This is a genomic window from Mucilaginibacter yixingensis (genome assembly GCF_041080815.1).
Lineage (GTDB): Bacteria > Bacteroidota > Bacteroidia > Sphingobacteriales > Sphingobacteriaceae > Mucilaginibacter > Mucilaginibacter yixingensis.
In genome coordinates, this window is record NZ_CP160205.1 from 1,441,786 (window position 1) to 1,903,158 (window position 461,373).

The 461,373-nt window shown below is 45.5% G+C and carries 334 protein-coding genes and 2 tRNA genes (2 of these 336 cut by a window edge); 188 read left to right on the forward strand and 148 right to left on the reverse strand.

The annotated features are described in order from the left end of the window. On the reverse strand, nt 1-275 hold the 5' end (the start) of the coding sequence (locus ABZR88_RS05920) for a hypothetical protein (RefSeq protein WP_107828336.1). It extends 322 nt beyond the left edge of the window; 275 of the gene's 597 nt are visible here — the first part of the coding sequence; the start codon lies at nt 273-275; its stop codon lies beyond the left edge, outside the window. Nucleotides 276-570: 295 nt separating this feature from the next. On the opposite strand from ABZR88_RS05920, the gene thrS reads away from it, so the two are divergent. The 4 genes from thrS to rplT all read left to right on the forward strand — a co-directional run bounded on the left by thrS (nt 571) and on the right by rplT (nt 3,745). After that, a complete protein-coding gene (gene thrS / locus ABZR88_RS05925; RefSeq protein ID WP_107828335.1) occupies nt 571-2,496 on the forward strand; it encodes a threonine--tRNA ligase in 1,926 nt (641 codons plus the stop codon). 1 nt (nt 2,497) lies between these two features. Beyond that, on the forward strand, nt 2,498-3,067 hold the full coding sequence (infC, locus tag ABZR88_RS05930; protein WP_107828334.1) for a translation initiation factor IF-3: 570 nt from the start codon (nt 2,498-2,500) through the stop codon (nt 3,065-3,067). A 55-nt stretch (nt 3,068-3,122) separates the two neighbouring features. Beyond that, the gene (rpmI, locus tag ABZR88_RS05935; protein ID WP_107828333.1) at nt 3,123-3,323 is read left to right on the forward strand and encodes a 50S ribosomal protein L35; all 201 of its coding nucleotides are present in this window, start codon (nt 3,123-3,125) and stop codon (nt 3,321-3,323) included. 77 nt (nt 3,324-3,400) lie between these two features. Next, nucleotides 3,401-3,745: a 50S ribosomal protein L20 gene (gene rplT, locus ABZR88_RS05940; protein ID WP_107828332.1), complete on the forward strand. Its 345-nt coding sequence runs from the start codon at nt 3,401-3,403 to the stop codon at nt 3,743-3,745. A gap of 319 nt (nt 3,746-4,064) precedes the next feature. Here the strand turns inward: rplT and ABZR88_RS05945 are convergent, their stop codons facing one another. Next, a complete protein-coding gene (locus ABZR88_RS05945; protein ID WP_107828331.1) occupies nt 4,065-5,900 on the reverse strand; it encodes a rhamnogalacturonan lyase in 1,836 nt (611 codons plus the stop codon). A gap of 76 nt (nt 5,901-5,976) precedes the next feature. Continuing rightward, a complete protein-coding gene (locus ABZR88_RS05950) occupies nt 5,977-6,528 on the reverse strand; it encodes a hypothetical protein (protein ID WP_107828330.1) in 552 nt (183 codons plus the stop codon). Nucleotides 6,529-6,816: 288 nt separating this feature from the next. Between ABZR88_RS05950 and ABZR88_RS05955 the strand changes: the two genes are divergently transcribed. Beyond that, nucleotides 6,817-8,094 (forward strand): MFS transporter, encoded by a 1,278-nt coding sequence (locus ABZR88_RS05955; protein WP_107828329.1) that lies wholly within the window; start codon nt 6,817-6,819, stop codon nt 8,092-8,094. 123 nt (nt 8,095-8,217) lie between these two features. Here the strand turns inward: ABZR88_RS05955 and ABZR88_RS05960 are convergent, their stop codons facing one another. Both ABZR88_RS05960 and ABZR88_RS05965 read right to left on the reverse strand, forming a co-directional pair. Continuing rightward, on the reverse strand, nt 8,218-9,747 hold the full coding sequence (locus tag ABZR88_RS05960; protein ID WP_107828328.1) for a glycosyl hydrolase family 28 protein: 1,530 nt from the start codon (nt 9,745-9,747) through the stop codon (nt 8,218-8,220). A 120-nt stretch (nt 9,748-9,867) separates the two neighbouring features. Continuing rightward, nucleotides 9,868-10,260, reverse strand: coding sequence for a hypothetical protein (locus ABZR88_RS05965; RefSeq protein ID WP_107828327.1), 393 nt, complete (start codon nt 10,258-10,260; stop codon nt 9,868-9,870). A 298-nt stretch (nt 10,261-10,558) separates the two neighbouring features. Between ABZR88_RS05965 and ABZR88_RS05970 the strand changes: the two genes are divergently transcribed. From ABZR88_RS05970 to ABZR88_RS06045, 16 genes are all read left to right on the forward strand, one after another. Then, entirely contained in the window at nt 10,559-11,128 is a 570-nt protein-coding gene (locus ABZR88_RS05970; protein WP_170113588.1) for an RNA polymerase sigma factor, read from the forward strand. A 69-nt stretch (nt 11,129-11,197) separates the two neighbouring features. Continuing rightward, nucleotides 11,198-11,737: a helix-turn-helix domain-containing protein gene (locus ABZR88_RS05975; protein WP_107828325.1), complete on the forward strand. Its 540-nt coding sequence runs from the start codon at nt 11,198-11,200 to the stop codon at nt 11,735-11,737. Between the two features lie 102 nt (nt 11,738-11,839). Beyond that, a complete protein-coding gene (locus ABZR88_RS05980) occupies nt 11,840-13,039 on the forward strand; it encodes a retroviral-like aspartic protease family protein (protein ID WP_107828324.1) in 1,200 nt (399 codons plus the stop codon). A gap of 152 nt (nt 13,040-13,191) precedes the next feature. Continuing rightward, complete coding sequence (locus tag ABZR88_RS05985; RefSeq protein ID WP_107828323.1) at nt 13,192-14,262, forward strand: FecR family protein; 1,071 nt, start codon at nt 13,192-13,194, stop codon at nt 14,260-14,262. A 268-nt stretch (nt 14,263-14,530) separates the two neighbouring features. After that, on the forward strand, nt 14,531-17,824 hold the full coding sequence (locus tag ABZR88_RS05990) for a TonB-dependent receptor (protein WP_245917028.1): 3,294 nt from the start codon (nt 14,531-14,533) through the stop codon (nt 17,822-17,824). A 19-nt stretch (nt 17,825-17,843) separates the two neighbouring features. Then, nucleotides 17,844-19,265: a RagB/SusD family nutrient uptake outer membrane protein gene (locus ABZR88_RS05995; RefSeq protein WP_107828477.1), complete on the forward strand. Its 1,422-nt coding sequence runs from the start codon at nt 17,844-17,846 to the stop codon at nt 19,263-19,265. Nucleotides 19,266-19,352: 87 nt separating this feature from the next. Then, nucleotides 19,353-20,711, forward strand: a complete 1,359-nt coding sequence (locus tag ABZR88_RS06000; protein WP_107828322.1) for a trehalase family glycosidase — start codon at nt 19,353-19,355, stop codon at nt 20,709-20,711. Nucleotides 20,712-20,886: 175 nt separating this feature from the next. Beyond that, complete coding sequence (locus ABZR88_RS06005; RefSeq protein WP_107828321.1) at nt 20,887-22,200, forward strand: acetylxylan esterase; 1,314 nt, start codon at nt 20,887-20,889, stop codon at nt 22,198-22,200. 626 nt (nt 22,201-22,826) lie between these two features. Then, complete coding sequence (locus tag ABZR88_RS06010) at nt 22,827-25,094, forward strand: fasciclin domain-containing protein (protein ID WP_107828320.1); 2,268 nt, start codon at nt 22,827-22,829, stop codon at nt 25,092-25,094. 14 nt (nt 25,095-25,108) lie between these two features. Next, nucleotides 25,109-28,399 (forward strand): SusC/RagA family TonB-linked outer membrane protein, encoded by a 3,291-nt coding sequence (locus ABZR88_RS06015; RefSeq protein ID WP_107828319.1) that lies wholly within the window; start codon nt 25,109-25,111, stop codon nt 28,397-28,399. A gap of 10 nt (nt 28,400-28,409) precedes the next feature. Next, a complete protein-coding gene (locus ABZR88_RS06020; protein ID WP_107828318.1) occupies nt 28,410-29,912 on the forward strand; it encodes a RagB/SusD family nutrient uptake outer membrane protein in 1,503 nt (500 codons plus the stop codon). 20 nt (nt 29,913-29,932) lie between these two features. Then, a complete protein-coding gene (locus tag ABZR88_RS06025) occupies nt 29,933-31,666 on the forward strand; it encodes a fasciclin domain-containing protein (RefSeq protein WP_107828317.1) in 1,734 nt (577 codons plus the stop codon). Between the two features lie 42 nt (nt 31,667-31,708). Beyond that, a complete protein-coding gene (locus tag ABZR88_RS06030; protein ID WP_107828316.1) occupies nt 31,709-33,283 on the forward strand; it encodes a fasciclin domain-containing protein in 1,575 nt (524 codons plus the stop codon). 14 nt (nt 33,284-33,297) lie between these two features. Next, nucleotides 33,298-36,528 (forward strand): SusC/RagA family TonB-linked outer membrane protein, encoded by a 3,231-nt coding sequence (locus ABZR88_RS06035; protein ID WP_107828315.1) that lies wholly within the window; start codon nt 33,298-33,300, stop codon nt 36,526-36,528. A 23-nt stretch (nt 36,529-36,551) separates the two neighbouring features. Then, nucleotides 36,552-38,324 carry a RagB/SusD family nutrient uptake outer membrane protein gene (locus ABZR88_RS06040; RefSeq protein WP_107828314.1) on the forward strand — a complete coding sequence of 591 codons (1,773 nt, stop codon included), beginning with the start codon at nt 36,552-36,554 and terminating at the stop codon, nt 38,322-38,324. A gap of 163 nt (nt 38,325-38,487) precedes the next feature. Then, nucleotides 38,488-38,829 (forward strand): HopJ type III effector protein, encoded by a 342-nt coding sequence (locus ABZR88_RS06045; RefSeq protein ID WP_107828313.1) that lies wholly within the window; start codon nt 38,488-38,490, stop codon nt 38,827-38,829. 6 nt (nt 38,830-38,835) lie between these two features. Here the strand turns inward: ABZR88_RS06045 and ABZR88_RS06050 are convergent, their stop codons facing one another. After that, a complete protein-coding gene (locus ABZR88_RS06050; RefSeq protein ID WP_107828312.1) occupies nt 38,836-40,152 on the reverse strand; it encodes a sensor histidine kinase KdpD in 1,317 nt (438 codons plus the stop codon). 173 nt (nt 40,153-40,325) lie between these two features. On the opposite strand from ABZR88_RS06050, the gene ABZR88_RS06055 reads away from it, so the two are divergent. Together ABZR88_RS06055 and ABZR88_RS06060 are read left to right on the forward strand one after the other, a co-directional pair. Next, on the forward strand, nt 40,326-41,342 hold the full coding sequence (locus ABZR88_RS06055) for a class I fructose-bisphosphate aldolase (RefSeq protein WP_107828311.1): 1,017 nt from the start codon (nt 40,326-40,328) through the stop codon (nt 41,340-41,342). Nucleotides 41,343-41,412: 70 nt separating this feature from the next. Then, a complete protein-coding gene (locus ABZR88_RS06060; protein WP_107828310.1) occupies nt 41,413-42,201 on the forward strand; it encodes a class I SAM-dependent methyltransferase in 789 nt (262 codons plus the stop codon). Nucleotides 42,202-42,237: 36 nt separating this feature from the next. On the opposite strand, the gene ABZR88_RS06065 is transcribed toward ABZR88_RS06060, so the two are convergent. Beyond that, on the reverse strand, nt 42,238-43,128 hold the full coding sequence (locus ABZR88_RS06065) for a cation diffusion facilitator family transporter (RefSeq protein WP_107828309.1): 891 nt from the start codon (nt 43,126-43,128) through the stop codon (nt 42,238-42,240). A gap of 168 nt (nt 43,129-43,296) precedes the next feature. On the opposite strand from ABZR88_RS06065, the gene ABZR88_RS06070 reads away from it, so the two are divergent. The 3 genes from ABZR88_RS06070 (at nt 43,297) to ABZR88_RS06080 (ending at nt 46,993) form a co-directional block, all read left to right on the forward strand. Further along, a complete protein-coding gene (locus tag ABZR88_RS06070) occupies nt 43,297-43,878 on the forward strand; it encodes a Crp/Fnr family transcriptional regulator (RefSeq protein WP_107828476.1) in 582 nt (193 codons plus the stop codon). 71 nt (nt 43,879-43,949) lie between these two features. Beyond that, a complete protein-coding gene (locus tag ABZR88_RS06075) occupies nt 43,950-44,846 on the forward strand; it encodes an SDR family oxidoreductase (protein WP_107828308.1) in 897 nt (298 codons plus the stop codon). Between the two features lie 158 nt (nt 44,847-45,004). Continuing rightward, nucleotides 45,005-46,993, forward strand: coding sequence for an alpha-L-arabinofuranosidase C-terminal domain-containing protein (locus ABZR88_RS06080; RefSeq protein WP_107828307.1), 1,989 nt, complete (start codon nt 45,005-45,007; stop codon nt 46,991-46,993). A 123-nt stretch (nt 46,994-47,116) separates the two neighbouring features. On the opposite strand, the gene ABZR88_RS06085 is transcribed toward ABZR88_RS06080, so the two are convergent. Continuing rightward, the gene (locus ABZR88_RS06085) at nt 47,117-48,094 is read right to left on the reverse strand and encodes a tartrate-resistant acid phosphatase type 5 family protein (RefSeq protein ID WP_107828306.1); all 978 of its coding nucleotides are present in this window, start codon (nt 48,092-48,094) and stop codon (nt 47,117-47,119) included. Between the two features lie 131 nt (nt 48,095-48,225). Continuing rightward, nucleotides 48,226-49,107, reverse strand: a complete 882-nt coding sequence (locus ABZR88_RS06090; RefSeq protein WP_107828305.1) for an AraC family transcriptional regulator — start codon at nt 49,105-49,107, stop codon at nt 48,226-48,228. 1,390 nt (nt 49,108-50,497) lie between these two features. Here ABZR88_RS06090 and ABZR88_RS06095 point away from each other — a divergent pair. From ABZR88_RS06095 to ABZR88_RS06115, 5 genes are all read left to right on the forward strand, one after another. Next, nucleotides 50,498-53,665: a TonB-dependent receptor gene (locus ABZR88_RS06095; RefSeq protein WP_107828304.1), complete on the forward strand. Its 3,168-nt coding sequence runs from the start codon at nt 50,498-50,500 to the stop codon at nt 53,663-53,665. Between the two features lie 14 nt (nt 53,666-53,679). Beyond that, on the forward strand, nt 53,680-55,566 hold the full coding sequence (locus ABZR88_RS06100) for a RagB/SusD family nutrient uptake outer membrane protein (protein ID WP_107828303.1): 1,887 nt from the start codon (nt 53,680-53,682) through the stop codon (nt 55,564-55,566). Nucleotides 55,567-55,571: 5 nt separating this feature from the next. Next, nucleotides 55,572-56,579 carry a hypothetical protein gene (locus tag ABZR88_RS06105; RefSeq protein ID WP_107828302.1) on the forward strand — a complete coding sequence of 336 codons (1,008 nt, stop codon included), beginning with the start codon at nt 55,572-55,574 and terminating at the stop codon, nt 56,577-56,579. A 174-nt stretch (nt 56,580-56,753) separates the two neighbouring features. Further along, on the forward strand, nt 56,754-59,216 hold the full coding sequence (locus tag ABZR88_RS06110; protein ID WP_146166517.1) for an Ig-like domain-containing protein: 2,463 nt from the start codon (nt 56,754-56,756) through the stop codon (nt 59,214-59,216). A gap of 77 nt (nt 59,217-59,293) precedes the next feature. Next, nucleotides 59,294-61,036, forward strand: coding sequence for an alpha-L-fucosidase (locus tag ABZR88_RS06115; protein WP_170113585.1), 1,743 nt, complete (start codon nt 59,294-59,296; stop codon nt 61,034-61,036). A gap of 161 nt (nt 61,037-61,197) precedes the next feature. Here the strand turns inward: ABZR88_RS06115 and ABZR88_RS06120 are convergent, their stop codons facing one another. From ABZR88_RS06120 to ABZR88_RS06130, 3 genes are all read right to left on the reverse strand, one after another. Continuing rightward, on the reverse strand, nt 61,198-65,580 hold the full coding sequence (locus tag ABZR88_RS06120) for an ATP-binding protein (RefSeq protein ID WP_107828299.1): 4,383 nt from the start codon (nt 65,578-65,580) through the stop codon (nt 61,198-61,200). A 750-nt stretch (nt 65,581-66,330) separates the two neighbouring features. Further along, the gene (locus tag ABZR88_RS06125; RefSeq protein ID WP_107828298.1) at nt 66,331-67,266 is read right to left on the reverse strand and encodes an alpha/beta hydrolase; all 936 of its coding nucleotides are present in this window, start codon (nt 67,264-67,266) and stop codon (nt 66,331-66,333) included. Between the two features lie 2 nt (nt 67,267-67,268). Then, nucleotides 67,269-70,154: a glycoside hydrolase family 2 protein gene (locus ABZR88_RS06130; protein WP_211309787.1), complete on the reverse strand. Its 2,886-nt coding sequence runs from the start codon at nt 70,152-70,154 to the stop codon at nt 67,269-67,271. Between the two features lie 384 nt (nt 70,155-70,538). On the opposite strand from ABZR88_RS06130, the gene ABZR88_RS06135 reads away from it, so the two are divergent. After that, entirely contained in the window at nt 70,539-70,919 is a 381-nt protein-coding gene (locus ABZR88_RS06135) for an iron chaperone (protein ID WP_107828297.1), read from the forward strand. 215 nt (nt 70,920-71,134) lie between these two features. Here the strand turns inward: ABZR88_RS06135 and ABZR88_RS06140 are convergent, their stop codons facing one another. Both ABZR88_RS06140 and ABZR88_RS06145 read right to left on the reverse strand, forming a co-directional pair. After that, a complete protein-coding gene (locus tag ABZR88_RS06140) occupies nt 71,135-72,055 on the reverse strand; it encodes a glycoside hydrolase family 43 protein (RefSeq protein WP_107828296.1) in 921 nt (306 codons plus the stop codon). Nucleotides 72,056-72,225: 170 nt separating this feature from the next. Beyond that, nucleotides 72,226-74,931 carry a sugar-binding domain-containing protein gene (locus tag ABZR88_RS06145; RefSeq protein WP_107828295.1) on the reverse strand — a complete coding sequence of 902 codons (2,706 nt, stop codon included), beginning with the start codon at nt 74,929-74,931 and terminating at the stop codon, nt 72,226-72,228. Between the two features lie 396 nt (nt 74,932-75,327). Here ABZR88_RS06145 and ABZR88_RS06150 point away from each other — a divergent pair, with 396 nt between their 5' ends. Both ABZR88_RS06150 and ABZR88_RS06155 read left to right on the forward strand, forming a co-directional pair. Then, nucleotides 75,328-75,561, forward strand: a complete 234-nt coding sequence (locus tag ABZR88_RS06150) for a hypothetical protein (protein WP_107828294.1) — start codon at nt 75,328-75,330, stop codon at nt 75,559-75,561. 70 nt (nt 75,562-75,631) lie between these two features. Then, nucleotides 75,632-77,173, forward strand: coding sequence for an MFS transporter (locus ABZR88_RS06155; RefSeq protein WP_107828293.1), 1,542 nt, complete (start codon nt 75,632-75,634; stop codon nt 77,171-77,173). 9 nt (nt 77,174-77,182) lie between these two features. Here the strand turns inward: ABZR88_RS06155 and ABZR88_RS06160 are convergent, their stop codons facing one another. Then, nucleotides 77,183-78,244: a glycosyl hydrolase 53 family protein gene (locus ABZR88_RS06160; RefSeq protein ID WP_211309786.1), complete on the reverse strand. Its 1,062-nt coding sequence runs from the start codon at nt 78,242-78,244 to the stop codon at nt 77,183-77,185. A gap of 235 nt (nt 78,245-78,479) precedes the next feature. On the opposite strand from ABZR88_RS06160, the gene ABZR88_RS06165 reads away from it, so the two are divergent. Together ABZR88_RS06165 and ABZR88_RS06170 are read left to right on the forward strand one after the other, a co-directional pair. Further along, a complete protein-coding gene (locus ABZR88_RS06165) occupies nt 78,480-80,027 on the forward strand; it encodes an alpha-N-arabinofuranosidase (protein WP_107828292.1) in 1,548 nt (515 codons plus the stop codon). 99 nt (nt 80,028-80,126) lie between these two features. Further along, nucleotides 80,127-81,131 (forward strand): family 43 glycosylhydrolase, encoded by a 1,005-nt coding sequence (locus tag ABZR88_RS06170; protein WP_107828291.1) that lies wholly within the window; start codon nt 80,127-80,129, stop codon nt 81,129-81,131. A gap of 78 nt (nt 81,132-81,209) precedes the next feature. On the opposite strand, the gene ABZR88_RS06175 is transcribed toward ABZR88_RS06170, so the two are convergent. Then, nucleotides 81,210-82,241: a GntR family transcriptional regulator gene (locus tag ABZR88_RS06175; protein ID WP_107828290.1), complete on the reverse strand. Its 1,032-nt coding sequence runs from the start codon at nt 82,239-82,241 to the stop codon at nt 81,210-81,212. A gap of 189 nt (nt 82,242-82,430) precedes the next feature. Here ABZR88_RS06175 and rhaT point away from each other — a divergent pair, with 189 nt between their 5' ends. From rhaT to ABZR88_RS06285, 22 genes are all read left to right on the forward strand, one after another. Continuing rightward, nucleotides 82,431-83,549 (forward strand): L-rhamnose/proton symporter RhaT, encoded by a 1,119-nt coding sequence (gene rhaT / locus ABZR88_RS06180; RefSeq protein ID WP_107828289.1) that lies wholly within the window; start codon nt 82,431-82,433, stop codon nt 83,547-83,549. 37 nt (nt 83,550-83,586) lie between these two features. Beyond that, a complete protein-coding gene (locus ABZR88_RS06185) occupies nt 83,587-85,707 on the forward strand; it encodes a bifunctional aldolase/short-chain dehydrogenase (RefSeq protein WP_107828288.1) in 2,121 nt (706 codons plus the stop codon). A 175-nt stretch (nt 85,708-85,882) separates the two neighbouring features. Continuing rightward, entirely contained in the window at nt 85,883-86,197 is a 315-nt protein-coding gene (rhaM, locus tag ABZR88_RS06190; protein ID WP_107828287.1) for an L-rhamnose mutarotase, read from the forward strand. A 171-nt stretch (nt 86,198-86,368) separates the two neighbouring features. Continuing rightward, entirely contained in the window at nt 86,369-87,643 is a 1,275-nt protein-coding gene (locus ABZR88_RS06195) for a TIM barrel protein (protein ID WP_107828286.1), read from the forward strand. A 12-nt stretch (nt 87,644-87,655) separates the two neighbouring features. Beyond that, nucleotides 87,656-89,035, forward strand: a complete 1,380-nt coding sequence (locus ABZR88_RS06200; RefSeq protein WP_107828285.1) for an FGGY-family carbohydrate kinase — start codon at nt 87,656-87,658, stop codon at nt 89,033-89,035. Beyond that, nucleotides 89,013-92,759 carry a DUF4450 domain-containing protein gene (locus ABZR88_RS06205; protein WP_107828284.1) on the forward strand — a complete coding sequence of 1,249 codons (3,747 nt, stop codon included), beginning with the start codon at nt 89,013-89,015 and terminating at the stop codon, nt 92,757-92,759. Before ABZR88_RS06200 ends, ABZR88_RS06205 begins: the two co-directional genes overlap by 23 nt. A gap of 224 nt (nt 92,760-92,983) precedes the next feature. Next, a complete protein-coding gene (locus ABZR88_RS06210) occupies nt 92,984-94,591 on the forward strand; it encodes an arylsulfatase (RefSeq protein ID WP_107828283.1) in 1,608 nt (535 codons plus the stop codon). A gap of 320 nt (nt 94,592-94,911) precedes the next feature. Next, nucleotides 94,912-96,213 (forward strand): rhamnogalacturonan acetylesterase, encoded by a 1,302-nt coding sequence (locus ABZR88_RS06215; RefSeq protein ID WP_369434707.1) that lies wholly within the window; start codon nt 94,912-94,914, stop codon nt 96,211-96,213. 130 nt (nt 96,214-96,343) lie between these two features. Further along, the gene (locus tag ABZR88_RS06220; protein ID WP_107828281.1) at nt 96,344-97,129 is read left to right on the forward strand and encodes a polysaccharide deacetylase family protein; all 786 of its coding nucleotides are present in this window, start codon (nt 96,344-96,346) and stop codon (nt 97,127-97,129) included. 8 nt (nt 97,130-97,137) lie between these two features. Then, the gene (locus tag ABZR88_RS06225) at nt 97,138-98,367 is read left to right on the forward strand and encodes an oligogalacturonate lyase family protein (RefSeq protein ID WP_107828280.1); all 1,230 of its coding nucleotides are present in this window, start codon (nt 97,138-97,140) and stop codon (nt 98,365-98,367) included. A gap of 12 nt (nt 98,368-98,379) precedes the next feature. Beyond that, entirely contained in the window at nt 98,380-99,627 is a 1,248-nt protein-coding gene (locus tag ABZR88_RS06230; RefSeq protein ID WP_107828279.1) for an oligogalacturonate lyase family protein, read from the forward strand. A gap of 126 nt (nt 99,628-99,753) precedes the next feature. Continuing rightward, entirely contained in the window at nt 99,754-102,609 is a 2,856-nt protein-coding gene (locus ABZR88_RS06235) for a glycosyl hydrolase (protein WP_211309785.1), read from the forward strand. Nucleotides 102,610-102,902: 293 nt separating this feature from the next. Next, the gene (locus ABZR88_RS06240) at nt 102,903-106,070 is read left to right on the forward strand and encodes a TonB-dependent receptor (protein ID WP_245917026.1); all 3,168 of its coding nucleotides are present in this window, start codon (nt 102,903-102,905) and stop codon (nt 106,068-106,070) included. A gap of 19 nt (nt 106,071-106,089) precedes the next feature. Next, on the forward strand, nt 106,090-107,619 hold the full coding sequence (locus tag ABZR88_RS06245) for a RagB/SusD family nutrient uptake outer membrane protein (protein ID WP_107828276.1): 1,530 nt from the start codon (nt 106,090-106,092) through the stop codon (nt 107,617-107,619). Nucleotides 107,620-107,861: 242 nt separating this feature from the next. Next, nucleotides 107,862-109,436: a sialate O-acetylesterase gene (locus ABZR88_RS06250; RefSeq protein ID WP_107828275.1), complete on the forward strand. Its 1,575-nt coding sequence runs from the start codon at nt 107,862-107,864 to the stop codon at nt 109,434-109,436. A 192-nt stretch (nt 109,437-109,628) separates the two neighbouring features. Then, nucleotides 109,629-111,950, forward strand: a complete 2,322-nt coding sequence (locus ABZR88_RS06255) for a glycoside hydrolase family 2 TIM barrel-domain containing protein (RefSeq protein WP_245917025.1) — start codon at nt 109,629-109,631, stop codon at nt 111,948-111,950. Nucleotides 111,951-111,961: 11 nt separating this feature from the next. Next, the gene (locus ABZR88_RS06260) at nt 111,962-112,753 is read left to right on the forward strand and encodes a rhamnogalacturonan acetylesterase (RefSeq protein WP_107828273.1); all 792 of its coding nucleotides are present in this window, start codon (nt 111,962-111,964) and stop codon (nt 112,751-112,753) included. Between the two features lie 11 nt (nt 112,754-112,764). Further along, complete coding sequence (locus ABZR88_RS06265; RefSeq protein ID WP_107828473.1) at nt 112,765-113,535, forward strand: rhamnogalacturonan acetylesterase; 771 nt, start codon at nt 112,765-112,767, stop codon at nt 113,533-113,535. A gap of 4 nt (nt 113,536-113,539) precedes the next feature. Beyond that, entirely contained in the window at nt 113,540-114,370 is an 831-nt protein-coding gene (locus ABZR88_RS06270; protein ID WP_107828272.1) for a rhamnogalacturonan acetylesterase, read from the forward strand. Further along, on the forward strand, nt 114,371-116,851 hold the full coding sequence (locus ABZR88_RS06275) for a beta-galactosidase (RefSeq protein WP_107828271.1): 2,481 nt from the start codon (nt 114,371-114,373) through the stop codon (nt 116,849-116,851). It abuts the gene before it with no gap. A gap of 87 nt (nt 116,852-116,938) precedes the next feature. After that, nucleotides 116,939-119,089, forward strand: a complete 2,151-nt coding sequence (locus ABZR88_RS06280) for a hypothetical protein (protein WP_107828270.1) — start codon at nt 116,939-116,941, stop codon at nt 119,087-119,089. A 286-nt stretch (nt 119,090-119,375) separates the two neighbouring features. Continuing rightward, entirely contained in the window at nt 119,376-120,521 is a 1,146-nt protein-coding gene (locus tag ABZR88_RS06285; protein ID WP_107828269.1) for a glycoside hydrolase family 88 protein, read from the forward strand. Nucleotides 120,522-120,738: 217 nt separating this feature from the next. On the opposite strand, the gene ABZR88_RS06290 is transcribed toward ABZR88_RS06285, so the two are convergent. Then, nucleotides 120,739-121,725: a glycoside hydrolase family 43 protein gene (locus tag ABZR88_RS06290; RefSeq protein ID WP_107828268.1), complete on the reverse strand. Its 987-nt coding sequence runs from the start codon at nt 121,723-121,725 to the stop codon at nt 120,739-120,741. 20 nt (nt 121,726-121,745) lie between these two features. Beyond that, nucleotides 121,746-122,822, reverse strand: coding sequence for a family 43 glycosylhydrolase (locus ABZR88_RS06295; RefSeq protein ID WP_107828267.1), 1,077 nt, complete (start codon nt 122,820-122,822; stop codon nt 121,746-121,748). Between the two features lie 162 nt (nt 122,823-122,984). Between ABZR88_RS06295 and ABZR88_RS06300 the strand changes: the two genes are divergently transcribed. Beyond that, nucleotides 122,985-123,827 carry a polysaccharide deacetylase family protein gene (locus tag ABZR88_RS06300; protein WP_107828266.1) on the forward strand — a complete coding sequence of 281 codons (843 nt, stop codon included), beginning with the start codon at nt 122,985-122,987 and terminating at the stop codon, nt 123,825-123,827. An 11-nt stretch (nt 123,828-123,838) separates the two neighbouring features. Here ABZR88_RS06300 and ABZR88_RS06305 read toward each other — a convergent pair whose 3' ends face one another. Next, nucleotides 123,839-124,204 carry a hypothetical protein gene (locus ABZR88_RS06305; RefSeq protein WP_107828265.1) on the reverse strand — a complete coding sequence of 122 codons (366 nt, stop codon included), beginning with the start codon at nt 124,202-124,204 and terminating at the stop codon, nt 123,839-123,841. A 115-nt stretch (nt 124,205-124,319) separates the two neighbouring features. On the opposite strand from ABZR88_RS06305, the gene ABZR88_RS06310 reads away from it, so the two are divergent. The 4 genes from ABZR88_RS06310 to ABZR88_RS06325 all read left to right on the forward strand — a co-directional run bounded on the left by ABZR88_RS06310 (nt 124,320) and on the right by ABZR88_RS06325 (nt 128,520). Then, entirely contained in the window at nt 124,320-124,514 is a 195-nt protein-coding gene (locus ABZR88_RS06310) for a cold-shock protein (protein ID WP_107828264.1), read from the forward strand. A 345-nt stretch (nt 124,515-124,859) separates the two neighbouring features. Beyond that, entirely contained in the window at nt 124,860-125,258 is a 399-nt protein-coding gene (locus tag ABZR88_RS06315; protein WP_107828263.1) for a YtxH domain-containing protein, read from the forward strand. Between the two features lie 236 nt (nt 125,259-125,494). Continuing rightward, complete coding sequence (locus ABZR88_RS06320; protein ID WP_107828262.1) at nt 125,495-126,721, forward strand: GAF domain-containing sensor histidine kinase; 1,227 nt, start codon at nt 125,495-125,497, stop codon at nt 126,719-126,721. Nucleotides 126,722-126,909: 188 nt separating this feature from the next. Beyond that, on the forward strand, nt 126,910-128,520 hold the full coding sequence (locus ABZR88_RS06325; RefSeq protein WP_107828260.1) for a glycosyltransferase family 39 protein: 1,611 nt from the start codon (nt 126,910-126,912) through the stop codon (nt 128,518-128,520). Nucleotides 128,521-128,623: 103 nt separating this feature from the next. On the opposite strand, the gene ABZR88_RS06330 is transcribed toward ABZR88_RS06325, so the two are convergent. From ABZR88_RS06330 to ABZR88_RS06370, 9 genes are all read right to left on the reverse strand, one after another. Next, on the reverse strand, nt 128,624-129,247 hold the full coding sequence (locus ABZR88_RS06330; RefSeq protein ID WP_107828259.1) for a M48 family metallopeptidase: 624 nt from the start codon (nt 129,245-129,247) through the stop codon (nt 128,624-128,626). Beyond that, a complete protein-coding gene (locus tag ABZR88_RS06335; RefSeq protein ID WP_107828258.1) occupies nt 129,235-130,413 on the reverse strand; it encodes a hypothetical protein in 1,179 nt (392 codons plus the stop codon). The genes ABZR88_RS06330 and ABZR88_RS06335 overlap by 13 nt, the downstream gene beginning before the upstream one ends. After that, nucleotides 130,389-132,560 (reverse strand): urea transporter, encoded by a 2,172-nt coding sequence (locus ABZR88_RS06340; RefSeq protein ID WP_170113583.1) that lies wholly within the window; start codon nt 132,558-132,560, stop codon nt 130,389-130,391. Before ABZR88_RS06340 ends, ABZR88_RS06335 begins: the two co-directional genes overlap by 25 nt. A 100-nt stretch (nt 132,561-132,660) precedes the next feature. Further along, the gene (locus ABZR88_RS06345; RefSeq protein WP_107828256.1) at nt 132,661-134,046 is read right to left on the reverse strand and encodes a diaminopimelate decarboxylase; all 1,386 of its coding nucleotides are present in this window, start codon (nt 134,044-134,046) and stop codon (nt 132,661-132,663) included. A 42-nt stretch (nt 134,047-134,088) separates the two neighbouring features. Continuing rightward, nucleotides 134,089-135,138: an ATP-grasp domain-containing protein gene (locus tag ABZR88_RS06350; protein WP_107828255.1), complete on the reverse strand. Its 1,050-nt coding sequence runs from the start codon at nt 135,136-135,138 to the stop codon at nt 134,089-134,091. A 2-nt stretch (nt 135,139-135,140) separates the two neighbouring features. After that, a complete protein-coding gene (locus ABZR88_RS06355; protein ID WP_107828254.1) occupies nt 135,141-135,383 on the reverse strand; it encodes a PqqD family protein in 243 nt (80 codons plus the stop codon). A gap of 338 nt (nt 135,384-135,721) precedes the next feature. Next, nucleotides 135,722-136,093 carry a response regulator gene (locus ABZR88_RS06360; RefSeq protein ID WP_107828253.1) on the reverse strand — a complete coding sequence of 124 codons (372 nt, stop codon included), beginning with the start codon at nt 136,091-136,093 and terminating at the stop codon, nt 135,722-135,724. 218 nt (nt 136,094-136,311) lie between these two features. Next, a complete protein-coding gene (locus ABZR88_RS06365) occupies nt 136,312-137,013 on the reverse strand; it encodes a LytTR family DNA-binding domain-containing protein (protein ID WP_107828252.1) in 702 nt (233 codons plus the stop codon). Between the two features lie 10 nt (nt 137,014-137,023). Beyond that, nucleotides 137,024-138,202 (reverse strand): sensor histidine kinase, encoded by a 1,179-nt coding sequence (locus ABZR88_RS06370; RefSeq protein WP_107828251.1) that lies wholly within the window; start codon nt 138,200-138,202, stop codon nt 137,024-137,026. A 208-nt stretch (nt 138,203-138,410) separates the two neighbouring features. On the opposite strand from ABZR88_RS06370, the gene ABZR88_RS06375 reads away from it, so the two are divergent. Together ABZR88_RS06375 and ABZR88_RS06380 are read left to right on the forward strand one after the other, a co-directional pair. Further along, the gene (locus ABZR88_RS06375) at nt 138,411-138,890 is read left to right on the forward strand and encodes a DinB family protein (protein ID WP_107828250.1); all 480 of its coding nucleotides are present in this window, start codon (nt 138,411-138,413) and stop codon (nt 138,888-138,890) included. A gap of 48 nt (nt 138,891-138,938) precedes the next feature. Beyond that, nucleotides 138,939-139,151, forward strand: a complete 213-nt coding sequence (locus ABZR88_RS06380) for a hypothetical protein (protein WP_107828249.1) — start codon at nt 138,939-138,941, stop codon at nt 139,149-139,151. 95 nt (nt 139,152-139,246) lie between these two features. Here ABZR88_RS06380 and pelA read toward each other — a convergent pair whose 3' ends face one another. Together pelA and ABZR88_RS06390 are read right to left on the reverse strand one after the other, a co-directional pair. Further along, nucleotides 139,247-140,419 carry a pectate lyase gene (gene pelA, locus ABZR88_RS06385; protein WP_107828472.1) on the reverse strand — a complete coding sequence of 391 codons (1,173 nt, stop codon included), beginning with the start codon at nt 140,417-140,419 and terminating at the stop codon, nt 139,247-139,249. 219 nt (nt 140,420-140,638) lie between these two features. Beyond that, nucleotides 140,639-141,283: a DUF5655 domain-containing protein gene (locus ABZR88_RS06390; RefSeq protein ID WP_107828248.1), complete on the reverse strand. Its 645-nt coding sequence runs from the start codon at nt 141,281-141,283 to the stop codon at nt 140,639-140,641. A 140-nt stretch (nt 141,284-141,423) separates the two neighbouring features. On the opposite strand from ABZR88_RS06390, the gene ABZR88_RS06395 reads away from it, so the two are divergent. Next, nucleotides 141,424-142,341 carry a DUF6263 family protein gene (locus ABZR88_RS06395; RefSeq protein ID WP_107828247.1) on the forward strand — a complete coding sequence of 306 codons (918 nt, stop codon included), beginning with the start codon at nt 141,424-141,426 and terminating at the stop codon, nt 142,339-142,341. Between the two features lie 69 nt (nt 142,342-142,410). Here the strand turns inward: ABZR88_RS06395 and atpC are convergent, their stop codons facing one another. Both atpC and atpD read right to left on the reverse strand, forming a co-directional pair. Further along, on the reverse strand, nt 142,411-142,659 hold the full coding sequence (atpC, locus tag ABZR88_RS06400) for an ATP synthase F1 subunit epsilon (RefSeq protein WP_107828246.1): 249 nt from the start codon (nt 142,657-142,659) through the stop codon (nt 142,411-142,413). Between the two features lie 95 nt (nt 142,660-142,754). Further along, entirely contained in the window at nt 142,755-144,260 is a 1,506-nt protein-coding gene (gene atpD, locus ABZR88_RS06405) for a F0F1 ATP synthase subunit beta (protein WP_107828245.1), read from the reverse strand. 211 nt (nt 144,261-144,471) lie between these two features. Here atpD and ABZR88_RS06410 point away from each other — a divergent pair, with 211 nt between their 5' ends. Continuing rightward, nucleotides 144,472-145,509 carry a TPM domain-containing protein gene (locus tag ABZR88_RS06410; RefSeq protein WP_107828244.1) on the forward strand — a complete coding sequence of 346 codons (1,038 nt, stop codon included), beginning with the start codon at nt 144,472-144,474 and terminating at the stop codon, nt 145,507-145,509. Between the two features lie 745 nt (nt 145,510-146,254). Here the strand turns inward: ABZR88_RS06410 and ABZR88_RS06415 are convergent. Further along, the gene (locus ABZR88_RS06415; RefSeq protein WP_107828243.1) at nt 146,255-147,238 is read right to left on the reverse strand and encodes an NAD(P)H-quinone oxidoreductase; all 984 of its coding nucleotides are present in this window, start codon (nt 147,236-147,238) and stop codon (nt 146,255-146,257) included. Nucleotides 147,239-147,414: 176 nt separating this feature from the next. Here ABZR88_RS06415 and ABZR88_RS06420 point away from each other — a divergent pair, with 176 nt between their 5' ends. From ABZR88_RS06420 to obgE, 4 genes are all read left to right on the forward strand, one after another. Next, nucleotides 147,415-147,876 carry a redoxin domain-containing protein gene (locus ABZR88_RS06420; protein WP_107828242.1) on the forward strand — a complete coding sequence of 154 codons (462 nt, stop codon included), beginning with the start codon at nt 147,415-147,417 and terminating at the stop codon, nt 147,874-147,876. A gap of 103 nt (nt 147,877-147,979) precedes the next feature. Further along, nucleotides 147,980-148,053 (forward strand) — tRNA-Arg (locus ABZR88_RS06425). Nucleotides 148,054-148,117: 64 nt separating this feature from the next. Beyond that, complete coding sequence (locus ABZR88_RS06430; RefSeq protein WP_107828241.1) at nt 148,118-148,699, forward strand: adenylate kinase; 582 nt, start codon at nt 148,118-148,120, stop codon at nt 148,697-148,699. A 95-nt stretch (nt 148,700-148,794) separates the two neighbouring features. After that, the gene (obgE, locus tag ABZR88_RS06435) at nt 148,795-149,796 is read left to right on the forward strand and encodes a GTPase ObgE (RefSeq protein ID WP_107828240.1); all 1,002 of its coding nucleotides are present in this window, start codon (nt 148,795-148,797) and stop codon (nt 149,794-149,796) included. Nucleotides 149,797-149,882: 86 nt separating this feature from the next. Here obgE and ABZR88_RS06440 read toward each other — a convergent pair whose 3' ends face one another. Continuing rightward, a complete protein-coding gene (locus tag ABZR88_RS06440; protein WP_107828239.1) occupies nt 149,883-150,278 on the reverse strand; it encodes a hypothetical protein in 396 nt (131 codons plus the stop codon). 17 nt (nt 150,279-150,295) lie between these two features. Then, entirely contained in the window at nt 150,296-150,985 is a 690-nt protein-coding gene (locus ABZR88_RS06445) for an MgtC/SapB family protein (protein ID WP_211309784.1), read from the reverse strand. 68 nt (nt 150,986-151,053) lie between these two features. Between ABZR88_RS06445 and ABZR88_RS06450 the strand changes: the two genes are divergently transcribed. The 4 genes from ABZR88_RS06450 to ABZR88_RS06465 all read left to right on the forward strand — a co-directional run bounded on the left by ABZR88_RS06450 (nt 151,054) and on the right by ABZR88_RS06465 (nt 155,743). Continuing rightward, nucleotides 151,054-151,482 (forward strand): hypothetical protein, encoded by a 429-nt coding sequence (locus ABZR88_RS06450; protein WP_107828238.1) that lies wholly within the window; start codon nt 151,054-151,056, stop codon nt 151,480-151,482. Between the two features lie 364 nt (nt 151,483-151,846). Beyond that, entirely contained in the window at nt 151,847-153,376 is a 1,530-nt protein-coding gene (guaA, locus tag ABZR88_RS06455) for a glutamine-hydrolyzing GMP synthase (RefSeq protein ID WP_107828236.1), read from the forward strand. After that, on the forward strand, nt 153,333-154,580 hold the full coding sequence (locus ABZR88_RS06460; protein ID WP_107828235.1) for an ABC transporter substrate-binding protein: 1,248 nt from the start codon (nt 153,333-153,335) through the stop codon (nt 154,578-154,580). Before guaA ends, ABZR88_RS06460 begins: the two co-directional genes overlap by 44 nt. Continuing rightward, nucleotides 154,577-155,743 carry an RNA methyltransferase gene (locus tag ABZR88_RS06465; RefSeq protein ID WP_107828234.1) on the forward strand — a complete coding sequence of 389 codons (1,167 nt, stop codon included), beginning with the start codon at nt 154,577-154,579 and terminating at the stop codon, nt 155,741-155,743. Before ABZR88_RS06460 ends, ABZR88_RS06465 begins: the two co-directional genes overlap by 4 nt. A gap of 143 nt (nt 155,744-155,886) precedes the next feature. Here the strand turns inward: ABZR88_RS06465 and ABZR88_RS06470 are convergent, their stop codons facing one another. Beyond that, on the reverse strand, nt 155,887-156,309 hold the full coding sequence (locus ABZR88_RS06470; protein WP_107828233.1) for a thioesterase family protein: 423 nt from the start codon (nt 156,307-156,309) through the stop codon (nt 155,887-155,889). Between the two features lie 118 nt (nt 156,310-156,427). Here ABZR88_RS06470 and ABZR88_RS06475 point away from each other — a divergent pair, with 118 nt between their 5' ends. The 6 genes from ABZR88_RS06475 to rpe all read left to right on the forward strand — a co-directional run bounded on the left by ABZR88_RS06475 (nt 156,428) and on the right by rpe (nt 161,817). Next, nucleotides 156,428-156,658 carry a hypothetical protein gene (locus ABZR88_RS06475; protein WP_107828232.1) on the forward strand — a complete coding sequence of 77 codons (231 nt, stop codon included), beginning with the start codon at nt 156,428-156,430 and terminating at the stop codon, nt 156,656-156,658. A gap of 170 nt (nt 156,659-156,828) precedes the next feature. Further along, nucleotides 156,829-157,782, forward strand: coding sequence for an adenylyltransferase/cytidyltransferase family protein (locus tag ABZR88_RS06480; protein WP_107828231.1), 954 nt, complete (start codon nt 156,829-156,831; stop codon nt 157,780-157,782). Nucleotides 157,783-157,877: 95 nt separating this feature from the next. Next, a complete protein-coding gene (rpsO, locus tag ABZR88_RS06485) occupies nt 157,878-158,156 on the forward strand; it encodes a 30S ribosomal protein S15 (RefSeq protein ID WP_107828230.1) in 279 nt (92 codons plus the stop codon). A 129-nt stretch (nt 158,157-158,285) separates the two neighbouring features. Beyond that, a complete protein-coding gene (pnp, locus tag ABZR88_RS06490; protein WP_107828229.1) occupies nt 158,286-160,421 on the forward strand; it encodes a polyribonucleotide nucleotidyltransferase in 2,136 nt (711 codons plus the stop codon). Between the two features lie 164 nt (nt 160,422-160,585). Next, nucleotides 160,586-160,852: a hypothetical protein gene (locus ABZR88_RS06495; RefSeq protein WP_107828228.1), complete on the forward strand. Its 267-nt coding sequence runs from the start codon at nt 160,586-160,588 to the stop codon at nt 160,850-160,852. Between the two features lie 308 nt (nt 160,853-161,160). Continuing rightward, nucleotides 161,161-161,817 (forward strand): ribulose-phosphate 3-epimerase, encoded by a 657-nt coding sequence (rpe, locus tag ABZR88_RS06500; protein ID WP_107828227.1) that lies wholly within the window; start codon nt 161,161-161,163, stop codon nt 161,815-161,817. 75 nt (nt 161,818-161,892) lie between these two features. Here the strand turns inward: rpe and ABZR88_RS06505 are convergent, their stop codons facing one another. Beyond that, a complete protein-coding gene (locus ABZR88_RS06505; protein WP_107828226.1) occupies nt 161,893-162,264 on the reverse strand; it encodes a DMT family protein in 372 nt (123 codons plus the stop codon). 103 nt (nt 162,265-162,367) lie between these two features. After that, entirely contained in the window at nt 162,368-163,843 is a 1,476-nt protein-coding gene (locus tag ABZR88_RS06510; protein ID WP_245917024.1) for an ATP-binding cassette domain-containing protein, read from the reverse strand. 122 nt (nt 163,844-163,965) lie between these two features. Here ABZR88_RS06510 and ABZR88_RS06515 point away from each other — a divergent pair, with 122 nt between their 5' ends. From ABZR88_RS06515 to ABZR88_RS06525, 3 genes are all read left to right on the forward strand, one after another. After that, nucleotides 163,966-164,127, forward strand: a complete 162-nt coding sequence (locus ABZR88_RS06515; RefSeq protein ID WP_107828225.1) for a phosphatidate cytidylyltransferase — start codon at nt 163,966-163,968, stop codon at nt 164,125-164,127. A 74-nt stretch (nt 164,128-164,201) separates the two neighbouring features. Further along, on the forward strand, nt 164,202-164,666 hold the full coding sequence (locus tag ABZR88_RS06520) for a PA2169 family four-helix-bundle protein (RefSeq protein WP_107828224.1): 465 nt from the start codon (nt 164,202-164,204) through the stop codon (nt 164,664-164,666). 314 nt (nt 164,667-164,980) lie between these two features. Beyond that, complete coding sequence (locus tag ABZR88_RS06525; protein WP_107828222.1) at nt 164,981-166,324, forward strand: GH1 family beta-glucosidase; 1,344 nt, start codon at nt 164,981-164,983, stop codon at nt 166,322-166,324. Here the strand turns inward: ABZR88_RS06525 and ABZR88_RS06530 are convergent, their stop codons facing one another. Both ABZR88_RS06530 and ABZR88_RS06535 read right to left on the reverse strand, forming a co-directional pair. Then, entirely contained in the window at nt 166,325-168,295 is a 1,971-nt protein-coding gene (locus ABZR88_RS06530; RefSeq protein WP_170113582.1) for a tetratricopeptide repeat-containing sensor histidine kinase, read from the reverse strand. Between the two features lie 256 nt (nt 168,296-168,551). Then, nucleotides 168,552-169,733 (reverse strand): acyl-CoA dehydrogenase family protein, encoded by a 1,182-nt coding sequence (locus tag ABZR88_RS06535; RefSeq protein WP_107828220.1) that lies wholly within the window; start codon nt 169,731-169,733, stop codon nt 168,552-168,554. Nucleotides 169,734-169,848: 115 nt separating this feature from the next. Between ABZR88_RS06535 and folB the strand changes: the two genes are divergently transcribed. Together folB and ABZR88_RS06545 are read left to right on the forward strand one after the other, a co-directional pair. Further along, complete coding sequence (gene folB / locus ABZR88_RS06540; protein ID WP_107828219.1) at nt 169,849-170,211, forward strand: dihydroneopterin aldolase; 363 nt, start codon at nt 169,849-169,851, stop codon at nt 170,209-170,211. Continuing rightward, complete coding sequence (locus tag ABZR88_RS06545) at nt 170,211-171,608, forward strand: FAD-binding oxidoreductase (protein ID WP_107828218.1); 1,398 nt, start codon at nt 170,211-170,213, stop codon at nt 171,606-171,608. Before folB ends, ABZR88_RS06545 begins: the two co-directional genes overlap by 1 nt. A 75-nt stretch (nt 171,609-171,683) precedes the next feature. Here ABZR88_RS06545 and ABZR88_RS06550 read toward each other — a convergent pair whose 3' ends face one another. Beyond that, nucleotides 171,684-172,130: a thioesterase family protein gene (locus ABZR88_RS06550; protein ID WP_107828217.1), complete on the reverse strand. Its 447-nt coding sequence runs from the start codon at nt 172,128-172,130 to the stop codon at nt 171,684-171,686. 135 nt (nt 172,131-172,265) lie between these two features. Here ABZR88_RS06550 and ABZR88_RS06555 point away from each other — a divergent pair, with 135 nt between their 5' ends. Further along, complete coding sequence (locus ABZR88_RS06555) at nt 172,266-172,706, forward strand: Hsp20/alpha crystallin family protein (protein WP_107828216.1); 441 nt, start codon at nt 172,266-172,268, stop codon at nt 172,704-172,706. 249 nt (nt 172,707-172,955) lie between these two features. Here the strand turns inward: ABZR88_RS06555 and ABZR88_RS06560 are convergent, their stop codons facing one another. The 13 genes from ABZR88_RS06560 to ABZR88_RS06620 all read right to left on the reverse strand — a co-directional run bounded on the left by ABZR88_RS06560 (nt 172,956) and on the right by ABZR88_RS06620 (nt 187,367). Beyond that, nucleotides 172,956-173,741 (reverse strand): alpha/beta fold hydrolase, encoded by a 786-nt coding sequence (locus ABZR88_RS06560; RefSeq protein ID WP_107828215.1) that lies wholly within the window; start codon nt 173,739-173,741, stop codon nt 172,956-172,958. 240 nt (nt 173,742-173,981) lie between these two features. Next, nucleotides 173,982-174,794, reverse strand: coding sequence for an enoyl-ACP reductase (locus ABZR88_RS06565; protein WP_107828214.1), 813 nt, complete (start codon nt 174,792-174,794; stop codon nt 173,982-173,984). Nucleotides 174,795-174,829: 35 nt separating this feature from the next. Continuing rightward, nucleotides 174,830-175,639, reverse strand: coding sequence for a TonB family protein (locus ABZR88_RS06570; protein WP_107828213.1), 810 nt, complete (start codon nt 175,637-175,639; stop codon nt 174,830-174,832). A gap of 39 nt (nt 175,640-175,678) precedes the next feature. Beyond that, on the reverse strand, nt 175,679-176,113 hold the full coding sequence (locus tag ABZR88_RS06575) for a cupin domain-containing protein (protein WP_107828469.1): 435 nt from the start codon (nt 176,111-176,113) through the stop codon (nt 175,679-175,681). Between the two features lie 392 nt (nt 176,114-176,505). Beyond that, nucleotides 176,506-178,182: a DNA repair protein RecN gene (gene recN / locus ABZR88_RS06580; RefSeq protein ID WP_107828212.1), complete on the reverse strand. Its 1,677-nt coding sequence runs from the start codon at nt 178,180-178,182 to the stop codon at nt 176,506-176,508. A 271-nt stretch (nt 178,183-178,453) separates the two neighbouring features. After that, nucleotides 178,454-180,523: a M56 family metallopeptidase gene (locus ABZR88_RS06585; RefSeq protein ID WP_107828211.1), complete on the reverse strand. Its 2,070-nt coding sequence runs from the start codon at nt 180,521-180,523 to the stop codon at nt 178,454-178,456. A 6-nt stretch (nt 180,524-180,529) separates the two neighbouring features. Further along, nucleotides 180,530-180,907, reverse strand: coding sequence for a BlaI/MecI/CopY family transcriptional regulator (locus ABZR88_RS06590; protein WP_107828210.1), 378 nt, complete (start codon nt 180,905-180,907; stop codon nt 180,530-180,532). Between the two features lie 448 nt (nt 180,908-181,355). Next, on the reverse strand, nt 181,356-182,252 hold the full coding sequence (locus ABZR88_RS06595) for a DUF4835 family protein (RefSeq protein WP_107828209.1): 897 nt from the start codon (nt 182,250-182,252) through the stop codon (nt 181,356-181,358). Further along, nucleotides 182,249-183,448 (reverse strand): bifunctional phosphopantothenoylcysteine decarboxylase/phosphopantothenate--cysteine ligase CoaBC, encoded by a 1,200-nt coding sequence (coaBC, locus tag ABZR88_RS06600; protein ID WP_107828208.1) that lies wholly within the window; start codon nt 183,446-183,448, stop codon nt 182,249-182,251. The genes ABZR88_RS06595 and coaBC overlap by 4 nt, the downstream gene beginning before the upstream one ends. A 142-nt stretch (nt 183,449-183,590) precedes the next feature. Then, nucleotides 183,591-184,655, reverse strand: a complete 1,065-nt coding sequence (locus ABZR88_RS06605) for a hypothetical protein (protein ID WP_107828207.1) — start codon at nt 184,653-184,655, stop codon at nt 183,591-183,593. Nucleotides 184,656-184,827: 172 nt separating this feature from the next. After that, nucleotides 184,828-185,712 (reverse strand): class I SAM-dependent methyltransferase, encoded by an 885-nt coding sequence (locus ABZR88_RS06610; protein ID WP_107828206.1) that lies wholly within the window; start codon nt 185,710-185,712, stop codon nt 184,828-184,830. Between the two features lie 174 nt (nt 185,713-185,886). Beyond that, a complete protein-coding gene (locus tag ABZR88_RS06615; RefSeq protein ID WP_107828205.1) occupies nt 185,887-186,639 on the reverse strand; it encodes an ABC transporter ATP-binding protein in 753 nt (250 codons plus the stop codon). Next, nucleotides 186,636-187,367: an ABC transporter permease gene (locus ABZR88_RS06620; RefSeq protein WP_107828204.1), complete on the reverse strand. Its 732-nt coding sequence runs from the start codon at nt 187,365-187,367 to the stop codon at nt 186,636-186,638. Before ABZR88_RS06620 ends, ABZR88_RS06615 begins: the two co-directional genes overlap by 4 nt. 163 nt (nt 187,368-187,530) lie before the next feature. Here ABZR88_RS06620 and ABZR88_RS06625 point away from each other — a divergent pair, with 163 nt between their 5' ends. The 4 genes from ABZR88_RS06625 (at nt 187,531) to ABZR88_RS06640 (ending at nt 190,513) form a co-directional block, all read left to right on the forward strand. Further along, on the forward strand, nt 187,531-188,235 hold the full coding sequence (locus ABZR88_RS06625; RefSeq protein WP_107828203.1) for an SDR family oxidoreductase: 705 nt from the start codon (nt 187,531-187,533) through the stop codon (nt 188,233-188,235). Between the two features lie 25 nt (nt 188,236-188,260). After that, nucleotides 188,261-188,824, forward strand: a complete 564-nt coding sequence (locus tag ABZR88_RS06630) for a PspC domain-containing protein (RefSeq protein WP_107828202.1) — start codon at nt 188,261-188,263, stop codon at nt 188,822-188,824. A 5-nt stretch (nt 188,825-188,829) separates the two neighbouring features. Beyond that, complete coding sequence (locus ABZR88_RS06635) at nt 188,830-189,801, forward strand: DUF5668 domain-containing protein (protein ID WP_107828201.1); 972 nt, start codon at nt 188,830-188,832, stop codon at nt 189,799-189,801. Between the two features lie 94 nt (nt 189,802-189,895). Next, complete coding sequence (locus ABZR88_RS06640) at nt 189,896-190,513, forward strand: RDD family protein (protein WP_107828200.1); 618 nt, start codon at nt 189,896-189,898, stop codon at nt 190,511-190,513. A gap of 293 nt (nt 190,514-190,806) precedes the next feature. Here ABZR88_RS06640 and ABZR88_RS06645 read toward each other — a convergent pair whose 3' ends face one another. Next, nucleotides 190,807-191,508, reverse strand: coding sequence for a carboxypeptidase-like regulatory domain-containing protein (locus ABZR88_RS06645; protein ID WP_107828199.1), 702 nt, complete (start codon nt 191,506-191,508; stop codon nt 190,807-190,809). A 179-nt stretch (nt 191,509-191,687) separates the two neighbouring features. Beyond that, nucleotides 191,688-192,812 carry a cyclic dehypoxanthinyl futalosine synthase gene (gene mqnC, locus ABZR88_RS06650; RefSeq protein WP_107828198.1) on the reverse strand — a complete coding sequence of 375 codons (1,125 nt, stop codon included), beginning with the start codon at nt 192,810-192,812 and terminating at the stop codon, nt 191,688-191,690. 165 nt (nt 192,813-192,977) lie between these two features. On the opposite strand from mqnC, the gene ABZR88_RS06655 reads away from it, so the two are divergent. Further along, nucleotides 192,978-193,730, forward strand: a complete 753-nt coding sequence (locus ABZR88_RS06655; protein ID WP_107828197.1) for a hypothetical protein — start codon at nt 192,978-192,980, stop codon at nt 193,728-193,730. Nucleotides 193,731-193,791: 61 nt separating this feature from the next. Here the strand turns inward: ABZR88_RS06655 and ABZR88_RS06660 are convergent, their stop codons facing one another. Continuing rightward, nucleotides 193,792-193,989, reverse strand: coding sequence for a hypothetical protein (locus ABZR88_RS06660; protein WP_107828196.1), 198 nt, complete (start codon nt 193,987-193,989; stop codon nt 193,792-193,794). A gap of 77 nt (nt 193,990-194,066) precedes the next feature. Beyond that, nucleotides 194,067-195,515 (reverse strand): arginine deiminase family protein, encoded by a 1,449-nt coding sequence (locus ABZR88_RS06665; RefSeq protein ID WP_107828195.1) that lies wholly within the window; start codon nt 195,513-195,515, stop codon nt 194,067-194,069. A 150-nt stretch (nt 195,516-195,665) separates the two neighbouring features. Between ABZR88_RS06665 and argS the strand changes: the two genes are divergently transcribed. Then, the gene (gene argS, locus ABZR88_RS06670; protein WP_107828194.1) at nt 195,666-197,429 is read left to right on the forward strand and encodes an arginine--tRNA ligase; all 1,764 of its coding nucleotides are present in this window, start codon (nt 195,666-195,668) and stop codon (nt 197,427-197,429) included. Between the two features lie 264 nt (nt 197,430-197,693). Here argS and ABZR88_RS06675 read toward each other — a convergent pair whose 3' ends face one another. The 4 genes from ABZR88_RS06675 to proS all read right to left on the reverse strand — a co-directional run bounded on the left by ABZR88_RS06675 (nt 197,694) and on the right by proS (nt 201,937). Beyond that, complete coding sequence (locus tag ABZR88_RS06675) at nt 197,694-198,512, reverse strand: TIGR02757 family protein (RefSeq protein WP_107828193.1); 819 nt, start codon at nt 198,510-198,512, stop codon at nt 197,694-197,696. A 115-nt stretch (nt 198,513-198,627) separates the two neighbouring features. Then, nucleotides 198,628-199,038, reverse strand: coding sequence for an SMI1/KNR4 family protein (locus tag ABZR88_RS06680; protein ID WP_170113581.1), 411 nt, complete (start codon nt 199,036-199,038; stop codon nt 198,628-198,630). A 109-nt stretch (nt 199,039-199,147) separates the two neighbouring features. Beyond that, nucleotides 199,148-200,302: a cystathionine gamma-synthase gene (locus ABZR88_RS06685; RefSeq protein ID WP_342748743.1), complete on the reverse strand. Its 1,155-nt coding sequence runs from the start codon at nt 200,300-200,302 to the stop codon at nt 199,148-199,150. Nucleotides 200,303-200,464: 162 nt separating this feature from the next. After that, nucleotides 200,465-201,937, reverse strand: coding sequence for a proline--tRNA ligase (gene proS, locus ABZR88_RS06690; RefSeq protein WP_107828191.1), 1,473 nt, complete (start codon nt 201,935-201,937; stop codon nt 200,465-200,467). 191 nt (nt 201,938-202,128) lie between these two features. On the opposite strand from proS, the gene ABZR88_RS06695 reads away from it, so the two are divergent. Then, the gene (locus tag ABZR88_RS06695) at nt 202,129-203,004 is read left to right on the forward strand and encodes a hypothetical protein (RefSeq protein ID WP_146166516.1); all 876 of its coding nucleotides are present in this window, start codon (nt 202,129-202,131) and stop codon (nt 203,002-203,004) included. Nucleotides 203,005-203,027: 23 nt separating this feature from the next. Beyond that, on the forward strand, nt 203,028-204,533 hold the full coding sequence (locus ABZR88_RS06700; RefSeq protein ID WP_107828189.1) for an OmpP1/FadL family transporter: 1,506 nt from the start codon (nt 203,028-203,030) through the stop codon (nt 204,531-204,533). A 196-nt stretch (nt 204,534-204,729) separates the two neighbouring features. Here the strand turns inward: ABZR88_RS06700 and ABZR88_RS06705 are convergent, their stop codons facing one another. Then, nucleotides 204,730-205,209: a Dps family protein gene (locus tag ABZR88_RS06705; protein WP_107828188.1), complete on the reverse strand. Its 480-nt coding sequence runs from the start codon at nt 205,207-205,209 to the stop codon at nt 204,730-204,732. A gap of 113 nt (nt 205,210-205,322) precedes the next feature. Here ABZR88_RS06705 and ABZR88_RS06710 point away from each other — a divergent pair, with 113 nt between their 5' ends. From ABZR88_RS06710 to ABZR88_RS06730, 5 genes are all read left to right on the forward strand, one after another. Then, the gene (locus ABZR88_RS06710; protein WP_107828187.1) at nt 205,323-206,075 is read left to right on the forward strand and encodes a DUF4905 domain-containing protein; all 753 of its coding nucleotides are present in this window, start codon (nt 205,323-205,325) and stop codon (nt 206,073-206,075) included. Between the two features lie 17 nt (nt 206,076-206,092). Then, a complete protein-coding gene (locus ABZR88_RS06715) occupies nt 206,093-207,262 on the forward strand; it encodes a LysM peptidoglycan-binding domain-containing protein (RefSeq protein ID WP_107828186.1) in 1,170 nt (389 codons plus the stop codon). Further along, nucleotides 207,246-207,890, forward strand: coding sequence for a uridine kinase (locus ABZR88_RS06720; RefSeq protein ID WP_107828185.1), 645 nt, complete (start codon nt 207,246-207,248; stop codon nt 207,888-207,890). Before ABZR88_RS06715 ends, ABZR88_RS06720 begins: the two co-directional genes overlap by 17 nt. Before the next feature lie 24 nt (nt 207,891-207,914). After that, nucleotides 207,915-209,960 (forward strand): polysaccharide lyase family 8 super-sandwich domain-containing protein, encoded by a 2,046-nt coding sequence (locus ABZR88_RS06725; RefSeq protein WP_107828184.1) that lies wholly within the window; start codon nt 207,915-207,917, stop codon nt 209,958-209,960. A 144-nt stretch (nt 209,961-210,104) separates the two neighbouring features. Beyond that, nucleotides 210,105-210,311 (forward strand): hypothetical protein, encoded by a 207-nt coding sequence (locus ABZR88_RS06730; protein ID WP_107828183.1) that lies wholly within the window; start codon nt 210,105-210,107, stop codon nt 210,309-210,311. Nucleotides 210,312-210,369: 58 nt separating this feature from the next. On the opposite strand, the gene ABZR88_RS06735 is transcribed toward ABZR88_RS06730, so the two are convergent. Continuing rightward, entirely contained in the window at nt 210,370-210,831 is a 462-nt protein-coding gene (locus tag ABZR88_RS06735) for a DUF4268 domain-containing protein (RefSeq protein ID WP_107828467.1), read from the reverse strand. A gap of 94 nt (nt 210,832-210,925) precedes the next feature. Between ABZR88_RS06735 and ABZR88_RS06740 the strand changes: the two genes are divergently transcribed. From ABZR88_RS06740 to ABZR88_RS06755, 4 genes are all read left to right on the forward strand, one after another. Then, nucleotides 210,926-211,816 carry an SMP-30/gluconolactonase/LRE family protein gene (locus ABZR88_RS06740; RefSeq protein ID WP_107828182.1) on the forward strand — a complete coding sequence of 297 codons (891 nt, stop codon included), beginning with the start codon at nt 210,926-210,928 and terminating at the stop codon, nt 211,814-211,816. A 280-nt stretch (nt 211,817-212,096) separates the two neighbouring features. Next, nucleotides 212,097-212,891 (forward strand): DUF1800 family protein, encoded by a 795-nt coding sequence (locus ABZR88_RS06745; protein ID WP_107828181.1) that lies wholly within the window; start codon nt 212,097-212,099, stop codon nt 212,889-212,891. Beyond that, nucleotides 212,846-214,063, forward strand: coding sequence for a DUF1800 domain-containing protein (locus tag ABZR88_RS06750; protein WP_245917023.1), 1,218 nt, complete (start codon nt 212,846-212,848; stop codon nt 214,061-214,063). Before ABZR88_RS06745 ends, ABZR88_RS06750 begins: the two co-directional genes overlap by 46 nt. A 33-nt stretch (nt 214,064-214,096) precedes the next feature. Further along, nucleotides 214,097-215,368: a DUF1501 domain-containing protein gene (locus tag ABZR88_RS06755; RefSeq protein ID WP_107828179.1), complete on the forward strand. Its 1,272-nt coding sequence runs from the start codon at nt 214,097-214,099 to the stop codon at nt 215,366-215,368. 144 nt (nt 215,369-215,512) lie between these two features. On the opposite strand, the gene ABZR88_RS06760 is transcribed toward ABZR88_RS06755, so the two are convergent. The 4 genes from ABZR88_RS06760 to ABZR88_RS06775 all read right to left on the reverse strand — a co-directional run bounded on the left by ABZR88_RS06760 (nt 215,513) and on the right by ABZR88_RS06775 (nt 221,447). Continuing rightward, on the reverse strand, nt 215,513-217,369 hold the full coding sequence (locus tag ABZR88_RS06760) for a chloride channel protein (protein WP_107828178.1): 1,857 nt from the start codon (nt 217,367-217,369) through the stop codon (nt 215,513-215,515). Nucleotides 217,370-217,537: 168 nt separating this feature from the next. After that, nucleotides 217,538-219,931 (reverse strand): glycoside hydrolase family 15 protein, encoded by a 2,394-nt coding sequence (locus ABZR88_RS06765; protein ID WP_107828177.1) that lies wholly within the window; start codon nt 219,929-219,931, stop codon nt 217,538-217,540. A gap of 32 nt (nt 219,932-219,963) precedes the next feature. Beyond that, nucleotides 219,964-220,728 (reverse strand): phosphatase PAP2 family protein, encoded by a 765-nt coding sequence (locus tag ABZR88_RS06770; RefSeq protein WP_146166515.1) that lies wholly within the window; start codon nt 220,726-220,728, stop codon nt 219,964-219,966. Nucleotides 220,729-220,751: 23 nt separating this feature from the next. After that, nucleotides 220,752-221,447, reverse strand: coding sequence for a hypothetical protein (locus ABZR88_RS06775; RefSeq protein ID WP_107828175.1), 696 nt, complete (start codon nt 221,445-221,447; stop codon nt 220,752-220,754). Nucleotides 221,448-221,565: 118 nt separating this feature from the next. Between ABZR88_RS06775 and ABZR88_RS06780 the strand changes: the two genes are divergently transcribed. Next, nucleotides 221,566-222,138, forward strand: a complete 573-nt coding sequence (locus ABZR88_RS06780; protein WP_107828174.1) for an acyl-CoA thioesterase — start codon at nt 221,566-221,568, stop codon at nt 222,136-222,138. A 57-nt stretch (nt 222,139-222,195) separates the two neighbouring features. Further along, nucleotides 222,196-224,088 carry a sensor histidine kinase KdpD gene (locus tag ABZR88_RS06785; protein WP_107828173.1) on the forward strand — a complete coding sequence of 631 codons (1,893 nt, stop codon included), beginning with the start codon at nt 222,196-222,198 and terminating at the stop codon, nt 224,086-224,088. A gap of 230 nt (nt 224,089-224,318) precedes the next feature. Here the strand turns inward: ABZR88_RS06785 and ABZR88_RS06790 are convergent, their stop codons facing one another. The 5 genes from ABZR88_RS06790 to ABZR88_RS06810 form a co-directional block, all read right to left on the reverse strand. Then, nucleotides 224,319-224,837: a DUF892 family protein gene (locus ABZR88_RS06790; RefSeq protein WP_107828172.1), complete on the reverse strand. Its 519-nt coding sequence runs from the start codon at nt 224,835-224,837 to the stop codon at nt 224,319-224,321. 105 nt (nt 224,838-224,942) lie between these two features. Beyond that, nucleotides 224,943-225,593 carry a phosphatase PAP2-related protein gene (locus ABZR88_RS06795; protein WP_146166514.1) on the reverse strand — a complete coding sequence of 217 codons (651 nt, stop codon included), beginning with the start codon at nt 225,591-225,593 and terminating at the stop codon, nt 224,943-224,945. Between the two features lie 225 nt (nt 225,594-225,818). Continuing rightward, nucleotides 225,819-226,394: a YceI family protein gene (locus ABZR88_RS06800; protein WP_107828170.1), complete on the reverse strand. Its 576-nt coding sequence runs from the start codon at nt 226,392-226,394 to the stop codon at nt 225,819-225,821. Nucleotides 226,395-226,647: 253 nt separating this feature from the next. Continuing rightward, nucleotides 226,648-227,409: a C40 family peptidase gene (locus ABZR88_RS06805; protein ID WP_107828169.1), complete on the reverse strand. Its 762-nt coding sequence runs from the start codon at nt 227,407-227,409 to the stop codon at nt 226,648-226,650. Between the two features lie 96 nt (nt 227,410-227,505). Next, a complete protein-coding gene (locus ABZR88_RS06810; protein ID WP_107828168.1) occupies nt 227,506-227,859 on the reverse strand; it encodes a 4Fe-4S dicluster domain-containing protein in 354 nt (117 codons plus the stop codon). A gap of 102 nt (nt 227,860-227,961) precedes the next feature. On the opposite strand from ABZR88_RS06810, the gene ABZR88_RS06815 reads away from it, so the two are divergent. The 5 genes from ABZR88_RS06815 (at nt 227,962) to dnaJ (ending at nt 232,378) form a co-directional block, all read left to right on the forward strand. Further along, a complete protein-coding gene (locus ABZR88_RS06815) occupies nt 227,962-228,987 on the forward strand; it encodes an acyl-CoA reductase (protein WP_107828466.1) in 1,026 nt (341 codons plus the stop codon). Between the two features lie 192 nt (nt 228,988-229,179). After that, nucleotides 229,180-229,383, forward strand: coding sequence for a fructose-6-phosphate aldolase (locus ABZR88_RS06820; RefSeq protein ID WP_107828167.1), 204 nt, complete (start codon nt 229,180-229,182; stop codon nt 229,381-229,383). 6 nt (nt 229,384-229,389) lie between these two features. Further along, a complete protein-coding gene (locus ABZR88_RS06825; RefSeq protein ID WP_107828166.1) occupies nt 229,390-230,070 on the forward strand; it encodes a cell division ATP-binding protein FtsE in 681 nt (226 codons plus the stop codon). A gap of 392 nt (nt 230,071-230,462) precedes the next feature. Next, nucleotides 230,463-231,056, forward strand: coding sequence for a nucleotide exchange factor GrpE (locus ABZR88_RS06830; protein WP_211309783.1), 594 nt, complete (start codon nt 230,463-230,465; stop codon nt 231,054-231,056). Nucleotides 231,057-231,214: 158 nt separating this feature from the next. Next, nucleotides 231,215-232,378, forward strand: coding sequence for a molecular chaperone DnaJ (gene dnaJ, locus ABZR88_RS06835; RefSeq protein ID WP_107828165.1), 1,164 nt, complete (start codon nt 231,215-231,217; stop codon nt 232,376-232,378). Nucleotides 232,379-232,570: 192 nt separating this feature from the next. On the opposite strand, the gene ABZR88_RS06840 is transcribed toward dnaJ, so the two are convergent. The 13 genes from ABZR88_RS06840 to ABZR88_RS06900 form a co-directional block, all read right to left on the reverse strand. Next, nucleotides 232,571-233,473 (reverse strand): WD40 repeat domain-containing protein, encoded by a 903-nt coding sequence (locus ABZR88_RS06840; RefSeq protein WP_107828164.1) that lies wholly within the window; start codon nt 233,471-233,473, stop codon nt 232,571-232,573. 125 nt (nt 233,474-233,598) lie between these two features. Next, nucleotides 233,599-234,186 carry a bifunctional phosphoribosyl-AMP cyclohydrolase/phosphoribosyl-ATP diphosphatase HisIE gene (gene hisIE / locus ABZR88_RS06845; protein WP_107828163.1) on the reverse strand — a complete coding sequence of 196 codons (588 nt, stop codon included), beginning with the start codon at nt 234,184-234,186 and terminating at the stop codon, nt 233,599-233,601. A gap of 25 nt (nt 234,187-234,211) precedes the next feature. Then, nucleotides 234,212-235,687, reverse strand: coding sequence for a hypothetical protein (locus ABZR88_RS06850; protein ID WP_107828162.1), 1,476 nt, complete (start codon nt 235,685-235,687; stop codon nt 234,212-234,214). Nucleotides 235,688-235,693: 6 nt separating this feature from the next. Then, nucleotides 235,694-236,488, reverse strand: coding sequence for an imidazole glycerol phosphate synthase subunit HisF (hisF, locus tag ABZR88_RS06855; protein ID WP_107828161.1), 795 nt, complete (start codon nt 236,486-236,488; stop codon nt 235,694-235,696). A gap of 179 nt (nt 236,489-236,667) precedes the next feature. Next, the gene (locus tag ABZR88_RS06860; RefSeq protein ID WP_107828160.1) at nt 236,668-237,417 is read right to left on the reverse strand and encodes a HisA/HisF-related TIM barrel protein; all 750 of its coding nucleotides are present in this window, start codon (nt 237,415-237,417) and stop codon (nt 236,668-236,670) included. A gap of 7 nt (nt 237,418-237,424) precedes the next feature. Continuing rightward, nucleotides 237,425-238,015 carry an imidazole glycerol phosphate synthase subunit HisH gene (hisH, locus tag ABZR88_RS06865; protein WP_107828159.1) on the reverse strand — a complete coding sequence of 197 codons (591 nt, stop codon included), beginning with the start codon at nt 238,013-238,015 and terminating at the stop codon, nt 237,425-237,427. A 101-nt stretch (nt 238,016-238,116) separates the two neighbouring features. Then, the gene (gene hisB / locus ABZR88_RS06870; RefSeq protein ID WP_107828158.1) at nt 238,117-239,268 is read right to left on the reverse strand and encodes a bifunctional histidinol-phosphatase/imidazoleglycerol-phosphate dehydratase HisB; all 1,152 of its coding nucleotides are present in this window, start codon (nt 239,266-239,268) and stop codon (nt 238,117-238,119) included. Next, the gene (hisC, locus tag ABZR88_RS06875; protein ID WP_107828157.1) at nt 239,265-240,311 is read right to left on the reverse strand and encodes a histidinol-phosphate transaminase; all 1,047 of its coding nucleotides are present in this window, start codon (nt 240,309-240,311) and stop codon (nt 239,265-239,267) included. The genes hisB and hisC overlap by 4 nt, the downstream gene beginning before the upstream one ends. 136 nt (nt 240,312-240,447) lie before the next feature. Continuing rightward, complete coding sequence (hisD, locus tag ABZR88_RS06880; protein WP_107828156.1) at nt 240,448-241,731, reverse strand: histidinol dehydrogenase; 1,284 nt, start codon at nt 241,729-241,731, stop codon at nt 240,448-240,450. A 115-nt stretch (nt 241,732-241,846) separates the two neighbouring features. Further along, on the reverse strand, nt 241,847-242,698 hold the full coding sequence (hisG, locus tag ABZR88_RS06885) for an ATP phosphoribosyltransferase (RefSeq protein ID WP_107828155.1): 852 nt from the start codon (nt 242,696-242,698) through the stop codon (nt 241,847-241,849). A 287-nt stretch (nt 242,699-242,985) separates the two neighbouring features. Next, the gene (locus ABZR88_RS06890) at nt 242,986-244,485 is read right to left on the reverse strand and encodes a hypothetical protein (protein ID WP_107828154.1); all 1,500 of its coding nucleotides are present in this window, start codon (nt 244,483-244,485) and stop codon (nt 242,986-242,988) included. A gap of 6 nt (nt 244,486-244,491) precedes the next feature. Continuing rightward, a complete protein-coding gene (locus tag ABZR88_RS06895; RefSeq protein ID WP_170113580.1) occupies nt 244,492-244,866 on the reverse strand; it encodes a DUF4844 domain-containing protein in 375 nt (124 codons plus the stop codon). 75 nt (nt 244,867-244,941) lie between these two features. After that, a complete protein-coding gene (locus ABZR88_RS06900) occupies nt 244,942-245,433 on the reverse strand; it encodes an HAD-IIIA family hydrolase (protein ID WP_107828152.1) in 492 nt (163 codons plus the stop codon). Nucleotides 245,434-245,793: 360 nt separating this feature from the next. Here ABZR88_RS06900 and gltB point away from each other — a divergent pair, with 360 nt between their 5' ends. Together gltB and ABZR88_RS06910 are read left to right on the forward strand one after the other, a co-directional pair. Then, nucleotides 245,794-250,317 (forward strand): glutamate synthase large subunit, encoded by a 4,524-nt coding sequence (gene gltB / locus ABZR88_RS06905; RefSeq protein ID WP_107828151.1) that lies wholly within the window; start codon nt 245,794-245,796, stop codon nt 250,315-250,317. Nucleotide 250,318: 1 nt separating this feature from the next. Continuing rightward, nucleotides 250,319-251,791, forward strand: coding sequence for a glutamate synthase subunit beta (locus tag ABZR88_RS06910; RefSeq protein WP_107828150.1), 1,473 nt, complete (start codon nt 250,319-250,321; stop codon nt 251,789-251,791). Nucleotides 251,792-252,323: 532 nt separating this feature from the next. Here ABZR88_RS06910 and ABZR88_RS06915 read toward each other — a convergent pair. The 3 genes from ABZR88_RS06915 to ABZR88_RS06925 are packed head-to-tail and all read right to left on the reverse strand — an operon-like array spanning nt 252,324 to nt 254,706. After that, nucleotides 252,324-252,983, reverse strand: a complete 660-nt coding sequence (locus ABZR88_RS06915; RefSeq protein WP_107828149.1) for a YdeI/OmpD-associated family protein — start codon at nt 252,981-252,983, stop codon at nt 252,324-252,326. Between the two features lie 4 nt (nt 252,984-252,987). Beyond that, nucleotides 252,988-253,527 (reverse strand): RNA methyltransferase, encoded by a 540-nt coding sequence (locus ABZR88_RS06920; protein WP_107828148.1) that lies wholly within the window; start codon nt 253,525-253,527, stop codon nt 252,988-252,990. Between the two features lie 9 nt (nt 253,528-253,536). Then, nucleotides 253,537-254,706: a galactokinase gene (locus tag ABZR88_RS06925; RefSeq protein ID WP_107828147.1), complete on the reverse strand. Its 1,170-nt coding sequence runs from the start codon at nt 254,704-254,706 to the stop codon at nt 253,537-253,539. Between the two features lie 118 nt (nt 254,707-254,824). On the opposite strand from ABZR88_RS06925, the gene ABZR88_RS06930 reads away from it, so the two are divergent. Further along, nucleotides 254,825-255,115: a YciI family protein gene (locus ABZR88_RS06930; RefSeq protein ID WP_107828146.1), complete on the forward strand. Its 291-nt coding sequence runs from the start codon at nt 254,825-254,827 to the stop codon at nt 255,113-255,115. Nucleotides 255,116-255,219: 104 nt separating this feature from the next. Here the strand turns inward: ABZR88_RS06930 and ABZR88_RS06935 are convergent, their stop codons facing one another. The 3 genes from ABZR88_RS06935 to ABZR88_RS06945 form a co-directional block, all read right to left on the reverse strand. Further along, on the reverse strand, nt 255,220-255,960 hold the full coding sequence (locus ABZR88_RS06935; RefSeq protein ID WP_107828145.1) for a hypothetical protein: 741 nt from the start codon (nt 255,958-255,960) through the stop codon (nt 255,220-255,222). A 156-nt stretch (nt 255,961-256,116) separates the two neighbouring features. Then, nucleotides 256,117-256,821 carry a hypothetical protein gene (locus tag ABZR88_RS06940; RefSeq protein WP_107828144.1) on the reverse strand — a complete coding sequence of 235 codons (705 nt, stop codon included), beginning with the start codon at nt 256,819-256,821 and terminating at the stop codon, nt 256,117-256,119. A 229-nt stretch (nt 256,822-257,050) separates the two neighbouring features. Next, nucleotides 257,051-257,917: an aldo/keto reductase gene (locus ABZR88_RS06945; RefSeq protein ID WP_107828143.1), complete on the reverse strand. Its 867-nt coding sequence runs from the start codon at nt 257,915-257,917 to the stop codon at nt 257,051-257,053. 173 nt (nt 257,918-258,090) lie between these two features. Here ABZR88_RS06945 and ABZR88_RS06950 point away from each other — a divergent pair, with 173 nt between their 5' ends. The 7 genes from ABZR88_RS06950 to ABZR88_RS06980 all read left to right on the forward strand — a co-directional run bounded on the left by ABZR88_RS06950 (nt 258,091) and on the right by ABZR88_RS06980 (nt 266,496). Further along, on the forward strand, nt 258,091-259,065 hold the full coding sequence (locus ABZR88_RS06950; RefSeq protein WP_107828142.1) for a c-type cytochrome: 975 nt from the start codon (nt 258,091-258,093) through the stop codon (nt 259,063-259,065). Between the two features lie 243 nt (nt 259,066-259,308). Next, nucleotides 259,309-260,661, forward strand: coding sequence for a trigger factor (gene tig, locus ABZR88_RS06955; RefSeq protein ID WP_107828141.1), 1,353 nt, complete (start codon nt 259,309-259,311; stop codon nt 260,659-260,661). Between the two features lie 453 nt (nt 260,662-261,114). After that, entirely contained in the window at nt 261,115-261,840 is a 726-nt protein-coding gene (gene clpP, locus ABZR88_RS06960; RefSeq protein WP_107828140.1) for an ATP-dependent Clp endopeptidase proteolytic subunit ClpP, read from the forward strand. A gap of 105 nt (nt 261,841-261,945) precedes the next feature. Then, the gene (clpX, locus tag ABZR88_RS06965) at nt 261,946-263,184 is read left to right on the forward strand and encodes an ATP-dependent Clp protease ATP-binding subunit ClpX (RefSeq protein WP_107828139.1); all 1,239 of its coding nucleotides are present in this window, start codon (nt 261,946-261,948) and stop codon (nt 263,182-263,184) included. 529 nt (nt 263,185-263,713) lie between these two features. Beyond that, entirely contained in the window at nt 263,714-264,577 is an 864-nt protein-coding gene (locus tag ABZR88_RS06970) for an AMP nucleosidase (protein WP_107828138.1), read from the forward strand. 91 nt (nt 264,578-264,668) lie between these two features. Next, on the forward strand, nt 264,669-266,030 hold the full coding sequence (locus ABZR88_RS06975; protein ID WP_107828137.1) for a cystathionine beta-synthase: 1,362 nt from the start codon (nt 264,669-264,671) through the stop codon (nt 266,028-266,030). 73 nt (nt 266,031-266,103) lie between these two features. Then, on the forward strand, nt 266,104-266,496 hold the full coding sequence (locus ABZR88_RS06980) for an NTF2 fold immunity protein (RefSeq protein WP_107828136.1): 393 nt from the start codon (nt 266,104-266,106) through the stop codon (nt 266,494-266,496). A 2-nt stretch (nt 266,497-266,498) separates the two neighbouring features. Here the strand turns inward: ABZR88_RS06980 and ABZR88_RS06985 are convergent, their stop codons facing one another. From ABZR88_RS06985 to ABZR88_RS07035, 11 genes are all read right to left on the reverse strand, one after another. Further along, nucleotides 266,499-267,713, reverse strand: coding sequence for a DUF6438 domain-containing protein (locus ABZR88_RS06985; protein ID WP_146166513.1), 1,215 nt, complete (start codon nt 267,711-267,713; stop codon nt 266,499-266,501). Between the two features lie 403 nt (nt 267,714-268,116). Next, nucleotides 268,117-268,572: a hypothetical protein gene (locus ABZR88_RS06990; RefSeq protein WP_107828134.1), complete on the reverse strand. Its 456-nt coding sequence runs from the start codon at nt 268,570-268,572 to the stop codon at nt 268,117-268,119. Further along, nucleotides 268,573-269,670, reverse strand: coding sequence for a chorismate synthase (gene aroC, locus ABZR88_RS06995; protein WP_107828133.1), 1,098 nt, complete (start codon nt 269,668-269,670; stop codon nt 268,573-268,575). A gap of 190 nt (nt 269,671-269,860) precedes the next feature. After that, nucleotides 269,861-271,168, reverse strand: a complete 1,308-nt coding sequence (aroA, locus tag ABZR88_RS07000) for a 3-phosphoshikimate 1-carboxyvinyltransferase (protein ID WP_107828132.1) — start codon at nt 271,166-271,168, stop codon at nt 269,861-269,863. Nucleotides 271,169-271,174: 6 nt separating this feature from the next. Next, a complete protein-coding gene (locus tag ABZR88_RS07005) occupies nt 271,175-272,305 on the reverse strand; it encodes a bifunctional 3-deoxy-7-phosphoheptulonate synthase/chorismate mutase type II (protein ID WP_107828131.1) in 1,131 nt (376 codons plus the stop codon). Nucleotides 272,306-272,314: 9 nt separating this feature from the next. Further along, nucleotides 272,315-273,232, reverse strand: coding sequence for a prephenate dehydratase (locus tag ABZR88_RS07010; RefSeq protein WP_107828130.1), 918 nt, complete (start codon nt 273,230-273,232; stop codon nt 272,315-272,317). Nucleotides 273,233-273,530: 298 nt separating this feature from the next. Continuing rightward, a complete protein-coding gene (locus ABZR88_RS07015) occupies nt 273,531-274,424 on the reverse strand; it encodes a hypothetical protein (RefSeq protein WP_107828129.1) in 894 nt (297 codons plus the stop codon). Nucleotides 274,425-274,484: 60 nt separating this feature from the next. Next, entirely contained in the window at nt 274,485-277,235 is a 2,751-nt protein-coding gene (locus ABZR88_RS07020) for a M14 metallopeptidase family protein (protein ID WP_107828128.1), read from the reverse strand. Between the two features lie 58 nt (nt 277,236-277,293). Further along, nucleotides 277,294-278,172 carry a hypothetical protein gene (locus ABZR88_RS07025; protein WP_107828127.1) on the reverse strand — a complete coding sequence of 293 codons (879 nt, stop codon included), beginning with the start codon at nt 278,170-278,172 and terminating at the stop codon, nt 277,294-277,296. 147 nt (nt 278,173-278,319) lie between these two features. Beyond that, complete coding sequence (locus tag ABZR88_RS07030; protein WP_107828126.1) at nt 278,320-279,150, reverse strand: universal stress protein; 831 nt, start codon at nt 279,148-279,150, stop codon at nt 278,320-278,322. 72 nt (nt 279,151-279,222) lie between these two features. Further along, nucleotides 279,223-280,629 (reverse strand): ATP-dependent RecD-like DNA helicase, encoded by a 1,407-nt coding sequence (locus tag ABZR88_RS07035; RefSeq protein WP_107828464.1) that lies wholly within the window; start codon nt 280,627-280,629, stop codon nt 279,223-279,225. A 70-nt stretch (nt 280,630-280,699) separates the two neighbouring features. Between ABZR88_RS07035 and ABZR88_RS07040 the strand changes: the two genes are divergently transcribed. Continuing rightward, nucleotides 280,700-281,488, forward strand: coding sequence for a DUF3822 family protein (locus ABZR88_RS07040; RefSeq protein ID WP_107828125.1), 789 nt, complete (start codon nt 280,700-280,702; stop codon nt 281,486-281,488). 3 nt (nt 281,489-281,491) lie between these two features. Then, nucleotides 281,492-282,058 carry a 16S rRNA (guanine(966)-N(2))-methyltransferase RsmD gene (gene rsmD / locus ABZR88_RS07045; protein ID WP_107828124.1) on the forward strand — a complete coding sequence of 189 codons (567 nt, stop codon included), beginning with the start codon at nt 281,492-281,494 and terminating at the stop codon, nt 282,056-282,058. A 45-nt stretch (nt 282,059-282,103) separates the two neighbouring features. On the opposite strand, the gene ABZR88_RS07050 is transcribed toward rsmD, so the two are convergent. Then, on the reverse strand, nt 282,104-283,357 hold the full coding sequence (locus ABZR88_RS07050; RefSeq protein ID WP_107828123.1) for a hypothetical protein: 1,254 nt from the start codon (nt 283,355-283,357) through the stop codon (nt 282,104-282,106). Between the two features lie 113 nt (nt 283,358-283,470). Between ABZR88_RS07050 and coaD the strand changes: the two genes are divergently transcribed. Next, complete coding sequence (coaD, locus tag ABZR88_RS07055) at nt 283,471-283,932, forward strand: pantetheine-phosphate adenylyltransferase (protein ID WP_107828122.1); 462 nt, start codon at nt 283,471-283,473, stop codon at nt 283,930-283,932. Here the strand turns inward: coaD and ABZR88_RS07060 are convergent. Next, nucleotides 283,907-284,542, reverse strand: a complete 636-nt coding sequence (locus ABZR88_RS07060) for an NUDIX hydrolase (RefSeq protein WP_107828121.1) — start codon at nt 284,540-284,542, stop codon at nt 283,907-283,909. The genes coaD and ABZR88_RS07060 overlap by 26 nt on opposite strands. On the opposite strand from ABZR88_RS07060, the gene pyrE reads away from it, so the two are divergent. Together pyrE and ABZR88_RS07070 are read left to right on the forward strand one after the other, a co-directional pair. After that, nucleotides 284,541-285,182: an orotate phosphoribosyltransferase gene (pyrE, locus tag ABZR88_RS07065; RefSeq protein ID WP_107828120.1), complete on the forward strand. Its 642-nt coding sequence runs from the start codon at nt 284,541-284,543 to the stop codon at nt 285,180-285,182. The two genes, ABZR88_RS07060 and pyrE, sit on opposite strands and share 2 nt — an antisense overlap. Nucleotides 285,183-285,828: 646 nt before the next feature. Beyond that, a complete protein-coding gene (locus ABZR88_RS07070; protein WP_107828119.1) occupies nt 285,829-287,457 on the forward strand; it encodes an ABC-F family ATP-binding cassette domain-containing protein in 1,629 nt (542 codons plus the stop codon). 80 nt (nt 287,458-287,537) lie between these two features. On the opposite strand, the gene ABZR88_RS07075 is transcribed toward ABZR88_RS07070, so the two are convergent. From ABZR88_RS07075 to ABZR88_RS07105, 7 genes are all read right to left on the reverse strand, one after another. Continuing rightward, nucleotides 287,538-289,526: an HRDC domain-containing protein gene (locus ABZR88_RS07075; RefSeq protein ID WP_107828118.1), complete on the reverse strand. Its 1,989-nt coding sequence runs from the start codon at nt 289,524-289,526 to the stop codon at nt 287,538-287,540. Nucleotides 289,527-289,731: 205 nt separating this feature from the next. After that, nucleotides 289,732-291,342 (reverse strand): pectate lyase, encoded by a 1,611-nt coding sequence (locus tag ABZR88_RS07080; RefSeq protein ID WP_107828117.1) that lies wholly within the window; start codon nt 291,340-291,342, stop codon nt 289,732-289,734. 202 nt (nt 291,343-291,544) lie between these two features. Further along, entirely contained in the window at nt 291,545-292,237 is a 693-nt protein-coding gene (locus ABZR88_RS07085; protein ID WP_107828116.1) for a LamG domain-containing protein, read from the reverse strand. A gap of 161 nt (nt 292,238-292,398) precedes the next feature. Further along, nucleotides 292,399-294,111: a hypothetical protein gene (locus ABZR88_RS07090; RefSeq protein ID WP_107828115.1), complete on the reverse strand. Its 1,713-nt coding sequence runs from the start codon at nt 294,109-294,111 to the stop codon at nt 292,399-292,401. Further along, nucleotides 294,086-297,823, reverse strand: coding sequence for a glycosyltransferase (locus tag ABZR88_RS07095; RefSeq protein ID WP_211309782.1), 3,738 nt, complete (start codon nt 297,821-297,823; stop codon nt 294,086-294,088). The genes ABZR88_RS07090 and ABZR88_RS07095 overlap by 26 nt, the downstream gene beginning before the upstream one ends. A 1-nt stretch (nt 297,824) precedes the next feature. After that, nucleotides 297,825-299,165, reverse strand: a complete 1,341-nt coding sequence (locus ABZR88_RS07100) for a hypothetical protein (protein ID WP_107828113.1) — start codon at nt 299,163-299,165, stop codon at nt 297,825-297,827. Between the two features lie 176 nt (nt 299,166-299,341). Then, nucleotides 299,342-303,367 carry a glycosyl hydrolase gene (locus ABZR88_RS07105; protein ID WP_107828112.1) on the reverse strand — a complete coding sequence of 1,342 codons (4,026 nt, stop codon included), beginning with the start codon at nt 303,365-303,367 and terminating at the stop codon, nt 299,342-299,344. Nucleotides 303,368-303,601: 234 nt separating this feature from the next. On the opposite strand from ABZR88_RS07105, the gene ABZR88_RS07110 reads away from it, so the two are divergent. Next, nucleotides 303,602-303,880, forward strand: a complete 279-nt coding sequence (locus tag ABZR88_RS07110; RefSeq protein ID WP_107828111.1) for a pyrimidine/purine nucleoside phosphorylase — start codon at nt 303,602-303,604, stop codon at nt 303,878-303,880. Nucleotides 303,881-304,330: 450 nt separating this feature from the next. Here ABZR88_RS07110 and ABZR88_RS07115 read toward each other — a convergent pair whose 3' ends face one another. Then, nucleotides 304,331-305,446 carry a sensor histidine kinase gene (locus ABZR88_RS07115; RefSeq protein ID WP_107828110.1) on the reverse strand — a complete coding sequence of 372 codons (1,116 nt, stop codon included), beginning with the start codon at nt 305,444-305,446 and terminating at the stop codon, nt 304,331-304,333. Nucleotides 305,447-305,654: 208 nt separating this feature from the next. On the opposite strand from ABZR88_RS07115, the gene ABZR88_RS07120 reads away from it, so the two are divergent. The 19 genes from ABZR88_RS07120 (at nt 305,655) to ABZR88_RS07210 (ending at nt 338,778) form a co-directional block, all read left to right on the forward strand. After that, nucleotides 305,655-306,416, forward strand: a complete 762-nt coding sequence (locus tag ABZR88_RS07120; protein WP_107828109.1) for a LytTR family DNA-binding domain-containing protein — start codon at nt 305,655-305,657, stop codon at nt 306,414-306,416. Between the two features lie 86 nt (nt 306,417-306,502). Continuing rightward, entirely contained in the window at nt 306,503-307,096 is a 594-nt protein-coding gene (locus tag ABZR88_RS07125) for a hypothetical protein (RefSeq protein ID WP_107828108.1), read from the forward strand. A 117-nt stretch (nt 307,097-307,213) separates the two neighbouring features. Beyond that, nucleotides 307,214-308,641: a family 43 glycosylhydrolase gene (locus tag ABZR88_RS07130; RefSeq protein ID WP_107828107.1), complete on the forward strand. Its 1,428-nt coding sequence runs from the start codon at nt 307,214-307,216 to the stop codon at nt 308,639-308,641. A 270-nt stretch (nt 308,642-308,911) separates the two neighbouring features. Next, nucleotides 308,912-309,496 carry an RNA polymerase sigma factor gene (locus tag ABZR88_RS07135; protein ID WP_107828106.1) on the forward strand — a complete coding sequence of 195 codons (585 nt, stop codon included), beginning with the start codon at nt 308,912-308,914 and terminating at the stop codon, nt 309,494-309,496. 95 nt (nt 309,497-309,591) lie between these two features. Then, nucleotides 309,592-310,740, forward strand: coding sequence for a FecR family protein (locus tag ABZR88_RS07140; protein ID WP_107828105.1), 1,149 nt, complete (start codon nt 309,592-309,594; stop codon nt 310,738-310,740). Between the two features lie 202 nt (nt 310,741-310,942). Then, nucleotides 310,943-314,152, forward strand: a complete 3,210-nt coding sequence (locus ABZR88_RS07145) for a SusC/RagA family TonB-linked outer membrane protein (RefSeq protein WP_170113578.1) — start codon at nt 310,943-310,945, stop codon at nt 314,150-314,152. Between the two features lie 27 nt (nt 314,153-314,179). Further along, the gene (locus tag ABZR88_RS07150; protein WP_107828462.1) at nt 314,180-315,808 is read left to right on the forward strand and encodes a RagB/SusD family nutrient uptake outer membrane protein; all 1,629 of its coding nucleotides are present in this window, start codon (nt 314,180-314,182) and stop codon (nt 315,806-315,808) included. Nucleotides 315,809-315,922: 114 nt separating this feature from the next. After that, complete coding sequence (locus ABZR88_RS07155; protein WP_107828104.1) at nt 315,923-317,767, forward strand: GDSL-type esterase/lipase family protein; 1,845 nt, start codon at nt 315,923-315,925, stop codon at nt 317,765-317,767. Beyond that, nucleotides 317,767-318,156 (forward strand): SxtJ family membrane protein, encoded by a 390-nt coding sequence (locus tag ABZR88_RS07160; protein WP_107828103.1) that lies wholly within the window; start codon nt 317,767-317,769, stop codon nt 318,154-318,156. The genes ABZR88_RS07155 and ABZR88_RS07160 overlap by 1 nt, the downstream gene beginning before the upstream one ends. Before the next feature lie 6 nt (nt 318,157-318,162). Then, entirely contained in the window at nt 318,163-318,312 is a 150-nt protein-coding gene (locus ABZR88_RS07165) for a DUF5989 family protein (RefSeq protein ID WP_170113577.1), read from the forward strand. A gap of 3 nt (nt 318,313-318,315) precedes the next feature. Continuing rightward, nucleotides 318,316-320,154 (forward strand): carbamoyltransferase, encoded by a 1,839-nt coding sequence (locus tag ABZR88_RS07170; RefSeq protein WP_107828102.1) that lies wholly within the window; start codon nt 318,316-318,318, stop codon nt 320,152-320,154. Further along, on the forward strand, nt 320,144-322,492 hold the full coding sequence (locus ABZR88_RS07175) for a glycoside hydrolase family 127 protein (protein WP_107828101.1): 2,349 nt from the start codon (nt 320,144-320,146) through the stop codon (nt 322,490-322,492). The genes ABZR88_RS07170 and ABZR88_RS07175 overlap by 11 nt, the downstream gene beginning before the upstream one ends. Before the next feature lie 195 nt (nt 322,493-322,687). Then, on the forward strand, nt 322,688-323,536 hold the full coding sequence (locus tag ABZR88_RS07180) for a hypothetical protein (protein ID WP_146166512.1): 849 nt from the start codon (nt 322,688-322,690) through the stop codon (nt 323,534-323,536). 104 nt (nt 323,537-323,640) lie between these two features. Next, a complete protein-coding gene (locus ABZR88_RS07185; protein ID WP_107828099.1) occupies nt 323,641-327,783 on the forward strand; it encodes a two-component regulator propeller domain-containing protein in 4,143 nt (1,380 codons plus the stop codon). 115 nt (nt 327,784-327,898) lie between these two features. Next, complete coding sequence (locus tag ABZR88_RS07190; protein ID WP_107828098.1) at nt 327,899-330,208, forward strand: glycoside hydrolase family 3 C-terminal domain-containing protein; 2,310 nt, start codon at nt 327,899-327,901, stop codon at nt 330,206-330,208. An 82-nt stretch (nt 330,209-330,290) separates the two neighbouring features. Next, the gene (locus ABZR88_RS07195; RefSeq protein ID WP_211309781.1) at nt 330,291-332,018 is read left to right on the forward strand and encodes a glycoside hydrolase family 2 protein; all 1,728 of its coding nucleotides are present in this window, start codon (nt 330,291-330,293) and stop codon (nt 332,016-332,018) included. Nucleotides 332,019-332,032: 14 nt separating this feature from the next. After that, nucleotides 332,033-334,252 carry a glycoside hydrolase family 3 N-terminal domain-containing protein gene (locus ABZR88_RS07200; protein ID WP_107828097.1) on the forward strand — a complete coding sequence of 740 codons (2,220 nt, stop codon included), beginning with the start codon at nt 332,033-332,035 and terminating at the stop codon, nt 334,250-334,252. An 8-nt stretch (nt 334,253-334,260) separates the two neighbouring features. Next, the gene (locus ABZR88_RS07205) at nt 334,261-336,591 is read left to right on the forward strand and encodes a glycoside hydrolase family 2 TIM barrel-domain containing protein (protein ID WP_107828096.1); all 2,331 of its coding nucleotides are present in this window, start codon (nt 334,261-334,263) and stop codon (nt 336,589-336,591) included. A 24-nt stretch (nt 336,592-336,615) separates the two neighbouring features. Beyond that, entirely contained in the window at nt 336,616-338,778 is a 2,163-nt protein-coding gene (locus ABZR88_RS07210; protein WP_107828095.1) for an alpha-galactosidase, read from the forward strand. Between the two features lie 6 nt (nt 338,779-338,784). On the opposite strand, the gene ABZR88_RS07215 is transcribed toward ABZR88_RS07210, so the two are convergent. Then, entirely contained in the window at nt 338,785-339,810 is a 1,026-nt protein-coding gene (locus tag ABZR88_RS07215; RefSeq protein ID WP_107828094.1) for a LacI family DNA-binding transcriptional regulator, read from the reverse strand. Nucleotides 339,811-339,978: 168 nt separating this feature from the next. On the opposite strand from ABZR88_RS07215, the gene ABZR88_RS07220 reads away from it, so the two are divergent. The 19 genes from ABZR88_RS07220 to ABZR88_RS07310 all read left to right on the forward strand — a co-directional run bounded on the left by ABZR88_RS07220 (nt 339,979) and on the right by ABZR88_RS07310 (nt 375,257). Next, complete coding sequence (locus tag ABZR88_RS07220) at nt 339,979-342,273, forward strand: FAD-dependent oxidoreductase (protein WP_107828093.1); 2,295 nt, start codon at nt 339,979-339,981, stop codon at nt 342,271-342,273. Between the two features lie 3 nt (nt 342,274-342,276). Next, a complete protein-coding gene (locus ABZR88_RS07225) occupies nt 342,277-343,974 on the forward strand; it encodes a sodium:solute symporter family protein (protein WP_245917022.1) in 1,698 nt (565 codons plus the stop codon). A gap of 1 nt (nt 343,975) precedes the next feature. Further along, complete coding sequence (locus ABZR88_RS07230; RefSeq protein WP_107828091.1) at nt 343,976-344,905, forward strand: alpha/beta hydrolase; 930 nt, start codon at nt 343,976-343,978, stop codon at nt 344,903-344,905. A gap of 5 nt (nt 344,906-344,910) precedes the next feature. Continuing rightward, the gene (locus tag ABZR88_RS07235) at nt 344,911-346,308 is read left to right on the forward strand and encodes a sialate O-acetylesterase (protein ID WP_107828090.1); all 1,398 of its coding nucleotides are present in this window, start codon (nt 344,911-344,913) and stop codon (nt 346,306-346,308) included. A 373-nt stretch (nt 346,309-346,681) separates the two neighbouring features. Beyond that, nucleotides 346,682-349,504, forward strand: coding sequence for a SusC/RagA family TonB-linked outer membrane protein (locus ABZR88_RS07240; protein ID WP_107828089.1), 2,823 nt, complete (start codon nt 346,682-346,684; stop codon nt 349,502-349,504). 7 nt (nt 349,505-349,511) lie between these two features. After that, the gene (locus ABZR88_RS07245) at nt 349,512-351,206 is read left to right on the forward strand and encodes a RagB/SusD family nutrient uptake outer membrane protein (protein ID WP_107828088.1); all 1,695 of its coding nucleotides are present in this window, start codon (nt 349,512-349,514) and stop codon (nt 351,204-351,206) included. A 29-nt stretch (nt 351,207-351,235) separates the two neighbouring features. Next, the gene (locus ABZR88_RS07250; RefSeq protein WP_107828087.1) at nt 351,236-354,337 is read left to right on the forward strand and encodes a TonB-dependent receptor; all 3,102 of its coding nucleotides are present in this window, start codon (nt 351,236-351,238) and stop codon (nt 354,335-354,337) included. A 10-nt stretch (nt 354,338-354,347) separates the two neighbouring features. Further along, entirely contained in the window at nt 354,348-356,108 is a 1,761-nt protein-coding gene (locus tag ABZR88_RS07255) for a RagB/SusD family nutrient uptake outer membrane protein (RefSeq protein WP_107828086.1), read from the forward strand. Nucleotides 356,109-356,186: 78 nt separating this feature from the next. Then, complete coding sequence (locus tag ABZR88_RS07260; protein WP_170113576.1) at nt 356,187-357,251, forward strand: alginate lyase family protein; 1,065 nt, start codon at nt 356,187-356,189, stop codon at nt 357,249-357,251. After that, on the forward strand, nt 357,248-358,120 hold the full coding sequence (locus tag ABZR88_RS07265) for a family 16 glycosylhydrolase (RefSeq protein WP_107828084.1): 873 nt from the start codon (nt 357,248-357,250) through the stop codon (nt 358,118-358,120). Before ABZR88_RS07260 ends, ABZR88_RS07265 begins: the two co-directional genes overlap by 4 nt. A 14-nt stretch (nt 358,121-358,134) precedes the next feature. Further along, the gene (locus tag ABZR88_RS07270; RefSeq protein ID WP_107828083.1) at nt 358,135-359,271 is read left to right on the forward strand and encodes a glycoside hydrolase family 105 protein; all 1,137 of its coding nucleotides are present in this window, start codon (nt 358,135-358,137) and stop codon (nt 359,269-359,271) included. Nucleotide 359,272: 1 nt separating this feature from the next. Further along, nucleotides 359,273-359,944 carry a GDSL-type esterase/lipase family protein gene (locus ABZR88_RS07275; protein WP_245917021.1) on the forward strand — a complete coding sequence of 224 codons (672 nt, stop codon included), beginning with the start codon at nt 359,273-359,275 and terminating at the stop codon, nt 359,942-359,944. A gap of 30 nt (nt 359,945-359,974) precedes the next feature. Continuing rightward, nucleotides 359,975-361,006 (forward strand): polysaccharide deacetylase family protein, encoded by a 1,032-nt coding sequence (locus ABZR88_RS07280; protein ID WP_107828082.1) that lies wholly within the window; start codon nt 359,975-359,977, stop codon nt 361,004-361,006. A gap of 89 nt (nt 361,007-361,095) precedes the next feature. After that, nucleotides 361,096-361,650 carry a dihydrofolate reductase family protein gene (locus tag ABZR88_RS07285; RefSeq protein WP_107828081.1) on the forward strand — a complete coding sequence of 185 codons (555 nt, stop codon included), beginning with the start codon at nt 361,096-361,098 and terminating at the stop codon, nt 361,648-361,650. Between the two features lie 241 nt (nt 361,651-361,891). Next, the gene (locus ABZR88_RS07290; protein WP_107828080.1) at nt 361,892-365,164 is read left to right on the forward strand and encodes a TonB-dependent receptor; all 3,273 of its coding nucleotides are present in this window, start codon (nt 361,892-361,894) and stop codon (nt 365,162-365,164) included. A gap of 18 nt (nt 365,165-365,182) precedes the next feature. Next, nucleotides 365,183-367,066 carry a RagB/SusD family nutrient uptake outer membrane protein gene (locus ABZR88_RS07295; protein WP_107828079.1) on the forward strand — a complete coding sequence of 628 codons (1,884 nt, stop codon included), beginning with the start codon at nt 365,183-365,185 and terminating at the stop codon, nt 367,064-367,066. Nucleotides 367,067-367,102: 36 nt separating this feature from the next. After that, nucleotides 367,103-368,794 (forward strand): DUF4957 domain-containing protein, encoded by a 1,692-nt coding sequence (locus tag ABZR88_RS07300; RefSeq protein ID WP_107828078.1) that lies wholly within the window; start codon nt 367,103-367,105, stop codon nt 368,792-368,794. A 153-nt stretch (nt 368,795-368,947) separates the two neighbouring features. Then, on the forward strand, nt 368,948-373,333 hold the full coding sequence (locus ABZR88_RS07305) for a hybrid sensor histidine kinase/response regulator transcription factor (RefSeq protein ID WP_107828077.1): 4,386 nt from the start codon (nt 368,948-368,950) through the stop codon (nt 373,331-373,333). Between the two features lie 265 nt (nt 373,334-373,598). After that, the gene (locus ABZR88_RS07310) at nt 373,599-375,257 is read left to right on the forward strand and encodes a glycoside hydrolase family 28 protein (protein WP_107828076.1); all 1,659 of its coding nucleotides are present in this window, start codon (nt 373,599-373,601) and stop codon (nt 375,255-375,257) included. A gap of 88 nt (nt 375,258-375,345) precedes the next feature. Here the strand turns inward: ABZR88_RS07310 and ABZR88_RS07315 are convergent, their stop codons facing one another. From ABZR88_RS07315 to ABZR88_RS07365, 11 genes are all read right to left on the reverse strand, one after another. Further along, nucleotides 375,346-377,073, reverse strand: coding sequence for a RagB/SusD family nutrient uptake outer membrane protein (locus tag ABZR88_RS07315; protein ID WP_107828075.1), 1,728 nt, complete (start codon nt 377,071-377,073; stop codon nt 375,346-375,348). A 19-nt stretch (nt 377,074-377,092) separates the two neighbouring features. Continuing rightward, complete coding sequence (locus ABZR88_RS07320; protein WP_170113575.1) at nt 377,093-380,158, reverse strand: TonB-dependent receptor; 3,066 nt, start codon at nt 380,156-380,158, stop codon at nt 377,093-377,095. Nucleotides 380,159-380,190: 32 nt separating this feature from the next. After that, nucleotides 380,191-381,897 carry a RagB/SusD family nutrient uptake outer membrane protein gene (locus ABZR88_RS07325; protein ID WP_107828073.1) on the reverse strand — a complete coding sequence of 569 codons (1,707 nt, stop codon included), beginning with the start codon at nt 381,895-381,897 and terminating at the stop codon, nt 380,191-380,193. Nucleotides 381,898-381,905: 8 nt separating this feature from the next. Next, complete coding sequence (locus tag ABZR88_RS07330) at nt 381,906-385,061, reverse strand: TonB-dependent receptor (protein ID WP_146166511.1); 3,156 nt, start codon at nt 385,059-385,061, stop codon at nt 381,906-381,908. 892 nt (nt 385,062-385,953) lie between these two features. Continuing rightward, the gene (locus ABZR88_RS07335) at nt 385,954-387,003 is read right to left on the reverse strand and encodes a glycosyl hydrolase 53 family protein (protein WP_107828071.1); all 1,050 of its coding nucleotides are present in this window, start codon (nt 387,001-387,003) and stop codon (nt 385,954-385,956) included. Between the two features lie 126 nt (nt 387,004-387,129). Continuing rightward, a complete protein-coding gene (locus ABZR88_RS07340; protein WP_107828070.1) occupies nt 387,130-388,380 on the reverse strand; it encodes a DUF4998 domain-containing protein in 1,251 nt (416 codons plus the stop codon). 83 nt (nt 388,381-388,463) lie between these two features. Further along, nucleotides 388,464-389,672 (reverse strand): DUF5000 domain-containing lipoprotein, encoded by a 1,209-nt coding sequence (locus tag ABZR88_RS07345; protein ID WP_107828069.1) that lies wholly within the window; start codon nt 389,670-389,672, stop codon nt 388,464-388,466. Between the two features lie 41 nt (nt 389,673-389,713). Continuing rightward, the gene (locus ABZR88_RS07350; RefSeq protein WP_245917020.1) at nt 389,714-391,708 is read right to left on the reverse strand and encodes a RagB/SusD family nutrient uptake outer membrane protein; all 1,995 of its coding nucleotides are present in this window, start codon (nt 391,706-391,708) and stop codon (nt 389,714-389,716) included. 23 nt (nt 391,709-391,731) lie between these two features. Beyond that, the gene (locus ABZR88_RS07355) at nt 391,732-395,112 is read right to left on the reverse strand and encodes a TonB-dependent receptor (protein WP_245917019.1); all 3,381 of its coding nucleotides are present in this window, start codon (nt 395,110-395,112) and stop codon (nt 391,732-391,734) included. A 218-nt stretch (nt 395,113-395,330) separates the two neighbouring features. Continuing rightward, nucleotides 395,331-396,548, reverse strand: coding sequence for a FecR family protein (locus ABZR88_RS07360; RefSeq protein WP_107828066.1), 1,218 nt, complete (start codon nt 396,546-396,548; stop codon nt 395,331-395,333). Between the two features lie 131 nt (nt 396,549-396,679). Next, entirely contained in the window at nt 396,680-397,270 is a 591-nt protein-coding gene (locus tag ABZR88_RS07365) for an RNA polymerase sigma factor (RefSeq protein WP_107828065.1), read from the reverse strand. Between the two features lie 469 nt (nt 397,271-397,739). Here ABZR88_RS07365 and ABZR88_RS07370 point away from each other — a divergent pair, with 469 nt between their 5' ends. The 3 genes from ABZR88_RS07370 to ABZR88_RS07380 all read left to right on the forward strand — a co-directional run bounded on the left by ABZR88_RS07370 (nt 397,740) and on the right by ABZR88_RS07380 (nt 403,009). After that, nucleotides 397,740-399,314, forward strand: a complete 1,575-nt coding sequence (locus ABZR88_RS07370) for a glycoside hydrolase (RefSeq protein ID WP_107828064.1) — start codon at nt 397,740-397,742, stop codon at nt 399,312-399,314. A 144-nt stretch (nt 399,315-399,458) separates the two neighbouring features. After that, nucleotides 399,459-401,933, forward strand: coding sequence for a TonB-dependent receptor (locus tag ABZR88_RS07375; protein ID WP_369434708.1), 2,475 nt, complete (start codon nt 399,459-399,461; stop codon nt 401,931-401,933). A 215-nt stretch (nt 401,934-402,148) separates the two neighbouring features. Continuing rightward, a complete protein-coding gene (locus tag ABZR88_RS07380; protein ID WP_107828062.1) occupies nt 402,149-403,009 on the forward strand; it encodes a hypothetical protein in 861 nt (286 codons plus the stop codon). A gap of 290 nt (nt 403,010-403,299) precedes the next feature. On the opposite strand, the gene ABZR88_RS07385 is transcribed toward ABZR88_RS07380, so the two are convergent. Further along, on the reverse strand, nt 403,300-404,724 hold the full coding sequence (locus ABZR88_RS07385; RefSeq protein WP_107828061.1) for a hypothetical protein: 1,425 nt from the start codon (nt 404,722-404,724) through the stop codon (nt 403,300-403,302). A gap of 13 nt (nt 404,725-404,737) precedes the next feature. Continuing rightward, the gene (locus tag ABZR88_RS07390; protein ID WP_107828060.1) at nt 404,738-407,599 is read right to left on the reverse strand and encodes a TonB-dependent receptor; all 2,862 of its coding nucleotides are present in this window, start codon (nt 407,597-407,599) and stop codon (nt 404,738-404,740) included. A 252-nt stretch (nt 407,600-407,851) separates the two neighbouring features. Here ABZR88_RS07390 and ABZR88_RS07395 point away from each other — a divergent pair, with 252 nt between their 5' ends. Beyond that, nucleotides 407,852-408,448, forward strand: a complete 597-nt coding sequence (locus ABZR88_RS07395) for a TetR/AcrR family transcriptional regulator (RefSeq protein WP_107828059.1) — start codon at nt 407,852-407,854, stop codon at nt 408,446-408,448. 70 nt (nt 408,449-408,518) lie between these two features. On the opposite strand, the gene ABZR88_RS07400 is transcribed toward ABZR88_RS07395, so the two are convergent. The 7 genes from ABZR88_RS07400 to ABZR88_RS07430 all read right to left on the reverse strand — a co-directional run bounded on the left by ABZR88_RS07400 (nt 408,519) and on the right by ABZR88_RS07430 (nt 417,144). Continuing rightward, entirely contained in the window at nt 408,519-409,532 is a 1,014-nt protein-coding gene (locus ABZR88_RS07400) for a YncE family protein (RefSeq protein ID WP_107828058.1), read from the reverse strand. A gap of 30 nt (nt 409,533-409,562) precedes the next feature. Next, complete coding sequence (locus tag ABZR88_RS07405; protein WP_170113573.1) at nt 409,563-410,771, reverse strand: right-handed parallel beta-helix repeat-containing protein; 1,209 nt, start codon at nt 410,769-410,771, stop codon at nt 409,563-409,565. 13 nt (nt 410,772-410,784) lie between these two features. Beyond that, complete coding sequence (locus ABZR88_RS07410) at nt 410,785-413,505, reverse strand: TonB-dependent receptor (RefSeq protein WP_107828056.1); 2,721 nt, start codon at nt 413,503-413,505, stop codon at nt 410,785-410,787. Nucleotides 413,506-413,735: 230 nt separating this feature from the next. Next, nucleotides 413,736-414,221: a GNAT family N-acetyltransferase gene (locus ABZR88_RS07415; RefSeq protein WP_107828055.1), complete on the reverse strand. Its 486-nt coding sequence runs from the start codon at nt 414,219-414,221 to the stop codon at nt 413,736-413,738. 4 nt (nt 414,222-414,225) lie between these two features. Further along, nucleotides 414,226-414,789 carry a thioredoxin family protein gene (locus ABZR88_RS07420; protein WP_107828459.1) on the reverse strand — a complete coding sequence of 188 codons (564 nt, stop codon included), beginning with the start codon at nt 414,787-414,789 and terminating at the stop codon, nt 414,226-414,228. Nucleotides 414,790-414,872: 83 nt separating this feature from the next. After that, nucleotides 414,873-415,469, reverse strand: a complete 597-nt coding sequence (locus ABZR88_RS07425) for a TlpA disulfide reductase family protein (RefSeq protein WP_107828054.1) — start codon at nt 415,467-415,469, stop codon at nt 414,873-414,875. Between the two features lie 379 nt (nt 415,470-415,848). Then, a complete protein-coding gene (locus tag ABZR88_RS07430; protein ID WP_107828053.1) occupies nt 415,849-417,144 on the reverse strand; it encodes a chloride channel protein in 1,296 nt (431 codons plus the stop codon). Nucleotides 417,145-417,531: 387 nt separating this feature from the next. Between ABZR88_RS07430 and ABZR88_RS07435 the strand changes: the two genes are divergently transcribed. Continuing rightward, nucleotides 417,532-418,041, forward strand: coding sequence for a hypothetical protein (locus tag ABZR88_RS07435; protein ID WP_107828052.1), 510 nt, complete (start codon nt 417,532-417,534; stop codon nt 418,039-418,041). A 41-nt stretch (nt 418,042-418,082) separates the two neighbouring features. On the opposite strand, the gene ABZR88_RS07440 is transcribed toward ABZR88_RS07435, so the two are convergent. After that, nucleotides 418,083-418,155: transfer RNA gene (locus ABZR88_RS07440), tRNA-Lys, on the reverse strand. Nucleotides 418,156-418,309: 154 nt separating this feature from the next. Between ABZR88_RS07440 and ABZR88_RS07445 the strand changes: the two genes are divergently transcribed. Continuing rightward, nucleotides 418,310-419,470, forward strand: coding sequence for a tyrosine-type recombinase/integrase (locus ABZR88_RS07445; protein ID WP_170113572.1), 1,161 nt, complete (start codon nt 418,310-418,312; stop codon nt 419,468-419,470). Nucleotides 419,471-419,690: 220 nt separating this feature from the next. On the opposite strand, the gene ABZR88_RS07450 is transcribed toward ABZR88_RS07445, so the two are convergent. Both ABZR88_RS07450 and ABZR88_RS07455 read right to left on the reverse strand, forming a co-directional pair. Next, a complete protein-coding gene (locus ABZR88_RS07450; protein ID WP_107828050.1) occupies nt 419,691-422,075 on the reverse strand; it encodes a hypothetical protein in 2,385 nt (794 codons plus the stop codon). Nucleotides 422,076-422,360: 285 nt separating this feature from the next. Next, entirely contained in the window at nt 422,361-422,600 is a 240-nt protein-coding gene (locus ABZR88_RS07455; RefSeq protein WP_107828049.1) for a helix-turn-helix domain-containing protein, read from the reverse strand. Between the two features lie 99 nt (nt 422,601-422,699). On the opposite strand from ABZR88_RS07455, the gene ABZR88_RS07460 reads away from it, so the two are divergent. Beyond that, nucleotides 422,700-422,912, forward strand: a complete 213-nt coding sequence (locus ABZR88_RS07460) for a hypothetical protein (RefSeq protein WP_107828048.1) — start codon at nt 422,700-422,702, stop codon at nt 422,910-422,912. 18 nt (nt 422,913-422,930) lie between these two features. Next, nucleotides 422,931-423,287, forward strand: a complete 357-nt coding sequence (locus ABZR88_RS07465; protein WP_107828047.1) for a hypothetical protein — start codon at nt 422,931-422,933, stop codon at nt 423,285-423,287. Between the two features lie 195 nt (nt 423,288-423,482). Here the strand turns inward: ABZR88_RS07465 and istB are convergent, their stop codons facing one another. Further along, entirely contained in the window at nt 423,483-424,244 is a 762-nt protein-coding gene (istB, locus tag ABZR88_RS07470) for an IS21-like element helper ATPase IstB (protein WP_107831783.1), read from the reverse strand. 20 nt (nt 424,245-424,264) lie between these two features. Further along, nucleotides 424,265-425,794, reverse strand: coding sequence for an IS21 family transposase (istA, locus tag ABZR88_RS07475; protein WP_369434709.1), 1,530 nt, complete (start codon nt 425,792-425,794; stop codon nt 424,265-424,267). A 106-nt stretch (nt 425,795-425,900) separates the two neighbouring features. Here istA and ABZR88_RS07480 point away from each other — a divergent pair, with 106 nt between their 5' ends. Together ABZR88_RS07480 and ABZR88_RS07485 are read left to right on the forward strand one after the other, a co-directional pair. Continuing rightward, entirely contained in the window at nt 425,901-426,539 is a 639-nt protein-coding gene (locus ABZR88_RS07480; RefSeq protein WP_369434710.1) for a DarT ssDNA thymidine ADP-ribosyltransferase family protein, read from the forward strand. 3 nt (nt 426,540-426,542) lie between these two features. Then, nucleotides 426,543-428,075, forward strand: a complete 1,533-nt coding sequence (locus tag ABZR88_RS07485; RefSeq protein WP_107830664.1) for an ADP-ribosylglycohydrolase family protein — start codon at nt 426,543-426,545, stop codon at nt 428,073-428,075. A 551-nt stretch (nt 428,076-428,626) separates the two neighbouring features. On the opposite strand, the gene ABZR88_RS07490 is transcribed toward ABZR88_RS07485, so the two are convergent. Then, nucleotides 428,627-428,911: a helix-turn-helix domain-containing protein gene (locus ABZR88_RS07490; RefSeq protein WP_170113671.1), complete on the reverse strand. Its 285-nt coding sequence runs from the start codon at nt 428,909-428,911 to the stop codon at nt 428,627-428,629. 307 nt (nt 428,912-429,218) lie between these two features. Between ABZR88_RS07490 and ABZR88_RS07495 the strand changes: the two genes are divergently transcribed. The 3 genes from ABZR88_RS07495 (at nt 429,219) to ABZR88_RS07505 (ending at nt 436,036) form a co-directional block, all read left to right on the forward strand. Continuing rightward, the gene (locus ABZR88_RS07495) at nt 429,219-431,780 is read left to right on the forward strand and encodes a TIM-barrel domain-containing protein (protein WP_107830668.1); all 2,562 of its coding nucleotides are present in this window, start codon (nt 429,219-429,221) and stop codon (nt 431,778-431,780) included. A gap of 254 nt (nt 431,781-432,034) precedes the next feature. After that, nucleotides 432,035-434,506 (forward strand): glycoside hydrolase N-terminal domain-containing protein, encoded by a 2,472-nt coding sequence (locus ABZR88_RS07500; protein WP_107830670.1) that lies wholly within the window; start codon nt 432,035-432,037, stop codon nt 434,504-434,506. A 180-nt stretch (nt 434,507-434,686) separates the two neighbouring features. After that, nucleotides 434,687-436,036 carry a pectinesterase family protein gene (locus ABZR88_RS07505; protein WP_107830672.1) on the forward strand — a complete coding sequence of 450 codons (1,350 nt, stop codon included), beginning with the start codon at nt 434,687-434,689 and terminating at the stop codon, nt 436,034-436,036. Nucleotides 436,037-436,102: 66 nt separating this feature from the next. Here ABZR88_RS07505 and ABZR88_RS07510 read toward each other — a convergent pair whose 3' ends face one another. Next, entirely contained in the window at nt 436,103-438,409 is a 2,307-nt protein-coding gene (locus tag ABZR88_RS07510) for a DUF5703 domain-containing protein (RefSeq protein ID WP_146166597.1), read from the reverse strand. A gap of 204 nt (nt 438,410-438,613) precedes the next feature. Here ABZR88_RS07510 and ABZR88_RS07515 point away from each other — a divergent pair, with 204 nt between their 5' ends. The 8 genes from ABZR88_RS07515 to ABZR88_RS07550 all read left to right on the forward strand — a co-directional run bounded on the left by ABZR88_RS07515 (nt 438,614) and on the right by ABZR88_RS07550 (nt 449,181). Next, entirely contained in the window at nt 438,614-439,801 is a 1,188-nt protein-coding gene (locus ABZR88_RS07515; protein ID WP_170113672.1) for an SMI1/KNR4 family protein, read from the forward strand. Between the two features lie 74 nt (nt 439,802-439,875). Next, nucleotides 439,876-440,406, forward strand: coding sequence for an OmpA family protein (locus tag ABZR88_RS07520; protein WP_107830678.1), 531 nt, complete (start codon nt 439,876-439,878; stop codon nt 440,404-440,406). Between the two features lie 156 nt (nt 440,407-440,562). Further along, entirely contained in the window at nt 440,563-441,063 is a 501-nt protein-coding gene (locus tag ABZR88_RS07525; protein WP_245917101.1) for a DNA-formamidopyrimidine glycosylase family protein, read from the forward strand. 4 nt (nt 441,064-441,067) lie between these two features. Continuing rightward, nucleotides 441,068-441,340, forward strand: coding sequence for a hypothetical protein (locus tag ABZR88_RS07530; protein ID WP_245917102.1), 273 nt, complete (start codon nt 441,068-441,070; stop codon nt 441,338-441,340). A 75-nt stretch (nt 441,341-441,415) separates the two neighbouring features. After that, nucleotides 441,416-442,117 carry a 3'-5' exonuclease gene (locus ABZR88_RS07535; protein ID WP_170113673.1) on the forward strand — a complete coding sequence of 234 codons (702 nt, stop codon included), beginning with the start codon at nt 441,416-441,418 and terminating at the stop codon, nt 442,115-442,117. Further along, complete coding sequence (locus ABZR88_RS07540) at nt 442,114-444,021, forward strand: DUF294 nucleotidyltransferase-like domain-containing protein (protein WP_107830681.1); 1,908 nt, start codon at nt 442,114-442,116, stop codon at nt 444,019-444,021. The genes ABZR88_RS07535 and ABZR88_RS07540 overlap by 4 nt, the downstream gene beginning before the upstream one ends. Before the next feature lie 574 nt (nt 444,022-444,595). Beyond that, complete coding sequence (locus ABZR88_RS07545) at nt 444,596-447,157, forward strand: glycosyl hydrolase (protein ID WP_107830683.1); 2,562 nt, start codon at nt 444,596-444,598, stop codon at nt 447,155-447,157. Between the two features lie 62 nt (nt 447,158-447,219). Then, nucleotides 447,220-449,181: a tetratricopeptide repeat-containing sensor histidine kinase gene (locus ABZR88_RS07550; RefSeq protein WP_146166598.1), complete on the forward strand. Its 1,962-nt coding sequence runs from the start codon at nt 447,220-447,222 to the stop codon at nt 449,179-449,181. Here ABZR88_RS07550 and ABZR88_RS07555 read toward each other — a convergent pair. Genes ABZR88_RS07555 through ABZR88_RS07570 form a run of 4 tightly spaced genes read right to left on the reverse strand, consistent with a single transcriptional unit; the run spans nt 449,153 to nt 455,741 of the window. Further along, nucleotides 449,153-451,483, reverse strand: coding sequence for a GAF domain-containing protein (locus ABZR88_RS07555; RefSeq protein ID WP_107830687.1), 2,331 nt, complete (start codon nt 451,481-451,483; stop codon nt 449,153-449,155). The genes ABZR88_RS07550 and ABZR88_RS07555 overlap by 29 nt on opposite strands. A 40-nt stretch (nt 451,484-451,523) precedes the next feature. Further along, nucleotides 451,524-452,408: an SdiA-regulated domain-containing protein gene (locus tag ABZR88_RS07560; RefSeq protein WP_107830689.1), complete on the reverse strand. Its 885-nt coding sequence runs from the start codon at nt 452,406-452,408 to the stop codon at nt 451,524-451,526. Between the two features lies 1 nt (nt 452,409). Continuing rightward, the gene (ppk1, locus tag ABZR88_RS07565) at nt 452,410-454,458 is read right to left on the reverse strand and encodes a polyphosphate kinase 1 (RefSeq protein WP_211309867.1); all 2,049 of its coding nucleotides are present in this window, start codon (nt 454,456-454,458) and stop codon (nt 452,410-452,412) included. Beyond that, entirely contained in the window at nt 454,458-455,741 is a 1,284-nt protein-coding gene (locus ABZR88_RS07570) for a Pycsar system effector family protein (protein WP_107830691.1), read from the reverse strand. The genes ppk1 and ABZR88_RS07570 overlap by 1 nt, the downstream gene beginning before the upstream one ends. A 121-nt stretch (nt 455,742-455,862) precedes the next feature. Between ABZR88_RS07570 and ABZR88_RS07575 the strand changes: the two genes are divergently transcribed. Then, the gene (locus tag ABZR88_RS07575) at nt 455,863-456,432 is read left to right on the forward strand and encodes a phosphatase PAP2 family protein (protein WP_107830694.1); all 570 of its coding nucleotides are present in this window, start codon (nt 455,863-455,865) and stop codon (nt 456,430-456,432) included. A 2-nt stretch (nt 456,433-456,434) separates the two neighbouring features. Here ABZR88_RS07575 and ABZR88_RS07580 read toward each other — a convergent pair whose 3' ends face one another. After that, on the reverse strand, nt 456,435-458,999 hold the full coding sequence (locus ABZR88_RS07580) for an outer membrane protein assembly factor (protein ID WP_245917103.1): 2,565 nt from the start codon (nt 458,997-458,999) through the stop codon (nt 456,435-456,437). Nucleotides 459,000-459,153: 154 nt separating this feature from the next. Next, on the reverse strand, nt 459,154-459,297 hold the full coding sequence (locus ABZR88_RS07585; protein ID WP_170113674.1) for a hypothetical protein: 144 nt from the start codon (nt 459,295-459,297) through the stop codon (nt 459,154-459,156). A gap of 146 nt (nt 459,298-459,443) precedes the next feature. Here ABZR88_RS07585 and ABZR88_RS07590 point away from each other — a divergent pair, with 146 nt between their 5' ends. After that, complete coding sequence (locus ABZR88_RS07590; protein ID WP_107830696.1) at nt 459,444-460,817, forward strand: PD40 domain-containing protein; 1,374 nt, start codon at nt 459,444-459,446, stop codon at nt 460,815-460,817. A gap of 103 nt (nt 460,818-460,920) precedes the next feature. Here ABZR88_RS07590 and ABZR88_RS07595 read toward each other — a convergent pair whose 3' ends face one another. Beyond that, nucleotides 460,921-461,373: the 3' end of a PAS domain S-box protein gene (locus ABZR88_RS07595; RefSeq protein ID WP_107830698.1), read on the reverse strand. 1,539 nt of this gene lie beyond the right edge of the window; the window shows 453 of its 1,992 coding nt (coding positions 1,540-1,992); its start codon lies beyond the right edge, outside the window — the gene reads right to left on this strand; its stop codon occupies nt 460,921-460,923.

Consider the following 461,373-nt stretch of genomic DNA (forward strand, 5'->3'; position numbering starts at 1 on the left):
AATCTTCCGTCACCGGTAAACTCGGTATAGGATGTCACTCTCAGGTTCAATTTTGGCATGGTATCAATCTTAATCAGCAGGTCATTCTTATAGCTCTTGTCTATCACAAAATCTTCCTTCCAGGTGCCGATAATGTTAAATGTTGCAGTTTCGGGAGGAGTTGATGTTTCAATAGCGGATGACCCGGTAATGGCCAATGTTTGGGTTGAACTACCGTCTTTCTTGCAACCCCATAAAACAAGGACAGTTAGCAGCAACAACAGGAGGTTCTTCATAAAAGATGTGATAGTGGTATGATGACGAAGATAGGAGTTGATGATTAAATTAAAGTTAAGACTGGCAAGGTTGGGGGTGTTTAGGTCACAGACTTTGGGCTTCATTTAAGACTAAAGTTTGTCAATTCATGAGGTTTATAACCTCAATCCAAATCCCTATCTTTGCACCCGAATTGTAAGATCACTCCCGTAGGTGATCGACTAACAAAAAAACAAAATTTTGAACCCGGGACTTTTATCAAGTCCTTCTCCTTTGGAGATGGATTTAGGATGAGGCTCCAAATCATGTTTGTAAATGATTAACATTACACTCCCAGACGGTTCCGTTCGTCAGTACGACAAGGGAATCACTTCAATGCAAATCGCATTGTCAATTTCAGAAGGTTTAGCGCGCAATGTTTTGGCTGCCGAGGTAGACGGCCAGGTATGGGATGCAACACGCCCAATTGAGCAGGATTCGCACGTAAAACTGTTGACCTGGAACGATGCCGATGGTAAATCAACTTTTTGGCATTCATCAGCCCACTTACTGGCAGAGGCTTTGGAAGCCTTGTATCCGGGCACCAAGTTTGGTATCGGTCCGGCCATTGAAACAGGCTTCTACTACGATGTTGACTTTGGCGATGTAACTTTCTCGCAAGACGATTTCAAGAAAATTGAAGACAAAATGCTGGAGTTGGCCAAAACCAAGGCCGAGTACATCCGCAAACCGGTTAGCAAAGCCGATGCGCTTGATTATTTCACTGAAAAAGGCGATGAGTACAAGCTGGATCTGATTAAAGATCTGCCTGATGGCGCTATCACTTTCTATACCCAGGGTAACTTTACCGACTTGTGCCGCGGTCCGCACATTCCAAACACCGGCTTTATTAAAGCCGTGAAGTTGATGAACGTGGCTGGCGCTTACTGGCGCGGTGATGAAACCCGCAAACAGTTAACACGTATCTACGCGGTAACCTTCCCTAAAGCCAGCGAGTTGAGCGATTACCTGCACATGATCGAAGAAGCCAAAAAACGCGATCACCGTAAATTGGGTAAAGAGCTGGAACTGTTTACTTTTAGCGAAAAAGTGGGCATGGGCTTGCCATTGTGGTTGCCAAAAGGTGCCGCCCTGCGCGAGCGTCTGGTAAACTTTCTGCAGAAAGCACAGGTGAAGGCCGGCTACGAGCAGGTGATTACCCCGCATATTGGCCATAAAAACCTGTATGTAACATCTGGTCACTATGAGAAATATGGCAAAGACAGCTTCCAGCCGATAAAAACACCACAGGAGGGCGAAGAGTTCTTTCTGAAACCGATGAACTGTCCGCACCATTGCGAAATCTATAAATCAAAACCACGTTCATATAAAGACCTGCCAGTGCGTTTTGCCGAGTTTGGTACCGTATACCGTTATGAGCAAAGCGGCGAGCTGCATGGCTTAACCCGTGTGCGTGGCTTTACTCAGGATGATGCCCACTTATTCTGTCGCCCAGATCAGGTAAAAGACGAGTTTAAAAAGGTAATTGACCTGGTACTTTACGTGTTCGGTGCTTTAGGTTTTGACAACTTTACCGCACAGATATCACTGCGCGATCCTGAAAATAAAGCCAAATACATTGGTACTGACGAGAACTGGGATCTGGCCGAGAACGCTATTAAAGAAGCAGCTGCCGAAAAAGGTCTGCCAACCGTGGTAGAACTGGGCGAGGCCGCATTCTACGGCCCTAAGTTGGACTTTATGGTGAAGGATGCCCTGGGCCGCAAATGGCAATTGGGTACCATCCAGGTAGATTATAACCTGCCTGAACGCTTTGAGCTGGAGTATACCGGCAGCGACAATGCAAAGCACCGCCCGGTAATGATTCACCGTGCGCCGTTCGGCTCGCTGGAACGCTTTGTGGCGGTGTTGATTGAGCATTGTGCAGGCAATTTCCCGCTGTGGTTATCGCCAGAACAATTCATCATTTTGCCGATATCTGAAAAATATGAAGATTATGCAAAAAAAGTTTCAGATTCATTAAAAGATTCCGATATTTGCGGGCTAATTGACTTTAGGGATGAAAAAGTTGGGCGGAAAATCCGCGACGCCGAAGTCAAAAAGATACCATACATGCTGGTAGTAGGCGAGAAGGAAGAGGCTGAAGGCCAGGTTTCTATCCGCAAACACGGTCAGGGCGACTTGGGCAGCATGTCGGTAGATGAATTTAAACAACTGATAATAAAAGAAATAACAGTATAACTTGGCATTAAACAAACCTAATTTTACCCGTGGTCCACGGCCGCCTTTCAAAAAGAAAGAAGCCGAGCATAACATTAATCAGTTCATCCGTGCGCAGGAAGTGCGTTTGGTGGGCGAAAATATTGAGCAGGGTATTTACTCGCTCAGAGAAGCGTTGGCCATGGCTCAGGAGCAAGAGTTGGACCTGGTAGAGATCTCTCCAAACGCGGTTCCTCCTGTATGTCGTATCATAGACTATAACAAGTTTATCTACGAACAGAAGAAAAAGCTCAAAGAGATTAAAAGCAATGCCAAGCAAACGGTTATCAAAGAGATCCGCTTCGGACCGAATACTGATGATCATGACTTTGAATTTAAACTGAAGCATGCCATCAAATTTTTGGAAGCAGGCGAAAAGGTAAGGGCTTACGTACACTTTAAAGGCCGTGCCATTGTTTACAAAGAGCATGGCGAGATTTTGCTGTTGCGCTTTGCACAGGCTTTAGAAGAAGTTGGTAAAGTAGAGCAGTTGCCTAAACTGGAAGGTAAACGTATGTTCCTGACGGTTGCGCCTAAAGCAGCTAAGAAGTAATTGATTTAAAATAAAACGTAGCGATACGTCTTACACAAATAAATAGATAACTGATATGCCAAAAATGAAAACCAATTCCAGTGCAAAAAAGCGTTTTAAGCTTACTGGAACAGGTAAAATTGCAAGAAAGAACGCTTTCAAAAGCCACATCTTAACCAAGATGTCTACTAAACGTAAGCGTAACTTAACGCACACCAGCTTGGTGAGCGATGCCGACATGGGCAACGTTAAACGTATGCTTTGCATCGGTAAGTAATTAATTGTTTTATTAACCAGGCCTTCGGGTATTACAAGCTCCCTTAACAGGGCACCCACCGCCAAAAAAGAAAGAAAATGCCACGTTCAGTCAATGCAGTAGCTTCAAGACGCCGCCGCAAAAAAATCATGAACCTTGCCAAAGGTTACTATGGTTCACGCAGCAAGGTTTACACCATTGCTAAAAACACAGTAGAAAAAGGTTTACAATACGCTTACCGCGACCGTAAAACCAAGAAAAGAGAATTCCGCGCTCTGTGGATTCAGCGTATCAATGCCGGCGCACGCCAGCATGGTATCTCTTACTCACAATTGATGGGTAAACTGAATGCCAAAGAAATCGGCTTAAACCGTAAAGTTCTGGCTGATTTAGCTATGAACAACCCAGATGCTTTCAAAGCAGTTGTTGATGCGGTAAAATAAGCAGCTATTCTCTGCATAAAATAGAAACGGCCTCCTGAGTTTTCGGGAGGCCGTTTTGTTTTATAAACCAGGATTAAACGGATTTTTAGGATTCACAGGATTCAATTAACCACAAAGAGCATAGAGAAAAAGCACAGAGAAAACAGGGCATTGTTTGTGCTCCAATGTCATCCTGAACTTGTTTCGGGACCCCATATGATAAGCTTGTCCGGGTGTGATGTTGTCGGTTTCCCTGTCCCATGGGGTGCCGAAACAAGTTCGGCATGACGTGGTGGCGTTTAAAAACAGGTATCCTGTAAATCCCTCAAATTCCTTTAAATTATGGTGCCAAGCGAATATTCGGCTTCGGCACTTCCTTCATATCTTCACCAATATAAAAGCCCACGTGCGGCGGTTGGTTGTAGCCCACATTTTGCCAGGCAATAGAGTTACGGTACTGCGGATCATGCATCAGCGTGTAAATGCGGTGCTTGGTTGGAATGGTTGTGGTGTAAATACGCAGGTTCTGGTTATCCGCAGTGCGTTCTATCAGTTCCTCGCGCCAGTCGCCAAACAGATCGGCTACCAGGGCAGGGGTTGATTTTGATCCGTTGTTAGACAGGCAGCCCTCTGCCGTAAACACCCGGCCACGTTTGTATCGATCAATATGATTACCATCCAGCAAATCGCGCGTCAAATCGCCTTCCCACCAGATCAGGAAGTTGGTAGACGGTGGCATTGGTCCAATTTTATCGCCCTTAATGCTACGTAGCCCGCCCGAGCCACTCCACCAACACTCAGCACCCGGACTGGAGGCATCGATATTCTCTGCAACGCCCCTGCCAATATCTACCCCCATTGATCCTTCCCATAAAATTTTACCGTCTTTGGCGCTGTAAAGGGCCGCACCGGCGCCGGTCTCGTTAGTTTCATTCTCATGGATGCCGAATACTTCCAATCCGGGGATACTTGGATCCAGATCGCCCACGTGTAATGCATCGCCGTGGCGCAGGCCGGTAGTGTAAAGCCCTTTGCCGTTATCGTCCACACACATTGAACCGTAGATGATTTCGTCTTTACCGTCGCCATCAACGTCGGCTACGCTTAAGTTATGATTCCCTTGTGATGAAAAGTAGTTATTGCCATCCTTACTGTCAAACACCCAGCGCGAGGTGAGTTTACCGTTGCGGTAATCCCAGGCCGCCAATACCGTACGGCCATAATATCCACGGCACATTACCACACTTGGCAGTTTACCATCCAGGTATGCTACGCAGGCTAAAAAGCGGTCTACACGGTTCAGGTTGTCATCATTGCCGGCGTTTCCACCCCAACCGCCCCAGCCACCGGTAGGGTAGCGGCTTGGAATGTAATCTGTAGTGGCTAGGACCTGTCCGGTCTTGCCGTTAAAAACTGAGAAATACTCAGGACCCTCGCCAATTTTACCGCGATCGTTCACCCAATTTTTGCTGCCGTCGCCAATTACCTTGCCTTTGGCATCTTTCGTGCCGTCGGCAGTTTTGCAGGCAAACTCGGCAATGCCATCGCCGTCAAGGTCGGCCACCATAAACTGGGTATAATGTGCACCCTCGCGAATGTTTACGCCCAGGTTAATCTCCCACAAAAAAGTACCATCCAGTTTATAAGCCTGGAAAATCGGTGCGTCGGTCACCCCGTTAGACGGAGTGTCTCTGCTGCGGCCCACCATGTGCACAATCAGTTCGTACTCACCATCGCCATCCAGATCGCCTACCGATACATCGTTGGGTGTATAGCCCTGCGGCGTATGCAGGTGAATATTCATGTATTGTTGCACTGCTGCATTGGCGGGGAGGGTATAACCCTTACCGGCCGGTACTTCTTTGCCGTTTAATACCGCTTTAACTAGATAGGTGTTGGGCTTGGTCAGATCTGCTTTGGCATCAACAAAGTTGGTGCTTTCGGTTATCGGCTTGGCATTTAATTTTGCCGGCGCACTGTTTCCTGTGATACGATAAAGGTTAAAAGCGATAGCACTCGGCTCGGTGCCCAGCATGCGCCAGCCCACATAAACAGAATCGGCACCGGTGCGCATGGCCACTACGCCGCGATTTAGTTTCTCCATCATCCGCTGTGCTAACAGCGTTTGTGCGGTGAAGAAACTCAGGATAAAAAGAAAAGTATATTTCAATTTCATGATTGTTAGTTCTGGTTATTAAACGGCTAATTCTTATTCACTCATTCAAAAGTCCCTCACACACTCATTAAAAGAATTAAGGTTCCAGTATTTTAATGCTTGGGTCGCGCGGTTTTTCTTTATAATAAGTGGTCCAGGTTATTTTGAACACCACTACGCCGTCTTTAGGCAATACATGCGGCTTTTCTAATAAGAGCTCACGTTCTTCCTGTTCCCATGACATACGCTCGGTGGAGCCTAGTAGCTTGACAGTGCCAATGATGCGGCCATTAATGGCGGTGTGCAACGCTTTAATACGCATATCACCCTGCGGTACATCCATCAGGAAAACGTACAGAGCCGTGTCCGACTCTGCGAAACGTACATCGTGCCAGGTGTAGCCGTTCGCAGTGGTAGTGGCCGGGGCGGGTGCTGCATTATCCGCATTCCGAAACCTGCCGGTCATCTCCACCAAAACTTCGGGTTTAAATGTAGATGGATGTACATTGCGGACAGACTCGCTGTTGACCTTCAGCCAATCGGTCATTTGTTGCTCCTGCTCTGCGGTAAGTTTCACGCTGCCCTGCTGGCTAACGGTATTGACCAACTGCTGTACCGCGGTTTTAGCGGCGTCCTGAGCGTGTGCCATGGTAGTAAATAGCGCACAACATGGCAGGAGCCATAAAAAAGGTTTAAAATTCATCTTAAAAGGTTTTTGCGGTTGGATTACCGCACATTGGTTTGATTCAGCATGAATTTAGCGAATAACGGGTTTGCTGGGTGGAGCTAATCAAAAAGTTACATTCTTTTTGGTGAGTAGTGAGTTGTGAGTAGTGAATAGTGAGTGGTTGATTGATGTGGGTGGTGATGACGAGTGGTGTCTTAATTAACAAAGAAAACTTATTTTTAACGGGTAAACTGTTTACATCATCTGCCTATGTCTGTACAGCCAACTCCTGCACATCGTATCTGGTCTATTATCGGCGGCTCGCTGGGTAATCTGGTGGAGTGGTATGATTGGTATGCTTACACCGCCTTTTCGCTTTATTTTGCCGATGCTTTTTTCCCTAAGGGCGATGCCACGGCCAAGCTGATCAACACTGCACTGGTATTTGCGTTAGGTTTTTTAATGCGACCGATAGGCGGTTGGTTAATGGGGACTTATGCCGATAGAAAAGGCCGCAAAGCCGCGCTCACTTTATCTGTACTGTTGATGAGTTTAGGATCATTAATGATTGCCGTTGTGCCAGGATACAGCAGTATTGGCGTCGCTGCGCCCATCGTTTTACTATTCGCCCGTGTGATACAAGGACTAAGCGTAGGCGGCGAATACGGCACCAGCGCTACTTACCTGAGCGAGATGGCCGTAAAGAAACATCGTGGATTTTACTCCAGTTTTCAATACGTTACGCTGATTATGGGGCAACTGGTGGCCCTGGGCGTATTGGTGCTGTTGCAACGCGTTTTTCTGACCGAAGCTCAACTGCATGCCTGGGGCTGGCGCATTCCGTTTGCGGTAGGCGCGGTGCTGGCCGTAACGGTGATGTATTTACGCCGAAGTTTGCAGGAGTCGGTTGATTTGAAAAAGCAGGGAAGCGAACAACGCGGTACGTTAAAAGCGCTGGCACAGCACCCTAAAGCTACGTTGCTGGTTGTGGGTTTAACGCTGGGCGGCACTGTTGCATTCTACACGTTTACCACTTACATGCAAAAATTCCTGGTCAATACGTCGGGTTTTAGTAAGGGTGACGCTACGCTGATATCAACCTTAACTTCGGTGCTGTTTATGCTGCTGCAGCCTGCGTTTGGCTGGTTATCCGATAGGATCGGTCGCAAGCCACTGCTCATCGGTTTTGGTTTGCTGGGCACCTTGGGCACAGTGCCCATTATGACGGGCATAGCATCGACACACAGCTTTTGGCCTGCTTTCTGTTTGCTGATGCTGGCATTGGTTATTGTTAGTGGCTATACTTCTATCAACGCGGTGGTTAAGGCCGAGTTGTTTCCGGCTCATGTGCGTGCGCTGGGCGTAGGCTTTCCGTATGCTATTGCGGTGTCTATATTTGGTGGTACGGCAGAGTATATTGGCTTATCATTTAAGCAAAACCACCACGAAAGTTGGTTTTACTGGTACGTAACCGGATGTATTGCGGTATCACTGCTGGTGTATGTGTTTATGAGCGATACGAAGAAGTATTCGAAGATTGGGGATTGAAGGGGAGCGTCATCACGTCATTGCGAGGAACGAAGCAATCTCTGTAAATGCAAAGCGGCATGCATGTCCGAATGTCCAGTGCAGAGATTGCTTCGTTCCTTACAGCAATGACATGGTAGATATTTAATTAAGTACCTTCTCGCTATCTTTTACATCATAAACCGGTTTTCCGCCATTCACCGTTTTCACATCAGAAAAAGAAACATTCTCTGCATCTTTTACAGAAACCTTGGCGTTATCTGCCAGTTTGATGCCTCCGAAGACTGCGTCCTTGAGTTTATGCTGCGGATCTTTAAATCCGTTGATATCAATGGCCGGTTCTTTGCCTGATGCGCCGGTTAGATCAATGTTCTTAAAAGTGAAATTCTCGAATGTCGGCAACACCGGTGCAGCGGCGCCATCGTTATTGTAATTTACTGCCGAGAAGATGGTGATTTGCTGCAGGGCGCAATCCATTACGGTTACATCTTTTACATAACCTCCGCGGTCTTTAGTGCCCTTAATCTGCATACCATGCAGCAGCGGACCGGCTTTGCAGTCTCTCACCAGCACACCGCTCACCCCGCCAGACATTTCGCTGCCGATAGAGATGCCGTGGCCCTTCACAAAATCGCAATCGGTAATGCGCACGTTTCTGGTTGGTTTGCCAATAGTGTAGCCTTCGGGGTTTTTGCCCGATTTGATAGCGATGCAATCATCACCGGTAGAAAAAGTACAATTGAAAATATAGCTATCGTCAGATGAGTCAGGATCGAGACCGTCGCCGTTATGGGCGGTGCTTACAATGTTCAGATCATGACAGGTAACGCCTTTACTGTAGATGTAATGGATGGTCCAGCAAGGAGAGTTTTCAATGTTGAGGCCTTGTAGTTCCACATCCTTACAGTTCATCAAACAAAATAGTCTGCCGCGACCGCGTAAGCCGGCTTTGTCAATCATCTCCTTAGCCAGTGGGGTGCCGCCGCCACGAATGGTGCCCTCGCCGCGGATAGAGAGTTGCTCCACAGCGTAACCGCCGTTGTGGTTCATTACCCCGGCATTGATCAAACTGGCATAGGTTTTCATCTCCCAGCCTTCAAAACGGTTGTTGTAAAAAGGCAGGTAGTCGGCCTCATGAGTGCTGCCTTTCAGTACACCGCCTTTGGCCACCTCTAAGGTCATGTGGCTTTTCAAGTATAAGGCGCCGCTCAAAAAAGTGCCAGCGGGGATAAGCACAGTACCGCCTGCTGGGCATTCATCTATCGCTTTCTGGATGGCTTTGGTATTCAGGGTAGCGTCATCGCCCTTGGCGCCGAAATTTACTACGTTTAATGTTTTGCCCTGTTGCAGAGTGCTAAATTTAGCAGTTGTACCTGCGGCGGATAATTTGCCTCCTTTGCTTTCGGCCTTAACAGCGCAAGTATAGCTTGCCGATGGTTTAAGGCCGGTAAAACGGTAATTGCACCTTGAGGTTACAGCAATGTCTTTACCGTTTAACAGCACATGGTAGCGGGTGATGTTGCTGTAGTTATCTGGCTTATCCCACACTATGGCTGCGCCACCGGCAGAAACGGTGCCAGGGGCAACAACCGGAGCAGAAGGTTTATCAGCATCAGCAAACGCAAAAAGGCTGGCCTGGCATAAGCCGGCAAAAAGTAGTATCAGTTTTTTCATCTCGGTTTAAGGCCCTAACCTTCCGGAGCATTTTACTGTTACGGCAGGTTGGGATTATTTGGTTCAGGACGAAGATAATGATACCAATTTATCCCACCATCCTGTTGCATGGGGCTGTTTTTAGGCAGGTTTCCACACTTTGAAGGCCGTGTCATCCTGGTTAGGTTCGCGCAAAACAATAGATATATTTTCTGTACGGTCGGGAAAATGTTGCTCAACCAGCGCTTTAATTTCAGATTTAAGTGCATCAATATCGCGGGTGGTCATGTTGTCATCCAGCTCAAGCAGCACTTGTCCCATCAGGCATCTTACACGCTGAGCGCAACTGGCATGTTCGCGCAGCATATCACTTACCCGGGCATTAAAGGTTTCGGGCTTTTCAGGCAGCGGCGAGTGCTGCTCATGTTCTTTATACCACTGGCGGGTGCGGGCTTCGGCGTCGTTCATTTCCTGCCGTTCGCCGTGTAAAAGGTCTGTACGGGGCTGGTCGTTCCAATCATCTAGCGGTTTCATAACAATTCTCATTTAAGTTTAAATAGCAGAACTGCGGGCTGGTTTCAGGATGAATGTTGTTATTAGAACAAAACGTTTTAAATACCGGTTTTATGTTTTTTATTATTTAGAAATTTTTTGACGTAAGAGTAAGGGGTGGAAATAGTAAAGGTTTAGAAAGTTTTTATCTTTTGATTTGAGACTTTATCAAAGCAGAAAGAAAGTAAAGGAAAGTAAAGAAAAAAAATAAAAAGTAATGTTTGTGTTGGAAAATTATAAATGTTGCTTAACTTGGGTCTACAATTATAAACCCAGGGCTATGGAAAAGCCTCATCTTGACCTAAATTCTATTGTTTACAGGATTGCCATGCACAGCGATGAGCAGGCATACCGGCTTTTGTTTGACCAGTTGTACAACCGGCTCAAATGCTTTGCTGCGTCTATCCTGAAATCAAAAGAGTTGGGTGAGGAAATAGCCTGCGATACTCTTTTTTCCCTCTGGAGCAATCGTACTAAGCTCACCGCTATTAGTAATGTAAAGGTTTACGCCTATGTTATCGCCAAAAACAAAGCGCTAAACGAGCTGAAGAAAATTTCGGGTAGCCGCGTATCACTTTCGGATGATATCGATGTAGACATCAGTTTCCATAACCTTACCCCCGAGCAGGTTTTAATAAACGAAGAACTCAAAAAAACCATAGAGCAGGTAGTTAACAACCTGCCGCCACGCTGCAAGCTGGTTTTTCAGTTGGTGAAAGAAGATAACCTGAGCTACAAAGAAGTAGCCGAAATCCTCGATATCTCCGTAAAAACAGTAGATGCGCAGCTGGTTACCGCTGTTAAGCGCATCGCCGCGGTGGTAAAAAAGGAGTACAATCTTATCCGCTAAACTACCTTAATCAAAGCATTATTGTTGTTTACTTTATTTTATACTTTTATCAAATAAAGCAAACCTTGTATGTCACGATTATTGGCCATCAGGCAGCAACAAAACCTAACCCAGGAAGAATTATGTGAAAGATCGGGCATTTCCGTGCGTACTATCCAACGTATTGAGGCGGGCACCCAGCCTCAGGGATTTACGTTAAAGGCATTGGCTAAAGCATTAGGGATTTCCGAAAGTGAGTTGGTTGGCAAACAAGAAACCCCCACTATTGCAGATACAAAATGGATGAAGCTGATCAATTTTTCGGCCTTGCCGTTCATGTTTCTCCCGCCTTTAAATATTGCTGCTCCGTTGCTCATTATGTTTTTGAAAAAGGAATTTAATCCGGTGACGAAAAGGCTGGTAACTATACAGATCTTATGGACACTGTTGGCCGCTGTATTATGTTTGATGGTGGTGATACTGAATGACTGGTTTGCCATCAGAAGTAAATATATGGTACTGATTCCTGTGGTATGGTTGGCGGTCAATATCTTTATTATCCTTCGCAATGCTGTTTCAATAGCCCAAAATCAAACGCTGCGGGTGGATCTGAGTTTTAGCCTGATATAGGCCTGGCGCGCTATTGGCGGGCCGTTGTCACGTTTTTGGCGGCTTGGAAATCATCCTTGTTTTTAAAGATTTATTTTTCTTTGGATCATTAAAATCAACCAAATGATCAAGATCAACACCATTAGAATTGCCCTGTTATTAACGCTGAGTTTAAGCTTGACTTTGCATGCATCTGCACAAAAGAAAGTCCCTGTTATAGCAGCCACCAGCAGCCAATCTATGATCTATGACGGAATGATAAAAATGCCATGGGCGTTAGACCCCAAGGTAAAACGCGATGTTTATTATGTAAACGTTCCGCACCGTAAAAACAAGATCTCACTCGTTACAGATCAAGGCAAGGTCAGCTTTAATACTACCTACGGTAATGATTACGATCTGGTGGTGGTGCTTAACAGTAAAGATAGCTGCCATGTACGCATCAGCGCCAAAGATGATCCCGCAACCAAAGCCTTGTTGCCCGGCGGGTCATTTCCAGATACTATCCCGTTTACATTAAGAGGATCGAGGATTTATTTACAAGGGCTGCTTAATGGGAGAGATACGGTGAGTATACAGTTTGATACAGGCGCTGGTATGGCCTGCGTAAGTAAAGCATCGTCTGAAAGGTTAAACCTTGCTTTCGGTGGCAAAACCGTTTTGAGTAATTCACAAGGAGTTAATGAGGTGCGTAAAAGCGCCAATAATAATCTAACTATTGGTCATCTTAATTTTAAAGGAATCTCATTGATTGAAACAGGCAATATGCAGCCCGGAGAAGATCTGATTATCGGTTATAATTTTTTACGCCATAAGATTATTGAAATTGATTATGACAAGCAATTGTTTATTGTGCACGATAAGTTACCCGCTCATGCAAAAACCTACAGCAAACAACCACTGATTAACAGGCTGAGTCTGAAAACGCGTATAGTGCAAAATGGGAAAAAGTATGCATTTTGGGTTGGTATGGATACCGGGCGCGACGGTACCATGCTGATAGGGCAGGAGTTTACAGAACAACCCGGCGTGTGGAATAACCTTAAAGAACTGACCATGCTGAACGGACGCAAGATTATCAGGCTCGATGCCACCGTTGGGGGCGTAACGTTTAAAGACATTGTAACCAACGCTGCAGACCCAACAAAGCCCGCAGCCCGCAAAACCGGAACCTACTTTGGCAATGTGATCCTTAATCATTTCAACTGGATTATAGATAATATTAACGGCTACATTTATCTGAAACCCAACGGCCGCATTAATGAGCCTTACTCTAATTTTAGTAGCTATGAAACTGAAATGAAGAAAATAAAACAGCAATGATGGGTGGTCTAACTGGCCACTAAAACGCCCGATGCCTGGGCTGATTTGTCTTTTCTAAATTTTTTTCATTTTCTTATAGGGAATTCCCTTCCCGCGCTTGTCCTACTTTCAGAAACCCAATTAAACCGGCTCCCGACGCCTTTTTATTTACTATGTCTGAAAACAGGATATTGGAATTGCTGGCCCGTAAAATGGCCAATGAGGCAACCGAAGACGAGTTGAGCGAATTGCAATATTTGCTCAACATGTATCCTGATGGGCTTTATTACGAGGAGATCTTTAATCAGCTTTGGGTAAAACATCACGATGCTGATGCCGACGCACAACTGGATGCCGCTTACCTGCTGCACCGTATCAAACACCCGGAAGCTTTCCAATCTGATGAAGAAGAGGAAGAAATAACGGCAGATGCATCGCCGCGTGGCTACAAACGGATGCTGATGCTGGCATCTGTATTTCTGTGTGTGTTGCTGCTGGGTGGTTTAACCTGGTACGGCTTTTATGGCCGGGAGCAAACGGTTGGCTCTACAGAAATTTTTGCCGGCAAGGGCATCCGCAAGAGAGTTACTTTGCCCGATGGTACCAAGGTTTGGCTAAACTGCAATAGTCGTTTAAGTTTTAATGACGATCTGAAGACTGGCGCCAGCCGCATTGTGCATCTGGAAGGGGAGGCCTTTTTTGATGTTACCAAGAACAAGCATCGCCCATTCATTATCTACACTAAAAAATTCTCTATCAAAGTACTGGGTACGGCCTTCAATGTAAAAGCTTACCCTGGTGAGAAACATACGGAAGCCACGCTGATCCGTGGCCTGATAGAATTGACCGTGGCCGATGCCCAAAAGCAAAAAATCCTACTGAGACCGAACGAGAAATTTACGCTGACCGATACGCACACAGGCTCTATTTTTCCTGATACTGCGCATACCCGCAACCTGTCTATCGAGGGGGTAAAGCCGGTTGAAATTCACAGTCAGAAATACATCGAAGAAACATCATGGGTAGATAACAAGCTCATCTTCAAAAATGAGTCGTTTGAAGAGTTGCTGCCCAAACTGGAACGCTGGTATAACGTTAGCATCAGCGTGCAAAATACAAAACTGGACAGCTGCCACTTTACCGGCGTTTTCCAGGATGAAAGCCTAGACCAGGCGCTACAGGCACTCCAATTAATTAAACCATTTAAATACGAGAAAAACTATGACGAAGTGACGATTAAATAACGTGCAAAAAAAGTAAGCGGAAAGTGGGTCCAAGCACCTTCCGCCGAAAATCTGCAATTTTTTTGGCCGGGGATGAGAGTCCCCTTTAACAGATTGTTTAACTAAATAAACCCTTAAAGCTATGAAAAAAAATATACTTCATAGTAATGGCACCGGCATTTTTCGATTCAAAAAAATTATCCTGATGATTAAGTGTGTATTCATTCTCACTTTCCTTTTCTGTCTTCGTGTCTCGGCTAGTTCTTATTCGCAAAACATAAGAGTTACCATGGATGTGAAAAATATGGGGCTGAAAAAGACACTGTCGATGCTGGAGAAAAAGAGCAATGTACGCGTGCTTTACAGCGAGGAAAACCTGCCAGACGCGGTTCAGGTAACCATGGACGTAAAAGACATGGCCCTGCCTGATGTTTTGAAAGAGATACTGAAAAACACCGAATTAAAAAGCCAGATACTGGATAACGGCCTGGTAGTTATTGTACCCAAAGGCACCGAGGTGAAAGATCTTCGTGTACGCGGACGGGTAATTGACGACAAAGGCTCACCACTGCCTGGCGTATCCGTTAGGGTAGAAGGAACCCAGTTTGGCACCACTACAGACGCCAATGGTAACTATCAGCTTACCGTGCAAAACGGCGCAAAACTGACATTCTCATTCCTTGGTTATGCTAACCAAACCATTACCGTTGGCAATCAGGATCAAACCATTAACGTAACACTGAAAGAAACTCAGGGTGGCAAACAGCTGAACGAGATTGTGGTAGTTGGTTACGGTACCCAAAGCAAACGCGCGGTAACCGGTTCAATCGCCTCAGTTAAGTATGATAACTTTAAAGACCGCTCTAACAGCAACGTTACCCAATCGCTGGCCGGTCAGTTGCCGGGTGTAAGCATTACCCAGGCACAAGGTGCGCCGGGCTCGTTGCCTATCATCAAAATTCGTGGTACCAGTTCAATTACCGCAGGCACCAACCCGCTGTATGTGGTAGATGGTTTACCGCTGGAAAACTTTAACCTTAACTACATCAACCCGCAAGATATCGAGTCGGTTGACGTGTTGAAAGATGCTTCATCAACCGCCATCTACGGTTCGCGCGGTGCTAACGGTGTTGTTATCGTAACCACTAAGCTGGGTAAAGTGGGCCAAACCAACGTAAACGCTACGGTTGAGTACGGCGTGCAGGATGTTACCCGTCGCGTTAAAATGATGGATGCGCAGCAGTATATTCAATACTATGTTGATGCACACAATAATGCATGGGTGGCTTCTGGTCCTGGTCGTTTGGCTACAGACCCTAACAGCGTGCGTACCTCGGCCTATAAAATCCCTGATGATTTTACCACCAATCCGGGCCAGTTTGGCGCCGGTACTGATTGGCAAAGCGTAATGTTCCGCTCGGCGCCATTGCAAAACGCACAGCTTTCGGTGTCTGGCGGCACAGAGAAAACTCAGTTTATGTTTTCTGGTGGTTTCCTGAACCAAACTGCGGTGCTGGATGCCAACTACTACAAACGCCTGTCGCTGCGCAGCAACATCAAGCATAAAATTTCAGATCATTTTACCATTGGTAGCAACCTGGCCTTTACCGGTATTTTTGACCGTACAGATGGTACTGCAGGTAAGAGCGACGTAGTGAGCTTGGGCTTACAGAGCGATCCGTTCCTGCCGGTTTATACCGAAACAGGTAGTCTGGGTTTCCGCGATCCGGCGTCAGTTTGGTATCGTTTCCTGCCTTACTCAGATATTATTGAGTGGCACCCATACTCGCTTACCCGCCAGATTGACGAGAAAAATAAATCATTCAACACGCTGGCTACCGGTTACCTGGAATATAAAATTATTGACGGCCTGAAAGCCAGAACCAGCATCAACGCCAACCTGTATAACAATACTTTTAACTCTTATGCCAACGCTGGTCAGGCTTATGGTTATTCGGCTGTATTACCGGCACAGGGTGTAGTTAGAAATGCTTACTCGCTAAACTGGTTGAGTGAGAACACGCTGACTTACGATAAAACCTTCGGCAAGCACACACTGAACGTATTGCTGGGTTATACCGCCCAACATCAGCGCGATGAGGCCAGTAACCTTACCTCAAACAACTTCCCTAATGATTTGGTGCACACGCTAAACGCGGGTACTGTTAGCTCGGGCAGTTCTACCGCTTCAGAATGGTCAATGGTATCATTCCTGGGCAGGGTGAATTATAACTACATGAACAGGTATTTCCTGTCGGCCGCCGTTCGTCGTGATGGTAGCTCGCGCTTCGGCCCGAACAGTAAATGGGGTTACTTCCCGTCAGCATCAGCCGGCTGGTTGATCTCTGATGAGGACTTTATGAAAGATCAGCAATTTGTATCAAACCTTAAACTACGTGCCAGCTATGGTTTGGCCGGTAACAACCAGATCCCTAACTATGGTCCGGTGAGTTTGCTGGGTGCATCTAACTATGTATCAGGCGGCACATTGGCCAGCGGTTTGAATGTGGTTAACCTGCCTAACGATGGCCTGCGCTGGGAAAAAACAGCACAGTTTAACCTAGGTGTTGATATAGGCTTACTGCAAAATCGCATCAACTTAACGGCAGAGTTCTACAACTCGGTAACTAAAGACTTGCTGCTGAACGTACCTGTGCCAGATATTACCGGTTTCTCAACCTTACTAACCAATATTGGTAAAGTACGCAACCGTGGTTTTGAGTTCAGCTTATCCAGCCGCAACCTGGTGGGCGATTTTAAATGGACAACAGATTTTAACCTGTCGCTTAACCGCAACAAAGTGTTGCAGCTAGGTCCGGGCAATGCGCCGCTGTTGTTTACAGATTTTGTGGTACAGGTTAAAACAGAAGTTGGCCAGCCGGTATCAAACTTCTATGGCTATGTATTTGATGGCGTGTATAAAAATCAGGCACAAATTGACGCTACGCCACACGTAGCCGGTACTACTCCTGGCGAGCCAATTGTACGTGATGTTAACGGCGATGGTAAAATTGACGCTAAAGATCAAACTACCATTGGCAATGCACAAGCCAAATTCGGTTCGGCTATCACCAATACTTTTAGCTTTAAAGGCTTTGATCTGGGCATTATGGTGCAAGGCTCATTCGGCGGACAGATCACTAACCAGTTAACCCGTTATTTGGGCATCTGGAACGGTGGTCGTAATGCTTATGCCGATGTTGCCAATTACTGGCGCTCAGAGTCCAACCCAGGCGATGGTATTCACTTTAAACCATCTATCAACCCAACCGCTATGGAGCAGGCTTTCTCTACCTATTGGGTAGAAAGCGCTACCTGGGTTCGCTTAAAAAATATCAGGCTGGGCTATACCTTGCCGCAAACCTGGGTTAAACATACCCCGGCTAAAGGCATCAGGGTATATGTAAACGCAGAGAACGTGCATCTGTGGAGCAAATACAAAAACTTCGACCCGGAAAACACCACATACCCTGCAACCACGCCATCTACCAGCGGTAACCCGTCTGGCGCGTTCTACGGGGTTGACTATGGTTCATATCCGGTGCCGCGCATCATCACATTTGGAGCTAAAGTTGATTTTTAATTGCTAACGGAAGATGAAAATGAAAAATTTTAAAAACATATTGGCTCTTACCCTGGTGTGTGTAATGGCCTGCAGCTGCAAAAAGTTTTTAGACCTTTCGCCTGTATCAAACGCTAACGCCAACAACTTTTATAAAACCAAGGCCGATTTTGAGGTGGCCATCAACTCTGCATACGCTACCTTATATACCATCTATGCACCAGAAGAAGCAGCTTCATACGGCGAACTTCGTTCTGATGATGCCACCATTGGTTCGGTAGCAGGTGCGCAGGCAGATAAATGGGCCATCAGAGATTATACCGTCAGCGCGTCTAACACGCTGATCTATCAGTACTGGCAGGAGTATTACAAGTCCATGTTTACTATTAATAACATCCTTGATCAGATCCAAACTGCCGGTCTTGACCCTGCTTACACCGCACGTGTACAAGGCGAAATGATGTTTCTTCGCGGTCTGTACTATTACAACATGGTACAGCTTTGGGGCGGTATCCCGCTGGTAACAAAGGTGGTTTCTGCGGATGAAGCTTACAAAATTATGCGTTCATCAGAAGCTGATACTTACAAACAGATTGTAGCAGACCTGAAGTTTGCCGTTGCTAACCTGCCGCTGGCTAATGCAGTGCCTGCTGTCGGTCGTGCTTCAAAAGGCGCTGCTGAGACGGTGTTGGGCAAAGTTTACCTGAGCCTGGGCGATAAAACATCAGCCACTACCGTGCTGATGGATGTTTACAACAGTAACCAATATGGCCTGTTGACAAGCTATGCATCATTGTGGGGCGCAACTGTAAAAAACACTAAAGAATCGGTTTTTGAAATTCAGTACCTGGGTGGCTCTGCCAGTAACCCATACAGCCCGTACTGGACAGCCTTTGCACCGGTTACCAACGGTGTAATTACCAAATATGGCGGCGGTATTAACCAGGTAACTGATGATCTGTATAACGAGTATGAAAGTGGCGACCCACGTCGCGATGCATCTATCGAACTGGGTTATAACGATGCCAAAGGAAACTTTGTGGCCATCAAATTCCCTAAAAAATGGGAAGATCGCACAGCGCCATCCAGCGGCACACAAGAGCTGAGCAATAACAACTTTATGGTACTACGCTACGCTGATGTACTGCTGCTGTTAACCGAAGCCACCGGCGATCCGCAATATATGAACCAGGTGCGTGGCCGTGCGGGTGTACCTGCTTATGGTACTGCTGGTTACCCTTCGGCAAAATATGGTACATTAGCTTTGGCGCTGGAGCATGAGCGTAGGGTAGAGCTGGCACTGGAGTTTCACCGTTGGTTTGACTTGAAGCGTACTGGTCGTTTAGTAACGGTACTTTCTGCCAAAGGAAAAGCCATCAATCAGAATAATCAGTTTTTCCCTATCCCGCAATATGTAATTACACAGAACAGCGCTATTACGCAAAACAACGGATATAATTAACCAGGCAATTATGATCAATTGCGTATTCTATTCATTTCTTAATCTTGGTTTAAAGGGCCTGGTACCACTAAAAATTGTTCTATTAAAATGATGAAATGGTTATTAGCGGCTGCACTGGCGGCGAGCGCTGGTGCAGCATCAGGCCAAATTCCAGATAGTTTGGGTGGCTACGCAAAACAGATCAGACAACATATTTATGCCGACTACAAAGGCATGTTCAGGCCCGCTGGCGGGGCGCTGCATTACCCGTACATTACACCGGGAAGCAGCGCCTATGCCAACGACCTGTGGGACTGGGACTCATGGCTAAGCAACATAGCCCTGCGCCAGATCCTGGCCGATACCGGCACCGAAAAAGACAGCAAAGAAGCCGAGCAATATGAGCAAGGCTGTGTTCTCAATTTCTTAGACTATACCCATTTTGATGGTTATATGCCTATCCTGGTGGCCAAAAAATCAGACCCGGCCAAAATGCGTCCGGCTGATATTTACCACACCAATATGCACAAGCCGGTTATTGCGCAGCATGCGGCCTTTTTAACCCGTGTTAATGGCGGCAATGCCGAGTGGCTGCGCGAAAAGTTTGCCCTGATGCAGGCCTTTATCAATAACTACGAGAGCCATCATCGCAACAAGGCAACAGGGTTGTACTACTGGCAGGATGATTTGGCGATAGGGGTAGACAATGATCCGGCGACGTTCTTCCGTCCAAATGGTAGTTCAGCTTCTATCTTCCTGAATTGCCTGATGTATAAAGAGCTGCAGGCCATGGTTTACCTGGCGCAAAGATTGAACCTGACAGACATTGCCATCGAGTACCAGCATAATGCCGATGACCTTAAAGAGGCTATCCAAAAGAATTGCTGGGATGAAAAAGATGGTTGTTTCTACTCTGTCGATCTGAATTTGAGGCCGATTACCAATCAGCCTACCATCATCTTCGGCCAAAGCATGATACTGCACAGCGGAATGCCCCGCACTTATGACGGCCTGATTCAGCGTATTGGTAGCTGGCCGGGCTTTCTGGCCTTGTGGGCCGGTGTGGCTACGCCAGAGCAGGCTAAACGCATTGTAAATGAAAACCTGCTGGATAAACGCACTTTTAATGCCGCTTACGGAGTACGCACCCTCTCTAAGCTGGAAAAAATGTACAGCGTTCGTGCCAGCAATAACCCATCTAACTGGCAGGGGCCAATTTGGGGCATCTCCAATTATCTGGTCTTCCGCGGACTGGTTAAATATGGTTTCAATACCGAAGCCCGCGATCTGGCTGGCAAAACCATCGCCCTGTTTGGTAAAGATTACCAGCAAAACGGCGCCCTGCATGAGTATTATGAGCCTGATACTGGTCAGCCTATCCTTAATAAAGGGTTCCAAAACTGGAATTACCTGGTATTAAATATGATTGACTGGATGGAGAAGGGCAAACAGGTAGAAGAATTTTAAAGATAATGATTTATAGAAATCGTTAGTTGCAGGGCCCGCAGTGATGCGGGCCTTTGCTTTTGATGGGTAGGTGGTAGTAACAAAACGGCGACAACAAGCTGAAAATGGAAAAATTGCCCGACCCATTTATTTCAAAATATGCATCTTAGTCGAAGTTTAAATTTACCCCCAATCAATGAGAAGTACCGCTTGTTCAATATTATTGCTCTGTGCTGTTACCCAGGGCGTATTCGCTCAAACCACTGATAAAGCCAAAGCCGATAGCCTTAAGAAGCTAGGTAATAATGACAGAGAAGCGTCGATGCGACAGTTGAATATTAAATCAATCCGCCGTGCACCTGATTCCATCTTAAAAAAGAATGTAGATAAAGATGGCCTGTACGGTCCCATCCCTGACGCGCTAACCTTAACTAACGGCAAAAAGGTAACCACCGCAGCCATGTGGTGGAAACAACGCCGGCCTGAACTGGTAGAGTATTTTGATAGGGAGATTTACGGCCGTGTGCCTGCCAATACCCCAAAAGTAACCTGGAAGGTAGCCAATACCGAGCAAACCACGCATGGTGGTGTGCCGGTGATTGTTAAAACGATGGTTGGTCATGTAGATAACTCCAGCTACCCAAGTATCAACGTAGATATTCAGATGATTTTGACCATACCGGCCAATGCCAAAAAGCCTGTACCGGTAATGATGGAGTTAACTTTCCCTGAAGATTATAAGCAATTAGATCAAACACCCGGTGCCGAGCCAAGCTGGCAATTGCAAGTGCTAAATAAAGGTTGGGCCTACTGTATGTTTCTTCCGCCAAGTCTGCAGGCTGATAATGCCGCGGGACTTACCCAAGGCATCATTGGTTTGATGAACAAAGGGCAATACCGCAAACCTGATGATTGGGGCGGCTGCCGTGCCTGGGCCTGGGGTGCCAGTCGCGCATTAGATTATTTTGAGACCGATAAAATGCTGGACGCCAAACGTGTGGGATTGGAAGGGCATTCACGTTATGGTAAAACTGCATTGGTGGCTGCGGCTTATGATCCGCGTTTTGCTGTGGTTTACAGCAGTTCGTCTGGAGAGGGTGGGGCCAAGCTGCATCGTCATAATTTAGGCGAGCAGGTAGAAAATCTGGCCAGCGGCCCGTATTACTGGTTTGCCGGTAATTTTTTGAAATATGCCGGTCCGCTGCACACTACAGATCTGCCGGTTGACTCGCACGAACTGATTGATCTTATTGCCCCTCGGCCTGTATTTATAGGCGGCGGCGCCAATGGCGATGACTGGGCCGACCCAAAAGGGATGTTTATGGCAGAGGTTGCTGCCGGCCCGGTTTATAAGTTACTGGGTAAAAAAGATCTGGGTACTACTCAATACCCGGCGATAGACGAAGCGGTTGTTGGCGGCGATCTGGGTTTTCGCCTGCACCACGGCGGCCACACGCCAGCACTCAACTGGGCTACATTTATTGAGTTTGCCTCGAAGTACTGGAAATAGTACTGGACAGGATACCATATAATAGTATAGAAGGACACAGAGGCAAGCACGCCCTGTGTCCTTTTTGTTTATGGCAGAATTATAATTCTCTGTTCGTGGTGATTAAAAAACTTTCCGACTCTTCACCAGTACAGTTAACGGTTCACCTTAAAAACAGTTGTTAAATTATAGGCAAAGTGTATTTAATTGCCGGTTTATAATTTTTATCAAATTTTGATATAAAGGCGTAACGAGGGCCATCTTATTTTATTATAAGGCGGCCTTTTTTGCGATTAAGTACAAAATGATGCGGATTTGTTTAACAATGAGGCAAATAATAACTGTCCTGATTACATAAACATGACAGAACAGGATAGTGATTTTCAGGCTTAGTGTTAATTTTACTAAACCAAGATTAAGGAAAAGTTGTATCTTACTGTTGATACAAGCTTGATCATAACCAATTATATAACCAATTAAATAAACCTGATGATTAGATTTTTACATCCAATTAAAAGCATCACGCGTACTTCGTAGATTTTTAAAGCCAGCGCTTTAAACTATTTGTGGTTTCTCCCGCCGCACTTAAGGGCATTTCTATGCTCAGGGGAATTGTTTTGCTTAAAGTTTCTTAAATAACTCAATCTATGTATAAATTTTTAAAAAATTTATCCTGTTTGCTATGTCTTTTGGCCGTATTTGGGTCGTGCCGGAAGAAAGCATTTGATGAATATTATGGCAGGCCTGCCAACCTCGCTCCACCTATTTACCAGGTGCTGGATTCAAGAGGGAATTTTACAACCTTATTAAAACTTGTAGACCTTGCCGGTTACAAAGACATTCTGGGATCTGCAGGCTACTGGACGTTTTTTGCACCGAACGATGCGGCCTTCCAAAAGTATTTTGCTGCAAACAATACCAGTTTAGCAGCTATTAACCAGGCAACGGCGCGTAAAATTGTAACCTACTGTTTGGTTATCAATGCGTTCGGTACAGATCATATTGCTGATTACCAGTCGCCGGCAGGTTGGGTGCCTAGTCTGGCATTTAAACGCCGCACTTCGTATTATGATGGTTTTTCAACAGGTAGTGGCCCTGAAGGCGATTCTACCTTGCTGGTTACAGAGAACCGTAACGGGGGAGGGTATCTTTTTGGCGATAACAATAATAAATACATCCCGTATTTCTTTTCAACCTTTATGGCTCAGGAACACCTGACCGCGACCGACTATAATTACTTTTTCCCTACCGGTACTTACACTGGTTTTAACGTTGCTAACGCATCGGTAGTAAATAAAGATATAGTTGCAGAGAATGGTGTGATCCATGAAATAGACCAGGTGATTATGCCTTTGCCAAACATTGAGCAAAAGCTGGCATCTGGCAGTCAATACAGCCTTTTCAAAAGCATTTTAGAAAAATACCTTGTTACTTATACTAAAGATGCAAACTATACCCGCCAGTATAGCACCATTAATAATGGTAAGGTAAAAAATGCCTATGTTAAAATTTACGATCCGTTATTAACTTTTGCTCCAGGAAATGAAAACTTCCAAAAGCTGGAAGATAATGACGGTCAGAAAGATGGCTATACGCTGTTTGCGCCAACTAATGATGTGTTGCAGCCGTACTTAACTAACGTTATTCTGAAATATTATGGCACGCTTGATAAGCTTCCAATAAACATTATTGAAGATTTGGTGAACGTACACATGTTCCCAACCATGGTATGGCCATCCAAATTTGCAAGCACTACCAACAACGCCGGCGAGCCTGCGCGCTTTGACGCCACTACTAACGTGGTAGATAAGCAGTTTTGCAGCAACGGTTTGTTTTATGGTGTAAACAAGGTGCAGCAAGGTAACGTGTTCTCAACTGTTTATGCGCGTGCTTATCTTGATCCTAATTATTCTATAATGACAAAGCTGATCACTGCAGCATCAGCTAAAATATTATTAAGCAGCCCGGGCCTGCGTTTCACCGTGTTTATGATGCCCGATGCTACTTTGCGCGCTATGGGTTATGATTATGACCAGGCGAACAGCTACTTTACACAAACTACCAATGGTGTGCTTACTACCGGTTTAACGCCGCTGGCCAACCTTACCCGTTTGCTTAATATGTGTATTGTATCTACTCCAAACAATGAGTTGAACAACCTTTCTGGCGATGGCATTACCGAAACCAATGGTGGCGAGTATCTTAGATGGCATAACAACACCGTTTTCAACGCTGGTTTAACTGAGCAAAAAACTGCGCTTACTGTAACCGGCTTTGACGATTACTCAAACGGCAGGGTATATTACCTTGGTGGTAACTCGTTGTTCCCTTTCCCTACGCTTACTATATTTAATGATATTGCTGCCAACGGAACTAACCCTACAGATCCTTATTATGATTTTTATCAATATCTGTTAAACTCTTCTGTGGTAAGCGGTACAACGCCAAAAGAGATCATCGGTATCTCGCTTGGTGCGCCGTATACTGTTCTTGTTCCAACGCAAGCGGCTATGAAACAGGCTGTTATTGATGGTTACTTGCCGGGTACCACAACTGGTACCGGTGCTGCAACTCAGTTTGTATCATTCAATTACAAACCAACCAGTACAGCAGATATTAGTAAGGTTGCAACCTTTATACTTTATCACATTCTTACTTCTACGATAGTGCCCGATGGTAAAAAAGGACCAAACGGTAACCCATTCCCAACCATGGTTAAGAATGATAGGGGTGATGCCTATACAGTTTCTGTATTTAACCAGCCAGGTAATCTGAAATTTAGCGATGCCTTTGGACGTATGGCTAATGTAACAGCGCCAAATAATAGCAGCTTTTTCCCTGCTACAAGTAATTACCTGGGTACTTACTGTGTATTGCATCAGATAGATAATTATTTAAGATATAACCTTCAATAACCAATTTCTTACTCATGAGAAGAATTTTTACCAGTTTTCTATACGCATTCGTCTGCTTGTGTATAAGTACGCTCGCCCATGCGCAAACTGCCGAGAAGATATTGATTAAAGGTAGGGTTGTAGATGCCAAAGATAAGTTGCCCGTAATAGGAGCAACCGTGTCTGAACAGGACGCAGACAAGCGTACTATTAATGCGATAGCGACAGACATCGATGGTAACTTTGCGCTGAAAATCAATAATCCGGCAAATAAAATTGTTATTTCTATTATCAGTTATAAAACGCTTTCGTTGCCTATCGGTACCCGCCGTCAGTTTAACGTTAGCCTGGAAAGCAGCTCTAACGACCTGAACGAGGTAGTTATTAAAGCCCGCACGCAGAGTGGTAACGGTACCGGTATGAATATCGATAAACGAGATCTTACCGTATCAAACTTTACCCTGAATGCTGCCGACGTAGAAACCCTGCAGGCTACTACTATAGACCAGGCTGTACAGGGCCGTTTACCTGGTGTGGATATCGTATCAAACTCGGGTGATCCGGGTGCGGGTATGTCTATCAAAATCAGGGGTACGGCATCGCTTAACGCTGGTTCTAATCCACTGATTGTGGTGGATGGCGTGCCTTATAATACAAGTGTACCTCAGGATTTCAACTTTGCTACAGCCAACAATACAGAGTATGCAGACCTGTTGGCTATTGCACCTTCAGATATTAAAGATATCTCGGTGTTGAAAGACGCGGCGGCTACCGCAGTTTGGGGTGCCAAAGCGGCTAACGGTGTATTGATCATTAACACTAAACGTGGTCAGGTTGGTCCGCCAACGGTTACTTATACCTTTAAAGGTTCTTCTACGCAGCAGCCTGGTTATATTCCGCTGCTTAACGGCGCCCAGTACACTACCTTCATCCCCGAGATGGTGATGAATGTAAATGGTGCACCGCTCAATACCTTTAACTTTAAAGAGTTTGAGAACGATCCGTATGATGTATATTACTACAAAAATTACAGCCAGAATACAGACTGGGTAAAAGCTATTTCACGCACAGGTAGTAACTACGATAATAACTTATCGGTTTCTGGTGGTGGCGAGAAAGCCCGTTATTTTGCCTCTGTAGGTTACAATAACCAAACGGGTACTACCATTGGTACTGGTTTAAACAGATTAAATACCCGTTTAAATCTGGACTATATTGTATCTGATAAAATCAAATTCTCTGCTTCTGTGGCTTATACCCACAGCAATACACTGTTTGACTATTCAAGCAAAAACGATGGTACCGGCGACGACAACGTTAGAACCATTGCCGCTATCAAAATGCCTAATGCCAGCATTTATGAGTATAACGAGTTTGGTTATTTAACACCAACGTATTTTTCTCCAGCTTCAGGCGCACAAGGTCAGTATCCGGCAATTTTTAACCCGGTAGCCATGGCTAATGCAGCGCAAAACAGCAAACTGGGTGACAGGATTACACCACACTTTAACGTTATTTATACTATTTCTCCGGCATTTACTGCTACTACAGATATTCAGTTTGATATCAATAACCAGAAACAAACCCGTTTCCTGCCGCAAATTGCAACCGGACGTCCGTTTACAGAAACAACAGTAAACAGCGGTTCTATTTCAGATTATGATACTTACTCTGTAACCACTAAAACCAACTTGCTTTTCAACCCAGATCTGGGCGAGAAACACAGCTTGCAAACATTGCTTTCTCTCCAAACAGAGGATGATAAAAGCTTAACAGTTGGCCAGGCTGTAACTAACACTGCATCAAGCACATTAACAGACCCTTCTGCGCCGGGCCGTACGCTGAGTGCTTACCCGGCATCAGTTAATCCGTTTACATCATCTATTGCGCAAACCAGAGATGTTGCCGCGGTAATGAGCGTGCAGTACAAATACCTTGACCGCTATATTATTGCTGTAGCTGCACGTGGTGAGGGTAACTCTATTTTCGGGCCAACTTACAGGTACGGTCTTTTCCCGTCAGTATCTACCCGATACAGGATGTCGGCCGAGCCGTTTATGAGGAAGTTTAGCGGCTGGCTGGATGATTTCAGTTTACGCGCCAGCTACGGTGTAACCGGTTCTGCGCCAGAAACTCCATATCTTTATTATGCAATTTATAACAGTACCCCAAGCAGTTATTTGGGTGTTAACGGCCTGCAGGCATCAAGCATCCAGCTTAACAACCTGCGCTGGGAGAAACTGCAAGGTTTAACATTGGGCTTTAGCACGGTGATGTTTAAAGGTCGTTTAAATATCGATCTGGACTTTTACCGCAACCAAACTCATGATCTGTTAAACAAAGACCTGGCAATTGCCAGCTATAACGGTTTCCCAACGCTGCCATATAACAACGTGGGTGTTATGCAAAACAGTGGTTTTGAGTTAAACATTATTACCACTCCATATAAGTCTAAAAATCTTAATATCGATTTCAACTTTAACATTGCCAATAACATTAACAAGCTGTTGCAGATCTCTCCTTATTATGCAACATCAAGCGGCAATATTACCACCAATGGCCAATACCTGAAAGTTCTGCAATTAGGCAACCCATTGGGTTCAATTTACGGTTATAAATTTAAAGGTGTTTATAAGGATGCCGATGCCACCATTGCCCGCGATGCCAGCGGTAATAAAATCGTAGCTCCGGATGGTACACCAGTGCAAATGCGCTTTAACTATCCACAGTCATCATACCTGTTCCAACCGGGTGATGCTATGTATGAAGACATTAACCACGACGGTAACATCAACGCTCAGGACGTAGTTTACCTGGGTAACGGTAACCCTAAATTTACCGGTGGTTTTGGTCCAACGTTTACTATTAAGAGCAAGTTTGTTATTTCGGCTTTCTTTAACTACAGAATTGGAGGCGACGCAATTAACATGACCAAAATGAACACAAGTAACGAGTATAGCTTTAATAACCAAAGTACCGCGGTATTGCGCCGCTGGCGTCATCCCGGCGATATCACCGATATCCCACGTGCGTTGTACAACACTGGTTACAACTGGTTAGGTTCAGATCGTTATGTAGAGAGCACTACTTATCTGCGTTTACGCTCTGTAACTGCGCGCTACAACTTTGCCAAAACCCTGGCAGCTAAAATTCACGCCAAAAGCATGAACGCTTATGTAACCGTAGAGAACCTGTTAACCTTTACGCATTACACTGGTCAGGATCCAGAGGTTGGCGGCACGTCAGATATTTACGGGCAAGTAGTAGATAACTCAGTTACACCACCTTTGAAGCAATTTACTTTAGGCTTATCAATAACATTTTAATTAACCGGCTATGTTAAAAAATTCCTTTCAAAAAATCACTTTATTGGTTTTGATAGCCGTATCGGCCTGTTCATGTAATAAATATCTGGAGCTGCGACCGCAAAACGGTGTAACCGCCGATCAGTTTTGGCAAACCAAAGAGCAATTGCAGTCTGCCGTTATTGGTTGCTACTATGCTATGGAGGCTAACCCAACCGCCAAACAGGTTACTCCTGCCGAATTATTTTTCGATTGGGGCGAACTGCGTGCCGATTTTATATCACCAGGTTTAGGTATCGCGACAGCAGAAAACGATATTATTAATACCAACATATTGCCTACCAACGCTGTTGTTAAATGGCAGCCTATTTACCGTGTTATTAACTTTTGTAACTACGTGCTTGATTTTGGCCCGGATGTAATTAAAAGAGATAACACACTTACGCAAGACCAGTTGAATAACTATTTGGGTGAAGCATTGGCACTGAGATCGCTCATGTATTTTTACCTGGTGCGTTCTTTTGGCGATGTGCCGCTAAAACTGCATTCAACCTCTACAGATGATGGTCTGCAACAATTGGCCAAAACCAAACAGGCTGATATCTTAAAACAGATTGTTGCCGACCTGAAAACTGCCGAAGGTTATTGCCCGGCGGCGTATTCAACAAACGCGTCTGATAAAGGTCGTGTCAACAAGTTTACTGTTGATGCTATTTTAGCCGATGTTTACCTGTGGATGGACGATTACGCTGATGCGATAACCGCTTGTGATAAGGTAATCAATTCTGGTAAATACGCCCTGGTACCAGGTGGCCCTAACTGGTTTAACATCCTTTATGGCGTAGGTAACTCTAATGAGGGCATATTTGAGCTGCAGTTTGATGCCGGTACGCTTAATCCATATTTTGCCATGTTCAGCTCTACCACAAGATATCGCTTTAAGGCCCAGCAAAGCATCATTGATAACTTCTATTCGCAAGATCTCAATAACCCGCTTAATTTCGATATCAGGGGTAATGACGTGGCTATCCATATTGCCGATGGTACTATTTATAAATACACCAACTTAACGGCAACAACCTTTAGAACTGCCGACGTATCTTATGCACACTGGATATTTTATCGTTTCGCGGATGTTTTGTTGATGAAGGCTGAAGCATGTGCAAACAGTAGCCGCGGACAGGAGACATTAGATATTATTAACCAGATACGGACGCGTGCAAATGCCTTACCGGCTACAGTACAAAGCCCGGATGTTGCAGATGTTAACGGTTTAACAAACTATATACTTGCAGAGCGTGCGCGCGAGTTTCCGTATGAGGGCAAACGTTGGTATGATTTACTGAGGATTGCTAAAAGGAACAATTTTGCCCGTAGAGACGTACTGCTGGCAGCTGCATCTGTAAGCGTACCGCCGCTGTACCAACAATCGGCCTTTTCAAAGATCCAGGATGGTAATTTCCTTTATTTCCCTGTTCCGCAGGACGATATACAGAATGATCCAAATCTGGTTCAAAATCCATTCTATAAATAAACAGATTAACGTTAGAAGATATGAAAACAGTTATTAACGGAATGCGATATTACTTGCTGCTTTGTATGGCAGCTGTAACGCTCTTAATGTCTGCTAATGGTTGCAAGCAAGATCACCTTACTTTAACAACAACCAATACAGTAAACCTGTATACCTATATGCAGCAAAACCCAACGCAGTTTTCAATGTTCACGCAGATCATTGATAAGGCGGGTTACGCAAGCTTTTTTAACACATATGGTGCCTATACCTTTTTTATACCTAATAATGATGGTGTAACGGCTTACCTTAAGGCAACAGGCAAAGCCAGTGTAGACGCAATTGACGCCGCAACGGCAAAAAGCTTAATAGGTATTGCTGTAGTTGCCGATACTATTAGCACCAATAACTTTAGCGATGGTAAAATGCGTACGGCCACAAACAGCGGTCAGTACCTTATTACTGCTACCAGAACGGTAAACAATGTATCAACAACTGTAATCAATAAACAAGCCAATCTGGTTAAATCAAACATTCGATTGGGCAACGGTATATTGCATGTAATTGATAATGTATTGCAGCCGGCCACATTAACGTTGGCTCAAACCATTGAGAAAGATTCCCGGTACACCATTTTCCTTCAGGCGCTAAAAGAAACCGGCTTTTACGATACGCTTAATGTAGCATCTTCGGTAGCTACAGACCCTACGCGCAAATACCTCACCGTAATTGCCGAAACTGACAGCGTGTTTAAAGCAGCAGGTTTCAATACATACGCGCAACTTAAAGCAAGATACTCTACCCAGGGCGACCCTAAAAACCACGCCGATAGTCTTTGGTTATTTATGGGTTATCACGTTTGGCCAGAGCTGTCATACGTGTCAGATATCAGCGTTATTCTTTCGCACCCAACCCTGGCACCACAGGAGATCACCACCAGCCAGCTGGTGTTGCCAAACGTATTATTGAACAATGATACTTTCAACGGCAAGTTAGAACCGGGGCAGGCGCTTAATCGCTCAACCAGCGACGTATCTACCACCAGCGGTGTTTTACATAACGTGAACACCCATTATACCATTAAAATCCGTGTACCATCTGCCGTGTATTTTGATTGCGCGGCACAACCGGAAATTATTAAAACCCCGGGCCTCTACAGAAGTGGCGTAGCGGTTAATAATAAATTCGTATTGGGTACGCTTTCTCAGGTTGCTATGGTGGGCAAAGGCACCAACGGTAACGGTGTGGTTTATCAATCGCAAACACCTGCCGCCGCTGCTACCGGAAATAGTTACTATTATGGTTTAGACTGGCTTGAACCTAACGTACGTTTCAGGTTGGGTAATGACGGTTTACAAACTATAGAGTTTACCACTCCGGTAATTGTAAAAGGTACTTATAAAATATGGTTTGATTATAAACGTAACGGTAGTGGTAAGGTAGTACTTACTTATTTTGATAACGTACCGCTGCCAAACCTGTTGAACAATAAAGATCAGCTAAACTTTGCCGAGAGCCCTGCCCAGGCAGAAGCACGTGGCTATAAGAGCTACTCTGAAGCGCCGGCCAATAATGCTACAACTCCATATTTTGATTTTGTAGGCAGATTGCTTGGTGTGGTAGTTATCAAAACAACTGGCCCGCATAAAATCAGATTTGAAACAACTACAGACTCTAGTACCAACTCTGGTATGGTTTGGGATGCTATTGAGTTCAGGCCGATTGATATGGATCAGCTGAATCCGAAACTGGGTAGAGACGGAACGCTGAAATAGGCAGATACGAACTATTTTTTAAACTAAAACGATCAGATAAAAATGATTAATAATAAAGTAAAATATCTTTTAATGCTGATATGCTCCGTGGCATTGTTGAGCGCTTGCAAAAAACAATGGGATCAGCGTACTGCCATTGCCAACCAGCAATTGAATGTTACGCTGATAGAGCAGATCAAGGCCAATCCAAACCTGAGTACTTTTGCAAAGTACTTAACGCAAACAGGTTTGGATCAGGTGCTGGCGTCGTCAAAAACGTTTACCGTTTTTGCGCCAACTAACACCGCCATGCAATCGCTTGATCCGGCCGTTGCGAGTGATCCTGTTCAATTGAAGTTGTTCATCTCAAACCATATTGCCAATCAAACTTACCTGGCATCTGGTATTCAAGGGTCTATCCGTATCCATACGCTGACCGGCAAAAACGTAACCTTTACCCGCACAACGGTCGAAGATGCTAATATTACTACTGCAGATCAGTATGTTAGCAACGGTACGCTTAACATTATAGACAAAACGTTGCCGGTTAAATTAAACATATCTGACTTTGTGAGGAGCCTTACTACGGTGGGCGCCTTACAAAGCGCTTATGTAAAGAGTCAGGATACCAGCTATACAGATACAACTCAAGCCACGGTACAGAGCCTTGATCCTAAAACCGGTAAGCCTATTCTGGTACCAGGTACAGGTGTGGTGAAGTATAACAAATACTTCAAAAAAACAGCAGCGCTGGACAATGAGGACAGTACCTATACTTACATCGTATTGACTGATGCAGCCCTGAATACAGAACGCGGTAAAGTGAGTAAGTACTTTACCACTGTAACCAACTCTGTAGATACCACCACCAGGCTGGCTTCATTCAACGTATTGAAAGATGTAGCTATCCGTGGGATGGTTAAACCGGCAGATCTGCCAGCCAGCCTTAAATCTGTAAATGGAGTTAACGTGCCTATTGATCAAAGCGCTATTGTGCAAACCTATAATGCCAGCAACGGTATTGTGTACGTAATGAGCGCGGTTAACTTCGCCGTTTCAGAAAAAATCACATCCATCACTATCCAGGGCGAGTTTCCGTCATTCTTTACGCGTGCAGACAGGGCGTCACTGGCGCAGTATCGCATCAGACCAGACATCAATGGCAAAACTTATAACGATATGTTTTTGCAGTTCTCAAGTAGTACTACACTGGCCTCATTTTTTGCAGCATATAGGGTAAGCGGTCTTAACACCTGCCAATACAGAGTTTATCTGAGGGCGGTTAACGATACTTTATTTAACCATATTGCTAAGCCAGGTAATATTTCGCAAAGGATAACCTTTGGTCAGGTAAGTTCAATAGCCGTAACAGATGCCGCCACCGGAACGTTAACCGCCACCACGGCCGTAAACTATCCGTACCAGAACAGCACTCCATACAATTATGTGCCGATGGAGTACACAGGCGCTACTGCGGGCACTATTACTGCCAACTCAACCATCAATGTTGTGGGTGGAATGCTTAACGTGACTAAACTTTCAACTATTAATATGTATTTGCAGGCGGCCAACAGTACAACGGTGAACGCGAACAACTTATTGATAGATTACATTAGACTGGACCCTGTTATACAATAAACCCATTTTACCTTATGCAAAATTTTACGAAATCAATTGGTTTGCTCCTTTCTATATGCTTATTGAGCAGCATAAAGGTGATGGCACAACAGTCGGGTGGTAAGTCTGTGAATATGGCAGATAGTGTTGCACGTTATCGTCAAGACTCTATTGCACGTGCTAATGCACCAAAAGCCACCGGTAATATTAAAGACGGAGCCACCGGCAAGCCGGTATCCGGTGTAAGTGTAAGCGTAGATGGTTATTCTGCTGCACTTACTGATGACCATGGTCACTTCAGCGTATCGGTGCCAAGTTACGATGCCGTGCTGATGGTATCGTTCCAAGGTTATCAAAAGAAGTATGTACCGTTGAAAGGTCAGCATACTATTCCAGACGTGATCTTGTTTGAAGATACCTATAGTTCTATTTATGACGAAGCAAAGCTGCCTTTCAGCAACGTACCTGCCTCAAAGCTGTCAAACGCTGTATCCAGCGTTAATACCTTTGGTGCATGGGAGCCTTCAAAGCTTGAAACAGCAGACTCATATCTGCAAGGCAAGGTAGCAGGCTTAAATGTAGTGCGCCGTTCAGGTACGCCAAATGTTGGCGCTAACTTGTTTCTGCGTGGTTTCAGTTCGTTGTATGGCACCAATGCTCCATTAATTGTATTGGATGGTATGATCTTCGATACCCAGCGATATGGTAACTCCATAATTGCAGGGCACGTAACTAACCCGTTTGAAACACTCGATCTGCATGATGTGGATAACATCACCGTGCTAAAAGATGCGCAAGCCGGTATTTATGGTACCAAAGGTGCTAACGGTGTAATCCTCATCACCACCAATTCTAACCCAGATCTGGCTACCAAAATTGACCTTGGCTTATACTCAAGCTATAACTACATGCCGCAGAGTGATCTGTTGCCGTTAATGCAGTCTAAAGATTACCGCGTGTATCTGTCAGACCTGCTGCATACCACGCCATTAAGCCAGGATCAGATTGCGTCGTTACCGTTTATGAATGATAATGCGGCGTCAAATCCAGACTATTACGTTTATCATAACAACACCAACTGGCAAAAGCAGTCTTTTGCTAATGGCTATAACAAAAACGTTGATTTACGTGTATCTGGTGGTGATAACATTGCCCGTTACGTATTGTCTATGCAGTATGGTAACAATAAAGGCATCACACCTTATACAGATTTAACTAAATATAGCACCCGCTTTAACGGTAACCTTAACATTAGTAAAAACTTTACTATCAATACCACGCTGGCTTTTGCTTACAACTCGCAGAACCTGAAAGATCAGGGTGTGGCGCCCAGAACCAGCCCTAGTTTCCTGAGCTTAATTAAATCGCCATTATTGCGTACTCAACAGGTAAACTCGTCTGGTATTGAATCGCCAAACCAGGCTGACGTTGACATTTTTAATTACAGTAACCCTGCTGTTTTGTTAAGCAAAACACAAGAGTCAAACCAATACTACCGGTTCTTTGGTAACTTTGATTTCAAATATCAAATCAGCAAATTTTTTGCTGCACAAAGTTTGATTGGCGTTACTGCTGATAAAGTACGCGAGAATACCTTTATTCCACGTACTGGTGTAACAGGCGATACCCTGGCAAACGGACAAATTATCTTTAACCGTTTGGGTAGCCAGGTACAGCGCTTGTTTAACCTGTATAGCGATACCTACTTATCTTACAATCGTACCTTCAACCGCATCCACCAGCTGAATGCTTATTTAGGTATGCGTTATACCCAGTCAAACAACTACAGTAATATTGACCTGGGCTATAACTCGGCTATTGACCAATTGGTGAGTGTTACCTATTCTGTGCCTGCACTGCGCATAGCTGGCGGCGATTTAGGTGCTTACCGCTGGTTTAGCAATTACTTTAATGTAAACTACGAGCTTTCTAACAAATACATCTTCGGATTCAACGTTACCGCCGATGCTTCTTCAAGATTTGGCACAAATGTACCGGGCGCGTTGCACGTGGGGGGTACCAGCTACGCGGTGTTGCCATCGGGTTCTGCAGCATGGATTATGTCATCAGAGCGCTTTATGTCTGGTCTGAAGTTCATAGAGCTACTGAAATTGCGCGCCAGCTACGGGTTAACCGGTAATGATGATATTGGTAATTATGCTGCCCGTCAGTACTATGTATCACAAAATCTGCTGGGTCAGCAAGGTTTGGTACGTGGTAGCTTTGGCAACCCTGGTTTGCAATGGGAGTTGAACAGAAAGCTGGATCTGGGTCTGGACGCGTCCTTTTTGCAAGACCGCTTGAATGTTACTGCCGATTACTATCGTAACGTAACCGATAAGATGATTACACAAACACCGGCCCCGGTTGTATCTGGTGTTTCTTATGCCATTACTAATGATGGCGGTATGCAAACTAACGGCGTTGAGTTAAGTGTAAATGGCCGTATTATTAGCAAACCTAATTTTAAATGGGATCTGGGTTTCAACATTGCTACTTACCGCAACAAAATCACTAAACTGCCGGCTAACAACTTGATTAATCAATATGCTGGCGCAAATATCATCACCAGTATTGGCAGCCCGGTTGCCGAGTTTTATGGCTATAAAACCAATGGCGTTTATGCCAGCAACGCAGAGGCCGCTTCTGCAGGCATCAGCGTAAGAAATGCTGCCGGAACGCTTATTCCTCAACAAGGTGGCGATATGCGCTTTGTTGATGTAAACGGCGATAAAGTGATTGATAGCAAAGACATGCAGGTTATTGGCAACCCTAACCCTGATTTTGTTGGTGGTATTACAACTGGTTTTACTTACAAAAGAATTAGCCTGAATGCGTTGATTTCATTTGTAAAAGGCAATCAGGTATATAACTACACCCGCAGGATGCTGGAGTCTGAAAGCAACTTCTACAACCAAACCCTTGCTATTAACAACAGATGGCGTGGTGATGGCCAGGTAACCTCTATCCCGAGAGCATCATACGGTGATCCAAGTGGTAACTCAGCGTTTTCTGACCGTTGGATTGAAGACGGTTCTTATATCCGCCTGCGCAGCGTAACTGCCAGCTATGACGTACCATTTAAAGCCAAATACTTTAAATACGTAAAGGTTTATGTAACAGGTTATAACCTGCTAACCTTTACCAAATACCTGGGTTACGATCCGGAGTTTGCGGCTAATGAGAACGTGCTGTTGCAAGGTATTGATACCGGGCTCGAGCCACAGATTAAGAACATACAATTGGGCATACGCGTAGGCATATAATCACTAACAGAACTGTGACGATCATGAAAAGAAATTATATTAAATCCGTTTATAAAATCGCACTGGCGTGTTGCGTGATTGCAACCTGCTCTTGCAAAAAAGCACTGGATCTGAAACCTAAAGATCAGGTAGATGTTACCAATGCCTACCAGAACGTTTACGATGCCAACGCAGCTGTTATTGGTATTTACGGGCAGTTGTTGGGTATTGCAGACCGCTACATTGTACTGAATGAGCTGCGTGCCGATTTGATGAGCCCTACAGCTAATGCAGACCAATACCTGCGTCAGTTAAATGAGCACTCAGAAACTGCCGACAATCCGTGGGTCGACCCTAAGCCGTGGTACAAAATCATCCTGAACATCAATGATGCCATGTATCACTTTGATGATATGTACAAAACCGGCAAGCTGAAAACAACAGACTACCAGGAGCGTTACTCTGACCTTGGTTCGCTGCGTTGTTGGTTATACTTGCAGTTAGGTATGCACTACGGATCAATTCCGTATGTTACAGATCCGCTGGCCAGTATTGACGATTTGAAAGATCAGAGCAAATATCCAAAAATGGCTTTCAGCGATATTTTGAAAAAGCTGGCTGCTTTTATGAATGATCCAATCAGGTCATTAGAAACATATTCAGCTGCTGATCCTATTACCGGAGCCACCAACTCGGCGCTTAATACTACTATAGATGGTAATAGCACCAGTTTGTTCTTTGCGCTTAAATATGCTATTAAGGGTGATGTTAACCTTTGGGCCGGTAATTACAAAGATGCATCTACAGCTTATAAATACCTGATGGAGTATGGCGCCCAGCGTGGTCCGTACGGCGATGGTGCTGCTCAGAAATACTGGTATTATAAAGTATGTAGCGACGTATTTAATATCAGCTACACCAATAACACAGACGCCCTTTTTGTTGACGGAACTACTGCCGGTTACCGCGAAATTTTTGCCAATGCCACCGGTACTAACGTTGGTAATGAGCACTTATGGCGTATGCCTTTCAGTACCACATTTGGTCCGCAAAATCCGTTTATTAACCTGTTTTCAAACCAGGGGGGCAGCTATTTGCTTACCGTGTCTAAGGCGCTGGTTAACAACTGGAACTCGCAGATGCAAAATAATGGGTTTCCTTATGATGCGCGTAGCCGCGTGGCTGTAAGAACCATTAACGGACAGCCGGTGATTATGAAGCAGCTGTATTTTTACCTTAACGGTACTACGTTCTTGCCAAATAGCTTATTGTCTAAACAAGGTTACTGGTTAATTTACCGTACCTCAATGTTACAGCAACACTTTGCAGAATCAGCATTGCAGGACGGGCAGAACAAAATAGCATATTCTTTACTGAATGTGGGCATCAGAAGCATGTACAACCCTTACGCACCAAGCGTGCCGCCAAGCAGCTATGACGTAACCAATACCGAGCAAACTTTTTTACCGGCACCTTATGATTTTGATGCACGTAGCGGTGGCCCGCAGGGTTACCATAAAGACTGGTATCGTGAGGTTGGTACCCGCAGCCGCGCTAACCTGGTGCGTCTGGATACCACCATTATTAGCAGACCGCTGGATCTGGAAAATGAGATTGTTAACGATAGCGGACGCGAGCTTTGCTTTGAAGGCGTACGCTGGGGCGATTTAGTGCGCGTAGCACTGCGTCGTAATGATCCTTCATTTTTGGCCAATAAAATTGGCGACAAGCTGGTTGCAGAAGGCAATCCTAACGCCGAGGCAGTACGCAAAAAGCTAATGACCGTTAGCAACTGGTATCTGCCATTCAAGCTGTAATTTCTCCTGGAGAGCATTAAATAAGAAACGGCTGCATTGTTAATCAATGCAGCCGTTTGTGTTACATACGTGTTTGGGGGTAGATTTTAGTGTCGCTTTGTCCTTCAAAAACTTTTAATAAAAACGGCTTACAATTGTAGCTTTGCGGCCAAATATATTTTGCATGAAAGACCAATTAAATACCTTACTAAGCAGTTTAAAACAAGGAAGCGTTGCGTTTAAAGACGTTATTGCATTTATTGAGACCTACTATCAGCATCAGCCTACGGCGTTTAAAAATGGCGAGACTTATAATGAGGCTACGCAAAATCAGGGTAGCGCCAAGGTTTTTTCTTTCGCACAACTGAATAATTTGAGCAAAGAAGATACGCTTTATCTGTTTGCCGAGCATTACCAGGCTGTATTAGATACGCCAGAAGCTATAGATCATCAAAACATCAGGCAATTTATGGCTCATGGCTGGCCGGGAGTAGTTTTTGAGGGGCAGGCTTTAACGGCTAAATAATAGTATTTAGAGCATTATTTCTGGCACCGCTACGGCGGTTGCCGGAAGCTCGACAAAGAAGGTTGTACCGCTTTGCGCATCGCAATTAAACCAGATGCGGCCACCAAGAAAGGCCGTGTATTCGCGGCATAGCGCCAGGCCTAAACCGACACCGGTTTCATTGGCTGTACCGGCTGTAGATACGGTACTGAAGTCAAATATATCGTCGTTAAGGTTGGTTGGTGTGCCGTTGCCGCTGTCTTTCACAATAATCAGGCAGCTGCTGTTAGTCTGTCCGGCACTAACGCGTACTTTACCGCCCGGCGAGGTGAATTTGATGGCATTGTTGAGCAAGTTGCGCACAATTAGCAGCACCATATCTGCGTTACCCCAAATGGTGGCATCGGCTACCAAAATGTCCTCCAGTACTATTTGTTTCCGGTTGGCAATATTGCTGAACAGCTGAACAACAGGCTCCAGCAAAACGGCAACATTTAGCGATTCTACCAAGGGTTTAGAACCACCCAGTTGACTTTTAGACCACTGCAAAACATTGTCTACCATATCTAAAGTGCATTTGGTAGATCGCAGTAACTGCACTTTGATTTCACGCTTTTCCTCTTCGGTCAGGTCATACTCTACCAATAGTTCCAGGTAGTTTTGTATATGCGCCAGCGGGCTCCGTAAATCGTGCGAGATGATAGAGAATAACTTGTTTTTTTCGGCATCAAGCACCTTTAGTCGTGCTGCGTTTTGCTGGGCCTCCCGGCGTTCTGTTTCATAGCGGCTGCGAATAATATAAAAACATGCCAGCACCATCACAGTAACGGTAAGATAGGCTGATGAAACATCAACGTATCTGTCGGCTATGGCTGGATAGGTAAACGGCACAGTTGAGGGATCAAAGTATTGAATAATGTGCAAGCCCAGAAATAACAGCACATTACAACCCACCCAATACCAGTATTCACTCACCGGCACAATGGCTACCATTACCACCAGCATCAACAAAAAGAAATAGCCTGTAGGGCCGTCAATACCCGAGTTTAAAAAGTAGTTGGCTACAAAAAGCAGATTACCGATGATGCAGAAAACAATGCGCGATACGGCTGTATGGCCGCGAAAGCGTGAGAGATAATATAAAACAGCCACCGCAGCGCCGGTTATACCACTGGCCAGCGCAATAGCAGGCAAACCAACCACCCAGTTAAGCGGAACATTATACGCCAGTGCTGCTACGCAAATAGCCAGTACAGAATGAAAAATACGTACCGTTAAAGGGAAATCTTGCGATGAGCCGCCAATTTTATCCTTAACGCGCCTGATGGAAGCAGGGATGTTCAATAGCTTAATTTTTGCGCTTTAAATATAGCTAAAATGTGTAGGTTATAGGTTGACTGGAGGAGAAGGTCTGAAAATTTACACACACAAAACCAATTAAGAAAAACTTAAACCAAAACAGAGTGAAACAACGCCGGTTTTGAGGTGTTTGTTTATCACACAAAATACATAAGGTTATGGATATCAACTTGCTGAAGGGAACAGTTAGCAGAATGCTGGCCGACGATAAAGGCCTGCTGGCTATGGACGAAAGTATACCTACCGCCAACAAACGGTTTAAGGCGCTGGGCATTCCGGAGACGGAGGAATACCGCCGTAAATACAGGCAGTTGATTGTAACCACGCAGGGGTTGGAGGAGTACATCAGCGGTGCAATTCTGTTTGATGAAACCATTCATCAGCAAACAGACGACGGCCGGTCAATGCTAGCCATTCTGAAGGAAAAAGGTATTGTTCCCGGCATCAAGGTTGATCAGGGTACGGTAGATCTGCCCGGCTTTCCGGGCGAGAAGATTACCGAGGGGTTAGACGGACTGGCCACCCGCCTGGCCAACTATGCCAAACAAGGCTTGCTGTTTGCCAAGTGGCGCGCTGTTATTACCATAGGTAATGATATCCCAACGCCCATGGGTATTAAAGCCAACGCATTTGTGCTGGCCCGATATGCCGCGCTGTGTCAGCAAGTCGGATTAGTGCCGATTGTTGAACCTGAAGTGCTCATGGATGGCAGCCATACGCTGCAAAGATGTGCCGAGGTAACGGAGCAGGTTTTGCATGCGGTTTTTGCTGCCCTTCATCACATGAAGGTGGTTTTGGATGGAATAATACTGAAACCCAATATGGTGTTGCCGGGTAAAGATTGCCCCGTGCAGGACGATCTGGAAGCCGTGGCCGATGCTACCATACAATGCTTTATGCGATCTGTGCCGGCAGCGGTACCGGGTATTGCATTTCTATCAGGCGGGCAATCGGCGCAACTGGCTACCGAGCGGTTAAATACAATGCACATCGGGTATCCCGATATGCCTTGGGCGCTCACCTTCTCGTTCTCCCGCGCCATACAACAACCAGCATTGGATAAATGGGCCGGCAAAGATGAAAACGTAGCAGCAGCGCAGCAATTGTTGTATGAACGAGCAGGGCTCAATGCCGAAGCCCGGCAGGGAAGTTATATGCCGGTGATAGAAAAATGATGTTTTCGGCGCTTGTAGAGCTATCTAAGATGGATTAGTTTACAAAGACATATTAAAAATCTTACAAGCCATGGGATCACAAGCTAAACAGGCAGCGCTTTGGGGCCAACGCCCCGGCGACTGGGCGTCTATACAGGAGCGAACCTGCGACGCTGGGTACTATTATGCACTAAACTTGCTGAAACCAACGGGGGCGGATACCCTGTTGGATATAGGCTGCGGCACCGGCCTCTTTTGCCAAATGGCCGTACAGGCAGGGGCCCAGGTAACCGGTTTTGACGCTACTCAGCAGTTTATTGAACAAGCCCGGAGGCGCGTGCCGGGAATAGATTTTGTGGTGGGCGAAATGGAGGAACTGCCTTTTCAGGATAGTAGTTTTGATATAGTAACCGGCTTCAATTCGTTCCAGTATGCGGCTAATGTTTCCAATGCCTTGGCTGAGGCTAAGCGTGTACTAAAACCGGGTGGCAAATTGGTGACCATGATATGGGGTAACCGGGAAGATTGCGAGGCTGCCAGTTTTTTGAAAGCAATAGGTGCGTTGATGCCACCACCTCCGCCAGGCGCTCCCGGGCCGTTTGCGTTGACGGAGAATCATTTATTGGAGGATCTGCTAACCCAAACGGGTTTCCGGATTATTGATAATTACGATGTGCCCACACCCTGGGAATATGATGATAGAGAAACGGCTTTAAAAGGTTTGCTCTCGGCAGGGCCGGTTGCTAATGCAATAGCTTTTAGTGGTTTGGATAAAACGATGGAGGTTGTAGCCGGGGCTATTGCTGAATATGTAAAGCCTGATGGCCGGGTGATCTATCAAAATAAATTCAGGGTGATTACATCATTGAAGCCTCAATAGGGCAGGGCGTTATATTTGATATTTTATCAGCAAACACTAACGGCCGTCATACGGCTCAATGTGGATGAGTACGTCTTTGATGTTCATATCGCTGTGCAGCAACAGGTCTTTTACCTGATGGGCAATCTCGTGGCCGCGTTGCACCGTCATGTCAGGATCTACCTGAACGTGGAGGTCGACAAAGTAATCGAATCCCATTTTGCGTACAAAGGTTTTTTCAATCATCCTTACATCCTGAACGCTGGCGGCCAGTTCGCGCACCTGTTCAACAATTTCTTCGGATGGGGCGGCGTCCATAATTTCGCCCAGGGCTGGTCGTAATATACCGATGGCGTTAAAAATAATGACGCCAGAGGCTAGCAATGCAGCCCAATCGTCGGCAGATTCATGGCCTTTGCCCATGATTAGCGCTACGGAGATGCCAATAAAAGCTGCAACAGATGTAATGGCATCACTACGGTGATGGTAAGCATCGGCAATAACGGCGTTGCTCTTTAGTTGACGGCCTACCGCCCGTACATACCTGAACATGATCTCTTTAATCACCATCACAATCATCAAAACAGCCAACGTAAAGCGTTTAGGCAACTCATGCGGCGTCTGGATCATTTCAATGGCATGGAAACCAATCCAAAAGGCTGCACCAATCAAAAAGATAGAGATCATTACCGCGGCAATTGGCTCAGCCTTTCCGTGACCGTAGGGGTGTTGTTTATCCGCCGGTTTTACGGCAAGGCGCAGTGCCAGCAATAGCAGGCCCGAACTGAATACATCGGCACCGGTTTCTGTAGCATCGGCAATCAATGCATAAGAATGACCGAGGTGCCCTGAAATGGCCTTCAGAAATACTAATATGATACTGATAACAATGCCCACCTGCGTGGTGCGCAAAGCTTTTGAAGTAGTGTGGTTACCGGCAGCTTCCATATAACGGCGGCAAAGTTAGGGTATTTACCGGGCTATGCCGATAATGTTGAAGAAATGTGGGAAAACTATTTTACCTCCAACAACTACAGTGATGCGTTGTTTGACGCCTGTTTGGCGTTTTTATTTGTTTGTTCAACCCATCGGCCTTTGTTATTTTTGAGTTTGACTATGAAAACTGAGTTTGAAAGTTACCTGCGCTCTGAGACCGCATTATCAGCAGCAGAGATTCGTTTGATAAGTGATTGCGCCGATACACGGAAACTACACCGTAATGAAGCCTTGTTAACTCCTGGTGAAGTTTGTCGGCATAAAGTTTTTATAGCGAAGGGCATGCTGCGCACATATTCGGTGAAAGAGGATGGGAGCGAGCATATACTGCAATTCTCGCCAGAGCATACATGGACGTTAGACGCCGAGAGCTATGATACGCAAACACCGAGCCGCTACTACATCAGCGCTATAGAAAATAGCGAAGTATTGCTTTGGACGAGGAACGATTTTTTGCGCTTGCTATCAGAATTGCCCTTATTGAAGAAATATGCCGACCATATTGTTTCCAGAACAATGCATAGCACCCGCCAGCGCCTGCACACCACGTTGAGCGGAACGCCCGAAGAAAAGTATGATGACTTTGTGCAGCATTACCCTAATTTGCTGACGCGACTGCCATTGCGTATGATTGCTGCTTACCTGGGCATCTCCCTAAAAACACTTACCCGTTTGCGCAGCGCACAGCTGCAACGCTCGTAAAATATGGTCAAATGACCTCGTTTTGCCACCCTTTTTGATTGATTTTTGTTGTCAATAAAAATTAATCTCCTATGCGTGTATATGTTACAGGAGCCTCTGGTTTTGTAGGCTCTGCCATTGTAAAAGAATTATTGTCGGCCGGTCATGAGGTGGTTGGCCTTGTCCGTTCTGATGAAGCTGCCGCTAAGCTGGCCGCTACCGGTGCCACCGTTTATCGGGGTAACCTGGACGATGTAGAAAGTGTTAAACAAGGTGTCATCGGTTGTGACGCCGTGATCCATACCGCCTTCAATCATAATTTTGCCAATTTTAAAGAGAATTGCGAAAGCGACCGACGGATTATCGAGGCGCTGGGTTCGGCATTAGCAGGTTCAGACCGGCCGTTGGTAATTACCTCCGGTATTGGTTTGCTGAACGGTAAAAGCGGGGTAGTTACTGAAAATGATCTGCCTGCGGTTAGTTCTAACGTAATGCCGCGTGTGGCATCTGAAGAGGCAACCCGGGCCGTGGCAGCCAAAGGTGTTAAGGCTTATATTGTGCGTTTGCCACCTACTGTTCATGGTGCAGGAGATCATGGTTTTGTGCCGATGATTATTGGTATGGCCAAAGAGAAAGGCGAGTCGGCCTATATTGATGAAGGCAAAAACCTCTGGCCTGCGGTACACCGTTTTGATGCAGCGGTGTTGTATCGCCTCATTATTGAGCAGCAACCCAAACAGCAGGTGTTTCACGCAGTGGCCGAACAAGGTATCTCATTTAAACAAATTGCCGAAAAGATAGGCGAGGGCCTGCATTTGCCGGTGGTAAGTAAAACGGGGGACGACGTTGCAGCGCATTTCACCTGGTTCAGTCATTTTGCAGCTATGGATTGCAAGGCCTCGGCAGTGTTAACTAGTAAGGCGCTGGGTTGGGAGCCAAACCAGGCTGATTTGTTGGTTGATATGGTTGAGGGTGGTTATTTTGATTAAGTTATTAATGAACATAATATCTTTACGTATAAAGGGCTGCTAATTGGCAGCCTTTTGTACGTAAAATAGTCATCATTATTATCTATCGTTTCTTTTTGTAAATGTAAAATTTACACTTATTATTGTAGTATAACCTATAGTAATCAGAAATAAAAACGATGAACCAAATTAACCGCCTTTTAAAGCGCGCGGCATTGCTGGCTGTGGCTTTTGGCAGCTTGCAGGTGCATGGGCAATCGCCGGTAAAAATTACGGTGGCCGCTAACCAACCTGGAGCGCGCATTTCTCCTCACATGTGGGGCATTTTCTTCGAAGATATCAACTTTGCCGCCGACGGCGGTCTGTATGCCGAACTGGTCAAAAATCGCTCGTTTGAGTTTCCGATGCCGATGATGGGCTGGAAACAAACCCGTTTAGACGGTGCCGACGCCAGCTTGCTGGTGGTAAACCGAAGCAATGCCGATGGTAATAACCCGCGTTATGCTACCGTGACTTTGAATAATGATAAAGGGCGGTTTGTATTGACCAATGAAGGTTTCAGAGGCGTAGGGGTAGAGAAAGATCATGCCTATAACTTTTCTATAATGGCCCATGCTGTTTCTGGCGATGTGAACATCAGTGCAGAAGTGGTTGACGAAAAGGGCTCACCGGTAGGACATACTGAACCCGTTAAGGTGGCTGGCGACTGGAAAACTTACCAGGTTAAATTTGCCTGTTCACAAACGGTAGATAAAGGGAAACTGAACGTTGTATTTACCGGCAAGGGCAGCATCGATATTGATATGGTATCGTTATTTCCTGAAGATACCTGGAAACATCGCCCGGGCGGCTTACGCGCAGACCTGGCCCAGAAACTGGCTGACCTGCATCCCGGTTTTATGCGTTTCCCCGGTGGCTGTATTGTGGAAGGGCGTGAACTGCTGAATCGTTATCAGTGGAAAAAAACCATTGGTAATGTAGCCGAACGTCAACTGATTATGAACCGCTGGAACGTAGAATTTAGCTATCGCAACGCGCCTGATTATTTTCAATCATTCGGCCTTGGCTTTTTTGAGTATTTCCAGTTGTGCGAAGATATTGGTGCGTCGCCGCTGCCTATACTTAATTGCGGTATGGCCTGCCAGTTTAATAGTGCCGAGGTTGCATCGGTTAATCAAATTGATCCGTACATACAGGATGCGTTGGATTTGATTGAGTTTGCCAATGGTGCAACTACCACAAAATGGGGCGCGTTGCGCGCAAAACTCGGTCACCCGCAACCGTTTAATCTGAAAATGATTGGCGTAGGTAATGAGCAATGGGGCGAGCAATATGTAGAGCGTTACAAACTGTTTGCAGCTGCGCTAAAGAAAGCGCATCCGGAAGTAAAGCTGGTGACCAGCTCTGGTCCTGATCCGGATGGCGATCGTTTTAACTACCTTACTCAAACCATGCGTACCGAAAAAGCAGGATTTATTGACGAACACTACTACCGTCCGCCGGAGTGGTTCCTAAAAAATGCCAGCAGATACGATAACTACGAGCGCGGCGATACCAAAATATTTGCCGGTGAATATGCTTGTCATATCCCTGATGCGTCGCAGAAAGATACCCGTCCCGAAAGTCATAATACCATCTGGGCCGCCGTTTGCGAAGCTGCGCTGATGACTGGCCTGGAACGTAACGCAGATGTGGTACAAATGGCATCTTACGCGCCGCTATTTGCCCGTACAGACGCCTGGCAATGGCGCCCAGACCTGATTTGGTTTGATAACCTGCACTCGGTGGCTACGCCTAACTATTACGTGCAGCAATTATTTGCAACCAACAGAGGCACGGCAGTATTGCCAACACACACTGATGGTAAGTCATTGGCTGGCCAGGATAGCATATACAGCAGCGCTACGCTTGACGCTGATAATCATCGCCTGATTATTAAGCTGGTCAATGCCTCGGCGTCGGTTAAAACCGTATCGGTAAATGTGCTAGGCAATACAACCGGCAAAAAAGCAGAATGGATTCAGCTTTCAGGAACCGATAAGCTGGCTTTTAATAGCATCGATCATCCGGATGTGATTAAGCCGTCAAGCCGCACTATTGCGTGGACAAGGGATAATAACTTGAAGCTGGATGGCGTATCTGTTAATGTGATTGTGGTGCCGTTGTAATACCAACAACCATATATAGCAAAATAGGAGAGGGATACTTTCTGAGCGATTATGCGTTCTGCATTATCGCCCAGGAAATATCCCTCTCTTTTATTTAGGATGTCACTTAATTAAAGTTTGATATCAAGCCTTCTTGAGGCTTGTTTCATACAACATTTCTCCTTTATAGCTAATTGCTTTTACGGCAATCTCATTACTGTTGACGGAGAAATACATATATCCATTTTCAGACTTTTCAAAACGGCTGTCAGGCACGCCTGTGCTTACCTGTGTTAACTCAGAGCCTGCACCCGAGATAAACTGATGTACAAAATCATTAGGTTTTAGATGCTGTAACGAGTGATCGTGACCAGACAAGTACAGATCTACTTTGTTTTTTACAAGAATTGGCGCCAATGCCTTGCGAATGGATAAGGTATCGTAGTTATTAATACGTGGCCCGGCAGTGTAAGCAGGGTGGTGGCCAACAACAATCTTCCATTTAACATCGGCAGAAGCCTCTTGCAAGGTTTTATCAATCCATTCTAGTTGTTGTGTCGGATGCTGGCTGTCAATGTTGTAGATAATAGGTTGCGTATCAATCATCAGAAATAATACCTTACCGTTGTTATTGCCCAGCGATACCTCTTTTTTATAATAACGAGCGGGCATATTCCAGCGGCGGCTCACTTTGCTATAGCGTACCTGCGCATCCGGGTCGCAGTAATAATCATGATTGCCCAGTATGGCAAACCAGTCAACCTGCAGCGAGTGAGCCTTAAAAACATCCTCGAAAGAGTAATGCCAGGCCGGGTCCATTTCGCTTACCACGCCTTTTGGATATATGTTATCGCCTGCAGAGATGATAAAATCAGTAGGATGATTTTTAGCCCAGTCTCCCATTTGTACGGCCAGTTCTGCCTGGTTATACTCGCCATTGCGGCCCCAGTCGCCAATAGCTAAAAAATTTAATGGATATCCGTTTGGCTGGCCGGTTATGGCCGATAGATCGGCGCTTTCCAGGTGAGTTACGGCTGGTTCGGCCAGCGCTTCAATAGGAGCAATCATAGAGCCGGCCAGCGCGGTGATGGCCGTATTCTTAACAAATTCTCTGCGGTTCATAATTGGTATTTAGTAATGGCTTTGCTGATTTTTTTTGCCGCCTAAATATACCCGCCATATATTAATAAACAAAAAAGCCGGTGCAAACTTGCGCTGCAACCGGCTTTAAGGGTTTGGTTATTTGTATGTACTTACGATGCCACTTTGCGGAGGTAACCTGTGAGGTATTTCTGCTTATACTCGGAAGGCGTCATACCCGTTACCTTTTTAAAGTGACGATAGAAATTGGAGATATTGTTAAAGCCGCAATCGTAACAAATTACGTTGATGGTGTGCCGATTATCAATCAGCATACGGCAAGCCTGGCTAATGCGTACCTGTATCAGGAATGATGAATAATTCTTTTTAGTAACCAGCTTAAAGTACCTGCAGAACGAAGTTTGGTTCAGGTTGCTGGATGCCGCCACCTCTTTCAGGCTAATATTGCGTCTGAAATTGCTGAGCGTGTACTGGCAAATCTGATCCAGGCGATTCAAATCCGCGTCCTCTGATGAAAAAATGCGGTTTTCTGCCAGCGTAATGGCCTCTTGCTCCCTGTCGTCTGTTAATGTTCTTAGTACAGACAGAAGCAGGATAATGCGCTCCAGACCATCAGCAATTAGCATGCGTTGCATCAGGCCTGCTAACACCGCTTTGGCTTTACCATTAATAACGATGCCCCTTTTTGCTTTTTCAAACAACACAGGCAGCTGATAAGCCTCAGGTAGACCGTTCAATGCCGGCCCCATGCAGTTTTGCCCAAACTGCAGAATGATGGATTGCGCGGGCGGGCCTTCCATATCAGTGTTAAAACGCCAGCTGTGGGGGAGGTGAGCGCCGAGCAATACCATTTCGCCATCGCTAAAATTGCTGATGTTATCGCCAATAAAACGTAGGCCTTCGCCCCGTATCACATAGTGCAATTCAAGTTCGGGGTGATGATGCCATTGTTCCTGGTAATCTTCAGCAAAAAGCTGCTTAACGCAGTACGACTCATCAGAGCGGGTTACTACTTGTGACAGGAAAGGTTTCATGGTTTAGGTATTGATAAGATTGTGATAAGGTTAAGGTGAATATTGTTAGCTGGGCTAAAAGATGCATTGCATGCAGCGTAGCCCGCGTGGGGATAGGTTAGGCCCCCAGTGGTTTTTGTAAAAGAAAGTAAAGATTCATACATAAGTATCAGGTTTTGTTGGTTAGCACTTTCTTTAAAATGGTCGCAAAGAGCATATAATATCCCTGTAACACTGCAATCGATTGTAGTGTTGGGGTATTAATCAATGTCCGGCAGACATCGATTGGCAATACTTCTTTTGACTATTTGATTATTATTGGTTCCGGTTAACCTGCTGTAAGGATATGCAAGACAACACTACAAATATCTCCCACAGGCTCTATTGCTAACTTGCTATAATTATCCATTCTTTGTACAAAATTATCATAACTTGTTATAAATTGTTCATTATTAGATATTTATGATTTGTTGACTAGTCTGATGCTTCTTTGATGAAAATCTATATGATTAAGAGATATGTTAGGCGAAAGCGAAGGGAGACAAAATGGTTTTTTTATGCCAACTTTTTTATTATAAATAATTGATTTTTAGATTTTTAATTAAAAATATATGGTCTAAAAATTATCAATTAAAAGCTGGATTTTTGGCGGTTTTTATACTTTTTGAGGTCTTTTGGCAATCATTTCATCCCCCTAAATAGAACAAAATGCCCTACCTATGACTTGTGGCAGCATTGCTTTACTAATCTTATGTTGTTGGTTCCGCTTTGGTTTTTTGAATAATGGCCCGAGGAAAGGATTCCAGCGGTTCTGACTTACGGTAAACTTGTTGTGCCTTCTTTGTTCAAGTACGCCTGCTTAATAACAGATGATACTAGTCTTTTTGTACGATTTATGAAATTGCTGGAGCTTTTGTAAATCAATTAATGTGTTGATATATAGGTGTTTGATTTGTTGTGTAAGTAGTGTGTTACTTGTATCATGATAAAATCCTACATCAAACTGCAAACAAAATATAACACCACCCCTCGTGTCGGCATAATTTTGAAATGAGTTTGATCTCTTACAATTACTAACCAAAACTTAATTAAAACGATGAACCTGAATTACAACTTCGGCAGCGCCGGCTGGCTTGGCCTGTGTGTCCGGCAATTCCCCCCAACTACATTAAGCATTGCACCAGCGGTAGCTCCTTTGACGAAGGTATCCTAACGTTTGGTGTTGTTTCTAGGGCCGCACGCCGGCCGCTTAGGGTAAGTCTGAAATTTATTGATCAGTTTTTACTGCCGGTAACAACGTAGCAAAACATTGGCAAAAATCAGGCTGATTCGGTGTTTTATTACAATCGATTTCATTAATCCCGCATAGCTATTTAAGTAACCTTAAACAATAACCATCTAAACACAAAAAATGAGAATTAAATTTTTACTCAAAATCTCGGGGCTTTGCCTGCTGATTCTCGCCTGTGTGTCAATCGCTCACGCGCAGGTAAAGAAGATCACTGGTAAAGTGCTCGAAAAAAGTACCGGATTGGCAATGCCGGGTGTAACTATAACCGTTAAGGGCAAGTCTACAGTAACTGCAGCTAACCCTGATGGTACTTACAGCATCTCTGCCGATCCAACCAAAGACGTGCTTGTTTTCTCCTTCATAGGTTTTAAGAAACAAGAAGTGCCTATTCAGGGCAAAATGAATATCTCGGTTTCTATGGAAGACGATAAGTCTGACCTTGACGAGGTGGTTGTAGTGGGTTATGGCGCTAAAAGAAAATCAGAGGTGATTGGCGCCGTGTCAACTATTAAAGCAGAAGAAATTGCCGATGTGCCTGCACCAGATATTGCTGCTGCGTTACGTAACCGTATTGCAGGTGTAGGAGTAAGTGTACAATCAGGCGCTCCGGGTGCCACCATTACGCTAAATATTCGTGGTGCAAGTATATCGCCTAACGCCGGCTCCGGTGCTACTGCAGAGCCATTGTATGTAATTGACGGTATTACTTCAACATCAGATCAGTTTGAAATGCTTGATCCTACGATGGTTGAAGATATTACCATTTTGAAAGATGCTTCGGCTGCTATTTATGGTGCCAGCGGCTCTAAAGGTGTGGTATTGGTTACTACTAAAAAAGGTAAAATTGGTAAACCCAAGTTAAGCTACTCTGGATACTATGGTGTAAACGATGCTACCAGAAAACCTGAAATGATGGATGGTTATCAACTAGGTTTAGCTTATAACCAAAGTTTAGATCAGCAGGGTTTTGCTAACGGTAACAAGTACTTTACTAATAGTGATTTGCAGTACCTGAAAGATCACCCTGTTAAAAGCTGGTTTGATGAAGTTTGGAGAGCGTCTATCCAACAAAAACACAGTGTAACGTTGAGCGGCGGTAGCGATAAGATGACTTTCTTTATTGGCGGCGGTGTTCAAAATGATGGTGGTAACTATATAGGCACTTACTATAACAGGAAATTTAGTTTCCGTAGTGGTTTGACCATGACTTTCTCTGACGCGTTGAAAGCAGACGTTAACTTTAACGTAAGCTACAACAAGAAATACTCAGACATTGATGTTACTCCCGGCGATCAGAACTTCATGACAGCGCTGATTACCGTACCGCAATGGGTACCTATCCAAATTAACGGCAACCCGGTATATTACTTAGGCGGTACTAATGGTACAACAACCATAAAAAACCCCCTGGCACAAATAAATTCTGGTTTTTACAACCTGAACCAGGCTTATAGCTATACACTTAATACTGCCCTTACCTACACCCCTAAAGCAGTACCGGGTTTAGCTCTGCGTTTCCAAATTGGCCAAACCGGTAACTGGGGCGGTTCTGAGAAATATACAGCCCCATATAATTCGGCTGTATTTAAAATGACTGGTAGTAACGCGTTGTTTTATACCGATACTATTACCAGCTATAAGGCCGGTATTGCACAAACAGATGCAAGATTGGCTAACTCTTACAGTAAAGGTACAAGCTATCAGGCTAACATTACACTTAACTATGCCAGATCATTTGGCAAGCACAGTGTAAGCGCATTAGTAGGTGGCGAGCAATCTGCCAGCAATAGCGATGGCCAGAGCGTTATGTGGCAAAATCAATTGGTTGCCAACCAAACAGATTACTGGGCGTTTGATCAAACACAGTTTACTAATCAGGGCAGAACCAAGGCTGAGGCTATTAAACAATCATTCTTCGGTCGTGTAAGCTATGATTATCAGAAGAAATATCTGATTGACGCTGTGGGCCGTTTTGATGCTTCGTCTAACTTTGCTACCGGTCATGCCTGGGGCTTTTTCCCTAACGTGGGTGTAGCGTGGAATATCTCTGAAGAGCCATTCTTTAAAAATTCAAAAGTTTTAAGCTTTGTTAGCTACCTGAAACTGAAATCAAACGTAGGTTTAACAGGTGACGACCGTACACTGGCTCGTTTGTGGCAGGCTAAATACAACGTGGATTTAGTGAACACCGGCTATCTTTTCGGTTCAGGAAATGCATCACAAGGTACGCTTAACCCTTCTCAGATACCTAACCCTGACATTACCTGGCAAAAGAAACGCACTGTTGACGTTGGTTTAGAGTCGTCATTCTTTAACAACAGATTAACTTTTGGGTTTGACTATTTTCATGATTACATCTATGATGAGTTTGATAAAAACATAGATCAATCTTTCCCAATGTATGCTGGTTTTGTGGCGCCTACTATTAACCACGAGGAGCACCATACCTACGGTACAGAGTTTAGTATTGGTTATAATGACAGAATTACTAAAGACCTGCGTTTTAACACCAGCGTAAACTTTGGTTTCAGTTCCACTTATATTAGTCAGGTATATCTGGCTGCTGCCAAATTATGGTCAAACACCAATGGCGACTGGCAGTATGCCCTGGGTACAAATCAAAAAGTTTGGAACAGCGGCAATATCGGTCTTATCTCTCAAGGCATGCTGAAAACACAAGCCGATGTAGACAGACTATTAAAACAATACCCTAACTACACCATTTATGGTGCTACTCCGGAGGCCGGTTTCTTGTACTATAAAGACGAGAACGGCGACGGCAAGATTGATGATAGCGATATGATTCCGATGTTCTCAAAAGGAACAGATCCAATCATAAACCTGGGCCTTAATTTTGGCTTTGATTATAAAGGTTTCCAGCTCAGAACCAATATGGTTGCAAATATTGGTGGTAAAGTATTCTATGATTCAAAAGCGCTTGCCAAACCAACTCAATACCAAAACGTGCCTAAATTCTGGGATAATCGTTGGAGCCCTACAAATCCTGATGGCCTGTTCCCAAGGATTGATGACCCAGGGGCAGGAAAAACCTCTACTTTCTGGGCGCGTGATGCTACAATGATCCGTATTAACAACATGTCTTTATCTTACGGATTACCAGCTACACTTTTACAGCGCACTGGTTTCTCAAGTCTGAGAATAGTGCTTTCAGGATATAACCTGTGGACCCTGGTTAATCCGCTGGGCTACAAAGATCCATATAGCTCATATATATATGATTACCCAACTATCAGAACCGTTTCTGTTGGTTTAAACTTTGGATTATAAAAACTTTTTTTAAAATGAAAGTAATTAAGAATACTCAAAAAACTGCCGTAAAAAGCCTTGTTGCACTTTGCGCGCTTGCGTTAACCATGACAGGCTGCAGGAAGAACTTTATTACGCCTGACCACGCATCGATTGATGACCAGGCAATGTGGTCTGACCCGGGTGCAGTAAACCTTTTTATTAACGGTACCTATTTCAATATTATGCCAGATTATCCGTGGGAGGCAGCTGCTTACACGGTTGAATACGCAAGTGATGAAAACACCGGTTCTGCGCTTGATGCAACGGTGAAAAAAGTGTTAGGCGTAGGGGGGTATCTTACCTCAAACGACATCAAGATCATCGGTACAAAATATCAGAACACAACAAAAGGCGATAACAAATATTTCGAAATCGCGCGTTGTAACCTGGGTATCTATAACGTACCTAATAGTCCGTTTGATGCAACTACTAAAAAGCAATACCTGGGCCAATTCTATATGCTCCGCGCGATGGATTATTTTGACCTGGTTAGAATGTATGGCGGTGTACCATTGATATTAAAACCACAAACACCAACAGACATAGATTTATCGGGCCGTAAAAGTGCAAAAACATGTTTCAACGCTATTTTTGCAGATCTAGACTCTGCTGCTACCAATCTTAACGGAGTAGTATGGAACGCCGCTACCGACTATGGAAGGCTAACCCAACTTGCGGCCGTATGTTATAAAGGCAGAGCAGCGTTAACTTGGGCCAGTCCGCAATTTAACCCAACAGATGATGCTACGCACCCGTTTGACGCAACCCGTTGGGATTTTGCATTAAAAGCAAACGAAGCTGCTTACAATCTTTGTTTAGCTCAGGGCCGTGCGTTGATGAACTATTCTACACTGTTTCTAACAGAAGGTACTGCTAACACAGAAGCCATTATTGTTAAAGAGTATTCAAATACATTGCCAAAACGTTATCAGGGTGTAGAGCAAAGAACCCGTCCAGCGGGTACGCTTACTGGTGGTAGCCCTTCTGATTTTTATGTAGCATCGCAAAAGCTGATGGATGCATATACAATGGCTGATGGTACTCCTATTACCCAGGCAGGTTCTGGCTATGATGCCGATATGTATTTCGTTGGCCGCGATCCACGATTCGCTCAAACTATTGCTTATAATGGTTGCCCTTGGAAACTGAGCGGTATTACCGGTAGGATACAATGGAGCTATCCGGGTGAGATTGAGGGCGCTGCAACCAAATTATACTACTGTAAACGTTTTTCAGACCCTAACCTGGCGGCATCTTCTGTACCAGCTGGTACCAATGACGTAGGTGGTAACGGTTTAGATTGGATTGAGATGCGTTTTGCCGAAGTGATTTTGAACTATGCCGAGTGTTTAAATGAAACCGGTAACCTTAGTAAAGCCAAAGATATGGTAAGACAGCTGAGATCTTTCCGCGGTATATCACAAGGTACTCATGACTACGGACTGGACTTTGCCGCCAGCAAAGACCAAATGCGCGAGTTGATTTATAATGAGCGTATGGTAGAGTTTGCATTTGAAGGAAAACGTGGCTGGGATTTAAGAAGAACCAGAAGATTGCATTTATTAACCGGTAGTTTCCTTACTACTACAGGCGAGCAACTTTCTGCAACCAATACAGCAGCTAAGAAAACGCAATTGGAAGCTTATATAACCGGTTCTACCAGCGTTCGTAACCGCGATACACTGCAGGTAAACAAAAGAAGCAGCTACCGCTATTTCTTTACACACAATCTTGTTGCCGGTGATCCTAAAAACCCTGTAAGTATCCCTGCTAACCAGTGTTATTTCTATGCTTTACCAAGTACTTTCTTATTGTCGTCACCAACGTTAGACCAGACTCTTGGTTGGGATAACGGTACTTTTGACCCTCTAAAAGACTAAAACAAATGAAAAAAAATATATCATTATCACTCATCATAGGTGCCGCAATGATTTTTGGCTCCTGTAAAAAAGAAGGGCCAAACATCTTCAACATGTTCGGCGGCCTTCAGATAGAGTTTCATACTACTGATCCAAAAGACGTTAAAGAAGGAGAACAGACAGTTCACGTAGGCGATCAGTTGCAGATCGATTATACCGTTACATCTGCAGATGCTGACATGTACGGTCTGGTTTTAATTGAAACAGGCGTAAATACCGGTACCAAAATTGCAGTTGGCCCAACAGAGCGTCGTGTAAAATCAGGCATCCAGGTGTTACCGGCCATTAGCAGAACAGGTCCTATCAGTTATCGTTTGTACGCTACCGATAAAACAGGTACTTACATTGGCGATGGCTATAAGGAAATTACGTTGAATGTAGTAAACGACTTTAACTACACTACAGAAAGGTACCTTTATGTGCCAAATGCGACATTTAAGATAGATACCAATAAAACTAATCTTTTGTCATCGGTGGTAAGTTATCCAAATGTGAGTACAAGCTTAGAGAGTTTCTATTCTATAAGCAATGCAGCAACTTACAGTTTTGCGCAAGGCGCGGCAAATTCTGCTAAAATTGACTGTGGTGTTTATATGAAAGTAATATTGGGTTTAACAGGCACGGCTCCTAACCAAACCTTGGTGGCTACCCCGCATTATTACTTGTATACACCAGGCGTTTCACCTTCACCGGTACCATTCCCAGATTTTAGCTTTACGGGTTGGACCGCAAAAGGAACGTTGTTTAGTGCCAACCAGGTAAATACGGTGTTTACGGCCATCAAAACTGGGCAACAAATTGCCGATGGTGCTTCAAAGGTTGCTGTAAACCTTACAAATCCTGAGTTGATACCGGGCGGTTCCAATTATTTCAAAACCACTGATGGTAAATACGGTATGATTTATGCCCAGGCTGTTGGTATAGACAGGTTGCATCCGCTTTACATTAACATATTAATGAAGGTACAGCTATAGGTAACCAATAAATGCAATAAAATGTCTTAACGGCAAATACCCCTAATCTCCGGGCCGGCTTGTGAAAACTAATTCACTCGCCGGCCCGGAGTGTTAAAGGGCCAAACCATAGTAACGAAAATGATACCCCATGGCTTCTAATCGATCCTATTTTTGCACAACCAATTGATGAATATGAAACATTACACCAATCTATGCAGCATTGCCCTGGGCATTTTGTGCCCCGCGCTCTTGTATGCACAAACTCCTGTACTAAAAGTTGACCTAAACACGGCCGAACGTCGCACTGCCGAGGTGAACGAACAAGGCTACACCGCCTGGGCCGTTAAAGCTGGCGATGCCGATGCCATGACATTGAAGGGAGTAACCATTACCTTCACTAAAAAGGCTGGCGATGGCCACATTGCTTCGGGTTATTACAAAACCGCAATCCAGGCTCCTTACTATGCTCGTTTGGCAGGCGATGGCCTGATGCTTGACGGTGGTAACACTGCCGCAGCAATTGAGATGCGCATCAGCGGCTTGCCTGCTGGTCAGCACACGTTACTAACTTACCACAACAGCCTAAACGGTAAAGTTGCTGCGGGCGACGCTATCAGTATTTCTGTAGACGGCCAGCAGCAGGTAGCCAAACTGGTACCAACTGTTCGCGTGCATGAAAATGCGGCTTGCGAAACCGCATTTTTGAAAATCAATGCTCAAAAAGGTAAAGATGTAGTGGTATTATTCCAGAATACATTAGATGCCGTTGGCCACAACATTATTATTAACGGTTTTGAGCTGAATACATCAGACCTGAAAGCCCGCGCAAAAGCACCTTCACCGGCCAATGGCGAGGAGCACGCCGATGCAGACAGCCACTCGCTTACTTTAGATTGGGCTGATGGCGCACAAGCCGTATCACATGATGTGTATATTGGTTCAGACTCAGCTACCGTTGCGGTGGCTACACACGCATCACATGAGTTTAAAGGCAATCAAAAAACATCTTCATTTAAACTGAATGATGTTTATAGCATGAACTCTTACTACTGGCGTGTTGACGAACTGACAGCCGATGGTAAAGTAAGCAAAGGCGAGGTATGGTTCTTCCGTCCGCGTCAGCTGGCGTTTGTTGGTGCCGAAGGCTACGGCCGTTTTGCCCGTGGTGGTCGCGGCGGCAAAGTAGTTGAGGTAACCAACCTGAACGATGATGGTCCTGGTAGTTTCCGCGAAGCGGTGACTAAAGATATCGGTCCGCGGACTATCGTTTTCAATGTTTCTGGCTTGATCCGGTTAAAATCACGTCTTACCCTGCAACAACGCTACATTACCATCGCTGGTCAAACAGCTCCGGGTAAAGGCATCTGTATAGCAGGCGCTCCGCTGGGCGTGGTTAATAATGACGATATGGTGCGTTTCTTGCGTGTACGCATTGGTGCTGGTGTTACTTATGATGGTATGGGCCTTACCGGCGCAGATAACAGCATCGTAGACCACTGCTCAATCAGCTGGTCTATTGACGAAGGTTTCAGCTCACGTGGCGCACACAACATCACTCTGCAACGCACTATGATTGCCGAGGCATTGAACGTAGCCGGTCACGATCATTACGAAGCTGGCAAAGCACACGGTTTTGCAGGTAGCATTGGCGGCGAGGTTGGTAGCTTTCACCACAATTTGCTGGCTCATGATGCAGGTCGTAACTGGAGTTTAGCTGGTGGTGCCGATGGTGATGGCAACTATCTGGGCAAAATGGATATCCGTAACAACGTAGTTTACAACTGGGATCATCGCGCTACCGACGGCGGTGCCCGCGAGGTAAACTTTGTAGGTAACTACTATAAACCAGGTGCGGCAACTACTTTTTTCTGGGCGCTTAATGCCCAGCATGAGGGCTATGGCGGTGGCATGCAGCGTTATTATTTTGCAGGTAACGTAATGCCAGGTCACTTTGACCTGAGCAATCAGGAAGCCGGCCGTACAGAAACTGGTAAAAAAGTAGATTATCAGACTTTCCTTGATAAGCCGTTCTTCGAATCATACGTAACTACACAGAGCGCTGAGGATGCTTATAAAGATGTGTTGTCTGACGTTGGTTGTAACCAGCCACAGTTTGACGATCATGATATTCGTATCGTAAACGAAACCCTGAAAGGTACCTACAGCATCAGAGGCAGCAAAAGTGGTAAACCTGGTTTGCCCGACAATCAAAATGATGTAGGTGGCTGGGAAAACTATCCGGAAGTGCACCGCGATGCAAACTTTGATACCGACCACGACGGTTTGCCTGACTGGTGGGAGAAATTGCACGGCACAAATGTTAACTCACCTAAAGGTGATTTCTCTGACGCTAACGCAGATAGCAAGAAAGACGGTTTCACCGAGTTAGACGAGTACCTGGGCTGGTTAGCCGACACTCACCTGGAAGCACAGGCTGGAAAATCGGTAACCATCGATCTGAAAACGTTGACACGCGGTTATACCAAAAAACCGGTGTATCAAACAGATAAAGTAGTAAACGGTCAGGCTGCGGTAAGCAAAGATGGCGTTGTAACTTTCACTGCGGGAAAAGCCGGACTGGCATCTTTCCAATACACAGTTACTGATGCTGCAAAAAGCACCTTTACCCGCCAGGTGAACGTACTTGTTCAGTAATTTTTTGCTACCTTAATAGCATTAAACCAAACCCTGCAATAACCTTCGTTATTGCAGGGTTTATATTTATGAAGAAGATGAACTTTATCAAAAAAAGCTGTTATGCGGCAACGTTGCTGCTGTTATTGGCCGGTGGGCAGGCTGGTGCGCAGCAAAACACACCGGCCGATAAGATGACCTGGTGGAAAGAAGCCAAGTTTGGCATGTTTATCCATTGGGGCGTTTATGCCGAGTTGGCCGGACGCTACCAGGGCCAGGAAGTACCCAAATTTGGCGAGTGGATTATGAATTACGCCAAAATTCCGGTAGCTACTTATCAAGCCTATGCCAAACAGTTTAACCCGGTAAAGTATAATGCCGATGCCTGGGTAAAGGCGGCAAAAGACGCCGGGATGAAGTACATCATCATCACCGCCAAACATCACGATGGTTTTGCCCTGTTTGATTCTAAGGTGACCGACTGGGACGTGGTTGATGCCACGCCTTATGGTAAAGATTTGCTGGCGCAGCTAGTGGCCGCCTGTCATCGTCATGGAATGAAAATCGGCTTTTATTACTCGCAATCGCAAGACTGGCATCACCCCGGAGGGGCTGCCGGTAGCATAGGCACCTGGGATAAAGCGCCAAAACCAGATACAGCCGCCAAAGATGGCCACTGGGATGTTGCCCAAAACGGCGATTATGATGCTTATCTGAACAAGATCGCTGTTCCGCAGGTTAAAGAGCTGCTATCGCGCTATGGTAATATTGACGTGCTTTGGTGGGATACCCCGGTAAGGATGACTCCAGAGCGAGCGGTTCATTTTACTGAATTGCTGAAGCCATACCCAAAGCTCATCACCAATAACCGCTTGGGCGGAGGTGTAAAGGGTGATACAGAAACCCCCGAGCAATTTGTACCCGCAACAGGCTTCCCGGGCCGCACATGGGAAACTTGTATGACCATGAATGATACCTGGGGTTTTAAGGCTGATGACCATAACTGGAAATCATCATCTTTTTTGATCAGAAACCTGATTGATATAGTAAGCAAAGGCGGAAACTTTCTGCTCAACGTAGGCCCAACAGCCCAGGGCGAAATGCCAGAGCCCAGTCTGCAGCGTTTGGCCGAAGTTGGCAAATGGGTAAAAGCAAATGCCGAGTCTATTTATGGTACCACGGCTAGTCCGTTTCCATATCTATCATGGGGTAGGGCAACCCGCAAGGGGCAGAAGCTGTATTTGCATGTTTTTGATTATCCGGCAGATGGCATGCTGCATGTGCCAATGACAAACCAAATTACCGGTGCGCATTTATTGGCGGGCAATGGCCTAAAGCTTCAGGTGCTGTCTCGCAAAGGTTATTCGGCCATCAAGCTACCGGTTAATTGTCCCGACACGGTAAGCACCGTAGTTGAGGTTGATTTTAAAGGCGAGCCGCAAGTTTTACCACTGCCGATGCTAGGTAAGCTGGTTACGGTATCATCACAAAAATCAGCTGAAGATAAACCAACCAACATCAGCGATCTGGACCCTACAACCCGATGGACGGCCGCTGCCGGCAAGCACGAAGCAACAGTAGCGGTTGATTTGGGTGCGCCCGTAGCTATCGGTTCTTTTTCTATTGATGAACCCTGGCACCCCTGGGATCATCGTAGTCAGCAAGTTCAGCTGGAATATTTCAAGAACGGGCAATGGGTAAAAGCAACCGAAGTTAATACCAACGGTGCTTCTCAAACAGTAAAGATGGCGCCGGTAACGGCCAGCAAATTCCGTCTGCAAATTAAAAATGATTTTGCCGAGCCATCATTGATGGATTGGCAGCTTTACCGGGCAGAGTAATTTTGTGAGATGAGTGAAGTGAGTTGTGAATAGTGAGTAATCAATGGTGAGTTATGCGTAACCATTAAAAAGCACGCTCGAAGTATTACTTCGGGCGTGCTTTTTGATTTAAATGATGCGTTGCTTGTAATTCACTACTCACAACTGACCACTTAGTAAAATCATTTAAACCTCGCCTTATATTCGCTTGGCATTTCACCCATTACTTCTTTAAATCTTTGGGCAAAGTATTTGGTATCGGTTATGCCCACCATGTGCGATATTTCTTTAATAGCATAATTCTCAGTCTCCATCAATTTTGCCGCATGGTGAATTTTTACATAGCGCATAAACTCTACGGGGCTCTGGCCGGTTAAGCTTTTTAACTTTTTGACCAGCACTGTGCGGCTCATAGGCATGGTGGCAATCAGGTCTTCTACCGTATAGTCAGCCTCGGCAATATGATTGTCAATCTCGATACGTATCTTTTTTAGAAACTGCTCATCCAGCTTGGTGAGTTTCGGCGCTTTTTCTACCGGTGGAGCGGGGATACTGATAGTGTTAGGTTCAACCGGCTCGGCAACTTCTGTTGTACGTTCTGAGAACGATCGGTATAAGCGCTGCCGCTGATCTAAAATGGTTTTAATGCGAGAGCGCAAAACTTTGGCGCTGAAAGGTTTGGTCATAAATGCCTCGGCACCATAATCATAAGCCGTTAGCTCAGTGGCCTCATCAGTTCGTGCGGTGAGGAAAACCAGTGGGATATGGCTGGTTGTTGCCGTAGTACGCAGCTTTTTAAGTAAGCCTAACCCGCCCATGCCCGGCATCATCATATCACTCAAAATAAAATCTGGTGTTTGGTTAACTGCTATCTCAAAGCCGGTTTCTGCATTAGGGGCCGATAGTACGTTATAGAGCGATTGCAGCGTATCTACCAGGTAATTGCGCAGATCTTCATCGTCTTCAATCACCAATATGGTATTACTTGCAGCCAATTGTTGTGTTTCTGTTTCCTCCTGCGAAAACTCTTCTAAAGTATTATTGCCTGATGAAGATTGGTCGTTTTTAAGAATCACAACGTTTTTATCATCGCTAAAATGTGTATTGCCAGGTTCAAAGAATAACGTAAATGTGCTCCCTACCAGTTCTGTACTCTCTACTACTATGCGCGCATGATGGCGGTCGGCAATCTCTTTTACAATAGATAGGCCGATGCCTGTACTTGGTTGACTCTTATTAGGGTTATGCGACAGGAAACGACTGAATAGTTTTTGCACCAGCTCCTTATTCATACCCCGGCCGCTGTCACAAATACGTACAACCGGATGATCGTCCTCCATAAAAATTTCGGCTTTAACCTTGTCTCCGCGTGAGGTATGTTTTAGCGCGTTTGAAACCAGATTATAGATCATTTTTTCAAATCCATCCTGATCAACCCAAATGCTCAGGCCTGGCGTTCTCTCTTCTACCTGCAGATCCACACCAGATAACGCGGCTATCGGTTTAAAAGAGTTAATAATATCGGCCACTGCATCAAACAGTTTTACTTCGCGAATAATGAGGAGTTGGCTTTCCATCTTACGCAAATCCAATACCTGGTTTACCAATCTAAGCATGCGGGTAGCATTTTTGTGGATGAGTTGCAGGTGTTCTGTTGCTTTAGGTGTAAAAGACTCTTCATCCAGCAAGCGTTCCAACGGAGACACGATCATGGTGAGCGGCGTCCTGATTTCATGAGAAACATCGGTGAAGAAATTGTTTTTCATTTCGGCCTGTTCCTGTTCCAGCAGCAGGCGGTCTTTCAGGCGATAGTAATAGTAAATCCATCTTAATCCCAAAAAGATGAGCAAACCGCTGGCTAAAATATAAAACGCCCATGCCCAGCCAGTTTGCCAAAAAGCCGGCACAATTACCATGCTGATACGATGCTCATTGTTAATCCATTTGCCGTGGCCGTTGGTAGACCGCACGCGGAAAACATATTTGCCCGGCGCCAGGTTGCTATAGCTGGCCTCGCGTTGTTTGGTGTAAACCCAATCGTTATCAACCCCATCCAAACGGTAGGCATAATTAATACGATCGGTATTCTTAAAGTCTAGTGCGGCAAATTCAAAGCTTACAAAGTTTTGCCGGTGGTCTAGTTTAAAGTTTGATAGCTCATCTATTTGTTGCGGAAGCGCCGAAGTGTCGCCAACAGTTACATCTTTATTGGCAATACGCAAATTGGTAAGTGCCATATAAGGATTGAAAGTCTCTGGCGATAGCTTGTCCGGATCAATGGTAATTAAGCCTCGCGAATAGCCTAATAGCATTACCCCTTTATCTGTTTGGGTATCGCCACCTTCAGAAAAAACCTCGCCGCGTATAAGGCGCGAAAGGTCATAGTAAGTCTCAAACGATTTTTCCTTCGGATCAAAACGTGATACTGAATTCTCTGTCACCAGCCATAACTTACCGCTGTTGTCTTCCTGTATCTGCTGCAGCAGGTCAGAACTTAGGCCGTTATTGGTGTTATAAGTAACAAAGCTTAAGGGCAAACCTTGTTTATCTCGTTTCTGTACTTTATTTAAACCGCCGCCAAAACTGGCAATGTAGGTGTCGCCGCTTTTGGAGGTATGTACATCATAAATATCATTAGCCCCGATGCTGCCCTTTGCCGGTGAACGTTCAAAATGCCTGAATTGCATTTGCTCGGGATGCTCATAGTTAGGGTGGGTTACCAGCAAGCCAAGCGGGGTGCCTATATAAATGTTGCCATAATTATCACCAGAAACAATGCGTGTACGCTTGCCTACGTTCATGGGGAAGCCTTTGAGCACGTTATATGGATTGTAAAACCGGCCATCAATATGGTTATCCATCAAATTAAGGCCGCCGCCATAAGTGGTTACCCAAATGTGCTGACTCGGGTCGACGAAGATGCTGTATACCCGGTCATCACTCAAACTGTAAGTATTGGCAGCATCGTGCCCAAAATGAGTGACTTTGTAAGTGTTAAAATTGCCACCGGCAGGGGTGAGGCGATAAAGCCCTTTACCTTTAGTACCTATCCATACCTGGTTTGCGACATCCTCTGTAAACGCATAGGTAAAACCGGTTATAGGCTGGCTGGTGCTAATATTTCCCGGATGATTTAACTCGCCCAGGTTTTTTCCGGCAGATGAGTAAATGAATATCTTTCCTGCTTTGGTAGCTATCCATACCCGATGCAGGTGATCTTCAAGAATGGATCTTACATCGTTATTAGGCACCGAGTTGGTATCCGGATCAACCGAATGGGATTTAAATTCGCTATCGTTAAAAAGTATTTTATGTAAGCCTCCGGCCCGTGTGCTCACCCATAAATCGCCCTGCCGGTCTGAATAGCCGGCATGCAGTATCATTGACAGTTTATGATCATAATAGGGGATGTCAAAATGTTTAAGATCATCAGTTATCGGGTCATACACCCCTAAGCCACCGCCTACAGGTTGCATCCACACCCGGTTTTTCCGGTCTTCCCAGATAAAAAAGCGCGGACCGGCCGGACCGGCCTCAATATCGGGTAGTTTGAAATCGAAATGCTTGAACTTGCGTGTTGCGAATGAGAATTTAGATACCCCGGTTTCATCTGTTTCCAGCCAGATGTTTTTAGAACGATCTATATAGCAGGAGTTGATTTTGGTAAAAGTTGTTGGCCGCAAGGCAGACAACTGGTAAGCCGCAAACTGGTTAGTTTTGCGGTTAAACACAAAGAAATCATTATGAGCCGAGGTGATGAGCAAATTATCGGCATCAATGTTTTTGATATCCTTAATATGCGCGGTTGTACCAGTTTTACGGATCTCGAATTTTTTTAACAGATCATCATAGATATAAATACAACCAGAATCTGCACCTATCCATAATTGATTGCCCACTGGTAAAGCACAATAGAATGATTTATGCACATTACTATTGCTGCTGGTAAAATAACGATGGCTGGGGGCAAGATTGGCAGATAAAGTAACTATACCGTTGCTGGTGAGTAGCCAGCTATTGTTATGCTGATCTTCGGCTACTGCGTTTACCCGGTTTTGGGGCAGGCCTTTGTTACTTTTGGTAAGTACCACAGGCGTAAATGCGGTATCTTTAAAGCATATCGCCCCAAAGTCTTTATTCAGCAGCCACTTTTTACCTGACGGCATCATTTTAATGCCATGTGCAACAAAACTTTTTAAGGCCGGGATTGATTTGATGCTTTGAAAATTTTCTGTACGTGGGTTAAAGCGGTACATCTCACCCTCGTATGAGTTTGCCCAGATGTAGCCGTATTTATCAAGCCACATGCCGTCAAACCGATCGCTGCGCATACCGGGGTTATCGTCTTTCTTTACTTTGTAGGAGTAGAAATCGGCGCCGTCAAATTTAGCAAGGCCATCCCAGGTGGTAAACCACATGAAACCTTTCTTGTCTTGCATAATGTTCATGACATTTTTTTGCGGCAAGCCCTCCTCTGTCCCGTAGTGAATGACAAATGGGGCGGTTTGTGCAATCGATAAACGGCAAAGCGCAAGCAATGCCACAGTAATAAGTCCGGCTCTCATAATTTCAGGTAAAGCAAATATAAAATTTTATGTGAGCGGACGAGCAATAAAACATGTTTAATTGACATTTTAAGGGGGACAATTCGGTTTTTTAAGGGGGAGGAAATAATTTGGCTGGAAAACATTTTGTCATCGGATTTAAGATCCGATGAATGTTTTTATTAGAGTTTTTATTTTATGTATGTTATTGAAATATAGGTAATTAAGTTAATGTTGCTAGTTTGCGCCCTAACTAAAATGTCCCCGTTGGAGGTTAAAAAAAGCATGGTTTTTAGATCTGGGTGCTGCCTTTTTTATAGGCAGAATGAAGGTGTGAATTTTTGTATAAATATTTGATAATCAAATATTTAATTTATTGTGTGGTAAGATTGTACACAAACAGGAAAAGATATGCAAATTGGCCCTTCCTGCTGCGTGGCATATTTGTTCAACGAAACTAAAGTAATCAGGCCAATTATAAATACAATCGATTGCAATTCGATGATCATTCATCAATGCTTGAATGATTGAAAGATGTCCGGCGATCGGATCTTCACACAAAGGTTTAAAAGACTTTTAGCAGTAATGTATTACAGGATTATTGGTTTTGTCCTGTATTAGATTCATACTTGGAAGCAGGCCCGCGGTGGGACCGCGGGCTATGCGTTTTTTTAGCTCATAATTGTTTCAACCATACCTCATCACTTTTCTTAAAATGAGAAACGCCCCGCAAACCTGCAGGGCGTTTATTTTTTATTGCGTTTTGGGCGGTTATTTGCTCACCAGTTTTTCTGGGATGATGTTCATCTCTATCAGCCATTCTTCGCACAGACGGGGCCATAAATCGGTAGAGCCGGGGTTATTACGCAGCGCTATGGCATGCGCGCCCTGTGGAAAAGCATGGAAACTTACCGGTACCTGGTTTTGCAGCAATGCCTGGTAATACATCAGGCTATTCATGGGGTTTACCGTTTTGTCGTTAATTGCATCAACAATAAATGTTGGTGGCGTGTTGGCAGTAACCTGTAGTTGTGCTGAAAAATGCTTTTTTAGCTCATCAGATGGATTAGGACCCAGCAGATTCTTCACGCTGCCTGCGTGCGCATAAGGACCGCTCAGATCAATTACCGGTGATACCAGTATGGTGAAGTTAGGTTTGAAGGAAAACTTGTCCAGGCTGTCTTTAACGGCCGATACATCGTCTGTAATGGTTGATGTGGTAGATGCCACGTGTCCGCCGGATGACGAGCCCATAATGCCAATCTTATCCGGATTGATACCCCACTTGGCCGCATTAGCACGGATGTAGCGTATGGCGCGTTGCGCATCCATCAGCGGACCGATCTCACGGTGAACGAGGTCTGGGCAATTGGGCAGGCGATAGTTCAATACAAAGGCTGTAATGCCGATGGTGTTAAACCATTTGGCTAACTGTGTGCCGCTGATGATGTAAGCCAGGCGCTCATAACCACCGCCGGGACAAATAACCACGGCTGCGCCCTTATTCTCCTGCGTGCCGGGGAAAAAGGCATACATGCCCGGTACCATCACCCTGAACACGCGCTCGCGGGCAATGCTATCCTGTAGTTTGAGGTGCTTGGAGTTGGGGATATGGTTTTTAGGCCAAAGCTCCATAAAATCCTGCGCGCGTGAAGCCGAAGCCACCGCGCATAGGAGTAATAGGGTTATTGCTAATCGTAATTTCATTATTAAAATTTAAGCATGTTTAACAGCAGTTGCTGGCCAACCACATTGGCCGGGTTTGATGCTGTGGTGTTAAACGTATTCATAGAAGCGTTTTCGCCATCGCCTTCGGCGCGTTTGGTGGCTTTTTCGCTTTTGATGCATGAGGTTAGATCTAATGCGTTCAAAATGATGCGGCCGCGGCCATGCGGGATAATACTCAGGGCCGAGTAAACTTCCTGCTTGTGGTCAGACACGCAACCAACAATGGTCTCGCCGCTCCACATGCGCATGCCTATGCGGTTTTTGTTGTAAGCTGCCAAACACTGGTACTCCCAGTTAAACACGCAGGCCTGCGGCAAACCGGCAAACAACGGATGGCTTTTTACAAAGTAGTTGCCGCCATACCAGCTGGTACCCAGCACTTGGATGCCTTTAAACTCAGCAGCTTCTTTTCGTGCCAAGTGGTCGGCCCATTTTTCGGTGTTGCCTAGTACTACCAATGTGTTGCCGTTGTTTACCCATTCTAAAATGTCGGTCACCAACGGGTTGCCGGTTTGCTGTGGATCAGCACTGCCGATGATCAGTACATTCCCTTCAGGTGTGCCTGAGTGGTAATCGGTATAGGCAATACCTTCAGATTTAAGATAACGCTGAATCAGGCCACTATCTGCCACCATAATGTGCTGACTAACACCTTGTTTGTTTAACTGTACGGCATAGATCTGGTCGTCGCCGTTACAGATGGTGGTTTGGCCCTGTTTCAATACCGCGCTAACAGTGGTATAACCGGCGTGCGGTACGTTTACTTTGATGCCCTTTACCAATAACTCTCCATAGGTTGATCCTCCTGTAACTTTTACTTTCTCTTTCTGACTGGCATACACCTTGCCTGTGGCATCTTTTACCTGGATATCCAGTTCGGCATCGCCCTTAATATCTTTTTCGTTTACGATGAAGAAGTCAGCGGTTACATCCTGACCAGCAGGCACCACCTTGTGATTCAGTTTAACAGCCACATAAAGCGGACGATTGTAGCGCGCAATCAAATCCGGATCGCCCTTCAGGTTACGATAGTCGTCTACCATACCAGAGTGGTTTTCTTGTTTCATCGATTCCCAACCGTTAATGGCGTAGCCATCAATAATGTTGTTAATGTGCACGTTTTCAATTACACGGCCTTGGTAGTAGTAAGCCACATTGCCCATTTTTCGGGTCAGGCTATCTACGTTAGGGAAGGCCTTGCTGAAACCGTTGTTTTTCAGGAAGCTATCGTAAGCGTCATACCATTTCAGGTAAGTATCAGTTTCCCAGCCGATGTTTTTGCCGCGTTTCATAATCTCGTCATGAATCAGCTGCAGACGCGGAGGTGTGCCAATGGCGCCTTCTTCTCCGTAGTAAATAATCTCGTTTTTGTGATCGGTGTATTTGGCGTAGCTGGTCGGTGAATTGTACAGTGCATCATGATACACGCCCGGGCCGCCCGCGTGGTGCTGGTCAAACCAACCGTAATCATAAAAATTATCATCATAAGGGAACAGGTGCAGCTTGAAGCGCGCATCAGGCTCGTCTTGCTTAATCGGTCCGTTTGATGAGTTGTAGGTGATGATGCGCGAGTTATCCAGTTTGTGGCCGGCCATCATCTCGTCGCGGTCCTCGGTACGTGGTTGTGCGCCGCGCTCGTTATGCATGTTGTAGATCACTAGCGACGGGTGGTTCCTATCACGTTTAACCATACGGAGGAATTTTTCGGTGCGGGTAGGCAAGTAAAAATCGCGCTGCTTTTTGCCGATGTCATTCTTCGCCTCAAACAGGTTATCTGGGAACTGATTACCGCCTGGTTCTTCAAAATAAAGCAAGCCCAGCTCGTCGGCTGCATCCAGCACATTTGGCTGACCGATAGTGCGGTGGAAGTTTAGCATATTCAGGCCGATGCGTTTGGCATCCAATACCTGTTTGCGGGCCAGCTCGTCAGTAGGGGCAATACCGTTAACCGGCCAGAAACCCCATGAAATGGATGTCCGCACCACAATGCGTTTGCCATTGAGATAAAACTGCTGATCGCCGTTTACATCCTTCACCGCAAACCAGCGGAAACCGAAGCGGCGCTGAAAAGCATCGTGTGTGCCGTTTTTGCCTGTCCAGTTAACAGTCAGGTTGTACAGATTCGGGTGATCTACGTCCCACAATTGCGCTGTCGGTACATCAACTTTAAAATGCTCAACCGCGTTATTAGCGGGATAGCTATTGGTGAAAACCACCTTGCCGGTTTTATTTTCTTTAATAACCAGCTGATAGTTACCGGCAGCCTGTTTGCCTGTCAGCGATACCTCTACATCAACCTGTTTAGGCTCGGGCGTGTTTTTTACAAATACATCGCTAATATAGGTTTGATCTGTAGCGCACAGGTGCACTTTGCCGGTAATGCCGCCAAAACCATGCGTGGGCTGTATGCGGTAATCGCCCCACATAAAGGTTTGGCTGTCGCGCCAGTCAAAGTTGCCGTTAGGGTCGGTAATACGTACAGCAATTTCATTTACTTGTCCGGGAATGAGCGCGTTGCTTACATCGGCGCCGAAAGGTGTGCCGCTGGCAATATCATAAGCCACCAGCTTGCGGTTCACAAAAACCTCGGCACGCAGGCGGGCGCTTTCAAATTGCAGTTCAATATGTTTGCCTTTAAAACCGGCAGGTACCATTACTTTAGTGCTAAACCATGATACGCCCAGGTAATTGCCGTTTACGCCAAACTTGCTGCCGTTAGCTCCCCAGAAATATTCTTCAACGGTGGCTGGCAATTGGGTTTTGATGTTAGTGGGTGCAAATAACTTGTCCCAGCCGTTGGTAGGTTTGTTTACAGGTAACTCGCTGATGTTAACTGGGGGGGGGCGTACAAACGGTCGTTCTGCCATTTGGCGGCCGTGTCCAGCCAGATAGACCAGTTGTTATTCGTCAGATCGAGGACTGATCTGGGCGACTGGGCTTTTGCAATCGATTGCAAGCCGAGAGCCAGAATCAAAGCCGGGATTAAAGGTTTTTTTAAAATGTTCATTATTTTAGGTTAAGAGTGCTTGGTTTTACCGTTAAACTGTAGCCAGAATGCGGTTTAAGGATAAAGATAGATGAAAATATCTTAAAGTTCATAGCGCGGTTTGGTCGTGTCGTAAGAATTTTACGAAAGCCTTGGCGATGATTTCTTCAACGCTGTTTTTTCAATCGATTGAGGATTTGAATAATCCAATGGTATTTTACATGGTCAGATATAATTAATATCTTGCTTCATAAGTCTTTATAACATGGAATCATCCACCAAACACCTGTCGGCAGACGCCTATATACTTACCTTTCCTGAACATATCCAGCAGAAACTGCAAGCTATAAGAAAGATCATTCATCAAGCCGCACCACAAGCCGAAGAAGTGATTAGCTACAACATGCCTGCTTTTAAACAAAACGGCATATTGGTGTATTTTGCGGGATATAAGGGGCATATCGGTTTTTACCCTACAGGTAGCGGTATCCGTGATTTTCAGCATGAGTTTGGTGATTACAAATGGTCAAAAGGAGCCGTACAGTTTCCGCTGGATGAACCATTGCCGGTTGATCTGATTACCCGAATGGTGAAATATCGGGTGGTGCAGGATGCGGAGAAGGCTAAAGCTAAGAAGGCGAAGTAGGAAGCTTGTTACTAACTCTAAGCGAAGCTAAAAATACACGTTATTGCGAGGAACGAAGCAATCTCTGTAAAGGACAGTCGGACATACAAATCCGATATGTAGATGCAGAGATTATTAATGTTATTAATTGTTTTTTAATGGCATTAATGAGCTCCCTTCGGTCGGTTGTCTTCGTGTCTCGCAATGACGTATCTGGTAATGATGGGGGTGAACCCCTATTTCATCTTCTCAAGCTCAGCTTGGGTGATCTTCATGATAGTACCGTGGCGGATTCCTTTTGGCATATTGATCTGGTCGGTAACGTCGGTCCAGGTTTTCAGGTCGGTTGAGGTGATGGCACCGTAGTGATGATCGCGGTAGCGGTCAAAATAAACCAGCCATTTGTTGCCGATGCGTAGCGTAGTTGGGCCTTCTGCCCAGTAGTTGCCGGTGATGGGCTCACTCACATTGGTGTATGGACCTGTCAGTTTGCTGGCGTAGGCTATTTTGAGGTTCTTCTGCACCGGATTCAGGCGCTCATCTTTAAAAAACATTACAAAGCGTTTGCCATCAGGAATGATGGTTGCATCAATACAGTTAAAACCGGGGTCAAACAGCAACTTGGTTGGGGTGTAAGTTTTAAAATCTTTAGTGGTGATGTAATAGATACGGTGATTCAAACCTTTCTCGGCCACGCTATCCGGATTGGGGAAACGACCGGTGATAGTGGTGGCCCAGTAGATCATATAGGTTTTAGTACCTGCATCGTAGGTAATCTCTGGTGCCCAACTGTTGCGCGCACCCTCTTCATGAGACATTACATTCAGTTGCTGCTGCTCGCTCCAGTGCACCATATCGGGCGAACTGGCATAGCCGATACTTTTGTCTTTCCAGCTGTCGGTCCACACCATGTGGAACAGGCCATCGGCACCGCGGATAACGCATGGATCGCGCATCAACTTATCGCTGGCTACCGTTGGATGCAGAAAAGAGCTATCGTTTCTTAATGCCGACCAGTGCAGACCATCCGTGCTGCTAGCCAGGTGCAAGCCATCCTCGCCGTTATTTTTGAAGTAAGCAAACAGGTAAACATCTTTTTGCTGGGCATAAACAGCCATATTGAACAGCAAAAACAGGGCGAGGAAAATTCTTTTCATATTGGGTTTAATTGGCCGGCAAGTTAAAAAAAGGAAAGAGAATGTGTTGAACAAAAAAACCTGTCATTTCGACGAAGGAGAAATCTTTTCGAAGCGTCCTGACGGGATGCAAAGTCGAAAAGATTTCTCCCCCCTGGTCGAAATGACAGGCGGGAAGCACTTGGCTTTTATTACTTAGTAATCGCCGCGTTCAACGTCAGCGTTTGCGGCATTTCTGTTGAAAGACCGTCTTTAATATCTACAGCCTTGGCATCAACTTTAATTGTTGCACTGGTTAAACCAGGGCGCGATGCGGTTACTGTAATAGTACCAGGCTTGGTAGTAGAGCGGATAGCTACACGGTTAATGCCGCACTCGGTATCCAGGTACAGGTTATTGGTAGTGTTCAGCTTAGCTGCGTTGAAACCGCCGCGCCATACCACCGGACCATCAACTTTAAAATCTACACGGGCTTCGTCTGTCGGGCAACGACGGCCTTTCGCGTCTACCACCTCAAAATCAATCAGGGCCACATCGCTACCATCGGCACGTAAGCCTTGCGGGCCGGCATGCAGGGTTAATTTAATAGCTTTTGGTTCGCCTGCGGTTTGCAGTTCTTCCTGACCTACTACTTTGCCTTTCTGGCTAATTACAGCTTTCAGGGTACCCGGTGCAAAAGCCACATTTGGAAACTGATAGATGAAGCCGGTGCTTACCCCTTCGCCTGCCGGGCGCTGCATGTTTGGTTGTGCACGGTTAAAGGTATCAATAAAGGCAACAGGTTTGGTTTGCACACCCAGCGATTTTCCGTTCAAAAACAGTTCTACCTTATCGCAATGCGTTGCAGCTACATAAACATGTTTCTTGGTTTTGGCAGGATAGGTCCAGTGACCGATAATGTGCAGATCTGGTTTTTCATTCTGCATTACGCGCGATACGTAGTACATCTCTTTAGGCAAACGCACGCCGTCAACCTTGCCACTTACACGCAGCACATAGCTACCCTGCTGGCGACCATCGGCATTAGAGTCTGAGAAATAAATTGACGCATAAGCAGCCCATTTTGAATGTGCCGGATCGGGATTGTCAATTCGGTTAGTTACATAGCTATTGTAGCGCGAAGCACCTGACAAGCAGAAGTTTTCTGAATTCCAGTGCCAGGTATCCATAGCCCGACCGTCAGGACCGGTGCCTTCTTTTGGTGTAAAACCAAAGTGCGGCGGCGAGTAGCTGTCCCATACGTTACGGCCAGCCTCATCACGGAAATCTTCAGTTTCAATCAGCGGCGCTTTATCCCTGCGGGAGATGCTATATCCGCGGAAAATATCGTCACCGGAAACTTTATCTGTTTGCGGCGCCTGGCCAATCATCACACCATAAAATTCTGACATGGGGGTTAAAGCCTTGTTAGCCTCGGCTAAATCATTATCACGGCTACCCATTACGCGGCCACCATGCGGGTCTAATTCTTTACGGAGGGCCACCATTTGGGTCATCTGTTCTGGGGCTACAATGGTATTACCTGCCTCCCAGAAAAAGATGCTTGGATTGTTGCGATAATAGATCATAGTTGCGCGCATCACCTCAACACGCTGATCCCACTGGCGGCCGGTCACCATGCGTTCTTTATCGCCTGCAGGGCAAACCTCTACCATACCAAAGCGGTCGCATGCGTCAACATCGGCACGCTCTGGTGCAACGTGCATCCAGCGGATGTAGTTGGCATTACTTTCGCGCATCATAGATACGGTATAATCGTGCATCCAGGCGGGGTAAGCACCACCCAAACCGGCCCAATCATCTGCCGAGCGCTGTGAGTAGCCGGTAAGCCAAACAAACTTCCCGTTTAGCCATACACCACCCGTACCTGCACCACCTTTAAACTCCACCTGGCGGAAACCGGTACGGGTATCAACCACGTCAACCACCTTACCGTTTACGCTTAGCATACTGTACACATGGTACAGATATGGGTCTTTAGTGTCCCAAAAGTGCGCATCGGTCAGCGTGCCTTCGGCTGTCATAATCTCTTTTTGATTGGCTACCAAGTCTGTAGTATTACCTTCCAGCTTGGCTTTAACGTTACCCTGCGCATCAACAACAACGGCACTAAGGGTGATAGAAGCGTAATCGCCTTCCTCTTCGTTACTTACCTGGGCTTCTACCTTAATGGTAGCCGTTTTTTTATCCAGGTCGATATTTTCTGGATATACATAAACTCCGGTTGTTTTCAGGTTGTTGAACAACGGCAGGGTTTGATAAATTTTATTGGTGATAATGAGCGATGCATCACGATTCAGGCCACCAAAGTTGGGATTGAAATCCTTAGCATTCCACTGAAAAGCGGTGCCTGTTTCTTCTTCTTTATAAGTAGTACTGTTATCAACCTTTACGGCCAGCACGTTATCGGCCCCGCCAAATTTTACATACGGCGTAATATCTAAACCGGCGGCGGTAACACCGTCTTCGTGTTTACCTATCAATTGGCCATTCAGATAAAACTTACCGGCCTGGCGCATGCCGTCAAACTGTATAAATACTTTTTGGCCGGTGGCACTTGCAGGTACTTTAAAATGCTTGCGGTACCAGCCAATGCCCAGCATTTTCTCGCTCTGATCGCCACCACCATGACTGATGTAGGCACGATAGGTATCTGTCTCGTTCCAGGTATGCGGCAGGCTAACGGCCGTCCAAGCAGCGTCGTCAAACCCTGGCTGCTCGGCTCCGGCCGCATCGCCGAAGGTAAATTTCCAGCCGCTGTTAAAGTTATAAGTAGCCCGCGGTGTGACGGGCGCGGTGTAGGCCGATGATGAGGCCGTTTGTGCATAAGTTACGCCTTGTAAAGCGGCCGCAACAGCAAATGCCATGCTCAATAATCGCACTCGATACTTGTTCATAAATTGGTTTTAGCAATGGTTATAGCCTCTAAATTATTTGCCCATCTGCAGAAGAGTATCCTGAACTATCCTGTCAAACGCTCTTTAAACACAATTATGGGTAATTCAGCTGAATAAAATGTAAACTAAAATCTAACCGTAACATACTTATTACTCAAAATATATCTGTCAGATACCTGGATCAGATGCTACAAATCCAGCCGCCAGGCAAAATCAAGTCAGTTAAATCTTCTACCTTTACGTTTATCTCAACAACCCAGGATTAACCACTTTGATTGTTTTATTTCCCTAGGGTTAAAAGCCTGATTTTTTCTTACAACTTATTGAAAAACAAATGCTTTTATGGTATTTCCTTCCTATATTTATCAGACCCCCATTTAAGGTAATTGAATTGATATGAAGAAGTATTTACTCCTGCTGCCCCTGCTGTGCGGTTGCGCAGAGTCAAGACAAGTTTTCAATAACAGCAGCGCCTTGCAAAGCCATCAGCAGCCACTAAAAGTATTTAGCATAGGTTACTGGAACCACAGTTCGCGAGTGCTGACACTTACTGATGCCGCAGGCGTTTACTTCACCATACGAGATGCAAAAAACGACAGCCTGAAAATAGGCGATGTATATCATTATTAAAGAGGGGGCTGCTAAAACATTTCTATTAATGGCCCTGTATTTATAACAGCATCCCCAAAAATGCTGCAATATGGCCACAGTTGCGTTAAATAGTACTGAAGGTAAATGGGTAATGGTTTCGGCCATACTTGCGTCGTCTATGGCTTTTATAGATGGCACCGCACTCAATGTGGTACTGCCCGCTTTACAAAAAAGCCTTAATGCTACCGGCGCCGACTTATTTTGGATCCTCAATGCCTATCTGCTCATTTTAGCTTCACTTATTCTGATTGGCGGCTCATTAGGCGATAAGCTTGGCCGCCGGAAGATCTACATGCTGGGCATTTTCATCTTTGTTTGCGGTTCTACTGCATGCGGCCTGGCGCCAGGCGTTTTTCTGCTCACACTATTCAGGGTATTTCAGGGTATTGGCGGCGCGTTGATGATTCCCGGCAGTTTGGCACTCATTTCTTCTTCCATTCATGAAAAAGAACGCGGTAAAGCTATTGGCACCTGGTCTGCCTTTACCACGCTAGTTACCATGGGCGGCCCGGTTTTGGGCGGTGCACTGGCCGACGCAGGTTTATGGCGATACATCTTCTTTATTAATGTACCTATAGGTATAGCGGCCCTGCTAATGCTATGGCGTAAAGTAAAAGAAGTGCAAAATCAGGATAGCGACAAACATATTGACATTACCGGCGCAGTGACGATTGCCCTGGGCCTGGCGCTTATAACCTTTGGCTTTCTGCGGATACCGGCCGTGGGCTTTAAACACTGGCAGGCCTATGGCTCGCTTGCATTAGGCATTATTTTGCTGATTACTTTTATACAACTGGAGCGAAAAGGCAAACACCCAATGATGCCGCTGTGGCTCTTTAGTAATATGACCTTCAGTGGTGCTAACCTGCTTACCTTTTTCCTGTATGCTGGTCTGGGCGCAGGGATGCTGTTCCTCTCGCTTAATATGGTGCAAACGCAGGGCTATAGCCAGCTACAATCCGGACTAACCTTTTTGCCTTTTACTATTATGATGATAGGCATAGCCCGTTTTGCCGGTGCTCTGGCAGATAAACTGGGGCCACGATTATTGCTTATTGGCGGCCCTGCCATTGCAGGCACAGGTTTGCTGTTGCTCTCATTTGTACACCAATCTGGCGGCCCATCACATTATTGGACTACTTTTTTTCCGGGTGTCCTGGTTTTTGGCTTGGGGATGGCTTTTACGGTAGCGCCGCTTACGTCAACAGTAATGGGCGCTGTTAGTGATCAATTTTCGGGCACGGCATCTGGCATTAATAATGCGCTCACGCGTATTGCCGTTGTATTTGCCAATGCCATTTTTGGTGCCCTGGCCGTTTTGTTTTTTGCCGCTGCATTACAAAAGCCGCTTGACGAGCTAAAAATCTCCCCGCATCAAAAACAGGAAATACTAAAACAGACGATTGATCTGGGTAATGCTCAACCACCCAAATCAATAATTCAGGTTGATGCCGAGCATTTACGAAACATTTATAAAGAGGGATTTACCGTGGCCTATTCGCGCATTATGCAGATCTCTGCCGGATTGGGTTATATGGGTGCTCTGATGGCCGTATTTTTCATTAGAAACGAGAAGAAAGTTAAAAAGTAAGGATTAAAACTATTGCCCGTCTGTACGGTGCTGCGGACTGGTATATTTCCTGAACGCATCAATAACCGGCAGCACATTGCCCCCATCATCAAAAAAACCACGAGCACGTAAACCACCGTTAGCGGCAGGCTCCCACCACATTACACCCTTACCGCGATTGTCGGGCACGGATAGCACCACCGCGGCAACTTCTTCCAGCCATTGCTTCTGCCCTTCCGGTGTTTCTGGAAACGGACCAGGAACGGTACTAAAGTAGCGGCTCTTTTTCCAGTAGTAGCCGGTTTCTACTAAGTAAACATCTTTATTATAAGTTTTGGCGGCAAAGGTTAAATTTTCTTTCAGGTCGATGAGTGTGCCATGGCTCCATGGATAAAATGAGAAACCGATCACATCAAACGGAATTTGGTAGCTCAGCAGTTTATCAAAGAAGGCTTTGGTTTTGGCTATATCTCCGCCATGATCTACGTGGATCATAATCTTAGGGCGCTTGAAATTGCCGCGACCGGCGTCAACCCCGTTTATGCCGGCGTAAATGTAATCGGCAAAGTTATCCCAGTTCTCCGGCAACTTGCCCGATGGCCATAGCGTACCGTTGCTTACTTCGTTACCAATCTGGATCATATCAGGCAATACGGATGAATCGCGCATAGCGGTAATGGTTTTACGGGTATACTCGTACAACGCGTCTACAATCTGTTTATGACTCAGGTTTTGCCAGGCCTGCGGAGTTGGCTCTTTCGTTGGATCGGCCCAGGCATTAGAGTAATGAAAATCGAGCAATAGTTTAAAACCCATCTGTTTGGCCTGTTTGGCCATAGCAATGGTATAAGCCAGTCCATTGGGCAGCGTAGCCGGTTCTACACAGGTGCGCAAACGAACCCAATTGTAACCATGATCTTTAAAAATCTGCATCCCCGGCTTTAGCTGACCGTTCTCTTTAAATACCGGTCCTTTCTCTTCAACCTGCTTGAGATAAGAAAGATCAGCCCCGAAGGCAAAATCAGAGTTTTGCGCAACGCACAGCCTCGTCATTAAAATGATTACAATTACCGGCAGGTAAAGCTTTTTCATGATGATAATGGATTGCTGGTTAGCAATTGGTTGTGGGTAAAGATATCTGCGATGGGGCAAATTAGCCATCATGCTCTGTGCTGATGGAGAGGCGGGACTTTAATAATTTTACGTCAGTGACGTTATGAATAGGCATTCTTGAGGGTTACACCACCAAAATAAATTAATAACCGTATACTTTACATTTATTAATTTATTTCTACATTTACGGGTATATAAACCAAAATACCTGTACATGAAGAAAATTTACTACGGCATGGCCGTGCTGGCCTTGTGCTGCACTCCGGGCAGAGCCGCATTAGCGCAAACCGCAAAAGTTACCGTCAGCAACGATTCTAAGCTGACCATCAGTCGCAACATTTATGGGCAATTTGCCGAGCACTTGGGCCGCGGTATTTATGATGGCTTTTGGGTTGATCCTAAAATGCCGGTAAAAAAGCAGGATCGCATCCGCATGGATATTGTAGAAGCCCTGCGTAAAATCAAAATTCCTAACCTGCGCTGGCCCGGTGGTTGTTTTGCCGACGAATATCACTGGCGCGATGGTATCGGTCCGCGCGTTAACCGCCCTAAAATGGTGAACACCAATTGGGGCGGAGTGACCGAGGATAATAGCTTTGGTACCCACGAGTTTCTGGAACTGTGTAAATTGCTGGGTTGCGAGCCTTACATCAGCGGTAACGTTGGTAGCGGTACCGTTCAGGAAATGTCAAACTGGGTAGAATACCTGAACTTTGACGGCCAGAGCCCATTAACAGCAATGCGAAAACTGAACGGCCATCCTGAGCCTTTCAATGTATCATTCTGGGGCGTGGGTAACGAGAGCTGGGGCTGCGGTGGCAACATGACGCCGGAGTATTATGCCAATGAGTTTAAGCGTTACGCCACATTTGCCAAAGATTATAAGAACGCTAAGCTGAAAAAGATAGCTACCGGCCCGAGCGATGGCGATTACAACTGGACGGAGGTAATGATGAAGAATGTAGGTACCCGTATGTGGGGAATGTCGTTACATTGTTATACCCTGCCAACCGGCAACTGGAACGATAAAGGCTCTGCCACTAAATTTACAGAGGCTCAGTACTTCAACACCATGAAAAACTGCCTGCGTATGGAAGAGTTTGTTACCAAACACTCGGCCATTATGGATAAGTACGATCCAGAGAAAAAAGTAGCCCTGGTGGTTGACGAGTGGGGTGTGTGGACTAACGTTGAGCCCGGCACAAATCCAGGTTTCTTATATCAGCAAAACAGTCTTCGCGATGCGTTGGTTGCCGGCACCACTCTTAACATCTTTAATAATCATTGCGATAGGGTAAAAATGGCGGCGCTTGCACAAACCATTAACGTGTTGCAGGCATTGGTGCTTACCCAGAAAGAGAAAATGCTGCTCACGCCAACTTATCACGTGTTTGATCTGTATAAAGTGCACCAGGATGCTAAATATTTGCCAATAAAACTAGATGCGCCAGATTATGAGGTAAACGGCAACAAGATCCCGGCGGTAAATCTGTCAGCGTCGCAAGATAAAGAAGGTAGGGTACACCTATCATTGGTAAACATTGACGATCATAAAGATATTGTGGTAACCGCCAACATGGGCGATATCAAATGGAACACCGTGAGCGGGCAGATCCTTACATCGGCCAATGTAACCGATATTAATACGTTTGATAAACCAAATAATATTAAGATCGAGTCATTTAATAACGCGCAAAAAGATGGTGATAAAGTAGTGGTGAAGATACCTGCGCACTCTATCATTGTTCTGGAATTGAAGTAATAAAGGATGTTACGTTGAGCCTGTCGAAACGCGCGCGTGGCCTTACACGCTGTTTTTCGACAGGCTTAAGATTATAAAATGGCTAGTTAACTCATTGTTATGCATCGAATTAAAGCTTTTCTGATACTGATTTGCTGCGCGTCGCTAGGCGGTGCATGGGCGCAAAATAAGGGTGTTCCGGCACCCAAGCCGCTGTTTCGGGACCCGATTTATGATGGCGCTGCAGACCCGACGGTGATCTGGAACCGTGCCGAAAAGAAGTGGTTTATGTTTTATACCAATCGCCGGGCAAAGGATACTACTATTGGTGGTGTAGCCTGGGTGCATGGCACGCGCATAGGCATTGCCGAGTCAAAAGATGGCGCCAACTGGAAGTATAGGGATACGGCAGATATTGGCTACCGCCCCGATGCAGGTTATACCTTTTGGGCGCCGGAGGTAATTGACTATAAGGGCTTGTATCATATGTACTTGACCTATGTTCCAGGAATTTTTAATGACTGGAATCATCCGCGGATCATCATACACCTCACCAGCAAAAATCTGCTGAATTGGAAGTATGAATCGACTCTGAAACTGGTGAACGAGAAGGTGATAGATCCCTGCGTAACGCGACTGCCTGATGGTACCTGGCGCATGTGGTATAATAACGAGAAGGATAGTAAATCTATTTACTATGCCAATAGCCCCGATCTGTACCATTGGACTGATGGACAAAAGGCCGTGCATGACCAGCCAGGCGAGGGCCCCAAAGTATTTAAATGGAAAGGCAAATACTGGATGATTACCGATGTGTGGCGTGGCCTTGCCGTATACAGTTCAGACGATATGATGAACTGGACCCGACAACAAGGTGGTAATCTGTTAGCAACACCCGGCAAAGGAATAGATGATGGTAGTATTGGTGACCATTGTGATGTGCGCGTTACGCTTAAGGGTCGCGCTTATCTTTTTTACTTTGTACATCCGGGTAGGGGACCATCCGCATCAAGTGTGGGTAAATATGATAAGCAACGTAGCAGCTTACAGATAACAGAGCTGAAAATGATTGATGGCAAGCTGACTTGCGATAGAGATGAAACTACTTATGTAGATTTAAAATAGTTGCTGATAATAATATCTATAATTTAGTGGAGCAGGCGACCTTGTTAGATAATAATGAGGTCGCTTTTTTTGCAGAATTTACAGTGATGATCTCAACGTCAGATAAAACGGTACCTCATAAATAGCCGGCTTATTAGTGCGGATCACTTCAGCAACCATTTCGCCCATTTTCTGGAAATCAGTAGAGATAGTAGTTAAACCGTTTAGAATAATTTTTTTCAGCGGGGTCTCATTATAAGAGATAACGCCAATGTTCTCGCCAATTTTCAGGTTGGTGGAGAGGATGCGCTCAATGAGGATCACCAGGTCATTTTCCATCAGGTTAATGAAAACTTCACCTTCATTAATAGGTTCCACCTGGATATCGTGCACCACCTTATAATTAAAGGCGTACTGAATGCAGAAATTAAAGAAACCTTTCAGAATCTCGCTGGGGAAGTAAGTATTCTCGGGGAAGATGATCTTTAGCGTGGTGTATTTGCTCAGTTGGGGCAACGCTTGTTCCAATGCGTGGAAAATGTCGCGTTCAAAGTTTTCATACACCGCGGCAAAGTTACCGTTAACGCCCGGTACCAATTTATCTAACAGAATCAGTTTTTCTTTAGGCAGGGTGTTGATGATCTCGTGCGCTGTATCTCCGCCATCTATAAAATGTGGAACGATGACGTAGTGCGTATAATCGTTAGCCTTGTTTTGCAGGAGTTTTTTAAAGAAGGCCAGATCATTATTGTAAATATAAAAGTCGATAGCCGCCTCATCACCCAACCCATCTATAATAGCATCATAAAGGATTTTTTTGTGGGGGCTCAGCTTATTAAAGATCAGGAAAACTTTATACTTCTGTTCGGCCTCAGCATTTTTAATGTAATAACCTTTGCCCGGAACAGAGCCTAGCAGGCCGATTGATTTGAGGTATTTATAGGCCTTCTCTGCTGTATCCCTTGAAATTTCAAAGTTATAGTTCAGCTCATTGATAGAAGGCAGGGTATCGTTTTTACTCAGCTTCCCCTCGCGCACACTCTGAATAATAGAGTTGGCTAACTGCAGATATTTAGGGGTAGATGAGTAATAATCGATATAAATGTATTCTAAAAATAGCGAAGACTTCATTCCTTGATCACAATATGGGTTACCACCAGAAACTCGGGCTTAAATGTAGCATTAATTATGGCAAAAAAGTACAAAAAACGCGCTAAATATTATAAGAATCATAAAATTTCACCATGACAGTGCATGATAGCTTTGAGTGGGAGCTTTTCTAATTTTAGCCCATTAACCAATTATATTATATTATTTGAGATGGAAGTTATTTTAGGTGTTATTTTTCACTTTATCGGCGGTTTCGCATCCGGAAGCTTTTACATTCCCTATAAAAAAGTAAAAGGCTGGGCTTGGGAAAGCTTTTGGATTGTAGGCGGCTTGTTTTCATGGTTGATTGTACCACCGCTGGCAGCATGGTTAACAGTGCCAGGTTTTATGGATATAATAGCACAAACCAATGGCAGCGTGCTTTTCTGGACTTATTTGTTCGGTGTTCTTTGGGGTATTGGCGGCTTAACTTATGGCCTGGGTGTGCGTTACCTGGGTGTAGCCCTGGGTAGCTCGGTAATTTTGGGTTTATGTTCTGTTTTCGGCTCATTAATTCCATCAATTTACTACCAGTTTAACCCACAACCTGGTAAAGATACTATTCATGATCTGGTAAGCAGCAGCTGGGGACAGATGGTGTTGGTAGGTATCGTTGTCTGTGTTATCGGCATCGTTATCTGCGGTAGGGCAGGTACTTTAAAAGAGCGCGAGCTTTCTAAAGATAAAGAAGCAGCAACAAACAATTCAGACTACAAATTTGGTTTGGGTATTACGGTAGCCATCATTTCAGGTGTGCTGAGCGCTTGTTTTGCATTTGGTATTGATGCCGGTAAAGTAATGGCTACTACGGCTGACACCATATGGAAATCAACGCACCCTAATCAAGGTAATTTCCTGTATCAGAATAACGTAACTTATATTATTATTCTTTGGGGCGGTTTAACTACCAACTTTATTTGGTGTATGATGCTGAATGCCCGCAACAAAACGTTTGGTAACTATACTGATAAAAGTACACCACTGTTGAAGAACTACCTGTTCAGTGCTTTGGCCGGTACAACCTGGTTCCTGCAGTTCTTCTTCTACGGTATGGGCGAGAGCCGTTTGGGTAACGGTGCAAGTTCATGGATACTGCACATGGCCTTCATTATTTTGGTAGCCAACATGTGGGGCTTACTTTTAAAAGAGTGGAAAGGCGTAAGCAAGAAAACACTGGCAACCGTAATTATAGGTATTGCCACCATTATACTTTCTGTACTGATTGTAGGGCAGGGTAACAATATGAAAGCTAAGCTGGCCGAAAGCAGTAAGAAGGTAGCAGTAAGATAATATATCAATCTTTAAAAATTAATTAGTAAAAATAGATATGTCAGTTAACACAATTGATTTCAAGCACGTTAGCTATTTGTGGGATGATGCCAAAGCGGCAGAAATGGCGGGTGACGAAGTAGCATTATTAATTTACCGTTCTAACCTGTTGGGTGCAGATTTGCGTTTAACCAACTATGGTGGCGGTAACACTTCATGCAAAGCCATGGCTAAAGATCCCCTTACGGGCGAAGAAGTAGAGGTAATGTGGGTAAAAGGATCTGGCGGCGACTTGGGTTCGATCAAAAGAAACGGACTGGCTGCTCTGTATGTAGACAGACTGCGTGCCCTGAAAAATATTTATCGTGGTATTGAGCATGAGGATGAGATGGTTGAGCTTTTCAATCACTGCATCTATGACCTGGCTTCTAAAGCTCCGTCTATCGATACCCCGCTGCACGGTTTCCTGCCGTTTGCACACATTGACCACCTGCACCCTGATGCAGCTATCGCTATCGCGGCAGCAAAAGATGGTAAAAAAATCACACAGGAACTGTTTGGTGGTACCATTGGTTGGGTTGAGTGGCAAAAACCAGGTTTTGACCTGGGCTTGCAACTGAAAGCTTGTTTAGACGAAAACCCAGGCATCCGCGGCATTATGCTGGGCTCGCACGGTTTGTTCACTTGGGGCGATACTGCTTACGAAAGCTATATCAACACCCTGGAAGTGATTGAAAAATGTGCTGAGTACCTGGAGCAAAACTATGGCAAAAAAGGCCCGATCTTCGGTGGTCAGAAAATTGAAAGCTTAGCAGCTGAAGACCGTAAAAAACAAGCTGTTGCCCTGGCACCGGTTCTGCGTGGCTTCTGCTCATCTAAAACCCGTATGATCGGTCACTTCACTGATGATGCACGTGTATTAGAATATACTAACTCTAATGATCTGGAGCGTTTGGCACCACTTGGTACCAGCTGTCCAGACCACTTCCTGCGCACCAAAATTTCTCCGTTAGTACTGGAGTTGGCGCCAAACGAAGATCTGAGCGATGTTGATGCTTTGAAAGCAAAATTACTTCCTGCATTTGAGGCTTACCGCGCTATGTATGAAGATTACTACAACACCTGCAAACACCCTAACAGTCCGGCTATCCGCGATGCAAATCCGGTAGTTATCCTGTACCCAGGTGTAGGTATGTTCACCTTTGCAAAAGACAAACAAACTGCACGCGTTGCAGCTGAGTTTTATATCAACGCTATCAACGTAATGAAAGGTGCAGAGGCTATCTCTGAGTACACTTCATTACCACGTCAGGAAGCTTTTAACATTGAGTACTGGCTGTTAGAAGAAGCAAAACTGCAGCGTATGCCAAAACCAAAAGCACTGAGCGGTCGTATTGCCCTGGTAACAGGCAGCGCCGGTGGTATTGGTAAAGCTATTGCTAAGAAATTTGCTGAAGAAGGTGCCGTTGTTGTATTGAACGACATGAACGCTGAGCGTTTAGAAGGTGCTGGCGAAGAGTTCAAAGCCAAATTTGGTAAAGACGCTTACGCTACTGCAGTGTTAGACGTAACCAATGGTGCACAGATCAACGAAGCCGTTGCCGAGGCTATCCTGGCCTTCGGTGGTGTTGACTTGATTGTTAACAACGCTGGTTTGTCAATCTCTAAAACCATTGCAGATCATACCGAGAAAGATTGGGATCTGTTATATGATGTACTGGTAAAAGGTCAGTTCCTGGTAACCCAGGCTGCTGTTGCCGTAATGAAAAAACAAGATATCGGTGGTGACATCATCAACATCGTGAGCAAAAACGCTCTGGTAAGCGGTCCAAACAACGCAGGTTACGGTAGTGCAAAAGCTGCGCAGCTGCACCTGAGCCGTTTGAACGCTGCTGAACTGGGTGGCGACAAAATCCGTGTTAACGTGGTTAACCCAGATGCGGTAATCAGCGACAGCAATATTTGGGCTGGCGGCTGGGCCGAAGGTCGTGCTAAAGCTTACGGCATCACTGTAGCAGAACTGCCTGCTTACTACGCAAAACGTACTTTGTTGAACGAGATCATTTTACCAGATGATATCGCTAACGCTTGTTTCGCTATCACCGGCGGCCTGCTGAACAAATCAACAGGTAACGTAGTGAACGTAGACGGCGGTGTAGCTGCTGGTTTTGTACGCTAGTTTATTTTGAGTTGATTAAGTTGATTGGGTTGAGTAAGTTAAGTAGTTCTCAACCCAATCATCAACTCATTTATCATAAATTGATGTGTTGAAGAATAAGAACTAAGTGATTTTAACCACTCACTTAATCAACTTAATCCAACTCAATCAACCCCAACCAATTAACCTATAGAAAATGGAAAGAGTCGCATTCAAGATGAAGCTGTTTCCCGGCTTCGAGGCAGAATACAAAAAACGTCATGATGAGATATGGCCTGATTTGGTAGCTTTGTTAAAAGAGACCGGCATCAGCGAGTATTCCATTTTTCTGGATGACGAAACCAATGCGCTGATTGGCTTTTTAAAAGTGCCTGATGCTAAAAATCTGGACACGCTGCCCGCGCAGGCCGTTATGCAGAAATGGTGGGCCTACATGGGCGATATCATGGCCAGCAACGCAGACAATTCTCCGGTAAGCGTTCCGCTAAAAGAGGTGTTTTATTTGCCCTAAGCCTGAAATTAAGAGCCCCGAAAATTTGTCATCCCAACCAAAGGGAGAGATATTTTCGGAGCGGCAAGTTGGGATGCATTATCGAAAAGATCCTTCCCGTTGGTCGGGATGACAGTTCTTTTCGTTTTTAATATCTATGAACCAAACCAAGAACTAATAAAAAACTGAGTTATGCAGTTAGAAAAGTATAAAATAGACGAGATTAACCAGCAGCAGCTGGCAGATCACAAACGTAAATTTGATTACGTTGCAGAAGGCATCAGCAATCTGGATGATGTTTTAACCAAACTGGAAGCATTCAACGTTGCTATCCCAAGCTGGGCTTTAGGTACTGGCGGTACCCGTTTCGGCCGTTTCTCTGGCGGTGGCGAGCCTGGGTCATTAGAAGAAAAAATTGAAGATGTTGGCGTTATCCAGGCGTTGAACAAATCAAGCAACTCTATTTCGTTGCATATTCCATGGGATATTCCTTCAAATCCATCAGCTATCAAAGCACTGGCTGCGCAGGTAGGTCTGCGTTTTGATGCGGTAAACTCAAACACTTTCCAGAATCAGAAAGATCAGAAATACAGCTACAAATTCGGTTCGCTGCACCACGTAGATAAAGCCGTACGTAAACAAGCTGTTGAGCACAACATCGAAGTTATTAAATACGGTGCCGAACTGGGTTCAAACGCATTGTCAGTTTGGCTGGCAGATGGTTCTAACTTCCCTGGTCAGCTGAATTTCCGTGGCGCTTTCCAAAACACATTAGAAAGCTTACAAGAAATTTACGAGGCATTGCCAGATGATTGGAAAGTATGGGTAGAGTACAAACCGTACGAACCAAACTTCTACTCAACCACTATTGGTGATTGGGGCCAGTCATACCTGTTAGCTTCTAAACTGGGCCAAAAAGCACAAACACTGGTTGATTTAGGTCACCACTTGCCAAATACCAACATCGAGCAGATTGTTTCATTGCTGTTGATGGAAGGTAAACTGGCTGGTTTCCACTTCAACGATTCTAAATACGGTGATGACGATTTGACCGTAGGTTCAATCAACCCTTATCAGCTGTTCCTGATCTTTAACGAACTTGTTGAAGGTATGGATGCCCGCGGCATGAAACACGCAACCGATATTGGTTGGATGATTGATGCATCGCACAACCTGAAAGATCCTATCGAAGATTTGATCCAATCGGTAGAAGCTATCAAAATTGCTTATGCACAGGCATTAATTGTTGACACTGCTAAACTGAAAGCTGCCCAGGCATCAAACGATACCGTGCAGGCTCAGGAAATTTTGCAACAGGCTTACCGTACAGATGTACGTGCACTGGTTGCAGAGAGCCGTCTGCGTGCAGGTGGTGCATTAAATCCGCTGGCTACGTTCAGAGCGTTGGATGTGAGAGGTAATTTGATTAAAGAACGCGGCGCAACTACCGTTGCTACCGGATTATAAGACAATAAGAATATGACCACAGTTCCTGTAATAGCGATTTTTGATATCGGTAAAACCAACAAAAAGTTTTTCCTTATCAATGAGTATTACAAAATTGTGCTGGAGCGCACCACATCCTTTGAGGAAACCGTCGATGATGATGGCGATCCCTGCGAGGATGTGGCCTTGCTGCAGCGCTGGGTAAAAGAGCAGTTGCACGAGATACTTTCGCAAAAGAAATTTGATATCCGTGCCATCAACTTTTCAACCTATGGCGCCAGCTTTGTACACATCGATCATGATGGCAAGGTAACCGCGCCTTTATGTAACTACCTGAAAAGCTTCCCTGAAGATCTGAAACAGGAGTTTTACGCCAAACATGGCGGCGAAGAAAAGATAGCGGCCGAAACCGCATCACCGGTTTTGGGTAACCTAAATTCGGGTATGCAGCTTTTCCGCATCAAACAACGTAAACCAGAGCTGTTTGAGCGCATTAAATACTCGCTGCACTTACCGCAGTTTTTAAATTACCTGGTTACCGGCAATTTCTGTTCTGATATTACCAGTATTGGCTGCCACACCCAGTTGTGGAACTTTAACAAGCAGGATTACCACCAGTGGGTTTATGAGGAAGGTATCGACAGGATACTGGCCCCAATCTTTCCGTCTGACAAGGTAACGGAAACTGAGATTGACGGTCACAACTACCAGGTAGGCACAGGCTTGCATGATAGTTCTGCCGCGCTTATTCCATACTTGGCTAACTTTGCCGAGCCGTTTGTACTCATCTCAACCGGTACCTGGTGTATCAGCCTTAATCCGTTTAACAATAATGTGTTAACGCCAGAGGAGTTGGCTAAAGATTGTTTGTGCTACATGGAGTATCACGGTCGCCCGGTTAAGGCATCGCGCCTGTTTGCCGGTAACGAGCATGAGCAACAAACCCGCCGTATGGCCGAACATTTTAACAAGCCGAACGACTACTTCAAAAAGGTAAAATACAATCCTGATTTTGTAGCACCAGCCGCACCGGCGGTAGCGGTTGATGAAAATCAATTGCTGAAACAATCGGCCTTTGGCAGCCGCGATCTGAGTACGTTTAAAACTTACGAAGACGCTTACCACTGCCTGATTGCCGATATTATGGTACAGCAAAAAACATCAACCCAGATGGCTATTCAGGATACCAAGGTGAAACGGATTTTTGTAGACGGTGGCTTTAGCAAGAACCCGGTTTACATGAACCTGTTGGCCAAGGCCTTTCCACTGTTTGAGGTTTACGCCGCCTCGGTAGCCCAGGCAACAGCCATAGGCGCCGCGCTGGCTATCCACAAATTCTGGAACAACAAGGCGCTCCCCGCCGATATGATAGAACTAAAATATTACGCCGTTGCGCAGAATATCGAAATTTAACCAAAAGGGCTTTGCAAAACAGATTTGCAAAGCCCTTTTACTTTCTACCCCGTTTATTGTCAATTCTACAGTTTTAGCTCAAAAAACTGCGACATCTCAAAGACCGACATCTTCAAACCCGCAGCTATGGCATGGTATTGAGCGCGAGCTACGCTATCATCCCGATGGTGATGATTTTGTAATTAGCAACGGCAAGCGTCGTTTTAACCGCGCGTTGTATGGCACCAACACGGCCTTCAGGGTGGAGGCCGGCGATTTACCAGAGTTTGCATTGTACCTGCCTGGCATGGGGGGCAACCTGAAACTGGGATTAATAGCAGGCACTCAAAGCAAATGGCTCATTGAAGCGTCGTCTATCGAGGCACGTTACCGCCCGGGCAGTATGCTTTACAGCATTAAAGATCCGCTACTGGGTAATGCAACGCTATCAATACAGGTATTGCCGGGGGCTGATGATGAGAACATCATTGTTAAAGCCCATATTACCGGTACAACAAATGCCAAACTGTTCTGGACTTTTGGTGGTGCTACTGGCAAGAAATTTAGTCGTGATGGTGATATCGGGGCCGATCCCGAGTCATCTTTCTACCTGAAACCGCAGTATTGCGAGGGGAACGATATTCAGTTTAAAGACAATAGCTTCACGCTCAATTTCAGTGGTAAAAGCTTGAGCGAGTCTGGCCGTTATGAGAATGATCAGATCAGTGCAGGCAGAGATAAGTCAGAAACCGTTACCAAAAACGTATTGTACGGGCAGTTCCCGGCGTCAACGCAAGTACGTAAGGCTGATGCAAATCAGCAGGCATCGCCGGCGGCATTACTGCAATCAGATGCAGGTACACAACCTGTATTGTGCGGCATTGCTACAGATGCATCAAAAGATATTTACTGGGTAGTGCAAAATGCAAAACCCATCAAAACAGATGCCGCCGCATTGCTAGCAGCGGCAGAGGCCAAACGCGCTAAACTAGCGGGCAGGGTAAAAGTACACACGCCAGATCCATTCATTAACACCTTCGGTGGTGCGCTGAGCGTTGCTGCCGATGGCATTTGGGAGTCGCCATCATACATGCACGGGGCTGTGGCCTGGCGTATGCGTTTACCGGCCTGGCGTGGCCCATACGTGGCCGATCCACTGGGTTGGCACGACAGGGCATGGTCGCACTTTAGCAGTTACGCGCTCTCACAGGTGACGCTGCCGCCTAAGGGACCTGTTGTGGCTGATACCGCGCTGCACATTGCCCGCCAGAAAGAACAGATGGGTACGGCCATGTTTAGCAGTGGTTATATTGCCCGTAATCCGGGTGGTGGTAAATTGGGCCCGCACCATTATGATATGAACCTGGTTTACATTGACGAGTTGCTGAACCATTTTAAGTGGACCGGTAACCTGGATGAGGTAAAGCAGTTGTGGCCCACCATCAAACGCTCTTTAGCCTGGGAAAAAAGAAATTATGATGCCGATGGCGACGGTTTATACGATGCCTATTGCGCCATCTGGGCCAGCGATGCCATGGAGTATAGCGGCGGCGGCGTAGCGCATTCATCAGCCTACAACTATCGCTCTAACAAATCGGCAGCCTATCTGGCCCGTCTGGTTGGCGATGACCCGAAACCTTACGAGCAGGAAGCACAGCACATCCTGGATGCGATGAATAAAAAGCTGTGGCTACCGTCAACGGGCAGCTACGCTGAATATAAAGACCTGTTGGGTTTGCAGCAAACGCACCCATCAGCCGGTTTGTGGACTATCTATCATTCTATAGACTCTGAGGTGCCGGATGCTTTTCAAACTTATGAGTCGCTGCGATATGTTGATACGCAGATCCCGCATATTCCGGTTATTGCCAAAGGTTTATCGGGTAAAGATTTCCTGCTGAGTACTACTAATTGGGAACCGTATGATTGGTCGCTCAATAACGTGGTAATGGCCGAAAACCTGCATACTGCGTTAGCTTACTGGCAGGGCAACAGGGCGGAAGACGCCTATAAACTCTGGAAAAGCGCCATTTTAGATAGCATGTATCTGGGCGCATGTCCCGGCAATTTTCAGCAGATCTCATTCTATGATACCAATCGCGGAGAGCTTTACCGTGATTTTGCCGACCCGATTGGCATGGGCGCCCGCTCGCTTGTAGAAGGCTTGTTTGGCGTAAGGCCAGACTTGCTGAAAGACAGCGTGATAATTGCCCCGGGCTTACCGGAGGAATGGAACTACGCGTCGCTCAATGTGCCCGATGTAAAGTTCGACTTTAAACGTACCGGTGAGACGGACAGTTATCATATTACGCCGGGTTTCCAGAAAGCGGCATATCTGAAATTGATTTTACCGGCAAGAAGACTTGGTATTAGATCATTAACCGTAAATGGTAAGCCTGTTGTATGGTATGGGGTGAATGGAGTTGTGGGACAACCCCAGATAAGAATAGAGGCAGGGAAGCAGAAAGATTATCAGGTCAACATTGTTTGGGACGATAAGGCTGCTGTGGCTGTTGGCGAATTTTATGGAGAAGCATTGTGTGTTTATGGAGGAGATGTTCGTACTCCTTTAAATAAGCCAGTGATCGAAGTCGCTGATCCTGAGCAAGTATTAAATAAATATACTATTGCTGAGAATGGAATAAAATACGAAGTTAAACCACTGTTTGGTCATCGGACATTTTTTGTAAAAGTTGGTACTAAGCAATTGAATTGGTGGGTACCTATCAAATTAAATATAGTAAGTAATTTATCGCTATCTGTTGATAAAAAACAGTCTCAAGATCAACTTGATTTTAAGTTAAGCGAGATGTTCGGTAGCGAAATATGGAAAATTAATGTGAACCCGCGGACTGCACGTGACTGGCATAAGGAGATCGCAAAAGGTGACAGTCAGTCGGTAGCCATAAAAGTCGGTGGTGAGAACTTGTTCCCAGGCAGCAACCGCGTGGTTATTAATGCAGGCAATACCAGCATCGATACAGCGCTGATCAACTGGCACATAAATCCGGCATCGGCATTGAAAACAGAGACCATCGATCTGAAACCTTACTTTAATGATGAGGTGACCAGCATCTTCCAGAACAAGTATATGTCGCCAAGACCGCAATCGCCTACCTTGCAGCTGCCATGGCAGGGGATAGGCAACTGGTCATACCCGCTGGTAACGGCCAATGTTGATGACAGCGGTTTGCGCAAAGCAGCGGGCGATAAAGGCATATTTACCATTCCGCAGGGCATTCCTTTTAAGGTTTCGCCGGTGGCTGAGAAGAATATTATTTATACATCGCGTTGGGATAATTACCCACATGAGGCCAGCGTGCCGTTGAGCGGAAAAGCCAGTCATGCTTATTTCCTGATGGCAGGTTCTACCAACCCCATGCAATCGCGCATGGTGAACGGTACGGTTACGGTTACTTATGCTGATGGTTCTACATCGGTACTGCAACTGAAAAACCCTGAAAACTGGTGGCCGATAGAGCAAGATCCAGACAACGATGGTTTTGCCTTCGATACCGGTGCGCCAAGTCCGCTACGTGTACACCTGAAAACCGGCGAGGTGACTGATAATAACCACAAGTTTGTGGGCATTAAAGGTTTCTCTAACCGCGGTATAGATGGCGGTGCTGGCGTGATACTTGACCTTCCGTTGGATGGTACCAAACCCCTGAAAGCAGTAGAAGTAAAAACGCTTTGTAACGATGTAGTGATAGGATTGATGGCGGTGACGCTGGTTAAGGAGTAGGTTTTTAATGAGTGAAGGTGGATGGGGGAGAATGTGTGCCATCGCTGGCAAATGACACACCCCTGTCAAAGTAGGTGCAAAATGTAGTACCTTTCAGTCCCCCTCTTGAGGGGGGGGGAACTACTGCCGGTGCGAGACGTAGTAACGTAAATAGGGGGGGGCCTTGTGATATGCTTATCTGGGCGGTAACAGATATCTGACCAAGTAGAACTAACATAAACCAAATGAAAAAAGTATTTACCCTGCTGCTGGCCTCGTTGTGTGTTGCCGGTGTTTCGGCGCAGCAAAAGGCCGGAAAAAAGCCCAATATAATTATCATCCTGGCAGACGATATGGGCTATTCTGATATCAATTGTTTCGGCTCTGATATCGAGACGCCTAACATTAATGCGATGGCTAAAGGCGGCCTGGTAATGACTAATTTCTACAATGCCTCGCGTTGTTGCCCGTCGCGTGCCTCGCTGCTAACTGGTTTGTACCAGCATCAGGCTGGCGTTGGCGATATGGTGAATACTCGTCCGCAAGCGGCTTATCAGGGCTATTTGAATACCAATTGCGTAACCATTGCCGAGGCTTTGAAGGCGGGTGGTTATAACACCTACATGGCCGGTAAATGGCACGTGGGTACCGCGCCAGAGCATTGGCCGGTAAAACGGGGTTTTGATCATTACTTCGGTTTGATTGATGGTGCAGGCAGCTACTTTCAGCCAACGATGCCTTATCGCCCTAACCAACACCTAACCATCGCTTTAGATGATAAGCCTTATGACGGTATTGGCAAAGATTGGTACAGCACCGATAAATATGCCGACTACGCCGTTAAATACATTAAAGAAAATAAAGGTACCGGTAAGCCATTCTTCTTATACATGGCCTTTACCAGTCCGCACTGGCCGTTGATGGCGTTGCCTGAAGATATTTCGCGCTACAAAGGCCGCTACATTAATAAAGGCTGGGATAAGCTGCGCGAAGAGCGCCTGGCCAGAATGAAGGAGCTGGGCATCGTTTCAAAAGATACCAAACTATCTCCGCGCGACTCGAACGTGCCGGAGTGGAACTCACTTACCGACAAGCAAAAATGGGATTGGGACGATAAAATGGCCGTATATGCTGCCATGGTAGATCGGATGGACCAAAACATCGGCCGCATCCGCGCAGCGCTGCGCGAGACAGGTGAGGACGAGAATACGCTGATCATGTTTATGTCAGACAATGGCGCCAGCCACGAAAGTACCAATGGCCCCGGCTTTACGCCAGAGGTTAACGCCGCAAATGCTAAACCAGCCAGTGAGCCGGGATCATTTACCTCTTACGGTTTCTGGGGGGCCAATGTGAGTAACACACCTATGCGTATGTTTAAGCACTGGGAGTACGAGGGGGGCACCGCTACGCCGTTTATTGCTTACTATCCGGGTATGATCAAGCCACATCAGTCAGCGCAGCCGGGGCATATTATTGATCTGATGGCTACCTGTCTGGATGCAGCGGGCGTAACTTATCCAAAAACCTATAATGGTCATAACATTTTGCCAACCGAGGGCATCAGCTTGTTGCCATTGATGGAAGGCAAAGCCTGGAAGGGGCACGACGATCTGTTCTTTGAACACGAAGGTGGTCGGGCCGTGCGCGAGGGCGACTGGAAACTGGTATCGCAATACCCGCAAAATAAGTGGCAACTCTATAACATCAAAGAAGATCGTAACGAGCTGAATGACCTGGCCGATAAATACCCTGACCGCGTAAAAGCCATGGAAGATAAATACAAAGCCTGGGCCGCCCATGCCGGCGTAATTCCGTTTGAATCGCTGCCAAAAGGGCATGGAGACTTGTAGGAATTGTATCAACACAGTATTGTCATGCTGAGGAACGAAGCATCTCTAAGGACAAGTTTGCCATTTAGTAATATGGCCTAGCATACCCACAGAGATGCTTCGTTCCTCAGCATGACATTACACATTTACTTAATCTCATCACTCCCTCTCCGTGATGAACTTGTTACACAAAGCCCCCGTTTTTTCAGGACAGGACAGGATGCCTGTAGACGGTGGGGGGGCTAATTTAGCTTCAAACCCTCCCTCTGGTGGAGATCTTATAAACCTATAGCTATTTTATGTCCAAAGTTCTATCAATCAAAATGATATCGTTTTGCTGTTTGGCTTCAGCGTGTTTCTCGCTGAATGTGCAGGCACAAACTCCGGCCACTAGTTTTAAGTTCGATTTTGGCGACGGCCAGCCCGCAAAAGGATACACTGCCGTTGGCGCCAATACCGCTTTTACCGATGCAACAGGCTACGGTTTTGATTTTGGCGCAAAAGTAAACTCGGTAACCCGCGACGCAAAAAAAGGTGTTGTCGGCAGCTACATTACCAGTGATAAACCATTCAATTTTTCAGTAGACGTGCCCGAGGGCAATTACAAAGTAACCCTGACCCTTGGCGATATTAAAGGCACCAGCTTAACCACCGTAAGGGCCGAGTCACGCCGGTTAATGTTGGAAAAGGTGGCCACCCAAAGCGGCGAAACCAAAAAAGTAAGCTTTATTGTAAATATCCGTAAACCGCAGATCAGCACTGGTGGCGAGGTAAGGCGTAACCCGCGCGAGATGGGCAAATATGATTGGGACGATAAGCTGACGTTGGAGTTTAACGACAGCCAACCGTGCATTGATGCCGTGGAAATTGAAAAAGTGGATGATCAGATTACCGTTTACCTGGCCGGAAACTCTACGGTTGTAGATCAGGATGATGAGCCATGGTGTGCCTGGGGACAAATGATCCCGCGTTTCTTTAAGCCGGGCGTTGCTATTGCAGATCATGCTGAATCGGGCCTTACGCTGGGTAGCTTTATTGGCAGTCACCGTTTGGATAAAGTAATGAGTCTAATCAAACCTGGTGACTACCTGTTCATTGAGTTTGGCCATAACGATCAGAAAGAAAAAGGCCCGAATGATGGTGCCTGGAAATCATACACTGAGCGGTTTAAAACTTTTATTAATGCCGCACGCGATAAGAAGGCGATTCCGGTTATTGTGACATCTACCAGCCGCCGTATGTTTAATGATAGCGGCAAGGTGGTTAACACGCTGGGCGATTACCCTGCTGCAGCCCGCAAGGTAGGGCAGGAGATGAATGTACCGGTGATTGATATCAACGCCATGACCGCCAAATTTTATGAAGCCCTGGGCGACGAGCCATCAAAAAAAGCTTTTGTATGGTATCCGGCCGGAACGTTCCCCGGACAGAAAGACGAACTGCATGACAATACCCACTTTAACTCTTACGGCGCTTACGAGATTGCCAAATGTATTATAGAAGGCATCCGCCAGAATCATCTCGGATTGGAGAAATTCCTGGTAGATACGCCGCCGTTTGATCCGTCGCATCCAGATCCGGTAGATCAGTTCAGTCTGCCATCAAGTGCTAAATGGAGTGTGGTGAAACCGTTGGGGAATTAATTTGAGTAGAGTATCGCAAAAAATATGTCATCTCGACCAACGGGAGAGATCTTTTAGGATCGATATGGCGGAAAGCATAATCGAAAAGATCCCTCCCGTTGGTCGGGATGACAATTAGATTTAATAAGGTATGGCAAAGTATAAGATATCTAACTTTTTAAAGGTGCTCTTGCTACCGCTGCTGCCGCTTCTGGCAAGTGCTCAAGTTATAAAAAAGCCTATCCCCGATAAATTGGTGGTACTGACTTTTGACGACGCTGTAGTTAGTCATGCTACCTACGTTGCTCCGTTATTGAAGAAATACGGTTTCGGTGCCACGTTTTATGTATGTGAGTTTGGCGGCACCCCCAACTTTAGCGATAAAACTAAATACATGACCTGGGAGCAGATTGCCGGCCTGAACAAAATGGGTTTTGAGGTGGGCAACCATACCTGGCATCATACCCACGTTAACAAGCTTAGTAAAGAGAAATTAACCGCAGAGTTAGAGTACATAGAGCAAAAATGTGCCGAATACCACATCCCTAAACCGGTTACATTTGCTTATCCAGGCTATGATACAGGCAGGGTTGCGTTGCAGGTGCTGCGCGAAAAAGGCTACCGTTTTGCCCGCGCGGGATGGGACAGGTTATATCAGCCTGAAAAAGATCATCCTTTCCTGGTGCCCGGCTATACTACGCATACCGAGAAGAAGGACGATATTTACACCCTCATCAACGGCGCCAAAAATGGTAACGTTGCCGTGTTAACCATCCACGGGGTGCCGGATGATGCGCATCCCTGGGTAACTACCTCGCCTGCAGTTTTTGAAGAGCTGCTCAACTACCTGAAAACCAATCATTATAAGGTAATAGCCATGCGCGATCTTGAAAAGTACATCAACGTCGATGCTTTGCTTACGCCGAAAACCCAATAATCCTAAGTATGATGAACAGGAAAGTATGGCTATTGAATGCGTTGCTGCTTTGCAGTACCGTCTTTGCCCTGGCGCAGGATGTGCCGGTGATGGAAACAGGTAAAAACATGCCTGATGCATGGATAGATAAAGATACGGGCCATAAGATTATCAGATTGGTGCGCAGGCCGGGCACAAGCAATACCAGCTTCTATTTCAATAACTACTGTTTTGTACCCCAGAAGGGTAAAGGCGATTTGATGGTTTTTCGCGGAAGTGTTGAGGATAAAGCCATGGGCGATCAGCTTTTTAGCGTGAACCTGAAAACACTAGAAACCAAGCAGCTTACTAATCACAAGCAAATAGCTGGCGAGATGGTTTGCCCTAAAACCAGCGAAGCCTTTTATCAAAGTGCCGATAGTGTTTTTGCGGTAAACATCATCACCGGTAAAAATCGTTTTGTGTATGCTTTTCCCGCTGATTTTAAGGGGAGCCGGGCTGGTACTATCAATGCCGATGGTACTTACCTGGCCGTGGTAAAAGCCGGCCCGCAGGAAAAAGAGATCTATGCCCAGTATCCTGAAAAGAAAGACTATTTCGATCGTATTTATGATGCGCATATTGAGCACGTGCTATACAGTCTCAACGTAAAAACGGGTGTTATAAAAGAGATTCATCGCGAGAACGAATGGACCAATCACCTGTTGTTCTCGCCAGTAGATCCGCAGATCCTTTCTTATTGTCATGAAGGCCCTTGGCACAAGGTTGACCGTATTTGGAACATCAATATCCAAACCGGTGAGAATAAGCTGATGCACGTGCGTACCATTCCGCGTGAGATTGCCGGTCACGAATTTTTCGGCATTGGTGGCCAGCATGAGTGGTTTGATTTGCAGAAACCTGTAAGCACCACCTTTTACCTGGCTGGGGTAGATATGAAAACCGGGAAGGAAGACAGAGTTTACCAGATGGATCGTGATGAGTGGTCTATCCACTTTAATGTCACCAAAGACGAAAAGTTTTTCTGCGGCGATGGCGGTGATCCTGGACAAGTAGCCCACGCCAAGAACGGTGAGTGGATCTATTTCTTTAAGCCGGAAGGCGACAAATTCAAGTCGGAGAAGCTGGTGAATATGAAGAACCATAATTATCACCTCGAACCAAACGTACACTTTTCGCCTGATGAAAAATGGGTAATCTTCCGTGCCAATTTTGAAGGTGCCACCCAGATCTACGCAGCCGAAATTGCCAAACACTAAAGTATGATGAAGATGAATAAATTAAACCAATTAACATTAATTACGCTGGCATTTGCATCATTGCATACAGCCTCTGTAAAAGCTCAGAGCGTGCCTGTAATGGAAACCGGCGGTAAAAATATGCCCGATGTATGGATTGATAAAGATACCGGTCATAAGGTAATGCGCCTGGTGCGTAGGGATGGTACAGCCACAAGCAATGCCAGCTTTTATTTTAACAACCAATGTTTTATTAAGCAGGAGGGTAACAAAGGCGATCTGATGGTTTTTTATGGCAGTACAGTCGATAAATCAAAAGGGAACCAATTGTTTGCCCTTAATCTGAAAACGCTGGAGACTAAGCAATTGACAAATGCGGTACGCCCGGCGGGCGAGATGGTGTGTGCGCAAACCAAAGAAGCTTTTTATCAAACCAACGATAGTGTATTTGCGGTAAATGCCATTACGGGCAAAAATCGTTTTGTCTACGCTTTCCCGGCTGACTTTAAAGGTCGTGCCGGTACGGTGAATGCTGACGGTACTTTTCTGGCTTGCGTAAAGGCCGATCCGAAGGAACGTGAGATCTATGCGCAGTATCCTGAAAAGCATGATTACTTTAACCGCATTTATGATGCACACCTGGAGCATACGCTTTATACCCTTAACACAAAAACTGGTGCGATGAAAGAGATCCATCGCGAGAACGAGTGGACCAATCACCTGTTATTCTCGCCGGTTGATCCGGATATCCTGTCTTACTGCCACGAAGGTCCGTGGGAGAAAAATGACCGCATCTGGAACATCAACATCAAAACTGGTAAAAATACCCTGATGCACAAACGTACCATGGTAAATGAGATTGCCGGTCACGAGTTTTTTGGTATTGGAGGTCAGCATGAGTGGTTTGATTTGCAGAAACCCAAAGGCAAAACCTTCTTCCTGGCAGCCTTTGATATGAAGACCGGCAAAGAAGACAAGATCTACGAGATGGACCGTAACGAGTGGTCAATCCACTTCAACGTAAGTAAAGACGAGAAAACTTTCTGCGGTGATGGTGGCGATCCGGGTCAGGTGGCAAAAGCGCCAAATGGTGAATGGATCTACCTGTTTAAACCAGAGGGAGATCGTTTTAAATCAGAGAAACTGGTGAATATGAAAAATCACAATTATCACCTGGAGCCAAACGTGCATTTCTCGCCAGATGAAAAGTGGATCATCTTCCGCGCCAACTTTGAGGGTGGGGTAGAGCAGGTATACGCGGTGGAAATTGCTAAACACTAAGTGAATGGTGAGTAGTGAATTGTGAGAAATGAATGGTAAACTTGAATAACAGTAATCAACAATTATAAATCAAGATTCATCGGCGTTATCATTATGGAACTAATGACCGGTGAACTAATAACCAACATGAATAAAAAATTAAAACTTGCTGCCTTTATGGCCTGTGCATTGAGCACCTACAACGGTGTGGCGCAGGTAAAATGGCCGGCTATTACGCATCAAACCAAGCCGTGGGCGCGTTGGTGGTGGGAGGGCAGTGCCGTTAATAAAAAGGACCTGACCTGGAACATGGAGAACTACAAAACCGCCGGTTTGGGCGGTATGGAAATTACGCCGATTTATGGTGTTAAAGGCCATGAGAGTGAGTTTATCCAGTACCTGTCGCCACAATGGATGGATATGCTGCAGCATACCCTTAACGAGGCCAAACGCCTCGACATGGGTATTGACCTGGCCAATGCTACCGGCTGGCCTTTTGGTGGCCCATGGGTAACTAATGAGGACGCCAGTAAAGAAATGTTTACCAAAACGTTTGATGTTAAGGCAGGCAGCAAGCTAACAGATGCGGTGGTGTATGTGCAACAACCATTGATCCGTTCTGACGGTGTTGCCCCTAAAATTGCCGACCTGAAAGAGCCCATTGCCAGCAATAAAAACCTGCAGTTGATGGCGCTTGACCAGGTGCGTTTTGAAAAGAAAGTCCCGCTGGCGGTGTTGATGGCCTATAATGATAAAGGTCAGTCGCTAAACCTGACCAGTAAAGTTGATGCCAACGGTAGCCTGGATTGGACGGCTCCAACTGGTAGCGACTGGAAGCTGTATGCCATTTTCCAGGGCTTCCATGGTAAAATGGTGGAGCGTGCGGCGCCAGGCGGCGAGGGTTTTGTGATTGATCACTTCTCAAAGCCAGCATTAGCACATTATTTAGATCGTTTTGATCAGGCATTTAAAGGGCATGATATCAGCGGTATCCGCGCTTTCTTTAATGACTCCTACGAGGTTGACGATGCCCGAGGCCAATCAAACTTTACACCTTTACTATTTGACGAGTTTGCCAAACGCCGTGGTTATGATCTGCGCGATCATCTGCCGGCGCTGTTTGGCAATGGCGACAAGGAAACGGCTAACCGAGTGTTGTGCGATTATCGCGAGACGATATCGGATATGTTGCTCGATAACTTTACCAAGCCGTGGGAGAGTTGGGCGAAATCCAAAAACGCCATTATCAGAAACCAGTCGCACGGCTCGCCTGCAAATATTCTGGATCTGTATGCAGCTATAGATATTCCGGAAACCGAGGGGAATGATATCTTGGCATTTAAACCAGCTGTTTCAGCAGCACACGTTACGGGTAAACCACTGGCGTCGTCAGAGTCGGCTACCTGGCTGGCAGATCACTTCTTATCATCATTGGGCGATGTGAAGCAGTCGATAGATAAATACATTCTGGGTGGCGTTAATCATATTTTCTACCATGGTATTGCTTATTCGCCACAAAATGCGCCATGGCCGGGATGGCTGTTCTATGCATCGGTGCACTTCACCCCGGCAAATCCGGAGTGGGGCGATTTCTCGACACTGAACAATTACATTGCCCGCATCCAATCATTTATGCAATCAGGCAAGCCAGACGATGATGTGCTGATCTATTATCCAATTTTTGATAGCTTTTCTGAAGCCGGCAATCTTAACGCTGGTTTGTTGAAGCATTACGCGGCCCTTCGTCCAGACTTTAGCGGTACTGGCTTTGCCAAAGCTTCGGAAGAGATGCTGGCCAAAGGTTATACTTTCGATATGATCTCAGATCGTCAGATTGCTAACGTACAACCATCAGCAGGCAAACTGCTAACCGGTGGTATTGCCTACAAAACCATCATGCTGGCCGATTGCAAATACATCCCGCTTAGTACTATGACCCAGGTGGTAAATATGGCTAAAGCTGGTGCAACAGTTGTGATTCATGGTAAGTTACCAGAGGATGTGCCAGGGTTTGGTCAGTTAGATCAGCGTAGAGCGGCTTTCAAAGCATTGCTAGGCACGTTGAATTTCACCCAGGGTAACGACGGGGTAAAAGTGGCAACCGTAGGCAAAGGTAAATTCCTGATGTCTGACGATTTGAACGCGTTGCTGACCATTGCTGGTCTTAAACGCGAGCAAATGACCGATAGCGGCCTGCAGTTTAACCGCCGTACTTTTGAGAATGGCGATAGCTACTTTGTGGTGAACAAAAGTGATAAAGCCATAAACGGATGGGTGCCTCTGAGCGTAAAAGCAGCATCAGTAGCCTTGTTTGACCCAATGGCGAAAAAAATGGGACTTGCCCAGGTGAAACAGGCTAACGGGCAGGCTAACGTATATCTGCAACTGCAGCCCGGCGAGAGCTGTTTGCTGCAAACATCGCCTACTGCGCTAACAGGTAGCCCATATAGCTATTATCAGTCAGCTGGTGATGCCATTGCTGTTGAGGGGAACTGGAAGATTGACTTTGTAAAAGGAGGTCCTTCATTGCCCGCGGCTATCACGACAGACAAGCTGAAATCATGGACGGAGCTTGGTGGCGACGATGCTAAAGCTTTCTCGGGCACGGCAGACTATACCATCAGCTTCAATAAGCCACAGAATAATGCCGCTATGATGCAGCTTGATTTGGGCACGGTTTACGGTAGCGCAGAGGTGTATCTGAACGGTGTTAAGCTGGCTACATTGCTTGGTCCGCAGTATAAGGTTGACATTCCTGCGGCGGCGTTAAAACCGGTTAATACATTGAAGGTAAGTGTGGCCAACCTGATGGCTAACCGTGCCATTTATATGGATAAGCACAATATGCCTTATCGCATATTCTATAACACTAACTTCCCGGCGCACGGACGCGATTCTCGTGGCGCAGACGGCCTGTTTACCGCTGCTAACTGGGATCCGAAGCCATCCGGAATTGTGGGTCCGGTACACTTAGTCCCGCTAAAAAAAGTGTCAAATCCTTAATATTATTACAACCAAAGGTGGTAGATAGTGTTAAAAGAGTAAAAATGCTTAAAGCGGCCCAAAAAAGGGCCGCTTTTTTTGTGTTCAAACATTTATTGGGGTATTTTTACTACAGGATACTACAGGATACTGCAGGATACTTCATGACAGCTATTTTAAAACATACTGCCATGTTTGCTGTAACAATTATGATGGCTGCCGCCAGGTAGCTTTAAACGGACCTTTAACTCATTTTTATGAAAAAACAATTATGCTCCAATTGGTGTAGGTTGTTGTGTTTATTCCTTCTATGTGTGACTGGAATAAGCGCGACTTATGCACAGCAAGTAACGGTATCGGGCGTGGTGACCGATTCCAAAAAATTGCCTATCCCTGCGGCATCGGTGTTGCTGAAAGGCACCCAGCAGGGTACTACCACAGATTTGAATGGTAAGTTTACCATTAAGGCCAGTGTTGGCCAGGTGCTTACTTTTAAATCTGTAGGCTTTACCGATAAGGATGTTGCCGTAGGCGCTTCTCACATTATTAACGTAACACTTGAAGAAACCAACTCTCAATTGAATGAAGTAGTGGTGATTGGTTACGGTACACAGAAAAAAGCCAATGTATCTGGCGCGCTTGCAACGTATCACCCTGAAAATCTGGATGAGCGCCCTATAGCACGTGTAGACCAGGCTTTGGTTGGCCAGTTATCAGGCGTTAACGTTAAGCAGAACACTGGTTTGCCAGGAAAAGCGTTTAGCGTTCAGGTGCGTGGTACCGGTTCATTAAGCGGCGGTAACGAGCCATTGTACGTTATTGACGGCTTTCCTCTTTCTGTATCTTCTCAAAACAGTGGTGGTGGCTTTTCAACAGGTAACCCTTTAGATAACATCAACCCTAATGATATTGAAGATATCCAGGTATTGAAGGATGCTGCTGCTGCCGCAATTTACGGTTCAAGAGCATCAAACGGTGTTGTATTGATTACTACCAAGAGAGGTAAAACCGGTAAAGCTAAAATTAGCTACAACGGTTATACCGGCTATAATGCGGCCAGTAAATACTTACCAATGCTTAACGGCGACGAGTGGATTGATCGCGCTACAGAAATGATCAATGCTGCGTACGTTAAACAATATGGGTCTGTAGGCGCTACAGCTAATGATGATGCGGCAACACGTCGCGCTAAAATTGGTATCGGTCCAACCGCAATCAATACAGCGTACATGCTTGATCCGCGTTGGGCAATTCCTGGACACCCCGGCTTGCAATACGTAGATTGGGAGCACGCCATTGAGCAAAACGGAGGGGTTCAAAATCATGAATTATCAGCAAGTGGCGGCACAGACAATGTTAATTACTTCTTATCTGGCAACTACGCAAATCAAAACGGATTTATCAAAGGTGTAGGCTATCAGGCATATTCTGCCAGGGCTAACGTAGAGGTTAAAGCATCAAAAGATATAAAAATAGGTGTTAACCTTGCGCCAAGCTATTCAATTAGCCAGGACCCAGGCGTAGAAGGTAAGGATAACATCTTCCATCAGGCCATTAGCTACTCTCCGATTCAGGAAGATACCACAGGACTTTATGCCAACTCATTTAAAAACAGGCAGTATACCTGGAGTAACTCAGCTAATAGCCCTGTTGCTAAACTAGAAAACAAAATAGGCGAGACCAAAAAGTACCGCACTCTGGCCACCATTTATGCCGAATGGCAAATTATGGACGGGTTGACTTTAAGAAGTTCAGTTAACTCTGATAATATTGATAATACCAGCCGCGGTTACACGCCTTACACTGTTTCCGGTACTTTAGATAACAGAACCTTTAACGCGTCAACCAATCCAAATCTTGGTATAGGTGCGTCAGGTTCTTACAGCACTTTCCGCAGACAAACGTTTGTGAACGAAAACACGTTGACCTTTAATAAAACCTTTAACAAGGTACATAGCTTAAACGTGTTATTAGGTCAGTCATACAACACAGATCGTACAGATAACTCATCAGTATCATCAGTTGGGGGTTATAACAGCGTTGTTGTACAAACATTAAACGCGGCTATAAATACTACTGGTAGCACCAACAGCACTAAAAATGTATTAGTGTCTTATTTTGGCCGTGTACAATATGCGTTTAAAGACAAATACCTGCTGTCTGCAAGTTTACGTGAAGACGGATCATCTCGTTTTGGTGCTAATACCAAATACGGTGTATTCCCTTCAGCATCATTGGGCTGGCGTGTAATAGACGAGAACTTTATGAAAAAAGCTCCTGTCTTCAGCGATCTGAAATTACGTGTAAGCTACGGTGTAAACGGTAATAACAATATTGGCGACTACGGTAGTATCGCTCAAATTGGTAGCAGTGGTTATGTGTTAGGCAGTACTCCTGCTTTAGCCACTGGCCAGGCTCCAAGTAACGTGGTTAACCCTGATTTGCAGTGGGAACAATCACAAACTGTTGATGCCGGTGTTGATTTTGGTTTCTTCGGTAACCGCTTAACAGGTTCTTTTGATTACTATAATAAGCTGAATACTAAACTCCTGTTGCAGGTTCCGCTGCCAGGAACATCAGGTTTTACAAGTTATTTAAGTAATGCTGGTTCGGTACGTAACGTAGGTGAGGAGTTGGAGCTGACCAGCCGCAACATGATTGGTAAATTTCAGTGGAGCACAACTTTTAACATCAGCCACACCGCAAACAAAGTTGTTTCGTTGTCTGGTGGTCAGCAACAGATCATCATTCCTAACTCTTTTGATGTAAGCGATGCTATTTTAAAAGTGGGTTACCCAATTAACAGTATTTATGTAGTAAAACAAATTGGTTTCTTAACTGCAGCTGATATTGCTAATGGTGCTGCTACTTATGGTTCAGGCGAAACAGTGGGCGATCCTAAATACGAGGATATCAACCATGACGGTGTAATTACCGAGGCTGATAAACAGATTGTAGGCCACCCTAACCCTAACTTTACCTGGGGTATGACCAACACCTTCCGTTACAAAAACTTTGACCTGAGCGTATTAATTCAGGGACAAAACGGTGGTAGCATTTATTCATTATTAGGTCGTGCAATTACCCGTACCGGTCAGGGCTTTACAGATAATGCTCCAGAGTTTTATGTAAACCGCTGGCGTTCACCAACAGATCAGGGTGCCGGTCGTGTAAGTAAAGCATACTCTACTTTTGGTTTCGTAGCTAATACAGACTGGTTGTATTCTTCAGATTACTATCGTATTCGTGATATTACTGTAGGTTATAATCTTAAGGGTTTAATTAAATCCAAAGCAATTTCTGCAGCACGCTTGTATTGTTCAATGGAAAACTTCTTCGGTCATGATAAATATTATGGCGGTTTCAACGTAGATGCACAAAATACAGCTATCAGTTCTAACAGTGCATATCCAGAAGCAGGCGATTACGGAGGTTTACCATTGGCTAAATCTCTAATCTTTGGTGTGAACGTAACCTTCTAACCAATTAATCTGAAAAAACATGAAAAAAATAATTTTATCCACTATAGCAGCTGCGGTACTATTATCGGCTTGTAATAAAGAGCTGAACCAGGTACCCATCTCCACATCAACAACGGCGACTTTTTATAAGCAGCCAAGTGATTTTTTGCAGGGTGTAAGCGCGGCTTACAGCGCCTTGCACAACTACCCGGTAAGACTGGCCAACTTGTCTGAAATTCGCTCAGATAATATTTATGGTGTATCTGTAACCGTGCGTGACTGGGACCCTATCAACGATTTTTCTCCAAGCTTACCGGCAAATGCCTATGTAGAGGAAGCTTGGCAGGCAGATTTTAACGGTATTTTTAAATGTAATGCAGTTTTAGATCAGCTTAAAACCAACGGAAGCATTGTGGGTTCAACAGCGCTGGCTAATCGCTTACAGGCTGAAGCTCAGTTTTTACGCGCTTTTTACTACTTTGATTTAGTGCGTTACTTTGGTAAACTGCCGGTGGTAGATCATGTGCTTACTGCAGCTGAGTCTAATTCGGTAGGCCAAAGTTCTGTAGCTGACGTATATAAACTGATTATTGCTGATTTACAGTACGCTATCTCAATCCTTCCAACCGCTTACACCGGTACAGATGTAGGCAGAGCTACCAAATACTCTGCTGAAGGCTTGCTGGCTGAAGTTTATATGGCACGTTCCGGCCCTACCTATGGTATTGAAGGTCCTGGTTTAAATTCAAACGAGTGGAATACTGCGCTTCCATTGTTAAATGATATCATTAATAGTGGTCAGTTTACGTTTAATACCAACTACGCAAATATCTTCTCTTACTCAAATCAAAGCCCTCAGGCCAGCGGTAACCGCGAAGCTGTATTTGATGTAATGTACACCAGCGGTATCAGCGGTAGTTCTGATCTGTACGGCGCATCATATCCGTGGACACTTGCTCCAAATGGTTACTTTAGCGGTCCGTTAAAAGACAACAAATCAAACGGAAGCCTGGAAATTATCCCTGTATCTAATAACCTTGTAAGTAGCTATGCAGCGGCAGATGTACGTAAAGCTGTAACTGTATTTACTGCAGGTTATACAGGTTCTAATGGTAGCGTTGAAAATCGCCCGTTCTTTAAAAAATGGCTGGATGTTACGAAAATTCCAACTGCAAGCCGTTTTGATTGGGGAATTAACTTTATAGCTATCCGCTATACAGATATCCTGATGCTCAAAGCAGAATGTATTTTGCATGGCGCAACTGGTACTCAGGCTGATGTTGACGGTATTGTCAACCAGGTACGTAACAGGGCTGGTTTAACTCCAACTGCCAACGTTACCTTGGATCAGCTTTTTGACGAGCGTCGTCGCGAGTTTGCGGATGAAGGCTCTCGTTGGTTTGATTTACAGCGTAGCGGTAACCTGCTTACCATCATGAACGCGTGGAGGGCAATTGACGATCCAAACGGTGCTATTAAGCCGGTTGTAGCCAATTACATCATTTATCCAGTGCCACAATCGCAGTTAAATGCGGCTCCGGGCCTGTATACACAAAATCCTGGTTATTAATCAGTGTAAAAATTAGATTACTAAACGCAAAAAGCGGCCTATATGGCCGCTTTTTGCGTTTTTGTCAGGATACTACAGGATGCTGTTTGGGCATTTATCTTCTAAGTTCGTAGTGCCAGTTATTATAATTTGCAACAGCATTTTGCTGCAAACTAATGTAAACACCATGATGGGAGGGAAGGTTTGCGTATACCCCGCGCATAGCTGCATCCACTCGTCAGCTAATCTTACTGAAAACCGGGATGTCTTTTAATCAGCATAAATTATCTACCCTAAAAACGGCTTTTGCCTTTTTGATTGCCTTAGCATGCGGTACAACTACTGCGCTGGCCAAGGTAAAACTACCCGCTATTATTACCGATGGCATGGTGTTGCAGCAAAAATCAAACGTTACACTTTGGGGCTGGGCATCGCCCGGTGAGAAATTGAGCATATCAGCCTCATGGATGAAAGGCGGAGTAAATGCCATTGCGGATGCCAAAGGCGAGTGGAAGGTTAAACTGAAAACAATAGCCGCCGGTGGTCCTTATACCATTACATTCAAAGGGAATAACAGCATCGTTATTAATAATGTATTGCTGGGCGAAGTTTGGTTCTGCTCGGGTCAGTCTAACATGAAGTTTACCATGGGCAAGGGCACGGCTAACTGGCAAAATGGAGTGAACAATATGGAAGAGGAAATTGCCAAGGCCGATTATCCAAAGATCAGACAGTTCACTGCAAAGGAAGTAATCTCAGACACGCTGAGCAAAGATACCGAAGGCCACTGGATGGATTGCACGCCACAGAATGCAGCGCAATTTTCAGCAGTTGCTTATTACTATGCTCGCGAGATTTATAAAAAGACAGGTTTTCCTGTTGGGTTGATCTGCTCTTATTGGGGCGGCACTCCGGCGGAATCATGGACTAGCCGCAATGCGCTCTTGGCTAATGATGACCTGAAACAAATAGTTACCCGTTACGAAGACGGTCTGCAACACTTTGACGAACTAACGCAAAAATATAAAGCTGCCTATAACCAATGGCAACAAGATACAGCCGTTGCCAAAAAGCAGCATGTAAAATTGCCCGCTAAGCCAGCTGCACCTATTGGCATGCACAGCAACGTGGCACCGTACAAATTATACAATGGCATGATTGCCCCTATAGAGGCTTACACTGTTAAAGGAGTGATCTGGTATCAGGGCGAGAGTAACGCCACCCGGGCTTATCAATACAGAAAACTGTTCCCGGCAATGATTAAAAGCTGGCGAGAGGAACGTCACGATACCAATCTGCCGTTTTATTTTGTGCAGGTATCTCCGCATTATACCGAGAACGGCGTGATTCGCGAGTCGCAGCTAATTGCCTGGCAAAGTTTGCCGCATACCGGCATGGTGGTGACTACGGATAACGGCGACTCGACTAACATCCATCCGCGTAATAAGGAACTGGTGGGTTCGCGCTTGGCTTTGTGGGCGTTTAAAAACGAATACGGTTTTAAAGATGTAGTGCCATCGGGCCCGCTTTATAAATCAATGAAAGCTGAGGGTAATAGCATCCGTCTAAACTTTGATTATACAGATGGCGGCCTGAAAGCAAAAGACGGCGATTTGAAGGAGTTTACCATAGCTGGTGATGATCATGTATTCCACACAGCACAGGCCCGTATTGAGGGGAATAGTGTTGTGGTGAGTAGTCCGCTGGTTGCCAAGCCTGTGGCTGTGCGCTTTGCCTACCGGGCTATCCCACTGCCTAACTTTTATAATGGGGCCGGTTTACCCGCTACCCCATTCCGTACCGACAATTGGCCGGTGGAAACTCAGAACGTAAACTAATTTAAAACCTACCTATAAAAACCTATAAAATGAGAGAAAGTATCAAATACCGAGGATTATACAAGCTTACTGTTGCTGCCCTAGCCATAGTAGGTATTATTGCTGTGTTGTGGTGATATAGTTACCTCAGATCAAACCAAATAAATAAAACCAATAGACCAAATTATAATGAATAGAAAATTTACTTTTTTAATGATGTTATCCCTCGCGGGGCAGCTCTCATATGGGCAAACCGCAACGCCGGGCAGAAAGATAGCATCGTTTGACAATGACTGGCTGTTTTACAAAGGCGATGCCAGCGGAGCCGAGAAATCCAGCTTCAAAGATGCCGCCTGGCGCAAGCTGGACGTGCCGCATGATTGGATGATTGAGGGGCCTTACAGTCAGGATAATAAAACCGGTCGCGGTGGTGGTTATCTGCCATCAGGCATTGGCTGGTACCGCAAATATTTTACGTTGGATGCGGCGGATGCAGTCAAGAACGTGGCCATAGAGTTTGATGGTGTGATGGCTAACAGCGACGTGTGGATTAATGGTTATCACTTGGGTAAACGTCCGTACGGCTACATCAGCTTTAACTATGAGCTGAACGGTCATCTAAACTTTGGTAAAGGCAAAACTAACGTAATTGCCGTGCGTGCCGATAACACTATTCAGCCTGCATCTCGCTATTATACTGGCGCTGGCATTTACCGCCATGTGCGTTTGGTAACCTCTAACCAGGTACACATCAGCACTTGGGGCGTGTTTGTAACCACGCCAGAAGTAAGCGCAGAGAAAGCCACTGTGCATGTAAAAACCATGGTGAACAATATAGCGGCAGCAAGCAAAAGCGTCATGCTGCAAACTACACTATATGATGCCGCTGGTAAAGCTGTCGGTACCGCTTCTAAAACTGCTGCCAAACAGGTGGCTAAAGGTGATACGGTAGTTTTTGAGCAGGATATTGCTGTTGCAAATCCAAAATTGTGGAGCACCGCAGCGCCAACCTTATACAAAGCGGTAACGCAGGTGCTGGCAGATGGTAAGGTGATTGATGATGCCGCCAATAGCTTCGGTATCCGTAGTATTAAATTCACGGCCGATCAGGGCTTTTTGCTCAATGGTAAAAAGCTGATGATTAAAGGCGTGTGCCTGCATCATGATGTAGGTGCATTTGGCTCAGCCGTACCGCTGAGTGCCTGGGAGCGCAGGCTGCAGGCGCTTAAAAATATTGGTGTAAATGGTATCCGTACCTCGCACAACCCGGTTGCGCCGGAGTTTCTGGACCTGTGCGATCGGATGGGCTTTGTAGTGATGGACGAAAGCTTTGACACCTGGGAGGCCAACAAAGTATCCCGCGGTAATGACGGTGGCGGCTATAACCTCTATTTTAAACAATGGGGAATGATAGATCAGCGCGATCAGGTACTACGAGATCGTAATCACCCTTCTATTGTAATCTATAGCGTTGGTAACGAGATCCATGATGCGCTGAATGATTCTACCGGTTTTAAAAAATATCGCGATCTGCAGAATACTTGCCATAAATATGATCCAAGCCGCCCTGTAACCATGGCGCTGTTCCGTCCGAATGTTTCTAAAGTCTATGATAACGGTTTTGCCAAAATGATGGACGTGGTGGGCCAGAACTATCGCGAAAATGAACTGGTTGATGCCCACACGGCACACCCGGATTGGATTGTGATTGGTACCGAGAACGGGCATACGCTAACCGCATGGCAAGCGCTGCGAGATCATAACTATATGTCGGGCCAGTTCCTTTGGGTTGGTGTTGATTATCTGGGTGAATCTGATTGGCCAAACGTAACCGATGGTCAGGGTGTGTTTGACCGTACCATGGGCACCCGTCCGCTTACTTTACAGCGCGAAAGCTGGTGGTCTGACAAGCCTGTTGTGCACATTGTAAGAAATAGCCAGGCTACAGGTCGCGGCGCCGGTCTAGTTGCCGATTGGACCCCTACAGATCCTGCTGCTTATCAAAATGCCAAAATATCGGTATACAGCAATTGCGACGATGTGGAGCTGTTCCTGAATGGCAAATCATTAGGCAGCAAAGCCAAACCAGCAGACGATGATTCACGCAATTGGGAGGTGCCATACGAGAAAGGTTCGCTTAAAGCGGTAGCCAAAAATGGTGGCAAAGTAGTAGTTACAGAGGAACTGAAAACTGCCGGTGTACCAGCCAAAATCATTCTGACAACAGAGCGCGGTTCTATCAAAAATAACTGGGACGATGTGGCCTACGTTACTGCCCAGGTGGTGGATGCCAATGGCGTACCTTGCCCACAGGCAGATAACGAAGTGACGTTTAGTGTAAGTGGGCCGGGTGCAATTGCCGCAACAGATAATGGTGATCTGGCTAATCATGTAGCATTTTCAGAGCCCGTTAGGCATGCTTATCGCGGTAAATGTATTGTTATTATAAGGGGTAAGGGAGAGGGTAAAGCCACTGTTCAGGCATCTGGCGCGGGTTTAACCTCGTCTTCAGTTTCTATAAATATTGGTAAGTAAATCAGTTTACTATGGCAAAAATATTTAAGTTTTGCTTTATGTTGATATTGGCCGGCCTGGTAGGGCTGGCCTTTACGCGTCAGCAGAAGCCTACCATTTATATCATCGGCGATTCTACCACCCACAACACCCTGCCCATGATGGGCTGGGGAACAGCCTTCGCCGATTTTGTTGATACCACCCGCATCAACGTGGCTAACCATGCCATGGCTGGGCGAAGCACCCGTTCTTTTGTACGCGAAGGCCGCTGGCGGGTAGTAGATTCCCTATTAAAACCAGGCGATTATGTGATGATGGTTTTCGGTCATAACGAAGGCGAGAAGCCCGGCGTGGTTGGCCCCAATCCGGACGCACATCAGCGCGCTATTGCCCGCGGTGTGTTAAAAGGCATTGGCGAAGACACGGTGCATTTAACCTGGCCCGATGGTAAGCAAGAGATTGTACACACATTTGGCTGGTACATTCGTCAGTTTATTCGTGATACTAAAGCCAAAGGCGCAACACCGGTGGTGTTGTCTATGATTCCGCATAACATTTTTAAAGACGGCAAAGTGCCGCGTGCCGATAAAGATTATGGCCTGTGGTCAAAACAAGTGGCAGATCAGGAAGGTGTGGCGTTTATCGACATGAATAATCTAACTGCAGATAAGTACGAAAAATGGGGCGCCGACTCTGTTGCCAAACTTTTTATGCCTGATAAAACGCATACCACGCCTGCGGGCGCGCGGGTAAATGCGCAATCGGTAGTAGATGGCATCAAAGCAAATCCGGCAATTACCTTAAACCAATACCTCAAAAAATGATCTTTAATAAGATGAGAAAGAAGATAATATATCCGCTCTTCCTGTTATCAGCAGTTGTTGCCGTGCTGGCTTTTACCAGACAACCAAAACCAACGCTGTACATGATTGGCGACTCAACCATGCATAATAACGATAAGGACCTTTGGGGTTGGGGAACTACCATTGTTGATCAGCTCGATACTACAAAAATCAGCGTGGTTAATAGCGCAACGGCAGGTCGCAGCACACGTACGTTTGTGAAAGAGGGCCGCTGGGCCAAAGTGCAAGAAGCCTTAAAACCCGGCGATTTTGTAATTATGGGCTTCGGTCATAACGAGGGTTCTAAGCCCGATACTACAAAAGGCGGCTATCGTGGCGTACTGAAAGGCACAGGACAGGATTCGGTAGTATTACAGTGGACTGCTGGTCCGGAAGTAGTGCATACCTACGGCTGGTATCTGCGTAAATTTATTCGCGAAGCTAAAGCTAAAGGGGCTTACCCAATTGTAGTCTCTATGATTCCGCGCCGCGAGTGGGATAAAGACGGTAAGATTGTTTTAGCTAACAAAGACTATGGCCTGTGGGCGCAGCAAGTGGCCCAGGAAGAAGGGGCAGCCTTTGTTGATCTGAACGGCATCACTGCAGCTAAATACAACCAGTTAACACGCGATCAGGTATTTGCCCTGTTTGGTACAGACCATACTCATACCAATAAGGCAGGCGCCGTTATCAACGCGCAATCATTTGTTGATGGCTTGAAACAACAGCCTAACGTTCCATTGAATAACTATCTGAAGAAATAACGAAATGAAAAACTTTATACGCAAAAATGCAGGTAAACTGATGTTGCTGGCGGCCGTGGTATCACTATCGTCATTCGCATTAATCAGACCACAGGATAAACCAACTTTTTATATGATTGGCGACTCGACCGTAAAGAACGGCCGGGACGACGGTCAGCACCTCGGTCCGGACGGGCTTTGGGGCTGGGGCCATTACATTCACGAGTATTTTGATTCAACCAAAATCAACATAGAAAATGATGCGCTGGGAGGCACCAGCAGCCGTTCGTTCATGAACATGGGTTTATGGGATAAAGTGTTGGCTAAACTGAAGCCCGGCGATTTTGTGATCATGCAATTCGGTCATAATGACGGCGGAGCGTTGTTTGATACCGCGCGCGCCCGTGCCACCATTAATGGTGTTGGCGATGAGCAAAAAGACGGTTTCAACCCGATGCCATATATGAAAAAACAGGAAACTGTGCACACTTATGGCTGGTACATGCGTAAGTATATCAATGATGCGAAGGCCAAAGGCGCTACTGCTATTATCTGTTCACCAATCCCGCGTAATAGCTGGAAAGATGGTAAGGCTGCCGGTCGCAATGCTGGTAATAACTACGGTGGCTGGGCTCAGCAAGTTGCACAGCAAACCGGTGCTTATTTTATAGATCTGAATAAAATGATTTCTGACGATTATGACCAGGAAGGTGAAGAGAAAGTAAAATCGACTTATTTCCATACCGATCATACCCATACCATTGAGGCCGGTGCGCGCCTCAACTCAAAATTTGTGATTGATGGCATCAAGGCAAATCCTGATCTTGCGCTGAATAAATACTTGCTGCAAAAATAAATGATAAAGAAAAATCTCGCCTTTACCGCCTTAATGTCGTTGTCGGTAGCTGTTACACAGGCTCAGTCTGTTGAAGAGCATGTGGTTAATATCGGTAATGACCCTGTCCCGGTAGAAAACAACCACTTTAAACAGGGAACCAATATAGACCCTAAAGGCGTTAAGCTCGATCTGAATAATTTTTACCTGCGCAGTGCCGGCAAACCCATATTGCCGGTAATGGGCGAGTTCCATTACTCACGCTATCCCCGTGCGGAGTGGGAGCAGGCTTTGCTGCAGATGAAGGCTGCCGGTGTGCAGATCATTGCCTTGTATACTTTCTGGAACCACCATGAGCAGGAGGAGGGCAAGTTCAGGTTTGATGATAACCGCGATGTGCACTACTTCCTGGAGCTGTGTAAAAAACATGGCTTAGAGGCCGTAGTAAGGATTGGCCCATGGGCGCATGGGGAAGACCGCAACGGCGGCTACCCTGATTGGTTTGTGAAGCGTCACCTGAAAAATGGTTTCGATCGTGCCAGTCAGAATGGTGAGATCCAGCCTGAAGTAGTAACCTGGTACGCCAAGTTGGCCGAGCAGTTTAAAGGACTGTATTATAAAGATGGTGGCCCGATTATTGGCCTGCAGGTAGATAACGAGGTGCACAGCAATGGCCCGAACAGTTGGGGTTATCAGTACCTGACCAATCTGAAAAAATTGGCGGTAGAAAAAGGAATGGACGTGCCTCTTTATGTGGTGACCGGCTGGCCTGGTCCGGTTGTGCCAGAGGACGAAGTATTGCCGCTTTGGGGCGGTTATGCCGATGCGCCCTGGGCTCAAAATACTAAAGAGCAGCCGGCCAATAATCTTTATCAGTTTATAACAGATCGTCGCGATAAAAACATTGGCAACGATGTACTGAAGTATGATAAAAGCGACGCGACGGTACCCGTTTATCGCCACCCGTTCCTAACGGTAGAAATGGGATCTGGCCTGCAGGATACTTACCTGCGTCGCCCGGTAGTTGATAATAAAGATATTTTGGGGATGCTGTACACTCGTTTGGGTACAGGTGCTAACATGTTGGGTTACTATGTTTTCCATGGCACGCAGCACCCGCTGAGCTGGGATGGCGAACACTCTATGCAGGAGTCTAAAGCTACCATTTACCCTTACCCCAATGATTATCCGCTGATCTCTTACGATTTTGAAGCACCACTAGGCGAGTGGGGCTATACGCAGGATTACTATCATGACCTGAAATTGCTGCACCAGTTCACTGCCGATTATGGCGCAAAACTGGCGCCGATGTTCAGCATCGTTCCGGCTGATAACCCGGTTAAGGCCGATGATATGGATAAGTTACGCTATGCCGTGCGCAGCAAAGATGGCGCAGGCTTTGTGTTTTTTAACAACTACGTGCGCCACTACAAAATGGCCGATCATCAGCAGGTTGCCTTCACCATCAAAACGCCGAAGGAAACTGTGCGCATACCAGAGCAGGGAAGTATCAGCATTAAAAGCGGTGCAGAAGGGTTGATTCCGTTTAACCTAAATGCCGGTAATGTATTGATTAAATATGCAACTGTGCATCCGTCTGCCATTATTGGTGATACCTACTTTTATTACACTATGGATGGCGTTGAGCCGCAGTTTAAGTTGGATAACAGCAACATAGCCGGTATCAACTTTCCAAATGGTAAAGTGAGCAAACAAGGGAAATCTACTTTCCTGAACAACATCAGGCCGGGGACAGATTGTATCGCCACCATCACCACTAAAAATAAGAAGACTATTAAGCTGGTGGTGTTCACCGCTGCCGATGCCAAATATAGCTACGTATTCAACATCAAAGGAACTAAAACGCTGGTGCTGACCAGTAAGCAAGCTTTTTATGATGAGGTGAATAACGAACTGACCGTTCGTTCGATTGACGAGCCGGAGTTTTCGGTTTACTCATATCCGGCATTGCAAACAAAAAACGCAGCTTCGGCAGCCAAGGGTACCGATGGTTTGTTCAATGTTTATTCTATCAGCTTGAAAGCTGCGCCGCAGTTAAAAGTGAAGTTCCCACCGGTTGCAGGGCAGCAGGAGTTGGCTAAATATGTACAGGGTCACACCGAGACGCCGGTAAGGCCGGGTTATGGTGTGCATTACTCGGATACCGTACAATCGGTAACCTATAAACTGTCGCTGCCTGCGCAACTGCCTGACGGCGTTTATGATGAGTTGTTACAGTTAACCTACACCGGTAACACTGCTGCTATTTACGCCAACAAAACCATTATCGCCGATGACTATTTTAACGGTAAGCCCATGTATTTCAGCCTGCGAAGAAATGCGGATAAACTAGGTAAAAATGAGTTTTTAATGCAGATTACGCCAGTGCTGAACAAGCCTAATATTTATTTTGAGCCTGATGTAGCCGCCGGACTAAAAGCATCGAACGAAACTAAACTGACTAACGTAACGGCCAAACCTGTTTACCAGGTGGTTTTATAAACCCGATTGTAACGATGGGGATAGGCTGATGGCTTCCTCGCTGCTTTTAATTAAACTTGAATACTGATCAATCCTGATACAAACCGAATGAGAAAAACCTTTTTGATCTGTCTTGCTGCACTATCCGCCGTTGGCGCCAATGCACAGCAAAAGACGGCTACTGCCAAAATTGACCGCTATGCGCTGGTAACGCGCCATAACGTAGTAAACAAAACGATGGATACGCTGGCCTCGCTCACCGTAGGTAATGGCCGCTTTGCCTTTACTGTTGATGCCACCGGACTGCAAACTTTCCCTGTTTATTACCAGAAAGGTGTACCGCTGGGTACGCAATCACAATGGGGCTGGGATAGTTTCAAGAACACGGATAACTACAAGTTTGAAGAATCGCTGAAAACGTACCACATTAACGGCAGAGATATCACCTATGCCGTGCAGAACAATAGTACAGAGAGATCTAAAGGTGCTACCAATTGGTTCCGCGAAAACGTGCATCGCCTGCAGTTGGGCAACGTAGGTTTTGTCATTCTAAAGAAGAACGGTCAGGAAGCATCAGCATCAGATATCAAAGACATTCGCCAGGAGCTTGACCTGTGGACCGGCGGTATCAAAAGCCATTTTACGATAGAAGGTGAGCCGGTTGATGTGTTAACCTATGGTAACGGCACAGCCGACGCCATTGGTGCGCAGGTAACATCGCCTCTGGTTAAAGAGGGTAGACTGAAAGTGCGTGTAAAGTTCCCGTATCCAACTAATCAGTTTGCAGATTTCGGTACTAACTACAAAAGTGCCGATATGCATACCTCAAGCATTGTTACCAATACTGCCGGTAAAGGTTCTATTGAGCACCAACTGCAAGGGGCGCATTACTGGGTAAACCTGGGTTGGACAGGCACCGCCAAATTAGCCAAAGCAGGCGAGCATGAGTTTACGTTGACGCCCGGCAAAACTGCCGATGCGTTCAGCTTTTCATGCGTGTTTGAGCAGACGGCTAAAAAGATGTTAGCCGTACCAACCTTTACCGAAGATAAAACCAGCAGCGTAGCCACCTGGAAAAACTTCTGGATGAGTGGTGGAGCGGTTGATTTGTCGGGCAGTACAGATCCGCGCGCTAACGAGTTGGAGCGCCGTATTGTGCTTTCACAATATCTAACCCGCGTACAATCTGCCGGTGATTATCCGCCGCAGGAGACAGGTTTGGTTTATAACAGCTGGTATGGCAAGCCGCATTTGGAAATGCATTGGTGGCACAGCATGCATTTTGCCTTGTGGGGCCGCCCTGAATTGCTTACGCCAAGCTTAAACTGGTACGAGAAAATTAAAGGCCAGGGCTATGGCATTGCCAAGCGTCAGGGCTTTGAAGGTATCCGCTGGCCTAAGATGACTGATCCGGATGGTAACGAGAGCCCGTCATCAGTAGGAGCTTTCCTCATTTGGCAGGAGCCGCATTTTATTTATATGGCCGAGCTGGAATATCGCGCTCATCCAACTCAGGAAACGTTGAACAAATACAAGGAACTGGTTTTTGGGACGGCTAATTTCATGGCATCATACGCTTATTATGATAAAGAGAAAGGCAGATACATCCTTGGTCCGGGTTTGATCCCTTCGCAAGAGGTGCATAAAGCTGAGAGCACCATTAACCCGCCATACGAGTTAACTTACTGGCACTGGGCGTTGGGTATTGCCCAGCAATGGAAAGAGCGTTTGAAACAACCACGTATTAAACATTGGGATGAAGTGGTTGATAAGCTATCGCCACTGCCGCAAAAAGATGGCGTTTACCTGGAGGCCGAAAGTGCGCCAGACTCATATACTAATCCAAAAGATATTACCGACCACCCGTCAACTGTGGCTGCTTATGGTATGATGCCGTACACTAAAATGATGGATACGGCCACCATGCATCGCACTTATGACCTGATCCAGCGGGTATGGAACTGGCCTGAAACCTGGGGTTGGGATTTCCCGATGCTGGCGATGACGGCAGCACGTCTTAATCAGCCTGAAAAAGCTATCGACGCACTGTTTATGAAGGTGCATACGAACACTTATCTGCCAAACGGACATAACTACCAGGACGGTCGCCTGACTATTTACTTGCCGGGTAACGGTGGTCTGCTGGGGGCAGTAGCCATGATGTGCGCCGGTTGGGATGGTAACAAAATTGAAAACCCGGGCTTCCCAAAAAATGGTAAATGGAAGGTGAGATGGGAAGGCTTGGAGATGATGCCGTAACTTTTTAATGAGTGAATGAGTGAGTTGTGAAGGAGTGAATAGATAATGAGTGAATTAACGAGTTTTGCGCATGAACAAGCAAGTTCAAGAACAAAATATAGACTTTATTAATTCGCTCCTTCACAACTCACTCCTTCACTCATTATATCCATGACACAACAGGATACCTGTTTAGACATTTAAACGTTAATATAGCATCGCAATATCCCTGTCAAAACCCAATTATGAAACCAGCCGGATCTGTGCCACGAGCATAGGTTTGGTATATAGTAACAAACCATTGATTATGAGTAAATTATTTTCAACCGCAAAAGGTGTTGCAGTTGTGGCGCTGGTGTTGGCTGGCGTAGGGAGCCGTGCGCAACAATTGCCGGCAAAAAGCAAGGTGATGGCCGATATGGCCCTTGCTAATGATTATTTTATGAAAAAATGGCCCGATGCCGGTGCCAAAGTAACTGTTAAAGGTGTAACCCGCGAAAGCACCCTGTGGACACGCGGCGTTTATTACGAGGGACTGATGGCTATGTATGCCCTTGATCCGCAGAAGAAATATTATGATTATGCCGTAAGCTGGGGCGATACCCACAACTGGGGGCCGCGCGATGGCAGGATAACCCGCAATGCAGATAACCAGTGTGCTGCGCAAACTTATATCGATCTGTATATGATTGATAAAAAACCAGAGCGCATTGCCAAGATGAAAGAGTGCATTGATACGATGGTGCACAGCCAGAAAATTGACGACTGGAACTGGATTGATGCCCTGCAAATGGCAATGCCGGTTTTTGCCCGCTTTGGTAACATCTATCATGATAATCAGTATTACGAGAAGATGTATGAGATTTACAACTACAGCAAAACCGTGCACGGTGGCAAAGGTCTATATAGTCCTGAGCAACGTTTGTGGTGGAGAGATAAAGACTTTGTGCCGCCATACAAAGAACCAAACGGACAGGATTGCTTCTGGTCGCGTGGTAACGGCTGGGTAGTGGCTGCTATGGTACGCGTATTGGATATTGCGCCAAAAAATGCGCCTCACCGTGCTGAGTACCAGAAAATGCTGAAAGACATGTGCGAAGCATTAGTGCCACTGCAACGTGCAGACGGTTACTGGAATGTAAGCTTAAAAGATTCAACCCACTTTGGTGGTAAAGAGCTTTCTGGTACTGCCTTGTTTACTTATGGCATGGCCTGGGGCATTAACCACGGTCTGCTGAAAAAGAAAGATTACCTGCCTATAGTTATCAAAGCCTGGAATGCCATGCAGAAAGACTGCTTGCATCCTGATGGTATGCTTGGTTACGTACAAGGCACCGGTAAGGAACCAAAAGACGGCCAGCCGGTAGGTTATAATAACGTACCTGACTTTGAAGATTACGGCCTGGGCTGCTACCTGTTAGCCGGCAGCGAGGTGTATAAACTGGCCAAATAGTTTGATTGAGTAGTGAATTGTGAGTGTTTAAACTCAATATTTGAATTTATAAACGAAGAAAGCCAACGCATTGCGTTGGCTTTCTTCGTTTATTCCCTGTGGTCATGCTGAACTTGTTTCAGCAACCCACATGACATTAAATGCGGCCTGTCTACTTAGCAAGTGGGGTGCCGAAACAAGTTCGGCATGACTTGGTGTTATCTCCGCATCTGAAAACCTACTTTGCCGCAGGCACACCCTCGCTCGTCATCACCACGCGTTTCATGGTGTTGTCTTTGTTGTAATAAATGTAATCAATACAAACCGAGCGGTGGAAACTACCCGCATCAGGCGTTAATGCGCCATTGTGGTAAATGAAATAAGTTTTGCCTTTAAAATCAATAATGGCCTGGTGGTTGGTATTGGAGTTACCGGCAATTTCGTTCAGGATACCTTTGTATTCCCAAGGGCCTTGAATGCTGCGGCTCATGGCGTAGGCCGTTTTCTCCGGAAACTCATAGGCATAAGATAGATAGTACCAGCCGTTGTGCTTGTGAATCCACGGCGCTTCGGTATAATGTGGTAAGCCGGCGAAGGTTTTGATAGGGCCGTCAAGCTCAATCATGTTTTTCTTGAGCTTGGCGTAGTAGCAGCCCGTGTTGCCCCAAATAAGCCAGGCCTGTCCATCGTCGTCAATAAAAACGGTAGGGTCAATATCATCCCAGCTAATCTTGGTTACATTGGTGGTCATGTCATTAGTTACCAGTGCTTTTCCCAAGGCATCTTTGTAGGGTCCTTCCGGCCGATCAGCTACAGCTACACCAATAGATTTACCGTGAATGGCTCCATGCTCTACCGCCACGTACCAGTAAAATTTGCCGTCGCGCTCAATTACTTGTCCGGCCCAGGCGTCGCCTTTGGCCCACTCAAAATCTTTGGCGCTCAACGGGGTAGGGTGCTCGGTCCAGTTTACCATGTCGCTGCTGCTAAAGCAGGTCCAGTTGTACATGCGATAACCGGCTACTTTGGTGGGCGCTTCGTCATGTCCTGCGTAAAGGTAAACCTTGTCTTTATATACCAGTGCGGCAGGGTCGGCAGTGTATTTATAACGGATAATAGGATTGCCTTCGGCTTTAAAAGTAGTGTCTTTGGTAACCAGCTGCTGGGCAGATGCGTGGAAGCTCAGGCCGGTGGCTAATAAAAATAATGCAGTAAGTTTATTCATTTGGTTTGTTGGTTTGCAGATTAATTTAGGTTCTTATCAAGTGCAGGTGGCATGGCTATTTTGGGCCAGCCATTCACCCAGTCAATTGGTTCTACAATCAGTTTAGAGCGGCCATTGTCGGCGGCATCGTAACCATGGAAAACAATGTAATCCTTGCCGTCAAAATTGCAGATGCCGTTGTGGCCAACGCCATACCAGTTTTCGTTTCCGGCCAGCAGGATATCACCACCACCGCGGTTCATCGGTATGTTCTTGCTATCCAGGTAAGGTCCCTTAATATTTTTAGACCTGCCGATAATCATCTTATATGTGCTTTTCGGTCCCTTGCAGCAATAGTCAATCGAGGCAAACAGGTAAAAGTATTTACCTTTTCGGTAGATAAACGGTCCTTCAATGGCGTTACCACCGGCGTCCTTTGGGTTATCATCCACAGCTGGAGGATTTGCTGCCGATGATCTGTTTTTACGACTGGCTATGGTTGGAATTCCGGACGGGTCTTCGGCTACGCTCATGCGATCTTTCTCTAATTTAATCAGCTTCAACCCATCCCAAAAAGAGCCGAAGGCCAGGTAGGGGGTGCCGTCTTTGTCAACTACCAGGTTTGGGTCGATAGCGTTCCAGTTGGTTTTATTGGGGAAAGATTGAATGATTTTGCCGTGGTCAGTCCATTTATAGTCGGTTGCATCAGTGTGCAGGGTAGGGCTGGTTAGCAGGCCGATGCATGAGGTGTTTTTGCCAAAGGCTGATGCCGCGTAGAACAGGTAGTACTGGCCGTTATAGTAGGAAATATCCGGCGCCCAGTAACTGTTGCCTTTAAAGTTGGGCAGTGCTTCGGTAAGCCAGGTTGGTGCAGCGGGAACGACTTTGGGTTCAGCTTTCCAGTGAACAAGATCTTTGGAACTCCACATGGCAATGCCGTTGCCGGTGCAAAAAAGATAAAACAGACTATCCTGACGGATCATTACCGGGTCATGTGCGCCAATATTGCTATAAACTTGTCCGGTTACGGGCGCGTTTGGCCGTTGCCCAAAAGCAGAGCAGACAAAAGCTGTGCAAGCGCAAAGCCACAGCAAAAAGCGGCGGTTAAACTCTTTCATTAGCAGGCTATAATTTGGTTGTAGAAACTTTTATAAATGTATAAAATACAATTAATAAGTCAACCCAAAATGCGGAAAAATAAATAGCTGTTAAGAATAACAGGTGCGAACTTTGCACGGAGTATTATCTATAGCGTATATTTATATAAACAAAACAAAGTAATGAAGGGCAGATACTGGTTAATGATTGTTTTTCTGATGGTGAGTGCGATAGATGCAAATGCACAATCGGCCGTGTGGAAGAATAAGAAATGTGCCGTGGTACTTACCTATGATGATGCGCTGGACGTAGACATTGACAACGCCCTGCCCGTGCTTGACTCGCTTAAACTAAAAGCTACTTTCTATCTTATCGGTTGTTCTGAGGCTACCGAGCGCCGGATGAAAGACTGGCGCAAAGCTGCCAGGCATGGACATGAGTTGGGTAACCATACGCTGTTTCATCCTTGCGATGGTGCCGGGGCCGACCGCAGCTTTGTTGACCCTGATTTTGACCTGAGCAAATACACCGTTAACCGTGCTGTAAGAGAGATTAAAGTAAATAATGTGCTGCTGAAAGCAATAGACGGTAAAAACCAGCGCACTTTCTGTTATCCCTGTGGCGATCGTACCATCAACGGGGCTTTTTACTACGATCAATTAAAAAATGATTTTGTAGCTGCCCGTGGGGTAGAAGACGGCATGCCCCTGCCCGGCGAAGTGGATTTGGACAATATTAATGCCTACGCCATCAACGGTGAGACAGGTGAGGAGCTGATAGCTATGGTAAACGAGGCGCTGCAAAAACACTCGTTACTGGTATTTATGTTTCATGGCGTGGGTGGCGGTCATGAGCTTAATGTAAGCCTGCAGGCACACAGCCAGTTGCTGCATTACCTGCGGGCTCATCGTAAAGAGATTTGGGTGGCGCCTATGATTGAGGTGGCGCAACGCATAGCAGCGTATCAAAAAGGAAGTGATCCGCTAAAAAATCGTAACCTAAATACCGCTTTATATAACAGATAGCGGCGGGCCGCTTACATTGCTTCTTTCAGCTGCTCTGCGTCGGTAATTTCAATTTCAGGTTTGCCTTTATAATCTATAATAGTGCCTATTACGCATACGGCTTTGCCTTTAAACATTTCCTCCGGGGCTGTTTTGAACTTCTTGCGGTCATCAGCTTTAATTACCAGCGTAAGCGCTTCGTTTGGGTGGTTGCCGCCTACATCCAGTAGTGTAAGGCCGCTGTTGCTAAAGTATTTGCCGCCATAAACTTTATCGCAAATGCGCACTTTTTCGTTAAGGTGTTTGGCTGCATCTTTGGCGGCGATGGTTGGCGGAGTTTGGCCAAATGCTTTGAAACCGGCAGTAATAATAAGAAGGGAAACAAGCAGTTTTTTCATCTTTTTTGTTTGTTAGTTACTCAAAAGTAATGATTTAGATTGTTTCTCCAGTTTGATTAAATAATAGGCGATAATCTGTTTTATTTGTTTACCTTGCCAACTTTTAAATATTATCATGCAAAAAGAAGGAACAGTTAAATTTTTCAACGTAACAAAAGGTTTTGGCTTTATCGTACCATCTGAAGGTGGTCAGGACATTTTTGTACACTCATCAGGCCTTATCGATGAGATCCGTGAGAACGACAAAGTGCTATACGATACCGAAAACGGTCGTAAAGGCGTAAACGCGGTAAATGTAAAAGTTATATAATATATAGTTTAACATCAATCGTACTCGAAGCCTTCGGTTTTTACCGGGGGCTTTTTCGTTTTATATATTTCCGTATGATTTCATTGCTGTTGACTATTAATCAATAGGAGCAGGAGGATAGGTTTTGGCCAAATGCGAGGATACACGTTTTGGCTGAAGCCATTTTTTGAACTCAAGTTTCGTCTCATTTTATGGGACTGTAATGAAAATTGATAGAATTTATTAATAAAGGTTTACTAATATCAATCTTTATTAATAACTTATTAATTATTCATCTCCGCTAAACATTTGGTGCGGGGCTTGGTTATTTCTGTATAAAAAACATCTGCTAATAAGTACAACGTTATGAAAGATCAAACTAAAATTATTGCAGCGCTTTTAGTGGGTGCTGCCGCGGGTGCAGCCATTGGTTTATTGCTGGCCCCATCAAGCGGTTCTGAGCTGAGAGAAGATATAGCCGATTACGTAAATGATCTGGCCGAAAAATCAAGAGAACAAGCCAAACGCACGGCAGAAAGCGTGCGCGAGTATGGCAATAACGTAGTTGACCAGGCAAAATCGCGGGCAAATAGCATCGCCGATACGGTTTCCACCTATAAAAATCATGTAATTGGCAACGTAAAATCTGCGGTTAGCGATTATGCCGATCAGGCTGTTGAATACGGTGGCAACATTGTAAACAGTGCTAAATCTGGTATAAAAAATGGCGCTAATAGTCTGAATAACGATATTCAGAATTCATAGCCCTGTAAAAAGACCTTTAGTAAACAAGATTGGAGTCAAGGTGCTGTTAAAGCATCTCTAAGCCCCGCGGTACCATCGCGGGGTTTTTGTTTTCAGGCTGGCGAATGGATTGTTGGTAGTTGTTACAACAATAGCATGTTTAATTGCAAAAAAGGCCTTAACTAACTAAATAAAACTATTTGAAGAAAAGTCAATTCTTATATCTTAGGGATAATTATAAAAACCGATAGAAAAGCATGAATACCGATCCGCATAAACCGCCTGTCCCGGCCAACGAATTGGAACGCTTAGAGGCCCTGAGCGACCTTGATCTTGACTATACTAACCTGAACGGTAATTTTAGCGACCTGACCAAACTGGCTGCCAAAGTTGCCGGTACGGAGATATCGCTAATTAACCTGCTTGATCTGCACACGCAGTGGACCATTGCCAATTATGGGATGGATATAGACCAATATCCGCGAGACGAAACAATTTGTCAGTACACCATTATGCAGGATACGCCTTTTGAAATACGCGATTTAGAGCAAGATAACCGGTTCAAGAATAAAACTTATGTAACTGATGATCCCAGCCTGCGCTATTATTATGGTGTACCATTGCAATTAGAGGGCGGCCAAAGTATTGGCTCTTTGTGCATGATGGATACCCGTGTAAAGGATATTACTCCCGAGAAAATAGAGCTGCTTAAAATTATTGCCGATGAGATTGTAAACCGGTTGAAGACCATGAAGGCCATCGAGTCGCTAAAAAGCAGCCTGCATGAAGCGCAGGAATCGCAACGGAGGGTGGCGCATGATATTCGCGGACCAATTGGCGGCATTATCGGGCTGGCACGTATTATCAGCGAACAAGGCGATGAGAATACGCTGGATGAGGTATTGGAATTTATTACGCTGATACAAAAAAGCGGTCATTCTATACTGGAACTGGCCAACGAGATATTGAGTGCCGATACACCAAAGAGATCTGTAAAGCTGGGTAATAACGAGTATAACCAGCTGGTGTTGAAAGAAAAACTTGAAAAACTGTATACCCCGCAGGCTGTAAATAAGAAGATCAACTTTAGTATAGAGGTAAACCATGAAACCTCGCTGATGCCTTTCTCTAAAAATAAGTTGCTGCAGATAGTAGGTAACCTCATCTCCAACTCTATGAAATTTACGCCAGTAGGGGGGCGCATCACCGTAAAGTTATCTATACGTAAGGGTGAGGCTGAAAACCACCTGCACATGGTAGTAGAAGACACCGGCGTTGGTATGGATAATGCTAAGATTGACGAGATTTTAGATGGCAAATGTAAAACTACCAACGGTACCAGCGGCGAGCAAGGATACGGTTTCGGCCTGGCATTGGTAAAGCATTTGGTAGATGGCTTGAATGGCCACATGTATATTGCTTCTAGAGTTGGCTCGGGCACAACTTTCGAGATTGTTTTGCCGCAGGCGAAGGGGACGGAATGATAGTTGTTTGAACCTGAATTTCTGGAGTCAAAGAATTATCTGAATCTTAATGTTAGAGATAAATTCTTTAAGTTTCTAAATTCTGTAAATTCAGGGTCAGACAAAATCCTTAAAATCCAATTAATCTTTAGTTGTAAGTTAAGGTATTTCGGTATTTTTTTGTTCAATTTGCAGCTTAAACTTTGCCGATGAAGAAAATAACCGAGAGCAATGCGGCCGCTTGCACCCTCTTATTAATTGCAGTTACCTTTGTTTTGCATTTGCTGCTTGCAGCCTATACCGGTTTAGGCATCGGCGAGTCATACTACTTTCGTGGCGTATTAAAATTAGAGCTGAGTTATTTTGATCAGCCGCCGCTTTTTTTCTGGATCACGTATGTGTCGGTTAAAATATTCGGACTAACCAATCTTGGCCTGCGCTTTCCAGCTGTGTTGCTGTTTGCAGGTACCAACTGGCTGCTTTTCCTCATCACCAGCAAATTCTTTAATGCCAAAGCCGGTTTTTGGGCGGTGTTAATGATGAATATCAGTGCAGTATTTACTGTGTCTGTGGCTTGTTGGTTTCAACCAGATGCACCTTTAATGTTTTTCTGGCTGGCCGCCACCTATGTAATGGTATTGCTGATGTTTGATAAAAAGCAGAACAAAAACTACCATACAACACGTGTTTATCTGCTATGGTTGCTGGTGGGGTTGTTAATGGGCCTGGCCACATTGAGTAAATATCATACCCTTTTTCTGTTTGCCGGTGTATTTCTATTTATTGCTACCAACAGGAGCCAGCGCCACTGGTTGAAACATCCGGGTCCGTACCTGGCCATTGTGCTTGCTTTTGCAATAGCATTACCCATACTGCTTTGGAATGCGCAGAACAACTGGGCTTCATTTGTTTTTCAGGGATCGCGTGCAGGTGCTGATGAACATTTTACACTGCATTTCGATTGGTTTCTGCGTAGTATTGGCGGGCAGGCGCTTGTAGTATTACCCTGGGTTTGGATACCGCTGGTGCGCGAACTCATTAAATCGTATAAAAACCGGAAGCGTAGGCTGGCTTACAGCTTTAACTTCTGGGTGGCTATTTTGCCTATTGTTTTCTTTACGGTTGTTACCTTGTGGTCAAACCTGCAATACCATTTTCATTGGCAGGCGCCAGGGTATATGATGTTATTTATGCCGTTGGGATACGCTATCGATCAGAAATTGAACAGCACAAACGGCCGCAGTACGCGCCGGTGGTTAAGGTTTTCGGTGTTGTTCACGTTCATTACCCTGTCTGTATTCGGGCTGCACATGGTTACCGGTTTCTGGCAATGGTATGGCCCGAAGTGGATTGTAAAAACTGCGCACGGCGATAATGTAGACCCAACCATTCAGGGTGTGGATTATGATGATATCAAAACCCGTTTTGAACAAGAAGGCTGGTTGAATAACCCTAACATTTTTGCTGGTAGTCCGCGCTGGTGGCTGGCCGGTAAGGTTGACTGGGCGCTAAAAGGTGCCCGCCCGATTGTTTGCTTTAGCGACGACCCGCGTAACCTGGCGTTTCTGGTTGATCCAAACACGTTGATAGGTAAAGATTGTGTGATTATCGGTCAGGATCAGAACGAAAGCGTTGATATTGATGCTCGCCCGTTCTTTGATGAGGTAAAACGCGTGAAAGATATAGCCGTTATGCGTAGCGGTCGCGATGAGCTACATCTGGAGGTTTACTACTGTAAAAACTTCCATGTACCGGCCAAGCCACGTAATGACTTGCCGCTGTATCATCAACTCACCGGCAGACCACCGTTCGGGAAATAAGAAAGATATAAAAACGTAGAGCCACCTAATTGTGGCTCTTTTTGTTTGGTATGACCATCCGAGTGGGAGCCACAAATATGTGGCTCTACTGAGAATAAAAAAACTATTTATTCGCTCTTGAAAGTCCGTCGGTACATGATGAATCATCAGGTTTGATCAATAGTCCGCGTTCAAAATAACCCCTGGCCTCGGCCTTTTTTCCGCTCATCAGGTAACTCCAGCCCAGCATCTGGTTGCCATCATAATCAAACGGGTATAACGCCACCACTTTGGTAAAATAGCGGATGGCATCGGCATATTGTTTACGATTGTAGCTGATTACGCCGGTCCAATAATTGGCCTGCGTGTTTTGCGGGTCAATCTTCAAAATAGCGGTGTACTGTTCTAATACTTTATCTACGCTTTCTAATAATGAGAGTGGCTTTACTAAGCCCAAACGAGGCTCTATGGCATTGGGACGCAGATTAACGGCCTTCTGGTAATAGCTTTGTGATGTGGGGTAGTTTTTGTTCAGAAAATAAAGCCAGCCCATGCGCAGATTAATCTCATAATTGCCATCGGCATAGTAAGGCGTCATATCGTTAATGGCGGCCTGGTAGCTTTTTTTGGCTTCATCAGCATAGCTGTTTTTAAAAGCCCGCTGTATGGCCGTGTTGTTTTGCGCCATAGCCGCTGCTGCCAGCAGCACCATTCCCGTTGTTAAAAATGAACGTTTTAAAATCTCCATGTCAGGCCTCCGGTAATTGAGTTTTGTTGATAGGTTGCGTTTGTGTTATAATGGTTTTCTTTGTCTTCAAAAGCGTAATTAGCGTAGGCCAGTAAATGCCGCCCTAGCTGATAATACAGCGTACCGCCTGCTTTAAATGTAGTAACGTCTACAGCGTTGTAAACATACAGGGCATCGGCCTCCAGATAATTATCCATGCGGCCAACGTTAATGCTGCCTTCCAGCCAGCAGCGTTTAAAAGCTTTAAAGCCGATGCGCTGATTAAATATGGTACTGCTAAGGTATCCGCTTTGTACACTGACCCTGGATATGGTATAAAGGTTTAAACTACCGGTAGGGTAAACGGTCAGCTCGCCATTATATTGCTGCAAACCGCTGTTACTCATCTTGCTAAAATTAGCATCGGCCTGCAGGGTAAAGTATGGTGCGGCATATTTTAAACCCGCTAGCTCTACATGGTTCTGATAGCTGTCTGTCCCGAATTTAGTATGAAGGTAATGGTAGGCTCCTAGTAAGGTTAGATTACTTGTCAGGGTATAGCCCAGCCTGGCATAGTACTCAAATTGATCATTATTAAAGCTGAAATCGCGCAAATCGTTATTGCCGGCAACTGTAATAGCCTGATGATACACCGCCACCGATTGGTCCAACTGCAAACGCCATCCCAAACGATTGCCTAATGATGCACGCGAGTAAAAGCCCGTACCGCGCAACGCAATGTTAGGGATTTTAGCACTCGCCTCAATACCTGCTTCAATCAGACCGAAAGGAGTGATGTTGTTTTTATTGAGCACCGTAGTGTCAACAAATTTTGCCTGATAGGATGCGTTGCCGTCGCGATTTAGGTATTGCTGGCAAAGCATACTCATATAGCGTGCAGTAGGGTTGTATGAATCGTGTTTCAATACCTGCTGATACTTGGCCAGTGCCGCACTGTAATTGCCGGTCATAAAACGGGCATAGGCCGCGCGTTGGTGCAGGGCCGGGAAATCCAGTCCCTGTGCGTCAGTTTGGTTGGTGTAATCAATCAACGCCTGCCATTTGCCGGCTGAGTAAAGCGCCTGGGTGGTGCTGTCGGCTTGCTGATAATCTGGAACCTGCTGGGCGTGTGCAAAGCCAAATAACAGGAGCAGAGCGATGATTAGTAAATATTGCTTGTATGCCATTGTGCATTAGTGTTTTGCCCTTTAATATTGATGCTGAAATCTTTTAATACGCTACCGCTGATGCTGATGCTGGCTTGCATGTTTTCGCGTTTGTTACCCATTACCTCGGTAATGCCGGTTGTGGTAAGTACAATTTCATGCTGTCGATAAGCGGCGGTGCTTTTGTAAGTACGTTTAATAAACTGGAAGAACGGCGCTACCACATCATGTAACCAAATGCCGGTCTGGAGCGTTCTTAATTGCAACGGATAAGTATCGGCAACGATGATGCTTTCATCTGCCGTAAATACCACCCGGTAAGCCGCCAGGTAGAAATAATACAGCAGTGAATTATGATCGCCATAAAAGCTGGTAAAGTAAAACGATGTGCCGTTATTAATAAAGTAAGCCGTTGCGCCGGTTTCTTTACTGCAGATGTAGGCATGGTTGTAAGCATCAGTAAACACCTCCACGGTTTCAGACTTGCTGCCCGCCACAATTTTTGCCATATAACCCGGTTGCCAGGTAAATGCCTGTTTCATGGGCGTGCTTACTTCTACCGCACGTAACTCATCGCCCTGTACCGGTGTTTCAAAGCTGTGGAGCCCTTGTTTACCTACAAAATAGGCAAACGGATAGGCTAAGGTTTTTGAGCCGATAAACGGCGTTATCTGTGCCTGAAAATGTAAATGCGGCTCGGGCGACCGACCGGAGTTACCGCACTGGCCAACTACGTCACCTTGTTTTACATAATCGCCAATCTTCAGCTTAACAGAGTTTTGTTTCAGATGCGATACTTTGGTGTAAAAGCCAGCCACGTGTTTAATTACAACCGTGTTACCCCAGTTTTGCCCGGTATTTACATGGCCTATAGGGTTGTCTTCAATATGGTTTACTACGTCTTCAATCACCCCATCGGCACAAGCCAGCACGGGTTTGTTGTAGCAATAAAAATCTTCGGGACGGGTGCCGTTGTTCTTAAAAGTTTGATTGTCTTCATCAGTCACTACAAAATCGAGCGCTTTGCCCCAATCGTCTTTATGGGTAATACCGCCATCATAGCCCTGGGATACCGTCCAGGTGCCAATAAAAGGCAGACTGAGTTTGATATACTGCAGCTCTTGTAGCCGCGCCTGGTTATTGAGGTATTGATACAGGTTGATCTCGGGCGAGTAATGCTGAATAGGCGTCAGCTGTAATCTGCCCGGATTGGTTCTCAGCATAAAAAAGTAAAGCAGCGTAATAGTCAGCACGCAAAATGGCAGCGAGAAAATAGGTAGATTGTGTACGCCTAGTATCCGCGTAAACGCATTAACCAGCAGAAAGGCCACCGGAACGGATACAATGGCCCAAAGGTAAGATCGCCATGAAGGGATGAGGAAGAAGCCGCCAATGGCTACAGCCACCATCATAAAGTTGGCGCCAAGGTGATAATGGCTAATGCCCTCGGGATACATGCCGGTCAGCTGGTTAAACACACAGGCGGTGATAAAACCAATGATTAGTAAGCTGAAACCGATGCGCGAGTGGATGAATAACCCGATACTCATAATGACACCGGCGATGATGCTGTTCTGAAAGAACACCGAGCTGAGCGAGCGGAAAAACAGGTCAGGGTAATGCCCGAAGGATAATTTATCCAGCTGAGCTAGAAACCCCGAAATATAGGTATCGCCACCGGTGTACAGCTCATTGAGCAGCGAGCTTTCTTTCTGCATCAAGCCCATACCCTCATAGCCGTTGGCCGCCACCAGTAATAACCAAAACGATATGATAAACGGCAGCGATAATACCGGCAAGCCGTATTTACCCAACCAGGCTGTCAAAACAACCGTCAGCGTAACTGTAAACAAGCAGGCAGCCGCCAGCCACAGCCAAAAGGCAATGTTATAATGATAAAACGTGCCGAAACCGATGCCCAGCAGCAGCGAGTTAAAACTGTAAAGCCCCGTCTGGATACTTTCTTTGTAATGCCCCAGCGCATTTACCAGCAATACGGATGCACAAACGCATACCAGTCCGCTCAGACCAGCCGCCGGGTTAAGAAAAGAAGCAATCAGCAGCAGCACAGCCAGCACCCTGTTCTGCGAAAAGAACAAGATGGCATAGCTGTTAAGCGTTGCCGCCACAAAGCGCCCTAATCCCTTAAATGAGGAGTTGTTACTCATATTCATTATTTATCTTTCACACTATTATTCAAACTCCGTTTATTGCTAATCAAGCCTTACCAAGTTTTTAAAACTTGGCAAGTCTTAAAGACTATGCTTTCTAAAAATTTCTCTCCTTCGAAGGCGCATCTAAGGAGTGGCTATTCAAGTGCGCCGGTACCTGTTCCATCTGCTCAATATATTCCAGGTTTTCGGCCTGTCTAACCAGGTGGACCTGTTGCTGCTCGTCAATCATTACTACAGCCGGACGGGTGGTGATAAACTGCATCCACTGCGTCATGTTGTAAGCGCCAACTTTGTGTACCACCACATGATCGCCGGGATTAAGCAGCGGCAGACTGATGTTCTCGCGCACTACATCGATATTCATGCACAAGGGTCCGTAAAGTACCATGTCTTCGGTATGTTCGGTAAAATCCTGCGCCGGAGTAATTTTATGCTCATACCAAAAAGCAGTGAATAACGTGTTTACCCCAAAGTTGACGATGGTGGCACGTCTGCCGTCGCTTAAACGTTTGTTGGCCACTACACTGCCCAACAGGTAACCTGCGTCATCAATCAACGCGCGACCGGTTTCCAGTATCAGTAGCGGCAATTCTTCCTGTTTAAAACCATATTCTAAAATAGTGGTGGTAATGGCCTCGGCAAAATCATCTATTGATGGCACGGTATCTACCCCCGGCAAGTAAGCGCCGCGCAGGGTATTGGTTGACGGGAAGCCGCCGCCCAGATCCAGATACTCCACCGGGTTATGCAGCAGGTTTTTGCAGCGGGTAGCCAGTTCGCACATTTTGGTTGCAGCGGCCATATAGGCCGATGTGGTGAGCATAAATGTACCGATGTGACAATGCAGGCCAACCAATTGCATTTTGCCAGAAGCCACTATTTTAGAGATGGCGTTCCAGGCCTGGCCGTTCTCATAGTTGAAACCAAAACGATCCCACAGCGGGTACACGCCGGTATCCATGTTTACGCGGATGGCCACGCGCGGTTTTTTGTTGATCTGATTGCAAAGCTCAATCAGGCTATATAGTTCGTCAAAATTGTCAATGTGAATGAGCGAGTCGTTTTCTATGGCTAAAAGCAGATCATTGCGATGTTTATCCGGCCCGTTAAAAATGATCTGGTTACCGGCTACACCATTGCCCAAAGCCTTGCGATATTCAAAGCCTGACACTACCTCGGCCCAGCTGCCTTCCTGATGAAAGATTTGACAAACAGCGTTCAGATAGTTGGTTTTATAACTCCAGGCAAACTGTACTTTAGGGTACCGCGTTTTAAATGATCGTGCGGCCGACTGGTAATTGCGCCTGATCTGTCGCTCAGAGAGCACAAACAGGGGGGAGCCATAACCCTCAATCAGCGAAAGCACAGGCACACCATCAATGGCCCGCACCGGCTGAAATTCGGTACGCGTACCGAACTTGTTCATCAGTCCGGCGTTCATCTTTTTGATGACGGGGCGCTCATATTTTAGTTTTGCCATTTTTGGAAGCGTTGTATAGGTTTAGTCGATAATCATTAAATTTTATAATTCGCCAAAGGCCGATAGCTGCTGAAACTCGCTTACGTCTGTTACATGATCCCAGGCATAGCGGATAAACATTTTGCCTACCTGGTACTCGTTAAACTCGTCAACCTTCTCGCCCAAAGCCATCTTTACTAATGCCACAGGCTGGTTTTGCCCGGCAGCGGCCGTCAGATAAATCCAGGCCGGGAAACGCGGGTTAACTTCCATTATGTAAGGTTTGCCGTCAGGATCGCGCATGATTTCCAGCTCGAAAGCGCCGCGCCATTTGGTAGCCTTTACAAAGTTGCGGGCCAGCTGCAGCAGGTCATCGTCCTCAATAGTAATACCGGCCCAGGCTTTGCCTTTATCGGTAATATATAATTTACGCATGGGCACAATACTGATCGCCTTTTCGCCGTCACTCAATACCGCTATATTAATTTCGGTGCCTTTGATGAATTTCTGACAGATAACAGGCAGTCCCCATTTGGCACTCAGTTGATAAAAGTATTTGCGCGCCTGCTCTTCCGATTGAGCTATAAAGGCCTCATAATATTTGCCCTTGACTACCAGGGGATAATCCAGATCCTCGGCAGCCTTTTTCAGGTCATCAACACGGGTTATAATCTTATCTTCTGGCACAAACAGGTGATGTTTTTTGCCAAGTTTGCTCAGGTTAATTTTATCGCGGGCATCCAGTTGCTCACCCGATGGGAGGAACGTATGCATCCCCATAATGCGTAGCTGCGCGCTCACTTTAATGAAGTTATACAGCTCGGCATCAAAGTTGGGAATCACCACGTCAATATGTTCCTGCCCGTGGATGTATTGCAGCCGCTCCACCAATGCCTCCGCGCCGGCAGACGGGTAGGGTATCTGGTAGGTTTTATCAACAAGGTCATGCAGGTAAACGCCCGGCTCCAGCGATTCATACGACAGGCCAATGATCCTGATGTTTTTGCCCAGTCCCTCACGCAGCGCGCGAATCACCGCTACGCCCGGGCCGGGATTATCCACCGCGTTCAAGGCCGTTACGGCAATAACCAATTTTTTGTTGTGAGTAGTCAAGGTTATAGGTCTATTAAGTTAGCATCGCGCAGCTGCATTACCCAATCTTCCCAATCGCGCTCTAATTGGGCGCGGTCAACATCGTAGCGGCCCAGTATCTCAGTTTTAATATCCTCGGCAGATTGGCCGGCCTTCATCAGCGCCAGTATCTCGGCAGCTATCGGGTTGCTGCTAAACGAGTCGCCGGTAGAAGGATTAAAAATAAAGCCGTTCTCGCTGGTGGCAATGTTCTTTTTAAGTTTCATTATCAGGTTTAATCGGGTTGAGCGCGTTTTGTTTGCAAATATGCGGCTTGTTTAAATCAATACATGAAAATACCGCTTAAGCGTAGCAAAAGCGGTTGGTGTATCGACGAGGAGCGCAAATGTGTCGACAAAAAATGTGCGTCAATATACAATAAAACCATTAGTTAATAAGTTGTCGGGCTAGTGATGTGCGGAGGTTTACAAAGCCTTCGGTCCGCCAAATGCTTCAGATAATATATACCATACAAAACAGCACATCAAAGCAACGAGTGCCAGGCAGGAGAAGAAGATTTTTTTCATGGGGTAAAGCTGAAATGTAAATACAGAACTAATAACAATTACGAAGCAATCAGGTAATTAATCTGTTCTGCCAGCTTATTCGTATCGGTTGGCGACATTAGTAATACATCGCAATAGCCGTTAATGTTTGATTGAATGTGTTGGTGACCGGCAATTACCACCAACGGAACATTTTTTAGCTGATCATCTGCTTTAAGAACCCTGCACAACTCAGCACCGTCGGCCTCGGCCGAGAGAAAATCCAGAATAATCAGATCAGGTTGGCAGGCATGGGCAGCTAGTTGCAGATGCAGGCTATTGCTTACAATGTGCATATCGGTGTAGCCGTAAAACATAATATCGTGCACCATGCCCATCATCGCGTTGTCTTTATCTAAAACAAGGATGTGTTTGTTGTTGATCGCTGTCATAAATTGCGCTGAGATTTAGCTGAGGGAATTTGCGCAAAACCCCATCGTCAGGCAATAGGGTAACGGTGAATGAGGGGATTGTGTCGATTAACTTCGGATTTCGAATGTTCGATTTCGGATTTATTTATCAAACGGTCGATTGTAGGATTGTCAAAGTAATTCAAGCGTATGTTCTAGGATGTAAATTTGAAATTGAACATCCGAAACCCCAAATCAAATTATTTTTTCCACTCCTTGACAAAGCTGCTATAGCTGTCGCTGATAGGTAGTTCGGCGCCGCCGATCTGCACCTTTCGGTTCTGGATGGATTTGATTTTGTTTACAGCCACCACATAGCTGCGGTGGATGCGCTGAAAGCGATTTGCCGGGAGTTTTTCTAATGCCTTTTTCAAAGGCATTAGTGTAAGTATAGGTTTGGGACTGGTGTTGGTATGAATCTTAACGTAATCTTCCATACTTTCCAGGTATTCAATCTCATTCAGGTTTATTTTTACCATGCGGTACTCTGAATACACATACAGGCTATCTTGTTGAGGCTGATTTGCCGATGCGTTTTTATACTGATGAAACTCCACCGCTTTTTCTACCGCTTTGCCAAAACGGGCCGCGTCGATAGGTTTTAGCAAATAATCCAATGCCTCTAGTTCAAAACCTTCAAAAGCAAAATTTTTATAGGCCGTGGTGAAGATGATGATGGGCTTCTGGTCCAGTGATCGTACCAGGTCTATTCCAGAAATGTCGGGCATGTTGATATCCACAAACAAAATATCCACCATGTTAAGTTTCAAAAACTCAGCGCCAGATACGGCATCCTCAAACGTGCGCACCAGTTGCAGTTGTGGGTACATGCCGATGTATTTCTTCATCAGTTCGAGCGCAAGTGGCTCGTCGTCAATGGCAATGCAGCGTAGTGGCGTCATGGGTGTGATATTAGCTATGCAGTGTTAGTTTAACGCGAAATGTTTGACCGTCGTTATCAATGTTAAGCAAATGTTTGCTGGGATAGATAAATTCCAGTCGCTGGCGGGTGTTGGCAATGCCAACGCCGGTGCGCTCGGTAGATGCTGTTTTAAAAATTCGGTTCTCGCAAAAAAAGGTGATGGTATCGGCCTCGGCAATCAGTTCCATGTTTAAAACGCTTTCTTCCTGTTTGCTGATGCCGTATTTAAACATGTTCTCTACAAAGGGAATGAGTATGAGTGGAGCAATTTTGTGTTTCAATACGTTACCTTTTACCGCAAAATTTACCTGTGTTTTTTTGCCCAGACGCAGGCGCTGCAGGTCAATATAATCGTTCAGGCAGTTCAGTTCGTTTTGCAGCCATACAAAATCCTCGCTCACCTCGTCGGTTACGTATCGCATAATGTTGGAGAGTTTCATGATACTCTCTGAAGTATGCGCTGACCCGGTAACCGATAGGGTGTAGATGTTATTGAGCGTATTAAACAAAAAATGCGGATTGATCTGCGCTTTGAGGAACGATAGCTCGGCATTGGCTTTTTCAGCCTCGGCCTTAACCACTTTTTGCTCGGTAGTTTGCCACTGCTGGGTGGTGCCAATGGCAATACTCAACGCTGTGAGCAGGGCAAATATCACCAGGCTGATGGTGTCAATATTGCGCGAATGCTCCAGCAGCGGACTAATTCCCGAGCCTGTTTTAACGTAGGGGTCCTGCATGCGTAAATCCTGGTGAGGAAGTGGGCCGAACAACCTACCGTTATTCAGCATGCTATCTGTAGCCGGCCCCACAGGTTTTAATGCCGATTGTTGCGCCGCCGCTATAGCCTGCAGCTCTGATTGCACGCGCGGATTATGTGCCAGCAGTTTATCAAACGGTTGCAGAAAGTAAACCAGTCCCAGCAAGAAAAGAATAATGACTGAGTAATGGATGTACTTCTTTTTTAGCAGAAACTCTGGAATAAGATATCCCAGGTTAAAGTAAAATAATACCATATAGGTAAGGCAGAACAGCCAATAGAACGACGAGCCCAGCAAAACCCAGGTTCCGCCGGTTTTAAATCCGTTGTTGAGGAAAAGCACCGGAAAAATCAGGAACAGCAGCCAGCCGGCGGCATGTATCACATAAGAAGTAGCCCTGAAACGATGCATAAAACAAAACAACGGTTTATAGATACATATATAGCAAAATGTATCGGCAATTGGGCAAAATGTGCGGATGAGTGGTTGTGACGATGGTTAATTTGTGATTAAAGATTGGGCTGGATGGTGTAGTTTAATCATCTCAATCTCAAAATTGTGTCACCGCGTATCATATTAATATCAGCCTTCTATCTTAGCTCTCAATCAATTCAATCTTATGGAACAGCAACAATTGTTTATTACCATGGTGCTCAACACCTGGAACCTGCACATCAGTCGCACCGAAAAGTTTTTCTTTGATCAGCCTGATGAGATCCTTTTAAAACCTATTGCTCCGGGCAAAAACCGGCCTGTTTATTTGTTGGGTCATTTAGTGGCCGTTCATGATATGATGGCCGAAATTATGGGCATAGGCGGGCGGAAATATCAGCACCTGGATAATGATTTTATTAAAAATCCTGATGGCAGCGCGGTAGATCAATATTCGTTAGATATATTAAAACAAAACTGGAAAGAAGTGCACCAAAAGCTGGCAGAGCTTTTCGGTACCCTTCAGCCTGAAGACTGGTTTAAACGCCACAACTCGGTAAGCGAAGAAGATTTTGCTAAAGATCCAACCCGTAATCGCCTTAACCTGGTAATAAACCGCACCACGCACGTGGCTTATCACCTGGGGCAGCTAAAACTGGTTGGCTAAACGCAAACAAGCTGCATTTGAAGATGTTGTACATTAAAACTTAAAACCATGATAACACCCGATGATGATTTATTGCCAGATGACAACCTGCCATCAGAAGCAGACGATCAGCAGAGCCAGAAGGATGTACACTCTGATGGGTTTGATGATTTCCCTCCCGGAACAGGTAATGATACCGAAGCCGACCGGGATCGTTTAAGACAAGCGTACAACTCGGCCGAATCGGCTTTTACGCTAAGGGATGAGGACGATGATGAATAAAGAAAGCCGCTCCAATTGGAGCGGCTTTCTTTGTTTTGTTTTGTCATTGCGAGGAACGAGGGCAATGGACAAATAGTATAAATATCAAATTTAGTTTAATTCAATACATTTTTCTCAGGTGCCCATTGCTTTTGCCATTGTGGGTAGGTATCTAACACTTTCTGCGGATTGTAGGTGTACCAGCCGTAGCCATCGCGGCGCTCGCGGGCAACTTCTGCAAGCGAGTAAACCACTTTGCTATCGCGATTACAGAACAGCGGTTTATGGGTGCCCAATTCGTAGTAGCGGGTCCAGATAGGCGGAGCGGTGGGATCTTCAACCACCACACGGTCTGATTTTGAAACACGGAAAGGCGTTTGCATTACCGGAGCTGGAATTACTTTAACCCTAGTATTCAGTATTTTAGACTGGTTAAACCAAACCACAGCGCTTTGGATAGCGTTGATAGTACGTGCATCCGGGTGATCGATACGCATCAGGAACAGTACCAGATCTGCGCTCTCGCCATTACAAATGCTGGGTGGTTCAAACGCGCGGGCCCAGGCCGGTGCCAGGGTTACTTCGTCATGCTGCTGGCACCAAACGGTTAGCTGGCCATTATCTCTGATTTGCGTTTTAAAGATACAGTCCATGCCTTTGTTATAAGTGGCGGTCAGTTTTTTGCGGAGCTTCTCGTCAACAAAATCATATTTAGGCTTTTTGTCAACGATGTCTTTCAGTAACGTCATGATACCTTCATAGTTACCGTCGTTATAGGTGATATGACGGCTATAGTTATCCTCCAGCGGATAATATTGCGGGAAGCCACCATTGGCATATTGCGAGGCAATGATAAACTCCAGGCCTTTTACCGCTGCATCTTTGTATTTGGCTTGCTTGGTTACATCATAAATGCCTGCCAGGGCAGTAATCTGCGTGTAGGTGCTACCATTATCATACGTGGTGTTCAGTACATGTTTGCCGGCAGCTACGCTGTCTTTCTGATCTGGGGTAAGAATGGCAAAGATGTCATAGTTTTTTGGCCAACCGCCGTTATCTTTTTGAAAAAGCAGGATGTTGTCGCCAATGTCAGTCAGGGCGGTAGCGGGGTACTTTGGTCTGCCAGGACGGGCGTTAATCATGTTGCCTTTATCGGCAATGCCATACCAGTGGCCGGCGTTATCGGCAAAAGGTCTGGGGTCTACGCTGGGGTGCTGGGCATCCTGTGCGTACAGGCACGCGGGCAGCAATAATGCCACCGTAAGCGTTTTAAATAGCTGAAATTTCATTTTGGGTTTGCGTTGGTACGCCAAGGTAATAGAAATTTCTGCAATCGGTTGCAAAAATAAAGTAACGTTTTAATTACGGGCAGTGTTTGGGTAAAGATGTACTGATAGGAGCAATATTGTGGGCGTAAACAACACAAAACAGCACAGTGGATCTAAACACTATCCGTTATCAACTATTGACCCGGGAAATAGACTTTAAATTTGCCTGTAAAACGTCAATTATTGCTCAGAACGGCCGCGTGGATGAGATGACCTATTGGCACTGTATTCAGAACGATTACCATATTCAGAGCGGTTGTTGTTATACTCAGAGCGGTTGTTGTTATACTCAGAACGGTTACCATACTCAGAGCGGTTACTGTTGCCGCCACCGTAGTTCGAGCGATTGTTATTGCCGTAGTTGTTACGGTTGTTACCGTAATTGTTTTGACGCATTGGTGGTTTCACATACTCGCGCAGGCCAACCTTGTAGGCAAGGCCCATCAGGTGCATCAGGGCATCGTTAATATCATCCGGATGATAAATACGAAAGTGGTGCACAAACGTGCGGTTAGGCATGTTCTCTATTTTGTAAACAACAGACTCGTTAGGATTTGGCGTATCCAGTACCAGGTGCCCGTCTAAAAAATCATCACCTAATTTATTAATGGCGGCAAAACGTGTTTTTACCGTAAGTGTTACCCGGCTTTTTTGTGGTTGTAACTCATAAGGGCCAATTTCAAAAAGGCGCTCCAGGAAAGCATAGAAAAGTTGAACAGCTTGCGGTGACTTGCCCTGTACAAAATCCTCGATACCAAAATCGGCACATTGGTGCGGTTGGTTTCGATTATAAAACTTCTGATCACAGTTGGGGCAAATCCACATTTTCGGAGGTTGTTTTAAAAGGCGTTGCAAGATAGTGATTGTGACGCAATTATTTATTCCTTGCGTGTTTAAAATTATCGTTTGGGTCAATAACGTTGCATTTGGCGTATTTATTACGTCAAAAACACAGATATTGTAATATGAAAAAACTAATTGCCTTATCACTGCTTTTTGCAGCCTTGAACAGCTATGCACAAAAAGTAAACTTGGCGCTTAATCTTAAAAGAGATAGCGTTTATAATCTTACAATTGATGCCAAAGTAAGCACCCAACAGGTTATACAAGGCAAACCAACGATAGTTAATATAGCCATATCGGGGACCACAGCGCATAAAGTTATTGGTGTTAAGGATTCTGTTTACGACCTGGAAACATCCTATAAATCTTTGGCCATGAACATGGACATGGCAGGTCAGCAGATGACGATGAATTCAGCCGACACCACCACTATACTCGGCAAGATTATGCATCTGGTTATGGGTAAACCCTTTCATATATGGATGAGTAAAAGTGGCTTGATTATTAGTGTTAAAGGGTTTGATGATATTTTTACAAATGCCGCCAATAGTGTTACGGCGCTTAATGAGCAACAACGTAACTTAATTGTATCACAGCTGAAGCAATCGTTTGGAGAAGGTTCGTTAAAATCTAGCTTGCAGCAATCATTTATAATCTATCCAAAACAGGCCTTAGCATCGAAAGGCACCTGGAAAAATGCAATTAACCGGGAGCAATCTGGCATGGCCGCTAGTTACAATACTACGTATACCTTAGTTGATATTGGTGATGATGCCTATGAAATTGAAGGAAAAACCTTAATTGCGCCACAGCCGTCAGTAGGATTTAAACAGGCTGGTGGTTTCTTGATCCATATGGCTAACGTTAAGGGAGATGGTGTAACCAAACTGAGAGTGGATAGAAACACCGGCTGGGTGCTGGCATCGGTAGTTGAACAGCATGTATCAGCAACTGTAGAAATGAAAAAAACAACCACAGGGCCGGTTGAAATGTCATTACCGATGACGATAGCGGTAAACTACACAGCTACAGATAAATAAAATGGCAAAGCAAAATAAAAAAAGCCCCGTTGGATTGTCCAACGGGGCTTTTTGCTGTGAAATGTTTTCTTATCTGTGGGTAATGCCCTCAGCCAATACAACCACTTTATTGTTAGATGCTTCAACAACGCCGCCGTGTATCAGAAAAACTTCTTCTTTACCGGTGCCACGCACAACCAGTTTACCATCTTGCAGGGTAGAAATGATAGGAGCGTGGTGGTTAAGTATTTCAAATGAACCCACAGTACCAGGCAGGGTAATTGAGTTTACTTCGCCTTCAAATACTTTTTTATCGGGTGTTAAAATTTCTAATGTCATAAACCCCTCTCTAATCTCCCCAGAGGGGAGAGGTTTTTAGTTAAATTCAAATCATCCTTCCGCACCTCCCCTTTGGGGAGGCCGGGAGGGGTGTATTAGGCGTTAGCTTCAGCTAACAGTTTTTTACCTTTTTCAATGGCGTCTTCAATGGTACCAACCAAGTTGAAGGCTGCTTCAGGATACTCGTCAACGGCACCGTCCATAATCATGTTGAAGCCTTTGATGGTTTCTTTAATGTCAACCAATACACCTTTCAGACCGGTAAACTGCTCTGCTACGTGGAATGGCTGAGAAAGGAAACGCTGAACACGACGAGCGCGGGATACAGTCAGTTTATCTTCTTCAGAAAGCTCATCCATACCCAGGATGGCGATGATATCCTGCAGCTCTTTGTAGCGTTGCAGAATTTCTTTTACGCGCTGAGCAGTGTTGTAGTGCTCGGCACCCAGGATGGCAGGGCTAAGGATACGTGAGGTTGAATCCAGAGGGTCAACCGCAGGGTAGATACCTAACTCGGCAATTTTACGTGAAAGTACGGTGGTAGCGTCCAAGTGAGCGAAGGTTGTAGCCGGCGCAGGGTCGGTCAAGTCATCCGCAGGTACGTATACCGCCTGTACTGAAGTAATTGAACCACGTTTGGTTGAGGTGATACGCTCTTGCATCATACCCATCTCAGTGGCCAGGGTTGGCTGGTAACCTACCGCAGAAGGCATACGACCTAACAGTGCCGATACTTCTGAACCTGCCTGGGTGAAACGGAAGATGTTATCGATGAAGAACAGGATATCACGGCCTTTACCTTCTTCGTCACCATCACGGAAGTACTCAGCGATAGTAAGACCTGAAAGCGCTACACGTGCACGTGCACCCGGCGGCTCGTTCATCTGGCCGAAAACGAAGGTTGCTTTAGAATCTTTCATTTCTTCAGTGTTTACTTTAGAAAGATCCCAACCACCTTGCTCCATAGAGTGCATAAACTCTTCGCCATATTTAATAATGCCTGATTCCAGCATCTCGCGCAGTAAGTCATTACCTTCACGGGTACGCTCACCTACACCAGCAAATACTGAAAGGCCTGAATATGCTTTTGCAATGTTGTTGATCAACTCCTGGATCAATACGGTTTTACCTACACCGGCACCACCGAACAGACCGATTTTACCACCTTTTGCATAAGGCTCCAGCAAGTCAATAACTTTAATACCGGTAAACAGTACTTCGGTTTCGGTTGACAGATCCTCAAAGCGTGGGGGCTGGTTGTGGATAGGACGACCGTTTGATTTGTCTAAGTTTGCGATACCGTCAATTGCGTCGCCTACTACGTTAAATACGCGGCCTTTGATGGCGTCACCAATCGGCATTTTGATAGCAGACTCAAGGTCAACTACCGGCATACCGCGTAATAGACCATCTGTAGAGTCCATCGCAACGGCACGTACGCGATCTTCGCCTAAATGCTTCTGTACTTCAAGAATAATTTTCTGACCGTTCTCTTTGGTGATCTCCAAAGCGTCAAAAATTTTGGGAAGATGTGCGTCATCTCCGAAGCTCACGTCAACTACCGGACCGATGATCTGTGATATTTTTCCAATATTGGGCATAAAAATAACCAGGTATTTAAGTATTTATTAATGCTTCAGCACTTTGTGTAAAGGGTGCTATTTTCGTGGTGCAAAGCTACAGTTTTATAAATGATATTAAAACACTATTTATAAGAATTTTTAGCAACATCATTCTGCGTTGGTGCGTATGTTGCAAAGTTTGCTATATTTATAGACCAAAATAATTATTATCAATGCCTTATCTTATTTTATGAAAAAGTTTTTCCTCCTCTTTTATTTGCTTTTTAGCAGTGTTGCATTTGCTCAAATTCCTCAGCCTCAAAAAAACACTTACGTTAATGATTTTGCCGGGGTGCTTACCAAGTCTCAGGTAACAGAATTGAATAAAAAAATATTTGAACTTGAGAAGACAAGGAATGTGCAATTAGCAATTGTGTTGGTTAATAAAATTCCTGTGGTTTACGATATTCAGGATTTTGCCGTATTGATAGGCAAAAAATGGCATGTTGGCAAAAACAAGCGGGGCATAGTCTATGTAGCTGCCATTAAACAGCGTAAGCAACGCATTGAAGTGGCCAGCAACCTGGAAAATGTACTTAGCGGCGATAAATGTTTATCCATACTTGCCGATCTGAAACCGTCGTTTAAAACGGCAGACTATAATGCTGGTTTGCAAACACTGGTGACTGATCTTGGAAATGAGTTACCTGCTGTAGTTAATACCCCTGCTCAACAGGCCACACAAGCAACAACTGTTGGTCCAAATAATTTAAAGAAGGATGACGACGAGACGCTCAAGCAAATTATTGGCGCTGTAGTTGTTTTTGCGCCTATACTGCTCATTATTCTTTACATCAGAAACCAGAGAAGAAAGCGCTTGGCATACCGTAATGCTATGGGTGTGAATGATCCTAATTATTTTATTCCGGGACAGGGAACGCCAGGTTATAACAACGACCCGTATAATGGCCCGACTAATGGCGGATATTACGGACAGCCGCAAAGTCGAAGAAATTGGGGCGGTATTCTCGGCGGGGCTGCGGCTGGTGCGGCTGCAGGTTATGCTGGCAGGGCACTGCAAGACAGGCTTTCAGGTCATCATCATTCAACGCCCTCTGATACTTATCAACAACCGAATAACAGTTACGTTGATAACAGTGCTTCTAACGAACCATCTAACTGGGGTAGCTGGGGCGATAACGGCGGCAGTTCGGATGATAACTCATCTTATGATAGTGGTTTCTCAGATGATTCATCGAGCGATAGCGGTGCTAGTTCTGATTGGTAGGGTCATATATAAATCTCCTGGCTATCTTAAAGATCTCAAAAATTCCGGTTCAAACAAAAGGAGCGCCCGTTCACTGGCGCTCCTTTTTATCATTTCTTTTCTAACTAAATTTCTAAAACACAGAGAAGGTTTAGGCTTTCTTTGTTTTAGGCGCGATCAATGGCACTAAGATAGCTGCAATTACTACGGCAAATTCTAATACAGTGTTCATGGTACTAAGTGTGTTTTATGATAAATAACTAAACTTTTAAATTACAGGACGTTTCAAATCCTTGATAGCAGGGCAGCACATAATATGCCATTAATTTTCAGGGTGATTTTAGGTCGAAAATCATCAATTTTTAAAATGGTGATTTTTTTAAGCGGATGACTAAAAAGTAGGAAAAGTGGTTGCTTTTCTCCCGATTTTTCGAAACAAACTGTAAAATCGGGGTAAAATCTCTCTCGAAAAACTGAAAAGGGGTAAAAAAGCAGAGACTTTTTTGAAGAAAGTGATCATTACGCCCGAAAATCGTTCGGGCAAAAATTTTGATCGACAGAATAATATTCTGAAGAATAAACTAACGACCAGAAGAGTCTTTTTTGATTTGGACAGCCAAGTGTAAAATTCTGGAAACGCAATGTTGGTTTGGGCTTAGCTGTTTTGAAGATATTTTAGTGACAGATTGTCATTTGACTGACATTTTCTTTTTACGATGGTTGAATTAACCACTGGTTACTGACAAGGGCTGCCAAATACTGACATTTAATGAAATGTCAGTATAATCTTGCCAATGTGTTCACTGCTTTCCATTAATGTATGTGCCATGCCAGCTTTTTCGGCAGGGAAGGTTTTATATATAATAGGTTTAATTTGTCTGCTTGCTATAAGCGGCCAGATATGGGTTTCCAGTTTGCGGGCTACGGCACTTTTAAAGGCGGTGTCGCGAGGCCGCAGGGTAGAGCCGGTTATGGTGAGGCGTTTCTGCATAACCGGCGATAAGTCTACGTTTACTTTACTGCCTTTCATGGTGTTAATCATCACCAGCCGGCCTTCCGGCGCCAGCGAAGCAAGGTTGTCTGGCGTGTAATCGCCGCCAACCATATCCAATATCACGTCAACGCCTTGGCCGTTGGTAAGGCGGGCAATTTCCTGTTTAAAATTTTGAGTTTTGTAGTTAATAGCAGCACCGGCGCCGAGTTGTACACAGAAGCGGCATTTGTCATCGCTGCCTGCCGTTGCGTAAACCTTGCTGCCTAATGCGGTTGCCATTTGTATGGCTGCCACGCCTATACCGCTGCTGCCGCCATGTATTAAGAGTGTTTCGCTAGGTTGCAGGTGGGCGCGGTCAAATACGTTGCTCCAAACGGTAAAGAATGTTTCAGGTAGCGAAGCGGCCTCGATCATATTTAAGCCATCGGGGAGGGGAAGGCATTGACCTTCAGGAGCGGTGCAGTACTCGGCATAGCCTCCGCCGGTTACCAGGGCACAAACTTTATCGCCAATATGCCAGCGGGAGACATGATCGCCCAAGGCTACAACCTCTCCCGCAACTTCCAGTCCGGGTATATCCTGAACGGTCCACACTGGCGGCGGGTAGTGGCCTTTACGTTGAGATATATCAGGCCGGTTAACGCCTGCAGCGTGCACTTTTATTAGTACCTCGCCTGCGGCTGGCGTGGGTTGCGGGCGTTCTGTCGGTTGCAAAACTTCAGGGCCGCCCGGTTGGGTGATGATGATGGCTTTCATTGTTGTGTAATTTATATAAAGCAACCCTGTATTAATCATTCATATTAACAAATGCTGCATTGCTGCTGTTTGATGCCTGTTGCTCCTAATTGGTTTGTGTGGATTTTGTATTGAACAGAAAACAATCAGAATAAAAATGCTTTCTTTGTTTACCCTAAATAATATTTCAAAAACCTATGTCTATACAAGTTGGCCAGTCTGCACCGCAGTTTACGCTGGTATCGTCTGATCTGAAAGAAGTTTCATTGTCTGATTTTAAAGGAAAAAAAGTAATACTGCATTTCTTTCCGCTGGCATTTACCGGTGTTTGTACCACGCAATTGTGCACCATGCGCGATAACTTTGGTTATTATGATGAGCATAATGCCGAGCTTATTGCTATCTCTGTAGATTCTCCTTTTACTTTGGCGCGCTTTAAAGAGGCTAATAACTATCAGTTTACCCTGTTATCAGATTTTAACAAAGAAGTGTCTGCCGCTTATGGTGCCTTGTACGATCAATTTGTGTTTAATATGAAGGGTGTTTCTAAGCGCGCGGCCTTTGTTATTGACGAAAATCAGCAGGTAATTTATGCCGAGGTATTAGAGTCTGCAGGTAATCTGCCTGATTTTGATGCAATTGCAGAAAAAGTAAAATAATTTTAAAAATTTATTTGAAATCACTGAACTATTCTTCTACCTTTGCAGTCCGCTAAACGAGGTAAGACACACACCAAATATAGCGGGAGTTATTTAAATAACGGCACTTGTAGCTCAACTGGATAGAGCATCTCACTACGGATGAGAAGGTTTGGGGTTCGAATCCCTACAAGTGCACTTAATTGCGAGCCTTTCTGTATATCTATTATGCTGAAAGGCTTTTTAACTTTTAAAACACAGGATGCTAAACTTAGTACTGTTTGGCCCTCCCGGCGCCGGGAAAGGCACACAATCCCAAAAACTTATTGAAAAATACGGTCTGATTCACCTCTCAACCGGCGATCTGTTACGTGGCGAGATTGCTCAAGGCACTGTACTTGGTCTTGAAGCTAAGAAGTTGATGGACGACGGCAAATTAGTACCGGATGAGGTAGTGATTGGCATGATCAGCAACAAACTGGATGCTAACAAACAAGCCCACGGTTTTATTTTTGACGGTTTCCCACGTACCGTAGCTCAGGCTGCAGCGCTGGATAACCTGATGGAAACTAAAGACGGTGGCATCTCTGGCATGGTTGCCCTTGAGGTAAACGATGACGAGCTGCTGAAACGCTTGCTGTTGCGCGGTAAAGATTCAGGTCGTGCAGACGATCAAAACCCTGAGGTTATTGGCAAACGTATTAAAGAGTATAACGATAAAACTGCTCCGGTTGCCGATTTCTATAAAGGACAAAATAAGTTCCAAAGCATTAACGGCATTGGTTCTGTAGATGAGATATTTGATGCCATTTGCTCGATTGTAGACAAGTGGGATAAGAAATAACTTTTTTTAACGAAACATAACGGTAAAGTCCGGAGTTGTAAGCAGCAAATGCCCAGGCTTCGGACTTTACTGACTTTAAGACCAGCTATTTAATTATGCCTCAGGGTTCAAACTTCGTAGATTATGTAAAGATCTGTTGTCGCTCCGGTCACGGTGGGGCTGGTTCTGCACATTTGCACCGCGATAAGCACACCGCCAAAGGTGGTCCTGATGGTGGTGATGGTGGTCGTGGCGGTCACGTGATTGTTAAAGGCAACGCCCAGTTGTGGACGCTGCTGCACCTTAAATACCGCAAACACGTTATAGCCGGTAATGGCGAACCGGGCGGCAGTTCGCTTAAAAGTGGTAAAACCGGTCAGGATGAGATTTTGGAAGTTCCACTAGGAACTATCGCCAAAGATGCCGAGACCGGTGAGATTCTTTTTGAAATCAACGAGGATGGCGAGACTCGTATTCTGACCGATGGCGGTCGCGGCGGATTGGGTAACTGGCACTTTAAATCGGCCACGTTGCAAACTCCGCGCTTTGCGCAACCAGGCGAACCCGGCCAGGAGGTATGGAATGTTCTTGAGCTGAAATTACTGGCCGATGTTGGCTTGGTAGGTTTCCCAAATGCGGGTAAATCAACCTTACTGTCGGTGGTATCTGCTGCCAAACCGGAGATTGCTGATTATGCTTTTACTACAATAGTACCCAACTTGGGTATTGTGGCTTATCGCGATAGCAAATCTTTTGTAATGGCCGATATTCCGGGGATCATCGAAGGGGCATCGCAAGGCAAAGGTTTGGGTTTCCGTTTCCTTCGCCATATCGAGCGTAACTCTGTGTTGTTGTTTATGGTGCCTGCCGATACCAATCGTACCATTCAAGAGGAATACGAAATATTACTGAGCGAGCTGGAAGCATACAATCCAGAACTTATCCATAAACCCCGCGTGCTGGCCGTAACCAAAACCGACCTGCTCGACGATGAACTGCAACAAGAAATGCAGGCCCAACTGCCAAAGGGCATCCCGGCGATATTTATCTCTTCAGTAGCCCAAAAAGGCATTGACAAGCTGAAGGATCTGTTGTGGACAGAGATTAATAAGGGGTAATACTTAATTAAAAGCCCTGTCATTGCGAGGAACGAAGCAATGACAGGGCTTTTTTGAATATTATTAAAGAGTGGCGGTTGGTGTTCCTACGGTTCTATCAACTTCAATAATTCCTCCGGCGTTTTATAAATTGCTCCTTTATATCTGGTCTCGCTAACACCTACACAGGCGGTATCCGTTTTATTATCGGCATGTGTGAGGATGATGCGAGCGCGTACATCTAAGCCAGTATCATCTGTGCCGGTGAGTTTATCCAAAATATGGGTTACACTATCAATTCCCTTTTGGCTAACTATAGTCAAGCTCGGTGCATCTTTAAAATACTGATCAAAGTTGTCGCACGTTATTTTGAACAGTGTTTGCCTGCCCAGTTCGGTATGCTTAATAACAATGCTTCTTACAGGGTTTTCAGGTTGATGACTGCAAGCCGTAAATAATAAGCCCAGGGAACCAAGAAGAAATAGGGGAGTTAATCTTTTCATTTTATAAGTAGAATAGGTTACATCATTAATAAGGTTACTTCGCGCACGCCTTTTAGTTTTCGCAATGTCTCAATCATGGCCATCGGGTCAACGTTACTAAAAGCATTTTTCTCCAGCGAGATCCGCATCTCATCCAAATCTTCTTCAAAAGCCGGAGTTACACTAATCTGACGATATTTTACGTGGTTTTCTCTCAACGCGTCTTCAATATGTTGCAGGCTCACCTCTTTACGTTCCAGCCTGATGGTAAATCCCTTGAATTTTTCCTTATTGATAAAGCGGGTTTCCAGTGGTTTAATCAGTGCCAGTATGATCCACACCGCTATGGTGGTAAAACCGGCAGCTAGGTAAAGCCCTCCACCGCAGGCCAGGCCAATGGCCGCTACGGTCCATAAGCCGGCGGCAGTGGTTAGTCCGCGCACCACTTCCTGTCGTAAAAAAAGAATGGTGCCCGCGCCAAGGAAGCCAATGCCGCTCACTACCTGCGCTGCCACGCGCGATGGATCAAGATTATAGCCCGGCTTGCCCACCACGCCTGCAAATCCATAAGCAGAAACAATCATAATCAGTGCTGCACCCAGGCATACCAGCATGTGCGTGCGCAAACCGGCGGCCCACTCATGCTTCTGCCGTTCAAAGCCAACGATGGCGCCTAATAGAATGGCAGCAGATAAACGGATGAGTAGCTCGGTGGTGGGAAGTATCATAATTGGCTAACGCGATATCAAAGGTGACGTTTTTCAAATTTAATTTTTTTGTGCACATTTAACATCTTATGCAACCTAAGCTCATCAAAAAACTAACACTGTTGGTTAGTATAACCGTCTTTGTCGTATCGTTAGCGCTGCCTTGTTTTCAAACAGAGAGTAGCGGGTGGACAAATGGCATAACAGTATTTTTGTTCGGGGCTTTTGGTTTTATCATGATATGCAAGGCTTATATTAGTTGGTTTGCTAACCCCGTTCTTTTGTGGTCGTGGTACATGTTGCGAAAAGATCAAGGAAAAGCACTTACTTTAAGTTTGATTGCCCCGGTGCTGGCTATCACATTTCTGTTTTGCGATGAAATTTTTGCCAACGAAGGTGGTAGCACTACACCGATCACCGCGGTAGGTATAGGTTATTGGTTATGGTTGGGCAGTATGATGGTTATGTTAGTAGGTAATATTTTATTGGTTAGGAAACATCAGCAAGAAACAGTATAATTATGAAGAGGATCCCTAAACCAATACTCTTTACGCTTATATATTATATAGTAGCCGCGCTGTTAGGTTTTTATTTTGGTACATCCAAAAGTTTTAAAAGCGGTCCATGCACTCCTGATCTAGATATTATGTGGCCTCTTTTCGTTTTTCTGGGGTCGATAGTGCTTACCTTAATTTACTTTTTGAAGTTCTCCTTGAAAAAAAGGCGTATTAATTTATATATAGCCCTTATTCATCTGGCCGTATTGCTTGGTTTTGTGCTTTTACTTGTTGTCGATAGTAGAGGTACCCATTAAGAAATTGAGATTCCTCAAAATCTCAAATCTCTCTCCCCAAATATCATATCTAAAAACTATCTTTGCCCATGCAAGAAAAAATCCTCATTCTTGACTTCGGCTCACAATTCACTCAACTTATCGCCCGCCGTGTCAGAGAACTCAGTATCTATTGCGAGATTCATCCATACAACAATCCGCCAGTAATTGACGAAACCGTAAAAGGTATCATTCTTTCAGGTAGCCCGTTTTCGGTGCGCCAGGAAGATGCGCCTCATTATGATTTTAAAGCATCGCACGGCACACTGCCAATTTTGGGCGTTTGCTACGGTGCGCAGTACATGGCGCATTTTAACGGTGGCGAGGTGTTACCATCAAGCACCCGCGAGTATGGTCGTGCTAATTTGCAATACATTAAAAAAGATAATCCGCTTTTTAAAGATGTTCCTGAAGGCTCGCAGGTTTGGATGTCGCATGGCGATACCATTGCCAGCATTGCGGCCGATTATGAAGTGATTGCCAGCACCGATAGCGTGAAGGTTGCTGCCTACCAGATCAGCGGAACGCAGACTTATGGTATTCAGTTCCACCCGGAAGTAACTCACAGTATTGACGGTAAACAACTGATCCAGAACTTCCTGGTTGACATTTGCGGTTGCTCGCAAGATTGGACGCCAGACTCGTTCATCGAAACAACCATCGCCGGTTTGAAAGAAAAACTGGGTGATGATAAAGTGGTATTAGGCCTGTCAGGCGGTGTTGATTCATCGGTAGCGGCCGTGTTGCTGCACCATGCCATCGGCAAAAACCTGTACTGTATTTTTGTTGATAACGGCCTGCTGCGTAAAGACGAGTTTGAGAGCGTGCTGGAATCATACAAGCACATGGGCTTGAACGTAAAAGGTGTGGATGCTAAACAGCGTTTCTATGATGCGCTGGTTGGATTGATAGACCCAGAGCATAAACGCAAGGCTATTGGCCGTGTGTTTATCGATGTATTTGATGACGAAGCGCACCAGGTGCAGGATGTAAAATGGCTGGGCCAGGGTACTATTTATCCAGACGTGATTGAGTCGGTATCGGTTAAAGGTCCGTCGGCTACCATTAAATCGCACCATAACGTGGGCGGTTTGCCAGATTTTATGAAACTGAAAGTGGTTGAGCCGCTAAACACCCTGTTTAAAGACGAGGTGCGTAAAGTAGGTAAGGCCCTGGGTATAGATAATAATATTTTAGGTAGGCACCCGTTCCCGGGTCCGGGCCTGGGCATCAGGATCTTAGGCGAAGTAACGCAGGAGAAAGTGCGCATTTTGCAAGAGGCTGATGCAATTTATATCAACAATTTGCGCAGTGCCGGTGTTTATGATAAGGTTTGGCAGGCAGGCACCATCTTCTTACCAGTACAATCGGTAGGGGTAATGGGCGATGAGCGTACCTATGAGCACGTTGTTGCCCTGCGCGCGGTAGAATCACTGGACGGTATGACAGCCGATTGGTGCCATTTACCTTATGATCTGCTGGCCAAAATTTCAAACGAGATCATTAACAACGTAAAAGGCATAAACAGGGTAGTGTATGATATCAGTTCAAAACCGCCTGCCACCATTGAGTGGGAATAAATGGCCGCTGTTTTGGCTGAGCGCATTGCTGCTGGCCGGTTGCGGACCGAAGCTTAACCCGGTTAACACGCCCGTAAAAAAGGCTGATACCGTGGCTACGGCCTCAAAAACTACGCAAGCTAAGCCTGTGGCAGAGCCTGCTTACCGCCCGACCATTGCATTGATATTGCCTTTTAACCTGGATAGAATAAACCTCTCGCCGGCTGCCGGCAAAGAGGGCATTGCCAAGGCCGACCTGGCCGGCGATTATTACGAAGGTTTTCGCCTGGCGCTGGATTCGCTCACAGCGTCAGGCTATAATTTTAAGCTGCAGGTTTTTGATTCTAAGGATGAGAACGCACAGGCCTATAACCTGGCGCTCAATACCCGCGTACGCACAGCTAATATTATTGTGGGTCCGGTGTATCCCGAAGGATTGAGAAGCTTTTCATCCGCCTCTGGAGCGTTAAGGAGGCTTACTATTTCGCCGCTTTCGCCGGCATCGCCTGCAGACTATAAAAATCCGTACCTGGTTACCATGATGCCGCCACTGCAATACCATAGCCGCAGGGCTGCTGCTTATGTGGTGGATAATTTGAAAGCGCAGAAGGTATTTATCCTAAAATCGGGCTATACCGAGGATAATAAATATACCCTTCCTTTTACCCGCGCTATTGATAGCCTGAGTAAGAAAAAGGTTAAAGTGGTAACCGTAACCGTTGTGCGCGGTAATTTGAAAGCGCTGGTGCCGCAGCTTTCTAATAAAGAAGAGAACGTTTTTGTGGTGCCATCAACCAATCAGCAGTTTTTGCAGGTAACACTGCACTCGCTGGATACGCTGAACAGGCATTTTCCGGTAACACTGATTGGTCACCCGAGTTGGGAGAAGGTGAAGTTTTTAAATGCAGGATTGTTGCAACGCTTGCGCACGGTGATTACCTCTACCGATAGGGTGAACTATCATCATGCAGATGTGGTCAACTTTATAAAAGCTTATCGTAAGAAATATCACTCAGAACCAGGCGAGTATGCCTTTAAGGGTTTTGATGAAGGCATGTACACGGGGCAACTGGTTGCTGCAAAGCAAACAACACCCGCCGCCATGCAGGATTATAAAGGCTTGCACAATTCTTTCCATTTTGAAAATATTGGGGCAGAAGGATGGGTGAACACGCACGTTAATTTGTACAAATACATTAATTTTGAGCTAAAACAGGTAGAATGAAGGCTCTGAATCAGCTCAAAACCTTTCAGCGATTGCTAAGCGAGTATCCGGAAGATACACCGTTAAATAAATTTCTACCTGGCTTTTATCGCCAGAACAAGCAAATGGGCTCTACCGATAGAAAGGTGGCCAGCCGTTTGATCTATAATTACTTTCGCCTGGGCAATGCCCTGGCCAATCACCCTCCAGAAGAACGCCTGGTTGTTGCCGAGTTTTTGTGTAATACGCAGGTTAACTCTTTTATACAGCATTTTAAGCCGGAGTGGGCGTTGTGTATTGATTTTTCGGCAGATCAAAAGCTGCAGATGATCAAGACCGCCTATCCTGATTTTAAACTGGAAGATGTTTTTCCGTGGACTGATCAACTTTCTGCGGATATTGATCAGCAGGCTTTTCTTAAATCATTCTTTACCCAGCCAGATCTGTTTATCCGCGTGCGTCGTGGATTTGAGTCGCAGGTAAAACAGGCGCTTACCAAAGCCAACGTTGCTTTTAAAGACGAAGGCAACAACTGTTATGCCCTGCCCAACGGCACCAAGCTGGATGGTATTTTTGCTGACGAGCATTGGGTTGAGGTGCAGGATTATTCATCACAACAAACAGCCCGATACTTTCGCCCTGAGCAATGGGATAACTGGTGGGATGCCTGCGCGGCATCTGGCGGTAAATCACTGTTGTTACATGAGTTGCAGCCCAATCTAAAATTGGTGGTGTCAGACGTGCGCGAGTCTGTTTTAACCAACCTCGACGAACGTTTCCAGCGCGTTGGCTTGCGTCGTTATCAAAAGAAACTGCTCGATCTTACGCAAAATCCCGACCCGGAAATGCATGATTATGCGTTCGACGGTATCATTCTTGACGCGCCTTGCAGTGGCTCAGGCACCTGGGGGCGTACGCCAGAAATGATGAGCCAGTTTGCCGGGGGCAAGATCAATTTCTTTCAGCGCTTGCAGCAGGATATTGTGCGCAACGTAGCAAAATACCTGAAGCCAGGTAAGCCGCTAATCTATATCACCTGCTCTGTTTTTAAAGCTGAGAACGAGGCTGCGGTTGAATTTATTACCCGCGAACTGGGTTTGCAGGTAGAAGAGCAGCAGGTGTTGGCGGGTTATGGAAATAGAGCCGACACCATGTTTGTGGCAAGACTGGTGAAGCCAGAATAGTTTAGTGCTTTTAAGAACTTTGTCATTGCGAGGAACGAAGCAATCTCCTCGTAAGATATTCTAAAAATGCATATCCGCCTTACATGCGACGAGATTGCTTCGTTCCTCGCAATGACAAATTGGTACATTATGATATGGTTTCATTAAACACTATAATGTGCAATCACATCATCCGGCACCTTGGCGCCACGGCCCGTTTGCATGTCTATCATGGTATAATCAAACCAGCCATCGCAGCAAACTTTGCCGGTATCTTTTTTGGTGATGCTGAATTTTACGCGGCAACCTTTATCATTAATGCTCTCAATGCCGGTGGTAACGGTGAAATGATCGCCCATGGTTAGCGCACGCTTGTAATCTACATGCGCGGTTTTTACTACCCAGCCGTAGCCACGCTCCATAAACTTTTCCATGGCCATGCCATAACAGCGCTCCATCTGATCGTAGCGGGCAGCCAGCACATAATCAAAATACTTGCTGTTGTGCACGTGCTGGAACATGTCTATATCATCGGGCCTCACCCTAAACTCGCTTTCAAAGGTGCTGTATGGTTTTGCTTCGGTCATGGGGTAAAGATAGGGGATTATTTCAGGCATTGGGAAACGTTGATTGATTGAGGCGACAGTGGTATTTTAAAGTAGTTTAGCTGGATTTCTATATCTTGACAGAAAAAATCCTTAAACCATGAAGACTGATCTGTATACCAAAGTTATCTTAACCATTATTGCTGCTGCACTTACCGCCAATCTGTTAAAAGGTTTTATTACGCCCGCCCAGGCTGCTACCACAGCTAAGACCGTTACACTGCCTGTTAATGTCGATGGTACTATTGATGTAAATATTAAATCTATTAATACAACCAGTTGGGCTTTCTCCTCTTCGGCAGCCATCCCGGTGGAGATAAAAAATAAATAGGCACTCGCGTTAGGAATTGCAGCGGATATCGGCCTTGTTCAGGGGACTCTTTTGGAGTGGCTAAGGCCCGTGCAGTATGAGCGGAAAGCCCTGGCCGCAGGCAACGCCCCGGTATTTCGCGCTTTGCATCAACAAAAAATCGCCTAACTTGCAATAAATATTGCCGATACATGCATCCTGCAGAGATTAAGCTTCGCCTGGCAGTGCTCGGCGTTCCGGATAGTGTTTACGATCATTACCGCGAGCCGCACCGTCATTATCATACTTTGGCTCATCTGGACGACCTGTTTAAACAGATTAAACAACGTGGATTGGTGGGTGATGATGCCATTTTGCTGGCGGCCGTTTATCATGATGTGATTTATAACCCGCAGTCGGCCACCAATGAAGAGGATTCTGCCAAATACTTTAATGATACTTTTAAAGGCGACAAGGCACTGAAGAAAGAGGTTATAGGCATCATCCTCGATACCAAAACCCATAAACCGGCAACAGACCGCTCGCGGATCTTCTGCGATATGGATCTGGATATTTTGCGCCGACCACTGGGGGAGTTGATTGACTATGAGCATCAGATCTTTAAAGAGTTTCAGTTTGTTGATTACCGGGTATATCAAACCAAGCGTATGGAAGTACTACGTACGCTGCAAGAGCAGGTAGACAACCCGCACCTGGAGGCGCTGATTACTTACGTGGCCAAGCGTCAGCCCAAAATAGGTGTTTACCCGGGTAGCTTTAATCCGTTTCATAAGGGGCATTACAATATTCTGAAAAAGGCAGAGAAGGTTTTTGATAAAGTGATTATTGCCCGCGGTGTCAATCCATCTAAAAATGCTGCCGAGTATGAGTTGCCGGCTATTTTAAAACACCGGCAGTTAGCCAATTACGAAGGCCTGATGACTGATTTTGTAAAGCAGTTGGGGTACCCGGTAACCGTGATCCGTGGATTGCGAAATGGCACCGATCTGCAGGCTGAGCTAAATCAGTACCGCTATCTGCAGGATCTGAGCGCGAACGATATCAGTATCATTTCCATCTTTTGCGACCGGGAGTTTGAACATATTTCAAGCACCGGAATCAGGCAGTTGGCCGTATATGGCAAAGCAGGGGAGTATTTGCTATAAAATGGGGTGATAAACATTGTTGTTGCGTAATTAAAATTTACCTACCTTTGCGCCACAATTAACAATATTTATTAAGCTTTAATATTATTCAAGTAATGTATTTAAGTAAAGAAGTAAAGGCAGAGATCTTTGCAAAACATGGTAGCGCTGCAACCGACACAGGTTCAGCAGAAGGTCAGATCGCGTTGTTCACTCACCGCATTGCTCACTTAACCGGTCACCTTAAGAAAAATAAAAAAGATTTTTCTACCCAGTTATCACTTCAGAAACTGGTAGGTAAACGTCGTGCGCTGCTGGCATACCTGTACAAAAAAGACATCGGAAGATATCGTGCTATCATCAAAGCTCTTGCGCTGAGAGATATCATTAAATAATTCTTTCCTCGTTTCAAAAAAAAGCCGTTCGGAATGTCGAATGGCTTTTTTAATTTGGTCGCAAAAAATAATACATATAATAAACCGGTGCATCCCTAAAGATGAAAGGTGCATCACAACAAAAAACAAATGAGTTATAACGCAATTAAAAAGGTAATTGATTTAGGTGATGGCCGCACCATTGAGATCGAAACCGGTAAACTGGCCAAACAAGCCGATGGCTCGGTAGTAGTAAAAATGGGTGATACCATGCTGCTGGCTACTGTAGTATCTTCGCCGGAAGCAAAAGAAGGTGTTGACTTTCTGCCGCTTTCTGTAGACTACCAGGAGAAATATGCCGCTACAGGCCGTATTCCGGGTGGTTTTTTGCGCAGAGAGGCCCGCTTGTCAGACTATGAGGTTCTGATCTCTCGTCTGGTTGACCGCGCACTGCGCCCGCTGTTCCCTGAAGATTATCATGCTGATACCCAGGTGATGATCTCTTTGATCTCTGCCGATAAAGACATTATGCCAGATGCATTGGCTGGTCTGGCTGCATCTGCTGCCCTGGCTGTTTCTGATATTCCTTTCAACGGTCCAATCTCTGAAGTACGTGTTGCTAAAATTGACGGTCAGCTGGTAATTAACCCTAAGCTGAGCGATTTAGAGCGTGCTACCCTGGAGTTCATCGTTGCCGGTTCTGAGTTTGACATCAACATGGTGGAAGGCGAAGCCGACGAGATCCAAGAAGAAGAAATGGTTGAAGCGTTGAAATTTGCCCACGCTGCCATTAAACACCACTGTTTAGTTCAGCGCGAGTTGACCGAAGCTGTTGGTAAAACTGAAAAACGTACTTATTGCCACGAAAACAGCAATGAAGATCTGAAAAAAGCTATCTACGCTGCTACATATGATCAGGTTTATGCCATCGCTTCTTCTGCTTCTGCAAAAGACGAGCGCGCCGCCAAATTCAAAGAAGTTCGCGATACCTATATCGCTACTCTTGGCGAAATTGACGACGTAACCAAATTCCTGGCTAAAAAATATTACCACGATGTAGAGTATGATGCCATCCGTAACCTTGTATTAGACGAAGGTAAACGTTTGGACGGTCGTACTACTACTCAAATCCGCCCAATCTGGAGCGAAGTTGGTTATCTGCCATCGGCACACGGTTCTGCCATCTTTACCCGTGGCGAAACTCAGTCTTTAACCACAGTAACCCTGGGTGCTAAAGACGACGAGCAGATGATTGACGGTGCCTTCATCAACGGTTATCAGAAATTCTTACTGCACTATAACTTCCCTGGTTTCTCTACCGGTGAGGTTCGCCCTAATCGTGGTGCAGGCCGCCGCGAGATCGGTCACGGTAACCTGGCTATGCGCTCACTGAAAAAAGTATTGCCTGCTGAAGGTGAGAACCCATACACTATCCGTGTGGTATCTGATATCCTGGAGTCAAACGGTTCGTCATCTATGGCAACAGTATGTGCCGGTACGCTGGCGCTGATGGATGCTGGTGTGAAAATTAAATCACCTGTATCTGGTATTGCCATGGGTTTGATCACCAACGAAATGGGTACTAAATACGCTGTATTGTCAGACATTCTTGGCGACGAGGATCACCTGGGTGATATGGACTTTAAAGTAACCGGTACTGAAAATGGTATCGTGGCTTGTCAGATGGACTTAAAGATCAACGGTCTTTCTTACGAAGTTTTAGCTCAGGCATTAAATCAGGCTAAAGCTGGTCGTCTGCACATCCTTGGCGAAATGAAGAAAACGCTGGAGCAGGCGCGTGAAGATTACAAACCACACGCACCACGCATCGTTCAGCTGAAAATTGATAAAGAATTTATCGGTGCTGTTATCGGCCCAGGTGGTAAAATCATCCAGGAGATGCAGCGTGAAACCGGCGCTACCATCAACATCGAAGAGAAAGACAATCAAGGTATTGTACAGATCTTCGCTGCTAACAAAACTGCTATCGATGATGCTGTAGGCCGTATCAGAGCCATCGCTATGAAACCAGAGGTAGGCGAGGTTTACGAAGGTAAAGTACGCTCAATTATGCCTTTCGGTGCGTTTATTGAGATTATGCCTGGTAAAGATGGTCTGCTGCACATTTCAGAGATTGACCACCGCCGTATCGAAACCATGGACGGTGTATTTGAAATTGGCGAGCTGGTAAAAGTAAAACTGCTTGATATTGACAAGCAAGGTAAACTAAAACTATCGCGCAAAGTATTATTACCAAAACCGGAAAAACCCGCTGCACAAGCGTAATAAATACAAAAATTTAAAAAAAGTAGAACCCCTTAACCAAGGGGTTTTGCTTTTTTAAGAAAAAATCAAAATATTTAAAACAAAAACCATAAGTTAAACTTTACCTAATGGTAAGGTAAGAGATAAAAAACGCTAGCCTAGGCCCCAAAGCTGTATTGCCGGAGATGACTGTTGATAATAAGGACCCATTAGATTTTCTGAACAACGCGGTTGGGCGGCCCGGAGCGCAAACCGATCTGATTCAATCACTACTGTACGAGATCATCAGGGTTAAAGAACTGATCAAGTACTACAATGGTATACCTAATGGCGCCGGCCAGTTAGGCGCGTCTATATTACATGAGCTGGTAGCTGAAGCCTACAAATCCCTGGTAAATTACGATACCGAACTGATGCGTAAATATTACGATCTGCTGCAGAACTGTGACTGATTCGATAGTCATCGGTCGGTGATCATTGTTTTTCCTTTTTATTTTCGCGTTATATTTAGATAATCAAGACGTCATTGCGAGGTACGAAGCAATCTCTGCGCAGGACGATCAGATATGCACTTCTACCTTGCATTTACAGAGATTGCTTCGTTCCTCGCAATGACGTGGAGGGTTTGGCGTTGCAAACCTCTATACAAGTAAATATGTATTTAATCTGATAGGGGATAGTCATGTTTAATGGTATGCAGAAATATACCTGTAGCATCAACGCTATTGCTATATTTGCGCCATTAAACTACTAATGCCCAATGACCACTGACCACTTAATTGCCCCATCTATTTTAGCAGCTGATTTTGCCAACCTGCAACGCGATATTGAAATGATTAATAACAGCGTGGCCGATTGGATACATGTTGATGTGATGGACGGCGTTTTTGTGCCCAATATATCATTTGGTTTCCCGGTGGTAAAGGCTGTACAGCAACATGCTAAAAAGCCGCTCAACGTGCATTTGATGATCACCGACCCTGATCGCTATCTGCAAGCTTTTAAAGATGTAGGTGCCGATCACATCGTTGTACATCTTGAGGCCTGCACGCACCTACACCGTACCATACATGCTATTAAAGATCTGGGCTGCCTGGCCGGTGTGGCACTCAACCCGCATACGCCGATTGCTTTGCTGGAAGATATTATTGAGGACGTAGATATTGTGCTCCTGATGTCTGTAAATCCTGGTTTCGGCGGACAGGCGTTTATTCCTAACACCTACAAAAAGATCAAGCAGCTAAGAGCAATGGCCCAGGAGCGTAACCCCGATCTGTTTATAGAGATTGATGGCGGCGTATCTCAAAGCAACGCTAAAGAATTATTAGAAGCTGGTGCCAACGTGCTGATTGCCGGTAATTTTGTTTTTAGCGCGAAAGATCAGCTGGCTACAATTGCTGAATTGAAGAATATTTAGAAAAAAATAGTTTAAAAGCAGCAGCCAGGAAGAACACATCTTGAATCTTGCTTCTAAATTCTTGTTTCTAATCAATCACCATTTCTTAAATATCACAAACACCGCCAGCACTATCAGCGCAAAGCCCAGTAGGTGATTCCAGGCCAGTTTTTCTGTTTTAAAGAAAACCAGGGTGAACACCATAAATATGGTAAGCGTAATGGCCTCCTGTATGGTTTTAAGCTGTACTAAGCTAAACGGACCGCCGTCGCCCTTAAACCCTGCACGGTTGGCCGGTACCTGAAACATATACTCAAAAAACGCCATTCCCCAGCTGATCAGGATGATGCTCAGCAGCCCGAGGTTTTTACCCCACGAAAACTCTTTGAACTTTAAATGCCCGTACCAGGCAAAAGTCATAAACGTATTAGAAATGATGAGGAATGTTATGGTTTTAAGTGCGCGCATGGTAGTAGATGTGCAAATGTGCAGATGATATTACATGAAATTTAATTCATTGTTTTAGAATTATTCATCCTTTTTACATCCGCACACCTACGCATTCATTATATTAAACAACCCGTCCGCCTTCAAGCTTTAGCGCCTTGTCCACACATTGTGGTATTTGGTGGGTGTAGTGTGTTACATAAATTAATGAAATATTGGTTTTTGCGCAAATGGCATCAACTAGCTCCTTAAAATATTGCTGCTGATGCTCGTCCAGCCCCTGGCAAGGTTCATCTAAAATGAGTAATGCAGGGTTTTTAATCATGGCACGGGCCAGCAAACATAAGCGTTGCGCACTAGCCGGAATGTATTTGAGTAGCTTATGTGCGTATTTGTCAATCTCCAGCAGTTTCATCCATTCCATGGCGCGGGCAGCCTTTTCCTTGTCCGACGGGCGGAACAGGCCCACTGTATCAAAATAACCAGACTCTATGGCCTGTAAACAATTGCTTTCTGCGGGGAAATATTGGAAGAGCTCTGGCGAGATAAAGCCTGTTTTCTTTTTAATATCCCAAATGCTCTCGCCGCTGCCGCGTTTTTTATCAAACAGCATAATATCGTTGGCGTAGGCTTGCGGGTTATCTCCATTAATTAAACTCAGTAGGGTAGACTTACCCGCACCGTTATGACCTAACAGCGCCCAGCGCTCGCCCTGTTTTATTTCCCAATTAACGTTATCAAGTATTACTTTCTCGCCATAGCGGATGGTTACGTTGCGCATGCGCACCATATAATCAAATGGTTGGGCAGGATAATGATCCAGCAGGGGAGTAATATCAGCCTTAAAAATGCCCTGCTCATGCTCGGCGAAGGCATCGGCATTGAATGTGTTTTTATCGGTCTCGGTAACGCTGCCATTTTTAATCATGGCAATGTGGGTAATGGCGTCGGGTATTTCGGTGGCGCTGGTTACCATTACAATGCCAATTCCTGTTGATGCGATGAGGTTAATAATGCTGCTAAACTTTCCCCGCGTTTCTATATCCAGTCCTGCAAGCGGGTTATCCAATAACAGTAGCAACGGATTTTTCATCAACGCGGCGGCAATCATCAGGCGTTTGGTTTCACCGTTAGAGAGCTTGATGAGCTGCTTATCGGCCAGTGGTTTTAGTTGCATCAGGTCAATCGCCCTGTCGGCCGTCCAGCCGTGGGTAACCGGTGTTTGGTGATTCACGCTTTCCAGGTATTCCTGTACGGTTAGCGCATCTTCAGAGTCCGACGAATTGTAGCGTTGCTGATAATAAAATTCAGTAGTGTTAGAGAGGTTACGGAAATGGTGACGCGATGATACAAAAGCAATCAGCTGATGATAGTCGGTTGTCTCGGGCTGATAGTCTGTCAGGTTGCGTTCAACTGTGCCGCTGCGCAATTGCAGGTTGCCGGCAATGGCTTGCAGCAAGGTGGTTTTACCAGATCCGCTGGCGCCAACTATGGCCCAGTGCTGCCCTGGCTCAATTTGCAGATTAACGTTATTGAGCAGATTGTTGCCCATGTAGCCGATGCCGGCATTGCTGATGTTGATATAAGGAGTAACAGGCATATGTGTGGGCAAAATAAAAGTTTTTAAATCAGCAAACCATGTTTTATTTATCTGAAAGGGCCAAAACTTATCATTATCGCCGCTGTTAACATCAAATATCTACCCAGAAACATTTATCAACTATGAGAAAGTTAAACATATCCTTGTTACTGGTGGCCATTGCCACCATGAGCGGCTGCCAGGTTATTGGCGGTATTTTTAAAGCCGGTATGGCAGTAGGTATTATTGCGGTACTAATTGTGGTTTTCCTGATTATCTGGCTGGTTTCGGCATTCAGGAAGTAGGGCATTTTTAGAGAACGATTTAATAAACACTTTTGATTTTGAGGTGTTTAAGAAATATAAATCAACAAAGGGCCATGGAAACAACAACAGTAACAATTGAAGACCTGAACGATTTGATTCAGATTCATAATGATCGGATAGTTGGCTATGAACGTGCTTTAAAAGATTTAAAAAACGAACACGCAGAACTGCACCGCGAGTTTATCAATATGATAAAAGAAAGCCATCAGTCTAAGATGGAGCTGGCCACAGAAGTAGCTGCCCTGGGCGGCGAGATTGAGACCGGTACCACCATGAGTGGCAAGATACATCGCGCCTGGATAAGGATGATGGATATGTTTAGTCATAAAACCGCAAAATCTGTATTGGAGCATTGTGAGTTTGGCGAAGATGCCATGCTGAAAGCTTATGATACAGCGCTGGACGATGAGGCATTGCCATCATACATACGCGAGATTGTTAGCCGGCAGCAAACTGCAATGCGTGCCGCATACAATAGAATTAAAGCGCTGCGCGATGCTGAAAGAGAGCAATCATAACATGAAGAAAAATGGGAAAACTATACTTTGGCGTCCGGCCGGTCCGGGCGCTTGCTTTTCCATTGGGCTGTAGTGTGTTAACAATAACATTACATGGATGTCATTATAGTTTAAAGCTTGCAGACTATCTTTAGGTATTAACACCACAGTCATGAAAATAATTGCAAAAATTTTAAGCTTGATCACTATTGTTCGTGAGCGGATTGTGTTGAAAAGCATGGGTTCTTCTTTCATGCACTAAAAGAAAACGCTAAAGATATTTTATATCTTCCGGCAATAATGATATCATTGAGCTGCCAATGGCTCAATTTTAGATGAGAGAAAAACTTAGCAAACAGCTTTTCGGGGAGGATTTTGCCTGGGGCGTGTCTACAGCTGCTTTCCAGACAGAGGGTGCATTTCAGGATGAGGGAAAAAGCCTGTCTATCTGGGATGTTTTTACCAATAAAAAAGGGCGGATCAAAAATGGCGAAAACGCCTGTACCGCCTGCGATTTTTACTACCGCTATCGCGATGATATTGACATCATCAAATCATTAAATATTCCAAACTTTCGTTTTTCTATCGCCTGGACGCGCATTTTGCCCGACGGCACCGGCAGGGTAAATCAGGCCGGGATAGATCATTATAACCGCGTAATAGATTATTGCCTGGAACAAGGCATTGAGCCCTGGCCAACCATCTATCACTGGGATTTGCCGCAGGTACTGGAAGATAAAGGTGGGTGGACAAACCGCGAGGTTGTTCAATGGTTTACAGAGTTTGTAGCCGTTTGCGCGCAAAGCTTTGGCGATAGGGTAAAGCATTGGATGGTAATGAACGAGCCAGCGGTATTTACCGGAGCCGGTTATTTTTTAGGTTTGCATGCGCCCGGTCGCACCGGATTGAAAAACTTTTTGCCTGCCATCCATCACGTAGTATTAAGCATGGTAGCAGGGGGGCGTAAATTGCGCGAATTGCTGCCAGATGCAAACATCGGTACTACATTTTCGTGCTCAGCTATCGAGCCTTACTCGCAGAAGCCGCGCGATATAGCTGCCGCCCAACGTGCCGATGCCTTAGTGAACCGTTTATTTATTGAGCCGATATTGGGCCTGGGGTATCCAGATAAGGAGGTCACTGCGCTAAAAGGCATCAGCAAATACAAGCTGCCGGGTGATGAGGAAAACATGAGCTTTGATTTTGATTTCATCGGTATACAAAACTACACCCGTGAGCTGGTTAAATTTTCCATATTCACGCCCTATGTTTATGCCAGGCTGGTAAAAGCTACCGAGCGCAATGTATCCACTACGCTGATGGGGTGGGAAGTACACCCTGAGGCTATTTATCAGGTGCTGAAAAAATTTGACGCTTACGAGAAGATCAAGTCTATCTACGTTACTGAAAATGGTGCTGCTTTTCATGATGAGATGGTGGATGAAGCCATTAATGATCAAGAACGTCAGGATTACCTGCAGAGCCACATTAGCCAGGTATTACGCGCTAAAAACGACGGTATTAAGGTAAAGGGCTATTTTATTTGGACGTTAACCGACAATTTTGAGTGGGCCGAAGGTTATCATCCGCGTTTTGGGTTGATCCATATTGATTTTAAAAATCAAAAACGGACGGTAAAAGCTTCAGGCAGGTGGTATGCCGATTTTTTGAAAGGTTAGTTACTGCTTGCTGTAAATTAGGTTAGCAGGTGCATCCACTTTATCTAACTGGATAAAGAAAGTAGTGCCGTCGGCAGTATTGCTTTCAAACCAGATTTTTCCATTGTGACGCTCAATGATCTGCCGGCAGATGGAAAGACCCAGCCCGAATGATTTTTCGCCCAGGGTGCCGGGGCGTTTGGCATCGGTAAACATGTTGAATATTTTGCTCTTGCTTTCTTCGGGTATACCAATACCACGGTCGTTCACCGAGATGCAGACGCCGCCATTGGTACGTGCAATCTCTACCTTAATCACCGCACCAATCGGGCTGAATTTAATAGCGTTACTAATGAGATTACTGATTACCCGCCAGATCTTCTCACGGCTGATCATTAACTCTTCGGGCGTATCCAGCGTTTGCAGCATTATTTTTTGATTCTTCTCGGCTGCCTTAAAACGCATCAGTTCAACGCTGTTATTAAGTAGGGAATTGATGTCTACCGGTTGTTTAGTGAGCTCATTATTAGAACTGTTGGTAGCTTCCAGAATTTCGTTAATCAGTTCAAGCGAATCATGTGCAGTCTCCTTTACTATCTTCAATAGCTCAACCTGCTCAGCCGTGTAATCGGTGTCTTCAATCATGGCACTGGTAAGGGAGGCAATTCCGCCCAGCGGATTACGCAGATCATGTGCAACCGTGCGCAAAATCCGGTCTTTCTCCTGGCTGCTCAGTTCCAGTTCGTCCAGTGTTTTTTCCAGATCAGTTTTTTGGGCGGTAATCTTTTCGTTCAATGCAGAAATCATGATGTTTTCTGTATTAGAACGACGCCAGTTGCGATAAATAAGCAGAATAATGATGGTAGACATGCAAATGAAGATCACCGAGGCATACACATAAATACGCTGCCTGTTCTGCAATGATACTATCTGATATTGTTTTTCCAGATCGGCCATGCGTTCGTTCACATTGTTGGCCTTTAAAACGCGGTTATCTTCTGTTAAAGAGTCTTTAATTTGATGGTAACGCTCCACAAAAGGGAGTGCTGCTGCCTGGTTGTTTATGGCTTTATAGTAGTTGCCCGTTAATAAATTATAACCGGCATCAACATCGGCACTTGGGGCGCTTTCCAGTTGGGCGCGTAGCTTTTCAAGTAATGACTTTAGCTGTCCAAAATCCTTCTGCGACAAGTAAAGTTGCCCCAGCCTGATCTCTGAGAGTTCGGCATCGTGGTTGTCATTCCCCTTACGGATGTTAACATCGATGCTTTTTGTAAGCATGTCAATAGCTTCTGCAATATGGCCTTGTTTGCTTAATACATCGGCCATATTGCCGTAAATAACGGCCTTGGCTACATTTAGCACTTCTTTGCGCGCTTCCAGGTACGGAGCCCCTCCTTCGTCAATAAACTGAAGCGCTTTGTGGAAATAAACTTCGGCACTGTCTAGCTGCTTGTTATTACGATAGCTGAGCGCAATATTATCTAATACCTCTTGCTGGCGGTAAAACATAATAAACTCGCCCTTGCATTGCTGGTTTTGATCAAAGCTTTGCTTAAAATATTTAATGGCATATTTATAATTGCCCTGTTTGTAGGTGATCATTCCCATACGATAGGTATAATCAGACAGGGTGCAATTATTAAAATCATTTTTACCTATAAGGTAGCCTTTATAATAACTGTTATAAGATTCGGTGTAGCGTTCCAGGTCAAAAAGTGCATCGCCGCGGGCAAAATTGGCTTCGGCATAGAAAGTGCTATACCTGCTTTTTTCTGGCGTATTTTCTATCAGCAACAGCATGCTATCGGCATAAGCCAGTGCTTTTTCTGGTTTTTGCTGGGTCTTGCTGTAGTAATAATGCCTGATGCTATATATCCTGAAGCGGTCTGCTACGGTAAGATTAGACAGGTTCTGTACCGATGAATCTAAATAATGCATGCCCTCTTTTAGCCGGTTTTGCTCATACAGGTGGCTAACAGAATCAAACACAGGCTTAAAACCTTTAGAAAACTCGTAATTATAATCGCGTTTTGAATTGCACGACGAGATGATTGCTACTGTTAGTAAACACAGCCCTGTAATAAGGGAAAATGGCTGTAAAAGCCGGGCAGGTTTCTGAACAGGATTAGGGAGCATTAGCTAAATAACGTAAACAAATATAACATGCAGTTAATGCTTATCCAACAGGAAATAGCAATAATATTCGTATGGGTTGTTTTTGATTTTTCCTGTAGATTTATAAAATTTACTTAAAGGCATCAAGGCCGGTGATGTCATAACCGGTGATTAACAGGTGAATATCATGCGTTCCTTCATAGGTAATTACCGACTCGAGGTTCATCATGTGGCGCATAATTGAATACTCGCCAGTAATACCCATGCCGCCCAAAATCTGCCGGGCCTCACGCGCTACATTGATGGCTGTTTCTACACTGTTACGCTTGGCCATAGATATTTGTGCCGGCGTTGCACGGTTCTCACTTTTCAGCGTTCCCAGTCGCCAGACAAGTAGCTGACCTTTGGTGATCTCCGTAATCATTTCTGCCAGCTTTTTTTGCTGTAACTGGAAACCAGCTATGGGTCTGTCAAATTGAACACGTTCTTTGGCGTAACGCAGGGCGGTGTCATAACAATCCATGGCTGCACCCAAAGCGCCCCAAGCAATGCCGTAACGTGCCTGGTTTAGGCATCCCAGCGGCCCTTTGATGCCTGATACGTTAGGCAGCAGATTCTCTTTTGGCACTTTCACATGGTCAAATACCAACTCGCCGGTGGCCGATGCGCGTAGCGACCATTTGTTGTGAGTTTCGGGCGTGCTGAAGCCTTCCATGCCGCGCTCTACAATCAATCCTCTGATTTTTCCTTCCTCATCTTTCGCCCAAACAACGGCTATATCTGCAAATGGCGCGTTAGAGATCCACATTTTGGCGCCGTTAAGCAGGTAGTGATCGCCCGCATCCTTGAAGTTGGTGACCATGCCGCCGGGATTAGAACCATGATCGGGCTCTGTTAGTCCGAAGCAGCCGATTAATTCTCCGGCGGCCAGTTTGGGTAAGTATTTCTTTTTCTGCTCCTCAGAGCCGTATGCGTAGACGGGGTACATCACCAATGATCCCTGTACCGATGCGGTAGAGCGGATGCCTGAGTCGCCACGCTCTATTTCCTGCATCATGATGCCGTAGGCGGTATAATCCAAACCGGCGCCGCCGTATGCTGTTGGGATGGTGGGACCGAAGGCGCCTAGTTCAGCCAGTCCTTTCAGTAGTTGCTTCGGGAACTCGGCGCGCTGCGCGTAATCTTCAATAATAGGCGACACCTCTTTCTTTACCCAGTCGCGCACGCTACTGCGGATCAGCTTGTGCTCGTCGCTCAGCAATTCATCCATTAAATAATAATCGGGCGATTCAAAAAGATCAGTACGAGGCATACAATTGGTGTTTGAGTGTAAACAAAGCTAACGAAAAACCCCTTATCCCCCTAAAGGGCGAATTATTATTAAAGGTTGATAAAAAACTATTTCTTTGCGGTTCAATTAATTGGTTATGATGAAGATCAGCTTGCATGAGGCTAAGTTTTTTGCCAATCATGGTTTTTATCCCGAAGAACAACTGTTGGGAACACATTTTGTGGTGAATATTGATGTAGAGTTTGAACCAGAAAGAGGTGTGCTGACAGATGAGCTTACCGATACGGTGAATTACATGCAGCTTTATGCTATTGCCGCCGATGAGATGAAGCAGACCAAAAAACTGCTGGAGGCTGTTGCCGGTGAAATAATAGACCGCATTCGCGCCAGCTTTCCTTATCTGCACAGCATCAGGGTAGAACTGAAAAAGTTGAACCCGCCGTTGGCCGGTCCGGTCGGTTACACCGCTGTAACGCTTACAGATATTAAAAAAGACTAATGGACTACAACCGCATAACCCCTGAAATACTGTTTGAAATTACCGCTGTTGTGGGTAACGAGAACGTGCTGACCCAACGGTCTGAAATGGAAAACTATAGCCATGACGAAACCGAGGATCTGCATTTTTATCCCGAGGTAGTAGTGAAGCCCGCTACACCCGAGCAGGTATCGGTCTTATTAAAACTTTGTAACCAGCATCTTATTCCCGTTACGCCGCGCGGTGCGGGTACGGGCCTGAGTGGAGGCGCTTTGCCTGTAAAAGGTGGTGTGTTGCTGGCCATGGAGCGTTTTAACAGAATTATAGAGATTGATGAGCAGAGCCTGCAAGCCACGGTTGAGCCCGGCGTAATTACCGAGGTGTTTATGAACGCGGTTGCACAAAAAGGTTTGCTTTACCCTGTTGATCCGGCTAGTAAGGGCAGTTGTTTTATTGGAGGCAACGTGTCGCACGGTTCGGGCGGGCCGAGGGTGGTGAAATATGGAACTATCCGTGAGTATATTCTGAATTTGCAGGTGGTGTTGACCAATGGCGATATTATCTGGACTGGTGCCAATACGCTTAAATATGCTTCTGGTTATAATTTAACTCAGTTGATGATTGGCAGCGAAGGGACGCTGGGAGTTGTTACCAAAATTGTGACTAAACTGATACCTGCACCTACACAGGATGTGCTGATGCTGGCGTCGTTTCCGGATAATAACGCGGCTTGTGCGGCAGTGTCGGCTATATTTAGGGCAGGGGTAGTGCCATCGGCATTGGAGTTTATGGAACGCAGGGGAGTGGAGTGGGTGATAGCACACGACGGAATTGTTTTTGATTTAAAAGATGATGCCGGTGCCTTTCTGCTGATTGAGGTAGACGGTACCAACCAGGAGCAGATTTTTGCTGAATGCGAAAAAATTAACGTTGTGCTGGAAGAATTTGGTTGCAAGGATGTGCTCTTTGCTGATTCATCGGCTCAGAAAGAAGAACTTTGGCGAATGCGCCGGGTGATGGGGATCTCGGTAAAATCAAACTCGGTTTATAAAGAAGAAGACACTGTTGTCCCTCGCGCTGAACTGCCGCGATTGATAAAAGGCATAAAAGAAACTGGAGCCAGGTACGGCTTTGAATCGGTTTGTTATGGCCACGCGGGTGATGGTAACCTGCACGTTAACATCATTAAAGGCGGGATGAGTGACGAAGATTGGAATACCAAACTGAAGGACGGCATCCGCGAAATATTTGAACTCACCGTTTCGCTGGGTGGCACACTGAGCGGCGAGCACGGTATTGGCCTGGTACAAAAAGAGTTTATGCCGATAAAATATTCAGAAACGCACTTTAGCCTGATGCGTAGTATTAAGGCGGTGTTTGACCCGAAAGGGATCCTAAATCCAGGGAAGATATTTTAATTTCAGAATTCGGATGTTCGATTTCGGATTTTTTAAATGACGATAAATCCGAAATCGAACATCCGAAATACGATATCAATTGGTATTAGTCACCAGTCCCGGATCGTCATAATCTATCATCCTTTGGCGCTCAACCTTAGGGATAGGTACAGATTTTTTAGTCGAATAATCATACGCAATACATACGGTTTTGCCGGTAGTGCAAATTTCTTCGCCCTTCTCGGTAATCTTCACCAGTACGTGCATCACGTCAAAGCTGCTGTTGCCAATGCGTGTTGTGCGCACATATACGGCAATTTGATCTTCCAGCTTTAACGGTTTCAGATAAGTAATTTCTGAACGACCCAGAATAACGCCCACTTTACTCATATCCCACTGGATAATTTCTTTCCAATAGTTAGAACGGGCAATTTCAAAATAAGTAAGATAGATAGTATTGCTTACGTTGCCGAAGGCATCGATATCAGAAAAACGGATGGGGATGGAGGTGCGAAACGTATAATCGGCTAAATCTTCAGGCATTTAATGTCAATTTGTCGGTAGAAAATATTTAAAACCGACAAATTGTCGGCAAGATTGGGCTAAAATCGCGTTGGTACAGCAGTTGATCTTAACCAATCACGAAAATAATAAAAAAGAAATAAGGAGAACATAAAAATGACTTTAGTAAAATTTAACAACGGCCACAAATACAACGCAGTTAGTCCACGTTTTAGCGACGTTTTAGACTCCATTTTTAACGACTCATTTGCGGGTGAGCGTTTGGCAACCAAAGTGCCTGCTGTAAACATTGCTGAAACCGAAAACGAGTTCCATGTAGAGTTAGCAGCTCCTGGTTTGAAAAAAGAAGATTTTAAGATCAGCTTAGATAAAAACGTGTTAAGCGTTAGCGCCGAGAAAAAAGCTGAACAAGCCGCAGAAGGCAAGAAATACAGCAAACGTGAATATAGCTACAGTTCATTTGTACGTTCATTCACCCTGCCAGAAAGTGCCGACCAATCTAAGATTGGTGCCGAATACACTGACGGTATCCTGAAACTGACTGTCGGCAAAAAAGAAGAAGCCAAAGCACAGTCGCGCGAAATTGAAGTAAAGTAAAGCCTCTCTAACTTTCTACCCAAAGAGAAAGTAAAGCCCTCTCCCTTGGAGAGGGTAGGGCGAGGCCTCAAGACCGTTTTCATAAGAGAGAGGTGTTGGTTTAGTTGAGGAAAGGCCGGTATGCGCAAGCATCCGGCCTTTCATATTTTTGACGAAAGTGTCATGCTGAGGAACGAAGCATCTTTGAGGACAGTCCTTATGTATGTCCTCAGAGATGCTTCACTGTCGTTCAGCATGACATTCACGGAATTAATTGCTTAAAAATTGCTTAACCAAATCCACCGTAACCCGAGGCAGCACGCCGTTAGATGGATCATTGCCCATCTCGCCAATAAAGCCGCCATGATGGCCGGGTAATACAATAAGGCTGGCGTTGGGGATCAGCCGGGAAAGTTCAGCAGTATGCTCTATTGTAATCACGTCTTTGTCTGACACCATAAGCAGGGTAGGTGCGGTGATGGATTGGAGTTGTTCATCGGGCCAGTCCTGGAAAGTAATCATGCGGTTACGGTCTTTCTCAAACATGGTTTGCAGGCCTTCGGTATTTGGGTTTACTTTAAGATAGGCATCTTTCAGTCCTTGCGGCATTACGTCTATCGTAACGTTTGCCATCCCCTCAAAAAATCCATTAATAAATCCTGATCGCTTGGTAGCGCCGGCAATAGCAATCACTCTGTTAGTCAATTGCGGATGCCGGATAGCCATCTGCAATACCGTACTACCACCATTGCTGAAACCCATCACATCGGCTTTCCCGATTTTTAAATGATGAAGCAAAGCCGCAACGTCATCAGCATCCTGTGCAAAACTTTCTGGCGCATCACGATCGCTGGTGCGGCCATGTGCCTGTAGCTCGACAGCGATGAGTTGGGTGAAACCTGCAAGTAGCGGGATGAGCGTCCCGAAGGTAGTCTCAATAGTAGACCCGCCGCCGTGAATCAGCACTAACGGCATGGTGCCCTTACCATAGATCTCATAATACATTGAAATGCCGTTTACCGGCGCATAGCCGGTTTTTACTGCTGCGTTTTCCATGCGGTTATTGTTTTTAGAAAACCCTATGTTGTTGTCAGTCCAATATCGGCTTTAATATTGTGAAAGTGATTGCTTGCCTAAATGTTTTGTAACTGTCATCCGCTCACACTGTCTTTCGCTATTCCTGGCAATGACAGGCTAAGAGAACTGCAACAAAAAAGGGGATGCTTTTGCATCCCCTTTAAATATCTAACCAGAGAAACTAATCTCCAATCAACTAATCACTGATAAACTATCAGATTACTTACCCATGCTCTCCATTACTTCCTGGCTTACACCGGTGAAAGAGAAGCCGCCGTCATGGAACAGGTTTTGCATGGTTACCATGCGGGTAAAATCGCTGAATAGCGACACACAATAATCTGCACACTGGTCTGCATCAGCATTACCCAGCGGACTCATTTTGTCGGCATAATCAATAAAGCCACCAAAACCTTTAACGCCGCTGCCGGCTGTAGTAAGGGTTGGCGATTGTGATATGGTGTTTACACGTACTTTGTTTTTCTTGCCATAGAAATAACCGAAGTTGCGGGCAATGCTTTCCAGCGCAGCTTTGTTATCGGCCATATCGTTATAATCAGGGAATACGCGCTGACCGGCAATATAAGTTAGGGCTACAACAGATCCCCACTCGTTAATGGCGTCCATTTTCATGGCGGTAGCCAGTACACGGTGCAGGCTCAATGCAGAAATATCGAAACCTTTGTGCGTAAACTCGTAATTGTTCTCATAATAAGGGATGCCTTTACGCACGTTAATACTCATACCAATTGAGTGCAGTACAAAATCAACACCACCGTTAAAATGCTCCATAGACTTGGTAAACAGGTTCTGTACGTCATCGTTGCTGGTTACATCGGCTGGAATAACGGGTGCGTTGCACTCTTCGGCCAGTGCGTTTAGCTCGCCCATGCGCAGGGCCAGCGGAGAGTTGGTAAGTACAATTTCTGCACCTTCCTGTACGGCACGCTGGGCCACTTTCCATGCAATTGATTGCGAGTTTAATGCACCGAAGATGATGCCTTTTTTACCTTTTAATAAATTATAAGCCATAGCTGTTAGTTTGTTATGCGATGGCAAAGTTATAATTATTTATCAGTTAGTATAAATTGAACAACAATCGATTCTGGGCAAACTATACCGCCTTGTCCGTGAGCGGGTTGCCATTTAGTTTGAGCAATTAAGCATATTACTTCTTCTTCGCAACCATAGCCAATTCCCTGCACCACACGCGGGTTCACTACCGAACCATCTTTTTCAATCTCAAAATTAACTTTAACCAACCCTTCAATATGGTTTTTTACGGCTTGCTCCGGATAGACAAGCTGTTGCTTAATACGCTTTTTTAACCGCTCATTTCCACCAATGGGTTCGGCTTGACTCTCTATCATTGGGCCAGGCCCACAGTCAAAACATGTTATTTCCTCAAACTTGATTTTCTGTTTTTTACGTTGATTTATTGCGTTGGTTTGCACAACAATAGGGTCGGCTTCACTACTAACAGCTGCGGGCTTTATTTCAGGCAAAGTAATTTCTACATATCGGCTGCCACGATTTTGAAACCACGTTGCATAACGGCCCGTACCAAAAATTATCAGTGTGTCATTGTGTTTAGCGCCATCTAGTGTAAACCTTCCATTAGCGTCCGTTTTTGCAAGTAAATTTCTGCTGGTTGCCGAATAATAAGTTAACGATGCTACCGATACATCAGGGACAGGCTTTCCGGTATGATCTAAAACAATACCTCTTAGATTGACGGTATCGATATAAATCGTTTTATAGGTGGGGTTTGCCGACCTTTCTACATAACTGGCTTGAGCCTCTCCTTTTAAAGAAAAACACAACAGCGCAATTATAAATTGCATGGGGTAGGAGAAGCAGAAAGATAAACTTTTCATGATGACAATACCTGTCACCAAAAATAACTAAATATTTAGTTATTTTAAATCGTAAGTAATCAGCACCGCCAAATCTTCATTTCCGGCAGGTTTCAATCCATGGCTGCTGCCTGGTTTAGTGAGGATGGCATCGCCGGTTGTTACGGGGATATCTTTGCCGTTCATTTGCAAAATGCCGTTGCCGCTGAGGATATAATAAATTTCGTCTTCTTTTTGGAGGTGGTAGCCGATGGACGATCCCGGATGAAGAATGCGTTTACGGAAAGCTATTTTTAGCGATTGATCTTTACTGAAGAAGGGGACGGCTGTGGTATTACCGCCGCCATTATGGCTGCCGGGCTCTGCTTTTTTGATGTCTTGCTCATGTTCTATAATAAACCCCTCGCTTTGTGTAGTGGCTGCTGCAGAAAATATGCAGGCGATGATACACCATAGCACCAGCAGTAAGTGCTGCACTTTTAGTTTGTTTTTCATGAAGATGTTATAGCAATAGTAGGTTTCAACTACTAAGATAGACAGCAGCTCATTGATAATCAATGTTATTTGTGTGATAAGGTTGTAACAATCGCTTTACATTGATGGCGCGGGGAAAGCTACTGACTTGTCATTTGGCTGAAATAGCCTTTTTATCGCTTTAAATAGCATCATGAATTTAAGGGACTTGTCATGCTGAGGAACGAAGCATCTCTGAGGACTATTTTGGGAGAAGCGTGGTGGGTGGGCCTCTCCGCGCGAGTCTTCGACAAGCTCAGACTGACAGCCCTCTCGTTTGTCATTTCACCTTCATGGTCCCGCTGCCGGGATTCTGCTGCTCAGCCTGACAATTGGGCTTCTTAATTTCATAACATTACCGGAGAGTGTGAGGTCTAAACCCCTAGCAATTCTCTTGCGTTCTGCAATGCGCTTTCGCCAGGCTTGTCGCCGCTTAGCATTTTGGCTATTTCGGTAATGCGTTCGCCATCATCAAGACGGCGCAGTCGGGTGTAGGTAACATCGGCCTGGTGGTCTTTATAAACAAAGTAATGGCTATTACCCTTGCTGGCAATTTGCGGCAGGTGCGTAATACTGATCACTTGCATATTTTGCGATAGTTGCTCCATGATCTGGCCAACTTTGTGTGCTACCTCGCCAGATACACCGGTGTCAATCTCATCAAAAATAATGGTAGGCAGGGCGGTGTAACGTGCAATGAGCGATTTGATGCTCAGCATCAAACGCGATAATTCACCGCCCGACGCTACTTTGCTCATCTCTGCCAGCGCATGGCCCTTGTTGGCGGTGAAGAGGAAGCGCACCTGATCGAGGCCGTTTTCCCCCAATCCCCCTGAAGGAGAGTTATGTGCCGATGCTGTGGCGAGCTCTATTTTCATGGCTGAGTTGCCCATGCCCATTTCTGCCAGTGCTTCCAGTACTTGTTTTTCTATGGCAGGGATGGCTTGCTGGCGACGGTTAGATAACCCGGTGGCCATTTGCAGCAGCTCGGCTTGCTCGGCGGCTATTTGTTTTTGCAGTTTTTCTATCGCTTCATCGCTAAACAGCGCGTTCTGAATCTTATCACTCAGATCTTGCTGTATCTGTAACAGTTCGGTGTTGGTGCTAACGCGATGTTTCTTTTGCAGGTTATAGATCAGGCTTAAACGGGTGTTTACCTCTTCGGCGCGGGCCGGATCGGTGTGGGTCTGCTGCTCCAGGTGGTCTATCTCTGCCGAAATATCTTTCAATTCGATCACCGTACTGTTTAATCGCTGATGCAGATCAGCTATCTGCGGATTGAATTTCTCTAATGCCGATAGTTGCTGACCGGCCTCACGCAGTTGCAGCAGGGCAGCGGCTTCGCCTTCCTGTAACAGGTAATTAGCGCTAAGCAGGCTGCGTTTAATCTCGTCGGCGTTGTTGAGCGTGTATAGTTCTTGTTCCAGCTGTTCCTGCTCATCGGCGGCCAGGGCGGCGGCATCCAGCTCATCAAACTGAAACTGGAAGTAATCCAAATCTGCCTTAGCTTTGTCGCTTTCTTCAATCAACTGTTTTAGCTCTGCATTTAGCTTACGCCAAGCTTTATATTTGGTCTGATAGGCCGATAATTCTATTGCGTGGCCAGCAACGGCATCAACCACCAGTAACTGAAACTGCGGACTATTAATTTCCAGCGTAGCGTGTTGCGAATGGATCTCTATCAGCTTTTCGCCCAGTGCTTTCAGCGTGGTGAGGTTCACTGGTGTATCATTCACAAAGGCGCGCGATTTACCATCGGCGCTAATCTCGCGGCGCAATACGGTTTCGGCTTCGTAGTCCAGGTCGTTATCCTCAAAAAAGCTTTTCAAATGGAAACCATCTATCTTAAACTGACCCTCAATCACACATTTTTTCTGCTGATTAAAAAAATAGCGGCTCTCGGCCCGCTGACCGAGTATGAGCGACAACGCGCCCAAAATGATAGATTTACCCGCGCCGGTCTCGCCAGTCAATATATTCAAGCCTGCATCAAAACCAATCTGCAGGTTGTCAATCAAAGCGTAGTTGTTAATAGTTAGCTGTTGAAGCATAAAAATTGCCCCCTTTTTGAGAGGACACTAAAGTACAAATATTATGGTGAGTAGCAGAACAGCCATTGCATCATAATAACCATTACGTCATTGCGAGGTACGAAGCAATCTCTGTACTTGGCATATACGATTTGCATTTGCAGAGATTGCTTCGTGCCTCGCAATGACGTGCCGGATAACCAAAATATTCTTTTCCTGGCTTCAGTTATAAACCAAAACATCCGAAGTTTTTAAAACTTCGGATGTTTGTATAGAGCATTATATCTAATAATTATTGAGCTGGTGTCTTAGGTACTGCAGGTGGTGGAGGGGGTATCATTGGCGACTCGCTTTTTTTCGGCGCTGCCGGTGGTGGCGGCGGCGGCAAGTTCTTTTTAGGTTTTGCAACATCTGCTTTTTTAGGTGCCTTAGGTGGTTTAGGCGGGCGAGGTGCTTTCACCGTATCATTGTCATCAAAACTAACGTGCATATCGTTCTTAAAGTCAAACTTCAGATCGGTTTTATCATAGCCCTTTTGTTGCATGTAGTCCTTCAGCTCTTTTGTTGATTTCTCGAGATCTTTCATCTCGTTCTTCATGTCAGCATTCCAAAACTTGTCTTTAAATTTTTCGGCAATATCTTTTGTTTTTGCCTTGAACTCGGCGTTATCAGTGTAGGCCGCAATGCTATCGCTAAAAGCTTTAATGGCTTGGTTATGTGCTTTGAAAGCCGGACTGCCGTAAAACTTGCTTAACTCGTCAGATAGGGCGGTGCGTTGTTTTTCTAATTCATATTCGGGTTTGGCCATCACTCTGGCGTAGTAGGTGCTTAATTCTGCAACTTTTTTTGCCTGTTTAGCAAACTCGGGCGAATTGGGATTGAGCTTTTCCAGTTTGGCGCTGGCTTTATCCAACTCTTTCTGATGCTCGTCCATTTTTCCATCAGCATAAAGCTTGTCCATTTTTTTGGCCACTTCATCCATTTTGACTTGCCATTGTTTCATCTCAGCACTGTTGCCCAATTTGTCCAGCTCGTGGCCATGTTTTTCCAGTTCTTTTTCCCATTGCTTCATTTTCGGATTTTCAAAAAATGCACGGAAATCAGAGTCCTGTTTCATCAAGTCCTGTTGTGCTTTTTTCGCGGCTTCGCTGTTAAAATAGTTGTCAATGTTATGGCCGTGCATTTCTACTTTGCTGCGCAGCTCTTGCAGATGGGTGTCATTAATGGTGTCTATGCCGCTAACAATATTGCCACTATTTAAATCTTTACGTGGTGTAGCAAGGTATGGTTTTGTTTTAGACGATTTTCTTGTGGTATCCTGTAACAGATGCACAATAGGCGATGGAACGGTTGCTTTTACTGTCACCTTGCCATGCTCAATTTTAGGATTTAACCAAGCCAGGCAGCTTAGGCTGCAGCCCAGTAGCACCACGGCAAGTAGCGCCGGGCGTATATTTACAGAGGTTTTTTTAGTTTTCATGATGCGTTCGATTCTGTTTAAGAGGTCAAAACTTTTGTTTTTTGCGGCCAGCGACAGGTGCCACTGCTGCTGTTTGTTCTCTTCCAGTTTTAGCAAGGCCCTGGCGTAGATGAGCGGACTACCGGTAACGTGTATCACGGCATCATCGCAACAGTTCTCGCGTTCCTGGTTGATGAGTTTGCCGGTAAGCCGGGCAAACGGATTAAAGAATAGAAGGATGCCCACCGCCTGCTGAATGATGTTAAGCAGGTAATCATTACGGCGCACGTGGGCCAGTTCATGCAGTAAAATAACGGCAATTTCATCGGCATTGAGGTAGTTGCCGATGGTAAATGGCAGCAGAATAATCGGTTTCAAACAACCGGTAATGCAGGGTACGTCTACCCATTGGCTAAAGCCTACTTGCACATGCTTTTTCAGTCCGAGTTTTACTGAAAGGCGGTTAACCTGATCTTCAAACCCGGCCGGCAGTACATTTTGGCGGATGCGGTAACTGTTGTTCCAGGCCAGCATCAGCTTTAAGGTGTTGAATACTAAACCGGCAAAATAAAGCATGGTGACGTAGGGCATGTAGCCTGCAAAAATGAAAGAGTAGCGGCTGTCGGGCGCTGTCAACTCACGTAATGCCTCAGGCAGGGTGGCAATAGCGTTTGCAGGTGGGTGCCAGTTGTAACGGCTCACCTCGGTATACAGCGTAAGTGCAAACCAGCCCAGCATGGCCATTAAGGAGATGTAAGCTATTTTATATTTCAACACAGACGACGTGGAAGGAAAGCTTTGCAAATACATGCGCAGCAGCATATAAATAATAAGCCCCTGCCACAAAGAGTGGATAATAGTAATCCCTAAAACCTGGCTGATGTTATAAAACAGATTTTCCATAACGGTTTATTTTTTAGGCTGGTCAAATTGGTCGAGATACTTTTTAATGGCGTCAATTTCCTCGTCCGACGCCCGATGGCTGCCCAGTGCCTGGATAACCAGGCTGGCGGTAGAGCCATCAAAAACGGTGCTGATCATTTTATCAAGCGCGGTTTGCTGTGCCTGCTCACGGCTTACCAGTGCTTTATAAATATGAGTTTTGGCCGAAGCATCGCGACTGGCCAGTCCTTTTTCAAACATGATCTGCATTAGCTTCAGCGTGGTAGTATAGCCCGCATCTTTGCTCTTAGCCAGTTCCTCATGTACGTCGCGCACGCTGCATGCGCCTTTTTTCCAGAGTACCTGTAAAATCTCTAATTCGCTTTCTGTGGGTTTTACTGCCATGACGTTTTTCTCTATCTACGATAATCTTCGTACAAAGATGTACGATGGTTTTCGTAAATGCAAATAATTTTTTCAATTTTTTCTATAAGATGCTTGAAAATGAGGGACGTTACGGCGGAAAAGAGAAGATTGGAAATGAAGGTTAGAGGACTGATTAAGGTGAGGTGGGTATAAAAGTTAGATCAGGAATAATAACAGGTCGCCCCTTCAGGGCTTTTAGCTGCGTTTCAACTCCGGAGGAGTGACCTGTTTGTAGCCAAACGGTCGCTAGATAGGCTGAGCTCCATAGGTGCGGCCTGTTGGAGAGTTGTGGCTATCCTTATATCGAATTCAAGTTAGCTAAGTTAACCAAGTATATCATTGCCGCTCGGAACGAGGCGATGGCATAAGTGGATTTAAAAAAATGAGGTATAACTAATCTCTGATTAACTGATCCTTGATCTCTCTATTACTGCCCCTGCAATTTCTGATACTTGGTGCCATTTGCGGGATCTGCCTGACTGAGCACATTAAGTGCCTGCACGCGCTCCTGCGGATCGGCCTGGCCATAAATGTTTACCAGTTCATCGCCTTTGGCGCTGAAAAACAGTGTGGGTAGCATAGAACCGATACGGGTACGATCCAGTTGGGTAAGCAGCGGTAAAATGCCGTCAATTACCTTGCGGCCCTGAGTAACGTTATCGGCCATAGCGTCAAGACCGGTGCGATGGTAGGTATAAACAAACTCGCGCAGTGGGGCGTAAGTTTTGTTGTTGAGGTTCTCTGCCAGCCAATAGCGGTTAAGGTTGCTGTCAAAAGCTTTCCAACCTTTAAAATTGGATGATTGCGCGTTGGTTACCACATTTTGAGCCGCGGCGAAATAAGGCGAGCCGCCAAATTTGGAGAAACTATCGTAATCCATACCCACAATAATATAGGCGTAGTAAGCCATTACGGCGCTCAGGTTATTTTGAAAGGTTTGATCGCTGTAGTCGATGGTTTGGCCTTCGGTATACACAAAGTCAAAGTCCTTATCGTTAACATTGAGCAGGGTAGAGGTATAGCTGGAATTATACACCGGGCGCGATGATTGCACTTGTAGCTCAGCACTGAAATTGCTGCTGCCATCCCACGACGTGATATTGAGTACGAATGAACAGTCGATGCGCTCTGCAGGCAAAATCTCGTCGGCTGCCCATTTACGGCCGTTCAGAAAATCTTTCATCGCCGTCTCCAGCGATTGGAAGATGCGCTTATTGCTGGTTTGTATTTTGGGCGCCAGCACTTGTACGCGAGCGTTAAGGTCCTGCGCGTGGGCAACCAGGGCCAGGCAAAATGTTAGTGCAAGTACCAGCAGTTTCTTCATGCGTTTATCAGTTGCATCAGTTTATCGCAAATATCGCGGGCCACGTCTTCTTTGGTTTTCAGGTCGAACACGGTTTTCTGCAGATCGCTATCAATGATGGTAATCTTATTGGTATCGGTTTGAAAACCAGCCCCGCTGTCGTTTAACGAATTTAATACAATAAAGTCCAGATTTTTGCTTTGCAGTTTTTTTATGGCGTTATCTTCTTCGTCATTGGTTTCCAGTGCAAAACCCACCAGTACCTGGCCGTCGCGTTTGCGGGCTCCCAGGGTTTTTAGAATATCGGTAGTTTTCTTGAGTTCGATGTTGAGGCCAGCGTCTTGCTTTTTGATTTTCTGTGTGGCCACTTGCGCTGGGGTATAATCGGCCACGGCAGCACTCATAATGCAAGCATCGGCATCTTCAAAATGTTGCAGGCAGGCGGCCAGCATATCTGCAGCAGAGGTTACATCAACACGAGTTACCTGTTGTTTGCTTTTCTGGGCTGTTGGTCCGGCAACGAGGGTTACGTCGGCACCCAATTCTGCCAAACGGTCTGCAATGGCAAACCCCATTTTGCCGGACGAATGATTACCAATAAAACGTACCGGATCAATAGCTTCATAAGTGGGGCCGGCGGTTACCAGCATTTTTTGCCCAACGAGAGGCAATTTGCTGCGAATGTCGCTTGTCAGAAAATCAATGATTTCTTCTGGCTCGGCCATTCGGCCTTCACCGTGCAAACCACTGGCCAGTTCGCCGTTACCGGGAGGGATCATGATGTTGCCGAAGCTTTTAAGGCGGGCCACGTTCTGGAGCGTAGACTCATGCTTCCACATATCCAGATCCATTGCAGGCGCAAAATATACCGGGCATTTAGCCGATAAATAAACGGCTGTGAACAGATTATCTACCTGTCCGTTTGCCATTTTACTTAAAGTGTTGGCGCTGGCCGGAGCAATAACCATCAGATCGGCCCAGAGACCCAGCTCTACGTGGTTATTCCACTCGCCAGTTTCGGTTTTAAAGTACTCGGTATAAACCGGATTTTTTGAAAGGGTAGATAGCGTGAGTGGTGTGATAAAATTAACAGCACCGGGCGTCATTACCACCTGTACATCAGCTCCCGCTTTAACCAGGAGGCGTACCAACATGGCCGATTTATAAGCCGCAATGCTTCCGCAAACTCCCAGCAATACTTTTTTACCTTTCAGCATAGAGCAAAAATAGTTTTTTTATCTGCAATTGGTATTTGTGCAACGGTTTCTGAGCACGAAGTTGGCTTAAAGGCCCTAAAACAAAACAGGATTATCAGTCATCCTGATAATCCTGTTTTAAATCTTGAAATCCTGGTTCAGACTACTGATACTGGATATAAATAGGCTGTGGTTTATATTTCAGCACTTCCTCAGGCGTTAACATGTGGTGTGGCGCTTTCTTCAAGTCGTTTTTGTAGAACAATTTGAAACCGGTGAACTGTACAGGCTCAGGGTAAATAAAGTTGCGGTAAGTGCCCAGTTTCAGATCTGGTTCGCCCCATCCATCCATGTTCATTACAATCTGTACCTCTTTGTGCAGTTTAATGTTTTTGGTGTTGGTTACCATCTTTTTAGTAAAGCGGTGCACTACCAGAATTTTTGGAGGCAGGTTATATTTTCTAACCAGTTTAGCCAGGTAATCTGATACGTAGTTTACATCCTCAGCATCATAAGTGCCAATTTTTCTGCCTGGTTTAGAACCGTCTTTCATAGAAAACTCAGGGTCCATTCCAAAGTGTACTTGTGGCATAGCCAGGTATTTCTCCAGCAAAGGCAGCTCAGCGTGGATGTTGCTTAACGCAACCTGTACGTCAAGGAAAACTATAGCATGTGCTTTTTTAGCCAATACCAGTACGCTGTCAATTTGTTTAAATGGCATGCGGTAACGGTATTTGCCATCTTTACCGCCATCGCCCTGGGCAACTACAGCAATGTAATGCAGTGCCGGTTGTACCGGGGTTTTAGGGTCGGCTTTTTGCCAGTTTTTAACCTCGCCTTTTAGTTTGGCCAGCATTTCATTTGGCGGCAATTCGCCAAGGATACCCATTCTTTTAGAGTACAGGTTGCCATAGAACGCAACCACACGTTTAAATGGCAGGATGGCACCATCCAACGGATATGGTTGTTTTTTAACAGGCCATTTGCCGGTGGTATCGCCATGGGCCAGGCGTTTATCAAGCGAATCATATAACGCTTTGTTTAGCGGTGGATAAACCACTTTTCCGGTATCGGCTACATTGTCTTCGCCGGTAGCGTTGGTTTTAGCAGTCGCTGTTTTTTTAGCCGAATCTGAGGAGGTAGATGTGTTGCTGCTTTTGCAACTGGTGAAAACCACTAACGAGAGGGTTAAACAAGCTGTAGATAGCAGTATTGGTTTTAATTTCATAAGCGTATTAATGCCCCATTTTGGCGGTAGGCGATGCAAAGTAACATCAATTTGCCGAAATTGTTGCGAAAGTTATCAACAAGATGGGGAGTAGTGAGATGTGAATTGTGAGTGGTGAATAGTGAGTAGTTGAGGAAGGAGATCAAACTCACCACTCACAATTCACATCTCACTATAAAGTTTTCCGAAACTTACCGAAAACCCCCAGCGGAAGCTTTATCCCCGATGTCGCCTGCAAATAAAGCTCGCCAATCTCCAGATTCTCTACCTGCGGGAAAGAACCACGGATCAGGTTTTCTACAATAACGGATGAAAAGCCCAGTGAGTAGGTATTCAGAATCAGGAAATGCTCTTTAGGGTCAAGTAGTTGCACAACGTCCTGCATCATTTCCTGGATGTGGTCCTCAAGCTTCCATTTCTCGCCGTTGGGGCCGTGGCCGTAGGCGGGAGGATCGAGGATGATGCCGTTGTATTTTTTGCCGCGTTTAATCTCGCGTTTTACAAATTTCAGTGCGTCTTCAACCACCCAGCGGATATCCTGCAAGCCAGAAAGCTCCTGGTTCTCATTGCTCCAGGTAACTACCTGACGGATAGAATCTACGTGCGTAGTGTCAGCGCCGGCCGCACGGGCTATCAGCGAAGCGCCGCCTGTGTAGGCAAACAGGTTAAGCACCTTCGGACTAGGCGTTTTAAATTTTTTGATAGTTGACGAGATATAATCCCAGTTAACAGCCTGCTCGGGGAAGATACCCACGTGCTTGAACGATGTTAGTGCCAGGCGAAACTTAATAGCCGCTTCCGGGTTTTTATACTCAATGTGCCAACGGTCGGGCGTTGCAGGGTTTTTCTTTACCCAATCGCCAGATGTGGCGCTGCGGCCTTTAAAACGGATGTGATGCAGTTTTTGCCACTCGCTTTGCGGCATGGCTTTGGCCCAAACGGCCTGAGGCTCCGGACGAATCAGAATAACATTGCCAAAGCGTTCCAGCTTCTCAAAATCGCCGCAATCAATCAGTTCATAATCTTTCCAGTGTGCGGGGGTGAGGAGTTGGATCATAGTTTTGCTTTTAGTCCGGGAGCCGGGGAAGTCCGAAAGTCCGGGAGAATTTATCTGCAAAAATAATATTTTAGTCCGGAAGTCGGGAAAGTCAGAAAGTCCGAAAGATAATTAGATGGTTTTCGATAATAAATCTTCCCGACTTTCGGACTTTTCGGTCTTCCGGACTAAAACCTACAACTTCTCCTTTGCCGCCTGCATAAACTTACTGGCAAATACAAAGTCGTTCAGCTCATTATTGTCGGTGTGGGCAATTTCTTTGTTGCTGCCTTCCCACCATTTCTGGCCGTTGTGCAGAAAGATGATATGATCGCCAATACCCATTACCGAGTTCATATCGTGCGTTACTACTACGGTAGTTGTCTGGTATTCTTCGGTCAGTTCGGCAATCAGTTCGTCAATCAAGATGGAAGTTTTAGGGTCGAGACCAGAGTTGGGCTCGTCCACAAATAAATATTTAGGCTGCATGCTGATGGCGCGGGCAATACCCACACGCTTTTTCATACCGCCCGATAGTTCTGAAGGGAACAGTTTGTTTTTACCTTTCAGGTTAACCCGTTCCAGGCAAAAATTGGCGCGATCGAGCTTTTCGGCGCGGGTCTGATCGGTAAACAGGTTGAGGGGGAACATGATGTTTTCTTCAACAGTCATCGAGTCAAACAGGGCCGAGTTCTGGAACAGCATGCCAATTTCTTTACGAATGGGTACACGCTCTTCAAAGCCCATGGTGGTAAAGTTCTCGCCATTGTAGAAAATCTCACCTTGGGTTGGCTCATGCAGGCCCACTACGCATTTGAGCAGGGTAGTTTTACCAGAACCGGAGCCACCAATAATCAGGTTGTTTTTACCCGGTTTGAACTGTGCGCTGATACCACGCAATACATGGTTTTCGCCGAAGGCTTTATGTATGTCTTTAACTTCGATCATAGCAGCATACGGGTAATAACAAGATCAGCAAACAGAACTGCAATACAGCTGTAAACCACACCTTTGGTGGCTGATTGACCCACTTCCAACGCACCACCAGATGTGTAAAAACCCTGATAAGCACAAACAGAAGTAATGATAAAACCAAACACTATAGACTTAACAACAGAGGTTTGCAGCGTTAGCGAGTTAAAAGCATCGCGCAAACCGTAAATATATTGGCTGGTAGAGATATCGTTAGAGGCGGCACAGGCGCCATATCCACCCGTTAGACCCAATAAAATAGAGACAACGTTCAACATCGGGAACATCAGCAATCCTGCAATCACTTTTGGTGAGATGAGGTAGCCCGGTGCATTAACGCCCATAATTTCCAGTGCATCAATTTGCTCGGTTACACGCATGGTGCCAATTTGCGAGGCAATGCTAGAGCCTACACGACCGGCCAACACCAGCGCGGATATAGTTGGGCTAAACTCCAAAATGGTTGAGTCTCTGGCAATACTACCGGCAATGCTTTTTGGCACCAGCGGGCTGCTCAGCTGGAAGGCCACCTGGATAACGGCCACCGCACCAATAAATACCGAGATGATACAGATAATGCCCAGCGACCCGATGCCAACAGACACCATTTCGCGCATCACTTCAGCCCAGTATACACTGAACTTTTCGGGCTTTTTAAAGCTGAGTTTTAACAGGAGAAGGTATCGGCCGAAGCTATGGAACATGTTCTAAAAAAAGGTAAACCGCGTTAAAAATAGTGTTTTTTGGTAATATGCTTTAGCCTTGGCACTATTTACGCTAATTTTAAAGCATTAAACTATTAACAATGCTTTAATAAGGCGCATTCAGGCTCAATTGTTTGTGCCCTCATTAAAAACACTTAGCCCTATGAACAACGCCATCATCACCGGCGCTACCCGCGGTATGGGTCGTGCTATCAGTATAGCTTTTGCCAAAGAAGGTTTTAACCTGGCCGTTTGCGCCCGCAATGCAGGTGAACTGGAAGCCTTTAAACAAGAGCTGCTGCAAATTAATCCGCAGATAAAAGTTGCTGCCGTTACGGCCGATATCAGTCTGAAAGAGCAGATCCATGCCTTTGCCAGCCAGGCAGAACAGGAGTTGGGAGACATCAATATCATTGTCAATAACGCCGGCATTTATCAGCCCACCAGTATTTTGGATGACGAGGATAGTGTGTTTAACCGGTTGATGAATACCAATCTTCTACCGGCTTATGAGCTGTACCGGTACTTCGGTAAAAAGCTGATTGCAGCGCGCAGGGGCCATATTTTTACCATTTGTTCATCAGCCTCAAAAAATGTGGTGAAAGAAGCTGGTACCTACAGTGTAACAAAGTTTGCCTTGCTGGGTCTTAATAATGTTATGCGACAGGAAATGCAGCAATATGGCGTAAAAGTTACTGCGGTGATACCGGGATCAACCCTCACCTCATCGTGGGACGGCACTACCATTCCGGCCGAACGTTTTATACTGCCTGAGGATATTGCCTCGGCCATTGTAAATGCTTATAAAATGAGCCCGGGAGCCAATGTAGATGAAATAGTCATGATGCCCGTTTTCGGTCAGCTATAATACTCACTTAAAACAAGACAACATCATGGACAAGAAATTATACCGCGACGAATCCCAGAAAAAAGTAGGGGGAGTATGCGCGGGTTTAGCAGACCATTTTGGCACCGAAGTATCAACCATGCGGTTAATATTTGTGCTGGGCCTGTTTCTACACGGCCTTAGCGGGCTGGTATATGTTATTTTATGGATTGTATTGCCGGCCAAAAATTTTGCCCCCAAACAACCATTTGTTGATTATACCATGCCGCCACAACAACCTTATACCGATTACAACGTACCGCCACAGTCACCCTACACAGACTATACTGTGCCGCCCGTACCCCCAATGGATCCGCAGCCGCCAAGACCGATAAGAAACGGCCCATCTACAGGGGCTATAATTGGTGGCAGCATTATGGTGATGATAGGGGTACTGATATTGCTTAAGCAGTTCCACATACTTTCTATCTGGCATTTTATGCACTTCTGGCCGGTTAGCCTTATTATAGTGGGCGTAATCTTTGTGATCAGCAGCTTTATGGGCAACTCTGCGCCGGCAGAAGAGAAAGATCAGGATAATTCAATTAACGACAACCCTCCAACAGTTTAAAAATCATGAAACGCGATAAATTAATTCCGGGCATCATTTTGATAGGCCTGGGTGTGATATTCTTGCTGCACAGTTTTGGTATTGTGCATTTCCATTGGTTTAACTTTATACGCATGTGGCCGGTGTTCCTGGTTATTGCAGGTTTTAACCTTATGCTCTCTAACGTACGCGCCGGATGGGCAAGTGCTTTAAGAATCATAGTGGTACTGGGCGGCATTTGTGTACTGCTGTTTGCCAGTATTGACGACCGCCGTTCGGGCTGGCCTGGCTTTACGTTCCGTTATAATATTGATGACGATAATGATTCAGACAATAGTTCGGACGACCGGAAGATTGTTAAAATGGAAGGTACTAATGAGTACACGGAATCCTTCCACCCCGACGCAAAGGAAGCTAAATTGAAAATTCAAGGCGGTGCCACCCGCTATGAACTGCGTGATAGTACTGCCGATCTATTCCACGCCGTGGCCACAGGTTATGGTAGCAACTACAATTTTAACAGCGAAGGTAAAGACTCGTTATACACCATTAACTTCAACATGGCTAAAAACAGTCACCGGTTTAATTGGAATGATAATGACCACGGTAATGAAGCGAAAATAAAATTGAATACGCTGCCGGTTTGGGATATTGATATCAACACCGGTGCTACCGAGGTGAACTTTGACCTGAGTAAATTCAAAATCCGTAACCTGGATCTGAACGGCGGCGCCGCATCATTCAAAGTGAAAATGGGCCAGCCGCTGGCTGATACCCGTTTGGATATCAATACAGGTGTATCTGAGGTGAAGATCAGTATCCCGAAGGATGCCGCTTGCCAGATTACCACAGGTTCTGGCCTGTCATCAAACCAGTTTGACGGGTTCAATAAAACCGGCGATAAGCGCTATGAAACTCCGGGCTTTGCTAACGCGGCTAACAAAATGTACATCAACATTAGTGGCGGAATCTCAGACTTTAAGGTGGAGCGATATTGAGATTGTTCATAGTTTATGGATCTTAGCTATAGGGGGCTAAATTAAATTCTCGAACTTATATCTATTAACTATGAACCATGATCTATGAACTAACATGACCCATAAACTCGAAAAATACCTGCTTGTAATAAACGGAAGGCCTGAAGGGCCTTTCGCTGTTGATGAGCTACGGCAAAGAGGCCTTAAGCCTGGCGATTTTGTGCGTACCGACGGCATGGCCGATTATAAGGAGGCACACGAAGTGCCTGAGTTGCGGGCGCTGTTCGGTTTTAAGAAGCAGACAGTCGCCCCGCAATACTTCGGTAGTTTTGACCAGCGGTTACTGGCCTCGGTAATTGATTGGTTGTTGGTTTCGGCGGGGTTTGCTATTGTGGCGTTATGCATTGTGCTAGCTATACAAAATCAGATGATGCGTTCTGTTATTGCTGTTAGCTTGGCGGTGATTATCCCGGTTGCCAATTTTATCTATCATGTAGCGATGGAAAGCTCGGCCCAACAAGCTACTTACGGCAAGCAGATCCTCAAAATCAAAGTGACCGATATGGAAGGGCGGCGCATTACGACCAACAGGGCAGTGGGGCGCAATCTGGCACGTGTGTTTTCGGTTTGTACTTTTTACCTGGGATATCTTTATAGCTTCTTCAACAAAAAACAGCAGTGTTTGCACGATGTGGTGGCAGGCACTCTGGTGGTGAAGGATAGGTTGATTTAATACCTCTCCCAACCCTCTCCGAAAGAGTAATAGCCCATAAAAAGGCAGGAGTATAATAAATCCCTCCTTGGGGAGGGGCGCGGTAGCATTGTGAAGAGGTAGGGAGGGGTGTAAACGATATCTGATCCCATAAACCCCTCCCTACACCCTCCCAAGGGAGGGAATCGCACAGGCCTTCACATCTTTAGATGCTCACTGCCTTTTTATGAGCTATTACTCTCTGAAGGAGAGGGCTTTTAATATTTAGATAACACAAAGAGCCTCTGTGTTTAAAAATAACAAACCTTTCGGAATCACTTCAGCTTGGCTAACTTACGTTTGTCGGCCGGCAAAGTCTCGAAGTTTTTGTAGCACGAATCGATATAACGCAGCAGATTAAAATCGGACGAAGTATACTGCGGAACGGTCGGCATATATCTCACTCTAAACGCCATTAACTCATCGCCATTAAGTGGCAGATATTTACTTAGGTTGCGCAGCGCAAAAACGGTATCAATAATCAGGCGATAGCGTTCGGTATATACCCATTGTGCTCCTTTGGCCTGCTGTCTTTCTTCTTTTTTATTTGACCAGATGCGAAGGGATATACCGCCCTTCAGGTTGCCGTTATTGTCGCGCTGGTAAATCATGGTTTGGTTATGAAAATCACGGTCATAAGTTTTGAAGCTTTGTACTTGTTGTACGTTTACGTTCACTTCATTCAACATATGTTTTTTAGGTTCCAGAAACACTTCTTTGGGCTTGAAGTTGATCAACACCAATGTATCTACTTCATACCCGAAGTTGTTGAATACGACCACATCGTTCAGCGCCGCGTCGATATTGAAATGGCCTTTATCATCGGTCTCCGTAAATTTCTTTGTCCGCAGGTTTTGGATTCGCACACCGGCCAGGTAAATGCGGGTTTTGTTTTCAAATACCCTTCCGCTCAGTTTTTGCTGGGCGTTGGCGGTAAATACGAAAAGCGATAAGATGAGCAGGCATAGGTAACGCATGCCCTAATTTACATGATGACTTTGATTGTAAGTGTTAAGAGATAGTTAAAAGTGGGGGCGCTCGATTTCGAATTTCGGATGTTCAATTTTGGATTTACTATTTGCGCTTGCTTATGACGCGTATAAATAGTCATTTTTGATTTCTTTTAAATCCGAAATCGAACCTCCGAAATTCCCAATTAATAATTAATCACCTGTTCCTCCAATTGTGAAGGTAACTCGCGCCAGTCATATTTCTGAGTGCGTAGCTGTGGCTCAAAACCGGCCTCGCGGATGGCGGTCTGGATGCCTTGCGCGGTGAAGCGGTGTGGCGCACCGGCGGCAGATACTACGTTCTCCTCAATCATAATCGACCCGAAATCATTAGCACCTGCGTGGAGACAGGTTTGGGCCACTTGTTTACCAACGGTTAGCCATGAGGCCTGGATATTTTTGATATTAGGCAGCATAATACGGCTCAAGGCAATCATGCGGATATATTCATCGCCAGATACGTTGTTGGTAATGCCGCGCACTTTACGCAATAGGGTACCATCGTCCTGGAACGGCCACGGAATAAAGGCGATAAAGCCGTGGTGCCCTTCCGGCTTTTCAGACTGTACCTGACGGATCCATACCAGATGTTCAAAGCGCTCTTCAATGGTTTCCACGTGGCCAAACATCATGGTTGCTGATGTTGGCAGGTTAAGTTTGTGTGCTGCACGCATCACGTCCAGCCATTCTTTACCGCCGCATTTACCTTTTGAGATAAGACGACGCACGCGGTCGTTCAATATCTCGGCACCGGCGCCTGGCAATGAGTCCAGGCCAGCCTCTTGCAGGGCTTTCAGCACATCGTAATGGCTCATGCCTTCCAGTTTGGACACGTGTGCAATCTCCGGCGGACCGAGCGAGTGCAGTTTCAGCGTTGGATAGAGCTCTTTTAGTTGTTTAAACAGATCTGCGTAGAAAGCCAGCCCCAGATCCGGGTGGTGGCCGCCCTGCAACAACAGTTGATCGCCGCCATAGCGGAAAGTCTCTTCTATCTTGCGTTTGTAGGTTTCAATATCGGTTATATAGCTATCCTCGTGCCCAGGGCGACGAAAGAAGTTACAGAACTTGCAGTTGGCAATACAAACGTTGGTGGTGTTTACATTACGGTCTATCTGCCAGGTTACTTTACCATGGGGTACCTGTATTTTACGCAACTGGTTGGCCACATAAGCCAACTCTGCGGTAGGTGCGTTGTGGTAAAGATGTACGCCTTCTTCAATAGAAAGAAACTCAAAGTTTAGCGCGCGCTGTAACAGTTCGGCAGTATTCATAGCTGCAAAAGTACGCACATTTAAAATGCCATATTCCACAAAAACACACCAAAGTGTCAGTTTTTAAAAAGACGGTTTTACTTTTCATTTCTAATTCACTCAATAGCTTGTAATTAGATGTAAAGATCAACCAGTAGCAACTACTGTTTAACTAAAGCCTTTACCATGAAAAAACTATTCTTTATCCCGTTTGCGGCAACCCTGCTGCTATCGGCTTGCCAAACCTATCAGCTTAATACTATGAGCAGTGTCAATGCAGCAATTGACGACAAAACCGGAAAGTTTAATGTAGAGAACGACTCGGTAAAAATAACGTACTCATTCAGCGGTAAAAATGCCCCTATCAATGTTGCGGTTTATAATAAATTAAATGAACCAATTTATGTAGACTGGAAACGATCTGCCTATATTATTGATAAAAAGGCGGTTAGCTTTTCAGATCGTGCCGTTAAAGTGAATGGTACATTTGACGCAGCTACTTCGCGTTCAACCGGTGCCTCATATACCAGCGGCAGTTTGCAGGCAACAGCCAATCTGCCCGAGAATATCATGTTCATCCCGCCGCATGCACAGGTTGATAAAACCTTATTGGAGATGGCGCCAGAGCAAAACCGCTTTATTGAAGATTCACTGGTAACCAAGGTGCAAATTAATGATCAGCTTACTGCCGAGCCGTTTAACGCAAGGATGGCTAAGTTTAATAAAAACAACTCGCCGTTGTTTTTTAAAAGCTACATTACCATGTATACCATCAATAACAATATACAGAAATTTATGACTTATACTAATGAGTTTTATGTTTCAGAAACAGTAGAGTCTGCTCATGGTCCGGAAAGCTTCTCGTGGTTCAAACCACAACGCGGCGATACTTTCTACAGCAACATCAAATCGCAATGGGGAAGTGCGGGCGCTAATTAAATCTTTAGATACATAATTCCTAAACCTTATAAAAAGGTAAAGGGGGGCTAGCCCCCCTTTATTATGGTTTTGTTACAGTTTTTGATTTTTCTACTTTCTTTTTGACTTTGTAGCCGTTATAGTGTTTATGCTTGCTAAACACATTGTGCACTTTCTGGCCAAGGGTAGAGGTTCGCTTAACTTTAACCTTCTCTGGTGTTTGCGCAAATGCGATGCTGAAACCCAGCACCATCATTAGCATTAACGTTAGCTTTTTCATAGGGTTATATTTTCTAATATAACTGCTTTTTTTGGGAAAAAGTTTTAACCAATAGGTGTTTTTGATTTTCTTTTGGTTTATTTATTTAATCCGTACCGTAATATGGGCATACTCATACAATGGAAACCACCTCGCGCGCGTGAAAGTTCTGCTGATGGCATCAGGATCAATGTATCCTGCATGGTATCTGGATCAGCCTCATTGTCTTCAATGCGGCGCAGCAAGTCTGCTACTTTAATCACCTTAAAGCCGTTTTGGCGAAAGGCTTCAACAGTTTTGGTGTTTCTGTCGTAACCCAAAACCACGCCCTCGCGCAGGGCCAGCAGGTTGCAGGAGTCTGTCCATTGCTCGCGCGAGTCATACGGGAAAATACCGTTGCCAGAGTAGATAAAGCGGGTAGGAGTTGAGCTACCCAGATCATTCCGGCTCACATCGTCCAGCAGTTCTTCAATAGAGGCAAAACGGCGCGGTGCCAGTTCTCCTGCTTCAAACTGAAAGATCTCCACTTTATCACGGCCTTTGCGCTCGCCCAGCCAGTCGGTAGGCTCAGCAGTTTCCGGGTCGATATCTTTTTTACTTAATGATCCCAACATTACCCAGGTGTCGCGTTTTACCTGTGTAAAAATGGTATCAATATGCATGTAATCGCGCTTGTGCGGAATTTTTACCACCGTTACCTTGTTTACTACTTTATTTTCAAACAATAGCTTAATGGCCTCATTAGCGCCACTGACAGAGGTACGCTCGCTGCAACCAATGATGACGTGGTTAGGAGCTACCACCATTACATCACCGCCCTCTAAAGTAGTTTTGCCTTCGGTGTCCTCGCCCGGGCGCAGAAAGTGCTGCACGGTTTCAGGAATCTCGATGATGTTATCACGATAGGCGACAAACAACGGGTGATTAAAAAAGATGTAACGTACCAGCAGTGTTTCGCGCGAGCGCGCTTTTTTTGCCGGTTTGTTAATCAGAATATGGCTATTGATAACGATGCCGATATCGCGCGAGAAGATCAGATTAGGGATAGGCGCGAAGATCATATTATCATCACCCATAGCGCCTGAAATAAAGATCTTAGCCAGCTCGATAGGTGGCGTTTCTATCAGTTGTTGTTGCAGGCGATAGTTGCAGCCCTCTATAGCGCAAACAGATGCTACCAGCTTTTCGCAAATGCTCTCGTCGGCCAGTATATCGGCCAGCAGCATTTCTAGCTCAATTACTTTGGTTGATGCATGGAAGGCTGCATTATCTGGCTTAAAGAAAGCACGATTATGTGCGCGGGAGTTCACTTCCTCTAGCCGGCCTTTTATCTTTTCTGGATCGAGGAAATAGAGCAACAGTTTAACGTAGTGGTCGTACTCGTTTTTGCGCATGGTATCCAGGTGCACAATATCTTCAAACAGCCAATCCTGCGCTTTTGATGGCACTACTTTACCCAATCCGCTATCCGGACTGTGTATCAACAAGGCCTTCAGCGTACCAACTTCTGAGCCAACCCCTAGTTTAAAATTGTTATCAGATAACATAGGTAGCTAAGTTAGCGCTTTTAGTCTGAAAGTCGGAAAGGCAGCAAGTCTGAAAGACCTTTAAAATTTAAGAATGATAATCGTCCTCACTTTATGTCTTTCGGAGGCTCCGTCTTCCGGACTTCCCGACTAATTATTACTTTTGCGCCAATGGACTTTATAATAGACGCTACCTTAAAAGCTGTTAAGCATCTTTACAATACAGATATTACGCCTGCCGATGTCAGTCTGCAACAAACCCGTAAGGAGTTTGAAGGGCAGTTAACCATAGTTACCTTTCCGTTTACCAAGCTATCGCGCAAATCGCCCGAGCAAACAGGGGCCGATATTGGCGAATACCTGAAAGAGAACGTAAAAGAAGTAGCGGGCTATAATGTGATCAAAGGTTTCCTGAATATTTCTATTGCTGATAGCTACTGGCTGGAGCAATTCTATACCAACGTACTGGGGGCCAACTATAACGAGGTTAAGCCGAACGGTACAAAGGTGATGGTAGAATATTCATCGCCCAACACTAATAAACCACTGCACTTAGGGCATATCCGTAACAACCTGCTGGGGTATTCGGTAGCGCAAATTTTGACTGCTGGCGGTTACGAAGTGATCAAAGCCAATTTGGTGAATGATCGTGGTATCCACATTTGCAAAAGTATGCTGGCCTGGCAAAAATTCGGTAACGGAGAAACGCCGGAAAGTAGCGGCCTGAAAGGCGACCATCTGGTGGGTAAGTACTATGTGATTTTTGATAAAGAATACAAAAAACAGATAAACGAGCTAAAAGCTGCCGGTCAGACCGAAGAAGAGGCCAAAAAGAACGCTCCGTTGATTGTTGAAGCCCAGCAAATGCTGCAAAAATGGGAAGCAGGCGATAAAGAAGTAATCAGCTTGTGGGAAACCATGAATAGCTGGGTGTACGCTGGGTTTGAAAAGACCTACAACTCGCTGGGTGTAGATTTTGATAAATATTACTACGAGAGCAACACCTACCTGTTAGGTAAAGATATAGTTGAAGAAGGTTTAGCCAGCGGCGTTTTCTTCCAGAAAGAAGACGGCTCGGTTTGGATCGATCTGACTGCCGATGGCCTTGATCAGAAACTGGTCCGCCGTGGCGATGGTACCTCGGTTTACATTACCCAGGATATGGGTACCGCCCAATTGAAGTATGACGATTACCAGGTAGATCAGTCTATCTACGTAGTGGGTAACGAGCAGGATTATCACTTTAAAGTGTTGTTCCTTATCCTTGAAAAACTCGGTAAAAGCTGGGCTAAAGGTCTGTACCATTTGTCATACGGTATGGTTGACTTGCCATCTGGCAAAATGAAAAGCCGCGAAGGCACTGTTGTGGATGCCGACGACTTGATTGCCGAGATGGAAGCCACCGCAAAAGAGCAGACCGAAGCGCTGGGTAAGGTAGACGGTTTTAGCGAGGAAGAAAAGAGCGAGCTGTACCACACTATCGGTATGGGCGCCCTGAAATATTTCCTGCTAAAAGTTGAGCCGAAGAAACGCCTGCTGTTTGACCCGAATGAGTCGATAGATTTTCAGGGGCATACCGGTCCGTTTATTCAGTATACACATGCCCGTATTTGCTCGGTAGTGGGCAGGGCAGAGGTGAATATTGATGACGAGATTGATGCAGAACTATTTGGCGTAGAGCGCGATCTGATCATCTTGTTGACCCAATATCGCGATATGATCCAGCAAGCTGCTAAAGATTATAACCCTGCGGCTGTGGCTAACTATGTTTATGAGCTGGCTAAAGCATTCAATAAGTTCTATCACGAGAAATCAATCCTGCAGGCTGATACCAAAGAGCAAATGCAGTTCCGTTTGCAACTAGCCAAAGCCTCGGCCGCGGTGATTAAAGCCGGCATGAAACTGCTGGGCATTGAAGTGCCGGAGCGGATGTGATTTCGAGGTAAAAGGATAAAAGTAAAAGGCGAAAGGTTTTGTAAAATCTTTCGCCTTTTTATATACCGGTCATCCCGAATTTATTTCGGGACCCCATATGCTTAGCTGGGTAGTTAGATTTGCCTTTGGGATGCCGAAACAAGTTCGGCACGACGTGTGAAGCTGGATGTCATGCTGGGCTTGTCGAAGCATGGTGGGAGGGCCTCTCCGCGCGAGTCTTCGACAAGCTCAGACTGACAGGCTCTTTATCAGCATTGGTTTTAATCAAAACTTCTCCTCAATCCCCAACCCAAACAAAGCAAAATCATACTTCACCGGATCGAGCGGGTCAAATTGCTTGAGGCGTTCGGTTAGTTCAACGGCGGTTTGCCAGTCGGTCTGTTTGCGGTTAATGAGCAGGAGTTTACGGGCCACACGGTCAACGTGCAAATCGCAGGGTATAATCAAGTCAGCAGGAGAGAGTTTGTTCCAGATCCCGAAATCTACACCGAAATCATCTTTACGCACCATCCAGCGCAGAAACATGTTCAACCGCTTGCAGGTTGATTTTTGCGAAGGCGATGAAACGTGTTTCTTAGTGCGGTGAGGATAATCAGGCAGCGAGAAGAAATAAGAGCGAAAATGATTCAGCGCAGCTTCGGCCCCCCAGCCCCCTAAAGGGGGAGTTATTATGCGCCCTCCTTCTTGCTCCCCCTTTAGGGGGCTGGGGGGCTTGGGTACGAACGCGTCCTCCAAACTATTGAAGTTTTCATAATGATAGCGGAAGAATGCAATAAAATACAGCGTATCCACATCATTAAAAGTACGATGCTTGAATTTGAGTAGTTTTTTCAGATCGGGTTCCTCATGGTTCATGATAAAATCATAAGGCGCACCATCCATTAGTTCAATCAGCTCTTTACATTTTTTGATGATGGTAACCCGTTGTCCCCAGGCTAGGGTTGCTGCCCAGAAGCCCATAATCTCGATGTCCTGTTTTTTGCTGAACAGATGCGGAATGCTGATCGGGTCGTTCTCGATAAAACCGGGCTGGTTGTATTGGGCTACTTTGGCATCGAGAAAGGCTTTGAGGTTTTCGATCATGTTGGGAAGAGATTCAAGAAGTAAGAGTCAAGAAACAGGAGGAATGCCCCTGGCTTTTGGCCATCTTCAGACTTACGAAGTTTAAAAAACTTCGTAAGTCTGCATGGGGAGCATTTTAATAAATAGAATTATCGCTTATATTGATCTTGCGCACAGCTTCAGCGAACGAGTCCGCTATTGGATACTCATCAATATGGTCATAATATTTGTATATCCCTGGTCTATTTTTATGAAACCCTATAAAGCTGCTACAAATTAAAAAATCGCAAAACCCAATAAAGTCTTGATCCTTAAATTGAGCTGATTCTTCTATTATTCTTTCAAGAGACCAGAATGAAAACATATGTTGTTGCCATTCATAGTCTTCAAACCCATTGGCAGTTAAGTAAAGGGCTTTGAAATCGCTTGGAAAAGTATAGTCTAAAAAAGCTTCAGCACTTGATAACGCATTTTGCGATGCTGGAGGGTTCAGCTTGGTCTCACTTTCAGACCATGTAGATAGTGCTTTTTCAATCCAAGCTTCCATGTTCATTCGTTGGGTTTTATTTAGGAAAGCAATCTCTTCGATATACTTTCGGTTAAGTATGGCGACGAGATTGCTTCGTTCCTCGCAATGACAAATATGCTAAAAAGCTTTATGCCAGTGCTTGTTTCAAATCATCCAGCAGATCATCCACATCTTCTACACCTACGCTCAGGCGCAGCAGGTTGTCTACCACACCGGCCGCCTCGCGCACTTCTTTCGGGATAGACGCGTGCGTCATGGTAGCAGGGTGGTTGATCAATGATTCTACACCGCCCAGTGATTCGGCCAGGGTGAACACTTTGAAAGAACCGGCTATGCGGAATGTTTCCTGTAAGTCGGCTCCTTTTAACACGATAGAGATCATGCCGCCAAAATCGCGCATTTGCTGTTTGGCTATTTCGTGATTCGGATGATCGGTAAAGCCCGGCCAGTAAATTTTTTCAACCTTAGGGTGTGTTTTCAAAAACTCAGCCACTTTGCGGCCGTTCTCGCAATGGGCCTTCATACGCAGGTGCAGGGTTTTGATACCACGCAGCACCAGGAAGCTATCCATCGGGCCGGGAGTGGCACCGCAAGCGTTGTAGATGAACCACAGGCGTTTGTACAGGTCGTCATCGTTCATCATCAGGGCACCCATTACCACGTCGCTGTGGCCGCCGATGTACTTGGTTACCGAGTGCATTACCATATCGGCACCCAGATCCATCGGGTTTTGCAGGTAGGGCGACGCAAAGGTGTTATCTACCACCAGCGTCAGGTTTTTCTCTTTGGTGATCTTAGAGATAGCCGCAATATCAACCACCTGCATGGTAGGGTTGGTTGGGGTTTCAATCCAAACCAGTTTGGTTTTATCGTTGGTGTACTGACGGATAATCTCCGGGTCAGACAAGTCAAGGAAATGGAACTTGATGCCGTAGTTGGCAAATATCTTGGTAAAAATGCGGTAAGAACCGCCGTACAGATCGTTACCGGCAATTACCTCGTCGCCCGCTTGCAGTAGTTTCATTACCGCATCGGTAGCGCCCATGCCACTGCTAAAGGCTAAGCCATGTTTAGCATTTTCCAATGCAGCCAAACATTCCTCCAGCGCCTTGCGGGTTGGGTTGGTACCACGTGAGTACTCATAACCCTGATTATCGCCCGGCGATTTTTGCCAGTAAGTTGATGTCTGGTAAATCGGCGTCATAACCGCGCCGGTAGTTGGGTCAGGATGCTGACCTGCGTGTATGGCTTTTGTTGCGAATTTCATTTTTGAGTTGTTCATAGTTAATGATCATAATAAAAGATGTCATCCCGAACGATAGTGAGGGATCTTTTCGATTTTGCATCCCGATTGATCGCTCCGAAAAGATCTCTCCCTACGGTCGAGATGACATACTTATTAACTTTAGGTCAACGGAAAGGGAAATATTCCACTCACCAAACCTTAATACGCCCGTGCAAACAGCACCCGCTTGTTAGACGGCTTGCCGGTATAAATACACTTGCCTTCTTCTTCCTTAGCGTCCAAAGGTATGCAACGGATTGTTGCCTTAGTTTCATCTTTTATCTTTTGCTCGGTCTCAGGCGTGCCATCCCAATGTGCGGCGATGAATCCCGGCTGCTCGTCAAGCAGGCGTTTAAACTCTTCGTAATCGTTAGCTTCAACGGTGTTGGCTTCGCGGAAATCGAATGCTTTTTTAAACATATTTTGCTGAATATCTGCCAGCAGTTGCTCCACTTTATCGGCCAGGCCTTCCTGCGTTGTGCTTTCTTTGGTTTTGGTATCGCGGCGGGCAAGCTCAACGGTGCCATTCTGCAAATCTCGGCTACCGATGGCAATACGCAATGGCACGCCTTTCAACTCCCACTCGGCAAATTTAAAGCCCGGGCGTTGGGTATCGCGGTTGTCAAACTTAACGGAGATGTTTTTAGCTTTCAGTTCTTTGGTCAGGCCTTTTACGTACTCGCTAATGGTATCCAGTTCCTCGTCACTCTTGAAAATCGGAACTACCACTACCTGGATTGGCGCCAGCATAGGCGGGATCACCAAGCCTGCATCATCAGAGTGCGACATAATGAGCGCGCCCAGCAAACGGGTTGATACCCCCCATGAGGTAGCCCAAACAAAATCCTGCTTGCCTTCGCGGTTAGTAAATTTTACATCAAATGCCTTGGCAAAGTTCTGACCCAGGAAGTGCGATGTGCCGGCCTGTAAAGCTTTACCATCCTGCATCAGTGCTTCAATACAATAAGTATCCAACGCGCCAGCAAAACGCTCATTAGGTGTTTTACGACCGCGAACTACCGGCAACGCCAGCCAGTTCTCGGCAAAATCTGCATAAACTTCCAGCATTTGTTCAGCTTCGGCAATTGCTTCTTCTGAAGTAGCGTGAGCGGTGTGGCCTTCCTGCCACAAAAACTCTGATGTACGCAGGAACAGGCGGGTACGCATTTCCCAGCGCATTACGTTAGCCCACTGGTTAACCAGGATAGGCAAATCCCGGTATGATTGGATCCAGCCTTTGTAGGTGTTCCAGATAATGGTTTCTGATGTAGGACGGATGATCAGTTCTTCTTCCAATTTGGCATCGCTGTCTACAATGATCTGGCCATTACCGTCATTTTTAAGACGATAATGCGTAACCACGGCGCACTCTTTGGCAAAGCCCTCTACGTGGCTGGCTTCTTTAGAGAAGAATGATTTGGGGATTAGCAGCGGGAAGTAAGCGTTGCTGTGACCAGTGTCTTTAAACATTTTGTCTAAAACCGCCTGCATTTTTTCCCAGATAGAATAACCGTACGGTTTAATAACCATACAGCCGCGAACAGGTGAGTATTCGGCCAGATCGGCCTTGATCACCAGGTCGTTATACCATTGCGAGTAGTCTTCTTCTTTGCTAATAATTCCTTTGCTCATTTCAGCGGATTTTTTTGAAAATTTTTATTGGGGGGAATTAAACCTTTTGGGCGTAACGGTGGTCTTAGTTAATGATACCCCCCTCGTTTTTATTCCTGATTAATTTTACCGTACTTTTACGATCTTATTGTCGCCAAATTTATAAATTTAAAGATTATTTGGGCCCACTTTTCACAAACAGACACTATAACATGAAACGGAACATCCTTAACGGAATTATCCTGATCAGCGCATTGGCGCTGGGTTCCTGTTCTACTCAAAAACTCGCATCAAACCAGGGGGATGACGATGTTTACAACACTAATGCCAGAGCCGGCGATAGTCCGGAGTATATAGCGCGCAGCAACGCGCCCGTGCAAGACCGTTATTATAACGATGGCGGTTATGACGATGACTACTATTACTATGATAGCTATGCATCGCGCATCAATCGTTTTAGCTATTACTCGCCGTTTAATTACTATGATAACCTGTATTATGGCTACTCGCCTTATTATTATGGCGGCGTGGGCTGGAGCCCTTACCTGGGTTATGGTTTAGGCATTGGTATAGGTTACGGCGGTTACTATGGTTACAGTCCGTACTGGGGTTTAGGCAGTTTCTATGATCCGCTGTATTATGGTTACGGTTATGGCTACAGCCCATATTCATACTGGGGGATAGGCTACGGCTATGGTGGCGGTTATTGGGGTATTTACTCTGCCAATAACAGGTCAAATATCACACGTCCATCACGTTTAGGTTCAACTGTTGGCGGCGGGATGATTGGTACGGTTCGCGGAGGTGGCGTAGTGCCCGGCCGTGGCGATAGTCGTATTTACCCTGATTTTGTGCCCAACCGTCCATCTCGTATTTACGGTACTACCGGTACCAATGGTGGCCGTACCATGACCACAACATCATCGCGCCAGCCAAGTGATCAGCAAACGCAAAGACCTACTTATACACCAACCGAGCGTCCGTCATACACGCCTTCGTCATCAAGCAGCAATAGTAGCGGCGGTGGTGGTGGCGGTGGCCGAAGCAGCGGTGGTGGCGGCGGTGGTAGTCGGCCGGGCAGACCTTAATCTAGAACACGATATCACGATCTATGAAAATTAAACATACAGTGCTTACAGTGGCCGCACTGGCTGCTGCAACAGGAGCATTTGCACAAACCTCGCAGATATTTGCGCAGGATGCTATTAAGTTTTCAACCTTTCAGCCGGGCTCAACCGCGCGGGTGAAGGCGGTAGGTAATGCCTCCTACGCCGTCGGGGGCGACCTGAGCTCAATCAGCGGCAACCCGGCGGGTATCGGTCTGTTTACCCGTTCTGAAATGAGCATCACGCCCGAGTTTAATGGTCAGAAAACCGGTTCCAATTTCCTGGGTTCGGCAAACTCAGCCAGTAAGTCGACGGGTAACTTTAACAATGCTTCTGTTGTGTTTTATAACAGAGTAAACACCCCCAAAGGTGCCGATAAAACCAAAGGGCTGTTGAGCCTTAACTTTGGTTTATCTTATAATCGCACTAATGACTTCTATCAAAACGCATATTACGCGGGGCACAACAGTACGTCGTCTATATCAGATTATTACGCTCAGTTGGCTAATAATTCAAACTATATAGATAAAAGCGGTCATGCCATTTTGCCTGATGGCGCGCTGGAGACCATGGCCTACAATCAATACCTGATTGATAGCGTAGGGGCCAATAAAACCAACCCTAATGATCCGTATGCACTTTATGACTCTAACGTGGCTACGGGTGTTAACCAGGCTAAAACAATAGTGTCATCAGGCGGGCAGTCTAACTTTGATGTAAGTATGGGCGGTAACGTGAGTAACAAGTTGTATTTCGGTTTAGGGTTAGGCTTTACTAACATCCGTTATAATGCCACCAAAACGTTCTCAGAATCTGGCACAGAGCTGTATAACTTCAATACCACTTTTCAGTCAGATTACCTGGTAGATCAAATTACCAAGGGTAACGGTTTTAACGCACGCCTGGGTTTAATTTATCGCCCGGAAAACTTTATCCGTTTGGGTGTAAACATCAGCACGCCAACCTGGTATAATATTACTGATGATACCCGCGAAGGTATTGCCACTAAGTATAAGACAGCACAGGGCATGAACGATTATTCAGATTATCACTCTGAATATAACCTGCGCACACCGTGGCGTATTGGCGGCGGTATTGCCTTTGTGAGCAAGTACGGCTTAATTACCGGCGATATTGATTATGTTGACTATACCACCACCCACCTGAGTGGCTATGATGGCGATGCCGACGATAACTATTACATCCAGAAGCTTTACCGCTCAACCGTCAATGTGCGCGGTGGTATTGAGGCCCGTGTAACACAAAACTTTTATCTGCGTGGTGGCTACGGCATACAGGGCAGTCCGCGTAAGGATGTGCTGGGTGATACCAAAACCATTAGCGGTGGTATAGGCTACCGTTTCGGCGATTATTATATCGACGCTACTTATACCAACGTGAAAAACAGCGAAGCAAATGCTACCTACGCTGTAAACGGGCTGCCAACTCCAATTGGCAACCTGAGCAATCAATACAATAATGTGTATATGACTTTTGGCATGAGGTTTTAAGCGCGGTTGATTGAGTGAGTGGTGGATTGGTGAGCGGTTAAGAGAATTAACAAAAATAGCGATGGTAAACCATCGCTATTTTTGTATTACTTGTCATCTCGACCAGCGGGAGAGATCTTTTCTAAGCGATATGCTGACTCAGCATGATCGAAAAAATCCCTCACGTTCGTTCGGGACGACATAGGTTTCACCCCCCTCAATCCTCGTCATTAAATGAGCGTAGCATCCAGGTGTTTTTCTCTTTAAACTGCATAAAGCGATTGATCATATCATTGGTGCCGTCGTCGCCGGCATTGGCAGTAATTTCCAATATTTCACGTTCCATGGCAATCAGGGTGGCCATGTCTTCAATCAGGGCTTTTACCATGGCGGTATCTTTCATGCCGATGGTGTTCACCTCTTTCAGTTGAGATTTGCTGATGTAATCGGCAAAAGAGCTGTACGGCGGCTTGCCCAGGGTAAGAATACGCTCGGCCAGTTCGTCTATAGTGGTTAATGCTGCGGTATATAGTTCTTCAAATTTAAGGTGCAGGGTAAAAAAGCTTTTGCCTTTTACGTTCCAGTGGCATCCTCTTAATTTTTGATAATGAATGTGGTAATTGGCCAACAGATCATTAAGGTGGTCTACTACAGGTTTTACCTGTTTTTCTTCAAGGCTGATTTCTTTAGCGTTCATAGTGTTTGATGATATATGGGGTAAATGTAAAAAATGCCCTATTTGTTTTGAGGTCGAAATTTAAGCTTTACAATAGGTTTACATAATGCTATCAATTGCCCATATTTGCGGTTATGACGCATTTGCAACCCGTGTTTAGTCGCCAGTTTAACGGTGTGGTTTGGCGCATGGAAATAGATCCCATCAGCCATACATTATTCATCGAATTACGGAATGAAACCGATAAGCAGGTGAGCTTTGCATCGATAGACGTAGCCGCCGGTCGCCTTAATTTTGAAGGACTAACCACCGACGAACGCTGGCTAACCGGAATGGAGGGCGCCTACAACGGCGTGCTGCTGTTGCACCATTACGAAAGTAATGCCAGCCCAACGCACAAAGCCCTTATTGCCATTGATGGAAAAACAGGAGAGCAGCTCTGGGCAAACTACAACTGGATGTTTGACCATTTTACGGTAAACGGTGCAGTGGTGTCAGACGCGCGCCTGCAACCCCGCAAATTGATGCTGGCCAACCTGCAAACCGGCGAGCTATTGCGCCCCTATGACCCTCAGTTAGATACAGAACCCGATACCCAAATTGGCCTGCCAGACATCGTTTTACCGGAGGGGGAGTTGCCCATACAACCTTATGGAAATATGATGCACCGTCTGTTATATAACAGTTATAGAATTGTATCTTTGCACGCGCTAAACACTGCTGGATCGCTGACGCAGCATTTGTATGTGATGATGGGAAGTGATGTTTTATATCACGATTTGTTGAATGCCGATATACAAAAATTGCAGCCGGAGGCGTTTGTACAGTACAACAACCATTTGATATACCTTAAACACAGATCAGCACTTAGTATTGTTAACTTGTAAAAACCGGAGTAAAACAAATGAGGTTTAAGATTTTTTTATTTGTACCCCTATTAATCACTGTTAATCACGTATTCGCCAAGCCGGTGTTTGATTCGGTAGGCGTTGAAAATCAGAACGGAAAGAAGATCATCCTGCATAAAATTGAGCCGAAAGAAACTTACTTTGCGGTCGGTCGCAGGTATGATGTAAAACCCAATATTATTATCCAATTTAATAACAACGCGGTATTGAAGCCGGGCATGACTATCAAAGTGCCAACAGAACGCCCTTTTGAAGAAAGTGCGCCTAAGAAGGCCGCAGTTGCTGCTGCACCTGCCAAAACCGAGCAATATAAAGTATCACCTCATGAAACCCTGTACTCTATAGCCAAACGTTTTGGCACCACGGTAGATGAAGTGAAACGTCAGAATAACCTTACGTCGGATGTGTTGACACCCGGCGAAATTTTAACTTTTACTACTGGTGGTTCAGCTCCGGTTAAGCCTGTTGCTCAACAAGAAAGCAAGCCGGTAGAAAGCAAACCGGCACAGGTAGTGCAACAAGCGCCTCAGCCGGTAAAACAAGAACCAGCAAAACAACAACCGGTACAACAAGCACCGCAGCCTGCTCAGCAAGCACAACAGCCTGTTGATCTGCACAATACCCAGCAATACAAAGTGTCTGCCGGTGAAACATTGTACACTATTGCCAAACGCTTTGGCACTTCTGTAGAAGATATCACCAATCTGAATAAACTGACCACCACCTCGTTGAGCCCGGGTCAGATTCTAACTGTACGCAGTGGTATGCCGCCGGCGTCTGCGCAGCCTATTGTTGCCAAAGCAGATACCACTTCGGTGGCTGGTGATAGCGTGAATGTTGACCATGATATGCGCGCCAATCGCTACGGTTTGTTCATGAAGAACGAGAAAGGTTCTGCGGTATCAATGGACGATCCAGGCTTTGACCCGAACAAGAAGTTGGTACTGCATCGTACTGCGCCTATCGGCACGGTAATAAAAATTACCAACCCAATGACCAACCGTACCACTTTTGCAAAAGTAGTGGGTACTTTTACTGATAACGAGAACACTAAAGACGCTATTTTGGTAGTAACCAAAAACGTTGCCGATGCGTTGGGCGTGTTAGACAAAAAATTCCGTGTAAACATCAGCTACGGCGTTCCTACTAATGATCAGCAACAATAAGCCGTTTGTAATTGGTGTGGCCGGTGGAAGCGGCTCTGGTAAAACGTTTTTTCTGAAATGTTTCTTCTCGCATTTTACAGAGGAGGAAGTAAGCCTGGTATCACAAGATGACTATTATATCCCCGTGGCGCATAACATGACGCCCGAGGAAAATAAGCTGTATAACTTTGACCTGCCTGCTACCATTGATCGTAATGCGTTTACGGCCGATATGGAAAGCCTGATTGCTGGTAAATCTATCATCAAGGCCGAGTATACTTTTAATAACCCCAACGCGGTGCCCAAAATGCTGGAGATTAAGCCGGCTCCGATTGTGATTATTGAGGGCTTATTCATTATGCACTTTCGCGAGATTGCCGAGCAGTTGGACATGAAGATTTTTATCGACACCGATGAAGATATTGCCCTGCAGCGCCGCCTGAAACGCGATCTGCAGGAGCGCGGCTACTCGCACGATGATGTGATGTATAAATGGCTGAACCACGTGGTGCCAGCCTACAAAGAGTTTTTACTGCCCTATAAAGATGAATGCGATAAGGTGATTACCAATAACACCCACGTTGCAGAAGATATCATCCATATAACCGAAGAAATATCAAGAGAGCTGAGGGAAAAAGTGCTGCGATAGTATACTTTTAAAACCAAACCGCCTGTGAAGAGCAAATTACTGGTACTACTATGCTGTCTGTTGTGTTTAAAAGCAGCGGCGCAAAATAATGATCTGTCGGCCATTCGTAATCAATGCCGTAACCTGTTATTGTCTGATACCGCTTATGCTAATGAGCGCAGCTTTCAGTTTCCGGAGGATGTTATTTATACTACCAATGCCGAAGGCTACTATCGCTCTTTAACCCCAGAAGGCACCTGGAAAGATCTGGAGTATAATCGACCGGATATTCCCGCGCGCTGGCCGCCAATCTGGCACCTGTACCGTGTGATATTGCTGTGCAAGGCTTACCATAAAAATGCCGATAGCCGTTATCTAACGGCTATTCATCAAGCATTGAACTATTACATCAGAAACGATTTTAAGTGCAACAACTGGTGGCAGAACGAGATTAACGTTCCCTTTGCCTTCTGCAGTATTATGCTGATGCTGGATAGAAATGCTACGCAAGAGGAGTTAGCATTTGCCGAAAGACTTATTCCGCGCGCTCAGCAAAAAAATCCGGTGGGGCAAAACAAGATCTGGCAGCACGATATTGAGGCACGTTTTGCCTTGCTGCATAATGATCAGGCTGCTTTTCAAAAGGCCTTGCAAAACCTGCAATCGGTAATCACCGTTTCGACAGGAGAGGGCGTACAGCCTGATTATTCTTATCAACAGCACGGCCCCATGTTGCAGTTTGGTAACTATGGTTTGCACTTTGTAAACAGTACGCTGTTCTGGATCAAATTAACGGCGGGATCGGCGTTTGCTTTTAGTCCGGAGAAACAGCAGATTGTGTTGGACTATTGCAAGAATGGCTTGCGTTGGACGGTGTTTAGAGGAAATATGGATATCACTGCCGTCGGCCGTCAGATCAGGCCAGACTTTACCCGCAAACGCGGTGAAGTGATGCGTGATGCTTTCAGCCTGATTCCTGGCATATTACCCGCTTACAATCCTTGCGATTTTTTGATCGATGGTATCGGCACCACACCGGCTTGTACTTTTGGCGGTAATAAAGGTTTTTGGCGCAGCGATTACATGATACAACTGCAGCACGATCAGTATATGATGAGCGTGAAAACTAACGGCCAGTTTGTAAAACCTGTAGAATCTATTAATGGCGAAAATCTAAAAGGTACGCTGTTAAATGACGGTGTGGCTCTAATACAACGTGACGGTTACGAATACACCAATCTGGAGGCCGCATGGCGCTGGGAAATGCTGCCCGGCACTACTACAGATACCACCTGGAACGTGCTCGATCCAAAGTTTCATGCCACATCAAATCAATCAGGTTTTGTGGGGCAGGCTTCAAATGGTACCAGTGGTGTGAGCGCCATGTATTACAACAGGGCAGGGCTTACCGCTTATAAAAGCTACTTTTTTATTGATGATATGATGGTGGCAATGGGTGCAGGCATTAATAGCGCTGATAGGAAGCATATTATTACTACCATAAATCAGCGTACCTATAACAGCAGTACCGGCAAGCAGCTAAAAGGACAAGGCTGGTTTTGGCACGACAACATTGGCTACTTTTTCCCGGTACAAGAAGCCGAGCTAAAATTCAGAGTAGATTACCGCCAGGGCGATTGGGGGGGGATAGATGTGGCATCTGCCGGCAAAAAACTAATTGACTCGGTTGGTACCTGGTATATCAGCCAGGCGCATAGTGATAAATATGTGTATATGGTAAAACCCAATATAGGCGTGGTTGCCACACATAAAATGGCCACCCATAATCCTATAAAAGTATTAGCCAACAGCAACCAGGTACAGGCAGTACAAGGAGGCAACACCATTATGGCTGTTTTCTACAGACCGGGTACACTTTATATTACAGAGTCGCAAAGGTTGCAAACCAGTCAGCCTTGTGTGTTTATTTATAGCCGAAATGGTAAAAGCACCAGTCTGTCGGTATCAGATCCAACGCGTAAGCTTACTTCGGTAGTTATCAGTATCAATGGTAATCCAATACCTGTTTCATTACCTCAGGGGGAGTTGGCAGGATCTACCGTGCCGGTTGACGTTACTGCGAGGAATTAATTTCTTCATCTCCTGTTATCCACGTCATTGCGAGATTCTTGCAATGACGTGAGGGCGAGTATCCCACCATTTTTCAAAATATCTTAAACAAATATTTAGCGCCCGCTGTTCACCTAACTGACATTGAAACTAATAGATTACTTTATGAAGAAGCAATTTTTAACGCTTGCTGTAGTAGCGGGCATTATCGGTTCAGTTGCAGTGGGTTGCAGCTCAGAAAAATCGGCGAGCAGCAGCTCAGACACTACCAAGATGGATTCAGCCAGCACAACCACACCTCCGGCTGCTACTGATACCATGAAAACAGACACCACTAAAAAGGATACCACTAAAACGCCGCCAAAAATGTAACACGTATAAAAAGCAGAGGCCCCAGTACTGGGGCCTCTGCTTTTTATGATTTGTCTGATTATTTCAGTGCGTCGAACGCATATTTGGCATCGCTCCAAAACTCATCTAAAGCGGTAATTCGCGGTTTAAAAAAGCTAATTAATTCGGGCCAGCTGTTTCGGTTAAATATGCTTACGTCTTTAATTTCTTTATAAATGCGGCTGTAGGTTTTGCCTTCCAGATTGGTATAAAATGGCTGCCATTCCCATTCTTCGCCCAGGTAGCCGTTCAGTATGTTTTTTAGTTCCAGAAATTGCTCGTAAAAGAGCTCCTGTATGCCCAGATCGGCATGGGTGATCTCTATAGCAATGTGCGCCGACCGGTTTTCGGCGCGCATCCTGAAGAAAACGCTCTTTACCCCGGTTTTATAGTTCATCCAATTGATCTTTAACCCCTCGGCTGATAGCTGCGGCGAGATATACTGCCCAAAGGTTGTCCAAAACTCCTGCCTGATCTGTGTTGACTCTGCTCTTGAGAACATCCTGCAAGTATAACCATCCGCAGCCAACAAACCGGCATCTGCCTGCAATAAAATGGTGCTTTAAGTTTATCTTCGCTTAACCATCTATAAACTAATGAAACAAATTTTATTCGTATTAGCACTATCTCTGCTTTGTCCTTTATTTGGCCAGGCTCAACAGAAACCATTGTTTGATACCTTGCAAAAGCCACAATTGATATCGCGCCAGTTCAGTTTTACCGAAGGACCGTCTGTAGATAAGAAGGGAAATATCTATTTTACAGATCAACCCAATAATAAGATCTGGAAGTACGATACCGACGGCAAGCTGTCTGTTTTTATGGATAGCGCCGGCCGGGCCAATGGAACTTATTTCGATAAAAAAGGAAATTTGATTGCTTGTGCCGATGAGCATGATCAACTATGGGCCATCTCCCCTAAAGGTAAAGTAACCATTCTGCTGAAAAGCATCGGCGGGCACCGAATGAATGGTCCGAATGATTGTTGGGTGGATAATAAAGGCGGGATCTACTTCACCGATCCCTATTATCAGCGCGAATATTGGGACAGGAAGAAAACTGATCTGGACGGAGAGAAAGTCTACTACCTGCCCAAAGGTGCTACTGATCCAATAATAGTAGAAGACCAGCTGCGCAAACCCAATGGCATTGCCGGCACGCCAGATGGCAAATACCTGTACGTGACCGATATTGGCGCCAGCAAAACCTATAAATATGAAATCGGTGCTGATGGCAAGCTCAGCAACAGGCAACTGTTCTGCAACATGGGATCGGATGGAATGACGCTGGATGCCGAGGGGAACGTTTACCTAACCGGCCGCGGCGTTACGGTGTTTGATCCATCGGGGCAGAAAATCGCTCACATAGACATCTCTGAGCCGTGGACAGCCAATATCTGTTTTGGCGGTAAAGACCGGAAGCTACTCTTTATTACCGCATCTACCGCTATTTATACCTTACAGATGAATGTTAGGGGAGTGGAGTAAGGATTATATAGAACAAGAAAAGCGGCTATGCCGCTTTTCTTGTCTTATAGCACTGTCATCCCGACGAAGGAGGGATCTTTTCTGAACGATATGTCGGATAGGCATGCACTTGCGAAAAGATCCCTCCTTCGTCGGGATGTCAATCTATTTTAAATGATCAATTCATCACAATAATGAAAAAAAGATGAAATTTTTTTCATCGGGTTAAACCTATTAATTTTATGATAGTCATAGGAATGTAAAACGACCTTAAACGTTAACCAGTTAAGCCCCTATTATCATGAAAACCTTGTTCAGATGTTTCTTTCTATTGATGCTCACCGTTTTTGGTGTGTCGGTATTGTCATCCTTTTTAATTATCGAAAAAGCAGGTAAGCCGAAGCTGCTATTGCCATACAAGCAAGCCGGTTTAACTGAGCGACAAGCCGCCGCGCATTTGCTGAGCAGATTCACCTTCGGCGCACGCCCTGGTGATGTGGACAAGGTGGTAAAGATGGGGCTGGAAAATTGGCTCGAACAGCAACTGGACGGCAACCTGCCAGATGATTCAGTTGATGCTATGCTCGATAAGTTTGACGCGCTGAAAATGAGTAATGCGCAAATTGCCAATACTTTTCCTAAAGGCGGACAAGTGCAGCGCATGGCCATCCGAGATGGCGTGATTGAGCGGGATTCGGTTAATAACGTCCGCAAAGAATATCGTGATAAGCTGCAAGCCTATATGCAACAAAAAGGCCTGCGCCCTGAGCAGGAGCTACTGCGCCAGTTTTATAATCAGAAAATTTTACGTGCGGCCTATAGCAATAATCAGCTACATGAGGTACTGACCGATTTTTGGTTCAATCACTTCAATGTATCTGTTACTAAGAATGATTGCTCGCAGTTTATTCCTAACTATGAGCGCGATGTGATTCGTCCGAATGTAACTGCAAAGTTTGGCGATCTGTTGCTGGCTACTGCCAAATCGCCGGCTATGCTTTATTACCTGGATAACTTTACCAGCACGGGCGTTAACACCAATCAGCAGCATTGGCTCGTTTTGCGCAGCAAAACGCACAGAACGATCCGCAGATGATGAATGCCTTGCAAAAAGCGCAGCAAGCTAAAAAAACACAAGGCCTTAATGAGAATTACGCCCGCGAGGTAATGGAACTACACACCCTGGGTGTCGATGGTGGCTATACTCAACAAGATGTTACCCAAGCCGCCCGTGTGCTAACCGGCTGGACCGTCTTCCCGATGGGCCAATACGGCGGTGGCGCTGCTGGTGGTATGCAAAGGCAGATTGAGCGCTTTGGCGAAGACAAACTGCGTGCCCAGGGCATGGTACACGATGGTGATTTCCTGTTCGCGCCTAATCGTCATGACAGTGGTCAGAAGGTGGTGCTAGGCAAAAAATTTGGTCCTAATGACGGTTACCAGGAAGGGGTAGATCTGTTGGAGATGCTGGCTCATCATCCATCAACTGCAAAGTTTATTACCCGCAAGCTGGCCGTGCGCTTTGTGAGCGATAATCCGCCGCAAACGCTGCTGGATAAGATGGCCAAAACCTTTAAAGATAAAGACGGCGATATCCGCGAAGTGCTCATTACCATGGTTTCGTCGCCAGAGTTTTGGAACGCACAGGCGTTGCGCGAGAAAACAAAATCACCTTTTGAGCTGGTCATCAGTTCGGTACGTAGCTTGAATGCAGAGATCAATCAGCCTTATCAATTATATACCTGGGCCAATAAAATGGGTCAGCATTTGTACGGTTATCAGGCACCAACCGGTTTCCCAGATCGCGGTCAGTACTGGATCAATACCGGCGCACTGCTTAGTCGCATGAACTTTGGCTTAGCCCTGGCGACCGAACGCATCCCCGGCGTTCGGGTTGATTTGGCCGCTTTGAATAATCACCACGAACCGGAAAGTCCACAGGCTGCATTAACAATTTATAGTAAACTGATTATGCCCGAGCGTAACCTTGATCAGGCTATTAAACAATTGACGCCAATGCTGTCTGACCCAAATCTTGCCAAAAAAGTAAGTGCTGCGGCTGATAAAGCTGCCCCTGCAAAAACGGCAGACGTGCAGGATATGAACGCCGGCGGACAAGATATGATGATGGCCAGCGCTGATGCGCCACGCAAAAACCGTCAGGGAGGCGGTTTTAGAAATGGTGGCCAAATGGCGCAGGGCAACAACTCCATGCTCTCGCAGGTGGTGGGCGTTATTATTGGTTCACCAGAGTTTCAAAGAAGATAGTTTTACCCCTTAAATAATCAAATCACACAGATCATGGTATCACGCAGAGGCTTTTTAAAATCAGGCGGTTTGGCGCTGTTGGGCGTTGGATTGATGGGTGGCATTCCCGGCTTTATTGCCGAGGCTGTTGCCGGCGAGAAGATGTTGGCGCCTTACAAAAAGAAAAAAATTATGGTGTGCATCTTCCAACGCGGCGCGATGGACGGGTTGATGGCTGTAACTCCGTTTACGGATCAGGCGCTGCAAGCCGCAAGGCCCACGTTGTTCATGTCGGCAGCGCAAGGCGGCGGTCGCACCAAGCCGCTGATTGATCTTGATGGCCGCTTCGGCATGCACCCTTCGCTGGCTGCGTTTGAGCCGCTGTTTAAAGATAAGCGTTTGGCCATTGTGCATGGCATCGGTTCGCCAAATAACACGCGCTCGCACTTTGATGCGCAAGATTATATGGAATCGGGTACGCCATTTAATAAGGGTACCTCAAGCGGCTGGCTGAACAGGGCTGTAGGCTTGTTGGGGCACGATGCCGCTACGCCTTTCCAGGCGGTGAGTTTAACCTCATCACTGCCAAGATCATTTTATGGCGATAATCCTTCGGTAGCTATCAGCAATCTACAGGATTTTGCCATCCAAATGCGTGGTAACCCAAGCGGTGCCAACATGGCTGCCAAAAGCTTTGAGGATTTGTATGATCAGACTTCGTCAAGCTTACTCAAATCAACCGGGAAAGAAAGCTTTGATGCGGTAAAGATGTTGCAGAAAACCGATGTGCGGAACTATCGCCCGGCTAATAACGCAAATTATCCAAACTCGGCCTTGGGTAACGCCCTGAAACAAATTGCACAATTGATAAAAATGGACGTAGGGTTGGAGATAGCCTTTACCGAATCGAACGGATGGGATACCCACTTTAACCAGGGGACTGACACCGGTATCTTTGCCCGCAACGTGGCCGATCTGAGTAATTGCATCACCGCGTTCTGGACTGATATTGATGCGTATCAGGACGATGTAACCGTAATGACCATGACCGAATTTGGCCGTACCGTGCACCAAAACGGTACCGGTGGCACAGATCATGGGCGTGCCTCATGTAACTTTATTTTAGGTAACGATGTTGCAGGTGGACAAGTTCACGGTAACATGAAACCGCTTACTCCTGATAACCTGGAAGATGGCCGCGACCTTGCCGTTACCACAGATTTCCGCGCGGTGTTTAGTGAGGTGGCAGATAAGCACCTGAAGTTTAGTAACGATAAAGTGTTGTTCCCGGATTGGAAGGGGGAGAAGATAGGCGTGATGTCTTAAACCAGGATTTAACGGATTTTTAGAATTTACAAGATACTTATAAATAGCAAAAGAGGCGCAATATTGCGCCTCTTTTGCTATTATAGGATTTCTTATATGTCAACAAAAAATCCTAAAAATCTTAAAAATTCGTTAAATCCTGGTTCAGGCTGAGTACTCCTTCAAAATCATCCTATACTTATTTAGGATGCTTGATTTAGATACAAAGCCTTCAAAATGCCCTTCGTTGTCAACAACCGGCAGGTTCCAGGTTGCGGTTTCATCAAATTTCTTTACAATATCGCGTACCGGCTCATCGTGTGTAATGAGGGCAGGCGGCATGGTCATAACCTCTTGCACGTTCATGGTATGATACAGGTGCGTATCAAACATAATCGGGCGGATATCATCTATCATCACTACACCCTCCAGCGATTTGTTTTCATCAACCACTGCAATCACGTTGCGTTTGCCGGAGCGTACCAATTCAATCAGATCTGTAAATGGCGCTTGTGGCTGGATGGTTTGAATATCGCGATCAATCAGCTCAGGTGTGCGTAATAACGACAACAGGTTCTGGTCATGCTCGCGGGTAAATACCTTACCCTGATCTGCCAGATGCTTTACCTCTGGCGACATTGGCGAGAAACGTTTAGAGATGAGGTAAGAAACTACCGAGGAAATCATCAGCGGCAAAAACATATCATACCCAAAGCTCGATTCGGCAATAAGGAAGATGGCCGTAAGCGGGGCATACATTACACCGCTCATTACGCCCGCCATGCCTACCAGTACCATATTAGCCACAGGCACATCATGGAAGCCTAATTGGGTACAAACCATCGCCATAAAATAACCCAGTGCACCGCCCGCAAATAACGATGGCGCAAAGTTACCGCCGGTACCCCCGCTATAAATAGTAATGCCGCTGGCAAATACTTTAAAAAGGCAAATCAGCCCTAAAAATAGCAGCACAAACCAGGCATGGTAGTCAAAATATTTTAAGAAACTAGCTGCAATGATATGCTGAATCTCGCCGTTGACCAAGCCCTTAACAGTGCTGTAACCCTCGCCAAACAGCGGCGGAAACAGTACACACAGTATAGATAGCATTGCGCCACCAATAAGCGCTTTTTGCAAACGGGTACGTTTGGAGTGCTTAAATTTATGCTCTATCCATTCTGCAACTACAATGTAATAGCGGGCATAAAAACCACAAGCCACGCCCAGCGCCAGGTGAAAAGGAATGTTTTTGTAGTTGAAAATATGGCGCCCCGGGAACAGGAACAAAGTTTCTTCGTTCAGCAAAATGCGAGTTACCAAGCTTCCGCAAACAGCGGCAATCACCAACGGAATAAAGTCGGTAAACACTACGCCTGTCAACAGAATCTCAAACGCAAACATCATCCCGGCAATAGGGGCGTTAAATGCAGCCGCAATACCAGCTGTAGCGCCAGCGGCCAGTAGTAAGGTACGGTCGCGGTAATCCAGTTTGTAGGTTTGCGCAAAGTTTGAACCTATGGCTGAGCCTGTTACCGCAATAGGGGCTTCCAGACCGGCAGAACCACCCAAACCTACCGTAATGGCACTTTGCACAATTTGCGAGTACATTTTTACATGCGATACCATACTGGAATGCTGCGCAATCTCATATAAAATTGCCGGCACGCCCTTCAGCTCGTTATCTCTTTTGGAAAAGAACACCTTTACGGCTAATGCTGTAAAGAAGATACCACACAGCGGGAAGATGAGATAGAAATAGATTTGCTGCTCAAACTGGAATTTATGCGTTATCAGGTAATGAATATAATGTACTACCGATTTTAAGAACACACCGGCCAGACCGGCTGATGTACCCACAAGGATGCCAGACAGGATCAAAAACTGCGTTCGGTTTAAACGGCCGCGGATCCATAAAATTATAATTTCATAACTGCGCACGTTGCGCAGGCTTTTTTCGCGGAAGTCTCGTTGGAATTTGAAGAAACTGTGAAACTTCTTTAACCGGGAATAGTCACTCACTTTTGGACGGGTTTTTATAAAAATAGGGTATTTATCACTTTTTAGTCTGGAAAAATGTGAATTTAGGGCATAAACACGACGATAATGTCATTGAGGCTTTTTTAACGATTCTAACCGGAAATGTTTTTTGCTTATTGGTTAGGTTGAAATAGCCTGATAAATTTCCATTTACAGAATCCTCACACTGTAGTTTTTCTGCTCCCAACGTTGCTCATTATTCCAATACCATGTAAAATCAACACCTGTGCCATTGAGTTTGTTTGCAGGCAAATCAGTATAGTGAATGCCCAACCCGCTGTAGTTGCTTGGGCTTTCATTAACGGTTTTCCACTCATCGGTTGTCCACCTAACGGTTACCGGTGTCCTGGTTTCAATCCGCAGCGCATTTCCTCTGTTTAAGTGATGGCAGGGGAGGTCTACACGCCAGAAATCAAACTTAGAGCCAATTTGGTGCTCAACGTAACGCTCGCGGGTATGGTCGGGCAAATCAAACTGGCTGCCTTTGTTAATAGATGCGCAAAGCTTCACATATTCGGCATGAGCCCAAACCAACGGCACGGCAGAGCCGGTGTGCTGACCAAGGAAGAGGTCTTTTTCCGGAATGGCATCTGTATCCCAAACCTGCTCGGGCAATAGATCGTGCGCGGCAAAGTTTTGCATGGTTTGCAGCATTTCAATGGCGGCATGCATGTTACCGGCAGACAGTTCATAATGCCCGCGCTCGCCGGTAAGCAGTGGCCATGCGCGACCGATCCCTGTGCCATCGTACGGACTGCCATCGGCCTTTTCGCCATAGCCATCATTGTTATAGCGATGCCAGCAAGGGCCATGGGGTGTATCCACCTTCAATAGTTTGTCTATCACCTTAATGGTATTGCGCATGCGCGGATTATTGGCGTCACGCAAGCCGAAACGTACCAATGCCAGCGCATCGGCGCTGATCAGTTCTGCTATTTTGACGTTCTTAGCATCTTCGGGACGATTTTTTACGCCAATGATGCGGTCGCCCAGGTCGCGTGCAGGAGAGCCGTCTGGATTGATACGGATGTAGTAGCCATCAATATTTAAATCGCGTGATAGCGTTGTGTTTTCTGCATAGAGCCAGTTTTCCAGTTGGCTGTTCCAATAATCGGCAGTTTCACGGCAATACTGGGCCATATCAGGTTGGTTACGGTCTTCGGCAAAATTGGCGGCTGAGAGCAGCGCGGCAATGCATACAGAGATGGTTGATATTGATATGCCGCTTTCTTCCTCCCAACGTTCCTGCGGAGAGATAGGTCCATTGCTGATCAAAAAGCTGATGCCTCTTTTAACGCTATCCCAACAGGCATCTTCCAAGTGTGCGCTTAACGTATTTTCCCTGCGGCAGCGGCCAACCAGCAGGATAGGGAAGGCAATTTGATCCAGTTGTAAGCCGTTCCAGTAAGGTTTGCCCTCCAGCCACATGTTTTGTGGCCAGCGGCCATCATGTTCCTGGGTGCTGATGAGGTAGGTGAGCACGCGCATAGCATCCTCTTTAGCCCCAAAGGCTAGAAAACCGCCGGTACATTGCACCAGATCGCGCGGCCAGACTAGGTGATAACCGCCAATGTTTTCATCACCTTTGTCAAAGCCCCAGGGGATAGACATGCTGGCTATTACACCGCCCGGAAAACGGTCGGCCTCGTGCATACGCATAATGGCCACACTGTTTCTAAACAGTTTGCTCTCTTTTATGCTGTCGGGCAGGCGGCACTCATTAATGTTTTCGTGCCATTGTTGCCACTGTTTAATATAGGTGAAACGGGCAGAGTCATAGCCCTCAATCAAACTTCCGCGGGCATTCTGCGCGGCCTCAAACTCGTCGCGACCGAAACCCAGGGCCAGTGTAAATTCATCGCCTACCGCATTTAGGTCAATCTCGGCTATCAGGGCCACATTGCCATCTTCGGCACGGGTATATTGCCATTGCATTTCTTTATGTGCCAGCACATCCTGATAACCGTCTGACGTGCCCACATAGCCTACAGAGCGTTTCAAAAATGGATGACAAGAGCTAAGGGCTATGCTGATGCCATCGCGTTTGGCAAATAACATATCTACACCTTTGTAATCAGCCAGCCAGGCGGTGTTGCCTGCCGCTATGTTGCCAATGTGCGGTGCCAGGAGCACAAATATTTTAAAGTCAGACCGATTGCCGGTGATGGGTTTAAACCTTACCTTTTGCAGCAGGGTGCTGCGTAGTGGATCTGTAATGATCTCTTTTTCTATTACATACCGGTTTTGCTTGCAGATATTCTGGATTTGATATGCGGGGATGCCAGGTTCTACAGTGTGCGTTTTGTGTACGGTATTGCGTTTTTCTTCCGAGAAAAAATCGTGGCCATCCGTTACCAGCAGTTCCATGTCGCGGATGCAGGCATTGTCCTCGCGCGGATAATAAACCTCGTTAACGGTGCCATGGCTCAGCGTAAAACTAATCTGGCTGAAAGCGCTTAGCGATTTACCGATGCCTGATTTAGCGCTCGATGTCCACTTTCCAGGGATGCCCGGAGCGCCGGGGGCGTTAGAATTGTCAATCATTTCAGACGATGTTTAACATGCAAATTAACGCTTCAAAACGTACCTGCAATATATACACCGTTAATATTTGATAGCCGGGCAGGCATAATTACAATATTGTTACGGTTTTTGGGTAGCAAGGCCTGCTTCAATACCGGGTAAACCAGATATGCCAGTTTAGCGGAAGCTATGCCAATACCAGCGCCGGTTATCACATCGCTCATATAATGAAAGTTGTTGCGAACCCTCAAAACGGCAATCAGTGCGGCTGCCGAATATCCGCCAACGGTAAACCAAACAGAGCGGTCGCCATACTCTTGCGAAAGGAATTCGGCAGCAAGAAAGGCGGTCGCCGAGTGTCCGGACGGAAACCCGTGCAGTGTGTTGCCGTTTATGTCTGGCCGGCTCATACCGCGTTTCATTAGCTTAGTGGTTGATATCATCAGGCCTTCGGCGATGACGTAGGTAAAGGTACGGTCGGCAAAGTTATGTTTACCCTGTATGCCAAATGTGTTCAATGCATAAACAGCTGCGGCAGGCGAGTATTGTAGAATATCATCAACATGATATAGCAGGCGGTTTTTTGAATTAGAGAAATTACGCTGTACGTAAAAATCGGCATTACGCAAAGATTGACTATGAAATGAAAGCACACCGTAGCTGATGAGTGCTGTGGGCAGGATATAAGAAGCCACGGTTTGATGTTGGGCACTATCTGCGGGTGGGGTGGCCACAGTGTCTGCAGGGGCAATGTTGGCCGCAAAAGAGCTCGCCGCAAAAAATAGCCGCAGCAATAATAGAGTAAAGCCTTTTTTCAATAGGTTAATTGGGTGGTGATAACTTAGATAGGAGAAATCAACTCAAGCGTGTGCTTGTCTTTTACAACGCATTTAATAAAAATCCGGGTAGGGACGGCCTCTCCGTTAATGGTGCCGGGGATGAAGGTTTTGTCTTCATCGTTCATCACATTAATATTAACATTGAGGTCTCTGGCATAGCTACCTATCATCACATGATAGGTAAAATCAGCCAGGCGTCCGTACGGGCTAATTAGCAATTCTATGTTAACCCGTATGTTGCTGTTTGGAGCGTCAAACAAATCAGCTGGCTTTTCAAACAGATTTAAATAAGGCAAATAGCCATAGTAGCGTCCACCAATGCGTACAGGTTTAGTAACCAGATCTGCGCGTGTTATTTTCTTGTCAAATACATAATTAAACGTGGTGCTTTCGCCTTCGGGCGCTTCGTATTTCAGCGTGTCTGTATTGTAATCAAAAACCTGCATCAGTTTGCTTTGATCATCAAAAAAACGCCATATACCAGCACGTTTATTGTTGTTATATACGCCAAAGGCAATAGCGTTATTTTTTTTGCCCGCCAGCTGATAAAGGCCAGCCTTAACATCGGGCTTATTTTTTAATACTCTATAGCGCGCTGTGATGTTTTTACCGGCTTTTTGGACAACAGAAACAGTATCCTGCCCAACAGATATGGTGGATAGTGAAACAAAAAAAGCGAACAAAAAAATGGCCCTCACGTATAATTATTTGTGCCAATATAACACTAAATAAATTGTGATAAATATTTTTTAAAAGTTGCTTTTTAACCACGATTGTTGTTTAAACTTGTATATACTTAACTATTAATCGCCTCTAATGACCGCCGCCTTGTCTTATCCTCCCGCGGGTTACAAACCTGTTAGCTTTTCTGTTACCACCATTACCGAGCTGATGATACCTTCATACGCCAATTTTGGTGGTAAAATACACGGCGGTATATTGTTGTCACTAATGGACAAGGTTGCCTATGTATGCGCAGCCAAACATGCCGGTAACTACTGCGTAACAGCGTCTATTGATGCGGTTAATTTTTTGGCGCCGGTTGAGGTTGGCGATCTGGTGTCGCTCATTGCGTCAGTTAACTACGTTGGTAAAACATCTATGGTGGTGGGCATCAAGGTGATTTCTGAGAACGTAAAAGCCAGCGTTGTTCAACATACCAATACCAGCTATTTTACAATGGTAGCTAAGGATGATCAAAACAAGCCGGCAGAAGTGCCTGGCCTGATATTGGAGACTCAGGAGCAAGTAAGACGATTTGAGGAAGCACGCAAACGCAAGGAGCTAAAGCAGTCTTACGGCCAGGAAATGCAAAAAATAAAAGCCGAACTTGATTACGATACCTGCCGCGAAACATTGGCAGGCGAGCGATGCTGGATTAATTTATAAACTAGTTATAACGATTGACCTTTTAATTTGCTGAAAAAGCCGATAATATTTTGGTTAATGACGGCCTGCATCTTTGTATTTGGGTGCCTGTCCGTTTTTGCCGCTGCCAGTACCGAGCGGTTGGATACTGTTGCGGGCAAAAACGAGGTGGACCGTATTGTTAATCTGTCAATAAAAGAAACACTTACCAGGCCTGATTCTTCAAGAGCACTGGCCGGTCGGTCGCTAATTCTGGCCAAAAAATTGAATTACGATCTGGGCATAGGCCGTAGTTTTTTTCAGATAGGGATGACCTACTGGGCGCAGTCTGTAGTGCCAGTAAGCCAGTTTTATATGATGCTGGCCGCACCTTACTTAAAAAATGATAAAGCCTGGCTGGCCACCTGCTATCGCTGCATGGGGCGCAACTATGTAGATCTTCGGCAATATCCTCAGGCCATGCAGTACTTTAAAAAAGGACTAAAGTTGGTGGGCAATAGCCCCGAAGGAAAAGCGGAAATGTATACGGAGATTACGGTCTTGTACAGCACTTCCCGCCAGTACGATGTTTGCCTGCGTTATGTAGATACAGCTTTGACCTACAGCCGGCGCGTACACAATGATGATTTTATCAGTATTCTATATAGTCGCTTGGGGCAGGTTTACCTGGAGAAGAACAAGCTTGAAATAGCCGATAAATGGCTGGATAGTTGCCTGACTATGTCTGTTAGGTTAAAAAACACCCGGTTACATGCCATTACACTGATGGATAAGTCGCGCTTGTTTCTGATGAGAAAACAATATCAGAAAGCGGTCGACTACGCCAACAAAGGTTATCAGGTTGCTGATGAGTTAGGGTCCACACGTTTAAAGATAAGAGCTGTGGGGTTATTGGCCAGCGTTAGCGAACAGCAGGGCAATACAGCCAAAGCCTATGCATTGCAAAAGCAAGTGCTCAGCATGCGGAAGGAGATGGATAGGGAAGGCGGACAAAAAGCCATCCAGCTGGTTATTGATTACTCCATACTTAACCGTAAGCTTAACGATATTGAATCATTAAGCCGGACCAATGAGGCTAACCAAGCGAGAATTAAGTCGCAACACCGCATTATCGCATTGTTGGTAGTGTTATTGGTTACCGCCTTAATTACCTTGCTGATCACCTATTTATATTATCGGCAGAAACAAAACCTCAATAATAAGTTGAAAACTCAGCATCAGCGATTGTCTGATCAAAAGCAACTGATAGAGGCCCAGCGCGCTGATCTGGAAGAAGTAAACAGGGTTAAAAACAAGCTGCTGGCCATTATAGGGCATGATCTGCGCACACCCATTGCCAATTTAAACAGCATTACCAGTCTTTTTGCTGATGGGCATATTACTACAGACGAACTGAACAGATTAATGGTTGATATCATCCCGATTGTTCGGGGTGCGGAGCTTACGCTGGCTAATCTGACGGATTTTGCACAAAGTCAGATTAAAGGAAAAAAAGTACACGCTTCAAGAGTTGATGTTTGCCAAATTAGTAATGAGACCGAAGAAATATTCAGGCATCAACTGAAAAGGAAGGGTATCATATTTATCAATGAATGCGTGTCGGGGTGTTTTGCTACAGCAGATGCCAATCACGTTAAAGTTGTGATGCGTAACCTGATAGGTAACGCAATTAAGTTTACCGAATATAAGGGCAGGGTTAAGGTGACTTGCCAGGAAAATAAAGAGATGCTGGAGATTTGCGTAGAAGATAACGGTATTGGCATGTCGGCAGAGCACGCCTCTAAAGTGTTTAACAATAGCGAGCATATTTCTAAAGTAGGCACTATGGGTGAGAGTGGCACCGGGCTTGGCCTGATGCTGTGCAGAGAACTAATTGCTTTGAACGGCGGTGAACTGTGGGTAGAAACTCATGAAAAAGAAGGGTGTCGTTTTAGTTTCTCGTTACCGCTGGCAACCCAGCCAATCGCCTGATGTCGTTTTTTCCATTATACAAGCTTACAACCTTTATGAGTATATAGAGGCAAATGCCTCTATACGGTAAAGAAAGCGTAAATTATTTTTTATGGAATGATGGGCAATAGAAAAATTCTGTTATTTTTGAAACGGTTATTTTAATAGGGGTATTGAATAACTATCACCAAGACCGGGTCCATAGGGCCCGGTTTTATTGTTTAATTACTTTGCGGCTGTTGATACTCAAATTAAGCATTTTGCTGAGCCAGATACTCGTTAGTAATCATGAGGAATAACCGGTCATCATCTACCGATTCATCAAAGCTTTCAATCAGCAACTGATCAATTTCTCCATAATTTAATGATCCGGCCAGTATACGCAGCATACGGTAGGCGGTAATATTGATATGCTCAATCAGCTGCATGTAAAGCATCAAATCCATATCGCTTAGCAGCTCCATACCAATGCCACGACGCTCCAGCGTAAATACTTCTTTGAAAATAGACTGTACAGGTATGCAATCAGCATCAGAGGGTATGATGCCGGCTTTCTCATAAATCTCGTCCAGGCGATCCAGTTGTTTCTTTACATCATCCCAAAGCTCTTCTAAGGCTAATTGCAGATTGCGGAAAGAGGCTATATTAACCAGGCGTTCCAGCGTATCATTTAGATAGTGCTTGCCAAAATAAAGACGATTAAGGTGATGGGCAAAAAGCTGTTTCAGAGCATCAGGATCTGTTACTTGGGGGTTTGAGGCGTTTTTCATTATGAATCAGGGTAAGTTAATAGCTAAAGTTATGGTTTTTAGCATTATTATATTAAAGCCTGAAACGGAAAACGGGATGAATAGTTTTTAAAAGAATGGACGATATTATGACGCCAATTGGTCATCGCCCAGCATTAGTTTTACCAGGCGATAAATAGGATACACAAAAAACGGTGCCATTAGAATGTCCATTGTGTAATGTACATGTTGAACCAACAGCAGGCACGCTACCGTAAATACAGCTATTAAGCCCAGTATTCTATCGCCTTTTTTCTCGAGTGTAAGATATATTAGCAGCAGGGTAGTTGTATGGCCAGAAAAGAAAAGGTCTTTAGTGATGGTGGCGTGACCGTAAAAAATACCGGTAAGCGGGTCAGTCAATTGAATTAAACCGGCAGGCGGATCCAACTTTACAATACTGATGGTGAACATGCGTACTATCAGTGTAAGTGCATAGGCCCATACGTAAGTAACATACATTGATGGCCTGCGTGCCGCGCGGTAGAATGCCAGCCCGCCCATGCCCCAAATAATGGCAAAAATAACCACAGACATATTATGAGCCGGTATTTGAGCCAATACCCAGTCATTTACCTGCACGCCTTTGCGCAACTCAATATTGGCAAAAAATGATGGCAGTATGCATAACACCACAGCCAGCAATACCGAGCCGGTAATCATCTGGAAACGGCCCATGGATGAGTTCCAAACCAGCTTCCAGGTTTCTTTTAACGATATACTATTAGATCTGCTCAACGCTCAAAATCAGATTAAGGCCCGCAAAAATACGGTTTCGGCCTTAAATGTTAAATATATTTTAAATAAAGATCAATATAAAGGATGAAATTGAGATGAATGGTTTACAAAAAAATAACGCGAACTGTCAGGCCCGCGTTATTTTTTAGCTATTAGTTTAATGGTAATTGGTGAATTGCAGTAGTGGATACCTACTCACAACTCAACATTCTCAACTCACTAAAATTAGTCTTTAGTTACTTCAGCGTTAGCGTCAAGAGTTACTTCATCGCTTAACATAGCGTTGCCAAATTTAGCACCTACACCAAAGTCGCTGCGTTTAATGGTACCGGTAATTTTAAAACCGGCAGTATTTTTTTTGCTCATCTGGTTAACGTAAGTACCGCGCAGTTTAACATCCAGGGTAACTGGTTTAGTTACACCGTGCAGGGTAAGGTTACCGGTTACTTTATAAGTTTTATCGGCTACTTTTTTGAAAGATGTGCTTTTGAAGCTCATTTTTGGATATTTAGCAGCGTCAAAAAAGTCAGCGCTTTTCAGGTGGGTATCGCGTTGATCGTTATCGGTGTTAACAGAAGCTACATCAGCGTTCAGGTCAACAACAGCATCGCTAAAGTCATCTTTAGATGAGGTTACTTTTGCGCTGAATGATTTGAATGAACCTTCAACGTCTGATACCATCATGTGGGTAACAGTAAAGCCTAATTTAGAGTGAGCATTGTCTACAGTCCAGCTATTGTCGGCAGCAGGTTTAAAAGCAAACAGGGCAACAGTAGCGGCGAGAGTGATAAATTTTTTCATTGTTTTTAAATTAAATGTTTAAACATACAAATGTTGGCATAATACTTTACTCCTGCAATTGATCTATATCAAGAAATTGTCATGATTGTAAATAGGTGGAGAAATGAAGCAATCTCGTCTTACTGGTGTGCGATGACGAGAGATCTCTGAGGACAAGCTAATAGGACTTTTCGTAGAGATGCTGCGTTCCTCGGCTTGAGATATAGAATTTGGTGCCACGCCGTTTTGGCCTCCAACCGGAGTTAGTTACCCATTAAAACAAGCGTTTAATGATGCGCAGTTTGTGCGTGTACTTCTTTTGATCAGCAGCGTAAATGCCCTGATTATCTATAGTATCTATACGCACCTTGCCAGAGGCATGGATAATTTGCTCGTTATTGAGCATAATGCCTACGTGTACAATGCGGCCTTCATCATTATCAAAAAATGCCAGATCACCTAATTTGGCCTCCTGCAGAAAGTCTACTGTGTTGCCTTGCTCGGCCTGCATGTAGGCGTCGCGTTTCAGTAATATATTTTGCGTGCGCATTACTGCCTGGGTAAAGCCAGAGCAGTCAATACCAAAGTGTGTGCGGCCGCCCCACAGGTAGGGGGTGTTTAAAAATGATTTGGCGATAGCCTCAAAATCCGGTTGCTCACCAATCTCAGTCATTATTTCAAAAGCATCATCTGCAATATCAACGATGGTGCCTTTCAGAAAAGATAATGAGCTGCCGAAAGGCAGGTATACCATAGAATCATCAGTTCGTTTCCTGGCCTGAGTAACCGGGTGGATAGTAAAAGTAGCCGGGTTTTCTATGAGTGATTGATAGGAGGCCTGCTCCAGCGTTTTAAAAAGCAATTTATTTAGCCAACCCTCATAACCATCAAACGCGGTGATGACGCGGGCCCATTGCCCGTTCCATTCCATAATCTCAAATGCCTCGCCAAATAAAATTTGCGATACCTGTTCGGCGCGTTCAGAAGGCTGGGCGCGCAGGGGAGCCATTGCCAGGTTACAAATGCCGTATTCCATAGGAGATGATTTTAAGGCTTAATAAACCACTAAAATAATAAGAAACAAAAAAAGGAATGCGTTAACATTCCTTTAGTATCTAAAATGATATGCTCATTATTCGTTCATGTGCAGCCAGTCTTTTTTGGCCAGCAGCTCTTCTTCAGATTCGCGTACGTCTTCGTCGTCCACACAGCAATCTACCGGACAAACGGCAGCACACTGAGGCTCGTCGTGGAAACCCACACACTCAGTACACTTGTCTGGAACAATATAATAGATATCATCGCTCAGGGCGGCTTGTGTTTCTTCGGCATTCAGGGTGTTACCGTCGCCAAAGTCAATAACGCCGCGCAGGCCTGTTCCATCGCTAAAACGCCAAGCAGCGCCGGCATCGTAGATAGCGTTATTTGGGCACTCCGGTTCACAAGCTCCGCAGTTTATGCATTCGTCGGTGATTTTAATCGCCATTTTATAAAATATCTTAACTAGTAAATTTAACTTTGCCTTGCTAAAACAAGGATGCAAATATAACAAAAAATGCTTTTATGGGGTTATAAACCCACCATCAATATGTCAAAATTTATACCACAACAATATATTAATGCTTTTTCGGCCCTGGGCCAGCAATTGAATCACCCGGAAGGAGAGCTGCGCAGCCTCATTCAAAGCGAACATTTATACAATCCGTGGTTCACCCAACAGAGCGTTCTTGACGCGGTAATGGCCATAGGAGCCATGCTGAGCGAAGAAAATTTAGCCCAATGGCTGAGCCGTTACCCCGAAGCCGGCGCTAATCCCTCAAAAAAAGTTGGATTGATTTTGGCCGGAAATATTCCGCTGGTTGGTTTTCACGATGTGCTATGCGTACTAATTTCTGGCCATGAGGCGCTGATCAAAACCTCTGCACAAGACACTCGTTTAATTAAATATGTACTGCAGTTATTAACAGAAATTGAACCGGATTTTGCCGGCAAATATCAGTTTGTTGAGCGATTGGCCGGTTTTGAGGCCGTGATTGCTACCGGTAGCAACAATACATCGCGCTATTTTGAGTTCTATTTTGGCAAGGTGCCTCACATCATTCGGAAAAACCGTAACAGTGTTGCGTTGCTTACCGGCAATGAAACTACAGCGCAGTTGCACCAGTTAGGGAATGATATTTTTGAGTACTTCGGTTTGGGCTGCCGTAATGTATCTAAAATGATGGTGCCTGAGGGGTATGATTTTGTGCCATTTTTTGAGTCTATTGAAAGTTATAACGAAATATCAAATCACCATAAGTACCATAATAATTACGATTATAATAAATCTATCTATCTGGTAAACAAGGATAAGCATCTGGATAATGGTTTTTTACTGGTGAAAGAGGATACCGGACTAACATCGCCGTTGGCCGTTTTGCACTATGAAACTTATACAGATTTGGCAGATGCCGAACAAAAGCTGCAAGCACAAACAGACAACATACAATGCGTGGTAACCATAGCCAACGTTAACCTGAATAACCAGGTAGTGGGCTTTGGCCAGAGCCAGCACCCTGCCGTTTGGGATTATGCCGATGGTGTAGATACCATGCGGTTTTTAGCAGCGTTGTAAGCGGTTCATGGTTCATAGGTGATGGTTCATGGGCCGGTTAATTGCGGGGGATAAGACAGAAAACTATGAACTACGATCTATCAACCATGAACTATATTAATATAAATTATACCTTTGGAAATGCGGTAAATGGAGTAGTGATGGCAGATATAGAATTGCTATGAACTATGATCCATTAACCACGAACTAACAATGTACATCATTAAAGTAAAAGGCGTTGCCAAGATACCCGATTACGTGCAGCTGCGCGACGAGCAGTTTACGCTGCTGGCTTATTTTAGGGTAGACAGGCCCGAGAAATCGCTGGATAAAATTGGTTTGAGCGATAAAGCCGATTATATTATGAACCTGATCAAAGAGCTGCCATTCGGGCAGATCATGAAACTTGAATTGTAACGGAAAATGATAGGAAATACCATTATAAAGCTGGAAGGTGTAGACGTTTTTCAACAGAAGCACCTGGTACTCTCAAACGTTAACCTGCATATTGATAAAGGCGATTTTGTATGGCTCATCGGTCAAACCGGTTCGGGTAAAAGTAGCTTGCTGAAAGTGATTTACGGCGATGTTGCCATTACTGGTGGTGAAGGCCATGCCGGCGGTTACGATTTGAAAAAGCTGGCTGTTAAAGATGTACCTTTTCTGCGCCGTAAGCTGGGTATTGTTTTCCAGGATTTCCAATTATTGACCGACCGTTCTATTGAAGATAACCTGCGCTTTGTAATGCGCGCAACCGGCTGGACCGACAAAAACCTGATCACCGAGCGTACGCTTGATGTGCTGGAGAAAGTTGGTTTGCGCTCTAAAGTGAAAAAAATGCCGCATGAGCTATCAGGTGGCGAGCAACAGCGCGTGGTAATTGCCCGCGCACTGATTAACGACCCGGAAATCATCCTGGCCGATGAACCTACCGGTAACCTTGACCCCGATACGTCTGAAGAGATTGTAATGCTGTTGAAACAGATCAGTCAGTCAGGCACCGCTGTGTTGATTGCTACGCATGATTATCATATCATCCGCGCTTTCCCATCACGTATCATCAAATGCGAGGCAGGTAAGGTGATTGAGGATGCGGAGCTGTAAGTTTTAGTGAGTGGTGAATAATGCGTGGTTGGCTACGGTCAATTCTTGCCTTTTTGTTCCTGAGTTTTTCTTGTAGCAATCGTTCATCATAAACCCGGGTGCAGCGGAAACCCCGCAACGTGGGTTGATGGTGCGGCGGGCAGGTGAGGAGTTGGAGCGGAAGACGGGGCTGTGGTGGCCGAAATATGATAAACGCTCGTTTTCAAGATACTCTATTTTATCTCAAAATAAATTACCGGCTAAAGCCTATAACTGAGAAAGAACTGTCAGTTCAAAAACTGACACCTGCCAACTATTACTGTCACTGCTACTTAAAACTGCCACCCTGACGTACCAAACTTAAATGGCAAGCTTATTGATTTGCACTATGCGATCATCATTTGATAAAAATTATGTTCAAGAAAAAGAAAAATCACGATAACAATACACCAGAAAATAAAGACAACGTGGCAGAGGAAACAAAGTTAGCAGGTGAAGAAACACCACAAACCGAAGAAAATGCGCAGGAACAGGCTGCTGCCGAGCAACCAGAACTTTCTGCAGAAGATAAATTGAAGGAAGAACTGGCACAGGCAAATGATAAATATCTGCGTCTGTATGCCGAGTTTGATAACTTCCGTCGCCGTACTACTAAGGAGCGCGTAGAGTTGTTGCAGACTGCAGGTAAAGAGGTGATTGTGTCTTTATTGCCGGTGCTGGACGATTTTGAGCGTGCCATCAAATCTATGGAAACAGCTACAGATCTTACCGCCATTAAAGAAGGTGTGATGCTGGTACAAAACAAGGTAAAAAGCATTTTAGGCAGCAAAGGCTTGAAAGAGATGGACGCCCGCGGCGCCGCTTTTGATGCCGACCTGCACGAGGCTATTACCAACATCCCGGCTCCGCTGGATGAGCTGAAAGGCAAAGTGGTTGACGAGCTGGAAAAAGGCTACTATCTGAATGATAAGGTGGTGCGTTTTGCCAAAGTAGTGGTAGGTGCGTAATTTAAGGAGTGAATGAGTGAGTTTTGAATGAGTGAATATGATACTCATTACTGCTCACTCGTTTGGTTTGAAATATTTAGAAATATTCGGTGATGGTGCTTTTTGAAAATGGTATTCGCTCATTCAAAACTCACTCATTCACTCATTCACAATAAGAAATGTCAAAAAGAGATTATTATGACGTGCTGGGTGTAGCCCGAGGCTCCAGCGCTGAAGATATTAAGAAAGCCTATCGTAAACTGGCGATCAAATATCACCCCGATAAAAACCCGGGCGACAAACAGGCCGAAGAGAACTTTAAAGAGGCTGCCGAAGCTTACGAGGTGCTGAGCAATCAGGATAAGCGTCAGCGTTATGATCAGTTTGGTCATGCAGCCAATGCTGGTTCTGCCGCAGGTGCCGGTGGTTATGGCGGTGGCATGAATATGGAAGACATCTTCAGCCAGTTTGGTGATATTTTTGGCGGCAGCAATCCGTTTGAAGGTTTCTTCGGTGGCGGCGGTAGGCAACAGGGCGGCGGCAGACGTGTGGTGCGTGGCAATGACCTGCGCATTAAAGTACGCCTGACGCTGGAAGAAATTGCCAACGGCGTTGAAAAGAAAATAAAGGTAAACAAGCAGGTCATCTGTAAAACCTGTGATGGCTCGGGCGCCAAAGATCAATCGGCTTTCCAAACCTGTAAAACCTGTGGCGGCAGCGGTGCAGTGCGCAGAGTAACCAACACCATACTGGGCCAGATGCAAACTACCAGCACTTGTCCTACTTGTAATGGAGAGGGTACAGTAATCACTTCAAAATGTAACGTTTGTCATGGTGATGGCGTGGTGCGTGGCGAAGAAACTATCAGCATCAACATCCCTGCCGGCGTAAGCGAAGGCATGCAGCTGAGCATGAGTGGCAAAGGTAACGCAGCCCCTCGCGGCGGTATCCCTGGCAATCTGATTATTCTGGTTGAAGAGATTCCGCATGAAACGTTGAAACGCGATGGTAACAACGTAATCTATGATATGCACATCAGTTTTATAGATGCGGCCTTAGGTACCAGCATTGAAGTGCCAACCATTGACGGCAAGGCCAAAATTAAAATTGAGCCGGGCACGCAAGGTGGTCGCATCCTGCGCCTGAAAGGCAAAGGTGTGCCAGAAGTAAACAGCTACCACCGTGGCGATCAACTGGTGCACATCAATATCTGGACACCAAAAGCACTGAACCGCGAAGAGCGCGAATTGCTGGAGAAACTGGCTAACTCGCCAAATTTCAAGCCTAACCCAGGTAAGAATGAAAAGAGTTTCTTTGAACGGATGAAAGAGTATTTTGAGTAATACCCCTCCCGACCTCCCCGAAAGGGAGGAGAGTTGAAATATAAAAACATCAAAGGCCGCGTTAGCGGCCTTTGATGTTTTATATGTTATGTCGTGCCGAACTTGTTTCGGCATCCCACGTGCTAAGTGGTCGTGTGCAACTTAGCCTATGGGGTCCCGAAACAAGTTCGGGATGACTTAGGAAGAGATTTGTTAAATCCCGGTCCCCCACACCATAATGTTCTTATCATCACCCGTACTAATCAACTGATCATCATTCCAAACCAGTTTATTAACCGATAGTACATGGGCCGGATAACCTTTCTCGCGACTGATGATCTTCCGCAGACTGAAATCTTCGGTATCCCAGATCTTGATGCTTTTGTCCATACTGGCGGTAGCAAACAAAGGTTGGGTAGGATGAACGGCGATATGATTGATGGCAAATAAATGTGCCGGGATATTTTTCACTAATTCAAAGCTATTGGCATCCCAGATTTTCAATTGTGCATCGCGGGCCCCGGAGTAGATGTGTCGGCCGTCGGCAGAGTAGGCAGTTGCAAAGACCGACATGGTGTGCCCGGTCAGTGTAGCTTGCGGACTATAGTCGTCTAAATTAAAAACGGCCACGCTGTTATCGCGACAACCAAATGCTGCGCTTTTTTGATCGGGCGAAATGGCAATACTGCGGATGGTATCATGCGATACTTTAACCACATGCACACGTTCCAGGGTATCCAGATTCCAAACGCTTGTGGTACCATCTTCTGAGGCCACCAGCAGTTCTTTTTTGTTGGGGACGGATTGGATATCAAAAACAGGTTTAGTGTGGAAGTTTAAGCCTTTAATCAGTTTCTGCTGAATGAAATCGAATACCAGTACTTGTCCACTGCGCAGACCGGCAAACATCAGCGGATAACCTGCCGGGCAATGGATAGCATAAATTGACGCATTGACCGGAAACATCACCTTGATGAACGAGTTAGTTTTCAGGCTCCATTCTACCAGTCCCTTATCGTTACCGCCAGAAAACAGGATGCCTGGCTTTTGTGAGAGCGTTAAAGCGTATACGGGATTGCCGTGGCCAGTTAATTCGGTGAGTTTTTCTATGGTCATTTGTCGGTGGGCATTATCCTAAAACGTCATTGCGAGGAACGAAGCAATCTCTGCAAAGGACATTCCGACTTGTATGACGGCCTGGCAATTACAGAGATTGCTTCGTTCCTCGCAATGACGTGATGTTATTTATGACGAGACTCTAAGTTTTTTGCAATCGTTTCAAGGCTTAAGCCTTTTTCACGCAGCAATACAATTAGGTGAAACACCAGGTCTGAAGCCTCGTTAATCAGGTCGGTCTCTGTTTCGGCAAGGGCGGCAATTACCGTTTCTACACCTTCTTCGCCAACTTTCTGGGCAATTTTGTTGAGGCCTTTACTGCGCAGTTTGTTAACGTATGATCCTTCTACCGGGTTCTCAAAACGGTCGTTCACAATCTGTTCCAGCTCCATAATGAAGTTCTGGTTATACTCGGTATTAAAGCAGCTGCGTGAGCCGGTGTGGCAAGTTGGGCCATCAGGTTTTACCTTGATAAGGATGGTATCGTTATCGCAATCAATAGCCATGCTTTTTACATGCAGAAAATTGTTGCTGGTTTCGCCTTTTGTCCACAAGCGTTGTTTTGAGCGCGAGAAGAAGGTGACGATTTTTTCCTTTTCGGTTTTCTCGTAAGCTTCCTGGTTCATGTAACCCAGCATCAGCACCTCAAGGGTTTTCTCGTCTTGTATAACTACCGGCACAAGGCCGTCGGTTTTGCTAAAATCTATTTCCATTAACATCTATTCTAAACCTGTCAAACTATTTTCTTTCGATTTTTACCAGTCCCTGGCGTGTTGCCAAATATAGGACTCCGTTACTGTTTAAAGCCATATCAGAGATATATGGCGTAGGTATATTGGAGTTCTTATTATGATAATTCTCCCAATTACCCTTTAAATCATATCTAACCAACCCCGCCCGGTCCGTCGCAATCCAAAGCACCTTTTCATTTTTATCATAGAGTACTTTTGTTACATGATTAAAAGGCATCCCTGAATTATCTGTGGTAAATTGTTTTATATCTCCGTTAGATGAACAAATGGCTACGCCTTCGTCGGCATTTAAGCTCTTTTTATCTTTTCTGTCATACTCAAAAAGCCCTAAGTATACATTGCCGTTTTCATCCTCGTCCATAGAGGTAATGCATTTGTTTTTAAGCACAGTAGCCGTGTTATTATAGCTGATTGCCTTGCCGTTTTCATCAAGCAAAACAGAGCCGCTAAACGTTCCCACCCATATTCTGTTCTTTGAATCACGTTTAGCAAAATATACCCGGTCTGACGGAAGTTCTTTAACCTTCGCCTTATTAATTGTATTCCAGGTCCCATTTTTATAAATGGTTAAACCTTTATCAGAGCAAAAGAATACCTCTGCGGATTTAGTGTTATTGATGATGCTATAAGTGCCGCTACTTCCCGTTGTTGTCGAATCGTATTTGGTCCATTTGTCACCATTGAAGCTATATATATCGTCTTTAATGCACGTCCACTTTATGTTTTTATTGTCAGCTATTATAGTGTGATAAACAAAAGGCACTTTATTATTATCAGACACATATTGCCCGGCCGGGATGAAACTGCTGCCCGTAAATTTTACAAGATTTTGCTCAGTGGTTAGCCAAACGGTGTTGTTGGCATCAATAGCAATATGATCATTAAAATTGTCGGGCAAATTTGAGTTTTTTGAATTCCAGAACTTTATATTATAGTTCTTTAAGTTTTCGTTGGTGTACGCGTAGCTCTTGTTGTAAATCTCGGGATCTCTGGCTTCGAATGATCTTCTGAATGCATTCATGTCCACCCTAGCTACGCTTGCCGTTAAAACTCCATTTTTTATTTCTGCAGATATATTAATGGATGTTCGTCCTACAGTTTTACCATTTTCTTTAGCTGGTATCCAGCCCGTGAATAGATTTAAAGCCCGTACAATACTGGCAGAGGTGGGGCTATCTGAAGCGTCAGTATGACTTAAAACACAACCATTGCCTGTAGAGTCCACTAAAACCTGGAACAATATTTTACCATTCACTTTCCTGTAATCGCTGCCGTTTGTTTTATTCAACTTGTTAACCAAATTGTTAAACTCATTGGTGTTTACACCTGCTTTTTCGTCACCACAGTCCAGACAAAAAGTGTTGGTGATGCAGTTATCCAGTTTAACCGGAAAAATGTTCTGCGCCTTTATATTCAGTTTGACGGTTACTAGAACGAGAAGAATAAGGAGGCTTTTTTTCATAATGGCTTATCTAACTTCTATATGATGATTTCTTAATACCTGTTTCAAATCAGGGATCAAAATTTCGCCATAATGAAAAACAGAAGCAGCCAAGGCAGCATCAACGTTGGTTTGCTCAAATACATCCACAAAGTGCTGCTTGCTACCCGCACCGCCCGAGGCAATTACCGGGATATGCACCGCATCGTTCACCTGTTTTAAGAATGTATTATCGAAGCCTCCTTTGGTACCATCGTGATCCATTGAGGTCAGCAGGATTTCGCCCGCGCCGCGTTGCTCGGCTTCCAGTATCCAGTTAAAGGTTTCTTTTTCGGTAGCAATGCGACCGCCATTTAGGTGCACTAAGTTTTTACCGTTCACGTTGCGTGTATCAACGGCTACAATCACAAACTGCACGCCGAAGGCTTTAGCCAGTTCATCAATCAAGGCCGGATTACGTACCGCTGCTGAATTGATGGAGATTTTATCGGCACCGGCATTTAACAAAACGTCGGCGTCGGCAATTTCATTGATCCCACCACCAATGGTGAACGGGATATTGATCTGACGGGCCACAGCCTTAACCAGTTCTACCATCGTTTTACGGCGCTCGTGCGTAGCCGTAATATCCAGAAACACCAGCTCATCAGCACCTTGCTGAGAGTAATTCCACGCCAGTTCTACCGGGTCGCCGGCATCGCGCAGGTCTACAAAGTTTACGCCTTTTACCGTGCGGCCGTCTTTAACGTCCAGGCAGGGAACGATGCGCTTGGCTAAGCCAGAGCCCGAAGGGCGACGATTATATAAGTTATTGTCTTTCAAACCTCAGAATAATTAAACCCCATGTCATTTCGACCAACGGGAGAACTGCTCTCTTGAGCGTTAGCGAAAAAATCTTTTCGATCATGCATCCCGGTAAATCCCATCGAAAAGATTTCTCTCTTCGCTGCGCTACGTTCGAAATGACATGGTTTTTTATTGGCCCTTCGGGCCGGGGGGCTTTAGATCGAAATCAGCGACTGCAAATTCCAGTTCTTAATCTCCTCAATAGTAATGCGCTCTTCATAGATAGCTTTGCCCACTACTACCGATTCTACCTTGATCTTGTTCAGCGCCTCCACGTCTTCAATTGAAGATACACCGCCCGATGCAATCAGTTTGATGAATGGTGAATGATCCAGCAGTTTTGAGTACAACTCAATGCCAGCACCGCCCAGTTTGCCATCTTTACCAATATCGGTACACAGGAAACGGAAGAAGCCTAAAGACAAACATCTGTCCACATAATCCATCAGTTTGATGGGTGAGCTTTCCATCCAGCCAGAGTATTTAATTACCTCATCAAGCACGTCAATGGCAACAACAATATGGTCGCTGCAGTTGTCGCGGCCGCAAAGATCTTTGCTTAAGTCGGGCAGGAAAGTAGGGTTGGTGATGGCCTGTGTACCCACTATAACACGCTGGATACCGGCATCAATCAGTTCTTTTACTTTATCAATGCTGCGGATACCGCCGCCATATTGCACTTTCATATCTGTTTTACGTATTACGTCAAACAGGTACTGCTGGTTGCTGAAATCGCCTTTGGCACCATTCAGGTCTATAATGTGGATGAGGTTGGTACCATTGCTCTGGTAACGCTCAATCATCTCTTCGAGGGTAACGTTGTATTCGGTTTTCTGGCTGTAATCGCCTTCGCGCAGGCGTACTACTTTTTTGTCCAGAATATCGATGGCCGGGATAATGTACATGTCTTTCTTAGATTTTTGAAAAGTTTGCTAACAGTTGTTCTCCATACACGCCAGATTTCTCCGGGTGGAATTGCACACCATAAAAATTGTTAAGCCAAATTGATGCCGAAAATTTCAAACTGTAATCGGTTGAGGCTAAAGTATATTGGGGATTGTACTCAATATAGTACGAATGTACAAAGTAAAAGTGTGATGCTTCAGGAATATCTTTAAAAAGCGGGTTCTCCTTCTCTGCCATCACGCGGTTCCAACCGGTGTGCGGTACCTTGTAATCAGCACTATCTGCAAAGCGTTTGGTTTGTACGGGGATGATACCCAGTAGGTTAGCGTCGCCTTCCTCAGAGTGCTCCGTCATCAGCTGCATACCCACGCAAATGCCCAGTGTAGGTTTATCCAGCTTTTGGATGTGCGGCACCAGTCCGGTTTGCTGCAGCTTGTTCATAGCTGCCCCGGCATGGCCCACGCCCGGTATAATAATGCGGTCATACAGGTCAAAATCGCTCTCCTTCTCAATCATACCGTGACTGATACCCAGTCTGTCCAGTGCCGATGTTAAAGAGAAGATGTTGCCTGCGCCGTATTGTACAATTCCTATCATTCTTTTATAGATTCAAGAGTAGAGAGTCAAGAATCAGGAGCGCGAGAACATCAAAAAGAAAATATCTTAATTCTTGAATCTCTACTCTTGATTCCAATAATCTACAAGACCCCCTTAGTACTTGGTAAAACCATGTTATTTACATCACGTTTAACGGCCATCTTTATTGCCTTTGCAAAAGCTTTAAAGATAGCTTCTATTTTGTGATGCTCGTTGATGCCTTCAGCTTTGATATTGAGATTACATTTGGCTGCATCGCTAAATGATTTGAAGAAATGATAGAACATCTCTGTCGGCATTTCGCCAATCTTTTCGCGTTTAAAGTCAGCCTCCCACATCAGCCAGTTGCGGCCGCCAAAATCAATGGCCACCTGCGCCAGGCAGTCGTCCATTGGCAGGCAGAAACCGTACCGTTCAATACCGCGTTTGTCGCCTAAAGTAGTAGCAAACAGTTCGCCCAGGGCAATGCCGGTATCTTCAATGGTGTGATGCTCGTCTATATGCAGATCGCCTTTGGCGGTCAGTTCCATATCGATACTACCGTGACGGGCAATCTGATCCAGCATGTGGTCAAAAAAGTGCAGACCGGTGCTGATCTTGGCATCGCCTTTACCGTCCAGGTTGATCTTGATATGGATGTCGGTTTCTTTAGTGGTACGACGATGTTCGCCTACGCGCTCGCCTACTTTTAAAAACTCGTAGATCTGTTGCCAGTCGGTAGTTTCCAGGGCCACTACGTCTTTTAACTCATCGTGTGCGCTTTGGTTAACTTCCTCATGGCCACCCAGGTTATTGTTGGCATTTAACCAGATGGATTTAGCTCCCAGGTTGCGGGCCAGCAGCACATCGTTCTTGCGATCGCCAATGGTGAACGAGTTTTTCAGATCGTATTTAGTTTCGTCAAAATACTCCGTAAGCAGGGCCGTGCCCGGTTTGCGGGTAGGGGCATTGTCGCGCGCAAAAGTACGGTCGACCACAATGTTGCTGAATTTTACGCCTTCGTTCTCAAAAGTTTTCAGTACGAAGTTTTGCACCGGCCAGAAGGTATCTTCCGGATAAGAGTCGGTACCCAAACCGTCCTGGTTAGTTACCATTACCAGTTCATAATCCAGTTCAGCAGCAATTTTAGGCAGGTATTGCAGCGCTTTAGGGTAGAAGATCAGCTTGGCAAACGAGTCAATCTGCTCATCTTCCGGCTCCAGAATCAGCGTGCCGTCGCGGTCTACAAAGAGTATTTTTTTTAACGTATTCATTTAAAAGTCTTCAGGGTCTCAATCAATGTTTCATTTTCCTGCGGCGTACCAATGGTAATGCGTAGCGCACCCTCGCAAAGCGTTACTTTAGAGCGATCGCGCACGATGATGCCATGGCTCACCAAGTAATTGTAGATCCCCTTGGCGTCGGTTGTTTTTACGAGGATAAAGTTAGCGTCACTTGGGTAGATATCCAGCACAAAATCAAAGTTTCTTAAAGCCAGCACCAGCTTATCGCGCTGGGCCAGCGTTTCTTTGATCCATGCATTCACCTGATCAACGTTTTGCAGGGCTTCTAATGCCAGTTGCTGCGAGGCCTCATTGATGTTGTAGGGCGGTTTTACCTTGTTCATCACCTCGATAATCTCTTCGCTGGCGAAGGCCATACCTACGCGCAGACCGGCCAATCCCCAGGCTTTAGATAGCGTTTGCAATACTACCAGGTTAGCATACTCGGTCAGTTCCTGGATGAAAGTTTTTTGACGGCTAAAGTTGATATAAGCCTCATCTACAACTACTAGTCCTTTGAAGTTAGCCAGCAGTGTCTCCACATCGGCTCGGTTAATAGAGTTACCGGTTGGATTGTTTGGCGAGCAGATGAAGATCATCTTGGTGTGCTTATCAATGGCTTCGGCAATGCCGTCCAGATCAAGTTGATATTCTGCGGTAAGCGGTACACGTTTCAACGCCACATCATTTATGTTGGCCGAAACCTCGTACATGCCGTAAGTAGGCGGTACGATGATGACGTTATCTACACCCGGGTTACAAAAGCTGCGGAACAGGATATCAATAGCCTCATCGCTGCCATTGCCCAGGAAGATGTTGCGTGCCGGTACGCCTTTAATCTCGCTCAAACGCAGTTTTACGGCATATTGCAGCGGATCAGGGTAACGGTTATAGTTGGTATCTAACGGAGAACCAAAAGCGTTCTCGTTAGCGTCCAGATAAACACTGGCTTCACCCTGAAACTCGTCACGCGCTGACGAGTAGGGTACCAGCTTTTTAATGTTTTCTCTTAATATATTATTGATGTCGAACATTTGCTATTTCCTTTTTGTCATTGCGAGGAACGTGAGTGACGAAGCAATCTCGTCGGCGTACGTGCGACGAGATTGCTTCGTCGTCCCCTGTACTTATTTCCCCGCCACTCCTCGCAATGACAAAGGGAATTAATGTTTATTTTCTTCTGATAGAAACCGCATTTCTGTGCGCATGCAAGCCTTCCATTTCGGCCAGAATTTCTACCGACGGACCGATATTTTCCAGTCCTTCCGGTGTGATATACTGAAACGTGATCTTCTTAACAAAAGAATCAACTGAAACGCCTGAATAAGCTCTTGCATAAGCACTTGTAGGCAGTGTGTGATTGGTGCCTGAGGCATAATCGCCAGCGCTTTCCGGTGTCAGGTTACCCAGAAACACCGAGCCTGCGTTAATGATTTGGCCGGTAATCTGTTGCCAGCTTTCGGTAGCCAAAATCAAGTGCTCAGGGGCGTACAGGTTGCTGAAGCTCATCGCCTCGTTCAGATCTTTGACGATCATGATATACGAGTGATTGATGGCTTGCTGGGCAATCTCAGCACGTGGCAATACGCTGAGCTGATGTTCTACTTGCGCAATTACTTCCTGGGCCAGTTGAGTTGAAGTTACGGCCAGTATACTTTGCGAGTCGATACCGTGTTCTGCCTGTGCCAGTAAATCTGCGGCGATGTACGAGGCGTTGGCGGTTTCGTCGGCAATCACCAGCACTTCAGACGGACCGGCGGGCATATCAATAGCCGTGGTGGTGGTAGACTGAATGATGGTTTTGGCCTTGGTTACAAACTGATTGCCCGGCCCAAAAATTTTATCAACCTTAGGGATGCTTTGTGTGCCATAAGCCATAGCAGCCACCGCTTGCGAACCACCAGCCAGGTAAATCCTGTCGATGTTCAATAAACCGGCCACGTAGGCAATAAAGGCATTTACCTTGCCGCTTTTTTGCGGAGGCGAGCATACCACAATTTCATGACAACCTGCAATACGCGCCGGGATACCTAACATTAAAAAAGTGCTGGGTAACACGGCAGAACCACCGGGTATATAAAGTCCTACTTTTTCAATAGGGCGGGTTTCGCGCCAGCAGGTAACGCCGGGCATGGTTTCCACGCTGTCTTCCTTACGCAGCTGTGTTTTGTGAAACTTGCGAATATTGTTGTATGCAGTTTGCAGCGCTTCTTTTTGCTCAGGCAGCAGTTGCTCGGCAATCTGGGCCAGTTCGGCTTTGTCCAGGTAAAGCTTGTCCAGCTCTACCTTGTCAAAACGACGGGCATAGTCTAAAAGCGCCATGTCGCCATTTTGCTGTACGCTGGCAATCACTTCTTCTACTACCGCGCGGATCTCGTTGGCCGGGTCAACATTGCGTTGTACCAGTTTAGCCAGTTCGGCAGCAGATAAATCGGAATAGTTGTAAATTTTCATAAAAAACCTCGATCCCCCAAACCCCCTGAAGGGGAGTTACGTCATCAATTAGTTTAATAATAATTACGCTGAAGATCCCATAGCTCCATTTCTCCCCCTTTAGGGGGCAGGGGGACTACAGTATAATCTTCTCAATTGGCATTACCACAATGCCTTGCGCGCCGGCTTCTTTCAGCTTGCTGATGCGCTCCCAGAAATCGCGCTCTGGAATTACGGTGTGGATAGCAACCCAACCTTCCTCAGCCAGTGGCACTACCGATGGGCTTTTAACGCCTGGCAGTAGATCTATAATGGTCTGCAGGTTATCTTTAGGTGCATTTAAAACCACATATTTGGTTTCTTTAGCACGCAGTACAGATTGAATGCGCTGGATGAGCTCTTTAACCAGATCTTCGTTCTCTGAACCTTTGCGGCCAATTAGCACCGCTTCTGACGACATTACATCGGCAAATGGTTTCAAGCCGTTGCTTTTCAAGGTGCCACCGGTTGACACGATATCGAAAATGGCATTAGCCAAACCCAGACCCGGAGAGATCTCTACCGAACCAGAAATGGTACGGATATCGGCCTTGATATTATTTTCTCCCAGAAATTTCTCTAAAATGTTAGGATAGCTGGTGGCGATAGATTCGCCATTCAAATCGCTCAACGACTGGTAATTGGCTGTATTAGGTACTGCAATTTTAAGCGAGCATTTGCCAAAGCCCAAACGTTGCAGATAGCTTACGTCTACACCAGTTTCCTGGATTACGTTTTCGCCTACAATACCCAGATCGGCAATGCCGTCCTGCACATACTCAGGAATATCGTCATCACGCAAAAAAAGTATTTCTAATGGGAAATTTGATACAGGCGAGATGAGCGAACTTTTATAATTTTCAAAGTTTAAGCCACAATTTTTCAGTAATTCAACTGATTTTTCGTTGAGTCGACCCGATTTCTGGATCGCTATTTTAAGTGTTTTCAAGAGATTGGATTTAGTAAACTATAGATAAATAAATAAACGGAGGTTGTTATTTCACGTAGAAACATACATTTAGCTAATCACCACAACGTGGTGATGCAGATGTAAATGATGTAACTGAAAGCCGTTCATTTCTTTTATAGTACTTGTTTGAAGTGCGGCAAATATAATGAGGGATTTTATAAATACCAAAAAGATTTCAAGGAAGATTAACCACAATGTTAAACCCGGTTGAAAAATTTACATGATATTAATAAAGTCATTTGGTGTCCGCTGTCAATCTCTAACCTTTACTCGGTAATATAAACTGATCCCTCCGGATAGTCATGCAGTAACTTCAGTTTACGGTGGGTCTGAATATCTTTCAGGCTGAGCAATTCGGTGCTTTCCTGTTTCTTAAAGTCGATGATGTAAAAGTGGGGGTGATTCAAAAACTCATCCACATCCTTCTTGAAGAATTTATGCGGAATGAGCGTAGAGTGCATGCCGGTAAACATGTACACCGCCTCGTCGGCATCGCTATAGATCGGAATTTTTGGGTCGAAGATGTGTTTATGCGTTTTCAGGAACTGGATAAATTGTGATTTATTCCAATCGTCATCCGTATAACCGGGGATACCATACTCGTAAAAATCATCGTAGCGCTGGTAATCTATCTTATAAATAGTGTACTCAAAAGCCAGCATGGCAATAACAAACGGCGTAGCTAATAGCCATTTTTTTGAGAAACGGATATGATTAATCATGTAAGGCACCCAAAGGGTAAAACTCAATAAGAGTGGTACAAACAGGGGCGAGATTAACCGGCTATTCATTCGCTCAAAACGCGAAACTGTGGCAATGATCAGGATAAATAATGAATAGACTACGGCAAAGGCAATCACCACGTTCTCGTAGCTGTCCAATTTGTGTTTAAAGGCTTTCCAGAGCAAAAGACCAAGGAGGCCGAACAGTACAATTACTGTAAAAGCTGTGGCAATTACATCAAGTTTTGCCGGTAAGCCTGCCCAATCTAATATTACAATACCAAAGTAATGCATATTCTCGCTCAGCGGAGTGATGGATGGCTCGCGGGTGCCGGTGCTTAAACCGGTGTTAACACGGTTCATAATCAGGTTAGCCACCAGTAAAGATATCCCGAGGGCGCCGAAGGTGAACAGGTGAGCAATCTTTTTTCTTATCGGCAGCTCCGGATCAATCAATATTAACAAACAGCCGGTGGCTACAACAGTAATGCCAGCATAGCGGGTAATACAACTAATAGCCGCTGCAAGCGCCGCCACAAGTAGTGCTTTATGGGTATGCTCATGCAGATACTGGCGATAGGCTATGATAAATACGATGATGGTGAGTATAAACAGCGTTTCAGACCATAAATAGGTGTAGATTTCCTGTAGGGCGGGGGCCAGCAGTACTGCGCCCATAATGAGCCATTTATATACTACAGAAGGATTTCTAAAGCGGGTAGTTATCCATCCCGTCAAAAAAATTACCGCACCAAACAGGACGCCATTTATATAAGGCCCCATGCTTACCGGATCTGTACCCCCTGAGATAAAAATACAGATGCTCAAAAAGAAAGGGTAGAAGACCGGGAAAAAGGTGAGGGGCTTACCGTTGAAAGTGATAATAGAAAAATGATCATGCAGGTTTTGCGCTGTGCTGGCATACATAATAGAATCTGGCGAGATGCCGATACCACTATATTGCGCAAACTTGTAGATAACAAAGAAACCTAACAAGGCGAAAATAAGACAGTCTAAGTTTTTTATACCACGTATTGCTTGCATGTTCAATTATTTGCTTCCTGGGTTGAATCCATAAACCCAATCGTTAATTATTCCCTCAGAGCTTTTTAGGCCAACACAATCCATTAATTCTTCATAATATTTTCCTACTCGTTCTTCATCCTCGGAGTCAAGTTGAAGGCCTGATTCCGTTATCCGGGCGAGACCGATTTTAATGTTTTCCCGAAAATTATTCTCGGTTGGATTGGTTTTTACTGTATGAGAAAAATCGTCAGCCGATTTGTTTATTAAGTCTGTCAATTGCTCCTTTATGCTCGGGTCGGAAATTCCAGGATAGAATATTTTATCGGTTTCTTCAATAAACTTAGTCTGTTCCTTGAATTGCTTTAACTTATTCAGGGAACTGTTTTTATCAATACTCATCAGTTTGTTATTTGATTTGCAGGTAGATAAAACATAAGGTATTAGCAAAATGAGGCAAATGACAGGTCTCATAATTTACTTGATCAAATCAATCACGTCGCTGATGGGCTGATCGCTGTTTATTAATATACCGGTTACACCTGCGGCGGTTCCGGCAATAACGTCGCGCTCACGATCGCCGATGAAGTAGGATTGAGCAGGATCGATATCATATTTATCTATAGCACGTAGCAGCATACCTGGTTTTGGTTTGCGGCAATCACAATCGCCGGTAAAGTTAGGGTGATGCGGGCAGTAGAATATATCGGTAAAGGTTACACCGTGCCGGGCGTAGGTTTCTTTTAAATGCTGATGCATGGCATCCAGGGTTTCTTCGCTATACCAGCCTTTGGCCAGGCCGCCCTGGTTGGTGGCTACAATGAGCATGAAGCCACGGTCTTGCAACTGTTTCAGGGTTGCAAAATTGTCCAGCACCTCGAAGTCTTCCAGCCGACACACGTAGTCTCCCAGTTCTTTATTTAATACGCCGTCTCGATCTAAGAAAACGGCCTTGTTTTTACCTGACATAGTTGATTGTTTATGGCCGCAAATCTACAAAAACAGGGCGCTGCGCGCGGCCTTTCTGACAATATATTAAGCTGTTTTTAACAGAAAAAATTTGCAATTGTTTGGTTTTGGTGGTTTTTGTGTGTTAATAAGCCGTTAAAACATCTTTAATTTAGTATGTGTGCATACCAAGAAGCTATTTTATTTTTATCAATTTCATAATAAATTTAACAATTTTATGAGCAAAGTCATATAATTAATATAATTCAAGCAATTGGTTTTAATAAAATTCCAAAAGTTGATAATACTTTTAGGATTTTTTTACATTTTTTATATCTTCGTGATTACACACTATTTATAAACCGTGTAATTTATAAAAAGATGGATCAAACAGATAGCCAGCAGTTGGGCTTGTACAGGCCCGAATTTGAACACGACTCGTGCGGAACGGGCTTCATCACTAATATTAATGGGCACAAATCCAATCAAATTATAAGCGATGCCTTAACCATTCTGGAGCACATGGAGCACCGCGGTGCTTGTGGCGCAGACCCAGATTCTGGTGACGGTGCCGGTATCTTAATTCAGTTGCCCCATGAATTCTTAATGGAAGAATGCTCTAACCTGGAGATCAGTTTACCTGAGCCGGGCGAGTATGGTGTAGGTATGCTTTTCCTTCCAAAAGACTCAGCTACTAAAAAAGCTTGCCGCAAAATTATTGATGCAGCAGCAGAAAAGCTGGGCCTTACCATTTTAGGTTACCGTAAACTACAAGTAAACTCATCTGTAGTAGGTCCTACCGCTCGTGCGGCCGAACCAGATGTGGAGCAGCTATATATATTAAGGCCGCACCATATTACTAATGTTGATGATTTTGAGCGCAAGCTGTATGTGTTGCGTCGTTACATCACTAAAACTGTGAACGAGAATGTACCTGCTGCTGCGCAGGATTTCTATTTCACTTCACTTTCTTGTAAAACCATTATTTATAAAGGCCAGCTGACTACTTATCAGGTGCGCCAATATTTTGCTGATCTGACAGATCCGCGTATGGCATCGGGCATGGCCGTGATCCACTCGCGTTTCTCTACCAATACTTTCCCTTCATGGAAACTGGCTCAGCCGTTCCGTATGATTGCGCACAATGGCGAGATCAATACGCTGACCGGTAACCTGAACTGGTTCTATGCTGGTGTTAAATCTCTTTCTTCAACTTATTTCACAGCTGAAGAGATGGAGATGTTGTTGCCGGTTATTGACAGCGCACAGTCTGACTCTGCCTGTTTGGATAACATCATCGAGATCCTGCTGCACTGCGGTCGTTCGTTACCACACGTAATGATGATGCTGGTACCAGAGGCCTGGGATGGTAACGAGCAGATGGACCCAATTAAACGTGCCTTCTATGAGTACCACGCTACTTTGATGGAGCCATGGGATGGCCCTGCAGCTATTTCATTTACCGATGGTAAAATGGTAGGTGCAGTGTTAGACCGTAATGGTCTGCGTCCGTTGCGTTATGCAGTAACCAGCGATGGTCGTGTAATTGCCGCTTCTGAAGCTGGTGTACTGGCTATTGATGAGTCGACCGTTGTAACCAAAGGCCGTTTGCAGCCAGGTAAAATGTTCCTGATCGATACCGAAAAAGGAGAGATCATTACAGACGACGAAATCAAACACAAAATAGCTTCGCAACAACCATACGGTGAATGGCTGGAAAACTACCGCATTACGCTTGATTCATTGAACGAGCCACGTTTAGCGTTCGCAAGCTTATCACCTGATTCTGTTTTCCGTTACCAACAGGTATTCGGTTACAGCCGTGAAGATATCGATACCATCATTAAGCCAATGGCACTTGATGGTAAAGAGCCAATTGGTTCTATGGGTACAGACGTGCCACTGGCCATCTTGTCTGACAAACCACAACACCTGAGCAGCTATTTCAAACAATTCTTTGCCCAGGTAACCAATCCGCCGATCGATCCGATTCGTGAGCGTTTGGTAATGAGCTTGTCTACCTTCATTGGTAACAACGGCAACCTGCTGGATGAAGATAAAATGCATTGCCATTGTGTAACGCTGAAACATCCGGTTCTGAAAAATAAACAGCTGGAAAAATTGCGTTCTATTGACACCGGTTTATTCCACGCAAAAACATTACAAACTTACTTTAAAGCCGATGGCCAGCCAGGCAGCATGGAAAAAGCGTTGAACCGCCTTTGCCGTTATGCCGAAGATGCTGTTGAAGATGGTTTTGAAGTATTGATCCTGTCTGACCGTGCTATTGATTCTGAGCACGCGCCAATCCCGTCACTGCTGGCTGTTTCTGCAGTACATCACCACCTGATTCGTATCGGTCGCCGCGGCGCCGTAGGTCTGGTTGTTGAAGCAGGCGACGTTTGGGAAGTACACCACTTTGCATGTTTGCTGGCCTTTGGCGCAAGTGCAGTTAATCCATATCTGGCGCTTTCTACCATTGAAACAGTTAAGAACGATGGTAGCCTGAAAACAGATCTTGATCTGAAATATCTGGAGAAAAATTACGTAAAAGCTGTTAACGACGGCTTGTTAAAGATCTTCTCTAAAATGGGTATTTCAACCCTGCAATCGTACCATGGTTCACAAGTGTTTGAGATCCTGGGTCTGAACAAAGCTGTGGTTGATAAATACTTTGCCGGTGCGGTAACCCGTATAGAAGGTTTAGGCCTTGACGAGATTGCCCGCGAGGTAATGAGCAAACACGTTGCGGGTTATACCAGCCACAAAGAAGAAACCCCGCTGTTGCCAGAAGGTGGTATCTATCAGTGGAAACGCCGCGGTGAGGCTCACTTGTTTAACCCGGAAACTGTACACTTGCTGCAGCACGCTACCCGTTTGGACGACTACGAGGTTTACAAGCGATATGCTAAAGCCATCAACGATCAGACCGAGAAAAATTATACTATCCGCGGTTTGCTGGACTTTGCCCACCACCGTGAGTCTGTACCATTGAGTGAGGTTGAGCCAATTGAAAGCATCATGAAACGCTTTGCAACAGGCGCCATGTCTTTCGGTTCTATCTCTCACGAAGCACACAGTACCCTGGCCATTGCTATGAACCGTATTGGCGGTAAGAGCAACACCGGCGAGGGTGGTGAGGACGAGATCCGTTACCAGGTATTGCCAAACGGCGATTCAATGCGTTCGGCTATTAAACAGGTTGCTTCTGCACGTTTTGGTGTAACATCAAACTATCTGACTAACGCTGACGAGCTGCAGATTAAAATGGCTCAGGGTGCAAAACCAGGCGAAGGCGGTCAGCTGCCGGGCCACAAGGTTGACGACTGGATTGCAAAAACCCGTCACTCTACTCCGGGTGTAGGTTTGATCTCTCCGCCGCCGCACCACGATATTTACTCAATCGAGGATTTGGCTCAGCTGATCTTCGACTTGAAAAATGCTAACCGCGATGCACGTATCAACGTGAAACTGGTTTCTAAAGCTGGTGTTGGTACTATTGCTGCCGGTGTAGCTAAAGCACACGCTGATGTAATTCTGGTAGCCGGTTATGACGGTGGTACCGGTGCATCGCCAATCAGCTCTATTAAACACGCTGGTTTACCATGGGAGCTTGGCTTGGCCGAGGCTCATCAAACCCTGGTACGCAGCCAGTTGCGTAGCCGCGTAGTACTGCAAACAGACGGTCAGCTGAAAACCGGTCGCGATATTGCCATTGCTACCCTGATGGGAGCTGAAGAATGGGGTGTTGCAACTGCAGCCCTGGTTGCCGGCGGTTGTATCATGATGCGCAAATGCCACCTGAACACTTGTCCGGTTGGTGTTGCAACTCAAGATCCTGAACTGCGTAAACTGTTCAGCGGTAAACCAGAGCATGTGGTTAACCTGTTCCGCTTCCTGGCTGAAGAGCTGCGCGAGATTATGGCCGACTTAGGCTTCCGCACAATTAACGATATGGTGGGCCGCGTACAGTTCCTGAAAGTTCGTGATAACATCAAAAACTGGAAAGCTAAGAAAGTAGACCTGTCTGGTATCCTGCACCCGGTTACTAACCAACGCGGTGTTACCCTGTACAACAGCGAAAAACAAGATCATGGTATTGACGCCATCCTTGACTGGAAATTGCTGGAAGCAGCACAACCGGCGCTGGAAGATAAAACACCGGTATTCGCATCATTTAATGTGAAGAATACTGATCGTACCCTGGGTACTATGCTTTCTAACGAGATCTCTAAGAAATATGGTTCTGCAGGCTTACCTGAAAATACCATCAACTTTAAATTCAAAGGTTCTGCCGGTCAGAGCTTCGGCGCCTTCAATACTAAAGGTGTATCGTTTGAGCTGGAAGGTGAGGCTAATGACTATGTAGGTAAAGGTTTATCAGGTGCACAACTGGCCATCTATCCGGCTGCTAATGCAACCTTTGCGCCGCAGGATAACATCATCATTGGTAACGTTGCCCTTTACGGTGCAACCTCTGGTGAGCTGTTTGCACGCGGTATGGCAGGCGAGCGTTTTGCGGTACGTAACTCTGGTGCTACTGCAGTAGTAGAGGGTACCGGCGATCACGGTTGTGAGTACATGACCGGTGGCCGTGCGCTGATCTTAGGTAAAACAGGCCGTAACTTTGCCGCTGGTATGAGCGGTGGTTTAGCCTGGGTTTACGATGCCGATGGCACTTTTGCTGAGAACTGTAACCCTGAAATGGTTGATCTGGATCCACTGTCGCCACAAGACGAAGAGCAGATCATTACCCTGCTGCGTAAGCACGTACAGCTTACCGGTAGCCAGGTAGCACAGGATTTATTGAACACATGGACAATTGCTATGAGTAAGTTTGTTAAAGTGTTCCCGAAAGAATACAAAAAGGTTTTACTCCAAAAAAAATACGAGGTAACTAACTAAGATGGGAAAAGTAACAGGATTTCAGGAATTTGACCGCGAGTTGCCGTCAAAAGTATCCGTTGCCGAGCGAGTAACTAACTATAATGAGTTTGTTGGGTTGTACAGCGAGGAAAAGCTGAACGAGCAATCTGCACGTTGTATGGACTGCGGTATTCCGTTCTGCCACAACGGCTGTCCGCTGGGTAACGTTATCCCTGAGTTTAACGATGCGGTTTACCGCAAAAGCTGGGAAGAAGCTTACCAGATATTGTCATCAACTAATAACTTCCCTGAGTTTACCGGCCGCATCTGTCCGGCACCGTGCGAGTCATCGTGCGTGTTGGGTATCAACAAGCCACCGGTAGCTATCGAGGAGATTGAGAAGCACATCATTGAGATCGCATGGTCTAAAGATATGGTTAAGCCAACCGCTCCGCTGGTAAAAAGCGGTAAAAAGGTAGCCGTTGTAGGTTCGGGTCCTGCCGGGTTGGCAGCTGCTGCCCAGCTGAATAAAGCCGGGCACAGCGTAACCGTTTACGAACGCGATGATAATCCAGGCGGCTTGTTGCGTTACGGTATCCCTGATTTTAAATTAGAGAAATGGGTGATCGATCGTCGTGTTAACCTGATGAAAGAAGACGGTATCGAGTTTGTTTGCGGTACCGAAGTTGGTAAAGACATCAGCGCCGAAGAACTGGTTCGTGGTAACGATGCCGTTGTATTGGCTGGTGGTTCTACCATCCCACGTAACCTGAACATTCCGGGTCGTGATCTGAAAGGTATCTACTTCGCAATGGATTTCCTGAAACAACAAAACAAACGCGTTGCAGGTATTGAATTTGATGCTGAAGCAATTTCAGCCACCGGTAAAGACGTTATCGTAATTGGTGGTGGTGATACCGGTTCTGACTGTGTGGGTACTTCAAACCGTCAGAAAGCTAACTCTGTTAAACAATTTGAACTGTTGGTGCAGCCGCCAATGGCGCGTACCACTCATATGCCTTGGCCAACATACCCAATGCTGCTTAAAGTAACCAGCTCTCACGAAGAAGGTTGCGAGCGCTTCTGGGCTATCAACACCGAAGAGTTCTTAGGTGATGAGAATGGTAACCTGCGTGCCCTGCGTGTGCATGATGTAACCTGGGATGTTGACTTTATGGGTCGCCCTATCAAACCTACAAAGGTTGAAGGTTCTGAGCGCGAAATTCCTTGCCAGGCAGTGTTCTTAGCAATGGGTTTCGTACATCCACAGTTTGAAGGCGCCCTGGAAAACCTGGGTGTTGAAGTGGATGAGCGCAAAAACGTAAAAGCTAAAGAAGGTGTTTACCGCACCAACGTAAGCAAAGTGTTTGCAGCCGGCGATATGCGCCGCGGTCAGTCGCTGGTAGTTTGGGCCATCTCTGAAGGCCGCGAATGTGCCCGCAAGGTTGACGAGTTCCTGATGGGCCACACCCACCTGGAAAGCAAAGACAACGTGAGCGCTTACGCTTATTGAATTTGATCATGGTTGATAGATCATAGTTCATGGAGGAATAAATAGTATTTTGCTATGAACTATGATCTATTAACCATAAGCTAAAGTGGACTAACCAACCCTTATATAGTTTCTTAAATTTTAAATCCGAAATCCTCTACCGCGATGGTGGGGGATTTTTTTGTTTATATATCTTGTCATTTCGACCAACGGGAGAACTATTCTCTTGAACGGGGTGAAAAAATCTTAGACGATTGATGGGCCTATTTGCATGGCATGGGGGCTAAGATTCCTCCTCACGCAGCGCGCAAACCCCAGCTTGTTCGTTCGGAATGACAAATCGGAGATTATGGGCTGGGTTACGTAATGAAATGAGCGCTGGATGTCATCCTGAGCTTGTCGAAGGGCGCGCGAAGGCCTAATAGCTCCGATTAAATGTCCAGGATAGGCTACCGCGCGTGTTTCGACGGAGCTCAACATGACACCTTCTTCTTATTTAGGCGTTTATTTGGAGACTTTAATATTTGGAATGCTATTGGGCAGAACTGTGAGATTACTTCTCCGACGGATTCTTCTTCCCCGCTTTCAACTTTTCTACCATTTTCTCCAATCTATCTAATCGTGTTTTCTCTTGCTTGGCTGTTAAAATCCAAAGCACATACTCTTTACGGTTTGAGTAGGAGAGCGATGCGTACCAGTTCATCGCTTCAGGCTCATGCTGTAGGGCAGCTTCTACGTCAGGTGGGAGTTTTACCTGTTTGTTGGCTATGTCTATGTATTCGCCATACTCGTTGCTGGGGATGGCGTCGTTACAGGTATCAGAAAAGGTGCCGGTGTCATTAGGGCGGAAGCGGAGGGCGGTCCAGGTCTCGCTCACGGCAGCAGCGGCTACACCGCGCAGGTTGTACTGGTCCATTTCGGCCCAGTTGCGCATCATTTCCAGGTCGCTGGCAATGCCAGCGGTTTTCTTGGGGTAGATCACCCACAAGATAGTATCGGCTTTCAGTACTTTACTGATCAACTGCATATCCCGCACCAGGTCACTGCTGTTCACTACAAATAATTGCACGCCATCAAAACTACCGTCGGCATTGAAGGTGATGTTTAGTCCTTCGGGCAGCGGCTCCAGCAATTCCAGGTAATTAGCCGGAGCGTTATAAAGCAGCCAGTTCTTGCCGGGCTTCATTTGCAGTTTTTTGGCGAGCGCGTTCATAGCATCAGGAGTTTTGCAAATCTAATTTAACGCAAAAATCCCACAGTACAATTCCTGCAGATACCACGATGTTGAACGAATGCTTGGTGCCAAACTGAGGGATCTCAATACAAGTATCGGCCAGTTGCATCACCTCATCGGCCACGCCATTTACCTCGTTGCCAAATACCAGTGCATATTTCTGATTTGGGTCGGGCTGATAGGTGTGGAGCATGGTGCTGTGCTCGGCCTGTTCAATGGCAATAATCTGGTAACCATCGGCACGCAGGGCTTCCACGGCCTCAACGGTGGTGGGGTAGTAGTGCCAGTCGATCGACTGGGTAGCACCCAGGGCGGTTTTCTCAATCTCCCGGTGGGGCGGCTGACCGGTTATGCCGCACAGACAAAGCTGCTGCACGGCAAAACCATCAGATGTTCTAAATATGGAGCCCACGTTGTGCATGCTGCGTACATTGTCCAGCACTACGGCAACGGGGAGTTTATCGGCTTGTTTAAATTCGTCTACAGAAACGCGGTTAAGCTCGTCTAACTTCAGTTTGCGCATGGCGCAAAGTTAATGAGTTACGGGCAGTTTTAGCTCACCCACACCATCACCAATTAAAGAGCTGTAAATAGATGGGGCGTAACCAATTTTATCTGTATAATATTTAGTCAATTCATCGGTGAACTGTGCGAACGCATCTTTCTTAACCAAAGCAATAGCGCAACCGCCAAAGCCAGCGCCGGTCATACGTGCACCGGTAACATCAGCATTGGTGCGGCAGTAATCAACCACGGTATCCAGCTCAACACCGCTTACTTCATACAAATCGCGCAGTGAATCATGCGAGGCGTACATCAGCTTGCCAAATTCTTCCAGGTTGTTCTCTGAAAGTACTTTAGCGGCCTGCATTACGCGGTCGTTCTCCTCAATAACGTGCCATGCGCGTTTAGCTACAACCTCGTTGGTAATCAGGTGTTGGTATTGATTAAAAGTTATCGGACTCACCTCGCACAGGTTATTGATATCCAATTCTTGTTGCAAGGCTTCCAGCGCCAGGGCACATTCCTGTACACGCTCGTTATATTTTGACTCAGCCAGTTTACGGGGCTTGTTAGTGTTGATGATAGCCAGTAGATGGTCGCCTAGGTTGGCGTCAACTGCTTTGTAGTCCAGCGTTTCGCAATTCAGCATCAGGGCTTTATCTTGCTCGCCGAAGGCAACTGCAAACATATCCATAATACCGCAAGCCAAACCAATAAAGTTGTTTTCTACAGATTTGGTGAGTTTAACCAGATCAAGCTTGCTGTAACCGGCATCGAATAGCTGGTTTAGGGCATAAGCGGTTACAATTTCGATAGATGCTGATGAAGACAGGCCCGAGCCGATTGGAATATCGCCAAAGTAAAGCAGATCCAGGCCTTGTAACTGGTGGCCGTCTTTTGCAAAGTGATTGATTACACCCAGCGGGTAATTGTACCAGCTTTTGCCCAGTTTATCATAACTATCCTGAACAGGGATGCTCAGTTCTTCATCAAAATTTACGCTTTTGAAACGGAACACGCCCTCGTTATTAAAGGCGGTAAGCATATAAGTACCGAAAGTGATGGCGCAGGGAAATACCAATCCGCCATTGTAATCAATGTGTTCGCCAATAAGGTTTACGCGACCGGGCGAGAAAAAAAAGTGATCTGCAGGCTTGTTGTAGGCTTTGACAAAAGCTTTTTCTAAGTCTTCTTTCATCTAATCTGGTTAAATAATTGTAATGCTGACAAATATTGTAAAAAATACACTAAGTACCTATATTTTCATAAAATAAAAACGATTAATATTTTCGCAGCTTAAATAATAAATAGCAAACATGAATCAATACCTGATAACCGCTTACGATTTTACCGATGTTGACGCCCTGAAACGCCGTATGGATGTAAGGCCACATCACCTGGATGGCGCCCGCGCGCTGAAAGAATCTGGCAATTTTTTACTGGCCGGTGCGCTGTTAAATGACGAGGGAACCATGATAGGATCTACCATGGTACTGCAGTTTGAAAGTGAAGAACAACTGGAAGCCTGGAAACAGAACGAGCCCTATGTTACTATGGGCGTTTGGGAAACCGTTGATGTAAAACCTATTAAAGTGGCTAACATTTAGACAGTTAGCTTATTAATACAAACGTCATTGTAATGACGTTGCGGTAGAAAACAAAAGAGGCCTGATGATTATCATCAGGCCCCTTTTGTTTATAAAATATCAGTTTAAGCCTTGGTTACTTCGCCGGTAAGCAAGTCAATAATATAGTTAACGCTGTTAATGGTTAAGGTGGCTTTATTGCTGCCGCTAAACACCAGGCTGCCGGTAGTGTTAATGGCGACGTTGCTGGCGGTAGCACCTGTAACGGTAAATGTAGCCGTGCCAGCGGTAATAATTTTGGTAGTTTTATTAAGCGTTACGCCGGTTACAACGAGGTCTACTGTGCTGCTGCCCGATGTTTTATTATCTACTTTTGACGTATATGTGCCCGCGCGTTTATATTCGCCGCTTAAAACAAACACCTGCGAAGCTGTGGTTAAACCGCCAATTTTTGCAGAAAGACTGCCGCTGTTGTTAGAAGTTAGGCGGGGGCCGTCAAATGAGCCTTTGTCTGTAGCCGTAATAGTAACGTTATCAGGCTGATTGCTGGCGTTGCAATTAAGTGTATAAGAGTAGTTAAATGTGTAATTGTAAGTAGTTGTTGATCCCTGCGGATTTTGACGGGTAAAGGAGTACGTTTTGGTAGCTCCGCAGCCGGGATTAAGATCTACCGTTGCCTGTGCATTGGCTACGGCATCTACTGAAATATTACTTAAGCCATTAGAGTTAGCGGCCAGCGAGCCTGAAACCATGGTGGCAACCTCCAAATTAGTTGCAGTACTGTTGGTTTCGTTCGGTTTTTTGCACGAGCCGATCATTAATAGCACGGCAGTCGCTGACGAGATGAGCATAATAGTTCTTTTCATAATAAATAGTTTTTAATTAGTTGATTAAAGATATTGTTTTTGATAATATCTTCATCCAACATGATAGATGTAATTTGCAATAAGACAACAAATTATATGGTTACTTGTTGGGTGAAGATGCACAAAAACTGATCAGTAAACTTAATATTTGAAAAGTTAGCTGGTTGGTGTAACCTCAGCAGTGGTAAGGTTGACATTGTATTTTTGGGTTCCTAAAACCAATAATGCAATGCCGCCGCTTTTGAAAGTAAGCGTGCCGCTATAACTAAAAGCGCTCTTGTTTTTTACGTCGCCCGATACGGTAATGTCTGCCGTGCCGCCGGTGGTATTTCCGTTTGATTTGAGGATGGTATAATTATTCAGGGTAATACTGGTGTTGTAGTTGCCGGCCAGGTTGCTACCATCTGTTGTAGTGTACGTTCCTGAGTTTTGATAAGTGCCGTTAAGGAAATAATTAGTAGGATCGGCCAGGCCGGTAAGTGTTATGGTATAAGTACCCGAGTTCATGGCTGTAAGCCCGGTTGCTTCAAAACTGCCGTTATAATTAACGTTGGTGCTCAGGCTGTCTTTGGTAGCACCAGTGCAATTAAGAATGTACTGATAGCCCATGGCATAGTTATAATCAATGGCGGCGTTGGCGGGCTCTTGCCGGGCGGCGGCAGAAATATCAGGAACACCGCAGCCTGCACTGTTAGTGGCCAGATTTTTAGTGTAATTGTAAATATCGTTTTTAATGCTGATTAAACCATTTGCGTTTGATGCCAAAGCGGTGGATACCATAAAAGCAGCCTGCTGATTGGTAACGCTGTCTGACGATGATGCTTTTTCTTTTTTACATGACACAAAGTAGAATAGCAACATGACGCAAATAAGGGGTAAGGTATTTCGCATGTGAGGTAACGGTTTATAGAGGTTGGTTTTAGCATCAGACACATTGCGCGCCTGATGGTTTAATATTGAGATGAATTATTATCCCATACTAATACGTATAAAATAGATTAATGTTTCGCCTCGAATAACAAATAGCGGCGTTCATAAAAAAAGCCCCTCACGTAATGTGTAGGGGCTTTTTTTATTATCTGAGGTAAATTTAGTCTGTGGCTGCTTCGGCCACAGTATTTAATAGTTCAAGATCGTCTGTTGTAAGGGTAATATTCTCCGCTTTCATATTTTCTTCCAGGTGGGCTACTTTTGATGTGCCTGGGATGAGTAAAATGTTATCTGCGCGGTGCAGTAACCAGCTTAATGCTATCTGTTGCACTGTGGTACCTTCATGTTTGTTGGCTACTTCTTGTAGTTTCTCTTGTACGGCCACGTTGCCGGCATTGAGCGGAAACCAGGGGATGAAGGCTATCTTTTGCTCTTGGGTATAATCTAACACGGTTTCCCATTTACGGTTATCTACGCTGTACATGTTCTGTACAGATACCACATCAAAAAACTCCTGTGCGTGCTTTATTTCGGCAACGGTAACTTCAGATAAACCTATGTGCTTGATTTTGCCTTCTTCCTGCACCTTTCTTAAAAACTCAAAGCTTTCCTCAGCCGGTACTTTGGGGTCTATGCGGTGCAGTTGATAAAGATCAATCTGTTCAGTTTTCAAACGCTTCAGGCTGCCTTCCAATACTTTCTGCAAATGCTGCGGACTACCGTCGGGCTGCCAATTGTCTGGCCCCGGGCGCACTAAGCCACCTTTGGTGGCAATTACCAGGTCGGCCGGGTAGGGGTGCAGGGCCTCGGCAATCAGTTCTTCAGATACGTTGGGGCCATAGCTGTCGGCCGTATCTATAAAGTTTACACCCAACTCAACCGCACGTTTTAGTACGCGGATGGCTTCGTTTTTATCTTCCGGCGGCCCCCAGATGCCCTTGCCGGTAATGCGCATGGCGCCGTAACCCAAGCGGTTTACGGTTAAATCTTTACCAATGGTAAAAGTTTTATTAAATGGAATTGCCATAATATTTGTAATTTTAATATGTGTGTTAACAACCACGGCCGGTTAATGTTCGGTGGGCTTTGTTATTGCCTTTAATAAGAAGGGGCGATATTTTTTGCCGTGGGTTTTGTAACGAAATGTGGTGGCGGGCGTCTTTGAGCTTTAAACTAATTAATTAACTATAAAACCTTCACATGAAAAAGTTTACCAAATGGCTGCTGATGCTTGTATTGGTAGTTGCAGTAGTTGCCGGTGGCGCTGTTGCCTATGTTACAACCGCACTGCCCAATGTCGGTCCGCCGGAAAACATTAAAATTACCTACACCCCAGAGCGCATTGCGCGCGGCAAGTATCTGGCCAACCATGTAACCGTTTGTGCCGATTGCCACTCAAGCCACGACACCACGCGTTTCGGCCTGCCGATTGATACCAACAGAATTGGGGTGGGCGGTATGGTTTTTAATGGCGCGGTGGGAGTTCCAGGTGAGATACATGTGCCTAACATTACCCCTTATAATTTAAAAAATTGGACTGACGGCGAATTGTTTCGTGCCATTACATGCGGTGTAAAGAAAGACGGTTCGGCTATATTTCCTATTATGCCATGGCCATATTATGGCAAAATGGATAGAGAGGATATTTATTCCATCATCGCCTACATCCGGTCGCTCAAACCGCAGGAGGCTAACTATCCTGAAAGGAAACTGGACTTTCCGCTCAATGTTATCGTGCACACCATACCGCAAAAAGCAGAGTTAGGTAAACTGCCTGCAGAAAGCGACACGTTGAAATACGGCGCCTACCTGGTTAATGCTTCCGGTTGCATGGAATGTCACAGTCAGGATAATAAAGGCAAATTATTACCCGGACTGGAATTTGCCGGCGGTCGCAAATTTGGTCTGAACGGCGGCTTTGTGCGCTCTGCCAATATTACGCCCGATAAAGAGACCGGTATAGGCGCCTGGACGAAAGAAAACTTCCTGGCGCAATTCTCTAAATACAGCGACCCAAGCTACCAGCCATCTACAGTAGATCCGGGTCAGTTCCAAACCGTTATGCCGTGGCAGTTCTATGCTAAAATGAAGAAAAGCGATCTGGAAGCCGTGTATGCCTACCTGCGTACGATAAAGCCGGTGCACAATGAGGTGATTAAGTTTGATAGCAAATGAACCAGAATTAAACGGATTTGTATGATTTTCAGGATTTAGTAAACATCCTGGTCTTTTGACGTACTTTTAACAGCCTGAAATTAATCTTATAATTGGGGTCCAAACACAAATCCTGAAAATCATACAAATCCGTTTAATTCTGGTTCAACTTTTTTTCCTATCTTTGCGCCCTGAATTTAAGCGTACCGAGCTCAGATTTTTGACAGATGGTGCGCATTCGTTTAAATTATACCGTTACACAAGATGAACATCTCACAGGAAAAAAAGGATAACCTGAATGCAGTTATAACCATCAACCTCGCTCCGGAAGATTACGCAACACGCGTAGATAAAGCAATTAAAGACCATGCAAAAAAAGCAAACATCCCTGGCTTTCGTAAGGGTATGGTGCCTGCTGCGCACATTAAACGCATGTATGGTAAAAGCATCCTGGTAGACGAGATTAACAACCTACTGCAGGATACCCTGAACAATTACCTGAACGAGCAGCAACTGGACGTACTGGGCCAGCCACTGCCAAAGATGGACGATAGCAAAGAATACAACTGGGATTTTGCCGATAGCTTTGAGTTTAACTACGAAGTTGGTCTGGCCCCTGAGTTTGCTTTAGACTTCACTTCAAATGATAAAGTAACCCAATACGATATTGCCGTTGATGACGAAACGTTAGCTGCACGCGTTAAAAACCTGCGTCGTAGCTATGGCAAGATGACAAATCCTGACGTATCGGCAGATGATGACGTGCTTTATGCTGAATTAGTGCAACTTTCGCCAGATGGTTCTGTTTTTGAAGGTGGTATTGTGAACACCGGTTCTATCCGTTTAGATCAGGTACAAAACGAAGAAGTGAAAAAATCACTGATCGGCCTGAAAAAAGGTGATGTTTTGGTGTTTGATGTACAGAAGGCTTATAACAACGATGCTGCACGTGTTGCTGCTATCCTTGGTGTTGACGAAGCTGATGCTGCCGAAGTTAAATCAAACTTCCAGGTAACTGTTAAAAACGTTAACCGTTTAGACGAAGCCGATCTGACACAAGAGTTCTTTGATAAATTATTTGGTGAAGGTGAAGTAAAAACCGAAGAGGAATTTACTGCTAAAGTTAAAGGTGAAGTAGAAATGATGATGCAGCAAGATTCTGATCGTAAGCTGCAGAACGATATCTACAAATACGCTGTAGACAAAGTAAGCTTTGAACTGCCTGACGAGTTTTTGAAACGCTGGTTAAAAGCTACTAACGAAAACCTGAGCGAAGAAGAGCTGCAAGGTGGTTATGCTGATTTTGCCAAAGGCCTGAAATGGACCCTGATTGGTAACAAGATCATCAAAGACAACAGCATCGAAATTAAATACGAAGATGTATTTGCAACTGCAAAACAACGTTTGGATGCTCAGTTCCGCATGTACAGCCCGCAGCCTTTGGCTGAGGACCAACTGGCACAGTACACTGTTCAGTTCCTGCAGAACAAAGAAAACGCAAACCGCATATTTGATGAAGTAAAAGGCCAGAAAGTGATTGACTACATCCGTGGCGTGATCACAGTTGACCACAAAGCAACTACGTCAGAAGAGTTTGCAAAAGTTGCGAACGACTAAGCACAGCTTAACACATACTTTTACCAAAGGCAATTCTTTATAGAGTTGCCTTTGGTGTTTTAAACCTCTCCTAAATCCTCTCCAAGGGAGAGGACTTTCAATTGCAAGTTGTTATTGAGTTGATAATTAGCTCCCTCTCCTTTGGAGAGTAATAGCCCATCAAATGGCAGGAGTATAATAAATCCCTCCTTGGGGAGGGGCGCGGTGGCTTTGCGAAGTGGCGGGGAGGGGTTTATATCGTATGCAATCGCCTAAACCCCTCCCTACACCCTCCCAAGGGAGGGAATCGCACTGGACTTCGCGTCTTTAGATGCTTACTGCCTCTTTATAGGCTATTACTCTTTGGAGAGGGTTGGGGTGAGGTTTTTTTTCTTTTCCAAGCCATAACATTATAAAATATTCAACTAAAGACTATATTTACCGGGCTGCATAAGCCCAAAAAATCAAATCAAAATGGATAATATCAACAGAGACGAATTCAGAAAATACGCGGTAAAACATCACCGCATCAACAGTTTAGCCGTTGATCAATTTATATCAAGTGTTGACAGAAAACTGATGCCTTCTGCTATCAGCACTAACCATCCGCAGGCTATGACGCCGTATATCATCGAAGAACGCCAATTAAATGTGGCGCAGATGGACGTGTTTTCGCGCCTGATGATGGATCGTATCATCTTCCTGGGCGATGCAATTTATGATCAGAATGCTAACATCATCCAGGCACAGCTGCTGTTCTTGCAGAGTGCCGATGCAAAACGCGATATTCAGATCTACATCAACTCGCCAGGTGGTTCGGTATATGCCGGTCTGGGCATTTATGATACGATGCAATTTATATCAAACGATGTAGCTACAATCTGTACAGGTATGGCGGCTTCTATGGCTGCTGTATTGCTTTGTGCCGGTGCCGATGGCAAACGTGCTGCATTGCCACACTCGCGCGTAATGATTCACCAGCCGATGGGTGGTGCGCAAGGTCAGGCTTCTGATATTGAGATTACAGCCCGTGAGATTGCCAAGTTGAAAAAAGAGCTGTACGAGATCATTTCTAAACACAGCGGTACATCGTATGAGAAAGTTTGGGATGCATCTGATCGTGACCACTGGATGATTGCGGAAGAGGCCAAAGAATTTGGTATGGTTGACGAAATTTTGCGCTCAAACAGCGAAAAGTAATCGTTAAGTTATTTTTAAATAATAAGGGCAGATGGGGTAAACCATTTGCCCTTATTGTTTGTATATTCATGTAGATTTTCTAATTTTGAATAAAACCCTCCCGAAATGACTAAGAACAGCAAGGAAATCAGGTGCTCGTTTTGCGGGGCCGGTAAACAGGATTCCCTGATGCTGATTGCTGGTCTTGATGCGCATATTTGTGATAAATGCGTTAATCAGGCCAACGAGATTTTAGCCGAAGAACTTAAAGTACGTAAAGTAAAATCGTCGCCATCAGCACCTGCCATTTTAAAGCCCTCAGAAATAAAAGCGCATCTTGATCAGTATGTGATCGGTCAGGATGATGCTAAGAAAATATTGTCTGTTGCCGTTTACAATCACTACAAACGTTTAAACCAGCGTGTGGATAAAGACGAGGTAGAGATTGAAAAATCAAACATCGTAATGGTGGGCGAAACCGGTACAGGTAAAACTTTACTAGCAAAAACCATTGCCAAAATATTGAATGTGCCCTTCTGCATTTGCGATGCCACGGTATTAACCGAAGCCGGCTATGTAGGCGAGGACGTAGAAAGCATACTAACACGTTTGCTGCAATCTGCAGATTATGATGTAACCGCTGCCGAAAAGGGCATTGTTTATATTGATGAGGTTGATAAAATTGCCCGCAAGAGCGATAATGCCTCTATCACCCGCGATGTATCTGGTGAAGGCGTACAGCAGGCATTACTGAAAATATTAGAAGGTACCATGGTAAACGTGCCGCCGCAAGGTGGCCGTAAACACCCTGATCAGAAAATGATTACGGTGAATACCAGTAATATCCTTTTCATCTGTGGTGGCGCGTTTGATGGCATTGAACGTAAAATTGCCAACAGGTTGCGCACACAGACCGTAGGTTATAAGCTGCACCGTGATGAAGGTGAGGTTGATTTGAAAAATCTGTACAAATACATCACCCCGGCCGACTTGAAATCGTTTGGTTTGATTCCGGAGCTGATTGGCCGTTTGCCGGTGCTGACCTATCTTAATCCGCTGGATAGAGAGGCGTTGCATAACATCCTTACCGAGCCTAAAAACTCACTGTTGAAACAGTATAAAAAACTGTTTGAATACGAAGGTGTAAAGCTGGAGTTTGAAGACGAGGTGCTTGACTTTATTGTTGACAAAGCAATGGAGTTTAAACTAGGTGCCCGCGGTCTGCGCTCTATCTGCGAAGCAATTATGATTGACGCGATGTTTGAGTTTCCATCTAAAAAAGATGTAAAGCGCTTGAACGTAACGCTCGATTACGCACTCGAGAAATTTGATAAATCTGACCTTAAAAAATTAAAGGTAGCTTAACTATAGATAAGTAATAAAATATTATATTTGCTATGCAAGCATAATAAACCCTGGTGCAACGCCGGGGTTTGTTGTATCCGGTAGTTGGGGTTGTAGTGGATTAGTTAATCAGTGATTGAAGATCGGGTTTTTGTAGTCGACATGCAAAACATCAACGTCATTGCGAGGAACGAAGCAATCTCTGCTCAGGACAATTTGACACGAGAGTTGGATCTGCAAGTACAGAGATTGCTTCGTGCCTCGCAATGACGTTACGATGTACACTCAGGGAAGGTCGACCAACCTAAACCCGATTGCAGCGGATACCGGCCACGTGGCTAAGGCCTGTAGGCGTATGAGCGGAAAGCGGGGCCGCTGGAACCGAAGAGCACCAAACAGTGCTTTTCAAAACAAACCCGGTGATGATCTTCCTCTCCGTTGTCCGAATGGACACAGTTGGAGGAGAGGGCAGGGGTGAGGCAAAATGTAAACAAGTAAAACAATATATAATTAAAGGTCCCCGAGGCGGGGACAAAGGAGAGCATTAATTATGAACGAAGAAAAAGAAGTAAAAAAAGACGCAGACATTGTTGCTAACGCAGAACAGGTAAAAGAAGTGCAAAGCCCCATCAAGGCAGGCTTGAAAACCAAAGAGAGCATTGTAGCCAACTGGCTGCCGCGCTATACCGGCCGCACGCTGGATGATTTTGGTAAATACATTATCCTCACCAACTTTTCTAAATACCTGCACCTGTTCTCTGAGTGGCATGAAAATGCGCCTATTATGGGCCTGGATAAGCCGATGCAGAGTGTGTCTGCCGGTGGTATCACCATTATCAACTTTGGCATGGGGAGTTCGGTTGCGGCTACGGTGATGGATCTGCTGACCGCTGTTCACCCAAAGGCGGTCATATTTTTGGGAAAATGTGGAGGTTTGAAAAAGAAGAACAACGTGGGCGATTTGATTTTGCCGATTGCGGCCATTCGTGGTGAAGGTACATCAAACGATTACATGCCTGCCGAGGTGCCTGCGCTGCCCTCATTTGCTTTACAGAAAGCGATCTCGACCACTATTCGCGATTATGGTCGCGATTACTGGACCGGCACCTGTTACACCACCAACCGCCGCGTGTGGGAGCACGATAAGGTGTTTAAAAAATACCTAAAAACCCTGCGTGCCATGGCTATTGATATGGAAACGGCCACCATTTTTACCACCGGTTTTGCCAACAAGATTCCAACCGGGGCATTGTTGTTAGTATCAGACCAACCGATGATCCCTGAGGGGGTAAAGACCGCCGAGAGTGACTCTAAAGTAACTGAGCAATATGTAGAGACTCATCTGCATGTGGGTATTGAATCGCTTAAGCAATTGATCAATAATGGCTTAACCGTTAAACACCTGAGGTTTTAAACACCCTCAGGTCATTATCTCAAAAAATCTATCAAAAACATAGATAAAATATACATCTTAGCTGTGGAAACATTAGCTCAAACTGTATTTTATGTGGTATAACAATATCCTGGAAACCATTGGTCAAACGCCGATGGTTAAACTGAATAAGATCACCAAAGACATTCCGGCCACGGTGCTTGCCAAAGTAGAGACCTTTAACCCGGGCAACTCTATTAAAGACCGCATGGCCCTGAAAATGATTGAGGATGCCGAGAAAGACGGCAGACTGAAACCGGGCGGTACCATCATCGAGGGTACATCGGGTAATACCGGTATGGGCCTGGCCATTGCAGCCGTGATCAAAGGATATAAATGTATTTTTACCAGTACCGATAAACAGTCAAAAGAAAAGTTTGATGCCCTGCGCGCCTTCGGTGCGGAGGTAATTGTTTGCCCAACCAACGTTGAGCCGGAAGATCCGCGTTCTTATTACTCGGTATCGTCTCGCTTGGAAAAAGAGGTACCAAACTCATGGAAGCCCAACCAGTACGATAACTTGTCAAACTCGCAGGCGCACTATGAAAGCACCGGTCCGGAAATTTGGGAGCAAACCGAAGGCAAAATTACGCACCTGGTAGCAGGCGTGGGCACCGGTGGTACCATATCTGGTATTGCGCGTTACCTGAAGGAGAAAAACCCGAACATCCAGGTACTGGGTATTGATACCTATGGCTCGGTGTTTAAGAAATACAAAGAGACGGGCATTTTTGATAAAAATGAGATCTATCCATACATTACCGAAGGTATAGGCGAGGATTTCTTGCCGCAGAACGTTGACTTCAGCTTGATTGATCACTTTGAGAAGGTGAGCGATAAAGACGCCGCGCTGATGACCCGCGAGGTGGCCCGTAAAGAAGCCATTTTTGCCGGTAACTCGACAGGCTCCGCCATTGCAGGAGTATTGCAAATGAAAGATCGTTTTAAAGAAGGTGACGTAGTGGTAGTGATCTTCCCAGATCATGGTACCCGCTACCTGGCCAAAATGTTTAACGACGATTGGCTGCGCGATCGTGGTTTCCTGAAAGATGAAAAGTTGACTGCCCAGGATATTATCAGCAAAAAAGAAAGCCAGCAGATTGTGACTATAGATACAGAGAAATCAGTCCTGGAAGCAATCAATATCATCAAATCGCTCAATATCTCGCAGATACCGGTTACACAAAAAGGCATGGTGGTAGGTAAAATTACCGAAAGCGCTATTCTGGATGCGCTGCTGGAAAACCCATCACTCAAATCGCAGCCGGTGGCAACAATCTCATCCGCACCGTTCCCATTTGTTGATCTGAATACGTCGATAGATCAGATTTCGGCCATGATTAATAAAGAGAATGCCGCGGTGTTGGTAGAAGACGAGCATGGCAAGATTGAGATTATTACGCAGTACGATATTATTAACGCAATGGCGGGATAATGGAAGATTAGAGACTAAGGATAAGAAAGGTGTCGGGCTAGTTGTCTGACACCTTTTTTGTTAATTTAGTTTTATGAAACTGTACCTTATCACCATATTGCTGGGGCTTTCTATGCTTTACTCCTGTGATGGGCTGTTCTCAAATTACAGATCAATAACCGTACCTGCAACGGATTCAAGTAATCTTTCAAAAACCTTAAAAGACGCTTTGATGCATTCGCCAAGGAATAACTTAGGGAAACAACCATTGCCAGATGTTAAAACCGCTGTAACTGTGGCAGAGGCTTATTTGTTTAAGATATACGGGAAAGAACGAATAGAAGGCGAACGGCCTTATCTTGTTTTTAAGTACAAAGGTTACTGGTTTGTTACAGGGTCGCTTACAAGCGGAGCGAAAGGGGGCGTATTTGATATGATCTTAAATCCCAAAGATGGCAAGGTGATAACATGTACGCATGGAAAATAGTATTAATCATATTCAGTTAGCTCCCGCCATTCCCGATGAATATTGGTTGTGATGAAATTGAAGCCGATATCGATAGTTACATAACGTTTGGATGATGGATCTTGTAACCGATAGAAACGTCCGTCTGTTGGTATCTTAGGTTCGCCCTTTCCAAAACTTAATTGATAGCTATATTTAAAACTCCTGCTTGTTGTTTTTCCCGTGCCTAGATACTGCATCAAGAGAAAGTGCTCTGATCGCAAAAGGTCAAATGCGTGTTGGTCTTTTACAAATGAGGAGTATTGGTAGTTTGTATAGCGCTTTAAATAATTGGGATAATTGGCCGGTGTAAGGGAAAGTTTATCTGGTAATAGCGTTAATAGTAAGTAAGCCCATCTAAATGGAGGAGGGGATTCATATCCGTTATCACTAACAGACTTGCAGATCCTGCCGTTTTTGACAAAGCTAACGGTTATGGTTTCCAGATCGGCTCCAAACGAATAACTATCTTTTAATTTGTTAAGGTTGACTAATAAAAACTGATGCTGTATTTGCGCAAAGATCTTTGGATCAACAGACGATGAATAGTAGCCCGTTTTTACTGTGTGGTCTACTCCATTAAATTTCACATCTCCTTTGCGCGAAACTAAAAGGCTTAAAATAGGGCACGCGCCATAACACCCCGACCTGGATAGTATAACAGTGTCAAATAGCAGCAGAGGCTTTTCAGGTGCCTTGAATTTTTTATAGTAGATGGATCTATCACCGTAGTCTAATATTAATAGATCAGGAGTGAGCTTTTTGATGGGGTAACTTTGCCAGCTTTTACTTTTGAGATCTAAAAAGCTAATATCCGTTGATGTGATCTTATAATTAGAAGAGAACCAGATAAAAGAATTACTCTTTCGTGATAGAAAAGAACCATCTTTACTTTCAAAGGTGCCATTTCTATTAAACCCCATGCCCGACATACTGGCATCAAAAGGTGGAAGTATGATAATACCCTTGCTGGTAGATTTAGCCTTTACACCAACGCGCTCCCAGGTTCCTACAATATTCTTCTGATTTTCGGCTGTTCTGGAGTTACAGGCTGATAGAACGGAAAGTAAAAACAAAAGCAAAGGCCAGGATTTCATATTAACTAATATACTGATCCTAACAAAAGGACAGTTGATATTACTGACTATTATTGTGTATTCTGCGGAAAAAGAATTTTGAGTAGCTTGTTCCGAAAACAAGGCTATCAGTTGTTAGATGATCTATACCATAAGTTTCCCAGGTATTGCAATCGGGTCTGAATAGGCGAAGTGTTTTTCCATTTAAGCTAAACGTAGATAGCTTGTTAATGTATTTAGTGCTTAGTGCGCCAAAATTGCAATTATCAGCAAAACCAGTTTCGTCGACCAATGAGCTATCTGCGCGGAATGTTAAAACAGAAAGCTTATGATAGGGAGTTTTCGCAGTAATTTCACTATCTACTAAATGAGTATCTGCTAGCTTCCAACTGCCTAATAGCGCCGACTGATAGTCATGAGTAAAACTGCTTCTTCTGCTGCAAGAAAACATTAACAGAAGTAATATCAGCCAGCAATATTTCATCTCTCAATCAATGGTCAGGCATACAAGTTTAATAATACTTATTTACTGTTTCCTGGCTTTGCTAAAATAGTAATGTATATCTAAATGGCTATAACCTTTACGGCTGCCTATTTCCATTTTGTTTTTGGAGCTTATTTTGAGATATAAGGCATACCAGTGTTTGACCATTGGCTCGTATAGAAATAAAGTATCACCGTTTAGTCTGTAGTTGGATGTGTAGCCTGGTGCCTTTTCCCGGTGATTTTTTATGGTGTAATAGGCATCGTGCTTTTTATACTGGCCGTTATTATAAAAGCTGATATTGGTTTCCAGCTTTATATCCGGTACGTCTGGGATGTTGAGTGTATCGATGCCTGCATACATACCATCCAGTGTCCAGTCGCCAACAATTGCTGTTTGGGAAACAGCTTGGTTATTTAGCGTATGTTTATTGGTTTTAGGTTGCTCATTGCAGGAGCATAAAGCTATTCCAAAAACCAATAAACACCACTTTTTCATTTATGCTAATTTGGCGTTCCTGTTCCTTAACCAATGATCTGCCAGTACCAGTGCAGCCATAGACTCTACAATAGGGACCGCACGCGGTACCACACAAGGATCATGGCGACCTTTGCCCGAGATTTCTGCGGCTTCGCCAGCTGCGTTGATGGTTTGCTGGTTGTGCATAATGGTAGCTACCGGTTTAAAGGCCACCCTGAACTCAATAGGCATACCGTTGCTGATACCACCCTGAATACCACCTGAGAAGTTAGTCAGTGTTTTTACGGATTCATCGCCCTGTGCTGCAATGAAAATATCATTGTGCTCTGAGCCCAGCATGGTGCTGCCTTCAAAGCCCGAGCCGAACTCAAAGCCGTGTACGGCATTAATGCTTAGCATAGCTTTGCCCAGATCGGCATGGAGTTTGTCAAATACTGGTTCGCCTAAGCCTACGGGACAGTTTTTTACATAACAGCTTACTACGCCGCCAACGGTATCGCCGGCTTTGCGCACACTGTCAATGTATTCAATCATTTCCTCGGCTGTGGCAGGGTCTGCGCAACGAACGATATTTTGCTCGCGAGTATCAATAAACTCCTGTGCGTTCTCAATAAACACGTTTGGTGCTTTTATTTTGCCAACTGCACTTACATGGGCCACAATCTCAATCCCCTGTGTTTTTAGCAGTAGTTTGGCCAGTGCGCCTGCGGCTACACGGGCTGCAGTTTCGCGGGCTGACGAACGGCCACCACCACGATGATCGCGAATGCCATATTTGCTATGGTAAGTATAATCGGCATGTGATGGGCGGAAAACGTCGGTATTGTGGCTGTAATCCTTTGATCGCTGATCTTCATTAGGGATGAGCATGGCAATAGGCGTGCCGGTAGTTTTACCTTCAAATACGCCCGACAGGATCTTTACCGTATCGCTTTCTTTGCGTTGGGTAGTGATCTTGCTTTGGCCGGGTTTGCGTTTATCCAGCTCGCTTTGAATAAAATCCAGATCAACCTCCAGTTGCGCCGGGCAGCCGTCTATGATAACCCCGATAGCTTCGCCGTGCGACTCGCCAAATGTGGTGATCCTGAATAGTTGTCCGAATGAATTGCCTGCCATGGTTTAATGAGTGAATGAGTGAGTTTCGATTGAGTGAATTTCTTGTCATTGCGAGGAGGAATGACGAAGCAATCTCGTTGCACGCAGTTTAGTCCTGCGACGAGATTGCTTCGTCATCCGTTACACCGCCCGTGCTGTTCCTCGCAATGACAACAGGGGAGTGTTTGCTTTTAGCTTTCGCCTTTCAGCTTTAACCTTTAACCTCTAAAACAAATCCTGCTTTTTCAAGATCGTTCCAGAAGTCAGGGTATGATTTTTCTACCACTTTGTGGTCTTCAAACTCTATTTTGGGCAGCAGTATAGCCAGCGGCGCAAAGGCCATTGCCATACGGTGATCCTCGTAGGTTTCAAATACTACATGTTCGGGGGTAAATTTGCTGCTGCAATCAAGCGTGTAAACTTCGTTGTCCTCGTTTAGTTTTACACCAATTTTGGCCAACTCGTTCTGCAAGGCTGCAATGCGGTCTGTTTCTTTGATCTTCAAGGTTTCCAGTCCGGTGAAAGATACGTTGTGACCCAGGGCCGCGCATACTACCACTACGGTTTGTGCCAGATCTGGGCACTCTTTCAGATCAAACAGTTTGTTAACGAAAGGTTTGGCTGATTTGCTGAGGTGCACACCGCCGTCTTTAAACTGCGAGGTGATACCAAAGTTGGCCATAATTTCTGTAATGGCGCTATCGCCCTGCTTGCTGTAAGCCGTCAGGCCTGGCAAGAACAGTTCAGCCTCGTCGCTCAGTGCGGCGATAGAGTACCAGTAGCTGGCGGCGCTCCAATCGGGCTCCACCCAGATGTTGGTTTCTTTAAATTGCTGTGGTGCAATGCTGATGACGTTATCTGTCCACGTGTGGTTGATGCCGCATTGTTCCAGCATAGCCAGCGTCATCTCTACATAAGGTTTTGATGTCAGCTCGCCAACAATTTCCAGCTCCAAACCTTGCGGCAAGCTTGAGGCGATAAGCAACAACGCAGTAATATACTGACTGCTGATATTGCCCTTAATAGCAATGCGACCAGTTTTTTGCTCAATTGGCCCAGCTATGCGCAGGGGAGGGAAGCCCTCGTTTTCCTCGTAATTGATCTGGGCACCAAGTTCGCGCAGCGCATCTACCAGCACGCCAATAGGGCGCTGTTTCATACGTTCAGAACCGGTAAGGATCACTTCCCCTTCTTGCAGCGTAAAATACGCGGTAAGAAAACGCATAGCAGTGCCGGCTGGACCAATGTCTACCGTTTGTAGTTGGCGATTTGCAACCAGTTCAGGTTCTTCATCAGCAAGAATCGCCGCTATCTTCTGATCGGTAACTTCTTCCTTCAGAACACTGAGCAACTTAACCGCATCAGCCGCCTCAGAGATATTGTCAACCTTTACGAGACCGAGGCTCAGCGCCTTGATAATGAGCGCACGGTTACACTCACTTTTTGAGCCGGTGAGCTGTATGGTGGTATTAACCGTGCGCGTTGGTTTTGTAACTATAATGTTTTCAGACTTTGTCATCGCTGCTTACGCGTGAGTCATTTTTTCTTGTGCCTGGCCTTCAGCCTGCTCTTTGCTCATGATCTCAGTTTGTTTGCGGATAGACTCGCTGTGGATCATTTCCAGCATTTTCTCAGTGAACTCTGGGTTCAGTTTCAGCGCTTTAGCGTAGCCGGTACGTTTCTGCAGGATCTCGTCCCAACGGCCAACTTGCAGAATGGTGATACCGTTATCTTTTTTGTACTGACCAATTTTCTCAACAATCTGCATACGCTCAGCTAATTTCTGGATCAGCAGGTCGTCAATTTTGTCAATTTGTTTACGCAGTTCGTCTAGTTTGCTGCTTACTTCAGTGTTAGCAGTTTCTGGTTTGCGCAGGGTTAACGCGTCAATAATATCAGCCAGGTGAGATGGCGTAACTTGTTGCTTAGCGTCGGTCCATGCTACAGAAGGATCAATGTGCGATTCGATCATCAAACCTTGCATATCCAGGTCAAGCGCTTTCTGAGCTACGTATTGGATCAGATCGCGGTTACCACTGATGTGGCTTGGGTCGTTAATGATTGGCAAATGTGGCGCATGGGTTTTCAGGTTGATGGCCATATCCCACATTGGCTCATTACGGAAAGCAGATTTTTCGTAAGATGAGAAACCGCGGTGAATAGCCGCCAGTTTAGTGATACCAGCGTTGTTAATACGCTCCAAGGCACCAATCCACAATGACAGATCTGGGTTTACCGGGTTTTTAACCATTACGGGTATGTCAACACCTTTCAGTGCGTCGGCAATTTCCTGTACGGTGAAAGGGTTTACGGTTGAGCGGGCACCTACCCACAGGATGTCAACACCTGCAGCCAAGGCTTCTTCAACGTGTTTGCCTGTAGCAACTTCAATGGCCACTGGTAAACCGGTTTCTTCTTTAGCGCGTTGCAGCCATTTCAGGCCAATGCTGCCAATACCCTCAAACTCGCCCGGACGGGTGCGTGGTTTCCAGATACCTGCACGCAATGCGGTAACTTTACCGGTTTTGGCTAATAAGTGTGCCGTTGCAACCAGCTGATCTTCAGTTTCAGCGCTACATGGGCCGGCAATTAATAAAGGTTGTTTGCCGGTGTTTATCCATGAACTCAACGGCTGAACGTTTAAATCTATTTTCATATCGGGGGGTTATTTAAGGGTGCTTAATTTTTTAACTTCTATATATTTTTTTTTGTTACTGTCTGTTTTTGGCCTTTCGCGCAGGCTGATGCCTTCTTCCTCGTGGCGTCGATACTCGCCCATAATGTTAAAGTTGTGGGTGTATTTGAGTATCTGTTTGATGGATTGATCGTACTTTTTATTGTCTTCCCACTCCACATCCACGTAAAAGTTATATTCAGATGGTTTGCCCAGTACCGGCATGCTCTGGATCTTGCTCATGTTAATGCCTTGCTCGGCAAAAATATTAAGCACTTTGGCCAGTGCGCCCACCTCGTTGCTTACCTGGAAGCACAGAGAGGCTTTGTCCGGGTTGTTCACCTTCGCATTTTCATGCGTGGTAAGGATCAGAAAACGCGTAAAGTTCTTTTTGTTTGACTCGATACGACGCTCCAGAATTTCCAGATCATACAGTTTAGCAGCCAGTGTGTTGGCAATGGCCACGGTATCGGTCAGTTTCTCGTCGCGGATGCGTTTGGCACAGGCGGCGGTATCGCTGCTTTCAACAACCCTCAGATCAGGATATTCATCCAGAAAATCGCCACACTGACGGATGGCAATAGGGTGAGAGGTAACCGTTTTAATTTGTTCAAACTTTACGCCCGGCAGCGCCATCAGGTGCAACTGGATGGGCAGGTAAACCTCGCCCACCACCGGGAAGCTGTAGCTAAGCATCAGCGAGTAGTTTGGCAAAATGCTGCCTGCTATGCTGTTCTCAATCGCCATCACCACGTAATCGGCTTTGCCGGCTTTCAGTACATCGAAAGTTTGTTTAAAAGAATTGCACTCCACAGTGATAATATCTTCACCGAAGAAGCGGAAAGCGGCTTCCTCGTGGAAGGAGGCGCGGATTCCCTGGATGGCAACTCTTGGTTTTTCTGATTTCATATAGTTGTTAAAGCAAAAAATCCCGGCTTTCGGGCCGGGACTTTTCTGTTATGTCTTATCTTTTATGTAGCATATCAGTCCCGGCTCTTACCGCTAAAGTAAAAGTAGAAACCAAAGTAATATGCGTTGTTGATGTTCATTGTTTTTTTTAATGCTGTAAATGTACGGTTTTAAAATTATCTGTCAATAGAAAATTTTTATTTTATTCGGAAAAGTGAGGCAAACCAAATTTTATTTTGATTTGATGGCGTGTTTTAGAATGGAATGTGTTAATGAGTAACCATTTTTTAATATGGTATTAAAGTTGGCGTATGCTTTTTCTAAACATGGTTTTTTGTTCAAGGTAGTTGATGTTTACCTGCTTACCTATTTTGGTGATAAATAGTACCGGATCTAATACCATTCCCGGAAATTTTATAGTGTTGCTATCGGTAAAGATGACCTCCATTATGGTGGTAAGAACTGTGCCACGGCTTACGACTGGTGGCCCGTACATGTTTACTTTGCAGATATCGGATTTAAGATAACTCTGTGATCCTACACCATTATCAAAGATTATCACATCAGAACCTTGCACTAGCCATAAACTCATGTTTTTTGACCACCTGTATACTTTAAAAATTGAAAATGCGGAATACAAAAAAAGAGGTAGCAGAAGAAACGTTAGTAATGAAAAGAAGAGCAGGCTCCAGACTGGCCAATTTATAGAAAAGACCATCAGCATAGAAACCCAAATTAAAAGGAACGGGATTAGGGACAACATCCGACTTATCTCACGGAATTTATTGACCTTATACCAAAATGTTTTGTTTACGAAATGCGAACGATATCCAGCGTTAAAAAAATGCTTTTCAAAATCGCTAAGGGACAGTTGATCGTGGAAAAAGTCGGCAACCTTTTGATCGGCAATATCCAGATCAGAGGTGTGAAACTCATAAAGATGCCCACTTCGATCAAGGTAATATACCGTATACTTCTCATTAAAATAGACAGATACTTTCAAATAATCATCTGCCGGGCCATTGATGACAATGCCCGGGCCACTGGCCTGCACGTCTACACCCCGCTGGGCATCCCATGGGAAGGATTTAATGAGTTCGAGTGTTTCTTCAAGGCTACGGTCCTGCTCGTCGCTAAATTCGCCTTTCTCGTAATTTTTATATTGAATTTTGGAGGTTAGGTTGTTTGCCATAGATAAAAAAGGTGCACTAATTTAATAGCACATTTTATTAATGAGGATATTTTAAGAATATTATTTTCTGCCCGATGTATACAACTCATTAAACAGCAACTTAAACGTACCATGCGCCTGCCCACGGAAAGTGATCTCTGGGCCGAATACATATAACATGCCTTTGCCAACCTGTGCCTGAAAGGCGGCAACGTCATCCTTTAAATACTGTTGCCCCCAAGCCCAGCCGCTGCGTAGCGGATGATTGGTGGCAAACCACATTAACGGTTTTACACCTTTTTGCATAGCATCGGCAGCCAATTTAAAGGCCGGACTGCTGTCAAATAGCACGTTAGCCTCCGCATTCATACCGTAGGTAGCGGGCAGGGAAGTATCAACCGACGTACGCAATATAGCGCCGGGGATATAAAATCTATCGGCAGGGAGGGGGAATCCATTGTCAATTAAAGCGTTCTTAATCGGCAGATCCAGTTGATAGGCCAGGTTGGCGCTGCTGCCAATGGTAACAATGGCGCCGCCGGCTTCCAAAAATGCTTTGAGCTGGGGGACGGTTTTCTCAGCGGTAACGCGACCTGTCATTTGGCGGTACTCAGTTGGTATGGTTTCATCCAGCGTGTTGAAGAAACTGCTGCTCCCTCGTCTGCCTATATTAGATGGTGGCGGTATGGCGCCGCCAACAAACACAATAACATCATATTTGCTTTTTAAATTGCCGGCATCAAACTCCTGCGGATATACCACCTTGAATGGATAATGGTATTGCTCCATCAGCCAGCGCACCCAGCCCGACGGCATGGAACCTCCATATTGATCCCATAAGGCAATGCGTGCCGGGGTTATTTTGGTTGCGTTTTTTGGCTTTGCGGAGGCAGTTGTAGCAACACCCAGGCTTGTGGCATTTTTTTTTAATATGCTTGTGGCTTTGACTGAATAAGGGATATAAAAGTTGCCGTCGCCGGAGCGATAAACATCTGCACCTGCCGCTAACAGATCATTTACAACGATGAACGAATTATTGGCCTTGTCGCTAATGGTATAGCCAGATTTAGTTTCTACAACTTTTGCCGTCGGGAAAGCCTGCAATTCTCCGTAAGGTACACGCGCAAAAGGACCGTTAAAATCATCCAATATCCGGTCAAATTGAATGCCCATCTGGTAAGCAAGTGTCCAGCCCGTCATATCATACGGGCGGATAGGCGGGCCGCCAGGGTACAGAAAATCATTTGGATGGTCCTGTGGTTCAAACATATCCAGCACCCAGGGGCGAAAAGCCTGATTGGTTTTAATAATATAGGAGCCCGCCGGATAGGTTTTGCCAGCTACGGTGAACGCTGCAGCGGCTTTTTGAATCAATAAACCTGCGCGGATACCCGTATTAACAAAGCGCACGGCCGTGCCAAAGTCAGGCTGATCTGCCGGAATGATATATCCGCGTGGATCGCGCAGGGCTGGGTTCTTTAATACTGTATCATAATACTTCAAAGGCATCCCACCAAACCTGCCACCGCCGCCCATGGTGACTGCACCGCCGCCACGATTGCCACGGCTAGTGGAGGTATCACGCCCCGTTGCGCTGCGATAGGCCGCGTTGATCAAATCAACCTTGTGGGGCGAGAGCGTCCAATAATCCATACTTCCCCGCTTGATGGAGTTTTTGCACATCACATAAAAGTTATAAAGCAAGTCAATGCGATTATTGGCCGCGTAGTTTAGCACGGCATAGTTTAGCGACACCGAATAATCTATAGACTGCTTAAAATGCCATGGCTGGGGTGTTACCGGATAAGGCGTAGCACTGTTTGGTATCAACCTTTCGGGCACCAATGGGATACTTGATGGGGTAGGGCTGCCAATAATTTCTGTAAGCAAGCCTACCATATTATGAAAATAAGTTGCCGTGCGCAGGCCGCCGTTCCACCAGGTAGAAAACTCGGTTCCCGAGCGTTGGGTGTACCCTGGTTTGCCCTCTCGGTTGAGGCGACTGTTCATGGCGGAGCCCACTGCATCCAGGCTGGTTACCAATAGTGGGTCGTATACATAATTAAATGGATCTCGAAAAGGCGGGCCTGCCACTACCGAGCCCGCCGGACCCGATTGGTGGTGATTGTAGACAATTTGCGGCAACCAGTCCAGAAACTCTACGCGGGTCATGTTCTGCGTTTCTTTCATGTTCATCATAAAAAAATCGCGGTTGTCATCGTGTCCAACATATTTGGCCCATAGGCGCGGCACATTTATGTTGCGGCGGATGGTATCTTTCTCCTGCATGTACCAGTTTGATACCAGTTCTTGTCCATCGGGGTTGGCATGCACCATCAGGATGATGTCTTTATCCAGTATGTTTTTGGTTTCCTCGTCTTTGCGACTCAATAGCGTATAGGCGGTTTGGATGAGTTGGTGTGCGCCCACAGTTTCGCTGGCGTGCAAGCCGCCATCAATCCAAACTACCGAGCGGCCTTGCTCAGCCAGTTGGCGGGCAGTTTCGTCAGTCAAACCTTCGACCCGGCCCAGTTTTTGGGATATAGCTTTGTATTTATCTAAATTCTTGATGTTTTCTGCCGATGAAATGATCAGCATAAACTGGTGACGCCCTTCTTCGGTCAGGCCGATATCAACATAACGCGTACGCGCCGGATCTGCAGCGGCCAGCTTTTTCATGTAGGCTTCGGTTTGGGTATAGTTGGCCAGTTGGTAATCATCACCAATATCAAACCCGAAATGAGATTTTGGCGTAGGGATATTTTGCGCCTGCAGGGCAGATATACCCAACAGCAAAGCCACACCCCATGTGCAGAGGTACTTATACTTCATGTTGATAAGATAAGCTTGTTTGTTTAGTTAAGCAAAAGTTAATTAGGGATTGAGAGGATTAAAGTTGCCTTATGCTTTTTCTAAAAGTGGAAAATTGTTCAAGGTATTTGATGTTAACCTGGTCACGCAGGCTTGCGATAAACACCGTTGGGTCTATTAGCATAGCCGAGAATTTAATAGAGCGGCCATCTGCAAAATAAAGTTCCATGATAGTGGTGGTTACCCGCCCCCGACCAGCAGGACGCCCGTAAATGTTTACAGAACTAATTTCTGATTTAAAGTAGGTTTGTGAACCACTGCCGTCATCAAAAGCAATTACATCGCTGCCACGGGTAATCCATAATTTCATATTTTTTGACCATCGATATACCTTGATCTGCTGGTAGATGCCATAGAAAAAAAATGAAATGAGGAGTAGCAAGCCGAAACAAAAGCCCCATGCATCTTTGCATACCGTTACTACTGCAAGTCCACCGAAATAAAGCGTGATGACCAAAATAGCTGCTATCAAGCGCCGTTTTTCGCGCGGTCTATCAACTGCGTACCAAAATGATTTGGTTTCGAAGTGCGATTTGTTGCCAATATTAAAGAAATGCTTTTCAAAGTCAGGAAGTGATAGCGCGTTGTCGAAAAAATCAATCACCTTTTGATCAGCAACGTCCAGGTCGGCGGTATGAAACTCATAAAGACGATTTTGAGGATCGAGATAATAAACTGTGAATTTGCTATTGTAGTAAATAGCAACCTTTAAATAATCATTTGCCGGGCCATGAATAACAATGCCCGGACCGCTGGCCTGCACGTCAACACCGCGTTGGGTATCCCATGGGAACGATTTAATTAATTCGAGTGTTTCTTCAAGACTGCGACTTTGCTCGTCGCTAAATTCGCCTTTCTCATAAGTTTTGTATTGTATTTTGGAGCTTAGGTTGGCCATGGCATAAAGATAATCAGTGTTCACGTTATTTTAGGCCGGGCATAAAGCTTAAAAAAAAACGACGATCGAACCCAGAAAAAGACAAAGGGCGTAACGTAAAACGCTGCGCCCTTTGTGCTAAACTCTGTTATCTCTGCGATTATCTTATCAAGATGGAAATACCAGTAGCGGTATATGCAAATAATCAGGCAGTCGGCCTGAAAGTTTGTGGCCCACAATCTCTTCAAAATGGAATTTGTGGTTTACCAGCACCAGCAAATCGGCGCCCATCACATCAACCATTACGTCAATAGCTTTCGGGATGTTGCGCTCTTTAATATGGTTAAAATACAGATTAGGGTATTTTACGTTGCTGCTAATTTCGGTGCTAAATACTTCGTTGGCATACTGCTCGGTTACATCCGGCAGACCTTTGGCGGCAATGTGGGCCACCATAATGTCAGACTGATGTGGTTGGGCCAGTTTTACCAGCATGCGCAGCACTTCCAGTCGGCAATAGCGCAGATCTGCGGTGTACACCATCTTGTCAAATCTCCTTTTATCGGACCTTTCGGGGATAAGCAGGATAGGGCAATTGGCGGAGTTGAGGATAGATTGGGTATGATCGTTCTCAAAAACAGATTGTTCCACGTCAGACTCTGTAGTGCCTTTCACAATCATCCACACATCTTTTTTTATAGCAAACTCGGCAATATGGCTGGCCGTAAAGTTAGAAGTATAATAGTTTTCCACCGGTACGTTGGCGGTGTTATGCCGTTGCAACCATACGTCGTTTGATACACTCAGACCGTTTGCATGTTGGTGACCACCGACTCGGAATGGCGCAGTGGCATAGGCTCGTTGACGCTTAGCTACTGGTTGCTCAAAGGTGTTCCATAGCAAAAGACCAGAATCTGTGTTGCTTGCCAGCTCTAAAGCGAAGGCAATTGCATTATCTGCCTCGGCAGATCGATCGTTGATTACCAGGATATTCTTCATAACATTAAGCGGGGGAGGTGTGTATGATGAAGAACAGTGCTGACTCCAGATAGTTTTAAGAACTTTTAATTTTTAATAGAACTTTTCGTTGAAATTAACCAGGTAAAGTTGGTGTGTGGCGCGGGTGCAGGCGGTATACAGCCATCGCAAAAAATCGGTGTTTACCATCTCTTCGGTAAGGAAGCCCTGATCCACAAAAACCGCTTCCCACTGGCCGCCCTGGGCTTTATGGCAGGTAATAGCGTAGGCAAACTTGATTTGCAAGGCGTTGTAATACGGGTTTTGTTTCAGTTCTTCATGCTGCAATTTGCGGCTGCCCAGGTGTGCATAATCTTTCATCACCTCCTGGTAAAATTTTTTCTGATCTTCCTGCGAGAGCGCCGGCGATTCTGAATACAGCGTATCCATCAATACTTTGCAGGTGATGATGCTGTCTTCGGCGTGGTCGGTTAGTTCCAGTTGCACCTCGGCAAAGCGCATACCGTACATTTCCTCAAAACGACGCACCTTGCGGATGCGGCCGATATCGCCATTGGCAATAAAGCCGGTGCTGCGCTCCTCACTATCCTGCAACCAGAAGTAATTATTCTTAACAATCATCACCTGGTCGCCCCCGGTCAACTCTTCCTCGCGGAACAGGATGCGGCCCCTGATCTGCTGGTTAAACAGGTTAGCGTTTTTGTTAGAGCGGCAAATGACCAGCGTGCTTTCATCGCTATATTTATTATAGGCGTAGTTGAGGCCCTCTTCCAGCCGGTCGCTGGTCATGCGGTAGGTATCGGTAAATCCTTTGGTTATCAGTTTGGGCATTACCTGCTGCCCGGTACGGATCATATCGCGAATGTTAGTCGCGTTGAATAAAATTCCCGAGTCTTTCTGCTGACGTAACACGTCGGTTAGCTCGTAACTAAAAACAGTCAGGCCGAAATCGCTTCTCATCAAATTGGCGTCCAGCGCGGGGCTATCTTCCGAGCCTACGGGTGGTAACTGAGCGGTATCGCCTACCAGCATCAGCTTGCAGTTTTGGGTGTTGTACACATAGTTTACCAGATCTTGCAGCAAAGTGTGCCGGTTAAAGCCGCCGCCTTCGTTTGAGATCATGGAGGCCTCATCTACAATAAAGATGGTTTGGGTAGCCATGTTTTCGGCCAGGCTAAAACCCTCGTCAACGTTCAATGCCGATTTTTTGCGGTAGATGCGTTTATGAATGGTAAATGCCTTGCGGCCGGAGTAATGGCTCATTACCTTAGCCGCGCGACCGGTAGGGGCCAGCAGTACATATTTATAGCCGTACGCCCGCAGCGCTTTTACCAGGGCGCCAATAATGGTGGTTTTACCCGTACCGGCATATCCGCGCAGGATAAAGCACTCGTCGCCGTCATCGGCCAACAAGAATTTGTTCAACTGCACGAACAATTCTGCCTGTTGTGCTGTTGGCTGAAACGGAAATGCCTTATGTAGATGTTCTGTTGATGCCACAAACAAAAATGGTGATAACTAACTGAACAAAGTAATACAGAAAAAATATTACTTTTGCGTATAACCGTATATGAGCGATTATTCTTTTACCTATCAGCAGCATAATTTTAGCCCGGAGCAGGCTGCAAATGCCACTCTTTACATTAGAGCCGGAAAATCTGGAATTTCTTATTTAATTGCCGCTGATAACCAGGTGCAAGCCTGGAAGGATTATTGCAGTTGGGCCGATGTGGCCAGCGGTAACGTTAGGCAGTTGCTTTCACTACCTTATCAGCAGGTAGTGGCGGGGTTACTGCCCGATGCATTGACGCTTTTACCCGAAGCGTTATGTTCTTCAGAAGATGTTCCTGTTTATGCCCGTTACCTGGACGTGAAAGGAGATGACAAAGTTTTCATCACCTCTTTTATTGAAGATAATCGACTGTTGTACAAAGTAAATGCCGAGGTAATCAAAGCGATAGGCGATCTGTTTGAGGTGCAAACTGCTGTGCCTGCCGATAGGGGTTGGGTGACTGCGGTAGCCAACAGATATCCTTCGTCTGATTATCTGTATATCAATATCGCTGGTTCACAGCTTTCTGTGCTGAGTTTTAAAGACCAGAAGCTACAATTATATAACAGCTTTGAGGTAAGCAATATTGACGATATTTTATATTACACCCTATTTGTAGCAGACCAGTTGCAGATGCGCCATGCCGATACCTCATTGGTTGTAGCCGGTGATATGGTTGAAGGTGGTGGCGACTATCAGAAGCTATCAGGTTTCTTTAAACAGGTGCAGATGAGTGATTTGCGCGTGTTGCAATTGCCTTATGATTTGCCGGGCCATCTGGTACTGGCGCTTACAGCACTTTCTTAGCCTATGCGTATTATTGGCGGCAAACTGAGAGGGCTGCGTCTTAATCCGCCCCAAAATCTTCCCGTAAGGCCAACTACAGATCTGGCTAAAGAGGCCCTGTTTAATATTTTGCAAAACCAGATGGATCTGGAAGATATTAAAGTGCTCGATCTTTTTTGCGGAACCGGTAATCTTTCGTTAGAGTTTGCATCAAGAGGCGCTGAGCAAGTGATTTCAGTAGACCGACACATGGGATGCGTACAATATGTAAAAGCTGCCGCTGCACAACACGGCCTCCCACAAATAAAAACTTACAAGGCCGACGTTTTCAAATACCTCGAGTTGGAAACAGAGCAATATGATCTGATCTTTGCCGATCCGCCTTACGATCTGCCTAAGATTCCCGAACTACCGAAGATCATCTTTAATAAAAATCTGTTAAAACCTGACGGTTTGCTGATTGTAGAACATCAGAGTAATCAAAACCTAAGCAGTCATCCTGCCTTTGTAGAGCAGCGGAAGTATGGGCATTCGTCGTTTTCGTTTTTTAGGACCCCTCTAAATCTCCCCGAAGGGGAGACTTTCCAATAAGAAGTTTTTTGTTCCCTCTCCTTTGGAGAGGGTTAGGGAGAGGTATTAAAACACTTCACCTACATCAATAAATAACCCGTTCATGCCTTGCTTGCCGAAACCGTAATCTACAGCCAGGTTGGTTCTGGATGTTTTATTGAGTTTGATGCGTAAACCCGGTCCGAAGGCGGGCTGGAATCTTTGTAGCGGAGTGCCTGGTGCGGCCGAGAAAGATTCTGCATTAACAAATACTACGCCGCCAAGTAAGCCGTCACGCGTGATCTGATAGCGGTACTCTGCCTCTAAATAAATCATCTGTGCACCTCGGAAACGCCCTTGAATATAGCCGCGACCAGTTGAGGTGTTGGTATCCCATGAAGTACTGGGCAGTTCCAAATAGTCTGGCTTGCCGTTTAGAATCAGCCAGTTGTATGACCAAATGCCCAGCACGTTATTAGAATTGCCCGGGAAGCGGAAAAACTTACGCAAATCTACAATCAGCGAGCTCCATTTGCGGCTGCTGCCCATCCAGGTAAGGTTATCACGGTATTGCAGGCCGGCATAAAAACCTTTGAGTGGGTAGATAGAATTATCGCGGGTGTCAAAAACGCTGTTAACGGTAAATCCTGTAGATACGGCTTTGTCCGATTTGCCATATAGTGAATAATCTGACACTTTGCCGTTCAAATTGCCTTCTTCAGAAATATTCCAGCGATTATCATAAATATAGCCGCCACCCAGATAAAAATTATCGGTGATGCGGTGCATAACAATCTGGTAAAAACGGAAGAAGGTATAATCCATCGGGTTCTCCTCGCTCAAGCCAGAACTGCTGCCTAGACCGTAGGTGCTTTGCGGGTATTTAAAAAACTTGTACTCGCCCACAAAGTTGAAGGCGTTGTTGCGCGTCCAGATGTTGGTTTGTACCGGGATGGTAAATTGCTTTTTAGCAGTATAGTCGCCACTGGCCAGAATGGTAGAGATGCGCGAATGCGGACCTGTGCGGAAAGCCATATTGCCTGACAATGCTACCGCAAAACCAGAGGTGAGCGTATAGCCCACGGCAGGCATAATTGATAACTCGGGTTTGGTAGTCACCGAGTCGTCAGTTATCACAGGGGTTTTATGAAAGATCTGTCGGTACAAATCTCCCATATCATGTTGAGGGATGCCTTTTTCGGTTATATCAGTATCGCGCTTGGTGGTTGACACGGTATCGGGGTGCGACATCAGCAGCACCCGGGGCTTTTTCTCCTGGGCGTGCAATTGTGCTGCTAGTAATAGCAGGCAAGGTATCAGTTTTAGGAAATTTCTATTCATCAACGGGATTGCTTATTGGTTATAAAACAATCATCATGCCCAAAGCAATAAATTAATACCTGTTAATCCAAAATATAATTTAAATTTGAACGTACGGAAACTATTCAACCAGTATGAAAATCGCCCTTTTTCCCGGTTCGTTCGATCCGGTTACTAAAGCCCACGTTGATATTGTAAAACGTTCGGTTGATCTTTTTGACAAGCTTTATATTGGCATAGGGGTAAACAGTACCAAGCAGGGTTTACTAACCATTGAAAAGCGAGAGCAAATGATCAGATCAGTTTTTGAGGGCGATGATAGGATACATGTTATTGCTTATGAGGGACTTACGGTTAATTTCTGCAAAAGTATAGGCGCCCAGTACATGATCAGGGGTATCCGTACCGTATCTGACTTTGAGTACGAAAAAGCCATTGCCCAAATGAATCACTCGCTTGAGCCGGGCATTGAGAGCATCTTTATTGTAAGCAAGCCCGGCTACTCGTCTATCAGTTCAACCATTGTACGCGAAGTATTACGTTATAATGGTGATGTTAGTCAGTTCATTCCTAAAGAGGCATTACCGTATCTTTAATCAGCTCCATTTTTTCCAGCACATCCATAATAGAAGGGAAAGTGTTGGTTTTAATGGCATCCATGTGTTGCTTGTTAAACCAGCGCACTTCGGTAATTCCTTCCTCAATCTGGGGTTTTAGTCGGCCAACGCCTTTATACTTCATTTTATACCAGTAGGTCTTCTTTAGTACCACTTCGCCTTTTATAGTATAGGCATGATAGGTGTTAACGATGCGTTTACCACATTTACTGATGCTGATGCCACATTCTTCCTCTACCTCGCGCACGGCGCCTTCGCGTGCACCTTCGCCTTTTTCGAGCTTGCCTTTGGGTAGATCCCATTTGTCATTACGATAAATGAACAGAAAATCGCCTTGTTCATTTTTTACCAATCCGCCCGCTGCTTTGATCAGCGTTATGCTGGCAATTACTTTTTTCAGGTACTTTTTAGCGTCATCGCACAAAATGTAAAAGTGTTTGTGCTTGGAGCGTTTGCTGATTTTTGCATAAAAAGTTTTAAGATCAAATCCCTCACTGTCAAGCTTCTGAAAAATTTCAGCGCGGTCCGGGATGGTCTCTGTGATCAAAACAACCTTTTCGTTGATATAAATTCTGTATTTTTGGGCCATGTTTAACAAAACTGAAACCGAGCAGAAGGTAGCAGAGTTTCTGCTGCAAATTAAAGCAATAAAACTACAACCTGCTAATCCTTTTACATGGGCATCAGGTTGGAAATCTCCAATTTATTGCGATAATCGTGTAACCCTTTCGCACCCGGGTATCCGTACCTACATCCGCCAGCGTTTGGTAGAAATGATTCAGGAAGAATTTGCAGGCGTGGGCTGTGTAGCCGGTGTTGCAACCGCAGGTATACCACAAGGTGTACTGGTAGCGCAAGAGCTGGGCTTACCGTTTGCCTATGTACGCTCAAAACCTAAAGAACACGGCACCGGCAGCATGATTGAAGGCGAGATTAAAGAAGGACAACGTGTTTTAGTGATTGAAGATCTGATCTCTACAGGTAAAAGCAGCTTACAAGCTGTAGAAGCCCTGCGCGAAGCCGGACACGAAGTTGTAGGTCTGGCCGCCATTTTTAGCTATGGCTTTGACGTAGCTGCCGAGAACTTTAAACAAGCTAAATGTCGTTTTGCAACCCTGTCAAATTACAGCGCGTTACTTAAAACAGCCGAAGAAGGTCAATATATTTTACCTGACGACGTGGCACTGCTGCAGAAATGGCGCGAGAACCCTGCCGAGTGGGGAAAGTAGTTTGATTTCGGATATCCCTATTTCGGATATCGGATGTTCAATTTCGGATTTTAGAGTATCTATATAAATAAGATTTTAAAGCGATGGATAACCATCGCTTTTTTTGTGATATAAAATAGTAGCAAATCCGAAATGGAACATCCGATATTCGAAATCAGAGCATTCGAAATAAAAAATCCGCCCCGGCGGATGCCGGGTGCGGATTGCATTTATGTTCAATTAGTCCAACTTATATAAGATTAGGACACCGCGCAGCGTCATAACTATTATGACCTGATCAAGCTTAATTAATAAGCTCTGCGATTGTCAGCTTTGCGCAAAACCAGCGCGGCGTTGATGACGATTAATCCCACAATTAAAGCTACCATACGATTAAGTTTTTATACGTTTAGTATGTATTATTCAAAAGCTGTTCCAAACGGTTTATAAAAGGCAATAACTGGTCTGTTATATTGATTTAACGCCCTTTTGAGTTCAAAAGTTTCATAATAATTAATGAATAACCGTTGTTTCGCACAACTTTTGGTTGAATGGTATCGCCGGGCTGTGGAAATAATGGTGTGGCATTTCCCCAATTTTCCCACCTGTAAATAAACCGGCATAAAGTGGGGAAATAAAGCTATTTTTGCGCAAAATTAGAAGTGAGATGATAACGGTATCGAATTTATCCCTGCGTTACGGCAAACGTACGCTGTTTGAAGAGGTTAACCTGAAATTTACCCAGGGTAACTGTTACGGCATTATTGGCGCGAACGGCGCGGGTAAATCAACCTTTTTAAAAATACTTTCGGGCGAGATTGATCCTTCAACCGGTTCGGTAGCCTTTACCCCGGGCGAGCGCATGGCGGTTTTGAAACAGAACCACTATGAGTTTGACGAGTTTCCGGTGATTGAAACTGTGATGATGGGCCACACCGAGTTATACAAGGTGATGAAAGAGAAAGACGCCATCTACCTGAAAGAAGATTTTACCGATGCAGACGGCGAGCGCGCCGGCGAACTGGAAAACCTTTTTGCCGAGATGGACGGCTGGAATGCCGAGAGCAACGCTGCAACCTTATTGAGCAATCTGGGTATTAAAGAGGCCCTGCACTATAAACAGCTGAACGAGCTTGATGGTAACGAGAAAGTACGTGTGTTATTGGCGCAGGCTTTGTTTGGTAAACCAGATATCCTGCTGCTGGATGAGCCTACCAACGATTTGGACATTCATACCATTAGCTGGCTGGAAGATTTTCTGGCAGGTTATGAGGCTATTGTTCTGGTGGTATCGCACGACCGTCACTTCCTTGACGCCGTTTGTACCCACGTGGTAGATATTGACTTTGCTAAGATGACCATCTACTCTGGTAACTATACTTTCTGGTACCAGTCGAGCCAGCTGGCTTTAAAACAGCGAGCTGACCAGAACAAGAAACTGGAAGATAAGGTGAAAGAGTTGCAGGAGTTCATCAGCCGCTTTAGTGCCAACGCTTCTAAATCTAAACAGGCTACCAGCCGTAAGAAAGCGCTGGATAAAATTAATCTGGAAGAGATCAAGCCATCAAACCGTAAGTATCCGGCTATTATGTTCAACCAGCAATCGCGTGAGGCAGGCGACCAGATCCTGCAGATTGAGGGCCTGGGCAAAACGCTTAACGGCGAGGTGCTGTTTGAAGATATTAACCTGCATGTAAATAAAGGCGATAACATTGCCGTGCTGTCTAACAACAGCTTGGCTACTGCTGCCTTCTATGATATCCTGACCGGCAGAGATACCGACTATCGTGGTAGCTTTAAATGGGGTGTAACCGTTAACCTGGCCGATATCCCTAATGATAACTCTGAGTATTTTAAAGGCAAAGACCTGAACCTGATTGACTGGCTGCGCGAGTACTCGCAAGGTGAGAAGGATGATCAGTTTATCCGTGGTTTCCTGGGCCGGATGTTGTTCAGTGGTGAGGAAGTGTTGAAGAAATCTACCGTGCTGTCAGGTGGCGAGAAAATGCGTTGTATGTTTAGCCGTATGATGCTGCAACAAGCCAATGTGCTGCTGTTTGATGAGCCAACCAACCACCTGGACCTGGAATCAATCACCGCGCTGAACAATGGTATGAAAGACTTTAAAGGAACCATGCTGTTCACCTCACGAGATCATGAGCTGACATCAACCGTGGCTACCCGCATTATTGAACTTACCCCAGGCGGCATCGTTGATAAACTGATGACATATGACGAGTACATTGATAGCGATGTAGTGCAAAAACAACGTGAGTCTTTGTATGCTAACGCATAATAGAGTTTAGCAATAGATAAAACAATGAAGCCGGGTTAGCCCGGCTTTCTTGTTGTTAGTCTATTCTATAAAGTGAGAAGCTAAAATAGGCTGGCTTGATCTACTGCCCCGCTAATTTCCTGCTCATAAGCCCGTACAAGGGTAAGCATGGCCGCGCCGTAACGATTAGCTTTTTCCGGACCGATGCCTTTTACCCCACTGATGGCTTTGAGCGTTGTCGGGAGCTTGGCTGCTACGGCTGCCAGTGTTTGGTCTGAAAAAAGCATACTGCTTAATACTTGCTCGCTTTGTGCAGTTTGGTCTCGCCATTGCAGCAGGCGCTCGTAAAGTTCCTCGTTCGGTTTGGCGTTGAGGGTTTTTAAGTAGGAGTGACTCAGTATCGCTTTTTGTCCGCGGATAAGATCGAGATAACTTTCAGTTGTAAATGATTGGGAGCTGAATCCTTCTAATAGTTTTAAGCGGGTCATTATCCAACGCAACAGTTCATCAGCTTTGCCAGCCAGTTCTTTTGATGAGCCCACCACGGCGGTCAGTTGCTGGTGTAGGCTGGTTGCTGCGGTTTCTAACTTCTCTCTAAAATAGATGGCTGCTTTTTGGACGCGGTCATCCGGATAGGTAGCCAATTGCCGGCTTAGTTTTTCGGCTACAGTAAAAACTTCTCCTTCTAGCCCAGGCAATAGTTGGTTAAATCTTTTTATCCGTTCGCGCAGTCCGGTAAAATTAAATAGTTCTGAAAGCAGAAACAGCCGATAAGCTTCCTGATGCTGCCGCAGGGTTTCCTGATCTGGTTTTTTCAATTCGGCTTCCCTGTTAAAGCGGGTTACGGCAGGGTCGGAAATTACATTGTGGGCGCTTACCGGGTTGCGTAGTACCAAACCTTCCAGTGATCGGCAACGGCTCAGGGCCACATAGGCCTGCCCGTGGGTAAAAGCTTCGCTTACGTCGATGATAGCCCGGTCAAAGGTTAGTCCCTGGCTTTTGTGGATGGTAATGGCCCAGGCCAGTTTCAGGGGGATCTGCGCAAAGCTACCGGCGTTTTGTTCGCCAATGGTGTCGCCATCCAGCTTGTATTTAACATTGGTCCACTCTAGGGCCTCTACGGCAATATCCCGGCCATCAGGTGTAGCCACATGCACGCGGTCGGCCTCCAGACGGGTTACGGTGCCTATCTTGCCATTATAGTAACGCTTCTCGGGCGAGCTATCGTTCTTTACAAACATCACCTGCGCGCCAACTTTTAGTTTTAAACTGATTTCGGTAGGATAGGCGTCCGCCGGAAATTCACCGCGAATAGTGGCCCGGTATTCAGTGTCGGTGCCCTGCAACGCTTCCAATCTTTCAGCATTCAATTGTTGGGCAATGCGGTTGTGGGTGGTAAGGGTAATGTATGGATCGGCCTGATCGGGCACAAAATCTTTTATATAACGTTCATTAAGCAAGCGCAGACCATCGGCTGATAATTGTTGCTCGCGCATCTCATTCAAAATCTGCACAAAAGCCTGATCTGTCTGACGATAAACTTTATCCAGTTCGATACGCACGTAAGGCGTGCGCTGCAAAACCAGGCTGCTGAAGAAGTAAGGGGTAGCATAATAGGGACGAAGCAATCCCCATTCTTCCTCGCGCACGATGGGACTCAACTGGGCCAGATCGCCAATTAACAATAACTGAATACCGCCAAATGCGTGTGTATTGCCACGGATGTTACGCAGAATGAGATCGATCTGATCCAGCACATCCGGTCGCACCATGCTGATCTCGTCAATGATTAACAGCTCGAGACTTTGCAATAGCTCGCGCTTTTCTGCATTATAGCTAACTTCGGGTCGGTCAGGTGTTTCCGGCAATAAGGGGCCGAAGGGCAATTGGAAAAGCGAGTGGATAGTCATCCCCCCGGCGTTGATGGCAGCTACGCCCGTTGGCGCCACAATAGCCAGTTTCTTTTTTGAGTTTTGGCGCACGGCCCGCAAAAAAGTAGTCTTGCCGGTGCCGGCCTTGCCGGTTAGGAAAATCAGTGTGTTGGTTGTATCTGCGTAGGCCTGTGCCAGCTCCAATAAAGGGTTGTCCATTTCTAGGGCTAATATACCGCTAAAAATATTAGTAGGTGAATTGGGGGTGAGTATTATTCAACACTTTATTATACCACGTCATTGCGAGGAACGAAGCAATCTCTGTACATGCAAAGCGGATATGCGTGTCAGACTGTCCTTCGCAGAGATTGCTTCGTTCCTCGCAATGACGTGGTGGTTGATCAAGTTAATTAGTGCTACCTGCTTATTTCTTCTTACTATCGCGCACGTACCTGATCAGCGCATTCATGTTGCGGATGTATTGAATGGTAGAGATATACTCCTGATCGGTAGAATCACGATAGGGCGAAGTATCGGTTTTATCGCCTACGTGGTCGGTAGCATACTTGGTTGTTTCTTCCTGATTGGTACCGTCGCCAATGTATGGGTTGCTGGTAGGTACGTGTTTAACCAACCAGCGGCCCTTGCTGTCTAAACCACTGATGATCTGTTTCGCTTCGGCTTCGCCTACCGGATTTTTGGCTGCATCGCGGTTCAGGTCATAGTAGTGCTGCGGTGTAGCATCATGCTCAAATTTTGCGGGCTTAATGGGCGAGTCTTTGGTAACTTCAGCAACACTCATGGCGCTGAGGCGTGCATACTCGTCTTTTAATTTCTTGATATCTACAATGGTCTTGCCGCGGTAATGCCCCAGGGTGTTCTGGTCGTTGGTATCAACATAGTACTTACCATAAATCACGTTTGATCCTTTGCGGTGTACGTAGATAGGCTGATTGGTTTTTACGTCAACAAACGTAGAGTGGGTAAAAAAGCCGTTCTGGGTTTTGTCTGCCGGTAGTTTGGTTTTTTCCAGCCAGGCAATTGCATTGGGCACCTGGTTTAAGAACCGACGATCGCCGGTGTACTGATAGAATTTTAACAGCAGCATGGCATTGCCATAGGTGTATTTAGGCAGGTAAGCGTCGGGCTCGTAGGTGCGGGCACCCATCACCTCCAGCTTATCATTGTATTGCTGGCCCCATGCACCATCGCCACTTTGAGAGAGCAGATAGAAATTCATACCACGGGTAATCGGGTCAAGCAATCGTTCTTCGCCCAGGGTTTGGTAGCACTGGATCAGGAAGTTGGTGTTCTCCCAGATCACGTCGTCGTTAAAGGTATAGAACGAAGTATAATCAGGGTGACCAGATTTATTGAAATCATACCTGAGCGGGTAGCGTTGTGGCCAGGCGCCAATAGGGTATTGGCTCTTCAACATAAAGTTAATGGCTTTATCCAGCGCCGGGCGGTATTTCGGGTCGAGTTTTTCCAGGTACATCCGGAGCAGGAAACGCGCCGCGTCTGATGATACATCATCATCATAAGTATCGTTACCATAATAGTGCTGAAATTCCTCCAACCGCCAGCCGTTCTTGCCGATGGTGTTGTACCAGGTTTTTAGTGATTGATCGCCTGCAAAGTCAATCATGTAGTTCCAGCCGCCTTCGTTACTCTGGCCCCATATTAGTGCCGTGGCTGCTTTTTCTGCCGCCTGGTAATAATACTCGTTGCCGGTGGCTCTATAAGCGTCCAGCAGCATGTGGCCTACGCTCACGGTACCGCCGTCCTGTATCCAGACCATGGTTTTGTAAGCCTCCATTTCGCCCCAGCGGCGAGAGAGATCGGGCAGGTAATACCACACATAGCCACCGTTGGTGCTCACATTTTCAACCATAAATTTGGTGGCGTTAAGCATCGTTTGCTCGGCCTGTTGCTCCGTTTTGGTTTGCGCAAAAGTTTGTGTGGAAAGGAATGTCAGGGTCAGGCCAACAAATGCCGGCTTAACCATACGGGTGATGGATAAATACTTAGACATAGGGGTACAATTGGTATAAGTTTGGACAAGTTTATTCCTGGTTTTCCGGCCAAACCATTCGTAAGAAAAACAGGATGTTATAATTGGTAATCGATTGTATAACCAAATTTAATCTATTCAATGAGAAATGAAAGGGCAGGGATGAATAGCAATATAAATGTTACCAAAAGGAAGTGATTAAGATATAACCCAGCGCCGGCAGCTACTCCTTTACCTTCTGCAAAGCTTCAGCACTTAATACCTCATGATGAAAGCGGATCTCGCTAATCTGTCCTTTAAACCAGTTAACCTTGTTCAGACGCACGCCGAGGGCAACTTGTGCGCTGGCATCCATAGTAGGGAAATTGGAAATACCTGTTTTTTCTTTTACGCCGTTTACGTAGCTGGTCATGTTTTGGCCATCAAAAACCATCGCTACCCAGTACCAGCGGTCGGCGGGGTGTTGCAGGGTAGAGTCAATCAGGGTTAAGCCTTTATCAGTAGTTTTGCCGTTTCTTAAAAACGTATCCATGTACCACATTTTTTGAGGAGTAAGCCTGATTTCAAACGTGCCGCGGTTGTTGTCTTTATCCTGAAAATGGACGAAACGTGGTTGTACAGGGCCATCGCCGTCGGGCCTAAACAATACTTCAATAGTAAACTTGCTCCAGCCTTCAATAGGGAAGTGGGGCAGTACCAAACCGTCGTTCGCCCCGTTGAACGCAATGGCGGTATGACCATCTTTATGGGTTACTTCCGGTTTGCCGAGTACCTCAGTCTGGGCGTTGCCAATCTGATTGATGTTATTAAGTTTCCAAACAACGTCTTGGGCGCTAGCCTTGTTTATTTTAAAAAACAACATCGCGGCCATACCGGCAAGACCCAAAGCTATAGGCTTACAATTAAAACGGAACATAAAGCAGATAATTGGTTTATTAGTTTTTATGAGGTAAAATGTTGGACCCCTCACATCCTAAAACTACTATTTATTTGATTAATAATAAACTACGCGAAAAATAAAAAGGGACAAACCGATGATCTTCGATTTGTCCCTTTTTCAATATCATATTGTTGGATCTATTTGTTAACGCTCTGGCAGAAAAACTGCATGTTCTGCGGCGAGATACTCCAGTCGGGTGCCTTAATATGTCCCCAGGCTTTAGGGTTATCATATAAGTTGAAGTAGCAAATACCGAACACGTGTTTGTTTTGACGCAGTGTTTCGGCGGCACCGGCCAGCCAGTTATGCTGAAAATCTTCCGGCCCTTTTACACCAAACTCGGTGATAAATAGCGGACGGTTTAAGAACCGCATCCGGTAATACTTACGCTCAAATATGTTACTGAAAGGCTCCTGCTTTTTAGGGTCGATAATGTTTTTATCGGGCAAGCCATAGATGGCAATGCTGATGTAATCAACCACGTCACTACCCGGATACCAATCGGCAGAACCGCGGTCGCCGGCGGGGCCCCAAACGCGTTTAATGTTTTTGGCGTGCATCTTATCGGCTTGCATAAAATAACGGTAGGCACGGATGTAAGTCACCGGATTGCGGCTTTGCCATGCATAGCGATGGATAGGGATCTCCATCTCGTGCGCAAAACGCAGGTAAATGGTTTGACCGCAGTTACTGATAACCTGATAGATCTGTTGAATTTGATGGTCATACCGGCCATCCAATGTGCTTTGCAGGGCGTTGGTATCAATGCGTTTGCTGGTATCGCGCCAAGGCTCGACGGTTATTACCGCATCATGATGACGGCTGAGGATCGAATCGACCTTCAGTTTGAATTCACCGCGCTCAACTTCACCCCAATCGGTAAAAATGTGCTCTACGCTGATGTTGGGATTATTAATCAGCCGACGGTTAGGATCAAAAACGCCCACCTTCAATTTTTGTCTTTCCGGTTTATCAGCATCCCTTGAAACAAAGTTTTTAGGTGAGTAAACAGTAGTATCGTATGATTTCTGTAGCGTCAGGACTTGTGAAAGCCAGTCTTTGTTGAAATGTGCCTTGTCTACAGCTAAACCGCCTAGTACCAGCACCGGCTTATTAATGAAGCGCATACGGTGCAGTTTGGCTATCAGCATCTCAGGCAGTTTAGGCTGATAGGGGTAGGCGGTTGACGCTTTTTCTGATGAGCTGCCCAAAGTCAGGCTTACCAGATCTACATGGTCATTTCCTGGCCAAAACTCGGTATCGCCCGGAAAACCCGATGGCGCCCAAACGATCTTTACCGCAGGAGCCGCTTGTTTTAACCGCGCTGCCCAATAGTTGAATGCGCGGATATACAGTTGCGGCGATTGATATTGCCAGGGATACTGAACTGCCGGCACTTCCATATCCGCATCAAAGCGCACATAAACGGTATGTTGCGTTTGCTTGATCAGCGCAGCAAGGTTATCTATATTCCGGTCAAATTTACCTTTTAGAATGGCGTCCAGCACGTTGCCGCTATCTTGTTTGCCAGCATAGTTCTGTAACCAGGTTTCAATAGTTACCAGCGCATCGCTTTGCTGTAATAGCTTTAGCAATTGATCCTGATCTGCTAAGCTAAACGAGGTGTTTTTCCAATATACGGCATAATGCGGCAATTGGATGGGTTTGGTAGCAAGGGTGTCGCCATGCTTAAATATGGCCAATACGGGTTCGCCTTTTCTTTCGTCGTAACGGTCTGTAAGCACGTTACGTTTGTAGGCTGGTTCTTTTGCAATGGCAATAATTCCCAGTACAATCACCACCGCGCCAATCACCAGCAGCCGATTATTTTTCTTCCGGTTCTTCCTCATTTTTAAACGGTATGTTCAGGATAGAGTATGCCGTGCTAACCTGGTTGCCATAAGTGGCGATAAGGTACAGGCGATACTGATCTGGATTTTCCGGAATCCTGTAATTGATATAAGGGCTCTTGCTTAGAATGGTTATCTCCAGCGGGGTACCAATACGGTCTGTATGTACCTGGTACCACTCAAACTTTAAACCGGCAGGCAACAGATGCCATTTACCGCCTGTTTTAGCCATAGCATAGTATGGCAGCTCATCGCCCGGCACGGTAGCCAGTGATGGACGCAGAATTTTTACCAAAGGCAGGGTATGACTGCTGGTATCGGATGTCCAGTGCTTGGTTACCTCATAAAAATCAGGTTTGTTGCGGCCCCAGATATCTTTTAAACCATCAAAGGTTACGCCTGACGCCGTTTGCTGGTCTTGCCAGTTACTCATCACCGCACCTGTATTTAATCCTTTAAATTGGAAGTAAAACTCCGGCTTAACGCTGCTGAAATAGTAAGGAACAGCCAGCTGTTTGATCAGGGTAGTATCTTTCAGCTTTTCCTTCCATACCAGGCCAAATGCATCAATCTGTGGCACCTGGTCATGCAGCTGGGCTACAACGGATGTAAGATCGCCGGTAACATTTACGTCTACGGTGACTGAGCGGCTCGGATCGATTTTTTTGATCTGTTCTACTATGTTTTTCAACCATAGCACATACGCCTGTCTGCGATAGAACAACTCTGGTTGTAAATAATCATTACCCAGTTGCTGTAGGGTAGGGCTGCCAATATTCCAGTATTTTATGGTTGCATTAGATTTAAGGCTGTTTACCGTTTTGAGTATCTCACGGCCCAGTTTAGGCAAATAGTTGTTATTTGCTGTGAACACCACAGGCTCCGGAATATAGAAGCTGAAGCAAACGTTCATGCCGGTTTCGCGGGCAGCCTGCAGGGTAATGTGGTCATAAATACCCGGTCCGTAAACTTTTACGGTGTTCAAACCCGCGGCACGCATATCTTTAAAATCGGTGCTGATGGTTTGACGGGTAATCGCATAGGCATTACCATACCAGTTTTGTCCTTTGGCGTACAGCACACCACGTGCATCAGGCGCAAAGCCCGTTGCTGGTAATGGTTGAACAGCGGTTTGAGCCACCGCTACCGGTCCGCTCAGTTGTTCTTGCCGCTTGATATTTTGCGGCACAGGCAAGCTGTCCAGATGCCAGTTAATAGCCGGAGCGCTGTAGTTAGGCACGGTCTTGTCAAACGCTGAGTTGAAGAATACCATGGCCTTAACCTCCGGAAAATCTTTTTTCACGCTTTGAATGCCTGCTTTTACCCACTCGTTTGCTGCCGGATCAGCACTGCCTGTTTCGGCAATCATTACCGGTAGATTAAAGTGATTAAGTTTTAACTCGTGGAAAGGCATGTATAGTTCTTTCAACGAATGCGAGCGTCGGTCGGTACGGAAATGCCCGTAGTTTAAGCCGGTAATACCAATCCAGTCTACATAAGCTCTGCCCGGGAAATAATCTTCTGCGGCTTCTGCTCTCCATGGGTTCCATACCCAGATCACGTTCCATGCACCATGTGCTACAAACAGATCATGCACGTATTTCCAGGCTGCCTTAAATTGCTCAGGTGTGTTATTGCCTGTTGCCGACCATGGGTAGAACGGATTATCAGCCTCGTGTGCAAAGCGTAAGAATACCGGGCGGTTCAGCGCTCTTAACTGTTTGGCAAAATTGGTGATATAAGCATCATACTGGCCGCTGGTTATCTTGGTAAATACGTGCTCATCGCGTTGTTTTTCAGAACCTTTAAACAGATTTTGCCAAGGCTCCCAGGTAATCATCGGTGTAGAATGATTGCTGTAGATGTTTTCCAGCAGCGGGGTAGGGAGCGCGCTCTGCGGCTGATCGCCCCAAGGCAAATAGATCGATATGATATCGAAATTGGTTTTGCTGGCACGCTGTACGGCAGCAACCCTGTTCATATCTGTAAGTCCGTCATCAGCCTTGGCCGGCTCAAAAATACCGGTTAGCAATATGTCTTTATGATTAGGGCGAGCTGTAATGGTACCAATCTCATCAGCTTTGCGGCTTACATAAACAGCCACACATACCGATAAGATAATGAGCAATAAGCTAACACTGCGGATGCCTGAATATATTCTGCGTCTGAATAACCAGAATTTACGCTTAAACGCACCAATATTGCTGCTCACAGCAGAAAGCTTTTGGTGTTTCTTTTGATAAGACCGAACTTTTAACTGTTGACTGGCCATCAGCATAAACACCATGAAGAAACAGTTGATACCGCAAATAGCGGCCATGGTGATGGTAAACGGATTCCAATCATGATATAAACCGTAACCAATGGCAGCTAACGACAAGCACAGCACAATGATGTTAGGCAGGTTGATGCCCAGACTTTGTTCTTCTGTGTCATCCTTTGGGGTAGGGATGTAAGGGACCTTTTTGCGGATGATGGTATATAGAAAACCAACAATAAACACCCACCAGGTACCAATAAGTAAGAGACCACCTATAATGTGAAAACCTCTTTCCTGCTCTTCCATTACCCATCGCTGTACGTAATGCCTGATGAGGATCACCGCCATAATAAATGGTAAGGTTACCACGGCAAATACCGAGAAATCCATCCGCAGGGGATAAACATCGCCAAACAGGGAGATAATCGGGATCAGGAAGTTAAGCAGATAGATAAAGCCCGACAGGTAAAACATCGGCACCAGGCCATAGTGCAGTTTTTGGCGCCAGGTAAACTTGCGGAACAGTGTTATATAAGAGGTAACCAGGAGCTCAAATACCCCGCGCGACCATTTTAGTTGTTGTTTGTAATAAGCCGAAAGCGTAGCGGGCACTAATCCGAGCGATAGCACCGCGGGTACATAAATAGATTTCCAGCCGTGGGCATGCATTTGCATAGAGGTATGCATGTCCTCCGCCAAACCTGCCGCGTGACCGCCGATAGACTCCAACGCCTCGCGTCTGAAAGTACAGTTAGCACCGATGGCTTGTGCCGTACCGTAGGCGTTCATGGTCATCATCATTGGGCCGTAGTACTGGTACGTTTGCTGGGCTGCTCCCTTGGCTATCCAACCCTGATCCTGATTAGAATAGGCTTGCACAACCTGCACGTAACCCACCTCCGGGTCATTAAAATGACTAACTATAGGGTCCAGGAAATTAGGGAAAGGCACGTGGTCAGGGTCAAGCACAACGCACAGATCACCTTTTGAGTGTTTCAGTGCATTGTTAATGTTGCCGGCTTTAGCGTTTATTTTATTGGTACGGGTAACGTGGTGCACACCCAGTTTTTGGCAAACGCCTTTCAGGTAGGCATCATCGGCCTCGTCGCACAAATAAGTTTCGTGCGGGTAGGTAATGGCTTGCAGGGCTTCCAGCGTTTCAACAATCATCTCATAAGGCTCACCAGCGCAAAAGGTGGTGAACATATCAACGGTAAAAGCTTTACCCGGAGGAGGTGTTTTGTTTATTTTGATGGTCCAGTAATGATACCACTCATACAATACTTTGCCAGCGGTGAAAACGAAGGTAACCACCAGCAGGTAATACAGCGGTCTGTAACCGTGTGCAGAAGAGCGGAAAAGCTCAAAAGCAAAAAATGCCATACAACCCAGGCCAATGATGATCATCAGGCGCAGGTTAATCAGTTGCTTCTTACTAGGAGGAGCTATCATACTACTTTTCAGCTATTACATAAAATGGCGTGTTGCAGGTAGCAAAGTAGCCGTTGTCATCACTAATGTTAACATAAACCCGGTACGGGCCTTCACGTTTAGGGGCGTGGAATGAAAAATGATCGCCGCTTTGACTGATGGTCAGCTCATCCAGCGTAGCACGTTTTTTCTGGTTATAGAAATGGAGCACGCGGAACCAATCCTCCGGCTGTACGTACCATTCATAATGTAAATGATTTTTGTCTGCACCGTTTTGCAGGTAAGCCTGTGCGTTAACAACAACGCCAGGATTATACAGGATGTTGTCTCTGGCTCCTTTGCCGTCTACCAGCATGTAACGAACCTGGGGGGCTTCATGCTCGGGTTTATGGCCTGTCCACATGTATTGCATGGCATTTACCGCTTCTGATTTACGGCCATCTTTATCAAAAAGACTAAACCAGGTAGGTGTTGTTTCCTGCTTATAGCCCCAGTAAAACACCATCGATCCTAAAAAGCCGTCATTCTGTTTAGGCATGTATTGTTCATACAGCTGGCGGTATTGCTCGGCTTTTTTATCGCTGCTGGGCTCAATGTAGGCATTCCAGGCAGTGTGCTCATGAACCGGCCACGGGCCGTCAATACCCCATTCGGTAATCAAAAACGGACCTCTCCACCAGCGCTTAAAGTTATCAAGGTCTTTGGTCAGCTTCCGCAGATCGCTAAAAACGTTGAAGCATATAAAGTCAAAATGCGTCCAAAGTTTAATATTTACGAGATACTGTCGCTGGAAATTGATCAAGGTGGTAGTCACCGGGTGATCAGGATCTTCGCGGTGAATCATGTCTATAAAGCGGTTAAGCACTTTATAGAATTTGAAGAACTGCGGCCTTACGGGGTAGGCCATCTCGTTACCCAGACACCAGCACAATATAGCTTTGTTGCCCTGATATTTTTTGATAATGCTTTGATACCGGTTGTACAATGCTTCTACTTTAGCATCATTGTTATAAAAGGCATCCATGTTATCATTGTAAGGCATAAATAAGCCTACAACAACAGCTACATGGTTGCGTTCGGCCTCAGCAAGTAACGAATCAAGATTGGCGGTATCCCACGTGCGGATGGTATTGCCACCTGCAGCATGCAATTCTGGTAAAAAGGTGCTGCCTGCAGCTCCTTTAACCAGGAAAGGCTTGCCAAAGCGGTAAAAGGAATAATGCCCGTTTTCAAAACGGATATACACCGCTTTATTGCTCGGGTTTTTAAATCTTGATGGATACGGATTCCATAAAATGAAAGCTACCGCTCCGCAAACAATGAGCAGGACAGTGGCTATTATGATGAGGTATTTAGAGCGCAAGTGCAAATAGTATGGTTGCTGTAAAGTTAATTAATAATATGCCCCCGGCAAGGGGCATATTATAATATTATTGCATGTTATTACAGCTGGTTTTGGTAACACGCTGTTGTTGAAGTATGGCTCGCACTGACTTTTATGTGCACTATAATTAAAAGTTATTGGATTGATGCCCGGCATCAATCTAATAACTTTTCAACTGCAGTGTGGATTACTACCGGGCCAACCAGGCCTGATGCCAATAACGGTGCATCTTTACCATAATGTTTCCAGGTGGTGAAGGTTATGCGGCCGTCGTTTGGTTTGGGCTCGCCTTTAACATACCAGTCTGGGATGGTTTTGATGCCGCCGCGCTGATTGTTGCCCACTACCGTATATTCATAAGGATTAGGCAGTTGCTCGTCGCCTATTAACCTGTTAGGCCAAAGATTAGTTACTTTAATTTCCAGTTGATTGGTTCCTTGTTTAATAAACCTGGCAATATCAGTTATAAAAGGTTGTTTCCACAATGTGGCTACCTGCTTGCCGTTAATAATTACCTCGGCAATTACTTCTACCTCGCCCAAATCAATAAAAACGCGTTGGTCTTTTTTAGGCAGGTCATTAATATGGAATTGATTGTGATAGCTTGCCGTTCCCGAAAAATATTTCACCCCGTTTTCTGGATGTAAATGAAGCGACTGGAGTTTAGGCATCACGATAGACGCAGGTGCACCTAAATTGGGCGGGAAACTAACCTTCCACGGCTGGTTTGCAACTGGTGATGACGCAGTATTATTAATACTGATGCGTTCAGTTTTACCGTTATGCAGTTTAACGTCATAAGCGCCGTTTTTCCAGAACAAGAGGCCATTGGTGTGTGCGCTGTTAAAGCTGATGGCAGGTTGCGTTGGCATTGGTCTGCTCTCTGCTAATTTGGCTATTTCATCGGGAGTTAAGGCTTTATTGTAAAGGTTTTTGCCAGATAGATCGCCCTCAAAAAAAGTCATTTCTTCGTCCAGGAACTCGTTGTAAATTCCCGGATGGACTTTCAATCCCGAAGATGCAGTGCCGGCATTTACCAGTTTACCGTTGATATAAACCGATGGGATGCCGTTTTGATATACCAACGCAATGTGCGTCCATCCAGAGAGGTAAACAGGTTTGGATAGCACCTCATCCATGTTTCGGCCGCCGCTGCGTTCATACACCACAAAGCCGTTACGGCCAGCGGTCATACCGCATACAGCGTGGCCTTCGCCGTAAAGTTTTGAGCCATCCTGCGAAGCAGAGAATACGGCGCTTGTGCCTTTAAATTTCTGGAGCGTGTTATTAGGGTCATTAGGTACCACCACATCGCACTCCGGCTTGATCCAGGCTACCATCGAGAAGGTGTCGAACAGCTCAGCATGGTTTGCAGGTGTAAGCTGTTTGGGACTTGCGAAGCTTACCAACGATGCAGTTTGATTGCTAACCGACAGTAGCGTGTTATTTGCAGCCGCTTTTTTGCTGAAAACAATAAATACCGAGCCCGACGGATCAAATTGTAAAGGGATTTTAATAAAACCGTTTCCGGTTTCATAGGCAGTTATTTTGTGCATGGTGCCGGTATCTGCATCCCAAAGCTCAGGTACCAGTCCGCTTACCCTGAAGGTACAAACAGCGTTTTCCTCACGACGGCGGCCATTTGCTACAAAATATACTTCGGTATTATTAATACTGCGGTGGATATAATTAATACAAGGATCGGTAGTTGGCGTGCTGCAGCTAAAATCAGGCGCGATGGATAAATCAGTTAATACCGATTTAAGCAGATGTCCCCAGAAAATTTTGCCTTTTCCAAAACTGCGCGAGGTGGTTGTTTTACCATCAAAATCACCCCAAAGTGCTGCTGTAATTTGTGCGAATTTCTCTTTATTGTCGCCTAACCCGGTAGGGCGTAATGGTTTGCGGCCATAAATTACCAGCCCCTGTTGCACCAGTTCATGCAGGCGTTCGGCAACGTTTAGCGGCATGCTGTTACGGTCTGGTAAAATTAACATGCGATAACTCATGCCATCGGGCAGCATAATGCGGCCATTTTTTACGCTCACTTGTTTCAGCAACGATTCTGTGTTGATGTAGTCAAAATCATACCCGGCCGGTGGTTCAGGCGATGGGGAAGGACGGTTGGACAGATCTTGCCCCGGCGCATCGGCATTGGTATAATACAACAAATCGGCATTAAATAAGCCTTGCTGCAGGACGTGCTGACAGCGGGCCACATAATTTAGCCAAGCTTTGCCCGGTTTCCACCAGGTGATGGTACGGTCAAAGTGGATGCCCCAGGGGCCCATGGTCATGCCAGGTACTACGTCTGGGTGTGGTTGGTGCGCAAAGCGGTGGAAGATAAAGCGATTCAGCCCTTTGGTGTACATTAAATCGCCATAGGCTTTTAATGCAAACGGATACTCCTGCCATTTAGAGAACATGGCATAACCGGTAAATGATTCGGCGCCCACAATCTTTCGTCCGTTAACATGCTGTACCGAAGCAGCTAGTTTAACCGAATGACGGTACTGGAAGGTGCGCACCCAAAACTCGCCCATGTTTACGTCCATCCTTGAGCCTGCTTGTAACTCATCAAACGGCCCGCCATTGTAAGGCTCAGTATAAGATAGGAAGCCGTTTTCATGGCAGCGCTCGGTGCATCGGCCGTAATAGTTGTCGGCCATCAGATCGGCCTGTACGCGGCGGAAATCCCAGAGGAAACGCTCCGTATCTTCAGCAGAACCAACGGCGCGGCCGGTTAAGGCCGGCAAATATTTGGTAATATCGTAACCGCGGTTGGCTTTAAATTCTTTTTCGAAACCTTTGGTCCAGTTCTGGAAACCAACTTCATAGCTGTCTATCAGTACGCCAATGGTGCTTTTATCTGCTATCTGCTGAAAGGCTGGCAGCAGGTGCTCAAACATTTTATCAAAGTGATAGTCAAATGCGGCTTTGCTGTACTTGTCGCATTCCAAACCCTCGCCCGTTGTTGGTGCCGATTTATTGAAGCGGCCGGTAGGAGTGTGGCCCATGCGTAAAACGGTCCAGGTACCTTCGGGCGCGTCCCAGTTCAGCTGGCCGTTTTTATCCATAAAGGCCGAAATATCAATTACCTTCTCGGGATCAATAATGTCATTTTCAGGTATATGTGATATATTATCGTCAGGCACATCAAACTCACGTGCAGACCGCATGGGGCCATAATTGGCTTTGTCTTCCCATTCTTCAATCCGTTTGGTAGTAAAAAGCTGCAGTTGACTAACATGAGCCTCGCCATTAAAAGTCAGCTTAACATACCTCACGTTAACCGGTGCGAAAATACCCGAGCCCGGGGTTTCTGCCCCAACGCTGTGCATGGTGTCTACCTCTTTGTACTGCTGCCCATCATTTGAAACCTCTACAATTACAGGGTCAGGCGGGAACTGCTTGCCAACGGCTGTAGGCTTTTGTACATCGGCATAAACAAAAACAGAAGAAACATCCAACGGTTCAGAAAACTCCAGCAGCATATAGCCTGGTTTGCCGGACGCCCATGGCAGCACAACCGGTTTCTGGGCGTTGCCATGAACAATAGACAGTATATCGACATCGCCTGCAGATGAACTTATTTTAGTTAGATGTTTATACCATTCCTGGCGTTCGTTAGCTAACGAGGGGTAGGCAATTACAAAAGTGTCCTGGTAATAATTAAGTCGTTTCAATGGTTCAGGCAAAGTAACCGATACCTTTTTGCCGCCAGTTACAATAGTTTCTGTAAGCGTTACCTTTTGCATAGACAGCTCAGGCGTAATCCATGGGCCACCACTTGATGACCAGCCCGGACAGTTATGCATTTGGTATTGTAACCCCAGTCGGTTGGCTTCGCTGATGGCGTGTTTGGTTAGTTCCAGCCACTTAGGGCTCAGGTACTCAATTGGTCCTTTGGGGATGCCTGTACCTGCGTTGAAGTTTTGGAAGCCGCCCAGGCCAATCTCTTTCATTGCTTCCAAATCAAGGGTGATGCCTTTTTTGGTGATATGCCCATTCATCCAGTGCCACCAGGTAAAGGCGTGGGCGTTTTGCGGAGGATTAGCAAAGCTGAGCGCCAGATCATCCGGCGCGGTATTATTTGTTAAAGCATGCACAATGCCGGTTGGGGTAATTAACGTTACCATACCAGCGGCAGCACTTGTTTTCAGGAATTTACGGCGGTCCATAATTGAGGGTTTAGAACAGTTGAATGTATATATTTTCTGGCACCAGTACAATTATCTGCTAAAAGTAATGGCTATTTTACAGAAAGGGGTGCCTGCCAAAAGGCATCAGTGCGGCAGCATTGCCTTATGATAGATAGTGTTATGAAATATCGCATGTGATTACGAAATTGCGCCTCCGTAATCAGACCGCTATGGGCTGACTAATTAAATTGCTAAAAAATAGATACTACTAATATGGTTAAGCACAATGTGTATTTTGATGGCCAGGTACAAAGCCTGGGCCTTGACACCGAGAAAGGCGCTGCAACAGTTGGCGTAATGAAAAAAGGCACTTATACGTTTTCTACCTCAACACCTGAAACTATGGTTGTTGTGTCTGGTGTTATGAATGTTAAAGTTGCCGGTGGCGAGTCTACCCAATACACTCAAAATGAGAAATTTGAAGTAGCTGCCGGTTCGCAGTTCGAGGCTGTTTGCGATACCGATGTAGCTTATATTTGCTACTATCAATAACAATTCAGCGTTATTTTAATAAGCGAGGGCGCCTGTTCAACAGGCGCCCTCGCTGTTTTTGCTATATCATGATAGCTTGATGATAATAACTTTGGTTACCCTGAAAAAAACACCAAATGAATTATCAGCAAACTATAGGTGGCTTTTGGGGGCTGTGGATTGGACTTTCTGGGGATTTACATTATTGGGGCGCGGCAATAAAGTGATAAGGTTTAGGAGTTTTTTTATTTATCCGGCCCCATAAAATGCGGATAATTGAATGGCTCTAAATTACTGTATGCCGAGTTTGGATGGTGTAAAACAGAATGAGTATCTACCACGAAAAGTCACCCTTTTGTACCGAAAATAGGAGGGGGGGCTTCTTGTGGTGATATTTTTGACTGTTTTTAAGCTTGTATTCGGGCTTTTTATAAGCCCATCAATAGTTAATATTAACGTATCAGTTAAAACCTAAATAGTTATTGAGCTATATGAAAACTCATTGGCCTTTTCAAGTGCAGCCAGCTCAATACTAAGATGTACCCGGAATGTATTTGCTTCGGTCGGCCCATAAGTAAATGAAAATCTTTGCGAATAGGCCACCTCCAGGCGTTTACGGATATTGCTAAGACCGGTTAACGAACTGTTTCTGGCAGCAGTATGATTAATAGTGTTGACCGTTTGAATATGCAGGTGCTCGTTTTCAATATAGATTTCTATTCTTGCCGTTTCAACGTTATCGCGCAGATTGCCGTGCTTAAATGCATTCTCTGTAAGTGTTAATAATACCAGGGGAATAATAGGCAGTTCGGTCGCTTGTTCGTCAACTCGTAGTTCTACCTGTAGTTTTTGCCTTACCTGGTGCAGATAAATCAGATTTTCTACCTGTTCAACTTCATCCCCCAGGCGGATGGTGTTGCCCATTTTGTCGGCATCTATAGCAAATCGCATCATGCCTGATAATGAGATAACGGCATCAGCCAGTTTAGAGTCAAGCGATAACAGGTTATGATAAAGATAGTCGAGTGTATTAAACAAGAAGTGCGGATTAATCTGTGCCACCAAAAAGGCATTTTGCGACCGGATGGCTTCATCTTCTGCAATGCGCCGGTTGATGATTTCCTGTAATCGCTGTGTTTCCAATTCGGCCGACCGCTTTTTCTCTTCTATATAAGTTATGATATAATAATACCCTGTACCGCCGAAAATAAAATAGAATCCCCGGTACAGATTTCTTACCAGATACGGGACGCTTAACAGCACAGTTGGTGTACTTCGTGCATCCATCATGGTTAACAGAACGTCAACGCCGTAACAAACAACCATATACACCAGCATTTCTATGGGTATAACCAATAGCATTCGCCATACAATATACCGTGGTTGTCTGTTAATTTTGGGCATAACCCGCTCTCCATGCACATAAAAGAAGGAGATTAACACCAAATAATGCGCTGCATACGTAGGTGGATTGCCCCATGCACCCACCGATAAACCAATCATTGTAATCTCAAAGGCTATAAATATGGCCCATACAAGGATGTGAGTGCGTTTGGCTACGAGCCATTTTTTTATAAGTTCAATCATGTATTAAATATTTTAACGCCATAAATAAGGCGTTAACTTCTCCCTGTATTTCTTACGCAAGTTTGCGATAACAGTTCTTCAAAAATTAATAAATATCCGCTATAAATGGTAAAAAGTTGAAATTACTGTACTACAGGCTGCTATTTATGCAGAAGATTATCGTCATATTAATTCATATACTTAATTTCGGTGACTTGCCTGAAAGCGTATGTTGAAGTGTTTAATTATTGACGACGAGCAGTTTTCTGTGGATGCCATATTAAAATATATGGGTATGCTGCCAAGATTGGAGCTGGCGGGCATATTTCTGGACCCGGTGGAGGCCATGAACAAGATAGTTGTTATGGATGAGCCTGTCGATATTATTTTTATGGATATTGATATGCCCAACCTTTCTGGTATTGAGCTGGCGGCAATAGTCAGATCCAAAACGCAAAAGCTGATTTTTACAACCTCTTACTCGCAATATGCTTATGAAGCTTATGAGGTTAACGGTGATGCCTTCTTACTTAAGCCGTTCTCGTTTTCAAAGTTTTCGGCTACAATTAATCGGCTTTTTCCGCCGGTAACTTCTGCGCCGCCGGTAAAACGTTTTGATGAAGACTATTTTCTGGTTAAAAATAAAGATGAAAACCTGCGGATGGTTAACATTGCCTTTAGCGATGTAGTTGCCTTTGAAAGTTTTAACAATTATGTAAAGATCTACCTGGCAGACGAGAAGATCATTACCGCCTACCTTACCCTTAAAGACATTAATGACCTGGTTGCCACGCGGACGGAGTTTCAGCAGTTTCACCGGGCTTTTGTGATATCTACCAGGCACATTAGCTACATTGAAGGTAGCCAGGTTAAAATGACCAATATGTTGCAGTTTAACGTGGGCGATCGCTATAAAGAGACATTTAATAGTTACATCTCAGATCAATTGCTAAAAACAGGACGCAAGGCCAAAGGCGACCAGGACGCTTGATCTGATTTTTGAACAATTATTAATTTAATATATTGAGGGACAAGCTTAATGGTTATCTTAGCAGTAACCTGTTATTCCTTTCAATCATGAAAAAAACCTTATTGCTGCTGCTAGCCTTTAGTTTGCTTTGTGCTTTTCGCGCAGATAATCTTCCCGCCAATTTTATAACACTGCTTAATCGTACTGATATGAATTTTACGCTGCCTGCCGGTTACGCAGCTGTGGCTGTTGTAAAGAATAACCAGATGGTTTATCACTACGCCATTAAATCTGCAGACAGAAATTTTGAAGTGCGTTATGCTGTTCGTCCGCTGGATAGTATCATGAATGTTTATAACGATTGGCTGCAAAATAAAGATGGTAAAGTAATGACCAACCCCAATAACCTTTACAAACTAGCTTTTACAATAATTATGGCCAACCTGTCTCGTGGCAGTGGCCGGATGCCACAGATCAAAGCTTTTGATTCTCTTGCTGTAAAACGCGATTTTAATGCCGATTGGGGCGCCGTAGGGCTCTGTATACCTACGGGCAATTTTTCTGCCGGTTATAAATATCTAAATGTTACCGCTTTGCACAAAAATAACCAGGGCGACGCCTATATTTTTTATCTGACAGATAATGTGCAGGATCTGCAAACAGCCATGCCGCCCATTTATACAGCACTTAAGTTTAGGTAAAATCAATCTGTTTAATATTTTTGCGGCCGAGCCTTCAGGCGTGAGCTTTAAATAAATCAAGCCACGCTTAGTTGGGGCGATAATATAAACTGACCAATTAAAACCTAAGAAATTTCAATGAAACCAATGTGCAGGCGGTTTGCAGCCAATGCGTTATTATGTCTTTTACTCATATTGAGGATTACCCAGGCATCAGCTCAGCGCACCGGAACCTATCATCAAATTGTTTCCGGAGTGCCTTTATTAGATGATAGGGGGCACATTGTTAGTGCGCATGGTGCCAATATTATAAAAGACGGAGGCAGATATTACCTCTTTGGCGAGGCGCATTCAGATACCTCAAATGCGTTTGTTGGTTTCAATTGCTATTCTTCTGCCGATTTATATAATTGGAAATTTGAACGTGTTGCTTTGCCCTTGCAAGATTCAGGTCGTTTAGGTCCAGATCGTGTGGGCGAACGCGCCAAAGTATTGAAGTGCAAAAAAACTGGAGAGTATGTTATGCTGATGCACTCGGATGATCATAAATACATGGATCCCTGCGTAGGTTATGCAACCGCTTCTTCTGTTGCCGGCCCGTATGTTTTTAAGGGACCGTTACTTTTTAATGGTCAACCCATCCATAAATGGGATATAGGTTCTTTTGTTGATGATGACGGCGCTGGCTATTTATTGATACACGGCGGGTTGATGTACAGGTTGAGCGATGATTTTCATAGCATTTCAAAACTGGTTGTCGACAATCACTGGCGCGGAGCTGAAGCACCAACGGTGTTTAAAAAGAATGGCGTCTATTATTGGATTGCATCAGACCTGACCAGTTGGGAGCGTAACGATAACTTTTACTATACCGCAACCGCCCTGGAAGGGCCCTGGACAAGTCGCGGCAACTTTGCACCCGCGGGAACGTTAACGTGGAACTCGCAGGCATCATTTGTTTTGCCCGTTGCCGGCAAAGCGGATACTACTTTTATGTTTATGGGCGATAGATGGTCTTACCCTCATCAGGCATCTGCGGCTACTTATGTTTGGCTGCCGTTAAAAGTATCAGGCACATCCATCTCTATCTCAAAATATTACGACGTTTGGCAGGTAGATTCCGGTTCGGGCAAGAACGCCTCTGGTCAATTAACGGGCGAGCAGGTAACATCTAACGCTAAAACCTTGAACTATCAGGGCAATTGGTCTTCATATTCGTTTGGGAAATATGCCGCCCGGCGTTCTGATACCAAAGGAGATCGTCTTTCACTTAACTTTCATGGCAAGCAACTAGGTATTTACAGCATTTTGGGTCCGGAGGGAGGCTACGCAACAGTTACTGTATTCAATAGCAAGAAGGAGCGGGTTTGTTCTTTCGTGGTTGATACCTACAGCAAGTATGAGTGCAGATCATTAGTAATGCTAACGCCGGTAATGGCCGCGGGCGATTACGCTGTAACCATATCCATCAACGGCGATCATGGCAGTTGGTCTGACAAAAGAAAGAGCATTTATGGCAGCAAAGGTAATTATTTTGCATTTCAATCGGCAGTTGTAGTTAAGTAATAATCAGGCCGGAAGATGCCTGATGCGGTGGCAAAATGAGGTAGTAATAAATGCCGGTAGCCGAATTGTTAGCTGCATCTGAACACGTTCTGTGCCATAAATTTGCCTGGCAGGTGCAAATTCATTTGCACTTTTATCTTTTATAATTATATTGCAATACCAATTGTGAACCTGGAGATTTTCGGCTGCTTACTTTTTTAACTGTTAATTTAACAATTAACTGAATTCTCCCCGGGTTGATTTAAACGCATTATTGAACAACCTATAACGATGATAGCGCATACTGACGAAGAATTAATGGCCCTGGTTGCTACCGGCAATCGTGGTGCTTATTCTTTATTGTATACCCGTTATCTAAATCAGCTTTACCGTTATGTTTACCTGTTCTGCAAATCAAAAGAGCAGAGTGAAGAGATTGTGCAGGATGTTTTCCTGAAGATCTGGGAACGTCGCGAAAAGCTGTCGGGGGTAGAATCATTCAAAGCCTATATCTTCCGCACAAGTAAGAACTTGTTGCTTGATCATATCCGCAAGCAGAAAGTACAGGTTAGGGCGTATGATCAATTGGTGCCGGTTACAGAAGAAAGCCCGATGATGGCCGATACCCAGTTAATCTATAGCCAATACCGCTATCTGATCCAGCAAGCCATAAACCAGTTGCCGCAAAAGCGTAAAATGATAGTAGAAATGCGCACGCAGGAAGATCTCTCGCTCGATGAAATTGCAGACCGGTTGTCTATCTCTAAATCAGTAGTAAAAAAACAACTCTACCAGGGGATGGATTTTGTACGTAATTACATGCATAGCCAGGCAAATATATTGTTGATAGTCATTTGGTTATTGTTGCATCAGTAGGCGAGGAGTCGTCGAAGTAATTCCTTCTGAATTTTTTTTCAAATATTTTTCTGTCGGAGGGGTGCGCGGGCTTCAGTTGTTCGTCTACTCTTTAAATGGACCGAAAAACTGTAGACCAATTTCTTGTAAAATATGCTGCTGGCGTTTATACCGAAGCTGAACATGCCGAGTTTTTGAACTGGCTGCGTTCGGTTCCTGACGCTGAGGTAGAAGATGTGCTGCAAAAACTGGCCCATCAGTTTGCAGAGCAACCTGCAGACGAGCAAACACCTAATACTTTACTGGCCGCCGGTATAGAGAGCCGGCTTGACGCGCTTGACCAGGCGCCGCAACGCCGCAGATTTCGCTGGCTTAAAATTGCGGTGGCAGCGGTTCTGTGCCTGGGTTTTGGCTCGCTTTTTATAAAACGTGTTTTAAAAGTGCCGGCTCAAACTAACGTGCAGGTGGCAAAAATTGTACCCGGCACCAACAAAGCCTATCTGGCTCTGGCCAATGGCAAACGCATTATTCTTAATAAAGCTGCTAACGGTTTACTGGCTACCGAGGGTAGCATCAGTATTTATAAAACCGGCGATGGCCAATTACTATACAAGCAGGAAGGGCATGCCCGCCAACCCGGGACAGATTTGCTGGTTACCCCACGCGGTGGGCAATATAAAGTAACATTGGCCGACGGCACCCAGGTATGGTTAAATGCGGCATCATCCATCAAAATACCACTAGGCTTTACTGAAAGTGAGCGCCGGGTAGACCTGAGTGGTGAGGGCTATTTTGAGGTGGCTAAAAATAAAGCAAAACCTTTTAGCGTGTGGGTTAATGGCATGCAGGTGCAGGTATTAGGCACGCACTTTAACATCAGTGCTTATGCTGATGACCCCAGCATGAACACTACGTTGCTGGAGGGATCTGTAAAAGTGACCAGAAATGGCCAAAGCCGCATGATTGTGCCTGGGCAGCAGGCGCAGGTAACTACCGATATACGGGTTTGCAAAGTAAACGTGCAGGATATTGTAGAATGGAAGAATGGCAACTTCAGTTTCTCACACGAAGATATAAAAAGCATTATGCGCAAAATATCGCGCTGGTATGATGTAGATGTGGAGTACAAAGGCGCCCAAACTCATGAAGGGTTTGTGGGTACACTGCCTCGCTCTGCCAATATTAACGAAGTTTTAGATATGCTCGAACTAACACGCCTAACACACTTTAAAATTGAGGGAAGGAGGGTGATGGTGATGAAATGATTTTTTACCCGATAAGTAAATGATCATAAAAAGATAAGGCCCGTAGTGCAGCGAACACCCCGGGCCGTGTCTGGATCAGATACTGTATGCTATACGAACTAACAACCAATTTCTATAAACCCAAACTTTTTTCAAATATATGAAAATATATGCTCTAACAGGGCATAAGTGGCCTTCTTATGCTCATAAAATCCTGTTAATAATGAAGTTGACTTTTGTTTTGCTGGTTACCGCCTTTCTGCAAATATCGCTGGCAGGGCGGGCTCAAAATGTAACATACACTGCCAAATCGGCCCCGCTATCGCAGGTGATGGCAGAAATCCAGAATCAAACAGGCTATCACTTTTTATATACAGACCAAATGCTGGCCGATGCGCACGCCGTTGATCTGAATATAAAGAACCAGCCCCTGCATGAAGCTTTACGTTTATGCTTTGAGGGGCAACCGCTTACTTACAGTGTAAAAAACAAAACTATTATACTACAGCATAAAGAGGTTGCGGCCCCTGTGTTACCGGCACTCAAAGAGGTAAAAATAACCGGCGTGGTAACGGATGAAACCAACCAGCCGCTACCGGCTGTAACTGTTAAGCTGGTGGGCGGCGGCGCAGTTACCCAAACTGATGTGCAGGGCAGATTCAGCATCATGGTTCCGGATGTTAACTCGGTTATAGAGTTTTCGTCTATAGGTTTTGCTACGCAACAACTTAAGGCTGGCGGCGCCACGCTAAATGTACAAATGCGTGCAACGCTTAACTCATTGAGCGAGGTGGTGGTTATTGGTTACGGCGCGCAACGCAAAGGTGATGTAACCAGTGCGGTGGCTACCGTAAAATCTGAAAACTTTGTGAGCGGTCCGGTAACTGATGCCGGCGAACTGCTGAAAGGTAAAGTGGCCGGTCTATCTATCTCCAATCCATCCGGCGACCCGAACGCGCAATCGCAGATCTTACTGCGCGGTACCAATACCATCAATGGCGCCAACACCGGTGTGCTGGTAATTATTGACGGTGTACCGGGCGACCTGCTTACCGTTGCACCTGAAGATATTGCAGAGGTATCTGTACTAAAAGACGGTTCATCTGCTGCTATTTATGGTGTGCGTGGCTCAAACGGCGTTATCATTATCACTACCAAACATGCTACCGGCAATAATAATAACCGGGTTGATTATAGCGGTAACGTAAGCACCAGCGAACTGACCCGTGTGCCTAAACTGCTTACGGCGCAAGATTATCGTGATCAGATTGCCGCCGGTACCCGTTCCTCATCTTATGACCTCGGCAGCAACACCAACTGGATAGATGCCATCAGTAAAAATCACCCGGTATCAACCACCCAAAACTTAACCTTTAATGGCGGTAATGCGCAAACTAATTACCTGGCATCATTTAACTACCGTTTTTTGAATGGTGTTTTCCAGCAATCAAACCATAAGCAGGTAACGGGGAGGGTAGATATTAATCATACCATGTTGGATGGAAAACTGAAATTCAACTTTGGATTAACCCAAACCAACTTCAGCGATATCCCTTTCAGTACGTATGATTATCGTCAGGCACTCATCATGAATCCTACCGCCCCGGTTATAGAGCCTAACGGCAGCTATTACCAAGAGCCAACCAACTTCCAGTATCAAAATCCGGTATCAGACCTTTATAATAGCAGCCAGCCGCAAAACTCGTTCAGAAACAAGTACAACACAACCGTTACTGTGTTGCCGGTTGAGGGTCTGCGTATCTCGGCTACGGGTTCATACACCAAAAGCGGTTATCAGAACCTGTATTATGCTAACACACAGAATATATCAACCCTGCGCGATAACCAAAACGGCGTAGCCAATATTGCAACTGGTCAAACGGTAGAACGTTTTCTGAATGCCTCTGCAGAGTACACCCGTGGGTTTGGCGAACACCATGTATCGTTATTAGCTGGCTATGAGTACCAGGACTATGATAATTTTAACTCATACATCGCCAACCACAACTTCCCTACGGATGTTTTTGGCTATAACCAGATCCAACTGGGTGCCGCTCAAAAAGACGGACAAGATGTGATTAGCAGCGGTCGTACGCAAACTAATCTGATCAGTTATTTTGCCCGTGCTACCTATAACTACATGGATAAATACCTGTTACTGGCCAGCTTGCGTATTGATGGTGCCAGCCAGTTGTACGGTGCCAGCGAGCCTTACGGTAAATTTCCGTCCATACAGGCCGGATGGCGCATCAGCAAAGAGAATTTTATGAAAGATCAGCACCTGTTTGATGATCTGAAACTGCGCGCAGGTTACGGTGTAACCGGTAATCAGCCGTCGGCAGGTTTCTTAGCTGTAGGTTTGCTAAAGTATGATACTTATATTCTGTACAATGGCCAGTGGATTCAAACACTTGTGCCCGCGCAAAATGCCAACCCAAGTCTGCGTTGGGAAGAGAAACATGAGACTAACCTGGGCCTTGATTTCAGCTTGCTGAAAGGCCTGGTTACCGGTAGCGTTGATGTGTACGACCGTAAAATATCTGGTTTGTTATACAGCTACAATGTGCCTAGTCCGCCAAATCTGTACCCTACCACTATGGCCAACGTTGGTACCATGGAGAATAAAGGTTTAGAGGCAGCGGTGAACATCCGGCCAATTAAAACCAGAAATTTTAGCTGGACAAGTACCTTCACTTTCTCTACCAACTCCAACAAATTGATCAGCCTGTCTAATGACCTTTACCAGGCAACGGTACCTTATTTTACCACCGGCGGTACCCAAGATCCTATCCAAACCTTTACCAATATTGTACAGGTTGGTCATAACATAGGCGATTTTTATGGCTTTAAAGTAACCGGCGTATCGCCTGATGGTTACTGGATTTATCAGGAGCCCGATGGTACCAGCGTGCCATATAACAAGTTTAACCACTCGTTTAATGATAAGCAGGTTATCGGCAACGGTTTACCTAAGTACTACGGCGGCTGGAACAACAGCATCAGCTACAAAAACTGGGATTTTAGTGTAACCATGCGTGGTGCGTTTGATTACCAGGTGCTCAACTTTCAGCGTATGTATTATGAAAATCCGGGCATCATTAACTACAACAGGCTAAAATCGGCTTATGACAAAGTGTTTGGTACCGCCGTGCTGAACAAGAATGTACCGCTGGAGTTTAACAGCTATTATGTAGAGAACGGCGATTTCTGGAAAGTTGATAACATCAACCTGGGTTATACTTTCCGCAACGTAAAATCTAAGTATATCCATAACCCTCGGGTAGCTTTCTCTACGCTCAATACCTTTATCATTACCGGTTACAAGGGCATCGACCCGGAGGTTGACCGTGGTGGTTTAGCGCCAGGTAATGATCCGCGCGATACTTATCCGTCACAACGCACCTTTACTCTTAGTTTTTCGGCCAGTTTTTAATAGATGAACCATCAAAAGATATTTAAAATGAAAAAGAGATATTTATTTTTTGCCGCAGTAACTGCAGGCCTGATGGCCATCTACTCGTGCACAAAATTGAACGATAAAGATTATGCCACCATTGTATCAAGCCAGTTTAGTCCTACGTCTAAAGACGTAGCCGCCCTGGTGGGTGTTCCTTACACCAACTGGCGTACGCTTGAGCTGGGCCGTAGTGCCAATGCTATCTGGCGTACCAATGAGATCTCGGCAGATGAAACCGTGATCCCGGCGCGCCCTAATGGCTGGGTAGACGGGGGCATTTACCGCCGTATGCACGAGCACAAATGGACGGCTGATGAGGATAACAGCTTCCAGATCTGGACCAACGCTTTTTCTGGTATAACCAACTGTAACCGTTTGCTTTATCAGTTGGATAATAACCTGATCCCGGTAACCACCGGTAAAGACCAACTGGAGGCCGAACTAAAGGTGCTGCGCGCATCATTTTACTATGCGCTGTGCGACTTTTTTGGCAACGTGCCCATTATCACCAAGTTTGATGTGCCTGCCGGTTACTTGCCAACTCAAAGCACCCGTGCACAGGTATATGCTTTTATTATCTCTGAGTTAACTACCAATATTCCACTGCTTAGCAAGTTAAATGATGGCACTACTTATGGTCGCTTTAACCAGTGGGCTGCCAATGCTTTACTGGCTAAAATGTACCTGAACGCAGGCGTCTATACCGGCACGCCAGACTGGGCCAACTGTATCAAAGCGTGCGATCAGGTAATCAACTCTGGTCTTTACAGCCTGGAATCTGTGCAGTCAAATGTTTTTGCTACCAATAATTCAGGCTCAAAGGAGATTGTTTTCGCTATTCCGTTCGATAATATTTATACCGCCGATGGCGCCACGGCCTGGACACTGCACATGGAAACCCTGGAGCCCGAAAATCAAGCGACCTATAACTTTCAGAACTCGCCATGGGGCGGTATCTGCGCCATTCCGCAGTTTATCAATACGTTTGATCCGGATGATAATCGTTTGAAGGCAAACTGGATCCAGGGCCAGCAATACACCGCATCCGGATCTGTGCTGATGGGTACAATGGATAAGTTTAACGGCAAACCACTTAGCTATGTTAACGAAGTGCCGGGGGTGGACTCTACGCAGGAGGTACATGGTTTCCGTCTGGGTAAATACCAGATCCAGAATGCAGAGCTGGTGGGTATGAGTAATGATTTCCCGCTGTTCCGCTATGCTGATATTTTGATGATGAAGGCCGAAGCGTCATTGCGTTCTGGCGACGCGGCAACCGCGGCCAGTTTGGTAACCCAGGTGCGCCAGCGTGATTTTACTACTAATCCATCTAAAGCCACAGTTACTGCCGCACAATTACAGGCCAATACTTCTTATGATTATGGTTTGCGCAATCACCTGTCAACCACTCATGAGAGCGTAAGCGATATACAATACGGCCGCATGTTGGATGAGTTAGGTTGGGAGTTTGCGCAAGAAGGCCGCCGCCGTCAGGATCTGATTCGTTTTGGTGTATTTACATCAAAATCATGGTTGTCGCACTCGCCCAATGGAGCTTACCGCACGTTGCTGCCTATCCCAACAAGTGCCATGCACACCAACTCTAATCTGAAACAAAACACAGGCTACTAATGCATCTTTCATCTTCACGGTTAATATAATTGGTTGCACAGGGCGATGCTTTATCGTCCTGTGCATTTTTTCGATTTTTTATTAGTCTGAAGTAGAAAATTAAACAATTAAGGTATGGCGGCGGGCAATACAAATCCTTCTATAAGCAAAGTAAAAAAGAGGTGGTTCAGGCTGATGGCTTGTCTGTTGCCGTTCGTTTTTCTGGCTTTGGCCGAAGGGATGTTGAGGTTGACAGGATATGGGCACGATACCTCGCTATTTGTACCTTACCCTAACGATGCTGGTAAGCTGGTGATGAACCGCTATGCATCTGAGCGTTATTTTTCTGACACAGTAAATGCCACTAAAGGTTATTATGAGCCATTTGAGAAAAAGAAAGCGCCCGGCACCCTGCGCCTGTTTGTTTTAGGTGAATCAACCGCGGCGGGCTATCCTTACTTTCATAATGGTTCGTTCCACCGCTGGCTGCAATACCGGTTAATGCATGCGTTGCCTGCACAACGGGTAGAGGTAATTAACCTGTCGCTCACTGCCGTTAACTCTTACACAGTGCTTGATTTTGCCCGCCAACTATCGGCACTGCAGCCTGACGCTGTGTTGGTTTACGTAGGGCATAATGAGTACTATGGCGCATTGGGCGTGGCCTCAACCAGTAGGATTGGCAGTAATCCGGCTATGATTGATCTGTTGCTAAACCTGCGCCGTTTGCGATTAGTGCAGCTGATAGACAATGCCATCTATGGCTTCAAAAACAGCGGCAGGAAGTCAACCGATGCCCGCGAGAACCTGATGAAACGAATGGCAGCCAAACAAGCCATCCCCTTAAACAGTGATGATTATAAAGCAGGCATTACCCAGTTTGAAAACAACATGTCGGCCTTGTGCCGACTGTTTGCCAAGAACAAGGTGCCGTTGTTTCTAAGTACACTGGTAAGTAACGAAAAAGACCTGTATCCTTTAACCAGCGCTGACAATGGTCCACTTTCTGCAGACAAAGCTTTTGAAGCCGGTAACAAAGCCTACAGTAACGGGCAATTTGATAAAGCCAAAGCAGATTACCAACAAGCTAAAGAAGATGACGAATTGCGTTTCCGTGCGCCCGAGGCAATGAACGGCATTATTCGTAAACTGGCAAACAGCTATCCCAACGTACATTTGGTGGATGTGCGCTCGACCTTTGAGCAGGCATCGCCACATGGAATATTGGGTAATGAAACCCTGCTGGAGCATGTGCATCCCAACCTGTATGGGTACGCGCTAATGGCCGATGCTTATTATCAATCACTCAAGCAAAATCACATTATCCAACCCGATGCCGGGCACGAAATGACCTTCGCGCAGCTAGGGCAACAAATGCCCGTAACTCGCGTAGACTCGCTGTTTGGCGCCTACCAGGTAATGATGCTGAAGGCCGGCTGGCCATTCAATCAGCCTATCCCGGCTAATTTTAAGCGGGGAAATTCTGTAGAAGAACAGCTGGCAGGAGCGCTATCTGTGGGGAACGTAACCTGGGGCCAGGCCAATGACGCACTTTTCAGAAACAGCATGGCTAAAGGCGATAAGAGAACAGCGCTCAGAGCTACCGAAGCCGCGTTGCTGGAAACTCCAGATAATAGTCAGTATTATATCTATGCCGCACGCCTCAACTTTGATCTGGGCAACTATGCCGAGTCTGAATTTTACTTTACCAGGCTTTACCAATTAGATGCCTCATTTCAGAATGCGCAGAACCTTTTTCTGTTTGATATTAAATCAGATCAACCTGAAAAAGCTTTAGGGCTACTGGATACTTTGATCAGTAAAAATACCTCGCAACGCAACTTTGAACCCTACAGGGCAATGTTGGCCGGTATAGTGACTAACAAAAACAAAGCTACCAATGCTGGCAACCGCCTGGCCATTGCCTCTGCTTATGAGCAATTAGGCGAGCCAGAATTAGCCAGTAAATACCGCAAATAATGAACACAGCAACAAAAGAAAACAGAAAATTCGGACTGATAGTTGGCGGTGCTTTCATGGCGCTGGCCGCTTACCGGTTTTATAAAATGGGGCATATTAATCCGTTATTGGCCGGCATCGGTATAACATTAATTACTGCCGGTTTAATAGTGCCTCAATGGCTTACCAGGCCTCGCCGTGGCTGGGAGAAATTGGGGGAGGTGCTGGGGTATATCAATACTTTAGTGTTGCTCACCTTGGTGTATGTATTTGTAGTGACACCTTTGGCATTGATTAACCGGTTGCTGGGGAATGATCCGCTAAAATTGAAATCAAGTCCTCAGACAGATACGTACTGGGAGCCTAATAATAACGACGGCGATAAAACGCAAATGAACCGACAATTTTAAACCACCATGAGCATACTAACCGAGTTTTTGATGTTTTTGCGGGAGCGTAAACGCTACTGGCTTTGGCCGTTTGTTTTGGTAGTGTTGATGCTCAGTCTATTTTTGTTTTTGGCGCAGGGTACGGCGCTCTCTACCTTCATCTATTCGTTGTTTTAGACCATGTACATTCTGGGTATCTCAGGTTTTTATCATGATAGTGCGGCCTGCATTATTAAAGATGGCGAGCTGATGGCCGCTGCCCAGGAAGAACGTTTTACCCGGATAAAGAACGATGCCGCTTTCCCTGTTAATGCTATCAGGTTTTGCTTCGATTTCTGTGGAATTACCCTATCGCAGGTGCAGCACATCGTCTTTTATGAAAAGCCGTTTCTGAAGTTTGAACGACTGGTGGAAACCTTTTTTGCCTTTGCCCCGCGCGGTATTGTGGCTTACCTTAAGGCGGTACCTGTTTGGGTTAAAGAAAAGCTCTTTCTGAAACGGATGGTGATCAAAGCATTGAAGAATCTGGAGCCTGGCTGGAAATCCGCTGCAGATACCATGCTTTTTACCAGTCATCATCAATCACACGCGGCATCAGCATTTTTTCCATCACCATTTCAGGAAGCCTTGGTTCTAACCATGGATGGTGTGGGCGAGTGGACTACCACATCGGTAGCCATTGGTAGCGGCAATGAATTGAAAATGCAGCGCGAAATCAGGTTTCCGCATTCCATCGGTTTGTTGTATTCTGCTTTTACATATTATCTTGGTTTTAAGGTAAACTGCGATGAATATAAGGTGATGGGGCTGGCGCCTTACGGTAAACCCGTTTATAAAAAGCTGGTCTATGATAAGTTGGTAGATGTTAAGGCAGATGGTTCTTTCAGGTTGAATATGGATTATTTTACCTTCGCCACGGGGCTAACCATGACGGGTCGCCGTTTTGATCAACTACTGGGGCAGCAGCGTCGGCAGCCAAATGAAGAGCTAACGCAGTTCCACATGGATGTGGCCGCTTCAATACAACAGGTAACTGAGGAGATGGTGCTGCAATTGGCCATTAATCTGCATAAAGATTATCCGTTTGAAAACCTTTGTCTGGCCGGTGGAGTGGCCCTCAATTGCGTGGCTAACGGCCGTTTGTTAAGGGAAGGCCCGTTTAAAAATATATGGGTACAACCCGCAGCCGGCGACGCTGGTGGCGCCATAGGTGCAGCATATTGCGCCTGGTATGAGTATCTGGGGCAACCCAGACTTGTCAATAATCAGACCGACCAGATGAAAGGCACCCTGTTGGGGCCTGAGTTTGCTATGGATGAGATTAAGGCTGCGTTGCTTGAAGCCAAGCTGAATTATGATGAACTTAGCGATGACGACTTTTACCCTCGTGTAGCCAGTTTGATAGCAGGCGGACAGGTGATAGGATGGTTTAACGGGCGAATGGAGTTTGGTCCGCGTGCTTTGGGAAGCAGAAGTATATTGGCTGATCCGCGCAGGAGCGATATGCAATCGGTATTGAATCGCAAGATAAAATTCAGAGAATCATTCAGGCCATTTGCACCGGCTGTTCTGAGCGATTTTCAGCAGCAATATTTTGATCTGGATACATCGAGTCCGTATATGTTATTTACCACGCTGGTTGCCGAAGCACAACGTGTTGAAATTGATGAAGGCTTACACCCAACGGGTATCGACCTGTTAAAGCAAGTGCGCAGCACTATTCCTGCCGTTACGCATGTTGATTACTCTGCAAGGGTGCAAACGGTTAGTCGTGAAATTGCTGATTTTTACCGGGTGATTGATGCTTTTTATCGTTTAACTGCTTGTCCATTAGTGATCAATACTTCATTTAATGTAATGGACGAGCCCATTGTTTGTACGCCGCATGATGCCATTCGCTGCTTCCAAAAGAGCGGAATGGATGTGCTGGTATTTAAAAATATGATTGTTTACAAGGCTGAGCGCAAAGTCGATCAGCTCACAGAACCAAATTATGAGAATCAAACCTATGAAATATAATTCCAAAATAGCTTTATGCTTTGCCATTAGTGCTTTTGTTGCATCCACGGTACGTGCCCAAACGCCGCAACAGCAGTTGTTTAAACTTAATCAAGTAAAGCTGTTGCCCAGTCCGTTTCTGTCTGCCGAGCAGACGGACATGAACTACATGAGCAAGCTCGATCCCGATAGGCTGTTGGCGCCCTTTCTGCGTGAAGCTGGCCTGAAACCTAAGGCTGAGAGCTATGGCAATTGGGAAAACACCGGTCTTGATGGCCACACCGCTGGCCATTATCTTACTGCAATAGCCCAGGTTTATGCCGCCACCGGCGATGTGAAATGGAAGCAGCGCCTGGACTATATGGTAAGCGAACTGAAGCGCTGCCAGGATAACCGCACTGACGGCTATGTAGGAGGCATCCCTGGCGGACCGGAAATGTGGGCGCAATTAAAGAAAGGTGATTTCTCGCTTTTTAGGCGCAGGTGGGTGCCCTGGTATAACCTGCACAAACTTTATGCAGGTTTGCGTGATGCCTATCTGATTGGCGGTAACGAGCAGGCTAAAGTGGTACTGATCAAACTAACCGATTGGGCCGACCAGGAGGTTGCCGGCTTGAGCGAACAGCAAATGCAAAAGATGCTTGATACCGAGCATGGTGGTATGAACGAGGTTTGTGCCGATGTTGCCGCTATAACCGGCGATAAGAAATATCTCGCCCTGGCCAAAAAGTTTACCCACCAGGCTATTTTGCAGCCGCTGGAACGAGATGAGGATAAGCTGAACGGTTTGCACGCTAACACTCAGATACCCAAGGTGATTGGTTTTGAACGCATAGCCGAGCTGGATCACGATCAACAGTATGATAATGCGGCACAGTTTTTCTGGCAAACGGTGGTAAATAATCGCAGCATATCTATTGGCGGCAACAGCGTGCGCGAGCATTTTAATCCGGCTAATAACTTCTCTACCATGATTGAGTCTGAACAGGGGCCCGAAACCTGTAACAGCTACAACATGCTGAAGTTGACCAAATTGCTGTTTACTGTGCACCCTAAGGCCAGTTATATAGATTATTATGAACGTACGCTGTATAATCATATCCTATCATCAGAGAGGCCGGGTGCCGATGGTGGTTTTGTATACTTTACGCCCATCCGCCCGCGGCATTACCGTGTGTATTCGCAACCAGACGAAGGCTTTTGGTGCTGCGTAGGTACAGGCATGGAAAACCATGGCAAATACGGCGAGTTGATCTATTCGCACCAGGGCAGCAATCTTTATGTAAATCTGTTCATCGCTTCTGTACTTAACTGGAAGGAACAGGGTATCACCCTAACCCAAAAAAACAATTTTCCGTTTGAAGAAAAGACTGAATTGCAGATCAAACTTAGCCGTCCGCAAACCTTCAAACTTAACATCAGAAAGCCTGAGTGGGTTAAAGATGGCCAGTTTGTGGTTACAGTAAACAGTAAGCCTGTAAAAACTCAGGCAGATGGTAGTGGCTACGTAGCTATCAGCCGCGCTTGGAATAACAATGACAAAATAAATGTTGCACTGCCTATGAAAGACCGCTTGGACTATCTGCCAGATCACTCGGCCTGGGTATCAATTTTGCATGGTCCAATTGTACTGGCAGCACCTACCGATACCTCAAAACTTACCGGACTGATGGCTGATGGCAGTCGTTTTGGCCACATCGCTTCGGGGCCGCTGGAAGGTTTGGGTACGGCGCCAATGCTGGTAGATAATGGTAAAAATCTGTCGGCCATGCTAAAATCGGCAGGCGGGCCGCTTACTTATCATTTAAACGGAATGATCTGGCAAACTCAGTTCCAAAATCTCACCCTTAAGCCGTTTTTTGAACTGCACGATGCCCGCTATATGCTTTATTGGCCCATTGCCAAACCCGGTCAGGAAGCCCAGCGCCAAAAAGAATTGGTACAGGCGGATGCCCGTGTGCTGTCTATGTCGCAGCGCACGGTTGATCAGGTAACACCCGGCGAACAGCAGCCCGAAGCAGATCATTTTATGGAAATGGCAAATGCTCAAACCGGTGTGCTGGTAGACCGCCACTGGCGTAGCACTACAGGTTTTTTTAGCTACAAAATGCGGATAACCGGCGCTACCAAAAACCTGGAAGTTACCGGTCGCGGCGATCAGAAAGGGGAGTTTGATATTTTGATTGACGGTGTGAAAGTTGGCCACGCGGCATTTGACGGAGGCGAAGGAGATCGTTTCATTACCCGGAGTTTTAGTATCCCCGATGGTTTAAAAACAAAGAGCAGCATAATCTTAAAAATAGTTGCTACAAGCGCCGATGGGACAGGCCCCGTGTACGATATCAGGCTTCTTTTATAACAACGGCACAAACTAAAATAACGAGTATGAAAGGCTCAAATAGCAAACTATTTGAGCCTTTTTAATAATAACTATGACTAGTTAGGGCTTGCCATCTGTGGGCTTTAACTAATCAGTATCACGCCTAAATGTGATGGATATCACATTCCCAATCCTGTTAAATATGGAGTTTTACGTCATCAGAAAAACGAAAGGATGAACACGATAGCCGTATTAACAGATCTTTCTGCAGAAACAACAAATGCTTGCTTTTATGCACTGAAATTAGCAGTTAGAATGAGAGCCGATGTGCAGTTATTCAATGTCAGTATAACCAATAAAATTAAAGAGCCAGTGTTGGTGGCGACCGGAGATGAAGCTTGGGGGGACCACAACGATAAAGCCTTTGCCGATAATTTCTGTAATGCACTGTACGCCGATTTTGAGCATCGTTGTTTTACCGGGGCATTTAAACCGATGCTTTCATGTCAGGCTGTGCAGCAAAGTGCTGCTGATGCGTTGATGTCTTTTATGGGTAATGACGATGTCGGTCTTATCATTGTTCCGCTGCCTGGAGGGCAAACAATGAGTAGCTTTGGTCAAAGTATTGCATTTAAAAACATCATGCGTTTGGCTACTGCACCTATATTGGTTTTACCTGAAAATGCAGATACGCAGTATTTTGAAAAAATAGCATTTTGTGCAGGCGGCGAGGCTAATGATACACAGAATATCCTATCGCTTGTTGGCCTGATGAAACCGCTTTCGCCCTCAATAATGGTAGCAAGCCTAACTAAACACAGCGCGGTCAATTCTATCGGCAAAGCTATAATGAAGGCGGTTAAAGAACGAACCGATTACGGCCGAATCTACTATCGCGATATTATGCCGGTTGACCATAGTGGTAGTTGGAAGTGGCTGACCCAAAATAAAAAGTGCGATTTGCTGGCGCTAACCCAAAAGTCTAAACCAGAAATGGATATGTTTTTTAATCAGGGTGAAACGTATGCCGCTACCTGGCATATTAACATCCCATTGCTTGTTTTTCCGGCATGGAGTGAGTAGGTCAAAAAGCTGATCTGATTTAGTGATTCAAAAAGCCAGCAATTAATGTGCTGGCTTTTTCTGTTTGGCAAGCTGTGCAGATATAGCTAAAAGTTAGCCCTTAATTGTTAATTTTATCCCTCGCCGCATTTACGGCCTTTAACCCTGCTGACTGGAAACCTGTGCATCGCCCAATTAAATTTATTAAAAAAGCGTTGGTCGCCTTCCTGCTATCTGCTTGCATTTGCAGCGCGGCGGCGGCACAGGTATCCTATACCGTAGAGCAGATCGGGCTTGAAAAAGGATTATCTAACAGTGCGGCACGCAGTTTTTGCCAGGACCGTAACGGGTTTATCTGGATTGGTACCAACGACGGGTTGAACCGCTATGACGGTTATGAGTTTAAAGTGTTTCGCAAGCGTGAAGGTGATACCACGGGGCTGATTAATAATTGGATTAATGTGATAGCGGAAGATGCAACTGCGCACCTTTGGATTGGTACCCATGGCGGCGTGAGCGTGTATGATCCGGTTACCGGCAAGTTCTCAACAGTAATGTTTCGGCAGAGGGAAGGTGCTCCCTTACAACGCCTAATCAACGATACCGAAGGGATTCTTTTTGATCAGCAAGGAAATGCCTGTCTGCGTATAACTGATGGCCGCCTGATTGTATTTAAGGAAGGTTCGTTACAGTCTGGCAGGGTGGTTAATACAAATCAGGGCAAAGTAACTGCCATTTGTAATGGTACCGGCCAAACCATTTGGGCGCTGGTAGAGGGTAAGGGGCTTTGTAAGTATAATCTGCAAAGTGGGGCATTGCAATTTATAACTAAGGCGCCTTTTGGGGTAAGCCGTATACTGGCAGATCACGACGCACTATGGCTATCGGGCAATGGCGAGCTGCATCATTATAATATTGCCACTAATACTTTCGACCGCCATTTTGGGCATGCCGATGGATTAAGCTCTTCGCGTATTTCAGATTTGCAGCTGGTTAACAATCAGCAACTTTGGGTCGGGACGGATGGCGGCGGCATCAACATCCTTGATAAAAGTACAGGCAAATTCAGCTATATGGAAGCGGGCGATAGTCGATCTTCATTGAGCAGCAACGCGGTACTTGCTCTATATAAAGACAAACAATCGCGCATTTGGATAGGCACTTACCGGGGCGGTATCAATATTATTGATCCGCATCGGTCCAATTTTCAAACTATCGGGCATGAGCCGGGCAATCCTAATAGCCTGACCAATAACTTTGTGCTGGCCATCTGCCAGCTTGATGCCGCGCACCTTTGGATAGGTACCGATGGTGGAGGAGCCAGTTTGCTTGACCGCCGCACCAACCGTTTTACCAACTATGTTCATCGCCAGCATGATGCTGCTTCTATTGGCGGTAATTCTTTAACCAGCATTTGTAAAGATTATCGCAACGATATTTGGTTTGCTACTTATGACGGTGGTTTAAGCCGATACCTGCCTTCTACCCGAACTTTTGCTCAATATGAGGCCTGGACAGGGGGTAAGCCTCTTAATAATGCTACTTTCTGGCTGCTATATGAAGACCGCGCGCGCCAGTTATGGACCGGGGCGTTACAGCATGGTCTTTTTAAGCTTAACCGCGCGCATCAACGTTTTGAGCAATTTGATGCCACGCTTAATGACCTGCTGGTGCTATATCAGGATAAGAAAGGCCAGTTGTGGGGCGGTGGCTGGACGTCATTAGTAAAAATTGATACCCTGCACAAACAACATCATCGTTTTACCATAGGCCACGCTGTGCGTGCCATGTTTGAAGATAAGCAGGGACAATTATGGCTGGGTACAGAAGGCGGCCTGGTATTATTTGATCGGGCCAGCGGCCAGATCGTTAAAAAATATACCACTGCAGATGGCCTGGCTAATGATCATATTATGAACATGCAGCCAGACGAACATGATGGTTTATGGCTGAGCACTTATAACGGATTATCGCGGTTTGATCTGCGCACGCGCACGTTCCGTACCTATTCTACGGCCGACGGCCTGTCTGAAAGGGAGTTTAATTATAATGCCGGATTACGCCTGATTAATGGTGAAATTGCATTTGGCGGCGCTCGCGGATTAACCCTGTTTAATCCGCAAAAAGTGTATGGTAACAGGGGGGCGCCGCAGTTGGTATTTACGGGGCTCAATATTAATAACGCCCCTGTTGAAGAATCACCAGGCTACATAACCGGTACGCAGCAGGGTAAGATTACCGAGGTTAAGGTGCCTTATGATCAGGCCGTCTTTACTTTCAATTTTACAGCTATTGATTTTCCTTACAGCGATCATATTGATTACCGCTACCGTTTATTGAACCGTGATGCCGACTGGACAAATTGCGGTACCGGTCGCAGTGCTTCTTATGCCCGCCTGTCGCCCGGTAGTTATGATTTTCAGGTTAGCTGTACTAATCGTACCGGTAATTGGAGTGAGCATGTTATTAGTGTGCACGTTGTTGTGCTGCCGCCATGGTACCGAACCTGGTGGGCCACACTTGTTTTTGTGATGGCTGCTATTGGAGCGGTATATGGCTTTTTTAGCTACCGCATCAGGCAAACCCGTATGACTTATGAGATTATGCTGGCCCGCGAGAATGAGAAACGCCAGAAAGCCATTCAGGAAAGCGAGCGTCAGATCCATAACAACAGGCTGGAGTTTTTTACCAGTATATCGCATGAGTTCCGCACGCCATTGTCGCTTATTATCAATCCCGTAAAAGATATGCTGATGCGTGAGCATCATGACGATAAAAAAGAGCTGAATATCATTCACCGTAACGCCCGCCGCTTACTGAGTTTGGTTGATCAGTTGCTGTTGTTCCGTAAGGTTGATTCCGGCCTGGGCCAGATGACGGTAGTTGCGCTGGATGCACGCGATTTGTGCAGTGATATTTTTCAATGCTTTGCTCAACAGGCGCGCACCAATGGCGTTGAATATTTGTTTATAGCGCCAGACGCACCGCTACTGATCTACGGCGACCGCGAAAAGCTGGAGATCATTTTATTCAATCTGCTGTCTAATGCCCTGAAATTTACGCCACCAGGCGGACGTATAACGCTTGAACTGGAAGATGAATCTGATGGAGAAATCAAGATTAAAGTAAGTGATACCGGTTGTGGCATAGCGCCTGAAGAAGGTGAGCGCTTATTTGAGCAATTTTACCAGTCACGGTCTGGCGGACGCCCGGTTAAGGCTGGCTTTGGTATTGGTTTGTACCTGGCCCACCGGTTTGCACAGCAGCATGCCGGCAGCCTGAGTTATCAAAGTCAAACAGGCGAGGGGACGATCTTCCTGCTCACCCTGAAAAAAGGCAAAGCCCATTTTGATCAGGCGCAGATAAGTGAAGATACGGTTTCAGAATCGTCATTACTGGAAGAATTAATAGCCGATGACCAGCAAGTACTACCGGCAGAACCGCTCAAAACATTTAAAACTGCCGAAGTATTTACCGAGCGCAAAGTGATTTTGGTGGTGGACGATGATAGCGATATGCGCAATTACGTATGCGATATATTTAAAGACCAATACATCGTACATCAAGCCGCCGATGGCGAAACGGCCATGCTGATGGTCAAAGAAAAAACGCCCGATCTGGTAATTAGTGATGTAATGATGCCTGGCATAAGCGGCATAGCGTTTTGCAGTTGGCTGAAAAATGATCCGGCTTATAGTTATATCCCTGTTATCTTGCTAACGGCCAGTTCCTCGACCGAGAACCGTTTGAAGGGGCTGGACGGTGGCGCCGACGATTACCTGAGCAAACCCTTCGAAAAAGATCTGTTGGTAACCCGGGTGTCTAACCTGTTGACCATTCGTGATAATCTGCGGACGTATTTTTATAATGAGATTACGCTGCAAACCAACCCGGTAAATATCTCCGAGGAGTATAAATTGTTTTTACAGAAATGCATCGAGGTAATCGAAACACATCTTACAGATGCACAATTCAGCATAGGGGTGCTGGCGTCAGAGATAGGCATGAGCCATTCCAATCTTTACCGAAAGGTAAAGTTAATGTCGGGCTATACGGTTGCAGCGTTTATCAGGCTTATCAGGTTGCGTAAAGCGGCAGAGTTGCTCATCAACTCCAGCTATAACATTAACCAGGTGGCGGCGGCAACCGGCTTTAATGATATTAAATATTTCCGCACACAGTTCTCCAAACTGTTCGGTATGTCGCCGTCAGAGTTTACCAAAAAGAATCGTCCGGTGTTTAGTAAAAAGGTAAACACAAAGTGGTAATTATAGTCGTTTGTTCCGTTTTTGCTTAAAATGCCCCTGCTTGTTGCAGAGTTTACCCCCCTTTTAATTCCCGTTTCAGGTTCAAATTTGCTTTAAACCATTATAACCCGTTTTTATGTTTAAAGCTTTACTTCATCTCCGCAAGGTTATTTGTGCAGGTGCATTGATTTGGTGTGGATTGATAACTGCCGGCGCGCAACCAAAGATTAATGCTAAACCCGTTCCGCAGCTTGGTAAAAACAGCATTAAAGAAGTGATAGCCGCCATGACGCTGCAAGAAAAAGCCTTAATGGTGATAGGGGGCGGGCGTACAGGCACCGGTATAATTCTGGGCGATGGCTCTATGATCGGCCGTACAGAATCGCGCTTACCCGGAGCGGCGGGTGGCACCAACGCTATACCTAGACTAGGCATCCCGGCTATGGTATTACCAGATGGCCCTGCGGGTCTGCGTATTGATGTAAAACGCCAAGGCGATAACAAGCTTTATTATGCCACGGCTTTTCCTTCTGCCACTACGCTGGCATCAACCTGGGATACGGCACTGGTAAAAAGGGTAGGAGCTGCATTTGGTAACGAAGTGCTGGAGTATGGTGCCGATATCATCCTGGCGCCGGGCATTAACATTCACCGCAATCCGCTTGGGGGCAGAAACTTTGAGTATTATTCAGAAGATCCTGTGGTAGCAGGTAATATTGCCGCAGCCATCATCAAAGGTTTTCAAAGTAACGGCATAGGTACTTCCATTAAACACTTTGTGGCTAATAATCAGGAGGCTAATCGCGCGGGAATTAATGAACTGATTACCGAACGATCATTAAGGGAGATCTACCTCAAAGCATTTGAGATCGCCATTAAAAAATCGCAACCGTGGACGGTCATGTCGTCATACAATCTCGTTAACGGCACCCATACCTCTGAACGTGCCGACTTGCTCACCACCGTTTTACGTGACGAATGGGGTTTTAAGGGTTATGTGATGACAGACTGGGGCGGCAAGGCCAAAAACCTGATTGCCCAGATGAATGCCGGTAACGATGTAATTATGCCCGGTAATGCCAATCAGGTAAACCGCATTATCTCGGCGGTTGAGCATGACTCGCTGGATGTTAAGGTGCTTGACCGTAACGTGGAGCACATCCTTAACATCATCGTTAAATCGCCTTCTTTCAAACACTACAAATACTCCGGCGCGCCCGATCTGAAAGCGCACGCACAAGTATCCCGACAGGCTGGTGCCGAAGGCATGGTGCTACTGGAAAATCACGGAAATGCACTGCCTTTAAAAAGCAGCCAGAAAAACATAGCCTTGCTGGGCAATGCCAGTTATGCTACCATTGCGGGTGGTACGGGCAGCGGCGATGTCAACAAAGTTCATGTAATTTCACTAGCCGGTGGATTGACTAATGCTGATTTTATGCCAGAAGCACAACTGGCCGCAACCTATAATTCTTATGTAAGCGATTGGCGCAAGCGTTCGCGCGAATTAAATATTGCCGACTATCAGTTAAATACCCTGGCCGCTAAATGTGATGTCGCAGTGCTCACTATCGGTCGCAACAGCGGCGAAACCAAGGATCGTGACCTTGACTCAAACTATCACCTGAAACCGGCCGAATTATCATTGATTGATCGCACGGCCACTGCTTTCCATCAGCAGGGTAAAAAACTCATCATCGTACTAAATATTTGCGGTCCGATTGATACCAAAGCTTGGAGAACTAAAGCCGACGCCATACTGCTGGCCTGGCAACCCGGCCAGGAGGCCGGTGATGCCATGGCCGATGTGCTGACCGGGAAAGTAAATCCTTCGGGTAAACTGGCTACCACTTTTACCGAGAATTACGAAGACGTTCCCTCAGCACGAGATTTCCCTGGTACACCTGCCGCTAGTCCAGAGCAAGTAGCTTACAGGGAGGGTATTTATGTGGGCTATCGGTACTATGATACTTTTAATATTAAACCAGCTTATGAGTTTGGTTATGGCCTGTCTTACACCACTTTTAAGATCAGCCCGGTAAAACTAGCTGCGGCTCTGGTTAAAAATAGGTTAACGGCCCAGGTTACCATAACCAATACCGGCAAAGTAGCGGGTAAGGAAGTGGTGCAGGTTTACGTGGCCGCCCCGGCAAAATCAATTGCAAAGCCAGCACAAGAACTAAAAGATTTTGCCAAAACGCGATTACTCAAACCGGGCGAGTCGCAAACCTTCACTTTTAATATTCCGGTAGCCAGTCTGGCATCTTTCCATAACGATAAAAACGCCTGGATAACCGATGCCGGGCAATACCTATTAAAGATAGGCACCTCATCAAGACAAATAGCACAGACAAGCATTTTCAATATCTCGGCAACGATGGTAACCGAGCGTGTGCATAGCGTACTGCATCCTCCGCAATCGGTAGATGTTTATAATGCTCAATAAACTAAGGATGAAGTATCTAAACAGCATGTTAACAGGACTAATAAAAAAATCGGTCTGTTTTTTGTTCGGGTTTGCAATTGCGATGTCTGCCAGGGCGCAAAGCATAGCTGCTTGTTCTGAGGCTAATCTGGATGGTAAATGGAATGTAATTATAGATTGGTATGGAAGCGGTAACGCGGCCGATATAGCCAGCAATAAACAAGCCACCGGGAAGGATGATTTTGTAGAGTTTTCTTTTGATAACAGCCAAACGCTTGCCGTTCCCGGCGATTGGAACTATCAGCGTGATGAACTGAAATATTACGAAGGCACCGTTTGGTATCAGCGCGATTTTGATTACCTGCCCCGGCGGGGTAAACGCGCCTATCTGCATTTTGATGGGGTAAGTTATCGCTGTGAGGTTTATCTGAATGGCAAACTATTGGGCGGTCACGAAGGTAGCTTTACACCATTTCAGTTTGATGTAAGCGGCATCATCAAGCGGGGTAAAAACCTATTGGTGCTAAAGGCAAACAACGAGCGCCGGGAGGATGCCATCCCGGCTCGCAAGTTTGATTGGTGGAATTACGGCGGTATCACGCGCAGCGTAAACCTGCTTACCGTACCCGATGAACACATAGCCGACTATTTTATCCAACTAAAGAAAGGCTCGCTTACTGATCTTTGCGGCTGGGTGCAGCTTAGCGATAAACAATACCGGCAAGTGAGGCTGGAGATACCAGAGGCACATATAAAAAAGGTGCTTACTACAGATAGTGCCGGTCGCGCGCAGATCGATTTGCCGGCAAAGCTCGCCTTATGGTCGCCGGAACAGCCCAAGCTTTATGCGGTGAAACTATATGCGGGGAACGACACCGTTACAGATTTGATCGGCTTCCGTTCCATTGAGGTAAAGGGCACGCAGATCCTGCTTAATAAAAAGCCGGTATTTCTGCGGGGCATCAGCTTTCATGAGGAAATGCCACAGCGTGCCGCCCGGGCTTATAGCGAGGCTGATTCGCGCACGTTGTTAACCTGGGCTAAAGAGTTGGGTTGCAATTTTGTGCGCCTGGCACATTACCCACAAAACCCGCAAACAGTAAAACTGGCCGAGCAAATGGGCCTGATGATGTGGGAGGAGATCCCCGTTTGGCAGGGCATCCAGTTCAGTAATCCGCAAATACTCAGTAAGGCCAACAACATGCTGCACGAAATGATTGAGCGCGATAAGAACCGTTGTGGCATCATTATCTGGAGTCTCTCTAACGAGACAGCTCCCGGTCCCGACCGCAATGCCACCCTGACTCAAATGGCCAAAGACGCCCGCGCGATGGACGATACCCGCCTTATTTCGTCGGCCTTTGATCATTTTAAATATAGTGGCAACCAGATTTTGATAGATGATCCGCTGAGTGAGAGTTTGGATGTGCTGGCGGCCAACAAATACATGGGCTGGTATGCCAAATGGCCCGCCGGACCGGGCAATGTGGTCTGGAAAAGTACTTTCAATAAACCGCTCATTATCTCTGAGTTTGGTGCCGAAGCCCTCTATGGCAATCACGGCGCTAAAGATACCGCCAGCTTGTGGACCGAAGAATACCAGGAGCAGCTATATAAAGACAACCTAGCCATGTTTAAAAACATCCCATTTCTGCAGGGTGTTTGCCCCTGGATCCTGGCCGATTTCAGGAGCCCCGGCCGCATGCAGGCTCAGTATCAGCAGGGGTGGAACAGAAAAGGTTTGCTATCAGACAAAGGCTTTAAAAAGAAGGCCTGGTATGTGATGCACAGCTTTTATCAGCAAAAACAACAAGAAAATAAAGCCAAATAAAACAGGATACTTATATGTGTAAATTAAAGATCAGTCTTTTGAGTATAGCGTTTGCCGGAGTGCAGTTAACGGCGTTTGCTCAACATAGAACCATCAACCAGCGGGTAGATTCGGTAATGCGGTTAATGACGCTGGATGAAAAGATAGGTCAGCTCAACCAATACTCCGGTCGCGAAACTACCGGGCCGGTTACCCAAAGCACCAGTATTACAGATGCCATTAAACAAGGCCGGGTGGGCTCAATGCTCAACGTGCAGACCGTGAAAAATGTGCGCCCGCTGCAGGAACTGGCCATGCAATCGCGCCTTAAAATACCGCTGTTGTTTGGTATGGATGTGATACATGGTTATAAAACCATCTTCCCTGAGCCATTGGCCGAGTCAGCATCATGGGATATGTCAATTATCCGTCAATCGGCGCATATAGCAGCGGTGGAGGCTTCTGCGGCCGGATTGAACTGGACTTTTGCCCCCATGGTAGACATAGCCCGCGACCCACGCTGGGGCCGTATTATGGAAGGAGCAGGAGAGGATACCTATCTGGGCAGCCAGATTGCCAGGGCCCGTGTGCTGGGTTTCCAGGGCGATAAGCTGGGTGGTGCCGATGCACTGATGGCCTGCGCCAAGCATTTTGCGGCTTATGGCGCGGTGTCATCCGGCCGTGATTATAACGATGTGGAGATGAGCGAGCACCAACTTTGGGAGACTTATTTGCCGCCGTTTAAAGCTGCAATTGATGCAGGCGTGGCCACCTTCATGAGCTCGTTTAATACGCTGAACGGCGTGCCAACCGCTGCCAGCAATTATCTGCAGCGCGACATTTTGAAAGGCAAATGGAACTATTCTGGCTTTGTGGTAAGTGATTGGGGATCAATAGACCAGATGGTTAAATGGGGTTATGTGGCCGATAAAAAACAAGGCGCTCTAAAAGCCATTATTTCTGGTTGCGATATGGATATGATGAGCAACGCCTACATTGACAACCTGAAACAACTGGTGGCCGAAAAGCAGGTAAATATTAAAATAATAGACGATGCCGTAAAACGCATCTTATACAAAAAGTTTGAGCTGGGTTTATTTGATGATCCTTACCGCTTTTGTAATGAAGAACGCCAGGAAAAAGCACTGAATGATCCTGCACATAAAGAAGCGGCGCTGCATACTGCTGAACGTTCTATTGTGTTGCTGAAAAATCAGCAAGGCCTATTGCCGTTGCAAAAACATGGTCAGAATATAGCATTGATTGGTCCGCTTGTAAAGTCTAAGCGCGATTTACAGGGCAACTGGATTGGCGCTGCCGAGTTTGGCCGCGTGGTGAGCATGTACGAGGGCCTAACCCAAAAGCTGGGTAACGATGTGCATTTTACCTATGCCGCAGGCACAACAATTAAGGGTGCCGATACCGCAGGTATTGGCGAAGCCGTTGCCGTAGCCAGCAAGGCAGACATAGTAATTATGGCGCTGGGCGAAGCCGGCGATATGAGCGGTGAATCAAAATCGCGTGCTGACATTGGTTTACCGGGCCGCCAGATGGAATTGTTTAATGCCGTTAAGGCCACAGGCAAGCCGGTTGTGGTGGTGCTGATGGCCGGTCGCCCGCTTATTTTTAATGAGATTGCCGATAAGGCCGATGCTATTCTATATGCCTGGTTTTTGGGCGATGAGGGTGGCCCGGCCATTGCCAATGTGCTTACCGGCGATTATAATCCGTCAGGTAAATTGCCGGTTACCTTCCCTCGTTCTATGGGGCAAATCCCGCTTACTTATAACGGGTATAAAACCGGGCACCCGTATGTGGCCACCAGCAATAATTATCAAACCGGGTATATGGATGTGCCTAATACCCCGCGCTATGCTTTTGGCTATGGTTTGAGCTATACTGATTTTAAGTATAGTGACCTGAAGCTGGATCAACCCATCATGACAAAAAACGGCGCTATCAATGCTAGCTTTACCCTTACCAACACAGGTAAATATGCCGGTGAAGAAGTAGTGCAGCTTTATATTAATGACCCTTTTGCATCTATTGTGCAGCCGATGAAAAAGCTGAAAGGTTTCCAAAAAATAGCCTTAAAATCAGGTGAATCTAAAACCATAACGTTTAAGATCGATAACGATATGCTTTCCTTCTATAATCAGCAGTTGCAATGGGCGTCAGAGCCGGGAAGCTTCAAGCTGATGATTGGCAGCGGGTCTGACGATATCCGTTTACAAAGCGATTTTAAACTGCAATAAAACTGACGATGAAAAATTTACTTATTTGTTTTGCCATCTTGCTCTCAGGGCAATGGGTATCAGCTCAACAGTCAGTCCGCAGGGATAGTCTGCTTAATTTTGATTGGAAATTTAATCTAGGCGATACACCTGATGCCAAAAACACCGCCTTTAATGATAAGACATGGACTACGGTGCAACTGCCGCATGACGGTAGCATAACCGGCGCCTTCGATACCATCAGCGGCACCCGCGGCAACGGTTATCGCCCGCGGCACATTGGCTGGTACCGCAAAACGTTTGTGGTGCCAGCCAATACAACAGGTAAACGCATTGTGCTTGACTTTGAGGGCGTTTATCGTGCTGCTGAGGTTTGGGTAAATGGCGCTTATTTGGGTAAGCATCTTAACGGCTACACCGGTTTTAGTTATGATGTTACCAGGCTGGCAACGCCCGGTAAACCGGTGACTATTGCCGTGCGATATGATAATACCTATAAACAAAGCTCGCGCTGGTATACCGGCGAGGGCATTTATCGTAATGTGTGGCTACGCATCATATCGCCGGTGCATGTGGTTGATAATGGTACCTATATTACCACCCCGTTCATTGCTGATGGCAGGGCAGACGTTGCCATACAAACAACCGTTGCTAACCAGACCGATAGCACCAACATGGTGACGCTTAAAACGGTGCTTATTGACGCGAGGGGCAAAGAAATAAAATCGCTTATCAGCATGGTTCCTTTGCGTGCGCATGAGGCATACACCTATCATCAATATACTTCTATCACTAACCCCGTGCGCTGGGATGTTGCTTCGCCTGTATTGTATACAGCTAAAACTTATGTGCTGAAAGGCAATGCGGTGATTGATAATTATCAAACTCGTTTCGGCATCCGTACGGTAAGTTTTAGTCCGGAAGAGGGCTTTGTATTAAATGGACGTAAGGTGTTTTTAAACGGGGTTAATATTCATCATGATTTGGGTCCACTGGGCTCGGCGGCTTTTGATAAAGGTTTCCGCCGCCGCTTGCTGGGTTTGAAACAGATGGGTGTGAACGCCATTCGTTTGGCGCATAATCCGCATGCACAGTCGGCATTGGATATGTGCGATGAATTGGGCATTCTGGTTTTTGATGAAAGCTTTGACAAATGGAGCAACGAGTATTATGGCCCCGGCGAAGATTTCCATCAACACTGGCAGGCCGATCTGGAGTGGTTTATCCGCAGGGATCGTAACCATCCCAGCGTATTTATCTGGAGCGTAGGTAACGAGGTGGCGGTTAAGCAGGAGTACAAAGACAGTTCTTTTGTGGTGCAATTAGATAAAATGGTTGATGTGGCGCATCGTTTGGATCCATCGCGCAAGGTAACCAGTGGCTTATATCCTTCAAGAGATGAGGATGTGCCGGTGCCCATGGCTTTCCACATGGATGTAATGAGTGATAATTATATGGCGCGGTTCTACAAACGCGATCATCCCAAATTTCCGCAGCTCATCTTTCTGGAAAGTGAGATGACTACTGACAATGGCGGCGAAAGCTTTTTTGGTTACGATCATAGCTATGCCTGCGGTCAGTTTTATTGGGGCGGTACCGATTACATTGGCGAGTCATTCGGCTGGCCATCCAAGGGCTGGAATGGCATTATAGATTGGTGCGATTTCTGGAAACCCATCAGCTATTACATCAAAAGTCTTTACTCACCGGAACCAATGGTGAAGATTGCTGTTTTTGATGCCGCAGGCAGCGATGCCAGGGTTTGGAACGATGTGTTTATGAAAAACCTGAAGATGACCGATAGCTGGAACTGGGAGGCTGGTAAAAAGCTTACCCTTTACACCTTTACCACTGGCGACGAGGTGGAGCTGTTTCTGAATAATAAATCGGTCGGCATTAAGCAGATCAAAGATTTTCCTAAAAACAAGATCTTGTGGGAACTTAATTATGAGCCGGGAACTATTAAAGCCATTGCCCGTAAAAACGGTAAACCTATTGCTACCGATGAGATTAAGACTGCTGGCAAGGCTCACCACATTGTCCTGAAAACCGACTCGACCCGCATGCGTGCAGATGGCCTTGATTTGAGTTATATCACCGTTAACATTGTAGACCAGAATGGTATCTTAGTGCCAGACGCGGCTAATGATATTCAGTTCGATGTAAAAGGTGCTGCCACTATTGCCGGTGTTGCCAATAGTAACCGCCTGAGCGATGAGCTTTTTGTGGCCAGTCACCGTAAGGCTTATGAGGGTAAGTGTTTATTGGTTTTACGCAGCGGCCGCGCAACCGGCAAGGTGCAGGTAAAAGCCACTGCTACAGGCCTTAAGGGCGACGTGCTGAATATCACTGTTCAATAATTTATTTCCGACCATACTTAACACATGAAATATAAAAAATACATCCTCCTGCCTGCGCTGGCACTGCTTACTACTGGTTTGCATGCGCAGGATGGCAAACGCATTGCCATTGAAACAGATCATACCGCGTTGATATTAAATATCGGCAAAAACGGTCGCGTTTATCAGTCTTACCTTGGTGAACGCCTGGCAGACGCAGCCGATAACAACGTATTGCCACAAGGCAAAGAGGCTTACATCACCGGGGGGATGGAAGATCAGTTTCAGCCAGCCATCCGCATCACACATACTGATGGTAATCCCTCGCTGGAGTTGATCTATGCCGATAAAAAAGTAATCCATCCGGATACAGGCAGTACTGAGACCATCATCAGCCTGAAAGATCCTCAATATCCCATCACGGTTAACCTGCACTACCAAGCCTACGCACATGAGGATGTAATTAAAGCCTGGACCGAGATAGTTAATGGCGAAAAAGGCACCATCATCCTCAATGATTATGCATCATCTATGCTGCATTTTGATGCAGGCAGCTACTGGCTCACCCAGTTTCATGGTGATTGGGCCTACGAAATGCAGATGCAGGAGTCTAAACTGACCAGCGGTATCAAAGAAATTGACAGCAAGCTAGGTACCCGGGCAGATATGTACCAGAGCCCCATGTTCCTGCTCTCGCTCAATAAACTGTCTGACGAAACCAGCGGCGAGGTGATGGCCGGTACGCTGGCCTGGACGGGCAATTTCCGTTTTCATTTTGAGCAGGATCAGAATAATTCATTGCGCGTGGTATCGGGTATCAATCCTTACGCTTCAGCCTATCAATTGGCGGCCGGTAAAACGTTTACCACGCCGGCCTTTATCTTCAGTTACTCAGCACACGGCCGCGGACAGGTAAGCCGTAATCTGCATGCATGGGCGCGTAATTATGATGTGATGGATGGCAATAAATCTCGGCTGGTGTTGCTCAATAACTGGGAAACTACCACGTTTAACTTTAATGAGCAAAGGCTGGACGGTATTATGGATGATGCCGTAAAGCTGGGTGCAGACCTTTTTCTTTTAGACGACGGCTGGTTTGGTAACAAATATCCGCGCAGTAATGATAAGGCAGGCCTGGGCGATTGGCAGGAAACCAAAACCAAGCTGCCTAACGGTATTACCCATTTGGTTAAACAAGCCGATGCCAAGGGAACCAAATTTGGCATTTGGATTGAACCTGAGATGGTGAACCCCAAAAGTGAACTCTATGAAAAACATCCGGACTGGATCATAAAGCTGCCAAATCGTGCCGAGAACTATTACCGCAACCAACTGGTGCTGGATCTGGCCAACCCCAAAGTGGCCGATTTTGTGTTTAACACCATGGACGATTTGATTGGCAAACACCCGGGCCTGGCTTTTATTAAATGGGATTGTAACCGCTTGATGAGCAATAACTGGTCGCCTTACCTGAAAGACAAGCAGTCTAACCTGTATGTAGATTATGTGCTTAACCTGTATGATGTATTGAAACGTTTGCGCGCTAAATACCCGCATCTGCCAATTATGCTTTGCTCTGGCGGCGGCGCACGTACAGATTACGAGGCGCTGAAATACTTTACCGAGTTTTGGGCCAGTGACGATACCGATCCGCTGGAGCGGGTGTATATCCAGTGGGGGTATAGTAACTTCTTCCCGTCTAATACGGTAACCTGTCACGTTACTTCATGGGGTAAACAGTCGCTCAAGTTTCGTACGGATGTGGCCATGATGGGCAAGTTGGGTTATGATATTGACGTAAGTAAAATGACGCCAGATGAGCTGGCCTTTAGTCAGCAGGCTATCAAAAACTACAAACGCCTGAGCAGCGTCATCTGGTTTGGCGAACTGTATCGGTTGGTGTCACCTTATGAGGCCAATCGTGCGGTGCTGATGTATGTAGACGGTATCAAAGCTAAAGCGGTACTGTTTAACTATAACCTCAATATCCGTGAGCGCGAGCAAGTGAACCGTGTGCGCCTGCAGGGCCTCGATCCACAGAAGAAATACAAAGTAGAGGAGGTGAACATGATGCCCGGAGCCAAACCCATCCTGGCAGATAATGGCCGCACCTATACCGGCGATTATCTGATGAAAATAGGCCTGGACCTGAACGGCTGGCACCTGAAAGCGCTCACCAGTTCGGTGGTTGAAATGACGGCTCAGTAGTGGCCGTCAGGCCTTGCGAACGGTAGAATTGCGTACAATAAGTTCAGTGTCCAGCACTTTTACCAGCAGTTTCCAATCGGCTGGGTCTTTATCAATCATATCCATTAAAAGCTTCACAGCTGTTTTGCCCATCTCGTTAACGGGTACGGCAACAGTTGTGAGGCTTGGTTCTGCAAATTGCGATGCATAATCATTGCTAAAACCTACCACACCAATATCTTCGGGGATGCGCTTGCCCAATTGCTTAATAACCTGCATGGCCTCCATGGCGGTAGGGTCATTAATGGCAAATAGCCCGTCGGGCGGGTTATCCATATCCATAAAGTGTTTAATATAGATCTTCACCTTACTCATATTCAGGTCGTAACCTATAATCAGGTCTTCATCAATAGGCAGGTTGTGTTTTTTTAACGCATCAATATACCCGTTCTGTCGTTTGCGACTGATGGCTAACGACGGCGGCCCGGCCAAATGGGCAATACGTTTTTTGCCGGTTTTTATTAAATGTTCCACCGCTTTAAAGGCCGCATCATAATCATTAACAATTACCTTTGGGGCCATAATCTCCTCGCAAACCCGGTTAAAGAAAACAATAGGGATGCCCCTGCGCTGAAAGGTGCGCAGATGGTCAAAGTTCTTAGTCTCCTTGGTTAATGAAACAATAATGCCGTCAACCCGGTTGCGCATCATTAGTTGCGCGTTATCTACTTCGGTATTGTAATCCTCGTTACACTGGCTAATCAGCACATTATAATCGCTTTTGCGGGCTTCTTCCTGCGCGCCAATAATTACCTGCGAGAAAAACGATGTTACAAACTCCGGCACAATAATGCCTATGGTTTTGGTTTTGTTGGTAATCAGGCTAATAGACATCTGGTTGCGCTGATACTCCATTTTCTCAGCCAGCGCAAGCACGGCTTCGCGGGTTTGCTGCTTTACGTTGGGGTGCCCGGTAAGGGCTCTTGACACGGTTGATTTAGAGAGGTTCAGCTCCCGCGCAATATCAATAATGGTGGTTTGATGGCTCTTCATAATTGTTATGATTGTTAAATGTAGGTTGCTGCAATCAATATTCAAAACTTTGGGAACGGTTCCCAAAATTGGGAACGGTTCCACTATTTATAATGCAACCCGCTGGCCATACATGCTACACAATCCTGATATTTTGGCGGTGCAATTATAAGCGGAACTGATATTTTCATGATAAAAGATACTACTAATGCTAAACGGGCACTGCATCAGCAGCAGCTCAGCGCCGGTCTGGTTATCACCGGTGGAGGCCTTTCGGGCGTATGCGCTGCCATTACCGCCGCCAGAGCCGGTACAAAGGTTATATTGGTTCAGGACAGACCGGTACTGGGCGGTAATTCATCAAGCGAGGTGAGGTTGTGGATTCTGGGTGCAACATCGCACATGGGCAACAACAACCGCTGGTCACGCGAGGGTGGGGTAATTGATGAAATACTGGTAGAAAATACCCATCACAACCCCGAGGGTAATCCGCTGATTCTGGATATGATTCTGCTGGATAAAGTGAAGCAGGAGGGTAACATCACCCTGTTGCTTAACACTGCCGTTTTCGATCTGGAGAAAAGCGATGCCGATACCATTAGCAGCCTCAAAGCATTTTGCAGTCAGAATTCTACCGAATACTTATTGACGGCGCCATTGTTTTGTGATGCCTCCGGCGATGGGATAGTGGGCTTTTTGGCGGGCGCAGCCTTCCGTATGGGGGCCGAGGCCGCAGATGAGTTTGACGAGCAAATGGCCCCCTCTGCCCAGTATGGCGAGTTGCTGGGGCACTCTTTATATTTCTATAGTAAAGATACCGGCAAGCCGGTTAAGTTTATCCCGCCATCATTCGCCCTGGACGATATTACCAAAATACCGCGCTACCGCAGCTTTAATGCTAATGAGTTTGGTTGCAAATTGTGGTGGGTTGAATATGGCGGCAGACTGGATACCATCCATCAAACCGAAGAAATTAAGTGGGAATTGTGGCGCGTGATCTACGGTGTATGGAATCACATTAAAAATTCAGGTCAATTCCCCGAAGCAGAAAATTTAACGCTGGAGTGGGTCGGCACTATTCCCGGCAAGCGCGAAAGCCGCCGTTTTGAAGGCGATTACATGCTGAGCCAGCGTGATCTGACCGAGCAGCGACCACATCATGATGCGGTCGCTTACGGCGGTTGGTCCATAGACCTGCACCCGGCAGATGGCGTTTTCAGCGAGCGACCGGGCTGTAACCAGTGGCATAGCAAAGGCATTTTTTCTATACCTTATCGCACTTTATATAGTCGCAATATCAGCAATTTGTTTCTGGCAGGGCGCATCATCAGCGTTAGTCACGTAGCGTTTGGGGCTACGCGGGTAATGGCCACATCTGCCTATGTAGGGCAAGCTGTGGGTATGGCAGCAACGCTTTGTTTAAAACAGGGCTTGCTGCCTGCACAATTGCTTCAGGAAACGCAGCTTAACGAGTTGCAAACCATGCTGATGAAGGCTGGGCAGTATATTCCAGGTTTAACACTGAATGATGGTGCTGACCTGGTTCAGCAAGCTGCCGTAAAAGCTTCATCAACCCTGAAATTTAAAGGGTTTGATGCGGTTGATGCCTGGAAATCATTGGCGATTTCAGCCGGCATGCTGATGCCATTTAAAGCTGGAAAGCTGCCGGTGTTCACGGTGCCGGCGCGTTCATCGGCCACTACAAAGTTACTTTGTGAGTTATGGATCTGCAGCCGGTCGGGCAGTTTTACGCCGGATGTATTGATGACCAGTAACACCCTAACTGTTAATGGTGATGTGGAATTAGAACTTGATTTCGATGTTGTATTGCCTGAGGCCGGTTATGCGTTCATCATCTTCAGGCAAAATGCGGCAATTGAATTGGGATATACAGATCAAAGGATAACGGGCATTGTATCGGTGTTCAATCTAATTAATAAAGCCGTGTCTAATTATGGCAAGCAAAGCCCGCCGCCAGGTACAGGGGTAGATGAGTTTGAATTCTGGTGCCCGCAGCGTCGCCCGGAAGGGCAGAACATCGCTCTAAAATTAAGCGAAGCGCAGGATTTGTTCGAAGCCGAAAACATCAGCAATGGTGTTGATAGACCCGTAATGCAGCCCAATGCATGGGTGGCAGATAGGGACGATATCAATCCGTCACTAACTTTAGAATGGTCGAGCGTGCAAATCATTAGTAGTATGACGCTTTGTTTCGATACTGATTTTGACCATCCGATGGAATCGGTGCTGATGACGCACCCTGAAACTACTATGCCGTTTTGTGTAAGAGATTATAGAGTTGTTGATGCAAGCGGAAGAGAAATCTATGCCGCAACCAACAATTATCAAACCCGAAACGAAATAAAATTTGATGAGCCTGTTGAAACGGCTAAATTGACCATCTATGTTCAACATCCCCTGCCACACGTACCGGCTGCTTTATTTGCCGTGCGTTGTTATGGGCCCCAACAAGCAGCAAATTAACCCGTGGCAACTTTAGATTATATTGTAATGGGCGTTTTTGCCCTGCTCATCTTCGGTATCGGCTTAACCTTTACCCGGGTGAGCAACAAAGGCGGGCAAGCCTTTTTTGAGGCCGGAGGCGAAACTCCCTGGTGGATCAACGGCCTGTCGCTGTTTATTAGCTATTTTTCTGCAGGCACATTTGTGGTGTGGGGTTCCATCGCTTATAAAAGCGGATTGGTAGCCAATATCATTCAAACCACCATGGCAGCCAGCGGCTTGATTGTCACACTGTTTATTGCCGGTCGCTGGAAACGCACAGGCGTAGCTACCGCTGCCGAGTACATGGGCAAGCGCTTTGGTGCGCGCGAGAAGCAATTTTATACTTTTTTAACGCTGCTGCTCAGTTTGTTTACTACAGCCGGGGTACTTTACCCGGTGGGTAAGATGGTGGAGGTAGCGTCGGGCCTGCCCTTAAACTGGTGTATTGTTATCATAGGGCTTATTATTGTGCTTTATACCGCCGCCGGTGGGCTATGGGCCGTTTTGGTTACAGATGTGGTGCAGTTTGTTATCCTAACCGCTGCTGTGCTGATTGTTATACCTGCTGCCGCTGGCGATATTGGTGGGATCAATCACTTGTTTACCCGCGCACCCAAGGGTTTCTTTAACCCGGTAAATGACGAATACACTTATGGGTTTATGTTGGCCTTTGTGGTTTATCAAACATTTTATATTGGCGGCAACTGGTCATACGTGCAGCGTTACACCAGTGTAGATACAGCTAAAAACTCAAAAAAAGTAGCCGGATTGTTTACGGTGCTTTATTTGTTTTGTCCGGTTATCTGGATGCTTCCGCCGATGATTTATCGTATCATTAATCCTAACCTGCATGGCCTGGAAGTAGAGGATGCCTACATGATGCTGATTCATCGTGTGATGCCTGCCGGCTTGATTGGTCTGGTTTTGGCGGGCATGGTATCGGCTACATCAAGCAAGGCTAACACCACTATTAACATGGTGGCTACCGTGTTTGCGCAGGATATTTATAAAAACCTGATGCGCCCTGCTGCTCCCGATAAAGAAGTAATATGGGTAGCGCGTATGTTTACGCTCATTTTTGGCGCTGCCACTATCGGTGTAGCCATGTGGATTCCTAGCGCAGGAGGCATTGTTGAAGTGGTGTTGAGCACGGCATCTATAGCTGGCGGCGCCTTGTTCGGACCGATGATCTGGTCGTTGTTTTCTAAACGTCAAACCGGATTCTCGGTGGTAACGGCCACGGTTTTATCCCTACTGATTAACTTCTTCTTTAAGATTATTAGTCCAGATCTGTTGCACATCAAACTGACACGTACCATGGAGACCGTTTGTGGCATGGGTATACCAGTTGTTACCCTGTTACTGTTTGAGTTGTGGTACATGGCGCGCGGCAAAGTATCGCAAGGCGCGGCAACCATGGAGGTTTTAGCCACCGAAGCCCGGCAGAAACACACTTCAACCGTGCATTTTGCGGCGCAGCAGCAAAATATTTTTGGCATCACCGTTATTGCGGTTTCGGTATGTGTGGTTGGGGTGGGTATCATCGTACTGGGTGCATTGGCTACTAAGTTTGCAACGACGGTGGTTACTGTAGGTTGCGTTATTCTGGCTATTGGGGTAAGTATTGCTGTGGCTATTGCCCGCCAGAAAGCAAAAGCATTGGTGAAAAACCAGGGGTGATATGCGGTTAAGAAGTATAATCATTGGAGTGATCTTATCTTGTACATTGGCCATTGGCTATGCGCAGGAGATCTATCCTTTATATCCCGGTAAGATCATCAACTCTATTTCTGCTGAGAACCTGGAGAAATGGGAGACCGATCCGGTTACAGGCACCGTCAGGGTATCAAATGTATCTATCCCCACTATACAAGTATTTCCCGCCAAAGGGAGCAACGCAACCGATGCCGCAGTGGTTATTTTCCCAGGTGGCGGCTACGTTAAACTGGGGATGAATACGAAGGGTACAGATGTTACCAACGCATTCAATGCTGCCGGAGTTACAGCCTTTGTGGTTAAGTATCGTTTACCGAGCGATCGTACCATGCCACAAAAACAGCTGGCACCAATACAGGACGCCCGCCGGGCCATGCAGTTTGTAAAAGAAAATGCCTCCAAATGGCATTTAGATACCGCAAAGGTGGGTGTGGTTGGCTTTTCGGCTGGTGGACATGTGGCCTCTTCGCTTGGAACCAGCTTTCGCGACGCAGTGATTGACAGCGTGCCGCTAAAATATATCCGTCCGGCATTTATGGTGCTCATCTATCCCGTCATCAGCATGGATAAAAAATTGGGCAACGGGCCATCGACCCAGAACCTGCTGGGTAAAAACCCTGATGATGCAGAGCGGGCGCGTTTTTCAAACCAGTTACATGTTGATGCCCATACGCCACCGGCATTTATTGTGCATGCTGCAGATGATAACGCTGTGCCCGTAAAAAGCAGTTTGCTGTTTTATGAAACCCTGCTTCAGCATGGTGTAAAATCAGAATTGATTGTTTACCCTACCGGCGGGCACGGGTTTAACCTCGTTACCGGCAATACAACCGATAAATGGATTGACCATTGCGTGGCCTGGATGGCCGCGAACCATTGGATCCCTAAACCCTGACGGTTATGCGCAAATGTCTCGCACTGATACTAATTCTCCTCAGTTTTACAGCAAAAGCACAAATAAAACTCCCGGCTTTTTTTGCTGACGGTATGGTGCTGCAACAAAAAAAACAGGTGAAAATATGGGGCACCGCACCGGCAGGCAAGCGAATTTATCTTTCCACTTCGTGGGATAGAAAACGTTATCATGCCCAGGCTGATTCAGCAGGGAAATGGCTGGTAAAGGTGGCCACACCAAGTGCGGGTGGGCCGTACCAGATCCATATATCTGGCGCGGGTAAAGTTAGTATTACCAATATTTTGATAGGAGAGGTGTGGCTGTGTTCAGGCCAGTCTAATATGGATATTCCGTTAAAAGGTTATCCCAATACGCCCATACTCAATGCCAACGATATTTTGATGGATGCACCCGACGATGGCCTGCGCCTGTTTCATGTAGGTTTACGTACGTCTGCTCAACCACAAACTGATGTTAAAGGTAATTGGCAGGCAGCGGATGCAGCATCGGCACAAACTTTTAGTGCGGTGGGATACCAGTTTGCCCGTTTTATTCATCAGCATTTAAAAGTACCGGTAGGCATTATCCAGGCTACCTGGGCCGGATCTGCTATTGAGGCCTGGATGGATAAACAACTGGTAGCCGATGTTTTGAAAGACAGTTTGGCAACGGACAAATCATTAAGCAACGCCGAGCACCGCACGCCCGGCAATATATACAACGGTATGATAGCCCCATTAATGGGCTACAGTATGGCCGGCGTAATTTGGTATCAGGGCGAGCAAAACCGGTTTAATTATTACTCGTACCCGGCTTTGCAAACGGCCATGGTAACGGCATGGCGCAAGGGTTGGGAGAGTGGCGACTGGCCATTTTACTACGTGCAGATAGCGCCCATGCGCTACCCTGTGCTACAGCAAACGCTTGCGCCCCGAATGCGTGAGGCGCAGCTAAAGATCACCCAAACGTTAGCTAATAGTGGTGTTGCTATAGCGATAGACGCGGGCGAGGAGCACAACATTCATCCGGCTAATAAAACTATCATAGCGCGCCGCCTGGCTTATTGGGCTCTGGGCGCAAACTACCAGAAAAAGGGAATTACCTACAAAAATCCGCGGTTTGATACGTTGGTTGTAGACAAAGATACGGCCCGTGTTAAGTTTGCCGACGCCCCCAACGGCCTGACAACTTTTGGAAAAAATATTACCCAGTTTGAAATAGCCGGTAGCGATAAAGTTTTCTATCCGGCTACGGCAGTTTTGCGTGCCAATACCGTTAACGTACACAGCGACAGTGTGAAACATCCGGTAGCTATTCGCTATGCTTTTAAAGATTGGGCTACGGGCGAGCTTTATAGTACCGATGGCTTGCCGGTTTCTTCTTTTCGCACCGATAATTGGTAGCATTCTATCCCAATTTCATTGCTTTCTTTGTCTAAATTTTAGTGCCAAATATGCTTTCCTACTGTGTGTAGGCCTGCTTTGACGGGCTTTGTGCATTTATTGAGAACGTTCCCAAAAATTGGGAACGTTCTCAATGGGATTTGGCCCGTATTTGTGACATGACAATCTGTTGACCTAAATATATTTGAAACAACCAATTGTATTTCAAAGACAAAAAACTTATTTAAATGAGAAAATCTACGCCAACTTATTGCAACTACAGCGCTCTGTATTGCCATTAGCTAAAGCAAAATGCCATTAACGTTCGCCCGGTAAATTCTGATCGGGAGGGAACACCAAACTTTCTGTATTAACACTTAAAAAATTACAATTCATGTCAATTTTTACAAGATTTTTATGGGTATTGATATGCTGCTTGTGTGCGTTAAGCCCGGCCTGGGCCAATGCCACCAAAGGTGTACCTGTGCACGGTAAGCAAACAGCAAAAGATACGCTGGTAACAGACACCGTTAAGAAGGTTAAACAGCAGATCTATTTTCAAACCCCCTCAAACCTTTCAACAGCTTCAACCGCAGCTATCAGCGGTAGCGATTTTGTAAGCACCCCGGTGGTGTCTTACCCCTTAGCATTAGGCGGCCGCTTACCCGGATTAACCGTAACCCAAACCAATGGCGAACCACTTAGTGAAGGTTTTAGCATGTTGCTGCGCGGTCAATCGCCGGTAATATTGATAGACGGGATCCCTCGCTCTGTAACCGAGATTGGGATGAACGAGATTGAATCGGTTACCGTGCTGAAAGACGCCGTATCGCTGGCCATGCTGGGTATCCGCGGATCGAGCGGTGCCATAGCCATCACTACCAAGAAAGGCAGCGCAACCAAAACGCAGATTAATTTTAATTTGCAAACCGGCATCCAGGAGCCGCTGAAAAACCTGATTGGCAGTCCGCTGAATGCTTATAACTATGCCACGCTTTATAACGAGGCACTGACCAATGATGGCCTTTCTGTTGCTACAAATGGCTTTAGTCAAGTGGCTTTAAACGCTTATCAATCAGGCAGCGATCAATACAAATACCCGGATGTAAACTGGCGCGACCAGGTAATGAAAAATCGTGCCATGACATCGCGCTATGATTTTAACACAAGCGGCGGCAATAACTTTGTACGCTATTTTGTGAACCTGGAAACCTATAGCCAGGATGGTTTGCTGAAAACCAGCGATGCCAACAAGTATAATACCACGCCTAACTTAAAAGGCTACTTTATCCGCTCAAACGTTGATGTAAACCTGACCGATAAATTAAGCGCCGGCATCTATATTCAGGGCCGCATACTTAACTCAACAGCGCCAGGTAACGATGGTACGGCTGCTATTTTCAACTCCATATTAGCTACGCCTGCCAACGCTTACCCTATTTATAACCCGGATGGCAGCTATGCGGGCAACTCCCAGTTTACTAATAATATTGTTGCACAAAACGTTGGTTCGGGCTATTCACTTAGCAATACCCGTACCGTGCTGTCAGACTTTTATCTGAAGCGTTCGCTTGATGATGTGACGAAAGGCCTCTGGATCAAAGCCCGTGCCTCGTTCTTCAGTAACCTGAATGAGAACATTGTGCGCAGCAAATCATTCGCAGTGTTTGAGCAGACCGGCGCTTCAACCTACCGTCAGTACGGCACCACCAGTGCGCAGTCAAATAGCAATGGTATCAGCTTCCAAAACAGATCAGATTTTGAGGAACTGTCTATGGGCTATACGCATAATTTCGATGCCAACAACGGCTTGGACGCAACGTTGCTGGCCAATCGCGATAATCTGATCAACGGCTCTAACCTGCCATACACTATTCAGGGAATCTCTGGTCACGTGGCTTATAACTACAAAAAGAAGTATCTGGCCGAGGTTTCATTCGCGCAAAGCGGTGCTAACCGATACCCCGATAACGGTGGCTTTAAATATGGTTTCTTCCCGGCTATGGGCCTTGGTTGGAACATTAATGAGGAGCGCTTTATGCAGCCGCTTACCTGGCTCAATCACCTCAAACTTTATGGTTCTTATGGTAAGCTGGGGCATGATAACGCAACGTACTTTCTTTACCAACAGGTATATAACGCTACGCCAACTGCCTATTTTGGTTCCAGCGCAGCTGCCGGAACCACCGTTGGTGAGTCATATTTGGCTAACCCTAACATCACCTGGGAAAAATCCAGAAACCTGAATGTTGGCCTGGAAGGTGCTGTGCTTCATAACCAACTATCCTTCGACGTTGAATATTACAACAACCTGTTTAGCGATCTCTACATTGTGCGCGGCACCAACACCGGTATGCTGGGTATTGATTACCCGAGCGAGAACATCGGTCGCCAGCGCTATTATGGCTGGGAGGCGCAGCTGAACTGGGCACAGAAGAAAAAATCGTTCGGCTATTTCTTCGGTGTAAATGCGAGTCTGCAGAATTCAAAATTGCTTTATTCTGGAGAACCAACCCTGAAATACAGCTGGATGTATAAAACCGGTCACCCCGTGGGGCAAACCTATGGCTACATTGCCGATGGTCTTTTCCGCAGCCAGCAGGAGATTAACGGCGCGCCAACTATCGAGGGTTACACTCCGCAACCTGGTGATATCAAATACCGCGATTTGAACGGCGACGGTGTGATCAATCAATATGATCAAACCACTATCGGTTCGCAAAAACCAACCTTGTTTATTGGTTCAAGATTGGGATTTAACGTGTTTAATTTCGATTTCAGTACGCTGTTGCAAGGTGTGGTTAACCAGCAGGTTTACCTGTCTGGTGCCGACTACTGGGAGTTTCAGAGCAGCAACGGTGGTCAGGCTTATACTACTCAACTCAATCGCTGGACACCGGCTACGGCGGCCACGGCCACTTACCCACGTCTAACCACAAGCGGTGGCCCGCGCGCAGGCGATGTCAACAACTTTGTAAGCTCAAGTTTCTGGCTGCGTAACGGTGACTATCTGCGAGTGAAAACCATCGAGCTGGGTTATACGCTGCCCGGCAAAACATCGCGCAAGGTGGGCGTGCAATCGGCCAGGATATTTGTCAATGCCCTCAATATGGCAACGCTCAAATCATTAACCTTTAATGGCGCCGATCCGGAAAACTATAGCGGGATGTACCCCATTGAGCGAGTATTTAACCTAGGCGTGAACATTCAATTATAACATCGGTATGAAAAGACTATTCTCACTTTTAACAATTACGCTGATTATAAGCTTCAGTTCATGCGGCAAGAAGTTTTATCAGGAACCTGACGAACGCACTACTGAAACCGATGTGTTTGATCCGAATGATAAATTGGGTACACTGGCTACTTCCTATCTGCTGGGTATCTATTCATTCCTGCCCACAGGCTTTAACCGTATTGACGGCGATTTTTTAGATGCCGCTACAGATGATGCCGTACCATCGTCTCCACGATCAAACATTGTGTTATTTAACAACGGGCAACTAACGGCTGTCAACTATCCCGATAATAACTGGGCTAATAGCTATACCATCATCCGCAGGTGTAATGTGTTTTTACAAAACATTGATGTAGTGCCTTTCAGTGACGCCTCGGTGAAGAAACGTGAAGTTGCAGAGGTTCATTTCCTGCGCGCCTTCGCCTATTTTGAATTGGTAAAACGTTATGGCGGCGTACCGCTGGTGGGCGATAAAGTATTCTCGCTGGATGACAATATGAACATTCCGCGCAATACATTTTCTGATTGCGTAGATTATATTGCTGCCGAGTGTGATCTGGCAATCCCCGGATTAACCCTTGCCTCGGCCTTATCAAGCAATGAATATGGCCGCGCTACGGTAGAAGCTGCTATGGCGCTGAAATGCCGCTTGTTTTTGTATGCTGCCAGTCCGCTGTATAACGGTGGTGGGGTAGAGACCAATGCACAGATCAAAGCGCTGACCGGTTATCCAACTGCCGATGCCACACGCTGGCAAAAGGTAATAACCGCTGCCGAAGCACTGATGTCCATTGGCTATCACAAACTACCGGCAGGTACAGGTGCAACCGCCTACGCAGCGGTCTTTACTACAAAAATTAATACCGATATTATTTTCGCCAAGCAATCTGCCGCTTCAGTTAGTATTGAAAATGCCAACGCGCCGGTGGGTTACGTATCGCCAAATACCAGTAACGGTCGTAACAGCCCTACGCAGAATTTGCTCAATGCATTTCCAAATGCTGATGGTTCAGCTTATACCGGTTCATCAACCAGTTTAACCCAATATACCGGTCGCGACCCGAGGCTGCAGGCCATCATCTTTTACAACGGTGTTAACTGGCTGGGCCGCGCGGTTCAAACTTTTGAGGGCGGACTTGATAAACCCAACACGCCGCTAAAAACCCAAACACGCACAGCTTACTACCTGCGCAAGTTCATGGCCGATTTTTCTACCGCTACTAACTACGCCAATCAGAGTCACAATTTTCCATACTTCAGGTATGCCGAAGTGCTGCTGAACTATGCCGAAGCTTTAAATGAAGTTGGCCGTACAGAAGACGCAGTAAAACAATTGATACCGATTCGTGCCCGTGCTGGCATTACCGCAGGCGTTGGCAACAGGTATGGTATCAAGGCAGGCATTAGTCAGACTGAGCTACGCGATTTGATTCGTAATGATCGCCGTATTGAGCTTTGTTTTGAAGAACACCGTTTCTGGGATCTGCGCCGATGGAAGCTTGGCAGTGTTTTGGCCTCCAGCTTACAGGGTTTGCAGCTAACGCCAAACGGTACTACTTACAATGTGCAGGTAGTGGATGTAGCCCAGCCTGTGTTTCAAGACAAATATTACCACATGCCTATCCCGTATAGCGAGACTGCCAAAAACACCAAGCTGATACAAAACGAAGGGTACTATTGATTTTACGGCAATTTAAACCTTAAATAGAGATGAAAAGATATATATATACCTTTTTGGCGATGCTGTGCTTTGTTAATGCAATGGCGCAAACAAGACCAATAACAGGCGTGATAAAAGATGCCAACGGATCATTACCGGGTGTAACGGTAATTGAAAAGCAGAATCCATCAAACGGCACACAAACCGATGCCGAGGGCAAGTTTAAACTGAATGTAAAGAGCAATACTCTGGTTGTAAGGTTTATTGGCTATGCTACTCAGGAGGTTTCGGTACAAAGGCTGAACAGCATTAACATTACCCTTAAAGAAGTTCAAAAAGATCTGAACGAAGTGGTGGTGGTAGGCTATGGCCAGCAGCGTAAGGTGAGCCTTACCGGCGCGGTTAGCGCCCTGAGCGGTGCCGATATCCGCCAAAGCCCGTCGCCAAGTTTGCAGAATGCTTTGGCCGGGCGCATCACCGGTTTCAGCAGCGAGCAACGGGGCGGTCAGCCGGGTAAGGATGGCGCCAGCTTTAATATTCGTGGCGTAAGCTCTTATACAGGTAACAACAACCCGTTGATCCTGGTAGATGATATTGAGTTTACTTACGACCAGTTTTCGCAGCTGAATGCTAACGAGATTGCTTCTATCAGTATTCTAAAAGATGCGTCAACAACTGCCATCTATGGTATTAAAGGTGCCAACGGTGTGGTATTGGTTACTACCGTGCGCGGTAAAGTAGGTAAGCCGCAAATTACTTTCTTATCAGAATATGGATTAAACCAGCCTACCCGCAGGCCCAAATATCTTGACTCTTACGGTGCGGCAACGGTGATAAGAACAGCGCAGATTAACAGCAACGCCATCAATCCTAACCCAAGTTTTGTCCCTACTTTTTCTGAGGCCGATTTACAGGCATTTAAAGATGGTACAGATCCATACGGTCACCCTAATAATAACTGGACCGATCTTTTACTGAAAGAGTTTGCGCCGCAGTGGCGTGCCAACTTTGATGTAACCGGTGGTACAGAAAAAGCCAAGTATTTTGTTTCATTAGGTTACCTTGATCAGGGCGGTCAGTTTAAAGATTACAGTGCCGATCTGGACAGCCGTACTTACTACAAACGTTATAATTATCGCTCAAACGTAGATCTGAGCATCAACAAAAACCTCGATGTGCGCTTTGACTTATTTGGCGCCATAGATGAAACAGCGCTTAACAACGCCAGTGTAGACGGTAACCTTTTCAGCGATTTGAGTCGCTTTAACGAAACCGCGCCTTATAACTATCCGGTTTACAATCCAGATGGATCATTAGGCTATAGCGTGTGGCAGCGTAGCGGTACAGACCGTAGCAACAACAACATCATCGGTCGTTTAATGTACGATGGTTCGGGCCATAACTATTCCAATAACATCAACCTGGCATCATCAATAATTCAGAAACTGGGCTTCATTACCAAGGGGCTTTCTGTTAAAGGAACATTGGCTTATCGTAACCTGTATAGCTATTACCGTGGTATTACGCGCCCAACGGCGGGCACGGGCTTTTTGTCATATATCTATGATCCTAAAACCAATACTTACTCTTTTGGTGCGCGCGATAATTTCTACCGCATGAGCGTGCCTACTTTAACCTATACGCCGGGTAGTACCAACAGTGCGTTAACTATGCAGGCTATATTGAACTACGATCGTTCTTTTGGCAAGCATCACGTTACCGGTTTATTTCTGTATAATCAGAACAGTAAAACAGCTGCCAATACCACCAATACCGATTATAACTTTATCCCCGAAAACTTTAAGGGCTACACTACCCGGTTAAGTTATAATTATAACAATAAGTATTTGCTGGAAGTTAGCGGCGCCTACAACGGTACCGACCGTTTTGCCGCCGGCAGACGCTTTGGTTTGTTCCCAGCCGTATCTGCAGGCTGGAACATTGGCGAGGAAGAACTATTTAAAAAGCACGTAAAGTTTGTTGATCTGTTAAAGCTTCGCGGCTCATACGGCCTGGTGGGGGTTGATAACACAGGTGGCGTTTATAGCTACTTGCAATCATACACAACGGCCACGGGTACGGGTTTATTTGGCACCGCCACCAACCTGGGCTATACTACAGTAACAGAAGGAACATTGCCCAACAACGAAGTAACCTGGGAGAAAGAACGTAAGCTGGATCTTGGTTTAGACTTTGGTATCATCAACGGCAAACTTACCGGTGCCCTGGATTACTTTAACAACAACCGTTATGATATTTTAACCACTCGTGGTACCGTATCTGCCGTGTTCGGTCAGTCGCTGCCAAGTGTTAATCTGGGTAAAACCAATAACAAAGGTTTTGAGGCCGAGCTGAACTTCAACAATAAAATAAACAACAATTGGTCATACCAGATCCGTGGTACTTATTCGCTGGCCAAAAATAAGATCATTTTTAAAGATGAGCCGGTGCCACTGTATCCTTACCAGGCACAAACCGGTCAGCCTATTGGCTCTGCACTTAAATATACCTGGACTGGCGAGTTTTATACCGCAGCAGATATAGCCGATCCATCAGTACCGAAACCAACGGTTACCGGTCGCCCCGGCGATCCGAAGTATAAGGATCTGAACGGCGATGGTGTTATTGACGCCAGCGATATGTCTTATTTCGGTAATACCAACATCCCAACCACTACCTACGGTATCACCCTGGGGGCCAGTTATAAAGGGGTGAGTTTTACCGTATTGTTTCAAGGGGTTACAGGCGTAGTGGCCAGCGCGCAGGGGGCGGTAACATCAAACGCGGCATCAAACGCGCAGCCTATCTATCTTGACCATTGGACGCCTGAATTGGGCAACAGTGCCAAATATCCGCAGCTGTACACATCGGCATTAAGCCAGAGCCCGCGCGATTATTATTCCAGCTTCTGGGCAATTTCTGCGGCTTACATCAGGCTGAAAACGGCAGAGATTGCCTATACCTTCGGGCCTAAGGCTTTGCAGGCGCTGCATGTAAAAGGATTAAGGGTATACACCAACGGTTATAACCTTTTAACATGGACAAACCTGGATAAGCTATATAACCTCGATCCGGAGGTGCTGGAGTCTACAGGTACACAGCCATATCCGCCAACCCGTATTATCAATTTTGGTTTCAACGTTACTTTTTAATTCATATCGTATGAAAAAGCTTTTCATCCTGATTGCGCTGCTACCGTTTTGCATGTTCTCCTGCAAAAAATCCGGCTTTCTTGACGATAAAACCAACGGCCTTACTGCCGATGCAGTTTTTACCGACAGTGTGCAGACACTAAACTTTTTAAACAAAATATATGTAGATGCCGGTTACTCTTTCGGGCCCTCACGTTTTGCGGGTGCAGGCGGTACGGGCAATACCGAACTGGCCACAGATAACACTGAAGGAACAAACAACACCGCAGTCTGGGCCGATTCTTACGTACGCGGCTCCATCGGTCCGTCGAACGTCATTACGTCTACCTTTTTTGCTACCGATAAAGATTTCTGGAACACGCCTTACAAAAACATCCGCCGGGTAAACCTGCTGCTTTCTAAATTGCCTAACGCGCCTTTTTCTGATGCTATGAAAAAACGCATCCGCGGCGAGATCAGGTTTTTACGCGCTTATTACTACCATTATATGGTAGTGGCCTTTGGCGGCGTGCCTTTGATCAGCGATCAGGTTTACAATATTGACGATATCATTAATATTCCCAGAAATAGCTTCGCCGATTGTATCAACTACATCACCAGCGAGCTGGATGCCGCGGCTTCAGATCTGAATGGCGTTGTTTATAGTGATATAGATTACGGCCGTGTAACCAGGGGGGCTTGTTTGGCTTTAAAATCAAGAGTGCTGTTGTATGCTGCCAGTCCGCTGTTTAATGGTGGTTCTATTGCCACCAATGCCAATGTGCAGCCGCTGACAGGTTATACCACTTACGATAAAAACCGCTGGCAACTGGCTGCCGATGCTGCCAGCGCGGTGATGAACCTGGGGCAATATTCACTTTATGTAGATAATACCACTCGCCCGGGCTATGGTTTTTACCAGGTGTTTTTGAAACGGGTGAACAGCGAGTATATTTTTGCTTACAACCGACCGGCACAGAAAGAGTTTGAGACTTATTACCTGCCGCCATCGCGCTCGGGTTCCAGCATCCAGAAACCAACCGAAAGTTTGGTAGAAGCCTTCCCGATGAAGGATGGTAAGACCATTAAGCAAAGTACTTCTTATAACCCTAATGATCCGTACACAAACCGCGACCCCCGTTTGGATAACTCCATTATTTACAACGGGCAAACGTATATGAGCAATACCGGCACCAAAACACAGGTGTTTACTTATACCAGTACGGGCTCTGCCATTAGCAATACTACTGCCGATGCTTATACCACCGCCAATAAGTTTACCGGCTATTTTGCACGCAAGATGCTGGACGAAAACCTGACCAACTCGCTGTCGGGTACTACAGAACGTGCCTGGCCGCTTATCAGGTACGCCGAGATCCTGCTAAACTATGCCGAGGCCATTAACGAGACCGGCCAGACCGATAAAGCTTACGCTCCGCTGATTGCTTTACGCAACCGCGCAGGCATCACCCCGGGGACAGACAATCTGTATGGGCTGAAAGCTAACATGACGGTTGATGAGATGCGCGAGATTATTCATACCGAGCGCCGCATTGAACTGGCTTTTGAAGATCACCGCTGGAATGATATCCGCCGTTGGAAAATAGCCTCATCTGTGCTTACTGGTTTTAACAGCGTTGATATTATCACTCGTACCGGTACCAGTACTTATGTGCATACCATTGGCAGCGCACCGCGTATTCTGGCCTTTAGAGATGCCATGTATCTGTTGCCTATTCCGCTAAGCGAGATCCAAAAAATGCCGCTGATGTTGCAAAACCCAGGTTATTAATCATACATCTATCTATATTTAAAAATGAATCATTTCCGTCATCTACCCAGAATAACAGTCTTGCTGGTGTGCTGCGTTATGTTCAGCACGCAAAGCCGGGCGCTTGATCATCCTGCGGGTATGCATCCGCAGGCACAGTTAGACTTTGTGAAGCAACAGATAAAGACAAAAAAACAGCCGTACCTCAACGCGTTTAATCAGTTAATGGTTAGGGCTGATTCTGCATTGCTGATTAATCAGCATGCCATTGAAGATTTTGCCATCCCCGGATTTTATGTAAAGAAGGAGGAGCACCGGCAACGCTCGCTGGCCTTGCAGGTAGATGGTTTTTCGGCCTATAGTTGCGCCCTGGCCTGGCAGCTTACCGGTAAAAGTAAGTATGCAGATAAGTCCATCTATTTCCTTAATGCCTGGGCATCTATCAATAAGAAATATTCTGAAAATGATGGTCCGCTGGTGATGAGTTATTCAGGCACCACCATGCTAATGGCCGCAGAGCTGATGCGTAACTATAAAAAATGGACGCCATCACAACAGCATGTATTTGCCGGATGGGTGCGTAATGTGGTCAACAAAGCATCACACAAAATTCGCGATGGCAAAAACAACTGGGCCGATTGGGGAAGGCTATCATCGTTACTGGCTGATTGTTATTTGGATGACAAAGCGGATATCCAGACAGTAAGCTCCATGATCAAAGCCGATCTGTTTAACAAAATAGCCCCCGACGGCCACATGGTAGAGGAGGTGAAACGCGAAGGTAACAGCATTTGGTACACCTATTTTTCGCTGGCGCCGCTAACGGCATCGTGCTGGGTGATCTATAACACTACCGGCGAGAATCTGTTTAAGCTTGAACAGGGCGGTACATCCATCAAAAAAGCACTTGATTACTTGTTATATTACAACGCTCATCCCGACGAGTGGACCTGGTTTAAAAATCCGGCTACAGGCAATGTAAACACCGCAGTTGGCTTTTGGCCGGCCAATTTGATGGAGGCCATGCGCAATGTTTATCATGACGATAAGTACGATGCTTACGTAGCTCCGTATCGCCCAATTATGTACACTCGCCATGATTATGCGTGGACATACCCCACGCTTTTCCCCCTGAGCCTGGATAATTATAAAGATCAGAAATGAAAGCAACTAAATTAGTTTTGTTTGGGCTGGCGGCAGGCTATCTGTTCACGCAAAGCGGCTGTAGCACCGGTTATAAAAGCGTGGCTAACTCAAGCCAATATGCCTCAAACGGATATAAATTGGTTTGGGCCGATGAGTTCAATAACGATGGAGCCCCAGACAGCACCAACTGGGTTTACGAGCATGGTTTTGAGAGAAACGAGGAACTGCAATGGTATCAGCCACAAAACGCCTTTTGCAAAAACGGATTGCTGGTACTGGAGGCTCGTCGGGAAACTAAACCCAATCCGCTGTATGAGGCCGGTAGTACCGAATGGCGTAAGAAACGCCAAAATATAGAATATACCTCGGCCAGCATCAAAAGCATCCATAAGCAAAGCTGGCAATATGGGCGTTTTGAAATGCGCGGACGCATTGATATCAGCGCTGGTATGTGGCCCGCCTGGTGGACGCTTGGTGTAAGCGGCCGCTGGCCCGCCGATGGCGAAATTGATATGATGGAGTATTACCGAAAAGCACTGTTGGCCAATATAGCCTGCCTGGGCATCAATGGCAAAGCAGAGTGGTACAGCACAAAGCACAGCACAGATACGCTGGGCGGCGTGGCCTGGTCAAAAAAATTTCACATCTGGCGTATGGATTGGGATGATAAGGAAATAGCCATTTATGTAGATAATCAGTTGCTTAATAAGGTTGCGTTAAGCAAGTTAGATAATAAAGATGGCACAGGTATTAATCCTTTTAAACAGCCGCACTATATGCTTTTTGACCTGGCCGTTGGCGGTCAGCAGGGTGGGAGCCCGGCTGCTACTGCGTTTCCGCGGCGATTTGAGATTGATTATGTAAGGGTATATCAAAAGATAAATTAGGATTCATATTTGTAATGATTTTCAGGAAGATAAAAAATATTTTGCTGGTGAGCGTAATGCTAGGAGCGTCATCAGTCGATGGGTTTTGCGGGGATAAGGGCGATACCGTTTTTAAAGCGCCTGTATTACTAAACGCCATGCGTCACGTGGCCGATTGGGAGGTAAACCAATGGAATACCGTTGGTTTTAAACACGCTAAAGCCGACTGGACAAATGGCGCCTGCTACACCGGTATATTTGCGCTGGGCAATATCCAAGGCAACGAAAAGTACCTCGATGTACTAAAAGGCATCGGTAATGATTTGAAATGGAACACAGGCATCAATAAGTATCATGCCGATTACTATTGTATTGCACAGATGTATGCGCAGTTGGCTATCAAGTATCATGATAATAGTATGATAGCACCCTTCAGACAGCAGGCAGACAGCATTATCAGCCGACCGCACACTGAACCCCTGAACTGGAAAAACCGTATTGAGTTTAGGGAGTGGGCCTGGTGCGATGCGCTTTTTATGGCCCCGCCAGCCCTGAGCTACCTGAGCACAGCCACCGGCGATGAGCGTTACATAAACGGAGCAGCCAAATTATGGTGGAAGACGACCAACTTTTTGTATGACAGCAGCGAACATCTTTACTTTAGAGATGAAACCTTTTTTACCAAGAGGGAGCAGAATGGTAAAAAAGTGTTTTGGTCGCGTGGTAATGGCTGGGTAATGGGCGGCCTGGTGCGGGTACTGGAGAATCTGCCGGCTAATCATCCCGACAGGAAAAAATTTGAGACTCTTTTTAAAGATATGGCTGCACGTATTGCGGGCCTGCAGCAACCAGATGGCAGCTGGCATGCATCGCTGCTTGATCCGGCCAGTTACCCGATCAAGGAGATGAGTGGCACCGGCTTTTATTGCTACGCACTGGCCTGGGGCATTAACCACAAACTGCTGGACAAGAAAAAATACTTGCCTGTGGTGAAGAAAGCCTGGCTGGCACTTAATTCTGCTGTGCAGCCCGATGGCATGCTGGGCTATGTACAGCCCATTGGCGCTAGCCCAGACAAGGTTGACCAGAACAGTACCGAGGTTTATGGCGTAGGTGCTTTTTTGCTCAGCGGAGCGCAGTTATATGAAATGGCAAAAAAAGGAATTATTTAACATGATGAGAAGATTAATAACCGCAGTTGCGCTGTGCGCCGTTTTTTGCGGTAGTGCAAGCTATGCACAGCAAAAGGGCAGGTACGATGGTGATGTAAAAACCATACTGGCTTATGATAAAATGTACCAGGTGCCCAGCCATCCCATTGTTTTTGTGGGCAGTTCATCCATCCGTAAATGGGATGATTTGCAAGAGGTATTTGGCAGCTACAAGGTAATTAACCGCGGGATAGGCGGCGCGGTGATAGACGATATTAGTTATTATGCAGATCAATTAATATTTCACTATCAGCCCCGGCAAATAGTGCTGTATGTGGGCGATAATGATGTGCCCCGTGCTGAGGAAACAGTTGATACCATTGTCAACAAAACGGTGGCCTTATATAGACAGATCCGGGCCAAATTGCCCAATGTTCCGTTGGTTTACATCGGTATAAAACCAAGTCCCAGCCGCGAAAAGCATCGTGAGAAAATTGAAGCAGTAAACAAAGCCCTGCAACAGTTTTTTGCTGGTCAGCCTAACACCCAGTTTGTTGATGTTTATCCGCTGATGCTGGCTAAAGATGGCAGTTTCCGCCGGGAGCTTTTCCAACCGGATATGACGCACATGGTACCACAAGGCTATCATATTTGGGAAAAAGCCTTGAATCGTTATTTGGTAAAGCCCGAATGAGTGGTGTAAATTAGTTTAATTTTAGCCCTAATGAACAAAACGTTATTTCTGCTACTAACGGCATCAGTTGGCAGTTTGTGCCTTACCAATCACTCGGCTTTGGCTGCTCCTTTTAGGTTACATTTGCCGCAAGATACCAGTGGCAAAACCGTTGTACAACAACCAGAAAAAATCAGGGTTGCCAAGTTTAAGAACGATAAGGTCTGCGCTATTAGCTATACCTTTGATGACGGTTTGCAAGAGCATTACACCCTGGTAACGCCAAGATTGCGCAAGCTGGGGCTTAAAGGTACATTTGTAATTAACGGCAGCATCATCAACCCGGATAAAAACCATTTGAAGGATACCACCCGCATGAGCTGGGACGAGCTGAAAGAAATGGCGGCAGCAGGGCAGGAGATTTCTAACCATGGTTGGGCGCACAAAAACCTCGGTAAGTTTCCGCTGGATGTGATTAAGGAAGATATCCTTAAAAATGATAGCGCCATTTACGCAAATATTGGCATCAAACCAACCACTTATGCTTACCCGAATAATACCAAGAAAGAAGACGGCGTAAAGTTTGCCTCGCTGAACCGTGTGGGTACCCGTACTTTCCAGCGGTCTTTAGGCGGGCACTCAAACCCGGATGAACTTGATAAATGGGTTGATAAGCTGCTGGCTGATCATGATTGGGGCGTAACGATGACGCACGGGATCACTTATGGTTACGATTGTTTCAAATCTCCCGAGGTACTGTGGAATCACTTAGAAAAGGTACAAAAGATGCAGGATAAAATATGGGTGGGAACGTTCCACGATGTATCTGCCTATGTGAAAGAGCGCGATTCAACTGTTTTGAATATAAAGCAAATGGGGAAAGGTCACTATCAGTTAATGGCGATATGCCCGCTTGATAAAAAGCTATTCACCGAGCCTTTAACCGCGGTATTTGAAGATACCGATGCCAGGAAGTATGAGGCTTGGCAGGGTAAGAAAAAGCTGAATGTTAAAGTGAAACCCAATCAGCTGATTTTTGATTTTGATCCTTTTGGAGGGGTAGTTGATATCAAAAGAAAATAAACAGTAGAAAATTTTGGTTGATAGCTGATCTTGTTGGTCCGCGTGTTATACATCTCAAATTTTATTAATTTTAGATATTACACCTGTCTATGAGAAAGCTTATTTACGGCATCAATGTCAGTCTGGATGGCTGCTGTGATCACACCAAATTCGGCGGATCTGATGATATCCTTGATTATTTCAGGGAATTGCTGCATGATACAGACCTGATCATTTACGGACGAAAGACCTATGAGCTGATGGTCCCTTTCTGGCCGGAGGTAGCACAAACGCAATCTATGAACGCCGCTGCCAATGCCTATGCCAAAACCTTTTCGGCCTTAGACCGGGTGGTAATTTCCAAAACTTTAAACAAGGTGGCCGATCAAAAAGCCGTCATCCTTCGCGACAACCTCAAAGACGCAATCATCAACCTTAAACAACAACCGGGTAAGTCAATTTCCATCGGTGGGGTAGACCTACCCGGCCAGGTGATTGCCTGGGGACTGGTAGATGAATTTCACATCGTAGTTCACCCAGTGGTTGTTGGTGAAGGCCGGCGGCTATTCAGCGAACTAAACATGCCAGAGAACCTTGGCCTGCAGCTGCAAGATACAGTTACACTGACTAGCGGCGCGGTAGCATTACGCTACCTGAAACCATAACGCTGGCTAACCACTCTGCCGGCGGCGCCGGCAGTTAATCCATTGAATCAGAATTTATCCGAATAGGTCGAGTAATTATCTTTTGGATAATTACTCGACCTATTAAGACAATAATTAGACCCCGTTTCCTGCCTCCTGGGATAAGTTTGTCCTAGCAATCGCCCGGAGATTGCCGTTTCCTGCGCGGCCTCTACAATCGATTGCAGAACCAATTATTTTTTATAAACCCAAAACATTAATTATGAAAAGAGTTTTACTACAAGCTTTTCTGTTATTGCTTTGTACCAGCGTCTGGGCGCAAACCCGGGTGGTGATGGGCAAAGTCACGGGTACCAATCAGGAAGCGCTTATTGGTGCCAGTTTATTAGTTAAAGGAACCTCCAAAGGTACTGCTACAGATGTTAGCGGCAATTACAAACTTACAGTTCCAGCTTCGGGGCAAGTGGTGCTGGTTGTAAAATACATCGGCTATCAAACTAAAGAAGTAACCGTTGGGGCGCAGCAAATGCAGGTTAACGTTGCCCTTCAGGAAGACAAAGCCACGCAACTGAGTGAAGTAGCCGTAGTAAACATTGGCTACTCGTCAGTATCCAGAAACTCACTTGCCGGTGCGGTTTCGTCCATCAGTCAGAAAGATTTAAAGGACTTTCCGGTTAGCACCGTGGCCGAGGCTTTGGCCGGTAAACTGGCCGGTGTACAGGCTCAAACTTCAGAGGGTGCGCCCGGGGCGGATATTAAAATCACCATCAGGGGAGGAGGATCGCTCACGCAGGACAACTCGCCGCTTTACATTGTAGATGGTGTGCCCTTAGACAACGCGCTAAGCATCATATCGCCATCTGAAATTCAGAATATCGACGTACTGAAAGACGTTGCATCAACCGCCATTTATGGTGCCCGTGGTGCAAACGGCGTAGTAATTATTACTACCAAAGCCGGTAAGAAAGGACGTACCATCGTATCATTTGATGGTTATGCCGGTGCCAGAAAAATTACTAATGAAATTAAGGTGCTTGATCCTTATCAGTTTGTAGATTATCAGTATGAGCTAACCCACCAGCATTACAACGGCGGCCCAATTACTGATACGCCAACGCTCAACGGTTTTACCCGCAGCTACGGTAATTTCAGCGATCTGCAGATCTATAAGAGCTTCCCTACGGTAGACTGGCAGAACAAGGTGTTTGGCCGCAACGCATTGAATAATACACAGGTGTTAACGGTAAACGGTGGTACCGATGCCTCAACCTATAATTTTAGTATTAATAATACCGATGAGCAAGGCGTTATGCTGGCCTCAGACCTGAAACGTACTTTCGCCACCTTTCGCTGGGATAACAATATTTCCAGCAAGTTGCGTTTTGGTGTGAATGTGCGCTACAGCCGCCAGCGGGTTGATGGCGCGGGAACATCGAGCACTGGCGGATCATCCAATAATAAACTTAAATATTCCGTAAGATTCCAGCCTTACCAGGGTTTGGTTAACTTCCAGGAGTATGACCCTGATGCTATTTTTGATAATACCATCAACCTGAGTAACCCGCTTACATCGGCATTAACCGATGTGCGTAATGCTTATACAAATAACCTGATTACCAGCGGACAGGTAACTTATATACCTACACCTAAATTGACTATCAGAAGTGTGGTTGGTTATACCTTGTCTGATAATAAAACCAACTCTTTTTCTGGGGTGGCTAACTACTCTGTTTCAAGTAAAAACAGCTCAAGCCAGTATGCCAGTCAGCCTTTTATTTCTATCAGTTTGGGTAACAATACCAATATAACCAACAGCAATACTATTGATTATCGTACTAACATAGGCACTAATCACACCATTGATGTGTTGCTGGGGCAGGAGATTAACCAGAACAATGGTACCTCATTCAACCAAACCATCAAATATTTCCCTAGCGCGGTAACTGCCCAGCAGGCGTTTGCCAACGTACAACAGGCCAACCCGCCAAGCGGTGCAATTCAGCCATCGCCAACAACAGATGTTACCGGTGATCGTTTGTTCTCCTTCTTTGGCCGGGCCATGTACTCTTTTAAAAACAAGTACAACTTCAACTTCCTGGTCCGTCGTGATGGCTCTTCAAAGTTCTCTGACGCCAACCGCTGGGGTACTTTCCCATCGGCCCAGTTTGCCTGGAGAATCACCGAAGAGGATTTCATGAAGAAACTTAACTTAAACTGGTTAAGCAATCTGAAACTGAGAGCAAGTTATGGTACTGCCGGTAACAACCGCGTAAGTTCAGACAGGCTGTACCAAACCATTTTTACCACCAGTGCAACCGATGCAGGTTACGCTGCTTCAGACAACTCACAGACCTCTGGTTTGTACTCTGCCAACCTGGCTAACCCTAATTTGAAGTGGGAAACTACCATTTCTAAAGATTTGGGTCTGGATATTGAGCTATGGGGCGGCCGCGCTACTTTATCGGTTGATGGTTATATCAATCGCGTAAACGATCTGCTGTTACAAACCAATGTGCCGCAAGAGACCGGCTACCTGACTCAGTACCAAAACATTGGCGCTACTCAGAACAAAGGTCTGGAGATTCAACTGAGCGGAACCATCATTAACAAAAAAGATTTTAACTGGAACAGCAGCTTCAACCTGTCTTTTAACCGCAATACCATTGTTGCGCTGCAGGGCGGTGTACAAAGCTACCTGGTATCATCAGGTTGGGGACAATCATCTGAAGATTTCCTAGTACAGGTGGGCCAGCCGGTAGGCTTGTTCTACGGTTATGTGTCTGACGGATTTTATACCCTGAATGATTTTGATCGTGCCAAATCAGATCCTGCCAACTATAAATGGGTACTTAAGCCGGGCGTGGCAAACTCATCAGTAATAGACGGGTCTTCAAACGTTTTTCCGGGACAGATGAAGCTGAAGAAAACCACAGCTACTGCCGACTCGGTGATTCGTACCACAGATAGGACCGTTCTGGGCAGCGCTCAGCCAAAATTCTACGGTGGCTGGAATAACCAGTTCTCTTACAAAAGTTTTGATATGAGCTTGTTTGTCAACTTCTCTTACGGTAACAAAGAGTACAACGCCAACACGGTAGAGTATAGCTCGGTTTACCAGGCAAATGGCAACAACGTATTGGCCAAGTTTGCTGACAGATGGAGATCTATCGGTCCAAACGGGGAGTTGATGACCAACTGGGATCAGATAGCGGCCATGAACGTCAATGCCAAAATCTACTCGCCAACCCGGGGGCCATACCAAACCACTTCAGATGCTATTGAAGATGGATCTTTCCTAAGGATCACCAACTTAACGTTGGGCTACACATTGCCAACACGTGTGCTTCAAGCTACCAATCTGGTGTCAAGACTAAGGGTTTATGTTACGGTGAACAACTTGTACACCTTTACCAAATACACCGGTTACGATCCGGAGGCCAGCACCCGCCGCAGCAACCCGCTTACCCCGGCTGTAGATTACTCGGCCTATCCGCGAAGCAGATATATCCTGGCAGGTGTCAACTTATCATTCTAAATCATAACAATGAAAGTCATGAAAATTAAACTTCATAAATATATAATAGGCGCCGCCATGGTGGTCAGCGCTGCTCTTCCATCTTGTAAAAAGTATCTGGATTACCAGTCGCCGGCCAAGCTGAATACCGACCAGGCGTTTGAAGATCCCAGCTATACCAACTCTGTAATCATCGGTATTTATACCAAACTGTGTGGTAGCAATGCTTACGGCAACCAACTATCGGTATACTGGCATTTGGGTACAGACGAGTTTACTTACCAGGCATCAACCAGTTTTGACTCTGGGAACGATTACGCCATACCAAACTATGGTGCCGAAAAAACCAACACATCCCTGCAGAACGTTTTTAACCAACTATATGCCGGTGTAGAGCGTGCCAACATTGCCTGCAAGTTTATCCCGGCCTCAAACGTTTACAAAAACGGCAACAGTACCGACAAAACCAAAATGCAGATCTATTATGGTGAAGCATTGGCCCTGCGTGCGCAGTATTACTATGAACTGATCCGTAACTGGGGCGACGTGCCTGCCACCTTTGTGCCTTCGGCTGATCTGCCTTCGCAATTCCTGAAAAATGCCAATCGCGATAGTACGCTGGATCATATCATTGCCGATCTGAAAACCGCCGAAGACCTGGTGCCATGGCGTGATGCGCTGCCTGATTACGGCGATTTTCGCTTCACCAAAGGTGCTATTAAAGGCTTGCGTGCCCGTATAGCGCTTGCACGTGGCGGTTACTCGTTACGTAACGATACCAAGCTGATGGAGCGCCGGGCAGATTACCTGAAATACTACCAGATTGCCTATGATGAAACGCTGGATGTCATCAATTCAAAAAAACACGGTCTTAACCCGGTTTATGAGAACATCTTTAAAACCTTACACAGTGGCACCGGCCGTATGGATGACGCCCACGAGCTGATGTTTGAAGTGGCCATGTGGGGACAAATTAATGATAGTAACCTGGCCAGTGCCAACGGCATGACCTTCAGTAACTCGCCATCATGGGGTGGGGCGGGGGGCCGTAGTACTGCACAGCCAACCTATTATTATGAGTTTGATAACACCGGGAAAGATGTGCGCCGTGATGTAACACTGGCGCAGTACAAAGTGCAAAACAGTACAGATAACACCAGCAACGTTAAAAACCCATTGAGCTCCATTAACTTTAACGTTGGCAAATTCCGTAAATCATGGACGGCATTTAATGGTACCGTTACCGGTACTTACGGCGTAAACTGGCCGATTTTACGTTACGCCGATATTCTGTTGATGTATGCCGAAGCGGCAAATGAACTGGGTAAAGCTGGCAGTATATCGCCATTGCAAGCCCTGCAATTGGTACAGCAACGTGCTTACGGCGCTAACACCATTCCTGTTACGCCTACAGATCATGATGGCTTTTTTAATGCCGTGGTGCATGAGCGTTTGCTGGAATTTGGTGGCGAAGGTATCCGTAAGTATGACCTGATCCGTTGGAACTTGCTGGGTACTAAAATTGAGGAAGCCAAGGCCAAGATGCGCATGTTTGCCACCAATGCAGATCCAACCAATAATCCGTATGCCAATCTGCCGGCTTATGTGTGGTCATATACTTCACCGTTCAACAATCTTGACTCAAATACTGAGGCTGCTACCATGTCTTTCTATGGCGGCGGACCGAGCATCGTGTTCTTTACCAAAGGCACTACCACGCAGCCGCCGGGCACAGCCCGTGTTTACTGGCGCCAGGAGTGCGGCTCGTGGACTAATGGTGTGCTGAGCGAAACCTACATCAGCGATCCGAACAAGGGCTTCTGCTCAAAATTCAAGCCTAACGCCAAAGAGCTGCTGCCTTACCCGCAAAACGTGCTGACAGAGAACCGCGGCAGCGTTGTACAAAATTTCGCTTACAATTGATTTTAACACGATCATTCAACGATTGACAATTAAGACATGAAAAACTTAAAAAGATATACTGCCATAACAGCTATGCTATTTGTAGCGGCTGTGCTGGTAACATCATGTAAAAAGAGCCTTGACGGAAAGGTGGAAGATCCGTCGCTAAATCGCTCTTTTATGCCCTCTAACGTGAGCGTGAGCACAGCGAAAGACTCGGCCAAAGTAAAATGGAATGCTCAGCTCTATGCCACCAAGGGTATGAAGTATACGGTAGATTTCTCTACCGACTCGCTGTTTGCTAAGGTTGATTATACTACGGTGGTTGATACGCTAGCAGCCGTAGTAATTGAACCAACCATCAAGTTAAACACGCCTTATTTTACCAGGGTGAAGGTAAATGCCCAGAACGGCAAGGCAGAATCTACCTATGCCTATGCCACGCGCTCATTCAAACTCACCGGGCAGCAATTTCTGAAAGTTGTCCGCGATTTTGAGATCACCAGCAGTTCAGTGCTCATTCACTGGTCTGTAAATGCTTCTACCGCAGGCGTTAGCAGCGTAATCTTTACACCGGCCGACGGCGGTACAGCCATCACAACCAACATTACCGCTGCCGATGTTACTGCCGGGCAAAAGCTGGTTACCGGGTTAAATCCGGCTACCAAATACACCGTGCAACTGCTGGCCGACACTAAAAGTAAAGGCATCATCAGCGTAACAACCGCTGCAAACATCACATACACCCAAACCTTATCACCTACAGACAATTTAGCAACTGCCATAACCAATGCTGCCGATGGCGCTGTAATTGGCCTGAGTCCGGGTACTTACAACTTGTCGAGCATTGCTTCTGTTACGCAGAAAAACATCACCATCCGTTCAACTTCCAATGACCCTACAAACACCAAAGTACTTGCCCGCGAGTTTGACCTGGTGGGTACTGGTGCCGGTTTAACCCTTGCTGGCATTGAGTTTAACGGTAATTATGCTGGTACCAGCTACGGCGTTCAGTTTATAGCACTGTACGGCACGCAAGCTACAACGGGAGCTGCGGCAACCTTCGGTAACGTAAGGATTGACAACTGTATTATACATGATTTTACGCGCTGTATCTTCCGCGGTAATTACGGCACTAATCCTAACGATCAGAAGATTACCAGCATTACAGTTAACAATTCGCAATTCTACAATATCGATCAAACCAATCTGGGCGGCTACTACATGTTTTCGATGGAAAAACTGCAGCTTAATGTGTTTGCTATCACCAAATCAACCTTCTATAGTGTTGGAGAGGGGATGATTAACATGAGCACTGTTTTACCAACAACCAATACGGCGCCAACCATTCAGATTGACTATTGTACCTTCAACAACGTGGGCGGCAATGGCAAATATTTATTGATGGATGCCAACTCAAACAACGTTAATTTTAGCTGCACCAATAATATTATTGCCAATGCGCCAATTAACACAACGGGTAATACCATTCAAGCCACGTTGCTGCGTTCAACGGGGGCGGCAAGTTTAAACTCGTTCTGGTATAATGACCACTTTAAGTTAGTCAATGCACCGGGTGGTTCGGCGGTGGCGCTAACAGGGTTGGGTATCATCAATGATAACACGATAGATCTGGGCTGGACGGCGGCGACAACCAATTTCCTGCTGACGCCAACAAGCACAAATACAGCACTATTTTCAGGGAGTTCTAATGGCACTACCATTGGCGACCCGCGATGGGCTTATTAATTTAGTAGTTAAATGCCGGTAACTAATTTTACGCCAGGCAATAGCTAACAGCAGCCCGCCGCTGTTACCAGTCGGGTAAGCCGTGACGCCTAAAAAGGTGTCACGGCTTCATGGTTTATATTACTATGGTAGTTTTGTTTAATATATTTAGCAATGCGTTTAAGATTTTTCAGCATAGTTTGTTTCATAACGGTTTGTTGTGCGGCCCTTGATTTTGCTCAGCCCAAAGGCAAAATTGTTCATTACTCTACTGAGGATGGCCTCTCGCACGATAACGTAACCTGCGTGCTGAAAGATCACGAAGGCTTTATGTGGTTTGGTACCTGGGATGGTATTAACCGGTTTGACGGGCACAATTTTGTGAGCTATAAATCCCGTTCGGGGGACGATTCCAAACTGCACAATAACCGTATTGACCAGATTGTGGAAGATGCTGGCGGGATGCTGTGGCTGCGAGCTTATGACAACCAGATTTACCGGTTTGACAAAAAGCATGAAACCTTTCTTCCCGTTACAGAAAGCATCGGTCTTAGCGCCAAACAAAAACAAAAATTCACCTATATCTACCCTATACCCTCTGGTGATGTTTGGCTGGTTACAGAATCTGGCGGGGTTTACCGCACGTCAAACCCTGGGGCGGCAATGCCAAAATTTGTGCATTACGGCCGCAAGCAACCGGGCGCGTTTTCGCTGCCTTCAAACAACGTTAAATTTATTTATGAAGACAGGCAGAAGAGTGTATGGATGGGCACAGATGCCGGGCTTTGCCGATTGGGGAGAAAAAGCGATGGCGCATTTGTTAATCAGCCTGCCGGTTTTATGCAGTCTGCAAATTTAGCCTGTACCTCTATAACGGAGGTTGGTGGCGTTTTGTGGTTGGGTATGAACGATGGTACCGTTTTTAGGTACAATGAGGCAACTCAACGAGCCGATAAACAACGTATATCAGCCAATGCAATTAAGCGCCTTTATTTTTCAAAAACCCAACCTGCAATTTATGCGGTATCTGCAACCGGGGAGCTGATTACTGTTGATCGTAATAGTATGCGGTACGAGAAATTGCCCATGCCGGCATCAGAACAAGTGCTTTCTGTTTATGAAGACCGTTCCGGTACGTTGTGGTTGGAACCACATGACCAGGGCGTTATCCGTTATAATCCTATTACTCGTCAGTCTAAAAAATATACGCAAACGGGGGCATTTAGCTACCATAACCTAACCAGCTACTTTGATATTTTTGAAGACAACAAAGGCTTGGTATGGATTAATATGAAAGGCGGAGGCTTTGGATATTACAATCAGCAGAAAGACAATATTACCTACTTTTTTGATGGACATGACGGGTTTGACGCACGTTTGTCAAGCCTGGTTCGCAATGTGTGGTATGATAAAGCTGGTGTACTCTGGATAAACTCTGATGACGGCGGATTATTCAAAGTTGTTTTTCAGCCTAACGAGTTTAACTTTCAGTCGCTTAACTCCAACTCGTATGATAAGAATGCCAATGAAGTGCGAGGCCTTTGTGCCGACAGGAACGGCAAGCTATGGGTGGCTACTAAAGACGGGAAGCTGTACGTAAAAGATCCATCGGGCAAGCCGATCACACAAATATTTGCCAATGCGGCTAACAACAGTTTAGGGCAGATCTATGCCATTTTTCAAGATCATACCGGGGTAATCTGGCTGGGCACAAAGGCCGATGGTCTTTATCGGGCTACGCCAACCAGCAGCAGTGGAATGAGCTATCACCTGGAGCAATTTAAAAATAGCCCGAAAGATGCCTTTAGCATCAGTAGCAATGAGATCTATACCATTGCCGAAGATAACCTGAACAGGCTTTGGGTAGGAACCTTTGATAGCGGACTGAACCTGGTTGAGCCTGAGGGTAATCACCTAAGGTTTCTGAACCGCAAGAATTATTTTAAAAACTACCCGGCGGATTTTGAAAAGATCAGGAATATAGGCATAGACCCGCACGACAGGTTATGGGTAGCTACCACCAACGGATTGGTGATAATGGATGCTTTTGACAGGGATGCTAATCGTTATCATTTTATTACGTATTCAAAAAAGCCTGGCGACAAGGAAAGCCTGGCCAATAATGACGTTCAATATATCTGTGCCGATAAGGCCGGCCGCATGTGGATGGCTACTTCTGGTGGTGGCGTTAATATGGCCAGTGGCAACGGCAGTGTGGTTAACCTGAAATTTCAAACATTCTCTACAGCCAACGGCTTACCGAACGATTATGTGCTGAGCTGTATTGAGGATGATAGCCATAACATTTGGATGGCTACCCAAAAAGGCCTGACCCGCTATAATCCGTTTAAACGTGTGCTGACCAATTTCGATTCGAACGACGGTTTGCCACAGGCACGTTTTGCCGAGTCGGCATGTGATAAGTTGCCTGATGGCAGTCTGGTGCTGGGCACTTTTAAAGGGTATGTTAAATTTAATCCGTCTAAGGTGGTCAATAACCAGATGACCGGCCGGATGGTATTTACTAATTTGCAGGTAAACAATAGAGATGTCAACGGGAAAAATACTGACAGACAGCTGGATAGTAATGCCAACTACATACAACATTTAGAGCTGAAACACGACGAAAACGTGCTCAATATTGGCTTTACTGTTTTAGATTATCGCTCGTCTAACAAACAGAACTATCAGTACCGTCTAAAAAATTTTGATACCGGCTGGCAAAACAGTAAAGACCAGCGTCTGGCTACTTATACTAACCTGTCGCCCGGCAATTACGTGTTCGAGGTAAGGTGTATCAACTCAGAGCTTTATAGCAATGTGCCGTATAAAAGTTTGGCCATTAATATTGCTTACCCATTTTGGAGAACATGGTGGGCTTATTTATGCTACTTAATAATTGCAGTTTGCTTACTGGAGTTTGGCCGGCGTACCATTATGACCATGCTGCGCCTGCGCCATCGTATAGCGGTAGAACAGAAACTGGGCGAACTGAAAATGACCTTCTTCACCAACGTATCTCATGAACTGAGGACACCATTAACGCTCATTCTTAATCCCATTGAAGAGATTGCGCAGAAAGAACAGCTTTCGGCAGAAGGACAAGCCTACATCGGTGTGGTGAAACGCAATGCTAACAGGATGGTGCGCTTTATTAATCAGCTGTTGGATTTGCGTAAGATTCAAAGCGGAAAGGCAAAGCTTAGTATCTCTGAAACTGATATGGTTGATTTTATTAACCTCATCATGAGCTATTTTGCTGAGAGTGCGAAAGAGAAATCAATCAATCTGCAGTTGGAGTTTTCGCAAAGGGTGGTTGCCTGGATAGATGTAGAGAAAGTTGATATTGTTATTTACAACCTGCTGGCCAACGCGGTTAAGTTTTCTCCGGCAGGGAAAACAATTACCATCAATCTAAAAGCCGGCGATGCACCCAATTGGTTTAGCATTGAGGTAGCAGATGAGGGAAGCGGTGTGCCCAATGAACAGCTCACCGATATTTTTGAACTGTATTTTGAAGGCGATCATGCCGAAGCCAGTAGTTTGAAGGGCACTGGTATAGGACTGGCGCTTTCTAAGGAATTGATAGAATTGCATCACGGTAAAATAGCTGCGCGCAATTTGGCCGGTGGCGGTTTTGCTGTTAAGGTTGATCTGCAGTTAGGGCGTGCCCATTTTAACCATGAAGAAGCAATGCTGGTAGCATCGCCCGCATTAGAGCAAGCGGGCGATGCATCAAGCCCAGATGCTATCGCAACACCTATAACTGCAACAGATAGGGCGCTGTTACCCAAATTATTGATTGTTGAGGATAATCAGGAGATGCGCTCATTTTTAAAGCAGCGTTTGGGCAATCTGTTCCAGATAGAGGTTGCGGAGAATGGCGAAGACGGTATTCAAAAGGCGACAACCTGGCTGCCCGATATTATTATCAGCGATGTGATGATGCCGGTAATGGATGGTATTAAAATGCTGGGTATCCTTAAAAACATGCCAGAAACCAGTCACATACCAATAGTGTTGCTCACCGCGCGTTCTGAAGTAGAGCACCAGATAGAGGGCATGCAGTACGGTGCCGATATTTATATTACCAAACCATTCCAAACAGCCTACCTTACTGCAGCGCTGAATAATTTGCTGGCCCAAAGGTCAAAACTATTTGAGGCGATGACTGATAAAACCCGGCAGATAAAATTAGCCCCGGGTGAGTTGGTTATCACCACGCGCGATGAAGCCTTTTTGCAGGAGATTATCAGAATTGTAGAAAAGAGAATGATTGAACCCGATTTTAGTATTGAACAGGTTACAGAAATTCTCGGCATGAGTCGTACGGCTTTCTACACAAAGTTTAAGAGCCTAACCAACCTGGCGCCCATAGAGTTTGTAAGAGATATGCGGATGAAACGTGGCAAGCAATATTTGGATGCCGGCGAGACCAATATTTCTACCATTGCCTATTCCATCGGCTTTAACAATGCCAAATATTTCAGCACTTGTTTCAAAGAAGCTTACCAGATGACGCCTACCGAATACATCAAAAGCCGCAAGACTGTGCAATAATTGGTGAAAAGATTCCAAATTCTATCCACACGATAAAATTTAAACCATTTTGACCAATTAAAGAACCCCGCTTTTCTTAAGTCATATTAGGTTTGTTTCAGTAAATCCGCAAGGACCTGTACATGCCTCTTCTTTTTAGCCGGATCTCTGGTTTTGGTTTACCACCGGCGTTTATAATTGGGAATGATTCCACCCTGGCTTTTGTGCCGGGGTGGCCATCATGTGTGCATCTGGCCGGAAAACCAATTGATTAATTATAACCCCAATGATAAACAAATTAAGAAACGTTCTGGCCGTTGCGCTGCTGGGAGTGATGCCATCTGTGCATGCTCAAACTCCATCATCTGCCTATAGCTGGAGCCACCTGCCAACGGCAGAATTACCCGTATTTAAAAACGATACCATTAATGTTCTGAATTATGGTGCTAAGCCAGATGGTATCAGCCTCAACACCAAGGCTATTAACGCGGCTATTACCGCTTGCAGTGAGAAAGGCGGCGGCGTAGTATTGATTCCGCAGGGCTTGTGGCTTAGCGGGCCGATAGAGATGAAAAGCAACGTGAACCTGCATATAGACCGCGCCGCGGTACTACAGTTTACGGCCGACAAAGCCCAATATGCCCTGATGGAGGGTAACTTTGAAGGACATAAAGCGCTGCGCAATCAGTCGCCTATTTCGGGTACAGACCTGGTAAATATTGCTATTACCGGCGAAGGCATTATAGACGGTCATGGCGAAGCCTGGAGGGCGATGAACAAATCGAGCGTTACCGAGGGGCAATGGAAAGCGTTGGTAGCCTCTGGCGGTGTGGTGAGCGATGATGGTAACCTCTGGTATCCATCAAAAAGCTATGCCAAAGGCGCCAAAATGAAACAAGGTAATGATTTAGTTGCCGGCAAAGCCCTGGCAGATTTTCAGGATGTAAAGGATTTTTTCAGACCCAATTTGCTGGTTTTCAATAATTGTAAACGTGTTTTGCTGGAAGGTACAACTTTTCAAAACTCACCGGCCTGGTGCCTGCACACGCTGCAGTGCGAGAACATGACATTTCGTGGTGTGCGGGTAAGAAACGAAGCCAACGCGCAAAATGGCGACGGGATGGATATTGAATCATGCTCAAATGTGCTGGTAGAGAACTGTACGCTGGATTGCGGCGACGATGGTCTCTGCATCAAATCTGGCAAAGATGAAGAAGGCCGGAAGGTGGGCAAGGCTTCACAGTATATCGTACTCAGAAACAATGTGGTTTATAAGGCGCATGGCGGTTTTGTAATAGGCAGTGAAATGTCTGGCGGGGCGCATGATATTTTTGTAACCGATTGCTCATTTATCGGTACAGATAATGGTTTGCGTTTTAAAACTGTTCGCGGCCGGGGCGGCGTGGTGGAGAATATCTACGTAAAAAACATCTCGATGCGAAACATTGGGCATGATGCCGTGCTGTTTGATATGTACTACTTTGTAAAAGCACCAACGCTTGCCCAAACCAATGGAAAGGTGGATATTCCGGCTGTTGATGAGGGCACGCCGCAGTTTCGTAACTTTTATATCGATGGCCTAACCTGCGATGGGGCCGAACGTGCCATGCTGATCCGTGGTTTGCCTGAGATGAGCATCAAAAACATCTTCCTAAAAAATGTGATCATCAAAGCAGATCGCGGTGCAGATATTATTGAAGCGCAAAATATCAAACTAGATGATGTGCAGCTGATCTGCAAAAACTCAAACCCGCTGATCAATATTGAGAACAGCCAGTCTGTTACTTTCAATAACATCCAAACACTAGAGAAACCTAAACAGTTTCTCAGCATCAGTGGCGACCGCAGCAAAAATATCGACATTAAAAATGCCAGTCCGGAGGCTAAATCAACTGAAGTAAACTTTATGTATGGTGCCGAAAAATCGGCGCTGGTTTCTAAATAATTCAATTATACTTAAAGACTATTTCGCCTATAAAAACAAAAGGGTGATGCAATTGCATCACCCTTTTGTTTTTAAGACGTAGATCCAGTTAATATCCTGGGTTTTGTTTAAGGCTTGGCGCTTTGTTAAGCTCCACCTGTGCAATAGGGAACAAATAGTTTTTGATGGTAAACATTCGGTTCTCTACCGTAAATGGCGTATAGGTAAAATTGCCTGTTGTTGGCTGCGCAATGTTCATCCCTGTAATTGGTTGATTAAAAGTAGTTTCGCCTTCTTTCCAACGACGTACGTCATAAAAACGGTGCTCTTCAAAACATAACTCCACGCGGCGCTCGTTATGAATACGTTTGCGCAACTCAACCTGGGTTGGCGCCACATAGCCTGCACCTGTTGGATTAGTAGTTTGCAACGCAGGCATAGCCACACCACTACGGGCGCGCACCTGGTTTACGTATTTCAGCACGTCGGCCATGCCGGCGATACCCTGGGCTTCGTTCAGCGCTTCAGCGTAGTTAAGCAATATTTCGGCGTAACGATACAGTATCCACGGTTTGCGCACGCTGGTGTTTGATGATGTGTTCCACACCGCGGCTTCCGCTAAAAACTTGCGCAGATAATAGCCCGTTTTGGTTGCATTTACATTGGTGCCAATGGCATCTTTACCGCCGGCAAAAATATCTACCGTTTTATTCTGGAAAGTTGAGCCGTTATACATCACCGCAAAGCCCAGGCGCGGGTCGCGGTTGGTATACGGTGCATTAGCATTGTAACCCGATGCTGCGTCGGTAATTGGGCGACCAGTAGTTTTCATTTCAAAGGCATCAACCAGGTTCTGGGTAGGGTCTGTGCGACCGTTGGCTCCATTGTAGCTTACGGGGGCATTAGCCGTTTCCACACTGGCATCATTGAGTGTAGATGTGGCGAAGATTACCTCAGCGTTATAGGCAGCACCAGAGATATTCCACAAAAAGATATTAGGATACGAGGTATACAAACTGGCCTTACCACCATCAATAATCAGTTTGGCGGCATCTGCAGCTGCCTGCCATTTACTTAAATCGTTGGCTGTGTTATACTGCGGACTGGCAGCATACAACAACAAACGGGACTTGAGTGCCTGTGCAGCAATCTGCGTAGCCCTGCCACGGTTAGAGGTACTCCACACGGCAGCGTTGGTTGGCAGCATGTTGGCGGCAGAGTCGCAATCGGCAGAAATCTGTTTTACGCAGTCGGTAAATGAATTGCGGGGCAGATCAAGATTGTCGCTGGTGCTGAGTACTTTGGTAACAATTACAAAGCTGCCGTAGCGTTTCAATAGCTCAAACTCAAAAAATGCGCGCAGATAGAATGCTTGTCCGCGCAGACGGACAATCTGGGCATCATAGGTAATATCGGCGGCATTGTTGGTCACCAGTTCCTGCGCCGGAATGATGGCGCTGCCATTGGCCTTGATTAGAAAGATGTTGGCCTTGCGGATGCCGCTGTACATGCTGCTGTAAACATCATCTACCGTACGCACCGGGCTCCAGGTGCCGTTGTTAAAAATATTGATGGATGAGTTGAGGTTGGAGTTTACCGCTTCATCACTACCCGAGGCCAGCATAGAGCCGTCGCCATCAAGGTTGTAGCGCATTTGCAGGTTGGAGTAGATGTTGTTGAGGTAATTGCGGGCAAAATCCGGGTTGGCCCATTCCTGTGCCTCGGTAATAGCGCCATCTGGCGGGATAGAACCATCCTGCAGGAATTTATCTTTTTTGCAACCGGCGGTATATAAGCCCAGAGCTATCAGTGCCAGGTACAGTATATTTCTTTTCATCGTTTTCATAATTGCTTCGTTAAAATTTCAGGTTCAGGCCAAACGAATAGATCCTCATGTACGGGTATGACGAGTTGTAACCGGCCTCTGGCAGCTCCGGATCAATCGGCAGATTGCCCAGGTGATCGAAGGTGAGCAGATTGAGCCCGCTTACGTAAACGCGCAGTTGCGACAGGCGCAGTTTGCGGGTAATCGACGCAGGAATGGTATAACCAAACTCGGCATTTTTAAGACGGATATAATCGCCTGAACGCAGCCAGAAATCGGAGTTCTGGGTGTTGTTGCCACGATCGCTCAGTATCAGGCGAGGGAAATCAGCATTCGGCGTGCTTGGGGTCCAGCGGTCAACACTGAATTGGTTGAGGTAGCCATTGTTGGCACTGCCCGAGTTGATGATGTTCTGAATGCTGATGGTACGGCCCTGTACGCCCTGGAAGAACAGCGACAGATCGAAATTATGAACTGCCACTTTGGTGCCAAAGCCAAAGAATGCTTTAGGTACGAAGTTGTAGTCGGTGGTCACAAAGTCCAGGTTATCAATCACGCCATCACCGTTGATATCCTTGTATTTGATATCGCCGGGTTTAACCGTACGCGAGAAGCGCTGTACCGGCGAAGCATCAATTTGGGCCTGATTTTGGAAAATGCCATCGGCCTGCAAAAAGTTGCGTACGTAGGAGCCCGAGTTGGTGAGCATAACGCTGGTGATAGGATGGCCTAGCTGTTTCTGATAGTCTGGCAGACCGGCACCCTCGTTTATAGCCAGGATCTTGCTGGTACTGTAGGTGTAGTTGCCAAAAAGGTTCAGATCAACCTGACCTATTTTTTTGTGGAAATTAAGGTTGGCCTCAAAACCGGTATAAGTGGCTTCGCCTGCACTAATCTGCACCAATGATTGTCCGATGATGCTGGGCACCAGCGAGTTGGTGAGCAGGTTTTTACGGTCCTCATGGAAATAGTCGGCACTGATAGAGAACATTTGTTTCAGCAGCGTGGCGTCAAATCCAACGCTGGTTTTGTAAGCGCGTTCCCAGGTAAGGTCTGGGTTGCCCAGCGGGTTTTCAGATGTGCCGCCTACGCCGGTATAGCTGGTACCAAAGTTGTAACCGCCGGCGCCGCTGTTGTAAGTGGTTAGGAATGAGAAGCGGCGAGCCAGCGAAGTCAACGCATCATTACCCACCAAACCGTATGAGCCGCGCAGTTTCAGGAAGTCAAGAAACGTGGCGCCTTTCATAAAGCGCTCATCTGAAACAATCCAGCCGGCAGATGCGGCTGGGAAGAAACCCACGCGTTTGCCAGGCATAAAGTTTTCTGAGCCCGATACCGTGCCCGTTAGATCAAGGAAATAACGCTGAATAAAATTGTAGGATAAACGATTGGAAATACCATCGCGGTGCATGTCTAACGCGCCAAAGGTAGCATAAACCGCTTTTGAGCCGCGGGTGCTGAAGTTGATGGTGTGTTTGCCAAAAGTATGATCATAATCTAGACCAATCCACAACTCGTTTTTGCGAACGTTGCCCGAGAATGTGTTTTGAGAGTAGTTAGGGATGGTAGCTGTACCATAGCGGGTATAACCGCCTGTACCGTTGGGCTCATATACCTCATAATCCTGACTAAAACCTGAGCGGTACAAACCGTAAACATCGTAAGCATAATACACATTGGCGCTTAGTCCGGGTAAAATGCCGTCCATTTTTTGGCGTGCGCTGATGGTGGCCATCATGTTACGACTCAAATCTGTAGCCACACCAGAGGCCGACATCTGCGCCAGCGGATTGCTCTTCTGAAACAGCGAAGTTCCACCGTAGCTGCCATCAGGGTTCAACAACGGGAAAGCGTTTGGTGGCGTGTTGTACACAGTGCTAAGGAAGGTGCCTGTACCAATAATAGGGAAACGCAGGTTGGTGATACGGCCGCCCACATCCAACGATACATCCAGGTTTTTGCTCACCTTTAAATCAAGGTTGGTGCGCAGGTTGTATTTGTTAAAGTTGGTATTGGCATCATACAGCGGGTTGTTGCCGCCTTTGTATAAACCGCCCTGGTTATAATAGCTAAGCAGGGTAAAGAATTTTACGTAAGAGTTACCACCGCTCACCGTGGTTACATAGCGCTGGGTAGGCGCGCTTTTACGCATAAAATCGCGCACAAAGTTGTTGGTTGGATATTTGTACGGATCAGACCCGGTTTGATAAGCAGTTAATGCTGCCTGCGAATAAGTTGGGGCGATGCCACTATTGGTTTGTGCCTCGTTATACAGCGAGGCGTAAGTGTAGGAATCCAGCGGGTTGGTAATTTCCAGCGGATTAGAAACGCCATATTGTCCGTCAAAAGTTACCTTGGTGCTGGTAGCGCTGCCGCGTTTGGTGCGCACATAAATAACACCGTTGGCAGCATACATGCCATACCAGGCCAATGTGCCCGCGTCTTTCAGTACACTGATGCTTTCTATCTCGCCAAGGTCCATCGAGCGGAAATCGCGCTCTACGCCGTCAACCAATACTAGTGGGTCCTGGTTGTTGTTGTAGGATGAACGACCGCGTACCACAAAGTTAGACACATCATATCCAGGTTGCTGCGAGCTGTTGGGGGTAATCAACAAACCTGATAATCGCCCGGTAAATGAGTTCACCAGCGACGAGGTGGGCACCTGCGGCAAATCATCGCCCTTTACGGTTGTAATGGTGGATGTGATTTGGCGCTGCTTGCGTACACCAAAAGGGATATACACATCATCATCATCGCCTGCGCCAATAAGGGCAGTGGTCAAAGTGATTTTATTGTTGGCCAGCTTAATCTCTTCCATGCTTTTGGTAGTAGTGAGATAGCCGGTCATCTTAAACACCAGTACGTCGCTGGTAGTTCCATCCATATTGAACTTGCCCTGGGCATTGGTGTTAATGCCTTTATCGTTCTTAGATTCCTGTTTGTACACCAGCACTCCCGCAATAGGGTGATTGGTGGCATCTACCACAGTGGCCGATACGTGCGTCTGCTCGTCGGGCTTTTGCGCGTGGGCGGAGAGTGTGCACAGCCAAATGAGCGGCAGGCACAATATATATTTGAGTTTTGTTAGTTTCATTGTTAAAGTTTTGGCTAGTTGAACAGGCTCGTTTAATTCCATCCCGGATTTTGGATCAGTACACCCTTGCTTTTGTAGATCTCGCTACGCGGAATAGGGTAACGGTCTTGCACAGGGGTATAAAGTTTCTGAAAGGCGCTGCCCAATACTACAGGCGTATAGGTAAATGAGCCATCGGCGTTTTTGATGACACGCATGCCATACATTGGCGTAGCTATTACGCTTGGGCCAATTTGCCAGCGCATTACATCATACCAGCGGTGATCTTCAAAAGCCAGCTCGATGGCGCGCTCATGACGGATAGCCACACGCATTTGGTCTTGCGTTAAACCGGGAGGAATAGGCGGCATGCCTACCTGCGGGCGTTGGCGGATGGCATTGATTGCAGCGTAAACACTAGCATCTGGTGCTGCCAGGTATTCATTTTCAGCTTCGGCATAGTTCAGCAATATTTCTGCGTAGCGGAAATAGATGTAGTTGAGCAGTGTTGTACCGCCGCCAACACGGTTGTACACCTCTGGCCAGTATTTTTTGCAGTAATAGCCAGTAGCGGTGTAGGTAATGGCGCTGGGGTCAATGTCTTTACCATGGGCGGTTACCTTGCCGGTGCCATCAACCTGAATCCAGGTATCCATGGTTTTACCCTGCCATGGCTGACCGTTGTAGAGGATATTGGCATAAAAACGCGGATCGCGACCAACATAAGGTTTCTGTGGATTATAGCCCGATGTCGGGTCGGTAATATCCTTGCCGGTGGCCTGCATCTGGTACATGTCTACGTGGTTTTGGGTTGGGTCCATTTGTCCCTGCGCACCACCGGATGCTGGCGACATAGAGAAGTCGGCAAACATACCGTCGATAGCACGTGGGCCACGTACCTTGTACATGATGTATTCTTTTTTAGGTAGATCTGGCGATGGGCTGATGTTCAGAATGTTATCGTAAGTATCCTGCAGGGCGTACTCGTTCATATCCATCACTACTTTGGCAGCGTCTGCCGCCGCTTTCCATTTAGCCTTATCGTTTGAAGGATTATTGAGCGGACTGGCAGCATACAACAGTGTGCGGGCTTTAAGGGCCATAGCTGCACCTTTGGTAGCGCGGCCGTAGTTAGAGTTGCCGTAATCAGCATCGGTACCCAGCAGGGTGTAAGCTTTATCCAGGTCGGCTACTATTTGGTTAATACAATCCGTATAGCTGGCACGGGGCAGATTTACATCATCGTTTACGCCATAGTCTTTCAACAGCAATGGCACACCACCAAAGCGCTTTACCAGCTCAAAATAAAAGAAGGCACGCAGAAAATGCATTTCGCCCTCCACCCGCTGTGCCGGGAAGATGGCTGCGGCAGGTACACCATCAATTTTGGCAAGCATTTTATTGGTTACCGCAATGCCGGCATACATGTTGGCCCATACGTCGCCAATATCATTCATGTAGGCGGCGGTAGAGTGTTCAAAATAAAGGCCTTTGTTCAAGGTGGTTACCGTGCCTTCAGAGTTGCCGGAAACAGCTTCGTCTGATGCCTGCGAGGTACAACCACGGTGATCGTTAAACCGCACATAGTCACTAATGAGGTAGTTGTAAGCATTGTCTGCAAAGCGGGCAGCCTGTACAGGGTCAGAAAAAACCTTGTCCTGGTCCAGTGCTACACCAGGGGTTCTGTCCAGGTATTTGTTGCATGAAGCCGAGGTAAGCGCCAGCAGCACAATCATGGAATATATCTTATACTTTTTCATGGTCTTGGTTAAAAGTTAATGTTGATACCGATGTTGAATACCCTTGACGATGGGTAGAGCGATTGCAGCGGGAACGCCTGGTTCACCACGTTCAGGTTCTCTGGGTCAACGTACATTTTAAAGGGAGTCCAGGTGATGAGGTTCTGACCGTTCAGGTACATGCGCACGCCTTTCAGCTTAAGTGGATCGGTCCAGCTTTTCGGGAAGGTGTAGGCAATCTCTACGGTACGCAGTTTCAGGTAACGGGCATTTTGCAGGGTAAAGCTGTTAAGCGCGTTGTTAAGACCGGTATAGCCGCGCGAGTGCAACGCAGGCCAGGTAGCGGTAGCGGCGTTTTGCGGCGTCCAGGCGTTGAGCATGAACGGATACATCTGCTGGCCGTTGTTCTGATCGTTCAAAATCAGGTTAGAACTTACGTGTGCCACACCCTGGAACATGACGTTGAGCGAGAAGCCTTTGTAAGCGATGCGCGGCGTAAAGCTGTAGATGTACTCCGGGCGATTGCTATAGCCGATAGGTTGTTGATCTTGATCGTTAATAATGCCGTCGCCGTTCAGGTCTTTAAACTTTAAATCGCCGGGGATTGGCGCCACACCCTGTGGTTTTACTGAGTTGGCAACATCTTGCGCCGAGGTATAAAACCCATCAAACACATAGCCAAAAAACTGACCGACAGGTTTGCCTTGTTTTTTCAGGTTATCCGGAATGTCTGCCGCTTCGTCATAGTTAAGGATCTTGTTGTGGGCGTAGCTCAGCTGGGCGTTAATTCCGTAAGAGAAATTGCCGTGTTGTCCCTGAAAATCGGCCTCAATTTCGTAACCCTTGTTGTATACTTTACCAATGTTAAGGGACGGGTAACTATGACCGAAGTCTAACAAGCCTTTATGGTCCAGCAAGATGTCTTTACGGGTCTCATCAAACACATCGATGTCTAACTTCAGCATCTCTTTAAACATCCTGGTTTCCAGACCAATATTGCGCTTGGTGCCGGTTTCCCAGGTAATTTGCGGGTTTCCCAAGGCGCCATCGGCAATGTAAACGGTAGGGTAGTTGGTAATAGAGCTGGGCAGACCAAAACCAACGCTGCTGTTGGCGCTATAGCTGGTCAGGAACAGGAAGCGGCTATCCAGCTTATCATTACCTACAATACCGTAGCTGCCACGGATTTTAGCGTAGCTTAGGATATCGCTTTTAGGGAAGAACGACTCGTTGGTCATGGTCCAACCGGCAGATACCGCCGGGAAGAAGCCGTACTGATGATTTTTGCCATCGCCGCCTTTAAATGATGCCGGGGCAAAGTTTTCAGATCCGTTATATGAGGCGTTAAACTCTACAAAGTATTTTTCGCTGTAATTGTAGGTCAGACGGTTTACCAAACCTTGCGATGCTCTTGGCGGCGCGGTAAATACACTGCCGTCAGAGCTGCCTTGTATCAGCTGCCGGGTACCCATCAACAGGCCCGAAACATTGTGGCGACCAAAGCTGCGGTTGTAGTAAAAGCCGGTTTGGATGGTGGTGTTAGTGCTGCCGCTGGTACTGCCGTTGATGCCGCCCAGAGGCACATCGCGGTTACGGGTATCGGTAGAGAGACTGATAGCGCCGGTTTGACGGTCCCACACGTAGGCAGCCCAGTTAGCGTTACGTCGCTGCACGTTGGTGTAATAAGAATCATAACCGAAGTTGCCTTTGAATGACAGTCCCTTGGTAATCCATCCCAGTTTATACTCTACGTTAAAAGTACTCTCGATGGTGTTATTATCATCATTACGGGTACCAAAACGGGTAAGCACCGCCAGTGGGTTCCACAGGTTGGTGCCCACGCCAGGGTTTTGTGCAATGCGTCCGTCAGGAAGGGTAACTGGATAGGCGAATGATGGCACTTGCAGGATACGCGAGATCATGCCCTCAATGGTATCATAAGAGAACGCCGATGAGGATAATAGTCCCGCAGGCTGATAACGGTCTGAATAACGGCCGCCCAGTTTAATGCCCACGGTAAAATCCTTGTTCAGCGTAAGGTCTACGTTAGAGCGGAAGTTGTAACGTGTAAAACTGGGTGTGGTCTCGATGCCATAAGGCGAATCGAAGTGCTTAAAGATACCATCCTGATAGGCATAACCGGCTGATACAAAGTATTTAGCCACTTTTGAGCCACCGCTTACATTAAAGTTATGCTGGGTTTGGCCATAGAACTTTTTAGTGAGGTATTTAAACCACTGCACATCTGGATAGCCGTAAGGATCTGATCCGTCTTTGAATTTTTGTAGTTCGGCGTCAGACCATGGCGCTGCTTTACCATCATTGAGGTAAGCCTGGTTAAGCAGGCGGGCATTATCATAAGACCCCAACGCGAATGGTAAACCAGTATAGGTTTGCACGCTGTAATTGCCGGTGTAGGTAATGCGTGGCGCGCCAATTTTACCTTGCTTGGTGGTAATTACAATAACGCCGTTGGCACCTTTAATACCATAAATGGCGGTAGATGCGGCATCTTTCAGCACGGTAACGGTCTCAATTTCGTTCGGGTCAATATCACCAAAGCTGGGGCGCTCAATACCATCAACCACTACAATGGCCGATGCGTTGTTGAACGTAGAGATACCGCGCACAAACAGACTGGAAGCATCGGCACCAGGTTGTCCGCTGGTTTGCACTGCCAGTAGGCCGGGCAGCTTACCAATCAAGGCATTTGTGGCGTTGGGGGTAGGCGAGCGCATAATCTCTTCGGAGTTTATTTGCGCAACTGCGCCGGTAAGTGTGGCTTTCTTTTGGGTACCGTAGCCTACTACCACCACCTCGTTCAGGTTTTGGTTGTCGTCTATCAGCTCTACATCCATATTTGGGCGTACGGTAAGCTCTTTACTTACATAGCTGATGCTTGAAAACACCAGCATAGCGCCGGTGGGTACATTACGGAGGGTATATTTACCGTTCTCGTTGGTTAGTGTACCGGTGGTGGTGCTTTTTATTTTAACACTCACACCCGGAATAGGGGCACCTTTGCTGTCGCGCACGGTACCCGTTGCGGTAATTTGCTGTGCCTGTGCCTGAAAAGATAGGAAACAAAGAACAAGGACACCCAGCACCAGCGATAGCTTCAGTTGCTTTCGGTCCTTAAAAAGAGCATATAATAGTGCGCTCTTCCAAACGTAAAATTTATCCATAGTTAATTGGTTTTGGTATTTGTTGTTGACGGTTTGATTGAATGTGGTTTGCAATAACAGCTTGATTTTGTGTGATCTGCAAGAGTTGATGCTGTTTTTTGTGCAAAGCTGTTTTAAGGGGGCTCCATCGTGCTCCCCGTCTCTGTTTTAAGCATGGTTGGTAATAAATAGGGTTAATTGGTTAGTTTATTGGTTACTGGTTGCGATGCCTTGTCTATTGAAAATCTTGTCAAATCAATAGCACAAAGGATTTAGACATCCGGCCTTTTAGCGCTGTGTGTTTCATTTTTAATTGTGTATTAAGATTTAAGTCCTTCCACACAGTTATACCTGCAGAAAGGGCTGGTTTTGGTTACAGTAAAAAGAGATTAGAATGGTTTATAAAACGTTGGTGTTAAAAAACAGTAGTGTTATTTGTACACCAATCACCATAAAATTAGAGCATTAGAACACAAAAAAAAAAGGGGGTGCAAGCGGGCTAAACGGCGTGGGACTTTTTACCGATACGCTTTAAGAACAATGGACGAAAATCTGTTTCCTTAAGCTCAAAACGCAATATTTTGACTTTCTGACAGATTTCTGTTCACAAAAACTGTTACGTTAAAATCACAACAAAAAAAATTTAATAAATTTTTTGTCCGAAAAAATGGTTATCAAAAATTAAAAGATAGGAGTGTTTTGGAACGAAGATTAAATTTAGCGAAGGATTTATTTGCAAAATTTGTAACGCAAAAAAGACAGGTTAAGCCTGTCTTTTTCTGTTTTTGGGCAAATTCTGCGCGCTGACGACAAATTGCTCCTGAATCTTACCAGAAACGATTGGAAATTGGAGTGCTCATGGGGCGTTTTTAGCCCGTTGCAGAGATAGGTGAATGACTAGATTAGTGTGAACTTATTTTATCATGAAAGCATCAAGCGCTTTTGTTGGTTTGCCGTCATCTCCCCAGGCACTTAATGGATATTTGCTCCAACTCCTGGCGCCTTCCGGCTCCCAATAAACCACACCCAGGCCTTTGTTGCCGGGTACCGTTTTTACCTTTGCTTGCACCGCAACTAACATATTATAGGTGTTTTCGGGCTGGGTGTCTTCTCCGCCCACTTCTACCACCATAACTTCTTTCTGATACCTGACAGCCAGATTGATTAGATTGTTACCTAAGTCGTCGATAGATTTCGTGTAGTCAGGTTTGCCATCCAGCCACCAGGGGTAATAAGAAAGACCTATAACATCATATTTCGCACCGTTTTTTCTGGCGTTATCAAACCAGGTGGTAAATCGTTTGCTATCGTTACCGCGGTCCAGATGAAGAATCACTTTTGAATGTGGGGATACAGCCTTTATTGCGTCATAACCTTTATTAATCAGTTGTGCCAGTTGCGGCCAGTTAGCGGTGCTACCTTCAGGATAAATCATCCCTCCGGGAGTTTCATTGCCTATCTGTACCCACTCTGGTGTTACCCCTGCTTTTTTTAAGGCGTTCATCACGTCATATGTATAATTATAAACGTCGTTCAGCAGTGTAGGAAAGTCATGCCCTTCCCAGGCAGCAGGCTTTTTTTGTTTGCCCGGATCTGCCCAGCTATCGCTGTAGTGAAAATCAATCATCACCCGCATGCCCCATTTTTTGGCTCTTATTGCCATGGCCACGGTTTCGTTTTTGCTGTTATGACCGCTGGTGGGACTGTTATTAGGGTTTACCCAGGTTCTCAGCCTGATGGTGTTAATGCCGTGATCTTTCAAAATCTTAAAGCAATCCTGTTCCAGCCCGTTATTGTCGCGAAATTTGTAGCCGGTCGCCTCCATCTGCTGAAGCCAGCCAATATCTGCCCCTTTGGCAAACTGATAATTGCTTTTTGACCCTTTGTGAAATACAGAACAAGATTGAAAAGAGGCGGCCACCAGTACGAGTGCGGCTCCCCAAAAGGCAATATGTTTTCTCATTATAAAGAATCGGTTTATTGGGCTTGTTTCTTTGCAAAAGATCGGATATTATTTTAAAAACCAAAAGGCCGCACCAATATTGATGCAGCCTTTTACTGATTTGATTGTTATAGGGTTTGGTTTGGTTTAGTTTTTAAATAGTTTGATGTTTTTTACCTGGAAATAGCTGCCCGGATTGCCGTTGCCCACTATATTGCCTAAAAAGCCTATAGATACTACCTGCGGCGTAGTAAGCGTAAAAGTAAAGCTCCGGGTATCTGTAATATTTGGACTGGTAGTGCCCACAGCTGCGCTATTGAATAGCGATACGTAGCCCAATGCTGTTGACAGGTTAGCTAAAACCGGGATGCCGCTGCCGCCTGCCGCTGCAACACAATAAACAGATGAGTTGGATTGTATTTCAGAATACTCATCAAACTGCACAATGTAATTACCCGCCGGCAGGGGTGATGATGTTGGCTGGTAAACTATACCGTTAACGACGGGGGTATTGTTCCAGGTTTCCCAGTTGATAATACCACCTACATCTGATGAAAACCCGCCATTAGTGCCGCCGTCTTTGTTTTTGGCGGCCGCATTGGTTACCCACGGTGCGGCCAGGGTTCCCCAGCGGCCATCAAAGGTGGCGGATGTGAAGGGGCCTGTATTGCTTAAGTAAATGCTGGTTACCTCGGCCTTTACCCCATGAGTTTGGTAGGCTACGTTAAACTGATCAATAGCGGTTGGATTGGGCAAATAAGCCGTGCTGTAGCTAATGCTGTTGCCGGGTTGAAAATTAGGCAAAGTACTTGATAAGCCGGTTGGCGTTGAAACGATGATGGTATCATGCGCTTTGTTAAACTTATCGGTATACTTAATCTCCATGTTTACAATGCCCGAGCTTTTGTCTACATCGGCCCAGTTAATTAATGCAGAGCCGTTTGTTTGCATGGCCGCATTAACAATAGGCCGGTTGGTGATAGAGCTCTGGTACAGATCGCCAAAAACGTTGGCCGCTGTATCAACTGGCACCGATGCATGTCCATCGGCGTCATAGGTTCTGATCTCAAAGCTCATCAGCCCCTCGGGCAAATTGGGGATGATCACCTTGGCGGTATCTACGCCCTTGGTGCGAGTTACGGGTACCTCGATGGAGTCGCGCTTACTGTTCCAGTATACGCGGTACTTAACAATTTTAGGATCAGAGGTGAATAGACCGGTTACCTTTACCCGGTTGCGGCCCGAGAATATCTTAACCGAATCGATCTTGCCCGGGTAAATGATGGACCCGTTGGCCAGGTACTTATCTTTATAAGCATCCATTTTGGTACAGGCGCTTATCAGCAGCAGGAGTGATGCCACCACGTAAAGCGCTATATTATTTTGATGTTGTTTCATCTGTTGTTGTAATCTAACTGTCCATTTTCTGTTTTTGTCTGTAATTGCTGCAGCGGCTTATCAAAGCCACTGCAGCTTTATTACTAATTACCCCATATGGTAAACTCGCCCATACTCATAAAGTATGATCCTTGCCAGTTTTGCAGGCTGCGGATACGGATGTAGCGATAGGATTGCGAGCTAACCGGGAAGTCAAACTGCCAGCCATTGTGTGCATAGGTCTGGTCGGCGGCGGTTTCGGTACCCGAAGGCGATCCTGATGGTTTCACCACGTGGCAGGTAGTGAGTAGGGTCCAGCTGGCATCAAGCGCGCCGTTTAGGTTAGGCGTGTTTGATCCCCATATTTCAAAATCTTTCTGGTTACCCCTTACATAGTACACGTTGCCCACCTCCAGGAACGGATTGATCTGGAAACGACTAAATATGTGTGCTTTACCAAGGTCTAGCGTTACCATTTGCGGGCTGCCGGCGTTCTCTACCGTAAATAGCACGTTTGGCCAGCCCGGGTTAAAGTTGCCGTCGTAAATCTGCTGTACGTTGGTGTAAGAGTAAAGCAGGGTAGCATCGCCCGGTAAAACATAATTGCTCCAGGTTGATTTTGGTATCAGCTGCTCAAACAATGGTTGCAGTGTTACAAATAAGGTGTCAGAAAAGTTCAGCCAGCGATCGCGCACTACAAAAGCGTATTTGCGGGGAATTGCAGGCTGACCGCGTTCTACACTGTTAATTACCGGGGCGTTGCTATAGATGTTATCCATACCCAGGGTTTGCACCCATTTGCCGTTGCCCACGGTATCAACCATAGGGATGATGGTCAGGTTCTCTTGCGAAGGGTTATTACAGGTGAGGCTGAAGCCGCCAAATGTGGCGACAACTTTAAGCGATCTGCGTGCAGTGACGATGGCAGGGGTTAAAGGATTAACCACTACAGATACGGGGGCCGATGCCACCTCGCTTGAGTTTACAGCATACAGTTTAACAGTGTGTGCCAGGGTATCGCCAAAACCTATTACGGTAAGGCCATTGCTGTAGCTTGATGCTTTTACCTCTTCGGTGCGGCCTTTGCCAATATCATAAACCGCCTTTACGTACAGCAAGTCTTTATCGCTTGGCAGGGTATAGGTTAGTGTGGCCTTGCCGTTTTGGTTAGTTACCGCAACGTTTGATACCGGACCCGGCGGGTTGGTATTGGTAACCGTTGGTTTGTTGATGGTAGTTTGCTTGCAACTTGCCATCAATATGAGGCAGATAACCGATGTATATAGTACTATGAGTGATCTTGAGATTTTCATGTTCAAAATGTTTTAGCGTTTATATATGATGCCAATTACATTTACCAGTTAGGGTTTTGTACCAGGTTTTGGTTAACAAGCAGGTCGTTTTCCTGAATAGGCCACAGGTAGTCTCTAGGAACCATGAAGTGTCTTGATAAGAAAGATACTTCCCTGTAATACAGATCAGCAGTTTGCCCGCTAACGGTCCAGCCTGTTATGTTCGCGTTCAATTCCTGTCCGGCAGTTTTCCAACGAATCAGGTCCCAGTAACGCTGGCCTTCAAAACACAGTTCTATAGCGCGCTCTCTTTGAATAATTGAACGCATACCAGCCTGGGTGGTATATTTAGATGGGTTAGTGCTAAAGTTGCTCCACGAGGTTTGTACCGTTTGTAAACCCGCACGCGCACGAACCTTGTTAACGTAGGTGTATACATCTGCAACCGGCCCCTGGGCCTCGTTCAATGCCTCTGCATACAGCAGGTACAGATCTGCCAAACGCATAGCCGGGAACGGATAAGGTACATAGGTTACCGAGTTCCAGTCAAAATGCCAGTTCAGGTCTTTCTTCATATAAAAGCCTGTAACCGGTACCGGCGATGATTGACTGGTTTCGCCCCCGCGGGCCATCAGCCAAAAAGTATTCTCATCACTTTTTGACGGGCTGTTGGCCATGTACCAAACGCCGCGGTCAAAGCCCATATCGGCATAGTATCGTGGCTCGCGGTCGTAGTTAAGGCGGGCGGTAATTTCACCTTCCTTAATATAAAACCTTTCGGCATGCGTGGCAGTACGCAGGGCGGCAATGTTGCTAAAGTCAAGGGTTTTATCCTCGTCTATAGGCACGCCGTTGCGGGTGTAGAAGGTTCTGGCCATTTTTAAGGTTGGCCCCAACAGCGGGTGGTTGGCTGTTTTAGAGGCAACGGCATTCGGGAAGTCAAACTGCCCTACGGCCATAGACTGTAAGAAGGAATTATAGTTGATGTTGTTGGCCGCGGTTAATCCCCATATCAATTCGCTGTTCCACGGCTCGCTCATGGCATTGCGGATGCTCATTTGTGTCTTGGTGGTATCGCTAAGGGTATTGGTGGTTGCTCCCGCCGGGAAGGTGTATAAAACAATACCTTGCGCTGTGCACAGGTCTATGGCTGCTTTACAGGCGTCGGCGGCTCTTTGCCATTTGGCAACGCTGTATTGCGAGTTAAATAACTGGGTGCCGTCTTTATTGGTAAAAGAACCATAATCTGAGTTGCCATTAAACAGGGGGCTTGCAGCTGTAGTAAGCAAGCGCGCTTTTAAGCTGAGCGCGATAGGTTTGGTAATACGACCTAACTCTGATGCCGAGTTGGTGATAGACGCAGGGAGTTTTGCCGCTGCGGCATCCAGCAAGTTTGAGATGTAGTTTACTACGCTATCCACCGGCTGGCGTTTTACACGAATCTGGTCTATCGATGCATCAATTGGCAGGTTCTGATCAATAACCGGAATAGGGCCATAAGCGCGGAACAGTATAAAATGATAGAAGGCTTTTAAGAATTGCGCCTCGCCAATCCAGCGGTTGCGGGTATCAATGTCAAGATCGGGCACCTTGCTCAGGTCTGAGATGTTCTCCAGAAAAACGTTGCAATCTCTGATGGCTTTGTAGTTGGCCGATGCATCGCGGGTGCCGTCCTTAAAGTTAGCAATCGGGTCTGAAGTGTTCTGATCGCCGTAAACCAGGCGCAAAACGTTGGTAGACCGGATGTGGTTAGCTGGGTCCAATACAAAAACCTCGTCGCCGGCAGACAGGCCTACGTTATAGGTTGGGTCAACATCGGTTGGCAGATAGCTGTAGCAGGTAAATAAATATTTCTCGGCCTCGGTTTTTGAAGCAAAGGCATTGGCTATGGTTGATACGTTATCGGGCACCACATCCAGGTAGGCTTTTTTACATGAGGTACCTAATGCCATTAAAAGCACCAGCATAAAAGCGGCATAATATTTTGCACGGCTAACCGATGCCCAAAAAGGATTACCCGCAGCCTGCATCTTTCCGTTATATCTAATATGTTTCATATAGATCAATTTTTTTATTTAGTTTAAAATCCGGCAGATAAGCCCATGTTAAATACCTTTTGAATAGGGTATCCCAAACCCGATGTACCCATCTCAGGGTCCCAGAGTTTAAATACACTCATGGTAAGTAAATTGGTGCCGTTGATGTAGATGCGTGCACTGCCGAAGCCAAGCTTTTTCAATATTTTCTCAGGAACGTTGTACCCAATCTCGGTTGATTTTAAGCGGATGAACGATCCGTTTTCAAGCCACCAGGTTGATGGCTGGCTGTTGTTGGTAGAGATGAGGCTGTTTAAACGAGGCCAGAATGCGTAAGAATTCTGGTTGTCTTCAGACCAGTGGTTGTTGGCAATTACGCTCAACAGACCATTTTGGTTACCGCCATTCAGATAGAAAGGGGTGATGTTGGCCGAGTTGATGAGGAATGATGATCTGGCCGATCCCTGGAAGAAGGCACTGATATCGAAATTCTTAAATCCTACCGAGAAACCGAAGCCATAGATGATTTCGGGAGTAGTAGGGTAACCGATAGGCACATAGTCGGCATTGGTAATTTTGCCGTCGCCATTAACATCGCGGAACTTGATATCGCCCGCCATAATCGATCCGTATTGTATTGGCGAGTTATTCACCTCGCGCTGATCAATAAAGAGTCTTTCGGCTACTAAACCATAGATCTGGCTCAGCGAATTGCCTACCTGCGACAGGTTCTGATCATTAGCCGGGTAGATAGGCTCCTCGTTTACCAGCAATTTGCTCACTGCATAGGTAAGCGTACCCCGGGTTTGAATCCACAATGAGTTATTGAACGATTTATGATAATCTAACGCTATATCAACACCCTGACTCTGAGCCTTACCGGCGTTGGCTGATACGGCAGCCTGTAAACCCATTGAGGTAGGTATAGTGTTCCTCACCATTAAGATATTGCTGCGAACCTGGCGATAGGCATCAACCGTAAGGTTAAAATCGTTAAACAGCGTAAGGTCCATACCCAGGTTGGTCTGTCTGGAAAGCTCCCAGGTGATATCGTCGTTCTCATAACGGCTGGTTGATACCGTTGGGCGGCTATAGGTAAAGTTAGTACCAAAGTTGCCGCTTGACGTACCGTTAAGGTTAACGTTAGAGAGGTAGAAGAAACGGTCATTAGCGTTACCAATCTGATCATTACCCACCAAACCATAAGTGGCCCTGAATTTCAGTCGGTTAACATATTTAAGCAATGGCTTGAAGAAGGCCTCGTTTGATACGATCCAGCCGCCACCTACAGACGGGAAAAAGCCAAACCGGTGATTGGCTGCAAAGCGTTCTGAACCGTTGTAGCCAAAATCGTACTCTACCAGGTAGCGGTTATCATAACCGTAGGTAAATCGGCCTGAAACTCCTTCATTACGCGCCGGCAATGAGGTTTGCAGATCGGCAGCATTGCCTGTCAGGTAGTTTCTGATAGTACCGATGAGCAAACCACCCACGCTATGTTTTTGGCCAAACACGTGCGAGTAGTTGATGGCAGCCTCGGCATAAGTGGTGCTGTTAACCAAAGCTGTACCGGGGGTATAAGTTAAATACTCGGTTGGTGTTGCTCCAATACTGCCTGAAGATCCATCATTAAGCAGCGTTAAACCGGTAAACACACCATCCTGTGAGTTAGAACGATAATAGTACGGACTTACCTGACGCGATACGGAGAAACTTGCGTAGCGTTCGGTATACGCCATCATACGGGCAGAAAGGCCAGGCGTAATGGCGTCCAGATTTTGTTTTAAGCTCAGTTGCGCTATTAAGGTGCTGGTTTTTGAAGTTTGGAAACCCGATAACGATTGTGCGTAAGGGTTTACATATAAACCACCACCACCTGGAATAACTGCGTTACCAAACAGAGGATGCTGTGCATAAGGCAATAAGCTGCCAGGGTAAACAGCCGGAAACGCCACCGGGTTACTCCACAAGGCATTGTAATAAACCGTGCCACCGCCGCCAATTGGGCCGTTATAGTCATCAAACTGGCCTTTAAGGCTTACCAGGGCCTCGGTGGTTTTGGTAAGGTTGATGGTAACGTTTGACAACATGGAGTACGATTTTAACTTAATGTTGTTGTTAAAGCCGTTCAGTGAGTTGTCTTTCAGGTTACCGTTATCAATATTGTAGGTCATAGCCAGGTAGTATTTTGACTTGTCTGACCCACCGCTGGCATTTAAATTAAGCCTTTGGTTGTTGGTTTTGTCTTTAATAAGCTGCTGGATCCAGTTATTGCTTGGATATAATAAAGGATTATCACCACGAGCCGTATGATCAATTTTGTTTTGCGAGTATGGCAAAGCGCCCAGCGGGTTCCTTGTTAATACAGCCTCATTGGCCAGGTTCATGTAAGTAATGTTATCTGCCAGACCAATGCTTTTTGTGTTTGATGATGTAGAGTTTTCTACACGGGCATTAAGTTTCATTTTGCCCACAACACCGGTTTTGGTATTGATCAGGATCACCCCGTTAGCACCTCTGGCACCATACAATGAAGTTGCTGTAGCATCTTTAAGTACAGAAAAGCCGCTGATATCATCCGGCTGCAGCCTGGCCAGATCATTGGTGCTTGATTCAATACCGTCTATCAGAATAAGCGGGTCAACCTTGCCGGCGCCAAACGTGCCAACGCCTCTGATAAAGAATGAGGCATTGTCTTGCCCCGGCTCGCCGCTGCGCTGGTAAGATATAACACCGCCAATTTTACCGGCCAGCATAGTGGTCAGGTTACTGGTAGGGCCCTTAAGTTCAGCCGGATCTACCGAGGTGATAGAACTAACCAGCGTTGTTTTTTTCTGTGTACCGTAGGCTACCGTAACGGTAACCTCGTTCAGGCTGTTTTCTTTGGCTTTTAATACTACGTTAAGTATTGATTTATCGCCTACAGCTATTTCCTGCGTGTCATAACCAATGTAAGTAAACACAAGTATGGCTTTGCTATCAGGTACGCTAAGCGTAAACTTGCCGTTAACATCAGTAGTGGTGCCACTGGTTGTTCCTTTTAGTTTAACAGATACGCCTATCAGTGTTTCACCTTTTTCATCAGTTACCTTACCCGTAATCAACCTTTTCATGGCAGCTTCTGGGGCCACCGGGCGTTCGGTAATCAGAATAGAGGTGTTTTTGATGGTGTAGGTGAGGGGCTGGTTGGCAAAACAAACGTCAAGCGCTTGTTTTAGCCCGGCATTGTCCAGCTCCAGGTTTACCGGTTTGGATTTTTCTAAATCCTTAGCATTGTACAAAAAATCATAGCTTATTTGCTTTTGAATTTTTTCAAACACCTCCTTAAGACTCGCATCCTTGGCGTGTATAGTAACTTTTTGTGCATAACTGGCGGCCGAGGCTTGCAATATAGCCGCCATTGTCAAAAACAGGGTTATTTTCATGATCAGCTGTATTTTATAAATGCAGCGGTTTTGCCTACCGGAATTTAATGCGGTAAAAATTTTATACATTTGAATGTTAGGTTATAATTGGTTGTTCCTAAATAATTGATCGTACCTAACAAAGCAGTGTTAACGACACACAGACATGGGGCGGCTCCAACGCTCCATGTTTTTTTTGCTTTGCAGATAAAAAGAAGTGTATGGGGATAAGTAGAGACTTATTTCATGACGATGATCCTCCTTCCTGCTATTTTGAAGTTAATTTTCCCTATCGCCTCCAGGTTTGACAATAACTCGTCTATGCTTTTTGAGCGGTAAAAGGTTCCTCCAAATCTGATATTATTAAAATCTCCGCTGTACACGACCTCCACATCGTACCAGCGTGATATTTTTTTCATGATGCTTTTAATGTCCTCATCGCCAAATATGAAATAGCCATTTTTCCAGGCCATGGCCTTCTCAATATTGGCCGGCGATACTTTGATAGCGTTGCAGTCGTTTTTTACAACAGCCTGCTCGCCGGGTTTTATGGTTGACGACTGATCGCTGTTCTTAACCTGTACGGCACCTTCCAGCAGGGTGGTGGTTATGTCGTTATCGTCCTCATAGGCCGCAATGTTAAAGTGGGTGCCTAAAACCCTTACTTCTACGTGATTGATATCAACATAAAAAGGTTTTTCTTTATTCTTGGCTACCTCAAAATAGCCCTCGCCTGTAAGGGTTACGCGCCTTTCTGATCCGCTGAATGTTGTTGGGAATTTGAGAGATGATGCCGAGTTAAGCCACACCTGCGTGCCATCAGGCAGTACCACCTGGAACATGCCGCCCCTGGGGGTAGATAGGGTATTATAAACAACAGGGGCGTTTGCTGGTGTTATAGCAGACTGTGTGGTGGCGTTATAGACTAGTTGCGCTTTATTGCTTTTAATTACCCTGGTTTTTCCGGTGTTGGCAATCAGGCCGTTGTTAGCGGTGTCCAGCACAATAACCTGTCCGTTTGAGAGTGTCAGGGTGGCTTTATTACCTCCTGGACGGATAGCATTGTTTATTTGAGTTTGTGCCAGGTTTTGACAGCAGATCTGGTTTTGGTGGTTAACCACATATAAACCCAGCCCAGTACAAACAAACAAAATCGCCGCCGCGATCTTTAACCATTTTCTTTGATAAAACTTAACAATTTTAGGTTGATGAATCTGCGATAACGGCTCTTCTCCGGTAAATCGAGGGTCGTGCTTAATGCGCTGCAAAACACTGTGCTTTTTAAAGCTATCGGGCTGTGCACCTTGATGCAGTTTTAACATTTCCTCGCTAATCAGGTCGGCAATGTTATCTGTATCAGAGGCTTTTAAATATCTTAACAACTCAATACAATCATCACGATTGATGGTATTGTCAAAATATTCTTGTAGCAGGCGCACAAGTCTCTCTTGGTTCATGTTCTTTTTGGTTTATAATAGGCCAAGGATTGGCTTTATATTGTTAGAACACGCAAGTAGGAGGGTAGGGCTAGTCGGTTTTGAAAAATATTTTAAAAAAGATAGAAAGAGGTTGAGAATGCCTTCAATAATTATTTAATGTGACGCATCACAACGCTCACCAATAACAAAGACACCAGTCCGCCTTCAGCCAGGTTAGACTTGATAGTTCTGAGCGCGGCGCCCATGTGATTTTTTACCGTATTGGTTGATATGTTCAATTGGTCGGCTATCTCTTTGTGCGAAAAACCCTCAACCCGGCTAAGGCGGTATATTACCTGTTGCTGTTTGGGTAGATTATCAATAACCCTTTCGGTAAGTACTTTAAGTTCCTGCAAAAATACAGCCTCTTCGGTGCTGTTATGGGTTTCTTCAAACTGGACAAGCAGCCTCTCGGTATAAAGTCTTGACTGCGACGCACTGCGCAACTGGTTTAAAGCCAAACGTTTGCCAACTACATACAGATAAAGCCAGATATTTCCCTGCGGATCGAGTTTCTCCCGGTTCACCCAAAGGTTGATAAATGTCTCTTGCACCACTTCTTCGCTTTGCTCCGTGTCTTTTAAAAACCGGTAGGCCAGTCTGAAAAGTTTCTCGCTGCAGAGGTCATAAATCAATTCAAAAGCGTCTTGATCGCCCGCCATCAATCGCACAACAGTATCACTGCCTAATCCCTTATGCATGGTTTATATAACTTGGTTTGGTGGGTGTACTATTCCCGGTTTAATTGGCAATGCAACAATAATTACTTTGGCTATATGCCATGAAATTATTGTGATTCATAATTGGTTTATATATGGGAGGATTGGTAACCCTAATGCAATGATATTAATAATTGTAAAAACAACACTAATTCTTTTTTGCACATCAAGATTATTGTAAACCAGAGGGAGAGTATTGGTTTTGTTTCGGAGAGAAGTTGATTTAATTAAAGGTTAACCTTATTGTTTGTTAAGTATTTGATATATAGTTATTTGTGTTAGTTTTTAAGTTGTTGTTAAAGCGGGGGAGCATTGGGGCTCTGTCGGCTTAAGATAGGCTTAGTTGCCTAAATTACAGAAAACACCCCCTTTTTTTCATGATTTACCCCCTACTTGTTAATTATTATTTGGTGCATTATTGCTTGCCAAATCATGACGATATTTGAACTCTATGAAAAGAAAAGGGCTACCTATTGTTGCTATAGTACTTAGCATACTTTTGCAAAAAGCAATTGCGCAAACCACTTTTACTATTAATTGTCAAAATCAAAACCAAACCATTCATGATTTTGGCGCATCCGGCGCCTGGAATTCTGAGGTGATTGGTAAATATTGGCCCGAGGAAAAGAAGAATCGTATAGCAGAATTATTATTCAGTCCTGAAACAGATCAAGCAGGAAACCCCAAGGGTATTGCCTTGTCGTCATACCGTTTTAATATAGGCGCCGGAACGACAGAGCAAGGAGAAGCCAGTAATATACCAGACCCACAACGTCGCACCGAATGTTTCCTTGATGCAAAGGGGAAATATGATTTTACCAAACAGGCCGGCTACCAATGGTTCGTTAGGAAAGCAAAAGATTATGGGGTGCCCACGCTGATCGGATTTGTAAATAGTCCACCTGTTTTTATGAATCAGAATGGTTTGGGCTTTAAATCAAACAAAGACGGACATGCCAATCTAAAGCCAGAAAAGTATACTGAATTTGCTGATTTCCTGGCGTCGGTAATGCAATACTTTGACAGGGAGGGGCTTCATTTAAGCTGCGTAAGTCCGGTTAATGAACCTCAATGGGAATGGACGATAGACAGCAAAGGTAAATCCTCTCAGGAAGGTTCGCCTTATTTCAATACTGAAATTGCAGCTGTTACCAGGAAGATCGATTCGGTTTTTACCAAACGCAAAATCGGTACTCAAATATTTGTAGCTGAAAATGGATCCATGGACAGGCTTTTCCAGGGTAATAGCTGGGCGGATAATCAAATTGATAATTTATGGAACCCCCAAAGTTCAAATTACATCGGTGGGCTGAAAAATGTGGTAGGTAATGCGGTTTCATCTCATAGCTACTGGACTGAAAGCACTACCGCTAAGTTGATTGAGAACCGGCAAAAGTTGTTTCAAAAACTACAATCAACCAATAAGGGCCTGCAATTCTGGCAAACAGAGTACAGCTTTTTAGGTGATGGTTACAAGGAGGGCAGCGCACAGAAACGCAGCCAAATTGATTGCGCTTTATTTTTAGCAAAAGTTATCTATCACGATTTAACACTGGCAAATGCACCCGTGTGGCAGTTTTGGACAGCGGTTGACGGCACGCGCCCTACGGCCGAGATACGGTACAACCTGATCTGTGCGATAGAAAATAAAGACAAGACAGATGGTGATTTCTACGATACCAAAAGTCTGTGGGCGCTGGGTAACTACAGCAGGTTTGTTCGCCCGGGAATGATTCGGGTAGCAACAGACCGGAATGACGGGCTTTCATTGGAGCAAGCAGCCAACAAGCTCATGCTATCTGCTTATTTTGATGAGGCGACACATAAACTTGTGATTGTAGCTATTAACTATGACACTCAGCCTCAGGAAATTCATCTTAAACTGAATGACTTTAAATTTAAGGTGTCATCCCTAAAACCATACATAACTTCTGAACAGGATAACCTGAAAGCTTACCCCGAAGTTCGTGTCAACGATGGGATAACATTAAAGGCAAGGTCAATAACAACTTTTGTAAGCAGGTAGATTGCAAATCTGCCTAATCTGCGATCAATGTTGACTGTCATATCGCAGATTTGCACAGTTTTATCGACCCTTCGAGGGAGATTACAGCCCGGGGTGAAAATATACATCCAAGTTTTATTCAGAATTGTCAGGCACCTTCGTGCCATGAAGCAATTTTATAAGAACTTTATCATATGCCTGATGATCTTATCAGGAAGTAATTTAACCTCATTTGCTCAAGGGGGAAAAGGGAAGATTTCAGGGAAGGTGGTTGATGCGGCAAGTAGTGCGCCGGTTGATTACGCCACCATCAGCGTATACAAACAAGGAGCTGCAAGTCCTTTTAACGGTATTAGTACAGATAAAAAAGGCAATTTCTCGGTAAATAACCTGCCAGAGGGTACATACAAAGTTACTGTTGATTTTTTGGGCTACCAGCGCCAAACCATTGATAAAGTAGTTGTGAAAAACGGCGGTGCCAGCCTTGGTACCATCAAACTGGCGGCAAGTCAGACAGCGCTTAAAGGTGTAACGGTAACGGCAAATGCCCCAATTGTAGAAAATAAGATTGACAAGATGGTGTATAACACCGCCAATGATTTGACCGCACAAGGAGGTGTTGCTATTGACGTGTTGAAGAAAGTGCCGCAAATAAGCGTTGATATTGACGGTAATGTGGAGTTGCAGGGTAGCCCGTCTATCCGTTTTCTTATTAACGGCAAACCGTCCAGTATTTTCGGTTCCAGTTTGGCTGATGCGTTGCAATCTATTCCAGCCAGCCAGATAAAGAGCATTGAGGTAATTACCAGTCCGGGTGCAAAGTACGATGCTTCGGGCACCGGAGGTATCATTAACATCGTGCTGAAAGATAATAAGATGCAGGGTATGAACGGCTCGGTTAATCTTTCTGCAGGTACACGTTTAGAAAACGGTTCGGTTAACCTCAACGTACGAAAAAATAGCTTCGGCGCCGGCATGTTTTTTAGCGGTAATGAGCAATTAAACACACGCAGTTATACTGATAACAATCGTCGGTCTGTTAATAAGAGCCAGGACACCGTCACTACGCTGATGCAAAGTGGTTATGGTGGCTTTAAACGCCAGGGATATGAGAGTGGCCTGAACTTTCAATGGGATATTACCAAATATGATAATCTGACCGGTGCCGTTGGGATGGATCATTTTAGCAATAGCGGGGATGGTTTGATTAACCAGCAACAGCAAATGCTGTCGCCATCTGGGGCATTGTTCAATAATCTGCTTAGTTTACGCAATTCTGCAAGCAATTCAGGATCAACCTCTACAGACTGGAGTCTGGATTATAAAAAGACCTTTAAAAAAGACGGGCGTGAGCTGGAACTACTATATACGTCTAGCTATGGTAAGCACAGTTCTTATGCCATGCAGCAGCAAAATTACCTGAATGGCGGTAACCCGTCGCAAGGTGCCATCAGTAATAACCCGGGGAATGAGCACGAAACACAACTGTCATTGGATTATACCGATCCTTTCAGCGATAACTTTATCCTGGAAACCGGCGCTAAGGTAACTTTTGAATCGCTGAGTAATAATGTCATCACTGATACCTTATTAAATAGCGGTAGCTATATTAACAACTCGTTCCAAACTTATGGCTTTAACTATAGCCGTAACGTTTATGCGGCGTATCTGTCTGGAACTTTCAAACTATTCAACTTCTTTGATGGGAAGGCCGGCTTGCGTTATGAGCGCACCAATACCACAGCAGGTTTTCAAGGCGTAAATATCCCCGACTATAGCACCTGGGCGCCATCGTTTGTGTTATCGCACAAGCTGGACAAAACGCAGGCTATTAAGTTTGCCTATACATACCGTATAGAACGACCTGATTATGGCGATCTGAACCCGTTCTATAACATCAGTGACCCGCATAACATCAGCAGTGGTAACCCTTATCTGAAGCCCGAAATTGGTCATAACTACGAGCTTGGCTATAATAAGTCTTTCAAAGACGGTAGTAATTTTATGGCATCGGCCTTTTATCGCAGTAATACTGATGATATTCAGGCGTTCAGCACTTTTTATTCAACACTAAACATTGGCGGTACTCCTTACAGTAATGTAACGCTTACCCAGCGCGATAATATTGGCAAGCAAACAGGTGTGGGTTTAAACTTGTTTGGCTCGGTTCCGGCAGGTAAATTTGTATTTCGTTCTAACGTGCAACTTGGCGAACGTACCAACAGCTCGCCCAGCTTGCCCAGTGTAACCGGTTTTGCTTATCGTGTTAACCTCAACGCCAGTTACCAGTTTCCGGCAGACCTTTTGGCCGAGGTGTTTGGCAATTATAATTCAAACCAGAAGAACTTGCAGGGTACCCGTCCGGGCTTCGGGTTCTATAACATAGCGATGCGTAAACAGTTCATGAACAAGAAGGCCAGCATCGGTTTAACAGCGGCTAATCCTTTTGCGCAATATGTTAGCCAGACCGCCACTACATCCGGTACTAACTTTACACAAGCTAACCTGCGCCAGGTGCCTTACCGCTCGTTTGGTATTACGTTGAGCTACAAATTTGGTAAACTGGAGTTTAAGAATAAAGACGAAAACAATAACAATAATAACAACCAGCAAGTATTACCGCCAGATAACGGCAGATAGTCTGCTACGGCATATTCTGCTGATGGTTTTTTCTCAAATTATTCAGGTCATATTTATAAATACGGGCTAGATAAAATTATCAATATTTAATACTAAAAATGTTAGCTTATTTACCGACTGATTCTTATATTTGTTAACGCTATTTAACTCACCTATCCTATTACTTCAAGTACAAAAATCTAAATAGATTCAAGATTTCTATAAACCACATACTAATGGAATTAGGGCAAATTATTTTATTAGCTTTAGGAAGCTTCTTTGTTATAATCCCTGCGTATTTAACTTATAAAAAAAATGAAGCTGAAAGGTTTAGATTTAATTTTTTATTATGCTCGATTATAGGAGCCTTGATAAGTTTTATTAGCACTTGTTCATCTAATCGTGACTCAGTTAAAAATTCGGTAAAAGCAAATTATAATGATTCACTTTATAAAGATTTATTAAAGAAAAATTTTGATAAAGCAACATTTATAATCAGCAATCAAAACATATCATTAGACAGTACAAAGAAAGTTTTAACTCGTAGTACCGACATACTGAAATTACAACAAAGCTCAATCAATTTACTTTCAAAACAGATTGATACAGCATCTCAAATACTTTCCCTTAATAGGGCGTTCGATACAGTTCAGAGAAATATTAAAACTAAAACTGATAAAATATTAAAAGAGGCTACTGCAGATAACTCGTTTATTATAATCAATCGCCCTTATATAGAAGAGTCGGATTCCACTCTTGTGATTTCAATTATAAACACCGGAACTTACCAAGCAAATGTTAATGTTATGTATACTGACCCATTAGGGTCGGATGGCTTAATTTTTAAAGATATCATTGTACCCGGAAATGGTTATAGACCTTTTTACCAACGCTCAATTAAAGGACAATTTAACAAAACGAGATTTTGGTTTGATGTCCATTGGAAAAATAGAAGGCTTTTATATAGTTTTAACGTAACACTCTTTAGACAAAGAACTCCATTAATTATTGAGAGAGATTACGATTATTCTAATGATAAATCTTTTTTTGTCGATATGCCTTCTAAAAATATTGTTTATTTAAAAGACAAGAATTAGTTCAGCTATAAAAAGAAGGAAATGGTTTTGTCCTAACTTGATGTCAATTCCTTATTTTAAAGTAAAAAGCCATCCTTCACCCAGGATGGCTTTTTTGTATCCTTCAGATTGCTGCCAATTATTCTGATTGCCATGTGTATAATTGTTCCGAAAATTGGGTGTGCCGTTATGAATCTGTCCCAGAATCTTCTATAACTGGCCAATGTTGGATGAGTAGTTTCGTGCGGGTATTTTAAACTAAAAAGGGCAGCTAATTAGCTGCCCTTTTTAATATCAGTTGTGTTATCTAATTAATGTTTGTTGCCCACACCATTCAATTGGTAGCAACCCAAGTCGGCTCCCGGTTGAGTGGCTTCAGACAATCCATAGATTGGGTCTATCGGAACCACAATCAAAGGTTTGATGGTGGTATTACCTTTGCCAATTAGCGGCGAATTAGCCTGGATATGGAAGTTGTAGGTATAAACCGCCGCATAATCTGCCAATGCGTGACCTGATGTAGGTAATGGGAAGTTAACAAACATCGGGTTGTTTTTCTGTACTACGTCTGTTCCGTCATAGATATCGCCAGGTTTGTAAGTGGCAGGCAGGTATTTAGCCGAAGTGGTGATTGATGGAATATCGGTAGGCTGTGGCTGGGTGATGTAACCGGTTGGATAAAACTGGTTAGCCACCACCAACGAGTCGGCATACTGGAAGTTGTTGCCATAACTCATGTGCGCAATGTCAGCTATTGGGCTGCCTACTACACGGTAACCAAATTTACAGTTAACTGCTACGTTATTGTAATACATACCGGCTGCGCCTTCCTCATAGTTAATACAGCCACCACGACCGCTTTGCACCTGACGGTAACCACCGCTGATGAAGGTGTTGTTATACATTACAATATTGGTTTGTGGCGCACCTGTTGCCTGACCTTTATTAGAAGCTTTTTGGCCGTTGGTTGCTGTACCAATAAACAGGTTATAAGCCATAGTACCAGTAGTACCACCTTTTACGTTCACACAGTCGCCACCGTGGATACCGTTTTTCTCAAACGTATTGCGGAAGAAGGCCACTTTACCGGCCGAGATACGGATCGGGTCATCCACACCACCATACAGCCATGAGTCTTCCATAATAAAGTTGCCCTTGTAGTTGGCAAACAAAATGCTGTATTGGTTGCCAGAACCTGCACTAGCCAGGTTTGCGGTTGTAGTACCTTCGGTAAAACCAGCATACTCTACGTGGGTCCAACGTAATACCATCAGGTTACAGTTGGGGCCGCCAATAATGCCTTTCCAGTGACCGGCATAAGCAGAGTCTTGAGCAATGGTAACGGCGCCAGGTGCATCCTTTTTTACCAGGTTAGGAGCAGTGATCCTGTTTGGTTGATCTTTTGAGCCATTACTTACCAGGGTACCCAATACAATAAGGCTGCTGCGGGCACCCATATTAAGGGTAACGCCTGGCTGCATCAGCAGGGTATCTGTAGCGTTGATCACAATATCGCAACCATCGTTAACATTATAGGTTTTGCCGGTTAGCATGGTGCCCTTTACCGCTACCACGGTGCTACCGCCACCGCATGAAAGGGGGGCTTTATCGCTAATAGGGTTAGCCGCAGGCGGGGTATAGTTATAAACATCAGAATGTTGGCCTTTCCACTTCCGGCAGCCTGAAAATGAGGCAGCCAGGGCGATCAGGATCATGGGTATTAAATATTTTTTCATCTTTTATCAGAGCTTAAAGTTTGTAACGGAAACCACCTAAGAAAGAGGTTTTATAATAGTCGCTTTGTACCAGTGTTTGGGCTGCAATATCCTGGTTACCAATAAATTCTTGCTGTTTGGCGTCAAGACTGGTGTGTGGATATTTTAGGTAGATTTTTGAAGCGGCGTTGGTGATATTATTGATCTTGCCGAAGAAAGAGAAATGTTTGTTGATGCGTTTCTCGAACGAAAAATCAAGCTGATCATAAGCGTGCTGGTAAAAATCAAGGTTAGCATAAGGTGATACCTGCGCCAGTCTATCGCCTGTGTAAACAAAGGCTAATTGCATATCAAGGCCGAGTTTTGAACTCTTGTACAACAATGAAGCATTGCCTACGTGGTCTGCCTGGCCTTGCAGCGGACGGGTTTGATCAACAAAATTCTGTTGTAAGCCGGCAGTCGGGTCGCTATAATACAACAGTTTTTGTGTTGTAATGCGCGAGTGGGTGTAGGTATAGTTAACCGAGAAACCTATAGTTCCGAAAAACTTGGTAGCCTGCAATTCTGCACCATAATTGGTTGCATCGCCATCAGTGTTTTGCGGTTTTACAAACTGGGCACTCGGACCTGCACCGCGAACTACGAAGTACTCAATCGGATTGTGGATCTTTTTATAGAAGGTACCAATCAATAACTGGTCTGCTCCGCCCGGGAAAAGCTCATAACGCAAATCCAAATTGTCGGCCGTACTGTGTTGCAAGTGAGGGTTACCTATTTCGGTATAGTACTCACCATCGCGTGTATAAGGTGCGTTCTCGCCAAAACCAGGACGGCTCAGTGCTGCATAATAAGCAGCGCGCAGGTTTTGATTCGGAGTCAACTCATACTTCAGGTTCACGCTTGGCAATACATCGGTATAGCTAATGTTAGCGCTGCGCTCTGTAACTGTTAAGGCCGACTGTGTTTCATAACTCAGATTGGTGTTTTCTATACGTACACCACCCAGCACTTCCAGTTTCTTCAGCAAGTTGAATTTTAACTGACCATATTCGGCGTTGTCATTCTCTGTAAGCGTATAGTTATCGTTCAGGTCTGAGTTATTGGCGCCAATACCCATACCAGCGTTCTCGAATGAGAATGGAATGGAGTTGAAATTGTTATTATAAAGCAAAGATTTACCACCGGTCAGTGAATAGGTGATATAGTCGGAATTGCGGTTTTTGTTGCGATACAAACCACCTACAGTAATCTCAATAACCTGTCCGCCAATAGTTGGGTTGTAAATAAAGTTACCGTAGGCCGACAGATCGCGGTCGCGGTTATTCTCCCAGTGGTGGGTAAGTTGGGTGTTGTTGTCAACCTCGTTAGTTACCGCACCAGAAGCATTTAATGATTTGTTGGCATCGTATTGGAAATCGGTACGATCTGGCATGTGGCGGCTAGCGCTGGAATACACACCATCCCAGTTGAAACGCAGATTGTTGGTAATAACATGGTCGCCATGCAGGGTACTGTTGTAGATATTTTGCTGAATAAGCTGGCTGCGATTCTCGAAAGTGATCTGTTTGCTCAGGTTGGTTGAGTTTAAGCCCAGACCAAGGGTATCTGATGTATAACGCGAGGTATACTCATTCTGGTGAATGTACAGGTTATACAACGATAGTTTGTTTTTATCGTTAATCTTATAGTCGATCTTATTGTGCAGGCCCAGGCGTTGGGTTTGAATAGAATAAGTACGATCGTACGCGTCAGAGAACTGAGGCGAGTTAGGTAGTGGAGTTGCAGACGGCTGCGCGTTAGGAGTAAGTTCTTTAGAGTCAGAACCCCTGTAGATGTTCTGATAACTGCCAGATACAATAACACCCAGTTTGTTGTTCAAAAAGCGATCGCCAATGGTTAAACCTGCGGTGCTGTTGAAAGGCGCGTTGAGGTTTTTATCGCTGGTTAGTGCCTTGTTGTTAAAGTCTGCATAGGTGGCCGCATAGTTAAGTCCGTTAACCATTGCCGGCGATTGCCTGTTAGGTGAACCGTTAAAGGCTACAAACGGACGGCTGCCAGAAAATAAGTTTGACATACCACCTGAAAGGTTAGCACTTATTACCAGATGATCTGGCGCGCTTTTCATTACCAGGTTCATGGTACCGCCAATGGCATCACCTTCCATGCTTGGGGTAAGGGTTTTAATAACTTCCAGACGTTCCAGCATTTCTGACGGGAAAACGTCCATCGGTACAAAGCGGAAAGCATCATCAGGGCTTGGTATTTTAATGCCATTAACCAGCGTGTTGTTATAACGCTGTGCCATACCACGGATAATGGCATAACGGCCTTCGCCGCTTGGCGAACGCTGAATGGTAACGCCGCTTACGCGTTGAAGGGTGTTGGCCACAGTAACATCCGGCAACAATTGGATGGTATTGGCAGATAAAACGTTCATTACGTTTGGTGCTGCCTTTTCAAGGGTCCGTACGGCGCCGTCGCTTTCAGCATTACCGTGGGCAGAAATGGTCACCTCATTCATTTGGGTAGACAGTGTTTTCAGAACCAGGTTAGCTGTGGTAGTTGTTTTGCCTGTTAAGCTGATGGTTTTAACTGCTGATGCCTCATAACCGATATATTTTGAGCTCAGTTCATATTGGCCATCTTTAAGGTTTTTAAAGCCGAATGAACCATCAAGGCGGGCAGAGGCGTACATAACCTGATCTGCATGTTTTAAGGTTACGGTTGCGCCAACAAGAGGCTCGCCGGTTTGGGCGTCAAACACTTTGCCGCGGATAGCCTGAGCATGGGCCAGGGCCGTGAGGCACATCATAAACAATAGCAGCAATAACATTTTGGGGGAATGCCCGGCTGCTTTAACCGTTTTAGCGGTTAATTTAAGTAGGGGTTTCTTCATGACAAGTAAAAATTTTCACAAGAAACCGGGTGAAAGTTGGAGAAAATCTGTAAAAAAACAGGTAATTGGTATTAGATAACGCAATGGTAATATTGTGGTAACACTGGCGGGCGTATTCAAGTTGCTACGGTTGGATTTGCCTTTTTTTATCCGTTTTAGGTTAGGCATCGAGGTATAAAACTTTAATAAATGTTCTTCCTGTTAGCCAAAATTTCAGGATTTCTACAATATCGGTTTTGATATTGCGTGCCTATGACCAGAAGAGCTATCCGTCAGCAAATCATTGAAGATTGCGCCTCTGTTTTTAATACAAAAGGCTATCAGCATGTTTCTATTCCTGAAATAGAGACGGCCGCACATAAAACTAAAGCCACGCTTTACGGCTATTTTGAGAATAGGGGACAAATGGCCAAGGTAATTTTGGCCTATAACCTAACAGAAAAGTTACGGATCATTAACCAACTGGCTGACGACAGGCCAACCGCTCTGGGTAAACTTACGGCACATATTGATGCGCACCGGCCAGGTGCACAGCTGCTGGTTGATGGCGGTTGCCCTATATTAAATGCAGCTACCGAGGCCGATGATACCAATGAAGAGTTGCGTGCTCAGGCTGCCGGAGCGCTTATCCAATGGTCGCAACTTATTGCCACACTTATCAGCAACGGTATTAGCAGCGGAGAGATCAAACCAGAAGTTGATCCGGAAAAGATGGCGCTTGAGTTTATTGCACTTATTGAAGGGGCTGTTTTTTTTGGTAAAACAACACAGAATGCTGATCTCTGCAATCAATTATTGGATACCGCGGCCGCCAGGATAACAGAGTGCCAGATTGATTATATGGGGTGATAGTTTTAGAACTATAAGAAAGGCCTCTCAGAAACTGGGAGGCCTTTCTTATAGCTGGTAAGTATCAGTTTTAATTGTTTTTTAACTGATAAACCAATAATTTGAAAGTGCCTGCCACCTGAGTTTTGGTACCTTTCTGATAATCTGACACCGGGAAATAGATTTGATGGGTATCGGCATCCAGCGCCATGGTTTTGGCACGTGGCTGGGTAGTCAGGGTTTGCATCAGCGTGTAGCTATCAGCATTGTTTTGTTTATATACGCTGGCGGTGCCATCACCGTTAGAGGCAATGACTAATTTGTTAACAGCATCATACACTACGGCATCAACCCCGGCACCGATAGGTAAAGTTTGAACTATTTTGCCTGTAGCAACATCAATAACGCTCATGCCTTTGTTTTCGCGACAAACTGTAAACAGTCTGCCGTTGGCTTTATCAAGCGCCAGGCCGGTTGGGCCGCCGCATGGATCAAGTGGCAGGGTTTTCACCAGCTTTAGTGTTTTGGTATCAATAACCGCTAAACGGCTTTTATCTTCCAGATTGTTATAGATCAAGCCTTTGCCATCGGCAACTGCAAACTCAGGTGCGCCACCTGGTGCTATTGAGCCTACTTGCGTCAAACTTTGTGGATCAACAACGGCTATAGAGCTGCTATGTCCCTCAAAAGTGAAGATTTTTTTGGAAGCAGGATCATAAATAATAGCATCCGGACCCTCGCCGCTAACCGGGATGGTTTTAATAACCTTTAAGGTTTTAATATCAAAAGCAATAACGGCGTTTCCTTTACCATCGCTAATAAAGCCACGGTTCAGATCATTGGCTATGGCTATGCCGTGTGTGCCCTTCATGTCGGCTATAACGCCAACTTCTTTTCCGCTTTCCAGATCAACTACGTTGACAGCCTGGCCGTGCGAGGCGTATAAACGATGGTTAGCCTGATCGACGTATGCATAGTCATTTCCACCGTCGCCCTGTAGCGGAATTGTTTTTACCAGCGTGTATTGAGAGCCTTGTGCAAAAGCTGTTGAGCTAATGGCGCCGCAAAAAGCCAGGCTTAAAAAGGAGCAAAATATTTTTTTCATATCAGTATTTTATAAAGTTAACACTTTGAATTAATGTTGATTGCCTTTGTTGTCTGATGTGTAAGCACCCATATCAAGGTTATACTTCGGGTTACCCGCGCTAAACGCTGGTGATCCGGTTTGCAGGTGATAATCATTAGTGTTAGGATAGCCGTTTGGTGCTGCCACGGTGCCATCGGTACGAACAAACAGCGGATCTTTGTCGCCTATCTTTTTAGAGATCAGATCTGTAGGTTGCGGGGTGCCCAAAGCGCCAGCCGGATAAAAATTGCTGCGAATATTGATCTTTTGCGATGGGTCTACCAAATCTGCATAAGTATCAACGGTTGCATAAAACAAGTTATTGCCATAAGTAGTGTGCGGGATATCGCCATCTGTAAACAGCTCTATGCCGTGGTAACAGTTTACAATGATGTTATTGTAAATATGGCCAATGGCATTAACGCCTACCGATACGGCTCTGCCGGGTTCTGCCGAGCCTCTGCGCCAACCGATAGCCACAAAGGTATTATTATAAACGTTCACCTCGGTTTGAGGGAATGGCTTGCTGGAGCTGGTTTCCAACTTAACGCCCGAACCTGCCTGACTAAAGATTACGTTATAAGCAACAGTACCGGTAACACCTGTTTTCAGGTTGATGCCCTCGCCATCGGTACTGCCTGATGAGCTGATGGTGTTTCTTAAAATGGTAACATTTGCACCGTTACTGATAGCCATCAAATCGTCCTGTCCGTTGGTAAACCATGAGTCTTCAATATCTACCTTAATTGCAGCTTTTACTTTAAGCGTACCACGTGCAGAGCCTGATGCGTCAGGGCCGCCGGTGTTATCAATGTGGGTCCATTTTACGGTGATGGCTTGTGCAGTATCGCACTGCAAACCGCCCCATGTACCCGGTTTGTTGCTGTCTGAGTTGAAAGAGATAGGCTGATCTTTAGAGCCGATTAGCTGCAATACGCCTTGCACGGTAATTTGTGCGTTGTTTTTAACAATGACGGTAGCGCCTGGTTGAGCGGACAGGGTATCGCCTTTTTTTATGGTGATGTCGGCGGTAATGGTATAGGTTTGACCGGTTACCAATGTGCCCTTTACAAAGCCGCTGATATTGCCTGGTGCTATTGGACTTGATGCTGGGATTTTAATTTTATCAAACGTAGTTACTTCTGCTTTTTGACAAGCGCTGAATGTTGCAGCCAGCAGTAAACCAGTTGCCAGGGTATAGATGTATCTTAATTTCATGGTTTTGTTTGAGTTAAAGTGCATAGCGGAAACCAATATTGAAACTCACGTTATAAATGTCTTTAGATTGGATCAGATCATTAATCATCACCGTTGTAGGGGTATTCAGAATATTATTAATCTTTGTTGTTAGGGTGAAATGCTTGCTCACCTGTTTCTCCGCAGAAAGCGCCAGCAGCGATTGTGGTTGCTGATAATAGTCATAACCATAATTACTGTACACCAAAGCCAGCGTGCGGCCCAGGTAAGTGTAGGCCAGTTGCACGAACGCTCTTTGCTTATCATTTTTATAGAGCAATGATAGATTCACCACATTTCCGGTTTGTCCCTGCAATTGTCTGCTTTGTAGTTTTGGAACCGATGTGGTTACACCGTTGGCATCTGTTGAGGTGTAGATTTTAGTGGTGCTGATGTTTGAATAGGTATAAGTATAGTTACCTGATATGCCCAGGTCTCCAAAATACTTGCTATAAACCACCTCGGCACCGGCAACTTTAGCGGTACCAAAGTTTTGCGGCGAAGTGTTTAATTGACCGTTGTTAGAGTCATTTAACGCAAACTCTATAGGGTTTACGATATTCTTGTAGAAACCACCAATAAAGAATTGCTCTTCTTTGCGTGGAAACAACTCATAGCGCAAATCATAATTATCAGCCACGGTATGTTGTACCAAAGGGTTACCGGTTACGTCTGTGCTTTCGCCAAGTGTTGGGGTTGGTACCAATTCATACAGTGCCGGGCGCGAAATAGATTTAAAGTAAGAAGCTCTCAGGTTTGACGTCTCGCTTAGCTTGTATTTTAACTGTAAGCTTGGTAAAAGATCGGTATAGGTTTTCTTTGCGTTGCTTCTGGTATCAAGCACCACAGGGTGGGTGTCATAGCCCTGTTCAGTTCCTTCTATACGCACACCACCAACTACATCTAACTGGTTAAGGGTCAGCTTAAATTCGCCATAGCCGGCAGTGATGTTTTCATAAGCGGTATAGTTGGCCTTGTCGCTGGCCAGTGAACCAGTTACGTCATAAACCACCCAGTCGGCAGCGTAAATGTCGGTAAATGGACTTTTTACCCCGTTTGCTGTTGCCGTAGGGCGTAGTGAGTACTCATTTTGAGTGTTATAACGCGTGCTGTGACGGTACAATCCGCCAACTTTTAATTCTAATGAGTTATCGTCACCAAGACCGGTTTTGTAACCCAGATTGCCCATGGCGCTTAAATCCTTATTGCCATTTTTTTGCCAGATGCGAGATACATTATCGAAATAATTAGGTGTACTGCTAAAGTCTGGATTAACCAAATGGTTATAGGTAATATCGGCTCTATCTGGCGCTACTTGCGTGGCATTAGAATAAACACCTGCCCAATCAAACATAAAATGCTGAGTTAGCAAATGCTTGCCCGATAGTTTCAAATTTTCTACATATTCATTCTGGATAGTAGAACGGTTATCGTTAAATACGGTACCGGTACCAGGGCCAACACGGCCGCCGTTGCCACCCAAAATAGAGGTATCAATACTTAAACGGCTTTGCGCGGTGCGCGTATAAAGAAATACATTATCAAGGCTGATCTTGTTGGCATTATCAAATTTATAATCTAAATGGGCCGACAAGCCGTTGTTTAATTGCTGAGTAGAGTAGGTGCGGTTAGCTACATCAGAAATAACGGGCTGAAAGCCTTTTCCCGGGCGGGTATCCACCTGCGCGTTGTTAAACTGTGAGTTGTCGCCATAAAACTGGTTTTGGTAGCTGTCGCCAACAATAAAGCCCAACTTGTTATTAAAGAAACGGCGACCGTATGTGAAACCCAACAATGCAGTTGGGGGGGCATTTTTTTGAGTGAAATCTAAATTAGCACGTGAAAAATAGCCAGGTGTAGCCAGGTAAGAAGGACCAAACCTTTGTACCGGACTTTGGCTCTGCACGGCTCCATGATTAAAATCGTCATATTTACGATTGAAGAACAAGCCGCTGTAGCCGATGGAACCGTTGGCTTTAAAATATTCGTAGTCTGGCGCGTCTTTAAAAACAAGATTAACCGTACCGCCAATAGCGTCGCCTTCCATCTCCGGCGTTAATGATTTACTTACCTGGATCTTTTCCAGCAGGTCTGACGGAACGATGCTCAGGGAAATGAAACGTGATACCGGATCTGGGCTGGTTACTTTTACACCGTTGATTAATGTGTTATTATAGCGTGGCTCTAAACCCCTTATAATACCATAAGCGTCGTCAGAGCCGCTGTTGTGCTGAATAGTTACACCAGATACGCGCGCCAGAACGTTGGCCGCATTGATATCTGGCGATCGTTGCATAGCCTGTGCTGATAAAACGTTGGTAATGTTATCTGCATTTTTTTCTGCACGGCGTGAAGATGCTTCAGATTCTTGGTTAGTGCCGCCATAAATCCGAACTTGTTTGAGTGATTCTGCCTTTTCTGAAAGTTTGATGTTCAGCACCTGGTTGCCCGACAGGTGTATTTTTTCTTCATAGTCAGCATAACCTACGTATTTAACTTTTAGTTTGTAGTCGCCAGCAGAAGCGCTGCTAATGCTGTAGTAGCCAAACTGGTCTGTAATGGCGCCGCCTTTTTTGTCGTCAAAATGCACATAGGCGCCGCTTAGCGGCTCTTTGGTCTTGGCATCAACAACCTGTCCCTTTAAAACCAATTTCTGGCCAAAGGAATAGGATGTAATAATAAGCAAGAATGTAAGCAGGTAGAATGTTTTCTTCATGGGGGATTTTTGGGATAAAACACCGCATGAAATCTGTAGAAATTCTGAAATTTTAAGCTATAGTTTTGATGTTAATTAATTGATAATCAAAACTTAATAAGAGACGAGGCCTGTTGCTTGTTGGGAACTTTTGACTGTGTTTAATTTAACAGGAGATTAACGGTAAGTGATGGCCGGGCTGCACCGGTTTAGGCATGTTGCTGCCCTATATTTAGTGTCTGCTTTTAAGATTAAAAAGTTAAGGTCATATCATGCCATACTTCGCCGCCATGTACGGATTGAGATACGCCCATGTCAGTAAATCCGAAGCGCTGGTAATATGTAATGAGATGGGATTTGCAGGTAAGGATGACACCTTTACGTTTTTCTTCTTTTGCCTTAATAATCAGATGCCTCATTAGTTGGCTGGCATAGCCCTGATTACGGTACCCAGGGGCAACCGCAATACCAAATATGCTTTGCCATTCACCTAGTTCATCATGTAGGGCGGCGTTGCTAAATAATTCGTCGCTGATGGTTGGTTGATTGGTTACCATGCCGTTTACATAGCCAACCAACTGGCCATCTATTTCCAATAACCAAAAGTGTTGTGGGTAGATCTGTAATCGCTTAGTGAAAGATAATACGGAAGCCGCCTCGTTCGGTGGAAAGCAAACGTTTTCAATGGCAGAGATGGCACTCAGATCGTTCAGTGCAGCATTTCTAAGATTTTCCATCTCATTAAAATTGATTTAAGGTGAACAATGCCATCATTTCCTCATTGAAGGAGGCGCCTTTGTCCTGATTGTACCATTGCTGCAAAGCGCTGGTAATTACGTCATGATCAACTCCTTCAGCTTTAAGTTGATTGAACAGTGCCTGTGCTGGCTGGGGCCTTGGTCCCCAATTGAACAGATCATCCCCACGCTCATTGCGGACGATGAGTTTGGGAATGCTTTTAGAAGTACCTGTCAGATAATTGTTGATCAAAAAAGGCTCGCTATCACGTAATTGAATATCATATGTAATCTTTTCATTTATTTCTGCTAAGCCAATCATCAAGGGTAATGTATGTGCCGCATCTCCGCACCAGGGCTCGGTAATAATGATCCAATGCTGCACATTATTTATCTTGCTGATAATGGTGGCTAAAGCCTCATTCGGCTTCAGTTGTTTGTCCCAGCGTGACATCCGCGCCTGGTTCATTTTGGTATAATGCCGGTATTGGGGATCGTCATACGGATACTGTGGGTTTTCGTTGTGCTGGATATCTACAAAAAGCTGTTGGTATTCCTGGTAGTTCATGTTATAGTTTAGTGAGGTTGATAACATATGCAATATTTTACATCACCCTTAAGTACACGTTCAAATACGGGCTGACACATCTCTTATTCTTTAATAAGCTGATTAAGTTGATTGATAAATTCAGGCGAATTGTAGCCGGCGAAACCTTCATGGTTAAACCTGAGTTTACCAGTCTTATCAATAATAGCAGTAGTTGGTAGGGAACCATTATAAACGGTTGCAGGGATTTTGCCATCTCTTCTAGCCAGCGGCAGATCATATTTTTCCTGCCTCAGAAACTGCTCTCCCGCGTTTATATCATTGTCTTCATCAATGAACAAGAACACCACCCGACCGTCGTTTTTAAAACGATTGTAAAGTTGAGCAATGCCCGGAAATTCTGCCCTGCAAGGTGGGCACCAGGAGGCCCAAAAGTTCAGGAAAATAACTTTGCCGTGCAGTGAAGCAATATTAACCGTATTGCCATTTTTTAGGCTAATGCTGAAATTTTGGACAACATTGGTGTCTGCAGTAGTTGCACTTAGATGTGCGTTAAACAGACCGGTGCGTAGCAGTTGGCGCAACACCCAGGCCTTACAGTCAGGACTGAATAATAACAACGCTGCGAGTGCCACCATCATAATTGTCCCGATGTTTTGACGGACAATCTGGCTGAACTTTTTATTGGCGTTATTAGTCATGGTTGCTGGTTAACAGACAAAAATAGAACATATTGCAGGTATTGCTATTGCAAGGTTAAAAATTGGGGCGGTCCTGCGTTAACAGGTCTACATCAAAATCAACATTATTCAGCTGAGCGTAAATAGCATTGTTAAGCGTTTCTAGAAATTGTTCGTCAGCCTGCTTATCGCCATGGTTTTGATGTGGGTCAATGGCGAGAGGGTAGAGCGCTGCCGCAGGTTTTATCGGTTACGTAAGATGCTGGCTATCTGTGCAATCAGGAGCCCCGGCGAAAAGGGTTTTTGAATCTAAGTGTCGGCCCCTTGCTCAAGTTTGTAAAATAAAAAAAAACGCACTTTCTGTTAAAAAGTGCGTTTTGAACTGAATATCGCGTTTTACTTACCTGTGTCGTAAATGAAGGAAAGACAGCTTTGCTTTGCCTGGTTTATATGTGTAGACAGTATAACCAAATATGGTTTTAGCGGTTTGCTTGGCTATAAAAGTGCTCACTAAAATAGGGACAAATAATACAAAGCCTCCGTTTACAACGCTACAGGCAAGAAATAAGGCTGTCCATGGGGCGTGTATCGCCGCACTTAACATTCCGGCAGCTCCCATCAACGCAAAATTCATTACATCAAGGTTGGTATGAAAGTATCGATTGCATAATCCTGCAACCAGCATTCCTAAAAAAGCGCCGGCAACAATACTTGGTGCAAACACCCCGCCGTCTCCTCCTGCACCCAATGTTAACGAGGCTACCAGTGGCTTCAGAATAACCAGCAGTAGCAAAGTAGTAGCCAGGCCGGTAGAAAAATGCATCCCGCCACTTGCTTGCGTTAATAATTCAGGAACTGCGTGGTAGCTATCTCCAAATAATTGTGGGAAGAAAAATATAGCTGTACCAACTACAATGGCACCGATATTGACGCGAAGAAAATTATTTTCAATCAGGCTAAACTTTTCCTTAATGATAATAACACTTTTGGTAAAATATACCGCAGCTATGCCTGTAGTAAAGCTTAATATCACTATAAAAGGTATGGCCTTTACATTCCAATGGGTAATATGGAAGTTAAACAGTTTGCCGCCATCCAGAAAATAGCTTACAATCCAGGATATTAAAACGGCAACTGAGGTGCTTAATAAAACAGTTCTTTTCACCTTACGGGAAATGACTTCTATGGCAAACAGCAGCCCAACAATCGGACTTCCAAATAAGCCAGCCACCCCTGCAGCCACTCCTGCGCAAACCAATTCTTCTTTATAAGCATTGGCAATACTTTCTTTTTGATGTGCCGATGCGCCAATTGCGGCAGCGGCAACAACCGTAGAAACCTCGACACCTGTAGAACCTCCAAAAATGACAGTTAAAAAGCCATTAATATAATGAGACGGTATCTTGTAGGCAGGCAGTTCATCCCGTTTATTTTCAAGCGTATGGAAGATTTCTTTAATACCCTTATTTTGCTTTCCCTTAAAGAGGTATTTTCTTGTAAAGTATATAATGGTTATGCCTACCGATGGAAGAATTACAAAGTATAATGGATGAGACTCAATCTTGGCAAATACAGATTCTTCGAAAATTTCAGTGATCTTTTTTAATGAAATAGCCAGCGTTGTTGCCAGTAAGCCGATAATAACAGAACTAAGGATTAATTTAAAATAGTTTATCCTGATAATTAATTTACGCATTCTATAATGTTTCTTTCAGCATAGCAGGATTAAGCCCTACACGTTGATTGCGCAAAAGTACGGCGCTATAATTTTGTTTGCAACCTTTACCTTAATTTAATAATAGAGAATAAGTTAGCAAGGATGACTGCCCTGATGGCGAAGATGCTACCGTCGGTTAGTAAAATGTAGGTACAGAGCCTGGAAATAATAGTACTGACGACATTGATGAAGCAGAGGATGATACCAAGTATTCCATGCCAATAATGACATGCAATAAAAGCAAAAAAGCCTCTTAGATGTATCTAAAAGGCTTTTTCTTGTGGCTGATAAGGTACGGATATCGAACTCTTTTATTGAAGATCGTAAGAAAATTGTAGATTTAAAGAAGCAAACTCTATACTCAAGATGTCAATAGACCTTATCAGCAGAGCACTTTATTTAAAATCAAAAGGAGATAATTTATTAAGTGAAAAAATTGATAAATGGTTAGAGGACAGTTTAAACATTCCGGCCTCAGAATTTATTGCTGAAAGTGAAAAATACTATTGGAAAGAAATTTCATCGATACAGTTCAAAGATATTATTGATGAAGACGGAACTGATTGGTTTTTAATTTATTCCGAAAATTTGAAATTTGTCTCAATTACTAAAAAGCACAATCTTTCCAAAAATTTAATTGGAAAAAAAACGGGAACTTATTTATCAACTCTTTGGATATTAAAATCAAACATTCATTCTATAAATGTCGAGGAAGGGCCGATGTTAATTTACACACCTTATTATTTTGACTGGTCGACAGATAATTTAGCATATGATTTTAAATTGCTGGTAATCAGATTGATGGATTCGAAAGTAAAGCTAACTCAAATACCAAGTTATGTTGCGCCCGGATGGCATGATAAAGTAATCAGATAAAAAAGCACAGTAATAATCAGTACTACTGTGCTTTTTCAGTGTGACCCCGGAGAGGCTCGAACTCTCGACCCAATGATTAAGAGTCATTTGCTCTACCAACTGAGCTACGGAGTCTGGTTAAAAATTCCCCGATTAAGAAGGGGAGGGCAATATAAGGAATTTGAGCTATATAGGCGCTTTTTTCAAAAAAATACCCAATCTCCAAAGTATTAAAAATTAGCTTCTTTAGTGCGTCAGGCAAAAAGTGCGTCATTTAATGCGTCAGTTTATGCCTGTTTTTGACATTGAACCTAAAATTGTTGCTAGCAAAAGCCTTAAAAATCGCTCTTACATTTTGTATTATTTAGATGGTGTTAGATATCGTTTATACAACGGGAACGCCATAAATGTTGATATACACCCCAATCGTGCTGGCACCATTGCTGAACGTAATCGTCAATTAAGTAAGCTTCTCTATGAAGTTTACAAAGCCTTTGATTCTTGCGTCACTCAAACAAGTAGTCAGCCTATTGTCCCAAAAGTAAAGTCTGCGCCCGTTTTAAAGTCGGTAGAGCAGGCGTTTAAAGAGGTTGAAGCAGATAAGCTACTTACTCCATTGAGTATAATGTATCATAGGCAACTGCAATCACTTGTATATAGGTTTCTTACTTTTCTTACTAAAGCGGAAAGAGCATCCGATATAGGCACTTTAGCTCAAGAACGTGTTGAAGCGTTTCTCAACCAATATAAGTCAACCAGTACCTATTATATGAGTACCAGACGGTTGTTAGGGGTTTTCTTTTCGGAGTTTATCAGGAGAAAATACACCGATACCAATCTTAGCAAGGCGGCCCCCCGACTAAAAGTCAAGGCAGCGCTACATAAAACTTATACCAAAGAACAACTCACTAATATCCTGCAATACCTCAAAACTGCAAATGCAGATTTGTATTTGTGCTGCCTGTTATCTTATAGCTGCCTACTGCGTCCGCACCGGGAAATCAGGGTACTTAAATTAAAACACTTTTCAGAAGACTATTCAATTGTATCATTATCTGGCTCCGAAAACAAGAGCGCCCGTGTCCGGGTTGTCGGCATACCTGATTACTTGCAAAATATCATACGTGAGCGTTTATCTACAGTTGTCGACCCGGAGGCAAACATTTTTAGCTTAAAACGTGGCGGGTACAATGAATACTACTTCAACCTTATTTGGACACGGCTTAGGCCAATCATGATAAAAAGGGGTTTGCTGCAACCTGAGCAAACAATCTATTCGTTTCGCCATAGTGCGGCGGTAGATGTTTACAATCGGACTAAGGATGTCCACATAGTGCAACAGTTGATGGGACATTCTACTATGGTTGTTACTTTGAAATACTTACGTGGATTGGGAGAAATGAACAGCCGACAGCTAAAGGATCTATTGCCAGTGTTGGAATTAGCTTAACTGAGGGGTATCCTAGTATGGGAAACACCGGTCCCTTGGGCAAAGGGGGGATGTGAGGGCGTTTCTGAACCCGACCAGTTTTTTGATTTTAAAAGTTCGAATTTTAAAATTTCAATTTCATTCCTTGAATTTGCAGGTTCTTCAAAATTTTTTTTATCCAATTTTTTAAAAGAAAAACCCCATCAGTAGTTAAATTTTCCGATGGGGCTTTTCAGTAGTGTTAGTGAATGTAAATTGCTTGGAGTAATGGGAAATTTGAGAACAGCCGTACAGTTGAATTAGTTCGTATCAAACGCCCCCTATGCACACACTGCAATAATTCTCCCTCAACCTGTTCCAAATGCAATTTCTGCATTTCAGGGTGAGTAAATGTTTTAAACCAAAACCGTCGCCCTTTATATGACACCTGTAGATTTTTCGTTTCAAAATTATCGCATTCAATCATTAGCGTGTCTGCCAAGAACCTGTAATACATCGGATGATACATCATGGTACCGACAACACAAAAGTCTTTTCCTTCCAGTTTATTTGAACCAATAGCATTGCCAAAATGTAATGTATCAACCGGATTCTTGAAATATTTCTTGTAGTCATTTAATGTTATTACTGGTGAATCGCCAACTATAGCCGATACCGTTTCATGATATTTATCCAGTCCGCTTTTTGAACAGCTTCTAGACGTATCCTGTATAATCTTCCCCTGTAGCTCTATGTCAGATATATTTATTATTTCCAACCTATCACCAAACACTTTTTCAAGTAAAGAGATAGAAGCTGTAGCATCTAAAAAAATAAGTTTTTTATTTGATGGCAATTTTGACAAGTGGTTAACCTGATAGTGTATGTAACCGTCTTCTATTAAGAAGCTGGACGATTGAAAAAACTTCAGCACATTGCTATTGAAATGATTTCCCCGCACAATTTCTTTTAGGATAAAGTGGATGTTTCCAAAGTTAGGGGTGCTATGTACGCCTGAATCTTTAATATTTAAAATATCTTCCCAAGCATCGGTGTTAATGCCCCTAATCTTCAAATGATTTATCACCATTGAAACATCTTGTATAGTAGTTTTTAGCTGTTCAAACAATGAACCAAAAGTATTTTCATCAAAAACATAAGTATCCTGACCAAAAGATTGATACAGCATCCTTGAATGCGTTGTAAAGACGGTTGAACCGGAATCTATATTACTTATTTGTTTATTCTTTATACCATCAGCTAAAATGGGGTTTCCTTTTGCCAAATCTTTAATCAAGAAGCTGGCGACTTCACCTAATCCTTTTTGATATAGCTTGTTGAGACACTCCTTTACTGGGGCGCTAAAATTAGCCAAAGCTTCCGGGGTAACTACTTTTTCGTGCTCTCCTAATACGGATGCGGCATAATGTTCATCTTTAAGCTTGTTATTTGGAAAGCCTATTACGACACCTTTTTGATTTCGCCAATACGATGTTTTGCCAAGCCCCGGCGGTACCATAATTAAATACACCTTATTGTTCTTAGCAGTGCGCACCCGCTCATTTTCCATGAATAGCTTTGCTTCGGCATCTTGCAATGTAAGTATATCATGTTTATACGTCGGGTCAATATCAACCCTTCCCCGTTTCTTCAATATCTCAGGGAACGTTTGGTCTGGATTGTCTTGGTCTTCTTTAAATGGAGAATAATTACCAATCAGACAAGTATTCCAACTGTTTTGATTACGTAACCACGAAATCTTATAATACTTCTCTTTTGCGTATTTTGGATTTTTAGACAAGCATTCTTTGTATAGTTTATCCCCGCCGAGAAGTCCCATCAGGTTTGAAGCCATACAAAGAAGCTCTCTGTCCGTAAGTTTACATTTTAATTCAGGCGTACCATTGCCCTCGAAAAAGACTTTAAATAGCTTGCATTGAAACAGGTCTTCCAGTTTCCAATTATCTATTAATTTGCCACCTTTCTTAGATTCGTCGAAAAAAGAGGGAATATCAGTAATCCTATAAGTATATTGTATAGAATTAACACTATTCCCCTTATTTTTAATTTTATCAGGATTGAATAGTTTTCTTTTTCTCCCCCCGGCTAACGAGTATTTGAGTTCGTTAGCAATTTTAAACAAATCGGTAGGGTTAAAAGTTGAACCAGCTGTTCCCGGAAATATTTCCTTGTTGGTACCTGACCACACTCTTGCCAAATCCAAACATCCAGTGTCGTTTTTGCTGTTGAAAATCAACGTTAACACCTTGTAAATATCCGATGCAAGGTCAGCATCCCTTACTTCACCATCGCAAACAAACACCAAACGAAATCTTGGTTTAGTTTCGGTATGACGATAGGTATAGTAGCCAAACAAATAGTTCAACCCAAAATCCCGGCAAATATCATCCGCTTCGGCTAGGGTTAAGCCCCCGTCAAAATCCAGCGCAAAAATAGTTTGTGCTATAAAATTATTTGTATGACGTTTGCCCTCATACACTTGGGCGGTAAATGGAAATCCCCGCTCAATACGTTTAATTAATTCTTCCTCCGATGTTTTACAATACGAGAATTCTAGTTTAGCTATCTCTTTATCGGTAGGTTTGATGTGAAAGGAATGTTCACTCTTGGAGTAAATTAAGTCCACTTTTCATAAATCGCTGTAAGTTCTCTTTAATACTTCTTGAAGAAGCGAAAGACGGCAGGCAATAGTTCAGTGAACTTAGTAGTGCTATTGCCTGTGTACCCGTCTCAATTATAAATACTTTGAAAATTCGTTTTTTACAGATTTTTCTTATAAAAACTCCTTGACTGCAAAGATACTTTAGAAAAAAAAAATTGCCAGTTTTAATTGGAGATTCTTGTTAATAGCAACGGTAACTGGATAAGACCGCGTCATAGTTATTGCTAAGAAGAAGAGGGGAAATAATACCTACATAGGCTGTTCTGGTAGGAAATCGCGAGGGCTACAGTTAAATATTTTGGCGAGTTTGTTAAGGTGAGCAATGTTATATTTTGCTCGGTGTTTTGGGTTTTCAATTTGCGCGAAGAAGCCATTTGAGATTTCAAGTTTTGATGCAATTACTGCCTGTGACCATTTCTTTTGGGCGCGCATTTCTTTTACTCGCTGCACAATAAATAGATCTAAATCAGTCTTTTTTGCTTCCGCCATTCAGACTGCAAATTCCTTAACATTTAAACACGAGGTGTAAGTACATGTACTTGTATGTGTGATCTTTTTTCACTATCTTAGCTTAAAAAAAACGATATAATGGCGATGTATGAACACCTTGTAGTAGAGGAAGAGAACATAAGCACCTTTACACAAAAATTAGACGATGCTGCTGACGAAGGATTTAAAGTCATTTCTTCAAACTCTTTTTATATGAGGCATGATGTTAACGGCAGGGCAATCTATGAGACGACGTATTATGCATTGTTGGTAAGGTCTAGTGATGACAATGACGAAGAAGATGACTATTAATTATAATAAATTAAATCAATGGATAAACTCATTAGATTTCTGATTGGTACAGCTGTAGCGTTGGTGGTAATGTATATCATCGGCATTATTGTTTCTTTAATACTGATAGGCATTATAAGTGTCGTTTTAAAAATAACCGATAAATATCGTCCAGAATGGAGTGACTGGGAGTTTGATAGAGCAATGTCACCGTTAGTTACTAAAATCAATGGACAGGAGTTTTTTCAGGAGCGAACAGTGGTAGTTCGTAGTAATCGAAAGACGGGGGAGGTACAAACTAAAATGATAACCTCCCCAAATCAAAAACCGGTAAGTGAAGCTTCAAGATTAGAGGATCTTATCTTTTTTGCCAATAGGTGTTCACGACTTGTATAATAATTAAGGAGGGGGAAATTGCTATCATAATCGCCTTTTAGGGGGCTTAATAGAGAGTCATCTCTTTTCTGTTTTGCAGGGGTATATTGTATAATACGGAGAAGTTGACCAGGTGATTCCGTGGCAAATTGACCACCCAAAGTGCTGGCGAACGAGCGCAGCGAACGCTGTAGAAGCGTTGTCAAAAGTAGTTATTTAAAGTGTGTTTTGCAGATAGCTTTTTTCGGGCTCTGCGGGCCTTCTTTTTCTCATCGACTCTCCCTTTAGTTCCATCCGGTGCGCATCATGCACGATGCGGTCGAGGATAGCATCAGCGATCGTCTTTTCACCAATGACCTCATACCATTTACTGACCGGCAGCTGAGAGGTGATGATCAGGGATGTCTTACCGTGCCTGTCCTCAATGATCTCCATCAGTGCGGCCCTGCTCTGCGCATCAAAAGGTTGTATACCGAAGTCATCCAGGATCAGTAGTTGCTGGCGTTCCAGTTTGGCTACATCCTTCATGTAGGAACCATCTGCCTTGGCCATCTTCAGCTTAGCAAAGAGTTTGGGTGTGCTGGCATAGAACACGCGGTAACCCAGTATGCAGGCTTGGTGTCCGATAGCAGAAGCGATATAGCTTTTGCCGATACCGGTGCTGCCTGTGATCAACAGGTTCTCATTCCGGTCAATAAAGTGGCAGTCTGCCAGGCGCATTACCTGATTGCGGTCGATACTACGGTCGGCATGGTAGTGGATGTTCTCTACCGAGGCCTTATAGCGGAACTTAGCATACATGATCGTACGCTCTATGCGCCTGTTCTGCCGGTCGTCCCATTCGGCCTCTACCAGGTGGGCCAGCAGTTCATCAGTGGTGTATTCTGCGGTCTGTCCCGTTTCCAGGCAGCTTTTAAAGGCATGGTACATGCCATAGAACTTCAGTTTGCGAAGTTTGTCTAAGGTGTTCGTGTTCATATCGATCTGTTCATTAATGGTTATTTATAGTAGTTCTCTCCCCGGATATTGTCATGGCTGGGCATAGGCAGCTCGTCAGCAAATAAGCTTTCCTCGTAGCTGTCCATCTTGTTCTCCAGTATCTGCTGTATGGTCTTGTAGTTGTACACGCCATAGCCGAGCGCACGCCTGCAAGCGCTGGCCAGCCTTTCGTTACCTGCCTTGCGCGCCAGGCTGAGGATACCGATACAGGAGCGGTAAGCTTGTTCCGGATGTTGCTTTCGGTCCAGTATCTTCAGGATGTAAAGCCTCACATCCTCGTGAATGGATGCTGCCCATTCCAGGAACTTATCGGGTGTCCATTCGGTCATAAAGCGGTGTGTCGAAGCCAGGTGATCTTTATCCGTTGTGTAGCTGTAAGGGCTTTTGATGCGCCTGTGCATGGCGATGCGTTCATAGTGGTAGTAGACTTCTACGTTGGTGCGGGAATACAGCAGTTTGACCTTCCTGCCGATAAAGCGGTACGGTACGCTGTAGTAGTGTTTGTCGATACCCAGACAAACATGTCCGTTCTTCATTACAGTGGCCTGGTGCTGCCGTTTGAACTCATAACGTAATGCCGGTAATGGCGAGAGTGCCTGGCGTTCTATCTCCTCGAACTGGAGCTTTCTGCTGTAATTGCGGCCTTTCAGCGGCTGGCTGTTATGTGCTTCTAAAGCGACCTTGATCGCGATATTCAGTTCTGCAAGGGTATGATAGGCCTCTTTGCGAACAGGTGCGTAGATACGGCTGTAAACGATCTTAACGGCTCCTTCTACCAGTGCTTTGTCACGAGGGTGGTACGCCCTCGCTGGTAAGATGGTCGTTCCGTAATGGTCGGCAAAGTCAGCAAAGGTCTCGTTCAGCGTTGGCTCATAGCGGTTACTCTTGGTAACGGCAGCCTTCAGGTTGTCGGGAACGATGGCGGCAGGTACGCCGCCATAAAAGTGCAGGGCATTCTCACAGGCTGCTATAAAGTCTTCTTTCTGCTGGCTCAGCACAGCTTCTACGTAAGTTAGTTGGCTGGCGCCAAGGATAGCAACGAACACCTCGGCCTCGATGACCTCACCGGTATCCTTGTCCGCTATGCTTAGCTTTTCACCGGCAAAGTCCACATACAGCTTTTCACCGGCTTTATGATCCAGGTGCATCGTGGGGTTCACGCGGGCTTTCCACTGGTTGTAATAAAAGCAGAATTGGGTGTACTTGAACCCGTCAGGGAACTCTTTGATATAAGCTTCCCACAGGATGCGGCGGTTCATACCGACACGCTTTAACTCTTTATCTATCTGCGGGAAACAGCGTTGCAGGGCCACCATTCGCTTGTCCGGGGGACGTTCACTGCTTTTGCCAAAGAAGTCCTCCAGCTCCTTATCATTAAGGGTATTGATTTCCTCGAACGTAAAGCCGCTGGCATCGAACGCAATAAGGTACTTCTTTGCGGTATTGCGTGACACGCCGGTCTGGGCCGCTATCGATAGCTTGCTGCGGCCCTGGCTGTACATCCTGAGGATCTGTCTTATCTTACTCATGCTTATCGTAGTGTTGGCCATTAGTGAAGTTGTTAAACCTCAAAAATAGGCCTGCTTCTACAGCATATGTGGCTCGTTCGGGGTGGTCAGTTTCCTCCGAAATCAGGTGGTCACTTTCCCGCGGAATCGGTGGTCAGTTTGCGCCGAAATCAGGTGGTCAATATCAGCGAATTCTCCATTAGAAGAAGAGAAAATTCTATCACGAAAGCTTTTAGAGAGTTCGGACATTGAACAAACAGATATTTTAGATTTTATAGAATTTCCAGACACAATACGTTACGACGATAAGAACTATATAAATCTTTCAATTTCATTTCCCAATCACTTCCTTTTTAAAAGATTTAGAGAGAGAACCTTAGATTTACCTCACATTAATTGGTGTGTTTTGAAAATCAATCCTAAGTATATTTATTGTACTAACACTTTGTTTTCAGTAACAAATGCAGCATCTTCAATCGCAAAAAATCTGTACGGCATATCCGGTGACCTCTCAAAATTCAAACAATTATTTGATGATAATATAACATCTAAATCTGGTGTAATCCCGAGGGGGATTTTAAATAAAAAATATCCTACGGATGTGCAAGCTGAGGTTCTAGTAAAAGATGAGATACTTGTTTCGGATGTATTGAGTATATGCTTTAAAGACGAGGAAAGCTTAGCTTCTGGAAAAGCCTCATTGTCTGGATATGATACGTCTAAATTCGTGATTGATTCATCCGTATTCTCAAATTTAAGAACATAGTTAATGAAGCCGGAAACGAAATATAAAGGAAGTTTAAAACTATCTGCTATAGGTGATGCATTAGGATGGATGACAGAATTTGAAAAGACAGCCGATAGTGTTCTAAATAGATTTGGGGTGCCTAAAATTGAACGTTTTTATAATTGGGAAAAAAAAGTTGGCGGACGTTTTTACGGTTTTGTAGATAAAATTAAGGCTGGCTCTTATTCAGATGACACGCAATTACTTATGGCTGTAGCGAGAAGTATTAAAAGCGATGGCACCACAGATCACAATTATTTCGCTAAAACAGAACTTCCCAATTGGCTGGACTATGCCCGTGGAGGGGGGCGAACTGTTAAAGCTGCCGCTCAAAAAATTTCGAGAAAATCAGCTCAGTGGAATGCTAATTTTTTTCTTTACAAGGCAGGAGAAGAAACATTTGATTATAAGCAAAGTGGAGCTAATGGCGCCGCAATGAGAGTATTGCCGATAGCTTTAGCAAATATTGGTAACATTGAAAAAATAAAAGAAGATATATTTTGTAATAGTATAATTACCCACGGACACCCTCGTGCTATCATAGGTGCGATGCTATACGGGTATGCTATTAATCAAATCATTGTCTGCCGTCCTGAAAAATTCAATTGGGAATCCTTTTTAATTCAAATTGGGTCCGATTTTCAAGATAAGTTTAACCTGTCTTTTTTTAAAAATCCATATTTAAAAGCTTGGTTAAACGAATGGAATAAATCAAGTGTAGAAAGATTTGAAACTTCGTACGATGCCACTTTATTAGAGGTTCAAAACCAACTACGATATATTTATCAAAGTCTTAAACATGGGATTTCGATAGAAGAAACTTTGTTAAAATTAGGTTGCATATCTAGAGAGACAAAAGGCTCTGGAACTGCCACTGTGCTTGCCGGATTATATTTCACTTTGAAATTCCATGACAAACCTTTGGTAGGCATTATAGAAGCTGTTAATAGTTTAGGAACTGACACTGATTCAATCGCATCGTTTACAGGCGGATTGATTGGTGCATTACATGGACAAAATATTATTCCCGATAAATGGCAAGTAGTTCAAGATGAGAAATATCTTAATACATTAGCAGAACGGTTATTGCAAATTTCTGAAGACCGTTTGAAAGAGCCCCCCCCACAAGTAACTTTTAATCTTAAAAGACTTAATGATGCTCCAATAGATGATTTTAATGAAAACGATTTTGTGGAATTTTTTCCTTTAGGAAAAGGAGTTATAACCAATATTGAAAGGCAACCCACATTAACAAAGGGCAAGTATAATTTGATAATGGAAATTAAGTTTGATTCAGAGCAAACCATCATTTTTTCAAAATTATATGAAAACCCAGATGTCGCTAAAAACCCAAATCAACTCCATTATAAAAGCGACTTAGATATAATTACACTTGCAAAAAAAAAGTTAGAACCAGAGATTTTTAACAGAGTTAAAGATTTTCTAAATAAAAAGGCTCCTAAAGACTTAATAGATGTTTTAAGTTTAATATTTCAAAGTAAGAACTGGAATTAAATAAAATGAGTTTAGGGTCCAATCTAAACTCATTTTATTTATACCAATGTGCATGTTTTTACTGAGTTAAAAGTGACCCCGGAGAGGCTCGAACTCTCGACCCATAAAAGGGGAAGGCAGAACTTTAAAATCACCTCTATTAAGTGCGTCTTCAAACAGTGCGTCACTAAGCCCCAAAATATTTGAAAATCAGGCTAAAATTTCCTACCTTTAAGGCAAGCATTTAGCCTGATTCTGTATCAAAAATGCTGTTTTTACTACTTTAGACCGGGAAGCTTTTTACAACCTCCTCTCCATTAAGAGTCATTTGCTCTACCAGCTGAGCTACGGAGTCTGGTGCTCCCCGCAATTTGGCGGGGAGTCAAATATACATTAATCAAAATGAAACCATCAAGTGTTGTTTTTACTTTGGTAGCATTATGGTAATATCAAATTAACCCATGGTTGCTGTTGGTGCCCGGTAAAGAGCGCAACAAACCATGGCAATTTCTTGCAATAAAAAATAATGAGGTAGGGAGTACCCTTGGTTTATAAATTTAAGACAGTAAAAATTAAGCGTGTTCAATCACCAGGTCACCTAATGAAATGTGTAGCAGGCTGCAAATTTCAGTAAGGGTTTCCAGGGTCATGTCGCGGGTGCCAGATAAGAAATCTCTTACCGAATGCAGTTCTGTGCGTATGCGCTCACCAAATTGCTGGCGGGTAAGGCCGGTTTCTTTTAGCAGGTGTTCAACCCTGTCGGCTACAGCTAAGCGGTGCTCGCCGTGCAGCAAATCTGATGGATTTAGTTTGTGAAAGATGTGCTCAAAAAATGAGCTGATGTTTTCCGTTTTCATAGCGTTCATGTAGATGTTTATGCACAAATTAGTAAACACATTTTACAATGCCAAGCTTTTAACATGAAATTTAGATGAAAATGTTGTAAAGTTATTGAGTCTTAGAGGTGTAGGGCAATGGGAACTGTGGCCAACGCGTACACAGCCTAAATTAGTAGATAAAATTGTACACAATAGGGCAAAAATGGTATAGCGTCTTTTAAATGGATAATGCCAAATTTGTTAACGGCGGTAAGCGAAAAAAACAGTCTAGCCGTTGTAAAAACCAATTATTATAAGCCTACATCTGCATTAAATAAAGCAAAGTATGGACACTCCACGTAGCATCATTTGGCAACAAGCGAATAATCGTGTTATTATAAATACTGACGATGGTTTTTTGACCATTTATTTGTTAGACGAAGGCGCCGCACGGGTGCGATTTACCCGTACAAGCGAAGATCCATCGCCCAGTCTGATATTAGAGAACTGCGTTTTCAACCCTTCTTTTAAGGTGAAAGAGGAGGATCAAAAGTTATCTATCAATTTAAAGAAACTCAAAGTAGTTTTTGATCAAACAACCAACGCACTTACCTTTTACGACGGACAAGAGAACCTGCTGTTAGCCGAAAAGCCTAACAGTCGTCAATTGAGTGAAAGCACTATTCAAGGCGAGGCTTGCCTGGCTGCCGAACAGCAATTTCTATCAGACCCTACAGAAAAGATTTTCGGTATGGGGCAGTTTCAGGATGGGTACCTTGATATAAAAGGCCTACCGCGCCGGTTAACACAGGTAAACTCACAGATTGCTATTCCGTTTTATACCTCTAATAAGGGCTATGCTTTATTGTGGCACAACTACGGTTTAACAGATTTTAATCCGGCTGATGAGCAGATTACATTCAGTAAGTCGGCCACAAGGATCAGCTCGCCAGAAAAGATTTTAGTAACCACCGCCGAAGGTACGCAAGAAGAAACCCGGTTGGAAGGCTTATTTACAGCCGAATTTGAAACGAAGGAAACCGGCAAGTACGCTTTCCTGCTCGATGTTGGCCAGAAAATGGCACGCGGCTACCGCGTTACGGTAGATCGACGCGCAGTTATTGATTACAAGAATTTTTGGCTGCCGCCTACCATCAGTTGGTTTGATGATTTGGAAGGTGGCATGCACGATGTCACTTTTACAGGGCAGGAGAGTGATGCGCCTGTTATTTATTACCGTAAAGTTGAACATACAACCACCCTGCGTTCGCCTGTTGCTGATGCCGTGGATTACGTGGTTTTTGCCGGCAAGGCTGACGAAGCGATAGGTAGTTATCGTCGTCTGGCCGGACCGATGCCTATGCTACCGCAGTGGGCGCTGGGTTATATTCATTGTCGCGAACGCTATAAATCGCAGGATGAAATTCTGGATAATACCCGCCAGTTTCGCGAGCGTAATTTGCCCATGGACATGATTGTGCAGGATTGGCAGTACTGGGGCAAATACGGCTGGAACGCCATGCAGTTTGATGAACAGCATTATCCTGACCCCGAGAAGATGGTGCAGGATATTCATAGCCTGAACGCCAGGTTAATGGTATCGGTATGGTCTAAAATTGATCCAACATCAGAGGTGGGGCAGGAGTTTACCCGTCGTGATCTTTTTATAAAAGATACCCAGTGGGTTGATTTTTACAAGCCGGAGGCTGCCGCTTTGTATTGGGAGCAGTTCAGCAAGCGCTTACTCTCTACCGGCATTGATGCCTGGTGGCAGGATGCTACCGAGCCCGAGAATGACGATCTGGAGGGTCGCCGCATTGGGGAGGGGCAAATTCCTGGCGAAACCTACCGACTCATCTATCCACTATTGGTTACCAAAACCGTTTACGAGGGTTCGCGGCGTGATAGGCCGGGGCAGCGCGTCTTTATCCTCTCGCGCAGTGCTTATCCCGGCGCGCAGCGTTATGCCGTGGCCACTTGGTCTGGCGATATTGGTAACGATTGGGAAGCCATGCGCAAACAACTGGCCGCGGGCCTGAGTTACATGGCATCGGGCATGCCATGGTGGACGTTTGATGCAGGCGGTTTCTTCCGCCCGGGCGATGGACAATATAAGGATCCTGATTATCACGAGACATTTTTACGCTGGTTGCAGCTATCTGTATTTATGCCATTAATGCGTGTACATGGTTACATGACCGATACCGAATTTTGGCACTACGGAGAGGCTGTTACCACACATGCCCGCAACTACCTCAATCTGCGTTACCGCTTGTTGCCTTATATCTATAGTGAAGCAGCCCGCGTTAATAATGGCTATACGCTGATGCGCCCGCTGGTTATGGATTTTGCTGCTGACGATATTGCAACCGGTCTGACGGATCAGTTTATGTTCGGGCCATCAATCATGGTGGCACCGGTCTTACGTCCGGCGGTGGCCGAACGCAGCGTTTATTTGCCTGCGCACAAAGGCGGCTGGATTGATTTCTGGACCGGGCAGCGGTATGAAGGCGAAACGGATGTAGACGCCACCGCTACTTTAGATCATATACCTTTATTTATTAAAGCAGGGGGCATCATCCCAATGGGGCCGGTAAAGCAGTATGCTGCCCAGTACCCTGATGCACCTGTCGAACTACATATTTATACCGGCGCCAGTGGCATGTTTACCCTTTATGAAGATGATGGCGAAACATTTGCCTATGAAGATCGTGCCCATGCATCCATCAAAATAACCTGGAACGAGGAAGATCAGCATCTAAAGATAGGAAAGCGTGAAGGCAGCTTTGAAGGAATGCCCGCTACAAAAACTTTCCATATTATTTGGGTGACCCAAGGCTTCGGCAGGGATGTTGAGGCAGAGGAAGTGATTTATAATGGAGAAGAGGTCATTATCATAAAGTCTTGATAGATTAATTTGTTAAAGTATTTAGAAGGCCGGCTGAAATATGCTGGCCTTTTTGGTTTGAAATAGCGGAACTGTAGTTAGGTTTTTTAGGCTGATAGTATTTGAACCTTTTAGGTCAGATTTTTGACTTCGGGAAATTCATCAGAAAATATATTTGCAATATTACAATCGATTGTATTTTTAACAGCAAATTATAACCAATCGCCTTTAAAGATGACATCTTAATGTGGCGTAACATAAACCTAAAATAAACTGTGAGCAAAAAGAATCACCTTTTGTTATTGGCGGCGGGCATAGCTTTGTCGTTAAGCGCCCGGGCGCAGCAAAGCCTTACTTTATGGTACAACAAACCAGCCGTGAGCTGGAACGAAGCGTTACCTATTGGCAATGGCCGGCTGGCGGGCATGATATTCGGTCAGCCCGATAACGAGCAAATTCAGCTAAATGAAGAGACTGTTTGGGCCGGCGGACCGCACAACAACGTTAACCCCGATGCCGGCGCTGTAGTGCCCGAATTACGTAAGCTGATCTACGAGAAGAAATTTGTAGAAGCGCAAGCCCTGGCCAACGCCAAAATGTTTTCCAAACAAAATGGGATGCCTTACCAAACTGTGGGTAGCCTGTTTATTAAATTTCCGGGGGCGGGCGAGGCAACTGGCTATCGCCGCGATTTGGATATTAGCAAGGCCATAGCCAGCGTAAGTTTTACCCGCAACGGCGTTCATTTTAAACGTGAGATGTTTGCCTCATTTACAGATCAGGCTATCATTGTTCGCCTAACGGCAGATAGACCAAACGCTATCACCTGCGATCTGCATTTTGAAACACCAATGCTTATTCATCGGGCATCAGTATCAAATAATAAGCTCATACTTGATGGCACAGGCGGCGACAGGAGCGAGATAGCCGGTGCGGTAAAATACCAGGCGCAAGTAAAAGCGCTGACCGACGGTGGTAAAGTAACCTATGCCGATTCTACCGTCAGCATCAGCAAAGCAACCACGGCTACCATCTATATAGCCATGGGCAGCAACTTTAAAAACTATCACGATGTTAGCGGTAATGCCGAAGCTAAAACCACCGCTTATCTGGATAAAGCCATTAAGGTGCCTTATCAGCAGGCTATCAGCAGTCATACCGCTTTTTATAAGCGCTATTTTGATCGTGTTAAATTCAATTTGGGTGATGCCAAAACGCCGGATGCGCCTACCGATGAAAGGATAGACAATTTTGGTAAAAATCATGACCTCTCGCTCGTAACGCTTTATTACCAATTTGGGCGTTACTTGCTCATCAGTGCATCGCAGCCGGGTAACCAGGCCGCCAACCTGCAGGGCAAGTGGAATGATAAAGTATCGCCGCCGTGGGGTGGCAAGTATACCATCAACATTAATACCGAGATGAACTACTGGCCGGCCGAGGAAACCAACCTTTCGGAACTGACCGAACCGCTGGTACATTTGATCAAAGATCTGTCTGTGACCGGGCAGCAAAGTGCTACCCAGATGTACCATGCACGTGGCTGGATGGCGCATCACAATACCGATATCTGGCGTATTTCTGGCCAGGTTGACAAAGCTTTTTATGGCATCTTCCCAACCGGTGGCGCCTGGCTTACCCAGCACCTGTGGGAGCATTACCTGTATACCGGCGATAAGCAATTTCTGCGCGATATTTACCCGGTGCTAAAAGGCGCATCAACTTATTTTGTAGACGCCCTGCAAGAGGAGCCAGATCATCATTGGCTGGTGGTATCGCCGTCCATGTCGCCTGAGCATAATTTCCTGAGCGATAAAACGGTGGGAGCCGTGTCGTTAACATCAGGCACAACGATGGATAACCAGATCTTGTTCGATCTGTTTAACAATACCATCGCGGCAGCAAAAACTTTAAATACCGACGCTGCTTTTGCCGATACGTTGAAAACCAAGCTTGACAGACTGCCGCCTATGCAAATTGGCAAATGGGGACAACTGCAGGAGTGGATGCAGGATTGGGACATTAAAGGCGATCAGCATCGTCATATCTCGCAATTGTTTGGTCTGTTTCCGGGCAAGCAAGTGTCGCCTTACAAGCACCCTGAACTTTCTGAAGCTTCAAAAAATATGTTGAACAGCAGGGGAGATCAATCTACCGGATGGTCTATGGGCTGGAAGGTTAATTTCTGGGCCCGCCTGTTGGATGGTAACCATGCCTGGAAACTAATTACAGATCAGCTGCGCCTGGTATCACCGTCGGTTACCTCTGGTCAGGGAGGTGGTACCTATCCAAATATGTTTGACGCGCACCCGCCGTTCCAGATTGATGGCAACTTTGGCTGTACTGCCGGTATGACCGAGATGTTGATGCAAAGTTATGACGGAGACATTCACCTGCTACCGGCTTTGCCTGACGAGTGGAAAAGTGGCTCTATCTCTGGCCTGGTTACCCGTGGCGGTTTTGTGTTGGATATAGACTGGGCAAACGGAAAGATCACCAAGCTTAAAATTACATCACGCATTGGCGGCAACTGCCGTTTGCGCGTAAACAATACTTTGAAACCATCCGGTAACTTTAAGCTGGAAACAGCTAATGGCACCAACAGCAATCCACTGTTTCAGACGGCCGATATTAAGGAGCCGGTTATTGTAGATAAAAGTCAGCTGAAAGGTTACCCGGTTAATAACGGTCAGCTTTATGACCTGCAAACGCAACCCGGCATGAGCTATACACTCATTGGCGGTTAATATTTTTTGGAACAAAAAAACAAAAGCCATGTGATATGCCATCGCATGGCTTTTGTTTAAAACCGGGGAAATAACAAATCGGATGTAACCCCCGCCCTGAGGGCAAAATTGTTGTTACTCAGCTCAGCCTCGGTGATAAAAAATCTAACTTAACACCCCCATAATAACCAAACCGAAAACATGAGTTCTAAATTTTTTATAGGTATTGCTGCGGCGTTATGCCTATTTGCTGCAAAGCCTGCCCTGGCGCAAAGCTATGATGTGGTAGTTGCTCAAGATGGCAGTGGCAAGTACACCAGCGTTCAGGCTGCAATTAATGCTGCGCCTTCTAATGGCACAAAACCCTATCGCATTTTTATTAAACACGGTGTATATAACGAGAAGCTTACTATCCCACAGGATAAAACCTTTCTGGAGTTTGTGGGTGAGAACGTGGCCAACACCATACTCACTTATGGCGATGGTAAAGGTGGTACCTCGGCTACCATCATTAATGCTGATGATGTGTTTTTTAAGGACCTTACGCTGGTCAACTCACAGGGCGCTATAGCCGATGGCCCGCAATCGCAAGCGGTTAGAACCACGCGAGATAGGGCAGTGTTCTTCAATTGCCGTTTTATTAGCGGGCAAGATACCATGTACCTGGTGCGGGGCAAAACACGCGCCTATTTCCTGGCCTGCTACATTGACGGCAATACCGATTACATTTATGGCGATGCCATAGGCTTGTTTGATAACTGCGTGATCTATGCACGCGATCGTCTGGATGGCAGCACCGGTGGGTACATTACTGCAGCCAGTACCAAACCAGATCAGCCTTATGGGTTAGTGTTTAGAAACTGCTTGTTGCCTGATAATCACGGTATCACCAACTATACCCTTGGCCGCCCATGGCAAAACGACAAGAACACGCGCGATAACGAGCTTCGCCGTGCGCATAACAAAACGGTGTTTCTAAACACTAAAATGGGTAGCTCGATTAAGCCCGAAGGCTGGTCGGCCTGGAACGACGGCACCGACACCACAATTATCACCTATGCCGAGTACAACTCGCGTAAGTTTAACGGTGCACCGGTTGATGTGAGCCGCCGCCGTAGCTGGACACAGCAATTAACTGCCGAGCAAGCCGCTCCATATTTTAAAGACGAAAATATCCTGGGCGACTGGAACCCATTTAAAACCTGGGCAGATTTGCCAGCTAAATCAACTGCCGCCGGTCAACAAGCCATCAGCAACCTGCTGGCGCGTGATAATGGCGGCAATATGTTATTGCAGTTCAATACCAGCTGGCCGGCCAGCGATGCATCGTTTGTGCTTTACAAAAGCGATGATAAAAAGACATTCAAAAAAGCAGACCAGCTGAAAGCTGGTAAAAATGATGTGATAGCTTTTCAGTTTAAAGATAAAGCTCCTGCTGATGGTCAGCATAGTTACTATGTCATCAGTGCAACCCAGGGCAAACAAACTTTTAGCTCTGATACACTTGATGTAAGCGGAGGTAAGTTGTTTCCGATGAAGAAGGGTAGATAAACAATCCTGCATAAACTAAGAAGGCGCCTGTTTGGGCGCCTTCTTAGTTTATGCAGGATGCTCAAATCAATTCCTGGCCTTCACAATCACCACATCAGCAGCGCGGCTGGCAGGGCTAACGTGCAGCTTGGTTACTTTACCTTTTTCTACGTGGGCCTCAATAGTGGTTTGGTAGGGGGCATGCAGTTTAAAGTCGGCTGTCCAATCACTTGGCCAGGCTGGGGTAAGTTGTATGCGTTTGCCATCACATTGGATCAGCATGTTTTGCAAGGTAATCATACCGTCGCCCCCGTTATCCAGATCGGGGATGTAATCATGCGCTGGTTTCCAAAACCATTTGAAACGTTGATCGCCATAGTTGTTAAACTCTGCAATGGCTGCTTTTTTGGCTTCAGATGTTAAACCGAGGATAGAGCTTTGGGTACCATCCTGTCCCCAGCAGGTGTTTTGCGGTGAACGACGGGCGGCATAAGTGTCTTGTGCTAACTCTAAACCTGGTTTACCTACGCCGTAGATGCGGTAAGGGAAGGCCACATATAGCTCGGGGTTTTCTGAGTTTCCTGGCTTGCCATATTTCTCGGCGGGCAAAATAGTTGGTTTGCCATCCGGATCACCCTCGCCCAGCGGTGGCAGTTTCCCTTTGGCGGTTTTGCCCACGGGTATTGGCGGCAGGTCATGCAGTGTCTTTGCCCATGCGGTACGTTGTTCCGCTGTGGTTAAGTCTGAAGGCAGGGCCAAGAGACGCGGAATGATGCTCATTAAACCGGCAATGTCCGGCGTTGGGTTAACGGCTGTAAGCTGATAAGTTTCCAATGATTGAGTTGGCGATATATTGATCTTACCATTAGCATCCCGTTGCCAGTGCAAATCATAATAAGTAACAATGGCATCAGCAAATGGTACCAATGACGCGCGAACAAAGGCTTTATCACCATAGTAATCATACTGATCCAGCATCTGGGCAATTACTTCCAGAGTGCCTTGTATGTGGTACTTCTGCCAGTGACTTACAATTTCGTTAGTAGGGTTATCCTTGCCAAAATCGCCTAAGCGGGGCATGCCCCAAAACTGCATAGTTTCCGGGTAGCTGGCACCAGCATGATGATAGTACAATTGGTTACGGTCTTTTTGGAAAGCCAGCGGTTTGGTATACATAGTAAACCACGGTTGCAACAAGTCGGTATCGCCGGTAGCAATCAGCGGCCAGTAGAGCAGACGATTATTCTGGTTCCAGTAGCTTTCGCCCCAGGCGCGGTAATCTGGCGAGTGGTTGTCTTTATCCTCTTTGCCCTCTGCCATATCATGCCCCACGGTAAACAGGCCGCCATTAAATTTGGCCGGAATTTCGCCGCGCGATGAGGCCGCCACCATGAAACGTTGAATAGCATAGCCTTGCGACACTTTTTGCGCTTCTTCGCTACCAGACACGTGTACCCAGCTACGGTTCCAAAAATCAGCCCACCATTGATCGTGCGCTTTACGGGCAGCGGTTAAATCTATGCTTGAAGCATTGTCCGCCAGTTTCATGATATGCTGATGCCAGCTGGCAGGCGATGCGGCTGCTGTTTCGCCCAATGCCACAATATCCAGGCGTAATGATTGCTGGGCTTTGGCAGATGTTAGTGTGTTTGCATCCGTCTTTACAAATCCTTGTCCGCTTAGTACAGCACCGAAGGCGCGCTGATAAAGCGGGTCCGGGTATTTCTTTAGCAAACTCTCCAGGTGCTCCTGTTTCATCAGGTAAGGGTAGTAGCTATCGGCATTGTAATGGCACCAGGCTACGCGGTTGGCATCGGCCGGGAAGGTAACATCAGGCTTTAGTCTTGGCTGATGTTGGCCGCTCATCACAGCGGCAAAAGATGAATCTTGTGCGAAGGCCGAAATGGGCTCAGTTTTACGCCAAAACTCTGCGGTGGCGCTCATCTTACCGGCTGTTGCCAGTGCTGCCTGTACGTGTACTACCGGGTTGTTGGCATCAATCCAAACAGAGATTTTGTTTTGCCCGCGATTGATCTCTATGCCTCCGCGTTCCAATTGCAGGGTCTGTGTAAAGCCAACGGTATCCGCAAATGGGTTTGGCGCGAGCTTGATACGTACACGGCCCAGTTTTACAATTTGGCCGTTTTCTGCCCAGGCATCAGCCTTGGCCAGTAAAATAATTAGGTCGCCGTTTTGCTCGGTCCACACGTTGGCGGCAATATCGCCATTGCCCAGCGGCATCGAGTCGTTCTCATTAGTGCCCAGCGTGTGCCAGGTAACATTGTTGGCTGTGGGTTGAGGATTGGTAGCAGGTTTCGCCGTTTGCGCCAAGGCTACAGAGCCTAGCGAAAGTAAAGAGAGTGTTAGAAGTGATCTGGAAAGTTTTAAATACATGTAGGATTAATTGGTGTTGTGAATTTAGATAACAAACCTAAATGAAGTGCATAGCCTATAGGTCTATTATTTGCCCGATAAGGTTGAAAAAACATCAGTAACAGGAATGTTGCGTTGGCGGCTGGCAGTTTTTCTGATTAAATGGGCACTTATATTCTGTTTTACTAAATCATTATTAATTTGCCAATGCTTTATCACGACGTAATGAAAATAACCGACGCCATTGATCTGCTTAAATCATACAAAGGGCCAGATAGATTGACTTTCCGCCCACCCGCAAGCGAAGAGCTAATTGCCGGTTTTGAGCAGTCTTTTGGTGTTGCCCTGCCTGGTGATTTCAAAACTTTCTATCGGTTTGCCAACGGCTTTGAAGGAGAGGAGGACATGTTTAATATGATATCTCTTGAAGAGATACACGTAGATAAATCCGATAACAATGGTTTTCCTATAGCCGAATACATGATCTATAGTGATAGCTGGGAACTGCAAGTTAATCCGCTGAATGAAAACGGATATGTAATTTCTTATAGCGGTCTTGAACTAACGCATTCGCTCGGAGAGTTTATTGGCCGTTTTTTAAAAGGAGGAGTGCTTGGAGGTTATGGTCTCTATTTTTGGCACGATGAAATGCGTGCAAAGCACAACGGTCCATCTAAACCAGAGAAGTTTGCAAGGCTCTTAGCTATATTCAGGTGGGGGCTTATTAACCGTATTATCGAAATTGAACAGGTAAAGGACTGGGCAGATCATATAGTACTGACAGAAGAGGAGCCGGACTACTTCTTTATGGAACTATCGATGGCGAAAGATGCTAATGGGGTGATAGCCCTTCTTGATACGCAGAAACGCGAAGAAGATGTGATATTTAGGCGGGTGCTTTTTGGACTGATCTATAATTGTCTTATAAAAGCACCTATAGCCCCTTCGGATGCTATGGATATGCTATATCGCCTCAATTCTATTGATGTTCTTACGTATGCCGAATTTAGCAGTATTATCAATATTGAAGATGCATTTGATTGTGGGGAGATTGAGGCTAAAGATGATATTCTTGTTTTCTTAGAACAGTATAAATCTTTTAGTCTCTTTAATTATGATATGTGGGAGTGTTATAATAGAAAATTAGAGGAAGAGTTTAGTGTTGTAGAACGCGATAATAGTCGAAAAGCTGCCTGGCAGGCATTGGTTTCCAAAGAGAGAGCTAAGCCACTTACCAAATCAAAAGCATTTGCAGTGATTGGATTATTGGCTGTAGTTTTTATGAGCCTGGCTTACTTGGCATCTATGTATCGCGATAGTTTTGGAAACCCAATAGCGTTATCACCAATTATAACGTTACTGCTTATGCTATTCTTTTTATCAGCCAAGGCCACCATAAAAAGGATTTATTAATTAACGATGTGATAGCAAATTCATACTAAACGCCCTGCATCCCCGTTCTAACCCAAACCAGAATCATCATAACTATGAAAACATTAAATAATCTTTTAACCATAGCAGCGCTTGCCGTTGCGCTTACGTTTTCGGCTTGTAAGGCCAAAAAGATAGTTGCTAAAACAGAGCCGAAACCGGCGCCAGCGTCAGAAGCACAACAGGCAGCGCCGCCTGTGCAGCAAGCAGCTCCGGCACAGGCCGAAGAATCAGCTCCGGCTCCGGTAAAAGCTAACTACAGCTTCGCTAACATTCAGTTTGAGTTTGACTCTGGTGTGCTAAAAACCGATTCATACCCCGCGCTGGATAAAGCTGCTGCGGAGATGAAGAAAGATCAGTCGGTAACTTTCCTGCTGGCGGGTAACTCATCTGCCGAGGGTAGCGACGAGCACAATATGATGCTGTCTGTAGAACGTGCCAACGCGGTAAAAACCTACCTGGTAAACAGCGGTGTAAAAGCTGATAACCTGACAGTGAAAGGTTTTGGCGAAAGCAAGCCGATTGCAGATAACAAAACAGAGGCCGGCAGGGTACTGAACCGCAGGGTAGAGATTAAGAAACAATAGTGTTATATCTAGATATAATTGAACGGCCCGAAATGTATATTTCGGGCCGTTTTGTTTTTAGCCGGTCGGCCTCCCAAACATGCGCAGCAGTAAATGTTGAATAAATAGATTTGCTTATCAACGCCAACAATCGTTTACTTTGAAACAAAAAACATCATGCCAGAACTACCCGACCTGCAGGCCTTCAGTCATAACCTTACTAAAAGGCTCAAAGGCAAAACGCTGAAAGAAGTGATTGTGACCGTTGATAAGAAATTGAAAGCATCAGCAACAGAGCTGAACGACGCACTTGCCGGTCATGAGTTAGAAAAAGTGGAGCGTGCCGGTAAAGAACTGCGCATTGATTTTAAAGGCGGCCATAGCCTGGGCCTGCACCTGATGCTCCACGGCAACCTGGCACTATACAACGAGGGCGATGATAAACCCAAATTTGAGATCATTACCCTGGCATTTAAAGACGGCACCCATCTGGCCATGACTGATTTTCAGAAAGCAGCAACGCCAACCCTCGACCCGGAAGAAAGCAAGGTGCCCGACGCGCTGGATGCCGACGCTAGTGCTCTCGCCGCCAGGTTTGCCAAAACTAAAACGCCGGTTAAAACTGTGCTGATGGATCAGAAAGTATTACGGGGGCATTGGCAACGCCTATGCCGATGAAATTTTGTGGCATGCCCGTGTTTCGCCCTTCTCGCCGGCCAATAAAATACCGGCGGATAAGGTGAAAGTGCTGGTAAAGTCTATTAAAGACGTGTTAAACAATGCCCTGGAACAGATATTGAAGGCCCAGCCCGACATCATCAGCGGCGAGGTACGCGATTTTCTGGTGGTGCATCAGCCGCGCAAAAAGGAAACACCGGGTGGCAAAACTATTCATCAGAACGAAATAGGCGGCCGTAAAACTTATTATACCGATGAGCAGGAAGTGTTTGAATAAGTTGCTTCGAACTGATTTGCGCATCTCATAAATCAGCCTTATTTTTAGGGGCTTGCAATTAAAAGCCTACAGCTAGTGAATGATTACCTGCTTTTTATAGATACCGAGGCATCGGGCCTGCCCCAAAATTGGTCTGAACCTTTAACCAATACTGCCAACTGGCCCAATGCCGTACAGGTGGCCTGGGTGCTTTATGATAAAAACAGGAACGAAGTAAAGCGTCAGAACCATTACATCAGCAATAATGATTTTACCATCAGTGCTGATGCGCAGCGCATTCACGGTCTAACGGTTGATTTTCTGGCCACAAATGGCGAGAGCAGGGCAGAGGTGCTAAAAAAGCTGACTGCCGATATAGAGCAATACAAACCCATGCTGGTGGGCCACTTCTTAAAGCTGGATTATTACGTGCTGAGTGCAGACTATAATCGCGAGGAGATGGCCAACCCGATGGATAAGTTGCCGATGTTTTGTACCATGCTTTCAAGCCGGTACCTGGCGCGCAACCCTATGCCTCGGCAAATGCGGTTGGATGAGCTGTATAGTATCCTTTTTCGTACCGAACTGCAAAACTCGCATCAGGCGCAGCATGATGCAGAGGCCACAGCCAGGTGTTTCTTTGAGTTACAGGAGAGCGGAGAGATTAACAGCAAACTGATCCGTGAGCAAAACGCCGATGCTCAAAAGTGGAAAGAACCCACGGTAAATACCCAGGGCTGCTTTATTCCAGCATTAATGCTGGCACTTACCGGCATCATAATTTATCTTTTGATATGAACGAACGCGCAGATTTTCTGAAAACCGTAGCACCCTTTGATACCTTGCCCGACGAGGTGTTAGAGACTGTTGCTGCCCAGTTGCAGGAGATCAGCTTCAAAAAAGATACCATCATTTACCAGGAAGGGGTGTCTAAAATGAAAGGCGTTGATATTATTGTGAAAGGGAGCTATGAGTCTTTCTTTTATGATAGTATGCAAAACAAACGCCTGCCCGAAGAACATGGCCCGGGTTTTTGTTATGGCGGCGTATCCATATTGCTGAACCGCCGCCAATCGTTACGCACGGTGATGGCCACCAAGGGTACGCTGGTTTACTTTCTTCACCGTCGCGATTTCAGGACTTTGTGCCGCACTTATGAATCGTTTTTTCATCATTTCAGCGCCGAGTTTGGTAAACGGATGCAAAACGAGGAGTTTGCGCATTTCTTTAAGCGCCCCGCCAATTTTGAAGAAAGCTACCTGGCTGCAGATCAGCTTTATACGCGGAAGATTGGAAGTGTAGAATACCGGTCAATAGTGCAATGTAAAGATAGTACGCCCATTTTTGAAGCGGCCAAAGTAATGGCTAAGCAAAAGGTAAGCTGCTTGTTTGTAACAGATGATGCCGGTAAAATTATAGGCTATGTAACCGATATTACCCTGCGCGATCTGGTAATTGCCCAAAAGCGCAACCCAGACGACGCTGTGCAAACTATAATGGCCAACCCGGTGGTAAGTGTTGACGCCGGCGCCTATGTGTATGAGGCGTTGCTGATGATGTTCAGCACTAAAACACGTTATCTGTTGGTAGAGCGCGATGGCGAGTTTATTGGCTCGCTGAGCCGGAACAAACTGTTAAGCGAAGAGGCTGAATCGCCGCTGGTGTTTGTGCAGGCAGTAAAATCGGCTGTGTCTGACGAGGAACTGAAGAAGAAATGGGAGGCCGTGCCTGCCTTTGTGAACCAATTGCTGCAACGCGGGGTTAATGCGCAGATAGCCAATCAGGTAATTACCACTATTGCCGATACCATTGCCCAAAAAGTAATAGAGCAGGTAATAGCCGATATGGGCCCACCGCCCGCGCGTTTTGTGTTTATGGTGCTGGGTAGCGAGGGCCGTAAAGAGCAAACTTTTAAAACCGATCAGGATAACGCCATTATTTACGAGGATAAGGCCAATGAGCATAGGGAAGAGGTACGCGCCTATTTCCTGGAACTGGCCGACCGCGTATCTACACGACTTAATAACACGGGCTTTGTATTTTGCAGCGGTGGCTTTATGGCCAAAAATCCTAAATGGACACACTCACTATCGCACTGGAAACGCAATTATGAGTACTGGATGGATGAATCGATTCCCGAAACGGTGATTAATTTCTCTACCTTCTTTGATTGCCGTTCTATTTATGGCGATGAATCTATCATTACCGAACTGCACGATTTTATTAAAGAACTGCTGCAGAAGCCGTTGGATAAGCTCTTCTTCCACATGGCTAAAAATGCGTTGCAGTATGAGCCGCCGCTCACCTTCTTCCGCAATATCCGCACGTTTACTAAAGGCTCTCGCGAGGTGTTTGATATCAAACGAACCATGTCGCCTATAGTAGATATGATCCGCGTGTACGCGCTCAAGCATAGTATCTTCAAGGTAAATACCGGCGAACGTTTAAAAGCGCTTTATGAGAAAGGCATTTTTAACGAGGCCGACTATCATGAGCTAAGTCAATCGTACTATTTCCTGATGAGCATGCGCCTCAAAAAGCAGGCCCGCCAGCTGATGTATGATCATACGGATCCGGATAATTATATTGACATCAATGGCCTTACCAATATTGAACAAGTAACACTTAAAGAAATTTTCAGGGTAATCCAGCAATTCCAGTCGCGCCTGAAAATGAGTTTCACTAATAGCCTACTCGGCTAGTCAGCCATCTTTTTTCTTCTTTTTTCCTCTCAAGGCTACCTCTTTTTGCCTATCGATGAAAAATTAACCGTTGTCTTTGTGTTTTGGAAGTTAATTTAATTTCTATTAGTTAAAACTAATTAATATTAGATAAAATTTTAATTAAAAATTAGGTTTTATTCTAAAAAGTTTTAAATATTGTAAAACAATCCCAAATGGTGGTTGTACTACCTATCCATCTATCTAATTAATGCAATGCCGGTAAGAGACAGAAAATATGAAAACAGACTGCAGTGGCTGTTAGGTCTACTCATCTGGGCTGTAATTTTATGCCAGGTTATCTTTGTGCTTGTTAAGCATCATTAAAGTCTATAACCCGGTAGTTTGGCAGGTTTACCTTCTTTAGGCTGCCGTTATCTTTTCGCCTGATGAAGACGGGGCTATTAGGATAAGTTACGAGCAAAGTCCAGCGCAACAAAATGACCGATGCCCAGGCAAACACTATCCCACAGGGCAGGACGGTTTTGTGCCAATTATGTGTTTAATTTGATGCAAAACCAATGCCTGTAAACCGGGCAACCCAATAATCATTAATATGAACCTTTATTTCAACCGTTTTAAAATATCGGCGTGCTTTTTATCGTGCCTGTTGCTTTTTTGTGGCAAGCAAGCGCACAGCCAGCAAGTAAATACCGAGAAACCCTGGAGTTTCTGGTGGTGGATGGGCAATGCCGTTAACGAGAAGGACATTAAATACAACCTGGAGCATTTTAAAAATGCCGGACTGGGTGGTGTGCACATCATTCCTATTTATGGCGTGAAGGGCACTGAGAAACAGTTTTTGCCTTTCCTGGGCGATAGGTACATGAAGATGGTAAAATATACCATTGCCGAAGCTAAAAAGCTTGGCCTGGGCGTAGATATGACCACCGGCACCGGCTGGCCCTTCGGCGGACCGAATATTACCAAGGCCGAGAGTGCCGAGAAATGGGTGTACAACAATGGTCAGTTTACCGGCACCAGCACCAAACAGCAGGTAAAGCGTGCCGCTCCCGGTGGCGAGGGCTACGTGCTCGATCCGTATAGCGCTCCGCTGATGGAGCATTACTTGGCCAGGTTTGATAGCGCTTTTGCTAAGAAGAACCCCGGTCTGCGCGCCATGTATCAGGACTCGTACGAGGTGTATGGTGCAAACTGGTCGGCCAATTTCCTAACAGAGTTTAAAAAACGCAGGGGCTATGACCTGCGCGATGTTGCCAAAATATTCCTGGATAGTACCGATAATCCACAAGGCCGACTGGTGAAAATGGATTACCAGCAAACACTTTCAGAAATGCTGTATGATGCCAATAAGGTATGGACAGAGTGGAGCACCAAACGTGGGATGATCACCCGCTACCAGGCGCATGGTTCACCAGGTAACCTGTTGGATCTGTATAGTTTAGCTAATGTTCCGGAAACGGAAGCTTTCGGTAGCAGTAATTTCCCTATCCCGGGTTTGCGTGTAGATCATGATTACCGCGATTGGTCATCTGGCAGGCCAAATCCGCTGTTGATGAAGTTTGCTTCGTCAGCTTCGGATTTGTACGGAAAGAAACTGACCAGTTCAGAAACTTTTACATGGTTGGCCAATCACTTTAAAGTATCATTGTCTCAGGCCAAGCCACAGGCTGATGAAGTTTTTACAGCGGGCATCAATCACATTTTCTTCCACGGTACCACTTACTCACCGCAGAATGATCCATATCCGGGTTGGTTGTTCTATGCGTCAACTCACTTCGGGCCAACATCGCATTTTTACAATCAACTACCGTTATTTACCAAATACATTCAGAACTGTCAGCATATTTTGCAAAACAGCAAGCCTGATAACGATGTGCTGATCTATTTTCCAATCCAGGATGTTTGGGCCGAGCAAGGCGGCAAGCTGAGCACGGCCTACCAGTTAGATGCACATCACACCGAGATCTGGCTAAACAGCCATCCGTTTGGCAAACTGAGTGGTCAGTTAAAGAAAGAAGGTTACTCGTTTGATTACGCTTCAGATCGCGTGCTGGGCAACCTGAAAGTAGTGGGCGGTAAACTGGTAGCGCCAGGCGCAAGCTACAAAGTGCTGGTAGTGCCTGCATGTAACTACATGCCGCTGGCAACTTTAGACCGATTGCTGCAGTTGGGCAAACAAGGTGCAACCATCATCTTTGAAAACAATCTGCCTAAAGAAGTAATGGGCTACGGCGATCATGAAGGTAAAACCAAACAGTTTGAGCAGCAAAAAGGTGCCATGAAAGCCGATGAAAGCCATTTCATGGTAACTGGCAATGTAGAGAAAGTGCTGAACGGTAAAGGTGTGTTGCAGGAGATGATAGGGGGCGAGGGCTTATCCTTCATCCGTAAAAATCAGAACGGACATAAGGTATATTTTATAACCAACCTGGGCAATCAGTTTAAAGAGGGTTGGGTGAGCCTGACTGCGGGTGATGCCGCGCATCTTTCAGGCTATGACCCGCTGACTGGTCGCAAGTTTAACTTTGCTGGTCGTAAGCATGGTGCTCAGTCGCAAATCTGGTTGCAATTGCTGCCGGGGCAGTCATGCTTTGTGATGCAGGATGCCGCTACTCATTTGGTAAGCACTGCCGCGCCAAAAGATTACGCCGCGTTTAAGGTAGATACCAAATGGACGCTGCAGTTTTTACAAGGTCGCCCGGCTTATCACCAGTCGTTCCATATTGATACGCTGCAATCATGGACAAATTTGAGCGATACCGCTAAGTTTTATACCGGCACCGCGCGTTATTCGGCATCGTTTAATGTGCCAAAATCTGTTACTGATAAAAAAGATCTGGTGATTGATCTGGGTACAGTTAACGAGTCGGCTTCTGTGAAAATAAACGGTAAGGCTATCGGTACAGCCTGGAGCATTCCGTTCCGCCTTAAGATACCTTCGGGCATGTTGGCTGCGGGCAAAAACACTATTGAAATTACCGTTACCAACTTGTCTTCCAACTATATGCGTGTGTATGATAAAGAGCACCCTGAGTGGAAGAAGTTTTATGATATTAACATTGCCGATATTGCTTATACGCCATTTGACGCATCTAAGTGGCCAATTATGCCTTCGGGTATATCAGCCAACAACTTGAAGATATTGTACAGGTAGAAAGATTGCTACATAGTGAAACTAAAAAACGGTTTAATCGTAAAAAGATTAAACCGTTTTTTATGCGCTGGGTAACGCTGTTGCTTTTATTTCTTTCCGTAAGTTTATTGGCCTTTCAATCTGCAGATGAACTGCATGGTTCTTCTAATTCCCAATCAGATAGTTCGAGGGTTGCTGCATATCTTAATTTAAGTAAGGATTATACAGCAAATCAGCCAGATTCTGCCGTAGAGTATTGCAACCGTGGCCTGCAACTGGCCGAAAGGGAGAATAATCAACATGCGCAGGGTTTGTTTTTGTTGCAACTGGGTATTATCAATAGCACACATCATCATGCGGGCCTGGCGCGTAAGTTTTTTAATGAAGCTATCTCTGTATTCAGGCATCAGCATGATAAAGAGGACTTGGCTAAAGCCTATGATGAGCTTGGTGTTTTGGATGCCGACCAGAAAAACGATAAACAAGCGCTAAGAGAGTTTAACTACTCTATGAATTACTATCGTGACGCGCAGGATACCAGCGGCATCCTGGAGACCTATCATGGCTTAGGCGCCGTATTTGAGCAGGCAGGCGATACTGAGAAGGCGCTAAGCTATTACCTGCGGGCATTGGTGCAGTATGAGCATAGATCAACCAAAAGCGCAGCCTATTTCTCATTGTTGGACAGGATTGGTCATTTATACCTGAAGAAGGGTAATACCCTGATTGCGCTGCGCTATTTGCAGGAGGGGGTTGATAGTAGCAACACGCCTGCCGCACGCGATACCCAGCTTACTATGCTGGATGAAGAAGGTAGTGTTTACGAGCGTGAAGGCCAACGTGATAAGGCCCTGGCTTATTACAAACAGGAGCTACTTGAGGCCAAACGCTATAAGAAACCGGAAGACCAGGTAAAGGCGCTCATTAGTATTGCCAGGGTGCTAAAAGGCAATAACTCGGTGCAAAGCTTACAGGATTTGAAATCGGCCCTGAAAATTGCGTCTGGACTGCACGAGCCACGATTGGAAGCCAGCATTTTTGAGGCTATGGCAGCCGTTTACCAGCAGCAGAATGATTTTCGGGAGGCTATGTTTGCGCTGGAAGAACAGCATCACCTGCTGGACAGTTTGCTCAATGCCGATACCGCTAAAGATATTGTAGCGCTTGATAACAGCTATAAGCTGGAAACATCGCAAGAGAGGATCAGCGATCTGCAGCAGACGAACAAGAAAGAGACCCGCGAGCTTTACCTTGGCTGGGTGGTGCTGGCTGCTACGATTATTATTCTAGGCATCTTTTGGGCCTATTTACGCAAGGTGCGCAAGTTGAATGATGAATTGAAGGCTTCTAACCGGATAAAAGACACGCTGTTCTCTATCATTGGTCACGATTTGAAAGGTCCGGCCGGCAGCGCGGCTCAGATGTTTGCTATTATGGAGACAGAGCATTTCAGCGAGGAAGAACTGCGGGTAATGATTGGCGAACTGCGAAAGCAAACCGAAGCTTCTTTTGATCTGCTTAACGCCTTGTTTGAGTGGGGCAAAGCACAGCTAAATGGCGTAAAGGTAAAAGCCGAAGACGTGAACCTGCAGGAGTTTGCCGAGCGTACGGTGAGTTTGTTATCGTCATCAGCATCGGCAAAAAACATCAGTATTTATAACAACATCCAAACGCCGGCCTGGGTAAATGCAGATCCGCACCACGTAGATTTTGTGCTGCGTAACCTGATCTCAAATGCTATCAAATTTACGTTTGATGGCGGCAGCATCGAAATTAACCTGGAGACTGACGGTGATGCCATCATTTCTGTAAAAGACACAGGTAAAGGCATTAGCGCCGCCCAGCAGGAAGAATTTGCCAAGGGTAATATCGAAGTATCATTTGGTACCAAAGGCGAGAAAGGAAGCGGCCTGGGGCTGTTATTAACCAAAGAATTTATAGCGGCCAATAACGGCCGGGTCTGGTTGAACAGCCGCGAGGGAAAAGGTACTACATTTTCATTCTCGTTACCGTTAATTAAACAGCCCGAGCCTGTGGGTGTATAATATCTACCCGTAAGGCTTTCAGGCCAATTACGCCGGGTAGTTCTTCTACCTCCAAATGCTCAATGGTTTTACCCAAAATGTTTTTGGCTTGCATTGTTGCAATGTATTGCAGGTATTCGGCTTCATCGGCCTCATTGGCATAAACTATGGTGATTTTGCCTACGTCTACAATACGCTCTTGTGTGCCTGCTATATGGGCCTTGTCTATGCGTTTTTTCACCATGGCAAAACGCGCATTATAGGTGCCGTCCACATCAAAATGCTTTTCGTCCATACGGAAACGGATAGACAGCGTAGAGTTGAAAGCCAGTATCAGCGTGGTTACTTCAAGCGGGTAGGGTAGCATCGGTTTTATTTTATGATGCTTGTATTCCATTTCGCAAAGCGTCTGTAACTGCCATAGCCGTAATTTGCGCACATACTCGTCCTGGAAACGTTTGGTAGGCATAATGGAAGCGCCTATGTACAGGTTATGCTCAACACCGTCGGTTTTAAAACGCTCATAATAATGCGGGAATATGGCCTGGGCGTCTTTCTGCTTTTCATCAAGCAGTAAAGTGAGCTTTTGGTTGATGATGGATACCGAAGCATCATACTGCCGGCGATAGTGGAAAAACTCCCCCAGCTCTTTATCCAGCTGATCAAAATAGCCTTCAATTTCTCCGGCCAGTTCATGCCCTTCTTGCTGTGCCCTGCGCAGCATTGGGTTAATGCGTGTTTCTATCAGGTGATGGATGTGCTCTTCTTTATCAGTACGCACGGGCAGTGAAAAGTCAGTGAGGATTTGGGCAAATTCGCCTAAATCACGCATGTCTTCAAGCAAAGCTTCATCGTTAGATAAGTTAAACTTCTGCATTAACGGAATGAGGATATTCAATTGATTGTGAATATCTTTTTGTACACTATAGTTACGAACGTCTGATGATCCGCGGATATCAATCTGTCCGTACAGAGGGTGCACTTCTTCAAAAACAATCTCTTTGAGTACATATTCATTACCCATCTGCCGGTTCTGGATGAACTTCTTGGCCTCATGTCTGAACTTCCATTGCACGCTGGGGTGAATGGTGGTGTACTCATTCTGAATCACTGCCTGGATCTGGTTGTGGTACTCGGTAATAGCCCGATCAATGGTATCGGTAATATACGGCATCACTATGCCCAGTTTATTGGCGTTAACGCTGTGCAGCGCCCGTTTCTCTAACGATACCACTTCTAGTACACCCAACAATACGCCGTTTTTTACTATCGGCGCCAGGATGAAACTTTTGATCTTTTGCTTCACAAAATGTTTGAGCAGTTTACTTTCCGGATATTGCTTAGATAGCGCAACACCGTCAGACACGGCCAGGTATTGCTCTTTAACAATTAATGTTTCAAATGATGACGGCATCAGCATTTCATCGCATTTACACGAGATGTTTTCGCTCAGCATATAGCTTTGTATGCGATGCGTGAATGCGGCAGGGGTAAACTTGTTCTCCTCGTTAAGGTATGAGGTAAAGCCCACTCTGATGCTATTTACGTTGAAGATAGAACGGAAGATGGTCTCTAAATCATTTTTTAACGAGCTGTATTTGGCCGGGTTAAGCAATTTACCTTTCAGTATGGATACCGCGTTCTCAACCGTTGCATCCACCAGGTTCATAATGGCAAAGCCTTTTAGCGTATAACTTTCTTTAGGGAATTTTGATTTCCAAAGCTTCAGGTCATGATAGTTATCCAACAGGTTGTCTATCTCTTCCGGAGTAAGTAATGGGGGCTCGCCGTTAGGCACAATTTCCAGGAAATCGGCATTGTATAAAATGCGGTAATGTTTAATAATGCCCTCAGCATTGGGGATATCATAAAACAACGGTCTGCTAAAATCAAACTTGGTGCCGTACAGCTCGTTGAGGATCAGGCAACAGCTGGTGATATACGATTGATGCTGATCAAAGTCTCTGATGGCAAAAGTAAAATCGGGGCCGGCCGCATTGAGTATTTTTTTGAAACGCTCGGTATGATTAAAGATCAGTTCAATATAGGGCAAACACACTGCCTTGATCTCGTTAAAAGTGAGGGCTGTAGGGAAAATATCTTTTAGCAGACGATGGATGAGCGGTGCATTATCTGTAATCTGCTCCATCTGCTCAATGCCATTGCGCAGTTCTGGGTGTTTAGCTATTTCGGCCAATAACTCCCGGGCTTCTATGGCCTCGGCACCGTCAGATTGGGCTGCAACTTTTTCCAGTCTTTCTATCAATGGGTAAAAAGAGAACTCAATACGATAGGGTGAATCTGGAAAAGCTGGCAGTTTCATGTTTTTCTGTAGTATGGAATCGATGTTGTTTATGATGATGTTATGGTTGCGCGTTATACTTAAACCTGAGTATAGTGCCGGGGGTAATTTTGTCGCCCTCGTTAGAGATATAAAGGTTTCCCTGTTTGTCAAAAACAATGCCTTCGGGCTGTAAAAATGCCGGATGTGTTAATTTATAAACTGATTTTACTTTCCAGTTGCCGTCTGTAACCACCAGCATCTTGTTAACTGACGATAAGATGTACCAATCTTTAGTCAGCGGATGCCTTGCCATGGCAGATGGGCGGAAATCTGTCCGCTGCGTGCCGCTCAGTTTGTCAATCTCCTTTACGTCGATGCTGAACGTGCCGGCTGCTGATAGCGAACCATCTGCACCTACATTGAGCATATACCCATCGCAGATTTTGCGTTGGTGGCCTTCTGCCACGTGTTTGGCTACCATGTAAAGTTTGCCGCCATCAGCAAAAAGGCTTTCGTACTCGCCGGGGGGAATTAGGTTTTTAAATTCCTGTACACCTGATGCCTCAGGTTTGCCCAGCTCGCTGAATGGGAAGGTGTAAAATTTGCCATCGCTGCGCAGCATAATTACGTAGTTGCCGCTTAGGGCTATATCTTCAAAATCGCCAGGCTTGGCAAATTTGGTGGTCTTGGTTTTTTGTTCACCTAACTTGATCTGGTATACTTTGCCCGCTTCGTCCTGCTCGGTATAAACCACAGAGGGGTCAAGGTTACGGAAGGCAATACCGGATATCTCCACCAGTTCATCGGGCATATTGAACTTTTGCGGCGCGTTCAGATTGTAAGGACCGGTTGATTTGGCACTCACTACATTAGTGTTATTGTCACCGTTGTCCTTTGATCTGTCTTTGCAAGAAATTCCTAAGATAAATATCGATACTAAGCTTAATGTCAATAATTTACTCATTTTACCTGTTCGTTTTCTTTAGTAATTCATAAATGGCCTGTTGCGAACTGATGGCTGGTTCTGTATGCTCAACCGGTACGTTTTGTAACTGACTGTTTAGCCAAACGGCCTGCCTGTTATCATGCCATTGAAGATCGAGCATTTGGATCAGTTCCTGCTTTATAGCTACGTTTTTTACCGGAAAGCAGACTTCAATACGGTGGTGTATATTACGGTTCATCCAATCGGCCGAACCGAGATATACTTCTTTGTTACCATCGTTGCTAAACATAAAAACGCGGCCATGTTCCAGGTATCTGTCAACAATGCGTTTGATGGTAATGTTTTCGCTCATGCCCGGTACGCCAGGTATCAGGCAGCAAATACTGCGTACAATCAGCTCAATTTTTACACCTGCTTGTGATGCTTCGTAAAGCTTTTTAATGAGCACCTGTTCTTCCAGGTTGTTGAGTTTGATGCGGATATGGGCGGGTTTGCCCTGCCGGGCAAAAGCAATCTCCCGGTCTATCATCGCCATAAAACGTTGCTGCAAATTAAATTGCGCCACCAGTATCTGCTCAAAGTTGATGGCCGTTGCCGGAGATGGCTTCTCGCGTCGCGCAAGGAAGATGAACAACAATTCCACTTCGCGCAGTATCTCCTTATCGGCTGTGAACAGCACATGGTCGGTATAAAAGCGCGCAGTGCCCTCGTTAAAGTTGCCTGTGGCTAATAAGCCGGTATAAACCATTCGGTTACCATGACGGGTTTTTATGAGGCCTACTTTGGCGTGGATCTTTAGCGCGGTAACACTGTAGATGATCTTTACGCCGGCGTCCTTCATCTTTTTGGCCCATTTCAGGTTGTTGGCTTCGTCAAAGCGGGCTTTCAGTTCTACCACCACCTGTACCTTTTTGCCGTTTTTAGCGGCAGAGATAAGCGCATTGACAATCCGTGAGTCGCTGGCAACGCGGTATAGGGTGATGTAAATTTCTTCTACATCCGGATTGTTTGCCGCCTCATTAAAGAAACGCAGCACGCTTTGGTAAGAGTGATACGGCGTATGGATAATGATATCCTCTTCGGCAATCATTTGCGCCATGGTACGGTTGGTATCAGCGGCACGTTTAAGGGGCGTCCATCGGTCATATTCAGCACCGGATATTTTGATGGGCAAGCTGCCCAGATCTTTCATGTTATGGTACCGGCCGCCCTCAACTGCGTTAGCCTTTTGCATGTTAAATTGCGAACGCAAGGTTTCCAGCAAACGCAGCGGCATACCTTGTTGAAAAAGGAATCGGGTGGCTTTCCCAAGGTCGCGCTTACTCAATTGTTTTTCCAACTGGTCAGACAGGTCTTCACCGTACTCATCGTTAAGATCCAACTCCGCATCACGGGTAATTTTGAAGCTGTAACAATGCGCTACTTTTAAGCCTGGAAAAAGCCGGTTAATGTTAAAACAGATGATGTCGTCTAGAAATATAATAAACTGTCTATCATTTATATTAATGCTATAGAAGCGAGGTAATACTTCAGATGGAATATGCAGGATATAAACTTTTTCTTTACCATCGGCATCAAGCGCCTGAACAATAAAATACAGCTGATTATTCTCTGGGAAAAAGCCCGAATCTTCTGTTAACAATTGTGGTTGCAGGTAGGCCAAAACATCTGTCAGGAAATACTCGTCAACTGCCGGGCGTAGTTCATCTGGCAGGTCTTTATTGTACAGCAGGTGGATGTTTTGGGCTTCGAGTAAAGGCAGTAATTCAGTGGTCAGCACCTGCCCGAAGCGTTTTTGCTGTTGCATAACAATTTGCTCGGCCTGGCGCACGTTGGCGGTTTGCTCGTCAAAGTCAATGTTGTTATCGTCCTTCTCGCTAATCTTTTGTAAGGCTTTTAGCACGGGCATCCGCACTCGGTAAAACTCATCCAGGTTAGATGAAAAGATGCCCAGAAACCGGAAGCGCTCTAAAATAGGCACTTGAGGGTTGGCAGCTTCTTCCAGTACCCGGCTATTGAAGTATAACCAGCTCAGATCGCGGTTAAAAAATTTTTCTTCGATTGCCATTACGCTGGAACTACTTGGGTATTAAAAGCAGCCGCCAGAACAAAGGCCAATACAGAGGCAATTAACCCGAACATAAAGATGTTGTAGGAGATGCGCAGCAGGCGATATTTTTTGCCCAGCACTACGCCCTGCGCGTACACGTCGCGAATGAGGCTACCGTACAGAAACTCGCGGTCTTCCATCATCTTCTCCATACCGTAGGTATAGTCGGCAAGAGACATTTTATAGAAGTTGCCAAAGAACAGCAGATTAACGTGTTTCTGGTTCACATCGTCGCGGGTAAAAGTTCCCGGTGGGATGGAAGGGCGGGTGGAAAGTATGGCAAAGGTCATGGCCAGCAAACTAATGGCCAGCAAGATGCAAGTTGGGATCAACAGGTAATGATACTCATTTAAACGGCGTAGCAGTAAACTGATAATGGCCGAGAGTATAATAGAGTTAACCGTGATCATGATGTGGGCCTTGTTATCGGCCATATCACTCAAGCGCTGGTGGTTACCCGAGCTGATCCTGAACATGGTTTCGATGCCTTTATCGGGGCGATCTCTTTTGCCTTTCTTCTCTTTTTTACCGGTTGATTCAGCTGTATTGCTGTCTGTTTCGGTTGGCAGAATGGTGCTTGTCTGATCTATAACCTGGTCTAACTTGCTATCGGCTTTGGCTTGTTCTTTTTGTGCTTCGGCTTCGTTTTTGGCAATTTTGTCTTTAACCATCTGTATGTTTTTCTCTTTGCCGGCGGTAAGTTTCAGACGGCAATATTCGGTGTGGAAATGGTGCATTTCCAGAAATTCAATAGTCTTTTTATGCCATTCCTGTTTGCTCAGATCCAATCCGTAAAGCAGGTTTACCTCTTTACGTAATTGTTTGTCTTTCTTTTCAAAATCATCTGTACCTAAATGATATACGTCAGCATCGCAAATAATTTCTTCAAGTAAACCGGTAGGTTTTTGCGGCATTTGCGTGGCCATGATGCATTTCTTTACGTCATCAATATCCTCAGCATTGGCCTCATGGGTTTTCAGAAATTCTTCTGCTATGTTAGCGCCATGTGTCTCGTGCTCTTTGACATCGGTCATATAGCCCAGATCATGAAACCAGGCGGCTGCTATGACTATAAAAAACTCGCGGTCATTCAGCTGGTAGTGATTGGCAATTTGCACGGCGTGGTCTACCACATCATTGGTATGGTTCAGGTTATGATAAATGAGATTGTCGCTGTTATGTGTTTGATAGTAGTAGCGCACATATTCGCCAATCTCTTCTAAAAGCTGCTGATAATTCATTTATGTAGATGATTTATAATTCTAAGTTAGGTTAAATTTTCCTCGTATTATTGTAGCTGAACACCTGCCAAGCCACATGCAACAAAAAAGATGCCTCCGGCCCATGTTATTTGCTGCCACTATGCAGCTGCTATTGTTGTTAAATATCGCAACACCGGCCCAAGCACAATCGCCTATACAAAAGTTTGACGATAGGGTGATGATAGACCTGATGGAACACCGCACGCCAGAGAAAACCGGTTTCTTCCGTTTTATGACCAACACTTGCAACTATGGCAATTTGGGTATCCCTGCCGGGCTGTTTATCGGTGGCGTACTTGGTCATGATCAGGCTATGCGTCAAAATTCCCTTTATGTGGCCAGTAGCACATTGATTAGTTTCGGTTTTACTACGCTCATTAAACAAATAGTTAAACGCCCGAGGCCGTTTGTACAGAATATTCAAATTGTACCTGTTTATCGCGCCGGTGGTTATTCTTTTCCATCGGGCCATACTTCATCAACCATTTCTACCGCTACTGCGCTCTCAATTGCTTATCCTAAGTGGTATGTTATCGCGCCATCATTTTTATGGGCTGGCACCGTTAGCTACTCGCGCATGTACCTCGGCGTACATTACCCAACTGATGTTACGGCCGGAGCCGTGTTAGGGGCGGGTAGTGCTGTATCGATGTCTTTCCTTCGGAAGTAACCTCATATCCTAAAGTTCATCGAAAAATACGGATACCAGCCTTCGTTTGAGTGGCCTGCCAGCAGTTGCACCACAATAAGTGATGCCGGGGCGAAGTAAACGCCGCCACCCGTGCCCGTATGCCAAACGTCAGAGTGCTGACCGTTTACCCACACGCGACCGGCGTCAAAAAAGCCGGTAACACCCAATTGACCCGGTAAAATGTAGCCTGCAATATTGGCTAGTTTCCAACGCGCCTGCAGGTTGTTGTACAGTATGTGCTGTCCGGCGAATCGGTTTTGTAAATAGCCCAATAGGTTACCTTGTCCGCCCAAAAACATGGATTGATAAAATGCTGGCTTACCCACGGTAGCACCGCCACCTACGCGGTCTGATAACACTCCGTTAGAGAATAGTTTTTGATAAAAAGTAAACTCGGCCGTTGCTTGTGCAAATGAGTTTGAATAATCATTTAATCCTTTATAGCCCTGTAATTGTATCGACAGATAATAACCTTTTGAAGGCAACACCGGGTTATTACGATGATTGCTGATATAGTTTAGCACCAAGCCCAGATGCGCTTTGTTACGATTGATATAGGCGCTGTCATAGGAGTGCAGCTGTGCGGTTTGGTTGATAAACCGGCCGGTATTTTCATTAGCGTCAAAGCTGTAAAACTGTAACGACGGACCGACGCTGAACGTGCTTAAACTATCCGGATGGAAGCGTAGCGCCGGATCAAATTGATACTCGTTAAAACGCGTGCGGTAAAAGCGTCTGTATCCTGGCTGTTTATTAAGCGGGGTTTCATTACCCAAACCAAAGAAATTCATGGTGTTATCAGGCGCCTGTATATAAGATTGCAAGGTGAAATCGGCTTTGCCTACCGCCTGCATCCACTCGCCATTATATTTAATGCGGAAGGCATTGGTGGCAAATGAGTGCGTAACCATAAAACTTTGCATGCTGGTGTATGGCAGCTTACGGAAGCCCTGCTGATTGATATAACGGAAACCTGCACCCAGCAAAAAACCATCGTCGGCATTTAAACCGGCAGTTGCCAGTGGCATCCAAATATCATAACGATTGGCGCGAACGAAGGATACTTCGCCCGTATCGCGTGAGAGGTGCTTGCGAAACAAACTGGCATCACCGGTAAATTTAATGCTGTCGGGCTTGTCATACAGCTTTACATCGTGTGCGGTATTCTTTACTTCGTATTCCTTCTCACCGTGACCGCCAATCAGCCTGATATGGATAGGCGAGTGGTTGTCTACAATTACACGGTCATTGCCCTCTTGCAGATAGATGCGGATTTCTTTGGTAATATCCGGGCGATAAACTACATCCATCAGTTTCTGCTCGGTATCGCCAGATTTATCAATCTTTTTCACCACCACCCGCAGGCCACCCTCGGCATCGGTTAATTTTACCTGCTCGTTTTTATTGCTCAGACGGATGTCGACAATCTTATTGATGAAGCGGTAGTAATCATCCATGGCCGCAGGCACAGCATCGCGGCGGGCTTTAAATTTAGTAAGCAGTTCATCATGGCGCAGGCGATAGCTTTCAGCCGGCAGTAGTTTTAAGCTGGCTTCCAGCACATCGTTGGTTTCGGCTTTGGTAAACTCGTGCACCACGCGCATATAGTCGTCATAATTATATTGCGCATCAGGATAAGGCTGAATGTATCGTGTCTTGAACAGCGAATAACGCACGCGGGGAATAGTACCGTTAAAATCATCCAGCGTAGGATCTATAAAAGACCACCCGGCGATGCTGGGAAACAAACCCTGACGCACATGGAAAACCTGATCACGGTCACGCGGTACGCCGGTATAGAATTTCTTTTTGCCGTCTTTTTTTACAGCCCAGCGCCATTGGTCTTCATGGCGGTCCCAATCGCCCACCATTAAATCCAGCATACGGGCCTTCAGGAAGTTGTCCTTGTCAAAGCGGTTATCATTGTCTTTAACCAGGTTATCCATCATCTTGTCGGTATTGTCAGAGTCGCCGTTGGGTTCGCGTTCTTCCAGCAAACAGAGGATGCCGGCAAATACCTTTTTATATTCTCCCAACACCGGGTCATCAGCAACTAAACCAATCACAGGATTGGTGTGCGGTACGTTTACGGCCTTGGCCAGTGGCGGCATCACCAGGGCAGAGTAGGGGTGCTGGGCGCTCAGCGCATCGTCAATCCAATCAATAGCAAAGGTTTCGCGCAGGTTGGGAGGGAGCAATTTGTCTGGTGTTTTTTCTACGCTGCGTAATACCCATTCCTTGCCGTTCTTATCAACCAAGCGTAATGATTTTGACTGCATGCCACCACCTTCTTTAACCGGAGTTAAACCGCCATAAACGGTAGAGAGGTGGATAACAGGCAGCTTAACCGGTTGCGCCCATTCTTTACGGTAATTCTCGCCAAACAGCCAACGGTGGGTTTTGGTCACCTTATCATATATGGGGTGGGCTTTTACCACCACACTGTCCTGGAAGTATTTTTTATTTTCTACCGGAATCTGCGCCGCGGAGTGTAGGGCGGGCAGCATGCCGGCTGCAAGTAACAGCAATTGTAAGTTTTTAGGCATAGGGATAATAGTTTTGGTTAACGAAGCCAGCAGACCACGATGTAAAATTGCAGCAAAAAACCGTTAAAAACGTTGACATTGATCAATAAATAATTAATCGCCGGCTTTTGTTTGTTTCGTTGGCAACCGTATCAAAGTTACAAATGAATTTATGTTATTGTATTGAAAAATAGATAGATATAGTGATTGCTGCAATGGCTTGATAAATAAGAACTTGGCTTGCATGCATAATGCTTTGTGCTGAAGTAGTTGTGGCTGTTTTAAACACATTACTTTCTTCTGGATCAGGCGTGGCCAATAGTAGTGATGTATTAAGACCGTTACAAAACTCAGGACAGAAAGCAGGACGGTTTCTCTTATTTGTGCGGTAAATTAGCTAATACCAATGTATGGGTGTTTTGAACCGATGATGGTCAAAATCACCAAACCTAAAATAAACCACGTATGAAAAAAACTTTACTTGCTGCAGCCATGCTGGGCAGTGTTGCTGCATTTTCTTTAAATGCGCAGGCACAAATAGGCAGGCGTTTTCCATCTGAAAAAAAGATAGTGAAAGACCCGGTAACCGGCACTATGCTCACCTTTTTAACCAGCACCCCGGCTGGCGATTCAAAGATATACCAAACGCACCCACAATGGACGTCGGACGGGCAATGGGTAGTTTTTCGGTCTGATCGTGCCCGTAATGAGGCTTTTGCCGTGAACGAGAAAAACGGCGATATTGTACAGATTACCGAAGGCGGCTACACTGGCATGCTGTGTCTTGCCCGCAAATCAATGAAATTGTATTACTTGCGCTATGTACCTGGCCAGGAGCCCGAAGAACAAAACGCAGGCCGTGGTCGTGGTACTGCATTGCAATTAGTTGAAGATGATTTGGGCAAACTACTTGCCGATAGTAAAGCTGGCAAAATGCAACCCGCCAGTGCCTACCTGCGAGTTTGTGGTACTATCCCTGCGTCTATGACTCCCGGTAATGATATGGCTTTAGATGCCGATGAGCAAGTGGTTTATTGTCGTGTTGGGCATGATGAGGCGGCCAAACACCTTGCGCCAAACACCAAGGTTGAAGCCAACTTTGGCCCGCGCAATATGGGAGCGGGGCCTGCCGGATTAATCAGCATGGATATTAAGACCGGTAACATCAAATACATAGTTTCTGTACCGTTCCAGATTGGGCACGTGCAAACCAACCCATGGGTACCTGGCGAGATTGTGTTTTGTTGGGAAACCGGCGGCAAATCGCCACAACGCACCTGGACGGTAATGGCCGATGGCACCGGCTTGCGTCCGCTTTATCCAGAAGCGCCATTTGAGTGGGTAACACACGAAGCTGTAATTACAAAAGACGAAGTTGCTATTGCCATTATGGGCCACCGCAAAGTTAATCCGGCTGAGGATAAACCGTTTGATGCGGTTACGAACCCCGGTGTGCAGGCCGGTTGGGGCTCATCAGGCACCCGCGAAAAGCCTACCGGTTTAGGCATTGTTAACCTGCGCACCCGCGAAATGGTGATTATTGGCCAAACACCAAAAGGCAGTGGTTTGTGGCACGTTAATGGTTCTGGCGACGGCCGTTGGGCCGTGGGTGATGATTTTTCGCGCAGCATCTATTTGATTGACCGCCATACCCGCGAGATGATCATGCTTTCTACCGGTCATAAAGAAACAGCTACAGATCACCCGCACCCTACGTTTAGTCCGGATGGTACCCGTATTGAGATCGAGTCGGCTATGCTATCGGCAGACAATAAATCGATGAATATCTGCATTATTCCGGTACCGGAGTCATGGCTGAAAAGGCGGTATAAGGATTGATCGTAAATAATTTGTCATTGCGGGTAGGGCACTTGAATGATGCTTCGTTGTTCCTTCTCGCAATGACAACGTTTTTATTTCTGTAGAGTATTTTGCGATGATCTCAGTCTTGGACGCCTTCCAACGGAAGCTCAAAAATAAAGGTTGAACCCTCGCCCGGGGTGCTTTTCACCCACAGGCGACCTTTATGCCGGCCTACGATCTCCTTACAGATATAAAGTCCAATACCCAATCCTGAGATATGTTGGGCAACATTTTGCGCGCGGTAAAAGCGGGAGAAGATATGCTTTTGCTGCTCCTGGTCTATCCCGATGCCAAAATCCTGTACAGATAATGTTGCCCATGTATCGGTATGATGCATGCTAATAATCACCTGGGTTTTTGGCGCTGAGTACTTAATGGCATTTGAGATGAGGTTGATAATCACCTGTTCAACGCGCTCGCGGTCGGCGTTTACCTCAAGAATAGGGTGCTCGCAGTCGCAGATAATCTGGTGATTGCCATTGCTGTGCTGCATTAGCTCCGTTACCTCTTTGGCAAGTTCAACAAGGTCAAA

Bases quoted from the DNA above. Each gene is read 5' to 3' on its own strand.
- thrS (WP_107828335.1), top strand. From the start codon at position 571: ATGATTAACATTACACTCCCAGACGGTTCCGTTCGTCAGTACGACAAG.
- rpmI (WP_107828333.1), top strand. From the start codon at position 3,123: ATGCCAAAAATGAAAACCAATTCCAGTGCAAAAAAGCGTTTTAAGCTT.
- rplT (WP_107828332.1), top strand. From the start codon at position 3,401: ATGCCACGTTCAGTCAATGCAGTAGCTTCAAGACGCCGCCGCAAAAAA.
- ABZR88_RS05945 (WP_107828331.1), bottom strand. From the start codon at position 5,900: ATGAAATTGAAATATACTTTTCTTTTTATCCTGAGTTTCTTCACCGCA.
- ABZR88_RS05950 (WP_107828330.1), bottom strand. From the start codon at position 6,528: ATGGCACACGCTCAGGACGCCGCTAAAACCGCGGTACAGCAGTTGGTC.
- ABZR88_RS05955 (WP_107828329.1), top strand. From the start codon at position 6,817: ATGTCTGTACAGCCAACTCCTGCACATCGTATCTGGTCTATTATCGGC.
- ABZR88_RS05960 (WP_107828328.1), bottom strand. From the start codon at position 9,747: ATGAAAAAACTGATACTACTTTTTGCCGGCTTATGCCAGGCCAGCCTT.
- ABZR88_RS05965 (WP_107828327.1), bottom strand. From the start codon at position 10,260: ATGAAACCGCTAGATGATTGGAACGACCAGCCCCGTACAGACCTTTTA.
- ABZR88_RS05970 (WP_170113588.1), top strand. From the start codon at position 10,559: ATGGAAAAGCCTCATCTTGACCTAAATTCTATTGTTTACAGGATTGCC.
- ABZR88_RS05975 (WP_107828325.1), top strand. From the start codon at position 11,198: ATGTCACGATTATTGGCCATCAGGCAGCAACAAAACCTAACCCAGGAA.
- ABZR88_RS05980 (WP_107828324.1), top strand. From the start codon at position 11,840: ATGATCAAGATCAACACCATTAGAATTGCCCTGTTATTAACGCTGAGT.
- ABZR88_RS05985 (WP_107828323.1), top strand. From the start codon at position 13,192: ATGTCTGAAAACAGGATATTGGAATTGCTGGCCCGTAAAATGGCCAAT.
- ABZR88_RS05990 (WP_245917028.1), top strand. From the start codon at position 14,531: ATGGATGTGAAAAATATGGGGCTGAAAAAGACACTGTCGATGCTGGAG.
- ABZR88_RS05995 (WP_107828477.1), top strand. From the start codon at position 17,844: ATGAAAAATTTTAAAAACATATTGGCTCTTACCCTGGTGTGTGTAATG.
- ABZR88_RS06000 (WP_107828322.1), top strand. From the start codon at position 19,353: ATGATGAAATGGTTATTAGCGGCTGCACTGGCGGCGAGCGCTGGTGCA.
- ABZR88_RS06005 (WP_107828321.1), top strand. From the start codon at position 20,887: ATGAGAAGTACCGCTTGTTCAATATTATTGCTCTGTGCTGTTACCCAG.
- ABZR88_RS06010 (WP_107828320.1), top strand. From the start codon at position 22,827: ATGTATAAATTTTTAAAAAATTTATCCTGTTTGCTATGTCTTTTGGCC.
- ABZR88_RS06015 (WP_107828319.1), top strand. From the start codon at position 25,109: ATGAGAAGAATTTTTACCAGTTTTCTATACGCATTCGTCTGCTTGTGT.
- ABZR88_RS06020 (WP_107828318.1), top strand. From the start codon at position 28,410: ATGTTAAAAAATTCCTTTCAAAAAATCACTTTATTGGTTTTGATAGCC.
- ABZR88_RS06025 (WP_107828317.1), top strand. From the start codon at position 29,933: ATGAAAACAGTTATTAACGGAATGCGATATTACTTGCTGCTTTGTATG.
- ABZR88_RS06030 (WP_107828316.1), top strand. From the start codon at position 31,709: ATGATTAATAATAAAGTAAAATATCTTTTAATGCTGATATGCTCCGTG.
- ABZR88_RS06035 (WP_107828315.1), top strand. From the start codon at position 33,298: ATGCAAAATTTTACGAAATCAATTGGTTTGCTCCTTTCTATATGCTTA.
- ABZR88_RS06040 (WP_107828314.1), top strand. From the start codon at position 36,552: ATGAAAAGAAATTATATTAAATCCGTTTATAAAATCGCACTGGCGTGT.
- ABZR88_RS06045 (WP_107828313.1), top strand. From the start codon at position 38,488: ATGAAAGACCAATTAAATACCTTACTAAGCAGTTTAAAACAAGGAAGC.
- ABZR88_RS06055 (WP_107828311.1), top strand. From the start codon at position 40,326: ATGGATATCAACTTGCTGAAGGGAACAGTTAGCAGAATGCTGGCCGAC.
- ABZR88_RS06060 (WP_107828310.1), top strand. From the start codon at position 41,413: ATGGGATCACAAGCTAAACAGGCAGCGCTTTGGGGCCAACGCCCCGGC.
- ABZR88_RS06065 (WP_107828309.1), bottom strand. From the start codon at position 43,128: ATGGAAGCTGCCGGTAACCACACTACTTCAAAAGCTTTGCGCACCACG.
- ABZR88_RS06070 (WP_107828476.1), top strand. From the start codon at position 43,297: ATGAAAACTGAGTTTGAAAGTTACCTGCGCTCTGAGACCGCATTATCA.
- ABZR88_RS06075 (WP_107828308.1), top strand. From the start codon at position 43,950: ATGCGTGTATATGTTACAGGAGCCTCTGGTTTTGTAGGCTCTGCCATT.
- ABZR88_RS06080 (WP_107828307.1), top strand. From the start codon at position 45,005: ATGAACCAAATTAACCGCCTTTTAAAGCGCGCGGCATTGCTGGCTGTG.
- ABZR88_RS06085 (WP_107828306.1), bottom strand. From the start codon at position 48,094: ATGAACCGCAGAGAATTTGTTAAGAATACGGCCATCACCGCGCTGGCC.
- ABZR88_RS06090 (WP_107828305.1), bottom strand. From the start codon at position 49,107: ATGAAACCTTTCCTGTCACAAGTAGTAACCCGCTCTGATGAGTCGTAC.
- ABZR88_RS06095 (WP_107828304.1), top strand. From the start codon at position 50,498: ATGAGAATTAAATTTTTACTCAAAATCTCGGGGCTTTGCCTGCTGATT.
- ABZR88_RS06100 (WP_107828303.1), top strand. From the start codon at position 53,680: ATGAAAGTAATTAAGAATACTCAAAAAACTGCCGTAAAAAGCCTTGTT.
- ABZR88_RS06105 (WP_107828302.1), top strand. From the start codon at position 55,572: ATGAAAAAAAATATATCATTATCACTCATCATAGGTGCCGCAATGATT.
- ABZR88_RS06110 (WP_146166517.1), top strand. From the start codon at position 56,754: ATGAAACATTACACCAATCTATGCAGCATTGCCCTGGGCATTTTGTGC.
- ABZR88_RS06115 (WP_170113585.1), top strand. From the start codon at position 59,294: ATGAACTTTATCAAAAAAAGCTGTTATGCGGCAACGTTGCTGCTGTTA.
- ABZR88_RS06120 (WP_107828299.1), bottom strand. From the start codon at position 65,580: ATGAGAGCCGGACTTATTACTGTGGCATTGCTTGCGCTTTGCCGTTTA.
- ABZR88_RS06125 (WP_107828298.1), bottom strand. From the start codon at position 67,266: ATGAAATTACGATTAGCAATAACCCTATTACTCCTATGCGCGGTGGCT.
- ABZR88_RS06130 (WP_211309787.1), bottom strand. From the start codon at position 70,154: ATGGCAGAACGACCGTTTGTACGCCCCCCCCCAGTTAACATCAGCGAG.
- ABZR88_RS06135 (WP_107828297.1), top strand. From the start codon at position 70,539: ATGGAATCATCCACCAAACACCTGTCGGCAGACGCCTATATACTTACC.
- ABZR88_RS06140 (WP_107828296.1), bottom strand. From the start codon at position 72,055: ATGAAAAGAATTTTCCTCGCCCTGTTTTTGCTGTTCAATATGGCTGTT.
- ABZR88_RS06145 (WP_107828295.1), bottom strand. From the start codon at position 74,931: ATGAACAAGTATCGAGTGCGATTATTGAGCATGGCATTTGCTGTTGCG.
- ABZR88_RS06150 (WP_107828294.1), top strand. From the start codon at position 75,328: ATGAAGAAGTATTTACTCCTGCTGCCCCTGCTGTGCGGTTGCGCAGAG.
- ABZR88_RS06155 (WP_107828293.1), top strand. From the start codon at position 75,632: ATGGCCACAGTTGCGTTAAATAGTACTGAAGGTAAATGGGTAATGGTT.
- ABZR88_RS06160 (WP_211309786.1), bottom strand. From the start codon at position 78,244: ATGAAAAAGCTTTACCTGCCGGTAATTGTAATCATTTTAATGACGAGG.
- ABZR88_RS06165 (WP_107828292.1), top strand. From the start codon at position 78,480: ATGAAGAAAATTTACTACGGCATGGCCGTGCTGGCCTTGTGCTGCACT.
- ABZR88_RS06170 (WP_107828291.1), top strand. From the start codon at position 80,127: ATGCATCGAATTAAAGCTTTTCTGATACTGATTTGCTGCGCGTCGCTA.
- ABZR88_RS06175 (WP_107828290.1), bottom strand. From the start codon at position 82,241: ATGAAGTCTTCGCTATTTTTAGAATACATTTATATCGATTATTACTCA.
- rhaT (WP_107828289.1), top strand. From the start codon at position 82,431: ATGGAAGTTATTTTAGGTGTTATTTTTCACTTTATCGGCGGTTTCGCA.
- ABZR88_RS06185 (WP_107828288.1), top strand. From the start codon at position 83,587: ATGTCAGTTAACACAATTGATTTCAAGCACGTTAGCTATTTGTGGGAT.
- rhaM (WP_107828287.1), top strand. From the start codon at position 85,883: ATGGAAAGAGTCGCATTCAAGATGAAGCTGTTTCCCGGCTTCGAGGCA.
- ABZR88_RS06195 (WP_107828286.1), top strand. From the start codon at position 86,369: ATGCAGTTAGAAAAGTATAAAATAGACGAGATTAACCAGCAGCAGCTG.
- ABZR88_RS06200 (WP_107828285.1), top strand. From the start codon at position 87,656: ATGACCACAGTTCCTGTAATAGCGATTTTTGATATCGGTAAAACCAAC.
- ABZR88_RS06210 (WP_107828283.1), top strand. From the start codon at position 92,984: ATGAAAAAAGTATTTACCCTGCTGCTGGCCTCGTTGTGTGTTGCCGGT.
- ABZR88_RS06220 (WP_107828281.1), top strand. From the start codon at position 96,344: ATGGCAAAGTATAAGATATCTAACTTTTTAAAGGTGCTCTTGCTACCG.
- ABZR88_RS06225 (WP_107828280.1), top strand. From the start codon at position 97,138: ATGATGAACAGGAAAGTATGGCTATTGAATGCGTTGCTGCTTTGCAGT.
- ABZR88_RS06230 (WP_107828279.1), top strand. From the start codon at position 98,380: ATGAATAAATTAAACCAATTAACATTAATTACGCTGGCATTTGCATCA.
- ABZR88_RS06235 (WP_211309785.1), top strand. From the start codon at position 99,754: ATGAATAAAAAATTAAAACTTGCTGCCTTTATGGCCTGTGCATTGAGC.
- ABZR88_RS06245 (WP_107828276.1), top strand. From the start codon at position 106,090: ATGAAAAAAATAATTTTATCCACTATAGCAGCTGCGGTACTATTATCG.
- ABZR88_RS06250 (WP_107828275.1), top strand. From the start codon at position 107,862: ATGTCTTTTAATCAGCATAAATTATCTACCCTAAAAACGGCTTTTGCC.
- ABZR88_RS06255 (WP_245917025.1), top strand. From the start codon at position 109,629: ATGATGTTATCCCTCGCGGGGCAGCTCTCATATGGGCAAACCGCAACG.
- ABZR88_RS06260 (WP_107828273.1), top strand. From the start codon at position 111,962: ATGGCAAAAATATTTAAGTTTTGCTTTATGTTGATATTGGCCGGCCTG.
- ABZR88_RS06265 (WP_107828473.1), top strand. From the start codon at position 112,765: ATGAGAAAGAAGATAATATATCCGCTCTTCCTGTTATCAGCAGTTGTT.
- ABZR88_RS06270 (WP_107828272.1), top strand. From the start codon at position 113,540: ATGAAAAACTTTATACGCAAAAATGCAGGTAAACTGATGTTGCTGGCG.
- ABZR88_RS06275 (WP_107828271.1), top strand. From the start codon at position 114,371: ATGATAAAGAAAAATCTCGCCTTTACCGCCTTAATGTCGTTGTCGGTA.
- ABZR88_RS06280 (WP_107828270.1), top strand. From the start codon at position 116,939: ATGAGAAAAACCTTTTTGATCTGTCTTGCTGCACTATCCGCCGTTGGC.
- ABZR88_RS06285 (WP_107828269.1), top strand. From the start codon at position 119,376: ATGAGTAAATTATTTTCAACCGCAAAAGGTGTTGCAGTTGTGGCGCTG.
- ABZR88_RS06290 (WP_107828268.1), bottom strand. From the start codon at position 121,725: ATGAATAAACTTACTGCATTATTTTTATTAGCCACCGGCCTGAGCTTC.
- ABZR88_RS06295 (WP_107828267.1), bottom strand. From the start codon at position 122,822: ATGAAAGAGTTTAACCGCCGCTTTTTGCTGTGGCTTTGCGCTTGCACA.
- ABZR88_RS06300 (WP_107828266.1), top strand. From the start codon at position 122,985: ATGAAGGGCAGATACTGGTTAATGATTGTTTTTCTGATGGTGAGTGCG.
- ABZR88_RS06305 (WP_107828265.1), bottom strand. From the start codon at position 124,204: ATGAAAAAACTGCTTGTTTCCCTTCTTATTATTACTGCCGGTTTCAAA.
- ABZR88_RS06310 (WP_107828264.1), top strand. From the start codon at position 124,320: ATGCAAAAAGAAGGAACAGTTAAATTTTTCAACGTAACAAAAGGTTTT.
- ABZR88_RS06315 (WP_107828263.1), top strand. From the start codon at position 124,860: ATGAAAGATCAAACTAAAATTATTGCAGCGCTTTTAGTGGGTGCTGCC.
- ABZR88_RS06320 (WP_107828262.1), top strand. From the start codon at position 125,495: ATGAATACCGATCCGCATAAACCGCCTGTCCCGGCCAACGAATTGGAA.
- ABZR88_RS06325 (WP_107828260.1), top strand. From the start codon at position 126,910: ATGAAGAAAATAACCGAGAGCAATGCGGCCGCTTGCACCCTCTTATTA.
- ABZR88_RS06330 (WP_107828259.1), bottom strand. From the start codon at position 129,247: ATGGAGATTTTAAAACGTTCATTTTTAACAACGGGAATGGTGCTGCTG.
- ABZR88_RS06335 (WP_107828258.1), bottom strand. From the start codon at position 130,413: ATGGCATACAAGCAATATTTACTAATCATCGCTCTGCTCCTGTTATTT.
- ABZR88_RS06340 (WP_170113583.1), bottom strand. From the start codon at position 132,560: ATGAGTAACAACTCCTCATTTAAGGGATTAGGGCGCTTTGTGGCGGCA.
- ABZR88_RS06345 (WP_107828256.1), bottom strand. From the start codon at position 134,046: ATGGCAAAACTAAAATATGAGCGCCCCGTCATCAAAAAGATGAACGCC.
- ABZR88_RS06355 (WP_107828254.1), bottom strand. From the start codon at position 135,383: ATGAAACTTAAAAAGAACATTGCCACCAGCGAGAACGGCTTTATTTTT.
- ABZR88_RS06360 (WP_107828253.1), bottom strand. From the start codon at position 136,093: ATGACAGCGATCAACAACAAACACATCCTTGTTTTAGATAAAGACAAC.
- ABZR88_RS06365 (WP_107828252.1), bottom strand. From the start codon at position 137,013: ATGACGCCACTACGCTGCATTGCCATTGACGACGAGCCACTTGCGCTC.
- ABZR88_RS06370 (WP_107828251.1), bottom strand. From the start codon at position 138,202: ATGCATCGTTTCAGGGCTACTTCTTATGTGATACATGCCGCCGGCTGG.
- ABZR88_RS06375 (WP_107828250.1), top strand. From the start codon at position 138,411: ATGGAACAGCAACAATTGTTTATTACCATGGTGCTCAACACCTGGAAC.
- ABZR88_RS06380 (WP_107828249.1), top strand. From the start codon at position 138,939: ATGATAACACCCGATGATGATTTATTGCCAGATGACAACCTGCCATCA.
- pelA (WP_107828472.1), bottom strand. From the start codon at position 140,419: ATGAAATTTCAGCTATTTAAAACGCTTACGGTGGCATTATTGCTGCCC.
- ABZR88_RS06390 (WP_107828248.1), bottom strand. From the start codon at position 141,283: ATGTGGATTTGCCCCAACTGTGATCAGAAGTTTTATAATCGAAACCAA.
- ABZR88_RS06395 (WP_107828247.1), top strand. From the start codon at position 141,424: ATGAAAAAACTAATTGCCTTATCACTGCTTTTTGCAGCCTTGAACAGC.
- atpC (WP_107828246.1), bottom strand. From the start codon at position 142,659: ATGACATTAGAAATTTTAACACCCGATAAAAAAGTATTTGAAGGCGAA.
- atpD (WP_107828245.1), bottom strand. From the start codon at position 144,260: ATGCCCAATATTGGAAAAATATCACAGATCATCGGTCCGGTAGTTGAC.
- ABZR88_RS06410 (WP_107828244.1), top strand. From the start codon at position 144,472: ATGAAAAAGTTTTTCCTCCTCTTTTATTTGCTTTTTAGCAGTGTTGCA.
- ABZR88_RS06415 (WP_107828243.1), bottom strand. From the start codon at position 147,238: ATGAAAGCCATCATCATCACCCAACCGGGCGGCCCTGAAGTTTTGCAA.
- ABZR88_RS06420 (WP_107828242.1), top strand. From the start codon at position 147,415: ATGTCTATACAAGTTGGCCAGTCTGCACCGCAGTTTACGCTGGTATCG.
- ABZR88_RS06430 (WP_107828241.1), top strand. From the start codon at position 148,118: ATGCTAAACTTAGTACTGTTTGGCCCTCCCGGCGCCGGGAAAGGCACA.
- obgE (WP_107828240.1), top strand. From the start codon at position 148,795: ATGCCTCAGGGTTCAAACTTCGTAGATTATGTAAAGATCTGTTGTCGC.
- ABZR88_RS06440 (WP_107828239.1), bottom strand. From the start codon at position 150,278: ATGAAAAGATTAACTCCCCTATTTCTTCTTGGTTCCCTGGGCTTATTA.
- ABZR88_RS06445 (WP_211309784.1), bottom strand. From the start codon at position 150,985: ATGATACTTCCCACCACCGAGCTACTCATCCGTTTATCTGCTGCCATT.
- ABZR88_RS06450 (WP_107828238.1), top strand. From the start codon at position 151,054: ATGCAACCTAAGCTCATCAAAAAACTAACACTGTTGGTTAGTATAACC.
- guaA (WP_107828236.1), top strand. From the start codon at position 151,847: ATGCAAGAAAAAATCCTCATTCTTGACTTCGGCTCACAATTCACTCAA.
- ABZR88_RS06460 (WP_107828235.1), top strand. From the start codon at position 153,333: ATGATATCAGTTCAAAACCGCCTGCCACCATTGAGTGGGAATAAATGG.
- ABZR88_RS06465 (WP_107828234.1), top strand. From the start codon at position 154,577: ATGAAGGCTCTGAATCAGCTCAAAACCTTTCAGCGATTGCTAAGCGAG.
- ABZR88_RS06470 (WP_107828233.1), bottom strand. From the start codon at position 156,309: ATGACCGAAGCAAAACCATACAGCACCTTTGAAAGCGAGTTTAGGGTG.
- ABZR88_RS06475 (WP_107828232.1), top strand. From the start codon at position 156,428: ATGAAGACTGATCTGTATACCAAAGTTATCTTAACCATTATTGCTGCT.
- ABZR88_RS06480 (WP_107828231.1), top strand. From the start codon at position 156,829: ATGCATCCTGCAGAGATTAAGCTTCGCCTGGCAGTGCTCGGCGTTCCG.
- rpsO (WP_107828230.1), top strand. From the start codon at position 157,878: ATGTATTTAAGTAAAGAAGTAAAGGCAGAGATCTTTGCAAAACATGGT.
- pnp (WP_107828229.1), top strand. From the start codon at position 158,286: ATGAGTTATAACGCAATTAAAAAGGTAATTGATTTAGGTGATGGCCGC.
- ABZR88_RS06495 (WP_107828228.1), top strand. From the start codon at position 160,586: ATGACTGTTGATAATAAGGACCCATTAGATTTTCTGAACAACGCGGTT.
- rpe (WP_107828227.1), top strand. From the start codon at position 161,161: ATGACCACTGACCACTTAATTGCCCCATCTATTTTAGCAGCTGATTTT.
- ABZR88_RS06505 (WP_107828226.1), bottom strand. From the start codon at position 162,264: ATGCGCGCACTTAAAACCATAACATTCCTCATCATTTCTAATACGTTT.
- ABZR88_RS06510 (WP_245917024.1), bottom strand. From the start codon at position 163,843: ATGCCTGTTACTCCTTATATCAACATCAGCAATGCCGGCATCGGCTAC.
- ABZR88_RS06515 (WP_107828225.1), top strand. From the start codon at position 163,966: ATGAGAAAGTTAAACATATCCTTGTTACTGGTGGCCATTGCCACCATG.
- ABZR88_RS06520 (WP_107828224.1), top strand. From the start codon at position 164,202: ATGGAAACAACAACAGTAACAATTGAAGACCTGAACGATTTGATTCAG.
- ABZR88_RS06525 (WP_107828222.1), top strand. From the start codon at position 164,981: ATGAGAGAAAAACTTAGCAAACAGCTTTTCGGGGAGGATTTTGCCTGG.
- ABZR88_RS06535 (WP_107828220.1), bottom strand. From the start codon at position 169,733: ATGCCTCGTACTGATCTTTTTGAATCGCCCGATTATTATTTAATGGAT.
- folB (WP_107828219.1), top strand. From the start codon at position 169,849: ATGATGAAGATCAGCTTGCATGAGGCTAAGTTTTTTGCCAATCATGGT.
- ABZR88_RS06545 (WP_107828218.1), top strand. From the start codon at position 170,211: ATGGACTACAACCGCATAACCCCTGAAATACTGTTTGAAATTACCGCT.
- ABZR88_RS06550 (WP_107828217.1), bottom strand. From the start codon at position 172,130: ATGCCTGAAGATTTAGCCGATTATACGTTTCGCACCTCCATCCCCATC.
- ABZR88_RS06555 (WP_107828216.1), top strand. From the start codon at position 172,266: ATGACTTTAGTAAAATTTAACAACGGCCACAAATACAACGCAGTTAGT.
- ABZR88_RS06560 (WP_107828215.1), bottom strand. From the start codon at position 173,741: ATGGAAAACGCAGCAGTAAAAACCGGCTATGCGCCGGTAAACGGCATT.
- ABZR88_RS06565 (WP_107828214.1), bottom strand. From the start codon at position 174,794: ATGGCTTATAATTTATTAAAAGGTAAAAAAGGCATCATCTTCGGTGCA.
- ABZR88_RS06570 (WP_107828213.1), bottom strand. From the start codon at position 175,639: ATGAAAAGTTTATCTTTCTGCTTCTCCTACCCCATGCAATTTATAATT.
- ABZR88_RS06575 (WP_107828469.1), bottom strand. From the start codon at position 176,113: ATGAAAAACAAACTAAAAGTGCAGCACTTACTGCTGGTGCTATGGTGT.
- recN (WP_107828212.1), bottom strand. From the start codon at position 178,182: ATGCTTCAACAGCTAACTATTAACAACTACGCTTTGATTGACAACCTG.
- ABZR88_RS06585 (WP_107828211.1), bottom strand. From the start codon at position 180,523: ATGGAAAATCTGTTTTATAACATCAGCCAGGTTTTAGGGATTACTATT.
- ABZR88_RS06590 (WP_107828210.1), bottom strand. From the start codon at position 180,907: ATGGCAGTAAAACCCACAGAAAGCGAATTAGAGATTTTACAGGTACTC.
- ABZR88_RS06595 (WP_107828209.1), bottom strand. From the start codon at position 182,252: ATGAAGAAACTGCTGGTACTTGCACTAACATTTTGCCTGGCCCTGGTT.
- coaBC (WP_107828208.1), bottom strand. From the start codon at position 183,448: ATGCTGAAAGGTAAAAAAGTATTGCTGGGAGTTTGCGGAAGCATTGCG.
- ABZR88_RS06605 (WP_107828207.1), bottom strand. From the start codon at position 184,655: ATGAAATTAAAACCAATACTGCTATCTACAGCTTGTTTAACCCTCTCG.
- ABZR88_RS06610 (WP_107828206.1), bottom strand. From the start codon at position 185,712: ATGATCCAACTCCTCACCCCCGCACACTGGAAAGATTATGAACTGATT.
- ABZR88_RS06615 (WP_107828205.1), bottom strand. From the start codon at position 186,639: ATGATCGAAGTTAAAGACATACATAAAGCCTTCGGCGAAAACCATGTA.
- ABZR88_RS06620 (WP_107828204.1), bottom strand. From the start codon at position 187,367: ATGTTCCATAGCTTCGGCCGATACCTTCTCCTGTTAAAACTCAGCTTT.
- ABZR88_RS06625 (WP_107828203.1), top strand. From the start codon at position 187,531: ATGAACAACGCCATCATCACCGGCGCTACCCGCGGTATGGGTCGTGCT.
- ABZR88_RS06630 (WP_107828202.1), top strand. From the start codon at position 188,261: ATGGACAAGAAATTATACCGCGACGAATCCCAGAAAAAAGTAGGGGGA.
- ABZR88_RS06635 (WP_107828201.1), top strand. From the start codon at position 188,830: ATGAAACGCGATAAATTAATTCCGGGCATCATTTTGATAGGCCTGGGT.
- ABZR88_RS06640 (WP_107828200.1), top strand. From the start codon at position 189,896: ATGACCCATAAACTCGAAAAATACCTGCTTGTAATAAACGGAAGGCCT.
- ABZR88_RS06645 (WP_107828199.1), bottom strand. From the start codon at position 191,508: ATGCGTTACCTATGCCTGCTCATCTTATCGCTTTTCGTATTTACCGCC.
- mqnC (WP_107828198.1), bottom strand. From the start codon at position 192,812: ATGAATACTGCCGAACTGTTACAGCGCGCGCTAAACTTTGAGTTTCTT.
- ABZR88_RS06655 (WP_107828197.1), top strand. From the start codon at position 192,978: ATGAAAAAACTATTCTTTATCCCGTTTGCGGCAACCCTGCTGCTATCG.
- ABZR88_RS06660 (WP_107828196.1), bottom strand. From the start codon at position 193,989: ATGAAAAAGCTAACGTTAATGCTAATGATGGTGCTGGGTTTCAGCATC.
- ABZR88_RS06665 (WP_107828195.1), bottom strand. From the start codon at position 195,515: ATGTTATCTGATAACAATTTTAAACTAGGGGTTGGCTCAGAAGTTGGT.
- argS (WP_107828194.1), top strand. From the start codon at position 195,666: ATGGACTTTATAATAGACGCTACCTTAAAAGCTGTTAAGCATCTTTAC.
- ABZR88_RS06675 (WP_107828193.1), bottom strand. From the start codon at position 198,512: ATGATCGAAAACCTCAAAGCCTTTCTCGATGCCAAAGTAGCCCAATAC.
- ABZR88_RS06680 (WP_170113581.1), bottom strand. From the start codon at position 199,038: ATGGAAGCTTGGATTGAAAAAGCACTATCTACATGGTCTGAAAGTGAG.
- ABZR88_RS06685 (WP_342748743.1), bottom strand. From the start codon at position 200,302: ATGAACAACTCAAAAATGAAATTCGCAACAAAAGCCATACACGCAGGT.
- proS (WP_107828191.1), bottom strand. From the start codon at position 201,937: ATGAGCAAAGGAATTATTAGCAAAGAAGAAGACTACTCGCAATGGTAT.
- ABZR88_RS06695 (WP_146166516.1), top strand. From the start codon at position 202,129: ATGAAACGGAACATCCTTAACGGAATTATCCTGATCAGCGCATTGGCG.
- ABZR88_RS06700 (WP_107828189.1), top strand. From the start codon at position 203,028: ATGAAAATTAAACATACAGTGCTTACAGTGGCCGCACTGGCTGCTGCA.
- ABZR88_RS06705 (WP_107828188.1), bottom strand. From the start codon at position 205,209: ATGAACGCTAAAGAAATCAGCCTTGAAGAAAAACAGGTAAAACCTGTA.
- ABZR88_RS06710 (WP_107828187.1), top strand. From the start codon at position 205,323: ATGACGCATTTGCAACCCGTGTTTAGTCGCCAGTTTAACGGTGTGGTT.
- ABZR88_RS06715 (WP_107828186.1), top strand. From the start codon at position 206,093: ATGAGGTTTAAGATTTTTTTATTTGTACCCCTATTAATCACTGTTAAT.
- ABZR88_RS06720 (WP_107828185.1), top strand. From the start codon at position 207,246: ATGATCAGCAACAATAAGCCGTTTGTAATTGGTGTGGCCGGTGGAAGC.
- ABZR88_RS06730 (WP_107828183.1), top strand. From the start codon at position 210,105: ATGAAGAAGCAATTTTTAACGCTTGCTGTAGTAGCGGGCATTATCGGT.
- ABZR88_RS06735 (WP_107828467.1), bottom strand. From the start codon at position 210,831: ATGTTCTCAAGAGCAGAGTCAACACAGATCAGGCAGGAGTTTTGGACA.
- ABZR88_RS06740 (WP_107828182.1), top strand. From the start codon at position 210,926: ATGAAACAAATTTTATTCGTATTAGCACTATCTCTGCTTTGTCCTTTA.
- ABZR88_RS06745 (WP_107828181.1), top strand. From the start codon at position 212,097: ATGAAAACCTTGTTCAGATGTTTCTTTCTATTGATGCTCACCGTTTTT.
- ABZR88_RS06755 (WP_107828179.1), top strand. From the start codon at position 214,097: ATGGTATCACGCAGAGGCTTTTTAAAATCAGGCGGTTTGGCGCTGTTG.
- ABZR88_RS06765 (WP_107828177.1), bottom strand. From the start codon at position 219,931: ATGATTGACAATTCTAACGCCCCCGGCGCTCCGGGCATCCCTGGAAAG.
- ABZR88_RS06780 (WP_107828174.1), top strand. From the start codon at position 221,566: ATGACCGCCGCCTTGTCTTATCCTCCCGCGGGTTACAAACCTGTTAGC.
- ABZR88_RS06785 (WP_107828173.1), top strand. From the start codon at position 222,196: ATGACGGCCTGCATCTTTGTATTTGGGTGCCTGTCCGTTTTTGCCGCT.
- ABZR88_RS06790 (WP_107828172.1), bottom strand. From the start codon at position 224,837: ATGAAAAACGCCTCAAACCCCCAAGTAACAGATCCTGATGCTCTGAAA.
- ABZR88_RS06800 (WP_107828170.1), bottom strand. From the start codon at position 226,394: ATGAAAAAATTTATCACTCTCGCCGCTACTGTTGCCCTGTTTGCTTTT.
- ABZR88_RS06805 (WP_107828169.1), bottom strand. From the start codon at position 227,409: ATGGAATACGGCATTTGTAACCTGGCAATGGCTCCCCTGCGCGCCCAG.
- ABZR88_RS06810 (WP_107828168.1), bottom strand. From the start codon at position 227,859: ATGGCGATTAAAATCACCGACGAATGCATAAACTGCGGAGCTTGTGAA.
- ABZR88_RS06815 (WP_107828466.1), top strand. From the start codon at position 227,962: ATGTCAAAATTTATACCACAACAATATATTAATGCTTTTTCGGCCCTG.
- ABZR88_RS06820 (WP_107828167.1), top strand. From the start codon at position 229,180: ATGTACATCATTAAAGTAAAAGGCGTTGCCAAGATACCCGATTACGTG.
- ABZR88_RS06825 (WP_107828166.1), top strand. From the start codon at position 229,390: ATGATAGGAAATACCATTATAAAGCTGGAAGGTGTAGACGTTTTTCAA.
- ABZR88_RS06830 (WP_211309783.1), top strand. From the start codon at position 230,463: ATGTTCAAGAAAAAGAAAAATCACGATAACAATACACCAGAAAATAAA.
- dnaJ (WP_107828165.1), top strand. From the start codon at position 231,215: ATGTCAAAAAGAGATTATTATGACGTGCTGGGTGTAGCCCGAGGCTCC.
- ABZR88_RS06840 (WP_107828164.1), bottom strand. From the start codon at position 233,473: ATGACCATAGAAAAACTCACCGAATTAACTGGCCACGGCAATCCCGTA.
- hisIE (WP_107828163.1), bottom strand. From the start codon at position 234,186: ATGGAAATAGATTTTAGCAAAACCGACGGCCTTGTGCCGGTAGTTATA.
- ABZR88_RS06850 (WP_107828162.1), bottom strand. From the start codon at position 235,687: ATGAAAAAAAGCCTCCTTATTCTTCTCGTTCTAGTAACCGTCAAACTG.
- ABZR88_RS06860 (WP_107828160.1), bottom strand. From the start codon at position 237,417: ATGTACATTATCCCGGCCATCGATATTCTGGACAAAAAAGTAGTACGC.
- hisH (WP_107828159.1), bottom strand. From the start codon at position 238,015: ATGATAGGAATTGTACAATACGGCGCAGGCAACATCTTCTCTTTAACA.
- hisB (WP_107828158.1), bottom strand. From the start codon at position 239,268: ATGAATACGTTAAAAAAAATACTCTTTGTAGACCGCGACGGCACGCTG.
- hisC (WP_107828157.1), bottom strand. From the start codon at position 240,311: ATGTTCGACATCAATAATATATTAAGAGAAAACATTAAAAAGCTGGTA.
- hisD (WP_107828156.1), bottom strand. From the start codon at position 241,731: ATGAAAATTTACAACTATTCCGATTTATCTGCTGCCGAACTGGCTAAA.
- ABZR88_RS06890 (WP_107828154.1), bottom strand. From the start codon at position 244,485: ATGCAAGCAATACGTGGTATAAAAAACTTAGACTGTCTTATTTTCGCC.
- ABZR88_RS06895 (WP_170113580.1), bottom strand. From the start codon at position 244,866: ATGAGTATTGATAAAAACAGTTCCCTGAATAAGTTAAAGCAATTCAAG.
- ABZR88_RS06900 (WP_107828152.1), bottom strand. From the start codon at position 245,433: ATGTCAGGTAAAAACAAGGCCGTTTTCTTAGATCGAGACGGCGTATTA.
- gltB (WP_107828151.1), top strand. From the start codon at position 245,794: ATGGATCAAACAGATAGCCAGCAGTTGGGCTTGTACAGGCCCGAATTT.
- ABZR88_RS06910 (WP_107828150.1), top strand. From the start codon at position 250,319: ATGGGAAAAGTAACAGGATTTCAGGAATTTGACCGCGAGTTGCCGTCA.
- ABZR88_RS06915 (WP_107828149.1), bottom strand. From the start codon at position 252,983: ATGAACGCGCTCGCCAAAAAACTGCAAATGAAGCCCGGCAAGAACTGG.
- ABZR88_RS06920 (WP_107828148.1), bottom strand. From the start codon at position 253,527: ATGCGCAAACTGAAGTTAGACGAGCTTAACCGCGTTTCTGTAGACGAA.
- ABZR88_RS06925 (WP_107828147.1), bottom strand. From the start codon at position 254,706: ATGAAAGAAGACTTAGAAAAAGCTTTTGTCAAAGCCTACAACAAGCCT.
- ABZR88_RS06930 (WP_107828146.1), top strand. From the start codon at position 254,825: ATGAATCAATACCTGATAACCGCTTACGATTTTACCGATGTTGACGCC.
- ABZR88_RS06935 (WP_107828145.1), bottom strand. From the start codon at position 255,960: ATGAAAAGAACTATTATGCTCATCTCGTCAGCGACTGCCGTGCTATTA.
- ABZR88_RS06940 (WP_107828144.1), bottom strand. From the start codon at position 256,821: ATGTTGCTATTCTACTTTGTGTCATGTAAAAAAGAAAAAGCATCATCG.
- ABZR88_RS06945 (WP_107828143.1), bottom strand. From the start codon at position 257,917: ATGGCAATTCCATTTAATAAAACTTTTACCATTGGTAAAGATTTAACC.
- ABZR88_RS06950 (WP_107828142.1), top strand. From the start codon at position 258,091: ATGAAAAAGTTTACCAAATGGCTGCTGATGCTTGTATTGGTAGTTGCA.
- tig (WP_107828141.1), top strand. From the start codon at position 259,309: ATGAACATCTCACAGGAAAAAAAGGATAACCTGAATGCAGTTATAACC.
- clpP (WP_107828140.1), top strand. From the start codon at position 261,115: ATGGATAATATCAACAGAGACGAATTCAGAAAATACGCGGTAAAACAT.
- clpX (WP_107828139.1), top strand. From the start codon at position 261,946: ATGACTAAGAACAGCAAGGAAATCAGGTGCTCGTTTTGCGGGGCCGGT.
- ABZR88_RS06970 (WP_107828138.1), top strand. From the start codon at position 263,714: ATGAACGAAGAAAAAGAAGTAAAAAAAGACGCAGACATTGTTGCTAAC.
- ABZR88_RS06975 (WP_107828137.1), top strand. From the start codon at position 264,669: ATGTGGTATAACAATATCCTGGAAACCATTGGTCAAACGCCGATGGTT.
- ABZR88_RS06980 (WP_107828136.1), top strand. From the start codon at position 266,104: ATGAAACTGTACCTTATCACCATATTGCTGGGGCTTTCTATGCTTTAC.
- ABZR88_RS06990 (WP_107828134.1), bottom strand. From the start codon at position 268,572: ATGAAAAAGTGGTGTTTATTGGTTTTTGGAATAGCTTTATGCTCCTGC.
- aroC (WP_107828133.1), bottom strand. From the start codon at position 269,670: ATGGCAGGCAATTCATTCGGACAACTATTCAGGATCACCACATTTGGC.
- aroA (WP_107828132.1), bottom strand. From the start codon at position 271,168: ATGACAAAGTCTGAAAACATTATAGTTACAAAACCAACGCGCACGGTT.
- ABZR88_RS07005 (WP_107828131.1), bottom strand. From the start codon at position 272,305: ATGAAAATAGATTTAAACGTTCAGCCGTTGAGTTCATGGATAAACACC.
- ABZR88_RS07010 (WP_107828130.1), bottom strand. From the start codon at position 273,232: ATGAAATCAGAAAAACCAAGAGTTGCCATCCAGGGAATCCGCGCCTCC.
- ABZR88_RS07015 (WP_107828129.1), bottom strand. From the start codon at position 274,424: ATGGCAAACAACCTAACCTCCAAAATTCAATATAAAAATTACGAGAAA.
- ABZR88_RS07020 (WP_107828128.1), bottom strand. From the start codon at position 277,235: ATGAAGTATAAGTACCTCTGCACATGGGGTGTGGCTTTGCTGTTGGGT.
- ABZR88_RS07025 (WP_107828127.1), bottom strand. From the start codon at position 278,172: ATGGCCAACCTAAGCTCCAAAATACAATACAAAACTTATGAGAAAGGC.
- ABZR88_RS07030 (WP_107828126.1), bottom strand. From the start codon at position 279,150: ATGAAGAATATCCTGGTAATCAACGATCGATCTGCCGAGGCAGATAAT.
- ABZR88_RS07040 (WP_107828125.1), top strand. From the start codon at position 280,700: ATGAGCGATTATTCTTTTACCTATCAGCAGCATAATTTTAGCCCGGAG.
- rsmD (WP_107828124.1), top strand. From the start codon at position 281,492: ATGCGTATTATTGGCGGCAAACTGAGAGGGCTGCGTCTTAATCCGCCC.
- ABZR88_RS07050 (WP_107828123.1), bottom strand. From the start codon at position 283,357: ATGAATAGAAATTTCCTAAAACTGATACCTTGCCTGCTATTACTAGCA.
- coaD (WP_107828122.1), top strand. From the start codon at position 283,471: ATGAAAATCGCCCTTTTTCCCGGTTCGTTCGATCCGGTTACTAAAGCC.
- pyrE (WP_107828120.1), top strand. From the start codon at position 284,541: ATGTTTAACAAAACTGAAACCGAGCAGAAGGTAGCAGAGTTTCTGCTG.
- ABZR88_RS07060 (WP_107828121.1), bottom strand. From the start codon at position 284,542: ATGGCCCAAAAATACAGAATTTATATCAACGAAAAGGTTGTTTTGATC.
- ABZR88_RS07070 (WP_107828119.1), top strand. From the start codon at position 285,829: ATGATAACGGTATCGAATTTATCCCTGCGTTACGGCAAACGTACGCTG.
- ABZR88_RS07075 (WP_107828118.1), bottom strand. From the start codon at position 289,526: ATGGACAACCCTTTATTGGAGCTGGCACAGGCCTACGCAGATACAACC.
- ABZR88_RS07080 (WP_107828117.1), bottom strand. From the start codon at position 291,342: ATGTCTAAGTATTTATCCATCACCCGTATGGTTAAGCCGGCATTTGTT.
- ABZR88_RS07085 (WP_107828116.1), bottom strand. From the start codon at position 292,237: ATGTTCCGTTTTAATTGTAAGCCTATAGCTTTGGGTCTTGCCGGTATG.
- ABZR88_RS07090 (WP_107828115.1), bottom strand. From the start codon at position 294,111: ATGAGGAAGAACCGGAAGAAAAATAATCGGCTGCTGGTGATTGGCGCG.
- ABZR88_RS07095 (WP_211309782.1), bottom strand. From the start codon at position 297,823: ATGATAGCTCCTCCTAGTAAGAAGCAACTGATTAACCTGCGCCTGATG.
- ABZR88_RS07105 (WP_107828112.1), bottom strand. From the start codon at position 303,367: ATGGACCGCCGTAAATTCCTGAAAACAAGTGCTGCCGCTGGTATGGTA.
- ABZR88_RS07110 (WP_107828111.1), top strand. From the start codon at position 303,602: ATGGTTAAGCACAATGTGTATTTTGATGGCCAGGTACAAAGCCTGGGC.
- ABZR88_RS07115 (WP_107828110.1), bottom strand. From the start codon at position 305,446: ATGATTGAACTTATAAAAAAATGGCTCGTAGCCAAACGCACTCACATC.
- ABZR88_RS07120 (WP_107828109.1), top strand. From the start codon at position 305,655: ATGTTGAAGTGTTTAATTATTGACGACGAGCAGTTTTCTGTGGATGCC.
- ABZR88_RS07125 (WP_107828108.1), top strand. From the start codon at position 306,503: ATGAAAAAAACCTTATTGCTGCTGCTAGCCTTTAGTTTGCTTTGTGCT.
- ABZR88_RS07130 (WP_107828107.1), top strand. From the start codon at position 307,214: ATGAAACCAATGTGCAGGCGGTTTGCAGCCAATGCGTTATTATGTCTT.
- ABZR88_RS07135 (WP_107828106.1), top strand. From the start codon at position 308,912: ATGATAGCGCATACTGACGAAGAATTAATGGCCCTGGTTGCTACCGGC.
- ABZR88_RS07140 (WP_107828105.1), top strand. From the start codon at position 309,592: ATGGACCGAAAAACTGTAGACCAATTTCTTGTAAAATATGCTGCTGGC.
- ABZR88_RS07145 (WP_170113578.1), top strand. From the start codon at position 310,943: ATGAAGTTGACTTTTGTTTTGCTGGTTACCGCCTTTCTGCAAATATCG.
- ABZR88_RS07150 (WP_107828462.1), top strand. From the start codon at position 314,180: ATGAAAAAGAGATATTTATTTTTTGCCGCAGTAACTGCAGGCCTGATG.
- ABZR88_RS07155 (WP_107828104.1), top strand. From the start codon at position 315,923: ATGGCGGCGGGCAATACAAATCCTTCTATAAGCAAAGTAAAAAAGAGG.
- ABZR88_RS07160 (WP_107828103.1), top strand. From the start codon at position 317,767: ATGAACACAGCAACAAAAGAAAACAGAAAATTCGGACTGATAGTTGGC.
- ABZR88_RS07165 (WP_170113577.1), top strand. From the start codon at position 318,163: ATGAGCATACTAACCGAGTTTTTGATGTTTTTGCGGGAGCGTAAACGC.
- ABZR88_RS07170 (WP_107828102.1), top strand. From the start codon at position 318,316: ATGTACATTCTGGGTATCTCAGGTTTTTATCATGATAGTGCGGCCTGC.
- ABZR88_RS07175 (WP_107828101.1), top strand. From the start codon at position 320,144: ATGAAATATAATTCCAAAATAGCTTTATGCTTTGCCATTAGTGCTTTT.
- ABZR88_RS07180 (WP_146166512.1), top strand. From the start codon at position 322,688: ATGAACACGATAGCCGTATTAACAGATCTTTCTGCAGAAACAACAAAT.
- ABZR88_RS07190 (WP_107828098.1), top strand. From the start codon at position 327,899: ATGTTTAAAGCTTTACTTCATCTCCGCAAGGTTATTTGTGCAGGTGCA.
- ABZR88_RS07195 (WP_211309781.1), top strand. From the start codon at position 330,291: ATGTCTGCCAGGGCGCAAAGCATAGCTGCTTGTTCTGAGGCTAATCTG.
- ABZR88_RS07200 (WP_107828097.1), top strand. From the start codon at position 332,033: ATGTGTAAATTAAAGATCAGTCTTTTGAGTATAGCGTTTGCCGGAGTG.
- ABZR88_RS07205 (WP_107828096.1), top strand. From the start codon at position 334,261: ATGAAAAATTTACTTATTTGTTTTGCCATCTTGCTCTCAGGGCAATGG.
- ABZR88_RS07210 (WP_107828095.1), top strand. From the start codon at position 336,616: ATGAAATATAAAAAATACATCCTCCTGCCTGCGCTGGCACTGCTTACT.
- ABZR88_RS07215 (WP_107828094.1), bottom strand. From the start codon at position 339,810: ATGAAGAGCCATCAAACCACCATTATTGATATTGCGCGGGAGCTGAAC.
- ABZR88_RS07220 (WP_107828093.1), top strand. From the start codon at position 339,979: ATGATAAAAGATACTACTAATGCTAAACGGGCACTGCATCAGCAGCAG.
- ABZR88_RS07230 (WP_107828091.1), top strand. From the start codon at position 343,976: ATGCGGTTAAGAAGTATAATCATTGGAGTGATCTTATCTTGTACATTG.
- ABZR88_RS07235 (WP_107828090.1), top strand. From the start codon at position 344,911: ATGCGCAAATGTCTCGCACTGATACTAATTCTCCTCAGTTTTACAGCA.
- ABZR88_RS07240 (WP_107828089.1), top strand. From the start codon at position 346,682: ATGTCAATTTTTACAAGATTTTTATGGGTATTGATATGCTGCTTGTGT.
- ABZR88_RS07245 (WP_107828088.1), top strand. From the start codon at position 349,512: ATGAAAAGACTATTCTCACTTTTAACAATTACGCTGATTATAAGCTTC.
- ABZR88_RS07250 (WP_107828087.1), top strand. From the start codon at position 351,236: ATGAAAAGATATATATATACCTTTTTGGCGATGCTGTGCTTTGTTAAT.
- ABZR88_RS07255 (WP_107828086.1), top strand. From the start codon at position 354,348: ATGAAAAAGCTTTTCATCCTGATTGCGCTGCTACCGTTTTGCATGTTC.
- ABZR88_RS07260 (WP_170113576.1), top strand. From the start codon at position 356,187: ATGTTCAGCACGCAAAGCCGGGCGCTTGATCATCCTGCGGGTATGCAT.
- ABZR88_RS07265 (WP_107828084.1), top strand. From the start codon at position 357,248: ATGAAAGCAACTAAATTAGTTTTGTTTGGGCTGGCGGCAGGCTATCTG.
- ABZR88_RS07270 (WP_107828083.1), top strand. From the start codon at position 358,135: ATGATTTTCAGGAAGATAAAAAATATTTTGCTGGTGAGCGTAATGCTA.
- ABZR88_RS07275 (WP_245917021.1), top strand. From the start codon at position 359,273: ATGATGAGAAGATTAATAACCGCAGTTGCGCTGTGCGCCGTTTTTTGC.
- ABZR88_RS07280 (WP_107828082.1), top strand. From the start codon at position 359,975: ATGAACAAAACGTTATTTCTGCTACTAACGGCATCAGTTGGCAGTTTG.
- ABZR88_RS07285 (WP_107828081.1), top strand. From the start codon at position 361,096: ATGAGAAAGCTTATTTACGGCATCAATGTCAGTCTGGATGGCTGCTGT.
- ABZR88_RS07290 (WP_107828080.1), top strand. From the start codon at position 361,892: ATGAAAAGAGTTTTACTACAAGCTTTTCTGTTATTGCTTTGTACCAGC.
- ABZR88_RS07295 (WP_107828079.1), top strand. From the start codon at position 365,183: ATGAAAATTAAACTTCATAAATATATAATAGGCGCCGCCATGGTGGTC.
- ABZR88_RS07300 (WP_107828078.1), top strand. From the start codon at position 367,103: ATGAAAAACTTAAAAAGATATACTGCCATAACAGCTATGCTATTTGTA.
- ABZR88_RS07305 (WP_107828077.1), top strand. From the start codon at position 368,948: ATGCGTTTAAGATTTTTCAGCATAGTTTGTTTCATAACGGTTTGTTGT.
- ABZR88_RS07310 (WP_107828076.1), top strand. From the start codon at position 373,599: ATGATAAACAAATTAAGAAACGTTCTGGCCGTTGCGCTGCTGGGAGTG.
- ABZR88_RS07315 (WP_107828075.1), bottom strand. From the start codon at position 377,073: ATGAAAAGAAATATACTGTACCTGGCACTGATAGCTCTGGGCTTATAT.
- ABZR88_RS07320 (WP_170113575.1), bottom strand. From the start codon at position 380,158: ATGAAACTAACAAAACTCAAATATATATTGTGCCTGCCGCTCATTTGG.
- ABZR88_RS07325 (WP_107828073.1), bottom strand. From the start codon at position 381,897: ATGAAAAAGTATAAGATATATTCCATGATTGTGCTGCTGGCGCTTACC.
- ABZR88_RS07330 (WP_146166511.1), bottom strand. From the start codon at position 385,061: ATGGATAAATTTTACGTTTGGAAGAGCGCACTATTATATGCTCTTTTT.
- ABZR88_RS07335 (WP_107828071.1), bottom strand. From the start codon at position 387,003: ATGAGAAAACATATTGCCTTTTGGGGAGCCGCACTCGTACTGGTGGCC.
- ABZR88_RS07340 (WP_107828070.1), bottom strand. From the start codon at position 388,380: ATGAAACAACATCAAAATAATATAGCGCTTTACGTGGTGGCATCACTC.
- ABZR88_RS07345 (WP_107828069.1), bottom strand. From the start codon at position 389,672: ATGAAAATCTCAAGATCACTCATAGTACTATATACATCGGTTATCTGC.
- ABZR88_RS07350 (WP_245917020.1), bottom strand. From the start codon at position 391,708: ATGAAACATATTAGATATAACGGAAAGATGCAGGCTGCGGGTAATCCT.
- ABZR88_RS07355 (WP_245917019.1), bottom strand. From the start codon at position 395,112: ATGAAAATAACCCTGTTTTTGACAATGGCGGCTATATTGCAAGCCTCG.
- ABZR88_RS07360 (WP_107828066.1), bottom strand. From the start codon at position 396,548: ATGAACCAAGAGAGACTTGTGCGCCTGCTACAAGAATATTTTGACAAT.
- ABZR88_RS07365 (WP_107828065.1), bottom strand. From the start codon at position 397,270: ATGCATAAGGGATTAGGCAGTGATACTGTTGTGCGATTGATGGCGGGC.
- ABZR88_RS07370 (WP_107828064.1), top strand. From the start codon at position 397,740: ATGAAAAGAAAAGGGCTACCTATTGTTGCTATAGTACTTAGCATACTT.
- ABZR88_RS07375 (WP_369434708.1), top strand. From the start codon at position 399,459: ATGAAGCAATTTTATAAGAACTTTATCATATGCCTGATGATCTTATCA.
- ABZR88_RS07380 (WP_107828062.1), top strand. From the start codon at position 402,149: ATGGAATTAGGGCAAATTATTTTATTAGCTTTAGGAAGCTTCTTTGTT.
- ABZR88_RS07385 (WP_107828061.1), bottom strand. From the start codon at position 404,724: ATGAAAAAATATTTAATACCCATGATCCTGATCGCCCTGGCTGCCTCA.
- ABZR88_RS07390 (WP_107828060.1), bottom strand. From the start codon at position 407,599: ATGAAGAAACCCCTACTTAAATTAACCGCTAAAACGGTTAAAGCAGCC.
- ABZR88_RS07395 (WP_107828059.1), top strand. From the start codon at position 407,852: ATGACCAGAAGAGCTATCCGTCAGCAAATCATTGAAGATTGCGCCTCT.
- ABZR88_RS07400 (WP_107828058.1), bottom strand. From the start codon at position 409,532: ATGAAAAAAATATTTTGCTCCTTTTTAAGCCTGGCTTTTTGCGGCGCC.
- ABZR88_RS07405 (WP_170113573.1), bottom strand. From the start codon at position 410,771: ATGAAATTAAGATACATCTATACCCTGGCAACTGGTTTACTGCTGGCT.
- ABZR88_RS07410 (WP_107828056.1), bottom strand. From the start codon at position 413,505: ATGAAGAAAACATTCTACCTGCTTACATTCTTGCTTATTATTACATCC.
- ABZR88_RS07415 (WP_107828055.1), bottom strand. From the start codon at position 414,221: ATGGAAAATCTTAGAAATGCTGCACTGAACGATCTGAGTGCCATCTCT.
- ABZR88_RS07420 (WP_107828459.1), bottom strand. From the start codon at position 414,789: ATGAACTACCAGGAATACCAACAGCTTTTTGTAGATATCCAGCACAAC.
- ABZR88_RS07425 (WP_107828054.1), bottom strand. From the start codon at position 415,469: ATGACTAATAACGCCAATAAAAAGTTCAGCCAGATTGTCCGTCAAAAC.
- ABZR88_RS07430 (WP_107828053.1), bottom strand. From the start codon at position 417,144: ATGCGTAAATTAATTATCAGGATAAACTATTTTAAATTAATCCTTAGT.
- ABZR88_RS07435 (WP_107828052.1), top strand. From the start codon at position 417,532: ATGTCAATAGACCTTATCAGCAGAGCACTTTATTTAAAATCAAAAGGA.
- ABZR88_RS07445 (WP_170113572.1), top strand. From the start codon at position 418,310: ATGCCTGTTTTTGACATTGAACCTAAAATTGTTGCTAGCAAAAGCCTT.
- ABZR88_RS07455 (WP_107828049.1), bottom strand. From the start codon at position 422,600: ATGGCGGAAGCAAAAAAGACTGATTTAGATCTATTTATTGTGCAGCGA.
- ABZR88_RS07460 (WP_107828048.1), top strand. From the start codon at position 422,700: ATGGCGATGTATGAACACCTTGTAGTAGAGGAAGAGAACATAAGCACC.
- ABZR88_RS07465 (WP_107828047.1), top strand. From the start codon at position 422,931: ATGGATAAACTCATTAGATTTCTGATTGGTACAGCTGTAGCGTTGGTG.
- istB (WP_107831783.1), bottom strand. From the start codon at position 424,244: ATGAACACGAACACCTTAGACAAACTTCGCAAACTGAAGTTCTATGGC.
- istA (WP_369434709.1), bottom strand. From the start codon at position 425,794: ATGAGTAAGATAAGACAGATCCTCAGGATGTACAGCCAGGGCCGCAGC.
- ABZR88_RS07485 (WP_107830664.1), top strand. From the start codon at position 426,543: ATGAAGCCGGAAACGAAATATAAAGGAAGTTTAAAACTATCTGCTATA.
- ABZR88_RS07490 (WP_170113671.1), bottom strand. From the start codon at position 428,911: ATGAAAACGGAAAACATCAGCTCATTTTTTGAGCACATCTTTCACAAA.
- ABZR88_RS07495 (WP_107830668.1), top strand. From the start codon at position 429,219: ATGGACACTCCACGTAGCATCATTTGGCAACAAGCGAATAATCGTGTT.
- ABZR88_RS07505 (WP_107830672.1), top strand. From the start codon at position 434,687: ATGAGTTCTAAATTTTTTATAGGTATTGCTGCGGCGTTATGCCTATTT.
- ABZR88_RS07510 (WP_146166597.1), bottom strand. From the start codon at position 438,409: ATGTATTTAAAACTTTCCAGATCACTTCTAACACTCTCTTTACTTTCG.
- ABZR88_RS07515 (WP_170113672.1), top strand. From the start codon at position 438,614: ATGAAAATAACCGACGCCATTGATCTGCTTAAATCATACAAAGGGCCA.
- ABZR88_RS07520 (WP_107830678.1), top strand. From the start codon at position 439,876: ATGAAAACATTAAATAATCTTTTAACCATAGCAGCGCTTGCCGTTGCG.
- ABZR88_RS07525 (WP_245917101.1), top strand. From the start codon at position 440,563: ATGCCAGAACTACCCGACCTGCAGGCCTTCAGTCATAACCTTACTAAA.
- ABZR88_RS07540 (WP_107830681.1), top strand. From the start codon at position 442,114: ATGAACGAACGCGCAGATTTTCTGAAAACCGTAGCACCCTTTGATACC.
- ABZR88_RS07545 (WP_107830683.1), top strand. From the start codon at position 444,596: ATGAACCTTTATTTCAACCGTTTTAAAATATCGGCGTGCTTTTTATCG.
- ABZR88_RS07550 (WP_146166598.1), top strand. From the start codon at position 447,220: ATGCGCTGGGTAACGCTGTTGCTTTTATTTCTTTCCGTAAGTTTATTG.
- ABZR88_RS07555 (WP_107830687.1), bottom strand. From the start codon at position 451,483: ATGAAACTGCCAGCTTTTCCAGATTCACCCTATCGTATTGAGTTCTCT.
- ABZR88_RS07560 (WP_107830689.1), bottom strand. From the start codon at position 452,408: ATGAGTAAATTATTGACATTAAGCTTAGTATCGATATTTATCTTAGGA.
- ppk1 (WP_211309867.1), bottom strand. From the start codon at position 454,458: ATGGCAATCGAAGAAAAATTTTTTAACCGCGATCTGAGCTGGTTATAC.
- ABZR88_RS07570 (WP_107830691.1), bottom strand. From the start codon at position 455,741: ATGAATTATCAGCAGCTTTTAGAAGAGATTGGCGAATATGTGCGCTAC.
- ABZR88_RS07575 (WP_107830694.1), top strand. From the start codon at position 455,863: ATGCAGCTGCTATTGTTGTTAAATATCGCAACACCGGCCCAAGCACAA.
- ABZR88_RS07580 (WP_245917103.1), bottom strand. From the start codon at position 458,999: ATGCCTAAAAACTTACAATTGCTGTTACTTGCAGCCGGCATGCTGCCC.
- ABZR88_RS07590 (WP_107830696.1), top strand. From the start codon at position 459,444: ATGAAAAAAACTTTACTTGCTGCAGCCATGCTGGGCAGTGTTGCTGCA.